General features: G+C 72.3%; 331 protein-coding genes, 2 tRNA genes, 2 pseudogenes and 1 riboswitch (1 of these 336 only partly in view). Of the genes and pseudogenes, 169 read left to right on the top strand and 166 right to left on the bottom strand.

Going from position 1 to position 415744, the window contains the following annotated elements; all coding sequences use genetic code 11:
- A partial coding sequence (locus ACQB60_RS15935; protein ID WP_496926622.1) for a hypothetical protein occupies window positions 1-280 on the top strand: 280 nt, incomplete at its 5' end.
- Between the two features lie 338 nt (window positions 281-618).
- Here the strand turns inward: ACQB60_RS15935 and ACQB60_RS15930 are convergent.
- Complete coding sequence (locus ACQB60_RS15930; RefSeq protein ID WP_496926621.1) at window positions 619-1908, bottom strand: lipase family protein; 1290 nt, start codon at window positions 1906-1908, stop codon at window positions 619-621.
- 491 nt (window positions 1909-2399) lie between these two features.
- Here ACQB60_RS15930 and ACQB60_RS15925 point away from each other — a divergent pair, with 491 nt between their 5' ends.
- Window positions 2400-4463: a choice-of-anchor A family protein gene (locus ACQB60_RS15925; protein WP_496926620.1), complete on the top strand. Its 2064-nt coding sequence runs from the start codon at window positions 2400-2402 to the stop codon at window positions 4461-4463.
- A 69-nt stretch (window positions 4464-4532) separates the two neighbouring features.
- Here ACQB60_RS15925 and ACQB60_RS15920 read toward each other — a convergent pair whose 3' ends face one another.
- The 5 genes from ACQB60_RS15920 to ACQB60_RS15900 all read right to left on the bottom strand — a co-directional run bounded on the left by ACQB60_RS15920 (window position 4533) and on the right by ACQB60_RS15900 (window position 10564).
- A complete protein-coding gene (locus tag ACQB60_RS15920) occupies window positions 4533-5258 on the bottom strand; it encodes a L,D-transpeptidase family protein (RefSeq protein WP_496926619.1) in 726 nt (241 codons plus the stop codon).
- Window positions 5259-5511: 253 nt separating this feature from the next.
- Window positions 5512-6945 (bottom strand): nitroreductase/quinone reductase family protein, encoded by a 1434-nt coding sequence (locus ACQB60_RS15915; protein ID WP_496926618.1) that lies wholly within the window; start codon window positions 6943-6945, stop codon window positions 5512-5514.
- Window positions 6946-7130: 185 nt separating this feature from the next.
- Window positions 7131-8300, bottom strand: a complete 1170-nt coding sequence (locus tag ACQB60_RS15910) for a baeRF2 domain-containing protein (RefSeq protein ID WP_496926617.1) — start codon at window positions 8298-8300, stop codon at window positions 7131-7133.
- Window positions 8297-9004: a phosphoribosyltransferase gene (locus ACQB60_RS15905; RefSeq protein ID WP_496926616.1), complete on the bottom strand. Its 708-nt coding sequence runs from the start codon at window positions 9002-9004 to the stop codon at window positions 8297-8299. Before ACQB60_RS15905 ends, ACQB60_RS15910 begins: the two co-directional genes overlap by 4 nt.
- A 423-nt stretch (window positions 9005-9427) precedes the next feature.
- Window positions 9428-10564, bottom strand: a complete 1137-nt coding sequence (locus ACQB60_RS15900; protein ID WP_496926615.1) for a site-2 protease family protein — start codon at window positions 10562-10564, stop codon at window positions 9428-9430.
- 1171 nt (window positions 10565-11735) lie between these two features.
- On the opposite strand from ACQB60_RS15900, the gene ACQB60_RS15895 reads away from it, so the two are divergent.
- The gene (locus tag ACQB60_RS15895) at window positions 11736-11873 is read left to right on the top strand and encodes a hypothetical protein (RefSeq protein WP_496926614.1); all 138 of its coding nucleotides are present in this window, start codon (window positions 11736-11738) and stop codon (window positions 11871-11873) included.
- Window positions 11874-12252: 379 nt separating this feature from the next.
- On the opposite strand, the gene ACQB60_RS15890 is transcribed toward ACQB60_RS15895, so the two are convergent.
- From ACQB60_RS15890 to ACQB60_RS15880, 3 genes are read right to left on the bottom strand one after another with little or no spacing between them, the layout of a single operon-like run.
- Window positions 12253-12840 (bottom strand): Rv1733c family protein, encoded by a 588-nt coding sequence (locus ACQB60_RS15890; protein WP_496926613.1) that lies wholly within the window; start codon window positions 12838-12840, stop codon window positions 12253-12255.
- Between the two features lie 6 nt (window positions 12841-12846).
- Window positions 12847-13113: a hypothetical protein gene (locus tag ACQB60_RS15885; protein ID WP_496926612.1), complete on the bottom strand. Its 267-nt coding sequence runs from the start codon at window positions 13111-13113 to the stop codon at window positions 12847-12849.
- 13 nt (window positions 13114-13126) lie between these two features.
- Window positions 13127-13852: a CBS domain-containing protein gene (locus tag ACQB60_RS15880; RefSeq protein WP_496926611.1), complete on the bottom strand. Its 726-nt coding sequence runs from the start codon at window positions 13850-13852 to the stop codon at window positions 13127-13129.
- A gap of 970 nt (window positions 13853-14822) precedes the next feature.
- Here ACQB60_RS15880 and ACQB60_RS15875 point away from each other — a divergent pair.
- Together ACQB60_RS15875 and ACQB60_RS15870 are read left to right on the top strand one after the other, a co-directional pair.
- The gene (locus tag ACQB60_RS15875) at window positions 14823-15695 is read left to right on the top strand and encodes a universal stress protein (RefSeq protein ID WP_496926610.1); all 873 of its coding nucleotides are present in this window, start codon (window positions 14823-14825) and stop codon (window positions 15693-15695) included.
- A gap of 99 nt (window positions 15696-15794) precedes the next feature.
- Entirely contained in the window at window positions 15795-16691 is an 897-nt protein-coding gene (locus ACQB60_RS15870) for a universal stress protein (protein WP_496926609.1), read from the top strand.
- A 41-nt stretch (window positions 16692-16732) separates the two neighbouring features.
- On the opposite strand, the gene ACQB60_RS15865 is transcribed toward ACQB60_RS15870, so the two are convergent.
- A complete protein-coding gene (locus tag ACQB60_RS15865) occupies window positions 16733-17815 on the bottom strand; it encodes an Acg family FMN-binding oxidoreductase (RefSeq protein WP_496926608.1) in 1083 nt (360 codons plus the stop codon).
- A 240-nt stretch (window positions 17816-18055) separates the two neighbouring features.
- On the opposite strand from ACQB60_RS15865, the gene ACQB60_RS15860 reads away from it, so the two are divergent.
- Complete coding sequence (locus ACQB60_RS15860; RefSeq protein ID WP_496926607.1) at window positions 18056-18280, top strand: DUF2180 family protein; 225 nt, start codon at window positions 18056-18058, stop codon at window positions 18278-18280.
- A 221-nt stretch (window positions 18281-18501) separates the two neighbouring features.
- Here the strand turns inward: ACQB60_RS15860 and ACQB60_RS15855 are convergent, their stop codons facing one another.
- Window positions 18502-18657: a hypothetical protein gene (locus tag ACQB60_RS15855; RefSeq protein WP_496926606.1), complete on the bottom strand. Its 156-nt coding sequence runs from the start codon at window positions 18655-18657 to the stop codon at window positions 18502-18504.
- A gap of 182 nt (window positions 18658-18839) precedes the next feature.
- Here ACQB60_RS15855 and ACQB60_RS15850 point away from each other — a divergent pair, with 182 nt between their 5' ends.
- Window positions 18840-19214 carry a hypothetical protein gene (locus ACQB60_RS15850; protein ID WP_496926605.1) on the top strand — a complete coding sequence of 125 codons (375 nt, stop codon included), beginning with the start codon at window positions 18840-18842 and terminating at the stop codon, window positions 19212-19214.
- Here ACQB60_RS15850 and ACQB60_RS15845 read toward each other — a convergent pair.
- The 5 genes from ACQB60_RS15845 to ACQB60_RS15825 form a co-directional block, all read right to left on the bottom strand.
- Window positions 19189-19332 carry a hypothetical protein gene (locus ACQB60_RS15845; protein WP_496926604.1) on the bottom strand — a complete coding sequence of 48 codons (144 nt, stop codon included), beginning with the start codon at window positions 19330-19332 and terminating at the stop codon, window positions 19189-19191. The two genes, ACQB60_RS15850 and ACQB60_RS15845, sit on opposite strands and share 26 nt — an antisense overlap.
- Before the next feature lie 294 nt (window positions 19333-19626).
- Complete coding sequence (locus ACQB60_RS15840; RefSeq protein ID WP_496926603.1) at window positions 19627-21072, bottom strand: phosphoribosyltransferase family protein; 1446 nt, start codon at window positions 21070-21072, stop codon at window positions 19627-19629.
- Window positions 21073-21342: 270 nt separating this feature from the next.
- Window positions 21343-21765: a hypothetical protein gene (locus ACQB60_RS15835; protein ID WP_496926602.1), complete on the bottom strand. Its 423-nt coding sequence runs from the start codon at window positions 21763-21765 to the stop codon at window positions 21343-21345.
- A 638-nt stretch (window positions 21766-22403) separates the two neighbouring features.
- The gene (locus tag ACQB60_RS15830; RefSeq protein WP_496926601.1) at window positions 22404-24734 is read right to left on the bottom strand and encodes a heavy metal translocating P-type ATPase; all 2331 of its coding nucleotides are present in this window, start codon (window positions 24732-24734) and stop codon (window positions 22404-22406) included.
- Window positions 24735-25307: 573 nt separating this feature from the next.
- The gene (locus ACQB60_RS15825) at window positions 25308-25565 is read right to left on the bottom strand and encodes a DUF1876 domain-containing protein (protein WP_496926600.1); all 258 of its coding nucleotides are present in this window, start codon (window positions 25563-25565) and stop codon (window positions 25308-25310) included.
- Window positions 25566-25949: 384 nt separating this feature from the next.
- Between ACQB60_RS15825 and ACQB60_RS15820 the strand changes: the two genes are divergently transcribed.
- From ACQB60_RS15820 to ACQB60_RS15785, 8 genes are all read left to right on the top strand, one after another.
- Complete coding sequence (locus ACQB60_RS15820) at window positions 25950-26441, top strand: LysM peptidoglycan-binding domain-containing protein (protein WP_496926599.1); 492 nt, start codon at window positions 25950-25952, stop codon at window positions 26439-26441.
- Window positions 26442-27152: 711 nt separating this feature from the next.
- Complete coding sequence (locus tag ACQB60_RS15815; RefSeq protein WP_496926598.1) at window positions 27153-28256, top strand: SDH family Clp fold serine proteinase; 1104 nt, start codon at window positions 27153-27155, stop codon at window positions 28254-28256.
- Between the two features lie 53 nt (window positions 28257-28309).
- Window positions 28310-29371: a hypothetical protein gene (locus ACQB60_RS15810; RefSeq protein ID WP_496926597.1), complete on the top strand. Its 1062-nt coding sequence runs from the start codon at window positions 28310-28312 to the stop codon at window positions 29369-29371.
- 465 nt (window positions 29372-29836) lie between these two features.
- The gene (locus ACQB60_RS15805) at window positions 29837-31189 is read left to right on the top strand and encodes a lipase family protein (protein WP_496926596.1); all 1353 of its coding nucleotides are present in this window, start codon (window positions 29837-29839) and stop codon (window positions 31187-31189) included.
- A 342-nt stretch (window positions 31190-31531) separates the two neighbouring features.
- Window positions 31532-31936 carry a hypothetical protein gene (locus tag ACQB60_RS15800; protein ID WP_496926595.1) on the top strand — a complete coding sequence of 135 codons (405 nt, stop codon included), beginning with the start codon at window positions 31532-31534 and terminating at the stop codon, window positions 31934-31936.
- Window positions 31937-32175: 239 nt separating this feature from the next.
- On the top strand, window positions 32176-32940 hold the full coding sequence (locus ACQB60_RS15795; RefSeq protein WP_496926594.1) for a hypothetical protein: 765 nt from the start codon (window positions 32176-32178) through the stop codon (window positions 32938-32940).
- Between the two features lie 353 nt (window positions 32941-33293).
- Window positions 33294-35360 carry a discoidin domain-containing protein gene (locus ACQB60_RS15790; protein WP_496926593.1) on the top strand — a complete coding sequence of 689 codons (2067 nt, stop codon included), beginning with the start codon at window positions 33294-33296 and terminating at the stop codon, window positions 35358-35360.
- A gap of 145 nt (window positions 35361-35505) precedes the next feature.
- Window positions 35506-36165: a TetR/AcrR family transcriptional regulator gene (locus tag ACQB60_RS15785; protein WP_496926592.1), complete on the top strand. Its 660-nt coding sequence runs from the start codon at window positions 35506-35508 to the stop codon at window positions 36163-36165.
- Between the two features lie 47 nt (window positions 36166-36212).
- On the opposite strand, the gene ACQB60_RS15780 is transcribed toward ACQB60_RS15785, so the two are convergent.
- Window positions 36213-37682, bottom strand: coding sequence for an FG-GAP-like repeat-containing protein (locus ACQB60_RS15780; RefSeq protein ID WP_496926591.1), 1470 nt, complete (start codon window positions 37680-37682; stop codon window positions 36213-36215).
- 259 nt (window positions 37683-37941) lie between these two features.
- Between ACQB60_RS15780 and ACQB60_RS15775 the strand changes: the two genes are divergently transcribed.
- A complete protein-coding gene (locus ACQB60_RS15775) occupies window positions 37942-38415 on the top strand; it encodes a DUF2690 domain-containing protein (RefSeq protein ID WP_496926590.1) in 474 nt (157 codons plus the stop codon).
- A gap of 61 nt (window positions 38416-38476) precedes the next feature.
- On the opposite strand, the gene ACQB60_RS15770 is transcribed toward ACQB60_RS15775, so the two are convergent.
- Window positions 38477-38968 (bottom strand): hypothetical protein, encoded by a 492-nt coding sequence (locus ACQB60_RS15770; protein WP_496926589.1) that lies wholly within the window; start codon window positions 38966-38968, stop codon window positions 38477-38479.
- Between the two features lie 119 nt (window positions 38969-39087).
- On the opposite strand from ACQB60_RS15770, the pseudogene ACQB60_RS15765 reads away from it, so the two are divergent.
- Window positions 39088-39855 (top strand): annotated as a pseudogene (locus ACQB60_RS15765) (carboxylesterase family protein); the annotation flags it as partial.
- 33 nt (window positions 39856-39888) lie between these two features.
- Here the strand turns inward: ACQB60_RS15765 and ACQB60_RS15760 are convergent.
- The 6 genes from ACQB60_RS15760 to mgtE form a co-directional block, all read right to left on the bottom strand.
- The gene (locus ACQB60_RS15760; protein WP_496926588.1) at window positions 39889-40950 is read right to left on the bottom strand and encodes an acyltransferase family protein; all 1062 of its coding nucleotides are present in this window, start codon (window positions 40948-40950) and stop codon (window positions 39889-39891) included.
- 68 nt (window positions 40951-41018) lie between these two features.
- On the bottom strand, window positions 41019-42113 hold the full coding sequence (locus ACQB60_RS15755) for a hypothetical protein (RefSeq protein ID WP_496926587.1): 1095 nt from the start codon (window positions 42111-42113) through the stop codon (window positions 41019-41021).
- A gap of 94 nt (window positions 42114-42207) precedes the next feature.
- Entirely contained in the window at window positions 42208-43095 is an 888-nt protein-coding gene (locus ACQB60_RS15750; RefSeq protein ID WP_496926586.1) for a geranyl diphosphate 2-C-methyltransferase, read from the bottom strand.
- 17 nt (window positions 43096-43112) lie between these two features.
- Window positions 43113-44441: a family 2 encapsulin nanocompartment cargo protein terpene cyclase gene (locus ACQB60_RS15745; RefSeq protein WP_496926585.1), complete on the bottom strand. Its 1329-nt coding sequence runs from the start codon at window positions 44439-44441 to the stop codon at window positions 43113-43115.
- Window positions 44442-44476: 35 nt separating this feature from the next.
- Window positions 44477-45889: a family 2B encapsulin nanocompartment shell protein gene (locus ACQB60_RS15740; protein ID WP_496926584.1), complete on the bottom strand. Its 1413-nt coding sequence runs from the start codon at window positions 45887-45889 to the stop codon at window positions 44477-44479.
- A 308-nt stretch (window positions 45890-46197) separates the two neighbouring features.
- The gene (mgtE, locus tag ACQB60_RS15735) at window positions 46198-47577 is read right to left on the bottom strand and encodes a magnesium transporter (protein ID WP_496926583.1); all 1380 of its coding nucleotides are present in this window, start codon (window positions 47575-47577) and stop codon (window positions 46198-46200) included.
- Window positions 47578-47871: 294 nt separating this feature from the next.
- A riboswitch (M-box (ykoK) riboswitch) is annotated at window positions 47872-48043 on the bottom strand.
- Window positions 48044-48261: 218 nt separating this feature from the next.
- On the opposite strand from mgtE, the gene ACQB60_RS15730 reads away from it, so the two are divergent.
- Complete coding sequence (locus tag ACQB60_RS15730) at window positions 48262-48969, top strand: phosphatase PAP2 family protein (protein ID WP_496926582.1); 708 nt, start codon at window positions 48262-48264, stop codon at window positions 48967-48969.
- Window positions 48970-49038: 69 nt separating this feature from the next.
- Here the strand turns inward: ACQB60_RS15730 and ACQB60_RS15725 are convergent, their stop codons facing one another.
- The 24 genes from ACQB60_RS15725 to ACQB60_RS15610 all read right to left on the bottom strand — a co-directional run bounded on the left by ACQB60_RS15725 (window position 49039) and on the right by ACQB60_RS15610 (window position 80533).
- Window positions 49039-50364, bottom strand: coding sequence for a glutamate-1-semialdehyde 2,1-aminomutase (locus tag ACQB60_RS15725; protein WP_496926650.1), 1326 nt, complete (start codon window positions 50362-50364; stop codon window positions 49039-49041).
- A 22-nt stretch (window positions 50365-50386) separates the two neighbouring features.
- Entirely contained in the window at window positions 50387-50938 is a 552-nt protein-coding gene (gene rfbC, locus ACQB60_RS15720) for a dTDP-4-dehydrorhamnose 3,5-epimerase (RefSeq protein ID WP_496926649.1), read from the bottom strand.
- Between the two features lie 11 nt (window positions 50939-50949).
- Window positions 50950-52290: a polysaccharide pyruvyl transferase family protein gene (locus ACQB60_RS15715; protein ID WP_496926581.1), complete on the bottom strand. Its 1341-nt coding sequence runs from the start codon at window positions 52288-52290 to the stop codon at window positions 50950-50952.
- The gene (locus ACQB60_RS15710; RefSeq protein WP_496926580.1) at window positions 52287-53243 is read right to left on the bottom strand and encodes a glycosyltransferase family 2 protein; all 957 of its coding nucleotides are present in this window, start codon (window positions 53241-53243) and stop codon (window positions 52287-52289) included. The genes ACQB60_RS15715 and ACQB60_RS15710 overlap by 4 nt, the downstream gene beginning before the upstream one ends.
- Window positions 53240-54547, bottom strand: a complete 1308-nt coding sequence (locus ACQB60_RS15705; RefSeq protein WP_496926579.1) for a hypothetical protein — start codon at window positions 54545-54547, stop codon at window positions 53240-53242. Before ACQB60_RS15705 ends, ACQB60_RS15710 begins: the two co-directional genes overlap by 4 nt.
- Before the next feature lie 5 nt (window positions 54548-54552).
- Window positions 54553-55806, bottom strand: coding sequence for a DUF4910 domain-containing protein (locus tag ACQB60_RS15700; protein ID WP_496926648.1), 1254 nt, complete (start codon window positions 55804-55806; stop codon window positions 54553-54555).
- Window positions 55807-55838: 32 nt separating this feature from the next.
- Window positions 55839-56864 carry an NAD-dependent epimerase/dehydratase family protein gene (locus tag ACQB60_RS15695; RefSeq protein ID WP_496926578.1) on the bottom strand — a complete coding sequence of 342 codons (1026 nt, stop codon included), beginning with the start codon at window positions 56862-56864 and terminating at the stop codon, window positions 55839-55841.
- A gap of 3 nt (window positions 56865-56867) precedes the next feature.
- Window positions 56868-57530, bottom strand: coding sequence for a PIG-L deacetylase family protein (locus ACQB60_RS15690; protein WP_496926577.1), 663 nt, complete (start codon window positions 57528-57530; stop codon window positions 56868-56870).
- Window positions 57527-58321 carry a sugar phosphate nucleotidyltransferase gene (locus tag ACQB60_RS15685; protein WP_496926576.1) on the bottom strand — a complete coding sequence of 265 codons (795 nt, stop codon included), beginning with the start codon at window positions 58319-58321 and terminating at the stop codon, window positions 57527-57529. The genes ACQB60_RS15690 and ACQB60_RS15685 overlap by 4 nt, the downstream gene beginning before the upstream one ends.
- Window positions 58318-59613 (bottom strand): class I SAM-dependent methyltransferase, encoded by a 1296-nt coding sequence (locus ACQB60_RS15680; RefSeq protein ID WP_496926575.1) that lies wholly within the window; start codon window positions 59611-59613, stop codon window positions 58318-58320. Before ACQB60_RS15680 ends, ACQB60_RS15685 begins: the two co-directional genes overlap by 4 nt.
- Complete coding sequence (locus ACQB60_RS15675; RefSeq protein WP_496926574.1) at window positions 59610-60950, bottom strand: glycosyltransferase; 1341 nt, start codon at window positions 60948-60950, stop codon at window positions 59610-59612. Before ACQB60_RS15675 ends, ACQB60_RS15680 begins: the two co-directional genes overlap by 4 nt.
- A gap of 2 nt (window positions 60951-60952) precedes the next feature.
- Window positions 60953-62206, bottom strand: a complete 1254-nt coding sequence (locus tag ACQB60_RS15670; protein ID WP_496926647.1) for an O-antigen ligase domain-containing protein — start codon at window positions 62204-62206, stop codon at window positions 60953-60955.
- A 37-nt stretch (window positions 62207-62243) separates the two neighbouring features.
- Window positions 62244-63770, bottom strand: coding sequence for a right-handed parallel beta-helix repeat-containing protein (locus ACQB60_RS15665; protein ID WP_496926573.1), 1527 nt, complete (start codon window positions 63768-63770; stop codon window positions 62244-62246).
- A 29-nt stretch (window positions 63771-63799) separates the two neighbouring features.
- The gene (locus tag ACQB60_RS15660; RefSeq protein WP_496926572.1) at window positions 63800-65752 is read right to left on the bottom strand and encodes an alginate lyase family protein; all 1953 of its coding nucleotides are present in this window, start codon (window positions 65750-65752) and stop codon (window positions 63800-63802) included.
- A complete protein-coding gene (locus tag ACQB60_RS15655; RefSeq protein WP_496926571.1) occupies window positions 65749-67959 on the bottom strand; it encodes a bi-domain-containing oxidoreductase in 2211 nt (736 codons plus the stop codon). Before ACQB60_RS15655 ends, ACQB60_RS15660 begins: the two co-directional genes overlap by 4 nt.
- 18 nt (window positions 67960-67977) lie before the next feature.
- On the bottom strand, window positions 67978-69912 hold the full coding sequence (gene asnB / locus ACQB60_RS15650) for an asparagine synthase (glutamine-hydrolyzing) (RefSeq protein ID WP_496926570.1): 1935 nt from the start codon (window positions 69910-69912) through the stop codon (window positions 67978-67980).
- A 3-nt stretch (window positions 69913-69915) separates the two neighbouring features.
- On the bottom strand, window positions 69916-71448 hold the full coding sequence (locus ACQB60_RS15645; RefSeq protein ID WP_496926569.1) for a Wzz/FepE/Etk N-terminal domain-containing protein: 1533 nt from the start codon (window positions 71446-71448) through the stop codon (window positions 69916-69918).
- Entirely contained in the window at window positions 71445-72842 is a 1398-nt protein-coding gene (locus ACQB60_RS15640) for a Wzz/FepE/Etk N-terminal domain-containing protein (RefSeq protein ID WP_496926568.1), read from the bottom strand. Before ACQB60_RS15640 ends, ACQB60_RS15645 begins: the two co-directional genes overlap by 4 nt.
- Window positions 72839-74104 carry a glycosyltransferase family 4 protein gene (locus ACQB60_RS15635; protein ID WP_496926567.1) on the bottom strand — a complete coding sequence of 422 codons (1266 nt, stop codon included), beginning with the start codon at window positions 74102-74104 and terminating at the stop codon, window positions 72839-72841. Before ACQB60_RS15635 ends, ACQB60_RS15640 begins: the two co-directional genes overlap by 4 nt.
- Window positions 74094-75410 carry a nucleotide sugar dehydrogenase gene (locus ACQB60_RS15630; RefSeq protein WP_496926566.1) on the bottom strand — a complete coding sequence of 439 codons (1317 nt, stop codon included), beginning with the start codon at window positions 75408-75410 and terminating at the stop codon, window positions 74094-74096. The genes ACQB60_RS15635 and ACQB60_RS15630 overlap by 11 nt, the downstream gene beginning before the upstream one ends.
- 73 nt (window positions 75411-75483) lie before the next feature.
- On the bottom strand, window positions 75484-76962 hold the full coding sequence (locus tag ACQB60_RS15625; RefSeq protein WP_496926565.1) for a sugar transferase: 1479 nt from the start codon (window positions 76960-76962) through the stop codon (window positions 75484-75486).
- A 640-nt stretch (window positions 76963-77602) separates the two neighbouring features.
- Window positions 77603-78388, bottom strand: a complete 786-nt coding sequence (locus ACQB60_RS15620) for an SAM-dependent methyltransferase (RefSeq protein WP_496926564.1) — start codon at window positions 78386-78388, stop codon at window positions 77603-77605.
- A gap of 82 nt (window positions 78389-78470) precedes the next feature.
- Entirely contained in the window at window positions 78471-79166 is a 696-nt protein-coding gene (locus ACQB60_RS15615) for a response regulator (RefSeq protein WP_496926563.1), read from the bottom strand.
- On the bottom strand, window positions 79163-80533 hold the full coding sequence (locus ACQB60_RS15610) for a sensor histidine kinase (protein ID WP_496926562.1): 1371 nt from the start codon (window positions 80531-80533) through the stop codon (window positions 79163-79165). The genes ACQB60_RS15615 and ACQB60_RS15610 overlap by 4 nt, the downstream gene beginning before the upstream one ends.
- 366 nt (window positions 80534-80899) lie before the next feature.
- Between ACQB60_RS15610 and sbnA the strand changes: the two genes are divergently transcribed.
- The 19 genes from sbnA to ACQB60_RS15515 all read left to right on the top strand — a co-directional run bounded on the left by sbnA (window position 80900) and on the right by ACQB60_RS15515 (window position 105283).
- Window positions 80900-81931 (top strand): 2,3-diaminopropionate biosynthesis protein SbnA, encoded by a 1032-nt coding sequence (sbnA, locus tag ACQB60_RS15605; protein WP_496926561.1) that lies wholly within the window; start codon window positions 80900-80902, stop codon window positions 81929-81931.
- On the top strand, window positions 81931-82863 hold the full coding sequence (locus tag ACQB60_RS15600) for an ACP S-malonyltransferase (protein ID WP_496926560.1): 933 nt from the start codon (window positions 81931-81933) through the stop codon (window positions 82861-82863). Before sbnA ends, ACQB60_RS15600 begins: the two co-directional genes overlap by 1 nt.
- Window positions 82860-83624, top strand: a complete 765-nt coding sequence (locus ACQB60_RS15595) for an SDR family oxidoreductase (protein WP_496926559.1) — start codon at window positions 82860-82862, stop codon at window positions 83622-83624. Before ACQB60_RS15600 ends, ACQB60_RS15595 begins: the two co-directional genes overlap by 4 nt.
- Window positions 83625-83707: 83 nt before the next feature.
- Window positions 83708-84034, top strand: a complete 327-nt coding sequence (locus tag ACQB60_RS15590; RefSeq protein WP_496926558.1) for a phosphopantetheine-binding protein — start codon at window positions 83708-83710, stop codon at window positions 84032-84034.
- Window positions 84031-84522, top strand: a complete 492-nt coding sequence (fabZ, locus tag ACQB60_RS15585; RefSeq protein ID WP_496926557.1) for a 3-hydroxyacyl-ACP dehydratase FabZ — start codon at window positions 84031-84033, stop codon at window positions 84520-84522. The genes ACQB60_RS15590 and fabZ overlap by 4 nt, the downstream gene beginning before the upstream one ends.
- A complete protein-coding gene (locus tag ACQB60_RS15580; RefSeq protein WP_496926556.1) occupies window positions 84519-86768 on the top strand; it encodes a GNAT family N-acetyltransferase in 2250 nt (749 codons plus the stop codon). The genes fabZ and ACQB60_RS15580 overlap by 4 nt, the downstream gene beginning before the upstream one ends.
- Entirely contained in the window at window positions 86765-87991 is a 1227-nt protein-coding gene (locus tag ACQB60_RS15575) for a hypothetical protein (protein WP_496926555.1), read from the top strand. The genes ACQB60_RS15580 and ACQB60_RS15575 overlap by 4 nt, the downstream gene beginning before the upstream one ends.
- Window position 87992: 1 nt before the next feature.
- Window positions 87993-90398: a beta-ketoacyl synthase N-terminal-like domain-containing protein gene (locus tag ACQB60_RS15570; protein ID WP_496926554.1), complete on the top strand. Its 2406-nt coding sequence runs from the start codon at window positions 87993-87995 to the stop codon at window positions 90396-90398.
- Window positions 90395-91363: an ABC transporter ATP-binding protein gene (locus ACQB60_RS15565; protein ID WP_496926553.1), complete on the top strand. Its 969-nt coding sequence runs from the start codon at window positions 90395-90397 to the stop codon at window positions 91361-91363. Before ACQB60_RS15570 ends, ACQB60_RS15565 begins: the two co-directional genes overlap by 4 nt.
- Window positions 91363-92571: an ABC transporter permease gene (locus ACQB60_RS15560; protein WP_496926552.1), complete on the top strand. Its 1209-nt coding sequence runs from the start codon at window positions 91363-91365 to the stop codon at window positions 92569-92571. The genes ACQB60_RS15565 and ACQB60_RS15560 overlap by 1 nt, the downstream gene beginning before the upstream one ends.
- Window positions 92568-93188, top strand: a complete 621-nt coding sequence (locus ACQB60_RS15555; RefSeq protein WP_496926551.1) for a hypothetical protein — start codon at window positions 92568-92570, stop codon at window positions 93186-93188. Before ACQB60_RS15560 ends, ACQB60_RS15555 begins: the two co-directional genes overlap by 4 nt.
- A 1-nt stretch (window position 93189) precedes the next feature.
- Window positions 93190-94440 (top strand): hypothetical protein, encoded by a 1251-nt coding sequence (locus tag ACQB60_RS15550; protein ID WP_496926550.1) that lies wholly within the window; start codon window positions 93190-93192, stop codon window positions 94438-94440.
- A 1-nt stretch (window position 94441) separates the two neighbouring features.
- A complete protein-coding gene (locus ACQB60_RS15545; protein ID WP_496926549.1) occupies window positions 94442-96127 on the top strand; it encodes a phytoene desaturase family protein in 1686 nt (561 codons plus the stop codon).
- Window positions 96124-96537 carry a DUF1707 SHOCT-like domain-containing protein gene (locus tag ACQB60_RS15540; protein WP_496926548.1) on the top strand — a complete coding sequence of 138 codons (414 nt, stop codon included), beginning with the start codon at window positions 96124-96126 and terminating at the stop codon, window positions 96535-96537. Before ACQB60_RS15545 ends, ACQB60_RS15540 begins: the two co-directional genes overlap by 4 nt.
- Entirely contained in the window at window positions 96534-98222 is a 1689-nt protein-coding gene (locus ACQB60_RS15535; RefSeq protein ID WP_496926547.1) for an MFS transporter, read from the top strand. Before ACQB60_RS15540 ends, ACQB60_RS15535 begins: the two co-directional genes overlap by 4 nt.
- The gene (locus ACQB60_RS15530) at window positions 98131-99180 is read left to right on the top strand and encodes an ornithine cyclodeaminase (protein WP_496926546.1); all 1050 of its coding nucleotides are present in this window, start codon (window positions 98131-98133) and stop codon (window positions 99178-99180) included. The genes ACQB60_RS15535 and ACQB60_RS15530 overlap by 92 nt, the downstream gene beginning before the upstream one ends.
- Window positions 99181-99237: 57 nt before the next feature.
- The gene (locus ACQB60_RS15525; RefSeq protein ID WP_496926545.1) at window positions 99238-101646 is read left to right on the top strand and encodes a lantibiotic dehydratase; all 2409 of its coding nucleotides are present in this window, start codon (window positions 99238-99240) and stop codon (window positions 101644-101646) included.
- Window positions 101647-101785: 139 nt separating this feature from the next.
- Window positions 101786-103816 (top strand): M6 family metalloprotease domain-containing protein, encoded by a 2031-nt coding sequence (locus tag ACQB60_RS15520; protein WP_496926544.1) that lies wholly within the window; start codon window positions 101786-101788, stop codon window positions 103814-103816.
- A gap of 63 nt (window positions 103817-103879) precedes the next feature.
- Complete coding sequence (locus tag ACQB60_RS15515; RefSeq protein WP_496926543.1) at window positions 103880-105283, top strand: aminotransferase class V-fold PLP-dependent enzyme; 1404 nt, start codon at window positions 103880-103882, stop codon at window positions 105281-105283.
- A 40-nt stretch (window positions 105284-105323) separates the two neighbouring features.
- Here ACQB60_RS15515 and ACQB60_RS15510 read toward each other — a convergent pair whose 3' ends face one another.
- The 4 genes from ACQB60_RS15510 to ACQB60_RS15495 all read right to left on the bottom strand — a co-directional run bounded on the left by ACQB60_RS15510 (window position 105324) and on the right by ACQB60_RS15495 (window position 109388).
- Window positions 105324-106982 carry an ABC transporter permease gene (locus ACQB60_RS15510; RefSeq protein WP_496926542.1) on the bottom strand — a complete coding sequence of 553 codons (1659 nt, stop codon included), beginning with the start codon at window positions 106980-106982 and terminating at the stop codon, window positions 105324-105326.
- 57 nt (window positions 106983-107039) lie between these two features.
- Entirely contained in the window at window positions 107040-107507 is a 468-nt protein-coding gene (locus ACQB60_RS15505) for a hypothetical protein (RefSeq protein ID WP_496926541.1), read from the bottom strand.
- Window positions 107508-107571: 64 nt separating this feature from the next.
- Window positions 107572-108486, bottom strand: coding sequence for a serine hydrolase (locus ACQB60_RS15500; protein WP_496926540.1), 915 nt, complete (start codon window positions 108484-108486; stop codon window positions 107572-107574).
- On the bottom strand, window positions 108483-109388 hold the full coding sequence (locus tag ACQB60_RS15495) for a LysR family transcriptional regulator (RefSeq protein WP_496926539.1): 906 nt from the start codon (window positions 109386-109388) through the stop codon (window positions 108483-108485). Before ACQB60_RS15495 ends, ACQB60_RS15500 begins: the two co-directional genes overlap by 4 nt.
- A gap of 122 nt (window positions 109389-109510) precedes the next feature.
- Here ACQB60_RS15495 and bla point away from each other — a divergent pair, with 122 nt between their 5' ends.
- On the top strand, window positions 109511-110467 hold the full coding sequence (gene bla, locus ACQB60_RS15490) for a class A beta-lactamase (protein ID WP_496926538.1): 957 nt from the start codon (window positions 109511-109513) through the stop codon (window positions 110465-110467).
- A 127-nt stretch (window positions 110468-110594) separates the two neighbouring features.
- Window positions 110595-110978, top strand: coding sequence for a nuclear transport factor 2 family protein (locus tag ACQB60_RS15485; protein WP_496926537.1), 384 nt, complete (start codon window positions 110595-110597; stop codon window positions 110976-110978).
- A 44-nt stretch (window positions 110979-111022) separates the two neighbouring features.
- Here the strand turns inward: ACQB60_RS15485 and ACQB60_RS15480 are convergent, their stop codons facing one another.
- From ACQB60_RS15480 to ACQB60_RS15460, 5 genes are all read right to left on the bottom strand, one after another.
- Window positions 111023-111499 carry a (2Fe-2S)-binding protein gene (locus ACQB60_RS15480; protein ID WP_496926536.1) on the bottom strand — a complete coding sequence of 159 codons (477 nt, stop codon included), beginning with the start codon at window positions 111497-111499 and terminating at the stop codon, window positions 111023-111025.
- A 25-nt stretch (window positions 111500-111524) separates the two neighbouring features.
- A complete protein-coding gene (locus ACQB60_RS15475) occupies window positions 111525-113813 on the bottom strand; it encodes a molybdopterin cofactor-binding domain-containing protein (protein WP_496926535.1) in 2289 nt (762 codons plus the stop codon).
- 63 nt (window positions 113814-113876) lie between these two features.
- Window positions 113877-115100: an oxygenase MpaB family protein gene (locus ACQB60_RS15470; protein ID WP_496926534.1), complete on the bottom strand. Its 1224-nt coding sequence runs from the start codon at window positions 115098-115100 to the stop codon at window positions 113877-113879.
- 59 nt (window positions 115101-115159) lie between these two features.
- On the bottom strand, window positions 115160-116386 hold the full coding sequence (locus tag ACQB60_RS15465; protein ID WP_496926533.1) for an oxygenase MpaB family protein: 1227 nt from the start codon (window positions 116384-116386) through the stop codon (window positions 115160-115162).
- A gap of 138 nt (window positions 116387-116524) precedes the next feature.
- The gene (locus ACQB60_RS15460) at window positions 116525-117781 is read right to left on the bottom strand and encodes a cutinase family protein (RefSeq protein WP_496926532.1); all 1257 of its coding nucleotides are present in this window, start codon (window positions 117779-117781) and stop codon (window positions 116525-116527) included.
- Window positions 117782-118090: 309 nt separating this feature from the next.
- Between ACQB60_RS15460 and ACQB60_RS15455 the strand changes: the two genes are divergently transcribed.
- Window positions 118091-119536, top strand: a complete 1446-nt coding sequence (locus tag ACQB60_RS15455; RefSeq protein ID WP_496926531.1) for a glyceraldehyde-3-phosphate dehydrogenase — start codon at window positions 118091-118093, stop codon at window positions 119534-119536.
- 67 nt (window positions 119537-119603) lie between these two features.
- Here the strand turns inward: ACQB60_RS15455 and ACQB60_RS15450 are convergent, their stop codons facing one another.
- From ACQB60_RS15450 to ACQB60_RS15405, 10 genes are all read right to left on the bottom strand, one after another.
- Window positions 119604-121268 carry a GMC oxidoreductase gene (locus ACQB60_RS15450; RefSeq protein WP_496926530.1) on the bottom strand — a complete coding sequence of 555 codons (1665 nt, stop codon included), beginning with the start codon at window positions 121266-121268 and terminating at the stop codon, window positions 119604-119606.
- 168 nt (window positions 121269-121436) lie between these two features.
- On the bottom strand, window positions 121437-122237 hold the full coding sequence (locus ACQB60_RS15445) for an S-methyl-5'-thioadenosine phosphorylase (protein ID WP_496926529.1): 801 nt from the start codon (window positions 122235-122237) through the stop codon (window positions 121437-121439).
- Between the two features lie 58 nt (window positions 122238-122295).
- Window positions 122296-123846, bottom strand: coding sequence for an S-methyl-5-thioribose-1-phosphate isomerase (mtnA, locus tag ACQB60_RS15440; protein ID WP_496926528.1), 1551 nt, complete (start codon window positions 123844-123846; stop codon window positions 122296-122298).
- Window positions 123843-125009: a methionine adenosyltransferase gene (gene metK, locus ACQB60_RS15435; RefSeq protein WP_496926527.1), complete on the bottom strand. Its 1167-nt coding sequence runs from the start codon at window positions 125007-125009 to the stop codon at window positions 123843-123845. The genes mtnA and metK overlap by 4 nt, the downstream gene beginning before the upstream one ends.
- A 52-nt stretch (window positions 125010-125061) precedes the next feature.
- Complete coding sequence (locus ACQB60_RS15430; RefSeq protein WP_496926526.1) at window positions 125062-126387, bottom strand: ATP-grasp domain-containing protein; 1326 nt, start codon at window positions 126385-126387, stop codon at window positions 125062-125064.
- Window positions 126384-127250: a proline dehydrogenase family protein gene (locus ACQB60_RS15425; RefSeq protein WP_496926525.1), complete on the bottom strand. Its 867-nt coding sequence runs from the start codon at window positions 127248-127250 to the stop codon at window positions 126384-126386. The genes ACQB60_RS15430 and ACQB60_RS15425 overlap by 4 nt, the downstream gene beginning before the upstream one ends.
- Window positions 127251-127264: 14 nt before the next feature.
- On the bottom strand, window positions 127265-128728 hold the full coding sequence (locus tag ACQB60_RS15420) for a radical SAM protein (protein WP_496926524.1): 1464 nt from the start codon (window positions 128726-128728) through the stop codon (window positions 127265-127267).
- A gap of 34 nt (window positions 128729-128762) precedes the next feature.
- On the bottom strand, window positions 128763-129161 hold the full coding sequence (gene speD, locus ACQB60_RS15415) for an adenosylmethionine decarboxylase (RefSeq protein WP_496926523.1): 399 nt from the start codon (window positions 129159-129161) through the stop codon (window positions 128763-128765).
- Window positions 129154-130404, bottom strand: coding sequence for an ATP-grasp domain-containing protein (locus tag ACQB60_RS15410; protein ID WP_496926522.1), 1251 nt, complete (start codon window positions 130402-130404; stop codon window positions 129154-129156). Before ACQB60_RS15410 ends, speD begins: the two co-directional genes overlap by 8 nt.
- Window positions 130401-131717 carry an MFS transporter gene (locus ACQB60_RS15405; RefSeq protein ID WP_496926521.1) on the bottom strand — a complete coding sequence of 439 codons (1317 nt, stop codon included), beginning with the start codon at window positions 131715-131717 and terminating at the stop codon, window positions 130401-130403. The genes ACQB60_RS15410 and ACQB60_RS15405 overlap by 4 nt, the downstream gene beginning before the upstream one ends.
- Window positions 131718-132014: 297 nt before the next feature.
- Between ACQB60_RS15405 and ACQB60_RS15400 the strand changes: the two genes are divergently transcribed.
- Window positions 132015-135008, top strand: coding sequence for an AfsR/SARP family transcriptional regulator (locus ACQB60_RS15400; protein ID WP_496926520.1), 2994 nt, complete (start codon window positions 132015-132017; stop codon window positions 135006-135008).
- Window positions 135009-135182: 174 nt separating this feature from the next.
- Entirely contained in the window at window positions 135183-135872 is a 690-nt protein-coding gene (locus ACQB60_RS15395; RefSeq protein WP_496926519.1) for a LuxR C-terminal-related transcriptional regulator, read from the top strand.
- 146 nt (window positions 135873-136018) lie between these two features.
- On the opposite strand, the gene ACQB60_RS15390 is transcribed toward ACQB60_RS15395, so the two are convergent.
- Complete coding sequence (locus tag ACQB60_RS15390; RefSeq protein ID WP_496926518.1) at window positions 136019-136351, bottom strand: chorismate mutase family protein; 333 nt, start codon at window positions 136349-136351, stop codon at window positions 136019-136021.
- 421 nt (window positions 136352-136772) lie between these two features.
- On the opposite strand from ACQB60_RS15390, the gene ACQB60_RS15385 reads away from it, so the two are divergent.
- Together ACQB60_RS15385 and ACQB60_RS15380 are read left to right on the top strand one after the other, a co-directional pair.
- A complete protein-coding gene (locus tag ACQB60_RS15385) occupies window positions 136773-137012 on the top strand; it encodes a hypothetical protein (protein WP_496926517.1) in 240 nt (79 codons plus the stop codon).
- A 101-nt stretch (window positions 137013-137113) separates the two neighbouring features.
- Window positions 137114-139333, top strand: coding sequence for an NADP-dependent isocitrate dehydrogenase (locus tag ACQB60_RS15380; protein WP_496926516.1), 2220 nt, complete (start codon window positions 137114-137116; stop codon window positions 139331-139333).
- Window positions 139334-139393: 60 nt separating this feature from the next.
- On the opposite strand, the gene ACQB60_RS15375 is transcribed toward ACQB60_RS15380, so the two are convergent.
- The 3 genes from ACQB60_RS15375 to ACQB60_RS15365 all read right to left on the bottom strand — a co-directional run bounded on the left by ACQB60_RS15375 (window position 139394) and on the right by ACQB60_RS15365 (window position 143078).
- A complete protein-coding gene (locus ACQB60_RS15375; RefSeq protein WP_496926515.1) occupies window positions 139394-140350 on the bottom strand; it encodes a diacylglycerol/lipid kinase family protein in 957 nt (318 codons plus the stop codon).
- A 308-nt stretch (window positions 140351-140658) separates the two neighbouring features.
- The gene (locus ACQB60_RS15370; RefSeq protein WP_496926514.1) at window positions 140659-142305 is read right to left on the bottom strand and encodes an aldehyde dehydrogenase family protein; all 1647 of its coding nucleotides are present in this window, start codon (window positions 142303-142305) and stop codon (window positions 140659-140661) included.
- Between the two features lie 92 nt (window positions 142306-142397).
- Entirely contained in the window at window positions 142398-143078 is a 681-nt protein-coding gene (locus tag ACQB60_RS15365; protein WP_496926513.1) for an AfsR/SARP family transcriptional regulator, read from the bottom strand.
- A 257-nt stretch (window positions 143079-143335) separates the two neighbouring features.
- Here ACQB60_RS15365 and ACQB60_RS15360 point away from each other — a divergent pair.
- Window positions 143336-143409 (top strand) — tRNA-Pro (locus ACQB60_RS15360).
- A gap of 112 nt (window positions 143410-143521) precedes the next feature.
- On the opposite strand, the gene ACQB60_RS15355 is transcribed toward ACQB60_RS15360, so the two are convergent.
- On the bottom strand, window positions 143522-145765 hold the full coding sequence (locus ACQB60_RS15355; protein WP_496926646.1) for an OmpL47-type beta-barrel domain-containing protein: 2244 nt from the start codon (window positions 145763-145765) through the stop codon (window positions 143522-143524).
- Window positions 145765-148290, bottom strand: a complete 2526-nt coding sequence (locus ACQB60_RS15350; protein WP_496926512.1) for a ThuA domain-containing protein — start codon at window positions 148288-148290, stop codon at window positions 145765-145767. The genes ACQB60_RS15355 and ACQB60_RS15350 overlap by 1 nt, the downstream gene beginning before the upstream one ends.
- Before the next feature lie 248 nt (window positions 148291-148538).
- Between ACQB60_RS15350 and ACQB60_RS15345 the strand changes: the two genes are divergently transcribed.
- From ACQB60_RS15345 to ACQB60_RS15330, 4 genes are all read left to right on the top strand, one after another.
- On the top strand, window positions 148539-149588 hold the full coding sequence (locus ACQB60_RS15345) for a multicopper oxidase domain-containing protein (RefSeq protein WP_496926511.1): 1050 nt from the start codon (window positions 148539-148541) through the stop codon (window positions 149586-149588).
- A 72-nt stretch (window positions 149589-149660) separates the two neighbouring features.
- Window positions 149661-150653, top strand: coding sequence for an ArsR/SmtB family transcription factor (locus ACQB60_RS15340; protein ID WP_496926510.1), 993 nt, complete (start codon window positions 149661-149663; stop codon window positions 150651-150653).
- Between the two features lie 169 nt (window positions 150654-150822).
- Window positions 150823-151464: a peptidoglycan-binding domain-containing protein gene (locus tag ACQB60_RS15335; RefSeq protein ID WP_496926509.1), complete on the top strand. Its 642-nt coding sequence runs from the start codon at window positions 150823-150825 to the stop codon at window positions 151462-151464.
- 46 nt (window positions 151465-151510) lie between these two features.
- Complete coding sequence (locus tag ACQB60_RS15330) at window positions 151511-152230, top strand: C39 family peptidase (RefSeq protein ID WP_496926508.1); 720 nt, start codon at window positions 151511-151513, stop codon at window positions 152228-152230.
- 21 nt (window positions 152231-152251) lie between these two features.
- Here the strand turns inward: ACQB60_RS15330 and ACQB60_RS15325 are convergent, their stop codons facing one another.
- The 6 genes from ACQB60_RS15325 to ACQB60_RS15300 are packed head-to-tail and all read right to left on the bottom strand — an operon-like array spanning window position 152252 to window position 157586.
- Entirely contained in the window at window positions 152252-153715 is a 1464-nt protein-coding gene (locus ACQB60_RS15325) for a thiolase family protein (protein WP_496926507.1), read from the bottom strand.
- Window positions 153669-155243 (bottom strand): AMP-binding protein, encoded by a 1575-nt coding sequence (locus ACQB60_RS15320; protein WP_496926506.1) that lies wholly within the window; start codon window positions 155241-155243, stop codon window positions 153669-153671. Before ACQB60_RS15320 ends, ACQB60_RS15325 begins: the two co-directional genes overlap by 47 nt.
- A 6-nt stretch (window positions 155244-155249) precedes the next feature.
- Complete coding sequence (locus tag ACQB60_RS15315) at window positions 155250-155834, bottom strand: biotin transporter BioY (RefSeq protein WP_496926505.1); 585 nt, start codon at window positions 155832-155834, stop codon at window positions 155250-155252.
- Entirely contained in the window at window positions 155831-156493 is a 663-nt protein-coding gene (locus tag ACQB60_RS15310; protein WP_496926504.1) for an energy-coupling factor transporter transmembrane component T family protein, read from the bottom strand. Before ACQB60_RS15310 ends, ACQB60_RS15315 begins: the two co-directional genes overlap by 4 nt.
- Window positions 156490-157167: an energy-coupling factor ABC transporter ATP-binding protein gene (locus tag ACQB60_RS15305; protein WP_496926645.1), complete on the bottom strand. Its 678-nt coding sequence runs from the start codon at window positions 157165-157167 to the stop codon at window positions 156490-156492. Before ACQB60_RS15305 ends, ACQB60_RS15310 begins: the two co-directional genes overlap by 4 nt.
- A 2-nt stretch (window positions 157168-157169) precedes the next feature.
- Window positions 157170-157586: an acyl-CoA thioesterase gene (locus ACQB60_RS15300; protein ID WP_496926503.1), complete on the bottom strand. Its 417-nt coding sequence runs from the start codon at window positions 157584-157586 to the stop codon at window positions 157170-157172.
- 160 nt (window positions 157587-157746) lie between these two features.
- Here ACQB60_RS15300 and ACQB60_RS15295 point away from each other — a divergent pair, with 160 nt between their 5' ends.
- The 7 genes from ACQB60_RS15295 to ACQB60_RS15265 all read left to right on the top strand — a co-directional run bounded on the left by ACQB60_RS15295 (window position 157747) and on the right by ACQB60_RS15265 (window position 164719).
- Window positions 157747-158745, top strand: a complete 999-nt coding sequence (locus ACQB60_RS15295) for a zinc-dependent alcohol dehydrogenase family protein (RefSeq protein WP_496926502.1) — start codon at window positions 157747-157749, stop codon at window positions 158743-158745.
- A gap of 114 nt (window positions 158746-158859) precedes the next feature.
- Window positions 158860-160152, top strand: a complete 1293-nt coding sequence (locus ACQB60_RS15290) for an adenosylmethionine--8-amino-7-oxononanoate transaminase (RefSeq protein ID WP_496926501.1) — start codon at window positions 158860-158862, stop codon at window positions 160150-160152.
- A 93-nt stretch (window positions 160153-160245) separates the two neighbouring features.
- Entirely contained in the window at window positions 160246-160965 is a 720-nt protein-coding gene (bioD, locus tag ACQB60_RS15285) for a dethiobiotin synthase (RefSeq protein WP_496926500.1), read from the top strand.
- 234 nt (window positions 160966-161199) lie between these two features.
- Window positions 161200-162261, top strand: a complete 1062-nt coding sequence (bioB, locus tag ACQB60_RS15280) for a biotin synthase BioB (protein ID WP_496926499.1) — start codon at window positions 161200-161202, stop codon at window positions 162259-162261.
- 36 nt (window positions 162262-162297) lie between these two features.
- Window positions 162298-163638, top strand: a complete 1341-nt coding sequence (locus ACQB60_RS15275) for a cytochrome P450 (protein WP_496926498.1) — start codon at window positions 162298-162300, stop codon at window positions 163636-163638.
- Between the two features lie 62 nt (window positions 163639-163700).
- Complete coding sequence (locus ACQB60_RS15270) at window positions 163701-164354, top strand: 4'-phosphopantetheinyl transferase family protein (RefSeq protein WP_496926497.1); 654 nt, start codon at window positions 163701-163703, stop codon at window positions 164352-164354.
- Window positions 164354-164719: a HEAT repeat domain-containing protein gene (locus ACQB60_RS15265; RefSeq protein WP_496926644.1), complete on the top strand. Its 366-nt coding sequence runs from the start codon at window positions 164354-164356 to the stop codon at window positions 164717-164719. The genes ACQB60_RS15270 and ACQB60_RS15265 overlap by 1 nt, the downstream gene beginning before the upstream one ends.
- Window positions 164720-164736: 17 nt before the next feature.
- On the opposite strand, the gene ACQB60_RS15260 is transcribed toward ACQB60_RS15265, so the two are convergent.
- From ACQB60_RS15260 to acpP, 3 genes are read right to left on the bottom strand one after another with little or no spacing between them, the layout of a single operon-like run.
- A complete protein-coding gene (locus ACQB60_RS15260; RefSeq protein ID WP_496926496.1) occupies window positions 164737-165903 on the bottom strand; it encodes an 8-amino-7-oxononanoate synthase in 1167 nt (388 codons plus the stop codon).
- Window positions 165904-165923: 20 nt separating this feature from the next.
- Entirely contained in the window at window positions 165924-167102 is a 1179-nt protein-coding gene (locus ACQB60_RS15255; protein WP_496926495.1) for a beta-ketoacyl-[acyl-carrier-protein] synthase family protein, read from the bottom strand.
- Window positions 167099-167335 (bottom strand): acyl carrier protein, encoded by a 237-nt coding sequence (gene acpP, locus ACQB60_RS15250; protein WP_384835404.1) that lies wholly within the window; start codon window positions 167333-167335, stop codon window positions 167099-167101. The genes ACQB60_RS15255 and acpP overlap by 4 nt, the downstream gene beginning before the upstream one ends.
- 175 nt (window positions 167336-167510) lie before the next feature.
- Between acpP and ACQB60_RS15245 the strand changes: the two genes are divergently transcribed.
- Window positions 167511-168401: an RNA polymerase sigma-70 factor gene (locus tag ACQB60_RS15245; RefSeq protein WP_496926494.1), complete on the top strand. Its 891-nt coding sequence runs from the start codon at window positions 167511-167513 to the stop codon at window positions 168399-168401.
- A gap of 173 nt (window positions 168402-168574) precedes the next feature.
- Window positions 168575-169174 (top strand): TetR/AcrR family transcriptional regulator, encoded by a 600-nt coding sequence (locus ACQB60_RS15240; RefSeq protein ID WP_496926643.1) that lies wholly within the window; start codon window positions 168575-168577, stop codon window positions 169172-169174.
- Here ACQB60_RS15240 and ACQB60_RS15235 read toward each other — a convergent pair.
- Window positions 169127-170257 carry a mechanosensitive ion channel family protein gene (locus ACQB60_RS15235; protein WP_496926493.1) on the bottom strand — a complete coding sequence of 377 codons (1131 nt, stop codon included), beginning with the start codon at window positions 170255-170257 and terminating at the stop codon, window positions 169127-169129. The two genes, ACQB60_RS15240 and ACQB60_RS15235, sit on opposite strands and share 48 nt — an antisense overlap.
- A gap of 164 nt (window positions 170258-170421) precedes the next feature.
- On the opposite strand from ACQB60_RS15235, the gene ACQB60_RS15230 reads away from it, so the two are divergent.
- Together ACQB60_RS15230 and ACQB60_RS15225 are read left to right on the top strand one after the other, a co-directional pair.
- Window positions 170422-172656 (top strand): hypothetical protein, encoded by a 2235-nt coding sequence (locus ACQB60_RS15230; protein ID WP_496926492.1) that lies wholly within the window; start codon window positions 170422-170424, stop codon window positions 172654-172656.
- A 10-nt stretch (window positions 172657-172666) separates the two neighbouring features.
- Window positions 172667-173212 carry a S1 RNA-binding domain-containing protein gene (locus ACQB60_RS15225; RefSeq protein WP_496926491.1) on the top strand — a complete coding sequence of 182 codons (546 nt, stop codon included), beginning with the start codon at window positions 172667-172669 and terminating at the stop codon, window positions 173210-173212.
- Here the strand turns inward: ACQB60_RS15225 and ACQB60_RS15220 are convergent.
- A complete protein-coding gene (locus tag ACQB60_RS15220) occupies window positions 173160-173717 on the bottom strand; it encodes a hypothetical protein (RefSeq protein ID WP_496926490.1) in 558 nt (185 codons plus the stop codon). The genes ACQB60_RS15225 and ACQB60_RS15220 overlap by 53 nt on opposite strands.
- Window positions 173718-173794: 77 nt before the next feature.
- Window positions 173795-175507 (bottom strand): serine/threonine-protein kinase, encoded by a 1713-nt coding sequence (locus ACQB60_RS15215; RefSeq protein ID WP_496926489.1) that lies wholly within the window; start codon window positions 175505-175507, stop codon window positions 173795-173797.
- A gap of 397 nt (window positions 175508-175904) precedes the next feature.
- Between ACQB60_RS15215 and ACQB60_RS15210 the strand changes: the two genes are divergently transcribed.
- The 3 genes from ACQB60_RS15210 (at window position 175905) to ACQB60_RS15200 (ending at window position 178683) form a co-directional block, all read left to right on the top strand.
- Window positions 175905-177245 carry a radical SAM protein gene (locus tag ACQB60_RS15210; RefSeq protein ID WP_496926488.1) on the top strand — a complete coding sequence of 447 codons (1341 nt, stop codon included), beginning with the start codon at window positions 175905-175907 and terminating at the stop codon, window positions 177243-177245.
- A 74-nt stretch (window positions 177246-177319) separates the two neighbouring features.
- Window positions 177320-178060 (top strand): SDR family NAD(P)-dependent oxidoreductase, encoded by a 741-nt coding sequence (locus ACQB60_RS15205; protein WP_496926487.1) that lies wholly within the window; start codon window positions 177320-177322, stop codon window positions 178058-178060.
- Between the two features lie 62 nt (window positions 178061-178122).
- On the top strand, window positions 178123-178683 hold the full coding sequence (locus tag ACQB60_RS15200; protein WP_496926486.1) for a GNAT family N-acetyltransferase: 561 nt from the start codon (window positions 178123-178125) through the stop codon (window positions 178681-178683).
- A 33-nt stretch (window positions 178684-178716) separates the two neighbouring features.
- On the opposite strand, the gene ACQB60_RS15195 is transcribed toward ACQB60_RS15200, so the two are convergent.
- The 4 genes from ACQB60_RS15195 to ACQB60_RS15180 form a co-directional block, all read right to left on the bottom strand.
- Window positions 178717-180240 carry an amino acid permease gene (locus ACQB60_RS15195; protein ID WP_496926485.1) on the bottom strand — a complete coding sequence of 508 codons (1524 nt, stop codon included), beginning with the start codon at window positions 180238-180240 and terminating at the stop codon, window positions 178717-178719.
- A gap of 102 nt (window positions 180241-180342) precedes the next feature.
- Window positions 180343-181335, bottom strand: a complete 993-nt coding sequence (locus ACQB60_RS15190; RefSeq protein ID WP_496926484.1) for a hypothetical protein — start codon at window positions 181333-181335, stop codon at window positions 180343-180345.
- Window positions 181336-181568: 233 nt separating this feature from the next.
- A complete protein-coding gene (locus tag ACQB60_RS15185) occupies window positions 181569-183002 on the bottom strand; it encodes a SufS family cysteine desulfurase (protein WP_496926483.1) in 1434 nt (477 codons plus the stop codon).
- Window positions 182989-184389, bottom strand: a complete 1401-nt coding sequence (locus ACQB60_RS15180) for a family 2B encapsulin nanocompartment shell protein (protein ID WP_496926482.1) — start codon at window positions 184387-184389, stop codon at window positions 182989-182991. The genes ACQB60_RS15185 and ACQB60_RS15180 overlap by 14 nt, the downstream gene beginning before the upstream one ends.
- Window positions 184390-184701: 312 nt before the next feature.
- Here ACQB60_RS15180 and ACQB60_RS15175 point away from each other — a divergent pair, with 312 nt between their 5' ends.
- The 5 genes from ACQB60_RS15175 (at window position 184702) to ACQB60_RS15155 (ending at window position 190871) form a co-directional block, all read left to right on the top strand.
- On the top strand, window positions 184702-186168 hold the full coding sequence (locus ACQB60_RS15175) for an FGGY family carbohydrate kinase (protein ID WP_496926481.1): 1467 nt from the start codon (window positions 184702-184704) through the stop codon (window positions 186166-186168).
- Between the two features lie 56 nt (window positions 186169-186224).
- Window positions 186225-187694, top strand: a complete 1470-nt coding sequence (locus ACQB60_RS15170) for an FAD-dependent oxidoreductase (RefSeq protein WP_496926480.1) — start codon at window positions 186225-186227, stop codon at window positions 187692-187694.
- On the top strand, window positions 187691-188656 hold the full coding sequence (locus ACQB60_RS15165; protein WP_496926479.1) for an NAD(P)/FAD-dependent oxidoreductase: 966 nt from the start codon (window positions 187691-187693) through the stop codon (window positions 188654-188656). Before ACQB60_RS15170 ends, ACQB60_RS15165 begins: the two co-directional genes overlap by 4 nt.
- A gap of 154 nt (window positions 188657-188810) precedes the next feature.
- Window positions 188811-190013 (top strand): thiolase family protein, encoded by a 1203-nt coding sequence (locus tag ACQB60_RS15160; RefSeq protein ID WP_496926478.1) that lies wholly within the window; start codon window positions 188811-188813, stop codon window positions 190011-190013.
- A gap of 108 nt (window positions 190014-190121) precedes the next feature.
- Entirely contained in the window at window positions 190122-190871 is a 750-nt protein-coding gene (locus ACQB60_RS15155) for a sulfite exporter TauE/SafE family protein (RefSeq protein ID WP_496926477.1), read from the top strand.
- Here the strand turns inward: ACQB60_RS15155 and ACQB60_RS15150 are convergent.
- Together ACQB60_RS15150 and ACQB60_RS15145 are read right to left on the bottom strand one after the other, a co-directional pair.
- Complete coding sequence (locus tag ACQB60_RS15150) at window positions 190868-192961, bottom strand: MDR family MFS transporter (RefSeq protein ID WP_496926476.1); 2094 nt, start codon at window positions 192959-192961, stop codon at window positions 190868-190870. The genes ACQB60_RS15155 and ACQB60_RS15150 overlap by 4 nt on opposite strands.
- Before the next feature lie 106 nt (window positions 192962-193067).
- A complete protein-coding gene (locus ACQB60_RS15145; RefSeq protein ID WP_496926475.1) occupies window positions 193068-193589 on the bottom strand; it encodes a DUF309 domain-containing protein in 522 nt (173 codons plus the stop codon).
- A 115-nt stretch (window positions 193590-193704) separates the two neighbouring features.
- On the opposite strand from ACQB60_RS15145, the gene ACQB60_RS15140 reads away from it, so the two are divergent.
- Window positions 193705-193778 (top strand) — tRNA-Pro (locus tag ACQB60_RS15140).
- 90 nt (window positions 193779-193868) lie between these two features.
- Here ACQB60_RS15140 and ACQB60_RS15135 read toward each other — a convergent pair.
- Window positions 193869-194333 (bottom strand): DUF2000 family protein, encoded by a 465-nt coding sequence (locus tag ACQB60_RS15135; RefSeq protein WP_496926474.1) that lies wholly within the window; start codon window positions 194331-194333, stop codon window positions 193869-193871.
- A 49-nt stretch (window positions 194334-194382) separates the two neighbouring features.
- Between ACQB60_RS15135 and ACQB60_RS15130 the strand changes: the two genes are divergently transcribed.
- Both ACQB60_RS15130 and ACQB60_RS15125 read left to right on the top strand, forming a co-directional pair.
- The gene (locus tag ACQB60_RS15130; RefSeq protein WP_496926473.1) at window positions 194383-195168 is read left to right on the top strand and encodes a helix-turn-helix transcriptional regulator; all 786 of its coding nucleotides are present in this window, start codon (window positions 194383-194385) and stop codon (window positions 195166-195168) included.
- 182 nt (window positions 195169-195350) lie between these two features.
- The gene (locus tag ACQB60_RS15125; RefSeq protein WP_496926472.1) at window positions 195351-196418 is read left to right on the top strand and encodes a helix-turn-helix transcriptional regulator; all 1068 of its coding nucleotides are present in this window, start codon (window positions 195351-195353) and stop codon (window positions 196416-196418) included.
- 3 nt (window positions 196419-196421) lie between these two features.
- Here the strand turns inward: ACQB60_RS15125 and ACQB60_RS15120 are convergent, their stop codons facing one another.
- A complete protein-coding gene (locus ACQB60_RS15120; protein ID WP_496926471.1) occupies window positions 196422-196691 on the bottom strand; it encodes a hypothetical protein in 270 nt (89 codons plus the stop codon).
- Window positions 196692-196915: 224 nt separating this feature from the next.
- Here ACQB60_RS15120 and ACQB60_RS15115 point away from each other — a divergent pair, with 224 nt between their 5' ends.
- From ACQB60_RS15115 to ACQB60_RS15100, 4 genes are all read left to right on the top strand, one after another.
- Window positions 196916-197830: a MerR family transcriptional regulator gene (locus tag ACQB60_RS15115; RefSeq protein ID WP_496926470.1), complete on the top strand. Its 915-nt coding sequence runs from the start codon at window positions 196916-196918 to the stop codon at window positions 197828-197830.
- Window positions 197827-198813, top strand: a complete 987-nt coding sequence (locus ACQB60_RS15110) for a YobF C-terminal domain-containing protein (RefSeq protein ID WP_496926469.1) — start codon at window positions 197827-197829, stop codon at window positions 198811-198813. The genes ACQB60_RS15115 and ACQB60_RS15110 overlap by 4 nt, the downstream gene beginning before the upstream one ends.
- 507 nt (window positions 198814-199320) lie before the next feature.
- Complete coding sequence (locus ACQB60_RS15105) at window positions 199321-200397, top strand: S1 family peptidase (RefSeq protein ID WP_496926468.1); 1077 nt, start codon at window positions 199321-199323, stop codon at window positions 200395-200397.
- Window positions 200398-200524: 127 nt separating this feature from the next.
- Window positions 200525-201397 (top strand): GNAT family N-acetyltransferase, encoded by an 873-nt coding sequence (locus tag ACQB60_RS15100; RefSeq protein WP_496926642.1) that lies wholly within the window; start codon window positions 200525-200527, stop codon window positions 201395-201397.
- A 22-nt stretch (window positions 201398-201419) separates the two neighbouring features.
- On the opposite strand, the gene bglX is transcribed toward ACQB60_RS15100, so the two are convergent.
- A complete protein-coding gene (bglX, locus tag ACQB60_RS15095) occupies window positions 201420-203567 on the bottom strand; it encodes a beta-glucosidase BglX (protein WP_496926467.1) in 2148 nt (715 codons plus the stop codon).
- Window positions 203568-203930: 363 nt separating this feature from the next.
- Between bglX and ACQB60_RS15090 the strand changes: the two genes are divergently transcribed.
- Together ACQB60_RS15090 and ACQB60_RS15085 are read left to right on the top strand one after the other, a co-directional pair.
- A complete protein-coding gene (locus tag ACQB60_RS15090; protein WP_496926641.1) occupies window positions 203931-205832 on the top strand; it encodes an ABC transporter ATP-binding protein in 1902 nt (633 codons plus the stop codon).
- A 173-nt stretch (window positions 205833-206005) separates the two neighbouring features.
- Entirely contained in the window at window positions 206006-206521 is a 516-nt protein-coding gene (locus tag ACQB60_RS15085; protein WP_496926466.1) for a lytic polysaccharide monooxygenase auxiliary activity family 9 protein, read from the top strand.
- Between the two features lie 30 nt (window positions 206522-206551).
- Here the strand turns inward: ACQB60_RS15085 and ACQB60_RS15080 are convergent, their stop codons facing one another.
- A complete protein-coding gene (locus tag ACQB60_RS15080; RefSeq protein WP_496926465.1) occupies window positions 206552-206944 on the bottom strand; it encodes an anti-sigma factor antagonist in 393 nt (130 codons plus the stop codon).
- Window positions 206945-207224: 280 nt separating this feature from the next.
- Here ACQB60_RS15080 and ACQB60_RS15075 point away from each other — a divergent pair, with 280 nt between their 5' ends.
- Both ACQB60_RS15075 and ACQB60_RS15070 read left to right on the top strand, forming a co-directional pair.
- Window positions 207225-207800, top strand: coding sequence for a hypothetical protein (locus tag ACQB60_RS15075; protein ID WP_496926464.1), 576 nt, complete (start codon window positions 207225-207227; stop codon window positions 207798-207800).
- On the top strand, window positions 207797-208264 hold the full coding sequence (locus ACQB60_RS15070; RefSeq protein WP_496926463.1) for an RDD family protein: 468 nt from the start codon (window positions 207797-207799) through the stop codon (window positions 208262-208264). Before ACQB60_RS15075 ends, ACQB60_RS15070 begins: the two co-directional genes overlap by 4 nt.
- Here the strand turns inward: ACQB60_RS15070 and ACQB60_RS15065 are convergent.
- Window positions 208249-209727, bottom strand: coding sequence for an MFS transporter (locus ACQB60_RS15065; protein WP_496926462.1), 1479 nt, complete (start codon window positions 209725-209727; stop codon window positions 208249-208251). The genes ACQB60_RS15070 and ACQB60_RS15065 overlap by 16 nt on opposite strands.
- Before the next feature lie 181 nt (window positions 209728-209908).
- Between ACQB60_RS15065 and ACQB60_RS15060 the strand changes: the two genes are divergently transcribed.
- The 4 genes from ACQB60_RS15060 to ACQB60_RS15045 are packed head-to-tail and all read left to right on the top strand — an operon-like array spanning window position 209909 to window position 215845.
- On the top strand, window positions 209909-210337 hold the full coding sequence (locus ACQB60_RS15060; protein ID WP_496926461.1) for a DUF7144 family membrane protein: 429 nt from the start codon (window positions 209909-209911) through the stop codon (window positions 210335-210337).
- Between the two features lie 12 nt (window positions 210338-210349).
- Window positions 210350-211387, top strand: coding sequence for a PPK2 family polyphosphate kinase (locus ACQB60_RS15055; RefSeq protein ID WP_496926460.1), 1038 nt, complete (start codon window positions 210350-210352; stop codon window positions 211385-211387).
- Window positions 211384-214119, top strand: a complete 2736-nt coding sequence (locus ACQB60_RS15050; RefSeq protein ID WP_496926459.1) for a cation-translocating P-type ATPase — start codon at window positions 211384-211386, stop codon at window positions 214117-214119. The genes ACQB60_RS15055 and ACQB60_RS15050 overlap by 4 nt, the downstream gene beginning before the upstream one ends.
- A 7-nt stretch (window positions 214120-214126) precedes the next feature.
- A complete protein-coding gene (locus ACQB60_RS15045; protein ID WP_496926458.1) occupies window positions 214127-215845 on the top strand; it encodes a SulP family inorganic anion transporter in 1719 nt (572 codons plus the stop codon).
- A gap of 37 nt (window positions 215846-215882) precedes the next feature.
- On the opposite strand, the gene ACQB60_RS15040 is transcribed toward ACQB60_RS15045, so the two are convergent.
- The 3 genes from ACQB60_RS15040 to ACQB60_RS15030 are packed head-to-tail and all read right to left on the bottom strand — an operon-like array spanning window position 215883 to window position 221586.
- Window positions 215883-217373 (bottom strand): alpha-amylase, encoded by a 1491-nt coding sequence (locus tag ACQB60_RS15040; RefSeq protein WP_496926457.1) that lies wholly within the window; start codon window positions 217371-217373, stop codon window positions 215883-215885.
- On the bottom strand, window positions 217370-220087 hold the full coding sequence (locus ACQB60_RS15035; RefSeq protein ID WP_496926456.1) for an MGH1-like glycoside hydrolase domain-containing protein: 2718 nt from the start codon (window positions 220085-220087) through the stop codon (window positions 217370-217372). Before ACQB60_RS15035 ends, ACQB60_RS15040 begins: the two co-directional genes overlap by 4 nt.
- Window positions 220088-220140: 53 nt before the next feature.
- Entirely contained in the window at window positions 220141-221586 is a 1446-nt protein-coding gene (locus ACQB60_RS15030) for a hypothetical protein (RefSeq protein ID WP_496926455.1), read from the bottom strand.
- A gap of 125 nt (window positions 221587-221711) precedes the next feature.
- Here ACQB60_RS15030 and ACQB60_RS15025 point away from each other — a divergent pair, with 125 nt between their 5' ends.
- The 3 genes from ACQB60_RS15025 (at window position 221712) to ACQB60_RS15015 (ending at window position 225275) form a co-directional block, all read left to right on the top strand.
- The gene (locus tag ACQB60_RS15025) at window positions 221712-222284 is read left to right on the top strand and encodes a DUF1269 domain-containing protein (RefSeq protein WP_496926454.1); all 573 of its coding nucleotides are present in this window, start codon (window positions 221712-221714) and stop codon (window positions 222282-222284) included.
- Window positions 222284-222769 carry a DUF1269 domain-containing protein gene (locus ACQB60_RS15020; RefSeq protein WP_496926453.1) on the top strand — a complete coding sequence of 162 codons (486 nt, stop codon included), beginning with the start codon at window positions 222284-222286 and terminating at the stop codon, window positions 222767-222769. The genes ACQB60_RS15025 and ACQB60_RS15020 overlap by 1 nt, the downstream gene beginning before the upstream one ends.
- Window positions 222770-222953: 184 nt before the next feature.
- The gene (locus ACQB60_RS15015) at window positions 222954-225275 is read left to right on the top strand and encodes a winged helix-turn-helix domain-containing protein (RefSeq protein ID WP_496926452.1); all 2322 of its coding nucleotides are present in this window, start codon (window positions 222954-222956) and stop codon (window positions 225273-225275) included.
- On the opposite strand, the gene ACQB60_RS15010 is transcribed toward ACQB60_RS15015, so the two are convergent.
- A complete protein-coding gene (locus tag ACQB60_RS15010) occupies window positions 225272-225748 on the bottom strand; it encodes a LuxR C-terminal-related transcriptional regulator (protein WP_496926451.1) in 477 nt (158 codons plus the stop codon). The two genes, ACQB60_RS15015 and ACQB60_RS15010, sit on opposite strands and share 4 nt — an antisense overlap.
- 186 nt (window positions 225749-225934) lie before the next feature.
- On the opposite strand from ACQB60_RS15010, the gene ACQB60_RS15005 reads away from it, so the two are divergent.
- Window positions 225935-226402, top strand: coding sequence for a DUF7144 family membrane protein (locus tag ACQB60_RS15005; protein WP_496926450.1), 468 nt, complete (start codon window positions 225935-225937; stop codon window positions 226400-226402).
- A gap of 10 nt (window positions 226403-226412) precedes the next feature.
- Here ACQB60_RS15005 and ACQB60_RS15000 read toward each other — a convergent pair whose 3' ends face one another.
- On the bottom strand, window positions 226413-227726 hold the full coding sequence (locus ACQB60_RS15000; protein ID WP_496926449.1) for a diacylglycerol/lipid kinase family protein: 1314 nt from the start codon (window positions 227724-227726) through the stop codon (window positions 226413-226415).
- A 259-nt stretch (window positions 227727-227985) separates the two neighbouring features.
- Between ACQB60_RS15000 and ACQB60_RS14995 the strand changes: the two genes are divergently transcribed.
- Window positions 227986-229380 carry a DUF2252 domain-containing protein gene (locus ACQB60_RS14995; RefSeq protein WP_496926640.1) on the top strand — a complete coding sequence of 465 codons (1395 nt, stop codon included), beginning with the start codon at window positions 227986-227988 and terminating at the stop codon, window positions 229378-229380.
- 26 nt (window positions 229381-229406) lie between these two features.
- Here ACQB60_RS14995 and ACQB60_RS14990 read toward each other — a convergent pair whose 3' ends face one another.
- The gene (locus tag ACQB60_RS14990; RefSeq protein WP_496926448.1) at window positions 229407-230279 is read right to left on the bottom strand and encodes a YhjD/YihY/BrkB family envelope integrity protein; all 873 of its coding nucleotides are present in this window, start codon (window positions 230277-230279) and stop codon (window positions 229407-229409) included.
- Between the two features lie 154 nt (window positions 230280-230433).
- On the opposite strand from ACQB60_RS14990, the gene panD reads away from it, so the two are divergent.
- The 4 genes from panD (at window position 230434) to ACQB60_RS14970 (ending at window position 232561) form a co-directional block, all read left to right on the top strand.
- Window positions 230434-230859: an aspartate 1-decarboxylase gene (panD, locus tag ACQB60_RS14985; RefSeq protein WP_496926447.1), complete on the top strand. Its 426-nt coding sequence runs from the start codon at window positions 230434-230436 to the stop codon at window positions 230857-230859.
- A gap of 49 nt (window positions 230860-230908) precedes the next feature.
- On the top strand, window positions 230909-231319 hold the full coding sequence (locus ACQB60_RS14980) for a GNAT family N-acetyltransferase (protein ID WP_496926446.1): 411 nt from the start codon (window positions 230909-230911) through the stop codon (window positions 231317-231319).
- 137 nt (window positions 231320-231456) lie between these two features.
- Complete coding sequence (locus ACQB60_RS14975; protein WP_496926445.1) at window positions 231457-232188, top strand: aspartate/glutamate racemase family protein; 732 nt, start codon at window positions 231457-231459, stop codon at window positions 232186-232188.
- A 181-nt stretch (window positions 232189-232369) separates the two neighbouring features.
- Window positions 232370-232561, top strand: a complete 192-nt coding sequence (locus ACQB60_RS14970; protein ID WP_384835260.1) for a hypothetical protein — start codon at window positions 232370-232372, stop codon at window positions 232559-232561.
- Window positions 232562-232573: 12 nt separating this feature from the next.
- Here ACQB60_RS14970 and gnd read toward each other — a convergent pair whose 3' ends face one another.
- Window positions 232574-234022 carry an NADP-dependent phosphogluconate dehydrogenase gene (gene gnd / locus ACQB60_RS14965; RefSeq protein ID WP_496926444.1) on the bottom strand — a complete coding sequence of 483 codons (1449 nt, stop codon included), beginning with the start codon at window positions 234020-234022 and terminating at the stop codon, window positions 232574-232576.
- Window positions 234023-234212: 190 nt separating this feature from the next.
- On the opposite strand from gnd, the gene ACQB60_RS14960 reads away from it, so the two are divergent.
- The gene (locus tag ACQB60_RS14960) at window positions 234213-235187 is read left to right on the top strand and encodes an acetylxylan esterase (RefSeq protein WP_496926443.1); all 975 of its coding nucleotides are present in this window, start codon (window positions 234213-234215) and stop codon (window positions 235185-235187) included.
- 150 nt (window positions 235188-235337) lie between these two features.
- Window positions 235338-236723 carry a transglycosylase family protein gene (locus ACQB60_RS14955; protein ID WP_496926442.1) on the top strand — a complete coding sequence of 462 codons (1386 nt, stop codon included), beginning with the start codon at window positions 235338-235340 and terminating at the stop codon, window positions 236721-236723.
- Here ACQB60_RS14955 and ACQB60_RS14950 read toward each other — a convergent pair.
- Both ACQB60_RS14950 and ACQB60_RS14945 read right to left on the bottom strand, forming a co-directional pair.
- Window positions 236720-237019 (bottom strand): DUF1905 domain-containing protein, encoded by a 300-nt coding sequence (locus tag ACQB60_RS14950; protein WP_496926441.1) that lies wholly within the window; start codon window positions 237017-237019, stop codon window positions 236720-236722. The two genes, ACQB60_RS14955 and ACQB60_RS14950, sit on opposite strands and share 4 nt — an antisense overlap.
- Window positions 237020-237077: 58 nt before the next feature.
- Window positions 237078-238115, bottom strand: coding sequence for a DMT family transporter (locus tag ACQB60_RS14945; RefSeq protein WP_496926440.1), 1038 nt, complete (start codon window positions 238113-238115; stop codon window positions 237078-237080).
- Between the two features lie 214 nt (window positions 238116-238329).
- Here ACQB60_RS14945 and ACQB60_RS14940 point away from each other — a divergent pair, with 214 nt between their 5' ends.
- From ACQB60_RS14940 to ACQB60_RS14890, 11 genes are all read left to right on the top strand, one after another.
- Window positions 238330-239106: an IucA/IucC family C-terminal-domain containing protein gene (locus ACQB60_RS14940; RefSeq protein WP_496926439.1), complete on the top strand. Its 777-nt coding sequence runs from the start codon at window positions 238330-238332 to the stop codon at window positions 239104-239106.
- A 626-nt stretch (window positions 239107-239732) separates the two neighbouring features.
- Window positions 239733-240980 (top strand): glycogen synthase, encoded by a 1248-nt coding sequence (gene glgA, locus ACQB60_RS14935; RefSeq protein ID WP_496926438.1) that lies wholly within the window; start codon window positions 239733-239735, stop codon window positions 240978-240980.
- A 271-nt stretch (window positions 240981-241251) separates the two neighbouring features.
- Window positions 241252-242472, top strand: a complete 1221-nt coding sequence (gene glgC / locus ACQB60_RS14930; protein WP_496926437.1) for a glucose-1-phosphate adenylyltransferase — start codon at window positions 241252-241254, stop codon at window positions 242470-242472.
- A 172-nt stretch (window positions 242473-242644) separates the two neighbouring features.
- Window positions 242645-245005, top strand: a complete 2361-nt coding sequence (locus tag ACQB60_RS14925; protein WP_496926436.1) for a GH92 family glycosyl hydrolase — start codon at window positions 242645-242647, stop codon at window positions 245003-245005.
- 269 nt (window positions 245006-245274) lie between these two features.
- Window positions 245275-246615 carry a wax ester/triacylglycerol synthase family O-acyltransferase gene (locus tag ACQB60_RS14920; RefSeq protein WP_496926639.1) on the top strand — a complete coding sequence of 447 codons (1341 nt, stop codon included), beginning with the start codon at window positions 245275-245277 and terminating at the stop codon, window positions 246613-246615.
- A 74-nt stretch (window positions 246616-246689) separates the two neighbouring features.
- A complete protein-coding gene (locus tag ACQB60_RS14915) occupies window positions 246690-248177 on the top strand; it encodes an SDR family NAD(P)-dependent oxidoreductase (protein ID WP_496926435.1) in 1488 nt (495 codons plus the stop codon).
- A 302-nt stretch (window positions 248178-248479) separates the two neighbouring features.
- The gene (locus tag ACQB60_RS14910) at window positions 248480-248653 is read left to right on the top strand and encodes a hypothetical protein (protein ID WP_384837115.1); all 174 of its coding nucleotides are present in this window, start codon (window positions 248480-248482) and stop codon (window positions 248651-248653) included.
- A 179-nt stretch (window positions 248654-248832) separates the two neighbouring features.
- On the top strand, window positions 248833-250407 hold the full coding sequence (locus ACQB60_RS14905) for an alpha-L-fucosidase (protein WP_496926434.1): 1575 nt from the start codon (window positions 248833-248835) through the stop codon (window positions 250405-250407).
- A gap of 120 nt (window positions 250408-250527) precedes the next feature.
- Window positions 250528-251649 carry a hypothetical protein gene (locus ACQB60_RS14900; RefSeq protein WP_496926433.1) on the top strand — a complete coding sequence of 374 codons (1122 nt, stop codon included), beginning with the start codon at window positions 250528-250530 and terminating at the stop codon, window positions 251647-251649.
- Complete coding sequence (locus tag ACQB60_RS14895; protein WP_496926432.1) at window positions 251642-253393, top strand: hypothetical protein; 1752 nt, start codon at window positions 251642-251644, stop codon at window positions 253391-253393. Before ACQB60_RS14900 ends, ACQB60_RS14895 begins: the two co-directional genes overlap by 8 nt.
- Window positions 253390-254535, top strand: coding sequence for a 5'-methylthioadenosine/S-adenosylhomocysteine nucleosidase family protein (locus ACQB60_RS14890; RefSeq protein WP_496926431.1), 1146 nt, complete (start codon window positions 253390-253392; stop codon window positions 254533-254535). The genes ACQB60_RS14895 and ACQB60_RS14890 overlap by 4 nt, the downstream gene beginning before the upstream one ends.
- On the opposite strand, the gene ACQB60_RS14885 is transcribed toward ACQB60_RS14890, so the two are convergent.
- The gene (locus ACQB60_RS14885; RefSeq protein ID WP_496926638.1) at window positions 254477-255532 is read right to left on the bottom strand and encodes a LacI family DNA-binding transcriptional regulator; all 1056 of its coding nucleotides are present in this window, start codon (window positions 255530-255532) and stop codon (window positions 254477-254479) included. The genes ACQB60_RS14890 and ACQB60_RS14885 overlap by 59 nt on opposite strands.
- Before the next feature lie 293 nt (window positions 255533-255825).
- Between ACQB60_RS14885 and ACQB60_RS14880 the strand changes: the two genes are divergently transcribed.
- The 5 genes from ACQB60_RS14880 to ACQB60_RS14860 all read left to right on the top strand — a co-directional run bounded on the left by ACQB60_RS14880 (window position 255826) and on the right by ACQB60_RS14860 (window position 263532).
- Window positions 255826-257124, top strand: coding sequence for an extracellular solute-binding protein (locus ACQB60_RS14880; protein WP_496926637.1), 1299 nt, complete (start codon window positions 255826-255828; stop codon window positions 257122-257124).
- Between the two features lie 11 nt (window positions 257125-257135).
- Window positions 257136-258098 carry a carbohydrate ABC transporter permease gene (locus tag ACQB60_RS14875; protein WP_496926430.1) on the top strand — a complete coding sequence of 321 codons (963 nt, stop codon included), beginning with the start codon at window positions 257136-257138 and terminating at the stop codon, window positions 258096-258098.
- Window positions 258095-258979: a carbohydrate ABC transporter permease gene (locus tag ACQB60_RS14870; RefSeq protein ID WP_496926429.1), complete on the top strand. Its 885-nt coding sequence runs from the start codon at window positions 258095-258097 to the stop codon at window positions 258977-258979. Before ACQB60_RS14875 ends, ACQB60_RS14870 begins: the two co-directional genes overlap by 4 nt.
- Before the next feature lie 26 nt (window positions 258980-259005).
- The gene (locus ACQB60_RS14865) at window positions 259006-260247 is read left to right on the top strand and encodes a glycoside hydrolase 5 family protein (protein ID WP_496926428.1); all 1242 of its coding nucleotides are present in this window, start codon (window positions 259006-259008) and stop codon (window positions 260245-260247) included.
- 246 nt (window positions 260248-260493) lie between these two features.
- Window positions 260494-263532, top strand: coding sequence for an alpha-mannosidase (locus ACQB60_RS14860; protein WP_496926427.1), 3039 nt, complete (start codon window positions 260494-260496; stop codon window positions 263530-263532).
- A gap of 100 nt (window positions 263533-263632) precedes the next feature.
- Here the strand turns inward: ACQB60_RS14860 and ACQB60_RS14855 are convergent, their stop codons facing one another.
- Complete coding sequence (locus ACQB60_RS14855; RefSeq protein WP_496926426.1) at window positions 263633-264349, bottom strand: hypothetical protein; 717 nt, start codon at window positions 264347-264349, stop codon at window positions 263633-263635.
- A 216-nt stretch (window positions 264350-264565) separates the two neighbouring features.
- Here ACQB60_RS14855 and ACQB60_RS14850 point away from each other — a divergent pair, with 216 nt between their 5' ends.
- Complete coding sequence (locus tag ACQB60_RS14850) at window positions 264566-265048, top strand: ricin-type beta-trefoil lectin domain protein (protein WP_496926425.1); 483 nt, start codon at window positions 264566-264568, stop codon at window positions 265046-265048.
- 262 nt (window positions 265049-265310) lie between these two features.
- On the opposite strand, the gene ACQB60_RS14845 is transcribed toward ACQB60_RS14850, so the two are convergent.
- A complete protein-coding gene (locus ACQB60_RS14845) occupies window positions 265311-266015 on the bottom strand; it encodes a FadR/GntR family transcriptional regulator (protein ID WP_496926424.1) in 705 nt (234 codons plus the stop codon).
- 179 nt (window positions 266016-266194) lie between these two features.
- Between ACQB60_RS14845 and ACQB60_RS14840 the strand changes: the two genes are divergently transcribed.
- The 8 genes from ACQB60_RS14840 (at window position 266195) to ACQB60_RS14805 (ending at window position 274229) form a co-directional block, all read left to right on the top strand.
- Window positions 266195-267274: a sugar ABC transporter substrate-binding protein gene (locus tag ACQB60_RS14840; RefSeq protein WP_496926423.1), complete on the top strand. Its 1080-nt coding sequence runs from the start codon at window positions 266195-266197 to the stop codon at window positions 267272-267274.
- 8 nt (window positions 267275-267282) lie between these two features.
- Entirely contained in the window at window positions 267283-268821 is a 1539-nt protein-coding gene (locus ACQB60_RS14835; RefSeq protein WP_496926422.1) for a sugar ABC transporter ATP-binding protein, read from the top strand.
- On the top strand, window positions 268814-269851 hold the full coding sequence (locus tag ACQB60_RS14830) for an ABC transporter permease (RefSeq protein ID WP_496926421.1): 1038 nt from the start codon (window positions 268814-268816) through the stop codon (window positions 269849-269851). Before ACQB60_RS14835 ends, ACQB60_RS14830 begins: the two co-directional genes overlap by 8 nt.
- Window positions 269852-269916: 65 nt before the next feature.
- Window positions 269917-271302: an L-fuconate dehydratase gene (locus ACQB60_RS14825; protein ID WP_496926420.1), complete on the top strand. Its 1386-nt coding sequence runs from the start codon at window positions 269917-269919 to the stop codon at window positions 271300-271302.
- On the top strand, window positions 271299-272054 hold the full coding sequence (locus ACQB60_RS14820) for an SDR family NAD(P)-dependent oxidoreductase (protein ID WP_496926419.1): 756 nt from the start codon (window positions 271299-271301) through the stop codon (window positions 272052-272054). Before ACQB60_RS14825 ends, ACQB60_RS14820 begins: the two co-directional genes overlap by 4 nt.
- A gap of 41 nt (window positions 272055-272095) precedes the next feature.
- Window positions 272096-273067 carry an aldo/keto reductase gene (locus ACQB60_RS14815; RefSeq protein WP_496926418.1) on the top strand — a complete coding sequence of 324 codons (972 nt, stop codon included), beginning with the start codon at window positions 272096-272098 and terminating at the stop codon, window positions 273065-273067.
- On the top strand, window positions 273064-273378 hold the full coding sequence (locus tag ACQB60_RS14810) for an L-rhamnose mutarotase (RefSeq protein ID WP_496926417.1): 315 nt from the start codon (window positions 273064-273066) through the stop codon (window positions 273376-273378). Before ACQB60_RS14815 ends, ACQB60_RS14810 begins: the two co-directional genes overlap by 4 nt.
- The gene (locus ACQB60_RS14805) at window positions 273375-274229 is read left to right on the top strand and encodes an amidohydrolase family protein (protein ID WP_496926416.1); all 855 of its coding nucleotides are present in this window, start codon (window positions 273375-273377) and stop codon (window positions 274227-274229) included. The genes ACQB60_RS14810 and ACQB60_RS14805 overlap by 4 nt, the downstream gene beginning before the upstream one ends.
- Window positions 274230-274243: 14 nt before the next feature.
- Here the strand turns inward: ACQB60_RS14805 and ACQB60_RS14800 are convergent, their stop codons facing one another.
- Window positions 274244-275665 carry a lipase maturation factor family protein gene (locus ACQB60_RS14800; RefSeq protein ID WP_496926415.1) on the bottom strand — a complete coding sequence of 474 codons (1422 nt, stop codon included), beginning with the start codon at window positions 275663-275665 and terminating at the stop codon, window positions 274244-274246.
- A gap of 139 nt (window positions 275666-275804) precedes the next feature.
- Here ACQB60_RS14800 and ACQB60_RS14795 point away from each other — a divergent pair, with 139 nt between their 5' ends.
- A complete protein-coding gene (locus tag ACQB60_RS14795) occupies window positions 275805-277037 on the top strand; it encodes a DUF6777 domain-containing protein (RefSeq protein ID WP_496926414.1) in 1233 nt (410 codons plus the stop codon).
- A 21-nt stretch (window positions 277038-277058) separates the two neighbouring features.
- Here the strand turns inward: ACQB60_RS14795 and ACQB60_RS14790 are convergent, their stop codons facing one another.
- A complete protein-coding gene (locus tag ACQB60_RS14790) occupies window positions 277059-277505 on the bottom strand; it encodes a universal stress protein (RefSeq protein ID WP_496926413.1) in 447 nt (148 codons plus the stop codon).
- A 104-nt stretch (window positions 277506-277609) separates the two neighbouring features.
- Here ACQB60_RS14790 and ACQB60_RS14785 point away from each other — a divergent pair, with 104 nt between their 5' ends.
- From ACQB60_RS14785 to ACQB60_RS14775, 3 genes are all read left to right on the top strand, one after another.
- Entirely contained in the window at window positions 277610-278509 is a 900-nt protein-coding gene (locus ACQB60_RS14785) for a universal stress protein (RefSeq protein WP_496926412.1), read from the top strand.
- 322 nt (window positions 278510-278831) lie between these two features.
- The gene (locus ACQB60_RS14780) at window positions 278832-280790 is read left to right on the top strand and encodes a SpoIIE family protein phosphatase (RefSeq protein ID WP_496926411.1); all 1959 of its coding nucleotides are present in this window, start codon (window positions 278832-278834) and stop codon (window positions 280788-280790) included.
- Between the two features lie 30 nt (window positions 280791-280820).
- The gene (locus ACQB60_RS14775; protein ID WP_496926410.1) at window positions 280821-281765 is read left to right on the top strand and encodes an Fpg/Nei family DNA glycosylase; all 945 of its coding nucleotides are present in this window, start codon (window positions 280821-280823) and stop codon (window positions 281763-281765) included.
- 31 nt (window positions 281766-281796) lie between these two features.
- On the opposite strand, the gene ACQB60_RS14770 is transcribed toward ACQB60_RS14775, so the two are convergent.
- Window positions 281797-282438, bottom strand: a complete 642-nt coding sequence (locus ACQB60_RS14770; RefSeq protein WP_496926409.1) for a zf-HC2 domain-containing protein — start codon at window positions 282436-282438, stop codon at window positions 281797-281799.
- A gap of 161 nt (window positions 282439-282599) precedes the next feature.
- Entirely contained in the window at window positions 282600-283115 is a 516-nt protein-coding gene (locus tag ACQB60_RS14765) for a hypothetical protein (protein ID WP_496926408.1), read from the bottom strand.
- A 303-nt stretch (window positions 283116-283418) separates the two neighbouring features.
- On the opposite strand from ACQB60_RS14765, the gene ACQB60_RS14760 reads away from it, so the two are divergent.
- Window positions 283419-284690 carry a CapA family protein gene (locus ACQB60_RS14760; RefSeq protein WP_496926407.1) on the top strand — a complete coding sequence of 424 codons (1272 nt, stop codon included), beginning with the start codon at window positions 283419-283421 and terminating at the stop codon, window positions 284688-284690.
- Window positions 284691-284738: 48 nt separating this feature from the next.
- On the opposite strand, the gene ACQB60_RS14755 is transcribed toward ACQB60_RS14760, so the two are convergent.
- Window positions 284739-287636 carry a glycoside hydrolase domain-containing protein gene (locus tag ACQB60_RS14755; RefSeq protein WP_496926406.1) on the bottom strand — a complete coding sequence of 966 codons (2898 nt, stop codon included), beginning with the start codon at window positions 287634-287636 and terminating at the stop codon, window positions 284739-284741.
- A gap of 99 nt (window positions 287637-287735) precedes the next feature.
- On the opposite strand from ACQB60_RS14755, the gene ACQB60_RS14750 reads away from it, so the two are divergent.
- From ACQB60_RS14750 to ACQB60_RS14735, 4 genes are all read left to right on the top strand, one after another.
- The gene (locus ACQB60_RS14750; RefSeq protein ID WP_496926405.1) at window positions 287736-288866 is read left to right on the top strand and encodes an ROK family protein; all 1131 of its coding nucleotides are present in this window, start codon (window positions 287736-287738) and stop codon (window positions 288864-288866) included.
- A 277-nt stretch (window positions 288867-289143) separates the two neighbouring features.
- Window positions 289144-290013, top strand: a complete 870-nt coding sequence (locus ACQB60_RS14745) for an ABC transporter permease (protein ID WP_496926636.1) — start codon at window positions 289144-289146, stop codon at window positions 290011-290013.
- The gene (locus ACQB60_RS14740; protein ID WP_496926404.1) at window positions 290010-290933 is read left to right on the top strand and encodes a carbohydrate ABC transporter permease; all 924 of its coding nucleotides are present in this window, start codon (window positions 290010-290012) and stop codon (window positions 290931-290933) included. Before ACQB60_RS14745 ends, ACQB60_RS14740 begins: the two co-directional genes overlap by 4 nt.
- 45 nt (window positions 290934-290978) lie before the next feature.
- The gene (locus ACQB60_RS14735) at window positions 290979-292610 is read left to right on the top strand and encodes an extracellular solute-binding protein (RefSeq protein ID WP_496926403.1); all 1632 of its coding nucleotides are present in this window, start codon (window positions 290979-290981) and stop codon (window positions 292608-292610) included.
- A 9-nt stretch (window positions 292611-292619) separates the two neighbouring features.
- Here ACQB60_RS14735 and ACQB60_RS14730 read toward each other — a convergent pair whose 3' ends face one another.
- Together ACQB60_RS14730 and ACQB60_RS14725 are read right to left on the bottom strand one after the other, a co-directional pair.
- The gene (locus tag ACQB60_RS14730; RefSeq protein WP_496926402.1) at window positions 292620-294041 is read right to left on the bottom strand and encodes an amino acid permease; all 1422 of its coding nucleotides are present in this window, start codon (window positions 294039-294041) and stop codon (window positions 292620-292622) included.
- A gap of 111 nt (window positions 294042-294152) precedes the next feature.
- Entirely contained in the window at window positions 294153-294614 is a 462-nt protein-coding gene (locus ACQB60_RS14725; RefSeq protein ID WP_496926401.1) for a universal stress protein, read from the bottom strand.
- A gap of 64 nt (window positions 294615-294678) precedes the next feature.
- Here ACQB60_RS14725 and lysX point away from each other — a divergent pair, with 64 nt between their 5' ends.
- Entirely contained in the window at window positions 294679-298035 is a 3357-nt protein-coding gene (gene lysX / locus ACQB60_RS14720) for a bifunctional lysylphosphatidylglycerol synthetase/lysine--tRNA ligase LysX (protein ID WP_496926400.1), read from the top strand.
- Between the two features lie 104 nt (window positions 298036-298139).
- Window positions 298140-298994, top strand: a complete 855-nt coding sequence (locus ACQB60_RS14715; protein ID WP_496926399.1) for a polysaccharide deacetylase family protein — start codon at window positions 298140-298142, stop codon at window positions 298992-298994.
- 41 nt (window positions 298995-299035) lie between these two features.
- Here the strand turns inward: ACQB60_RS14715 and ACQB60_RS14710 are convergent, their stop codons facing one another.
- On the bottom strand, window positions 299036-299707 hold the full coding sequence (locus ACQB60_RS14710; RefSeq protein ID WP_496926398.1) for a class F sortase: 672 nt from the start codon (window positions 299705-299707) through the stop codon (window positions 299036-299038).
- 336 nt (window positions 299708-300043) lie between these two features.
- On the opposite strand from ACQB60_RS14710, the gene ACQB60_RS14705 reads away from it, so the two are divergent.
- Window positions 300044-300535 (top strand): hypothetical protein, encoded by a 492-nt coding sequence (locus ACQB60_RS14705; RefSeq protein WP_384837010.1) that lies wholly within the window; start codon window positions 300044-300046, stop codon window positions 300533-300535.
- Between the two features lie 125 nt (window positions 300536-300660).
- On the opposite strand, the gene ACQB60_RS14700 is transcribed toward ACQB60_RS14705, so the two are convergent.
- From ACQB60_RS14700 to ACQB60_RS14680, 5 genes are all read right to left on the bottom strand, one after another.
- On the bottom strand, window positions 300661-301191 hold the full coding sequence (locus ACQB60_RS14700; RefSeq protein ID WP_496926397.1) for a hypothetical protein: 531 nt from the start codon (window positions 301189-301191) through the stop codon (window positions 300661-300663).
- Between the two features lie 305 nt (window positions 301192-301496).
- Complete coding sequence (locus ACQB60_RS14695) at window positions 301497-302831, bottom strand: alpha/beta hydrolase (protein WP_496926396.1); 1335 nt, start codon at window positions 302829-302831, stop codon at window positions 301497-301499.
- Window positions 302832-303069: 238 nt separating this feature from the next.
- Entirely contained in the window at window positions 303070-303294 is a 225-nt protein-coding gene (locus ACQB60_RS14690) for a hypothetical protein (RefSeq protein ID WP_496926395.1), read from the bottom strand.
- A gap of 41 nt (window positions 303295-303335) precedes the next feature.
- A complete protein-coding gene (locus tag ACQB60_RS14685) occupies window positions 303336-304100 on the bottom strand; it encodes a bestrophin-like domain (protein ID WP_496926394.1) in 765 nt (254 codons plus the stop codon).
- 15 nt (window positions 304101-304115) lie between these two features.
- On the bottom strand, window positions 304116-304301 hold the full coding sequence (locus ACQB60_RS14680; protein WP_496926393.1) for a hypothetical protein: 186 nt from the start codon (window positions 304299-304301) through the stop codon (window positions 304116-304118).
- A gap of 617 nt (window positions 304302-304918) precedes the next feature.
- On the opposite strand from ACQB60_RS14680, the gene ACQB60_RS14675 reads away from it, so the two are divergent.
- The 4 genes from ACQB60_RS14675 (at window position 304919) to ACQB60_RS14660 (ending at window position 309831) form a co-directional block, all read left to right on the top strand.
- The gene (locus tag ACQB60_RS14675) at window positions 304919-305905 is read left to right on the top strand and encodes an SCO0930 family lipoprotein (RefSeq protein WP_496926392.1); all 987 of its coding nucleotides are present in this window, start codon (window positions 304919-304921) and stop codon (window positions 305903-305905) included.
- 208 nt (window positions 305906-306113) lie between these two features.
- Window positions 306114-306926 (top strand): SAM-dependent methyltransferase, encoded by an 813-nt coding sequence (locus ACQB60_RS14670; RefSeq protein ID WP_496926391.1) that lies wholly within the window; start codon window positions 306114-306116, stop codon window positions 306924-306926.
- Entirely contained in the window at window positions 306923-309064 is a 2142-nt protein-coding gene (locus ACQB60_RS14665) for a putative bifunctional diguanylate cyclase/phosphodiesterase (protein ID WP_496926390.1), read from the top strand. The genes ACQB60_RS14670 and ACQB60_RS14665 overlap by 4 nt, the downstream gene beginning before the upstream one ends.
- Window positions 309061-309831 (top strand): VOC family protein, encoded by a 771-nt coding sequence (locus tag ACQB60_RS14660; protein WP_496926389.1) that lies wholly within the window; start codon window positions 309061-309063, stop codon window positions 309829-309831. The genes ACQB60_RS14665 and ACQB60_RS14660 overlap by 4 nt, the downstream gene beginning before the upstream one ends.
- Before the next feature lie 71 nt (window positions 309832-309902).
- Here ACQB60_RS14660 and ACQB60_RS14655 read toward each other — a convergent pair whose 3' ends face one another.
- A complete protein-coding gene (locus ACQB60_RS14655; RefSeq protein ID WP_496926388.1) occupies window positions 309903-310778 on the bottom strand; it encodes a LysR family transcriptional regulator in 876 nt (291 codons plus the stop codon).
- Window positions 310779-310874: 96 nt separating this feature from the next.
- On the opposite strand from ACQB60_RS14655, the gene ACQB60_RS14650 reads away from it, so the two are divergent.
- From ACQB60_RS14650 to ACQB60_RS14630, 5 genes are all read left to right on the top strand, one after another.
- Window positions 310875-311633, top strand: coding sequence for a succinate dehydrogenase (locus ACQB60_RS14650; protein ID WP_496926387.1), 759 nt, complete (start codon window positions 310875-310877; stop codon window positions 311631-311633).
- Window positions 311634-311636: 3 nt separating this feature from the next.
- Window positions 311637-313586 (top strand): fumarate reductase/succinate dehydrogenase flavoprotein subunit, encoded by a 1950-nt coding sequence (locus ACQB60_RS14645; protein ID WP_496926386.1) that lies wholly within the window; start codon window positions 311637-311639, stop codon window positions 313584-313586.
- Window positions 313583-314329, top strand: a complete 747-nt coding sequence (locus ACQB60_RS14640; protein WP_496926385.1) for a succinate dehydrogenase/fumarate reductase iron-sulfur subunit — start codon at window positions 313583-313585, stop codon at window positions 314327-314329. Before ACQB60_RS14645 ends, ACQB60_RS14640 begins: the two co-directional genes overlap by 4 nt.
- A gap of 62 nt (window positions 314330-314391) precedes the next feature.
- Complete coding sequence (locus ACQB60_RS14635; RefSeq protein ID WP_496926384.1) at window positions 314392-315909, top strand: acyl-CoA synthetase; 1518 nt, start codon at window positions 314392-314394, stop codon at window positions 315907-315909.
- Between the two features lie 222 nt (window positions 315910-316131).
- A complete protein-coding gene (locus tag ACQB60_RS14630) occupies window positions 316132-317355 on the top strand; it encodes a glycosyltransferase family 2 protein (RefSeq protein WP_496926383.1) in 1224 nt (407 codons plus the stop codon).
- Here the strand turns inward: ACQB60_RS14630 and ACQB60_RS14625 are convergent.
- From ACQB60_RS14625 to ACQB60_RS14590, 8 genes are all read right to left on the bottom strand, one after another.
- A complete protein-coding gene (locus ACQB60_RS14625) occupies window positions 317322-318347 on the bottom strand; it encodes an ABC transporter permease (protein WP_496926382.1) in 1026 nt (341 codons plus the stop codon). The two genes, ACQB60_RS14630 and ACQB60_RS14625, sit on opposite strands and share 34 nt — an antisense overlap.
- Window positions 318344-319861 (bottom strand): sugar ABC transporter ATP-binding protein, encoded by a 1518-nt coding sequence (locus ACQB60_RS14620; RefSeq protein ID WP_496926381.1) that lies wholly within the window; start codon window positions 319859-319861, stop codon window positions 318344-318346. The genes ACQB60_RS14625 and ACQB60_RS14620 overlap by 4 nt, the downstream gene beginning before the upstream one ends.
- 12 nt (window positions 319862-319873) lie before the next feature.
- On the bottom strand, window positions 319874-320896 hold the full coding sequence (locus tag ACQB60_RS14615) for a sugar ABC transporter substrate-binding protein (RefSeq protein ID WP_496926380.1): 1023 nt from the start codon (window positions 320894-320896) through the stop codon (window positions 319874-319876).
- Window positions 320897-320972: 76 nt separating this feature from the next.
- Entirely contained in the window at window positions 320973-322148 is a 1176-nt protein-coding gene (locus tag ACQB60_RS14610; protein ID WP_496926379.1) for a LacI family DNA-binding transcriptional regulator, read from the bottom strand.
- A gap of 195 nt (window positions 322149-322343) precedes the next feature.
- Window positions 322344-324689: an ATP-binding cassette domain-containing protein gene (locus tag ACQB60_RS14605; RefSeq protein WP_496926378.1), complete on the bottom strand. Its 2346-nt coding sequence runs from the start codon at window positions 324687-324689 to the stop codon at window positions 322344-322346.
- 64 nt (window positions 324690-324753) lie between these two features.
- Window positions 324754-325767, bottom strand: coding sequence for an MsnO8 family LLM class oxidoreductase (locus ACQB60_RS14600; RefSeq protein WP_496926377.1), 1014 nt, complete (start codon window positions 325765-325767; stop codon window positions 324754-324756).
- Window positions 325768-325831: 64 nt separating this feature from the next.
- Window positions 325832-326323 carry a phosphatase domain-containing protein gene (locus ACQB60_RS14595; RefSeq protein WP_496926376.1) on the bottom strand — a complete coding sequence of 164 codons (492 nt, stop codon included), beginning with the start codon at window positions 326321-326323 and terminating at the stop codon, window positions 325832-325834.
- 64 nt (window positions 326324-326387) lie between these two features.
- Window positions 326388-326612: a dodecin gene (locus ACQB60_RS14590; protein WP_496926375.1), complete on the bottom strand. Its 225-nt coding sequence runs from the start codon at window positions 326610-326612 to the stop codon at window positions 326388-326390.
- A 177-nt stretch (window positions 326613-326789) separates the two neighbouring features.
- Here ACQB60_RS14590 and ACQB60_RS14585 point away from each other — a divergent pair, with 177 nt between their 5' ends.
- Entirely contained in the window at window positions 326790-328067 is a 1278-nt protein-coding gene (locus ACQB60_RS14585) for an extracellular solute-binding protein (RefSeq protein ID WP_496926374.1), read from the top strand.
- 54 nt (window positions 328068-328121) lie between these two features.
- On the opposite strand, the gene egtD is transcribed toward ACQB60_RS14585, so the two are convergent.
- The 4 genes from egtD to egtA are packed head-to-tail and all read right to left on the bottom strand — an operon-like array spanning window position 328122 to window position 332738.
- Window positions 328122-329222: an L-histidine N(alpha)-methyltransferase gene (egtD, locus tag ACQB60_RS14580; protein WP_496926373.1), complete on the bottom strand. Its 1101-nt coding sequence runs from the start codon at window positions 329220-329222 to the stop codon at window positions 328122-328124.
- Window positions 329219-329974 (bottom strand): ergothioneine biosynthesis protein EgtC, encoded by a 756-nt coding sequence (egtC, locus tag ACQB60_RS14575; RefSeq protein WP_496926372.1) that lies wholly within the window; start codon window positions 329972-329974, stop codon window positions 329219-329221. The genes egtD and egtC overlap by 4 nt, the downstream gene beginning before the upstream one ends.
- Window positions 329974-331362 (bottom strand): ergothioneine biosynthesis protein EgtB, encoded by a 1389-nt coding sequence (gene egtB / locus ACQB60_RS14570; protein ID WP_496926371.1) that lies wholly within the window; start codon window positions 331360-331362, stop codon window positions 329974-329976. The genes egtC and egtB overlap by 1 nt, the downstream gene beginning before the upstream one ends.
- Entirely contained in the window at window positions 331359-332738 is a 1380-nt protein-coding gene (gene egtA, locus ACQB60_RS14565; protein WP_496926370.1) for an ergothioneine biosynthesis glutamate--cysteine ligase EgtA, read from the bottom strand. Before egtA ends, egtB begins: the two co-directional genes overlap by 4 nt.
- A 248-nt stretch (window positions 332739-332986) precedes the next feature.
- Between egtA and ACQB60_RS14560 the strand changes: the two genes are divergently transcribed.
- On the top strand, window positions 332987-333871 hold the full coding sequence (locus ACQB60_RS14560) for a TIGR02452 family protein (protein ID WP_496926369.1): 885 nt from the start codon (window positions 332987-332989) through the stop codon (window positions 333869-333871).
- On the opposite strand, the gene ACQB60_RS14555 is transcribed toward ACQB60_RS14560, so the two are convergent.
- Window positions 333868-334335 carry a type II toxin-antitoxin system PemK/MazF family toxin gene (locus ACQB60_RS14555; protein ID WP_496926368.1) on the bottom strand — a complete coding sequence of 156 codons (468 nt, stop codon included), beginning with the start codon at window positions 334333-334335 and terminating at the stop codon, window positions 333868-333870. The two genes, ACQB60_RS14560 and ACQB60_RS14555, sit on opposite strands and share 4 nt — an antisense overlap.
- Window positions 334336-334397: 62 nt before the next feature.
- On the opposite strand from ACQB60_RS14555, the gene ACQB60_RS14550 reads away from it, so the two are divergent.
- The gene (locus ACQB60_RS14550; RefSeq protein ID WP_496926367.1) at window positions 334398-335513 is read left to right on the top strand and encodes a glycosyl hydrolase family 18 protein; all 1116 of its coding nucleotides are present in this window, start codon (window positions 334398-334400) and stop codon (window positions 335511-335513) included.
- 32 nt (window positions 335514-335545) lie between these two features.
- Window positions 335546-336361: an SDR family NAD(P)-dependent oxidoreductase gene (locus ACQB60_RS14545; RefSeq protein WP_496926366.1), complete on the top strand. Its 816-nt coding sequence runs from the start codon at window positions 335546-335548 to the stop codon at window positions 336359-336361.
- 16 nt (window positions 336362-336377) lie between these two features.
- Here the strand turns inward: ACQB60_RS14545 and ACQB60_RS14540 are convergent, their stop codons facing one another.
- A complete protein-coding gene (locus ACQB60_RS14540; protein ID WP_496926365.1) occupies window positions 336378-337808 on the bottom strand; it encodes an amidase in 1431 nt (476 codons plus the stop codon).
- A gap of 471 nt (window positions 337809-338279) precedes the next feature.
- On the opposite strand from ACQB60_RS14540, the gene ACQB60_RS14535 reads away from it, so the two are divergent.
- Window positions 338280-339350, top strand: coding sequence for a LacI family DNA-binding transcriptional regulator (locus ACQB60_RS14535; RefSeq protein WP_496926364.1), 1071 nt, complete (start codon window positions 338280-338282; stop codon window positions 339348-339350).
- Between the two features lie 52 nt (window positions 339351-339402).
- Here the strand turns inward: ACQB60_RS14535 and trxA are convergent, their stop codons facing one another.
- Window positions 339403-339795, bottom strand: coding sequence for a thioredoxin (trxA, locus tag ACQB60_RS14530; protein WP_496926363.1), 393 nt, complete (start codon window positions 339793-339795; stop codon window positions 339403-339405).
- A gap of 153 nt (window positions 339796-339948) precedes the next feature.
- Here trxA and ACQB60_RS14525 point away from each other — a divergent pair, with 153 nt between their 5' ends.
- Window positions 339949-341373: a dihydrolipoyl dehydrogenase family protein gene (locus ACQB60_RS14525; protein ID WP_496926362.1), complete on the top strand. Its 1425-nt coding sequence runs from the start codon at window positions 339949-339951 to the stop codon at window positions 341371-341373.
- 45 nt (window positions 341374-341418) lie between these two features.
- Here ACQB60_RS14525 and ACQB60_RS14520 read toward each other — a convergent pair whose 3' ends face one another.
- Window positions 341419-341736 (bottom strand): hypothetical protein, encoded by a 318-nt coding sequence (locus ACQB60_RS14520; protein WP_496926361.1) that lies wholly within the window; start codon window positions 341734-341736, stop codon window positions 341419-341421.
- On the bottom strand, window positions 341733-343370 hold the full coding sequence (gene ctaD, locus ACQB60_RS14515) for an aa3-type cytochrome oxidase subunit I (protein WP_496926360.1): 1638 nt from the start codon (window positions 343368-343370) through the stop codon (window positions 341733-341735). The genes ACQB60_RS14520 and ctaD overlap by 4 nt, the downstream gene beginning before the upstream one ends.
- A gap of 122 nt (window positions 343371-343492) precedes the next feature.
- On the opposite strand from ctaD, the gene ACQB60_RS14510 reads away from it, so the two are divergent.
- Together ACQB60_RS14510 and ACQB60_RS14505 are read left to right on the top strand one after the other, a co-directional pair.
- The gene (locus ACQB60_RS14510) at window positions 343493-344056 is read left to right on the top strand and encodes an RNA polymerase sigma factor (protein WP_496926359.1); all 564 of its coding nucleotides are present in this window, start codon (window positions 343493-343495) and stop codon (window positions 344054-344056) included.
- Window positions 344049-344339, top strand: coding sequence for a hypothetical protein (locus ACQB60_RS14505; RefSeq protein ID WP_496926358.1), 291 nt, complete (start codon window positions 344049-344051; stop codon window positions 344337-344339). Before ACQB60_RS14510 ends, ACQB60_RS14505 begins: the two co-directional genes overlap by 8 nt.
- A 31-nt stretch (window positions 344340-344370) precedes the next feature.
- On the opposite strand, the gene ACQB60_RS14500 is transcribed toward ACQB60_RS14505, so the two are convergent.
- The 3 genes from ACQB60_RS14500 to ACQB60_RS14490 all read right to left on the bottom strand — a co-directional run bounded on the left by ACQB60_RS14500 (window position 344371) and on the right by ACQB60_RS14490 (window position 346010).
- Window positions 344371-344940, bottom strand: a complete 570-nt coding sequence (locus ACQB60_RS14500; protein ID WP_496926357.1) for a P-loop nucleotide/nucleoside kinase family protein — start codon at window positions 344938-344940, stop codon at window positions 344371-344373.
- A gap of 76 nt (window positions 344941-345016) precedes the next feature.
- Complete coding sequence (locus ACQB60_RS14495) at window positions 345017-345490, bottom strand: iron chaperone (RefSeq protein WP_496926356.1); 474 nt, start codon at window positions 345488-345490, stop codon at window positions 345017-345019.
- A gap of 25 nt (window positions 345491-345515) precedes the next feature.
- Window positions 345516-346010 carry a pyridoxamine 5'-phosphate oxidase family protein gene (locus ACQB60_RS14490; protein ID WP_496926355.1) on the bottom strand — a complete coding sequence of 165 codons (495 nt, stop codon included), beginning with the start codon at window positions 346008-346010 and terminating at the stop codon, window positions 345516-345518.
- Between the two features lie 233 nt (window positions 346011-346243).
- Here ACQB60_RS14490 and ACQB60_RS14485 point away from each other — a divergent pair, with 233 nt between their 5' ends.
- On the top strand, window positions 346244-349072 hold the full coding sequence (locus tag ACQB60_RS14485) for an ATP-binding protein (RefSeq protein WP_496926354.1): 2829 nt from the start codon (window positions 346244-346246) through the stop codon (window positions 349070-349072).
- Window positions 349073-349548: 476 nt separating this feature from the next.
- The gene (locus ACQB60_RS14480) at window positions 349549-369501 is read left to right on the top strand and encodes a non-ribosomal peptide synthase/polyketide synthase (RefSeq protein ID WP_496926635.1); all 19953 of its coding nucleotides are present in this window, start codon (window positions 349549-349551) and stop codon (window positions 369499-369501) included.
- Window positions 369502-369615: 114 nt separating this feature from the next.
- Here ACQB60_RS14480 and ACQB60_RS14475 read toward each other — a convergent pair whose 3' ends face one another.
- Window positions 369616-370182, bottom strand: coding sequence for a hypothetical protein (locus ACQB60_RS14475; protein WP_496926353.1), 567 nt, complete (start codon window positions 370180-370182; stop codon window positions 369616-369618).
- A 94-nt stretch (window positions 370183-370276) separates the two neighbouring features.
- Here ACQB60_RS14475 and ACQB60_RS14470 point away from each other — a divergent pair, with 94 nt between their 5' ends.
- Window positions 370277-371398, top strand: a complete 1122-nt coding sequence (locus tag ACQB60_RS14470) for a serine hydrolase domain-containing protein (RefSeq protein ID WP_496926352.1) — start codon at window positions 370277-370279, stop codon at window positions 371396-371398.
- Here ACQB60_RS14470 and ACQB60_RS14465 read toward each other — a convergent pair.
- Window positions 371367-372077, bottom strand: a complete 711-nt coding sequence (locus tag ACQB60_RS14465; protein WP_496926351.1) for a TetR/AcrR family transcriptional regulator — start codon at window positions 372075-372077, stop codon at window positions 371367-371369. The genes ACQB60_RS14470 and ACQB60_RS14465 overlap by 32 nt on opposite strands.
- A 161-nt stretch (window positions 372078-372238) precedes the next feature.
- On the opposite strand from ACQB60_RS14465, the gene ACQB60_RS14460 reads away from it, so the two are divergent.
- Window positions 372239-373045 (top strand): hypothetical protein, encoded by an 807-nt coding sequence (locus ACQB60_RS14460; protein WP_496926350.1) that lies wholly within the window; start codon window positions 372239-372241, stop codon window positions 373043-373045.
- On the opposite strand, the gene ACQB60_RS14455 is transcribed toward ACQB60_RS14460, so the two are convergent.
- Both ACQB60_RS14455 and ACQB60_RS14450 read right to left on the bottom strand, forming a co-directional pair.
- A complete protein-coding gene (locus tag ACQB60_RS14455) occupies window positions 373032-373988 on the bottom strand; it encodes a (2Fe-2S)-binding protein (protein WP_496926349.1) in 957 nt (318 codons plus the stop codon). The genes ACQB60_RS14460 and ACQB60_RS14455 overlap by 14 nt on opposite strands.
- 90 nt (window positions 373989-374078) lie before the next feature.
- Complete coding sequence (locus tag ACQB60_RS14450) at window positions 374079-375554, bottom strand: MFS transporter (protein WP_496926348.1); 1476 nt, start codon at window positions 375552-375554, stop codon at window positions 374079-374081.
- 117 nt (window positions 375555-375671) lie between these two features.
- On the opposite strand from ACQB60_RS14450, the gene ACQB60_RS14445 reads away from it, so the two are divergent.
- Window positions 375672-376640, top strand: coding sequence for an Lrp/AsnC family transcriptional regulator (locus tag ACQB60_RS14445; RefSeq protein ID WP_496926347.1), 969 nt, complete (start codon window positions 375672-375674; stop codon window positions 376638-376640).
- A gap of 51 nt (window positions 376641-376691) precedes the next feature.
- Here the strand turns inward: ACQB60_RS14445 and ACQB60_RS14440 are convergent, their stop codons facing one another.
- Both ACQB60_RS14440 and ACQB60_RS14435 read right to left on the bottom strand, forming a co-directional pair.
- Window positions 376692-378137, bottom strand: coding sequence for an ABC transporter ATP-binding protein (locus ACQB60_RS14440; protein WP_496926346.1), 1446 nt, complete (start codon window positions 378135-378137; stop codon window positions 376692-376694).
- Window positions 378138-378179: 42 nt separating this feature from the next.
- Complete coding sequence (locus tag ACQB60_RS14435; protein WP_496926345.1) at window positions 378180-379862, bottom strand: ABC transporter permease; 1683 nt, start codon at window positions 379860-379862, stop codon at window positions 378180-378182.
- A 389-nt stretch (window positions 379863-380251) separates the two neighbouring features.
- Here ACQB60_RS14435 and ACQB60_RS14430 point away from each other — a divergent pair, with 389 nt between their 5' ends.
- Both ACQB60_RS14430 and ACQB60_RS14425 read left to right on the top strand, forming a co-directional pair.
- The gene (locus ACQB60_RS14430) at window positions 380252-381004 is read left to right on the top strand and encodes an MgtC/SapB family protein (protein ID WP_496926344.1); all 753 of its coding nucleotides are present in this window, start codon (window positions 380252-380254) and stop codon (window positions 381002-381004) included.
- Window positions 381001-381927, top strand: coding sequence for an acyl-CoA thioesterase (locus ACQB60_RS14425; protein ID WP_496926343.1), 927 nt, complete (start codon window positions 381001-381003; stop codon window positions 381925-381927). Before ACQB60_RS14430 ends, ACQB60_RS14425 begins: the two co-directional genes overlap by 4 nt.
- A gap of 23 nt (window positions 381928-381950) precedes the next feature.
- Here the strand turns inward: ACQB60_RS14425 and ACQB60_RS14420 are convergent, their stop codons facing one another.
- On the bottom strand, window positions 381951-382589 hold the full coding sequence (locus ACQB60_RS14420; RefSeq protein ID WP_496926342.1) for an NAD(P)-dependent oxidoreductase: 639 nt from the start codon (window positions 382587-382589) through the stop codon (window positions 381951-381953).
- Window positions 382590-382848: 259 nt separating this feature from the next.
- Between ACQB60_RS14420 and ACQB60_RS14415 the strand changes: the two genes are divergently transcribed.
- Together ACQB60_RS14415 and ACQB60_RS14410 are read left to right on the top strand one after the other, a co-directional pair.
- Window positions 382849-384462: a sensor histidine kinase gene (locus ACQB60_RS14415; protein ID WP_496926341.1), complete on the top strand. Its 1614-nt coding sequence runs from the start codon at window positions 382849-382851 to the stop codon at window positions 384460-384462.
- Window positions 384450-385130, top strand: coding sequence for a response regulator transcription factor (locus tag ACQB60_RS14410; protein WP_496926340.1), 681 nt, complete (start codon window positions 384450-384452; stop codon window positions 385128-385130). Before ACQB60_RS14415 ends, ACQB60_RS14410 begins: the two co-directional genes overlap by 13 nt.
- On the opposite strand, the gene ACQB60_RS14405 is transcribed toward ACQB60_RS14410, so the two are convergent.
- Together ACQB60_RS14405 and ACQB60_RS14400 are read right to left on the bottom strand one after the other, a co-directional pair.
- The gene (locus ACQB60_RS14405; RefSeq protein ID WP_496926339.1) at window positions 385030-386295 is read right to left on the bottom strand and encodes a glycosyltransferase 87 family protein; all 1266 of its coding nucleotides are present in this window, start codon (window positions 386293-386295) and stop codon (window positions 385030-385032) included. The two genes, ACQB60_RS14410 and ACQB60_RS14405, sit on opposite strands and share 101 nt — an antisense overlap.
- Window positions 386296-386395: 100 nt before the next feature.
- Window positions 386396-387619 (bottom strand): Cmx/CmrA family chloramphenicol efflux MFS transporter, encoded by a 1224-nt coding sequence (locus ACQB60_RS14400; protein ID WP_496926338.1) that lies wholly within the window; start codon window positions 387617-387619, stop codon window positions 386396-386398.
- Between the two features lie 129 nt (window positions 387620-387748).
- Between ACQB60_RS14400 and ACQB60_RS14395 the strand changes: the two genes are divergently transcribed.
- The 3 genes from ACQB60_RS14395 (at window position 387749) to crcB (ACQB60_RS14385) (ending at window position 389399) form a co-directional block, all read left to right on the top strand.
- Window positions 387749-388330: a TetR/AcrR family transcriptional regulator gene (locus ACQB60_RS14395; RefSeq protein ID WP_496926337.1), complete on the top strand. Its 582-nt coding sequence runs from the start codon at window positions 387749-387751 to the stop codon at window positions 388328-388330.
- 197 nt (window positions 388331-388527) lie between these two features.
- Window positions 388528-389028, top strand: coding sequence for a fluoride efflux transporter CrcB (gene crcB, locus ACQB60_RS14390; RefSeq protein ID WP_496926336.1), 501 nt, complete (start codon window positions 388528-388530; stop codon window positions 389026-389028).
- The gene (gene crcB, locus ACQB60_RS14385) at window positions 389025-389399 is read left to right on the top strand and encodes a fluoride efflux transporter CrcB (RefSeq protein ID WP_496926335.1); all 375 of its coding nucleotides are present in this window, start codon (window positions 389025-389027) and stop codon (window positions 389397-389399) included. The genes crcB (ACQB60_RS14390) and crcB (ACQB60_RS14385) overlap by 4 nt, the downstream gene beginning before the upstream one ends.
- A 269-nt stretch (window positions 389400-389668) precedes the next feature.
- Here crcB (ACQB60_RS14385) and ACQB60_RS14380 read toward each other — a convergent pair whose 3' ends face one another.
- Window positions 389669-390022, bottom strand: coding sequence for a tetratricopeptide repeat protein (locus ACQB60_RS14380; RefSeq protein WP_496926334.1), 354 nt, complete (start codon window positions 390020-390022; stop codon window positions 389669-389671).
- A gap of 139 nt (window positions 390023-390161) precedes the next feature.
- Between ACQB60_RS14380 and ACQB60_RS14375 the strand changes: the two genes are divergently transcribed.
- Window positions 390162-391127 carry a pirin family protein gene (locus ACQB60_RS14375; RefSeq protein ID WP_496926333.1) on the top strand — a complete coding sequence of 322 codons (966 nt, stop codon included), beginning with the start codon at window positions 390162-390164 and terminating at the stop codon, window positions 391125-391127.
- Window positions 391128-391244: 117 nt separating this feature from the next.
- On the opposite strand, the gene ACQB60_RS14370 is transcribed toward ACQB60_RS14375, so the two are convergent.
- From ACQB60_RS14370 to ACQB60_RS14345, 6 genes are all read right to left on the bottom strand, one after another.
- On the bottom strand, window positions 391245-391799 hold the full coding sequence (locus ACQB60_RS14370) for a type 1 glutamine amidotransferase domain-containing protein (protein WP_496926332.1): 555 nt from the start codon (window positions 391797-391799) through the stop codon (window positions 391245-391247).
- Between the two features lie 107 nt (window positions 391800-391906).
- Complete coding sequence (locus tag ACQB60_RS14365) at window positions 391907-392593, bottom strand: phosphoribosyltransferase (protein WP_496926331.1); 687 nt, start codon at window positions 392591-392593, stop codon at window positions 391907-391909.
- A 9-nt stretch (window positions 392594-392602) separates the two neighbouring features.
- The gene (locus ACQB60_RS14360; RefSeq protein WP_496926330.1) at window positions 392603-393634 is read right to left on the bottom strand and encodes an SDR family oxidoreductase; all 1032 of its coding nucleotides are present in this window, start codon (window positions 393632-393634) and stop codon (window positions 392603-392605) included.
- A 44-nt stretch (window positions 393635-393678) separates the two neighbouring features.
- Window positions 393679-395481 carry a thiamine pyrophosphate-requiring protein gene (locus ACQB60_RS14355; protein ID WP_496926634.1) on the bottom strand — a complete coding sequence of 601 codons (1803 nt, stop codon included), beginning with the start codon at window positions 395479-395481 and terminating at the stop codon, window positions 393679-393681.
- On the bottom strand, window positions 395478-398486 hold the full coding sequence (locus ACQB60_RS14350) for an FAD-binding and (Fe-S)-binding domain-containing protein (protein ID WP_496926329.1): 3009 nt from the start codon (window positions 398484-398486) through the stop codon (window positions 395478-395480). Before ACQB60_RS14350 ends, ACQB60_RS14355 begins: the two co-directional genes overlap by 4 nt.
- Before the next feature lie 118 nt (window positions 398487-398604).
- Complete coding sequence (locus ACQB60_RS14345) at window positions 398605-400686, bottom strand: phosphocholine-specific phospholipase C (protein WP_496926328.1); 2082 nt, start codon at window positions 400684-400686, stop codon at window positions 398605-398607.
- Window positions 400687-400866: 180 nt separating this feature from the next.
- Here ACQB60_RS14345 and ACQB60_RS14340 point away from each other — a divergent pair, with 180 nt between their 5' ends.
- Window positions 400867-401682: an amidohydrolase family protein gene (locus ACQB60_RS14340; protein ID WP_496926327.1), complete on the top strand. Its 816-nt coding sequence runs from the start codon at window positions 400867-400869 to the stop codon at window positions 401680-401682.
- Window positions 401683-401685: 3 nt separating this feature from the next.
- Here the strand turns inward: ACQB60_RS14340 and ACQB60_RS14335 are convergent, their stop codons facing one another.
- Window positions 401686-402273 carry a GntR family transcriptional regulator gene (locus ACQB60_RS14335; protein ID WP_496926326.1) on the bottom strand — a complete coding sequence of 196 codons (588 nt, stop codon included), beginning with the start codon at window positions 402271-402273 and terminating at the stop codon, window positions 401686-401688.
- On the opposite strand from ACQB60_RS14335, the gene ACQB60_RS14330 reads away from it, so the two are divergent.
- The 5 genes from ACQB60_RS14330 to ACQB60_RS14310 all read left to right on the top strand — a co-directional run bounded on the left by ACQB60_RS14330 (window position 402272) and on the right by ACQB60_RS14310 (window position 407213).
- A complete protein-coding gene (locus ACQB60_RS14330; RefSeq protein ID WP_496926325.1) occupies window positions 402272-403441 on the top strand; it encodes an RNA-guided endonuclease InsQ/TnpB family protein in 1170 nt (389 codons plus the stop codon). The two genes, ACQB60_RS14335 and ACQB60_RS14330, sit on opposite strands and share 2 nt — an antisense overlap.
- Window positions 403442-403607: 166 nt before the next feature.
- On the top strand, window positions 403608-404783 hold the full coding sequence (locus tag ACQB60_RS14325) for an acyl-CoA dehydrogenase family protein (protein ID WP_496926324.1): 1176 nt from the start codon (window positions 403608-403610) through the stop codon (window positions 404781-404783).
- Between the two features lie 90 nt (window positions 404784-404873).
- Window positions 404874-405554, top strand: a complete 681-nt coding sequence (locus ACQB60_RS14320; RefSeq protein WP_496926323.1) for an ABC transporter permease — start codon at window positions 404874-404876, stop codon at window positions 405552-405554.
- A 28-nt stretch (window positions 405555-405582) separates the two neighbouring features.
- Window positions 405583-406260: an ABC transporter permease gene (locus ACQB60_RS14315; RefSeq protein WP_496926322.1), complete on the top strand. Its 678-nt coding sequence runs from the start codon at window positions 405583-405585 to the stop codon at window positions 406258-406260.
- Complete coding sequence (locus tag ACQB60_RS14310; RefSeq protein WP_496926321.1) at window positions 406257-407213, top strand: ABC transporter substrate-binding protein; 957 nt, start codon at window positions 406257-406259, stop codon at window positions 407211-407213. The genes ACQB60_RS14315 and ACQB60_RS14310 overlap by 4 nt, the downstream gene beginning before the upstream one ends.
- Before the next feature lie 45 nt (window positions 407214-407258).
- On the opposite strand, the gene ACQB60_RS14305 is transcribed toward ACQB60_RS14310, so the two are convergent.
- The 6 genes and pseudogenes from ACQB60_RS14305 to ACQB60_RS14280 all read right to left on the bottom strand — a co-directional run.
- Window positions 407259-408125 (bottom strand): NmrA family NAD(P)-binding protein, encoded by an 867-nt coding sequence (locus ACQB60_RS14305; protein WP_496926320.1) that lies wholly within the window; start codon window positions 408123-408125, stop codon window positions 407259-407261.
- A gap of 178 nt (window positions 408126-408303) precedes the next feature.
- The gene (locus tag ACQB60_RS14300) at window positions 408304-409467 is read right to left on the bottom strand and encodes an ABC transporter ATP-binding protein (RefSeq protein ID WP_496926319.1); all 1164 of its coding nucleotides are present in this window, start codon (window positions 409465-409467) and stop codon (window positions 408304-408306) included.
- Window positions 409468-409489: 22 nt separating this feature from the next.
- On the bottom strand, window positions 409490-410140 hold the full coding sequence (locus ACQB60_RS14295; protein ID WP_496926318.1) for a LutC/YkgG family protein: 651 nt from the start codon (window positions 410138-410140) through the stop codon (window positions 409490-409492).
- Window positions 410137-411627, bottom strand: coding sequence for a lactate utilization protein B (locus ACQB60_RS14290; protein ID WP_496926317.1), 1491 nt, complete (start codon window positions 411625-411627; stop codon window positions 410137-410139). Before ACQB60_RS14290 ends, ACQB60_RS14295 begins: the two co-directional genes overlap by 4 nt.
- The gene (locus tag ACQB60_RS14285) at window positions 411624-412385 is read right to left on the bottom strand and encodes a (Fe-S)-binding protein (RefSeq protein WP_496926316.1); all 762 of its coding nucleotides are present in this window, start codon (window positions 412383-412385) and stop codon (window positions 411624-411626) included. Before ACQB60_RS14285 ends, ACQB60_RS14290 begins: the two co-directional genes overlap by 4 nt.
- Window positions 412386-412441: 56 nt before the next feature.
- A pseudogene (locus ACQB60_RS14280) lies at window positions 412442-412621 on the bottom strand (FGGY-family carbohydrate kinase); the annotation flags it as partial.
- A 242-nt stretch (window positions 412622-412863) separates the two neighbouring features.
- Here ACQB60_RS14280 and ACQB60_RS14275 point away from each other — a divergent pair.
- Window positions 412864-414165 (top strand): alpha/beta fold hydrolase, encoded by a 1302-nt coding sequence (locus ACQB60_RS14275; RefSeq protein ID WP_496926315.1) that lies wholly within the window; start codon window positions 412864-412866, stop codon window positions 414163-414165.
- Here ACQB60_RS14275 and ACQB60_RS14270 read toward each other — a convergent pair.
- The gene (locus tag ACQB60_RS14270) at window positions 414162-415079 is read right to left on the bottom strand and encodes an MBL fold metallo-hydrolase (protein ID WP_496926314.1); all 918 of its coding nucleotides are present in this window, start codon (window positions 415077-415079) and stop codon (window positions 414162-414164) included. The genes ACQB60_RS14275 and ACQB60_RS14270 overlap by 4 nt on opposite strands.
- Before the next feature lie 159 nt (window positions 415080-415238).
- On the opposite strand from ACQB60_RS14270, the gene ACQB60_RS14265 reads away from it, so the two are divergent.
- Window positions 415239-415744: the 5' portion of a helix-turn-helix domain-containing protein gene (locus ACQB60_RS14265; RefSeq protein ID WP_496926313.1), read on the top strand. It continues 355 nt past the right edge of the window; only the first 506 of its 861 coding nucleotides appear in the window; the start codon lies at window positions 415239-415241; the stop codon falls past the right edge of the window.

The following is a 415744-nucleotide window of genomic DNA, read 5'->3' as shown; positions in this document are numbered from 1 at the left end:
CGTAGGCCGTGACGCGGCGGCGCTCCACCTCCAACTGCACGCCTTCGACCGCCCGGCCGACCGCACCGTCCGCCGCTGGAACACCTGGACCCTCGACCACCACCGCGCCGTCCGCAAGGAGCTCGCTGCGGCCAAAGCCCCCCGCCCCGCCCCGCCCGCCCTGGCGGACGACCCCGCAGCGGTCGCCATCCCGATCCCCGTTCACGAACGGTTCGCCCGAGCCTGGGCGGAGCACGCACGGCCGAGGCCGCGGCGCGGCCAACTGCTCGATTCGGACTGAGTTCGGTCAGCCGGTCGGGAGCTGGGTGATGTGCCCGGGGGGGCAAGCCGGTGGATGGCCGTGCAGCACTGATGGGGATCACGCACCTGCGAACTGGCACGGGGGCTGGCACCTGGCCCTGACTCCGCTGGGCCCTCCTGGTTCGAACGCGTAGTTCCGCGGATCGTGTCGAATCAGCGCCGGCAAGCTGTCGGTGAGAACCGCAGGCCGGAGGCCGTCCGTGAGGGCGGCCTCTCTTGTTGCTCTGGGAGCGGTGGGAGGGAGCGGGCTCCCTCCCACCGCTGCCTATGTCTGTTTGCTTCTACTCGGCCTGGGCGCCCAGGCGCAGGGCTCGTGGTTCACGTGCCGCAGTTGCCGGATGTGGGCTGGCCGGCGAACCGCTGGCCGAGCCACTCGAGTGCCGGGCCGTTGCCCTGGATCGCCGTCCCGACATGGGACTGACCGGGGAAGGACTTCCACTCCACGGCGTGGCCCTTCGCGCACCAATCGGCGCGGAGCTTCTGCCCCACCGCGTAGGGGATCGTTTCGTCCGCGTCCCCGTGGTAGAGGAACGTCGGCGCCGACGGACGCTTGCTTCCGATGAACTGCTTGGCGATGGCCCGCTGCCAGTCCCGACGCTCCAGCGGGTTGGACGTTGTCACATCCTCGATGGTCTTGCCGCGCCCGGCCTCCAGGGCCGTTCCGACGCATTCGTTCCGGACCACGGCGGCGAGCTTGCGGCCCTCGTCGTTGAGGTATTTGTCGAGGTGGAGAGCAGGATCGGCGGCGTTCAGGCCGACGGCCGACATCAGCAGATAGCCGGCGCTGTCGCTGCCCTCGAGCGAGTCGGCGACCTTGGCGAGATCCGCCGGGACACCGCCGCTCGCCGTGCCCTTGACCTTCAGTTCGGGAGCGTAGGACGCGGCCATCTCGGCGGCCTTCGCGCTCGCGCCACCGCCCTGCGAGTAGCCCATGATCCCGACAGGCGCCGCCTTGTCGACCCCGTACTTCGCCGCTTCAGGGTGCCGCTGGGCCGCGCGTGCCGCGTCGAGCACCGCGCTGCCCTGCGCCTTGGCGACCATGTAGGTGTGGTCCCCCGGCGTGCCGAGGCCCTCGTAGTCCGTGACGACGACCGCGTAGCCCCGTACCAGCGCGGCGTTGACGAGCGGTGCCTCGGTCGTGGTGCCGCCCGGGAATCCGGCGGAGGGTGCGCACTTGTCGCCGAGGCCGACGGTGCCGACCGCATACGTGATGAGAGGGCGGGGAGTCGTCTTGCCGTCGTCGGGAACGATCACTGTGCCGGAGACCGCGTTGGGCCGGCCGTCGGCAGAGGTCGACCGATAGGTGATCTTCCATGCCTTGGTGGGGGTGGGTACGCCCGGCGTGTACTGGAACGCGGACGGCTCCGAGCTGAGGATCTCTCCGGGGGGCGTCTTCTTGCCCGGCCTCTTCCCGCCCGGCCGCTTCTTGTGCTTGTGGTGCTTCCCGGTGCCGGTGGCCGCCCCGGCGGACTGGGTCGAGGGGATCGCGTTCGGGGCGTCGCTCGGCGTGTGACCGCTCTGCGCGGCGGCGGACCCGGGCAGAGCGAGCACCGCCACTGCGACGGCGGCCCCTGCCGCCACCGTTCTCCTGCGTAAGGCTGATGTCATGCGGCTCTCCCAACTCTCCTGTGGGGAAGGGGGGTTGACGGAGAAACATTAATGACCCGTCAGTAATGTGGCCATAGCTGTAGCAGTGGTCCGGGACGTCACCTCCGGACGGCGCGGGGATGCGACGGTGAGGCGGGTGACGGGGATGCCGCTGCGCCCTCGTGTCCCGGGTGGAGTTCCCGCACGGACTGCCGGGGGGGTGACGCGTCTGGGCCGGCGGGCCCCTTGCGGACAGGCACCTCTGATGACGCGGCCCCCGCCTGCTCGCGCTTTCCTGCTCCTTTGGGGTGGGGTTGCGCGCGACATCAGGGCGACCGGGGAAGGCGCGGGTGCCGACGTGTGAATCTGGGGCGAGGGGGATCATCACACTTCCTGAGGAGCTGGTTGTCCCCGTGTTCCGTCTCTTGCTCACTGCAGGGCCGAGACCGCTCGGCTCGACCGTGCGTCCGCGCCTGCGCGCAGCGCTGCTGGCGGTGGCGGCCCTGGGTGCCATGGCTGCATTGCCGACGCCCACCGCGACCGCGTCCGCGACCGTGTCCGGGGCGGCGCTGGCCGCGAAGCCGCTGCCCGGCGGGCTCGGGCCGTGTGTCCCGGGCAACTGCCCGTCCGGCGGCTATCCCCCCATCAACAACGGATCGATCCAGTACCGCGACAACGCCATCAACGTGTACGTCGGCGGCGACTTCCGGGTCCGAGAGAAGGCGGCCGAGGCCGAAGGCCGGGTCGTGGTGCTCGGCGACTTCGACCAGCAGAAGGGAGCGGGGGTCAGCGGCATCTACAACGTCGGCGAGGCCGGAGTCGGTTCGCGCGTCGCCCCGCCGGTGGGCTCCGACTGGCTCACCACCGGTGGCAACGTGACCGTCGCCAGTGGGCAGCGCCTCCTCGCCGACGAGGGGGTCGTGCGGCACGCGGGCACGGACAGCGGCACCATCGTCGCCCAGCAGAACGTGCGGGACGCGGGCGCGGCCACCCCGTACATCCCGCTGCGCGACCAGCTCACCGAGGCCAGCAAGTGCTATGCGCACCCCACCGGTGGGAGCAGCACACGGCCGCCCACGGGGACCGCGGTGCACGCGGGCGGCGAGACGCTCTTCACCGGTGACGGCACCTCGAAGATCCAGGTCTTCAACGTCGACTTCGACATGCAGAGCGCGAGCGGCGGGCAGGAGGGCATTCGCTTCGCGAACATCCCGGACGACGCCACCGTCCTGGTGAACGTCCTGGGCACCCGCCGCGTCATCAACACCTACAGCGGCACCATCGACGACTCCAGCCAGCTCAACCAGATGCGCAGCCGCCTCTTGTGGAACTTCCCGGACGCGACGTCCGTCGAGTTCAAGGGCACCGGGCAGTTCCAGGGCAGCGTCCTGATCGGTGAACAGGCGTCCATGACGACGGTGAGCGTGCCGGGCATGAACGGGCGCTTCTTCACCACCGGTTCGCTCACCCACACCAGCTCGGCCACGGGCGGCGGCGGGCAGGAGTTCCACAACTACCCCTTCGAAGGTGACCTGCCCGACTGCGACGTCGCCCCCACCGAGGGGGAGGTGAAGGTCCTCAAGACCGACAAGGACACCGGCGACCCGATCGCCGGGGCCGTCTTCGAGCTGTGGCACGAGACCAACGGACAGAGCGGTCTCCAGATGGACGGTGCCAAGCCGGACACCCGCGTCGGGTCCGCCTGCACCACCGAGGCAGCGGGCGAATGTGTCCAGACGGTGCCACTGGGCACCTACTACTGGCGTGAGGTCCAGGCCCCGCCCGGCTACGTCCCGCCCAACCCCGCCGTCCTGGGCCCGATCACCCTCACCAAGGACAACGCCGACAAGGGCGTCTCGGTGACCGCCACCAACACGAAGGAACAAGGCACCGCCTCCGGTGAGGTCCGCGTCCTCAAGACGGACAAGGAGACCGGCCGACCGCTCGGCGGGGGCGTCTTCCAACTCTGGATCGAGGCCAACGGCCGCCCGGGCCTGCAGACTTCGGGCCCCAACCCCGACGTTCCCAGGGGTGCCCCGTGCACCACAGGGGGCTCCGGAGTCTGCGAGCAGACCGTGCCCTTCGGCACGTACTACTGGCAGGAGGTCAAGGCCCCGGCCGGTTACGACCTGCCGTCGCCCGCGGTCTTCGGCCCGATCACCCTCACCAAGGACAACGCCGACAAGGGCGTATCGGTGACCGCCAAGGACAGCCGACACCGCGCACCCAAGGGGTCCATCGCGGTGGCCAAGACCGACAAGAAGAGCGGCCGGCCGCTGGCCGGAGCCGTCTTCCGGCTCTGGCGTGAGACCAACGGCCGCCCCGGCCTGCAGACGTCGGGCTCCCGCCCCGACACCGCCGTCGGCCGTGGCTGCGCCACCGACAGGGCGGGCCGCTGTGCCTTCACCGGCCTTCCGCTCGGCGCGTACTACCTCCAGGAGACCGCCGTACCGGAGGGCTATGTACTGCCCTCACGTCCGGTCACCGGGCCCTACCAGGTCACCGCCCGCAACGCTGCCAAGGGCGTCACCGTGAAGCTCGCCAACCAGCGTGGAGAGCACGGGAAGAAGGGCTGAGCGGACCCGACAGCCGTACGGCACGGCCGGGCGGGGCATTCCGGATGCCCCGCCCGGCCGTGCCGCGTGTCAGCCCCGCGTGCCCGGCTTGACCCCCCACACATGGACCAGGTCGCCCACCTTGAGCAGCCGCCACAGCCGCTCCGCGTCGGGGACCCGCAGATTGATGCAGCCCGCCGAGCCGCCACCGTTGTACAGATCGTGGGGCGAGCCATGCAGTGCCTGCCCCCGGTCGAAGAACTGGGCGAACGGCATCGGCGCGTTGTGGAAGAGGTTCGAGTAGTGGTCGCGGTGGCGCCAATACACGGTGTGCCAGCCGCGGCGGGTCTCCTGCCCGTCGCGTCCGGTGCGCACGGGCACAGGCCCGAAGTCCACGCGACGGCCGGTCTGCACCCACAGGAGCTGGCGGTCCATGTCCACACACGTCACCCGGCGAGGGCGCACGGGGCAGTGTCCGGCACGGTTCGGGTTCCGCCCGGCCTGGGCGACGAGCATCATGCGGTACGTCCACAGGTTCGCCGTCCCGTCGGCCGGTCGCACCCCCTGCCGCTGCTGGAACCGACGGATCGCCTCGCAGTCCGCGTCCGACTGCACCCCGTCGACGCGCAGCCGCAAGTACCCCTCCAACTGCCGCTGGTACGGACCGGTGTCGGCAGTGCACCGGGCCGTGGCCGTCGGCAGGGGGGCGCTCGCCGCGGCTTCCGTGGGGGCCATGCCCAGCAGCGCCGCCCCGCTGAGCAGGACGATCGCGGCTCCACGGAACCTGGCGCGGATGGAGTGCGGGGAGACCGCCATGAGGCCCCTTTCTCTTGTTCGTCGTCCCTCTAGCCGTCCGGCTTGTCCGTCCGGTGGCCGAGTGCCTCCGTCTCACCTTCACGGCTGATCGCTGCCGAGGCATCCGCAGCGCCTCCGTCCGGATGGACCCGCCGAGCCCCGATCGCCGGAGTGCGGCGCCGCGCAGCCGGCCGCCAGCGGGGGAGTCCGTGCACACGGGCGCGATGTCTTACCGGTCCCCATGTCCGGCCGTTCCCGCCCGGCGGGGTGCCCGTCACGCGGCTCCCGACGTGCGGGACGGACGGCAGAGGAGCACGTGTTTGCCGGTCATGTGCCCTTGTCCGAGGCGTTCGTGGGCCTGTGCTGCCCGTGCGAGGGGCAGGGGTGTGACCGGTGGCGGGTTGATCGCGCCCGATGCGAGCAGGCGCAGGAGCGCGTCGAGGTCCTCCTGGTACCAGTCGGGGTGCCGGTCGCGGAGTTCGGCGATCCGGTACGTCGTCACGTGCTTGTGGGCGGGGAGCACCGTGGCCGCGAAGAGCAGGGCGCCCACGGTGTAGAAACCGAGGGTGCGGGCCAGGCTGTGCCGTCCGTGGGAGAGAGTCGCGTGGTGGCCGAACAGGATCAGTCGCCCCCCGGGGCGCAGGGCTCGGTAGGAACCCCATGCCGTACGGCCGCCGATGCCGTCGAGCACGACGTCCGCACCGCCGCCGGTCTGGGCACTCACTCGGGCGGCCACATATTCGTGGGTGTAGTCGATGGCTGTGGCACCGAGCGCCGCGACGCGCTCGGCGGCTTCACCCGCGGCCGTGCCGTACATCTCAAGGCCGTCGCGCAGGCCGAGTTGGAGGGCGGCGGTGCCGACCGAGCCGCCGGCGCCCTGGACCAGGACGCGTTCTCCTTTGCGTACGTGAGCGGCGCGGTGCAGCAGTTGGTACGCCGTCACGTAGCTGAGCAGGAGCCCGAGTGCCTGCAGTGGGTCCACGTCGGACGGCAGGGCCACCAGGCGGTGGGCGGGCAGGCAGACGTAGTCGGCGTAGGCCCCGTACACGGTCAGCGCCGCCACGCGCTGCCCGGCCGTCCAGCCAGTGACTCCCGGGCCGAGCGCGTCGACTTCGCCGACGAGGTCGTAGCCGGGGGTGAACGGCGGCTTGGGCCCGCCCGGGTAGACGCCTTCGCGCAGCAGCACGTCGGTGAAGTTGACCTCCGTGGCGGTGACGGCGACGCGTACCTCTCCGGCTCCGGGCTCCGGCACGGCCTCGGTCACCAGCCGGAGCGACTGCGGTCCGCCGGATCGCGTGACGACGATGCGGCGGTTGACCGCCTCTCCGGCCCGGGGCGCGGGGCTCGGCCCGCGCAGTCGCAGCCGCACCATCACCACACCACCGTGGGGCACCTGGGCATGCGGGAACCGCAGCCGGTAGGTCCACAGAGCGGCGCGGGCCTCGTACGGCAGCACGGCGCTGTCCAGGGCCTCGGCGGTGGCATCGACCTCCCGGCCGCGCAGACGCAACCGGACGGGGGCGGCCGGACGCAGGCTGCGCCACCACGTGTTGCGGTGGGCATCGCCGACGAGGACGTAAAGGGTCTCATCGTCGGCGGAGCGCGCATACCGGACGGGCACGGTGTGGAGGCGTCCGCTCCTGCGGCCGGCATAGGTGATCAGCACAAGCGTGCGGCTGAGGGGCCAGTGCGCCCGCGAACGCAGCACGGCACGGATGGTCGCGTCGAGAGCATGGATCGTAGGAGTGCCTGGACGCATGGCTTCTTCGCCGCCTTCCGATTCTCTTCCCTTCCTGTTCCTTCCAGCCTGTCCGGTGATGGTGCGGGTGTCGTGGGGCCGAACGCCCCTTGAGGGGGGCTCGGACGACTCCGCCCGCGTCTTGTGGACCAGGCTCACGGCCCCTGGTGGCCGGGGCGGTTGAAGCGGCACAGGCCGCCGATTCCCTGGGCCGGCGCGCCGGGCGTGCGGGGTGTCAGGACGCGTACGTCGGATCCTGTGAGGAGGGCGGCGCGGACCGCGATGTCCGTCAGGTGTGCCTGACTGGCCCCTACTCCCTTGCGTAGCAGGGTGCGATGGCGCGGGGCGACGTCGGTGGGGGCGGGGCCCACCCAGGCCGTGCGGTGGTCCCGGGGGTGGTCGGTGACCACGAGCGTGTCCAGACGGCCCTGGGCGAGCGCCGTGAGCGTGGCGCGTGCCCCGTCGACCGTACGGCCTCCTGGGCGGCGCTCGGCTGCCAGGTGCCGCAGGACGGCTGCCGTCTCCGCTTCGGCGGCCCGGTGCAGCTCCGCGACGATCTGCACGGACCGGATGCCGGCCGCGCCGTCCGGGCTCCGGCCGCCGCTGACACGGCGGACTGCGACATCGCGGTGCACGCGGGTGGGCAGGTGCTTCAGCAGATACTGAACGGCCCGTACGTCCCCGGCGAGCAGCAGCACGTGCGCGCCGGTGCGGGTCAGTGCGGCGGTGACGGCGCCTGCGGCTTGCGTGGCGTTGTGCTCCCAGGAGTCTTCCGCGCGGTGTTGATAGCGCATCTGGGACCGGCCGCCGGGGGCGTTGCGTTCGATCTCGTCGTCGGGGCCGTCCACCCTGCGGCGGGCCGGCTCGGTGCAGCCGGGTGGGTACGCCTCGATGTCGGCTCCGGTGCGGTCGACGAGGGCGAGGACGTGCGCCGGGTGCTGCTGGTGCCACTCAAGGAGGGGGAGCAGGTGGGGCACGGCCGCGTACCGGGCGAGGTCGCCCTGTGCCGATCCGGGGAGGCGGGTGGCGAACAGCACGCTGTCGGCGGTGGCGAAGGCGGCCAGCACCCCGGTGCCAGGAGTGGCCTTCTTGACCAGGGGTGCGAGATGCGCGGCCGCTGCCGCCGCGCCGCCCTCTGCGGCCAGGTGCCCGGTCAGGGCCTGTTGGCGCAGCGCGGTATCCGATTCCGCCGTCGGGCGTGGATCGAGCGCGAAGTACAGCGAGAGCACGGGTGCTTGTGCGGCTGTCTGTGCGGCGCACAGCGCACGCAGCGTATCGGTGTCGACTGTCGCGGAGCTCGTGGTGATGCTGGCGTGGGTGGTCACGCTGACCGTCCTTGAACGGGCGAATGAGAGTCGTTCGGGGTGTGCTGCCCGACGGCGACGGCGCGAGACGCGGCCAGCAACCTGCTGATCTCGGAGTCCGGGGTCGGTCGGTGATCCCGGTAGCAGGCGTCGGTGTCGGAGATGTCGCGGATCTCCGTACAGGCGATCTCGGTGACCAACGGCCGCAGCTGGTGGAGGACTTGGGGCGGAGCCACCGGAACGGCGAGGACGACATCCTTCGCTCCTCTGCGGCGCAGGACGCCGACGGCCGCACGCGCCGTGGTCCCGGTGACCACGCCGTCCTCCACCAGGACCACTTCGCAGCCCTTGACGTCGACGGGCGGGTGGCCGCCGCGCAGGAGGCGGGCTCGGCGCGCGAGCCAGTCCCCGGCCTCGCGGGCGAGTTCGGGCAGGAGCGGGCCTTCGGAGGCGAAGCGCCTCAGGAAGGTGTCAGCGCATACGAGCATGCCGTTCTCGCCCACCGCACCGATGGTCAGTTCAGGATTGCCGGGTGCGCTGATCCTGCGGACGAGGGTGACGTCGAGCGGCACGCGCAGGTGGCGCGCGACCTCGTGGGCGACCGGAACGCCGCCCTCCGATACGCCGATCACTGCCCTGACGGCGCGGCCGTCGGACCAGTGCGGCAGACGCGCGACTTGTTCGGCCAGGAGGCGGCCCGCGACGCGGCGGTTCGGGAAGACCATGACGCATCACCGTCCTGACGGCCCTCGGGCCTCTCCGCCTTCCGCCCCGCGAAGCCTTCTGGTGGGAGCCGGAACTCTCGTGTCGGAAGCGGCGGTTCGGAAGGATTCTGCGTTTGCCCCGCAGGCTGATTCCAGCCTACGGCCGCCCGCACGGCGCGACAGAGCCGAACGGGGCGGTGCGGGAGGGCCGGAGGGCCCGCCTTGACGAGGGGAGGGGCTGGTCTGCCGCGCGACTCCCGTCCCATCGGAGGCGCATGACCACGCACCGTCCTGTCGCCGTCGACATCGCCGGCGCCAGCACGCCGACCCATGCGGGGCACTCCAACCCGACAGTGATGACCCGCAGGGACGGCCTACGAGAGCTCCGCGATGTGCGTCACGTCGATGCAGCAGGGAGCGTTGGGGACGCGTTCCAGAGGCGGCTCACGTGTTCGGCCGCGTGGCCGTGGTGAGCCAGGTCAGGGCTCGGCTGATGTCGCTGCTGGTGACGATGCCGACCAGGAGGCCGTCGTCGAGCACGAGGGCACGGTGGTCCTTGCCCGCGTTCAGGCGCGGCACCAGGTTCAACACCGGGTCGTCGGGGGCGGCGGTGACTACCTCTGCCAGTGGGCGCATCACGTCGGCGACCGTGGAGGTGGAGCGGGCCTGGACCGGGGTGCGGTTGACGAGGCGCACGGTGACCAGACCGACCACCGTGCCGTCCGGGGTGAGGACGGGGAAGGCCGAGTGGCGGTAGTGGCCGAAGAGCCCCTGCGCCAGGAATGCCGTGAGGGGCACCGTGGCGGGGACCGTCACCAGGTCGCGGGTCATGACCTGGCGAACGGGAATGCCGTTCAAAGCGCTGCGCAACTCCACCTGTTGGGCCTCGGCGGACGAGGCGGCGATGAGGAACCAGCCGACGAATGCGGGCCACAGCCCGGACAGGTTGCCCCACAGCACTGCTCCGAGTCCGGTGATCAGCATGAACCAGCCGAGGGCCCGTCCGGCCGCGGCTGCGGCTCGGGTGGCGCGCAGACGGTCACCGGTGCGGTGCCACAGCAAGGCGTGCAGCAGCCGACCGCCGTCGAGTGGGGCGGCGGGCAGGGCGTTGAAAACGGCCAGGGTGAGGTTGAGCGCGGCCAGCCAGGCGAACGTCTCGGCCGGCAGCCCGGAGGCGGGCCCGGCGCCAAGCCCCAGGGCGACACCGGTGCACAGGCCACCCACGAGGGCGCTCGTGAGCGGTCCCGCAGCGGCGATACGCAGCTCCGCGCCCGGAGTTGAGGGCTCGGTACGCAGCCGGGCGACGCCGCCGAGCATCCACAACGTGATGCCGTCGACCTGGACGTCGTGTCGATGGGCGACGACGGCGTGGGCGAGCTCGTGGGCGAGCAGAGAGATCAGGAACAGCACCGACGCCAGGAACCCGAGTGCCCAGTAGAGAAGGGCGGGATAACCCGGGTGAATGTCAGGGAAGCGGCCTTCGGCCAGCATGACGGCGACCAGCACGACGATGGCCAGCACACTCCAGTGCAGACCGACGCGGACACCGGCGATCCGCCCCAGGGACAGTGTGTCCTTCATCGTCCACCCACCTCACTGGCGTCCGGCTCCCCTCCCGGCGCTTCCCGGAACCGGGCCCCTTCTCCGTAGCCCTTGCGGGTCGTCCTCGTACCCACCCGACGTGCGGGGCACCGCGCTTCGCTCAGGCCCGTCGCGGCCACGCGGCCCGTCGTTCGGCCGTTGATGCTGTCCCCCGTTCCCTTGTGTCCATCGTCGGGCAGAAGACGGTGGCCAGGGCCGGGCCACTCGGGCCTTCTCGGGGGACAACCGGTCATGACTCCGGCGCTGCGGGGCCTTGGCCAAGGCCGTCCGCCTGTTCCAGCTCCCCCCAGCCCTCAACTCCGGGACCAGTAGGTGAACCAAGGCCCTGGAGCAGGCTGTCGCTGATGTCGCCGTGTCCCAGAGGCGGCGTTGACCGCCCTGGCCAGGGCCGAACTCCGCATCCACGTCGAGGCCCGTGAACCTCTCGGCCTCTCTGCGAACGTGGCAGGCAACCCCACGGAGGGGTGCGCCCTACCGCGTATCCGTATCCGGTGGGTACGCGGGGTTGGCCGGCCTACGGCCGGGCATCCGCGTGCCCTGGGATCCCGCGACGCCGACCGCATCGCACCGCAGGGGGATCAGCCGCTGCTGCGGCGCGAGGAGCCGCCGCTGCTCTTCCAGGGGTTCGCGCGCACGCTCGGCAAGGCCACACCCGGTACATCCGTGGCAATCGGCCGACGAGCACTCCGGCTCGCGTCTCACCCCGCTGCGCCCGGCAGTGATTTCCCGCCCGTACCGGGTCATGTCGCCCCAGCCCCTGGCGGCCCCCTCGGCTGTCGCCCGTCGCGCAGCCCTCTCCGGCCCCACAGGTCCGTCACCCCCAGGTCCGACCGCCATGTCCCCTCCCGCTCCTCGATGCGGAAACCCCGGCCCGTGAGCAACCGGTCGTCATCGACCTCACCCGTGACCTTCTGCCCCCACCCCCTCATGCTGCGCATCCTGTCCCTCGGACGAGTTCGAGGCGTCCGTCGCGGGTGATGACGCTGGTGGCGGGTGTGCTCCAGCAGACGCAGTGCGGAGCAGTGTCATGGGCCTGGGGTGGGGCCGGGCGGGGTAACCCGGTCGGCCCGCGCGGGGAACAACGGCCTCGGGCGTGACGGACGCGGGGCGGGTTGGGTGGAGTTGAAGACACGTGGTGAAGGGAGGGGCCGTGCAGACGATGCTGACCGCCGAGTTCTGGGCGATGTTCTTCACTCTGCTCTTTGTCGCGATGGGGATCCTCTTCCTGTTCGCGCTGGCTACCCAGGCCCTCTACGACCTCACACATCACCGGCCGATAAGGCCCTGACCTCTGGCGCCGGTGCGGACACGCGCCGCCCCGAAGCCCGGCGACTCGGCCAAGACCCGGGCGCAGTTCACCCGGGCGCGGCCCGCGGCCGCCTGGCCGGGCTTCCCGGCGGTGAACTCAACATCGGGTACGCGGGCCGTGGGCCCGACTTGCGCTGCTGCCGCGCGGGTTCACGCGGCTGCGCTGCCGCGGCCGAGCTGAGCGGCAGCGTGCGGCCGATACCGTGACCTGCGTGCAGCGCTCGACCGCCTCACCGAGCAGTACCCGCAGGTGTACATCAGCGCTGAGCGGATCCCACCGCGGCGTCGTGCGAGACCTTCACCCTCCGGTCCCAGGCCGGGCCGCGGCAGGCGCCAAGTGGCCGTGCACCGCAGTTGGTTCAGCTCTTCCGCTGCCGCCACTCGGGGCCCGTCCGTGCCCATTCGCGGTCCCACTCGGCCATGCGGTGGCGCTGTGCGATCCGGCGTACGACGACGTATGTGCCGCACACCAAGACCGTGAGCGAACCGGAGGTGGTGGTGGCGTTCGTCAGTGTCCGGGACCAGACATCGGCCGTGTTCATGGGCGCGGGCACGACCCTGTCGCGTGCGTCCAGCCAGATCTGTGTGTGGTCCCCACGATGCGCGCCGGCCGACACCAGGGCTGTTCCGTGGCGGACTACGCCGTCCGCATCGCTCCAGCGCACAGGGACGAGGTGCCGCTTCACGGCGCCCGCACCGTGGACCGCAGGCGGCAACGCGGTTGCGTCCCGCGTCAGTTCGGCCTGTACCGGGTGGCGCGCGGCTGCCTGTGCCGCGGCCTCGGCCCGAGCCTTCGGATAGGTCGAGATCCCCGCGGTCAGCCCCGCCGCTGGGACACCGAGCGCCAGCACGGCGCCGAACACGAGCACGGTCCATGCCTCCACGACGTCCGAGCGGCGGCGCAACTCATTGTGGCGCCATCGCCACCAGCGCACACGGGTACGCACGGCCGCTCACTCCTCACCGGGCGTGGCCGACGCGGAGCCGGGCTCGGCGGCGGGGCCCAGCGCCCTGGGCCTCGCCCGCGCGAAGTCGTGGAAGCCGTCGCCCCGCTGGCGTGGAGGGACCGCGCGGCGCCCGTCGCGGAGGCCGCGGACCTGTGATGCGGACCGGGCCGCTGCTGCGTGGCCTTGCTCGCGCGGCATCTCGGCGACTGCTTCGGCGGTCCCGGCAGTCGAGCCGTTCTTGGGGGCGTGGCCGACCAACACGTTGGGCGTCATGGCCGTCGTCTCCTCACAGCTTGCGCAACCACTCGTCGGCGACACCGTGCAACGCCTGCTCGTCCGGGCGCAGATGGGAGTCGTCGAAGCGATAGGTGAGCTTGTCGACGACGGCCACGACACCGTCGATCTGCTGGGCCATGCGCACCGCCACCGAAACCGCGCTGCGCCGTTCCAGCTGTCCGCGCAGCGTGATCACGCCTTCCTGGACCTCGACGGAGATCGCTCCGGGGCCCAGCCACAATGTGCGGACGAGCACCTCCTCGATGACGTCACGGCGGAGGTCCTCGTCCGGGCGCAGGAAGACCTGGAGCAGGTCGCGCCGGGTGACGATCCCGACCAGGCGGTCCTTCTCGTCCACGACCGGCAGCCGTTCGACGCGGTGGTGGGCCATGGTGCGGGCGGCTTCGGCGATCGTGTCCTCGGCGCGCGTGGTGACGGCCGGACGGGACATCAGCCGGCCTGCGGTGCGGGCCCGCTTCCTGGCCCGCACCGCTCGGCTGCCAGCTGTGAAGTGCGGCCACCGCACGCGGTGTTCCGTGAGGTCGGGTTCGGTGGTCTGCCGGGCCAGGAGGTCGGTCTCGGAGATCACTCCGATCACTTTCTCGTCGACGTCCACCACGGGCAGGCCGCTGATCCGGTGCTCGTGCAGCAGCCGCGCTACCTCCTTGAACGGAGTGTCGTAGCCGACGCGTACGACTTCGCTCGTCATCACCGAGCCGATCTTGCTTCGTTTCATGGGACTTCCCCTCCTCGGACTTCTCGGAACGGCAGGCATCTGAGCGAGGCCGCCGCAGGCAGGGGCGCCTGGCACGCTGGGACAGCAGGCAGACGCGGGCATCGAGCGAGGTGACACCCCCGACCCGGGCCGGGGCGGGGTTGAAGTCGGCCTCCGCCAGACACGGCAGGCCGCTCGACGACCGTGAGACGCGGTGCCGCACCGGTGCCGCACCGGTGCCGAGCCCGGTGGCTCCACCGGCCCGTGCCACCGGTCCGGGACGCGGCGAGCAGCGCCCTACACGCGGTCCCGTGGGAGCCGTGCACGCGGTCTGCGGTCGTGCGGCGCCGATCTCCGGCCCACCCCGAAGAAGCGCGAGCGCAGCTCCTCCGTCGCAGCTCCTCCGTGGACATCGCCTCGTAGGCATGGTGCCCATCTCGGCCCCCTCGTCGGCGAATCGCCACCCTCAGCGTCCTTCGCCCGGCCCGCCCGTCCCAGAGGCTGCCCGGGCCCATGGCGAGGGCCGGTCGTCCTGTCGGGCGGCCCCGTGAGCCACGGCCGGCGGATCGGCAACGGACGTGACTACGCCCCCTGAGCCCCTGCCCGGGAGCAGCATGCAGGCCAGGTCGGTGGCCCGGTGCGGGGGCAACGGCGGTCAGCGGGGCGGGGGCGTCGTACTCGGGGGCGGTGCAAGGGGCGCAGAACGGGAGCCGCCGCACGTCGGTCGCGACCCTTCGCGCCCGGTGAGGAGACGCAGCCCGTCCCACGCCGCGGTCTCGCCGGAACTCGCTGTCGACCCCGATGACGCCTATGCGGGTACGAGCACGAATTCGCCCGGCTCCCGCCACCCGTCGGTACCCGCCCCCTCCAGGACGCCCCCCTCCAGGGGGCCAAGCGGCCTCTCCCCGGGGCCGCTTCGCCGCTGCCGGGTCGCACGGCTCGGTGGCAGCGTCGAGAAGAGACGAACGGCGAACAGAGAGGGGCCAGGACAGTGGAGCAGCCACTGATCGTGGGCGTCGACGGCTCGGAGCCGAGTCTCCAGGCCCTGGACTGGGCCGCGGATGAGGCCGTACGGCGCGAAGCGACACTGCGCGTGGTGTACGGCGCCGGCTGGGGGTGGTACGAGCGCCACGAGTTGTCCGCAGTCACCAGCCGGAGCGATGAGCGCGTGTTCGCCGACCACATCGTCGCGCAGGCGGTCGAGCGCGCCAACCGACGTGGGCCGGCGGTGAAGGCCATCGGCGAGGTGGTGCCGGAGGACCCCGCCGCGGCCTTGATCCGGGAGACCCGTACGGCCTGCGCCGTTGTCGTCGGCAGCCGTGGCAGAGGCCGGCTGGCAGGGATGCTCCTTGGTTCGGTGGGTCTGTCGGTCGCGGCCCATGCCGAATCACCGGTGATCGTCGTACGGGGCGGGACCAAGAATCGCAGCGGGGGCTTCGGCCAGGTGACCGTCGGTGTCGGCGAGGTTCAGGAGACGTCATCGGCCGTGGCCTTCGCCCGCGCAGCCGCCGAGCAGCGCGGCGCCGCCCTGCGTGCCGTGCGCGCCTGGCGCTGTCTGGCGCACGAAGTCCCGGACTACCCGCGTGCCTCGGGATGGACGGACGGACACCAGCGGCGTGCGGAGGCGGAACTGGACGAAGCCCTGCGCGAGCCGACGGTCAGCACACCGGGCACACCCGGCGTCCGCCGAGAGGTGGTCGAGGGACATGCCCGCGTGGTGCTCCTGAACGCCGCGGTCGCCTCCGATCTGCTGGTCGTCGGGGCGCGGCGCCGCAAAGGACATGTGGGGATGCAGCTCGGTCCCGTCAACCACGCCTTGCTGCACCACGCCGACTGCCCGGTCGCCATCGTCCCCCGCGAGTGACGCACGACTTCAACCGCCCCGAGCCCGAGCCGAGGGCGCCCACTGACCCGTCCCACGAAGACCCGTCCCACGAAGACCCGTCCCACGAAGGAAGCTCTCATGTCCTGCCGCACCGTCACCGCCGGAATCGACGGTTCCCGCGAGAGTCTGGACGCCGCCGACTGGGCGGCCCGCGAAGCCGAGCTCCGCGACCTGCCCCTGCGCCTCCTGCACGCAGGCACCGAGGCCGACGCGCCCACGCACCTGCCCGAAGTCGATGTGCCGGCCGAGCGCGCCCGCACCGCCCTGGACCGTGCGGCCCTACAACTCTCCTACGCCCACCCGGCGTTGAAGATCGTCGCCCGGCGCATCGACGATCCGCCGATCCCGGCTCTGCTCCAAGCCGCCGCCGAGTCGGAAGCCCTGGTCCTCGGCTCCCGCGGGTTCACGGCGTTCGCCGGGTTCATGGTCGGCTCGGTGGCCCTCGCGGTCGCCTCCCGCGCCGAACACCCGGTCGTTCTCGTACGGGCCGGGGAGCGGCCGGAGGACGAACGTCTCCCGTACACGGACACGGCGCCCCTTCATCGCACGCCGTACCGGCAGGTGCTGCTCGGCCTCGACCTGGACCACCCGAGCGACGAACTGATCGCCTACGCCTTCGACGCCGCCGCGCACCGCCACGCATCCCTGCACGTCCTGCACGCCCGGACCCTGCCTCCGCTCGCCGGCTCTTACCCTGCGGTCCCCTCCCTGCTGCCCGACGAGGAGGATCTGCGGATGGCCAAGTCCCAGGCCCTCACGGCAACCCTGCAGCCCTGGCGCCACAAGTACCCCGACACCCCGGTCACCGAGAAGATCGTGCACGGACACCCCGGCCACCACCTCATCAAGGCGGCCACCGGTGCCGGCCTCCTCGTCATCGGCCGCCGGCGCACCACCGGCCCCCACCTGGGCCACACGGCTCACTCCGCGATCCACCACGTGACCTGCCCGATCGCGGTCGTCTCGCACGACTGACACAAAGTGAGAGACCGGACCGGGCATCCACGGCGCCCTTCTCACCCTTCTCCCCGTGCGAGACCGTTGGTGATCGCGGGTTTGTCGGCTCTCCGGGCCAAGGACACATGCGGCTCTCGCCCCGACCGTGCCCGTAGCACATCCGCGACCGGACGCCGTGGTGTCGGTGCTCCGTGGGGTGCGTGGCCGAGGCGCAGGATCATCTGTGGAAACGGCCCGAACCACAACGCCGCGCGTACCTCGCTGCGCAGCCGCGGCAGTTCCAGCGGCTGGGTGTGGAACGCAGCCGCGGAGCCGTACGCGGTCGCGTGCAGCAGGACCCGTTGCAGGGCCTGTCCTGCCTGCAGCCACTCCGTACGTGTGTCGCGTCGGGTGGTGAGGACGGCAACGAGACCGGTTCGGCTGCGCCACACCTCGGGTGGCGCCGGCAGGGTGAAGGTGAGGCCGAGGAAGTCGCGGCCGGCGAGGGTGACGCAGTCGGGGTGGTAGGTGCACGTCGCCAGGGGAACACCGTCGAGCCGGGAACCGTGGAACTCCTGTGACCATTGCAGGAGTTCGGTACGGCGTCCGGGATCGCGGCGGTGGATGGTCTCCGCTTCGCGGACCAGTTCCGCGATGCGGGCGCGCTGCCGACCGGACTCCACGACACGCAGGTCGGCGCCCTCGGCGTGGGCCTGTCGGCGCAGCTCATCGATGAGGGGCGGGGGAAGCGGTGAGGCACTGAACGGTCCGCGGTGCGTGTGGCGGACACGCAGGGAACGGTGCATCAACTCCGTTGCCTCGCTCGCCACTTCGTGCGGACCCCAGTCGACGTGGGCGAGATGAGCCGGGTTCGACGCATGGGGGAGGAGGCGTACGACGGGTACGAAGCCCAGGTGCCGCATCGCCAGGCGCACGTTGAAGAGCGCCGCGCCGCAGCTGATGAAGAGTTCCCGTGCGTCGGGGTCGGACAGGGTGAGCCGGCGGGTGGGGTCCGCGTACAGGTCCAGGCCGGTCGCGTCGCCCGTGAACAGCCAGGGCTGGGAGTTGTGCAGGGACGGGGCCAGGACGGCCGCCCGCACAAGGTAGTTGGCCGCGTGGTGGGGGCCGGCGGAGCGGAAGTCGTGCGTCTGCGTGGCGTCCATGGCGGCACCGTCGCTTGTCCTTGTGCACGGCCCGGTCGGCCATCCTCGACCGGCCGAGGACCTGACGAATCGGGGCGGCTTCGGTTCGGGACGGCTTCGGTTCCCTTCGAGCGTCGCGTCATGCCGTGTTGGTGGGCAGGGGCCGTGCGTCCCCCGGCCCCGGGCCGTGTGGACCACGCCAACGTGGCTTGGTTCGCGGGAAGATGGGGGCGTAGGGACGGTTCTGTACGGAGGGTCGTCATGAACTGCTATGACTGTGCGCTGGCCGACGAGGCCGTGGCGGCCGTGGCCGTGTGCCATCGGTGTGGTGTCGGATTGTGTGCCGAGCACGTACGGGTGGGACGGGAGCCCGTGCCGAGGACGGCGGGCATGGGGCTGAGCCACAGCACCCGGCTCGCCCGGCACGTGACGTGCCCGGTGTGCCACGGGGCCGAGGTTCCCGAGTACCTGGGGAGCGCGGGCTGAGAGCGGACGGGCGGAAACATGTGTGACTCCCGCCGGGTGCCGTCCCGGCGCGGCAGTGGTCAGCTTCGCGGCACCCCGGCCGGTGAGGCGAGCCTGCGGTGCAGGCCGAACGAGACCTGGGTGGGCGGCCCACCGCGGAGGCCGAGAGTGGCGCGAGGTTGCGGAGGATGACGGCGAGACTTCGCTGCTGGGAGAGGAGGACGGTCCAGGAGCCGACGGCTTCATGCGTAGGGCACCGCGTGACCGACGGCGCGCAGCCACCTGGGGACGATGATGAGCGGCCAGGCGCAGCCGCCGAGCATGCCGAGCCCGATGCCGACGGCTGGGCCGATGGCGTGGAGCTGTTCCGGGGTGCGGAACAGGGCGCCGGACAGCACGCCCGCTCCGGTGCCCACCGGCGCCGGACGGCGATCAGCAGGGTCGCGGTGAGCGGGTCACCGCAGTGGACGGCGAAGGCGGGTGCGCCGATGCCGACGACCGATGTCGACTGGATGAGGGCAAGGGCGAAGCAGGCGACCGGCGGGTCTCGACGATGGCGGCGCCGCCGGACAGGGCGTTGATGAAGACGAGCAGGACGAGCAGCATGGTGGGCGGCCGCCTGGGAGAGAGCGACCCGCCCGCCGAAGGTGCCGCCGGTCCTGACCGTGAAGCGGGCTGCGTGGAGCCGCCCCGTGTGGTCGGCGACGACGACGGCGGTGATCGAGGAGACGGCGACGGGCACGGCCGCCCCGCCGCGACGATCACGATGCGGAACTGGTCGAATCCCCTGACGGCGGCCCCGATCACGACGATGATCGCGACGGGCAGCAGGAGCATCAAGAACAGCGCCGTCCGGTCGCGCAGCAAGCGCGGCACGGTGGTGGTGCGGGCCCTTGGCCGCGATCGGGAGTACGGCACGCATGCCCGGCTCACTCCCGCAGCGCCGTGCCGGTGACGTGGAGGAAGGCCGACTCCAGGTCCGGTGCGACGATGGCGACGCTCCTGATCCGGATCCCGTACTCGTGGGTGAGATCGAGGAGTTCGGGCAGCAGGCTCCTGCCGTCGTGCACCACGGCCTCGACAGTGTCCTTGTGGTCACGGCCACGCCTTCGCCCACCGCCTGCCGCAGTTCGCGGCAGGCGCCGACGTGCGCGACGAGGTTGCCCGTGGCGGTCAGACGCACCTTGTCGCACTCGGCGACCCGTGCCACCAGTTCCCGCATGGTGCCCTTGGCGACGAGCCGTCCGGGATGACGTGCCCTGCTCTGTGGGGCGACGCCGACCGTCGGCTCGTCCGTACCGGACCGGCATATTTCAGGACGGTGCCCGACGGCCGGCGCGCGGGTCCCCGCGGAGCACTTCCCGCGCTCATGAGGTCAGCCTCGGCACTCCCCGCACCGCATCGCGCGGGGCCGAAGGGTCCACGGATGCGGCCTCACGTTCCCGTTGCTGGGCGTGGGGAGGGGGAAGGGGCCTGTGGCCATCGTCGGGGGGCCGTGGCTGTGCCGTCGTGAGGTGGGAGGTGAACCAGTCGCGGGCGAGCCCGGACACCGCGGTGAGGGCACCGGGCTCTTCGAAGAGGTGACCGGCGCGGGGGACGACAGCGACTCGGTGCTCGCAGCGCATCCGCGCGGCTGCCTGCTGGTTGAGGGCGAGGACGGCGGTGTCGCGGCTGCCGACGATGAGCAGGGTGGGCGCGCGTACGGCGGCGAGCGGGGCGGGGGCAAGGTCGGGGCGGCCGCCGCGGGAGACGATGGCGAAGCTGCGGCCACCGGGCCCCGCGGCCGCCGTCAGGGCCGCGGCGGCGCCGGTGCTGGCCCCGAAGTAGCCGATGGGCAAGCCGGTTTGGCGGTGCAGCCATGCGGTGGCCTGGACGAGGCGGCCGGACAGGAGCCGGATGTCGAAGACGGCGGAGCGGCGGCCTTCCTCGGCGGGGGCGAGCAGGTCGAAGAGCAAGGTGGCCAGGCCCGCCCGGTTCAGGGCAGCGGCGACGTAGCGGTTACGCGGGCTGTGGCGGCTACTGCCGCTGCCGTGGACGAAAGCGACTGCCGCGGCCGCGTGTTCGGGGACCGTCAGACGTCCGGCCAGACGGACCCCGCCGGCGTCGAAGGTCACCTCGCGGTTCGACGGGGACGCCTGCGGGCGCGGGGAGGGGACCGGCTCCGCGCCGGTCACCATCGGCCGGCGGGCACGGGCGAGCAGGGACGCCACCTCGTCGTCGCCGGTCTGGGTGAAGTCGTGGTACCAGGCGCCGACCCCGTCGAAGTCGCGCGCCGTGTGCAGGCACACCAGTTCGTCGACGGTGAAGCGGAGTGCGGCCACGGTCTCCAGCGGGCCCAAGGGCACGGCCAGGACGACCCGGGACGGGCCCTGGGCCCGCACGACCTGGCACGCGGCAGCCGCGCTCGCGCCGGTGGCGAGCCCGTCGTCGACCACCACGGCCGTCCGCCCGGCCACCGGGATACGTGAGCCGGTGGCGCGGTAGCGGGACACACGGCGCTCCAGCTCCGCGCGCTCGCGCGTCTCCACGGCCGCGCGCTCGTCGTCGCTCATCCGGGCGTCGCGGACCACGTCGTCGTTGATGACCCGGGCACCGTCCTCGCCGATCGCCCCGAAGGCGAGCTCCGGCCTGTGCGGCACACCGAGCTTGCGCACCACGGTCACGTCCAGCGGGGCGCGCAGGTGCCGGGCCACCTCGAACGCCACCGGTATCCCGCCGCGTGGCAGCCCCAGCACCACTGGGTTCGCGGCGCGCAAGTGCCCCAGCGCTGCGGCCAGTTGACGTCCGGCCTCCCTGCGGTCGTCGAATCGCATGCCCCGTCGCCCCCCCCTGCCGTCGGACCGGAGGTCGCGTAGTCCGTCTGTTTCGTCTTCTTCTCATTACAGCCCGCGGCCACCCCGCCCGACAGGAGCGGACGACCCCGGTCCGGGCCCATTGGGCCCACCCCTCATGGCCGTGGCCTACCTGCGCCCCTGGCCGAAGCCGCCGCGTGCTGCTCGATGAAACGGCATTCGGCCGTACCGGTTTCCCGGCCGGCGAACTCCCTCATCCCCTCGTCGGCCGGGAAACGGCCCTCGCGCCGGCTACCTCACCGGGTCGTGGCGCGGGGCTGGGGGAGGGAAGCCGTCGCGACGCTGCTGACGCGGCAGCGACTGCTCCCAGGGGGCGCGCGTGGCGAGCCGGATGTGCCCGTCGGGCGTGCGGTGCAACTGCAGGCCGTCGGCGTGCGGATTCACGGTCAGAGGGTCGATGCCCGGACGTACACCGTCCAGGAGGAGGGCGTTGTCGGCGGTGACCGGGAGCCAGGCCGGAGGGCCGGGCTCAGCTGGAGCGCTGTAGTCGGTGACGGCCAGAGTCACCGTCGTCCCGTCCGCCGTCACGATGAGGCCGATGCGCGGTGTGTCGCTGTGACCGATGACGTAGTGAGCGGCGATCCTGACCGCGTCGCCCGCCCGCTTGAGCAGCCACTTGGAGGCCCCGGCCCTGGCCAGGGCTGCGACCGCCACGTCTGTCAACAGAGCCAAGTCCTCAGACGAGCGTCCGGCCTCCACGGCCAGGGACAGCCGGTGATCACTCAGCGGCGCCGACGGGTGCTTGTCGGCGTCGTCCTGAAGAGGGCGGGGCAGCCCACGCACTTCAACGGTTCGTCCCATCGACGCCTCCCCTGCGCCATGAGCACGTGACAATGCGGACGCAAGACGGCTGCTGGGGCGTCGGTCTCGCGTACAGATCAGCGCGAGCCGGGGTCCGGGGCGTACTCGAGAGGTTACGACTCCGTCAACGGCAGGTCCAGGTGCGTCGGACTCCAGGTGCGAGACCTCTGACGCATTGACCGGATACGGGCACTCGGTCACCGGTGGGCCGACGGCTCCTCTCCGGGCTCCAGGCGTAGCCGGTTCGGCCCGCCTCACGGGAGCGCGGGGCGCTCACCACTTGGCAGGGATCACGAACCGATGGGGGTGTGCGGGACGACCGGTCCGGGGTGGCGCGGACGATGCGCAGGTGCAGGTGGCTGCGCTGTTGCAGACTTCCGCCGACTGGAGTGCGCACCTCCGCCGTCATGACGGGCGCGACGCTGACGGGAAGATCCTCGCCGTCACTCGGCATGGCCGGGCACATGGCCGTGTTGGCGGGGGACTTGTGGTCATGGGGCGAGGGAGAAGTAGTTCTCCTCCTCCTGGATGAAGTGCAGGCGCAGGACGGTGTTCAGGCCGTACAGGCAGCAGCGCAGGTCATCGAGTTGTTCCGGGGCCAGGACGCCGTCGCCGTGGGCCAGTTGAAGGTGGGTGGCAATGCGGCGGGAGAGGCGGTCGATCTCGGCGTGGGCGCGGCTCATGGTGGCGGTTGCCTCGGGTCCGCCCAGGGTGGGGGCGAGGGCGGGATACAGCTGGTGCTCCTCGGCGTGTTCATGGGGCAGCAATCGCTCGCTGAGCAGCCGGTGCGTCTCCTCGACAGCGGCGAGAGCCTGGGGGCCGGGGCTGTCGGAGAGGTGGTCGGCTGCGTCGCGGACGGCTTCGAGGACATCCTGGAGGTCGTCGTGTTCGGCGGCGAAGCGGTGGATGAGGGCTTCGGCGGTCGGAGTGAGCGGCAGCCGGGCCGCGTGGTCGACGCGCAGGGCGCGCAGGGCGTTGAGGATGACGGCGACATCGATGCCCTCCTGGAGCAGCGCACCGACGGCGGGCGGGAGCAGCCCGACGGCGGCTGCGGCCATGGCGGCCAGGGACATGAGCATGCCGCCGAGGGCGCTTTGAACAGCGATGCGGCGGGCACGTCGGGCGATGGTGACGGCGTCGGCGAGGCGGTCGACGCGGTCGGTGGTCAGGACGATGTCGGCGGCTTCGGAGGAGGCGGTGGAGCCTCGGGCGCCCATGGCGACGCCGACGTGGGCGGCGGCGAGCGCGGGCGCGTCGTTCACGCCGTCGCCGACCATGACGGTGACCGCATGCTCGCGCTCGGCGCGTACGAGGCCGACCTTCTCGGCCGGGCCCAGCTCGGCTCGTACGCCGTCGAGGCCGAGGACGGCAGCGACTTCACGGGCGGGTGCGGTGCGGTCGCCGGTGAGCATCAGCAGCCGTTGGATACCTGCCGCGCGCAGGTGGCGCACGGTGCGCGGGGCGTCATGGCGCAGGGGGTCGGACAGGAGGACCGCTCCGGCCAGGTGCCCGTCGACGGTGAGCCAGGCGACGGCCGCGCCGTCGAGCAGGGCGCGGTTGTCGACCGCCTTGGCCCACGCGGGGCGTGCGCCGGAGGAGACGTGGCGGCCGATGGTCGTCCGGTGCCCCTTCACAGTGCCGGTGGCGCCTCGGCCGGGCTCCTCGGTGACATCTGCCGGGATCGAGAGCTCCAGGGCGCGCGCTCGGGCAGTGTCGACGATGGCCTGAGCAAGGACGTGCGGCGAGTACTGGTCGACCGAGGCAGCCAGACGCAGGACCTCGGTGGGTCGGAAGCCGGGGGCTGCGGCCACGTCCAGGACACGAGGGCGACCGCGGGTGAGGGTGCCGGTCTTGTCCAGCAGGAGGGTGCGGGCGCGGCCGAGGTTCTCCAGCGTGCCGCCGTCCCGGACGACGACGCCGAGGCGGGAGGCGCGTGACAGGCCGGAGACGATGGCGACCGGTGCGGCCAGGAGGAGGGGGCAGGGCGTGGCGACGACCAGGACGGCGACCCCACGTACCGCGGATCCGCTGATCAGCCACGCCAGACCGGCCGTCGCGAGAGACAGGGGAAGGAACCAGGCCGCGTACCGATCGGCCAGCCGCACGACCGGCGCGGACTCGGCCCCGGCCTGCTGGGCCAGCCGGACGATCCCCGCGTACGTGCTGTCCCGCTCCCTGGCGGTGGCGCGCATCTCGAAGGCGGCGCCCGCGTTGACCGCACCGCTGCGCACCTCTTCGCCCTGTGCCCGCTCTACTTGGAGGGGCTCGCCGGTGAGCACCGACTCGTCGAGTACGGCGGTGCCGCCCACTTGACCGTCGACGGGAACGACTTCACCAGGGCCGACAACGAGCAGGTCGCCGACGGCCACCTGGCCCAGCGGCACCGTGGCCACCCCTGCGTCCGTTCGGCGGCGCGCCGTGCGCGGCGCGTGCTCCAGCAGGGTCCGCAGGTCGTGCGAGGCACGCCGCTGGGCGGCAGCTTCCAGAGTGCGGCCGGTGGCGAGCATCAGTGCGATCAGAGCGCCGGCCAGATACTCGCCCACGGCCAGGGTGCCGCCGAGCGCGAGCACCGCGATCAGGTCCACACCCGCCTGCCCGCGCCGCAGTGCGGCCAGCACCCACGCCACTGCGGGGATGACGGCGGACACGGTGCCCAGAGCCCAGAACATGTCCGCGATGCCGTTCGCACCGGTGAGCCAGGCGATGCCGCCGCCTGCGAGAGCTGCCGTCGTGACAGCCAGGACGGCCGGTTCGAGCCGTAGGGCCGCGAGAGAAGCGTTCCGGCGCGTTGGCCGTGTTGTCGCGGTCGTGTGGCGGTCCATGGCGTACCTCGGTCCGTCCGGCAGGGTGACCGTTGCTCTGTCCCCCTCCATCACATCGCGCCCCTGACGCCGACGGCAGGGGACGTCCGGCCCTGCCCCGGGGCCGGACAGATGGTGCACACGGCGCCCCTTCACCGCCCACTGCCCGTGTCGCACCAGGGCGGCACGGATCGCCCACGTCTCTCAAGTGCGGCTTCGAACACGGAGGTTGAGATGTTCACAGCTCCCGGGCCCCGCTCTCGGCCGAAGGTCTCCGGCCTGGTTCTTCAGCCTCGGCATCGCCCACGTGATAGGTGCCCGAGCCAGGAAGTGGTGGCCGATACGGCGACTTCCGCGACCGGCGCGCGATCGGCACGTGGGCCGCTTCCCTCGCCACTTGCTGCGTCGGTCACGCGCGGCTGAGCGGGGGCGGCCGAGTCGGCAATCGCCATATGCGGGCTCACCGGATCAGGCTTGCGTCCACGAGGGCGTACTCCGCGCTGAGACAGCCGGAGACGAGCGCCGCGGACACCGAGCCGACGCCCATCATCCGGTGGAAGCAAAGCGGTTGACAGCCAGGTCTCGGCGGATCCGTCAGGGTTCCGCGGGCCCGGTCAGCTGCACGATGTCGTCGGCGGCGACGTCGTGCAGTCGCAGGGCGAGATCCTCCAGCGCGCGGCTGACAGCGAGTTCGTCGCCGATCTCCGGTATGGGACGGTCGATCGGATTGCGCCGAGCCAGCCCCTGTCCACTGATGCTGGACATGTTCTCGGCGGTCAGGACAGCACGGGCTCGCGTGTCGTCGCCCTCCTCGGAGATGTAGATCCGGACGGTCCACTGCTTGGTCTCCACCGTGATCACTCCCGCGCGGAAGGAATCGCCCACGTCTGCCGAACACCGCCGTACCGCTGCCCGGATACGGCCGCACGTCCCACAACCCCAGGATGCTCTCTCCCGCACGCCCGGACCAGAGCCGAACGGTCCTCCTCCCCGCATGAGTTCGGCGAGACCGTGCCCGCCCGCCTTGCGAACGGCGGAATCCACCCGAGCGGGCTGCGGCCGTGGCGAGCAGGTTGCCGTCCGGCCCGAACGCCACGTCGGCGACGCCGCCCTGGACCCGCGTGGCACCGCGATCTTCACGGTGTCCGAAAGGGGCACTTGTCCCGTCCCGAAAAGGGAGTTGAGTAAGGGGTGAAGAGGAATAGCACGTTCCCTCCCTCACGGCAGGAGGAGGCCATGACGAACCGCATCGACCAGCCCCGCAAGCTGGACCTCGTCGGCAACCCGGTCCAGGTGGGCGGCATCGGCACCGGCTACGAAGCCACCCTCAACTACCGTGTCGGGGATGGCCACGACGAGGTCACCGGAGACGTCACCGTCGGCGGCGGGACCGGTGAGCACGGGCAGTTCCAGATCCGCGCCGACGTCAGCCACGCCGCCTTCAAGCTCGACCGGCTCCTCGTGCAGGTCTTCGAGAAGAGCCCCAAGGACGGCAGCGAGATCAATGTCGTGACCGTGCCGGTCCTGTACGGGCCGCGCATCGTGCCTGGCTACTACGGCTACCGCGAGCACAAGGTCGTCAAGGGCGACACCTTGTCGGCCCTTGCGAAGACGTACTACGGGGACGCCTCCTTGTACCAGCGCATCGTCCGGGCCAACCCGGACCAGATCACCGACCCGGACAAGATCGTCCCGGGGCAGGTCCTGCGCGTCCCCATCGGCTCCTGACGCCCTCTCGCGTCCATGCCCGGTCCTCGGCCAGAAGGGGGTGAACAGGCGGGCCGACAGGCGGCCGCGGACGTCGGCCGCGGACGTCGAACGCGGAGGCCGCCCGCGCCTGGCGGAGGTAGCCCCCTCAGGTTGCCACCCATGCTGATGCCACGCGGCCCGGCGTGGCGCAGCCCGAAGGCGCGGCGATCACCGCACAGACGTCGGCCGCGAGACCCGCAGTGGCCCAGGCCGAGCCGCTTGCCCGGGTGTTGCCGCAGCCGCCGCGCGGGTCGGGTGCCGCCACGCGCCTGCTGTGGGCGAGCCGTCCGGTCCGCGCGACCAGCGCCGCCAGTCGATCCCGGGCCGTGGGGGAGCGCGATCGGGACGTTCACCACCGTGTGCGGTGCCTCGTCGTGCAGGTACGGTTCGATGCCCAGGTCATCGACCAGCGGAGGCAGACGGCCGGAGCTGCGGCGGACGATCGGCCCGGCGGGCACGCCCAGGAAGTACGCGACGGTGAGGACCACGGCATCACGATGGGCGAAGCGGGACAGCTCGTGGACGGGGCCCCTTCACCCCGAGGCGTGGAAGGCGGAGTTGGAGGCCCCGCGCCGTGCTCGGGCAGGCTCTTGGGCCACACACCAGGGACCTTCGGCACCCTGACGCCCTCGACGCGCGGTTGGACGCTGAAAGTTCCCACTTCGCTCGGCCACCGGGAGGCGGACTCTGATGAACGGCCAACGGACGAACGGGACGCTGCCGCAGGACGAGCGGGCCAGCGCGCTTGACGTGGGTCTGCGCGCGGAGGCGAAGGGGATGACGGTCGCCGAACGCAGGCAAGTCGTGGACGCGGGGTGCGAGCTGGCCCAGTACGCCGGGGGGACCTGGCTGCTCATCCGTGGCGAGTTCGTCTCCGACAACACGAAGAAGGGCACCGAGGGGCACGTCAGGGACATGCTGCGCGGGGCCTTCGGGTATCCGCCGACACCAGGAATGGGCTCCTCCGACATCACGCTGAACGTCCTGCTCGATTCTCCGGGCGGCAGCCTCGACAGCGCGTACACCGCGGCGCTGTACATGGCGGAGTATTCGACGGACGTCAGGGTCCATGTGCCCCGCCGGGCCAAGAGCGCCAGCACGCTCCTGGCTCTCGGGGCCGACGAACTCCACCTGTCGGCGTTCGGTGAACTCGGCCCGCTGGACACGCAGATATCCGACCCGCGCAATCCGGCAAGCTTCATGTCCGCCCTCGACTGCTACCAAAGCGTCGACTACGTCCGTGACTTCGGGATACGGACACTTCACATGGTCCTGCCGGAGCTCGTCGAGCAGACGGACGGAAAGATCGCCGTCAGCGGGCTTCTGGAGATCGCCGTCGATTACACGCTGGGGCTGGTGAAGCCCATGATGGAGAACGTCGCCGCACTGGACTTCGGCGGCTGGGGCCGAAGCCTGAGGATCGGTGAGTTCTATGCCCGGCGGTTGCTGCGCATGCACGCGAGGGAAGTCGACGAAGGGCACATCAACGACATCGCCGCGCGGCTCGTCTTCGAGTACACCCACCATCTGTTCCCCATCGACTACCGGGAGGCGAATCGCATCGGCCTGCCCGTGCGGATGATGGAGGACGGGGTGTACGAAAGGGCCGCGGCGGTCGTCGAGAGCGGCGGCCGGAAGGACTTCGTAGGCTTCCTCAGCAAGGACGAGGCCAAGAAGGTCGAACCCTGGTGCCGAGGCCTCACCGACGGCGTGTCCCCGGTCATGGAGCGGGATCCGTCCGAGGGCGGTGATCACGCGCAGGCCCAGACGCGGCTGGTGCGGCGCCCCCGCTGATGAGCACGCGACGGGCCGCCCGGCGCCTCCATGACTGGGCCCACGGCAACCCCGTGCAGAGCACCGGATATGTCTTCCTCGCGGCTGTCGCCCTGGCCTTGGCATGGATGGCGCTCGTACTCACGCTCCGTGCCGGACTGCTCGGATTCTCTGCCGGCCGTTCACCGACGGACCAGGAACTCACCACCTTCGCCACCTTCATCGGAGGCGGACTCGCCACCGCGGCCACGGTATTCGGCGCACTGCTCACCTCGGAACACAACGCGCGTGAACGGCGACGGCTCGACTTCGAGACCATCGTGAAGAGTTTGGAGGCGATTCCTCCCGGAACTCCACAGCGGTTGGCGGGCATCCTCAGCACGGCAGTCCTGATCGGCCAACCGCGCGTCGCCATACGGATACTCGAACCCGCGTGGGAAGCCGGGGAGGTGGACAGCGGAACGGCTACCTGGATCATCGACGAGATCATCGCCGGAGGCGGCTCCGGGTACCCATACCACCCGGACGGAGAGGCCGCCGACGACGGCACGCAGATCGAGGCGGCATCCCTCCTGCTGCGGCATGCGAGGGCGAAGAATCTCACGACCCCGAATTTCAAGGGAGAGTATTCATTTCCCGGTCATTTCATGGACAGTTGGGACGTGCGCAGCGGTGTTCCGGTGCTGGCAAAGGAGATCGTGCTGCAGGCCATGGCCGAGGTGCTGCTCTCCCAGGACAAGGAGTGGTGGTGCGACGGCGACGAGCTGCCGGACTTCCCCCTGGGGACCTGGCGGGACTGCGCCCTCAGGACCGATGAGGACGAGGCAGTGAAGTGCTCGGCGGCCGCGCTGTTCAGCGCCCTCCACTCAGGCTTCTCGGAGGAGGGGCGGAGCAGTTACTGCCAGAGGCATCCGCGGGTGCGGGAAGTCGTGGCGAAGGATCTCCAGGAGTTCGCTGACAAGGCCGACGGCGAGTGCCTTGAACTCGCGTACGAGATCGCGGCGATCTGGGGGCGACGGGCGGAGAACGGTGAACGGGAGGCGTTGTCGAGGCCGGCCCGGTGGAGAAGCGGACGCAGGCGGGGGCGCCGCGGCGTTCGCCGCACGCGCCTGTCGTCCAGGTGGAGCGAGAAGTAGGGGCGCCTCCGCGACGTCACACGACATGGCTCGAGAGAGCGGGTGGGCCCACGGCTCCATCGAACCCTTTGCTCTGGGTGCAGGGGCGCAGCAGAGACTGAACGGAGAGTGGCAGCACCGCTGGTGCAAGGGGGCGCAGGTTCACATCCTGTCGCCCCGACTGAGATGTCGGTGAAAACCGCAGACCGGAGGCCGTCCGCGAGGGCGGCCTCCTTTTGTTGGTCCGGGAGTGCCGCGAGGGAGCCGGCCGCGGTCGGCTTTCGGTGTGCGGCTCGCCCGGCCGCGTACTCCTGCACCACGTCCGCGCACAACTCCCTGCAGTCTCGAAAGGATTCAACAATCTCTGCCGCACCCCTGGGCAACCGCATTACCCGTTGGTAAGTTGCGCTCCGCGTTACCTGCCGGTAACACCCCGGCGGGCTCCAGCAGTTGTCCTGGTGCGCTGCTTCACGAGTCGAGGGAGTCATGCACAAAATCGCCGTTCGGCACATCGCCACCGCAGGTGTCACCGCGCTCGCCCTGACTGCCGCTCCCGCTGCCGCGGTCGCGTCCGCTCCGGTCGGCGGCTCGTCGTCGAAAGCTGCCTCGAGCGACCCGTTCTACGCGTACGACGGCAGCAAGCCGCTGTCCTCCTACGAGCCGGGGGACGTGCTGAAGAAGCGGACGCTGCAGTACCACGTCGTCGGCATCCCGACGCCCGTGAAGGCGATCCAGCTGCTCTACCGCACCACCGACGCGCAGAACCGCCCGTCCGCCGGTGTGACCACCGTGGTGCGCAGCCCGGGTGGTGACGGCAGCAAGGCCGTGTCGTACCAGTCGTTCTACGACTCGCTGAACCCCGAGGACGGGCCGTCCCGGGCGATCGCGGGCGACCTCCGTCTCGGCGGCGTCATCGCGAACGCCGAGTCCCTCTTCGTGGCGCCGCTCCTGCTGCAGGGCTACGACGTCGTGATCCCGGACACCGAGGGGCAGTCGGCCGACTTCGCGGCCGGACCGGAGTACGGGTACAACACGCTCGACTCGATCCGTGCCGCGAGCAACTCCGCGTCGGGGACCGGCATCAGGCAGGACGCCCGCTTCGGTCTCGTCGGCTACTCCGGCGGCGCCATCGCGACCAACTGGGCCGCCGCGCTCGCGCCGGACTACGCGCCGGACGTCGACAAGCGGCTGGTCGGCTATGCCGAGGGCGGACTGCTCGTGAAGCCGTCGCACAACCTCAAGTACGTCGACGGCAGCCTGGTGTGGTCCGGCGTCATCCCCATGGCCATCATCGGTGTCGCCCGCTCCTACGACATCGACCTCAAGCGCTACATGAGCGATTACGGCAAGAAGGTGTACGACAAGGTCGAGCATGCGTCGATCGTCGACGCGCTGGGCCGCTACCCCGGTCTGACCTGGAAGAAGATGGCGAAGCCGGAGTATGCCGACCCGAATTCCGTGCCCGAGTTCGTCGAGGCGGTGAACAAGATCAACCTTGGCTCGGCCCCCACACCGTCCGCCCCCGGCTATATCGCACAGGGCAACGGCGGTGTCGTGGAGGGCACCTTCAGCAATCGTCCGGGCGTCGGCACCGGTGACGGCGTCATGGTCGCCGGGGACGTGCGGGCGCTGGCGCGGCAGTACTGCGACAAGGGCAACGCCGCGATCAAGTACCGGCAGTACGACGCGCTCAGCCACGTCGGCACGGTCCTGCCGTGGGTGCCCAGCGCGCTGAGCTGGCTGAACGACCGCTTCGCGGGCAAGAAGGCGCCGTCCGACTGCGGCAGCATCGCCGCGGGCAACTCGCTGGCGCCGGACAAGCCGGTGCCCGCTTCCTGAGAAGGCGGGAGAACAGGAGAGGGTGCCCCGGCGCAGCGGGGGCACCCTCTTCTCGTCGTTCGGGACCGTTGCCCAGTGGGGCCCTCTGGTCGCCGTCGACGCGCGGTCGCGCACGCGAGCGGCCCCCATACCGCGAAAGTTGTAGGAACCGCGTACGTACCGCCAGGGTTTAGGCAGTGATCAAACCAGCGCGCGACGACGCCATCACCGTGCCGCTTCTACCTTCTCTGACGGCGCCGGTCGCAGGCCGGCGCCGTCAGGCGGGGGTCTTGCACCACCGTGATCACGAGAAGGGGCATCGTGCGCAGATCGCGTGGCACGCCCCTGGAAACCGAGGGACCGATGACCAGGACCAGGCGGATCGCCGCGACGCTGGGCGGAGCTGCGGCCGTTCTCGCCGCCATGACCGCGCCCACGTACGCCTCGGAAGCGCCCGATACGGCGGTCACCGCGCAGTCCTGCTCCGCCACGCGCTACTTCGGTGAAGGAGGCACCGGCCCGGGCCACGACGCCCACTGGCCCGACACCGGGCGTTGGGCGACGGTGAGCGGCCGGTGCGGCGACATCAAACTGTCGCTCGATTCAGGCCCCCGTACGGTCCGGGTCTGCACGCGCAGTGCCTGCAACAGCTGGAAGAGGCTGGGCACAGGGGAGTGGACGGTCATCGCTCATCATGTGATCCGCGGCAAGGAGTTCTACGTGCAGTTCAAGGGCGTGGACGCGAGCAACGGCTGGATCCAGTACTGATGCGCGCAGCACGCCAACGGGACTTCTGAGGCCGCCCGGTTGCCACGGCCGTGGCCGTGGCCGAGCCGACCGCTTCCTTGGTCTCCTCGGCCGATCCGGCCGCTTCCCTGATCTCCTCGGTCGATCCGGGCCCGCGTCCCTCGCTCCTGCCGCGCACTGATCGCGTATCGGCATACGTCAAGTCCACTCATCCTCACCTTCACCCTCACCGCTCACGCTCTATCCACGGGGGAACCCCAATGCGCACGAAGACCCGTAAGAACTGGAAGCTCGGCCTGCTGGCCGCGACCGCCGCGCTGACCCTGGCCACCACGGCCTGCGAGCCCTCCGGCGGGGACGACAACGGCAGCGACTCCAAGTCGTCCCCGACCGCCTCCCAGCCCTCCACCGAGAAGCCGTCCGGCGGCTCCGGCAACGGCGGCTCCGGCAACTCCGGTGGCAGCGGCGGCAAGCAGACCTCCACCCCGGACCCGGAGAAGACGGGCGACGACATCGAGGGCTCCGGTGGCGCCAACTCCGGTGGTGGCGACGGGGGTTCGGACGAGGGCGGCGACTGGGACTACGCGTACCGTCAGAAGCCGCCGTCCGGTTCGGTCTGCGATCACGACGGCCAGGGCCCCTACGCGAAGATCGAGTCCGTCGACATGGGCGGCGAGAGCCCCGACGCGACCCTCGGCATCAACCTCGGCTCCTACGAGTGCGGCGACATGGGCCCCGACTTCCGGTCGAACAGCGCGACCGGGGCCGGCCAGCACGTGCTCATCGACTCGGCCCACCTCAAGGTGGTCGTGGGCGGCGGGATCGCCGAGGACCTCGGCACCAAGACGCCGTCCGTCAACGCGTTCCTCGACAAGCTGGTGCAGATGCAGGACAAGGGCGAGCTCAAGAACTTCAAGGGCCCCGAGTTCTACTTCCGGATCGACGCCGAGTCCGACGATGTGAACGCCATGCCGGAGGACGACTCCCACATCATCTACCTGTACCAGATCATCGACGGCGACTGACGCCGATCCGCCCTCGGCCGGCCCCAGTGACGGATGCCGGTGCCGAGGTCAACGCCAGCTGGAGGCCGCCCACTTGGGCGGCCTCCTTTTGTTGATCCAGATTGTTGATCCAGTTTGTTGATCCGGGTCGCTGATCTGGTGGCGTGTCGTTCGCTGCGGGGTCTTGTGCGGGGTCTTGTGCGTGAAGTGACCGCCCCGTAACGTGAACGGGCGTTCATGTTCTATCGGCCGGGTCCGGTCACCCGAACTGATGGGTCGTCAAGTCCATTGCTCCCGGTCATTGACTCCACGGGCGGCGGTCGGAATTCTTGACTTGCCAGTAACTTGCATGAACATGTCAAACAAGGTGAGTGATGACCATGGCTCAACCTCCGCGCCGTAGACTCGGATCCTTCACGGTCGTGTCGCTGTTTCTCGCCGTGATGGCCCTGGTGCTGGGTCCGGTGCCCAGCTCCGCGGCGGAGTCCGACTGGTGGGACCCGACCGCGCGGCCCACGCCCGACGCTCAGGTCAATGTCACGGGCGAGCCCTTCAAGGGGACCGACGCGCAGGGGAACGTGAGGGGCTTCGTCGACGCCCATGACCACATCATGTCCAACGAGGGCTTCGGCGGTCGGCTGATCTGCGGCAAGCCGTTCTCGGAGCAGGGGGTCGCCGACGCGCTCAAGGACTGTCCCGAGCACTACCCCGACGGCTCGCTCGCCCTCTTCGACATGATCACCAAGGGCGGTGACGGCAAGCATGATCCCAACGGGTGGCCCACCTTCAAGGACTGGCCCGCCCATGACTCGCTGACCCACCAGCAGAACTACTACGCCGGGATCGAGCGGGCCTGGCGCGGCGGGCAGCGGGTGCTGGTCAACGACCTGGTCACCAACGGTGTGATCTGCTCGGTCTACTTCTTCAAGGACCGCGGCTGCGACGAGATGAGCGCCATCCGTCTCGAGGCCAAGAAGTCGTACGACATGCAGGCGTTCATCGACAAGATGTACGGCGGCCCCGGCAAGGGCTGGTTCCGGATCGTCACCGACAGCGCGCAGGCCCGCGAGGTCATCAAGCAGGGAAAACTGGCTGTCATCCTGGGAGTCGAGACCTCCGAGCCGTTCGGCTGCAAGCAGGTCCTGGACAGGGCGCAGTGCAGCAAGGAGGACATCGACCGGGGCCTGGACGAACTGCATGATCTCGGTGTGCGCAGCATGTTCCTGTGCCACAAGTTCGACAACGCCCTGTGCGGGGTGCGCTATGACTCCGGCGCCCTCGGCACCGCCATCAACGTGGGCCAGTTCCTGTCGACCGGCACCTTCTGGAAGACGGAGACCTGCCGCGGCCCGCAGCACGACAACCCCATCGGCAACGCGGCGGCCCCTGAGGCCGAGAAGCGGCTGCCGAAGGGGGTGGACGTCCCCGCGTACGCCTCGGGGGCGCGGTGCAACGTCCGCGGGCTGACCGACCTGGGGGCGTACGCGGTGCGCGGCATGATGAAACGCAGCATGATGCTGGAGCTCGACCACATGAGCGTCAAGGCCGCTGACCAGGCATTCGACATCCTTGAATCCGAGGCGTATCCGGGCGCCATCTCCTCGCACAGCTGGATGGACGCGGGCTGGACCGAGCGACTCTACAAGCTCGGCGGGTTCGCCGCCTCGTACATGAGCGCCTCCGAGGGCTTCAGCGCGGAGGCCAAGGAGAAGGACGCACTGCGCGAGAAGTACCACGTCGGCCTGGGTTACGGCACCGACATGAACGGCGTCGGCGGCTGGCCCGCCCCGCGGGGCGGGAACACCCCGAACCCCGTGAAGTACCCCTTCCGCAGCACGGACGGCGGCTCGGTGATCGACAAGCAGACCACCGGCGAACGCACGTGGGACTTCAACACCGATGGTGGCGCGCACTACGGCATGGTCCCGGACTGGATCGAGGACATCCGGATCGTCGGCGGGCAGAAGGTCGTGGACGATCTCTTCTCGGGTGCCGAGTCCTATCTCCGCACCTGGGGCAACACCGAGAAGTACAAGCCCGGGGAGAACCTGGCCTCGGGCGCGGCCGCCTCGGCGTCCTCCTCGGAGTGGTGGAACCCGGCCGTCAGCTTCGCGCCCGGCAAGGCCGTGGACGGCGACCTGGGCACCCGCTGGGCCAGCGAGTGGAACAACGACCAGTGGCTGCGGATCGACCTCGGATCCGTGCAGTCGGTAAGGCGCGTCACTCTCGACTGGGAGGCGGCGTACGCGAAGTCGTACCGCGTCGAGCTGTCGGAAGACGGCACGAACTGGAAGACCGCGTGGTCCACGGACTCCGGTGACGGCGGCCTGGACACGGCGCGGTTCGCCGCGACCCAGGCGCGCTTCGTACGGATCAAGGGGCTGGAGCGCGGCACCCAGTGGGGCTACTCGCTCCAAGAGGTCGGTGTCTACAGGGACTGACGGGGCTGGGGGGCGGACCGACCGTATCGATGGGACGGTTCCCGAGGCCGGGGCTTGGGCCTGCCGGATCAGACCTCCTGATCCGGCAGGCGTGGTCTCCCTGCGTGCTACGTTCGCGTCTTCGGACGACCGGGGGCACGTGGTGATGACGGGAACGGGCAAGCCGCAGCCGGCTTCGAGGGCGCGGCTGCGGAGGCAGCCGCAGCAGGCACGCAGCCGGGCCCGGGTCGAGGCCATCCTCGTCGCCGCCGACCGGATCCTCTCGCAGGAGGGGTACGAGGCGCTGACGATGCGGCGGATCGCCGAGGAGGCGGGCTCGCCGGTCGGCAGCATCTACCAGTTCTACCCGGACAAGAGCGCGGTCGTGGACGCCCTCGGCCAGCGGTACCTGGGGGCCTTCAAGACCGCCATCGACGGCCTCGTCGAGCGGGTCGTCGAGGGCGAACTGACCGATCTGGTCGGCACGATGGTCGACGTCTACGCCGAACTCTTCCGCTCCCAGCCGGGCGGCACGGTTCTGTGGGCGGGCAGGCACCTCAGCCCCGAGCTCGCGCGCGCCGACGAGGCGACCAACACGCTCGTCGCCGAGGGGCTGCAGCGCATCGTGGAGCACCTGACCGGCGGGCCCGGCGGTGAGCGGGCGCAGCGGGCGACGCGGATGGTGGTGTGGGCCGCGAACGCCGTGCTGCACGAGGTGTTCAAGAGCGGTGGCGATCCGGACCTGGACGTCGTGGACGAGCTGAAGCGGATGCTGCACCTGTACTGGGAGGACCTGCGCGGCCGGCTGACGGCCGACGCTCCTTAGGGCGGGCCCGGCCTCAGAGCGGGCTCGGCGTCAGGACGGGCTCGGCTTCAGGATGTGCTCAGCGGCTTGCCGTACTGCTGAGCCGTGGAGAGGTACGGGAGGCCGAGCGTGCGGGGCGAGAAGGCCGTCGAGCCGGTGGCCGAGCCGCGGGGGAGGAGCCAGGCGGCGCCCAAGGAGGCGTTCTCGCCCGGGGATCCGGCCGTGACATCCGGTACGCCGTCGGCGTTGTAGTCGCCCGCGGCGACCGCCGCGCCGAAGGCGTCGCCCGCCTCGGCGACACCCGGGACGCCGGACGTGTCCTGGTTCCACGCGGTGGACGCGGCGGCGCCGTTCGCGTCGAGCAGGCCCCGGGCGCCGCCGCGGAGCAGCCAGGCGGCGCCCGCCCCGGCCCTGCTTCCGATGGCCTCGCCGGGAGCGCCCGCGACCAGGTCGTCCCGGCCGTCGCCGTTGACGTCGGTGACGGCGAGGGCGGCGCCGAAGCGGTCGCCGCTCTCGGCCACGCCCGGAACGCCCGCCGTGTCCTGGTTGAGGGTCTGTGCGCGGCCGCCGAACGAGCCGCCCGCGGAGCTTCCGTAATGGATGTGGATGCCGCCCCCCTCGGCGCGTTCTTCAGGGCCGCACGGGTCGTCGATGTTCTCGTCGGCGATCTCACGGCACTCGCCGAGCGCCAGGTCGTCGTGGCCGTCGCCGTCGAAGTCGCCGGTGGCCAGGGCGCTCACGCCGGCGTTGTCCGTGTTCCAGAAGTTCGCCGGCTCCGACCGGTCCGCGTCCCATGTGAACAGGCGTACGTGGGACTGGGTGTTGGGGGTGCCCGCGGTCCAGTACGCCACGGCGAGGTCCGCCGTCCCGTCGCTGTCGAAGTCGCCGGTGGCCAGGACGGGGGCGCGGCCGCCCATGGGGGCGGCGACCACCGTGGTGACCATGCTGTCCTCGCCCTGCGCGACACGGGCGACGACCTTGTCGGTGCCGCCGATCACGATCTCCTTGTTGCCGTCGCCGGTCACGTCGGCCGCCGCTACCGATCTGCCGTACGCGGCCGACCGCGACGGCCCGTTGAGCACCGACGACGCCGGTCCCGGCCCGCGCTCCGAGCCGGCGACGGCGATGACCGTGCCCGCGTCCGTGCCGCGGTCGGTGACGTCCTCGCCGGGGACGCCGACGAGCAGTTCCGCGATGCCGTCGCCGTTGAGGTCCGTCAGGGCCACGGACGCGCCGAAGCGGTCGCCCGCCTCCGGGGCCCCGGGCACCTCGGCGGTGGCCTGGGTGACGCGGATGCTCCCGTGGGCGCCGACGCCCCTCGGGCCGCCCCAGACGACGTTCACGTACCCGGCCTCGGCCCGGCCGCCGACGGTGCCCTCCGGGACGCCGACGGCGAGGTCCGCGTAGCCGTCGCCGTTGAAGTCGCCCGGGACGGCGCGGGGTGCGGCGGCGACGGCGCCGGACGGGAGCGCCAGCCCGGCGGTGGCCGCGGCGGCGACCGCGATGGCGTACGCGAGGATGCGGCGTCTGTGTGTCACGGTGGCTCCCACTCGGTCGACGGGGCACGGGGGTACCTCGTGTGACCGCCGAAGGGCGGAGCTGGTTGTACGGAGGCCGCTACCACGGGAGTTGTACGCCCCCGCCGCTACGTCCTCCGTCGGTCAACTCCGGGTTGAGGGCCCTTCAACTCCTGGGTTGACGACCGTCGCACCGCTCCTGCCTAGCGTGTGTCCCCGGTGATGGAGCCGATGCGGCTCGAACGGGCCGCATCGGCTTCTCCGATCAAGGGGGAACACGATGAGGAAACAGATTCTGCGGACCTCGGCAGCGCTCGCCATCGCGGCGGGAATGACACTTGCCGCCACCGGAACCAGCCACGGCCTGGACGTCACACGCCCGCGGGACGGCCAAGACCCCATCTCCTCGGGGTGCATGTCCGACGGGCGCATCGTGAAACAGAAGACCGACAAGTACTACAGCAGCCGCTACCACGAGCACGTCAAGGTCACGGCGAGCCTCTGGTACAGCCGTAGTTGCCGCACCGTGTGGGCCATGGTCGACCACACCGTCCCGACGAACCACTGGTCGGGCATGGGCTGCAACATATGGCGCAACAGCGACATGAAGCACTACACCTGCAACCACAAGACCGGCACCAGCGAGATGCTGTCTCCCATGCTCAACGACAAGAACGTCACGGGATTCGCCACCGCCTGGGCCTATGACGGCAACGACCCGCACCAGATGTTCGCCAGGACCGGCTCCTACTGAGGTCGTTCCTCGTGAGGTCTCTCCCGCGGAGAGCGCGGCGCCCATTCCAGAAGGAGAAGATTCACGACGGCTCGTCCCACAGGGCCAGGGCGGCACGTTCGGCGTCGCTGACGCTGTGTGCGGCCAATTCGGCGCAGACGGCGCCGGCCCGGGGAATGACGCGCTGTGGTTCGGTCAGGTGGCCCTCGATGATGTGCGTGACGCTGAACGCGTCCTCGGTGGCCACGCCCAGCACGGTGAAGGGCAATTGCTGCTCCCACTGTTTCCACTGGGCCGCGGTGGCGAGGTAGTACTGGCTGCCGCGGTCGACCGGCTGGGGGACCTTCACCGCGTGCGTGGCGTAGACCCTGCGGTAATGAGCGACCAACTGCCCCTGGCGGCGCATGGAATAGATCAGGTCTTTCATCCGGGCGACGTGATGGGCGTCGCTCTCGCTCATCCGCAGGGCGGCCTTCCGGGTGGCACGCGGATCGCGATAGGCGCGATGGCCGGCGAGCCGGAAGATGTGCGAGATCAGGTCGTAGACGTTCAGCGGCCCCTCGGCGAGCTCCAAGGCGTGGGTGACGGTTCGCGGTGCGATGGGGGGTGGAGCGTATGCCACTGCGGTGGCTCTCCGTTCGCGGTGGAGTGGTGTGCGGGCCTTGTGCGGGGGCCCGGCACTGATCAACTTAAGTGGCGCCAAGTCCGCTACGGACCAGTAGCTGTGACTATCTGTCAGAGCTTCGTGAGGGCCGTGTGATCATCGCTGGTCGCGGCGCCGGAGTCGCAGCAGGAGCGACAGCCGCTGCCGCCGGCCAGGACCGCGCCCCGACCGTCGTACGCACCGGCAAAGGCGCCGTGCGCGGCACGGTGACCGACTCCACCCGCACCTTCGAAGGCATCCCGTACGCCGCCCCGCCCACCGGCGAACGCCGCTGGGCACCGACCGCGCCCGCCAGCACGTGGCACGGCGTCCGCGACGCCACCACGCCCCGCCCCGTGATGGTGTACCTGCACGGCGGCGACCACACCGACGGGAAGCGCGGCAGCGGCGACGGCCGTCCCGCCGAGTCCGGCAACTACGGATTCCTCGACCAGCAGGCCGCTCTGCGCTGGGCACGGACAGCCTCCGCACCCGTGAGGAAGCCCTGCGCGAAGGGAAAAGGACCGCCGACGCGATCGAAGCGAAGCCAAGCCCCGGGCGAGGGGGCCCGGCACAGCATCGACACCGGCCGCGCGCTGTCCCGTCACGCACCCACGTACACCTACGAGTTCGCCGAGGGCGTGACCCCCTGGTACGCGGACCCCAGGTACCCGAAGCCGAGCTTCCCGGCGGGCTCAGGACACCTCTTCGAACTCCCCTACCTCTTCGAGATCGACGACTACGGGAAGCTCACCCCGGCCCGGCGGGACCTGTCCGACGCGATGATCCGGATCTGGTCGGACTTCGCCCGTACCGGGAAGGCGTACGGCTTCTGGAAGTCCTGGCTCCGGTCAGGTTCTCTCCACCGGGACGAGCCGGCGGGGGAAGCGTGGCTCGACGAAGGGGCGCAGGGCGCGGCGGAGCGGGGCCGCCGACAGCAGCCAGGTCAGCGCCGTGCCCAGGAGGGTGGTGGCGAGCACCGCTCCTGCGCCGAGCAGCCCCAGCAGGTCGTACGCCCCGTATGCCTCCCCGGTGCGCACCAGCAGGCCGTGGGCCAGGAACGGGAACATCGTGGCCGTGCCGAGCTCCGTGAACCGGGTGCGTCGCGCGGGCACCAGCGCGAAGAAGGCCGCGACCAGGACGGCCGAGGCGACGAGGAGCGCCGTCCTGGCGAGGAGGTAGCCGGGCCAGGCGGCGTGCAGCTCGTCGTTGCCGTACTGCATGTGCAGCCAGCGGACGTCGTGGGCGGGGGACAGGGCGTAGGAGGCCGCCACCGCAGCGGTCACGGTCAGCACGGCGGTTGTGCGGATCAGTGGGGTGCGCAGTCGGCGGAAGTGCTCCGGGCGCAGGCGCAGTCCGAGGACGAACCAGGGCAGGAACATCAGGACGCGGGGGAGGGCGAGGGTGTACTCCACGTCGCTCAGTCCGGCGGCGAGGGAGACGGCCACCGCGAGGGCGACGGGGTGGCGCACCGCCCGCCAGATCGGACTGGTGATCCGCCACAGGAAGAGCGCGACCAGGAACCAGAGGAGGTACGTCGGCTCGGTCGGGTCGAGTGCGAACGGCGCGTCCCAGAGCACCACGTACAGGGATTTGTAGGCGAGGGTGAAGAGGAGGTAGGGGGCGAGGACCCGGGCGAGCAGCGTTCTGATCTGGTCGGGGCGGCACGCGAAGCCGCGTGAGAAGTAGCCGCACAGCAGGATGAACGCCGGCATGTGGAAGAGGTAGACGACGCAGTAGGCCGCCTTGACCGTGTCCGCGCCGGAGGGCAGCGAGCCCCAGTTGTGCCCGATGACCACCAGGGTCACCAGCAGGAACTTCGCGTTGTCGAAGAAGGGGTCGCGCTGCCGGGCGGGGGAGGCGCGGGCGGAGCGGGGGCCGGGAGTGGGCGGGGCGAGGACGGTCTGAGGCATGGCTTCCTCGAGGGCTCGACGGTTCTGGTTCCGCCTTGCGAACGAGTGTGCTTCGCCTCGGTTCGTCGTCAGTCGGCCATCGGGTTGATGGTCCTGTCGGGGAGCTTGAGGCCGGTACAGCCGCGCCGGTGGGCCTGGTCCTGGGTGAACTTCACCAGGAGCGGGCGCAGTTGGGCCCCTGTCAGGTAGGTGTGGGTGATGTCCGTGTCGCGGGAGTGGCTGTACGCCTCGTAATTGGCGGACTCGCCGTCGCAGCGGGCGGTGGCGCGGCCGAGGCGCTCGGCCATCATCGGGCCACGGGAACTCTGGCCGGAGCGGTGGTCGACGTTGGCTGCGAGGAGCGTCTCGAACTGCTTGTCGCTCCAGGTGCCGTACCAGCCGGTGAAGGTGGCGGCCGCCTGCTTCTTCGCGCTGTCGACGAGGGCGCAGCTGGTGATCGGCGCCGTGTCGCCGGCCGAGCGGACCTGGACCTTCCAGGGCTTCCCGGACGGGTTGCGGGGGAGCCGGGCCTCGGCCAGCCAGCCGCATTCCGTGTCGGCGGCTTCGGCGAGCGACAGGTTCTCGGGGGCGGGTGCCACGGACTCGGGCGACGGCAGGGGCTTCGCGCCGCAGCCCGACCGCTCGGAGGCCGCGTTGGCGGCGGAGACGGCGATGCGCAGGGCCGCGGAGGAGGGCCTGTCGTCGCCGGAGGGCTCGATGACCTTGGTGAGGAGGCGGCGCTTGCGCCCGTACTCGTCGCGCTTGAGGGCCGGGCACTCCTGGAGGATCACCGGGCCGTGGTCGTCCTGGAATCCGGGGATGCCGTCGGGGAACACGAACCCGGGCTCGCTGGGGATGGTGAACGAGACGTTCAGCTCGAACTCGACGTCGGACGGGTCGCTGTTCACGTCGACGGACAGGACGAAGTGATTGCCGTCGTTCTCGTCGACGCGGCACGTCATCCGGCCCTGGTCCAGGTGGACTTCGTTGGTGCCGGACCGCAGTCGTTCGTCGGGCAGGACGTCCCCGAGGTCGTCGGCGGAGAGGGTGCCGCCGCACAACTGGTGGGCGAACCACCAGTGTTGCCAGAACGGTTTGGCCGAGTAGGTGCCGAACCCGAGCAGGACAGCGGCCGCCGCGGCCCACGCGGCGATCTTCGCGAACCGCTTCCTCCGTGTGCTCACCGAATTCCCCTCTACGAACGGTGAGGCCATGAGATCACCTTCAGTGCGAGGGCCCGCCCCGGGGGGGGCGGGCCCTGCTTCTGTCAGTGGGGGATCAGACGCGGTCCGCCGCGATCAGCAGGTACTGGAAGGAGCCGTCCTTGTACGAGTTGATGAACGCGTCCTCGATGCCCGTGACCAGTGACGACGTGGCCCGCAGCTCCCAGTAGGGGAGCGTGTCGGGGGTGAGGTCGATGACGGCCTGGGGCACCAGGCGGTTGTCCGCCATCGCACGCAGGTACTCGCGGCGCGAGTGGATGTTGCACTCGAAGTGCGCGTTGATCTGGGAGACCCACTTCGAGGGCTGGCCGTACCGCGGGTTCCAGCAGCCGGTGATGGTCACGTAGCGGCCCCCGACGCCGAGGATGCGGGAGTGCTCGGCGAAGAGGTCGTGCAGGTCCACGTACATGCTGGACTCGTTGTTCCACGAGGCCGCGGCCTGCCCGGTCTCGAAGGGCGTGGCGAGCATGTTGCAGACGCGGGCGTGCACATGGTCCTGGATGCGCAGCTCGCGGGCCCGCCGGTTGGCGAAGTCGGCCTGCTTGGCCGACAGCGTGACGCCCTCGACCTTGCAGCCGTAGCGCTGGTGCGCCATGACCATCGAGCCGCCCCGGCCGCAGCCCGCGTCCACCACCGTGTCGTCGTGCCCGATGTCGCCGAGGTGCCTCAGGAGGAACTCGGCCTGCGCCGACTCCAGTCGGTGGAGCTCGGCGATCAGCTTCTTCTCGCTCTCGCTGTCCTCGGCGTCGCCGAGAGCGGCGTGGTCGACGTCGCCGATGCCGTAGTGGTGGTGGTACAGACCGTCGACATCGCCGAGACGCAGGTTCACGGGCCTCGCCTCCCCGTCCCAGTAGCGGGCGATGTCCCCCTGGTAGGGCGTCGCCGGCTCGGGGATGAACAGGGAGGTGCCGTTGCGGGCGGCGGTGAGTTCGGTGCTGGTCACAGATGAGTCCATTCTTCCTACCAGAAGTCGGGCAGGCTGTAGCGATAGGTGTTGGTCCGGTGCCAGTGGTGGTTGCCGTCGACCCACGCGGCCACGCCGCGCAGGAAGCGTTGCAGGCTGGGGACGGGGCACTCCGCGGCCAGGGCCGCGGCTCGCTTCTCGAAGTCGTGCATGAGGTCGTTGTGGACCTCGACCGACTTCAGATAGGCGTCCCGGTCGGAGAGGCCCTCGCGCTCGGCGATCACGACCGGCAGGTTCAAGTGCCGTCCAGGGGACTGGAGTTCCTTGGTGTACGAGTACAGGTCGTTGACGATGGTCGTCGCGTTCCCCGCGAGTGCGATGACCTGCTGCATGGCGGCCTGGGCGTGCAGATCCGCGGGCAGTTCGTAGCCGCCGACGGTGTCGGTGATGGTCGGGCAGGGGCGGAAGTTGTTGAACTGGCGCATCGCCAGGTACTCCCACACCTCCGGGACCTGGTCCTCCTGGGCCCACGCCGCTTCGGCGAGGTATCCCAGGTGGAGCCGGGCCATGTCGTGCCGGAACCGGTCGGTCTGCGAAGCGCTCGCCGCCTGTACGAAGTACTCCATGGCGGAGCGGTAGGCACGGCGGGGCGCGTCCGCGTGGAGCGACTTGGCCCATTGCGGCTGGTACTCCTCTGTCGTGTGGAGCGGGTCCAGGGCGGTGTGCGCGAGGAGCAGGCGCTCGCCGAGCCCCACGGGTGATCCGCCGTGGTCCTCGCAGTAGCAGTCGTCCACCGCGTTCTCCGCCACCATCAGGCGGGTGGCGAGCATCAGGTGGTCGACGGTGGGCGCGTCCGGATGGCAGCCGACCATGTAGCGCCCCACGGAGAAGCCGTCGAACTGCTCCTCCCAGTCCTCGGGGTACAGGGCGACCTCGTCGAGCGCCCAGGTCTTGATCCGGCGGCTGACCTCCTCGACCCGTACGGGGTCGGGCTCGGGCACCGGGTGGTGGTAGAGGCCGGGGATCGGCCTGCCCTGCTCCGGGTCCGGGGCCGGGTCCGGGCCCGGCGGACTCGGGGGTTCCTCCCGTGGGGTCAGGCGCAGGTCCGCCGTCCCCAGGCCGGTGGGTCCGCGGAGGAGCCGCTGCGGGGCGGTGTCCGGGGCCGACGCCTGAACTGCCGTGCTGACCGCAGGCGTTGGGGGTGAGGGGGGAGACGGGGCAGGTAGGGCAGGTGGGGTAGGTGGGGTAGGCGGGCAGGGGGCGACGCCGAAGACCGTCTTGATGTCGCGGGCGCGGGCCGCGGCGTCGGCGAGGACGTGGGCCCCGAAGAGGGCGGCGGCCTCGGGCAGGCCCGACTGTGGCGGTGTCGGCTCGGGAGCGGGCATCCGTGGCTCCTTGATGGGGTGGGCGGCCGGGTCCACTACCTGGGCCAGCGGGCGATCTGCACGTTCTCCAGGACACCGACCGCGTCCGGCACGAGGATGGCGGCGGAGTAGTAGGTGCTGACGAGGTAGGAGGTGATCGCCTTCTCGTCGAGCCCCATGAAGCGGACCGACAGGCCCGGTTCGTACTCGTCCGGCAGGCCGGTCTGATGCAGGCCGATGACGCCCTGGTTGCTCTCGCCGGTACGCATGCACAGGATCGAGCTGGTCTTCTCCTTCGTGATCGGGATCTTGTTGCAGGGGAGGATCGGGACCCCGCGCCAGGCCGGAACCTGTTGGCCGCCGAGGTCGACGTGGTCCGGATAGAGCCCGCGCGCGTTGAACTCGCGCCCGATGGCCGCGATCGCCTTGGGGTGCGCGAGGAAGAACTTGGAGCCTCGGCGGCGGCAGAGCAGCTCGTCCATGTCGTCCGGGGTCGGCGGGCCGGCGTGCGGCTGGAGGCGCTGCTTGAAGTCGGCGTTGTGGAGCAGGCCGAACTCCCGGTTGTTGACCAGCTCGTGCTCCTGGCGCTCACGCAACGCCTCGATGGTGAGCCTGAGTTGCTCCTCGGCCTGGTTCATCGGGCCGTTGTAGAGGTCGGTGACCCTCGTGTGGATGCGCAGAATGGTCTGGGCGACGGAGAGTTCGTACTCGCGGGGCTTCTCCTCGTAGTCGACGAAGGCGCCGGGCAGGGCGTGTTCGCCGGTGTGGCCCGCCGACATCGCGATCTCGGCCTCGCCCCGGTGGTTCTGCCGCTGGAGGGGCAGCGACCGGAACTCCTCGATGTGGTCCCGGAGACTCTGCGCGGTGGACAGCACGGCGGTGAAGTCGGCGCGGGACAGCGTGAGAAGGGTGCCCGACGTCTCGGCCGTGGCGGTGTACTCCCACTTGGCGTCGGCGTCCAGCAGGGCGCTCTCCCCGAACCGGTCGCCGTCGGCGAGCACGTCCAGGGCGACGTCGTCGCCGTACGCGCCGACGGAGACCCGGCCGATACGGCCGTGGGCGATGAGATGCAGCTGGTCCGCGGGCGCCCCGCGCCGCACCAGGGTCTCGCCGACCTCGAAGTCGTGCTGGACGCACCGGCCGGCGAGGGCGGTCAGCGCCTCCACGTCGTCGAAGCCGCGCAGCAGGGCCAGTTCACCGAGTTCGCGGGGGATCACCCGGACCTCGGCGCCGTCCTGGACGAAGTCCACGCGGCCGTCGCCGACGGTGTACGTCAGACGCCGGTTCACCCGGTAGGCCCCGCCCTTGGCCTCCACCCACGGGAGCATCCGCAGCAGCCAGCGAGAGGTGATCTCCTGCATCTGCGGGGCGGACTTGGTCGTGGTGGCGAGGTTGCGGGCGGCTGCCGTGCCCAGGCTGGTCCGCCGGGGCGGCTCCAGTCGTGCGTCCGGGCTCGAGTCAACGGTCACGGGTGAACTCTCCTTGGTCAGGGCATTGAGGCGCGTATGCGGGCAGGGCGAGGCAAGACAAGGCAAGAGGGGAAAAGAGGGGACTGGAACGGGAATCCGTCCAGATCCCCGAGGACGGTAGCTGCCGGTTCGCCCCCTGGAACAAGAGAAGCCGGGGACATTAGCTCGATACGATGATCGGGGCCGCGCGAGGTTTGCCCAACACCGATAAGAATCAGCCGAGTTGAGCGGCGCCGCCCACCGTCGAGTGGTGCGCGGCGCCTGCCTTGTGGATCTGCCCCCCTAGGGCCTGATCCGCCGGACACGCCCTAGGCGAGCAGGTGGCCGAGGAAGACGTAGGCGAGGCCGAAGTACACGAACACGCCCAGCAGGTCCATGATCGAGGTGATCAGCGGGGAGCTCAGCGTCGCCGGGTCGGTGCCGATGCGGCGGGCGAGGAAGGGCAGCACCGCGCCGATGATGCCGCCGAGCGCCGTGCAGATGAGCATGCTCAGACCGACGACCAGCAGCACGTCGGTGTCCAGTCCGCTCTTGGTGAAGTTCGCCAGCACGACCTCCAGCACGGCGACGCACGCGCCGAGCGCCAGGGCGACGGCGCACTCGCGGCGCACGACGAACCACACGTCCTGCCACCGCAGCCGCAGCTGGCCGAGCGCCATCGAACGGATGACCAGCGTGGCAGACTGGCTGCCCGTGTTGCCGCCCATGTCGACGATGGGCGCGATGAATGCGGCCAGCACGATCACCTCGGCCAGAAGGTCCTCCTGCTGGGAGACGAAGGTGGAGGTGATCATGCCGAACACGGTCAGGATCACCAGCCACAGCAGTCGGGTGCCGAAGATCCGCCTGGTCGTCGACTCCTTGAGGTCCAGGTCTGCGCCTCTGCCGAGCGTCGCGGTGCCGCCGTAGCGGGCCAGCTGGGTGGCGTCCTGCTCCTTGTCGATGTCCATGGCGTCGTCGACGGTGACGATCCCGATCATCCTGTCGTCGCCGTCGACCACGGGAACGGCGAGCAGGTCGTAGCGGCGGATGTGCTCCGCGGCCCTGTCGTCCGGGTCGCCGGCCCGGACCGTGACGGGAGAGGCGCTGACCAGCGAGGTCAAGGGGACGTCGTCGTCGGCCATGACCAGGTCGCGCAGCGAGACGGTGCCGGTGAGCCGCCCCTCGGAGTCGACCACGTAGATGACGTAGATGGTCTCCTTGTCCGGCGCGGTCGCGCGGATGACGCGGAGTGCGGCCTGGACGGTCATGCCGGAGTCGATGGTCGTGTACTGCGAGGTGGCGGCGGAACCCGCCGTGCCTTCGGGGTAGTTGGCCAGGCGCAGAATGTCGTCACGCTCGGCCTGGGACAGCGACGGCAGCAGCCGTTGCCGGGCGGCGGTGTCGAGGCGGTTGTACAGGTCGGCACGCTCGTCGGAGGGCATGGCCGAGACGAGAGCGGTGACGGTGGCCGGGGGCAGCTCGGCCAGAACGGCGTCCTGGACGCCGTCGGGCAGCGCGACGAAGAGTGTGGCCGCCTCCTTGGGCGGCGCCGGCCGCAGCAGCCGGGCCATCTGCTGCGGCGGGGTGTCGCGCAGCGACTCGGCGATGTCGGCGACGGGCGCGGACCGCAACAGCCGGTCGAATGCCTCTGCGTCGGGGTGGGAGAGCAGCGTACGGATGTGGAAAGCGATGTCCTCGCGGAGCATGGCGACACCTCAAAGAGAAAACGGGCATGCCTGAGAAAGGCGTGGGAAAAGGAATTCGCGCCGAAAGTGAAAGGGGGAAGAGGGCGCGATCAGAAGAGGTACGCCGGTGACGGCGTACTGGCGCAGGGCAGACTTTCGCCCTGGTTGTTCGGACTACTGCCGGAGCCGCTTCTCATGGCCGTCACCTCCTGCGGGCCGGGGCGCGCGGGGGCGCCGTGGACATGCGCACGCGCAGGAGCGGACAAGGGTGTGTGGCAGGAGGCGTACGTCGCACGGCACGGGCCCCACCGCCCTTGAGCACCCCTCTCGACAGAGCTTTGGCACTGCACGGCGTGCCCGTCGCGATGCGGGAGCCACTTGGGCTCAACCCTTAATCCGGGAAGAGCTGTCCTGACCCGGGGCGTCTTTCGACGTTGGGGGTCAGTGGCCTATGTCCGTACAGACGCCTCACCTAGCGAGGTGCATGCAATGGCAAGTGAAACAGATGGCACGTAATCGGTCAAAATTCGGAATAGGAATCGGTATGCCTGATCGGTCCACATATGTGCGTGGTGCCGGTGCCGCTCGTTGACTAGGGTGGCGGGCAGAGCCCGGACCCGATGCAGACGCGAGGCCAAGGGCGGGCGTCCGTAGGGCAGTTGGGGTGGCGCTGGTGGGTGGATCGGACACGACGGGGGGCTCGCGTTGGATCGCCTGGCCGGAGCGGACCTGGAGACGACAGAGCGGACGGCGCCCCGGGTGCTGCCCGCGCCGCTGCGCGCGTGGCTCGGACTGATCGCGGTCCTCGCCGCGCTGGTCGTCCTCACGCTCGGGATTCTGTACGCCGGTCACAGCGAGCCCGGCACGGTCGACCGCTGGATCGTCGACCCGACGGCGGACAGTGTGGGGCCGCCGTGGCGGCGTATCGCCCTGGCCGTCGACTTCCTGGGGGAGCCCGCCGGATCGGCGGTGCTGGTCGTGGGTGCCGCGGCAGGCTCCCTGGCGCTGTGGCGGCGGGTGCGCGCGGTGGTGTTCCTCGTGGTCGGGGTCGTCCTCGCCGTGGGGACCACGACGCTGCTCAAGTACCCGGTGGGACGCACCATCCACGGCCCCGACAACCTGTCCTACCCGAGCGGGCACACCGCCTTCCTCACCGCTCTCGCCCTCATGGTGGCGCTGCTCGCGGCCGGGCGGCTCGGGCTCGGCCGCACGGCCGGGCTGCTGTTTGTGCTGGCCTCGGGGCTGGTCGCCGGCGCCGCCATGGGCTGGGCACAGGTCGCCCTGGGCGCGCACTACGCGACCGATGTCCTCGGGGGCTGGTGCACCGCGCTGGTGGTGGTGCCGGTGGCCGCGTGGGCGGTCGACAGGACGGCTGACCGGGCAGTCAACTCCACGCGAGATGAGGGGCATTGACGGAGCGCCCTTTCGCGCCCCGTCATGTCGCCCCCCGTCATGTCGCGCCCCGCCATGTCGCCCGTTCCGTCAGGCCAGACGCCGGAACACCGGCTTCACCGGCCGCCCGGCCAGCCACGGCGTGGGGTCGCCCGCGTCAAGTGCCTTGCGGTACACGGCACATGCCTGCGCCACCACCTCGACGGTGCGGTCGATGTCGGCGTCGGTGAGCGCGCTGCTCACCACGAACGACGGGGCCAGCACCCCGCCCAGGAGGAGTTGGCGCAGGAACAGGGTGCGGTACGGCTGCGAGGGTCCGCGGTGCTCGTCGAGAGTGGCGAAGACCAGGTTGCTGGCCCGGCCCCGGACGAGGACGTGGTCGCCGACGCCCATGCTCGCCGCCGCGTCGCGGACACCGGCGGCCAGCCGCTCGCCGAGGGCGTGCAGCCGCGCGGTGATGCCCTCCTCCACGTACGTCGTCTGCACGGCCATCGCGGCCGCCAGGCAGTGCGTCTCCGCACCGTGCGTGGTGGACAGGAGGAACACGCGGTCGGCCGAGTGGCGCAGCCCGCCCCGCTCCATCAGCGCGCGGCGCCCGGCGAGGGCCGAGACGGCGAAGCCGTTGCCCAGCGCCTTGCCGAACGTGGAGAGGTCGGGGACCACGCCGTACAGGCCCTGGGCGCCCGCCTCGGACCAGCGCAGGCCGGTGATCATCTCGTCGAAGATCAGCACGCAGCCGTGCCGGTCGGCCAGTTCGCGCAGGCCCGCGAGGTACCCGGGCGGGGGCTCGGTGTGGGCGGCGGGTTCCAGGATCAGGCAGGCGACCTCGTCGGCGTACCGGGTGAGGAGCTCCTCCGTGGCGGTCAGGTCCCCGTACGGGAACGCCACGGTGAGGTCGGTGGTCGCCGTCGGGATGCCGGCCGACATCGGGGTGGTGCCGATGAACCAGTCGTCGACGGAGAAGAAGGGGTGGTCGGCGCAGATGGCCACCCGGGGGCGCCCGGTGACGGCGCGGGCGAGGCGCACGGCGGCGGTGGTGACGTCGGAGCCGTTCTTCGCGAACTTCACCATCTCGGCGGTCGGCACCGTCGCCAAGAAGCGTTCGGCGGCCTCGACTTCGAGGACGGAGGGCCGTACGAAGTTGCTGCCGCGGTCGAGTTCGCGCCGCACCGCCTCCAGCACCCGCGGGTGCGCGTGGCCGAGGCTGACCGAGCGCAGCCCCGAGCCGTACTCGATGTAGCGGTTGCCGTCGATGTCCCACACGTGGGCGCCCTGGCCGTGGCTGATGACCGGGGCCAGGTTCTCGGGGTACTGGTCGTCGCCCTTGGCGTAGGTGTGCGCGCCGCCGGGGATCAGGGCGTGCAGCCGCTCGTTGGCCCGACGCGACCGGGGCAGGGGGAACTCTTCGGCGTCCACGGTGACTTCGTCCACGGTGACTTCAGCTCTCCTTCTGCTTCAGGACCTCGGCGAGGCTCGGCGCCTCCCGGTCCCGCCGGGACATCGACGCGGCCGGCAGCGGCCAGGGGATGGCGAGCTCCGGGTCGTCGTGGGCGATCGTCACGTCCTCGGACGGATCGTGCGGGCGGTCGATGCGGTACGAGACGTCGGCGGGCTCGGTCAGCGCCTGGAAGCCGTGCGCGCACCCCGCCGGGATGTACAGGGCCCGCTGCGTCTCGCCGGACAGCTCGAAGGTGGCCACGTTGCGGTAGGTCGGCGAGTCCGGCCGCAGGTCCACGACGACGTCGAAGATCTTCCCGTACGAGCAGCGCACCAGCTTGGCCTCGCCGTTGCCGGAGCGCAGGTGCAGGCCGCGCAGCACTCCCCGCACCGAGCGGGAGACGCTGTCCTGGATGAAGGCGTCCGGGTCGAGGCCCACCGAGCGGAACACGTCGGCGTCGAAGGTGCGGCAGAAGAAGCCGCGTTCGTCCGCGTAGGGCGTCGGCTCGAACAGGTACGCGCCGTCGATCGCCGGGACTGCGGCCGCGTTCATTCCGGTCGCTTTCATGGAGTCTCCCGCAGGGATTGTGCGTGGGTGTGAGTGCTGGTGCTGGTGCTGGTGCTGGGACTGCGGCTGGTGTGCGCGGTCCGTGGGAACACCGACGCGGTCAGCTCCGCGAACTGGTCCGCGAGGCGCCGGGCGGCGACCCCGTTCCGCTCGACGAGGGTCCGTCGCAGCTCCGCCGATCGCCGCTCCAACGCCCGGAACTGTGCGAGCAGTTGGTCGGCGTCGACCTCGCGGGCCGGGTGGCAGTACGCGGCCAGGCCCATCTCGGCCATGAGCGCGTCGCTCTTCGCCGCGTAGCTGAGGGCGAGCGTCGGTGTGCTCGTCTTCAGGGCGCAGACCAGGTTGTGGTAGCGGGTCGCCACCACGGTGTCGGCCGCCGCCGTCTCCTTCATCAGGTCGGCCAGCGAGGCCGCTTCGGCCGCGGTGACCAGCGGTGAGCCCACCGCTTCGAGGATCGCGGTGACCACCGGGGCGTCGCACGCGTCGCCGGTGAGCAGCCGCACCGGCCTGCCCTCCTCGACGAGTGCGCGGACGAAGCGGGTCGTGCCGTCGAGGTAGCGGCGGTGGATCTCCTCGGCCCGCGCGCGGTCGTCGTTGCCGCCGTGGAAGTCCATGACGCCGACGCAGACCGTGCCCGGTGGGCTTGGCGGACTTGGCGGCCCCGAGGGCTCGTCCGGCGACGGCGGAGTCGACGGCGTCTGCGTCTGCGTCGGCGTCGGCGTCGGCAGGGCGAAGGCCAGGTCCGGGTAGACCTTGTCGCGGGCGGTGTGCACGCCCATCTCCCGCATCGCGTCCCGGGACGGGGTGTCCCGGTAGGAGCGGTACGCGGCAAGCCGTGCCGACCAGCGCACCAGCGTCCGGGTCGGCCGGTTGCCGATCGGGGCGGCGCCGACGCCGACCAGCGCGACCCGGGTGCCGAACAGCCGGCCGGACGCGCAGAGCAGGAACAGCGCGTACGGGAAGCCCCACGGCCGCAGCGGCAGCGTGGCCTCCAGGACGCCCATGCCCGGCACGATCACCACGTCGTGCCGCCGCACCCAGGCCGCGGTGCGGGCGACGTCGACCAGCTTGCCCAGGCCCTTGCCCGCGATCGCGCCCGCACGGGACGCGGTGCGGTACTCGCCGCGGTACCAGTGCAGCCGCGTCGCCGGGATCCCGTAGCGGTCCGCGACGACCTCGGGTCCGCCGCACAGTGCGTCGACGACTGCCTGAGGGTGCGCGGCGCGGAGGTGGCCGAGGACGGCTTCGAGCGAGCCGTCGTTGCCGAGGTTGCCGGAGCCGAGCAGGCCGAACAGGCCGACGCGTACCGGCTTTTCGGCGGCGGAGGCACGCGTCATGTCCGCCTCCCCTCGCGGCCCGCCACCAGGTCGTCGACGGAGACGGTGAGCTGGGCCGGGTCGACCGGGGCGCGGTCCTCGACCCGCTCCCCGGCGCCGGGGCGGACCCGGCTGGTCATCCAGGCACTCAGGTGGCCGTAGCACGCGCGCCGGTCGGCCGCGGACAGCGGCGCCCGCCGGATCGCCGCGACGAAGCCCCAGACGTACTCGGCGAGCAGCCGGGGCGTCGGGTGCAGCGGGCCGGCCCGGCGCGGGTCCAGGTTGACGCACCGGGAGCGCTTGGACGGGTTCGCCCGCTCGGCGCGGGTGGGGTGGTCGCGGCGGAAGTACAGCAGCTCCGGCACCTGGTGGAAGGGGCCGTTCAGGACGAGCTCGGCGACGAACGTGCGGTCCGCGTGGTGGTAGCTGTCGTGCGGCTTCACCCGGCGCAGCACGTCGGCCCGCATCACCCCGTAGAAGTCGTCGCCGCCGGGCTCGAACAGGAAGCTCCGGAAGCGCTCCGGTGCGCGCGGCGCGTCGGTGGCGAGGGTGTACGCGTAGGGGACCTTCACCTGCCCGTCGCCGTCGATGACCGCCTGGTCGGCGTGGGCGAGGACCACGTCCGGCCGCTCGTCGAGCGCCTGCACGCAGAGCCGCAGCAGGTCGCGGGCGTACAGGTCGTCGTGCGAGGCCCACTTGAACAGCTCGCCGCGGCACTGGGTGAACACGTAGTTGTGGTTCGGGGCGGCACCGATGTTGCGGGGGAGCCGGAGGTAGCGGATGCGGGAGTCCTGGGCCACGTACTTGTGGCAGATGTCCTGGGTCCCGTCGGTCGAGGCGTTGTCGGTGATGACGAGCTCGAAGTCCTCGTAGGTCTGGCCGAGCAGGGCGTCGAGCGATTCGGCGAGGTACTCCTCGCCGTTGTACACGGGCAGGCCGATGCTCAGCCGGGGAGTGCGGCGAGAGACAGTCATGGCGTCCTCACTTGGGATACGGGGGGTTGGTGGCGCTCACGGAGGGCGGACCGCAGCTGCAGCCACCACACGGCCGAGGCGGTGACGGTCGCGGCGGCGACGCCCCAGGCCGAGCCGGTCGTGCCGGCCGCGGCCGCCCCGCCGAGTCCGCCGCCGACGTAGCAGGCGGAGGCGAAGAGCTGGCAGCGCAGGCTGCGCCGGGCCGCGGCGAGCGCGCGCAGCCCGGCCGCGGCGCCGACGCCGAGGCCGGAGCCCGCGACGCCGAGCGCGGCCGGCACGATGAGCGCCGAGGCGGAGTGCCAGACGTCGCCGAGCACGAGCTCGCCGAGCCGGTCCGGCACCAGGAGCAGCGCCACGCCCCAGAGCAGCGCGGCGGCGGCGAGTCCGGAGCCGAGCAGGAAGCAGAACTTGGCGAGGCGGTGCGGGGCCTGCCGCAGCACCCGGGCCGCCTCCGGGACGGTGACCAGCGAGAGACCCATCAGCACCGCGAGGAACGGGCCGAGCAGGAGCTCCGCGCCCCGGATCACGCCCACCGCGCTGACCCCGACGATCAACCCGAGCCCGTACGCGCGCAGTTGGGACGCGCCGCTGACGCCGACGTTCTCGACCAGGTACCGGTAGCCGAGGTCGCGCTGCTCGCGCAGCCACGAGCGCGCTTCGGTCAGCCGGGGCCGGATGCCGGACTGGAAGCAGCCGTACCCCGAGGCCACCGCGGCGGCCGCGCCCCAGGCGAGGACGAAGGCGGCCACGCTGTCCACGCGGGCCGCCACGACCATGGCCGGGACGAGCGCGACGGTGGCCAGGACGTCGTTGGTGAACGCCTTGCGCCCGGTGCCCGCGGCGAAGAACGAGAACCGCCAGGCGTCCTGAAGGAGCAGCCCCGGAAGCACCACGCCGAGCGCGGCGAACGCGGGCCCCACCCGGCCGCCGAGCGCGAGCCCGGCCACCAGGCACGCCGCGCCGATGGCCCCGCCGACGCCCAGCGCGGTACCCGTCGACCGGGCCGTCGCCGAGCGCCAGGACGCGGTCGGCACTCCGCTGAACCGCACCACGAGCGGGTCGGTGGCCAGGCCCCGGGAGACGCTGAGCACCACGCCGTAGGTCACCCAGGCCAGGCTGAACACACCGAACGCGGAGAGTCCGAGGGAGCGGGCCACGTAGACGCCCACCGCGAAGTTGTTCATGCTGCAGACCGCCTGGTCGGCGAGTCCCCAGGACAGCCGGCCGGCCATGGCCCGCTTGGCGGACCGCCGGGCGTGCCTGCCGTGGGCCACCGCCGTCGTCGCCTCCCCCTCGGTGCTCATCGCCGTCACGCCTTGATCAGCCCGGCGCCGTGCAGGGCTTCGGCGGCGACGGCGACCGTGTCGAAGGGCAGCCCGGACCGCTCGGCGACGTCCAGCAGACCGTGCTCGCCGTCGGCGAGGCTGAGCACCCAGAGCATGGCCAGCTGGGCCTGTTTCGCGTCGCTGCGGCCGCCGAGCGAGTCGTACAGCCCCCGCCGCCCCAGCTGTGGTTCGCCGTAGGGGCTGAGGTTGCGGTAGCGCCGGTTGCGGTCGAGCACGGCGAACGCCTCGCGGCAGACCGCGAGGGTGTCCGCCATCGCGTCCGGGGAGACGAAGTCCGGGTTGTCCGCCGAGGTGTGGTACTCGGGGTACCCGGCGTACGGGGTCCGGCTGAGCGAGCCCACGCCGAGGTTGAACCCGGGTGAGCAGTACTGCCGCTCGTCGTAGCCGTACGGCGTGAACTCGGCGATGCGGTGCGGGCGTTCGGAGGCGGCGAGGACGTGCCGCAGCACCCGGTCGATCTCCGCGTCGCCGCGCCTGCTCTCCTTGTACGTCAGCCGGCCCCGGTCACCGGCACAGGCCAGCACCAGGCCGTGCTTGACCCGCTCGATCCGCTCGGCGTTGCGCGCCAGCCAGGTGATCGCCCCGATGGTGCCGGGCGCGTAGATGAACCGGTAGGTGTAGTACGGGGTTTCCTGCGCCAGCGCGCGGGCCAGGAACGTCGCCACCGCGATGCCCGCCAGGTTGTCGTTGGCCAGCGACGGGTGGCAGACGTGGCAGGAGACGATCACCTCGTCCGGGACCTGCCCGGGGACCACGTGCTCGGCGTAGGTGAGGTGGCCGTCGGCGAGGGTGGAGTCGATCCGTACCTCGTAGTCGCCCTCCGGCAGCGCGTCCAGGGTCTCCTGGGCCAGGCAGAACCCCCACTCCGGCTGGTAGTAGCTGGTGCGGTACGGCACCCAACTCGGGTGCTCCGGAAGGGTGTACAGGTGCGGGCGCAGCTCGGCCAGCGGCATGGTCGCCGACACCGGCACGCTGTAGCCGAGCACGTGCAGGCTGGACGCGGCGAAGTCGACGACCCGCTTCCCGGTGGCGTCGGCGACGTACGCGTCCCGGATGTTCCACTCCTGCGGCACCGTCCAGTCGAGGACCTGCGTCCCCGTCGGCACCTCGTGCACCTGCAGCGGGACGTACTCGCCGACGATCTCCAGGGTGGCGCGCACCCCGTCGCCCGTGATGCTCCGGCAGAGCGGGTACAGCCGCTCCACCAGGGCGTGCATCTCCTCGCCGGCGCCTCCCTTGACGCGCGTGGTCACCGGCGCCACCGCAGGGTGTCGTCGACGGCACCGGCCTCGGACGCCGCGCGCAGCACGGCGAGGCGGGTGAAGCGCTGCTCGAAGTCCTCCCGGGTCAGCCCGAACTGCCGGTAGGCGTCGGCGAGTTCGAGCGCGCCCTGCTTCACCGTCCACTCGCAGTCGAAGCCCGGGACCGCGTCCCGGAACCGGGAGAAGTCCACGCGGTACGACCGCGGGTCGGCCCCCGTCTCCCCGGTGATCACCACCTTCGAGCCGGACACCGCCTCGGCGACCTCGTCGGCGATCTCGGCGACTGTGACGTTGTTGCTCTCGGTGCCGATGTTGAACGCCCGGTCGTGCACCGTTTCTCGGGGCGCGGTCAGCGCGGCCGTGAAGGCCCGCGCGATGTCGGCCGCGTGCACCAGCGGACGCCAGGGCGTGCCGTCGGACATCACCAGGACCTCGCCGGACAGGAGCGCGTGGCCCACCAGGTTGTTCACCACGATGTCGGCACGCAGCCGGGGGGAGTACCCGAACGCGGTGGCGTTGCGCATGAACACCGGGCTGAAGTCGCCGTCGGCCAGCGCGTGCAGGTCGTCCTCGACCCGCACCTTGGACTCCGCGTACGGGGTCACCGGGCGCAGCGGGGCGTCCTCGGTGACCAGGTCGTCGCCGCCCGCGGCGCCGTAGACCGAGCACGTCGACGCGTACAGGAAGCGCCGCACCCCGGCCTCGCGGGCCAGCCGCGCGAGCCGTACGGACGCGTGGTGGTTGATGTCGTAGGTGAGCTCGGGCGCCAGTGAGCCCAGCGGGTCGTTGGACAGCGCGGCCAGGTGGATCACGGCGTCCACCCCGGCCACGTGCTCGGCCGTGACGTCGCGCAGGTCCACCCGGTGCCCCGGGGCGTCCGCGGGCGGCGGGCCGAGGACGCAGTCGGCGAACAGGCCGGCGTCCAGGCCGACGACCTCGTGCCCGGCCGCCGTGAGCACCGGGGCCATCACGGTGCCCAGGTAGCCCTGGTGTCCGGTCAGCAGTACGCGCAAGGTTCAGTCCCCCAGAGTGAAAGTGCCGAGAGCGAGCGTGAGTTTGGCGGCGGCGAACGCCTCCGCGTAGCGGGCGTGGCATTCGATGCCGCGGATCCGCGCGAGGCCGAGGAACGCCTCCCGGTCGTACCAGGGACGGTGCCGCTGCGAGGGGTAGTGCTCCTGCAGCAGCCGCACCTTGTCCTCGGCGACCTCCGGCGACAGCGGCTGGTACGCCGAGGGGCGGCCGAGGTCGCCGTCCCACTTGACGATCTCGTAGGCGAGTACGAGGTGGTCGCGGAACGCGGTGGGGATCAGCCGCGCCAGGCCGCGGTGGTCCTGGTGCGCGTCGTCGGTGCGCGGGGCGAGGACGAGGTCCGGTTCGGTCCGCTCGCGCAGCTCCTCGACCGCGGCCTTTGCCTCTTCCCAGTGCGCGGGCAGCCGGCCGTCCGGCAACTTCAGGACGGTCAGGTGCAGTTCGGCGCCCGGGCAGAAGGCGGCGAGCGCGGCCCGCTCCTCCTGCTCCCGCTCGCCGCCGCCGCCGGAGAGCACCAGTGCGTCGACGCGGAGGCCCGGCCGCGCGCGGCACATCGTCAGGAGCGTGCCACCGGCGCCGATGGCGATGTCGTCGCAGTGCGCGCCCACCGCGACGATCCGGTTCAGGGGTCCGGCCCCGAGGCGGATCACGCCCGCGCTCCGGCGGTGTCCCGCTCCCACACGGCCCACGGGCGGTCGCCGCGGGCGTAGGCGGCGTCGAGCGCGGCGCGCTCCTTCACGGTGTCGGTCGGCTTCCAGAAGCCGCGGTGCTGGTGCGCCACCAGGCGTCCCCGCTTGGCCAGTTGGGCACAGCCGTCGGCGACCAGGTCCCCGTTCTCCGGTATGTGGTCGAAGACCTCCTGGCGCAGCACGAAGTAGCCGCCGTTCTCCCACAGTGGCAGTTCGCTCACCGCGGTGATGCCGCCCACGAGCCCGTCCTCGCCCAGGTCCACGCAGTGGAACGAGGACTGCGGCGGCACCACCATCATCGACGCGCCCGCGTCGCGCCGGGCGAAGTTCTCGATCATCTCCGGGAGCGGGGCGTCGGTGAGCACGTCGGCGTAGTTGGCGAGAAACATCTCGTCGCCGTCCAGGTGGTGCCGCACCCGGCGCAGGCGCTCCCCGATCGGGGACTCCACGCCGGTCTGCGCGAACGTGATCGTCCAGTCCGAGATGTCCGTGGACAGGAGCTCGGTCTTCCCACCGCGCAGCACGAAGTCGTTGGACGTCGTCTCCTCGTAGGTGAGGAAGAAGTTCTTGATGTGGTGCGCGCCGTAGCCGAGGCACAGGATGAACTCCCGGTGCCCGTAGTGCGCGTAGTAGCGCATGACGTGCCAGATCAGCGGCCGCGGGCCGACCATCGCCATCGGCTTGGGCACGTCGTCCGTGGCGCCGCTGCGCATCCGCATCCCGTAACCGCCGCAGAACAGAACGACCTTCATGACGTCACCTCGACAGTGCCCTCGACGATGCTCAGCTCCGGGATGGGGAAGACCAGGCGGCCGCCCCAGTCGTGCACGTAGGACAGCTGCTCGACCAGCTCGGTCCGCAGGTTCCACGGCAGGACGAGGACGTAGTCCGGCTTGTCGGCGGCGATCTGCTCGGGCGGCAGGATCGGGATGCGGGTGCCCGGGGTGAACCTGCCGTGCTTGTACGGGTTGCGGTCCACCGTGTACGCGAGCAGGTCGGGGCGGATGCCGCAGTGGTTGAGCAGGGTGTTGCCCTTGCCCGGGGCGCCGTAGCCGACGACCGTCTCGCCGCGCTCGGCCGCTGTGATCAGGAACTTCAGGAGATCCCGGCGCACCTTGGCCACCCGGGCGGAGAAGTCGGCGTACCCCGACAGCTCCAGCAGACCGGCGGCCTTCTCCCGGGCCAGCACGTCGGACACCCTTCCCCAAGCTCTCGACTTCGCTCGAGCAGGGGAGACCCCATCGCTCGGCTCGCCCGCCACCTCGGCCGGGCGGGCCCACAGCCGGATGGAGCCGCCGTGCGTGGGCAGCAACTCGACGTCCACGAGGGCGAGTCCGCCGCTGGCGAGGGCCCGGATCGCGGAGGCGACCGTGTAGTACTGGAAGTGCTCGTGGTAGATCGTGTCGTACTGGTTCTCCTCGATGAGCGTCAGCAGGTGCTGCACCTCGATGGAGACCCAGCCGTCGTCGGCGACCAGGGCGCGCAGCCCCCGCGTGAACCCGACCACGTCCGGGATGTGCGCGTAGACGTTGTTGGCGACGACCAGGTCCGCCGGGCCGTGCTCGGCGCGGACGGCCGCGCCGGTCTCCGGGCTCAGGAACTCGGTCAGCGTGGGCACGCCCTTGTCCCGGGCGGCGGCGCCGACGTTGACGGACGGCTCGATGCCCAGGCAGCGGATCCCCCGGTCCACCACGTGCTTCAGCAAGTACCCGTCGTTGCTGGCGACTTCGACCACGAAGGCGTCGGAGCCTTCGGAACCGAGACCCACGCGCTGCACGGCGTCGGCGACGAACGTCCGCGCGTGCTCGACCCACGAAGTCGAGAAGGAGGAGAAGTACGCGTACTCGCTGAACGTCTCCTCCGGCGTGATCAGCGGCGGGATCTGCGCGAGCCAGCAGTCGGTGCAGACCCGCAGGTGCAGCGGGTACGCCGGTTCCGGCCTGTCCAGTTGGTCCGCGGCGAGAAAGCTCTCGCACGGCGGGGTCGCCCCCAGATCGACGACGCTCGCCAGTGTCGCCGAGCCGCAGAGTCGGCATGCTGTCATGTGCTGTCCCCATCCCCCCTGCTCGCGCGGGTGCCCCGCAGCGAGCCGGTGTTTCCATTTCCGGTGTTTCGACTTCCGGTGGTGCCATTTCCGGTGGTGCCATTTCCGGTGGTGCCATTTCCTGACGGCGGCGGACTGTCGCCGCCGTCGGACCGCCCCGCGATCGCGGAGCGGTACCCCTCCACCAGGCGGTCGAGGCCGACGGCCGGGCTGAAGCCCTGCTCGTACCGGCGTCGGGCCGCCCGGCCCATGTCCCGGTTGCGGCCCGGTTCGGCCGCGATCCGGCGTATGCAGGACGCGAGCGAGGCTGCCTCGCCCGGCCGGTGCAGGAGGCCGGTCACGCCGTCCTCGACGAGTTCGACGAAGGCGCCGTGACCGGCGGCGACGGTCGGCACCCCCGCCGCCATCGCCTCCACGACCACCAGGCCGAACGCCTCCAGCCACGTCGAGGGGGCCACCACGGCGACCGACCCGGCGATGGCCTTCTGGCACTCCGCCGTGTCGTAGAGGCCGACATAGCGCACGTCGTCCCGGCCCGCGGCCCAGGCGGCCACCTCGCCCTCCAGCGGCCCCGTGCCCGCGATCACCAGCGGCACGCCCACGCCGCCGCCCGCGGCGAGCTCGTCCCACGCGGCCATGAGCAGCCGCACGCCCTTGGCCTCCGCGAGGCGGCCGAGGTAGAGCACGTGCTCGCCCTCGCCCGCCCGGCGGGCGTCCGGGTCGGGCACGAAGTTGTGCTTCACCGCGAGGCGTTCGGCGGGCATCCCGGCCCGCACCAGGACGTCGCGCTGCGCCGCGGAGATGCAGAAGAACCGCTCCACGCCGGACCACCACCGCCGCCGGTTGACCGACAGGCTGACCGCCAACGGCACCGTCGCCAGGCGGGAGTCGCGGTAGCAGCCGTGCCGGACGGCGGGCAGCGGAGCCTTCGCGCCGACGCACTCCGTGCACGGGCGGCCGTCGCGCTGCAGCGTGCCGGGCGGGCAGATCTGGGTGTAGTTGTGCAGCGTGGCGACGGCGGGCACCCCGGCGTCGGCGCAGGCGGCGAGCACCGCGGGCGACAGGAGCGGGAAGACGTTGTGGACGTGCACCACGTCAGGACGCTCGGCCCGCAGCTTGGCGGCCAACTCCCGGCGCACCGAGGGGTTCCACGGCACGAGGAGCGGCAGCGCGGCCTTGCCGGCGAGGGAGCGGGCGCCGATGTCGTCGCTGCGCCGCTCGAACAGCTCGACCTGGTGGCCGGCCCCGCGCAGCAGGGCCACCTCCTGGTCGACGACCTTGTTCTCGCCGCTCGGCTGTGCCGACGCGTAGCGGTTGTGCACCACGAGGACGTGCATGGTCAGGTCACCTCCCGGTCCCGGGCCCAGCTCGGGACGCGTCGGCGGGGTGCTGCGGGCGTCGACCGGGCGACGACGGGCGTCGCCGGGGGAGCGGCCGCGGCGGGCGCCGCCAACAGAGCGGCGGCCAGGGCCAGATGGAGCAGATACGGCGAGGCGTCGCCGAGCCCGGCCTCGGTGTACGACGCGATCGCGCAGTAGCTGATGAGGAAGATCGCGCAGGCCCGCTGCAGCGACGGCGGCCGCAGCAGCGCGACGCCGCCGAGGACGACGATGATCGCCGCCACGAGGGTGACGCCGGTCCAGCCCTGCTCGTGGTAGACGGCCAGCCAGCTGTTGTCGATCGGCAGCCCGCCGAACGACTTGTCGCCCAGGCCCATGCCGAACAGCTGCTCCGCGGTCGACCGGGGCGCCGCAAGCAGGGCGTCCCAGACCTTGGCCCGGCCGGTGAGGCTGGACAGGCCCTCCTGGGTCTGGCCGCGCAGGTACCACTTCTGCAGCGCGGAGGCGAACCCCACCGCGGCCACGGTCGCGATCAGCACCGTCCACAGGAAGAACCGGCGGGCGGCGGCGCTGGTCAGGACGAGCGAGCCGATCGCCAGGGCCAGACCGAGGAGCAGGCCGAGCGTGGCCGTCCGGGTGTGGCTCAGCGCGAGCAGGACGAGGGACGGCACGATGACGACCGCCGCGCTGGCCCTGTCGGTCCTGCGGCCCAGGAGGAGCAGCACGGTGAGCCCGATGATCACCGCGGCGTACTGCCCGATCTGCGGCGGGGTGAGCGGCCACAGTGCGCCGACCAGGCGCCCGCCGTAGAGATCGGGCAGGGCCGCGCCCGGCGAGATGACGAGGCCCGCGGCCACCGACCCGAGCACCGCGAAGTACATCCGGATGTGGTGCCGCACGAACGTCAGGCCGCCGTCCCACCACCGGGTGAGCAGCCACAGCGTGCCCACGAAGAGGGCGAGGCGGCCGCAGCGGAACAGCGCGCCGAACCCGGACTCCAGGTTCGCGCTGGCGATCACGCTCGGCACCAGGAGCAGGGTGAGCAGCAGCACGTACGCGCTGGGCCTGATCCGCAGCCGCAGGTTGACCGCGAGCGCCAGCGTGAACGCGGCGACCAGCGCGCCCATGGTGACCATCTGGATGAGGGAGCGGGGCAGCGGCACGATGGTCTTCGCCCCGGCGGAGCCGAGGGTGTTGAGGACGAGCAGCCCCCAGACGGTGCCGACGGTCCTCGGCGTGCGGTCCGCCGCCATCCCGGCCTCCACTGCCATCCCGGCCTCCGCCGCCACCTCAACCACCGTCCCGTGCGCGGAAGGTGCTGCCCGCGTCCTGCCGGTACGGATCGGCCTGCCACTGCCCGGAGTCGAGCACCCGGCTCGGGTCGTGGGCGACGAACTGCCACGGCCCGACGTAGGTGTTGTGGTGCCAGCGGTTGTGCTGCTCGCCGGTGATCGCCTCGGCCACCCGCTCGCCCTTGTACGGCGACCACTTCGGATAGGTGCCGTAGTTGGCGAGCACCGCCATGCGGTCGCACTTGTCCGTGCAGTCGACGACGGACTTGTCGAGGACGAAGCGGTTGTCGTGGATGTCCACCCGCTGGGTCTTCCACCGGCAGTCGGCGTAGAGCGGAGACTTGGAGATCGCCGGCTTCGCGCAGCGGTCGGAGCGCCGCACCAGCAACGTGCAGTCGCCGGAGGAGGTGTTGGCCGGGCTGTTGCAGAACCGGTCGGCGTTCTCCCACAGGGTGATCCCGGACCAGTTGTCCTCCAGCACGTTCCGATAGATCTCGATCTTGTCGGTGCGCGCGTGGATCCGGGGTTCGCCGCCGGACTCGGACACGTAGACGGTCGCGAAGGGGAAGCTGTCGCCGCGCTCGGCGTACCTGCGGCCCTCGACCCAGTTGTTCCGCCGGATCGTGTTCTTGCGGATGACCGCGTTGTAGCTGGTCTCATAGATCAGCGCGGCACCGTCGTTGGCCTCCAGCACGTTGTTCTCGATGCGGAAGTCGTTGTTGTTGGTGTCCGCCCACAGCCCGGTGCCACGGTTGTCGTGCACCCAATTGCCGCGCACATCGGCGCCGTTGACGGCCCAGAACTTGATGCCGCCGGTGCAGCCGCACCCCTCCTTGCGCCGCTCCCAGTCGCCGGTGTTGTTGCCGACGATCTCGTTGCCCTCGACCACCAGGTCGCGCACGGGGTTGCCCGCCTTGTAGGCGTTCATTCCGTACTGGCCGTTGTCGCGCAGACAGCTGGCGCGGACCCGCTGGCGGGCACCGGCCATCAGCCCGGCGCCGGAGTTGCGCTGGATCGTGGCGTGCTCGATCACCCAGCCGTCGGCCGAGTCGTGGTTGACCACGCCCTCGTCCTGCGGCGCGACGAACCCCTGCACGGTCAGATAGCGGATGGTGACGTCGCGGGCGCTGCCGCCGAATGCGTACTGGTTGACCTTGCGTCCGTCGAGCACCGCGCCCGGCGCGCCGAGGTAGCGGTCCCCCTTCTTGGGGACGACCTGCGAGTAGCGGTCCCGGTCGAGCCGGTGGGTGCCAGGCCGGAGCCAGAACGTGGTGTTCGGGGGGCTGCTCTTGGTCTTCGCGGCCAGGTCGCCGGCCACCTTGGGGTCGACCGTCACGGCGCCCTTCGGCGCCTTCGCGGGCCCGGCCGGGGGCGCGGCGCACACCCGGGCCCGGGTCGTGGTCGCGGACTGCTCGGCGCTCGGCTCCGCCGCCGGGGTGCCCGACGTGCTCATACAGCCGGTGGCCAGCAGCGCGAGCGCCAGCGGTGCCGCCGACGCCGCCCAGGTCCGCCATGTGATCCCCATGTGTCTTCCCCCCTCTCTGCTCTGGCGCGCTAGTCGCGGAATCTGAGTGCGGTCGTGAACTCGGCCGTGCCGTCGGCGAATCCGGTGCCGACGAGCGTGGTGGCGGCTTCCTTGCGCCCGAAGCCGGCCGAGTACCAGCCGAGCGGAGGGTCGCTCTCGCCGCGGTGCGCCCGCCAGGACAGCTGGCCGGGCAGGTCGAGCACGGCGGAGCGGTCCTCGCCGTCCCGGGCCCAGGTGAGCACCGCCCGGTCGCCCGCCAGATCCGCGGTGACCGCCGGGCCGAGGTGGAACGCAAGGCGCACGTCCCGGCGCGGGCCGCGCACCTCGTCGACGATCCGCAACTCCCCTTCCGTGGCGGTGAGTTCCGCCCGGCGGCGGTGAACGGAGTCTCCGTAGCCGTCGTGCTCGGCACACCACGTGGAGGTGTCCGCCGCCAGGACGCGGCTGCGGGCCTGCCGGGTCCACAGGAACGGGCCCCCGGAGGCGGACTGGTCGGCGCCGTCCAGCTCCAGGGTGTTGTGGCCGAGGGTCGAGCGGAAGTACCGCCGCCACTCGGGCTGCCCGTGGTAGCAGTACGTCCCCGGGTCGGCGAGGACGTCGACGCCGTCGTGCCGGACCTCCACGGACAGGGCGTCCGCGTGGGCGTGCGCGGCGATGGAGAGGAAGCCGTGCGGGCCGCCGTCGCAGCGGCACCAGATCTCGCCCGCGGCCCCCTGACCGCGCAGCACGGTGAGCCCCGCGTCCGCGAAGTGGTGCGGCCGGTGCGCCGGGCGGGTCACGGCCGGTGCGGTGCCCTTCTTCCCGTACGGGCGGACGAGCGCGGCGAGGAGCGGGGTGCGCACATCGGTGCCGGTCACCGTCGGCCACCAGTCGAGGCGGCCGAACACGGCGTCCCCGGTGGCCAGCAGCGAGGCCCAGCGGTCGGTGCCCGCGCCGTCCACGATCAGGCCGTGCCCGTCGTCGGCGTCCCCCTGGCGCGGCGGCCGCAGGCGGCTGTCGACGACGGCCGCGAGCGCGTCGGTCATCCGCAGCAGCACCAGGCGGAGCGTCCTGGGGACCGGCACCGAGGCGGCGTCCGCCTCGGCCACCGCGGCCAGGCCGAGTTCGAGGACCAGGCCGTGGTACTCGGTGGCCAGCTCGCGGTTGAGGCCGGAGAGGAAGGTGTTGCCGCGCAGGTGCCGCTCCAGCGACGCGAGTGCCCCGTCCCGCCAGCGCGCCGAGGACGGGAACCACCCGAAGGCGCAGGCCGCGGCGAACTGCCCGGCGGCCTCGGCGATGACGTGGTTGTTCGCCGACGAGCCCCGGCTGGGGAAGGCGGCCAGCCAGCGCTGGTGGTGCCAGATCTGGTTCAGGGCCACCGGGTTCTCCTCGAAGAGCCCGGCCGCGCCCGGCCAGCCGTCGAGGAGCCGGCGTATCCACACCCAGGACAGGAGCCGGATGCCCAGCTCGATGCCGCTGATCCAGTGCACGCCGCGCAGCGGCGGGTTGGCCGCCCACCACAGCCGCAGGTGCTGGGCCACGCGCTCGGCGTACCGCTCGTCCCCGGTGACCGCGTAGGCGGCGGCGAGCACGGTGAGGTACTGGTGCCGGGACGGCTCCCAGATCTGCTTGATGTCCCCGACCGCTTCCTCGTCGCGGTACGGCACGTCGAAGGCGTAGCCCCACGGGGCCCGGCGCCCGGTCTTCGGGTCGTACCACCAGTCCGGGTCGGCCAGGTCGTCGCGGGGCACCCCGAAGAACTCGGCGTGCCCGTCGAGCAGCCGGTCCGCCTCGGCGACGAGGCGCTTCGCGGCGTCCGGCGGCACCGCGGCGAGCGCCCCGGCGGGCAGGACCGCGGTGAACCGGGCGCCGGTCACGCGCGGGCAGCTGGGCCGCGCCGAGCGCCACCGGCGCCTGCGCACCGTGTCGCCCACCCGGCCGCCGATCTCCCGCGGCCCCATCCGGGACAGCCGCCGCAGGTACCAGCTCGCACTCATGGTCATCGCGCCCTCGCCAACGTCACCGGGGCGCCGCCCGCGAGGCCCGCCTGCACGGCGAGGGTGGCCGCCGTGGTGGCGGTCAGGGACTCCAGCGGCACCGGCATCGGCCCGCCGGTCCGCACGGCCCGGACGAACGCGGCCAGTTCGGCCTCCTGGCCCTTGTCCCGGGCCTTGGGCAGCCGCGAACTGACCCACCGCTTGCGCCCCGCCGAGCCGTCGAAGTGCACCGAGGCGCGGACGAAGTCGTCGAGCCGCAGCACCTTGCCGTCCGCGACCAGGTCCAGCGTCTCCTTGGGGAAGCCGGGGGCGCCCGTGGTGACGTAACTGACGGTGGCGGTGGACCCGTCGGGGTAGCCCAGGACGACCTGGAGGTCCTCGTTGCCGGGCGTGGTGACGGCGTACACGGACACCGGGTCGGCCGCGAGCAGCCAGCTCACCGTGTCGATGAAGTGGCCGCCCTCGCCCGCGAACCGCGAGCCCTCGGTGCCCTGCCGGAGGTACCAGCTGCCGTGCTCCAGGCGGCCCGCGTTGACCAGGTAGCGGACGCTCGCCGGGCCGGTGCGGACGCCGAACTGTTTCCTGGCCTCCTGCAGCAGCGGCGCGAACCGGCGGTTGAAGCCCACCTGCAGCCGGTCGTTGCCGGACTCCTCGACCGCCGCGAGCACGCCGGAGAGGTCGTCCTCGGTGAGGGCCAGGGGCTTCTCCACGAACACGGCCTTGCCGGAATGCAGTGCCTTGCAGGTCAGTTCGGCGTGCGAGCTGTGCCGGGTCACCACGAACACCGCGTCGACGGACTTGTCGCCGAGCACGGCGTCGAGGTCGGTGGTGGCCCGCGCGAAGCCGAACTTCCGCTGTGCGTTGGCCGCGGACAGCGCCGTCGTGGTGACGACGGTCGACAGCTCGACGCCCTCGCGCTCCGCCAGGTGCGGCAGCAGCATCGACGTCGCGTAGTTGCCCGCGCCGACGAACGCGAGGCGCACCGGCGCCTTGGCGGACCGGGCCGGGGCGGAGGCTCCGCCACTGCGGCGCGGCACCGCGGGCACAGCCACCTCGGGGGCCTCCCGCGCCTCGGCAGCGTGGTCGGGGTGGCCGGCGTACCGGAACAGCACGGCCACGGCCTTCAACTCGCCCTCTTTCAGGCGCTGGTAGGTCTCGACGGCGTCCTCGAAGGCGGCCGTGTGGGAGACCAGGGGCGCCACGTCGACGCGGCCGCGGGCGACGAGGTCGAGGAAGCACGCCAGGTTGCGGCGCTCGGTCCAGCGCACATAGCCGATCGGGTAGTCCCGGCCCTCCAGCTCGTACTCCGGGTCGTAGCGACCGGGCCCGTACGAGCGCGAGAAGCGGACGTCGAGCTCCTTCTCGTAGTACGCGTTCCACGGCAGGTCCAGCTTGCACTTGCCGATGTCGACGACCCGGCCGCGGTCCCTGGCCAACTTGGCGGCCAGCTCCACGGGTTGATTGCTGCCGCCGCCCGCGGCCAGATACACCTGGTCCACGCCGTGCCCTTCGGTGAGCTCGGCGACAGCCGCCTCCACGGCCGCGGATCCGGGGTCGCCGCAGGCCGCCGCGCCCAGGCCCGCGGCGAGCTCGCAGCGCACCGGGTCGGGGTCGGCGCCGACGACGCGGACGCCCGCGGCGGCGAGGAGCTGCACCACCAGCTGCCCGATCAGGCCGAGGCCGATGACCAGGGCCACGTCGCCGAGTTGGGGCTCACCGCGGCGCACGCCCTGCAGCGCGATCGACCCGACGGTGCCGAACGCCGCGTGCTGCGGCGCGAGGCCGTCCGGCACCGGCGTGTAGAGGTTCTTCGGCACCCAGTTCAGCTCGGCGTGCAGCGCGTGCTCGTTGCCCGCGCAGGCCACCAGGTCGCCGACCTTCACGTCGTCGACCCCGGCGCCGACCTGCTCGACCACCCCGCACAGCGAGTAGCCGAGCGGCGTGTAGGAGTCCAGCTTGCCCATGACCTTGCGGTAGGTGGCGGGCACCCCGTTGGTGGCGACGCTCTGCACGACCTTGGCCACCTGGTCCGGGCGGGATCGGGCCTTGCCCAGCATCGACATGCCGGCCTCGGACACCTTCATGAGCTCGGTCCCGGTGGAGATCAGCGAATACGCGCTGCGGACCAGGACACCGCCCGGCTTGCACCCCGGTACCGGAACGTCGAGCACCGCCAGCTCGCCGCTCTTGTAGTTCTGTACAACCTGCTTCACCCGAACTCCTCTGAATTCCTAAGCCGTTAACCGAGTGCTCTGACCGGACCCAGAGGTCGCGTCGCGATACCAGTACTCAAGGGTCAGCACATGCCACAGATGCTTGGAGAAGTCCCGCTGTCCGGCGGCGTCCTCGGCGACCATGCGCGCCAGGGCGTCGCGGCGCAGGAGCCCGCTGTTGACGAGCACGCCGTCGTGCACCACCTCGCGCACCAGGGGCGCCAGGTCCCGGCTCATCCAGGCCCGCAGCGGGGCGCTGAACAGGCCCTTGGGCCGGTACACGATCTCCTTCGGCAGGATCGTGGTGGCCGCCTCCTTGAGCACGGCCTTGCCCTGCCGCCCGACGATCTTGCGGTCGCCGGGCACCGCGAACGCCGCCCTGACCACGTCGACGTCCACGTACGGCACCCGCACCTCGGTGGAGGCGGCCATGCTGGAGCGGTCCGTGTACGTGAGGTTCAGGCCCGGCAGGAACATGCGGGCGTCGCCCAGGCACATGCGGTTGACGAAGTCGTCGAGGTCGTTGTCCTCGTAGACGTCCGCGTGCTCGGTCAGCACGTCCTCGACCGTGCCCGCCAGGTCCGGATCGACCAGGGCGAGCAGCTCCTCCTGGTCGTACATGGTGTAGCTGCGCCGGAACGCGGTCTCCTCCGGCAGCTCCGCGAAGGACAGGAACCGCTTGGCGAACCGCACCGACCTGAATCCGCGCTTGGCGGTGGCGACCGGCAGCCGGTCCACGGCCGCGTGCACCCCGCGCCGCAGCGGCCGCGGGACGCGCTGGTAGCGCAGCGCGAGCGTGTTGGCCAGGTGCTTGCGGTAGCCGGCGAACAGCTCGTCGGCGCCCATGCCCGAGAGCATCACCTTGATCCCGGCCTCCCGGGCGGCCGAGCAGATCAGATACGTGTTGATCGCGGCGGGGTCGCCGATCGGCTCGTCCAGGTGGTGCGTCATCCTCGGCAGCAGGTCGAGCACGTCCGGCGCGATCTCGATCTCCCGCAGGTCGACGCCGAATTGGGCGGCCACCTGCCGGGCGTAGCGCAGGTCGTCCGGCATCGCCTCGAACTTGGCGTCCTCGGCGCGGAACCCGATCGTGTACGCGGCGATCCCGGGCTGGTGGCGGGCGGCGAGCGCGGTCAGCCAGCTGGAGTCGAGGCCGCCGGAGAGGAAGGTCGCCACCGGCACGTCGGACAGCAGGTGCTGCCGGGTGGACTCCTCGACGATCGCGGCCAGGTCCGGCCGCTCGCCGGCCAGGGCCCGCTCCCGGCCCTCGGCGGCGACGTCCTTCAGCCGCCAGTACGAGCCGCGCCGCACCGTTCCGTCGGGCCGGATCCGCAGCCAGCTCCCCGGCGGCAGCTTCTCCGCCTCGCGGAACGCGCAGCGCGAGTCCGGCACCCAGTAGTAGAGGAGCGAGGCCACCAGCGCCGCGTGGTCCACCTCCAGCGTCCCGCCGGTCACGGCCGCGAGGGCCTTGAGCTCGGAGGCGAACACCAGACCCGGGCCGCGCCGGAGCAGGAACAGCGGCTTGATGCCCAACTGGTCGCGGACCAGCACCAGTTCACCGGTCCGCTCGTCGAAGATCCCGAACGCGAACATGCCGCGCAGCCGGGGCAGACAGTCGGTGCCCCAGCGCCGCCACGCCTCCAGGAGCACCTCGGTGTCGGAGGTGCCGCGGAAGCGCACCCCGGCGGCCGTCAGTTCGGCGCGCAGCTCGGGCGCGTTGTACAGCTCGCCGTTGTACGTCAGCGAGAGGCCGTCGGAGACCATCGGCTGGGCGCCGGTCTCGGACAGGTCGATGATGGACAACCGGCGGTGCCCCAGATGCACTTCGCCGTCACCGGCGGCGTGGCTGTAGCGCCCCGCGCCGTCCGGGCCGCGGTGGGCGAGGGTGTCGGTGAGCCGGTCCGTGACGATCTTCCCGTCCGGCCAGCGGTACGTGCCTGCGATGCCACACATGTCCTAGCGCGCCTCCTGGTCGCTGTCCGGGACGCGCGCGGCCGCCCTCGACCGCCGCTCCGCTCGCTGCCCGCCCGACTCGTTCTGCCGGGCAAGGCGCTCGAAGTGGCCGCGCAGCGCGGTGTGCTGCCCGTCCCACAGGGTGCCGTCGGTCCGGTCCCGCGGGTCGGGGTCGATCAGCACCACACCGATCACCGGGACGCGCAGGTCCGCGAGTTGGCGTGCCACCGTGTGCAGCCATGCGGCGCTGCCGTGCCCGGCCCGTACGACGAGCACGGTCTGGCCGCCGAGGAACCGGAGGTCGGTCCACGCCGTGCCGGGCGCGACGGAGCCGACGCCGATCCGGCGCGCCTGCTGCGGCGCGGACTCGGCACGCTCGCCGCTGACCACGGCCGGGTCTCCCGGCCGCTGCCGGTTCGCGAGGTGCGGCCCGGGCAGCCCGTCGACGACGACCACGGGACCCTCCGCCGCCAGCGCGCGGGCGACGTTCAGGGCGAGCACGCTCGTGGTGCGCGCACAGCCCAGTTCGAGCAGCGACACCGGTTCCGCGGAGCCGCGCACGGCGCGGGCCACGGTCGTGGTGAGCCGTTCGCGTGCCGCCCGGCTTCGCTTGCGCTGCCACGGCCCGGCCGACCGGCGGGGCACATGGCGCAGCTCCGCGATGACCGAGGCGCCCAGGTTCGAGGCGATCGCGCGGCGCAGCACGGGGCGGTCCGCCACCACCGAGCCGACCGCTGCCACCGCGAGGCCCAGGACGAGCCCGAGGACCAGCCCGATCGCGGCGTTGGTGGCGGCGGCCCTGGGCACGGACTGCGGCACCGCGCGCGGGGCGTCCACGATCTGCGTACCGGCGATGATCTTGGGTGTGCCGGTACGGGCGTCCGCGGCGCGCTGGTCGAAGTCGGCGATCCGCGAGTTGAGTTCGGCCCTGCGCGCGAAGAGCGACTCGATGGCCGCCGACGCCTTCGGGTCGGTCTCCGTCTCCGGCGAGCGGTCGCCGATCTCCCTGTTCACCTCGGCGAGTTCGCCCCGCATGCGGTCGCGCTGGTCGAGCAGGGCCTTGGCCTCGGCCTTCGCGGTCTCCCGCATCCGCCGCACATGGTCATCGACGAACGCGTCCGCCAGCGCCTTGGCGCGGGCCACCGCGTCCGCGTCGCTGTCGGCCGTCACGTCGATCTGCATCAGGTTGTTGGTCAGGCCGGTGCCCCGGTAGTCCTTCATGAAGTCCTCGGGCTTCTCCGGGGACTTGAGGGCCTGCAGCGCCTTGCCGGCGATCCGCGTGGTGCCCAGCAGCGCGACGTCGGTACGGATCAGCGTGCCGGAGTCGTTCGGCTGGTCCTCCTGGTGCGTGACCAGGACCTTGGTCCGTGCGGTCGGCGGCGGCGGCCGCAGCACCGCCACGGCCGCGCCGACCAGCAGCCCGAGCAGGGCCAGTGAGCACCAGAGGCGGCGGCGCCTGCGCACCGCCACCACCAGCGCGTGCAGGTCGAGGAGCGGAGTGGCTGCCGACGACTCCGCATTCGTGCTCGTCGTCACACGGAACCTCCCGTCCCCTGGCCTCGCGCCGAGAGCGCCAACGTGGCGTCGTCCGGAGAAGGACCGGCGGACCGCGCCGGACGGGGCCGGACCGTCCCGGCGACGACGGCGGCGACGACCTCGTGCCTGCCGTCCGCACACGCCTCGGCGATGCCGGCGAGCTCCGCCGCGGTCCAGGCGCCCGCGCTGAGCACGACCACGGCGCCGGACTCGGCGCCGCGGTCCGGCACGAGCGGCCGGGACACCGAGACCTCCACCACCCGCAGCATGGGGTATCCGCGGCCCGAGGAGTTCCGGGACGGATCGTTCTCGGCCTCGGTGACGAGCTGCCCGGCGGCCCGGCGGGCGGTCTCGTCGCCGTCCGGCACGACGACCAGCAGCCGCCGGGGCGACGGCAGTTGGTCCCGCAGGCGCGCGCACACCCGCCGGTAGCGGATCCGTCTGCCGGCCTCGTCGCCGGACATCTGCGGGGCCGGTGTGTCCCACCGGATGTCCAGGCCGAGGAGCCGGCGGAGCCAGGCCCGCGGGCCGCTTCCCCCCGGCCCGCGCGCGGACCGTTCGGCGGGCACGTCGACGGTGCCGATGACCGTCGAGCCCAGCGCCGCGGCGATCTCCGCCTCGGTGCGCAGCCTGCGGTTCATGCGGGCGGCGGTGAGATGGGCGATGACCGCGACCAGGAAGAACAGCAGCGCCCCGGCGACGACGAACTGCGTCCTCGTCGGCGGTGCCTCGCCCGTCGGCCGGGCCGCGGGGCCCATGACGACCATGTTGGCCCTGCCCGCCGACGGGTCGGTGTCGTCCAGCTTCTTCATGGCCTCCTGCAGCGCGGTGCGCAGCTTCTCCAGCTCGGTGCGGGCCTGCACGCCCTCCACGGTCTTGCCCGGGTCGGCCGAGTTGGCCAGCTCGGTGATGCGGCGGTTGGTCTGCGCGACCTTCTTGCGCAGGGCCTCCGGTCCCGCCGACGTGTCGGGGCCGGTGTCGTCGCCCGCGATCCGCGCGGCGAACGCGACGAACTGCTGGGCCAGTTGATCGGAGAGCTGCTGTGCGCGCTCCGGGCTCTCGGCCGTCCCGGAGATCTTGATGATGTTCCCCTCGGCGGCCTTGGCGCTCACTTCGTCCCGCACGTCGCTGCCGCTGACGCCCTTCCAGTCGAGCGCGGCGGCAGTGCGGTCGGCCACCGCCGAACTGGTCGCGATCTCCGCCTGCGTCAGCAGTTCACGCTCTTCCCACTGCCCCGGCAGCAGCACCGACGCCGATGTCGTGTACCGCGGGGGGAACAGCAGGGAGGCGCCGTAGCCGACGAGCGCGCCCAGCAGGGCGACGATGGCGAGAAGTCGCCAGCGTCGGCGGAGAATCCGCCCGATCGTGACCAGACGTATCGTGTCCTCGCTCAACTGCGCAGCCTCTTCCCTGTGCGGACCGGGGTGCCCGCCGACGCCGCAGTGCGGTCACGGCAGGCGGCGGCGTAGGCGGCGAGCAGCGACGCCTGCGAGTTCTCCCAGGAGAGCGGTCCGCTGATCCGCTCCTGGCCGATCTTGCCCATCCGCGCCCGCTTCTCCGGGTCGTCGAGGAGCAGCGCGATGAGACCGGCGAACTCGGCCTCGTCGTTGGCGGGCGCGTAGAGGGCGGCGTCACCGGCGGAGACGCGCGCCTCCTTGAGGTCGAACGAGACGATCGGCCGGCCCATGGCCATGTACTCCAGGACCTTGTTCATGGTCGACACGTCGTTGAGCGGATTGTGCGGGTCGGGGGAGAGGCACACGTCCGCGGTGGACAGATAGCGCACCAGGTCGGCGTCCGGTATCCGTCCGGTGAACTCCACCTGGTCGTCGAGCCCGAGCTCCCGGGACAGCTCCACCATCGCGTCGAAGGCGTCCCCGGCGCCGACGAACACCGCGTGCCAGTCGGTCCGCCCGACCTCGTCGCGCAGCTTCGCGAGGGCCCGCAAGGCGTAGTCGACGCCGTCCTGAGGGCCCATGACGCCCAGGTAGCACAGCAGATGGGGCTTGCCGCGCTTCAACTCGACCTCGGGCGGCACCGGTTGGAACCGGTCGGTCTGCGGCGCACTGCGCACCACGAAGACGTCCTCCGGGCGACGGCCGCCGCGGCGCACCGCGACGTCCCGGTAGCTCTCGTTCGTGGCGAGCACGATGTCCGCGGCCCGGTAGGTCCGCCGCTCCAGGGCGCAGACCGCGCGGTAGAGCAGGTCCTTGCCGCGGCCGAACCGCGAGAGGTACAGCTCGGGCACCAGGTCGTGCTGGTCGAAGACGAACCGCGCGCCGCGTCTCCTCAGCCACCGTGCCGCCAGGAACAGCAGATCGGGCGGGTTGCAGGCGTGGACCACGTGGACCGGCCCGACCTTGCGGGCGAGCCGGGCCGTGTGCCACAGCGCCGATCCGTACTCCTGCAGATAGCCGGCGGGCCCGCCGGTGGCCGCGCGCAGCGGGTAGCGGTGGATCCGCACCCCGTCGACCACGGCCTCCGGCTCCGTGTCTCTCTTGGTCCCCTGGGGACAGATGACGTGCACGGTCCAGCCCGCGTCGCGCAGTGTGGTGCACTCCTGCCACACCCGCCGGTCGAACGGCACCGACAGGTTCTCCACCAGGATCAGCGCGCGACGGTTCAGCGCGCCGCCAGTGGTCGTGTTACCAAGCAAGGCCCATGTATCCCGGTTCGGCCCGGCGCGCCTCGGCGTCGGGAAGGCGGATGAGGTCGATCAGTACGGGTCCGTCGCCGTGCGGCAGCGCCGCGAGGACGGCCGGATCCTTGGTCCCGACCAGGCACACCTCGGCGTGCTCGAGGACCTCGTCGACGGAGTCGGCGAGCAGCTGCGCGAGGTGCGGGAGGCGGGTCTCGATGTACTCGCGGTTCGCGCCCATCAGCCGGGACAGGCTCACGTTGGCGTCGTGGATCTTCAGGTCGTAGCCCTTGCCGAAGAGCCGCTCCGCCAGCTCGACGAGGGGGCTCTCGCGGAGGTCGTCGGTGCCCGGCTTGAAGGAGAGCCCGAACAGGCCCACGCGGCGCTTGCCGGTGCGCTCGACCAGGTCCACCGCGCGCTGCAGATGGTCGGAGTTGGAAGGCAGTACGTGGGCGAGGATGGGCACCGAGACGTCGGCCCGCCGCGCCGCGTGGACCAGGCTGCGCAGGTCCTTGGGCAGGCAGGAGCCGCCGAAGGCGAAGCCGGGGCGCAGGTAGGCGGGGCTGATGTTCAGCTTGCGGTCGGCGAGGAACACGTCCATCACCTGGTGCGAGTCCACGCCGAGCGCCTGGTAGACCGCGCCCAGCTCGTTCGCGAAGCCGATCTTCAGGCCGTGGAACGCGTTGTCCGCGTACTTGATCGCCTCGGCCGCCGGGACCGGTACCCGGAACACCTCGCCGGGCAGACCCTCGTAGAGCGACGCCACCACGTCGCCGCTGGCCTGGTCGAGCTCGCCGATGACGGTCTTGGGCGGGTCGAAGAAGTCCCGCACACTGGTGCCCTCGCGCAGGAACTCCGGGTTGACCGCTACGCCGACGTCCACCCCGGCCGTGCCGCCGACGTACTTCTCCAGGATCGGCACCAGCAGATTCAGACAGGTGCCCGGGAGCATGGTGCTGCGGAACACGACGGTGTGCCGCCCGCCCCGTTCGGCCACCGCGGCACCGATCTCCTCGGTGACCCGCTCCAAGTACGTGGTGCACAGGCTGCCGTTGGGCTCCGACGGCGTGCCCACGCAGACCAGCGACACCTCACTGGCCATGATCGCCTCGCGGACGTCGCGGGTGGCGCGTAACGCCCCGCTCCGCACGACCTCGGCGGTGAGCTCGCCGATCCGCTCCTCGACCACCGGGGCCTTGCCGTCGTTGACCAGGTCGACCTTCGCCTGGTTGACGTCCACGCCGATGACCTCGTGCCCCATGCTCGCCAGGCACGCCGCCGACACGCAGCCCACGTAGCCGAGCCCCAACACGCTGATTCTCATGATCCGTTCCTCCCCCCAAGCAGGCCCTTCCGGCCCGCCTTCCGTGCACCGACCGGACGACGACGTCCGCACATCAGTAGGCCCCCTGCCCCTGGAGCACCGCCCGCAGCGTCTTCCACAAGATCACCGTGTCCAGGGCGAGCGACCAGTCCTCCACGTACCGCAGGTCGAGGCGGACCGCCTCCTCCCACGGCAGATCGCTGCGTCCGCTGATCTGCCACAGGCCGGTGAGGCCGGGCTTCACGAGCAGCCGCCGCCGGATGTCCGGGCCGTACGCGGCGGACTCCTCCGGCAGCGGAGGCCGTGGGCCGACGAGCGACATCGATCCGGTGAGCACGTTGAACAGCTGCGGGAGTTCGTCGAGCGAGTAGCGGCGCAGCACCGCTCCCACCCGGGTCACCCGCGGATCCCGGCGGACCTTGAACAGCAGCCCCGCGCCCTCGTTGCGGTCGGCCAGCTCGGCGCGTGCGCTGTGGGCTCCCGCGACCATGGTGCGGAACTTGAGGATGGTGAACTCGCGGCCGTCCTTGCCGACCCTGCGCTGGCGGTAGAACGCCCCGCCCCGGCTGTCCACCAGGACGAGCAGCCCGACGAGCGCCATCAGCGGGGCGAACAGCAGCAGCAGGACCGCGGCGCCCAGCCGGTCGACGACTCCTTTGACCGCCCGGCGGCCGCCGGTGAAGATCGGCATGCTGACCCGCAGCAGCGGGATCCCGAGGACCGCGTCGACGTGCAGCCGCGGCCCCGCCACCTCCATCAGCACCGGGGCGACGACCATCTCGGCCTCGCTGCCCTCGAGGTTCCAGGCCAGACGCTGCAGCCGGTCCGGCGACCAGTGCGGGTCCGGGGTGACCGCGACGACGCGGTAGCCGTCGCGGCGGACGTGGCCCGCGACGTCCGTCAGCCGGCCGACGACCGGCACGCCGTCCAGTTGGTCACCTTCGAAACCGAGACCGTCCGGCGTGCACACCGCCTCCACGCGCCAGCCGAGGTGCGGGAACTTGCGGACGCGGGTGACCAGATCGCGCACGGTGGCCGGACTTCCGGCAGCGAGCACCGGTCTCAGGCAGCGGCCTTCCTTGCGCTGTTTGTGCAGCCAGAGGCGGAGCAGATACCGCTCGGTCATGGTGACGAGCGCTATCGCCGGGAGGGCGACGAAGATCCAGAGCTTGATGTTGCGCGAGGTGAGGGCGATTCCGCCGAGCGCGAGGACGACGGCCGCCGTGAACAGCGAGCGCCCGAGCCGGCGGAACTCCTCGGCGCCCTGGCCGAGGACGGCCGGAGCCCAGGCCCGGCTCACCGCGAGCGCCCCGAGCACGAGGAGCTCGGTGCCGAAGGCCAGAAAGGCCCAGTTCTCATGCCAGTTGGCAGCGTCCCGGACCCCGAAGAAGCCGCCGATCGCCGCCACCACGAAGGCGGTGGCCACGGTATCGCTGGTGATCACGGTACGGCGGTACCGCTGCTCCCAGTCGATAGCGGGCTGAGTGATTGCCCCGTTCACCGGACGCCCGCGCGCCGGTAGGAACGGGCTGACTAATTCCCCCTGCTGCACAGACCCCCCCAGGTCGCCAGTGCGCTCGACATGATTGCTCCACACGGTTCCTCCCCCCGGGAGGCCCTCGCCCCCCGCACTGTTGCTCCCCTCGGGAGGCCCCCGCCCCCCGCGCCGCGCTGTTCCTCACCCCGGAAGCTCCCCGCCCCCGGGTGTCACATCCCGGCTGTTGCAGCACTGCATGCGCACCCCGGACCGACGGCAGCGGACCTACTTGGCCTGCCGGACTCTTGTGGTGTGCAGGAACCCGCTGAACCCTTGAGTGCTCCCCACACTCAAGGCCCCTCCCCGGGCTCCAACCTATAGATCATCATTTGTCGCCTCGTGTCCGCATGTGAAGCACGGTCAACATAGACCATCGCGGCCCGTCTGAAGAGGGGATGTGTGGAACTTGTGCTCAACCGTTGAAGCCGGTTCCATCCAACTGAGCGCCCCCGCCGGTGCCTTGGCGGCGCAGGCATGCCGTGTGACCTGGGGAGACGGCCATTGCGAGGGCTGCCGGCACGTGCGCCCCCGAGGTGTCACGGCGCTGTCAACTGGGCCGATATCGGCGCCTGTTGGTTGGATCCTGTCGGTTCTGGGGGGACGGAAAATGGGGCGTCCGGTCATGTGTGGGGCGGGCGTGGGCGGGGTAGCTCGTTCACGGCTTTCCGGCGACCGCGCCGAACTGCGGTAGCGCGACGCCGGATTCGGGTTCCGCGCGCCATTGCGCGCACGACACGAGGCCGGGTGGAAGGAGTTCCAGACCGTCGAAGAAAGCGCTGATTTCCGTACGGCTGCGGGCGGTGATCGGCGGGGTGGCGTTCTCGTTCCAGAACTTCATGGCCGCGATATTGCCTTCGCCACCGAGTTCGGAATCGGTGGTCGGGTGGGTCAGGGCGAGATGACTGCCGGACGGGACCGCGGCCATGATCCGGCGCACGATGTCCTGTGCTTGACCGGTGTCGAGGACGAAATTGAGGATTCCCAGCATCATGACCGCGACGGGCCGGCCGAGATCGAGAGTCGCCGCGGCGCCCTCGATGATGCCGTCCGGGTCGTGCACGTCGGCATCGAGGTAATCGGTGGCTCCCTGCGGGGTGCCGACGAGCAGGCTGCGGGCGTGGACGAGCACGATGGGATCGTTGTCGACATAGACGATCCGGGACTCGGGTGCGATCCGCTGGGCGATCTCGTGGGTGTTGTCCAGCGTCGGCAGTCCGGTGCCGATGTCGAGGAATTGCCGCACTCCGCAGTCGGCGGCGAGGAAGCGGACGGCACGGCCGAGGAAGTCCCGGTCGGCGCGGGCCACGTCCCGGATCACGGGGAACATCGTGGCGACCTGATCACCGACCTGCCGGTCGACGCGGTAGTTGTCCTTCCCGCCGATCCAGTGGTTCCACACCCGGGCGTTGTGCGCGACCCCGATGTTGAGCCGGTCCGCCACGTCCTTCCGGTGCTGGCTCTCCCTCACGTCTTCCCCTCTCCGCTGCCTCGCTCGGTCGTGTGGCCATTGTCGTGCCCATGGCTCACGGTGTCCGGGGGTTCGGCCCGGCGCTCTCCGGCGCGGCGAGTCCCGCGCGGTACGCGAGCAGGGCGGCCTGGACCCGGTTGGTGACGTCGAGCTTGGCGAGGAGGCGGCTCACGTGGAGCTTGACCGTGGAAGTGCTCATGTGGAGGCGGCCCGCGATGTCGGTGTTGGTGAGCCCCTGGCCGAGGAGGGAGAAGACCTCGCGTTCCCGGCCGGTCAGGGTCATGAGCCGTTCGCGTTCGGCGGGGGTGAGGGAGTCGTCGCCGTCCTGGACGGCGGTGAGGACGCGTCGCGTGACCGAGGGGGAGAGCATCGCCTCGCCGGCGGCGACCACGCGGATGGCGTGCAGCAGGTCGCGCGGCGGCGTGTCCTTGCGCAGGAATCCGCTGGCGCCCGCGCGCACCGCCTCGTCGATGTGCTCGTCCAGGGCGAAGGTGGTCAGGATGATCACTTCGGGCGGCGCGGGGAGATCGGCGAGGGCGCGCGTCACGGCGATGCCGTCCTTGCGCGGCATGAAGATGTCGAGCACGACCACGTCCGGCATGCGCTCCAGGGCCTGTGCGATGGCGGCCTCGCCGTCCGCCGCCTCGCCGATGACCTCGATGTCGTCGGCGGTTCCCACGATGGTGCGCAGGTGGGTGCGGACCATGGCGTCGTCGTCGACCAGCAGGACGCTGATCGGGGTCGTGGTCATCCGGAGTGCTCCTCTGCGCCGGCGGTGCCGGGTGTGGTCAACGGGATCTCGGCGTGTATCTCGAAGGTCCGCAGGGGGGTCCGGCCCGCGGAGAAGGTGCCGCCGAGCAGCTCGATGCCCTCGCGCATGCCGGTCAGTCCCCGCCCGGACCCGCTGATCTGCTGCGGCCGGGGCCGCGCCATGGTGGGCGGTCCGTTGCTGAGGTGCACGGACAGCCGGTCGACCTGGTAGTCGAGTCGTACGAGGACGGCCGCTCCCGGGGCGTGCTTGGCCGCGTTGGTGAGCGCCTCCTGGGTCAGGCGGTAGAGGGCGCGCTGCGCGGCGGCCGGGACGCCGACGTGGCGGGGGCCGGTGACCGTGAGCGTGGCGTAGGTGCCGACCGGTTCCCAGCTGCGGATGAGGTCCGGGAGGTCGGCCAGCGTCGGCTGCGCGGAGGTGGTGGCCGGCGTCGACGAGGCGGTGGCCGCGGCCCGGGTGGCCGCCTCTGAGGCTGTCTCCGCGGCCTGGCCTTCGGTCGCGTCATCGGGCTCGTCGGCCGCCGGGGCGGAGGCGTCGCCCGGGTGTGCGCGAGCGGCAGTCTCTGCCTGTGCTCCGGTCGCCCCCTCCGCTCCTGGCGCTCCGGTGGTCGCCCCGGGACAGGGCTGCATCGTCAACACCCCCAGGACCTCGTGGAGTTCGTCCACCGCGCGGCGCCCCGTCTGCGCGATCGCCGCGGCCTCGTGGGCCACCCAGGCGCTGCCCCGGTCCGCGGTGAGTTCCAGGGCTCCCGCGCGCAGCACCATGTGGGTGACCTGGTGGGTCACCACGTCGTGCATCTCCCGTGCGATGCGGGCCCGTTCCTGCGTACGGGCCCGCTGGCGGGCCTGTTCCGCGGTGCGGGCGGCCATCTCCCGGCGGGTGCGGACCAGCATGCCCGCGGTGACGGGGCCCGCGACGAAGCCGAGGAGCTGGGCGGTGATCCGGCTGACGCCGTCGACGCCCCAGACGCCGACGAGGGCCGTGTGCACCACCGTCGCCGCGGCGACGGTGCTCCAAGTCCAGACCTTGGAGCGGCACTTGGTGGCCACCGTGAACAGCGCGACGGCCAGTGGGAACGGGGCGAAGGCGACGATGTCGCCGACGACGGCGGCCCAGGCCACCGTCAGGGGGAAGCGCTGCCGGAACAGCAGCAGCACCCCGAGTGCGACAGCGGTCGTCAGCTCGTCGTCGAAGTGACCGGCGAGGACACCGAAGTCCGCCACGCCCCTGGTCGCGTAGGCGTCCGCGATGCCGAGCAGCGTGGCCGCGGCGCTGAGGCCGACGTCTGTTCTGGTGATGTGCGTTCTGTCGTGGGGCGTGATCGTCGTTGTCCTGTCAGCTTGCCTCACGGCGGTCTTCCTCGTACGTCGATGCGGCGGCCTGAATTCGCGGTGCCAATTCATCATGCCTGGCGACTCTGTGCTTTAAGTTGCCTGCGGCGATCAAATTGGCTGACCGGTCAGGCCCCTATACATCCTTTGGGTAGTCCGCGCGGAAATTCGCTCTCCCAACGTCCCCCTGAATTTCGCCCGTTGCCCGATTCCCGGACCGAAGTGCGCCCGGCACAGTGGGAGTCAGTCATCCGAAAGCGAGAGTTCACAGGGGAGTCGGGTTTGCTCAATCATTGGCGAATCTTTGCTTGCCTCGCGGGATTTCCCGGCCGTGCTCTCCGCTGCGGGAAGGCCGAATCCCGTACGGAACGGAGGTGAGGAATCGTGTCGGCAAGCGTGGACACGAGGACCGGCATTGCGTCGGGAATCCTGGGAACCATCGGCTCGACGCCACTCATAGGGCTCGACCGGCTGAGCCCGGGTCGCGATGTGAAGGTCTTCGCCAAGCTGGAGGCGTTCAATCCCGGCGGCAGCATCAAGGACCGGGTCGCCCACTCGCTGCTGGCCGCGGCCCTGCACGAGGGAGAGCTGGTGCCGGGGCGGTCGACGGTCGTCGAGTCGAGCTCGGGGAACCTGGCGATCGGGCTCGCACAGCTGTGCCGGTTCCACGGACTGGACTTCATCGCCGTCGTGGACGCCCACACCCCGCGGCACACCCTGGCGCGGCTGCGCGCCTTCGGGGCCCGGATCGAGCAGGTCTGCGAGCCCGACCCGGACAGCGGCCAGTACCTGCCGAGCCGGCTGCGCCGGGTCCGTGAGCTGGTGGCGACCGTCCCCGGGGCGTACTGGCCGAATCAGTACGCCAACCCCCTCAACCCGCGAGCGCACGCGGCCACCTTCGAAGAGGTCCTGACGGCGGTCGACGGGCACCGCGTGGACTACCTGTTCGTGGCCACCGGCTCGTGCGGCACCCTGCGCGGCTGCGCCGACTACATCCGCCGGCACGCGCTGCCGACCAGGATCGTCGCGGTCGACGCGGTGGGCAGCGCCATCTTCGGCAGCCGCGTCGCGTGCCAGCGGCTGATCCCCGGTCACGGCGCCGCGATACGTCCGGCCCTGTTCCACCCCGCCGACGCCGACGCCGTCGTGCACGTCTCGGACGTGGAGTGCGTCCGGGCCTGCCGGGCCCTCGTCCGGAGCGAGGCGATCATGGCCGGTGGCTCCTCGGGAGCGGTCGCGGCGGCCTTCGAGTCGTTCAGCACGCGCCTGCCGTCGGGATCCGTCTGCGTGCTGATCTTCCCCGACGACGGCGACCGCTACCTGGAGACCGTCTACTCCGACACCTGGGTGCGCGACACCTTCGGCGCCGACGCCCTCCTGGAGAGCGTCCCGGCCGAGGGGGTGACGGCCCCGTGATGCCGGTGCACGCCCTGTTCCCCGGCCAAGGCGCCCAGACCCCCGGCATGGCGCGGGGCCTCGCCCGGGCCTTCCCCGAGGCCGACGAGGTGTTCGAGGAGGCGTCCGAGGAGCTCGGCATCGACCTGCGGACCCTGTGCTGGGACGCGCCGCCGCAGCTCCTGGCGGCCACCGAGAACGCCCAGCCCGCACTGCTGACCGCCGCCGTCGCCGCCTGGCGGGTGCTCGCGCGGCGGGGCGTGACCCCCGCCTCCGCGGCCGGGCACAGCGTGGGCGCGGTCGCGGCCCTGGTGGCCACCGGCCGGCTGGAGCTGGCCGACGCGGTACGGCTCGTACGGCTGCGCGGCACCCTGATGGCCTCGGCCCCCGGGCGCGGCGGCATGTGCGCGCTCGCCGTCGCGGGACCCGAGCAGCGCGGCGACCTGCTGGCCCGGGCGCGGGGCGAGGGACTCGACCTCGCGGCGGACAACAGCCCGCGGCAGTGCGTCGTGTCCGGCGAGATCACCGCGGTACGCCGCTTCGCCGCGCAGATCGGACCACGGGCCAGGCTGCTGGACGTCTCGCACGCCTTCCACTCGCGGCTGATGGCTCCCGCTGCCGACGCCTGGAGGGACGCCGCGACCGCGCAGCGCCTGGCCGACTCGCCCCGGCCGGTCGGGCTCGTGACCTGCGGGGTCTTCGGCGCGCGGACCGAGGACGTACGGGCGGATCTGGTCGACGCCCTGTGCGCACCGGTCCGCTGGCGGGAGCTGATGGAGCTGCTCGTGGCCGACCGGGGCGCCGCACCCGTGGCCCTCGGGCCCGCCCGCCCCCTGGTGAGCCTGGCACGGCACTTTCCCGGCCGCCCCGTGACCCGGCTGGTGAGCACGCCCCAGGAGGTCGGGGTCGTCCTGCGGGCCCTGGAGGCGGGAAGGGAGGAGGGCACACGATGACGGAACTGACGGAACTGACGGAACCGCAGCGCCGCCGCACGGCACTGGTGACCGGCGGCTCACGCGGCATCGGCCGGGCCTGTGCCCTGGCCCTGGCCGACGACGGACACGACGTGATGGTCCACTGCCGCACCCGCAGGGAGGCGGCGGAGTCCGTCGCCGAAGAGATCAGGGCCAAGGGCCGCCGCGCCGCCGTGGTCCAGGCCGACGTGGGCTCGGAGGCGCAGACCAGGGACATGTTCCGGGCCGTCCGCGAAAAGTGGGGGCACCTCGACGTGACCGTCGTCAACGGCGGCATCACCGACGACGGCTACCTGGCGATGATGAGCCTCGACAAGTGGGAGCGGGTGATCCGCACCAACCTCACCGGCACGTTCCTGGTCAGCCGCGAGTCCGTGAAGCTCATGCGGCGCACCGGCGGCGCCATCGTCCTGATGGCGTCCACCAGCGGCATCCGCGGCCGCCCGGGGCAGTGCAACTACAGCGCCAGCAAGGGCGGAATGATCGCCTTCGCCAAGAGCCTGGCCCGCGAGGTCGCCCCCTGGCACATCCGCGTCAACGTCGTGGCTCCGGGGTTCACGGACACCGACATGTGGCGCGGCCTGCCCCCGGACGTCCGCACCCGCATGACCGAGATCATCCCCGCGGCCCGCCCCGGCACCCCCGCCGAGGTGGCGGCCGCCGTGACCTACGCGGCCTCGGACGCCGCCGGCTACCTCACGGGCCAGGTCATCGTCCTCGACGGCGGCATGACCGTCTGAACCCGCCGCCCCGGCAGCCGACTTGGCGGCTCGCCGCTTCCCCGCCGCACCCCGTTCGCACACCCACCCGAGAAGGGACACCCGTGTCCACGTACAAGGAACCGGCCACGTACAAGGAACTGCTCGACCGGGCGACGGCCCGCGCCGCGCTCAACCACCGCATCAAGGAACTCCTCGTCACCGGCCTCGGCCTGGAGACGCGCCCCGAACTCATCGGTGACGACCAGCCGTTGTTCGGCCGCGGACTGGAGCTGGACTCCCTGGACACGCTGGAGATCGTCGTCATGGTCGACGAGGAGTTCGGCGTCGCCATCAGCGACGACGACCGTGCCGTCTTCGGCTCCGTCAACAAGATCGCCGACTTCGTGGTGACCGAGCGCGGCGACATCCCGCGCGTGGGCGCGGCATGACGGCCGGCACGGCGACCGGCACGACGCCCCCGCTGTCCTTCACCGCCGACGAGATCCGCGGGATGCTCCCGCACCGCTGGCCGCTGCTCCTCGTCGACCGGGCCTACGACGTCCACCCGGGGCGCAGCGGCAAGGGCATCAAGAACGTCACGGTCAACGAGCCCTACTTCGCCGGGCACTACCCCGACCAGTCGATCATGCCGGGCGTCCTCCTGGTCGAGGCCATGGCCCAACTCGTCGCCGTGGTCTACGTGGCGGGCTGGCTCGCCGAGGGTCAGGAGGACGGGGCGGAGCAGGTCGGCTACCTCGGCGCGATCCGGAACATGAAGTTCACGCGGCTCGTCGTGCCGGGGGACCGGCTGACCCTGGAGGCCACCCTGGGGCGCCGGTTCGGCCCCCTCACCCACGTGACGGTCAAGGCGTCGGTGGACGGCGAGACCGCCGCCGAGGGAACGCTGACGGTGTCCCGGAAGGGCGGCCGGTCGTGACCCCGCCCCCGCCCACGTCCGTGCCGGTGATCCGTCCGTACGACGACGCGGACGCCGAGGCCGTCGCCGCGCTCTACAACCGGTACACGGACGTGCCCAACCCCGTGAGGCTTCCGCTCACCGGGGACGTCGTCCGCCGCGAACTCGCCGAGCGCGGCACGGAGATCTTCCTCGTCGTCGAGCTCGACGGCGCGGTCGAGGGCACCCTGGGGATGTTCCGCGGCAACGGCCGCTGGCCGGTCGCCGCCGACGAGGTCTTCGGCGACATGCTGTTCCTCAGCCCCCGCGTGCGCGGCGGGTCCCTCACCGGCGAACTGTTCGTGACCGCCCTGCGCCGGCTGATCCAGGGCGGCGTCGAGGTGCTCCGCCTCACCGCCAACCCCTGCAACCGGCAGGCGTTCCCGCTCTACCGGCAGCTCGGGTGCACCCTCACGGGCCCGCTGGAGGCGGGCGAGGACGGCAACGTGGAGCTCGTCAACCACCTGCTGCGGCTGCGCTCCCGGCTGGCCGAGGAGTACGGCCACCTGGTGCCGGACACGGCACGAACCGGCGCCGTCCTGCGCTACCTGGTGGGCGACCCCGCCCGGCGCGGCCTCGCGGACGACACGGAAGTGGTCGCCGGGCGCCGGGTGCTGCGTACCGAAGTCGTCGTCTCCGGCGTCGAGTTCAGGGCGCTCCTGGACCCGGACAGCGGCGAGGTCCTCTTCTGCGCCGTCGGCAAGGGCCCGGACCCCGAGCGGCTGCCGCCCGCGGCCCCCGCGCCCCCACCCCCGCCCGTACGCGGGCGCCGCGAGGGCGAGTTGAGCTTCGGCATCTGTGCGCGCACCGGCCTGCTGCGGGTCCGCCACGACCGGTGGACCGGGCCGGTCCTGACCCTGACGTGGCCGGTCTTCGGGCCGCCGTTCCTCACCGGATGGCGCCGCACCCTGCCCGTCGCGCCGCGCTTCACCGAGATCGCCGACGGGTGGCGCGTCTCGCAGGACCTCGGGCCGGGCACCCTGCACCGGGAGGTGCGCCTCCACGGAGGCGAACTCGCCGTGTCCACCTGGTGGGAGGGGGACGAGCCCCCCACACAGACGGTGCGCTCCGTACTCGTCAACGGACTGCGCGGCGCCTGGCTCGTCACCGGCGACGGGGGCCGCACCGAGTACCGGCCCGGCGGGCGCGGCCTGTGCCCGCCGGACACCACCGAGATACCCGCCGCCGGATGGTCGCTGCCGAGCCCCGAGGCCCTGGCCTGGTGGGAGCCCACCGACGGCTGGTGCGTCCAGGTGGACCGCGAAGCCGGTACGGACACCCGGCTGATCACCGACTCCGTAATCCACCTGGACGCACCGCCCGCGCACCGCCTCACCCTGCGGTTCTCCCGCGCCGACACCCCGGAGGAGGCGGTGCCGGGCAGCGGGCCCGAGCGGAGCCCGGTGGCGCGCCCGACACCTGACGCCGACCACGCGCCGCCCGCGCTTGCCGTCCCCGCGCGGCAGCCGACCCCCGTGAACGACGCAACTGCCGCATGGGAACGGCACACGGTGACCGGCAAGGACTGCCGCAGGCTCCGGACCGGCGAGGACGACCTGATCCTGTCGGCGGACGCCGGCGGCCTGGTGTCCTGGCGCTCCGCCGACCGCCCCGTGCTGGCGTCGCCGTTCCCCCGGCAGGGGTCGTTCTCCTGCAACCCCCGCTGGCGGGCCGGGATCTGGGTCACCCGCGAGCGTGTCCGGGAGGACCCCGAACACGGCGTCGGCTGGGGCACCGCGCACGACGCCCGGCCGTGGCGGTACGCGGCCGACGGGCTCGACGCCCCCGACATGTCCTGGGGGATCGAACCGCGTCCGGGCGCCGAGGGGACCCTGCTGCGCCTGCGCGTGCACGCCGAACCCCAGCCGCAGGAAGGGGAGTCGGCGCTCTGGCTGACCCCGGCGGCACCGCGCCGGGCCCGGCTTCTCGTGCCCGGCCCGGCCGGGAGCGTGTGGACCGTCACCGAGGAACCCCCCTGGCAGCTGTGGACCGGCCGCCTCGCCCTCGGTCTCGCCGACGGCCGATGGCTGTACTGCGCAGCCCGCTCGGGAGACACCCCGCACATCCTCTTCCGCAGCACCCGCCAGGGCCCCCTGCTGGCCCTGCTCACCCGCAACCGCCCCCGGCACCGCTCCGCAGCGGTGTGGGAGGTCGGCTGCCTTCCCGACGCCGCGACCGCCGAGAGGCGGATCGCCGCTGCCACGCGACCCCAGGAGGACCGCACATGAGTGACACCGCCCCCGACACCGCCCCCGACACCGCCACCGTCACCATGCCCAGCACCGCGACCACCGCCGAGCAGTACGCGCTGCTGCGCACCTCCGCCGGCTGGTGCACGCCGTACGTGAGCCTCGTCCGGATCGAGGGCATGGAGCGGGCCGACGTGCTGGCCCGGCTCCTCGCCCGCGACAGCGCCTACGTGGAGCCGGACACCGTGCGCGACAGCCTCGTCCTGGAGGAGGACGGCGCGATCCGCGACGTGGTCACCCACATCGAACTCGACGAGTCCAGCTGGCTGTTCTCCCCGTCCCGCCCCGACCTGGCGGAGCTGGTGCGCGAGACGGTCCGTGCGTGCGGCGTCGCCGAGGCCGTCACGGTGACCGACGCCGCCGAGGACCATGTCGCGGTCGCTTTCGAGGGGCCCGCCTCGTGGCGGATCGCCGAGAAGCTCCTGGACGAGGAGATCTCCGGGCTCGTCCTGCACGGCGTCGGCCACGTCCGGCTCGACGGCACCGACTGCGTCATGGCGCGCACCGGCACCACCGGCGAGTACGGCTACCTGCTGATCGCGCCCCGACCGGCCGACGCGGCCGCGTGGGTGGCGGAACAGGCGCGGTCCCTCGGCGGCGGCCGCGTCGGTGCCGACGCCCTGGCACGGGCCCGCGGAGAGGTCCGCCACCCGGTGCTGCCCGAGCTGACCGAGGGGCTCTCGGTGCGCGAGGCGGGCCTTGAATGGCTGGTGAGTTGGGGCCGCGAGGATCCGTTCCGGGGGTCGGCCGCGCTGGCCGCCTGCGACCGGCGTGCTCGCGGTCTCACGCCCGTGCTGCTCGCCGCTTCGGAGCAGGCATCGGCAGCGGTACCGGCACCGGTACCGGCACCGGCACCGGGCACCGCCGTGTACGCCGGTGACCGGCGGGTCGGCGAAGTGCGGTGGTGTGCACCGGCCGTTGGCGGACCGGTTGTTGACGTTCCGGCTGGTGGCGCACCGGCTGGTGACGTGCCGGCTGATGGCGTACCGGCCGTCGACGCACCGGCCGGTGAGGGACCGGCCACTGTCGGACCGGCCAGTGGCGAACCGGCCGGTGGCGGACCCGTGCTGGCCTTCGCGGTCCTCGACGCCCCCTTCGACGTTCCCGGGCTCGACCTGGTGGCCGACGGAGGCACCCCGGTGCGCACCGTCTCCTCGCCCGTCGTCGTGCCGACGTCGTGGTCCGAGCGGCTCGGAGACTGACATGACCGTCGTCATCACCGGCATCGGGCTGATCACGGCACTCGGCGCCGACACCGAGACGTGCTGGACGGGCATGAAACAGGGCCGCAGCGCCCTGGGGCCCGTCGAAGCCGTGGACACCGAAGGGCTCTCGACACGGGTGGGCGGCGAGGCCCCGTACCAGGACCGCCCCGGCGTGGACCGTTGCCTGGGCCTCGCCACCGCCGCCGCGGGCGAGGCCGTCGACGCCGCCCGCCTCGCGGCCGCGGGCTACGACCCCGACCGCGTGGGCGTCGTCGTCGGCAGCAGCCTCGGCACCATCCGCACGATGGAACGCTGGCACCGGCAGTACCTCACCCAGGGGCTGCGCAAGGCGGACGTCCGCCTGCTCACGGGGTACGCCCTGCACAGCGTGGCCGACGCCGTCGCCGGGGCCACCGGCCTCACCGGCCCCCGCACGCTGCTGTCCAACGCCTGCGCGGCGGGGGCCGTCGCCATCGGGTACGGCCTGGAGCTGCTGCTCGCCGACGAGGCCGACGCCGTCCTGGTGGGCGGGGTCGACCCGCTGGCCGGGCTGTCCTTCCACGGCTTCAACAGCCTGGGCGCGCTGGACGGGGAGCCCTGTTCGCCGTATTCGCGCTCCGGCGGGCTGACGCTGGGGGAGGGCGCAGGATTCCTCGTCCTGGAACGGGCCCCGAACGCGGCACGGCGCGGCGCACCCGCGATCGCCGAACTCGCCGGGTACGGACTGTCGACGGACGCCCACCACCAGACGGCCCCCGACCCCGGCGGGCGCGGAGCCCTGCGGGCGATGAAGGCCGCGCTGCGGGACGCGGGCGTGGCCGCCGCGGACGTCGACTACATCAACGGGCACGGCACGGGCACCCCCGCCAACGACTCGGTCGAACCCCGCGCCATCGCCGCCCTGTTCAAGCCCGCACCACCGGTCAGCTCGACCAAGTCGATGGTCGGGCACACCCTGGGCGCGGCCGGTGCGGTGGAGGCCGCGTGCTGCGCCCTCGCCCTCCGGGACCAGGTGCTGCCGCCCACGGTGCACACCGGGCAGGGGGCGAGCCCGAGCGGCCTGGACATCGTCGCCGAGCACGCCCGCCCGGCCACGGTGGACGTGGCGGTCTCCAACTCCTTCGCCTTCGGCGGCAACAACGCCGCGCTGGTGCTGCGCAAGCCCGGCCCGGGGCGTGGCCGCGCCCCTTCGGCGGAACCGGTCGAGGCGCCGCGGGACGTGGTGATCACCGGCATCGCGGGCATCGCCGGATCCGCCGCAGGCCACGACGAGTTGGTCCGCGCGCTCGTCGACGGCGAGCCCGTCTACCGGGACACGGTCGACGTCCCCGAGTACGGGCCGCGCACCGCCGGCCGCGTGGACCGCGCCGCCCTCACCCGGGGCATCAACCCCGCGGCCCTGCGCAAGATGGACCCCACGGGCGCGCTCGCCGCCGGGGCGGTGGCCGAACTCCACCGCCGGCACGGCAGGCCGCCCCGGCACGTCGCCGACGAGACCGGGCTGATCTTCGCCACGGGCCTGATCCCCGGCACACCGGTGGAGAGCTTCCACCGCGGCGTCGTCCTGCACGGCGCGAGCGGCGCGAACCCGAAGCACTTCCCCAACACGGTGGTCAACGCGGCCGTCGGCCACGTCGCCATCCTGCACCGGTTCCGCGGCGTCACCGCCACCGTGTGCAGCGGCGGCACCAGCGCGCTGGGGGCGCTGCACTACGCGTACCGGCTGATCCGGCGCGGTGCCGCGCGCCGCATCACCGTCGTCATGGCCGACGACTGCCCGGAGATCCTCGTGGCCGGGCACGTGAAGATCCCCGGCTTCCTCAGCAACGGGGACGTACGCCCCTACGCGGGCGGCGGCACCGTCCTGTCGGCCGGTGCGGTGGCCGTCCAGCTCGCATCAGCCGACCACGCCCAGGAGTTGGGGACTCCGGCGCTGGCGCGCGTCGCGGGCTTCGGGCTCGCCAGCGACCTCAGCGGCATCGCCGGACTGCGCGGCGACGGCCGGGCCTGGTCGCGTGCGCTGACGCAGGCCATGCGGGCGGCGTCGGTCACCCCGGACGACATCGACCTGGTCGCCGCCGCCGCGCTCGGCCGTCCGGCGGTCGACGACGCCGAGGCCGCCGCGCTCACCCTCGCCGGTCTTTCCGGCACGGCGGTCACGGCGGTCAAGTCGGTGGTGGGGGAGACCCAGGGGTCGGCCGGGGGCTTCGGGCTCGTCGCCGCCCTGGAGGCCATGGGCAGCGGCCGGATCGCCGCGACGGCGGGCGCCGGGCACGCGCCGCGCGCGGTGCCCGGGCTCGTGCCGTCCTCGGGGGCCGTGGCGCCGGTGGCGCACGCGGTCGTGTCGAGCTTCGCCTACGGCGCGAGCCACGTGGCGATGGTCGTGTCGAGGTGCGCTCCGTGAACGTGCGCGACAACGTCCTGGAGGCGACAGGACTGACCAAGCGCTTCGGGCGCCGCACCGCCGTCGACGCGCTCTCCTTCGACGTGGCGGAGGGCGAGATCGTCGGCTTCCTCGGCGCCAACGGGGCGGGCAAGTCGACCTCGATCGCCATGCTGTCCGGATCGCTCACCCCGGACGCGGGCACGGTGCGGGTCGGCGGCGTCGACCTCGCGGCGCACCCGGCGGCCGCCAAACGCCAACTCGGCGTCGTACCGCAGGACATCGCCCTGTACCCGACCCTGACGGGCCGCCAGAACCTGCGGTTCTTCGCCGGGGCCCAGGGCCTGCCCCGCCGCGCGCGGACGCGCGCGGTGCGCTGGGCCCTGGACGCCGTGGGCCTGGCCGACCGCGCCCGCGACAGCGTCGCCACGTACTCCGGCGGCATGCGCCGCCGCCTCAACATCGCCGCCGGGGTGCTGCACCAGCCGCGGCTGCTGTTCCTCGACGAGCCGACCGTGGGCGTCGACCCGCAGAGCCGGCACCAGATCTTCGAGACGGTGCGGCGGATGCGCGCGGAGCACGGCATGGCCGTGGTCTACACGTCCCACTACATGCCGGAGGTCGAGCAGCTGTGTGACCGCGTCGTCATCCTGGACGGCGGGCGCATCCTGGCCGCCGGTACCTGCGCCGAACTCGTCGCGCCCCTCGGCGGCGGCATCCTCGTGTGGCCCCTGGACCCCGGCGAACTCGCGGCCCTCCCCGAGGGCGTGACCACCGTGGCCGTGGCCCTGCGGGACGCCGGTGAGGTCATCGTGGAGGGCGCCACGATCCGCGTACGGGTCGAGGGGATGCGGCGCACCCTGACCGAGGTCCTGCGCGTGGCGTCCGAGCTGAACCTGGGCGTGGGGGGACTGCGGGTCCTGCACCCGGACGTGGAGACCCTCTTTCTCGACCTCACCGGCCGCACCCTGAGGGACGGTTCGTGATGCTCGCCATGATCCGCAAGGAGATCGCCGTCCTGGTGCGCGACCGCACCGTCCTGATCACGCTGTTCCTGTCGCCGCTGCTGTTCATCACCGTGATGAGCCTCGCCCTCGGCCAGTCGTTCCACGACCTCGGCTCCGCCCCGAAGGTCACCGTCGCGGTCGTCGACGAGGACCACGGCGCGGGGGCAGGCCGCCTTGTGCGGGAACTCCGGGGCGAACAGGGCGTCAAGGTGGACGCCGGGTCCGGCGACCGGCCGCTGTCCCGGTCCGCCGCCGACTCCATGGTGCGGCGCGGGACGGCCGGCCTGGCCGTCGTGATCCCGCCGGGGTTCACCGCCTCGACGGAGCAGGGCACCACCCCGCGCCTGTCCTTCGTGGTGGACCCGACAGCGCCCCGCCAGACCGTGGACCCGCTGCAGGGCGCGATACGGGCGACGGCCGACGCGGTCGCCGCCGACACGTACAACATCGCCTATCTGCAAGGGGAGTTGAAGCAGACGACCGACCAGAAGCGACGCGCCCAGCTCGAACAGGCCCTCGCCAAGGCGAACAGCGGCGGACGGGTCCACACCACGACCGGCACCCCGCAGGGGAGCGCCAAGCCCGCCTATCCGTCGGTCTATCAGCAGAACGTGCCGGGCTACGCGGTCATGTACGCCTTCTTCATCGTGACGCTGCTGACCGCCTCGATCATGGCGGAGAAGCGCGAGGGGACCTTCCTGCGGCTGCTGTCCACACCGATGCCGCGCCGGGCCGTCCTCGCCGGGAAGATCGCCCCCTACCTGCTGGTCTCACTGATCCAGGTCGCGACGATGTTCGCCTTCGGCCGCCTCGTCTTCGGGATGGACCTGGGCGCCCATCCCCTCGCGCTGGTCCCGGTCACCGTGGGCCTGGCCGTGTGCGCCGTGGGGTTCGGGGTGCTCCTGTCGGCGTGGGCCACCAGCGAGTCCCAGGCCAACACCCTCGGCACGATCTCGGTGATCGTCCTCGCCGCGCTCGGCGGCTGCATGGTGCCGGGCGTCTTCATGCCGGACTTCATGCGCCGCATCGCGGAGTACGTCCCCCAGGGCATCGCCCTCAACGCCTACCAGGACGTGCTGGTCCGCGGCTCCGGAGCGGCAGGCGTGCTGCCCGCCTCGCTCTGTCTGCTCGGTCTCGGGGTGGCGGCCTTCGCCGTCGCCCTGCCGAAGTTCCGGTTCGCACGATGAAAGGCATCCATGTGAGCGTCACCCGCACCGCTACCCCGAAGGACCACTTCGGGCGGCAGGCCAGCCCCTCCGGGCGGGCCCTGCTCACCGCGCTCGGCCGGGGCAGGCCGTCGCGGTGCCCGGACGGGCGCTGGCACTGGCCCGCGTCCGACGGGCGCGGCTCGGTCTCGCACACCGGCGCCGTCGGCGCGGCGGCCGTGGCCGAGGGCACCTGGATCGGCGTCGACGTCCAGGAGGACCGGCAACGCCCGGCCGCGCTGCGGTGGTTGGCCACCGTCGTGGGCGGGCCCGTCGGCATCCGCGAGTGGGCCGAGGTCGAGGCGCTGCTCAAGGCCCAGGGCCGGGCAGGCAGCAGACCCACCCGGGTGCCGCTGCCCCCGTGGCGTCCGGGCTGGCGGGCGGCCGGGGACGGCTGGTGGGTACGCAGCACGCGGATCGAACCGCACCTCTGCCTGGCCGTTGCGGCGGAGGAGCCGTTGCCGGTGACGGTTGAGCGGCTGGCGGTTGAGCGGTCGGTGGTCGACCGGTCGGCGAGGGGCCGGGCGGCCATCTGCCGGCCGGTGGTCGCCCGAGCCGTGATCGACCGAGCCGTGATCGACCGAGCGGGGCGGTGGTGACATGTACGTCCGCAGGATCTCTCCCACCGAACGCCTCTACGTGGCGCGGGCGTTGGCCACCCCTCCGATGGCCATTCAACTCGTGGTCGAAGGCGCCGGCACCCTCGACGCGGCGGCCCTGGCCGACGCCGTGGCGGCCGCCTCGCTGAACTGCCCCGGGGCCAGGGTGGTGCGGCGCGGCCGGACCTGGGTCGACACGGGGCCGGAACCGGCCGTGCGCCGCGTCGCCGACGCCGTGGACGGGCTGCGCTTCGAACACCCCGCGCTGCGGGCCCCGTTCCACGCGTCGACCGGACCCAACTGCGAGGTCCTCCTGGCCGGGAAGGCGGCGGACACCGTCGTCTTCCGCGCCTTTCACGCGGTCATGGACGGGCAGGGCGTCCTCACCTGGGCCGCGAACGTCTTCGCCGCCCTGCGCGGCGAGCCCGGCACCCCCGCCCGGTCCACCGTCACCGAGACCGACGTCGTCGACGCGTTCCCGCCCCGGCCCCGGCAGGGGCCACTGCCCCCGGACTGCGCGTCGCCCCTGCTCCGCTTCCCGGCAGGCCCAGGTCCCCAACACGCCGACCCTGAGCTGTGGTTGTGGCGGCGCCGGACGATACCCGGCCGCCATCGCGCCCTCGCGGCGAAGGTCGCCGCCGCGGTCGCCGAGCTGGGGGAGGACCCCTGCCGGTTCGTGATCCCGGTGAGTCTGCGCCGCCACGGCGACGGCTTGGGCCGCCATGGTGAGGGCTCGGGCCGCCACGGAGAGAGCTCGGGTCGCCACGGAGAGGGCTCGGGCAGGCGCGGTGGCCCTCTCGTCTCCACCGCCAACCTGACCCTCCCCGTCTACCTCGACGTGCCCGCGGGCAGCCCGTGGCCGCAGGTGCGCGACCGGCTGCGCGACGCGCTCGCCGAGCGCCGTGAGCTGGGCTCGGGCGGCCTCGAGCCCGTGGTCGAGAGGGCCACGGACCGCACCATCGCCGCGGGCAGCGCGGTCGCCGCCCACGGACCGCGACTGCCCTGCACGGCGGTGATCTCCCACGTCGGCGCCGTCCACCCCGCGTCGCTCTCCGCCCCCGGTTTCGTGGCCCGCACCGTGTACTCGCTGCCCATGTACGTCTCCTACGCCCCCGTCTTCTTCACCGCCTACCAACTGCCCGGCCACGTCGAGCTCTCCCTGTCCTGCGCCGACGGGCCCGGGACGGGTGCCCGCGCCGAAGCCCTGCTCGACCACGTCCACGACGCGCTCCTGCGCGGAGAGGGGGCCTGAGGTGACGAGGCGAGAGAAGTGGGACGCCATCGTCGTCGGCAGCGGCATCGGCGCCCTGGTCTGCGCCGCCTACCTCGCGGCGGACGGCCGCGAGGTCCTGGTCTGTGAGCAGCACTCCGTGCCCGGAGGCAGCTCCCACGTCTTCCGCCGACGGCGACGGCAGGGGCGGTACGAGTTCGACGTCGGCGCGCACTACATCGGCGACTGCGGCCCCGACGGGCTGCTGCCCGCCGTGTACCGGGGGCTCGGCCTCGCGGACCGCGTCAGGTTCAGGCCGCTGGACCCCGACTGCTTCGACACGGTCCGCTTTCCCGGCCGCACCCTGGAAGTGGGCGTCGGCTGGGACGCGTACCGGCGGCGCCTGAGCGCGGCATGCCCGGCCGACGCCGACGGCATCGGCCTCTTCCTGCGCGTCTGCGCGGGCATCGGCGAGGAGAAGCGTGCCGCCCTGCTTGCCGAACGCGAGCCCGCCGCCGCGGAGTTGAGCCGGGGCATGCCGTACGCGACGCGCTGGGCGAACCGTCCCCTGTCCGAACTCTTCGACCACTGCGGCCTTTCGCGGCGGGCGGCGGCCCTGCTGGCCGCGCAGTCCGGCAACTACGGGTCGCCGCCGAGCGAGACGACCGTGCTCACCCACGTGTACATGCTGGACAGCTATCTGCGCGGCGCCTACTACCCCGAGGGCGGCGGGCAGATGCTCAGTGCGGCCCTCATCGAGTCCCTCCGGGCCGACGGCGGGGCCCTGCGCACCAGGTGCCGGGTCGAGCGCATCCTCGTCGACCGCGGCAGGGCCACCGGGGTGCGCCTGGCCTCGGGCGAGGTCCTCACGGCACCCGTCGTGGTGTCGGGCGCCGACTTCCCGCGCACCGTCCTGGAACTGGCCGGACCCGAACACTTCCCGCCCGCCCTGGTGCGCAGGACCCGCCAGGCGCGCATGCGCATGCCGGTCGCCGTGCTCTACCTGGGTCTGTCCGTGCCGCTCGACCGGCTGTCCGACGCCAACATCTGGTTCCACCGGGGCTGGGACATCGAGGACGCCTACGCACAGTTGCGCACAGGCTGCCCCGACGGCCAACTCCCCTTCGTCTTCGTCTCGTTGGCGTCCCGGAAGGATCCGGCGTCGGCCACCGTCTGTCCGCCGGGGCACAGCAACGTCCAGGTGATGACGCCGTACCGGCTGCCGGGCTCGTACCCCCGGAGCTACCGGCGCGATCCGGGCTACCGGCAGGACAAGGAACGCGTACAGCGGATGCTTCTGGACGCCGCCAAGGAGGCGTTGGGCCCGGTGGACGCGTCCGGTGCCCTCGGCCCGCTGGAGCAGCACATCGTGCACGCCGAGACCTCCACCGGACTGACCCACGAGCGCTACACCGGATCGACCGGCGGAACCCCCTACGGGCTGGGCACATGGGGAACGATCAGCGCCAGGCCGGGCGTCGAGACGGCCGTCAAGGGGCTCTACGTCGTCGGCCAGAGCACCCGTTACGGCAGCGGCATCGTCGGGACCGCCCTGAGCGGGATCGTGGCCGCGGAGGCCGTCACCCACCGCCGCCTGCTGGCCCGCGCCCACCGCGGCGCGCAACTCGCCGCCCCGGCCCGGCTGCCGGACCGGCCCGCCGACTGGGACCCCGTGCAGGCCGCCGTACGACCGGTGGCACCGCGAACGCACAACGGAGCACAGACATGACCGTCGACCACCGCAAAGGGCTGCGCGCCGGAGACGCCGAACGCGACCAGGCCGTCGAGGCCCTCGGACAGCACTTCGCAAAGGGGCGCCTCGATGCGCAGACCTACGAGACACGCTCGGCGGCGGCACTGCGCGCGACCTGCGTGAGTGAACTGGCCGCCCTGTTCGCGGACTTGCCCGCCCCGCGGCCGGCGTACGCGGGCAGAGGTCCCCGGAGGGAGAACCGCGGCATCCGCTCGCGGCGCGTCGCCCTGGCCGTCGCAGGAGCCGTGTGGCCGCTCACGCTGCTGATCGTGATCGCCACGGGGGTGTGGCAACTCGTCCTCGTCCCCGTCGCGTTCACCTCGATCACCGGCATCCGGCTGCGCAGGAGCAGCAGGCGGCCCCGGCGCCGGGGAGACGACCGGTGAGCGCCCGGGCCACCGCTGCCACCCTCCGGTATCCGGCGCTGACCACGGCCGCCTGCTGCGGCGGGGTGGTGATGAGCCTGCAGGAGACCACGGCCGCCATGGCCACCCTGCGCGCGATCCAGGACGACCTTCATGTGCCGCCGGGCGCCCTGAGCTGGATCGCGAGTCTCTACACGCTGATGGTGGCCGTCCTCGTCCTCACCGGCGGAACGGTCGCCGAACGCTTCGGCCGGCGCCGCGTCTACATGCTCGGCACCGTCCTGATCGCCTGCGGATCGCTCACCGCCGCGACCGCCGGGTCCTATGCCCAACTCCTCGCGGGACGCGCCGTCAGCGGCGTCGGCGGGGCGGTGGTGCTGCCGACGTCACTGGCGATCCTCTCGCTCAGCACCGACGACCCGGCGCGCCGGATGCGGCGCGTGTCGACGTGGATCACCTCCTCCGGCGTCGCCCTGGCCTGCGGTCCCGTCCTGGGCGGACTGCTGGTCGACCGCGTCGGCTGGCACGCCGCGTACCTCGTCAACGTCCCCCTGGCCGCGATCACCCTGGCCCTGACGCGCTGGGGCGTACCGGAGTCGCGCACTCCCGGGCGGAGCCTGGACCTTCCGGGCCAGGTCTGCGCCGTCGCGGGCCTGGGGCTGACCGTCTACGCCATCACCCGCGCCGGGCACAGCGGTTACGGCGACCCGGTCACCCTCGCCGCGCTCGCCCTGGGCCTGCTCGGCGTGGTGGCCCTCGTCCTGGTCGAGCGGCGGGCCGCCGACCCCATGCTGCGGGTCCGCCCGATGGCCCGACTGCCGCACCTGGCCGGTCTGTTGCTCGCCTGCTGCGCCATGCTCGGCTTCGTCGGCGCGTGCTATCTGCAGACCCTGTTCTTCCAGAGCGCGCGGGGTCTGTCCCCGCTCGCGGCGGCCGTCCATCTGCTGGCCCTGGTGGTTCCCTTCCTGGTCACCAACACCGTCAGCGGCAGACTCCTGGCCCGCTTCCATCCCCTGAGCGTGGCCGTCGTCGGCTTCCTGCTCTCCGCCGCGGGCGCCTGCGTCCTGGCGTTCTGCCAGACGGCCCGCGCGTCCGACGCGGTGTCGGCGGGCGGCATGGCGCTGCTGGGCGCGGCACTCGGTCTGACCGTCACGCCCGCCACCACCGCCGCCATCATGGCGGTCGGCCCCGACGACGCCTCGGCCGCGTCCAGCAGCGCCACCGCCTTCCGCCAGTTCGGCTCCGTACTCGGCACCTCGGTCCTCGGCAGCGTGTTCGCCGCCCGGTTCGTCGCCGGTCTGCCGGGCGCGCTGACCGGCGCCGGACTGCCGTCGTCGATGGCCGAGAGCATCGCCCGCGCCGTCCGCGACGGTGAGGGCCACTCCTCGTCCCCCGCCCTCGCCCGGGTCACCGAGGCGGTCGCCGACGCCCTCGCCGAGGGCGTGTCAGCGGCCTACCTCACGGCCGCGGGCGTCCTGCTCGCCGCCGCGGCGCTGGCGGGCTTCACCCTGCTCCGCGCGTCCCGCCCCTCCGGCCCCTCGGGCTCCTCCGGCCCCTCCGGACCTTCCGGTCCGTCTCGCCCGTCCCGCTCGTCCCTGAAGAAGAGGCACAGCCGTGAACGACATTCTGTACTTGGACACGCCCTCCGTAGCCGCCGTGCTGGCGGATCTGCCCGTCGTGGACGCCATCGCGCGGGCGCAGCGTGACCACGCCCGAGGTGCGGTGGTCCTGCCCGAGGAGGCGTATCTGCGCTGGGACCACACGGAGGGGTGGGCGCGGAGCCTCTGTCTGCCCGCGGCGCTCGGCAAACCGGCCACCGTCGCCGGCACGAAGATCATCAACAGTTGTCTCGGCAACCCCGCAAAGGGACTTCCGCGCGCGGGCGGACTGCTCGCGCTGTACGACGTCGAGACCGCCCAGGTCCGCACGCTCATGGCGGCCGCCGAGCTGTCCGCGACCCGCACCGCCGCCGTGAGCGCGCTCGGGGCGCTGCACCTGGCCCCCGCCCCGGTCACCGATGTCGCGCTCTTCGGCGCGGGGCCCATCGGCCGGACCCACGCACGCGTTGTCGCCCGCACCCTGCCCGAGCCCCCGCGCACCATCCGCCTGTACGACCTGGACGCCGCACGGTGCGCCGAAGCGGCCCGCGTCCTCGCGGCGGAACTCGGCCCCGTCCGCGTGCGCGCCGCCGCGAGCCCCGCCGAAGCCCTCGACGGCGCCTCGCTCGTCGTGGCCGCCACCACCACGGACCGTCCGTACCTGGACCTCCACGACGTGCCCGCCGGGAGCCTCACGGTCAACGTGGGCCTCGACGACTGCGCCGAGGGGCTGCTCATGGGCGCGGACGTGCTGGTCGTGGACAGCTGGCAGCTGGTGGCTGCCGACCACCGGCGGCTGCTCGGCAGGCTCATCGCCGAGGGCAAGGTCACGCGGGAGCTCTCACCGGGCCCCTCCCCGCGCCCCTCGCCAAATACCCCTCCCGCGGTGCGCGCCGTGGACGCCGAGATCGGTGAACTCGTGGCCGGGCAGCGGCAATTGACCCTCCCGCCGCGCGGCCGCGTCGTGTTCAACCCCTTCGGCATGGCGGTCAACGACGTGGCCCTGGGCAGCGTGATCGACCGCGAGGCCCGCAGGCGGGGGCTGGGAATCCGGCTGCCCGGCTGAGAGCCGGGACGTGGTGGCCGGCTGATCGGTACGACTCGACGAGCGAGACGAGGACGCATGACAGAGCACGACCCGCACGCCCACAGCGTGGAACTGGGCACCACCGGCTGGCGCGTCTGGCGCGACGCGGTGCTGCGCACGGCCGGATTCCCGGCCGACGGGCTCACCAGGTTCAGCGCACCGGACTGCGCCGAGGTGACGGACCGCCACCTCGCCGGGGCCGGTACCCGCGAGGAGTTCGAGACCGCCTTCGGGCGGGCCACGGAGCACTGCGCCCGCGAGATCGGCGCCGTGGCCGCGGACCCGCTGCTGCGCGAGGCCATGACCTGGCAGAACCGCGGCGCCCTGACCCTGCTCGACTCCCTGCGCCGCGGCGGCCCGACGCCCCGCCGCAACACCACCCGCAGGCGTCGCGAACAGGACCTGAGCCGCTACTGGCAGCGCTACTGCGGCAAAGCCGAGACCATCGGCTTCTTCGGCCCGTCCGCCTGGGTCCGGGTGGACCCCGGCGCCACCGCGATCACCCTCAGCCCCGGCAGCACGATGCTCGCCCGTCGGCAGGTCTTCTTCGAACCCTGGGCGCTGACCGCGTTCGGCGCCTGGCTCGCCGAGGACCCCGGGATCAGGGCCTGGCTGCCCCCGACGCTCCACCCCCATCTGGCAGTTGAAGGACAGCGGCTCCTGCGCCAGGGGGCGTCGCCGATACGCCTGACGCCGGCCCAGGCGGCCGTCGCGGCGCTGTGCGACGGGGAGACCCCCGCCGCCGTGATCGCCGAACGCCTCCTCGCCGCCCCGTACCTGGCCGCCGCCCCGGACCCGGACACCGGGCTGCGCCGTGCTGAGGACGTCCACCGCATCCTCACCCAGCTCGCGCGCCGCCGGCTGATCGCCTGGGACGCCAACCTCCCCACCGACGCACGGGCCGAGACCGCCGTGCGCCGACGGCTCGCGGCCATCGGCGACCCGGTGGCGGCCGCCCGCGCCCGCGCCGCCTTCGCCCGGCTGTGCGTCGCTCGGGACGACGTCGCCGCGGCCGCCGGTGACAGTGACCGACTGGCCGCCGCCCTGGACGCCCTGGACCGGGAGTTCACCGCCCTCACCCGGCGCGAACCCAGCCGGGCACGGGGCAAGACGTACGCGGGCCGGGGGCTCTGCTACGAAGACACCACGCGCGACGTCGGCCTGACGATCGGCAGCGACTTCCTGGACCGGCTTGCCCCGCCCCTGTCCCTCGTGCTCCAGGCCACCCGGTGGTTCAGCGCCGAACTCGTCGACACCTACGATCGCGAACTGACCAAGCTGTTCGACAAGGCGGCCACTGCCACCGCCACCACTCCCGATGCGCCCGGCCCGGAGGTCACCCTCGCCGACCTGTGGCGCCCCGCACTGCGGCTGTTCTGGAACAACGACCGCCGCCCCGTGGACGACGTCACCGACGAGTTCGCCCGCCGCTGGCACACGCTCCTCGGGCTGAACCAGGGCGGAAGCCGGGGCGGAAGCCGGGACACGTCCACCGTCCGGCTCTCCTCCGCCGAACTCGCCCCCGAGGCACGGCGGCTCTTCGCTGCCGAGCGCCCGGGCTGGTCGCTCGCCCGCATCCACAGCCCCGACCTCCAGATCTGCGCCGAGTCCGCCGAGGCCGTCGACGAGGGCGCGTACGAGGTGGTCCTCGGCGAGATGCACGCCTGCGCACCCACGCTGCTGGTGAACCTGTTCACCTGGTCCGCCGACGACCCGGCCTTCGCCGGCCGGCAGGCGCACTGCGACTACCGGGCGCCCCGCGTGGTGCCCCTGCTGCCCGCCACGTGGCCGCGGAGCACCGGACGCATGGTTCCGGCCGAGGTGATCGAGAGCGACCTGCTCCTCGGCTTCGCCCCGGCCCCGGGCGTCGACCGGCGCCGCCTCGTCCCCGTCTCCGCGGTCCGGCTGCGCCGCGACGACGAGGCGGCGAAGGTGCGGGCGGTGCTCCCGGACGGCCAGGAGCTGCCGCTCACAGAGCTGTTCGGCGTCTTCCTCACGCTCATCGCGGTCGACGCCTACAAGACGGTCACCCACGGGGCGCACCTGCCGCGCGTGGTCGTCGACGACCTCGTCCTGTTCCGGGAGACCTGGCGCACCGGGGTGGACGCCGTGGCCCTCCCCAAGCGCAGCAAGAGCGCGGGCGGCAGTGAGCGGGAGGACTATCTGGCCGTACGGCGCTGGCGGGCCGGACTGGGCCTGCCCGAGCGGGTGTTCATCAAGGTCGAGGGGGAGATGAAGCCCGTCTACGTCGACTTCACCAGCCCCGTGTACGTGGGGTCGCTGTGCACGCTGCTGCGCGCCGCCCAGCGCCGCTGCGGCCCGGAGGCGGACGCGGAACTCGTCGTCAGCGAGGCACTTCCGGGCCCCGGTCACGCCTGGGTGCACGATGCGCAGGGGCGCCGCTATGTGAGCGAACTGCGCCTGCACGTGGTGGATCCCGCGTGACCACCTCCGCCGGGCATCACGCGACCGCCCCGGCGAACCCGTCCCAAAAGTGCGTTGACGTCCCACCCGCCACGGCGGAAGGTGCAGACCGAACGGCTTGTCGTGTTCTGGTCCTCGTCCTCCAGGCTAGGGGTGAGCCTTGTTCCTCCGTCGTAGACGCATACGCGGCGTCCTCCCCGTCGCACTCCTCGGTCTCCTCGCCGCAGCCCTCGCCGCCGGGCCCGCGCAGGCCGACCCGCACGCCGCGGACCGGCCGCACCGGCCACCGCCGCTCGTCCAGCCGACCGACCCGCAGCACTGGCAGAACCCCGACGACATGACCTGGGCGGACTACCGCTCCGTCCCCGGCACCGACTGGTCCGACCCCGGGAACAAGCCCAGCAAGCGGACCTTCAAGGGCGCCCTCGTGCTGCTCGACTATCCCGACGAGGAGTTCACCGCCAGCAAGGCCGCCGGTTCGAGCCTCTTCGGGAACCCGCAGCCCGGCGCCTCCGACATCCCCCGCAGTCAACTGCCGGCCTTCTACCGGGACTTGCTGAACAAGCCGGGCGCGCTCAACCACGGGCACACCATCAACGAGTACTGGATGGAGGACTCCGGAGGCCGCATCGGGGTCGACCTGACCGCCTTCGGCGTCTACCGCATGCCGTTCAAGTCCTACCAGTACGGCATCGAGCCGAGCATGAATCCCGGCGCCTGCCCGCTCGGCACCACCTGCGGGAAGAACATCCGGACGGACGGCAAGGCCGCCTGGACCGCCGACGTGGGCGGCGGGGAGACCGCGAAGTACGACTTCGTCTTCTACCTCACCGCCGGGCAGGACGAGTCGTCCGTCTGGCAGGAGTTCGGGCAGATGAAGTTCGCGGGCCCGCAGGGCGTCCCGGCCGCCTGGGGTCCGCCCTCGCCGATCGCCTCCGGCGGCAACGCCGCCAACACCCGCTACGTGCCCTGGACTTCATGGGCCGCCGCCGCCCGCATCTGGCCCAACGCGGCCGACGGCTCGTCCACCCAGGCCGAGAGCTCCGGCATGGCCGTGTACGCCCACGAGCTCAGCCACATCCTGGGGATCGGCGACAACTACAACAACCCGTACGGGACTCCGCTGCGCCGCTCGTACACCGGCATCTGGGGCATGCTCTCGCGCGGCTCGTTCAACGGGCCCGGCGGGCCGCACACGCGCTGGCGGATACCCGCCACCAACGGCGCCTCGATGGGGGCCCAGCACGTCCTGCGCGACAAGCTCAAGCTCGGGATCGTCGACGAGAAGAACGTGCTGCGCCTGGACCGGGACGCCCTGAAGGGCTCCGGAACCGTCGTCGCCCGCGTCACCGCCCGTGCCGCGCCGCCCGGCGACAAGGGGCTCAGCGGCGTCAACATCACCATGGGCCGCGACCTCTCACCGGCCTGCGATCCGGCCGCCGACCCGCTGTGCGACGGCGGCGGCTACGACAACTACACCGTCGAGGTCGTCGACCGCATGGGCATGGACTCCTTCACGCCCGACCACGGCGTGCTGCTCGCCAAGACCAAGAACCAGGACCGGGCGCCGTTCGCCTGGGTGGTCGACGCGCACCCCGAGGACATCGGCATGGTGGACTTCAAGCGCCCCGACGGCACCCCCCAGAAGATCACCATGGGCGACTACCGCCAGCTCAGCGACGCCCTGCTGCACGCCGGGGCCGACTCCGGCAGCCAGTACGAGTACGTCGACGAGGCCAACCGGCTGCACTTCTACGTCCTCGACCTGCAGCGCGGCCCCACCGGCGTGCTCTCGTACACCATCGCCGTGAAGTCCCTCGACGGGGCGGGCCCGCAGCTTCGGGGCGTGGACCTCGGCCGCGGCAAGGCCAAGGGCAACCCCGCGCGCCGGGCCGTGTGCTCCTTCGACCTCGCCAACACCGGGCGGGCCGCCCCCGCCGACCAGGGCAAGGGGCTCGACCGGTATCTGGGGTCGGACGTCTACCGGCTGACGGCCACGGCATCCGGCCGCGGCTGGTCCGCCTGGCTCCCCAACCGGCTCGCCACCGCGAAGACCGGCCGCTCGGCCCAGGTCGAGGTCGCCGTCACCGCGAAGCCGCACGCCGACCGGCACGGCAAGGTCACGCTCACCGCCCGCTCCGAGAGCGACCCGGGCAAGACCGCCAAGGCGTCCTGCACGCTGAACAGTTGACCGTTTGAGCTCTCGTCCGCAGAGATCTGGACACATCCGCGCGGAAAGCGGAGATTTGTGTAGGTGAGCACGGACGACGAGCGGGGCGAGGGGTCCTTCGCGCGGCTGCGCGCCGAGGAGTTCGGCTACTTGGACGAGGCAGGGGAGGTGTATCTCGACCACACCGGCGCCGCTCCCGTGCCGCGGAGCCTGGCCGACGCGCACGCGGCGCGGCTGCGCGGCAGGGCGTTCGGCAATCCGCACACGGAGAGCCCGGCGTCGGAGGCGTCCACGGCGCTGGTCGAGGACGCCCGGACGCGGGTGCTCCGGTTCCTGGACGCGGATCCGGAGCAGTACACCGTCATCTTCACGGCCAACGCGTCACAGGCCGTGAAGCTGGTGGCGGAGGCATATCCGTTCAGCCGGTGGTCGAGGCCGCTGCTGCTCACCCAGGACAACCACAACTCCATCAACGGAGTACGGGAGTTCGCGCGCCGTGCGCGGGCGAAAGTGCAGCTGGTGCCGTTCTCCGGGAACGAGCTGAGGGTGTCCGGCGGCGCCGTGCGACGCGCGCTCTCGGGGCGGCGGGGAGGGCTGTTCTGCTTTCCGGCGCAGAGCAACTTCAGCGGCGTACGGCATCCGCTGGAGTGGGTCGCCGAGGCGCGCGCCGCCGGCTGGCACACGCTGCTCGACGCCGCCGCGTACCTGCCGACGGGGACGCTGTCCCTGCGCCGGGCGCCCGCGGACTTCGTCGTCGCCAGCTGGTACAAGGTCTTCGGCTACCCGTCCGGCGTCGGCAGCCTGGTGGCCCGGCGCGACGCGCTCGCCGCACTGCGCCGCCCCTGGTTCGCGGGCGGCACGATCCAGGTCGTCAGCGCCCGCGCGCGCTGGCACCGGATGGCCCAGGCGCCCGCGGCGTTCGAGGACGGCACCCCGGACTTCCACGCCGTCCCGCAGATCGTCACCGGGCTCGACTGGTACGAGTCGGTGGGGGCGCAGGCCGTCGCGGACCACGTCTCACGCCTCACCGGGCGGCTGCTGAGCGGGGTCGCCGCGCTGCGGCACCCGGGCGGGCGGCCGCTCGTCCGCGTCTACGGTCCGCGCGGCACCGAGGGGCGCGGCGGCACGGTCGCGTTGAACGTCCTGGACGGCCGCGGTCACGTCGTCGACGAGCGGATCGTGGCGCGGGAGTGCGCGGCGGCGGGCATCTCGGTGCGGACCGGCTGCTTCTGCAACCCCGGCGCGGGCGAGGAAGCCTTCTCCATCGCGCCCCGGCTGCTGCACCGCGCGGGCGGCGTCCGCTGGCGCGCCGAGACCATCGACGGCTACATACGGCGGCTCGGCCTGCCGTCCGGCGGCGCCGTGCGGGTCTCGCCGGGCATCGCCAACACCGCGGCCGACATCGACCGGTTCGTGGAGTTCCTGCGCGAGACGTTCGCCGCCGGCACTCCGGAGCGGGGTGCGCTCGCGCCGCGCGTCAGCTGCTGAGCTGCGGGAGCAGGGGCCCCGCCGGAGCCCGCCCCGTGCGTCAGCCTCCGATGCGGTGCGCCGACGCCGGGCAGCGCCGCCGCAGAACCAGCCAGGCGGCCGCGAGCAGGGCCACCGCGCACCCGGCCAGGACCACCCAGCCGCACCACGCGGGGCGCCCGAAGCTGTCCCCGTACGAGGCGAGCAGCGCCCGCCCCTCCGCGCCGCCGCCCCGCCACAACTCCTCGAGCCCGGCGCCCGACCCGAGGGCCTCGAACGCCCACCGGTTGGTCATCGCGACGCTGATCCAGCGGCCCCCCGCCGCCATCCGCGGCACCGGCACGAAGGCTCCCGAGAACAGCACCTGCGGGAAACAGAGCAGCGGCAGCACCAGGGCGGCCTGGCTCGGTTCGGAGACCAGCGCCGAGCAGCACAGGCCCAGGGCGAGCGCCGCGAACGAGGCGAGCGCCGTCGTCGCGAACAGCGAGGCGTGGACGGACGGTTCGGCCGCGGGCAGCCGGTCCAGGGCGCGCAGCACCACGAGCAGCAGGGCGTCGGCCAGGAGCAGGACCGGGCCGAGCACGGTGAGCTTCGCCAGCAGATACGGGCCGAGGCGCAGCACGGTCCTGCGCTCGCGGCGCAGCACCGCCAACTCCCCGCAGATCTGCGGAAGCCCGTACGCGAGACCGAAGAAGAACGCCCCGAACGCGATCCAGAACAGCACCATCGCGGATGCGGCGGGGGAGGGGCGGTCCGGGTCGAAGACCCCCGGGCGGAACAGCAGCGCGAACATGGCGATGATGATGAGCGGCGAACCGATCGTGATGGCGGCGGTGAGGCGGTCGTGCCGCAGGAGCCGCAGATCGCGCCCGGTCAGGACGGCCCACTGGCGGAGCCGCCCGGTGGCCGGGACGAACAGGGCCCGCACGTCAGCCCCGTCCGCCCCATCCACCCCGTACGCCCCATCCACCCCGTCCTCGGGCTCCGGCGCAGCCGTTGCCGCAGCGACCGCGTACAGCGCCTCGAACGTCCCGTCCGGCGACGCCCGCAGCACCTCGGCCACCGTGCCCGACATCCCCGGGCGGCCGTTCGGTGCGATGAACAGCACCTGGTCGCAGCGGTGCAGATCGGCGGGCGTGTGCGTGGTGAACACGACGGTGACGCCCGTAGCGGCGAGCCGGAGCAGATACTCCGTCAGCTGCGCCCCGGCCAGCGGGTCGAGCCCCGACGTCGGCTCGTCGAGGAACAGCAGCCCGGGACGGGACAGCAGCTCGATGGCGATGCTCGCCCGCTTGCGCTGACCGCCGCTCAGGGTCCGCACGGGCTGCCCGGCATGAGCGGTCAGGCCCAACTCCTCCAGCACCAGCGGAACGTGGGCGAGGTCCGTGCCGCGCAGCCGGGCGGCGCACTCCAGGGCGGTGCGGAGCGGCAGCGCGCGGTGCACGATGTCGTCCTGCGGCACGAACCCGTAGCGCAGCGCGCCGGGCGGGGTGCCGGGCGGCGTACGGACCGCGACCCGGCCGGAGTCGGGCGCCCGCAGCCCGGCGAGGACCTCGAGGAGCAGGGTCTTGCCCGCGCCGCTGCCGCCCGCGATCCCCAGCACCTGCCCCGCACCCACCGCGGGCACATCAATCCCGGACAGCACATCGGCCCCCGCGAGGCGCAGCCCGACCCCGCCCGCAGAGACCTCCGCACCGACCCGCTCCCCGGCCACCGCCATGCGTCCTCCCCGCGCTCGTCCGGTCCCCTGGACCTGCCCAGGCGAGGCCGGGGGTACTCAGCCGACGGGGGCGGGCGGCAGGCAACCGGTCGTGGGATAAAGGCCGTTGACGTACGCCCGCACGCGGTCCTTGTGCACGGCGCCGGTCACGCAGGCGGTCGCGCCGATCCGGATGCCGTACTCGCTGCCCTCCGCCTTCTGCGCCCCGTCCGCCGAGCGCGCGTCGGCCACGGACACCCGGGCCCGGCCCGCGAGGTCCGTGAGTGCGCGGCGCACGTCCGCCGGAGCGACCGTGCCGCGACGGCGCAGCCCGTCGAGGGCGTGCTCGACCTCGGCTCGCTTCCGGACCGCCTTCTTCGCGTCCTGGGGGTTGGGCGCGGCGGCGGAACCGGCCTCCGACCGCTGCGACGTGGTGCCGTTGAGGTTGGAGAACAGGTCGTCCGCGTCCTTGCCGCACCCGCTCAGCGTCAGGGTGAGGAGTGCGGCGGTGAGGGCGGCGGCTGAGGTGGGCTTCCGTACGGGCATGATCCGATGCTCTCTGCCCCGCGGCGTGCGGTGCTTGAGTACGCGTACTCACCTTTCCCTCCGCTCAGAGCTGCCGCAGATGGTCCCGGAGCGCGCGGGCCGTCTGGGACATGAGGGCGTCGGCGCCGGGCTGGACGCTGGCGGGGACGAGGGACTCGGTCAGGACGGCGATGGCGAAGGACTGCCCGTCGGCGTGCTCGACCACGCCGATCTCGTGGCGCAGGTTGAGGAGCGTGCCGGTCTTGGACGACCACGTGGTGGCGTCGGAGCTGAAGTCGGGGCCGAGGCGGTGGCGGATCATGTTGTTCGCCATCAGCTCGCGGACGCCGCGGGCCGTCTCAGCGGGGATCGCGGAGGGGGTCCACAGGGCCTGGAGCAGATCGGCGTACGCGCGGGCGCTGCCCGTGTTGGCGCGGGTGACGTCGAGCTGCGGCACCCGGTGGCCGTGGTCGCCCGCGCCCGTGCCGATCGCGAGCGCGTGGGCCAGCGGCGCCTGCCCGCGGTCGAGGCGCTCCGCGGGGGTGTCGGCCAGCTCCCCGAGAGTGTGCCGGACGGTGAGGTCGGGCAGGCCGAACTCGCGCAGGAGCCCGGTGACGCGGTCGGGCGGGGTGAGCCCGAACAGGACGTCGCCCGCCGTGCTGTCGCTGATGCACGTGCTCAGGTAGAGCAGGTCCTCCACGGCGATGCGGGCCGGGTGGCGGAAGCGGCTCAGGCCCGTGGGGCCCGGCGTCGTGATGCGCCCCGGGGCCACGTCGAGCAGGGCCGCGCCGTCGAGTTCGCCCCGCCGGACGCGCTCCAGCGTCGCGAGCGCGAGCGGCACCTTGACCAGGGAGGCGACCGGCAGTTCGGCGTCCGGCTCGATGCCGAGCTCCCGCCCGGTGCGCAGGTCCCGGACGAGGAGGCAGGCCCGCAGGCCGCCGTCGTCGAGGCGGCGGCGCAGGTCGCGCAGCAGTTGCTCGGTGGTCCGGTACGCGCTCACGCACCCTCCCCGTCACCGGCCGGCACCCACGGCGTCGCGCCCAGACAGTCGGCGAGCGCCTCGCCGAGGCGGCCCCGGATGAGGTCCGGATCGCCGGACTCGGTGGCGCCGAGCGCATAGCCGCGGACCAGGGCGAGGTCGCCGAGCGGGCGCCAGTGCAGGCCGAGCTCGCGGGCCTGCGCGGCCGAGCACAGCAACAGGTCCTGGGAGCACAGGACTTCGGCCGCCGCGGTGGTCAGGTCGGCCGCCACGGCGAGCTGTGCGGGCTGCAGGCCGACGGCGTCGCGCAGCCGCGTCAGCGGGTCGCGGACGTGCGGCACGTCGTCCTCCGGCTGGAGCCAGACCCGGCGGACCGCCTCGTCGCCGCTCGCCCGGCCGCGGCGCAGCGTGTCGAGGTAGACGCGCCGCACCCCGGGGTCCGCGGCGGTGGCCAGCCCGAGCGGCACCGACCACGTCGCCCGGTCCGGCGCCACCGCGAGCAGCGCGGCCCGCACCTGCTGGGAGCGGATCAGCTCCGCGCGCCGCGCGGGTGCCGCGGCCCGCAGGTCCAGCATGACGCCCTGCCCGCGCGCGTCCGCCACGAGCCGCGCCAGGTCCGCGCTCGCGCACACCGCGGGCACGGCCAGGCGCCACGGCTTGCGCCGGGCGACGGCCGCCTCGTGCTCCAACACCTCGGCGGCCAGGACGAGTTGACGGGCCGTCGGCAGCATGTCCCGGCCGAACGGGGTGAGCACGGCCCGGCGCGAGGTGCGCTCGAAGAGCCGCTCCCCGAAGCGCTCCTCCAGGGCCGCGACGCGGCGGCTCGCCACCGACTGCGACATCCGCGCGGCGGACGCCCCGACGGTGAAGCTGCCGTACTCGCTCACGCTGATGAAGGCACGGCACGCGCCCACGAGATCCACGACGGCCCTCCCTCCGCCCACGTCATGCTGAAACAGCATGAAAAGCATCAGAAGTGTATTGGACCGCATGAGTGCCGCCGGGTGAGGGTGGCTCCCTCGACCCGCACCGGAGGTTTCGGACCATGCCGCACAACCGTGCCCGCCGTGGAGTGCTCAGCGCGCTCGTCGCCCTCTCCCTCGTCCCGCTCGTGGCCTGCGGGGACAGCGATCCCCAGGCGGAGAAGCCCAGGACGTCCCCGTCCGCCTCCGCCTCCTCGTCCACCCCCGCCTCCGCGAAGCCGTATGCCGCCGCCCTCAAGGGACTTGAGCGCAAGTACGACGCCCGCCTCGGCCTCTACGCCGTCGACACCGGCACCGGACGCGAGGTGACCTACCGCGACGGCGAGAGGTTCGCCTTCAACTCCACCTTCAAGGCCCTGGCGGCCGGGGCCGTGCTGCGCAAGCACGGGCCGAAGGGAATGGACACGAAGATCAAGTACACGAAGAAGGACCTGGTCGACAACTCTCCCGTGACCGAGGACAACGTCGACCACGGCATGACCCTGCGCGAACTCTGCGACGCCGCCGTCCGCTACAGCGACAACACCGCCGCCAACCTGCTCTTCAAGGACCTCGGCGGACCGAAGGCCCTGAACGCCGTCCTCAAGGACCTCGGCGACGACACCACGCACATGGAGCGCTACGAGACGGCCCTGAGCATGTGGGACCCGGACTCCACGCGGGACACGACCACGCCCCGCGCCTTCGCGGAGAACCTGCGGGCCTTCGTCCTCGGGGACGTCCTCGGCAAGCCGGAGCGCGCCCAGCTCACCACCTGGCTGCGCACCAACAAGACCGGCGACGAACTCATCAGGGCCGGGGTGGCCAAGGAGAAGGGCTGGGTGGTCGGCGACAAGACCGGCATGGGCAGCAACTACGGCGGCCGGGACGACATCGCCGTGATCTGGCGGCCGCACGCCGCGCCCCTCGTCGTGGCGATCATGACGAACCGCAAGGACGAGAAGGCCGAGCCCGAGAACAAGCTGATCGCCGAGGCGACGTCGGTCCTCGTCGACACCCTGAAGCGGCCGGCCCCCTGAAACAGCCGGCCCCCTGAGGGCGTCCCGCATTACCTCCGGCGTAATCGCACGCCCCGCCGATCCCCGGCAAGGTGAAGTCATCCGCACCGGCGGACACCACCCAAGGCCCAACAGGAGGCTGAGCACGATGACTTCGTCCACCCACACCGCGTACGAGACCGCCGTCGCCCGCTACTTCGAGGCGTGGAACACGCAGGGCGCCGACGACCGGGCCAAGGCCGTCGCGGCGGCCTGGACCGAGGACGGCACCTACACCGACCCGCTCGCCGACGTGGCCGGGCACGAGGGGATCGCGGCCGTGATCGCCGGGGCGGGGGAGCAGTTCCCTGGCTTCGAGTTCCGGCAGACCGGCACGGTCGACGGGCACCACGACACCGCGCGCTTCACCTGGGAGCTGGTGTCCGTCGCCGACGGCTCCGCGCCCGTCGCGGGCTCCGACGTGATCACGCTCGCCGAGGACGGCCGCATCCGGACGGTGCTCGGCTTCCTGGACCGCCTCCCCGCGGCCTGAAGAGGACGGCCTGAAGAGGGCGGCCCCGCACGCCGCCCGGCCGCTCACATCTTCTCGGCGCCGGCCTTGATGGCCTCGCGGATGCGGACGTACGTGCCGCAGCGGCAGATGTTGCGGATGCCGTCGAGGTCGGCGTCGGTGAGGGTGCGGCCCTCCTCGGCGGCCCGGCGGACCAGGGCGACCGCCGCCATGATCTGGCCGGGCTGGCAGTAGCCGCACTGGGCCACGTCCTGGTCGAGCCAGGCCCGCTGCATCGGGTGCAGCTCCGCGCCCACCGTCGCGGGCAGCCCCTCGATGGTGGTGACCTCGTCGTCGGCCTTCAGGTCCTCGACCGGGATCGCGCAGGGGTTCACGGCCTTCCCGTTGAGGTGGCTGGTGCACGCCTTGCAGACGTTGATGCCGCAGCCGTACTTCGGTCCTGTGACACCCAGGATGTCGCGCAGCACCCACAGCAGCCGCACGTCCCCCTCGACGTCGACGGTGACTTGTTCGCCGTTCAGGCGGAAGGTGTGCTTCGGCAAGGGGAGACTCCTCGGGGGCGGCGGCTCAACGGGCGTGCTGGACGCCGTCGGTGGGGGACTGGGGGATGGGCGGCACGGTCGGCTTGGGCGTGAAGGAGAGCGTGCCGTGGTTGATCGGGAAGCTGGTCGGCATGGTCCCGGTGGCCCGGCCGTAGGCGCAGGCGACGGCCGCCATCGACGCGGCGACCCCGAGCTCGCCCGCACCGCCGGGCTTGCCGGTCGTGGCCGGCATGACGACGATCTCCAGCTCGGGCGGGGTGTTCCACTGCCGGGTGTAGAAGTAGTTGTCCCAGCTCGCTTCCAGGAAGTAGCCGTCGCGCAGATGCAGGCTGGAGGTCAGGGCGAGCGCGATGCCGTCCATGGCACAGCCCATCATCTGCGCCTCCAGGCCGCGCGGGTTCACGGCGAGCCCGGCGTCGACGGCGCAGACGACCTTGGTGACGCGGGGGCCGGTGACACCGTCGCGGACGGGCCGGTTGACGGTCTCCGGGCGGCAGTCGATCTCCACGAGCACCGCGCTCACCGAGTGGTACTCGGTGTGCAGGGCGATGCCCTGGGCGGTGTAGGCGTCCATGGGGCGCCCCCACTTGCCGACCTCCGCGACCTTGTCCAGGGCCGCCCGCGCCCGGTCCGCGCGCAGGAAGTCGCGGCGGAACGTGTAGGGGTCCTTGCCCATCTTGGCGGCGAGCCGGTCGACGACGAGCTCCCGGGCGCAGGTGACGTCCGGCGAGTAGACGCCGCGCATGCTGCCGGTGTTGAAGCCCTTGTCGGTCTCGTTGAGCAGCCGCGTGGCGAGGCCGAAGTCGTACGGCATCGACTGGGAGAGCTGGAAGAAGGTCTCGGAGAAGCCGATGTCGCCGACCGGGAGCTTCGCGGCCAGTGCGGTGAAGACCTCGCCGAGCCCGTGGCTGAGGTCGGTGGCGACGCTGGTGTGCCGCTGCTCGTAGCCGAGGACCGTCTTGCCCAGGTAGGAGGCGCGGACGCGCGAGGTGGCCATGGGGTGCGTACGGCCCTGGCGGGAGTCGTCGGCGCGGTGCCACATCAGCCGTACGGGCTTGCCCATCGCCTTCGAGATCTCGGCGGCCTCCAGGGCGGCGTCGAAGAAGAGCCTGCGGCCGAAGGAGCCGCCGCCCTCGGTGACGTGCACGGTGACCTTGTGCGGGGGCAGGCCGAGCTTCGCGGCGATGGCGTTCTTGGCGACGATCGGCGCCTTCAGGGACGACCAGATCTCGGCGCGGTCCGGACGCACGTCGGCGATCGCGGAGTTGGGCTCCAGGGCGCTGTTGCTGCGGAAGTGGAAGGTGAACGTGGCGTCCACGGTCGGTGTCGGGGGCTTCGGGCCGAGCGGCAGTTCGGCGTTCCGCAGCTCCTTCAGCACGGTCTCGTCGGACTTGCCCGCCGCGGTGCCGGGCCGCCACTGAACGCGCAGGGCGCGCACGGCGTCGATGCACTGCCCGAAGGTCGCCGCGCGCACCGCCACTCCGGTGGAGACCGTCGCGACGTCGGTGACGCCGGGCATGGCGCGGACCTCGTCGAGGTTGGCGACGGAGCGGACCGTGCCGTTGAGGGTCGGCGGGCGGCACACCATCGTCGGCCGGGCGTCCGGGACGTCGAGGTCCATCGCGAACTTCTTGGCGCCGGTGACGGCCGCGAGCGCGTCGACGCGGGAGTGCGGCCGCCCGATGACGGTGAACTCCTCGCGCTCCTTGAGCTCCACGGACTCCCGGCTCGTGCGGACGGCGGCCGCCTTCGCGGAGAGCTCCCCGATGCCGACGCTGCGGCCCGCGCGGTCGCTGACGAGGCCGCGCTTCAGGGTGAGTTCGGAGACCGGGGCGCCGAGCCGGGCGGCCCCGGCGGCGAGGAGGCGCTTGCGGGCGAGGGCGGCGGCGACCCGGACCGGGAGGTACGTGGCGTGCGTCGTGTTGGACGCGCCGGTGAGCTGGTTGAACAGCAGCTCCGGGCGGGCGTCGGCGAGCGTGACCCGCACCCGGTCCACGGGCACGTCGAGCTCCTCGGCGATGAGCATGGCCGTCGACGTGGTGATGCCCTGCCCGACCTCGGCCCGGGGCAGCGCGAACGACACGGTGCCGTCGGCGCCCACCTCGACCGTGATCAGGTTCGCGGTGGGCAGGGCGGCCAGGGTCATCACGTCGTTCAGGTCGAGCAGATCCGTCACCTCGGGTGTCGGCAGCCCCGTCCCGGCACCCGACGGCGCGGCGTCGGCGTCCGGTGCCCCGGTGAGTTCGGCGGCGGTCACCAGGGTCGGCGCCGCGAGGATGTAGCCGAGGAAGCGGCGCCGCCCCATGTCCTGCATGTCGAACTCGCCTTTCGTCGCGGATGCTTGATGTTACCGCCCGGTTCTCCTGATGCGCCCGGGTCAGGAAGGACGGTTCATGTCGGGGATCTCGATGGCGATGGGCTTGGCCTCGCCGAGGAAGAGCAGCACGAACTTACGGATGGCCTCCTCCACCGTCCACGCGGCCTCCGGCACCAGGGGCAGCGGGATCAGGCCCTCGCGGAAGGCCACGAGCAGCGGCCACGTCCGGCTGATCAGGGGCTCCCAGAACGGCTCCTGGCTCAGTCCGATCCAGTCGCCGACCTTGTCCCCGAGCGTGTACCGGGAGAAGGCGCTGACCAGCGGCCGCGTCAGCCCGCCGTCGAGCTCGGCCACGATGTCGAGGAGTACCTCGGTGAGCTCCTTGCCCTCGGGCGTGGGCCCCATGGCGGGGTCGAGGAGCTGCTTGGACTGGGCTTCGGCGGCCGCCCAACTGGCCGCGATGTACTCGTCCCTGACCCCGAGCATGTGCGCGGTCACCTGCCACACGTGCAGATAGGCGGCGGAGTCGGCGGGGGAGACCCGGACCCGCCACTCCAGCAGCTTGCGCATCACGAAGGTGGGGAGGCTGTGCCAGGTCACGAGGATGTCGGCCTGGCTGATGGGGATCTTCTGGCCGCCGTTGTGCTCGTTCCAGCCGGGCGACTTGGGCAGCAGATGCCGTACGGCCGCATGCACCAGGCGGGTCTTCACCGCCGTCACGACCATGGAGCCCTCGGGCCGGTAGGCGTCCAGGTCCCCGACGTCGTAGCCGAGCTTCGCCGTCTTGGCGATGCGGTCCTTCATGTCCGCGCCGCCCTTGGAGTAGTAGACGGCGCGCGCCTCCCGCGGGATGGCGGTGCTCATCAGGCCGCTGCCGAGGCCGTAGAGGGTGCCGGTGTAGATGCCCTTGGTCTTGCTGAACTTCGCCCCGGTGTCGAGCTTCTCCCGGTCGGCCCAGGAGGGGAGGCGGCGGGCGTGCTCGATGAACTCCCGTAAGTCCGGCGGCAGTCCGTCGGGCAGCGGCTGGTCGTTGCGGGTCCACGACCGCAGCAGCCGGTTGACCTCGGGCACCTCGCCCCGGTCGAGCACGGCGGCCAGGACCGGGTCGGCCTCCTCGTCCCACACCCACTGCGGGTCGGTGCCCCGCCCGGCACCGGCCACCGATCCGCTCGGCGCCCAGGTCCACAGGGGCCGTGCCTGGGCGGGCGTCGCCATGCTCAGCGCGCCGAGCGCCCCCATGGCGCCGCCGGCGAGCAGCACCTTGCGTCTGCTGAGTGGATCCATCGCTGCGAACTCCCTTCTCCCGTACGGTGGTTGAGCCCATCAGGGTCGATATGGGCGGGTCAGGGGCGGTTGGTGTCGGGGATCTCGATGTGCGTGCCGCGGCCCTTGGTGAGGTAGAACAAGATGTACTGGCGGGCCGCCTCGTCGAGCGTCCAGGCGAGCGGCGGCACCAGGGGCAGCGGCAGCAGGCTCTCGCGGAAGGCCACCAGCTTCGGCCAGGCCGTCGCCATGGCCTTCTCCCAGAAGGGCTCGCGCGGGATGCCGTCCCAGTCGGCCACCTTGTCGCCGACCAGATAGCGGGCGAGCGCGTTGACGAGCGGGCGGTCGACGCTGCCGGGGCTGGTCTGCTCGGCGAGCTGGCCCAGCAGGATGTCGGTGAGCTCGACGCCTTCGCGGGTGGGCCCGAGGACCGGGTCGAGGAGCTGCTTCGACTGGGCCTCGGCGGCGTCCCAGGTGGCGGGTACGTACTCGTCGCGGATGCCGAGCAGGTGCGCGGTGACCTGCCACAGGTGCAGATAGGCGGCGGAGTCGGCCGCGGAGACCGGGACCTTCCACTCCAGCAGTCTGCGCATCGCGAAGGTCGGCAGGGTGTGCCAGGTGACGAGCATGTCGGCCTGGCTGATGGGGATTTTCTGGCCGCCGTTGTGCTCGTTCCAGCCGGGCGACTTGGGCAGCAGATGGCGTACGGCGGCGTGCACGAGCCGCGTCTTCACCGCCTCGACCACGATGCTCCCGCCGGGCCGGTAGGCGTCCAACGCCCCCACGGCGAAGCCGAGTTTGCTGGTCTTGGCGACGCGGTCCTCCATGTCGGCGCCGCCCTTGGAGTAGTAGACGGCCCGCGCCTCCTTGGGGATGGCGGTGCTGAGCATGCCCCCGCCCACCCCGTTGAGGAGGTTCAGGTAGAAGCCCCGCGTCTTGTTGAACTCGGCCGCCGTCTCGAGCTTGCTCCGGTCGGCCCAGGAGGGCAGGAGACGCGCGCGCTCCATGAACTCCCGTACGTCGCGCGGCAGTCCGTCGGGAAGCGGCTGGTCGTTCCGGTTCCACGTGCGCAGCAGCTGGTTGACCCGCGGTACGTCGCCCCGGTCGAGCACCGAGGCGAGCAGCTGGTCGGCCTCCTCGTCCCACACCCACTGCGGGTCGGCCCCCTGCCCGGCACCGGCCACCGACCGGGCGGGCGACCACGTCCACAGGGGCCGTGCCTGGGCGGGCGCCGCCACGGTCAGCGCACCGAGCGCTCCCATGGCGCCGCCCGCGAGCAGTACCTTGCGCCTGCTGACTGGGTCCATCGCGGTGAACTCCCTGTCTGACACTGTGAAACAGATTGAGTATCTGTGTTTCACCAGGGGAGCACAGGCGTGCCATGAACGCCAGGGGCCGCACAAGGGAACCAGGAGCCGCACGAGGGACGGACTGCCGTCAGTGCCTCACTCGCACTCGGGCACCCCGGGCATCCAGGCGGGCCCCACCAGGAAGATGTTGCTGATCCAGCCGTTCTGCTGCGGCAGATAGGACCAGGCGTCGTTGGTGATGCCGCCGTACGTCACCGACTCGGCGTGCCGCTGGCACTTCACGTACACCGTGGTCGGCTCCGGGATCGTGGCGACGATGTCCGACGAAGTCGACGGCGCGGAGCGGACGTTGACGTTCGTCGCCCAGACCCGCTCCGGGGTGTCCGGCGGCGGGTGCACCACGTTGCGCTGCTCGACGGCCGCGGTCACCGCGCGGTTCGCCGTGTCCCGCGCGACGGCCGCGGCCTTGGCCTTGTCCTCGGCGGGCTGGTCGCTGCCGTAGTCGCGGTACTTGATGTGCGGGGCGTTGTCGCCCATCGCGCTGGCCGCGAAGTCCCCGAGCCAGCGGTTCTTCCACTCGTCGGAGCCGGGCGTGGCCTGCTCGTTGCAGACCGCGTCGTCGGTGCGGCACACGTCGAAGTAGCGGCCGTCGCCGAGGAATCCGGGGAACGGGTCCGGCACGGTCAGGCGCTGCATCAGGCCGCCGCGCGTGATGTCGGCGACGCCCGTCGAGTAATCGGGGTTGAGGGTCCGCATCTGACCGTTCTGGCCCATGCCGATCTGGCCGTTGTCGCGCGAGGCGTCGCCCACGTTGACGATGGCGCCGATCTCGTCGGAGTTGCGCTTGTTCCCCTTCACCGAGTCGCTCACGAGCGCGTTCTTGATGACCTGGGCGCCCTGCGAATAGCCGAGCAGGATCAGCGTCGGCCGATTCGGGCAGGAGGCGTAGAAGCTGATTTCCTCCACGAGTTTGTCGCGGCCCTTGCCCATGGAGGTCCAGTAGTCGTCGGGACCCCAGTCGCCGGGCAGCCAGTCCGGCCAGTCCACGGCGGAGGCCGGGTAGGGCAGGTTGCGCACGGTGACGTCCCCGTCGGGCACGCCCGCGCCGGACAGCGCGCGCTTGAGCGCCCTGATGTAGGTGTCGTTCACGCCCACGGTGCCGTACGGATGGTCGGCGTCGGTGGACTCCGACGTCCCGTACGCGGACAGGACCACCCACGGCTTGGCGCAGTCGGGAGCCGGCTGGGGCGGGGTGGGGCCGGGGTACGCGGCGTGGGCCGGGGCCGCGGTGCCCAAGTTCACCGCCAGTACGGATGTCGCCAGGACGCTCAGGGTGAGCAGGGCGCTGCGGCAGGTGCCCCGTCCGCGGAATCTGCGTATCGCTCTCGTCATGCTTGGCTTCCCCCTGTGGTGTCGGATCGAACTCACAGTGAACGAGGGGGAGTTGGGCTCTCGCAATCCGAAACCCCGCTGGAATGGGGGCAGTTGTGTGCTCGATGCAGTCGTCTCGCCCGCGTGGTGGATGCCGCGTGAATGGTGTGTCCGAATGAGGGTGCGCCCCGGAGCCCGCCTTCATTTCGGCGACTCTTGGTGAGCGAACGTGTGCGAGTGGTGACGACTCTCGCTTTGAAGGAGCCCGGTGCTCGATCGAAAGTGGGGCGGGTTAGCATATGAGCGCCGCCTAGCTCGAAAGATAAACCTGTGACTGTCAATGATGACTCGTTCACCAACTGGAAGAACCGCGAGGAGATCGCGGAGTCGATGATCCCGGTCATCGGGAAGCTGCACAGGGAGCGGGACGTCACGGTCCTCCTGTACAGCCGCTCCTTGGTGAACAAGTCGGTGGTCAGCATTCTGAAGACCCACCGATTCGCCCGGCAGATCGCCGGTGAGGAACTCTCGGTCACCGAGACGATGCCCTTCCTGCGGGCCCTCGCCGAGCTCGACCTCGGGCCGTCCCAGATCGACATCGGCATGCTCGCCGCCACGTACAAGACGGACGAGCGCGGGCTCTCCGTGGCCGAGTTCACCGCCGAGGCCGTCGCCGGGGCCACCGGCGCCAACAAGATCGAGTGCCGCGAGCCGCGCGACGTCGTCCTGTACGGCTTCGGCCGCATCGGGCGCCTCGTGGCCCGCCTCCTCATCGAGAAGGCCGGGTCCGGCAACGGGCTGCGGCTGCGCGCCGTCGTCGTGCGCGGGGGCGGTGAGCAGGACCTCGTGAAGCGGGCCTCGCTGCTGCGCCGCGACTCGATCCACGGCCAGTTCCAGGGCACGATCACCGTCGACGAGGCGAACAGCACCATCGTCGCCAACGGCAACGAGATCAAGGTGATCTACGCGAACGACCCCTCGGAGGTCGACTACACCGCGTACGGCATCAAGGACGCCATCCTCATCGACAACACCGGCAAGTGGCGCGACCGCGAGGGGCTCTCCAAGCACCTGCGCCCCGGTGTCGAGAAGGTCGTCCTGACCGCCCCGGGCAAGGGCGACGTCCCGAACGTCGTGCACGGCGTCAACCACGACATGATCAAGCCGGACGAGCAGATCCTGTCCTGCGCGTCCTGCACCACCAACGCGATCGTCCCGCCGCTGAAGGCGATGGCCGACGAGTACGGGGTGCTGCGCGGTCACGTGGAGACGGTCCACTCGTTCACCAACGACCAGAACCTGCTGGACAACTACCACAAGGCCGACCGGCGCGGCCGCAGCGCGCCGCTCAACATGGTCATCACCGAGACCGGCGCCGCCTCGGCCGTCGTGAAGGCGCTGCCGGACCTGAAGGCGCCGATCACCGGCTCCTCGATCCGGGTCCCGGTGCCGGACGTCTCGATCGCGATCCTGAGCCTCAGGCTCGGCCGCGAGACCACCCGCGAGGAGGTCCTCGACTACCTGCGGGACGTGTCGCTGACCTCGCCGCTGAAGCGCCAGATCGACTTCACCACCGCCCCGGACGCGGTGTCGAACGACTTCATCGGCTCGCGCCACGCCTCGATCGTCGACGCGGGCGCCACCAAGGTCGACGGCGACAACGCGATCCTCTACCTCTGGTACGACAATGAGTTCGGCTACTCGTGCCAGGTGATCCGGGTCGTGCAGCACGTCTCCGGCGTGGAGTACCCGACGTACCCGGCCGCCGCGCTCTGACGGACGTGTCTGCGGGAGGGGCCATCGACCCGATGGCCCCTCCTTCGTGCGTGGGGGAGCGAAGTGGTCATCGGCGGAGGTCGGTCGCGATGATCTGCTCGATGTTGCGTTCGGCGAGCGCCGTGATGGTCACGAAGGGATTGACGCTCGTGTTGCCGGGGATCAGTGCCCCGTCGATCACATACAAGCCCGAATAGCCATGCAAGCGGCCGTAGTTGTCCGTCGCCTTGTTCAGGACCGCGCCGCCGAGCGGGTGGTACGTCAGGTGGTCACCCCAGATCTTGTCCGTGCCGAAGAGGTCCGTGCGGTAGATCGTGCCCTCCTTCGCGTTGATCTTGTCGAAGATCGACTTGGCCATGGTGATGGAGTCCTGCTTCCAGTCCTTCTGCCAGCTGAGGTCGACGCGGTTCGCCCCGGCGTTCCAGTTGAACTCCGCGCGGTGCGGGTTCTTGGTGATGGAGAGGTAGAACGACGCGTACGTCTCGATGCCGGTCGGCAGCGGGGCCACCTCGGAGAAGGCGCCGCCCGCGTCCCAGTTGTCGATGCCGCCGCAGGGGATGGACGCCTGCACCTTTCCGGTCGGGTCCCACAGGTGGTTGGCGCGGCCGCACATGACGTTGCCGTTGTCGCCCCAGCCCTTGCCGATCTCGTTGTTGAGGGCCGGGAGCGCGCCGGTGGCCTTGAGCCTGGTGAGGAGCTTGCTGGTGCCGACGCTGCCGGCCGCGAAGAAGACCCGGGCCGCGGTGACGGTCTTGGTGGCCACGGTGTCCCCGCCCGTGCTGAGCTGGTTGAGGGTGACCGTGTAGCCGCCGCCGGACGCCGGGGTGACCGAAGTGACCTGGTGGAGCGGGGAGATGGTGACCTTGCCGGTGTTCCTGATCTGGCTGAGGTAGGTCTTCTGCAGGGACTTCTTCCCGTAGTTGTTGCCGTACAGGATCTCCCCAGCCACGGCCGACTTGGGGACGGTGCCCGCCGCCTCCTGTTTCATGTAGTCCCAGTCGTATACGTCGGGCACGAACACGAAGGGGAAGTTGGAGCGCTGGGCGTGCTTGCGGCCGACGCGGGCGAACTGGTAGCAGTCCACCGTGTCGAACCAGGCGGGGTCGATCAGGCCGACGCCGAGCCCTGCGTTGGCGCGCGGGTAGTACGTGGAGTACATCTCGTCGGCGTTGACCGACGGGAGGATGGAGCCGAAGTTCTCCCGCCTCGGTGTGACCGCCATCCCGCCGTTGACCAGGGAGCCGCCGCCGACGCCCCGCCCCTGGTAGACGATGATCCCGGCGAACTCCTCGGCGTCCAGGACGCCCGTGTACTTGGGGATGTTCTTGTCGATCGGGAAGCCGAGGAAGTTGCTCAGCGGCTGCTTGGTCTTGGTGCGCAGCCAGTACGAGCGGTTGTCCGGACTCGTGGTGTTGCAGAAGATCTTCCCGTCCGGTCCAGGGGTGTCCCAGGCCATGCCCATCTCGGCCATGTGCACGTCGACGCCCGCCTGGGCGAGCCGAAGCGCCGCGACGCAGCCGCCGTATCCGGTGCCGATGACCAGGGCGGGCACCTGCGCTCCGTCGCTGATGACGGCGGCCGCGCCCGAGGTGGCGAGGCGGGCCGTGGCCGCACGGGCCGAGGTGCCGTGACCCGCGAGGGCCACGGCACCCAGAATAGAACTCGTTCCAGCGAGGAATCTTCGACGTGACACCCCGTCAGGATTCGCGTTGTGCATGGTGGTTCCACTCATGTGATGTTCCTCACTCTCGTAGGAGTGGGAACGGGTTCTACTGCCGTGCGCGTGGAAAGTCACTAGAAACCTATAGGTAACTTTCTGTCCGATCTTGGGGCGAAGATCTGTAACATGTGCAAGATCCAGGTACACGCACATGATCCATGTACGGGTGCGAGGTCCGCTTCAGGGGGAGATCCCGTCGAGCGCGTGGGCGCACGCGCAGGAGCGGGACTGCGGCAGCTGCGCGACCGTCTCCAGGACCAGCGACTTGAGCCGGCCGACGTTCGCGGCGAACACCTTGAACACCTCCTCCTGGGCGACGCTCTCGTCCGCGTCGATGCCCGCGTCCAGGTCCGTCACCAGGGCCACGGACGTGTAGCAGAGCGCCAGTTCACGGGCGAGGACCGCCTCGGGGTGGCCCGTCATGTTCACCAGGGACCAGCCCTGCGCCGCGTACCACCGGGACTCGGCGCGGGTGGAGAAGCGCGGCCCGTCGATGACCACCGTCGTGCCGCCGTCCGTCGCCGGGGCGCCCGTCGCCGCCGCGCTCTTGAGGACCGCGGCCCGCCCGTCCACGCAGTACGGGTCGGCGAACGAGACGTGCACGGCCCCCTCGTCGTAGAAGCTCTGCACGCGCGCCGTCGTGCGGTCGACCAGCTGGTCCGGGACGACCACGGAGCCGGGCCCGAGCTCCCGGCGCAGCGAGCCCACCGCGCACGGCGCCAGGATCTGGCCGACGCCGAGGGAGTGCAGGGCCCACAGGTTCGCCCGGTAGTTGATCCGGTGGGCCGGGACCCGGTGGCCCCTCCCGTGCCGGGGCAGGAACGCGACGCGGCGGCCCGCGACCTCGCCGACCGCGATCTCGTCGGAGGGCTCGCCGTACGGGGTCTCGACCGTCAACAGGCGGGCGTCGGTGAGCAGTTCGTAGAAGCCGCTGCCGCCGATGACGGCGAGGTCGGCGACGTCGGTGCGGGCGCCGGTCATGAGGGGTACGTCCTTTCGGTCCGGGGGCCGGGGGTCACGTCGGTCCATGGGCGCGGAATCACGCCGGCACCTCGCACAGCGAGGCCAGCTTGTACGGGGCGAGGTGCTCGCGGCCGCCGAGGCCCGTCAGCTCCACCACCACCGCGAGACCCGCGACCTCCGCGCCGCTGGCCTCCACGAGCCGGGCGGTGGCGCCCAGGGTGCCGCCGGTGGCCAGCACGTCGTCGACGCACAGGACCCGCTCGCCCGGTGAGATGGCGCCCTTGCGCAGTTCAAGGCGGTCCTGCCCGTATTCCAGGGAGTACTCCGCCGAGTGCACCGCGCCGGGCAGCTTGCCCGGCTTGCGGGCCAGGGTCAGCGGGGTGCCCGCGTGCGCCGCGAGGGCCGCGCCCAGCACGAAGCCGCGCGACTCCACGGCGAGCACGCGCTCGTAGCCGCCGCCGAACAGCTCGTCCACGCGGGCCGCGAGACCCGTGAGGACGCCCGGCTCCGCGTACAGCGCCGACAGGTCGCGGAAGAGCACACCCGGCTCCGGGTAGTCGGGGAACTCCTCCAGGAGCCCCCGGATCCGCGCGTCCGGCACCCCGGCCGCCGTCTCCTGCACCGGGTCGCGGCGCGGCCGGAACACCCGCCGCTCCGTGACGATCGCCGTGATCAGGCCCGCGGGCGTCACGTCGAAGGCCGGGTTGTAGGCGGGCGCCCCCACCGGTGCGGTGACCACCCCCGCGAGCCGGGTGACCTCGTCGGACGCGCGCTCCTCGACGACGATCCCGGAGCCGTCCGGGAGCGCCGGGTCCCAGGTGGACTCGGGCGCCACGACCACGAAGGGGACGCCGTGCCGGGCCGCCGCGACCGCCAGGCCATAGGTGCCGATCTTGTTGGCGGTGTCGCCGTTGGCCGCGATCCGGTCCGCGCCCACCAGCACGCAGTCCACCAGTCCGCGCGCCATCGCCGAGGCCGCCGCCGAGTCCACGCACAGCCGGTAGGGCACGTCCGCCTCGGCGAGCTCCCACGCGGTGAGCCGGGCGCCCTGGAGGAGCGGCCGGGTCTCGTCGACCAGGACCTCCTCGACCCGGCGGCGCTCGGCCAGGCGCAGGATCGCGCCGAGCGCCGTGCCCACCGAACCCGTCGCCAGGCGGCCGGTGTTGCAGTGCGTGAGCAGCCGCAGCGGCCGGTCCGGGGTGAGCGACTCGACCAGGGCTGCGGCCTGCGCGACGGCGGCGGCGCCGAGCGCGGCGTCCTCGGAGAGCAGGTCGAGGGCCTCCGCGAGCATCCCGTCGGCGCCGTCGCCGATGCGGGCGAGCACGCGCCGTACGCCCCATTCGAGGTTCACGGCGGTCGGCCGGGCCGCGACCAGGCGCTCCGCGTCGGCCACCACGGCCGCCTCGTCGACGCCGCCCGGGGTGCGGTTGCGGTGCGCGCTGAGCGCCACGCCGAGCGCCCCGGCCAGGCCGATCGCGGGCGCCCCGCGAATGGCCAGGGTGGCGATGGCGTCGACGACCTCGCCGACGGTGGAGAGCCGTAACTCCCGTGTCTCGTGCGGGAGATGACGCTGGTCGACGGTGACGACGGCCCCGTCGTCCCAGGCCAGCGAGAAGCCATTGGTCATGACCCGCTCACCGCCTCGCGCAGCGCGGCAGCGCGGTCGGTGCGCTCCCAGGTGAAGTCGGGCAGCTCGCGCCCGAAGTGGCCGTACGCGGCGGTCTGGGCGTAGATGGGCCGCAGCAGGTCCAGATCGCGGATGAGCGCGTTCGGACGCAGGTCGAAGACCTCGGTGATGGCCCGCTCGATCCGGTCCGCGGCCACGGTGGCGGTCCCGAAGGTCTCCACGAACAGGCCCACCGGCTCGGCCTTCCCGATCGCGTACGCCACCTGCACCTCGCAGCGCCGGGCCAGGCCCGCCGCCACCACGTTCTTCGCGACCCAGCGCATCGCGTACGCCGCGCTGCGGTCCACCTTCGAGGGGTCCTTGCCGGAGAAGGCGCCGCCGCCGTGCCGGGCGTAGCCCCCGTACGTATCGACGATGATCTTCCGTCCGGTCAGTCCCGCGTCGCCCATCGGGCCGCCGATCTCGAACCGTCCCGTGGGGTTGACCAGGAGCCGGTAGCCGTCGCTCTCCAGCGTCACGCCCTGCTCGGCGAGCGCCTTCAACTCCGGCTCCACGACGTGCTCCTGGATGTCCGGGGCGAGCAGGGAGCCCAGGTCGATGTCGGGTGCGTGCTGGGAGGAGACGACCACGGTGTCCAGGCGCACCGGGCGGTCGTCCTCGTACTCGATGGTCACCTGCGTCTTGCCGTCGGGCCGCAGATAGGGGAGCGTGCCGTCCTTGCGCACGGCGGTCAGCCGGCGGGCCAGGCGGTGGGCGAGCTGGATGGGCAGCGGCATCAGCTCCGGGGTCTCGTCGGTGGCGTAGCCGAACATCAGGCCCTGGTCGCCGGCGCCGCCGGTGTCCACGCCCTGGGCGATGTCGGGCGACTGTGCGCCGAGGGAGACGGAGACGCCGCAGGAGGCGCCGTCGAAGCCCTTGCCGGAGGCGTCGTAGCCGATGGCGAGGATCTGCTCGCGCACCAGGGCGGCGATGTCGGCGTACGCGGTCGTCGTGACCTCACCGGCCACATGGACCTGACCGGTGGTGATCAGCGTCTCGACGGCCACGCGGGCCGCGGGGTCCGCGCGCAGCAGCGCGTCGAGCACCGTGTCGCTGATCCGGTCGGCGATCTTGTCGGGGTGTCCCTCGGTGACGGACTCCGAGGTGAACAGGCGTCGGGGCATGGCTCTCCTCAAGAACCAGGTGGGATACGGGAGTTGGGGTGCCCGGCGGGGGCTATGCGGCAGGGTCCACCACGGCCTCGTCCGTGACGACGTCCGCGCGCACGGTGCGCCGCACGGACGAGATCAGGGACTGCAGGGCGGGCCCGGTGGGCGCCGAGACCCGGACCTTGGCGATCTCGGTGCCGAGGTCGCGGGTGCGCGGCACCGGGTCACCGGCGCGGAACGGCGTGATGATCTCCTCCACGCCCGGGTAGCGCGCGACCTGGTCGAGGCCGTCGAGGGCGCGCAGCACCCCGGGCGGGCCGTCGTTGCGGATGAAGCACATCCCGACGGTCGCGCTGAACCGGGGCCGGGCATCGGCGAGTTCGGGGCGGCGGCCCAGGTAGCAGGCGAGCGTGTCGTGGTACGGGCGCCAGTCGCTGTGCCGCTGCCACAGCAGGGGGATGCCCGCCCCGGGCAGCCGCGCGCCGATCTCGATGAGGACCGGGCGGCCGGCCGGGTCCAGCTTGATCTCGACGTGGCAGGGGCCGATGCGGATCCCGAAGGCGTCGAGCACCTGCAGCGCGAACCGCTCGACGACCGTGCGCGCGGGCGTCGGGCCGTCCAGCTGCACGAAGTTCCAGTACGGGTTGTCGTAGTCGTCCGTGCTGGGCAGCTGGTACTGCCAGGTGTCCAGGATGGTGTGGCGGCCGTTCACGGTGAAGGTGTTCACCGCGTACTCGCTGCCGCGCACGTACTCCTCCACCAGCCACTCGTCGACGACGCCGCCGAACAGGTCGCGGCGGTTCGCCCCGAAGATCCCCGCGAGCTCCCGGGCGTCCTCGACCAGGAACACGTTGTGCGAGGCCGCCCCGGTGGCGGGCTTCACGATGACGGGGAAGCCGGTGCGGCGGGCCGCGGCGCGCACACCCTCGACGTCCCGCACCGCCTCGTACGCGGGCACCCGCAGCCCGGCCCGCCGGGCCAGGTCGCGCATCAGGCGCTTGTCGCGGCAGGCGCTCGCCGTGGGCACCGGGTTGGACGGCAGCCCCCACAGGTCGGCGACCTCGGCCGCGCACCGCACCCCCGGCTCGGTGGCCGGGACGACGGCCGCCACCGAGTCCGTCACCTCCTTGAGCCAGGCGGTGATCTCGAACGGGTCGTCGCCGTACAGGCTCGCCGCATCCCCGTCCGCGTGCTGCGGGGCCATGGATTCCAGGGCCTGCCGGTCGAAGGTGTAGACCCCGATCACGGGCAGCCCCGCGTCCCGGCACGCCTGCTTGAACGGCAGCCCGTTCAGGACGCCGTCGATGAGCACGACGGCCTCGGCCAGCCGGGGCGGCGGGGTGCGCAGCGCGCGCGGGGCACGCGGCTTCGCCGACGTCCTCATGACGCTCATGACGCCTCCTTCGCTCGGCTCTCGCGCGCCCGGACGGCCTCCGCGTCGCTGACCCGCTTGGCCACATAGCCCTGCCAGTCGGTGCCGAACGGCACGTACAGGCGCACCGGCACCCCGGAGCGGCGCAGCCGCAGCGCCTCCTCGGGCAGCACGCCGAGCAGCAGCTCCACGGACACGCCCGGCAGATCGGGCAGGAGCAGCCGCTGCCACATCCGCGCGTCGTGCGTGGCGAGGGTCAGCGGCACCCGGGCGCGGGCCAGGCGCCGGGCGAGGCGGGCGTAGGCCGCGTCGATCAACGCCGGGTTCTGCAGGGCCAGTTCGGGCGTCTCCCGGAAGCCGCCCTTCACCAGCCGGACCGGGCAGCCCTCCCGGACGATCCGGTCCACGTCCTGCTCGCTGCGGTGCAGATTGGCCTGGACGGTGGCGCGCACCGGCAGTCCCTCGCGGTGTGCGGCGAGCACCGTGTCCAGGACGACGTCGGTGCGGCCCGCGTCCTCCGCGCCGATCTGGATGAGGCGCCCGGCGGGCAGCCGGGACGCGACGGCCCGCAGATTGCGCAGGCACACCTCGGAGCCGAGGTCCACGCCGAGGTGCGGGGCGTCCGCCTCCAGCCAGGTGGTGGCGGGCAGCCGGCCCAGGAGCCCGGCGAGCCGCGCGTACCGGACGGTGTGGGCGGCGGCCGTGTGCGCGTCCGTGGCCTCCCCGGCCAGCCAGCCGATGTTGCAGGCCAGGGCTGCGCCGGCGAGCTCACCGGCGCGGGCCGCGGCGGCCGGCCAGTCCGTGCCTGCCAGGTACTGGCGGCCCTCGGTCCACAGCTCTTCGGACGATCGCGTCCGTGCTGTCTTCGGGAGTGTGGCAACCATGACGCATCCCCGCCTCAGCCGACCACGGCGAGGGGCAGCGGTGTGCGCGCCTCGGCCCGCAGGGGGTTGGTGTCGATGGCCGTCATGCGGCGCTCGCCGTCGGTGATGCCGCCGTTCTTGGAGCGGTTGGCCACGAACTCGTCGAGGATCTTCCGGTCGGCCGCGGGCGACATGTAGTACATCATGTTCACGTACCAGGTCCAGCCGAGCTCGGTGATCGCGTAGCTGCCGGGCCGCTCCTCGAACATCCCGGCGTCCAGCAACTCGCCGAAGCGCTCGGTGACTTCACCGGGGATCCGGTCCCACAGGATGCGGCTCTTGTCGATGTGCCCGTGGTACGGCAGCGCGAGGACCAGGCCGCGCTCGTAGGGGACGTGCTCGGCGCGGGTGACCTTGACCTTGAGGTCGTCGTGGTCGAGGAGGTTCTTGATGTAGCTGGTCCGGCTCTCGTCGTTCATGATCGTCCAGTCCAGGCACTGCGTGGTGGAGCTGGCGCCGAAGCCGATCAGGTCGTCGTCCCAGTGGGCCCAGCAGTACTCGTGGTACTTGTTCGAGTAGCTGCGCGAGATGAAGTCCGTGTCCTCGCCGGGATTCGGGTGGCGGACGTAGCCGTGGCCGTTGTAGAGGCGGTAGCCGGAGTTGCGCAGATAGTGGTTGGCGAAGATGGTGTGGCCCATCTTGTCCACGTAGTTGAGCGGCTGCAGCTTCTTCGACTGGTAGCCGGTGTGCAGGGAGTTCTGGGTCACCAGGTGGTTGATCGGGTAGAACTCGCAGGACTCGGTGCCGAGGTCGATGGCCTTCTGGATGTCCTGCGCGAAGTCCGCCGTGGTCTGGCCGTGCATCCCGTACAGGATGTCGAAGCTGCGGTAGTCGAAGTACTCGCCGAGCAGCGCCACCACGCGGTACGTGTCCTCCAGGGTGGCCGTGATGTTGAAGAGCTTGCGGTACTTGGGGTCGAAGGTCTGCAGGCCGAGCCGGGCCTTGGTGACGCCGATGTCCTTGAACGCCTGGCACTTCTCCCGCGTGACGCTCTTGACCTCCATCTCGATGGTCCACTCCTCGAGCTGGGAGAGGTCGAAGCACTCGTTGATGACCGCGCCCACGCGCCGGATCTGGTCGGCGGTGAGCATGGTGGGGGTGCCGCCGCCGAACCAGATGACGCGCGGCGGGACGGCGGTGACGGCGGGCCAGGACGCCTTGAGCCGGATCTCCTTGATGAGCGCCTGGACGTACATCTCGATCGCGTCGCTGCCCTCGACGCCGATGCCGCGGTTGAGCATGCAGAAGGTGCAGATGGTCTCGCAGAACGGAATGTGGAAGTAGAGCGCGCGGCTGCGGATGGCGGTGGTGTCGAGGCGGGCGTGCGCGTCGGTGACGGTCTGCTTGTCGGTCTCCTGGCCCTTGAGCGGGTACAGCCAGTTGTAGAGCGGGAGTTGGCGGTCGAACTTGATGAATCCCTGGTCCGCGTTGAGCTTCACGGTGTTTCCTTTCGTCGTTCGGCCGGGCGGGCTTTCAGCTGGCGAGCTTGATGGTGAAGTCGGGTTCGGCGGCGCCGGGCTCCTCGCCCCGGTCCAGGATCTGGATGTGGTGCTCGCACTCGCCGAGGGCGGCCACGAGCTCATGGATGATCAGTTCGGGCCTGCACTTCTCGCCGCAGGTGAACGCGTCGAAGAACAGGGACCGCTCGTCGGGGTAGGTGTGCACGGAAACATGGGACTCAGACAGCAGATAGAGCGCGGTGAACCCATTCGGTTCGAAGTGCTTGGCCTGGGAGCCGCAGATGGTGGCTCCCGATTGCTCGATCCCCGCTTCCAGGCTTCGCATGATCAGCGAAGCGTCATTGATCGCATCGGGAGAGATGCCGAAGACATCGGCGACCACATGCCTCCCGGAGAATTGAAACTCAGACATCCACGCCTTCCCATTCGCTGCATTCGGCTGCTATGTCAACGCACTTGCGGAGATTCGCCTCGACCTCGTGCTCGGTCTCTCCTTCGACCACGAAGGCGAGATACGAATCGGTGGATCCGTGCGCGCCGTCGAAGTCACGGGGCACGGCCGTCTTGACGATGAAGTCCTTGATGAATCCGGTGTCGGGGGGAGCGGCGATGTGCACAAGCCGTCCGGCGCGCGGCGGCACGAGCAGCCAGCCGTAGCGCCGCCCGGTGTCGGCGAGGGGGGTCTCGGGGCCGCTGCGCAGACCGATCTGGTGGTCGATCCACAGCCGGGCGGGGTTCACGCCGGTCGCGTAGGTGAGGGCCTCCATGATGTGGGCGCCGCCGAGCCGGCAGGCGATCTCGCAGAACTCCAGGTCACCCGGGCCGGGACGGCCGTCCGGGCCGGGCCGGTCCTCGGCGGCCGGACGGCGGAACACCTCCAGGTGGAAGGGGCTGAAGTCGACGCCGGGCAGCGCCGCGACCACCCGCTCGGCGAACCGGGCGAGCCGCGCGTGCTCCTCGCCGTCCCGGTCGAGCTGGACGCTGCCCAGCGGCAGGGTGTCGTGGAACGACAGGCAGTTGTTGAGGTAGCGGGACGCCTGGACGTAGAGGACCTTGCCGTCCTGGGTGAAGCCGTCGATGTGCAGCACGTCGCCCGGGGTGAAGGACTCGACGAGGACGTCCTCGGGGTCCCAGTCGGCGGCGGCCGCGCGCAGCTCGTCCGCGTCCCGCACCAGGCGTACGCCCATGGAGGCGTAGCCCAGGCGCGGCTTGACCACGACGGGGTAGCCGACGCGCGCCGCGAACTCCTCGGCGTGGGCCGCCGATTGGGGCTTCACGAAGTGCGGCGCGGGCACGCCGTGGGCGCTGACGGCCTCCTTCATGACGAGCTTGTCCCGCCAGGGCAGGGCCTGTTCGTGGCGGAGGCCCGGCAGGTCGTGGCGGTCCCGGGCGCGGGCACAGCGCAGGATGTCGTCCTCCGTGACGTGCACGAGGGTGACGGCGGACCCGACGGCGCACAGCTCGTCGAGGAGCTCCTCGACCTCGGGGCCCGCGGAGTAGTCGGACACGGCGCGGATGTGGGGGAGTTGGGTGGCGTAGCCCGGCTCGGCCTCGCGGCTCGTGATGAGGGTCAGCTCGTCCTTCACGGCGGCGAGCCAGTCGCCGAGCGGGGTCACGGTGGCGGGGATGCGGAGGGGCAGCACGATGGTGGTCACGTCAGCACCTTTCGGGGTTCCGCGGGGATGTCCTCGGGGCTTTCCGTCTCGGTCTCGGTCTCCTTTTCGGATTCTGTTCCGGATTCCGTTCCGGATTCCGTTCCGGATTCCGTTCCGGGCCCCCTGCCGCCGGAGTGCAGCCGCTTCTCGCGCAGCAGAATCCACGTGCCGAAGATGGTCACGGCCATCAGGCCGAAGTAGAGGGTGGAGGCGACGCCGAGGAGCGCGCCGCCCGCGGCAGGACCGGCGAAGAACCCCAGGTAGCGGGTCTCGGCGAGACCGAAGTAGGCACCCTTGCGGGAATCCGGCGTGATGTGGTGGATCACGGTGTCCGGCATCGGATAGAGCACCGCCTCACCGATCGTCCAGAACACCACGCCCGCGAACATCAGCGCCACATGGACCTCGAGTCCGCGGAAGAGCAGCGCGGCCACCGCGAAGGCGGCACAGCCGACGAGCGCGAGACGCTGCTGCGAAATGCGCCGGGACAGCCATTCCGCGGGCCACTGCATGACGATGCCGAGCGCGGCGTTGATGGCGAGGAGCGTGGAGAAATAGGTGACGGCCGAACTGCCCTGCACATTCTTGATGTAGAGCGGCACGATCGACTCGAACTGGGAGAAGACCAGAAAGAGCACGAACCCGGCCCCGACCACCCGCAGCAGCAGCGTGTCCGCCACCGCGACCCGCCAGCCCGCACGGTGGTCCTCCGAACGGCCCGGGGTGTCGAGGGCCCGCAGGAGCGGCGCTTTGGCGAGGACGAGCAGGAAATACGCGGCGAAGATGACCGCGGGGGTCACGAAGATGAGCCAGTTGCCGAGGCGGTAGAGAACGGCGCCGCCGAGCGGGCCGATCGTCGCGCCGACGCACAGGGTCACATAGCGGATCCGGAACACCATGGCACCGGAACCGGTGGCCTGCAGCGAGAGGAGCTTCTTCATCGCGGGTTCGGTGAGCAGCCGGCCGACGCCGAGCAGCCCCACCAGGGCGATGATGAGGCCGAGTTCACGGGCCACCGCGAGACTCGTATAGGCGGCGATATTCACCAGGAGCCCGGCCTGGATGACCCGCATGCCACCGATTCTGTCGGTGAGGACTCCGCCGACCGTTCCGCCGAAAGCCTCGATGAGGGCGACACTGCCCACCACAAGACCGATCTCGCCGCCGGAAAGCCGCGATATGTCGGAGAGATAGAGCGTAAGGAACGGCAGTGTCGCGAAGAAAGCAAGACCGTTCAGCAGACTCCCGGCCGCCAGGAGTCGCAGCACCGGATCCCGGTGCCAGGGAGTGGACGCCACGGGAGACTGCGTCAAGGGAATTCCCTCCTTCGCCGCACGGCTTCGGTGATCCGAACCCTTGAACCGATTTCTTGGAATGGGACGCTACGGCGAGCGGGGGACGGCCGGAATGTGGGTCATCCGGAGACCGGGGTGGGGAAAACCCCCAGCGCGGCGGGCCGGCGCCCCACCGCGGTGATCGACGAGAGACCGGCGACACGAACCGGCCACTCCGGTAAGAGAGTTGATACACTCCGCGCGTTCTTCCAAAGTGCACGCAAGCGCCACGCATGTGATCCGCCCGGCACGGAGACATCGGTACGGGGAGGTCCGGTGGGGGATCGGCTCCGCTTCTGCATACTCGGCCCGCTGCAAGCAACCATCGGTGATCGCGCCATTTCCGTGGGAGGAGCACGACAACGCGCCATTCTGGCGCTGCTGTTACTCGGCCGGGGACGCGTCGTGTCCGTCGACACCCTGGTGGACACCGTCTGGAACGGCAGCCCGCCCGCCACCGCCCGCACCCAGGTGGCCATCTGCATCGCCGCGCTGCGCAAGACCTTCAAGGCCGAGGGCGCCGAGGGCGACACCATCGTCACCGCGCACCCCGGCTACCGCCTCGACTCCGGCAGCTGCGGCCTCGACCTCGCCGACTTCGACGACCTCGTGGCCCAGGCCGACGACGCCGTGCGCAAAAGACAGCTCCCCGAGGCCGCCGACGCCTACGCCCGGGCGCTGCGCCTGTGGACCGGACCCGTGCTCGCCGGGGTGAGCGGACGTCAGGTCGAGGACGAGGCGGCCCGCCTCGAAGAGGTCCGGCTCAACACGTACGACGACGCCACCGCCGTCCAGCTGGAGCTCGGCGCCCACCAGGAGATCATCCCCGAACTCGCGGGCGTCGTCAGGGACCAGCCGCTGCGGGAGCGGACCCGGGGCCACCTGATGCTCGCGCGCTACCGGTCCGGGCGGCGGGCCGAGGCGATGGAGACCTTCCGCGAGGCCCGCCGCCACTTCATCGAGGAGCTGGGCCTGGAACCCGGCCCCGACCTGCGCGCCCTGCACGACGCGATCCTCAACGACGACCCGGCCATCGGCGCACCGCCCGACCTGCGCACCCCTGAGGGACCCGCGCCCCCGACGCCGCCCGCGCCGGAACCGGTGCCGACCGTCGTCCCCTCCGAACTGCCCCCGGACACCCCGGGGTTCACCGGCCGCGGCGCCGAACTCGCCGCCCTGGACAGCCTCGTGGAGGCCGAGCGGGAGGGCGCCCCCGCCTCCACCGTCGGCCTGGTCACCGGCGTCGCCGGCGTCGGCAAGACCGGGCTCGTGGTGCGCTGGGCGCACAGCGTCTGCGAACACTTCCCGGACGGACGGCTCTTCGCCGACCTGCGCGGCTACGAGGACGACCCGGAGCCCACCGACCCCGGCGACGTACTCAGCCGGTTCCTGCGCTCCCTCGGCGTGCCCAGCGACCAGATCCCCGCCGAGACCGACGCCCGCGTCGCCCTCTACCGCAGCATGCTCGCCGGGCGCCGCACCCTCGTCGTCCTCGACAACGTCCGCTCCCTCGCCCAGGCCCGGCCGCTGCTGCCCGGCGGCGACCAGTGCTGCGTCGTCGTCACCAGCCGCGAACAGCAGGAGGAACTCGTCGTCTGGCCGCCGCAGGCCCGCGTCAACCTCGGCCTGCTGCCCGAGGAGGACTCCCGCGCCCTCCTCGCGACCATCGTCGGCGAACCCCGCGTGGCCGTCGCCACCGCCGACGCCACCGCACTCGTCGGCCTCTGCGACCGGCTCCCGCTGGCCCTGCGCATCGTCGCCGCACGCCTCGCCTCCAAACCGCACTGGACGCTGCGGCAGATGGTGCGCCGCCTCAGTGACGAGCGGCGCCGCCTGGACGAGCTCAGCCAGGGCGAGTCGAAGGTCCGCGCGGGCCTGGAGCTCAGCTACCGCTACCTGCCGCCCGACGCCGCGCGCCTCTACCGGCTCCTCGGCCTGCTGACCGTCCCGAACTTCGCCGCGTGGACCGCGGCCGCCGTCCTCGACACCGACGTGGCCGACGCGGAACGGCTCATCGAGGACCTCGTCGACGCCCACTTCCTGGAGGTCACCGGGCTCGACGCGACGGGGCAGCTCCGCTACCGGCTGCAGAACCTGCTGCGCCTGTACGCGGCCGAGCGCGCCGCCGACGAGGAGGAGCCCGCCGAGCGGGAGGCCGCCCGCGACCGCTACTTCCGCACCTGCCTGACCATCGCCGAGACCGCCCACCGCCGGGAGTACGGCGGGGACTTCACGGTCATCCACGGGGTGGTGGCGCGCAGGCCCGTCGAGGAGGACCTCCTGGACGAGCTGCTCTCCGGTCCCCTGGAGTGGTTCGAGGCCGAGCGGCTCTCGCTGCGCGCCGTGATCGACCAGGCCGCGGGCCAGGGCATGGACGAGCTCGCCTGGGACCTGTGCATGTCGATGGTGACGCTCTTCGAGATCCGCAACTACGTCGACGACTGGCGCTTCTGCTGCGAGCGGGCCCTCGCCGTGTGCCGGGAGCGGGGCAATCTGCGCGGGCAGGCCGCCATGCTCCACGACATCGGGGCGGTCGAACTGCGGCTGCGCAGGCTGGAGACGGCCGAGGCGTACTTCGCCGAGGCGCTCGCGCTGTACGGGGAGATCGAGGAGGAGCACGGGCGGGCCCTGACCCTGCGCAACATGGCCATCGTGGCCCGCATGCGGGGCTCCCTCGACGAGGCGATGGCGTGGCTCGACGAGGCGCGGCACATCTTCCGCGCGGTGGGGGACCGCTCGTCGGAGGCGCACGCCATGAACAACATGGCGCAGATCGAGCTCGACCGGGCCAACCCCGACGAGGCGGTCCGCTGCAGCCTGGAGGCCGTGAAGATCTCGGAGGCCATCGGCGAGGGCGGCGTGCGCGGCGTCGCCCAGGGCACCCACCGCCTGGCCCGCGCCTACCTCGCACAGGACCGCCTCGACCTCGCCGAGCAGTGCTTCCTGAAGGTCCTGCACATCGTCAAGGCCAAGTCCGACATGGTCGGCCTCGCCTACACGCTCCTCGGGCTCGGCGAGACCCGCATGGCGGCGGGCTCCTGGCGCCGCGCCGAGGAGACCCTCGACGACGCCCTCGACATCGCGTCCCGCATCGACAGCCCCGTGGTCGAGGGCCAGATCAGCCTCGCTCTGGGCGAGGTCTGCCGCCAGCAGGGCCGCGACGCGGACGCCCACCGCCACCTCCTCGCGGCGCAGGAGCGCTTCGAGCGGGTCGGCGTGAAGCCGCTCCAGGAGCGGGCGGAGAGGGCGTTGCGGGTGCTGCGGGAGTGAGCGGGGCGCACGTTCCGAGAGGGGCACCCAAGGGGCGCGGGGGACTGCGCGCCCAGCCCCCGCCGGCCCGCGGATGACGCGCTTCAGCCGCCCGCGGACCAGCGGTGGAACGGTGCCGGCCCGGCGATACAGAGGCGATAACCCGTTGAAGGCGGCGCGGCCTACCGTCCAGGTATGCGCATCGTGATCGCCGAATCATCCACCGTCCTGCGGGCCGGTCTCAGCCAGGTGCTGCGCGGCCACGGCCACCGCACCCTCGCGGCCCTCGCCGCCCCGGGCACGCTGCCCGCCGTCGTCCGGGAACACCGGCCCGACGCCGTCCTGACCGCGGCCACCGACGACGGCGTGCGCGCGGCCCTCGCCGCCCGGCGCACCCTGCCGGACACCGCCGCGCTCTGCTACACGACGGCGCCCGACCCCCGGCACGCGGCGCTCCTCTTCGCGGAGGGCGGCGCCGGGGTCGGCTACGTGCTCCTCGAACAGGTCATGCACAGCGGCGAGTTGCTGTCCGCGCTCGACGTCCTCACCGGCGGCGGCACCGTCGTCGACCCCCGGCTCGTGGGCGCCCTCGCCCAGGCCGGCGCGGCCGGGGACGGGGACACGGGCGCGCTCGGCCCGCTCAGCGACCGGGAGCGGCAGGTACTCGCGCTGATGGCGCAGGGCCGCACGAACGGCGCCATCGCCCAGGACCTGAAGGTCTCGGCGGGCACCGTCGAGAAACACGTCGCCGCGCTCTTCGGCAAGCTCGGCCTGCCCGGCCACAACCGCGACAACCGCCGTGTGCTCGCCGTCCTGCGGTACCTCGCGCACATCGCGGGGCAGCAGGAGCGGATGCGGGCGCCGGTGCTGGCGAGCGTGGCGTAGCGCAGAGGGTGCCCCGGCGGCGGGATCCGCCGGGGCACCCGTATGACTGCGCCCGTACGACATGACGGCGTCCGTACGACCGTGAGCGCGCATGCCGGAGGCGGCGCCCCCTGGAGTGAGGGGGCGCCGCCTCCGGCATGGGTGTCTCAGGCCGCGACCGGCATCTCCTCGCGCACGTCCTCGCGCACGTCCTCCCGTACGTCCGTGCGCGCGGACAGCACGGCACCCGGCCGTCGCTCCACGCGGTCCATCGCGAGCAGCTGCATCGCGATCACGGTGCCGGGGCGGCCGAGGGCCTCGTGGTAGCGGCCGAGCACCTCGTTCTCCCGGGTCCGTCCCGGCTCCGCGTCCCCGGACATCCGGTGCAGCATCCGCAGTTGGTCCGCGACGGCGGCGCGCTGCTGGAGCAGGTCGACGATGTCCCGGTCGAGCGCGGCGAGACGGTCCTCCCGCTCGCTCAACCGACGGGCGATGTTCATGGGCATCTTCGGTCCTCCATGAGTAGCTGAATTCAGCAGGGGTGCCGCTGTCGAGTAAGAACCTAGCCCGCCCTGTTTTCGTTCCGTTATCGCCGCGGGGGTCCGCCTTATCGATCTCCTTTGATCCGTTTAACGGCCCCGGGTAAACGGTGTCGAAGGATCAGATCAAGAAAGTCGCCGGAGGAATATGCCGAGCCGATGGGTTCCTCTTCCTCCTGGTCAGGGGCCCGGTCCAGCCCTCCGGAAGATCTCTTGAGGTAGGGAAATCCCCACCTGGCCTGGGGGTTATCGCCCCGTTAATCGAGGGGTGAAGTCGGCGCGATAATAAGGCGAAGCTGGCGCTCCATAACGTCATTTGCGCCTCGGCGGAACTCGCCGGAAGACGGCGGTTATTCCGCCTCCGAATGACGGGAGAGCAGAAATGATGACCCAGACCCAGTCCGTGTGGAGCGCCGGAGTCAAGCGGATCGTCGTCGCCCTGATCGCGGGCCTCGCGCTCCTCGCGGCCGCCCAGCTCACGCTCCACACGTCCTCCGGCGAGAACGAGGACTGGGGCGCCCCCACCACCGCCGGCGCCCCGCCCAACGAGGACTGGGGCTCCCCGAACCCGCTGAACGAGGACTGGGGCACGCCGTCGCCGAACAACGAGGACTGGGGCTGAGGGGCCGATCGTCCGGGAACCTCCGGGGCCCTGTCCGGCAGGGCCCCCTCACGAGATATCTTGATGTCGAGCAATGTTGCAGACGTGGAGCGGAGCACCCGGTGACTGACTCGACCATCATCTACACCCACACTGACGAGGCCCCGGCCCTCGCGACGCATTCCTTCTTGCCTGTGATCCAGGCGTACGCGTCGCAGGCCGGTGTCAACGTCGAGACGCGTGACATCTCGCTGGCCGGGCGCATCATCGCGAGCTTCCCCGAGCGCCTCGAGGAGGGCCAGCGCATCGCCGACGCCCTCGCCGAGCTGGGCGAGCTGGCCAAGACGCCCGAGGCGAACATCATCAAGCTGCCGAACATCTCGGCCTCCATCCCGCAGCTGAAGGCCGCCATCGCCGAGCTGCAGGGCCAGGGATACGCGCTTCCCGACTACCCGGACGACCCGCAGACCGACGAGGACAAGGACGTCCGCGCCCGCTACGACAAGGTCAAGGGCAGCGCCGTCAACCCGGTCCTGCGCGAGGGCAACTCCGACCGCCGCGCCCCGGCCTCGGTGAAGAACTACGCCAAGACCCACCCGCACCGCATGGGCGCCTGGACCGGCGAGTCCAAGACGAACGTCGCGACCATGGGCCAGAACGACTTCCGCTCGACGGAGAAGTCCGTCGTGATCGAGAAGGCGGGCGCGCTCAGGATCGAGCTGGTCGGTGACGACGGCTCCACCACCGTCCTGCGCGAGTCCGTACCGGTCCTCGAGGGCGAGGTCGTCGACGCCTCCGTCATGCGCGTCGCCGCGCTGCGCGAGTTCCTCACGGAGCAGGTCGCCCGGGCCAAGGCCGAGGGTGTCCTCTTCTCCGTGCACCTCAAGGCCACGATGATGAAGGTCTCCGACCCGATCGTCTTCGGTCACGTGGTGCGCGCCTTCTTCCCGAAGACCTTCGCGGCCTTCGGCGCCGACCTCGCGGCCGCGGGCCTGACCCCGAACGACGGTCTCGGCGGCATCTACAAGGGCCTGGAGGCGCTGGCGAACGGCGCCGAGATCAAGGCGTCCTTCGAGGCCGAGCTGGCCGAGGGCCCCGAGCTCGCCATGGTCGACTCCGACAAGGGCATCACCAACCTGCACGTCCCCTCCGACGTCATCGTCGACGCCTCCATGCCGGCCATGATCCGCACCTCGGGCCACATGTGGGACAAGGACGGCGCCGAGGCGGACACCCTCGCCGTCATCCCGGACTCCTCCTACGCGGGCGTCTACCAGGTCGTCATCGACGACTGCCGTGCCAAGGGCGCCTACGACCCGTCCACCATGGGCTCCGTCCCGAACGTCGGCCTGATGGCGCAGAAGGCCGAGGAGTACGGCTCGCACGACAAGACCTTCGAGATCCCCACCACCGGCACCGTCCGCGTGGTCGACGCCGAGGGCAACGCCCTCATCGAGCAGACGGTCTCCGAGGGCGACATCTTCCGCGCCTGCCAGACCAAGGACGCCCCGGTCCGCGACTGGGTCAAGCTCGCCGTCACGCGCGCCCGCGCCACCGGCGACCCGGCCGTGTTCTGGCTGGACGAGACCCGCGCGCACGACGCCAATCTGATCGCCAAGGTCAAGGCGTACCTGCCGGAGTTCGACACCGAGGGCCTGGACCTCAAGATCCTCTCCCCGGTCGACGCCACCAAGCTGTCGGTGGAGCGCATCCGTGAGGGCCTCAACACCATCTCGGTCACCGGCAACGTGCTGCGCGACTACCTGACCGACCTCTTCCCGATCCTGGAGCTGGGCACCAGCGCCAAGATGCTGTCGGTCGTCCCGCTGATGGCGGGCGGCGGCCTCTTCGAGACGGGTGCCGGCGGCTCCGCCCCGAAGCACGTCCAGCAGCTCGTCAAGGAGAACTACCTGCGCTGGGACAGCCTGGGCGAGTTCTTCGCGCTCGCGGCCAGCTTCGAGCACCTCGCCCAGTCGCGCGGCAACGCCCGCGCCCAGGTGCTCGCCGACACCCTCGACCGCGCCACGGCGACCTTCCTCAACGAGGACAAGTCGCCGACCCGTCGCGTCGGCGGCATCGACAACCGCGGCAGCCACTTCTACCTGGCCCTGTACTGGGCCCAGGAGCTGGCCAAGCAGACCGACGACGCGCAGCTCGCGGAGGCGTTCGCGGCCCTGGCCAAGACGCTGACCGAGCAGGAGCAGACGATCGTCGGCGAGCTGAACGGCGTGCAGGGCAAGCCGGCCGACATCGGCGGCTACTACCAGCCCGACGTGCCGAAGGCCAAGGCCGTCATGCGTCCCTCGACGACCCTGAACCAGGCGCTCGAGACGCTGAGCTGACGTCTTCCCCGTAAGGCAGCGCAAGGGCCGTCCCCGTGGAGGGGGCGGCCCTTGCGGCGTTCAGCGTGCCTGGTCGTCCGGTGGCGCGAGGACCGGCAGGGCCCGCGGGACGACCTCCAGGGTGTAGCCGGCGGAGTCGCCGGCGGCCAGGTCGCCGTCGTACTCGAACAGGAGGGGGCGGCCGTCGGTGCGCTCCACCGTGACGCGGCGGCCCCGCGCGTGCACGACGCCCTCGTGGCCCAACTGGCCGCCGTCCCGCATCAGTTCGAGCAGGCGCGGCACGGGGAGCGCGGCCCCGGCCACACAGACGTCCAGCAGCCCGTCGTCGATCTCGGACAGCGGCAGCGGCCGGAACAGGCCCATGCGGTGGCGGCCGCCGCCCACGTGCACGGAGACCGTGGGCCCCCGGTGCACCTCGACGCCGTCGACGAGTACCCGCCCCGGATACGGTGCGAAGCCGTCGAGCGCCTCGGCCGTCGCCGCCTCGTAACGCGCGCTCGCCGGCCCCGGCCCGCCCCCGCGCAGCGCGGCGAGCGTCCGCGCGGCCAGGCCCGAGGAGGCGCCCACGAGCGCGAGGCCCCCGGTCTCCGCGACCCCGGCCAGGTCGAGGCGGCGCACCCGGGGCTTGTCGAGGGCGAGTTCGAGCGCGGTGCGCCAGGGCAGGTCCGACCAGATCTCCCGATACATGGAGTTGGCGGTGCCGCCGGGCAGGACGAGCAGCAGGGGGCGCGGCGGCCGGTCCTCGGGAGGGCCCGACATCCGCCCGCCGTCGACGAGTCCGCGCATCAGCTCGCGCGCGGTTCCGTCGCCGCCGAGCGCGACGAGGGCGTCGGGGCCGCCCGGGGCGGCCGCCACCCGGGCGAAGGTGCGGGCGTGTCCAGGATCCCCGGTCATCAGCGGTGTGACCGCCGCGCCGGACTTGGCGATCAGCCGCAGCACGTCCTCCAGCATGTCCTGCCGGTATCCGCCCGCGGCCGGATTGGCCACCACCAGAACGGAGTTGAACGATGGGCTCATGAAGAAGGCACTCCGTCTTGGTCGGAGACGAGGTTGTGGGGTGCGACGAGCAGGGGGTCATGTTGCTCGTGTGCACAGTGTGCGCATGGCGTGCGCGCGAGTGGCGTTAAGGATGCGTATGGAAGTTCGGATCGAAGTTCATCTCGGGGCGCGGGTCGGCTGCGGGACGCCCGTCCTCGCCAGCCTGCCGAACAGCCCTGAGATTCCGCGGAGACGGGGCTGGGACGCCGGGCACCGCGCCCCCGCGCCGGGTTCTTGGACCCCCGCACGCGCCGAGCCCCCGGCGTCGGCGGGTGCGGGGAGTTCTCTCAGCCGGCCGCTGCCGTGCCGTCCGTGCCGAAGACCGCCTCCCGCGGGCGGATGCCGCCCGCCGCGACGCTCACGCCCTGCACGTGGGTGGTGCGCAGCATCGGGTAGTTGGCCTCTCCGAAGACCCCGCCGGTCAGGCCGGTGCCGCCGTGCGAGGGCAGCCCCGGCAGGAAGCCGATGTGCGAGTCGTTGACCTTCAGAAGGCCGCCCGCCGTGACCCGGTCCACGAACCGGTCGACGACGGCCCGGTCCGCCGCCCACAGCGAGTTGCGCAGACCGTGCCCGTTGCTGTTCACGAACTGGACGAAGCGGCCCAACAGCACGTCGTCGGCGGCGGGTTCGGCGACGATGACGGGCAGCAGCGGCAGGAACGTGTCCTCGCGCACCGCCGCGATGCGCCGCGCCCCGGCGAGCCCGCGCACCAGGACCACCGTGGGTTCGAGGAAGGGCCCGGCCGGGTCCCGGGTGCCGTCCACGCGCATCGCGTGGCCCCCGCAGACGAGTTCGGCGCCCCGGCCGAGGGCGTCCTCCAGGCAGCCGAAGAACCGCTGCCCGCGCGCCACCGGCGTGAGCAGCACCCCCTCGTCGCCCGCCCGCCCCGGCCGTACGAGCCGTGCCTGGCGCACGAGTTCGGCGAGCAGCCGGTCGGCCGCCGCCGGGTGGACGAGGACCTGCGCGGGCACCATGCACAGCTGGCCCGAGCCGAAGAACCCCTCCGCGAGGGCCTCGGCGGCGAGCGCGCAGTCCGCGTCCTTCCACACCGTCACCGTGTCGTTGCCCGCGAGTTCCAGCACCGGCTTCTTGCCCGCGGCCACGCACCGCTGCTGGAAGCGCAGCCCGGCCTCGCTGGCGCCGAAGTACATGACGTCGTCGACCAGCGGGCTGCGCAGCCACGCGGACAGGACGGGACCGGGGTCGCCGCAGACCGCCCCGAGGGTGCCGGGGGGAGCCCCCACTTCCTCCAGCACCGGCGCCACCAGCTCCTGCAGCGCGTACATCACTCCCAACGGGCCGCTCCGCGGGGCACGTACGACGAGGGCGTTGCCCGCGCAGAGCGCGTGCACGCCGAGCAGGGCGCCGGACATCGGGGCGTTCTGCGGCGGGTTCAGGCACACCACCCCGTCCGGCCTGCGGCGCACGGAGATCTCCCGGGCGCCGTGCCGGAACTCGTGGTGCATCTGGGTGTGATGGAAGGCGACGGACTCGGGACCCCAGGCGGCCAGCATCCCCGAGAGCTGCCAGCGCGCCAGGGCCCGGGGATGGCCCTCCCGCACGAGGACCTCCTCGATCTCCCCGGCCCGCTCGACGACCCGCTCGCACAGCAGCGCGCACACCGCGTCGAGCCGGACCTCCAGCGGCGTCGACGCCCACGCGGGCGCGGCCTCGGCGGCGGCCTCGAGGGCCTGCTGCAGCACGTCCGTCGAGGCCCGCGCCACCCGGCCCACGATCGAAGCGGGCAGCGGCTCCCTGGGGATCTGCCCCTTGTCCAGCTTCCGCTTGAGCGTGAGCGGGGTGTACGCGTCGTCGAGCAGCGCGGCGGCGTCGACGACGTACACCCACTGCTCGCCCGGCACGCTCCCGCCCCGCACGTACGAGCCGTACGTCCGAGCCCCCGGTCCCAGCTCCACGTCACGCACGTCGTGCATGTCGCTCTCCTTCAACCCCGTATGCCGACACGCTGGCACCCGGGCCTGAGATCACGCTGAGACCGCCCTGAGACGGACCCCGTCGCGCCCTGTCACACGGTCAGCGGCTCGCGCCGCAGCACCCGGTGGAACTGCGCGCGCAGCGCGTCGCCCGGCTCGATGCCGAGCTGTTCCGACAGACGGCGGCGCGTGCGGTGGTAGACCTCCAGGGCCTCGGCCTGGCGGCCCGAGTGGTACAGGGCGGTGATCAGCTGCTCGCAGAACCGCTCGCGCAGCGGGTGGTGGGTGTGCAGCGGATACAGCTCCGCGACGATCTCGCGGTGCAGCCCGAGCCGGATCGCGGCGTCGAAGAAGTACTCGTACGCCGTCAGCCGCGTCTCGGTCAGCCGGGTGTACGCGGTGCGGCTGATCAGGCCCTGGCCGGTGTCGAGCAGCGCGGTCCCGCGCCACAGTGCGAGGGCGCGGGTGAGAAGCCGGAGCGCGTGCGCGGGAGCCGTCCTGTGGAGAGCGGCCGCCTGCCGGGTCAGATTGCAGAACAGCGAGGCGTCAATATCGTCTTCGGGAAGCGAGAGCATATATCCACGATTTGACGTCTGAATGAGGTCGCGGAGATTGTCTTTTCCGATGCGCGTGTCAATGATGCGGCGCAGCCGGGCGACATGACCGTGCAGTGAGTTCTCCGCGTCGCGGGGCAGCCGCTCGCCCCACAACTCGTCGATGAGGTCGCTCCGAGAGACGGGACGACCAGGTGAGAGGGCGAGTGCGGCGACCATGGCACGCAGTTTCTCGCCGGGAATCTTGAGAGTGACGGACCCTTCCGTCATTTCTAACGGGCCGAGCAGTCGAACCTTCACGTTATCCCCCGTACGTATCCCCCGTAAGGTGTGCTTCGAATGCAGACTAATTCCTCGATTCGGGGCCCGGCAATGGATGCGCGGCAGCGGTGAGTTGGCACACGCGGCGCCCTGTGGGGTAGTGTCTGCTCAGGTGATCGCGGGAACGCGGGGCGAAGCCCCGGGGGATCGCGCATCGGGACGTGGCGCAGCTTGGTAGCGCACTTGACTGGGGGTCAAGGGGTCGCAGGTTCAAATCCTGTCGTCCCGACTTTTCGAAGTCGCAGCACGGACACAGCCGAGAGGCCGTACGAGGAGATCTCCTCGTACGGCCTCTCGCTCGTCTCAGCGGGCCGCCCGCACCACGGGGGCTGCCGTGACGGCTACAACTCCTTGACGCGGATGTCCCGGTACGAGACGACGTCCGTCACGCTGTGCACCTGGAGCCCGAGATAGCCGGAGGCGTAGCGCCGGCCGTCCGTGCCCGGGTCGTCCGAGCGGGGCGGGTTGAAGTCCTGGCCGCCCGTGTTGTCGAACTCGTTGAGCAGGACGCCGTTGCGGTAGACCGAGAAGTGCTGGTCCACCACGCGGATCTCGTAGTCGTTCCACGTGCCCTTCGGGGTGACGCCCGCTCCGGCGAGGCCCACCCGGTCGAAGCCGTAGATCGAGCCGGTCTTGTACATGTCGCCGTCGGGGCGGTCGAGCACCTGCACCTCGTGCCCGTACTTGATGGCGACCCACTCCGGGCGCGGCTCCTCCGGGTGGTCGTGGACGTGCGGGAAGCGCACGAAGACACCGGAGTTGGCGTTCCCGTTGCCCGGTGCGTCGTCCCGCCACTGGAGCTTCAGGGAGAAGTCGCCGTACTTGCGCTTCGGGAACCACAGCATGCCCATGCCCTCGACATTGGTGGCGCTGGTGAGGGTGCCGTCGGCGTTCAGGGCGAACCTGCCGCCGCCCACCTGCTCCCACTGGTCGAAGGACTCCTTGGTGCCGTCGAAGAGCTTGCGGTAGCCCTCGGTCTGGCCCGGCTTGCCGATGCCCGACTGCTTCGCCGCCTTGTTGATCTTGTTGTACTCGCGCTGGTCGATGACGCCTTCCTTGAGGAGCCGGTCGGTGATGGTCTTCACGTGCTTGAGGAAGAGCGCCTGCGACGTCCACTCCTTCTCGTCCTCGATGAGCTCGTTGATGCGGCAGCGGTTGTTGGTGACCCGGTTCGGGATGCCCGTGTCGACCGTGCCGACCAGGACCGTCAACCGCTCGTCGTACTCGGGGCAGTTGGGGCCCGGCACGCCGCCGCCCTCGGCCACCGTGAAGGCGGCGCTCTTCGCCTCCGCCGTGTTGCCCGCCTTGTCCGAGGCGCGGTAGGCCACCGTGTGCCGGCCCACGCGGTCGACGACGACCGGCGCCTCGTACGCGAGGTAGGGGCCGCCGTCCAGCGAGTACTCGACCTTGGCGACGCCCGACTCCGCGTCGGTCGCGGTGACCGTCACCTTCGCCCTGCCGATGTAGGCGCCGTCCGAGTTCTTGTCGCCCTCGACTTTCGCCGAGGTCTCCGGCGGTGTCCTGTCCTCGACCGGCGGCGCGACCACCGTGAACTCCACGGACTTCTCCGCCGCCTGGTTGCCCGCCTTGTCGGTCGCCCGGTAGCGGACCTTGTGCGTGCCCGCCTCGTGGACCATCACCGGGGCCGTGTACGGCTGCCAGGCGCCGTCCCCGAACGCGTACTCGGTCGTGTTGACGCCGGAGCCCGTGTCGGAGGCGGAGACGGTGACCGTCGCCATCCCCACGTACTGGCCCTGGTCGTTCTTCTCGCCGGTCACGGTCGCCGAGGTCTCCGGCGGCGTCCTGTCGTCCGTGGGCGGCGCCACCACCGTGAAGTCGACGGACTTCTCCGCCGCGACGTTGCCCGCCTTGTCGGACGCCCGGTAGCGGATCTTGTGGGTGCCGACCTGGTCGACCACCACCGGAGCGGTGTACGGCTGCCACGCGCCGTCCCCGCCCACCGCGTACTCGACCTTGTCGACGCCCGAGCCGCCCGCGTTGTCGGTGGCCGTCACCGAGACGGTCGCCGAACCGACGTACTGCCCCTGCGAGTTGGTGGTGCCGTCGACCTTCGCCGCCGTCTGCGGCGCCGTGGTGTCCGAGCCGCCGCCGTCGGTCACGACGAGGATGCCCTGCATCGACTCATGGCCGGGGATCGTGCAGTGGTAGCGGTAGCGGCCGGGGGTGAGCGTGACCGTGGCGGTGTGCTTGCCGCCCTGGTCGTCGTTGGGGTTGGCCAGGATGTTCAGCTGCACGTCGTTGTTGTACTCGGGGTCGGACGTGTCGAACGTCAGCGTGTGCGGCATGCCCGTCGTGTTGCCGGTCGCCGTGCTGTTCTCGAAGACGATCGTGGTCTGGCCCGCGACCGCCGTCGTGGGCGCCGAGGCGTACTTGGTGATGTCGTCCCCGGCCGTCCACGTCAGGGTCTGCTGCTGCTCGGCGAGGCCCGAGTTGTCCGGGCGCCCGTAGGCCGCCGTCGACGACAGGCCGAGCACCATCAGAAGCGACGCGAACAGCGCCGTCCACAGTCTGCGTCGGGACCGTCTGGACCGTCCGGATCGCTTGGATGCCGTAGCGGAGCGCATCATCCCGCCTTCCTGGCCAGCTGACCGGCGGCCGGAGTCGCCGCGCCGCCCTGGTACGTCACGCGCCACAGCGCCGACTTGGAGTCCGAGGTGAAGAAGCCGCGCCCGTAGTCCAGGACGTACAGCGAACCGTCCGGGGCGAACTTCCAGTCCATGAGGTTCTTGATGTTGTCGTTGCCGATCGGCACGATCTTGCGCAGCGACTCCGCGTGCACCGGGAGCCCGCCGCTGCCGACCGTCTTCGGGTCGGTGAGCACCGCGTGCCGGGGCTGGTCGCCGTCGTAGAAGTCGCCGACGAACCACTTGCCGTCCCAGTACGAGGGCCACTTGTCCGTACTGGAGCTGGCGGCGTCGTAGCGGTAGACCGGGCCGTTCATCGTGGCCTGGCCGCCGCCCTTGAGCCACGGCAGGAGCAGCTTCTGCTCCTCCGTCTTGTAGCTCGGCACGCCGTTCGCGTCGCGCGGGTAGTCCACGCCGCCGCCCTGGGGCGAGTACCAGATGTTGTTGGCCTCGGCCGGCGGGATGTTCACCAGGCCGTCGTTGTTGGGCGACTCGTTCTTGAGGTGGTCGCAGTCGTACCAGCCGAGCGGCTTCGTCGGGTCCGGCAGATTGCGGTCGCGGTAGGGCTGCTTGTTGCCCATGCAGTACGGCCAGCCGCGGTTGGAGGCGTGCGTGATCGCCGCGAACGTGTCGTACTTGGCCGGTCCCCAGGTCGTCGACGGCTCCCCGGCGTCCGGGCCGACCCACCCCGCGTACAGGGTGTCGGTCTTCTTGTCGATCGAGATGCGCGCCGGGTTGCGGACGCCCATCACATAGATCTCGCCGCGCGTCTTGCCGCCGCCCTCGTCCGTCTCCTTGCCGGTGAAGAGGTTCCCCTCGGGCAGCGTGTACGTGCCGTCGGGCTCCGGGTGGATGCGCAGGATCTTGCCGTTGAGGTTGTTGGTGTTGCCCGCCGTACGGCGCGCGTCCGCGAACGAGACGCCCTTGAAGTTCGGCTGCGGGTTGTTGCCCGAGTAACCGTCGCTGAACCGCGAGGAGTTGTTGTCACCCGTCGCGATGTAGAGGTTGCCCTTGGAGTCCCAGGCCATCCCGCCGCCCGCGTGACAGCAACTGTGGATCTGCACCGGCCACTTGAGCAGCACCTTCTCGCTGTCCAAGGCAAGCTTGTTCGTTGCGAGATCGAGCGTGAAGCGGGAGACGCGGCGCTCGGCCATGTGCGTCTCGCGGTTGATCTGCGAGTGGGGTGTGTAGTGCAGATACACCCAGCCGTTCTGCTCGAACTTCGGGTCCAGCTCGATGCCGAGGAGCCCCTCCTCGACCTTGACGAGCTCGTCGCCGCCGCCCTTGTTCCCGAAGACGGAGAGCGCCCCGGCCAGGGTCACCTTCTTGGTCTTCGGGTCGTAGACGTGGATCTCGCCCCTGCCCTTGCCGATGTCGGGGTTGTTCCAGTCGGTGACGACCGGCTGGGAGGCGTCCGCGCCGCCGCGCCCGATGTACAGGACCCGGCCGTCGGGCGCCGTGACCAGGCCGTGCGGCTCGCCGATCTGGTCGTTCCGGCCCGGCTGGTTGGGCTGGGTGAGGCGCTCCGCCTTGTAGTGGGAGGTGATCGTCGCCTTGCAGTCGGCGCGCGAGAGGCGGGTGGTCCACAGCAGGGCGCCGCGCAGGTGGGAGCGGAAGTCCACCTCGTCGTACGAGGAGGTGGTGCCGCCCATGCCGGTGTAGAAGGAGCGGCCGCCGTCGTAGTCGCGGCACCACGACACCGGGTGGTCCCAGCCGTTCTTGCTCGCGCCCGGCTGGTACGTGGACTCGCGGACCCGGGCGACGGTGTGCACCTCGCCGGAGGGGTTCGCCGTCCAGTTCAGCCACTGGTCGGGGCGCTTCCACTGGAGGGGGAGGTCCTTGGTCGCGGGGTGCTCGCGGTCGCCGACCTCAACGGTCGCTCGCTGCACGGCCGTTGGGCTGGCATCGGCGGGGCGGGCGCCGATCAGGCCGGTGAACCAGTTCGAGTAGGGCTCGGCGCGGGCCGCGTCGTGGATGCCGAGGAAGCCGCCGCCCGCCTCCATGTACGCCTCCAGGCCCGCCTCCTGTTCGGGGTCGAGGACGTCGCCGCCGCCGGTCACGAACGTGATGGCGTTGAACTTGCCGAGCTTCGTCTCGTTCGTGAAGACCGAGGCGTCGTCGGTGGCCTCGACCGTGAAGCGCTGGGCGGCCGGGCCGGACTGGCCGATCTTCTCGATGGCCTCGATCGCGGCGTTCACGACGGGCGACTCGTCGCCGTCCGCCGCCGAGCCGTAGAAGATCAGCACCTTGACGTTGGCGCCGCCCGGCGGCTTGGGGAGCGACATCGTTGTCAACGGCGGTTCCGGGTAGGGGCGCGCCGAGGCCGCCTGGGCGCTGAGCGCGCCGGTGACCAGGGCCCCGGCCAGCAGCCCGGCCGCCCAGGCGCGCCGCGTGCTGCGTCGTCTCTGTCTCGATCTGCTCAACCCTCGTGGAATTAAGGGCCCTTGATGCGGTGTCAGCCGCATGGGTTCACCCACCCCTCGTCGGTCACGGCAACAGCGCCGATGAAGCTAGACGCCTTTTACGCGAACGCCAATAGGAATGACCGGGATTCGACGAACTTTGTCCAGCACGTGGATAAACGAAGATCCTCCCGCTACCGTGTGGCCGCCCCGGGGGTTGTCTCCTTGCGCCCCGTCAGCCTCCGCAATCTCTGCGATCTCCGTAATCTCCGCAATCTTCGTAATCTCCGTTCGGCAGTGGGGAGTTCGACATGAACAGACGCAGCTTCAACCGGCGCCTGGTCCTCGGCGGGGCGGCCGCCGCGACGGGGATGACATCGTTGTCGCTGTCGGCGCCCGAGCAGGCCACGGCCGCCGCGCCGCCGAAGACCGCCCCGGCGGGCGGCGAGGTCCGGCACATCAAGATGTACGCGGAGAAGCTGCCGGACGGGCAGATGGGCTACGGCTTCGAGAAGGGCAAGGCGTCCATACCCGGCCCGCTGATCGAGCTGAACGAGGGCGACACGCTGCACGTCGAGTTCGAGAACACGATGGACGTGAACGTCAGCCTGCACGTCCACGGCATGGACTACGAGATCAGCAGCGACGGCACGAAGATGACCAAGAGCGACGTCGAGCCGGGCGGCAAGCGCACCTACACCTGGCGCACGCACGCGCCGGGGCGGCGGCCGGACGGGACCTGGCGGCCGGGCACGGCCGGCTACTGGCACTACCACGACCACGTGGTGGGCACCGAGCACGGCACGGGCGGCCTGCGCAAAGGGCTCTACGGGCCGGTGATCGTGCGCCGCAAGGGCGACATCCTGCCGGACAAGACGTTCACGGTCGTCTTCAACGACATGACGATCAACAACCGGCCCGCCCATGAGGCTCCCGACTTCGAGGCGACGGTGGGCGATCGGGTCGAGTTCGTGTCGATCACGCACGGCGAGTACTACCACACGTTCCATCTGCACGGGCACCGCTGGGCGGACAACCGCACGGGCCTGCTGACCGGGCCGGACGACCCGAGCCAGGTCCTGGACGACAAGATCACGGGTCCGGGCGACTCCTTCGGCTTCCAGGTGATCGCGGGGGAGGGGGTGGGGGCCGGGGCGTGGATGTACCACTGCCATGTGCAGAGCCACTCGGACATGGGGATGGCCGGGCTGTTCCTGGTGAAGAAGGCGGACGGGACGATCCCGGACTACGAGGGGCACGGGCACGGGGCGGACAAGAAGAGCGCGCCCAAGTCGGCTGGGGCCGAGTCGGGTGCGTCCTCGTCCGGCGGGCACAAGTCGGCCGGGCACGACCACGGTTAGAGGTCCGTGCCGCGAACATGTCCTAGCCTGGTGCCCCGTTGAGGATCACACGGCAGGCACGGAGGCGGGGCCATGCTGCGGGTGCACTTCACGTCCGAGGACCTGGCGCGGGTGCGGGTGGCGCCGGGGCCCGACTTCCTCTGGGAGATCTCCAACAGCGTCCAGACGCTCCAACGCCGGGACGGGGCCCGGGTGTTCGGGGAGTGGCGAAGATGGGCGCGGCCCCGGCTCTCCGAGAGCTGCCGGCTGCTGTCGCCGCTGCTGCCGCCCCGGGGCTACTCGCCGGACTTCCTCACCCCGACCTGCGGCGAGTCCGGCACCCTGCGGGCGGCCGTGGACACGCTGGTGCGCACGCCCCGGCGCCGGCTGCGCGCCGATCTGGCCCAGCTGGCGTCGGTGCGCGAACTCCCGCGCTGGACCGGCTCGTTGGCGGGTGGCGACAGCGACGTGCTGCGGCTGCTCGGGCGCGCCGTGCACACGTACCACCGCGAGGCGCTCGAACCCTTCTGGCACCGCATCCGCGCGGACGTCGACGCCGACCGCATCATCCGTCTGCACGACCTCCTCGACGGCGGGACGGACGGGCTGCTCGCCGGGCTCGGGCCCCAGTTCCGCTGGCGGCCGCCGGTCCTGGAGGCCGCCTACCCCGTCGAGCAGGAGCTGTGGCTCGGGGGCCGGGGCATCGTGCTGCAGCCGTCGTTCTTCTGCTGGCCCACGCCGATCACGCTCGCGGACGCGGAGCTCGCGCCGGTGCTCGTGTATCCGATCGGGCACTCGGCGGACTGGGCGGCGGCAAGCGCCAACGGCCGCTCGGGAACGGCTGGTTCGGGGCCTCTCGGACCGCTGCTCGGGCAGACCCGTGCCGCCGTTCTACGCGCGGTGCGCACCGGTTGCTCGACCGTGGAGCTGGCCCGGCTCCTCGACGTCACGCACCCGGCCATCAGCCAGCACGTGAACGTGCTGCGGGCGGCGGGTCTGGTCACCACCGTGCGCAAGGGGGGCCGGTCCTTCCACGTGGCGACGGCGGAGGGGCGGGCGCTGCTGCGGAGTGCGGAGCGGGCCTGACCTTGCGGGGTGTGCGAGCGGGCCTGGCGTACAGGCCGACCGCACGGGCGTAAGCCTGGGCTTTCACTGTTTGGTTCTGACGTGGCCATGGCGGGACGCTGGCGCGGCTGTCACACACGGACGTGCCCCCACCGCGACCGGAGGACCAACGTTGCGCCCCCACATACGTATGCGAAGTGCCGCCGTCTCGGCCGTACTCGCCGTCACCTGCGGCGTCCTCGCCGCACCCGGCGTCGCCACCGCCGCCGCCCCGGCCCCGCACCACGGCCTGAAGTGGTTCCAGGAACAGCACGGGCTGCCCCGCACCGGCGAGGTCGACGCCCGGACCGCGCGGGCCCTGGCGAAGGCGCCCGACGCCGAGCTGCACCGGACCTTCCGCACCGCCGCCGACCTCGGCCCCGAGGAGCTCGCCAACGCCCGTACCGTCATCGGCGTCGGCAAGGGCGCGGGCATCCCCGAGCAGGGGCAGGTCATCGCGCTCATGACGGCGATGCAGGAGTCCAAGTTCGTCAACTACCTGACGCCCGTGGACCATGACTCGCTCGGCATCTTCCAGCAGCGGCCCAGCGCCGGCTGGGGCACCCCCGAGCAGATCACCGACGTCCCCACTTCCTCCAAGTCCTTCTACGGCGTCGCCGACTTCGGCCACAACCCGGGTCTCCTCCAGATCGCGGGCTGGGAGACCATGCCGCCCGGCGACGTGTGCCAGGCCGTCCAGGTCTCGGCCTTCCCGGACGCCTATGCGCAGTGGGAGGGGTTCGCGCGCGACCTGCTCGCCCAGGAAGGCCCGACGGTCCCGCCCGTTCCGTGAGCCGCGCAGCCTCCGTCCCACCTCTCACACCCTGTCAGGAGCCTTCATGCGCAAGAGACTTGTCGCCTCAGCGATAGCCGTCGCCGCCGTCGGCGCCCTCGTTGCCCCGGCCGTCTCCCCGGCGGCTGCGGCGGAACCCACCCCGCACCCCTCGTCCGTCTCGGTGCTCGGCCACGGCTCCGAGGCGGGCACGGCCGTCGTCAGCGGCCGCAACAAGCCCGGCACCCGCTTCCACGTCGACTCCGTGCGGACCAGGAGCGCGCACACGCTCCAGGTCGACTACCAGGTCCAGGAGACCGGGTACTGGTGCGGCCCGGCCGCCACCCGCATCGCGCTCTCCGCCCGCATCGGGCCACCCAGCCAGGGCGATCTCGCCGCCCAGCTCGGCACGACCGAGAACGGCACCGACCACATCAGCCAGGTCACCGGCGTCCTCAACAACAACCTCGGCACCGGCTGGTACGAGACCAAGGAGATGCCGAACGACCCGCCCACGCAGGCCCAGAAGGACCTGCTCTGGAACGACATCGTCCTCGACATCAACAACAACTACCCGATCGTCGCGAACATCGTCGCCCCGCCGAACAACCACCCGCCGGGCTACCCGAACGAGACGATCTACCACTACTTCACGGTCATCGGCTACGACGACGCCAACGGCACCGTCCTCATCGCCGACCCCGCCTCGTTCGGCGGCAACCAGATCTACTGGCTCTCCTTCGACCAGCTGGCCACGCTCATCCCGCCCAAGGGGTACGCGGCCTGACGTACCGTCACCGAAGCGCTCTCACTGCTGTGCGGTCGTCGTCATCGAGGTGAACAGGGCGGTGATCCCGAGGCCCCCGGCGATGCCGAGCATCGCGAGGGCCCGGGAGCCCACCGGCACACCCGCGTCCGGCTCCCGGACCAGCTGGCTGAACAGGCGCGTCACCAGGATCGCCCCGGACGCCCCGAAGGGGTGCCCGAGCGCGAGCGCCCCGCCGTCCAGGTTGACCCGGTCCACGGTGATGCCCAACGCGTCCAGGCTGGCCAGGACTTGGGAGGCGAACGCCTCGTTGAACTCGATGCGCTGCACGGTGCCCTCGCGGTGCCCGTGACCGGGCGTCACGAGGTCGAGGTGCGGGCGCCGGGCCAGCAGCCGGGAGGTGGACGCGATCGGACCGATGCCGAGGACGTTCGGGTCCACCCCCGCACTCGCCGCGTCCTCGAACCCGAGCACGACCCGGTGCCCCAGCTCACGGGCGACGGCGCGGCTCGTCACCACGACCATGGCGGCGCCGTCGTTGAGCGGGCAGGAGTTCCCGGCGGTGACGGTGCCGGGTGTGGGCGCGGAGCCGGGCGTGGTGCCGGGCACCCCCGGGGCCCGGGTGTCGGGGGCGGCCCCCGCCGTCGCGGTGTCGGGCGCGGGCGGGGTGCCGGTGCCGGGTGCGTCTGCGGTGCGGGTGTCGGGCGCGCCCGCACCGGTGGCGCCGGGTGTCCCCGCCGCGCCGGTGTCCCGCCCGAAGAGCGGACGCAGCGCCGACAGCGCGGACAGGGACGTGTCCGGGCGCGGGCACTCGTCCGCGTCGACCGTGCCCCGCGCCGTGCGGACCGGGGTGATCTCCGCCGTGAAGCGGCCCGCCCGCTGCGCGGCGACCGCGCGGCGGTGGCTGCGCAGGGCGAACTCGTCCTGGCGGCGCCGCGAAATCCCGTACCGCGCCGCGACGTTCTCGGCCGCGACCCCCATGTCGGGGTCGCCCACCTCCTCGGGGGCGAACCGGGCCCGGCCGTAGAACTCGGGGAGCGCGCCGGGGCGCGACGGCTGCCGCACCCGCCACGGGGCGGTGCTGACGCTCTCGCCGCCGCCCGCCAGATACACGTCGCCCGCCCCCGCGGCCACCAGTCGGCAGGCCAGCACGACCGCCTCCAGGCCCGAGCCGCACTGCCGGTCCACGGTCACCCCGGGCACCGACACCGGAAGGCCCGCCTCCAGGGCCGCGAGCCGGGCGAGGTTGCCGCCGCCCGCGACCGCGTTGCCCACGAGCACGTCGCAGACCCGGTCCGGCGCCACCCGCGAATCGGCCAGCGCCGCGCGGAGCGCCGTCGACACCAGCGTGGCCGCCTCCACACCCGCCAGCGCGCCGCCCGCCCGGCCCACCGCGGTGCGCCGGGCGGCGATCACCACCGGCAGCCGGTCGTCGGGGAGGCCGCCGGCGCGGAGCACCTCAGGACGGGGTGCCCGGGGGGAGCGGGGCGAGCCGGGCGTCGTCATGGGCGATCCACTCCTCGATGCGGCCGCGGGCTATCTTGCCGCTGCCGGTCAGCGGCCACTCGGACACGGCGTAGAAGCGGCGGGGCACCTTGTAGCGGGGCAGCGCGGGCCCGCACAGCTCGCGGATCCGGGCCGCCGTGAGACCGTCCGCGCCGGGGCCGCCGAGCGCGGCCACGAGGGCCGTGCCCAGGTAGTCGTCGGGGATGCCGGTGACGATGGCCGTGTCGACGCCGGGGAGGCGCAGCAGGGCGGCCTCCACCTCGGCGGGGTACACGTTCAGGCCGCCCGTGACCACCATGTCGCCGCGCCCGATGAGGTGCAGATGGCCGTCCTCCGAGAGGCGGCCGAGGTCGCCGACGGTCGCCCACTCGCCGTCGGTGCGGTAGCTGCCCTCGCCCCACAGATACCCGGAGCAGCGCAGCGGGCTGCGGACGTGGACGAGGCCGGGGCTGCCCGGCGCGACGGACGCGCCGTTCTCGTCGCGGATCTGGAGGGTCACGGAGGGCCAGGGCAGGCCGACGTCGCGGGCCGCGGGCTCCGCACCCGGGGCGCCGACCGTGACGAAGCCGAGTTCGGAGGCGCCGTAGTACTCCGTGACGTGGGCCTCCGGCAGCACCTCGGCGACCGCCGGGACGAGTTGCGGGTCGAGCTTCGCGCCACCGCTGATGACGGCGCGCACCCCGGGGAACTTCTGCCCGGCGGCCCGCGCGGCGGACCCGAGCGCGATGATCATCGTGGGGACGAGGACCAGGCGGCGCAGCTCGGCGGTGGCGAGGCGGCGGACCACCGCATCCGCGTCGAAGGAGCTCAGCCCGTGGAAGGCGGCGCCGCTCTCCAGGCACTCCGCGAACGCGTACAGGCTCAGGCCGTGGGCGAGCGGCCCCGGCGCGAACGTGTGCGCGTCGGCGTCCACGCCCCACACCTCGTGCCCCTCGGCGAGGCTGACCCGCCACGAACCCCGCGACCGGTAGAAGGCGTTGGGCACCCCCGTGCTCCCGGAGGTGAAGCCGACGAGGAACGGCGTGGCCGCGTCCCCGGCCACCAGCTCGGCCGCCGGGTCGGCGTCCCTGTGCCCGGCGAGCCAGGTCTCGTACGTCGACGGGGAGCTCGACGGGGAGCCGTCCTCGCCCGCGACGAGGGTGTGGATGCCGAGCCCGGCCGCCGCCTTCCGTAAGTCCGGCCGGCCGGACGGGAGCACCAGGAGGTCGGGGCGCAGCCGGATGAGCACCGAGCGGGTCTGCTCCGCGCCCCACGACGGGTCGAGCACCGCGCAGGCGCCGTCCCCCGCCGTCGCGCCCACGAACAGCTCGGCGAACGCCGGGTGGTTGCCGGTCCCGAGGGCGAGGAGCCGGTCACCGGGGCGCTGCCAGGAGCGGTGGCGCGAGGCCACCTCGCGCAGCCCGGCGGACACCGCCGCCGCGCGGGCGGCGAGCCGGCGGTACGTCTGGACGCGGCCGTCCAGGACGAACGCCGCACGGTCTTGGCGCGGGCCCGCCGCCGACTCGGCGACTCGGTGTGCCAACGGCATGCGCGTTCACCTCGGTTCGATCGGGTACGAGCGCCGCACGCCGTGGGCCACGAACGCGGCGACGGCCGCCTTGCACAGGTCGCCGACCGCGAAGTACCCGGCCCCCACCGCGGCCTTCCTCATGCTGAGCCCGGTCGACACGGAAGTCCAGGGCACCCCGATCGCATAGACGACGACAAGACCGCCGACGACGCAGGCCCCGAAATAGGCCGCGAGCTGCGGGAGTCGGCCGGGCACCCGCAGCACCACCGTCTTCACCAGCAGTCCGGTCACGAACGCGCCCGGCACCCAGCCGAGCAGATATCCGCCGGTCGGCCCCGGGATCACCCCGAGCCCGCCGCGGCCCCCGGCGAGCACCGGCAGGCCGATGATGGTCAGGAGCACGATCAGGGCGCACGCGAGGGCGCCGCGCACCGGTCCGAGCAGCGCACCGGCCAGCATCACGCCGAGCGTCTGCATCGTGATCGGCACCGGGACGACCCCGATGCTGACCGGCGGCGCCAGGCCCAGCACGACGATGATCGCGCAGAAGAGGGCGATCAGGACGATGTCCCGGGTCTCGGTCGGGCGGCGGCGCTCAGCCACGGTCATCGGGCGGCCTTTCCTCGGGGCCCGCCCCGCCGGTCACGGTGGGCGGCCCGGGTCGACGGGGGCGGATAGCAGCGGGCGTCGATGGCGGCCGCGATGTCGTCGGCGGAGCGCAGCACCCGGATCACCAGCGGCACGACGACCGCCACCGGACTGCTCCGCAGCCCCCGGGCCGCCTGCGCCTCACGGATGTCCTGAAACTGGTGGAACACCTCGGGGATGAACCGCAGCGCGAGGGACACCGCGAGCGCCACCGCCGCCGCGTTCACCAGACCCGTGCGCTCCAGGGGCCGCAGCACCCGCTCCACCACGTCGAGCAGGTTCTCGGTCCGGGTGCTCAGCGTCACGGCCAGCGCGCACAGCAGCAGTGTGACCAGGCGCAGGCCCACCACGACCGCCGTGTGCACCGACTCCATGAGCGCGGCGGCGGCCAGGACGATCACCAACACCACGACGGGGCCCTTGAGTTGACGCACGACCTCGCCGCGCGGCGCCCGTAAGGACAGCAGCAGCGCGCACGCGACGACGGCGCACGGCGCGAGCACCGCGACCGAGCGCGTCAGGAACACCCCGACGCCGACGACCAGGAGCGCGCCCAGCTTCCAGGACGCCGGGGTCCGGTGCAGCGGGCTCGTGCCCGGGACGTAGAGGGTCGACCTCATGAGTACCGCTCCACGTACCACGGCACGGCCGTCTCCGGCTTGCTGTCGTGCACGATGCGGCCCGCGTCGATGACGAGGACCCGGTCGTACCCGGCGAGCAGGTCCAGGTCGTGGGTGAGGACGACGGCCTGCTGGGGCAGGGCGGCGACGGCGTCCCGGATCAGATTGCGGTTGCGCAGGTCGAGCAGGGTCGTCGGCTCGTCGAAGACGACGGTGTCCGGCTCCATCACCAACACCGCGGCCAGCGCGACGAGTTGCTTCTCGCCGCCGCTCAGGGCGTGGCTCGGCCGCTGGGCGAGCGCCTCGATGCCGAACCGCTCCAGCTGTGCCACAACCCGGCCCGGGATCTCCTTGCGGGGGACGCCGGTGTTCTTGAGCCCGAAGGCCATGTCCTCCTCGACGATGGGCAGGACGATCTGGTTGTCCGGGTTCTGGAAGACGAAGCCGACGCGGCGCCGGATGGCGCGGGCGTGCCGGGCGGTGTCCTGCTCCCCGACGTGGACCGTGCCGTCGCTGGGCAGCACCAGGCCGTTGAGGAGCCGGGCGAAGGTCGACTTGCCGGAGCCGTTCGCGCCGATGACGCCTATGCGCTGCTCGGTCAGCTCCACGGTCAGCGAGTCGAGGACCGTGCGCGGACCGAAGCGCACGGACACGTCGTCGAGACGGATGCGCAAGGTCACTCGGCCCGGTCCGCGGGCGGTTCCTGATCGGGGGCGTCCGCGGGCCGTCCCAGGACGGCCAGGGCCGCACGCGTCGGCTCGGGCAGCGGCCGGGGGCGGCCGCTCTCCTTGTCCACGCAGACCCACACGACCTCGGCCGTCGCGACCGGCACCTTGCCCTCGTCCAGGGTGAGTTCGGCGCCGAAGGTGAGGCTGCTGTTGCCGATGCGGCGCACGCGCGCGTCGATGTCGAGGACGTCGTCGAACCCGGCCGCACCGTCATAGCGGAACTCGACCTTCCGCACGTGGTAGACCACGCCGTGGGAGTCCGCGCCCGGGTCGAAGCGCGCCATCAGGCCGCCGTCCCGCAGCAGTTCGTTGATCGCGGTCTCCACGTACGAGAAGTACACCCCGTTGTGCACATGCCCGTGCATGTCCACGTCCGAGAACGGCACCCGCCTCTGCACCGACGCCCCCACCCTGCCTGTCCCGCCCGCGTACGCGACCTGCGTGTACGCTCCGGACGTCCGCGCCCGGTGATCAGCACGGTACCCAGGAAGCACCGGGCTGTCATCAGCGTGTGAGGGACGCCCCATGACCACCGACCGCCTCCGAGCCATCGTCAGGACGTTCGGTCCCGCCGCCGACGTCGTCACCACCGAGCGGTACGCGCCCGAGCGGCCCGGACCCGGACAGGTGGCCGTCCGCATGCTGCTCGCCGGCGTCAACCCCTCTGACCTGGTGACGATTTCAGGCGCGTACGCGTCCCGGACCACGCTGCCGTTCGTGCCCGGCTTCGAGGGCGTCGGCGTCGTCGAGGAGACCGGCCCCGGCGTGGCCGAGGTCACGGCGGGGCAGCGGGTGCTTCCGCTCGGCAGCGCGGGCGCCTGGCAGGAGGTGAAGGTGACCGAGAGCCGCTGGTGCTTCCCCGTGCGCGCCGGCCTCGACGACACGCAGGCCGCCACCGCCTACATCAACCCGCTCACCGCCCACTTGATGATCCGTCAGAAGGTGCGCCCCGCGCCCGGCGCCGTGGTCGCCGTGAACGCAGCCGCCTCCGCCATCGGCCGCACCCTGCTGCGGCTGCTGACCCGCGCGGGCGCCCGCCCCGTCGCCGTGGTCCGCCACCCCCGCTCGCTGCCTCAACTGGACGGTGTCGTCGACCCGTCGGCGATCGTCTGCACCGCCGACGGGCCCGCGGGCGCGGCCCTGCGCGACCTCACCGCGGGCCGCGGCGCCGACGCCGTCCTCGACGCGGTGGGCGGCCCCGACGGCGCCGACCTGTGCCGCGCCCTGCGCCCCGGCGGCACCCTCGTCCACTACGGGCTCCTGTCCGGGCGGCCCCTGCCGCACGACCTGTGGACGGAACGCCCGGACGTCCGCGTCGTACTGTTCCGGCTCCGCGACTGGGTGCACACCGCGGACCGGGGCCGCGTCGCCGCCGCCCTGGACAAGGTGTACGACCTCGTCCTGGACGGGACGGCGGCGACGCCGGTGGCGGGGACGTATCCCCTGAGCGTCGTACGGGAGGCGCTGCTCGCGGACGGGGCGGCGGGGCGGACGGGGAAGGTGCTCATCGACTGCCGTAGGTGACAACCGCCTTGTCCGGCGCGGGAGATGGGGGAGTGGCCGGTCTCCGCCGCCGCGACCCCGCGCCGCCCGACGCGGCATTCCCCGGTGCGCCCCACCCGCCTATGCTCGGGCGCCGTGACGCCCGATGAGCTGCTCGCACTCGACCGCAGGCACGTCTGGCACCCGTACGCCCCCATGCCGGGCACCCGCCCCCCGCTGATCGTCGCCTCCGGGCACGGAGCGCGCCTGGAGCTCGCCGAGCCCTTCGAGGGGCAGACGGAACTCGTCGACGGCATGTCCTCCTGGTGGGCCGCCATCCACGGCTACGCCCACCCCGTCCTGGACGCCGCCGTCCGCAACCAGCTCGGCCGGATCAGCCACGTCATGTTCGGCGGACTCACCCACGAGCCCGCCGTCCGGCTCGCGCGCCGCCTGACCGAGCTCGTGCCGGACGGCCTGGAACACGTCTTCCTCTGCGACTCCGGCTCGGTCTCGGTCGAGGTGGCGCTCAAGATGTGTCTGCAGTACTGGCGTTCGCGCGGGCGCCCCGAGCGGCACCGGGTGCTGACCTGGCGCGGCGGCTACCACGGCGACACCCTGCACGCGATGTCCGTGTGCGACCCGGACGGCGGCATGCACGGCATGTGGCGGGGCGTGCTGCCCGAGCAGCTCTTCGCGGCCGCGCCGCCCGACGGCTTCGACGCCCCCCTCGACCCCGGCTACCGCGACCACCTCGCGGACCTCCTGGAGCGGCACGCGGGCGAGCTCGCCGCGGTCATCGTCGAGCCGGTGGTGCAGGGGGCGGGCGGGATGCGCTTCCACCACCCCGCGTACGTCCGGATGCTGCGCGAACTCACCCAGGAACACGGGGTGTTGCTGGTCCTCGACGAGATCGCCACCGGCTTCGGCAGGACCGGCGAGCTGTTCGCCGCCGACCACGCCGGGGTGCGCCCGGACGTGCTGTGCGTCGGCAAGGCCCTCACCGGCGGCTACCTCTCCCTCGCGGCCACCCTGTGCACGGAGGAGGTGGCGCGCGGCATCTCCGAGGGCGAGCTCCCCGTCCTCGCCCACGGCCCGACGTTCATGGGCAACCCCCTCGCCTGCGCCGTCGCCGGAGCCTCGCTCGACCTGCTGGCGAGCGGGGGCTGGCGCACGGACGTGGCCCGCGTCTCGGCGGGGCTGCGGGCCGGGCTCGCCCCGGCGGCGAAGCTGCCCGGCGTCACCGACGTACGGGTGCTCGGCGCCATCGGGGTCGTCGAGCTGGACCACCCGGTGGACGTGGCGGCGGCCACGAGCGCGGCGGCCCGCCGCGGCGTGTGGCTCCGGCCGTTCCGTGAACTCGTCTACGCGATGCCGCCGTTCGTGTGCGACGAGGGCGAAGTGGCGCGGATCGCATCGGCGTTGACGGCGGCGGCGGAGGCGGGTTGAGGGGAATCCCTGAAGCCGCCGGACACGGCATCCCCCGAGCCGTCGAACGGCATCCCCTGAGTCGTCGAGCAGAGAGACGGAGACACGAGGTTCATGACAGTGCTGGGTGTGACCGGGACCGGTACGAGCGTCGGCAAGACCGTCACCACCGCGGCCATCACCGCACTCGCCCTCGCCGCGGGCCGCCGCGTCGCTGTGGTGAAGCCCGTCCAGACGGGGGTGCGGCCGGGCGAGGACGGCGATCTGGCCGAGGTGGCGCGGCTCGCCGGACCCGGCGCCACGCTGCGCGAACTCGCCCGCTACCCCGAGCCGTTGGCGCCGGACACGGCCGCGCGCCGGGCCCGGCTGCCGATGGTTCGCCAGGAGGCGGCCACCGCCGCCGTACGGGAACTGGAGGCGGCCCACGACCTGGTGCTGGTCGAGGGCGCCGGGGGACTGCTCGCCCGCTTCGACGACAAGGCGTGGACCCTCGCCGACCTCGCCGCCGACCTCGGCGCGGCCGTCGTGGTGGTCGCCGACGCGGGCCTCGGCACCCTCAACGCCACCGCGCTCACCGCCGAGGCCCTGGACCGCAGGGGCGTCCGCTGCCTGGGCGCCGTCATCGGCAGCTGGCCCGCCGCGCCGGACCTGGCGATGCGGTGCAACCTCGCCGACCTGCCCGAGATGGCCGCGACCCCGCTCATCGGCGCGCTGCCCGAGGCGGCCGCCGCACTCGACCGCGCGGCCTTCCTCGCGGCGGCCGGGTCCGGGCTCGGCGCGGCGCTCGGCGGCCACTTCGACCCGGCGGAGTTCGCGGCACGCTGGCCCGCCTGACACCACGGCCACTGCGACACCACGACCACTCCGACACCACGACCACTCCGACACCACGGCCACTCTGCATCCCACGGCCGCGCGCCACCCTGTCCTGATGTGCCCCCTTTACGGTGTCTGAGGTCACCGGAATACTCGTCGACGGCGTACGGCATCCCGTATGCACACCCCCTCCCTCTCCGCCGTATCGCGTAAGACTCCACCCCCTGTCGCGCAAGAGAGGAACCCGCCGTCGTGCTACTCGTCGACACCCTCACCGAGAAGGCGCTGCGCCGCGAACCGCCCACCCGCGAGGAGGCATTGGCCCTCCTGCGCTCCTCCGACGACGACATCATGGACGTCGTGGCGGGCGCGTCCCGGGTGCGGCGCCACTACTTCGGCCGCCGGGTGAAGCTGAACTTCCTCGTGAACCTGAAGAGCGGGCTCTGCCCCGAGGACTGCTCCTACTGCTCCCAGCGGCTCGGCTCCGAGGCGGACGTCCTCACGTACAAGTGGCTGCGGCCGGAGGAGGCCGCGCGGGCCGCGGCGGCGGGCGTCGCCGCGGGCGCCAAGCGGGTCTGTCTGGTGGCGAGCGGGCGCGGCCCCACCGACCGCGACATCGCCCGGGTTTCGGACACCATCGCCGCGATCCGCGCGGACAGCCCGGACGTCGAGGTCTGCGCCTGCCTCGGGCTGCTCTCCGAGGGGCAGGCCGAGCGGCTCTGCGACGCGGGTGCCGACGCGTACAACCACAATCTGAATACGGCGGGCGACCGCTACGCGGACATCTGCAGCACCCACACCTACACCGACCGGGTGGAGACCGTCGAGCAGGCCAAGTCGGCCGGTCTCTCGCCCTGTTCGGGGCTCATCGCGGGCATGGGCGAGTCCCCGGAGGACCTGGTCGACGTGGCCTTCTCGCTGCGCGCGCTCGACCCCGACTCGGTTCCGGTCAACTTCCTGATGCCGTTCAAGGGCACCCCGCTCGCGAGCGAATGGGCCCTCACGCCGCAGCACTGTCTGCGTATCCTGGCGATGGTCCGGTTCGTCTGCCCCGACGTCGAGGTGCGCCTCGCGGGCGGGCGCGAGATCCATCTGCGGGGCCTGCAGCCACTTGCCCTGCACATCGCCAACTCGATCTTCCTCGGGGACTATCTGACGAGCGAGGGCCAGCCCGGCGCCGCCGACCTGGAAATGATCAGGGACGCCGGGTTCGTGGTGGAGGGCATGGCGGAGGTGACCATGCCCGAGCACCGGGACGACGTGGTCGCGGTGCGCAGGCGCGGCGCGGGGACGGCACTGCCGCCCAACGCCTGATCACGACGCTACGGGGGGCTCGGCACTGTGGAACAGATGGACGTCATGAGCATCGGCCCGGCGGGCGCGGGCGCGGGCGCGAGGCCGGGCACCGGCACTGGCACAGGCACCGGCACCGGCACGGCGGTCGGCGGCTACCTGAGCGCCGCCCAAGTCGACCTGTTCTCACCGGAGTTCCTCGCCGACCCCTACCCCCTCTACGCGCGGCTGCGCGAGAGCGCCCCCGTCCACCGCGACGAGCGCACCGGTCTGTGGCTGGTGAGCCGGCACCAGGACGTGCGCCGGGTGCTGCTCGATCCCGAGACGTACCGCCCCGACAACACCCTCGACGCGCTGGTCCGGTTCTCCGTACCGGCGCTGCGCCGACTGGCATCGGTGGGGTTCAGCCTGCCGCCGACCCTCGCCAACAACGGCTCGGCCGGGCACGCGGGCCTGCGGCGGCTCATCAGCGGGATGCTCGGCGGCGCCCAAGTGGCCGCCGCCGTCCCGCTGGTGGAGGGGCTGACCGAGGGCTACCTGGACGGCGTGGAGGCGGATCTGGCGGCGGAAGGGACCTGCGAACTGGTGGCCGCCCTCACCAGGGACCTGCCGTTCGCGGTGATGCTGAACGTCCTCGGTCTCGCCGACGAGGTGGCGGTGGACGTCGACGTCCTCGCCCGCTGGAACGATGCCTCGCTGGACCTCTTCTGGGGCCTGCCGCCCCGCGCCCGCCACCCCGAACTCGCCGCCCGGGCCGCCGAGTTCTACTCCTGGCTCGGCACGCTCGCCGAGCACGCCGACCCGGGGCGGCCCGGCATGCTGGGCAGGCTGGCGGCGCACCGGCACCCGGACGGGACGCCGCTGCGGCGGGAGGAGATCGTCGCCGTCTGCTACTTCATGATCATCGCTGGTCAGGCCACGACGGGTCAGATGCTGGCGACGATGCTGCTGCGCGGCCTCGCGGACCGCGAGCTGTGGCCGCGGCTCGGCACGGAGAAGGGACTGGCGGCGGCGTGGGCGGAGGAGATGCTCCGCCGCGAGCCCCCGCTCACGACGTGGCGCCGCGTCACGGCCCGCCCGGTCCGCCTGGGCGAGGTCGAACTCCCCGCCGGAGCCGGGCTGTTGCTGATGCTGGCCGCGACGGGCAGCGACCCGGACGTCTTCGACGCGCCCGAACTGCTCTGCCCGCACCGCCCCGGCGGCCGCGAACACCTCGCCTTCGGCGTCGGCCGCCACCGCTGTCCCGGTGCGCGGCTCGCCCGCATGGAGGCCGAGGTGGTGCTGCGCACGGTCTCGACCCGCCTCCCCACGCTCCGCCTGGCCCGCCCCGCCCACGAGGTCCCCATGACGGGCCTCCTCTCGTTCCGCGCCCCCGCGAGCCTCCCGGTGACGCGGTGAGAGGGCGGGGCCCCCTGGCGCGTACGGCTGACACGGCAGAAATCCTCACCCGCCACGGCGGCTTGCGGCGCTCTCTGTCCCGCCTGACGCCGCCCGAACGGACGCGGGCGCAGCGGCTGCGCCCGACGGACCGCAGGGACTTCGTGGCCGGGCACCTTCTCGTACGGGAGTGCGCGGCCGCGGTCCTCGGCGCACCGCCGCGCTCCTTGGAGGTGACGCAACAGTGCGCCCACTGCGGCGGCCCCCACGGCAAACCGCTGCTGCCCCGGGCCCCCGCACTGCACCTCTCCCTCTCCCACTGCCCCGGCCGGGTGGCCGCAGCGGCGGCGTGGGAACCGATCGGCGTGGACGTGGAGCCACTCCCGCAGGGCACGCACTGGCACCGGGCGGCCGCCCGCGCGCTCACCCCGCGGGAGAGGGCGGCGGTCGACGCGTCCACCGACCCCGCACGGGCCTTCGTACGCCAGTGGGTCCGCAAGGAGGCGTTCGTCAAGGCGGGGGAGGCCCGGCTCGGAGGGCTGCGGAAGCTGGATCTGTCGGGGCTGCCGGTGGAGCCCCGGGCGGGGGTTCACCTGGCGCTCTGGGGGGAGTGGCACGTGCTCGACTGGGCGGAGGAGTGGGGGAGCGGGGCGGTGGTGTGCCGGTCGGAGCCTCGTCTCGGACCGGATCCGGTCGTCGTAGGGGCGCGTGAGACGGTGGGCTTGTGCCGGAGGTGATGGATGGCTGGGAGACGGCTCTGACCGAGGCGACGTCTCCTTCCTGGTCGCGACGTGCCCGTGCCGGGCGCCGCCTCGCCGCCCAGGCGGAGGTTCCGGAGGTCGCGGAGGTGCTGCTGCGGCTGCTGCTGGACGGCGAGGACACGGCCGTGACGCGGCAGACGGCGGAGGCGCTGGCGCGGACGGGGACGGCGGCCGCCGCGCGCCTCCTCGCCCGCGCGATGGCCGAGGCGGACGACAGCCAGGCGGACTGGCTGCAGACGGGGGTGGAGGACGCGGTCGCGGGGCCGGAACCCGTAGAGCCGGAACCCGTAGAGCCGGAACCTGTAGAGCCGGAACCTGTAGGGCCTCCGCCACTTGATTGACCGTGAGGTGGGCGGGCTCACGCAGGCCGCGTCTCCGCGATCACCCGCACCGCCTCCTCCACCTGACCGTCCGTGAGGTCCGCGCGGGCGGTCAGGCGGAGGCGGGAGTGGCGGTCGGGGACCGAAGGCGGGCGGAAGCAGCCGACGTCGATGCCCCGCGCGCGGCAGGCGTCCCGCCAGGCGACCGCCGCCCTTGCCGAGCCCGCTCGGACCGAGAGGACGGCGGCACGGGCCGGGGTGACCGGGAGGTCCGCCGCCGCGAGGCCCGCGTGGAGGTGTGCCGCGACGGCGCGCAGGCGGGCCGGGCGCCAGGGCTCCCGGGACAGCAGGCGGAGCGCGGCCAGGGCGCCGCCCGTCGCCGCCGGGGCCAGACCCGTGTCGTACAGGAAGCTGCGCGCGCTGTTGAGGACGTGCTCGATCACCCGGCGCGGGCCGAGCACCGCACCCCCTTGTGCGCCAAGGGACTTGGAGAGTGTCAGCGTGGCGACCGCGTCGGGGGCCGAGGCCAGTCCGGCCGCCGTGAGGGCGCCCTCGCCGTGGTCGCCGAGCACCCCCAGGGCGTGGGCCTCGTCCACCAGGAGCCCCGCGCCGTGGCGGCGGCACGAGGTGTGCACGGCGGGCAGGTCCGCGAGATCGCCGTCCACCGAGAAGACGGACTCGATCACCGCCACCGCGCGGCGTCGACTGCGGGTTTCCAGCGCCTTGTCCAGGGCCGTCCAGTCGCCGTGCGGGACCTCGGCGACCTCCGCCCCGGACAGCCGGCAGCCGTCGATCAGGGAGGCGTGGTTCGCGGCGTCCGCCACGATCAGGGTGCCCGGGCGGCACAGCGCGGTGAGCGCGCCCACGTTGGCGAGGTAGCCGGAGGAGAAGACGAGGGCGGCCTCGGTGCCGCAGAACGCGGCGAGTTCACGCTCCAGTTGCTCGTGCAGCCGCGTCGTGCCCGTCACCAGGCGGGCCGCACCCGCTCCGGCGCCCCACTCCCGCGCCGCCTCGGCCGCGGCCGCCGTCACCTCGGGGTGGCGGCAGAGGCCGAGGTAGTCGTTGCCCGCAAGGTCGACGGGGCCCGCCGCGCCGGGATCGGTCGCGTCGCGCGGGGTCAACTCGCGGCGCAGACCCGCCCGTTCGCGGCGCCGCGCGCTGTCCTCCAGCCACTGGAAGGCCGCCTCACCCGCCTCGCCCGCCATACCCTCCTCGCCCGGCCCGCTCACCTCGGCGGCCCCAGGACCAGGCATCCGTTGTGCCCGCCGAAGCCGAAGGACGTCGACACGACGGGGCCGGGCTCCCAAGGGCGCCCCTCGTCCCGTACGAGATCCAGGCTCATCTCCGGGTCGGGCGCCAACAGGCCCTGGGTGGGCGGGAGCAGACCGTGTGTGAAGGACAGGACCGAGGCCACCGCCTCCAGCGCGCCGCTCGCGCCGAACGCGTGGCCCGTCGCGCCCTTCGCCGACGTGACCGGCGGACCGGACGCGCCGAAGACCGCTTCGAGGGCGCGGGCCTCCGCCAGGTCGCCCACGCTCGTGCCGGTGCCGTGCGCGTTGATCTGGCCGACCGCGGACGGCTGGATCCCGGCGTCCTGGAGGGCGAGGCGCACGCACCGGGCGGCGCTGGAACCGTCCGGGAGCGGGGCCGTGATGTCGTGGGCGTCCGCCGTGCTCGCCGATCCGAGGACCTCCGCGAGCACCGTCGCACCCCGCGCCCGCGCCGACTCCTCCGGCTCCAGGACCAGGACCGCGGCGCCCTCCGCGACGGCGAACCCGTCCCGGCCCGCGTCGAAGGGGCGGGTCACCCCGCCGGGGGACAGGGCCCGCATGTTCCTGAAGCCCGCGAGCACCGTGCCGCACAGCGCCGCCTCCGTGCCGCCCGCGAGCGCGAGGTCGCACACGCCGTGCGCGACCATGCGGGCCGCCGAACCGATCGCGTGCGTCCCGGACGCACAGGCCGTGGTGAGGGTCTCGCAGGGGCCCTGCCAGCCGAGGCGCTGCGAGACGGCGGCCGCCGCCGCGTTCGGCATGATCATGGGGACGACGAACGGCGAGACCCGCTTGTCGCCCTTCGCCTCGCGCACCAGGACCTGCTGCTCCATCGTGCCCACGCCCGCCAGCGCCGTGCCGAGCACCACCGCCGCCCGCTCCGGCCCGGCCACCTCCTTGAGGCCGCCCGCGTCGGCGAGCGCCGACTCGGCCGCCGCCACCGCGAACTGGGCGTTGCGGTCCGTGTGCCGGGCCTCCACGCGGCTGAGCCAGGGCGTTGGGTCCCAGGGGGCGACGGGACGGTGGCCCGCGGGCGGCACAGACAGCAGCGAGCGCCACAGGGCGTCCGCGCCGAGGCCCGCCGCGCTCACGCTGCCCCGGCCGGTCACCACGACCCGGCGGCCGCTCCTCACGACAGCCTGCGCACCATGTCGCACGCGTCCCGCACCGTACGGACCGCCTCGACGTCGTCCTCGGGCACGTCCAGGCCGAAGGTCTCCTCGATGGCCATGACCACCTCCACGACGGTCAGGCTGGTCGCCCCGAGATCCTCGGTGAACACCGCGTCCAGGGTGACCGCGTCCGGATCGACCTGGAGCACGTCCACCGTGCAGCTCCGGATCTGCTCGAAAACGTCGTCGGCCACGCGCGCCCGCCCCCCAGTCACTGCCCTGTCCCTGCCCGCCGTCGGTACGGCAACCGAGCCTACCCACGCGGGAGTAGCCCGCTGGGCGCACCGGCGAAGACCGGCCACCCGGCGCACCCGGCACAGGAACCCCCTCGCTTGCCGCGCGCCGACGTCCCCTGACAGCCTGACGTGCGTGATCGACGCGAAGAGCACCAGCGACACGGCCGACGACGCGTTCACCGAGCACCGGCGGCTGCTGTTCGCCACCGCCTACCGCATGCTCGGAAGCGTCGCCGATGCCGAGGACATTCTCCAGGACGCCTGGCTCAAGTGGGCCGACGCCGACCGCGCGACGGTGCGCCACCCCAAGTCGTACCTGGTGCGCACCGTCACCAACCTCAGCCTGAACCGGCTCACCTCGGCCCGCGCGCAACGCGAGTCCTACGTCGGCCCGTGGCTGCCCGAGCCGCTCCTGACCAGCCCCGACATCGCGGAGGACGCGGAGCTCGCCGACTCCGTGTCGCTGGCCATGCTGGTGGTCCTGGAGTCCCTGAGCCCGCTGGAGCGCGCGGTGTTCGTGCTGCGCGAGGTGTTCGGATACGCGTACGCGGAGATCGCCGAGGCCGTCGGCCGCGGCGAGGCCACGGTGCGCCAGACCGCGCACCGCGCCCGCGACCACGTCCGGGCCAGGCGCCCCCGCTACGACACCGACGAGAGTGCCCGCAAGGAAGTCACCGAGAAGTTCCTCGCCGCCTGCACGGGCGGCGACCTGAACGCGGTGATGGAGCTGCTCGCCCCCGACGTCACCGCCTGGTCCGACGGCGGCGGCAAGGTGACGGCGGCCCGCCGCCCGGTCCAGGGCACCGGCCACGTGGCGCGCTGGATCCTCGGCGTCCTCGCCAAGCCGGGCTACGAGGACCTCGTGGTCGAGTCCGCACGGATCAACGGCCAGGAGGGCGTGGTGTTCTCACTGGGCGGCGTGCCCGCAGGTGTGCTCCTCGTCGAGCTCGTCGACGGGCGCATCCAGGAGATGAGGATCCAGATGAACCCGGACAAGCTCGGTGGACTCGACGGGCTCAGCTGACTCGACGGACCCGGCGGACCCGGCGAACCCGGCAGTGATACAGAGCGGTTGAGTTAGTGTCTTTGTAACTGCGGTGCGGCAGTGCGCCGTCAGGAGCGGGGACAGGGGTGGCGACCGTGGCCGGAACGACGGGTGGCAGCGCGGCGGGGGACAGCAGGGCAGGTGCGGCGCTCATCGCCCGGGCTGCGGCAGAGGCCCCGGAGCCGGATCCGCTCCGCGAGAAGGTCCTGGACGCGGCGCGCGAGCAGTTCATCACCTTCGGCGTGCGCCGCTCCACCGTCGACGACGTGGCGAAGCGGGCCCGGGTCTCCCGCGTCACCGTCTACCGCCGCGTCGGCAACAAGGACCACCTCGTGCAGGAGTGCCTGCTGCGCGAGTACCGCCGCTTCGTCGCCGAGGTCGACGAGGCCGTCGCGGAGCTGCCGACGATCGAGGAACGCCTCGTGGAGGGCTTCGTGGTGCTCCACCGGCATCTGCGCGACCACCCGCTGATCGGCGGACTGATGCGCCTGGAGCCGGAGTTCATGCTGCCCTTCCTCACGGTGGACAGCGGCCCGGCCTTCCTCGCGATGCGGGAGTACCTCGCCACCCGGCTGCGCCGCGCGCAGCGTACGGAGGGCAGGCCGGAGAGCGATCCGACGCCGGTGGCGGAGCTGATGATCCGGATCACGGTCTCCTTCCTGCTCAACCCCGTCAGCTGCTTCGTGCTGGAGGAGGACGACCAGTCACGGGCGTTCGTGCGGCGCTACCTGGTTCCGCTCCTTGACCGTTGACTGGTGCGGGATGAGCCCCGACAGCTCGTTCACCTCGGCACCCGCGCCCTCGCCGTCGGGGCGCTTGACCGTCACGGTGCGGGCCGGTGCGGGCACCCGGATGCCCTCGGCGCGATAGCGCTGGTGCAGCCGCTTGATGAACTCGTGCTTGATCCGGTACTGGTCGCTGAACTCGCCCACGCCCAGGATCACCGTGAACCCGATGCGGGAGTCCCCGAACGTATGGAAGCGCACGGCCGCCTCGTGGTCCGGTACGGCGCCCGTGATGTCCGTCATCACGTCCTCGACCACCTCGATGGTCACCCGCTCGACGTGCTCCAGGTCGCTGTCGTAGCTGACCCCCACCTGCACCGTGATCGACAGCTCCTGCTCGGGGCGGCTGTAGTTCGTCATGTTGGTGCCCGACAGCTGGGTGTTGGGGATGATGACGAGGTTGTTGGAGAGCTGACGCACCACGGTGTTGCGCCAGTTGATGTCGACGACGTAACCCTCCTCGCCGCTGCTGAGCCGGATGTAGTCGCCCGGCTGCACCGTCTTGGACGCGAGGATGTGCACACCCGCGAAGAGGTTGGCGAGGGTGTCCTGGAGGGCGAGCGCGACGGCGAGCCCGCCCACGCCGAGGGCGGTGAGCAGCGGCGCGATGGAGATGCCCAGGGTCTGCAGCATCACCAGGAAGCCGATGGCGAGGACCACGACCCGGGTGATGTTCACGAATATGGTGGCCGAACCGGCCACGCCCTGCCGGGACTGCGCGAGCCCGCGCACCAGGCCCGCCACGATCCGTGCCGCCGTCACCGTCGACGCCAGGATGAGCAGCGCGATCAGCGTGACATGCACGTTGCGGCCGACCTGCGGCGTCAGCGGCAGCGCCGTGGCCGCCGCGGCCAGGCCCCCGGCGATCGCCGCGCACGGCACCAGGGCGCGCAGCGCGTCCACGATCACGTCGTCCCCGCTCCACCGCGTCCGCAGGGCGTGCCGGCCCAGCCAGCGCAGCAGCGCGCGGAGCAGCAGCCCCGCGGCGACGCCCGCGAACACCGCGATCCCGGCGACGATCAGATCGTGCACTGTGAGGGCTCGGTTCATCCGTCCTCAGTCCTCTTCCGTTGACGTTCACGCGGGCCGGGAACGAACGGACATGGCCCCGCGCGGTCGCTCATCCTGCCCCATGGCGATGATCGCGCCGCAGGTGGGCCCGGGTATGACCGGATCACGGGCCCAAGTGTGCGATGGGCCCCTAGAGTTGGCGCGTGGTCGATCAGGTGAACAACAGTGTGGGGGGCGGGGCCCGGATCGGGACGGCGATCCAGGCGGGCAGCGTGCATGGGGTGCATGTGCACAACTACGGGGAAAGCGGACCGGTTGCCGAAGGCCCCGCCCGGATGACCCTTCAGCTCCCGCCCGACGTACGCCACTTCGCCGACCGCACCACCGAGCGCACCCGGGTGCTGCGGGCCGCCGCGGAGCGGACCCCGGGCGCCGGACGGCCCCTGGTGGTGTCGATCCACGGGGTGCACGGCGTCGGCAAGACCGCGCTCGGCGTGCACCTGGCCCGCAGGCTCGCCGCCGACGACACGTACTTCGTGCGCTACACGAACCTCGACGACCACCGGCGCGACGGCGGCACCGACCTCACCGAGGCCCTCGGGGAGCTCCTCGCCTCCTTCACCGCCCCCGACCTCCTGGAGAAGACCCTCGGCAAGCGGCAGCGGCAGTACTGGGAACAGACCGGCGACCGCCGCGTCCTGGTCATCCTGGACAACGCCCGCACGGGCAGCGAGGTCGACGCGCTCCTTCCCGCCTCGTCCGACAGCGTCGTGCTCGCCCTCGGCCAGGAGAGGCTGCACGGCATCAAGGGCGGGGCCGACCTGGAACTCGCCGTCGGCCCGCTCGGCGAACGGGACGCCGAGGAACTGCTGCTGCGGACCGTGACGGACGCCCGCCTGGCCGCCGACCCGTCCTCGGTGACCGCGCTCGCCCGCGTCTGCGGCGGCCTGCCCGCCGCGCTCGAGGTCGCCGCGCAGTGGCTGCGCTCCCACGAGACGCGCCGGATGTCCCGGGTCATCGCCGAACTCGCCCGACGTTTCGAGGAGAAGGGGGTTCCCCTGGTGGAAGCGGTATGGGACGCCACGTACGACGGACTCAGCTCCTCCGCGGCCCTGCTCTACCGGCTCCTCGCCGCGAGCCCCGGCCCCGACATCTCGCCCGACGCGGCCACGGCGCTGCTCGGCCAGGGCCAGGACGCCGCGGAGGACGCCCTCGACGAGCTGGTGCGGTGCAGTCTCCTGACGGCCGGCCGGGACGGGCGCCTGCGCATGCACGACCTGCTGCGCGCCCACGCCGTGCGCTGCGCCCGGCGGGCCCGCGGCGAGGGGCGGGACGCGGAGACCGACGAGGCCCGGCGCCGCGGCCGGAGCGGGGAGACCGACGAGGCCCGGCGCCGGATCGTCCGCTGGTACCTCCGCCAGGCCCAGCGCGCCGACGCGCTCGCGGTCGGGCCGCGGCTCGTCCTGGCGGAGCGGGCGGAGGAGGTGCCCGGCGCCCCGGACGTCGCCTTCACCGGCGCCGCGAGGGCGACGGGCGGAACCGAGGAAGCCGCCGGTACGGAGGGCGGGGCCGAGGCCGCGCAGGCCGCCGCCAAGGACACGGCCAAGGACGCCGCCTACCGGTGGCTGGAGCGTGAACGCCGCGCGCTCTACGCGTGCGTGCGCACCGCGTACGCCCATGGCCTCGACGACGAGTCATGGGCGCTCTGTGAACCCCTGCTGACCCACTTCGTGGACCACCCCCACTACCTCGACGTGACCGACGCGTTCCGCACCGGCCGCGACGCCGCACTGCGCGCGGGACAGGCACGCGCCGCGATCCGGCTGCGCTGCCAACTGGCCCGCCCGCTCTGGGAACAGGGCGACCACGAGGCGGCCGCGGCGGAACTGGACGCCGCCCTGCGCGCGGCGGACGCCGTGCTCGGCGAGGACGAGCAGGACCGGAAGCTGCGCGCCTCGGTCCTGGACTTCCACGGCCAGCTCCGCTTCGCGCGCGGCCAGTGGGCGGACGCGGCCGCGTACTTCGAGACCGCGCGCCGCATCCACGTGGAGATCGGCAACGAGTACGGCGCGTTCCTCCAGACGTACCAGCAGGGCAAGGCGCTGGCAGGACTCGGCGAACTCGACCGCGCCGCCGAGCTGTTGAGGTGGTCCCACGCGGAGGCCCACCGCCTGAACCGCGCGCGCATGACGAAGCGCACCGGCTTCGAACTGGGCCGGGTGCTCAGCGCACTCGGCCACCACGACGAGGCCCTCCCCCTGTACGAGGCATCGCTCGCGGCGGCCCGCGCCCGCCACTCGCTCCAGGACGAACTCCGCGTCCTCGACGCGCTCGCCGCTCTCGCGGAGGCGACGGGCGACACGGAGGCGGCGGGTCACCACCGGGAGGCGGCCCGGACGATACGGGAGCGGGGCGGGGGCTTGACGGGGACGCCCTAGGCTGTCCGGCATGGGCGCGAGCGGGGGCAGGGGCGGACTGACCGAGCAGGACCACCCCGAGCTCTGCGCCTTCCTCACCTCACTCCGCCAGGGCGAGATCCTCTCCGGCACGGTCACGGCCATCGAGCGGTTCGGCGTCTTCGTGGCGCTGGACGACGGCCCCGACCACCCGGCCCACCCGGGCGTCGGGTTCATCACGATCCCCGAGCTGGCGTGGCAGCGCATCGAGGCGGTGTCCGACGCCGTCCAGGTCGGACAGCGTGTGAGCTGCGAGTTCCTCCAGTTCGACGACTGGAACCTGGAGGCGAGGCTCTCCCTGCGGGCAACGCGGCCGGATCCCCTCCGGGCATTCGCCGACGCGGTCGAGCCGGGGCGCGAACTCCCGGGACGGGTGACCAAGTTGGTCCCCTTCGGCGTCTTCGTCCGGGTCGCGGAGGGGATCGAAGGGCTGATCCGCGGGCACCGGCTCGGTCTCCGGGAGGGGGACGAGGTCACCGTCCGCGTCACCGAAGTCGACCGGGAGCGGCGTCGAGTGGTGCTCTCCCCGGTGCGCTGACCCTGCGCCGGTAGTAGGCGACCGTCACCGCCGCCAGCAGCACCGGCCACGCGATCAGCGGCACGTAGCAGACCGTCAGGACCGCCGACTGGAGCGGTGTGTCCGTGACCTGGGCGCCGCCTCCGAGGTCCGCGTACGCGGCGTAGCAGAACCAGCCGACGAGTGCCGTCAGCGCGGTCACGCCGAACACGGCGGGTGCCACCGCCGCGAGCGGCCGCACCCGGCGCCCGCCGAGCACCGGGATCCAGCCGGGCACGACCTCGCCCCATGCCCGCACCAGGCCCAGTGTCAGAAACGCCAGGGCTTCGGAGACGACGCTCAGCGAGAGGATGTAGGCCGAGAGCGGCAGGCCGTCCGGGAGCTGGTCCGCGGGCGCGACCGGAGCCCCCGCGACCAGGGCCACCCGCCACAGGCTCGACGGCAGGACGACGAGGGGCACGGCGTGGGCGGCGAGCGCGGCCCAACGGGGCACGTCCGGGAGTGCTTTGATTCTCGGTTTCGGCATGGGGATCATGCTGGCGCCCGGTGCACGGGGTCCGCGTCGCCGTACGGGACGGATCTCCTCCGCCGTACGGGGGAGCACTACTGGAACTCGAGGAGGGTCTCGTCCTCGGAGGCCACAGCGAGGTGCGCAGCGTAAGTGCGGCCCCCGAGCGTGCAGGTGAGCGTGATGGGGAGGAGGAGGGGTGCGTCCTCGCCATCGCTCAGCTCCCTCAGCCACGCGTGTGCCGCCGACAGCACCGCCGCCGGATCCGCCCGGCGCACCCGCCCCTCGACGGAACGGTCCGGCTCCACCGTGAGCGTGAGCAGCGCGCCCCCGGTCTCACGCAGCACGCACCGCGAGCCGTCGAGCACGACGGCCGCCGTGCGCGGGCCCGGGTAGGCGGCGAGGACCCGCGTGGTCCAGGCGTCGACGGTCCAGCTCTCGCCGCGTGCCGGGCGGGACGCCGCGCGCCGGTAGATGAGCCCGGCACTGTGCAACTGCCGCTCCCCGGCCGCTCCGTGCTCGGCGGCGAGGTGATGACGCGGCCCGTCGCTGTCCGGCGGGCGCCTTTCCACGTGTACGGGGACGGGGGCGCCGTCGCGACCGGGTGCGGGCGCGCCGAGGTCGACCCGTACGGCGAAGGCGGCGAGCGAGGTGAGGGTGCGGGCCGGCGGGGCGGGGTCGGGCAGCGGGCGCGCCGTGCCGGGGGAGGAGGGGTGCGGGTCGAGCCCGAGGAGGCGGTACAGCTCCTCACGCAGCCGGGGCAGGGCGCGGCCGCGTTCGGCGAAGGCGGGCTCGGCGAGGGCGCGGGCGGAGCCGGGCCGGTGCGCGGCGAGGGCCCGCTCCAGGTCGTCGGCGTGCTCCAACGCCGGTGCCATGGAGAGGAGTTCTGCCATCGGGGTGCCGGGAATGACCTCGCAGCCCCCGTCGCACGCGGCGAGCACCGGCACGTCGCGCGCGGCAGCCGCGTACAGGGCCGCCGAACCGTGATCGGTGACGACGGCGTCGGCGGCGACGAGGACGGCGGCCCACTCCTCGTGCGGCCGGGCGACGACGAGTCCGGCCGCGAGGGCGGGAGCCAGCTGCTCGGCCAGGTCGAACTCCCCGGTCCTGCTGTGCTCGTTCGGGTGGAGCACGAGCGCGAACTGGTAGGAGTCCTGTGGGAAGCGGGCGGTGAGCGCGGCGGGCAGGCCCGGGCGGCGGGCGAGCAGCGACTCGGGCCCCCAGGTCGAGGTGAGGACGACGAGGGTGCGGCCGTCGGTGCGCAGGGCGGCGCGGTACCGCTCGCGCAGGGGCAGCGACTCCAGGACCCGGTCGAACGTGGGGTCACCGGTGACGGTGGCCCGCGCGGCGGCGGCCGGGCTCTCGGCGGCGAGCCGGTCGAGCTGGCTGGGGTGGGCGAGGGCGTGCAGCCGGGCGAGGGGGCGACCGGAGCGCAGCAGCAGCGCGGGGTCCAGCCCCGATGCGGAGTCCGCCGAACCGCCGCCCGCCGAACCGCCGCCCGCCCAACCCCCCTCCGGCACCGCCTTGTTGAACCCGGCGCCGTGCGGCAGCAGGACGCGCGGCCCGCTCAGCCGCTCCAGCTCGCCCTTGGGGCTCGCAGCGAGGATCAGGTCGTGCGCGCGGCCACGCGCCTCGGCCCACGGCAGGACATGGGCCCCGGCCCGCTCGATGGCGGTGAGGGCGTCGACGCCGAACGCGGACCCGGGGACGAGGGTGAAGCGGCGCCGGATCCGCTCGTCCCCGGCGAAGACGGGGAGGACGTCGAGGAGCCGGTGCAGAGCGGTGGCGGAGCGCACGGCGAAGAGCACGTCCTTGCGGGCGCTCGCCCGCCATGCGAGGTGCGGGGTGGCCGACTGGGCGCCGACGGGGCCGTGAGCCTCAGCGCCAGTCCCAGTCCCAACCCCTACTTCCTGCGCTGCCCGCTGCCCGCTGCCCGCTGCCCGCTGCCCGCTGCCCGCTGCCCGCTGCCCGCTGCCCGCTGCGGCAGGGTAAATCCTAGAGTGCGCTGTTTGCCCGGGTATGCCGTTTCCGTCAACTGGTCCGGGGACGTGCGGGGTGGCGGGCGGCATGGCGGAGATCGTACTCGGCCCCCCGGCGGAGCCCGAGTGCTACCGGGGGCGGATCCCGGCCCCGGATCGGCGGGGTTAGCGTGGGGGAGAAGCAGAGGGCGAAGAGCACTCCGCCTGGATCCGAGGAGCCCGGCACATGCAGAGCCGCACCGGCAGCCGTACCGAGATGATCGAGGGACTCATGGAGCGGTTCCCGCACGTCCCGCGGGAAGCCGTGATCAAGGAGGACCTGCTGCGCGGCGGCATCGCCTTCGACGAGTCTGCACTCAGTGATACCGCCAACGAGGCAGCGGGCGAGGTCAAGCCGAAGTCCTACTTCATCTTCTCCTTCGACCACGGCACCCTGCCCGAGCTCGGCGAGGCCGCCCTGCGCCGCCCGCCGGAGGAGATCATCCTCACCGGCGGCCCGTACGAGCTGCGCCGCACCATCGTCTCCGTACGCGTGAACCCGTCCTCGCCCTACCGCGTGGCCGCCGACGACGAGGGCGTGCTCGGCCTCTACCTGGACGGCCGCCGGATCTCCGACGTCGGCACGCCGCCCATGCCCGACTACTACCGGCACAAGCTCGCCAACGGAAAGTCGGTCATGGAGGTCGCCCCCACCATCCAGTGGGGCTACCTGATCTACCTCACGGTCTTCCGGGTGTGCCAGTACTTCGGCGCCAAGGAGGAGTGCCAGTACTGCGACATCAACCACAACTGGCGCCAGCACAAGGCCGCGGGCCGCCCCTACACGGGCGTCAAGCCGGTCGAGGAGGTCCTCGAGGCGCTGGAGATCATCGACCGGTACGACACGAACAAGTCCTCCACCGCGTACACCCTGACCGGCGGCGCCATCACCTCGCACATCGGCGGCAAGGACGAGGCCGACTTCTACGGCGAGTACGCGCGGGCCATCGAGGAGCGCTTCCCCGGCCGCTGGATCGGCAAGGTCGTCGCCCAGGCCCTCCCCAAGGAGGACGTGCAGCGCTTCCACGACTACGGCGTGCGGATCTACCACCCCAACTACGAGGTGTGGGACCCGTACCTGTTCGAGCGGTACTGCCCCGGCAAGGAGCGCTACGTCGGCCGCGACGAGTGGCACCGCCGCATCCTCGACTCGGCGGAGGTCTTCGGGCCGCGCAACGTCATCCCGAACTTCGTCGCGGGCGTCGAGATGGCCGAGCCGTTCGGCTTCAAGACGGTCGACGAGGCGATCGACTCGACCGTCGAGGGCCTCGACTTCTTCATGTCGCGCGGCATCACGCCCCGCTTCACCACGTGGTGCCCCGAGCCGACCACGCCGCTGGGCAAGGCCAACCCCCAGGGCGCCCCGCTCGAGTACCACGTGCGACTGCTCGACGCGTACCGCTCGACGATGGAGTCCCACGGTCTGACGTCCCCGCCCGGATACGGTCCGGCGGGCGCGGGCCGGGCGGTGTTCTCGGTGAGCTCGTTCATGGACAGCCTGCCGCAGGAAGACGCCAAGACCGACTGAGCCCCGCGAGGGCACCCCGCCCACGGGGGTGCGAAGATCCAGTCGGCGCGACACACAGCCACCTGGAGGCCCCCGTGGAACAACCGCACCCCGTCACCGTCGTCACCGGCGGCAGCCGCGGCATCGGCGCCGCCGTCTGCGCCCGCCTCGCGGCCGACGGCCACGACGTCGCCATCGGCTACCGCTCCGACGCGAAGGCCGCGGAAGACGTGGCCGCGACCGTCCGCGCGGCGGGCCGCCGGGCCGCGGTGATCCAGGTGGACACCGCCGACGCCGCCTCAGTGGACCGGCTCTTCGACGAGGCGGCAGCCGCGCTCGGCCCGGTCACCGGGCTCGTGAACAACGCCGGGGTCAGCGGCCCCAACGGTCGTCTCGCCGACGCCGACCCGGACGGGATGCGCCAGGCCCTTGAGGTCAATGTCCTCGGCTACCTGTTGTGCGCCCGCAGGGCCGTGCGGGACATGACGGGGACCGGCCGCGGCGGCGCCATCGTCAACATCTCCTCGAACGCGGCGAAGCTCGGCAGCCCCGGCCAGTACGTCCACTACGCCGCCGCGAAGGCCGCCGTCGACACCATGACGACGGGGCTGTCGAAGGAGCTCGCCGCCGACGGCATCCGGGTCAACTGCGTGGCGCCCGGCGTCATCTGGACCGAGTTCCACGCGGACCCGGAGCGGCCCGCGTGGATGGCCGAGCACATCCCGATGGGGCGGGCCGGGCAGCCCGAGGAGATCTCCGGGGCCGTGTCGTGGCTCCTGTCGGACGACGCCTCGTACGCCACCGGCGCGATCCTCAAGATCGCGGGCGGGATGTGACGGCGGGCAAGGCGGATAGGGCGGACAAAGGGACCACCACCGCGGACAAAGGGACCACCACCATGGCCATCACCACCGGGATCACGCCCCTCACCGGCGGCGTCGTGCTGCGGCCCGTCACCCTCGACGACGCGGCCGGGTTCGCCCGCGCCTACACCCGCAGCCGGGACCATCTGCGTCCGACGGAGCCGGACCGGTCCGAGGAGTTCTTCACGGAGCGGGGGCAGGCGGACCGGATCCGGGATCTGCTCGCGCAGCGCGAGGCGGGCCGGACCGTGCTGTGGGCGCTCGCCGCAGGCGACGACATCGCCGGGGCCATCACCCTCAGCAACGTCACGCTCGGCCCGCTCCGCAGCGCCAACGTCGGCTACTGGGTGGACGCCGGCCATGTGGGCCGGGGCCTCGCGGCCCTCGCGACGGAGCGGGTCTGCCAGGCCGCCGACGCCGAGCTCGGCCTGCACCGGCTTGAGGCGGGCACCCTCCTCGACAACGTGGCCTCGCAGCGCGTGCTCGCCAAGTGCGGCTTCGAGGAGTACGGGCTGGCCCGCCAGTTCCTCTACATCAACGGCGCCTGGCGCGACCACCGGCTCTTCGAGCGGATCCTCAACGACCGGCAACCGTAGGGCGGTTGCCGGTTGCCGGTCGTCGGGAGCGGGTCAGACGATGCCCTCGGCGATCTCCGCCTGCTCGCGGTCGGTGCCGTACGCGGACGGCGTGCTGTACGAGCGGCGCGCCACGAACCACCACACGGTCGCGAGGATCAGGACCACCGCGAGCGCGATCGACGCGTAGTTCATCGTGTCGACCGTGACGGGGGACGCCTGGGGCAGGCAGAACAGGACCGTCACGAAGGCCACCCAGAGCACGGCGATCCAGCCGACCGGCTTGCTCCAGCGGCCCAGGTTCCAGGGGCCCGGCTGGAAGCGGTCGCCCGCGCGCAGGCGCAGGAAGATCGGGATGGCGTAGGCGGGCGTGATGCCGATGACGTTGATGGCCGTCACCGCGCCGTACGCGGTCTTCGAGTAGAGGGACGGCAGCGCGATGACGGCCGCGAGGCCCACCGACAGCCAGACCGCGGGGACCGGCGTCTGGGTGCGGGTGGAGACCTTGCGCCACAGCGCGGAGCCGGGCAGCGCGTTGTCGCGGCTGAACGCGAACACCATGCGGCTGGCCGCCGCCACCTCGGCGTTGCCGCAGAACAGCTGCGCCACGATCACGATGAGCAGCAGCGCGGTCGCCCCGGACGAGCCGAGCGCGTCGAGGAAGATCTGCGCGGGCGGCACCCCGGTCGCGCTGCCCTGCGTGCCCGCGTAGTCCTGGATGGCGAACGTCAGCCCGGCGAGCAGCACGAATCCGGCGATCCAGGACGCCCAGATGGCGCGCACGATGCCGCGCGGCGCGGACGTGGAGGCGTCGGAGGTCTCCTCGGAGAGGTGCGCGGAGGCGTCGTACCCGGAGAACGTGTACTGGGCGAGGAGCAGGCCGATCATGCACACGTACAGGGGGCTCGACCAGCCGGTCTGGTTCACGAACTCGCCGAAGACGAACGACGGCGACTGGTGGTGGTCGGGCACGATCGCGAGCACGCCGACGATGATCGCGACGCCCGCGAGGTGCCACCACACGCTGATCGAGTTGAGCAGGCTGACCAGGCGGACGTTGAACAGGTTCAGGAGCGCGTGGACCAGCAGGATCGCCAGGAAGATCAGGAAGGTCGAGCCCTCGGTGGGGCGGAAGTCGGAGTGCAGGCTGACGAGCGCCCCGGTGAACTGCGCGGCGCCGTAGTCGATGCCCGCGATCGCCCCGAGCAGGCCGAGCAGGTTGAGCCAGCCCGTGTACCAGCCCCAGCGGCGTCCGCCGAGCCGGTCGGCCATGTAATAGAGGGCGCCCGACGTCGGGTAGGCGCTGGTGACCTCCGCGAGCGCCAGGCCGACGAAGAGCACGAATATCCCGACGCCCGCCCAGCCCCACAGCATCACCGCCGGGCCGCCCGTGCCGAGCCCGAACCCGTACAGCGTCATGCAGCCGGACAGGATCGAGATGACGGAGAAGCTGATGGCGAAGTTGCCGAAGCCGCCCATGCGGCGGGCCAGTACGGGTTGGTAGCCGAGCTCTCGGAGCCGTTGCTCCTCGTCCTGGCGTGGTACTGGGACGGCGCTCGACCAGATGGTGCGGGACACGGGGGAACCTCCGGGAAGTGGCGCGGTGGGGGGCGGTCGGGGGACGGACGGGGGACGGACAACAACGGCCGGTTGCAGGGCCGACAACAAGGGGGGCGCGGGTCAGCCCGGGGCGCGGGACGCGGAGAAGCAGCGGTAGCGGGCCTGCACGAACGCCTCGGCGGCCGCGTCCGGGTCACCGGGGGAGGAGGTCCGGTACGTCCACGGGGCCACCGTGTAGAAGGGGTCGAGCACCGTGAACACCCGCGCGGCGTCCTCGAATCGGTGCGCTCCCCACAGCGCGTGCGCCAGGTGGTTGAGGTCGAGCAGCGACGTCGCGGCCGGCATGGCGTGCTCGAACCAGAGGTTGAGCGCGCGCTGGGCGCTGCGGATCGCGTCCTCGGCGATCCAGTGCAGGTCGAGGGCGTGTTCGTTGCCGCCTTCCCGGCGGTAGCGCTCGACGCGCGTATAGAGCGGCAGGACGTGCAGGGCGGAGCCCGCGGGCGCCGCAGCGGTGGCCCACTGGGCGAAGTTGACGGCCTCGGTGAGCGGGCCGCCCGGCCGCCGCGTATAGGCGAACTGCAGCATCCGGTGGTACGCCTCGCGGTTGCCCGGGTCGCGCTTGTCGGCCTCGTTCAGGAGCCCCCAGGGGCCGGGGAAGAGCATCGGCTCGGGGGCGGCGACGCGGTGCTCGTCCCAGCGCTGGCCCGCGTCGAGCTGGGCGAGGGAGAGCAGGCAGATCCACGGCACCGGGTCCTCGGGGGAGCGCTCGATGGCGTCCCCGCACGCCGCGGCCGCCTCCCGCCACAGGTCGGGCGTCTGCCGGTGCCCCGCCCGGTGCGCGCGCAGCGCCCGCTCGACCAGGACCCGGGTGTGCAGCACGACGGCGGCGATGCTGTCCGGCTCCTCGGCGAGCCAGGCCGAGGCCACGTCCGAGCCGGCCGCCGCGGTGGCCAGGATCTGGGTGCGCTGCGTCCACAGCGCCCAGTCGGGGGTCGTCGACAGCAGGGTGCGGGTCGACACCCAGCGGCCCGCTCTCAGGTCCTGGAGCACGGCGCGGAGCGCGAAGTCGTGGCCCGCCGGGTGGTACACCGGGCGGCCGGACGGCATGGGCATGAGTCCTCTGGGGGGAAGAGGGATCGGTCAACTGGCCGGTAATGCTAGGGAGTTGCAGTTGCTGTTGTTCGGCGGTCAGTGTAGAGCGATCTCTTCCGGTTCCCTGCCGTTTGATGGATCTTTTGAGATCGAGCTGTGTCGGATCGGCGCGCCGGTTGGTGATTCTGTGACCGGCTGTGCACGGAACGCTGTTCCCGTCCGGCCCCCCGGGCAGGACGGGAACACCCTTTACCTCACGGCCGGTTGGCCTCCTGCCGCACGGTCTGCCGGCCTTCGCCGCCGCTCTCCTGGAGCCGGCGCAGCGACGCCACCAACTGGTCCACCTCCTCGGAGGTGTTGTAGAGGGCGAGCGAGGCCCGCGCCGCCTCCTCCAGGCCGAAGTGGGCCAGGGCGGGCTGCGCGCAGTGGTGGCCCGCGCGCACCGCGATGCCGTCCTGATCCAGCCAGGCCGCGACGGTCGCCGGATCCTGGCCGGAGAGGGTGAAGGTGAGCACCGCGATCCGCTCGGGCGCCGCCCCGATCAACTCGAGCCCGGGCACGGTCGCGAGGGCCTGCTGCGCATACGCCATGAGCCCGTTCTCGTACGCGGTGACGGCCTCCCGGTCGAAGGAGGTGAGCCAGTTCAGGGCGGCGAGCAGGCCGATGACGCCGGAGATGTGCCCGGTGCCCGCCTCCAGCAGATGGGGCGCGGGGGCGAACGTCGTCTCGGCGAACGACACGGACTCGATCATGTTGCCGCCGCCCTGCCAGGGCGCCATCTCCTGGAGGACCTCGGGCCGCGCGTACAGGGCGCCGATGCCGGTCGGCGCGAACAGCTTGTGCCCCGAGAAGGCGTAGAAGTCGGCGCCCAGGTCCTGTACGTCCACCGGGAAGTGGGCCACCGCCTGGGCCCCGTCGACCAGGACCTTCGCGCCGTAGCGGTGGGCGAGCGCCGCCATCTCCTTGACCGGCGGCACGGTGCCGAGGACGTTCGACGCCTGGCTGATCGCGACCAGTTGGGTGCGCGAGGAGAGCAGATCGGCGTACGCGTCCTGGTCGATCCGCCCGTCCGGGGTGAGCGGAACGGGCACGAGCCGGGCCCGGGTCTCCTTCGCGAGCATCTGCCAGGGCACGATGTTCGAGTGGTGCTCCAGGACCGGCACCAGGATGTCGTCCCCCGGGCCGAGGTTGGCGCGCCCCCAGGTCTGCGCCACGAGGTTGATCGCCTCGGTGGTGCCGCGCACGAAGACGATGCTCTCCGGCCCCTCGGCGCCCAGGAACTGCGCCACCGCCGCACGTCCCGCCTCGTACGCCTCCGTGGCCTCGCGCGCCATCGTGTGCGCGCCGCGGTGGATGTTGGAGTTCGCGGCACCGTAGAAGGCGCCGAGCGCCTCGATCACCTGGCGGGGCTTCTGCGTCGTGGCTCCGTTGTCGAGCCACACCAGCGGGTGGCCGTTCACGGTCCGGTGCAGGATCGGGATGTCGGCGCGCGCCGACTCCGGGGAGAAGGCGACGGGCTGGCGGGGGAGCGCGGCGGCGGCCGGGTCGACGGGCTGGGCCGTGGAGAGGTCCGGTGACAGGGGCGCCGCCGTATCTCCAGCAATTCCAGCAATTCCAGAGGAGTCCGGAACAGCCGTCTGCGGTACGGCAGTCGGAGCCCGCAATGACGTGACGTCAGGAATAGTCATGGTACTTGGACACCTCGACGTTCTGGAGTACGGCGACGGCGTCCTCTACCAGGACGGCTGTATTGAAGTAGGCCGTCATCAGATAGGAGGTGATGCCCTTCTGGTCCGTGCCCATGTTCCGCTGGGACAGGCCGGGTTCGACCTCGTCCGGCACGCCCGCGGGCCGCAGCCCGACCACGCCCTGCTCGGCCTCGCCCATCCGCATGAGGAGGATCTCGGTGGTGCCGGCGCCGAGCCCCGCGCCGTCTGCGAAGCGCACCTTGTCGGACGGCAGGAGCGGCACCCCGCGCCAGGTGAGCAGCGGGCTGCCGAACCGGCTGTCCGTCACCGGGGGCACACCCCGCCGCGTACATTCGCGGCCGAACGCGGCGATGGCCCGCGGGTGCGCCACGAAGTAGCCGGGCTGCTTCCACACCCGTGCGAGCAGCTCGTCGAGGTCGTCCGGGGTGGGCGCGCCGGTCCGCGACTGCACCCGCTGTCCGGCCGAGACGCTGTTGAAGAGCCCGAAGTCGGGGTGGTTGAGCATCAGGTTCTCCTGCCGCTCGCGCAGGGCCTGGATGGTCAGATTGGCCTGGGTGCGGGTCTGGTCCATCGGCCCGTTGTAGAGGTCGGCGACGCGGGAGTGCACGCGCAGCGTCGTCTGGGCGAGCGTCATGTGGTACTCGCGCGGCGTGTCCTCGTAGTCGACGAACGTCGCGGGCAGGTCCGGCTCGCCGACGTGCCCGCCGGTCAGTTCGATGGCGGCCTCCGCGCCCGCCTCGGGCCCCTCACCTGCGCAGTACGTGTCCACGGCCCCGCGCAGTGCCTCGTCGCGCCCGGTCAGGGAGGCGAGTGCGTTGCGCTCGACGCACAGGGCGACGCCCGGGGTGAGCGCCTGCACGCGGTAGGGCATGGCCTCGCCGCGGGTCCACGCGCCCAGGTCGAAGAACTGGCCGTCGCCCACGACTTCGAGCAGCGCGTCCTCGCCGTACCGCCCGGTGAGCCGCTTCTCGGCGCGGCCCCGCACGATCACCCAGAGCCGGTCCATGGACTCGCCCTCGGTCGCGAGGTTCTGCCCGGCCTCGAAGGTCACCTCGGTGAAGTTCCCGGCGAGTTCGGACAGGAGCGCGTCGTCGCAGTCGCGCAGGTACGGGACTTCGCGTAAGTCGCCGGGCACCACGTGGTGGCCGCTGTCGTCGCTGTAGGTGGTGATGCGGTCGTCGCCGAGCACGTAGGTGCGGCGCCGGTTCACGCGGTAGACGCCCGACTCGACGTCCACCCAGGGCATGGCCCGCAGCAGATAGCGGGGGGTGATGCCGCGCATCTGCGGGGTGGTCTTGGTGGTGGTCGCGAGCTGCCGTGCGGCATCGGGACCGAGACTCAGCCGATTGTTCGCGGGTGTGGCCACGGGAATCTCCTCGAACGGAAAAGGGGGGGCTGCGGAACGAGGTGATCGTGCAATTGGCATGTGCTTTCCGCAAGGGGTGCCGCCCGAACTCCCGTGAAATGGGCCCGAATTCACCTTGCGCCGAGTCTTTGGCTTTCTAAAAGACTCGCTTATGCCGATGGCGCGCTTTCGGACAGTGATAAATGAGCCGGGAGTGGCGAGGGTGAGAAAGTGAATGAGAAATCAATTGAATCCCGCGCCTCCTGCGTACCGGCGCACGCGGACCGCGGGGAGACCTTGACGCCCTTCGGGCGCCTGTAGGACTCTTCCGCGGTGATCACGAATGAGAGCCGCCCCGTGCTCGCCGTCGACCAGGGGACCTCCGGCACGAAGGCCCTCGTGGTCTGCCCCGAGCGCGGCGTGATCGGTTCGGGCACGGCGCCGGTGCGCCCCCGCCACCTCCCCGGCGGCCTCGTCGAGGTCGACCCGGCCGCCCTGTACGACTCGGTCGTGGCGGCGGGCCGCAGCGCGCTCGCCGACGCCGGGGAGCCCGTCGCCGCCGTGGGCCTCGCCAACCAGGGGGAGACGGTGCTCGCCTGGGACCCGTCGACGGGCGAGCCGCTCACCGACGCGCTGGTCTGGCAGGACCGCAGGGCCGAGTCGGTGTGCGCCGAACTCGCGCCGCACGCCGACGAGTTGCGCGAGCTGACCGGGCTGCCGCTCGACCCCTACTTCGCCGCGCCCAAGATGACGTGGATACGCCGCCACCGCACCCGCGCGGGCGTGGTCACCACCAGCGACGCCTGGCTCGTCCACCGGCTCACCGGCGCCTACGCCACCGACGCCGCGACCGCGGGCCGCACCCAGCTCCTCGACCTGGACACCGTCACCTGGTCGCCACGCGCCCTCGACCTCTTCGGCCTCACCGACGAGGAGCTCCCGCAGGTCGTCGACGCGGCCGGACCGGTCGGCACCACCACCGCCTTCGGCCCCGAACTCCCGCTCACCGGGCTGCTCGTGGACCAGCAGGCCGCGCTCCTCGCCCAGGACGTCACCGAGGCGGGCGGCGCCAAGTGCACCTACGGCACCGGCGCGTTCCTGCTCGCCCACACCGGAACCCGCCCCCGGCGCGGCAGTTCGGGCCTCGTCAGCTGCGTCGCCTGGCGCCTCGGCGGGCGCTCCAGCTACTGCCTGGACGGCCAGGTGTACACGGCCGCGTCCGCCGTCCGCTGGCTCACCGACGTCGGCGTGATCTCCGGCGCGCGGGACATCGACCCCGTCGGCTCGGCGGTGCCGGACAGCGGCGGCGTCACGTTCGTCCCGGCCCTCGCCGGACTCGCCGCCCCCTGGTGGCGCGGCGACCTGCGCGGCTCCCTGACCGGCCTCGGCCTGGACACCACCCCCGGCCACCTGGTCCGCGCCCTGTGCGACGGCATCGCCGCCCAGGTCGCCGAGCTCGCCGCCGCGGCCGCCACGGACCTCGCCGCCCCGCTCACGAGCCTGCGCGTGGACGGGGGCCTCACGCGCTCCGCCCTCCTGATGCAGACACAGGCCGACCTGCTCCAACTCCCGGTGGAGGTCTCGGCGTTGCCGGACGTCACCGCACTCGGCGTGGCCACGGTCGCCCGCCTCGGCCTCGACCCGTCCCTCACGGTCCGCGAGGCCCTCCCGGAGTGGAGCCCCGCCGCGGTCTACGAACCGCGCATCACCGCGACGGAGGCGACGGAACGCCTCGCCGCGTTCCGCGCGGAGGTGGCGGCACTCCTGGCGCGCGGTCCGGGCGGACCTCCCACCCCATGACCTCCCACCCCACGGCCCTCACCCCCTGACCCTCACCCCCGACGGACGCCCACCCCATGACCCTCACCCGCACCGGCCCCCTGCTCGACGACGACTCCGACGAGCCCAACGACTCCCCGTACGACGTCGTGGTGATCGGCGCGGGTGTGGTCGGGGCCGCCCTCGCCCGCGAGCTGGCCCGGCACCCCCTGCGCACCGCCCTCCTGGACGCCTCCGACGACATCGGCGCGGGCACCTCGAAGGCCAACACCGCGATCCTGCACACCGGTTTCGACGCGGTCCCCGGCTCCCTGGAGTCCCGCCTGGTCCGCGAGGGCCAGCAGCTGCTGGCGGCGTACGCGGCCGAGACCGGCATCCCCGTCGAACCGGTCGGCGCTCTCCTGGTCGCCTGGACCGACGACCAACTGGCCGCCCTTCCCGCCCTGTTGGCGAAGGCGGAGCGCAACGGCTACACCGAGGCCCGCATCCTGGACCCGGCCGAGGTCTACGCCCGCGAGCCGCACCTGGGCCCCGGCGCGCTCGGCGGGCTCCACGTCCCCGGCGAGAGCATCATCTGCCCCTGGACGACCCCGCTGGCGTACGCGACCCAGGCGGTGCGGGCGGGCGTGGACCTGCACCTCAACGCCCCGGTGACGGCCGTCGATCCCGGGGGCTCCGGGGGGTCCGGGAGGCCAGGGGGGCTCGGGGGGCCGCACACGCTCACCACCCCCCGGGGGAAGATCCGCGCCCGCTACCTCGTCAACGCGGCGGGCCTGCACGCCGACACCGTCGACCGCCTGCTCGGGCACGACGACTTCACCGTCCGCCCGCGCCGCGGCCAGCTGATCGTCTTCGACAAGTTCGCCCGCGACCTGGTCCGGCACATCCTGCTGCCGGTCCCCACGGCCCTCGGCAAGGGAGTCCTCGTCGCACCCACCGTGTACGGCAACGTCCTGCTCGGCCCGACGGCGGAGGACCTCGACGACAAGACGGCCACCGAGTCCACACCGGACGGCCTCGACTCCCTCCTGGACAAGGGCCGCCACCTCCTCCCCGCCCTCCTCGACGAGGAGGTGACGACGGTCTACGCGGGCCTGCGCGCCGCCACCGAGCACGAGGACTACCGGATCCGCTCCCACGAGGGCGAGCGCTACGTCACGGTCGGCGGCATCCGCTCCACCGGCCTGACCGCGTCCATGGCGATCGCCCGCCACGTCATGGACCTCCTGGCGGAGGCGGGCCTCGAAGTGGCCGACCGGCCAGAGGAGTTGCCGCGCGTCCACATGCCCAACCTGGGCGAGGCGGGCCCCCGCCCGTACCAGCGAGCCGACCTCATCGCGTCCGACCCGGCCTACGGCAGCGTGGTCTGCCACTGCGAGCGGGTGACGCGCGGCGAGATCCGCGACGCGCTGGCGAGCACGGTGCCCCCGGTGTCGGTGGAGGGGCTGCGCCGCAGAACACGGGCGCGGGGCGGCCGCTGCCAGGGCTTCTACTGCGGTGCGCGCGTGCGTGAACTGGTCGAGGGCGGAGGTGAGGTGACGTCATGAGTGAGCGGATCTCCGTACGGCAGGTCGACGTCCTGGTGGTCGGCGGCGGCCCGGCGGGCCTGGCGGTGGCCCGCGCGATCGCCGCCCCCGGTCGCGCCGCCGCCCCCGGCGTCGGCGTACGCGTCGAGGTCCTGGAGCGCGAGGAGACGGCGGGCGGCGTCCCGCGCCACTGCGCCCACCGGGGCTTCGGCCCCTGCGGCGCCCTCACGGGCCCGGCGTCGGCGGCCCGCGGCGTCGCGGCGGCGCTCGCGGCCGGGGTCACGGTCCGCACCGGCGTCACGGTCACCGGCTGGGCGGGCCCCCGCACGGTGCGCACGACGAGTCCGCACGGCCTCGAGGAGATCACCGCACGGGCCGTGGTCCTCGCGACGGGCGCCCGCGAACGCCCGCGCGCCGCACGCCTGGTGGCGGGCACGCGCCCCGCCGGAGTCCTCACCACGGGCGAACTCCAGCAGTCGGTCCACCTCTTCGGACGCGGGGCCGGCGACCGCGCGGTCGTGGTCGGAGCGGAACCGGTCGGCTACGCGGCCCTGGACACCCTGCGCCGCGCGGGTACGCGCTGCGTGGCGATCACCACGCACCTCGCGCAGGCCCCGGCCCCCTGGCACCGGACGGCCCCGAGCCGCCTGCGCCACGGGGTCCCGCTCCTCACCGGGACGACGGTGACGGAGATCCTGGGCCACGGGCGCGTGACGGGGGTGCGGGTCACCCGGGCGGGAACCGGCCGTACGGCTCATCTCTCCTGCGACACGGTCGTGTTCAGCGGGGACTTCGTGCCGGAGTGGGAGCTGGGCCGCAGGGCGGGGCTGGCGGCGGCCGGGGGGTTTCGGACGACACGGCCAGGGATCTTTGTGGTGGGGAACGTGGTGGGGGACGTGAGGTCGGCAAGGGCGGTGGAGCGGGAGGGGGTGCGCGCGGCGCGAGAGGTGCAGGGGTGGATTCTCAGCCCCTCCGGCGTTTGAGGACGAGGCGCGAAGCGCCGATGCGGGGGTCTGGGGGCGCAGCCCCCAGTGGGCGCCCCGTCGAGAGGGAAACCCTTCCCCGTAAGGGGCACCCACGTCTACACTCCAAAACTAGCACCGCTAATTAACGTACGCATCGATCCGGAGCCGCACCGTGCGCACAGTCCACTTCGCCGCCGCCCGCCGCACCCCCATCGGCAAGCTCCGCGGCGCCCTGTCCTCCGTACGCCCCGACGACCTCGCGGCGGGCGTCGTCCGCGGTCTCCTCGCCGACCTGCCCCAGCTGGACCCGGCCAGGATCGACGACATCTACTGGGGCGCCGCCAACCAGGCGGGCGAGGACAACCGCAACGTGGCCCGGATGGCGGCCCTGCTCGCGGGCCTGCCGGAGTCCGTGCCCGGGGCGACGGTGAACCGGCTGTGCGCCTCGGGGCTCGAGGCGGTCACCACGGCGGCGCGCACCATCGCCGCGGGGGAGGCCGACATCGTGCTGGCGGGCGGATCCGAGTCGATGAGCCGCGCACCCTTCGTGCTGCCGCGCCCCGACGAGGCGCTCCCGCACAAGATGGAGACGGCGGACACGCGGCTCGGCTGGCGCCTGGTCAACCCGGAGATGAACAAGCTGCACGGCCTGCTCGCGATGGGCGAGACCGCCGAGGAGGTCGCCGAGCGGTACGGCATCTCGCGGCAGCGGCAGGACGAGTTCGCGCTGCGCAGCCACCAGCGCGCGGCGGAGGCCCGCTCGAAGGGGTACTTCGACGACGAGATCCTCCCGGTCGAGATCCCTGCCACCCGTACCCGCGAGGCCGGGGTCGTGTCGGCCGACGAGTGCGTGCGCGAGGACACCTCGTACGACAAACTCAGCGCTCTCAAGCCGGTGTTCCGCACGGGCGGCACGGTGACGGCGGGCAACGCCTCGCCGATGAACGACGGTGCGGCCGGGCTGCTCCTGGTCAGCGAGGAGGCGCTGAACGACCTCGGCCTGGAGTCGCTCGGCCGGTACGCGGCCGGGGCCTCGGCGGGCGTGGACCCCGACATCATGGGCATCGGCCCGGTCCCCGCCACGCGCAAGGCCCTGACCCGGCTCGGCTGGGACATCTCGTCCATCGAGGAGGCGGAGTTCAACGAGGCGTTCGCGGCCCAGGCGCTCGCCTGCGTGGACGGCCTCGGGATCGACCCCGAGCGGGTCAACACGAGCGGCGGCGCCATCGCCATCGGCCACCCCCTCGGCTGCTCCGGCGCCCGCATCCTGACCACCCTCCTGCACCGCATGCGCCGCACCGGCGCCCGGCGCGGCCTGGCGACGATGTGCGTGGGCGTGGGCCAGGGCAGCGCGCTGGTGGTGGAGCGGGACTGAGCCGGGACCGGGCGCGGGGGAGAGCGCGGCCGCAGGTGGTGCCCGTCAAGTTGCTTGGCCGTACCATCAGTTCCCGGTATGCACCCCACAGCCCTCGCTCTCCCTCCCGTGACGCCCTGGGAATTCGCCGCGCTGGCCGCCGCGGCGGCGGTCGTCGGCTTCTCCAAGACCGCCGTCAGCGGCGCCAACACGGTCAGCCTCGCGATCTTCGCCGCGGTGCTGCCCGCCCGGGAGTCCACCGGAGTGCTGCTCCCCGTGCTGATCGCCGGTGACCTCCTCGCCGTCCTCACCTACCGGCGGCACGCCCACTGGCCCACCCTGTGGCGGCTCTTCCCGGCCGTGGGCGCCGGGGTGGTCCTCGGCACGGTGTTCCTGATGTGGGCCGACGACGCCGCTGTACGGACGTCGATCGGCGCCATCCTGCTGCTCATGGCCGCCGTCACGGTGTGGCGGCGCCGGGCCGCCGCCCGGCGGGAGGAGGACCCCGAACCCGGCCCGCGCGCCGGCCGGTTGAAGGCCCCGTCCTACGGCGTCCTCGGCGGCTTCACCACCATGGTCGCCAACGCGGGCGGCCCCGTGATGTCGATGTACCTGCTCTCGGCGGGCTTCCGGAAGCTCAGCTTCCTCGGCACCTCGGCGTGGTTCTTCCTCATCGTGAACACCTCGAAGCTGCCCTTCAGCGTGGGCCTCGGCCTCATCGACGGCCGCTCCCTGCTCCTGGACGCGGCCCTCGTGCTCTTCGTCGTGCCGGGTGCGTACCTGGGCCGGGCCTGTGTGCACCGCATCAACCAGCGCCTCTTCGAACAGCTGGTGATCGGCGCGACCGTGCTCGGGGGCCTGCAGCTCCTGCTGCGCTAGGCGGCCGCCTCCACGGGCTCCCTGGGGGGCGGCGGCCCCTCGGACAGGTCCTCCGCGAGCAGCCGCTTGGCGATGGCGTCGACCGCGGCCATCAGCTCCTTGCCGGCCGGGCGCCCGATGTCCTTCTCGACCTGCTCGCCCAGCCACGCCGCCCACGCGTCGGCGATCACCTGGGCCTCCCGCTCGCCGGCCGGGGTGAGCGAGAAGTAGGTGCCGGTACGGGTCAGATAGCCCTCGTCCGTCATGCGGTCGAAGACGGGCACCAGGACCTCGGGCGGCACCCGGCGGCGGTCCGCGATCAGGTTGAGGCTCGCGTACCCGACCATGCGCGTGAACATGGCGACCTGCATCACCGCCCAGGCGCCCGCGATGTCCAGGCGCGTGTCGGAGCGGCTGACGATGGAGCGCGCCGTCCCCATCCCGACGGTGCGGACGATGTTGGCGACGCCCCGCTCCAGGAGCCGCCCCGAGTCCCCGCTCGACGGCTGCGCGAAGCCCTCGCCCATGTCCGTGGAGCCCATGCGCGCGCTGTCCCGCAGCTGCACCTGCTTGAGGAAGAGCGCCACCACGAAGCCGACGAGCGCCACGGGCACGGTCCACAGGAACACGGTGTGCAGCGTGTCCGCGTACGCCTTGATGACCGGTGCCGCGGCGGCCTTCGGCAGGGTGTGCAGCCCCTCCGGGCTCTGCGCCGCCCTGGCGATCGCCGCCGGGTCGCCGGTGCCGGTCGCGGCGGCCGCCCGCACCCCGTCCTGGAGGTTCGGCTTGAGGGTGTTGGCGTAGATGGTGCCGAACACGGCGGTCCCGAAGGAGCTGCCGAGCGTACGGAAGAAGGTCACGCCGGACGTGGCGGTGCCCAGATCCGTGTACGCGACGGTGTTCTGCACGGCGATGGTGAGGACCTGCATGCACAGGCCGATGCCGACGCCGAGCACGAACATGTAGAACGACTCCAGCCACGTGCTGGTCTCGCTCTTCATCAGCGACAGCAGATAGAGCCCGACGCCCATGACGAGCGCGCCGACGATCGGGAAGATCCGGTACTGGCCCGTCTTGCTGACCACGTTGCCGCTGAAGATCGACGCGATGAGCAGACCGACCACCATGGGCAGCGTGCGCACGCCGGAGATCGTGGCCGAGTCCCCGTCCACGTACTGCAGATACGTCGGCAGGAACGTCATCGCGCCGAGCATCGCGAAACCCACGATGAAGCTGAGGATGGAGCAGACGGTGAAGACCGGATTCGCGAACAGCCGCATCGGCAGCATCGGTTCGGCCGCCCGCGTCTCGACGACGCAGAACAGCGCGAGCGCGACGGCGCCGCCCGCGAAGAGCCCGATGATGGTGCCCGAGCCCCACGCGTACTGGTTGCCGCCCCAACTCGTCGCCAGGATCAGGGCGCTGGCCCCGATCGCGACGAGGGCGATGCCCAGGTAGTCGATGACGGGCCGCACCACCGACTTCACCACCGGGATGGTGCGGGCCGCGGCGGCGACCACGAGGATCGCGATGGGCACGTTGACGTAGAAGCACCAGCGCCAGCTCATGTGGTCGGTGAAGAGCCCGCCGAGCAGCGGCCCGATCACCGTCGCGACGCCGAAGACGGCACCGATCGCACCCTGGTACTTGCCGCGCTCCCGCAGCGGGATCACGTCGGCGATCAACGCCATCGCCGTCACCATCAGCCCGCCCGCGCCGATGCCCTGCAGCGCGCGCCAGGCGATGAGCAGCGTCATGTTCGTCGCGAGGCCGCACAGGAACGAGCCGGTGATGAAGATGATCGCCGACAGCTGGAAGACCACCTTGCGCCCGAACAGGTCGCCGAACTTCCCGACCAGGACCGTGGCGACGGTCTCCGCGAGCAGATACGACGTCACGACCCACGACATGTGCGCGGCCCCGCCGAGGTCGGCCACGATCGTGGGCAGCGCGGTGCCGACGATCGTCTGGTCGAGCGCGGCCAGCAGCATCCCCAGCATGATCGTCGCGAAGACGACGTTGCGGCGCCGCTTGTCCAGGACGGGCGGCGCCGACGCCTCGGCGGCGGGCCCGGCAGATCCGGCGGGAGCGGCCTCATCTGTGGTGGTCACAGGGCCACCCTCACACCGGGCCCGGGCATGTGCATGCGGGGCCCGTCCGGTCGGGCGGCACCAGGAGAGAGCGGTGACGCGTGCGGATCCGGCGCGGCCCGCGCGCTCAGCCGGCCTGGTCCGCCGCGAGGCGGGGCGCCTGCGCCGCCGCGTCCACGGGACCCTCGTCCGCCTCCAGCCGGTCGGCGAGCGCCCGCGCCCACGCGTCCAGGCCCGGCACGTCGATCCCGTAGGGGCGCTCCCGGCCGGGCGCCGCCCCGCACCAGGCCGTGACCGCGCCCGCCCCGCGCCGCAGCAGCCGCGCCCCGCCCGTCGCATTGCCGCGCGCCCCGTGCGTGAGCCCCACGGCGAGCTGCGCGAGCCCCTGCCACAGGCCGCGCTCCTCCTCGGGCCCCGACTTCCAGGCGTCCTCGAAGACCTCGTGCGCGTGGAAGGGGCGCCCCGCGTCCAGCAGGGCCTGGGCCTCCTCGACCGACTCGGCGGGCGTCCGCACGACGCCCTCCGGCTGCCGCGCCACCCCGTCCGTCCCGTACGGCAGCGGCCGCCCGAGCCCGTCGCGCGGCCGGGCGTTGCGGGCCCGGCCCTCGGCGTCACGGTCGCGGGCCCGTCCTCGGGGTGCAGTACTCATGCCGCGATTGTCGCGCGGGCCCGGCCGCCGGCGGTGCCCGGGGCGGCGGAGCACCCGGGAACGTGGGGTAAAGTTCTGCGTACGCGATCACGCGGAACACCACCGCCGATCGCGCCGGGACGTGGCGCAGCTTGGTAGCGCACTTGACTGGGGGTCAAGGGGTCGCAGGTTCAAATCCTGTCGTCCCGACGGAAACGTCGGTGAAGAACCGCACGGCAGAGGCCGCTCGAGAGGGCGGCCTCTTTCTGTTGCCGTCGGGCGTGCTTCGGCCTGTCGTCGTCAGGGATGCATCCGCGCACCCTTGAGCACCTTGTCCACCGCGTTGCGCGGCCCGTACACGGCCAGGCCCACGAGATCCAGGTCGCCGCCCGGCACCGCCCGCACCGCGGCGCGGTTGTCGCGGTCGTTGCCCGTGGTGAACAGGTCGGAGGTGAACACCGACCGGGGCAGGGAGCGGGAGAGGGCGCGGCTGTGCGCCGCCGTCAGCGTCTCCTTCGTGCCCTCGAAGACCAGGACGGGCTGGCGGAACATCGGCAGATACGGGGTGCCGTCGGCGTCGGCGTACGGTTCGCCGATCACCTCGGGCAGCTCTGAGCCCAGGCCGCTGACCAGGAAAGCCGTCACGTTGAGGCGCTGCCAGGTCTCCAGGTCGGAGCGCAGCAGCACGGCGATCTTGGTGTCGAAGCGGACAGGGGCGGCGGAGGCGGCGGAGGCGGCGGAGGCGGCGGTGTCGTCGGTGGTCATGCCCCGAGACTGCCGATCGGGCCCCCGTACCGTCTTGTACATTCCTTGCATGGTGGCCGGGGAGCAGGTGTCCGCGTGGCGCCCGCAGGTCCCGGGTGTCGTGGAGGTCTTCCACGCCCACTTCACCGAGCACGCGTACCCGATGCACGTCCACGACGTCTGGACGCTGCTCATCGTCGATGACGGCGCCGTCCGCTACGACCTGGACCGGCACGAGCGCGGCACCCCCGGCGACACCGTCTCCCTGCTCCCGCCGCAGGTGCCGCACAACGGCTCGCCCGCCACCGCCCACGGCTTCCGCAAGCGGGTCCTCTATCTGGACCTGAGCCAGCTCGACGCGAGCCTCATCGGGCCCGCGGTGGACGACCCCGACCTCGTCGACCCGCTGCTGCGGCGCCGCGTCGGGCAGCTGCACACCGCGCTCGCGGACCGGGGCGACGAACTGGAGGCACAGAGCAGGCTCGCCCTCATCCGGGAGCGGCTCCACACCCATCTGCGGCCCCGGCTCGTCACACCCGTGCGCGCGGCCGGCCGGGGTGTGGCCCACCGGCTGCGGGACCTCCTCGACGCACGGCTGCACGAGGGCGTCACGCTCGACGAGGCCGCGCTGCTCCTGAACGCCCATCCCGCCCATCTGATCCGGGCGTTCAGCGGCGCCTTCGGCATCGCCCCGCACCAGTACCTGATGGCCCGCCGGGTCGACCGGGCCCGGCGGCTCCTGCTCGACGGGCGGCCGCCCGGGCAGGTGGCGGCGGACGCCGGGTTCTACGACCAGTCGCACCTGAACCGGCACTTCAAGCGGATCGTGGGCACGACGCCCGGCCGCTTCCGCTGAGCGCCGCCCCGTCGTCCGAAGCCGCCAAGTCGCCCGGAAATAGCCGGACTTGACTGGACGGTGTGTGGCAGACTCGGCGCGCGGTCACGGGGGTGGGAACAGTGGGTTCAGCGACACCGGCGTCATCAGCGGCAACGACGGGCGCAGTGGGTGCGGCGGGATTGCTGGGTTCGGCGAGTTCCGTGCATGCGGTCGCGCGCTCCGTGCCGGAGGCGGGGGCGCGGGCGGACACGGTGGGCGAACTGGGCGCGGAACTCTCCCGGCACCTCGGCAGGCTCCTGCCGCACGACGGGTATCTGCTCACGGGCTACGACCCGCTCACCGGCGCGCGCTGCTTCCTCGCCTGCGAGAACAGCTATGACTCGCGCGCCCGGCGCCGCATGGACCGGGCCGATGCACTCGGCCGCACCCGCAGCCCCGTCGCCGAACTCGTCCACGGCGCCTGCCCGGCCGTCGTGCTCGGCGCCGGGGCGCAGGACGAGCGGCCCGGGGTGCGTCGGCTGCACGGGATCATGGCCGCCGACGGATACGGCAGCGAGCTGTGCGTCGCGCTCAGCCTGCGCGGCGTGCTCTGGGGCACGCTGGTGCTGCTGCGCGAGCGCGGCTCCCGCCCCTTCTCGCCCGCAGAGAACGCGCGCGCCGCCGAGCTCGCGGAGCCCCTCACCCGGGCCGTACGGCGGTACGTGACCGACAAGCCGCTGCGGCCCCGGCACGGCAGGGTCCCGCCCGCGCTCGCTCCCGGTGTCGTCGTCATCGGCGGCGACGACACGATCACCGGGGTGACCGCGGGGGTCCGTGAGGCCGCGCGCGGCCTCGTGCCCGGTGTCTATCCCTCCGGGCCCGCCGGGGACCAGGAACTCTTCGGTTTCGCCTGGCACATCACCTACACCGCGCGGCGCACGGCGGCCGCCGCGCTCACCCGCGCCCCCACCCCGCTGGGGTGGCTCTCCCTCACGGCCCAGCCGCTTGAGTGCGGGCCGGACGGAGCGGGCGGGCAGGGCGGCGGCTCGGTCGTGGTGACCCTCCAACCCGCCTCCACCGCCGACCTGTTGCCCGTGCTCGCCCAGTGGTACGGGATCTCCGGGCGCGAGCGCACGGTCGTCGAGCACGCCCTCGAAGGTCTCGCCGTCAAGCAGATCGCGCGCCGCCTCGACCTGTCACCGCATACGGTGAACGACCACTTCAAGGCGGTGTACCGCAAGACCGGGGTGACCGGCAGGGAGGAACTCCTGGCCTCCCTGAGCCCTTAGAGGTCAGTGCCCCTGGGCCGCCGGATGTCGCAGCGGCAGCTCGTGGATCGGCAGCTCCCGGCACGGGAGTTCGTAGATGAGGTCGAGCAGGTGCCGTTCGTTGCCCGCCAGGCCCGCGCGGTGCAGGGCCTCGTCCGCCTCCGCCATCGGCGCGTTGAGGAGCGGCAGGGCCCGGGCGGCGTGCTCGGGGTCGGCGAGGGCGGCGCGGACGGACTGGAGCAGCCGCACGTATGCCTGGGCCGCGGCGTGCTGCGGAGGGGTGAGGCCGTTCATGGAGACAACTCCCTGCTTCGGTTCGGCGATGCTTGCTCGAACCGACCAGTCTGGCGCCCGCCACTGACAATCCCCGTCGTCGGCCGCCGCACACGACGGCAGGCGTGTCGCCGAGGGGCCCTTCGTAAGGTTGATCCACACACCGTGCTCGACCCGCCCGCCACGCTTCGCCCGCACACCGCGCTTGACCCTCACACCGTGTCAGGCCCTGCACTGGAGGAGTCATGTTCACCATCGGAGACTTCGCCAAGCACGGCCGGGTGTCGGTCCGCATGCTGCGTCACTACGACGCGATCGGGCTGCTGCACCCCGCCCGCACCGACCCGGCCAGCGGCTACCGCTTCTACGAGGCAGCGCAGTTCGCCCGGCTCAACCGCCTCGTCGCGCTCAAGGACCTCGGCTTCACCCTGGAGCAGGTCCGGTCGATCCTCGACGACGAGGTGAGCGCCGAGGCGCTGCGCGGGATGCTGCGGCTGCGCCGTGCCGACCTGGAGACGGCGAGGGCCGCCGCGGCCGCCCGGCTGCACCAGGTCGAGGTGAGGCTCCGCACCCTGGAGAGCGAGGGAACCATGTCCACCCACGACGTCGTGGTGAAGAGCCTGCCACCCGTCCGGCTCGCCGAGTTGACCGGCACCGCCGCGAGTTACGGGCCGCAGGACATCAGTCCTGTCATCGGCCCGCTGTTCGAGGAGGTGGGGCGCCGGGTGAAGGCCGCGGGCGTCGTTCCGGCCGGGCCGGGCACCGCCCGCTACGAGGACGGGCCGCGGCCGGGGCAGATCATCGTGCACGCGGGGCTTCCGGTCGCCGCGGACGTCCAGGAGATCGAGGGCCTGCGGATGGTCGACGTGCCCGGCGTCGAGCGCGCCGCCACGATCGTGCACCGGGGCGCCATGGACGACGTGCTGCCCACCGCCCAGGCCCTGGCCCGCTGGATCGACGAGCACGGACACCGCTCCGCCGGGTACGCCCGCGAGCTCTCCCTGGCCTGTCCCGCGGACCGTACGCAGTGGGTGACGGAACTCCAGGAGCCGCTTCAGCCGCTTCAGCCGCCTTCGTCGCAGGACTCGCTTCCGTCACAGGGGCAGCAAGAGCAGCAAGAGGCGCAGGGGGCCCAGGGGACCCAGGAGGCGACCGCATGACCCGCACGAGTCCCGCACGGGAGACCGGGTTCCTGCCGGCCCACGACACGGGGCACACGCCCTACGTCGGCTCCGGCCCCTACTGCTACGCCCACTCCCTCGCGATGATGCTCGGCCCGGACGCGCCCCCGCCCGCGGTCGTCGAGACCCTCACGGGCTCGGCCTTCGGCGTCGGACTGGTCGGCGGCACGCTGCCGTTCTTCGACCCCTACGGCTGGGACCCCGAGGTCGGCCTCGACGATGCCGTCGACCTGCTCGGCTGGACGTGCGCGCGGGTGTCGGGCGGCACCCACGAGGAGGCCCAGGACCGGCTGCGCGCCTCCTGCGCCGAGGGCCCCGTCCTGGTGGGCCCGGTCGACATGGGCCTGCTGCTCCACCAGCCCGGCACCCCGGCCGCGTATGGCGGCTCGGGCGACCACTATGTGGTGGCGCTCGCCGTGGAGGGCGACACCGTGCTGTTCCACGACCCGCACGGCCACCCCTACGCGACCCTCCCCCTAAGGGAGTTCGTCGTCGCGTGGCGGGCGGAGTCGGTCCCGTACACGGACACCCCGTACGTCCAGCGGACCCGCTTCGCGCGGCGGCGCGAGGTGACGGACGAGCAGGCGCTGCGGGCGTCGCTGCCCGGCGCCGCGGCCTGGCTCGCGGGCCGCACGGACCGCCCGATGCCGGCCGGCTCCCTCGGCGGCGCCGCCGCGCTGGAGGAACTGGCCGCGTGGGTGGACCGGGGCCTCGACCCGGGCGTCCGCGCCCACTTGGCCCACTTCGCGATCCGCCTGGGGGCGCGCAGGCTCGGCGACGCGGCCGACTGCCTGGCCCGGCTGAGCCTCGGCGAGGCGTCGGCTGCGGCGTCCTGGCTGGCGCGGGGCATCGGCGCGCTGCAGTACCCGGTCGTCACGGGCGACGACCGGGTGACGAGCGCGGCGCTGCGGGAACTCGCCCCGGGCTACGAGCGGTTGCGACGAGCGCTGTCCGAGTGCTGACGGAGCGCTGACCGAGATCTGACGTCGAGCGGCGGCTTCGCGCTCCTCGTCCGCGCTTCTCCTCCGCACTCCTCTCCTCCGCACTCCTCGTCCCGCGTGCGGCGCGGGGACGTGGCTGACCCCCGTCCGGCCACGTCCCCGTCCCCCGCCCGGCAACCGGCCCGTGCTCTCCCCTGCGCGGGCCGACATCGGCTGATACGTCAGGCGCGGCCCCCGCGTTCAACGACCTCAGCCCGGCGCGCGAAATGCGCACGCCCCCGCTCGACGACGGACGCGCCATCCACCGTGAGGACCAGTCGGCCTCGTCACCCATGACTCATCAACTGCCTTCTGCCCTCGGCGTGTTGGCGTAATACCGGCTCTTGTGGGCGCGCGGAGACCCGGCCATACTCAGCGCCGTCACTTGTCATGGACGCGATCGCGCCCGGCGAGTGCATTGCTCATGTCAGGTAACTCCCCGGAGGCCGCGCGGAGCCGTGTGCCTCCCACCCCCCATGGAGGTACTGAGTGAGACACCAACGAGCGGGCAAGCGGCGGCTGATCGCGGCGGCAGCGGGCGTGGTCGCCCTGACCGCGGGCACCCTCACCCTGGCGAACACGAGCCAGGCGGCTCCCCGGCCCACCCCCGACCGCCTCAGCTCCGCCAAGGCAAGTGCCCTCGCCGAGACCCTCACCAAGGGCCTGAAGGGCGACGCGGCGGGCGCCTACTACGACGCGGCCGCCAAGAAGCTCGTCGTCAACGTCGTCGACCGGGCGGACATCGCCGGGGTGCGCGCCGCGGGCGCCGAGGCCAGCCTCGTCCAGCACACCCAGGCACGGCTCGACGCGGTGAAGTCGGAGCTCGGCAGGGCCGCCGTGCCCGGCACCGCACGCGCGGTCGACCCCGTCACCAACAAGGTCGTCGTCACCGCCGACAGCACCGTCAAGGGCGCGGCACTCGCCCGGCTCAAGAAGGACGTCGCCGCGCAGAAGGGCGCGGCCGTCCTCAAGCGCACCGCGGGCACGTTCCAGCCGCTCATCTCCGGCGGCGACGCCATCTGGAGCTCCAGCGGCCGCTGTTCGCTCGGCTTCAACGTCACCAAGGGCGGCCAGCCGTACTTCCTGACGGCCGGCCACTGCGCCGCGCTCGCCGGGACCAGCTGGTCCGAGACCCAGGGCGGCCCGGTCATCGGCGAGGTCGAGGACTACGAGTTCCCCGGCACCGACTCGGCCCTGGTGAAGTACACCGCCGACGTCGCGCACCCCAGCGAGGTCGACCTCTACAACGGCAGCGCCCAGCAGATCTCGGGCGCCCGCGAGGCCGTCGTCGGCGACCAGGTCCAGCGCAGCGGCTCCACCACCCAGGTCCACGACGGCTCGGTCCAGGCGGTCGGCGCCTCCGTCACCTATCCGCAGGGCACGGTGAACGGCCTGATCCAGACCGACGTGTGCGCCGAACCGGGCGACAGCGGCGGCTCGTTGTTCTCCGGCAGCGACGCGCTGGGTCTCACGTCCGGCGGCAGCGGCGACTGCTCGGGCGGCGGCCAGACCTTCTTCCAGCCGGTCACGGACGCCCTCGCGAAGTACGGGGCGCAGCTTCCCTGATCGCCCATGAGGCACGGCAGTCGTTGAGGGGTGCGTACGCCTGGCGTACGCACCCCTCGTCCGTGTGGGAGCCGTCCGCGTCGGAGAGGATGGCCCTGACGTGAACCACGGACAGAAGGGCACAGGGATGCGGCCAGCGGCCTCCGGACAGCTCACCGTCTCGCGCGCGAGCCTCGACGACTGGAACACCGTGGTCAGGGGGTGGGCCGCCGGTGAGGGGTGGAACCCCGGGCTGCGGGACGCGGACGCGTTCTTCGCGCAGGACCCCGAGGGGTTCTTCCTCGGCCGGGTCGACGGCGAGCCGGTCTCCGCGATCTCCGTCGTCAACTACGGGGAGCGGTACGCCTTTCTCGGGTTCTACCTGGTCCGGCCCGATCGGCGGGGGCGCGGCCACGGCCACGCCACCTGGAAGGCCGCCCTGGCACACGCGGGGGACCGGACCGTGGGGCTGGACGGCGTCGTCGCCCAGCAGGACAACTACCGGCGCTCCGGGTTCGAGTTCGTCCACCGCACGCTGCGGTTCGCGGGGCGGGTCCCGGCGGGGGAGGGGCGCGCGGCCGGACCGCGCCGGCATGTGCTGCCCGTGGACTCCGTGGAGCGTGCCGCCGTCACCGCGTACGACAGCGCCTGCTACCCCGCCGACCGGCCGCACTTCGTGGAGGCGTGGCTCGGCGCACCCGGGCACCGGGCCCTGGTCCGGGTCGTCGACGGGCGGGTCACCGGGTACGGGGTGGCCCGGCCCGCGGACGAAGGGGTGAAGATCGGTCCGCTGTTCGCGGACACCCGGGCCGACGCCGAGGCGCTCTTCGACGCGCTGACCGCCTCCGAGGACGGCGGGCTCGTCATGATCGACGTGCCCGAGCCGCACGCGGAGGCGGTGGCGCTGGTCCAACAGCGCGGCTTCGAGCCGGTGTTCGAGACCGCGCGGATGTACACGGGCCCGGTGCGGGAGTTCGCGCAGGAGAAGGTCTTCGGGGTCACGACCCTGGAGCTGGGCTGAGACCCCGGAGCCTTCCCGCGGCTCACGTGATCGTCAGCCGCGTCTTCGCCTTCGCCTCCGAGCTGTTGCCGACGTACACGTCCACCGCGCCCTCCTCGACGAGGAATTCGCCGTCCGTGGCGTTCGTCCAGAACCCGAGGTCCTCGGCGCCGAGGCGGAAGCGCACCGTCGTCGACCCGCCCGCGTCGAGGGAGACCCGCTCGAAGCCGCGCAGTCTGCGCACGGGCTGGGCGATGCCGGCCGCGAGGTCGTGGATGTAGAGCTGTACGACCTCGTCGCCCGCGCGGTCGCCGGAGTTGGTGAGCTCGACCGACACCTCGACCGTCGTGCCCTTGCGCAGGGAGCGCGCGGACACGCTCGCCCGGCTCAGCCTCGGCTCGCCGACGGTGAAGCTCGTGTAGCTCAGGCCGAAGCCGAAGGGGAACTGCGGGTCCGGGGGCAGGTCCAGGTACTTGGACGTGTACTTGTTGTCGGGGGCGTACGGGCGGCCCGTGCTCTCGTGGTTGTAGTGGATCGGGATCTGGCCGACGGTGCGCGGGAAGGAGACCGGCAGCTTGCCGCCGGGGTTGACCTCGCCGAACAGGACGTCGGCGACGGCGTTCCCGGCCTCGACACCGGGGTGCCAGGCGGCCAGGACCGCGGGGGCCGAGTCCAGCCAGTCGCCGGTCGTCAGCGGGCGGCCGCTGACGAGGACGACCACGAAGGGCTTGCCGGTCTCCGCGACGGCCGTGATCAGCTTCTCCTGCGCGCCGGGCAGCGAGATGTCGCTGCGCGCCGCCGCCTCGCCGCTCATCGCCGGTGGCTCGCCCACCACGACGACGGTGACGTCCGCCGCCCTGGCCGCGGCCACCGCCTCCGGGATGCCGCCGGTGTCCTTGCCCTCGGCGTCGACGCCCTGCGCGTGCGTCACCTTCGCGTCCGGCGCCGCCCGCTTCACGGCGTCCAGGATCTTCACGGAGGGGAACTTCTTCACCGCGCCCGTGAACGCCCACGTGCCGAGGAGGTCGCCGGAGTCGGCGAAGGGGCCGACGACCGCGATCGAGCCCGAACCCGCCTTCAGCGGCAGCACCTTGGCGCCGCTCTTCGACGGCTCGTTGCGGAGCAGGACCATCGAGCGGGCCGCCGTCTCGCGGGCCGCCGCGCGCGCCTCCGTGGTCGGCTCGTCGACGGCCGCGTCCTCGTCCGCGTACGGGTGCGCGAAGAGGCCGAGGCGGACCTTGAGCTCCAGGATGCGGGCCACCGCGTCGTCCAGGCGCCGCTCGCTGATCTTCCCGGAGCTCAGCAGCTTCTTGCCGTGCTCGGCCAGGTGCGTGCTGACCATCTCCATGTCGACGCCCGCGTTCAGGGTGAGGCGGGCCGCTGCCGCGCCGTCCTCGGCGAAGCCGTGCGCGATCATCTCGTCGACGCCGTTCCAGTCGCTGACGACGAAGCCCTTGAAGCCCCACTCGTCCTTGAGCACGTCGGTGAGGGTGTGCGGGTTGCCGTGCGCGGGGACGCCGCTGACCGTGTTGAACGAGGCCATGACCGTGGCGACGCCCGCGTCCAACGCGGCCTTGAACGGCGGGAGATAGAGGTTGCGCAGGCGCGACTCCGACACGTCCACCGTGTTGTAGTCGCGCCCGCCCTCGGCTCCGCCGTACGCCACGAAGTGCTTGGCGCACGCCGCGATGCGGTCCTTCGAGGCGAGTCCCGAGCCGTCCCCGGCCCCCTGGTACCCCTTCACCTTGGCCGCCGCGAACCGCGCCGTCAGATACGGGTCCTCGCCGTGCCCCTCGGCGATGCGGCCCCAGCGCGGTTCGTGCGTGACGTCCATCATCGGCGCGAACGTCCAGTGCACCCCGTTGGAGCGGGCCTCCTTCGCCGACACCCGGGCGTCTTGGACGACGACCTGCGGGTCGAAGCTCGCCGCCTGGGCGAGGGGGATCGGGAAGGTGGTCCACAGGCCATGGATGACGTCCAGGCCGAAGAGCAGCGGGATGCCGAGCCGGGACTCCTCGACGGCGATGCGCTGCAGCGCGTTGCTGCTCTCGGCGCCGAAGATGTTCAGGACCGAGCCGAGCCGCCCGGCGCGCGCCGCGTCCTCCACGTCCTTGGTCTCGCTGCCGCCCGGCCCGGTGCTCACGGCCCAGTTCAGCTGCTGGAGCTGGCCCAGCTTCTCTTCAACTGTCATACGCTCAAGCAGTTTTCGCACATTCGGGTCCCGGGTCGCAGGGTGCTCCGCCGCCGACCCGGGATCCGCCGCAGCGGTCCCTGTCAGAGCGGTGCCGGTCAAGCCCCCCGCGGCGGCCGTGCCGCCGATCGCGGACAGCAGAGTACGCCGTCGTATCTCTCGCATGCCTTCGCCTTCTCGCCTCGGAACACCGTCAACTGCCGTGCAGTGCACAAGAATTGAAGCGAAACTATGTTCCTGTTACAGGTGGGTCAAGAGGCGTGTCGCAGGTGGCGGCTGTCGTTTCGGCCGCAGGTTCGTGACCTGTTTCCTGATTCCCTTGACCTCAACATTGCTTGAGGTTCTACGGTTCCTTCCATGAGCATGGAAACCACCGCCTGGACCCAGCTGCACAGCGTGATGACCGCCCAGCAGGACCGTCGCGTCTTCAAGCTGGGGGCCCGCGCCACCCTGCGCCGCATCGCGGCCTTCGCCCGCCCGCACCGCCGCCGCATCTGGCAGTTCGTGGTGCTCGGTGTGGCCACCGCGCTGCTCGCCGTCGCCACGCCGATCCTCGCGGGCAACGTCGTCGACGCGATCGTCTCGGGTGCCGAGCCCGCCCTCGTCGTCCGGTACGCCGTGCTCATCGCGGTGATCGCGCTCGCCGAGGCCGGGCTCGGGCTGCTCAGCCGCTGGCTCTCCGCGAACCTCGGCGAGGGGCTGATCCTGGACCTCCGTACCGCCGTCTTCGACCATGTGCAGCGCATGCCCGTCGCGTTCTTCACGCGCACCCGCACCGGCGCGCTCGTCAGCCGCCTCAACAACGACGTGATCGGCGCCCAGCGCGCGTTCAGCAACACGCTCTCCGGCGTCGTCAGCAACTTCGTCACGCTGCTCCTGACCCTCGCCGTGATGCTCACCCTGTCCTGGCAGATCACCCTGCTCGCCCTGGTGCTGCTGCCCGTCTTCGTGATCCCCGCCCGCCGCATGGGCTCCCGCATGGCGCGCCTGCAGCGGGAGGCGGCCGCGCACAACGCCGCCATGGGGACCCGTATGACCGAGCGGTTCTCGGCGCCCGGCGCCACCCTCGTCAAGCTCTTCGGGCGGCCCGCCGACGAGTCCGCCGAGTTCGCCGAGCGCGCCCGCCGCGTCCGCGACATCGGGGTGCGCACGGCGATGGCGCAGTCCGCGTTCATCACCGCGCTCACCCTCGTCTCCGCCCTGGCCCTCGCCCTCGTGTACGGGCTCGGCGGCTACTTCGCCCTGGACGGCACCCTGGAAGCGGGCGCCGTCGTCTCGCTGGCCCTGCTCCTCACCCGCCTCTACGCGCCCCTGACCGCGCTGGCCGGGGCGCGCGTCGAGGTCATGAGCGCCCTCGTCAGCTTCGAGCGGGTCTTCGAGGTCCTGGACCTGAAGCCGCTGATCGAGGAGAAGCCCGAGCCGCGCGCGATCCCCGACGGCCCGGTCGCCGTCGAGTTCGACGACGTCCGCTTCGGCTACCCGGCCGCCGACAAGGTCTCCCTCGCCTCCCTCGAAGAGGTGGCGTCCCTCGACACCCGCGGCGGCACGGAGGTCCTGCACGGCCTGTCCTTCCGCGCCGAACCCGGCCAGACCGTCGCCCTCGTCGGCTCGTCCGGCGCCGGGAAGTCGACCATCGCGCAGCTGCTGCCCCGGCTGTACGACGCCGACGAGGGGGCCGTCCGCATCGGCGGCGTCGACGTGCGCGACACCTCGGCCGACTCGCTGCGGGCCACCCTCGGCATGGTCACCCAGGACGGCCACCTCTTCCACGAGTCGGTCCGCGCCAACCTGCTCCTTGCCCGGCCGGGCGCGAGCGAGGACGAGCTGTGGGACGTCCTGCGCAGGGCCCGCCTCGAAGAGCTGGTCACCTCGCTGCCGGACGGACTGGACACGGTGGTGGGGGAGCGCGGTTACCGGCTGTCCGGCGGTGAGCGCCAGCGCATGACGATCGCCCGGCTCCTCCTCGCCCGCCAGCGCGTGGTGATCCTCGACGAGGCGACGGCCCACCTCGACAACACCTCGGAGGCCGCCGTCCAGGAGGCCCTCGCCGAGGCCCTGGCGGACCGCACCGCCGTGGTCATCGCGCACCGCCTGTCCACGGTCCGCTCCGCCGACCAGATCCTCGTCGTGGAGGACGGCCGCATCGTGGAGCGGGGCACGCACGAGGAGCTCCTCGGGGCCGAGGGGCGGTACGCGGAGCTGTACCGGACGCAGTTCGCGAAGAGCGCGGAGGGTGAGCCGGAGGGCGTGGAGGCGGTCGCGTAGCCGTCGGGGGGCGTGCGGCCATGGCCGGAAAGGGGCCTTGACGGGACCCCGCCAATCTCTATGGTCTGGACTAACTGTCCGTCAGGGACCGTTCACCCGGGGTGCGTCGACCCCTCTCGCACCCCGGTACTTCACGCACGCCCCCACGATGCACTGCCGTGAAGGAGTCAGCCATGGACAAGAAACGGAAGATAGCCGCCGCGATCGGTGCCGGCCTGGCACCGGTCCTCGCCCTCACCCTGCCGACCGGTGCGGCCAGCGCGCACGGATACGTCAACGCCCCCGCCAGCCGCCAGGCCCAGTGCGCGGCCGGCACGGTGTCCTGCGGCGACATCAAGTACGAGCCGCAGAGCGTGGAGGGCCCCAAGGGGCTGCGCAGCTGCAACGGCGGCGTCGGCCGGTTCGCCGAGCTCAACGACGACAGCAAGGGCTGGAAGGTCAGCGACGTCAGCAGGACCCAGGCGTTCACCTGGACCTTCACCGCCCGCCACCGCACCCTGAACTACGAGTACTTCGTCGACGGCACCAAGGTCGCCACCATCGACGGCCACAACCAGCAGCCGCCGCAGACGGTCACCCACCAGGTCAACCTGGGCAGCTTCAGCGGCCGCCACAAGGTGCTCGCCGTCTGGAACATCGGCGACACGTCGAACGCGTTCTACGCCTGCATCGACGTGAACATCCGCTAGGCGTACGGAGGTCGGGTCCTGACCCCTCGGTCACCCGGCCTCCTCCTCGCAACCGGCGGCGGCCAGCGCCTGGTCCAGGGTCTGCAGCGGCGCGAACCGGCCGAGCAGACCCCCCGCTCTGAGCAGCTTCAGGACGGTGGGGTGCGGGCAGGCGAGCAGCACCCGCCCGCCCCGCTCGGTCACGCGCCGCTCGGCCCGGCACAGCAGCCGCAGCGCGTAGCAGTCGAAGAACTCCACGGGGGTCAGGTCGAGCACCACGGTCCGCCCGCCGGGGGCGGTCGCGGCATCGAGCTCCGGCAGGATCCAGACGGCGGCGGCGATGTCGATGTCGCCGTGGAACGCGATCACGAAGAGTCCGTCGATCTCATCGATCCGGACTTGCCCAATGGGCCATGCGCTCCCCTGCATGGCTACTTCCCTCATGACGGTCGGACTCCTCGGACCCGCGCCGGGGAGTGTGACGGCGGCCCGGGCCGCCGGGGGCAGGGGCGGCAGGGATGTCAAGCGTACGGTCACGCACGGGAGTTGAGGAGGGGGCGGGAGCCCTGTGCATCGGTGTTCCCCGCCGGGGTCCCGCGGCCGTGCCTCATCCGTGCCTCACCCGTGCCGTGCCTGTCCCGTGTCTGTGCCTCACCGGGGCCTCACCCGCGCTTCACCCGTGGCGGAGGATGCCCGGCCGCCGTAGTGCTGCTGCGATCTGCGGATGGCTCTGGGATGCGTCGGCGCGGTGGCGGCTGGTGCGGCTCGGCGGGCTCGCCGCGCCCTGGACGGTGTGGCGGGGGCGGCGGACGCGGTCGTCCGCACGCTGATCGAGGCGGTGCTCGACCGCGTCGACCTGGACGCCCTCGTCTCCCGCGTCGACGTGAACCTGATCGTGGAACGGGTGGACGTGAACCAGGTCGCGGAGCGCGTCGATGTCGACCAGGTCGCCGACCGGCTCGACATCGACGCGGTGATCGCCCGGATCGACCTGGTGGGGCTCACCCGTGACGTGCTGAACGAGATCGACATCGGCCGGATCGTCCGGGACACGGGCGGCGGGATGGCGGCGGAGACGGGCGAGGCGATCCGCCTGCTGGGCCGGCGCGGCGACCGGACCGTGAACCAGCTCGCCGACCGGTTGCTGGGGCGGGCGGTGCGGGACGCCCGGGCGGCCGGCCGGAAGTCCTCGGCCGACGAGCCGGCCACGCCGGCCGAACAGGCCACGGCCCACGCCCCGTACACGCCCGAACAGGCCACGGCCGACGCCCCGTACACGCAGTCAGGGCCGACGTCATGAGGTCGCGGTCGTCGGACACCAGAGCCGCCCCAGGGCCCGCGCCCGCCCCCGTCCCCGCCGGACTCGTCACCCGGGGCGCCGCCGCCCTCCTCGACGCCCTCATCCTCATCGCCGTCGGCTTCGTGCTCGAACTCGGCGTCGGATGGGTGCGGTTGATCGTCGCCGGGCCGCCGTTCAGGTTTCCCGAAGCCTCCGCCTGGCTGTCCGGGGTGCTCGGGTGGAGCCTCGCCGTGCTGTATCTCGCGGGCGCGTGGGCTTTGGTCGGGCGCACCGTCGGGGGGCTGTTGATGGGGGTGCGGGTCGGTGACCGGCGGGGGCGGGCTCTCGGTGTGGTGCGGGCCCTCGTGCGGGCCGTGCTGGGGGTGAGCTTTCCGGTCGGGCTGCTGTGGGTTCCGTTCAGCCGGCGGCGGGCGTCGCTGCAGGACCTCGTAGTCGGCAGTGCGGTGCGCTACGAGGGGGGTTGAGGAGGGCTCTGGGGGCGGTCGTCGCCGGAGGAGGCGTGGGCCGGAGCCGGGGCCGGGGTCTTCGGGAGCCCGGCCGCCGCCGCGAATCCGCCGAGGCCGATCACGGCCAGGACCACCAGCGCCACGGCGTACGGCCCCACCGCCGGATCGGCGACGAGGATCGTGCCCGCCACCGCCGTGCCCACGGAGGAGCCCAGGTTCGAGACGGAGCGGGACAGCCCGGAGATCTCGCCCTGGAGGTCGTCGCCGAAGCTCGACTGCACGACGTTGACGGACGGCGTCAGCATCAGGCCGAGCCCGAGGCCGATCAGGAGCAGCCCCGGCAGGAAGGTCCAGGCACTGGGGGAGCCGTGGGCCATGACGATCAGCAGGCCGATGCCGACGACCGTCACGGCGAACCCGGCCATGATGAGCGAGCGCTGCTCCCGGCGGCGCGCGAAGCGCTCCGCGCCCAGCGAGGACACCAGCAGACCCAGCGTGGACGCCGAGAAGATCACGCCGGTGCCGAGCGCGTCGTACCCCCGCACCACCTGGAGGTACGTGGCGACGACGAACGACACCCCCATCAGCATCAGCCACTGGATGTGCTGGGTGACGAGGCCGAGGTTGGACGTGCGGTTGCGGAACAGGCCGGTGGGGAGCAGGGGTTGGGCTCCGGCGCGCTCCTTCGCCCGTACCCAGCGGAAGAACGCCACCAGGAACGCCGCGCCCGTCAGGATCAGGCCCAGCGCGAGCCAGCCGTTGTCGTCGGTGGCGAGGATGCCCGTCACCAGGACCACCAGGCCGGTGGCGGACAGCACGGCGCCGCCCGTGTCGAAGACGCAGTCGGGGTCGGGCGGGAGCGGGTCCCTGAGGTTCCGGGTGAGGACGATGATCAGCGCCACCACGAGGGCCTGGAAGACGAACGCCGCCCGCCAGCTGAGCGCCGACGTGATGAGCCCGCCGATCAGCGGACCGGCGGCCGCGCCGATGCCGCCCATCGCCATGATCGCCCCGAACGCCCGCGCGCGGTCGGTCACTTCGGTGAACAGGAGCGTGGTGAGGATGTACACGGGCGGGATGAGCAGGGCCGTGCCGATGCCCTCCAGGATCGAGTTGCCGAGGATGAGGACGCCCAGGCCGGGGGCGAACGCGCTGAGGAGCGCGCCGACCCCGTACACGGCCAGGCCGATCACCAGGCACCGCTTGCGTCCGTAGCGCTCGGTCAGGATGCCGCCCGGGATCATCAGCGCCGCCATCACCAGCAGGAAGAGGGTGATCGCGGTCTGGACGCCCTGCACCGAGGTGTCCAGGTCCTCGCTGATGTCCTTGATCATCACGTTCATGTTCGACCCGGCGAAGCTGCAGATGAACTGGGCCAGGGCGAGCGGCGCGAGGATCCGGCGCGGCCAGGGGCGGCGCTCGCTCCGAGCACCGGCACCGGCACTGGCACCGGCGCCGTCGGGCGTGGAGGGCACGGTCATCGTCTCGCCTCCGATCCGGGGCCGGCCCCCGCCTCGGAGCGCGGGCCGGACGACCGCCAGGGTCCAGGGCCCCCGGGCCGCGAGCGTCACCCTCGGAGGGTGACGACCGGGGGCGGGGGCCGGGCGCGACACTCGGAGCACAGCGGTGCAATCGGCACCGTCCTCAAGCGCGGAGGTCGGCATGACCACCTCGAGCACTCCCACTACCTCGCACTACCGTCCGGGCACGAAGCAGGCGGCGGCGGGCGGGCTGACCCTCTTCGCCGCGGTGATGCTGTTCATCTCCGGGACCATGGACTTCTGCCGGGGGCTCATGGCCGTCCTCGAGGACAAGGTCTTCTTCACCACGCCGCAGTACGTCTTCGAGTTCGACCTGACGAGCTGGGGCTGGATCCACCTGGTCATCGGCGTCGTCGCGGTCATCGTCAGCGTCGGTCTGTTCATGACCCAGACGTGGGCCCGCGTCCTCGGCATCATCCTCGCCGGGCTGCTGATCATCGTGAACTTCCTGTCCATCCCGTACTACCCCCTGTGGTCCCTCACGCTCATCGCCCTGGACGGCTTCATCATCTGGGCGCTGTGCGTGGTCCGGCAGGACACCCTCGGGTGACCGAGACGGCCCATGAGCGACCCACGGACCCGTACGCAGGACGAAAGGGCCGAGTGGCTCGCCGAGTTCATCGCGCCGCTCCGCGTCGAGCCTGACGCGAAGGTCGACCTGGCCGCCGACTTCGACCCGGCCTACCGGGCGGGTGTCAAGAAGAAGGACGCGCAGGAGCTGCTCGGCCGGGGCGTCGCGCTGCTCGCCGACTACCAGCGGCGGCTCGCCGCCGAGGGCACGACGGGGGTCCTGCTCTGCCTTCAGGCGCTGGACGCCGGGGGCAAGGACGGCACGATCCGGCACGTGATGAGCGGGGTGAACCCGCAGGGCGTGCATGTCGCCAACTTCCGGGTGCCCTCGGCCGAGGAGCTCGGCCACGACTATCTCTGGCGCTACGCCTGCCGGTTGCCGCGCCGCGGTGAGATCGGCATCTTCAACCGCTCCCACTACGAGGAGGTCCTGGTGGTCCGGGTGCACCCCGAACACCTGGCCCGGCAGCGGCTGCCGGACCCGGACCGGGGCAAGTCGCTGTGGCGCCGGCGCTACCGGGAGATCAACGACTGGGAGCGGTATCTGACCGAGAACGGCTTCCGGGTCGTGAAGCTGTTCCTGAACCTGTCCAAGGAGGAGCAGCGCGTCCGCTTCCTGCGCCGGATCGACGTGCCCGAGCGGAACTGGAAGTTCTCGGCGGCGGACGCCCGCGAACGCACCTGGTGGGACTCCTACCAGACGGCGTTCTCACAGATGCTGTCCGCCACCAGCACCCCCTGGGCGCCGTGGTACGTGGTGCCCGCGGACCGCAAGTGGTTCGCCCGCATCTGCTCGGCCGCCGTGCTCGCGCACACCCTGATCGACATCGACCCGCGCTATCCCGACGTCGACGACAAGAGCCGGCACGCACTGCAGCAGGAGAAGCGGAGGCTGGAGGACGAGGCCCCGGCGGGCGCGGCCCGGGACCCGTACGAGAGCAGCGACAAGAAGAACAAGAGCAGCAACAAGAACAGGAACGGCAACAAGAACGGCAAGAAGAAGTCGGCGGATCGGAGGCGGGCAGCATGACCGCGTCGGCATCACGAGGCGGCGGCCGGCTCGTCTCCGCCCCCGCCTGGTACGCCCGCTCGGCCGAAGCGGTGGCCGGGGAGCTCGGCGTCGATCCGGCGGTGGGCCTCAGTGCCGCCCAGGCGGCCGCGCGGCTCGCCGAGGACGGGCCCAACGCCCTTGCGGAGGAGCGTCCGCAGCCCGCGCTGCGGCGCTTCCTCGCCCAGTACACCTCGTACATGCAGCTGATCCTCATCGCCTCCGCCGCCGTCTCCTTCGCCATCCAGGAGTGGGGCACCGCGGTGGTCCTGCTGTGCCTGACCGTCCTGAACGCGGTCATCGGGCTCCGGCAGGAGGGCAAGGCCGAGAGCGCCATGAACGCCCTCAAGGCGATGACCAAGGCCACCGCGCGGGTGCGGCGCGGCGGGCGGGAGGCCGAGATCCCCGCGGAGGACGTCGTCGTCGGCGACGTGGTGCTGCTCACCGCGGGCGACCAAGTGCCCGCCGACGGGCGGCTCGTGGCGGCCAGCGCCCTGCAGATCGACGAGTCCGCGCTGACCGGCGAGAGCGTCCCCGTCGCCAAGGACACCGCCCTGGTGAACAACGGCGCGGCCGGACCCGCCGAGCAGACGGACATGGTGTTCATGAACACCCCGGTCACACACGGCAGCGCCGTCATGATGGTCACGGCCACCGGCGCGGCCACCGAACTCGGCAAGATCTCCGGGATGCTGGGGGCCACCAAGCGCGAAGAGTCGCCGCTCACCCGGGAGTTGAACCGGCTCACCCTGTGGATCGTGGGCGCCGCCGGGCTCACCATGGCCGTGATGTTCGTCCTCGGGCGCGGGCGGGGCGAGTCGTGGGACGCGCTCTTCGTCGCCGCCGTGTCCCTGGCGATCGCCGCCGTCCCCGAGGCGCTGCCCACCGTGACCCAGACGATCCTCTCGCTCGGCGGCCTCGACCTGGCCCGGCGCAACGCGATCGTCAAGGACCTGCCCTCGGTGGAGACCCTGGGATTCACCTCGGCGATCAACTCCGACAAGACAGGCACGCTGACGATGAATCAGATGACCGTGGTCGAGGTGGTGGACCCCTACGACCGGTACACGGTCTCCGGGTCCGGCTACGGCCTGGAGGGCCGGATCCACCACGCCGCGGGCAGCACCCCGGCCATCGAGGACGCGATCCTGCCCTACCTCGTCGCGAGCGACGCCACCCTCGTGGACGGCCACGTCGTGGGCGACCCCACCGAGGGCGCGCTGCTCGTCCTCGGCCACAAGGCGGGCCTCGACATCGACGCCACCCGCGAGCGGCTGCCCCGGCTCGCCACGCTGCCCTTCGACCCCGCGTACAAGCTGATGGCCACGTTCCACGCCACGCTCGACGGGCAGGGGCGGCCCGTCGTGCGCTGCTTCGTCAAGGGTGCGGCGCCCGCCGTGCTCGCCCGGACCAGCACCGCCCTGTCCCAGGGCGCGAGCATCCCCTTCGACGCGGGTCTGCGCGCCCGGGCCCAGGACGAGCTCGAACGGATGGAGCGGGCGGGTCGGCGCGTGATGGCCGCCGCCACCCGGGACCTCGACCCCGCGTCGTTCGCGCCGGACGGTGATCTCCTCGCCCAGGTCGACGAGTTGCGGGTGACCAGCCTCGTCGGCATGGCGGACCCGCCGCGCGACGAGTCCAGGGAGGCCGTGGCCGCCGCCCGCGCCGCGCACATCCGGGTGCGGATGGTGACGGGCGACGACGTCGTCACCGGCGCCGCCATCGCCCGGCAGGTCGGCATCGAGGGCGAGGCGATCCTCGGCGCCGAGTTCGCGGCGCTCTCGGAGGACCAGCGCCTGGCCCGCATCGGGACCATCGGCGTGGTCGGCCGGGTGGCCCCCGAGCACAAGGTGCTGCTCGCCGAGACGTTGAAAAAGAAGGGCGACGTGGTCGCGATGACGGGCGACGGCGTCAACGACGCCCCCGCCATCAAGGCCGCCGACATCGGCATCGCCATGGGCTCCGGCACCGAAGTGGCCAAGAACGCGGGCCGGATGATCCTGTCCGACGACAACTTCGCGACGATCGTCCACGCCGTCGAGCAGGGCCGCAAGATCTACGACAACCTCACCAAGTACATCCGCTTCGTGCTGGTGCTGCTCATCGTGTTCGTCCTGACGTTCCTCGGCGCGACGCTGTTCAACATCGCCGAGGGGGAGCCGTTCACGCCCGCCCAGGTGCTGTGGATCCACTTCTTCGTCAACGCCGCCTTCGGCTTCTCGCTCGGCTTCGACCGGGTAAGCCCCGGGCTCATGGCCCGCCGTCCGCGGCCCCGCGGCCAGCCGCTCATGACCGGTGGCGTCATGCTCACGGTCGGGCTCGCCGGAACCGTGATCGCCATCGGCCTGCTCTCGATGATCAAGCTGGGCACGGCGCGCTTCGACAGCGCCCCCATCGGCAACTCCATCGCGTTCACCGCCTTCTCGCTGTGCCTGATCGTGGCCGCCCTCGAATGCCGCAGCCAGACCGGCACGGTGCTGACCGCCGACACCTTCGACAGCAAGCAGCTCAACTGGACGATCCTGGGCGAGTTCTTCCTCGCCGTCCTGGTGACGCAGACGGACGTCTTCAACCGGCTGCTCGACACCACACCGCTCACCATCGGCCAGTTCGGCTGGGCCCTGCTGCCGGCCCTCGCGCTCCTCGCGCTGTGGGAGCTGGGCAAGCTCGCCGCCCGCCGGCGCCGCCGTCGCTCCGGCGCCGGGCAGAGGTGAGCCGTCCGTGCGCGGGACACCGCCGGGGGTCCGGACGCTGCGGTCCTACCGCAGACAGTGGCTGGTCAAGGACATCGTCGCGGGCGTCGTCCTGACGACGCTCCTGGTGCCGCAGGGCATGGCGTACGCGGAGCTGGCCGGGCTCCCCGCGATCACCGGCCTCTACACGTCGGTGCTGTGCCTGCTCGCGTACGCCGTGGCCGGACCGTCCCGCATCCTGGTGCTCGGCCCCGACTCCTCGCTCGGCCCGATGATCGCCGCGACGGTGCTGCCCCTGCTCGCCTCCGACGGCGACAGCGCCCGGGCGGTCGCGCTCGCCTCCGCCCTGGCCCTGATGGTCGGCCTGATCACCATCCTGGCGGGGGTGGCCCGGCTCGGCTTCGTCGCCGACCTGATCTCCAAGCCCACCATGATCGGCTACATGAACGGCCTGGCCCTGGTCATCCTCGTCGGCCAGCTGCCGAAGCTCTTCGGCTTCTCCACCGACGCCGACGGCCTGATCGACGAACTCGACGCCTTTGTAAGGGCGTTGACGGACGGCAAGACAGTACCTGCCGCCCTCGCCGTCGGCTGCGGCTGCATCGCCCTGATCCTGGTCCTGCAGCGGTGGCTGCCGAAGGTCCCGGCCGTCCTCGTCATGGTCGTGCTCGCCATCTCCGCGACCGTCGCCCTCGACCTGGGCGAGCACGGCGTGAAGACCGTCGGGCGGCTGCCCGAGGGACTGCCGCCGTTCACGGTCCCCGACATCGGCTGGCACGACCTGGGGCCGCTGGTCGCGGGCGCCCTCGGCATCGCCCTGGTGTCTCTGGCCGACACCATCTCCAACGCCTCCGCGTTCGCGGCCCGCACCGGCCAGGAGGTGCGCGGCAACGACGAGATGATCGCGATCGGCACCGCGAACGTGGCCGCGGGCCTCTTCCAGGGGTTCCCCGTGAGCACCAGCGGCTCGCGCACGGCGGTCGCGGAGCGGGCGGGCGCCCGCACCCAGCTCACCGGCGTCGTGGGCGCGGTTCTGATCGTCCTCATGCTCGTCCTGCTGCCCGGCCTCTTCCGCGATCTGCCGCAGCCCGCCCTCGCCGCCGTGGTCATCACGGCCTCACTGTCGCTGACCGACCTGCCGGGCACGGCGCGGCTGTGGCGCCAGCGCGCCACGGAGTTCTGGCTGTCCATCGCGGCCCTGCTCGGCGTGGCCCTGCTCGGGGTGCTCCCGGGGGTCGCCGTCGCGGTGGGCCTGTCCATCCTGAACGTCTTCCGGCGCGCATGGTGGCCCTACAGCACCGTGCTCGGCCGGGTCCCCGGCCTGGAGGGCTACCACGACGTGCGCTCGCACCCGGCCGCCCAGCACCTGCCCGGCCTGATCATCCTCCGCTTCGACGCCCCGCTGTTCTTCGCCAACGCCAAGTCGTTCCGCGACGAGGTCCTGCGCGCCGTGCGCGGCATGCCGGGGACGCGCTGGGTGCTGCTCGCGGCCGAGCCGGTGACCGACGTCGACACCACGGCCGCCGACATCCTGGAGGCCCTGGACGCGACCCTCCGCGAGCGCGGCGTCCTGCTCGCCGTCGCCGAACTGAAGGACCCGGTGCGGGCCAAGATCGAGCGCTACGGGATGACCCGCGCCTTCGACGCGGGGCGCTTCTTCCCCACGGTGGAGGCGGGCGTGGCGGCGTTCCGGGAGGCGAGCGGCGCGGAGTGGTCCGCTCTGCAGGTTCCCGAAGTCACGCCCTAGGGCCTGTCCGCCGGACAGGCCCCGGGCGCGTTGCGGGCTACGTGTGCGGCTCGTTCCCGGCGACCGAGAAGAGGTGCGTGCCCCACGGCGGCAGATCCACGTAGAGCCCGCTGCCCCGCAGCTCCGCACCCGAGCGGCCGTACCGGTGCGCGTCCACCAGGTCCGTCAACTCCCAGGTGTCCGGGCCGAGTTCGCTCCACGGCAGCGGGACACGGGCCTGCGCCGGGTGCCCGGAGAGGTTCACCACCGTCAGGAACCGGCCCGCGGGGCCCGTCCAGCAGGAGGCGATCAGCTCGCGCGCGGTGCCGTTGTCGGGCCAGCCCACGCAGTCGAGCAGCCGCCACTGGCCCGACCGCATGCCGCTGCGGTGCACGGTCGCCAGCAACTGCCCGTAGAACGAGCGCAGCGCGGGGTCCGACGGCTCGTCGGGGCGCCGGTCGAGGAAGACCGGCAGATGCACGCGGCGTCCGCTGAACTGGCCCTCGTGCCACAGCGTCGCGCCGGGCAGGGTGGCGATCAGCACGGCCGCCGCCCGCTCCTTCGCGGAGTGCAGGGTCTGCGCGGCCCGCGGCTCGTCGTGGTTCTCCAGGAACCGTACGAGCCCCCGCTGATACGCCTCGTCGGCCCGCAGGTGCGCCCGCACCGACTCGGCGCTCTCGTGCAGCAGCCGGTCGTAGAGGCGCTTGTCGTAGCAGAAGTCGAACCCCTGCCGCTGCAGCGCCCATTCGAGGTCCCAGTACGCCTCCGCGACGAAGACCATGCCCGGGTGGCGGCCGCGCACGGCGGTCAGCACCTCGGGCCAGAACTCCTCCTGCGGCACAGGGCCCGGCCGCTCCCCCCAAGTGCGCGCGAAGACGTCGTTCATCAGCAGCATCGCCATGTCGCAGCGCACGCCGTCGCAGACCTGGCCGATGGCGCCGAGCACCTCGGCGGTCGCCTGCCGCAGGGCCGGGGCGAAGGCGTTCAGCTGCACCACGTCCGGCCAGGGCGGGAAGAACGGGTCCCGGCCCCGGGCGAGCACGGCCCGGCCGGTGTCGAGGAACGCGGCCGGGTCGCGCATGGCGTCCTCGGGGACGCCGCGCACGAAGTACTCGGGGTGGTCCGTCACCCAGGGGCTGTCCGGAGCCACGTGGTTGGGCACGTAGTCGAGCAGCAACCCGACGCCCCTGCGGTCGAGTTCGGCCCGCGCGGCGGCGAGCCCGGCGGGGCCGCCGAGCGCCTCGTCCACCGCGTAGCGGCGGATGCAGTAGGGCGACCCGGTGATGTCCGCCTCGCCGACGTCGTGGACGGCCGCCGTGAAGGCGCTGCGCAGCGCCGGATCGTCCAGGGCGATGGCGCGCCCGCGCGGGCTGCGCTCCCACACGCCCATCAGCCAGACGGCGTCGACCCCGGAGGGCGTGATCTCGTCCCAGGCGTCCTTGGGCACGTCGCCGAGGCCGGTCGGCCGCCCGGTTCCCTGTGCTGTCTCGCGCAGCCACACACGGGTGTTGACCTCATGGATGACGGGCTGCGCCGGCAATGTGGTCATGGGCTCTGCTTCCTCGCGTTCCTCGCGTTCCTCGCGGTCCCGGACCGGAAGTCCTCCGGTCCGAGTGTGCCGAAGAGCTTCATCAGGGGAGCGATCAGTCCGGTCCAGCCGGTCTGGTGGGAGGCGCCGATGCCGGCGCCGTTGTCGCCGTGGAAGTACTCGTAGAACGAGATCAGGTCGCGCCAGTGCGGATCGTCGCGGAACAGCGGCTGACCGCCGTACACGGGCCGGTGGCCCGCCTCGTCGCGCAGGAAGATCCGGGTGAGCCGGGCGGCGATGTCCTCGGCCACTTCGTACAGGTTCTTGTGCACGCCCGAGCCGGTCGGGCACTCGACGGTGAAGTCGTCGCCGTAGAAGCCGTACAGGTTGAGCAGACCGCGCACGATGAGGGCGTTCATGGGCAGCCAGACGGGACCGCGCCAGTTGGAGTTGCCGCCGAACATGCCGGTGTCCGACTCGGCGGGCAGATAGCCGACCCGGAACTCCTCGCCGTGCACCCAGAACGTGTACGGGTGCTCGGCGTGGTAGCGGGAGAGCGCCCTGATCCCGTACGGACTCAGGAACTCGTCCTCCGACAGGAGGTGGCCGAGCACCCGCACCAGCTTCTTCTCGTCCACGACGGACAGCAGCCGCGGCCCGCCCGCCGACCCGGCCTGCGCCGCCGCCAGCGTCACGGACAGCGAGGGGTGGCGGGTCGCGAAGCGCTGCAGCCGCTCCGTGAGGCCGGAGAGCCGGGACAGCTGCTGGGGGTGGAAGACGGTCGAGGCGCACAGCGGAAGGAGACCCACCATGGAGCGGACCTTCAGCCGCACCGCCTGCCCGTCGGGCAGCCGCAGCACGTCGTAGAAGAACCCGTCCTCCTCGTCCCACAGTTCGTCCCCGAGGTCGCCGAGCCGGTCCATCGACGCGGCGATCCACAGATAGTGCTCGACGAACTTCAGGACGAACTCCTCGTACGCCGGGTTGTGCTCGACGAGTTCCACCGCGATCTGCAGCATCGACTGGCAGTACAGCGCCATCCACGCGGTGCCGTCGGCCTGTTCGAGGGTGCCGCCCGTGGGCAGGGGGGCGCTGCGGTCGAAGACGCCGATGTTGTCGAGGCCGAGGAAGCCGCCCTGGAAGACGTTGCGGCCGCTGGGGTCCTTGCGGTTGACCCACCACGTGAAGTTCGTCAGGAGCTTCTGGAAGGTGCGCTCCAGGAAGGCGTGGTCGGCGTGGCCCGTCGTCCCCTTCTCCAGCATGTAGACGAAGTACGCGGCCCAGGCGTGCACCGGCGGATTGACGTCGCCGAAGTTCCACTCGTACGCGGGGATCTGGCCGTTGGGGTGCAAGTAGCTGTCGCGCAGCAGCAGTTCGAGCTGGTCCTTGGCGAAGCCGACGTCGGCGACCGAGAGGGCCACCGTGTGGAACGCCAGGTCCCAGGCGGCGAACCAGGGGTACTCCCACTTGTCCGGCATCGAGATGATGTCGTCGCTGACCATGTGGAACCACTCGCGGTTGCGCACCCCGGGGCGCGGCAGGCTCCACGGGGACAGGTGGTGCTCGGCGAGCCACATCTCCAGGTCGAAGGCGTAGTACTGCTTGGACCAGAGCATCCCGGCGAGCGCCTGCCGCATGACGCGCGCCTCGTCCTCGCTCGCCCGGTCCGGGGTCACCTCCCGGTAGAACGCGTCCGCTTCGGCGATGCGCTCCTTGAACACCCCGTCGAAGCCCCGGCCGACGGACAGCTGGGCACCGGCGGGCCCGAGACGCAGCCGCAACGTCTCGGACCCGCCGGCGGGCACGGTGAGCGTGTGGTGGACGGCCGCCTTGGTGCCCTCCCGCTCCGGATTGACGGCGCCGCTCTCCCCGTCGACCACGTACCGGTTGATGCCGTCCTTCACGTAGGGCGAGGCGTTGGGCGAGCCGAACAGCCGCTCGTGGTTCGTCTCGTTCTCGGTGAACAGCAGCTCCGGCGAGCCGCCGCAGCGCAGGTCGTAGCTGCCGAGCTGGGGGTGGTCGGCCCGGACGGTCACGGCTGCGCGGGGCCCCTCCACCGCGCGCAGCCGGGGCCGCGCCTCCCGGTCGGGGTGCTCGCCCCACGACCAGGTGTTGCGGAACCACAGCGTCGGCAGCACGTGCAGGGTGGCCTCCTCGGGCCCCCGGTTGTCGACGGTGATCCGCATGAGGACGTCGTCGTGGTCCGCCTTGGCGTACTCCACGGTGACGTCGAAGTACCGGTGCTCGGCGAACACCCCGGTGTCGAGCAGCTCGTACTCGAACTCCTGCCGCGTGCGCGCCCCGTTGACCGCCGTGAGGTCGCCGTAGGGGAACGCGGCCTGCGGGTACTTGTACAGGTAGCGCAGGTAGGAGTGGCTGGGCGTGCTGTCCAGGTAGAAGTAGTACTCCTTGACGTCCTCGCCGTGGTTGCCCTCACCGTTGGTGAGACCGAAGGCGCGCTCCTTGAGGATCGCGTCGCGGCCGTTCCACAGGGTCAGCGCCAGACACAGCCGCTGCTTGTCGTCGCAGATGCCGCCCAGGCCGTCCTCGCCCCACCGGTAGGCGCGCGAACGCGCGTGGTCGTGCGGGAAGTAGGACCAGGCGTCGCCGCCGGGGCTGTAGTCCTCGCGGACCGTGCCCCACTGGCGTTCGCTCAGATACGGGCCCCACAGCCGGGAGCGTCCGCTCCCGTCGCCGGCCGGGCCGATCCGTCCGGCTTGCGTCTGCCTCTTCATGCCGGTCTCCCTGCCCTGGGTCAGGCATCGGTCAGACCTCGCTGGGGCCTGCCTCAGCCGGGGGCGCCAGTCTTCGTGAGGGCCTCGGTACCTGCCTCACCCCCGGGGGGTGAGGATCCCTGCCGCGCGAGAAGGGTGATCGCGATCTCGTACACGGCCAGCAGGCCGCCGACCACGAACAGGCCGGTCCAGCTGGACAGGAGCAGCGCCACCAGGGCCGCGACGACGGCGCCGGACACCCGCAGCACATCGGCGTGCCGGGCCAGCCACGGCCGTACGGCCGCGCCCTCGCCGATCCGTTCCCCGGCCCGCCCCGCGTACCGGCCCGCGGCCTTCGCGCCGCGCACGGCCTGCTTGCGCAGCGCGACCGGCAGCCGTCCGGGCCCCACCAGATACGCGAGGACCGCGATGCCGACGCCCAGCCACAGCAGCTGGTCGCCGCGGTCGCGAAGGGTCGTGAAGACGGTCCACATCGCGGCGCGCGCCCCGTCGCGGTAGACACCCGGCGGGACATGGCCGAGCACCTCCTCGCGTACCGCGCGCAGCACCGTGGACAGGACCGTGACCGTCACCACCAGCCAGATGCCGAGCTGGAGCAGGGTGCGGCGGCGGTTCGGCGAGGCCCACAGGGCGAGCCCGAGCAGCACCGGCACGGCGATCACCAGGCCGACCACCGCGCGCTTGAACACGACGACGGACTCCTGGAGTTGGCCGAGCACATGCCGGTCGTAGAGCCGGATCTGGGCGAAGTCCGCGGGCAGCGTCACCCCGAGGGCCTTCTCGATGCGGTCGTGCAGGCCGGGCGGGAGCTCGCCGGAGGACAGGGTGGGCAGGTCCAGCTTCTTGCCGAACAGGGAGGGGAGTCGGTCCTCCAGGGAGACGAGGACGTTGTTGACCATCGGCAGCAGGTTGAGCGACACGGTGTCGCCGCGCACCTCGACGTTCTCGTTGCGCTTCTCCAGGAGGGCGACGATCCGGGAGTGGGCGGCGCGGTTCGTGGCCCGCCACAGGGACTCGAACTCGTCGGTGGCGAGGAGCTTCGACACCGACTTCCGCAGATAGTCGTGGACGGCGCCGGTGACCGGCGCGGCCAGGAAGGAGGCGCGCGGCGGCAGCGCGTCGGACAGCCGCTTCTCCACGTTGAGTTGGCCGTAGATCTCGTCGGCGAGATACGTGGAGACGGCCGCGTTGACGTCCGGCTCCCCGGGCAGCGGCCCCACCGTGGCCACCCAGCGGTCCGTGCTGAGCGTGGTGCGCGAGCCCCACACACCCACCACCGAGGTCACCGACAGGACGGCGACCAGTGCGATCAGCACCGCCGCGAGCATGCGCCGCAGCGCCAGCAGGCGGGCCCGGCGCTGCCGCTGTGCCCCTGCGCGGTCGCGCAGCTCGGCGACCTCGGCGCGCAGCCGCTCCACCTCGGCGTCGCGGGCACCGCTGCCGACGGCCGTGGTGCCGGCCGTGGCATCGGTCCGGTCCGGCGTCTCCTCATGAGGCATGTGCGTCACCTCCGCCGCCCACTGTCGCCGCGCCCACGCCCGCCTCCCTCACCTGCGGCGGGTGACGCGCCGCAGCGGCACCGGCGTTGTGATGGCGCCCCGCACACGAGGCAAAGGAGGGGACGATGGCCGGGGTTGGACCGGTACAGCTCCTGACGATCGGGTTCGGACCCGACGCCAAGTTCGAGGGGCGCTTCGTCGAGGAGCTGCGGATCCTGGAGGCGAACGGGCAGATCCGGGTCCTCGACATGCTCTTCGTGAGCAAGGAGCCGAGCGGCGAGCTGCTCACCATGGACTTCCAGGCGGAGAGCATGGGCGACACGGTCGCCGCGCTGCTCGGCATCTCCCGGGAACGGATCGCGGCTGCCAAGGACGTGTACCCGAGCGTCGAGGAGGGCTACGCCTTCGGCATGACGCTCGACGAGATCAGGGAGGCGGCCGAGTCCCTGGACCCGGGCACCGGAGCGGTCTTCGTCCTGCTGGAACACGTATGGGCGGCGTATCTGCGCAAGGCCGTCCGGGACGCGGGCGGGGTGCCCATCGCGGAGGGCTTCCTCACCGAAGAGGCGCTCGAACCCATCGCCGCTGAACTCATGGCCGCGGCGCAGCGGTTGGGCGAGCCCGTCACCAACGGCAACGGAAACGGGGCCGGATCGCGGCCGGGCCGGTCGGCCCGCAACCACCACAGGAGGGCCTGATGGCCGAACTCGTCGTGCTCGGATTCTCGGACAAGGAGAAGGCGGAGGCGGTCCTGCGGCTCGCCAAGGACCTGTCCCGCCAGGAACTGCTCGACCTGGAGGACGCCGCGCTCGCCTGGCGGACCATGGACACCAAGATCCATGTGCGCCAGACGTTCAGCACCACGGCGACCGGTGCCGCCGGCGGGGCTCTGTGGGGCTCGCTGTTCGGACTGCTCTTCCTGATGCCGGTGTTCGGCGCCGCCGTCGGAGCGGCCACCGGCGCACTCGCGGGCAAGCTCACCGACGTCGGCATCAACGACGCCTTCGTCAAGGAGATCGCGGGCACCCTCGAACCCGGCCGTGCCGCCGTCTTCGCGCTGGTGCGTCGCTCCACCCCGGACCGGGTGCGCGAAGCGCTGCGCCCCTTCGACCCGGTCGTGATCCGCACCTCGCTCACCAAGGACCGGGAGGAGGAGCTGATCGCGGCCCTGCAGGGTGTGTGAGGGCGAGAACGTGCACGTGCGGGAACGTACGGGCGCGAGCACCTACGGGCGCGACAGTGCGGGGCGCCGTCCCACGCCGGAACTTCACCCGGGTGAGATGGCGCCCCGGTCCGTTCCAACTCCCGCGGGTGACACCAGACTTGGGTGAGCCGCACCATTGTTGCTTCGAGAACGAGGTGCCGCTGTGGCCGATCGGTCAGACCCTCGCATCCCCGGCCCGGACCGGCTCGCCGGTACGGTCCCCGCGCTGCCCACCTGGATCGTGCCGCGGCCCCGGCTCACGGAGCGCCTGGCCAGGGGAGTCCTCGGTCCGCTCACGGTGGTCGTGGGCCCCGTCGGCGCGGGCAAGACGGCGCTCGCCCTGGAGTGGGCGCACACCCGCCCGCCCGCCGCCCGGCTCGCCTGGGTGGACTGTGACGGCCGGGCCGAACGCTCCTTCGTGTTCTGGCCCCGGGTGATCGGCGCGCTGCGCGCGGCGGGCCTCGACGTGCCGGTGCCCGACGAGACCTGGGAGGGTCCCCGGCTCGCGGCGGCCCTCTCCGCCGCGCTCGGCCGCCAGGACGGCCCGGTGGCGCTCGTCCTCGACGACTTCCAGCCCGCGCCCAACTCCCCGGTCGCGGAGGGCGTCAGCAGCCTGCTGCGGCACGCGTGGGGCACCCTGCACCTGGTGGTGCTGTCCCGCAGCGACCCGCCGCTGCACCTCGGCCGCGGCCGCCTCACCAGCGGCCTCGCCGAACTGCGCACCGCCGACCTCGCTTTCGACGACCGGGAGACCGCCGAACTCCTCGGCCAGCACGGCCTCGACGTGCCCCGGCAGTCGGTGAGCGACCTGCGCCGGCGCACCGACGGCTGGGCGGCCGGGCTGCGGCTCGCCGCGATGCACATGGAGCGGCACGGCGAACCCGAGCGCTACGTCGGCCAGTTCAGCGGCGACGACGAGGCCGTCGCCGACTACCTCGCCGAGGAGGTCCTCGACCTCCAGCCGCCCGCCATGCGCAAGCTGCTGCTCACCACGAGCCTGCTGGACGGCGTGAACGCCGAGCTCGCCGCGGAGGTCGCGGGCGCGGAGGCGGGCCGCCGCTTCGCGGCCCTCGTCCGCGAGAACTCGTTCCTGCACCCCCTCGGCCAGGGCTGGTACCGCTGCCACCCGATGTTCGCCGAGGCGCTGCGCCGCTGCCTGCGCCACGAGTCGCCCGGCCGCGTCGCCGCACTGCACGGCCGGGCCGGGGTCTGGCTCGGCGAGCACGGTCTGCTCGCCGACGCCGTACGGCACTTCCTCGCCGCGGACGACTGGGAGCGGGCCGGGCGGCTGATCGTGGAGCGCCTAGCGATCGGCGAAGTGCTCGGCCTGACCCGGACCCGGCTGACCGCCGAGCTGCCCCGGCAGCTGCCCGAGGACGTGCCCGCCGGCCTGGAGTCCGCGCTGATCGCCGCGGCCGTCGCCTGGGCCCGCGGCGACGACCAGGAGTGCCGCCGGTACGCGGAGCGGGCCGACGGGCTCCTCGCGGAGCTGCCGGGGGAGGAGGGCGACCGGGCCGCCCGCGGCCGGCTCGCGCTGGCCATGATCCGCATGACGCGGCTGCGCTCCCGGGACCCGCAGGAGGCCCGCGCCGCCGCGGCCGACGCGGAGTCGATCTGCCCGCGCCTGCCGCAGGCATCGCTCTCGCAGCGCCCGGAGATACCGGCGCTCACCCTGTCCATCCGCGGCAGCTGCGAGCTGCGGTCCGGCAGCCTCAAGGCCGCCGAGGTCTATCTCACCGGCGGGCTCAAGGCGGCGGGCGCCGCCGGGATCGGCTCGGTGCGCCGGGAGTGCCTGGTCGAGCTCGCGCTCCTGGAGGCGCTGCGCGGCCGCTTCCGCGCCGCCGACGAGCTCGCCTCCCACGCCACCCAGCCGCCCCTCCTCGCCTGGCCCCTGGCCGAGCCCACCCAGGCGGCCCTCCACCTCGTCCGCGCCTGGGTCGACCTGGCTGCCGGCGAGCTCGGCCGCGTACGACAGGAACTCGCGCGCGCCGAGGCCGTGTTGAGCGGCCGGCCGGACACGTTCCTCGCCGAGGTGGGCGGCCTGGTGGCGCGGGTGACCGGCGCGGTGGAGCGCGGCGGACCGGCGACGGCGCCGCTCGGCGACGTGCTGGCCGCGTCGCGGCTGCCCCGCACGGTGCTGCGGACGCTGACGCCCGCGTGCGCCTCGCTGCTCGGCGCCGCCCGGCACGCGCACGGCAGCAGAGGCGCCGTCGCGGCCGCAACGGAGCCGCCACCCGAACGTCCGGCTCCCACCGAACAGTTGAGTGCCCGGGAGCGCGACGTCCTGGACCGGCTCGCACAGATGATGACCACCGAGGAGATCGCCGACGAGCTGTACCTCTCCGTGAACACGGTGAAGACGCACCTCAAGAGCGTCTACCGGAAGCTCGGGGTGACCCGCCGCTCGGCCGCCGTGCGGCGCGCCCGTGAACTGCAGCTGCTGCGGCCCGTGTTGACCGGCGCGGGGCAGGGCGCGGATCGTTAGAGCAGGTTCAGCTCGCGGGCGTGGCGCACGGCCTCGTCCCGGGAGGACGCGCCGAGCTTGCGGTACACGGCCCGCACATGGCTCTTGACGGTGTTGTGCGAGATGTACAGCTCGCTCGCGATCTGCCGCAGCGGCACGGACGCCTGAAGCCGCTGCAGCACCACGAGTTGACGGCTCGTCAGCGTGGGCGCCGGGCGCGTCGGGTGCGCCGGGCGCGTCGGGCAGTCGCCGTTGGTCGGCACCGAGGCCAGCACCGCCGCGGCCTCGTCCACCAGTGCGCCCGCGCACCGGGGATCCGCCACGTCCCCCGCGATCCGCACCAGGGTCCCGGCGACCCACATGAGGCAGGTCGTCATGGTCGCGTCGGCGGCATCGGCCCCGGAGTTGAGGGAGCGCAGGCGCTCGTGCAGGACCGACAGGTGCCCGTCCACCCCCGAGCGGTGGACCGTTCGCGCGCACACCACCGCGGGCATGCCCCTCACCTCCCCTTGTGCAGGGCATCACCCCTCCACGGTGGAAGGGCGGCCACGTCCACGGGTAGACGCTTGTCGGCCGAGTTTTTATACGGCCTTTACCCGGAGGCGGCTCATCCCTTGTGGGTGACCCGGTGGGACCGGGCCGGGCGCGATGCTCGGGATTCACCGAGGAGGAGGTTCGTCATGGCTGAGCAGACCTCGCCGGACCGGACGCGGTCCGGCGCCCCCGAACCCGAATCGCAGCCGCACATCACCCCGGTCTCCCTCGGCGGAGTCGTCTTCGCCGCGTGTGTCATGGGGATCGTCGGCGGTTACCACGCGATCGCCGGACTGGCCGGGATCCTCAACGAGAACTTCTACCAAGCGCAGGACGACTACGCCTTCGACTTCGATGTGAACGGCCGCGGCTGGGTGCAGATGATCACTGGCGTCGTGATGGTCGCGGCGGCGATGAACCTCTTCTCCGGCCGCACCTGGGCCCGCGTCGTCGGCATCCTGGTCGCGAGCTTCAGCGCGCTGGAGAACTTCTTCTTCACGCCGTACTACCCGGTGTGGTCGGCGATCATCATCATCCTCGACGTCGTGGTGATCTGGTCCCTGACCACGTACGGCCACCGCGAGGCGCACAAGGCGTACGGGGCGCCGATGTAGAGCGCGCCGACTACGCCTTCTCCCGCCCGAAGGGCAGCCCGAGCCTGCCGAGCCGGCGCCAGTCGAGCGTCGGGCGCTCCCGGTACGTGCCCGGCCGGTTCCGGGGCACGATCACCCGCAGGACCCGCGGCCGCACCTCGCAGTGCACCGGCACGCGCATGCGGACGGCCTCCCCGTCGACGCCGACCGGGATCCACTCCTGGTCGGCGTCGACGAGCACGGAGGCCGCCGTGGCCCGGACGAGACCTGCGGACCGCTTGCCGCGCAGCAGCCCCGTGGCGTGCGCCGCGTTCGTGACCCGCACCCCGACGCAGCCGAGGGTGCCGGTGTCCAGGCGGGTGCGGCGGCCGAGCCCGGCGATGTCCCGTGTCCCATAAGGGTTGTTGCTCACCAGCAGCGCCTGCGGATCGGTGAAGGCGTACTCCCCGGCGCGCGCCGTGAGCCGCGCGCCGCGGTGGCCCACGAGCAGGTCGGGCAGGAGCTCCAGCGTGGTGCGGGTCTTGTCGTTCCGGTACGAGGGGCTCTGCACGACCTCCGCGTACGCGCCGAACGACACGTTGTTGACGAAGGGCCGCCCGCCCGCGCGCCCGAGGTCCACCCGCAGCTCCACCCCGTCGTGCAGGGCGTCCAGGGCCCGCGCCGGGTCGTCCCGGTCCAGGCCCAGGTCGAGCGCGAAGTGGTTGCGGGTGCCCGCCGGAATCACCAGGAACGGCAGGTCGAGGGCGGCGGCGACCTCGGCGACCAGGGCCTGGGTGCCGTCGCCGCCCGCGACCCCGAGCAGATCGGCGCCCTCGGCCGCGCACTTGCGGGCGAGGGACGCCACATCGGTCTCCTCCCGCCACTCCAGGCACACCACCTCGGCCCCCAACGCATGGGCCCGCTCCCGCAGTTCGAACCGGCGCACCTTGCCGCCGCCGGACCGCGGATTCATGATCAGCACCGGGTGGCGGAACGCCGGGGCGGGGTGCTCCGGCATCGGGGAGGCGGGCGCACGGGTGGCCAGGGCGGCCCGCCCGGTCCCCGCCGCAAGGAGCCACAGCGCGGCGGAGACCAGGACCACCCACAGGAGCCGGGCCCGGGTGAACTCCACGACCACCCACACCGGCGCGGCGAGTGCGAGCACCCCCGCGAGCAGCCGCAGCACCCCCCGCCTGCTGAGCACCCACCACACCGCGGCGGCCGTGACCGCCGCCCCCACGAGCCCCACCCCGAGCAGCCCGAACGTCCGTACGCCCGCGAACACGCCGAGGACCAGCACCGCGGCGGCGGCAGCGGCCAGGGACGCACGGGCCAGCCAGCGCTGTCCACGCATCGTCGATTCCATGCCCCGGAGTCTCGGGCCCGGGGCCGCGCCGGACCTCACCCCTGGAAGGCGACCTCACACCGGCGGGGTGACGCCGAGCGGCCGGGCCGTGACCAGAGTCCCTGCCGCAGCGAGGGAACAGGGAGCAGCGAGGGAGCGTGCCATGACAGGGCCAGAGACCGAGACACGGACTGAGAAGCTGACCGAGAAGCGGACCGAGAAGCGGGCTGAGAAACAGGCCGAGACACGGGCCGAGACACGGGCCGAGACCGACGCCGGGATGGGGAGCCGGCACCTCAGTGCGCAGGAGAGGGCCGCCCTGGGCCGCGCCGCCCGGTTCCGGGCCCCGCGCTCCGCCCACGCCGAGTTCGCACCGGGCCCGGACCGCCCGGACCCGGTCGACGTGCTCGAGCGCCAGTCGGCGAGCAGGCTCGCGGACCTCGTGCCGATCCGGTACGGGCGCATGCTCGAATCCCCGTTCCGCTTCTACCGGGGAGCCGCCGCGCTCATGGCGACCGACCTCGCCACCACGCCCGCCACCGGCCTCAGGGCCCAACTCTGCGGCGACGCCCACATGTTGAACTTCCGGCTGCTCGCGTCACCGGAGCGGCACCTGATGTTCGACGTCAACGACTTCGACGAGACGCTCCCCGGCCCGTGGGAGTGGGACGTGAAACGGCTCGCGGCCAGCCTCGTCATCGCCGCGCGCGCCAACGGCTTCCGCCGCGGCGAGCGCGCCCGCGTGGTGCGTGCGGCGGTCCGCTCGTACCGGACGTCGATGGCGGAGTTCGCCGCGATGCGCACGCTCGACGTCTGGTACGCGCGCATCAACGCGGACGACCTCTACGCGAGCCTGTCCGCCCGCCTGGACGCGCGGGCGCGCCGCCGCCTGTCCCGCGCCCTCGTCAAGGCCCGCTCCCGCGACCACCTGCAGGCCCTGGAGAAACTGGCCCGGACCGTCGACGGGGAGCTGCGCCTCACCCCCGACCCGCCCCTGGTCACCCCCCTCGACGACATCCTCCCCGGAGTCGAACGCAAGCAGCTGGAACAGCAGTTGAGGGAGCTCATCGACCGGTACGCGCTCACGCTCCCCGCCGACCGGCGGGCCCTGCTCGCCCAGTACCGGGTGGTCGACATGGCGCGGAAGGTCGTCGGCGTGGGCAGCGTGGGCACCCGCTGCTGGATCGTCCTGCTGCTCGGCCGCGACGACCGGGACCCGCTGCTGCTCCAGGCCAAGGAGGCGCAGACCTCGGTGCTCGCGGAGTTCGCGGGGCAGAGCAGCCACCTCAACCAGGGGGAGCGGGTCGTCGCCGGGCAGCGGCTGATGCAGGCGGCCGGCGACATGTTCCTCGGCTGGGAGCGGGTCGAGGGCTTCGACGGCCGCGAACGCGACTTCTACATACGGCAGTTGCGGGACTGGAAGGCCATCCCGCAGGCCGAGTCGATGAGCCCCGACGTCATGCGGCTCTTCGCCCGTACCTGCGGGGTGACCCTGGCCCGCGCCCACGCCCGCTCCGGCGACCGCATCGCCATCGCCGCCTACCTGGGCCGCTCCGACGTCTTCGACCAGGCCGTGGCGCGCTTCGCGGAGACCTACGCCGACCAGAACGAGAGGGACCACCAGGCGCTGGCCGCGGCGGTGCGGGCGGGCCGGGTGACCGCGGCTTCGGAGTGATCGGGCGATCAGGGCGATCAGGGCGATCAGGGTGACTTGGGGACGTCGGGGGATCCCGGGAGCCGGGAGAGCGCCCCGGGGGCCGCAGGGCGCCCGGGGGAGGGCGGGGCCGCCGGGCCGAGCCGCCGCCGCAGGAACTCCTCCTGCGCGAGCATCCGCCCGACGGCGACACCGAACACGACGACGGTGAAGAACACGATCAGCCAGGACAGCACCGTGAACACGGAGCCGAGCGCCCCGTACCGCTCCACGCTCAGCCGCAGCGCGCGCGGCAGCCACAGCCCCGAGACGCCGCAGAACAGCACCACGCCCGCACCGGTCAGCACGGCCCCCGGCAGCAGCGGCAGCCACCGCACCCGCCCGACGAGCAGCAGATGCTGGGTCCACCACCACATCAGGACCGCGGCCACCAACTGCAGCGGAACGCCCAGGACCGCGCCGACCCCGAAGGCCCGCCGCAGCATGCCCTGCACCACCAGCATCACGATCCACACGAGCAGCCACACCGCCCAGCGCCACGCGGTGAGCCGGACCCCGGAGCGGGGCAGGTGCCAGGAGCGCTCGCACAGCCGCTGCAGGGCGCGGGTGAAGGCCGTCGCGGACAGCAGCGCGACCAGGACCCCCGCCGCCCCCCAGCTGTGCGCGGCGACGTCCTCGCCCCGGTTCACCGCCTCGACCTGCGCCACCACGGGCCCGCTCGACCCCACCAACGTCCGCACCGAACGCAGCAGTTCACGCTCCACGGCCTGCGGAGAGAACGAGGCCACGGCGATGAGCATGGGCAGGGCCGCCAGGAACGCCTGCGCCGCGAGCCGCGTCGCCATGTCGAGGATGTTGACGTGCACGAGCTGCTGGACGAGCCGGCCCACGAGGGGCTGCGCGGCACTGGTGATCGTCATGCCCGTCTCCTCCCGGGACCCGGAACGCTCCTGGAGGCAACCCTCGGACCGGGCGGCCCGCGGCACGTCGCCCGATCCGGGTGACGCTGTACCCTGACCGACAGCCCTTGACCTGCACTGACGCGGGCAGGGAGCCTACTTTCAGGAGTGCCTCATGCTGCGCACCATGTTCAAGTCCAAGATCCACCGCGCCACGGTCACCCAGGCCGACCTGCACTATGTCGGCTCGGTGACCATCGACGCGGATCTCCTCGACGCCGCCGATCTGCTGCCCGGCGAGCTCGTCCACATCGTCGACATCACCAACGGCGCCCGCCTGGAGACGTACACCATCGAGGGCGAGCGCGGCAGCGGCGTCATCGGCATCAACGGAGCGGCCGCGCACCTCGTCCACCCCGGGGATAGGGTCATCATCATCAGCTACGCCCAGGTCGACGACGCCGAAGCCCGCGCGCTGCGGCCCCGGGTCGTGCACGTCGGCGAGGACAACCGCGTCGTCGCGCTCGGCTCCGACGCCTCCGCCCCGGTACCGGGCGCCGACGGCATGGCGCGCAGCCCGCAGGCGGTGCCCGCCTCCTAGCCGTACGACGGAGGGCGGTGCCGCCCCGAGAAGCCGATGGGTGAGACCCATGAGTGAGACCGACGGCGGCATCGTCATCCGGGACGACCGGGCCCGAGGCGTCCTGGAGGCGCTGGCGCGGACGGAGGCGCAGCCGGAGACACGGGCACACGGGGACGGACCGGCCGGCCAGGAGCCCCAAGTCGTGGGACAGATCGTGTACTTCACGCTGGACACCCCCGCGGCCGCCCTCGTCCCCGTCCACACGGAGGTCCTGCCCGCGCACGAGGGCCGGGGCATCGCCGGACGCCTCGCCCGCGAGCTCTACGCGACGGCCGCCCGCGAGGGCCTCGACGTCGTGCCGCTGTGCCCGTACGTCGTGAAGTGGGCCGAGAAGCACCCCGACGAGGCGCCCGCCGCCCCGCCCGAGCTGCTGCGCGCCGCGCTCGACAAGGTGAAGTCGGACCCGACCGCGTGGTGAGGGGGCCGTCGGCGGCCCGCTGGGCTCGCTGACCGTGCCGCGCCGGCCCGCCTGCCCGCTCGCATGCTGGGCACGCCGGAGCACGTCTCCATGACCGTGATAGAGCTCGTCCCGCCGCCCCTGAAGGGGACGGCGACATGGCGATCACGTCATCACGTCATCACGGGATGGCGGCACCAGGCACCACGGAAGAGGAACTCATCGTGCACACGGACCCGGCGACCGCCCCCGCCCTCGCGCTGCTGCACACCTCGCCCGTGCACATCCCCGTCTTCGAGGCCCTGCGCGAGCGCGACCACCCCGCCCTCACGCTGCGCCACCACGTCGACGAGTCCCTGCTGGCCCGAGCCCGCGTCGAGGGCCCCGAGGCCGTCGGCGACGCCGTCGAGGAGGCGCTCGCCGTAGCCGCCGCGGGGGCGGGCGCCGTGCTGTGCACCTGCTCCACGATCGGCGGCGTCGCGGAGACGCGGGCCGCCGCCGTCGGGGTGCCCGTCCTGCGCGTCGACCGGCCCATGGCGGCAGCCGCGGTCGCCGAGGGCCCCGTCGTCGCGGTGGTCGCCACGGTGGAGAGCACGCTCGCGCCGACGGTCGCGCTGGTCGAGGAGGAGGCGGCGCGGGCGGGCCGGGCGGTGGAGGTCCGTACCGTCGTCGTGCCCGGGGCCTGGGAGCGCTTCGAGGCGGGGGACCAGGACGGCTATCTGGGGCTGGTCGCGGAGGCGGTGGACGGGGTGGCCGGGGTGGCCGGGGGCGCCGATGCGGTGCTGCTCGCGCAGGCGTCGATGGCGGATGCGGTGGACCGGGTCACGACCCGGGTGCCGGTTCTCGCCAGCCCGCGGCTGGGGCTGAGCGGGGCGGCCCGCTTGGTGTGAGGGGGGCTGGGGGCGCAGCCCCAGGAAGGGTGTCCCAGGGCGACGGAGTCGCGGATTCGGGTAGGGGCGGGATCGGGGTGAAGAACAACGCGTGGACTCGGCAGGCGCGGGCACGCGAGGCGGGAGACAGTGGAACGACCGGCCGGTGACCCGGCCCTCCGACCCGCGGGAGGCACCCGCCATGACGAGCCCCTTCCCCGACCCCGTCCCGCCCGGGCCCACGCCGGGCCCGGGCCCCGACCCCGGCGGCCCGCCCGTTCCGGACCCGCTGCCCCCGGACCCGGTCCCGCAGCCCTCACCGTCACCCATCCCGAAGCCGCCGGGCCCCGATCCCGTACCGGAACCGGAGCCGCAGCCGTCACCGCTGGGCTGAGCCCGCCGAGGCTCAGTCCGTGGAGACCTCGGAGCGGTCCCCGCCCCACAGCGTGTGGAACGAGCCCTCGCGGTCCGTGCGCCGGTAGGTGTGCGCACCGAAGAAGTCCCGCTGACCCTGCGTGAGGGCGGCGGGCAGCCGCTCGGCGCGCAGCGCGTCGTAGTACGCGAGCGCCGCCGAGAAGCCCGGCGTGGGCACGCCCTGCTGGGTCGCGGCGACCAGGACCGCGCGCCAGTCGTCCTGCGCGGCCGCGATCTCCTGGGCGAAGTCCTCGTCCGAGAGCAGGCTCGGCAGGTCGGCGCGGGCGTCGTACGCGGCGCGGATGCGGTCCAGGAAGGCGGCCCGGATGATGCAGCCGCCGCGCCAGATCGAGGCGACCTGGCCCAGGTCGATGTCCCAGCCGTACTCCTCGCTGCCCGCCGCGATCTCGTGGAAGCCCTGCGTGTAGGAGACGATCTTCGAGGCGTACAGGGCCTGTTCGACCTGGTCGGCGAAGCGCGCGGCCGCCTCCTGGGACAGGGGCTGTGCGGTCGGGCCCGTCAGGTGGCGGGACGCGGCGCGCAGCGCGGTGTGGCCGGAGAGCGAGCGGGCGAACACCGCCTCCGCGATCCCGGACACCGGCACGCCGAGGTCGAGCGCGATCTGCACGGTCCAGCGGCCGGTGCCCTTCTGCTCGGCCTGGTCCTGGACGACGTCCACGAACGGCTTGCCGGTGGCCGCGTCCACGTGGGACAGGACCTCCGCCGTGATCTCGATCAGGTAGGAGTCGAGACGGCCGGTGTTCCAGGTGCGGAAGATGTCCGCGATCTGCGCGGGGGAGTACCCGGCGACATCGCGCAGCAGCTGGTACGCCTCGGCGATCAGCTGCATGTCCGCGTACTCGATGCCGTTGTGCACCATCTTCACGAAGTGGCCCGCGCCGTCCGGGCCGACGTGCGTCACGCAGGGCGCGCCGTCCTTGGCCTTCGCGGAGATCTTCTCCAGCATCGGGCCGAGCGCGGCGTACGACTCCTCGGAGCCGCCCGGCATGATGCTCGGGCCGAGCAGCGCGCCCTCCTCGCCGCCCGACACGCCCGTGCCCACGAAGTGGATGCCCTGCTCGCGCAGTTCGCGCTCGCGCCGCCGGGTGTCCGCGAAGTGCGCGTTGCCGCCGTCCACGATCATGTCGCCGGGCTCGAGCAGCGGCGCGAACTCCTGGATCACCGCGTCCGTCGGCTCGCCCGCCTTCACCATGATCACAAGTCGCCGGGGCCGCTCCAGGGCGTCGATGAACTCCTTCGCGGTCTCCGCCGCGATGAACTCGCCCTCGCTCCCGAACTCCTCGACCAGGGCGTGGGTCCTGGCCGCGGTGCGGTTGTGCAGGGCGACGGTGTAGCCGTTGCGGGCGAAGTTACGGGCGAGGTTGCGGCCCATGACCGCGAGTCCCGTGACACCGATCTGGGCTGAGGTGCTGCTGCTCATGCCTGTGGCTCCTGGGTCGTTGCTGCCGTCGGTTGTCGGCTATCGGTTCTGGCGTTCTAGTGCACGTCGTTCCGGAATGGGCGGGAAGAGAAATCGTTCCGAAGTGGTGGACCTTGGCAGGTCCGGTCGTCAGTATCGCCCCGCTGGCCACCACGACTTCCCGACACCGTGTCCGAAGGAGCAGCCGCCCGTGCCCCATTTCGACCTTCCGCTCGACGAACTGCGCCGGTACCGGCCGAAGTTGACCGAACCAGACGATTTCGACTCCTTCTGGGAGACGACCCTTTCGGAGGCGCGTGCACACGACCTGGACCCGCGCTTCGACCCCGTGGAGATACCGCTGACCGGCGTCGACGTCTTCGACGTCACCTACGCGGGCTTCGGCGGCCACCCCGTCAAGGGCTGGCTCGTCCTGCCCGCGGGGACGCGTGAGCCGCTGCCCGCCGTCGTCGAGTACATCGGGTACGGGGGCGGCCGCGGGCTCGCCCACACGCATCTGCTGTGGGCGGCGGCCGGGTTCGCGCACTTCGTGATGGACACCCGCGGGCAGGGCAGCTCGGGGGACCGGCCCGGCGACACCCCGGACCCGGCAGGCAGCGGACCCGCGTACCCGGGCTTCATGACGCGCGGCATCGAGGACCCGCACGCGTACTACTACCGGCGCGTCTACACCGACGCCGTGCGGGCCGTCGAGGCGGCCAGGGCCCACCCGCTGGTCGACGCGGGCCGGGTCGCGGCGCTCGGCGGCAGCCAGGGCGGCGGCCTCACCATCGCCGTCGGCGGCCTGGTGCCTGATCTCGCGGCCATCGCGCCCGACGTGCCGTTCCTGTGCGACTTCCCGCGCGCCGCGACGCTCACCGAGCGGCACCCGTACAAAGAGATCGCCCTGTATCTGCGCGGTCACCGGGGCGCCGACGAGCAGGTGTTCAGAACCCTCTCGTACTTCGACGGCGTGCACTTCGCCGCCCGCGGCCGCGCCCCCGCCCTGTTCTCCGCGGCGCTGCAGGACGAGACCTGCCCGCCCTCCACCGTCTTCGCCGCCTTCAACGCGTACGCGGGCGCCGAGCGGTCCATGGAGGTCTACTCCTTCAACGATCACGAGGGCGGCGGCCCCTTCCAGCGGGCGGTACAACTCCGCTGGCTGCCGGGCCACTTGAGGCCATGAGCCCGGGGCATCCGGCCGGCCACCCCTGACGGTCGGGTTCCGGCCACTCCTCAACGCCCCCTCGGCGCACGGCTCTTGTCATGGCTGGGGCGGAGCGGCTAGCTTGCCGCCCGTCGTGTGTCTGACGTGTGTGTGTCTGAGGGGGCTCCCATGGCCGTACGTGGTCGGCACCGCCGATACCAGCAGAGTCGCATCAACCGCGCCTCCCTGACCGTCACGGCGGGCGGCGCCGGAATGGCGCTCCCCCTCATCGGCGCGGGCTCCGCACACGCCGCGGACGTCGACACCTGGAACAAGGTGGCGGCCTGCGAGTCGACCAACAACTGGAGCATCAACACCGGCAACGGCTACTACGGCGGCCTCCAGTTCACCCAGTCCACCTGGGAGGCGTACGGCGGCCGCGCCTACGCGCACCGTGCCGACCAGGCCACCAAGGACCAGCAGATAGCCGTCGCCGAGAAGGTCCTCAAGTCGCAGGGCCCCGGCGCCTGGCCGGTCTGCTCCGGCAAGGCGGGCCTGACCCGCGGCGGCGACGCCCCCGGCATCAACCCCATGGGCGGCGAGCGCAAGGCACAGCAGACGCGTACGGCGAAGGCCACGCCGAAGACCCCCGCGCCCCCGAAGCGCGCCGTCAAGGACGTCAAGCCCGAGGTCACACCGCAGTCCACGGCGGGCACCGCCCAGATGTACACGGTGGTGCACGGCGACACCCTCTCCGCAATCGCCGAGGAGCGCCGCGTCCCGGGCGGCTGGCAGCGCCTCTACGAGACCAACCGCCGCACCGTGGGCGCCGACCCGGACCTGATCACCCCCGGCCAGCGCCTCACCTTGCGCGCACCGGCCCCGCAGCGCGACAAGAGCGGGCACACGTCGGACGCGCGCGACTCCCGTGATCCCCGTGACTCCCGCGACGCGCGCGGCAAGAAGCTCCCGACGCACGAGGAGCGGACCAGGCAGGCCCAACGCGCCAAGCAGGCCAAGGAGTCGAAGGAGCGCGAGGCGCGGGAGAAGGCCGCCAAGGAGGCCAAGGAAGCCAGGGCGGCCAAGGAGCGGGCCGCGAAGGAGAAGGCGGCCAAGGAACGCGCCGCCAAGGAGCGGGCCCAGAAGTCGAAGGCCAGGCCCGCCTCCAGCCACGCCTACACGGCCCCCGTCTCCGCCTCGCCCAGCACCCCGTACCGCGCGGCGGGCGGCTCCTGGTCGAAGGGCTACCACACGGGCGTCGACTTCCCGGTCGCCACCGGCACCTCCGTCAAGGCCGTCACCTCGGGCCAGGTCGTCTCGGCGGGCTGGGCCGGGAGCTACGGCTACGAGGTGATCATCCGGCACGGCGACGGCCGGTACAGCCAGTACGGCCACCTCTCGGCGCTCAGCGTGAAGGCCGGCCAGAAGGTGGTCGCGGGCCAGCGCATCGCCCGCTCCGGCTCCACGGGCAACAGCACCGGACCGCACCTCCACTTCGAGATACGGACGGGCCCCGCGTTCGGGGCGGACGTGGACCCGCTGGCGTATCTGCGGGCGCACGGCGTCTCGTTCTAGAGCCGCTCTTCCAGGCGTACGGTCACGCTGTCGCCCTCCGCCTTGCCGATGGCCTCGCGCAGCTCGGCCTTGACGGGGAGCTTGTGCGTGCCGTCGCCCAGGGCCATGAAGGAGCTGCGGAACGGCTGCCCGTCGATGGTGCCCCGGACCTTCACCAGGCCCCGGGTGCCGAAGAAGGCAACCGATTCCGGCCAGACCAGATACGTCCAGCCGCCCTGCGCGGGGCTCTTGCGCAGGACGGCGGTGAACTCCTTGTCGAGCGCGGTGCCCGCGCCCGTTTCCTCTGTGCGTGTCATGTCTGTCCCTCCGCCTTTCATGGTCGTCACCATGTAAGACGGCCGCACCCCGGGAAACTCATCGCATGCCGCTGCCGATCCGCTCACGGTGGTGGCCGATCCGGGGCCGGCGGGGCGGGTGCGCGGCGGGGCTCAGGGGGTGCGCGGAGCGACTCGGCTGGGCGGGCATGCCGGGAAGCTCGCCCGTGCCGCGCGAGGCGGCGTCGGGGCGCCCGGCGGCGAGCTGCTCGGCCGTGCGGCGCTCGGAGGTGAGCCGCTCCGTCGTGAGGAGGATCAGACCGCCCGCGGCGACGACACCGCAGCCCAGGGCGAGGACGGTGCCCGCCGTGCCGTAGCGGAAGGTTTCACCGAACAGCGTGAGACCGACGACCGCGGCGACCACCGGGTTCACGACGGTCACCGTCGACAGCGGGGCGGCAAGCCCCGCGCCCCGGTACGAAGCCTGCGAAAGGAGCACGCCCGCCGCGGCGAGCACGGCGATGACGGCGAGACTCGGCGCCTGCCGGACGAGCGGCGCGTGCGCGTCCCAGTCGACCGCCACCGTCTTCGTGAACACCGAGGCGATGCCGAACGCGACGCCCGCCGCCCCGGCGAGCAGCATGCTGCGCACCGCGGGGTGCCGGTGCACGGCGCGGGCCGCCACCATCAGGGCCACCACGCCGCCCGCCGTCACGAGGGCGACCACGACGCGCTCCGCGCCGTCCAGGGACCGCGTGAACGACGGCGCGTCCGGATCGGCGGCCGACGTCAGCGACAACAGGCCCGCCAGGCCCACGGTCGCCATGATGGCGCCGCGCCAGGCGGCGGCACCGGCCCGGCGCCGTACGAAGAACGCGGCCATGGGCAGCGCGAAGACGATGGTGAGCGCGCCGAGCGGCTGCACCAGGCTGAGCGGACCGTAGGCGAGTGCCACCACGTGCAGGACGGCGCCCGCGCCGTTCAGGGAGATGCCCGACCACCAGGCGGGGCGGTGCAGCGGTGCGTAGCGCGAGCTCTCCGGTGTCGTCACCGCGACCCGCTCCTGCAGGATCGCCCCGCCCGCGTACGCCACCGCGGAGATCAGGGAGACCAGCACGGACAGTGCGAGGGCACTCATGACGTGCTCCTCGACGGGCGGGGCGTCGGCTGGGCCCGCTGCGGCGAACGGTCGGATTCCATGTTCACCACGATGTCGCGTGAAAGGCTTCACGTCGTCGTCCCTGAGCACGCATTGACTCCTACTACCGATGGAGTACGAAGGGCCCCGGCTCCTCCCCTGGGCGGTGGACCCCAAGTACGACCCGGGTCCGGCCACTTGCTGTACTTCTCCCGTGACGACCCGCGATCCCCTTCCCGGCCTGACGGCGTCCGACCTGGCGGAAGTGGCGTCGGTGGGCGGCTTCTTCGCACTGCGTGCTGCTCCGCTCACGGAGGGTGCGGGGGCGGTGCCGCTGGCCGCCGCATACGCATCGGGCCCGAGCCCCCGCACAGGCGCCGACAGGGACCCCCTCACCTTCCGTGTCACGAAGGTCGCCTCGCGCCTGGGGGCTCCCGAGGCGCGGATCGCGGTCTCGGTGGCCCAGCTCGGCCTCGCGGCGCGCCTCTGGTCGGTGGCGCTCGGCTGCGCGGCCCTCCACGGCCGCGTGCCCGACCTCTCCCCGGAGCACCTGCACTGGGACCCGGACGCCACGTCACCCGACGACCTCTGGCTGCCACCGGACACCCCCACGCACGCGGCCGACGCGGCCCACCTCCACGAGGCGGTCCAGCACGCCCACTTGGAGCCGCTCTCCGCCGCACTCCGCGCCCGCCACCACATCTCGCCGCGCCTCCTCTGGGGCAACGCGGGCTCTGCGCTCGCGGGTGCGGTGCGCGAACTCGACGGCTGGGCAAGGCGGGTGGGGCGCCCGGAGGTGTCCGCACGAGCCGAGGAACTCGCCACCGAACTCTTCACCCACCCCGACCTCCACCCCACCGGCACCCGCACAGCGACGGCCTTCCGCCGCCGCAGCTGCTGCCTCTACTACCGCTGCCCGGGCGGCGGCCTCTGCGGCGACTGCTGCTTCGACCGCCCGCCCCGGCGTCCCACTCCCTCAGCCCCGGCTTGACGGTCGCCCCTGCCGGGGGCCTTTTCCCCCACCCCGCCCCTTCCCGATACGGCGACTCCGTCGCCCCTGGCGCACCCCCTGGGGGCTGCGCCCCCAGACCCCCCATCGGCCTGAACGGCCTCGTCCTCAAACGCCGGACGGGCTGAAAGTGCCCCCCCGAGGCGAGGGTGAGGGGGCCGCCCCTGCGCGGGAAGGGCGGCGCGTAGGCCGGGAGGGGGGAGACGGCCTGCGATGGGCAGGCGACCGGAGGCGGCCAGCAGAGGGACGATGGGCCGACGGGGGCCAGCAGACGGATGATCGGCTGACGACGGCCGACAGTCGGACGATGGGCTGACGACGGCCAGCAGATGGACGATGGGCCGACGACGGCCTGCTGGCGGGGGACCAGCCGGTGGGGTGGGGACGGGGCGGTATGTCCGCCCGCAGTACAGCACCCCACCCAAGCCAGTACTCATGTACCCGTCCGGCGCCCGAGGCGTTTCGAGGACGGACATACCGCCCCGTCCCCACCCCACCACCCCCCACCGGGCAGGCCGACGAAGGGCAACGCACTCTTCCCCGTCGCCCTCTTCTGGGTGAACATGACGGAGTAGCGGCCGACCAGAGACGGAACGGACGGGGGCTCCATGCGCGTGGGACTGCTCACTCGCGAGTATCCGCCCGAGGTGTACGGCGGAGCCGGGGTCCATGTCGAGTTCCTGGCCCGGGAGTTACGCGGTCTCGTAGACGTCGACGTGCACTGCTGGACGGCAGAAGTAGAGCCAGAGGCAGAGGCAGGTGCGGCAGGGGCCGAGTCCGGCTACGGGGGCGACACCGCCCACACCCCGACCGCCTTCCGTCACCGCGCCTGGCCCGGCCTCGACGGCGCCAACGACGCCCTGCGCACCCTCTCCGTCGACCTCTCCATGGCCGCCGCCCTCGCAGGCCGCGACCTCGTCCACTCCCACACCTGGTACGCCAACCTCGCAGGCCACCTCGCCGGCCTCCTCCACGGCGTCCCGCACGTCATGACCACGCACTCCCTCGAACCCCTGCGCCCCTGGAAAGCCGAGCAACTGGGCGGCGGATACGCCCTGTCGAGCTGGGCCGAGCGCACCGCCGCGGAGAGCGCCGACGCCGTCATCGCCGTCTCCGCCGCCATGCGCCACGACGTCCTCGCGTGCTACCCGGCCATCGACCCGGCCAAGGTCCACATCGTGCACAACGGCATCGACACGGACCTGTACCGCCCGGCGCGGGACGCGGACGCCCTCACCCGGCTCGGCGTCGACCCCGCCCGGCCGTACGTCGTCTTCGTCGGCCGCATCACCCGGCAGAAGGGCGTCCCGCATCTCCTGCGCGCCGCCCGGCAGCTGGACCCGGAGATCCAGCTCGTGCTGTGCGCGGGCGCACCCGACACCCCCGAGATCGACCGCGAGTTCCGCGTGCTCTTCGAGGAGCTCAGCCAGAGCCGCTCGGGCGTCCACTGGATCCCGCGCATGCTGCCCCGCGCGGAGGTCATCCAACTTCTCACGCACGCCAGGGTGTTCGTCTGCCCCTCCGTGTACGAGCCGCTCGGCATCGTCAACTTGGAGGCGATGGCCTGCGGCACGGCGGTCGTGGCGTCCGGAGTCGGGGGCATCCCGGAGGTCGTCGCGGACGGGAAGACGGGGCTGCTCGTGCCGTACGACGAGGAGACCCCGGGCGGCGAGTTCGAGGACGGCCTCGCCGACGCCCTCAACCGCCTCTGCCGTTCCCCGGAGGCGGCCACGCGCATGGGGGAGTCCGGCCGGGCCCGCGCGGTGTCCGAGTTCGGCTGGGACGTGGTGGCGCGGCGGACGGTGGGGGTGTACGAGAAGGTCCTGGCCGGGTACAAGCGCGGCGTCCAGAGCTAGAGCGACAACTGCCCAGCTGCAGAAGCACAACCGGCCAGGCGTACAGAGGCACAGCACAACCGGCCGACCACGCAAAGCCACCACCGGCCGACCACGCAAAGCCACAACCGGCCGTCCAAACAAAGCCACAACCGGCCGCCCAGACAAAGCCACAACCAGCCAGCCACACCACAGGCACAACCAACAAGCACAACCAACAAGCACAACCAACAAGCACAAGCACAACCCCCTCAGGCGTACAGGCGCACAACCAACCCAGGGAGCTGGTGACATGCGCGGTCGACCTGCTGTGCTCGGAATCGTGCTCGCGGGCGGGGAGGGCAAGCGCCTGATGCCCCTCACCGCCGACCGGGCCAAGCCCGCCGTCGTCTTCGGCGGGGCCTACCGGCTCGTCGACTTCGTCCTGTCGAGCCTCGTGAACGGCGACATCCTGCGGATCTGCGTCCTGACGCAGTACAAGTCGCATTCGCTGGACCGGCACGTCTCCACGACCTGGCGGATGTCCAGCCTGCTCGGGAACTACGTCACGCCGGTTCCGGCCCAGCAGCGGCTCGGCCCCCGCTGGTACCTGGGCAGTGCCGACGCCATTCTCCAGTCGCTCAACCTCGTTCACGACGAACAGCCCGACTACATCGCGGTGTTCGGCGCGGACCACGTCTACCGCATGGACCCGCGTCAGATGCTGGACCAGCACATCGAGAGCGGCGCAGGCGTGACGGTGGCGGGGATCAGGGTGCCGCGCACCGACGCCGCGTCGTTCGGGGTCATCACCCCGGCGAGCGACGGGACCCGCGTGGAGCGGTTCCTGGAGAAGCCCACGGACCCGCCGGGCCTGGCCGGTGCCCCGCACCAGGTCTTCGCCTCCATGGGCAACTACATCTTCACCACGAAGGTCCTCGTCGACGCGCTGCAGCGGGACGCCGAGGACGACAACTCCGTGCACGACATGGGCGGTTCGCTCCTGCCGATGCTCACCGAGCGCGGGCTGGCCCAGCTCTACGACTTCGACACCAACCACGTCCCCGGCGAGACCCCGCGCGACCACGGCTACTGGCGCGACGTCGGCACCCTGGACGCGTACTACGAGGCGCACCTGGACCTCATCTCCGACCAGCCGACGTTCAACCTCGACAACCGCCGCTGGCCCCTCTACACCCACCCGGGCCAGCTGCCGCCCGCCAAGTTCTGCGCGGGCGGCATCGCGAGCGCCTCCATCGTCAGCCCGGGCTGCGTCATCCGCGGCCAGGTGACCCGCTCCGTCCTGTCGCCCGGCGTGACCGTCGCGGAGGGCGCCGTCGTGCAGGGCTCGGTGCTGCACGACAACGTCAGGGTGGGCCGGGGCGCTGTGGTCCGCGGTGCCGTCCTCGACAAGAACGTGGACGTGCCCCCGGGCGCCACCATCGGCGTCAACCCCCAGCGGGACGCGGAGCTTTACACCGTGTCGAAGAGCGGCGTGATCGCCCTGGGGAAGGGGCAGTACGTTCCCGGCTAGGCACCTGTCCGCCGGTGAGACCACGCGTCCGGCCAAAGCGACACCTGTCCGACAGCGAGCCCCCGGCGGGCACGGCAACGCACCCCTTGACGCGCCCGCACCCGGCCCGAAGAATGATCGCGGTTCGCGCATTGACAACGTTGTCGAGAGCTCCAAGGAGGCGTCCCCGCCCATGAGATGGACCCCACGACCACGCGGAGCAGCCGTGGCCCTGGCCACCACCGCACTCCTCGCCGGCGCCCTCGCCGTCCCCGCCGCGCAGGCCGAGAGCCCCGGTCGCGAAGGCCGACTGACCGACCTGGTCAACCCGTTCATCGGGACGGAGAACGAGGGCAACACCTACCCCGGCGCCGCCGTCCCCTTCGGCATGGTGCAGCTCTCGCCGGACACCGGGCACAACACCGGCTACGACCACTCCGACACCCACATCCGCGGCTTCTCCGCCGTCCATCTCTCCGGCGTGGGTTGCGGGCTGGGCGGCGACCTGCCCGTCCTGCCGACCACCGGGGACGTGACGGAGACCGACTACGCCAAGTACGCGGCGGAGTTCAGCCACGACACGGAGAAGGCCGCCCCGGGGACGTACCGGGTCGGTTTCAAGAACGGCATCGGCGCCGAGCTGACCGCGAGCGAGCGCACCGGAGTGCAGCGCTACACCTTCCCCGCCACCGCCAAGGCCAAGGCCAACGTCCTGCTCAACGCGGGCCAGTCGCTGCACAAGACGACCGCCACCAAGGTCGAGATCCTGGACAACAGGACCGTGCGGACGGCGATCACCGGCAGCGGCTTCTGCCAGGACACGAAGCCGTACACGGTCTACACGGTCACCCGCTTCGACCGGCCCTTCGCCTCCTCCGGGACCTGGAAGGGCGGGGCCGTCACCGAGGGGTCGAAGGAGTCGCGCGCGAAGGACGAGCGCAACGGCGCGTTCGTCCGCTTCGACGCCACCAAGGACCGCACCGTGGAGGCGACCACCGCGCTCTCGTACGTCGACGCGAAGGGCGCGGCCCTCAACCTCCGTGCGGAAGGCGGGCGTTCGTACGGCAGGGTGGCCCGCGCCGCGCGCGCCGCGTGGGAGGACCGGCTCGACGACGTGCGGGCGAAGGGCGGCAGCGACACGCTGCGGCGGACCTTCTACTCGTCCCTGTACCGCTCGTTCCTCGCGCCCAACATCGGCAGCGACGCGGACGGCCGCTACACCGGCTGGGATCAGAAGATCCACCGGGCCAAGGGGTTCACGTACTACCAGAACTGGTCCCTGTGGGACACCTACCGCACCCAGGCCCAGCTCCTCGCGCTGCTCGCGCCGCGCGAGTCGCGGGACATGGCGCTCTCCGTCCTGAAGATCGACGAGGAGAGCGGCTGGCTGCCCAAGTGGGGCTACGGCACGGTCGAGACGAACATCATGACCGGCGACCCGGTCACCCCGTTCCTCACCAACGCCTACCAGCAGGGGCTGTTGAAGGGGTCCCCGGAGATCGCCGAGCAGGCGTACCGGGCGCTGAAGAAGAACGCCGACGGGGTGCCGCCCGCCGACTCGGCGCCCGTGGGCCGCGAGGCCAACAAGGAGTACCTCGCCGACGGCTTCGCCCCGTACGTCAAGGGCCGTCCGCACCAGAAACCCGGAGACTCGGACTACGACCACGGTGCCTCCGCGACCCTCGAGTACGCCCTCTCGGACGCCATGCTCGGCCAGATGGCGCGCGACCTGGGGCACGAGGACGACGCGAAGCGGTATCTGGCGCGGGCGCAGAACTACCGGAAGATCTTTGACGGTTCGACCGGCTTCTTCCGCGCGCGGGACGCCGCCGGTGCCTTCACCGGGCCCGCCGACCCGGCCAAGAGCGAGGGCTTCCACGAGGGCACCAGCTGGCAGTACCAGTGGCTGGTACCGCAGGACCTGCCCGGCATGGTCGACCTGATCGGCGGCAAGAAGGCGGCGAACGACCGGCTCGACTCCTTCTTCGCGTACGAGCAGCTCCTGAAGGACCCGGCGAAGACGGCGCGCGAGGTGTGGGTCAACGGCCCCTACGACTACTACAACGCCGACAAGTACAACCCGCAGAACGAGCCCGACCTCATCGCCCCGTACACCTATCTGTCCACCGGGCAGCCGTGGAAGACGACGGACGTGGTGCACGCCGCGCTCACGCTCTTCACCGACGCCCCGACCGGCATGACCGGCAACGATGACCTCGGCACGATGTCCGCCTGGAACGTGCTGTCGTCGATTGGCGTCTTCCCGGTCCAGCCCGGCACGGACACCTGGGGCCTGTCGACGCCGGTCTTCGAGCGGGTCGACCTCACTCTGGACCGCCGCTACTACCCGCGCGGCGGGCTCACGGTGACGGCGCCGGGGACCTCGGACAGCAAGCGGTACATCCAGTCCGCGAGCGCCGACGGGGCGGCGTACGGGAAGACGTATCTGACGACCGACGACATCCGTGACATCCGGCGGCTCGCCTTCACGGTGGGGGAGAAGCCCTCGGAGTGGGGGACGTCGGCACAGGCGGCGCCGCCCGCGCTGCGCTGACGTCGTCGCTCACGCCGCAGCTCACGTCACTCAAGCCTCAGAAGACCCGCCTCTTTCAGGAGGGGCGGGTCTTCATCTGTTGTTAACTCAGCGTAGCTTGATCGTACTTGACCGTAATCGCTCGGCGGCGGTTGACTGCTGGCTCACCCCCCCCACGCCGTCGTCGACGCGAGAGCGATCCCTTGACTGCTGAGCCCGCTGAGCCCGCTGAGCCCGCTGAGCCCGCTGCGCCTGCCGAGCCCGCCGCGAACACCGAGCCGCTCACCCCGCTGGATCTCGCCTTCTGGCACCTGGAGTCCGACGAGCACCCCATGCACCTGGGGGCACTCGGCGTCTTCGCGGCCGACGGCCCCGGGGCCGTGCACGCCGCCGCCGAGCTCCTCACCGCCCGCGCGGCCGCCGTGCCGGGCCTGCGGCTGCGCATACGCGCCGTCCTGCTGCCCGTGGGCGGGGCTACTCGCGAGCTCGCGCACGCCTTCGCACCCGGTGATCATGTCCGGCTCGCCGCGCCCGTCGCGGACTTCCACGCGGTGGCGGGCGCGCTGATGGAGCGGCCCCTGGACCGGAACCGGCCGCCGTGGGAGGCACACGTGCTGCCCGGCGCGGACGGGGCGTCGTTCGCGGTGCTCTTCAAGTTCCACCACGCCCTCGCCGACGGGCTGCGTGCCCTCACCCTCGCGGCCGCCCTCATGGACCCCACGGAGCTGCCCGCGCCCCGGGCCGCCCGTCCCGCCGCCGAGCGGCCCGCGCGCCTGCCCGTGCCCGACCCGCGGGCCCTGCCGGGACTCGTGCGTGGCCTGGTCTCCGGGGCCGTACGGGCCCTCGGCATCGGCGCCTCCGTGGCCCGCGCCACCTGGGGCGTACGGTCGTCGCCCGCCCTCGCCGCCGGGGCGAGCGGCACCCGCGCCACCGCGGGCGTCGTGCTCGACCTGGACGACGTGCACCGCGTCCGCAAGGCAGTCGGCGGCGCCGGCTGCACCGTCAACGACGTCCTGCTCGCCGTGGTCGCCGGGGCCGTGCGGCGCTGGCTCGACGAGCGCGGCGACGGCAGCGAGGGCGTGGAGCCGCGCGCCCTGGTGCCCGTGTCCCGGCGCAGGCCGCGCACCGCGCAGCCGCCCGGCAACCGCCTCTCCGGCTATCTCCTGCGCCTGCCCGTGGGCGAGCCCGAGCCGCTCGGCCGGCTGCGCGCCGTGCGCACCTCCATGGACCGCAACAAGGACGCGGGACCGGAGCGGGGCGCGGGGGCCGTCGCGCTGCTCGCCGACCACGTCAGGCCGCTGGCCCACCAGGTGGGCGGCCCCGTCGTCGCGCGCGCCGCCCGGCTGCTCTTCGACGTCCTCGTCACCAGCGTCCCGCTGCCCAGCCTCGGCCTGCGCCTGGGCGGCTGCCCGCTCACCGAGGTGTACCCCTTCGCGCCGCTCGCCCACGGCCACGCCCTGGCCGTCGCCGTCTCCACCTACCGGGGCCGGGTGCACTACGGGCTGGTCGCGGACGCCGCCGCGGTGCCCGACCTGGAGGTCCTCGCCAAGGGGCTGCGGGCCGAGCTGGCGGAGCTCGTGGAGGTCTCCGCTCGGGACTCGGGTTTGGTGCCGGGGCCCACCGCTACGTAAAGTTCTTCTTTTTGAGAGAGCTTCCGCGGGTGCACCGGCACACCGCGGCATGAGTGACGCGAGGACACACGGCGATGACGGTGACAGACGACAGCCAGGAGGAGACCGTTTCGTACGGTCCCGGCATCGATCCGGACCGTCTCGCCGTCTGCCTCAGCGTGCTCGACGAGCTCGACAAGCTGGAGGTCGACCACCCGGACGCGATCGCCGTCCGCCGGGCCACCGCCGGGATCTACCGGACCGTGAAGCAGCGCCGCCGTCAGGAGCGCCGCGCCGCCAAGACCGCCCACGACAAGGCCGTCACGGAGGCCACCGCCACCGGCTCCGCCGAGCGCATCGACGACGAGACCGAGGGCATCCTGCCGTCGTCGAAGACCGAGGAGGGCCGTATCGCGGGGATACTCCAGCGCCCGCGCTCCTGCTACACCTGCAAGACCCGGTACGTGGAAGTCGACTACTTCTACCACCAGCTCTGTCCCGACTGCGCCGCCCTGAACCGCGCCAAGCGCGACGTCCGCGCCGACCTCGGCGGCAAGCGCGCCCTGCTCACCGGCGGCCGCGCCAAGATCGGCATGTACATCGCGCTGCGGCTGCTGCGCGACGGCGCCCACACCACGATCACCACGCGCTTCCCCAAGGACGCCATCCGCCGCTTCAAGGCGATGGACGACTCGGCGGACTGGATGCACCGCCTCGAGGTCGTGGGCATCGACCTGCGCGACCCGGCCCAGTCCGTGGCCCTCGCCGAGCAGGTCGCCGCGGCCGGGCCGCTGGACATCCTCATCAACAACGCGACGCAGACCGTGCGCCGCCTGCCCTCCGCCTACGCCGCGCTCGTCGACGGCGAGAGCGCCCCGCTGCCCGCCGGCGAGCTCCCCGCCCACTCGGTCATCGGCGCCTTCAACTCGGGTGCCGTGGACGGACTCGCGGCCCTGCCCGTCGGCACCAGCGGACTCGACGCGCAGAAGGTCGCCGACCTCGCCCTGGTCGCCGGGAACGCCAGCGTCGCGCGGCACCGCGACGGCAGCGCCATCGACGCGGGCGGCCTTGTCCCGGACGTCGTCGACACCAACACCTGGGTGCAGACCATCGAACAGATTTCCCCCGTGGAGCTGCTCGAGACCCAGCTGTGCAACTACACCTCGCCGTTCATCCTCATCAGCAAGCTGCGCCCGGCGATGGCCGAGGCCGCGAAGAAGGCGGCGAGCGGACGGGCCTACGTCGTCAACGTCTCCGCGATGGAGGGCGTGTTCGGCCGCGGCTACAAGGGTGCGGGCCACCCGAACACGAACGCCGCGAAGGCCGCGATGAACATGGTGACGCGGACCAGCGCCCAGGAGATGTTCCAGACCGACGGCATCCTCATGACCTCGGTCGACACCGGCTGGATCACCGACGAGCGCCCGCACTACGACAAGCTGCGCCTCGCCGACGAGGGCTTCCACGCCCCGCTCGACCTGATCGACGGCGCCGCCCGCGTCTACGACCCGGTGGTGCGCGGCGAGGCGGGCGATGACCTGTACGGCGTCTTCATGAAGGACTACGCGCCGGGCAAGTGGTAGTCCGCGGCTGAAGAGCCGTCGCCCCTGGGGGAGCAGGGCGCACACAGCGCCCTGCAACCTCCGGAAGTCTCGTCGAACACCGCGCGCTCTGTCCGGAATCTTCCCGTTTCCTGGATTCCATAGAGCGGGCCCGCGCTCATTTGGTTAACCTAGAGCGCACGGACGGCCACAAGGGATCCACAAACGCCCCTTGCCCGTCCCGGGACAGGCTGGCAACCCAAGGCCGCGATCCCGCCCCGAACCGGCGCCACCGCGACCGAATGGCTCTTGTCCTTCCGTTACGCGACACAAAGGAGTGCGCGGTGACACCAGATCTCACGAAGCAGGAAAAGCGACCAGTGGACCGCGCCGGCGACCGAGCCGGCCGACCCCACAAGCTCCGCAACCTCGAGGCATGGGCCAAGGCGGCCCCGATCCGCCTCGCCGGTTACGAGGACGACCTCGCGGAGCCGCACATCCTGCAGGGCGTCGACTGAGCAGGACGCTTCGTCCGTGCCCCCGGCCCTGGTTGACCGGGGGCACAGTCATCCGATGTCATCCGATGAGTTGAGATCTCCCTCCAGGGTTCCCTCGGGAACGCTCTTGAGAAATGTCCAAGTCCCCACCGCTGACGGTGCATTGACGCCCCCGCGTGCTCCTTGAATCATCGGACGTCATGACAGCCAACGTCAGCAGACGTGTCTTCGTGACCGCCGCCGTGAGCACGGCCGTCGCCGCCTCCGGCAGCCCCCTCGCCCTGGCCGCCCCGAAGGGCGGAGCCGCGGGAGACGGGGCGGACCCGCCGTACCGCATCGCCGTCGGCCCCGGCGACTCGCCCGAGTCCGTCGTCGCCAAGGCGTCCCAAGTCCGGCCCACCGCACGGCAGATCGCCTGGCAGGAGCTGGAGCAGACCGCCTTCCTGCACTTCGGCGTCAACACCTTCACCGGCCTGGAGTGGGGCACGGGCGACGAGGACCCCGACGTCTTCCAGCCGTCCGCCCTCGACACCGACCAGTGGGCGCGCGCCCTGCGCGACGGCGGCTTCCGACTCGCCATCCTCACCGTCAAGCACCACGACGGCTTCGTCCTCTACCCCTCCCGCCACACCAAGCACTCGGTGGCGAGCAGCAGTTGGCGGGGCGGCAAGGGCGATGTGCTGCGCTCCTTCGCGGACTCGCTGCGCAGGTACGGCCTCAAGGTCGGCGTGTACATCTCGCCCGCCGACGAGAACCAGTATCTGCACGGGGTCTACGCGAACGGCAGCGCCCGCTCGCCCCGCACGATCCCGAGCCCTCGTCCGGACGGTGACGGCCTGCCCACCTTCACGCTGGACGCCACCGACTACGGCGCCCACATGCTCGACCAGCTCTACGAAGTCCTCACCGAGTACGGCCCGATCGACGAGGTGTGGTTCGACGGGGCGCAGGGCCGCATCCCGCCCGACAAGGTCGAGCGCTACGACTGGGACAGCTGGTACGCGCTGATCCGTGCCCTCGCACCGGACGCGGCGGTCGCCGTGCGCGGCCCGGACGTGCGCTGGGTCGGCAACGAAGGGGGCCTGGCCCGGGAGAACGAGTGGAGCGTCGTCCCGGTGAAGGACTCCGGCAACGGCAGCGTCGACTACGCGCTCCGCTACGACGCGCCCGACCAGGGCAGCAGGGCCGCCCTCGCCGAGGCGCGCGCCGTCGCCCAGTACGTGCAGTGGTGGCCCGCGGAGTGCGACGTGTCGATCCGGCCCGGCTGGTTCTACCACGCCGACGAACAGCCCAAGTCCGTCGAGCAGTTGACGGACATCTGGTTCCGCTCGGTGGGCCGCAACGCGGTGCTCCTGCTGAACGTGCCGCCGGACCGGCGGGGCCTGTTGCCGGACGCGGACGTGGCCCGGCTCCGGGAGTTCCGTGAACGGATACGGGCCGAGCTCCCCGCGGACCTGACGCGCGAGCACGGGGCGCGGGTGCGGCGCCGGGGCAGCACGGTCACGGCCGACCTCGGCGGTGACCGCGAGGTCGACCGGATCAGGCTCGCGGAGGACGTCGGCCGCTACGGGCAGCAGGTGGAGCACGCGGTGGTGGAGGTGCGCCGGACGCCGGGCGGGGCGTGGGAGACGGTCGTGGCGGTGGACACCGTCGGGGCGAGCCGGGTCCTGGTCCTGGGGACGGTCGTCAGGGCGCCGGAGTGGCGGGTGCGGGTGACCGCGTCGCGGGGGAAGGCGCGGCTCGCGGAGTTCGGCCTGTACCGGTCCCGTACGTAAGGGGGTTGTTCCCGGCAATTGCCCCGTGCACGGGGGTTGCCTCGTCGCCCGCCCTGGCTGGACCCTCGACGATACCGAGACGGCACGTGCCGCTCGACGTCACCCGGTCGGGGAGGCGGCATGCCACATCGGGGAGAGCCGGGGACGCATTCCCTGCGGGTCAGCGGGCTCGTATCGACATGGGAAGTGGACACCGCCCTGGTGGACATGGCTCCCTTCCTGCTGAAGGCGGACACGGTCGTCGTCGACCTGGCGCGCGCGGAGGCGTTCGAAGTCATCGCCCTGCAGCAGCTGTTGTCCGCGGTGGCCGCCCGCCGCAGCAGAGGACTGGAGACGCGCTTTCGGCTGCCGGCCGGGCCGATGGCGCGTCACCAGCTCCGGCTCTGGGGGTTTCCCGCCGCTGTCGCCGCCGTGACGCGGATACCGTTCCGGCTCCTGGTCGGGCCCGAGGACCACGCCTACTTCGGTGAGGAACCTCCCGCCGGATCCCCGTGGAACGGGGCGCCGAGTCCGCGCTCCTCGGTGCACGCCTATCTCACGGCGCAGCGCTGCTTCGGCCTGCGCGCCTACGAGTTGAGGGACGCGGCGGACCGGCAGCGGATGCTCGACAGCGAGGTCGCCCACTGGGGCGGGCACGCCCTGACGCGGCTGCTCGACAGCGTCGTGCGCGGACCGGCCCGCGACCTCCTGCGCGTCCTGGTGCAGGAGCTGGTGGCCGGTGCCGTGCAGCGCTCCCTCGCCCGCACCGCCGTCATCGGCGCCGAACTCACCCTGCCGCGCACGGCGGGTGACGTCGGGCGGCTCACCCTCAGCGAGTGGGACGACGGCGGCCTGGAGATGGAGCGCAAGGAGCGCAGGACCGGTCCACGGGGCACGGACTCCTTCCTCGTCCACCGCGAGGGGCGGACCCCGGCCCTGGAGACGTACGACGCACGCAGGAAGCCGTGGTCCGACACCGATGACGCCGAGCTGCTCCTCGCGAGTGTGATCGCCAGCAACCCCGGTGACCGCGACGGCACCGGAGGCGGCGAAGGGAGCCACCGCATGTACACGCTCTACAAATGCGCGATCGACTCGTTCGAGGGCAGCCTGCGCATCGACTCCGGCCAGCACCGCCTGCGGATCGAGGCCGCCCCCGACGACGGCGCGCACCGCTACCGCGTCGACCTGAGGTCCGGGGACCGCCTCCCCGACCTGCAGGGGAGCCTGCTCGCGATGCAGCTGCCGGTGCGCGATGCCTGAACCGGACGTGGTGGTCACCGCCCGCAAGATAACCGTGGGCCGCGAGGTCCCCGAGTCGGTCCCCGACGCCCGGACCGCCTTCTACCGCTGGCTGGGAGAGCGCGTGGTCGGCGGTCCCGTCGCGACTCCGACGGCCAGACACACCTTGTACGTCCGGCCGGAAGAACTGCGCTCCCAGTCGCTGGAGGTGCGCGAACACCTCCACAGGTCCCTGCCGACCGACGACCGGCCGCACCTGTTCGTCGTCGACATGGCGGAGAACCCGTATCACCGTCTGAGCGAACCGCTGCTGTGCGACGTCGCGCGGCTCACCGGCGAGTGGTGGAACGCCTCGCCCCGCCGCTCGCTGGCGATCCTGCTGCCCGACCTGCCCCTGGACAGTGCGAGCTTCTGGACCGAACTGCGGTCGCTGGAGGGCGCCGAGGAGCACTCCGCGGTGCTGACCGTGATCGCCAAGGACGGCCAGTACAAGGTGCTCGGCGGCGACCGCTGGGACCCGGGCGAGGGGTTCGCCGCGGACTACGCGGACCGGCAGCCGCAGCCCGAACCGCTGCCGAACCGGCTCTCCATGAAGATCGTCAAGCGGCTCGGGCACTACCGCGTCGGTCATCAGTCCGTGCCCGACTGCCGGCGGTTCTTCTTCGACGTGGAGAACGCCGTCCCGGAGATCAGCGGCCTCGCCGGGGACTGGCTGACGCAGGAGATCATTCCGCACGTCCCCGAACCCGGAAAGGTGTTCCTGCTCAGCAAGGACCAGCAGATGGGACTGCACGAGGCGGTGGCCGGCATCGCGGCGGACCGGGGCTGTCGCTTCGGCAGGTTCGACGCCGACGGCAGGATCTTCGACGGTACGGGGACCCGGCCGCTGAGCGGGGCGGACATCGAGGGGACTGCGGTGCTGTTCTTCGCCGTGGTGGACAAGGTGCGCACGTACGAGGAGGTCATCAGGTCGCTGCGGCGGCAGGGCGTCGACCTCGCTCCCCGCTCCTGGGCCGTCATGATCACCAACCGGCAGGCGCAGGAGACCCTGGCGGCCTCGGCCGTGCCGCTGACGGCGGCCGAGTGCCGCGACCGGCGGACCAAGAGCCGCGCGGAGTGCGAGCAGTGCACCATCGGCCTGCCGCACACCGACCCGCTCCGGGACCGGAGCCACACGCTGCGCAGCTACGACGCCTGGGACATCTTCCTCAACTCCCGGTGGGGCTCCGAGAAGATCACGCCGATGCCCTCGGGGCACCGCTTCCACTACGCCCCCGATCTGAAGGCCGTGTTCGAGGAGCACGGGGGGTGGCTGGCCCACAAGATCATGTCGCTGCTCGACATGCTCCAGGTGCCCTCGCCCGTCGTCTTCGTGTGCCCCGACGAGGCCCCGATCAGGACCCTCGCCGCCAAACTGGCCGCGCTGATGGGCGAGCGCCAGGATGTGGTCCACATCCCCAGCGGCGTCCTCGACCACCGCACCTCGCTCGATGCCGCGGAGGCCCACAAGCAGGTCGAGGAGACGCGCAGCGACCTGTGGCAGCGCCAGCTGCGGGGCCTGCGGGGACGGGGCGACAAGGTCGTGATCCTCGACGAGTTCCGGGCCTCGGGCACGACGGCGCGCACCATGCGGGACCTGCTGCTCCGCCACGGCATCGAGCCGCGCGCCCTCGTTCCGATCATCGACTTCTCCGAGGACTGCGACCTGGACGGGCTGCCCGTCCACTCCCTGTACCGGATCCGGGCGGCGAGGAGCGGGGCATGACGGAGAGCCACCCCGGTGACGGGGCCGTCGCTGCGGGCGCGGCGACGGGGGAGACGGCGGACGAGGCGTGCCGGACGCTCGTCCACCTGCTGTACGGCCGCAGGAACGTGTGGGACCCCCTGGACTCGCCCCCGGACGGGCGCGGCCAGTTGAAGCGCAGCCTGCTGATCGCCGACTACGCCCGCAAGTCGCTGGGGCTGTCGCAGGAGCGGAAGCTGACGCTCGACCGGCTGGTGGTCGACTCCTTCCTGCCCGTCAACCCGTCGGTCCGGTGGCAGGGAGTCCCGCCCGAGGCCGACGCCGTGACCGCCGCCGACATCGGCGTCGTCGTGGTGATCCACGAGGAACTGGAAGCCGTGCTACAGGTCTTCGGCCTCGACCGCGACCGGTTCGAGTCCGCCGCGGGCGGGCAGCGCTTCTACAGTGCCGAGGTGACCAGCGCCTTCCGGCCCGGCCGGCCGCTGTCGGTCGTCATCACACCGGCCGGCCGCGCAGGCAACGTGCACGTCGTCGAGCCCACCCGTGAACTCGTCAAGCGGCACGACCCGCAGGCCGTGTTCCTGCTCGGAACCGCGGCCGGGGTGCGCGGTGCGGTGCGGCTCGGCGACGTCGTGGCGAGCGACCGGGTGCACTACCACGGGATGGGCCGGGTCACGACGAGCGGCTCCGGCGACGACACCGAACAGCAGCCGCGGCCCAAGTACGAGCACGGGAACGACCCTTACGGATACGGGCTCTACTACTTCGACTCCCGGCGCCAGCGGTTCCGCGACCAGGTGGCGGACTTCCTCGCCCGGCTGCCGGCCGACGTGTTCCCCGACCGGGTGACCGCCTCGCACCAGCCCCAGGTGCACACCGGGAACGTGACGATCACGTCGGGGGAGAACGTCCTGCGGGACGGGAAGTTCCTGGCCGCCCTGCGGGAGCGGCACGACGAGACCATCCGCGCCGCCGACATGGAGGCATACGGCTTCGTCCGGGCCGTCGGCGGGCGGCGCTGGCTGATATTCCGGGGCATCAGTGACTACGGGGACGCCCGGCAGCGGGAGAAGTGGAAGTTCCTGTCGTCGGCCTTCGCCGCGCTCAGCCTCCAGGAGTTCCTGCGGACGTGCTATCTGCCGCCGGGAGTGGACTCCTTCTGACGCTCTCCCGCTCGATCAGCCGGGGCAGCGGCACCTGCACCGTCCCGCCGCCCGCCCCGTCCAGGAGGGCCACCAACTCCCGCGCCGCCGTGCGCCCGAAGGACACCGCGTCGCGGGACAGCGCCGTCAGCCACGGATGCACCATCCGGCACAGCGCGGAGTCCTCCCACGACACCACCGACACGTCCTCCGGCACCGCGAACCCGAGCGAGGCCGCCGCCGCCACGCCCGCGACCGCCATCACGTCGTTGTCGTAGACCAGCGCCGTCGGTGGCGACTGGGCGGACAGCACGCGCCGTGTCACCGCCGCGCCCTCCGCGTCCGAGTAGTCCGTCGGCACCGAGCGCACCTCGCTGAGCCCCCGCCGTTCCGCCTCCGCGCGCAGCGTCCGCACCCGCCGCTCGGTGTGCGCGAGCCCCTCGAGTCCCGCGATGTGCACGATCCGGCGGTGCCCCAGCGCGTACAGGTGGTCCACGACCGTGGCCATCGCCCCCGCGTCGTCCACCCAGACCGTGGCGAGCCCGGGGCGCGCCGGGCGATCGGGGTCGGGCACGCCGCCCACCATCACCGCGGGCAGGCCGAGTTCGTCGAGGAGGCCGGGGCGCGGGTCGTCGCGGCGCGGGTCCACGACCAGGACGCCGTCCACCCGGTGCTCGGCCCACCAGCGCCGGTAGGCCGCGCACTCGGCGGCCACGTCCTCCACGACCTGGAAGAGCAGCCCCAACTGCCGCTGGGCGAGCACCTCTTGGACGCCGGAGACCAGCTGGAGGAAGAAGGAGTCCACGCCGAGCGTCGCCGCGGGCCGGGCGAGGACCAGGCCCACCGTCGCGGCGCCCTCGCCCGACAGGGCGCGCGCGGCCGTGCTCGGGCGCCAGCCGAGCTGCTCGGCGACCCGGCGCACCCGGTCGCGGGTGACCTCGGAGACGCCCGGCCGGTCGTTGAGCGCGAAGGACACGGCGCTCTCGGAGACCCCGGCGCGCTGCGCGATGTCCTTCATCGTCGGACGCCGCGCCGACGGCCTCTTGCCTTGCACGTGGTGCCCCCTGGATCCGTTCGAGGAAAGTCGGCAGCTACTAATGCGCTTGAGTCAACTAACCCTAAAGCGCATTAGTCAGCGACCGCAAGGCGCCCAACGCACCTTCCTGAACTGGCCAGTTGAGACTCCAGGACTTTTCTGTGCACCGATCCATTGACTTGGTAAGGGAGTTGCATGCAGGGTCTGCCCGGATGCCGATTCCCGCGGCTGCCGTCCCACGCTGAGCCGAGCAAAGGAGCCGATTCACCGTGCGCATCTCCCGGAACTCCCCCACTTCCCGCAGGGCGGCCGCCGCTGCCGTCGCCCTGGCCGCCCTGCTGCCGCTGAGCGCCTGCGGGGGAGGGGACGGGGGCGGGTCGACGGACGCCTCCGGCAAGGTCGAGGGTGAGATCACCTTCCAGACCTGGAACTTGAAGGCCAACTTCAAGTCGTACTTCGAGGACCTCATCGACGGCTTCGAGCAGAAGTACCCGGACGCGAAGGTCCGCTGGATCGACCAGCCGGCCGAGGGCTACGCCGACAAGATCAGCGCAGACGCGGCGGGCGGCACCCTGCCCGACGTCGTGAACGTCTCGCCCGACCTCGTCGTCCCGCTCGCCAAGGCCGGGCTCGCGCTCGACCTGGACAAGGCCGCGGGGAAGTACGAGAAGGAGTATCTGCCCGGCGCCTGGAAGGCCCATCAGATACCGGGCGCCGAGGGCACGTACGCCTTCCCCTGGTATCTGAACACCGGCCCGCTCTTCTACAACAAGCGGCTCTTCAAGGACGCCGGCCTCGACGAGGCGGGGCCCCCGACGACGTATCCGGAGCTCTTCGACGACGCGCTGCAGCTCGCGAGGAAGAGCAAGGGCAGGACGGCCACCCTCGCCAACGTCCCCACCATCGAGGACTTCGGCCGCTACGGCGTCCCGCTGCTGAACAAGGAAGGCACCGGCTTCACCTTCAACGGGCCCAAGGGCGTCGAACTCCTCACCAAGTACAAGGAGTTGTACGACGCGAAGGCGCTCGACGGACAGGCGCTGACCGCGACGCCGGAGTCCGCGGGCAAGAAGTTCCTCACCGAGGCCGTGGCGATGAACCCCGGCAGCGCGCTCGACCTCGCCAAGTTCAAGAAGGAGGCGCCGGGCCTCTACAAGAACATCGGGATCACCCCGCAGATCAGCAACACCGGCAAGGACAACATGTATGTGATGGGCGTGATGGTGAACACCCGCACCAAGCACACGCCCGCCGCCGTCGCCTTCGCGCACTACGTGACGGACGCGCGGCACCAGATGTCGTTCGCCAAGAAGGTCGCGATCTTCCCGAGCACCCAAGGGTCTCTGGACGACCCGTACTTCACCAAGCAGGACGGCACCGACGAGACGCGCGTGCGGGTAGCTGCCGCCAAGTCCATCAAGACGGCGGTCAACTACACGCCCGTGGTCTTCAGCGAGCAGATGAAGGTCGAGCTGCGCAACGCCGTCGCGCGGGCGCTGCAGGGCAAGCAGAGCCCCAAGGAAGCGCTCGACAACGCTGTCAAGGGCTGCGACCGGCTGCTGAAGCAGAGCTGAGAGCCCCAGCCATGAAGAGCAGCGGCCCCTCCACTCTGACCCGCCCCGCATCCGCGTCCGCCACCGCCCGTGCCGGCAGCCACCCGCGACGCCGCGGACGGCGCGTCCCCCGCCAACTGGCCGTCAGCCCCTGGCTGTTCGCCGCCCCCGGCCTCGGCATCGTCGGCACGTTCATCCTGTATCCGTTCATCAGCACCGTCATCAACGCCTTCACCGACAAGCGGACTTTGATCGACGGCCAGTACGTCGGCCTCGCCAACTTCCGTGAGCTGCTGCACGACGACATGTTCTGGATCGGCCTGCGCAACAGCAGCCTGTACGTGCTCGGCGTGGTCCCCGCCCTGGTCGTCCTGCCGCTGCTGCTCGCGATGCTGGTGCAGAAGCACATCCCGGGCATCGGCTTCTTCCGGTCCGCCTTCTACACGCCGGTGGTGGCGTCCATCGTCGTCGTCGGCCTCATCTGGGTGTGGCTGCTCGACGAACGGGGCCTGGTCAACGCCGTGTTGGAGGCGGTCGGCGTCGGCAAGGTCGGGTTCCTCAGCGACCAGTGGCTGCTCCTGCTGAGCGCCATGGCCGTCACGATCTGGCGGGGACTCGGCTACTACATGATCATTTACCTCGCGGCCCTCGCGAGCGTCCCGCGCGAACTCCACGAGGCGGCCGCCGTGGACGGCGCGGGAGCGTTCCGCCGCTTCCTCACCGTCACCGTCCCGGCCGTCCGCTCCACCATGGTCCTGGTCGGCGCGCTCTCCTCGGTCACCGCGTTCAAGGTGTTCTCCGAGGTGTATCTGATGGCCGGGCCGAACGGCGGCCCCGCGGGCGAGGACACCACCCTCGCCATGCTCGTCCAGCGCACCGGCACCGGCCTGACCGGCCGCATCGGCTACGCCTCCGCCCTCTCCGTGGTCGTCTTCGTCGTCACCGTCGGCCTGATGCTGCTCGTGCTGCGCGCGGACCGGAAGGAGGAGGCGTGAGAACGCTGAAGCGCACTCCCCGCAGGCGGCGGCGGTTCGTCGACGAGAACGGGCGCCGCATGCCGCTGTGGGAGCTCGTCCTCCGCTACGCGCTGCTGCTGGCCGTCCTCGCGATCTCCGTGGGCCCCTTCCTGTGGCAGCTCTCCACCTCCCTGAAGGGCCCGCACGAGAACATCTTCAGCTCGCCGCCCCGCTTCCTGCCGTCCAGTCCGACGCTGCACAACTACGAGCGGGTCGCCGACACCATTCCCGTCTGGGACTACGCCCTCAACTCCCTGAAGGTGTCCGTCGCCAACGTCGTCACCAACTGCGTGGGGGCCTCCTGCGCGGGCTACGCCCTCGCGCGGCTGCGCTACCGGGGCCGCAGGGCGGCGACGCTCGTCTTCATCCTCGCGATGCTCGTGCCCGTGGAGAGCATCATCATCGCCCAGTTCACGACCATGAGGGACCTCGAACTCAACAACACCCTGATCGCGGTCCTGCTGCCCGCCTCGATCTCCTCCCTGAACGTGCTGCTGATGCGCAACGCGTTCCTCAATCTGCCGTACGAGGTGGAGGAGGCGGCGTTCGTCGACGGCGCCAACGTCTGGCAGCGGTTCGTGCGCATCGCCCTGCCTTCGGTACGGGGGACGCTCGCCGTCGTGGCCATCTTCGCGTTCATGGGCGCCTGGGACGACTTCCTGTGGCCCCTGATCGTCCTCAGCGACCCCGACCGCTTCACCCTCACCATCGGCCTCAACTACCTGCACGGCACGTTCGCGAACGACGAACGGCTCGTGGCAGCAGGCACCGTCATCGCCGTCGTGCCCCTCATCGCCCTCTTCGCCTGCCTGCAGCGGTACTTCTTCCGCGGGGTGGGCGAGGGGGCGGTGAAGGGCTGAGCCCCCCTTTGAGAACCAGGAACCGAATGCCTGACGACGTGGTGCGCTTCGGCGCCAACTACACGCCCAGCCAAGGGTGGTTCCACCACTGGCTGGACTTCGACCTCGACGCCGTCCGCGCGGATCTCGACGCGATCGCCGCGCTCGGCCTCGACCACATCCGGGTCTTCCCCGTCTGGCCCTACTTCCAGCCCAACCGCACCCTGATCCGCCCGCGAGCCGTCGAACAGCTCGTCGCCCTCGCGGACGCGGCGGCCGAGCGGGGACTCGACGTGAACGTCGACGGCCTCCAGGGCCACCTCTCCAGCTTCGACTTCCTCCCCGCCTGGACCCAGACCTGGCACCGCCGCAACATGTTCACCGACCCGGACGTGGTGGCCGCACAGGCGGAGTACCTGCGCACCCTGGCCGCCGCCCTCGCCGACCGGCCGAACTTCATCGGCATGACGATCGGCAACGAGGTGAACCAGTTCGCGGCGGGACCGCACCCCGACCCCGACCGCATCACCGAGGCGCAGGCCGAGAGCTGGCTGAGCCGCCTCCTCGCGGCCTGCGAGGAGGGCGCCCCCGGCCGCCCGCACGTGCACGCCGAGTACGACGCCGCGTGGTACCAGGACGACCAGCCCTTCACCCCGGCGCAGGCGGCGCGGCTCGGGGCGATGACGGCGGTGCACTCGTGGGTCTTCAACGGGACGGCGCAGCGGCACGGGCGGGACGGCGCCGCGACCCGCCACCACGCGGCGTACCTCATCGAGCTCGCCAAGGCGTGGTCCCCGGACCCGCACCGCCCCGTCTGGCTCCAGGAGGTGGGCGCCCCCGCCCCGCTGATCCCGGCGGCGGACGCGGCGGCGTTCACCGAGGCGACGGTGGCGGCGGCGCTGGACTGCGCGGATGTGTGGGGCGTGACGTGGTGGTGCTCCCACGACGTGTCGCGGACGCTCGCGGACTTTCCCGAACTGGAGTACAGCTTGGGGCTGTTGACGAACGAGGGGCGGGTGAAGCCGGTGGGGGCGGCGTTGGCGCGGGTGGCGAAGGAGGGCAGGACCCGAGGACTCGCCCCGCCCCGGTCGACGGCCCTGGTGGTCGACGACTCCGCTCCGGGGTGGCGGTCCTCGTGTGCTCCTGGGGGAGCGGTGAGCGAGGCGTTCGCGCGGTTGGTGGCGGACGGGGTGCGGCCGGCGTTCGTACTTGCGGGGCGGGTGGGGGATGCGGGGTATCTCGTGGAGCGGGGAGTGGGGGAGGTGGTGTGGCCGGAGGAGGTCCGCTAGGTCAACGAGTTCGTGCTTTCGCCAACCCCGCCCCTTCCCGAATCCGGTGTCCCAGGGCCGACGGAGTCGGCTACAGCCCGTCCGGCGTGCGAGGACGAGGCGCGTTGAGCGCCGATACGGGGGTCTAGGGGCGAAGCCCCAGGAAGGCCCGCCCAGGGCGACGGAGTCGCCGTATCGGGAAGGGGCGGGGTTGGGGAAAGAACCGCCGGAGGCACACACCCGCACCCGAAAGGAACCCGCACCCCCATGCACGACAACACCCCCCTCACAGAAGCCCGCCTCAAGCGCGTTCTCGACGAACGCATCCGCCCCGCCATCCACCCCCGCACCACCCCCCTCACCATCGAGATATGGACCGCCCCCGGCGAACCCGTCCCCGTGGCCGAGGGCCTCACCCGCACCCCGCACCCCACCCACGTGGGCGCCCGCTGGGGCGCCCCCTGGTCCACCAGCTGGTTCCGCGTCACCGGCACCGTCCCCGACGACTGGGCGGGCGAGACCGTCGAGGCCCTCCTCGACCTCGGCTTCGACGAGAACATGCCCGGCTTCCAGTGCGAGGGCCTCGTCTACCGCCCCGACGGCACCCCGGTGAAGGGCCTCAACCCCCGCAACCAGTGGGTGCGGATCGCCGCCCCCGCGCAGGGCGGCGAAGAGGTCCGCCTCCACATCGAGGCCGCCTCCAACCCGGTCATCCTCGACTACCACCCCTTCCTGCCGACCCGGTTGGGCGACAAGGAGACCGCGGGGGACGAGCCCCAGTACACCCTGGCCCGCATGGACCTCGCCGTCTTCGACGAGACGGTGTGGCAGCTCGTGCTCGACCTCGAAGTCCTCGGCGAGCTCGCCCAGGAGCTCCCGAAGGACGCCGCCCGTCGCCACGACATCCTGCGCGCGATCGCCCACGCCCTGGACGCCGTGGACCTGCAGGACGTCAACGGCACCGCAACGGCGGCCCGTTCGCGGCTCGCCGACGTCCTCGCCACCCCCGCCGAACCCTCCGCGCACCGCGTCAGCGCCGTCGGTCACGCCCACATCGACTCGGCGTGGCTGTGGCCGCTGCGCGAGACGGTGCGGAAGGTGGCCCGTACGACATCGAACATGACCGCGCTGCTCGCGGACGAGCCGGACTTCGTCTTCGCCATGTCCCAGGCGCAGCAGTGGGCCTGGGTGAAGGAGCACCGGCCGGAGGTGTGGGCGAAGGTCAAGAAGGCCGTGGCGGACGGGCGGTTCGTGCCCGCGGGCGGCATGTGGGTGGAGTCGGACACGAACATGCCGGGCTCGGAGGCGATGGCCCGTCAGTTCGTGCACGGGAAGAGGTTCTTCCTCGACGAGTTCGGGGTCGAGAACGACGAGGCGTGGCTGCCGGACACCTTCGGGTTCGCCGCCGGGCTGCCGCAGATCATCAAGGCGGCGGGGTCGAAGTGGCTGCTCACCCAGAAGATCTCCTGGTCGCAGACGAACCGCTTTCCGCACCACACCTTCCGGTGGGAGGGCATCGACGGCACCCGCATCTTCACGCACTTCCCGCCCGTCGACACCTACAACTGCTCCATGAAGGGCAGCGAAATCGCCCATGCCGCACGGAACTTCAAGGACAAGGGCGCGGCCCGCCACTCCCTCGCACCGACCGGCTGGGGCGACGGGGGCGGCGGCACCACCCGCGAGATGATCGCGAAGGCGGCCCGGCTGCGGAACCTCGAAGGGTCCCCGACCGTGGAGTGGGAGACCCCGGCCGCCTTCTTCGAGAAGGCCGAGGCGGAGTACCCGAACGCCCCCGTCTGGGTCGGCGAGCTCTACCTCGAACTCCACCGCGCCACGCTCACCAGCCAGGCCGGCACCAAGCAGGGCAACCGCCGCAGCGAGCACCTGCTGCGCGAGGCGGAACTGTGGGCGGCGACGGCGGCGGTCCGGGCCGGATTCCCCTACCCGTACGAGGAGTTGGACCGCGTCTGGAAGACGGTGCTGCTCCACCAGTTCCACGACATCCTGCCCGGCTCGTCGATCGCGTGGGTGCACCGGGAGGCGCGCGCCACGTACGCGGGCGTGGCGGCGGAGCTCACCGGGATCATCGAGTCCGCGCAGCGCGCGCTCGCGGGAGAGGGCGACACGCCCCTGACCTTCAACGCGGCGCCGCACGCCCTCGACGGCATCCCCGCGGGCGGCGCGGCACGCACCGGGGAGCCGGTGGCGGCGGGCCGTTCGACGGTCACCCCGCGCACGGAGGGCGGCTACGTCCTGGACAACGGGCTCCTGCGGGTGGAGATCGACGGGCGCGGCCTGCTCGTCTCCGCGTACGACAAGGAGGCGGACCGCGAGATGATCGCGCCGGGCGCCGTCGGCAACCTCCCCCAACTCCACGCGGATTTCCCGAACATGTGGGATGCGTGGGACGTGGACGAGTTCTACCGGAACACGGTGACGGACCTGACGGCGGTGGACGAGGTGGCGCCGGGGGAGGCCGGTCCGGAGGGGGCGGCCTCGGTCCGTGTGCGCCGCGCCTTCGGTGCCTCCCGCATGACGCAGGTGCTGACCCTCCCGCCCGGCGCGACGCGGCTCGACATCGACACCGAGGTCGACTGGCACGAGACGGAGAAGTTCCTGAAGCTGGCGTTCCCGCTGGACGTGCACGCGGAGCGGTACGCGTCGGAGACCCAGTTCGGGCACTTCTACCGGGCCACGCACACCAACACCAGCTGGGAGGCGGCGAAGTTCGAGGCGTGCAACCACCGCTTCGTGCATATGGGAGAGCCGGGATGGGGCGTGGCCCTGGTCAACGACTCCACGTACGGGCACGACGTCACGCGCGACGTGCGGCCGGCGGACGGCGGCACGACCACGACGGTACGGGCTTCGCTGCTGCGCGCCCCGCGCTTTCCCGACCCCGAGACGGACCAGGGCGTGCACCGCTTCCGGCACGCGCTGGTGCCGGGGGCGGCGATCGGCGACGCCGTGCGCGAGGGGTACCGGATCAACCTGCCCGGGCGCCGGGTCTCCGGCGGCGCGGAGGTGGCCCCGCTGGTGAGCGTCGACAACGACGCGGTCGTCGTCACGGCGGTGAAGCTGGCCGACGACGGCAGCGGTGACGTGGTCGTCCGCTTCCACGAGGCGGGCGGCGGCCGGGCGCGGGCCACGCTGACGGCGGGCTTCGCGGTCGGCTCGGTCTCGGCGACGGATCTACTGGAGCGGCCCCTGGCCGACGCGCCTGCCCCGCAGCGCGAGGGCGGGGCGATCGCGGTCTCGCTGCGCCCGTTCGAGCTGATGACGCTGCGGCTGACGCGGGCCTGACACACAGAAGGAACGCCACCTCCCCCCCCCGAAGGCGGGGGAGGTGGCGTTCCGACGGCTCAAGACCCGTGCGGCGTGGCGGTGGCCTGTCGGCCGTGCCTCACGTGCCCGAGAGCTTGCCGCAGTACGCGTCGACCTTCTTGATCTTGCCGCCGTTCTGGTACACCCCTTCGTGGGCCCTGACGACATACTTCACATTGCGCATCCCGGTCGGCGTGAGGCGCGTGTCCATCAGGTAGCCCTGACGGGTGAGGTCATGGGTGTAGAGGTGCCCGCCCTTGGTGGACTTGAACTTGGTCCGGACCCAGCCCATGCTCCGGGAGCGGATGACGACCTGCTTGCCGCGTCCGCAGTGCTTGGTGCCGCTCTTCTTCGCCATGACCTTCTTGGAGCGGCTCTTCCTCGGCTGGCCGCCGTCCTTGCTGCAGTAGGCGGACACCTTGTTGAGGTTGTCCTTGTGCCTGCCCCACTCGCTGGTGACCTTCCACGTCACCTTCTTGCGCCAGGTGGGAAGGGGGTGGCTGGCGATGCCCGAGGGGTCGAACGCGTAGCGCGCGGAGTGCACCTTGCCGCCCGGAACCTTCCACGAGAAGCGGGTGTACCCGACGGCCGAGACCGCGACGTGCACGTACTTGCCGCGCCCGCAGCTCTTGGTCCCCTTCTTGGAGTGGAAGCCGTCGCCCATGACGGAGACGGATCCCTTCTCGCCCTGCGTGGCGGCGGCGGCCTGCGCGGGCCCGCTCGCCCCGACCGGTGCGACGACCGCGGCGGCTGCCAGCGCGCTGACCGCCATGCCCGCTCGGCGATTGATCTGCATGCAACGTCTCCCGTGAACTTAAGTGTCTTCCTTCAAATCCCCCTCGAAATTAGGGCATGCGGCGGCTCACCGGTATTGCACAAAAGGGCAACACGTCCCCGGGTCGGTTCATGGGCCAACTGCCTTTTGCTGTGCGGCAGTTGGGTCCTATGGTTGCCGTCGCCCAAAGACGCTTCGGCGTCCGGAGATAAGCAACAGAAACGGGATCAGAACACCATGACCAAGTTCCGTTATGGAGTTGTCGGTGCCCTGGGTGCTGTCGCGCTCACCATCCCTCTGATGGCCACCGTCCCCGCCGCGGCGGCCTCGGGGGCCGGCGCCGCCACTTTCAAGAACCAGCAGACCCGCACGTGCCTGAAGGCCACGCCGAAGAAGCCCGTCACGGGCAAGTGCGCCAAGGCAGGCAAGGCGCAGACCTGGAAGGTCATCGGCACCAAGGCGGGGCGTAATGTCCTGAAGTCGCGGATGTTGAAGAACGCCAAGTCCGGCAAGTGTCTGACCGGTCACCGCAGCGGCAAGGCCGTCTCACTGCGTAAGTGCAGCAAGGGGAACAAGCTCCAGCGGTGGAGTCTGACCGACAGCGGACTGACCACCAACGACAAGAACAGGCAGTGCCTCAAGACGAATGGTCGCGCCGTGTGGACGGCAGTCTGCAGGGACGCCAAGGCGTATCGCTGGACCATGACGAAGGTCAAGTGACGGAAAGTCGGCCGAAGCCCGCCCCGGCGAAAGGGGCGGGCTTCACCGTTGCCGGGGCCGGTCCCTGATGCGGCGCTAGGGCCTGTCCGGCGGATCAGGCCGCATGATTCCGAGCTTGCCTGTTTGTCGCTGGTGAGCGGGGTCTGGTGCGTCGAGATGCAAGGCGGAGGAGGGCGTCAACGCGGAGCGTTGGCAACCGACGACAACGCCGCAGATCGGCGTGCCAGACCCCGCGACCGCGGCAAGATCCGCCGGACAGGCCCTAGTCGTCCAGCTGGGCCCGCAGCCACGTCTCGACCTCGCCGACGTGCGCCGCCGCCGCGGCGCGTGCCGCCTCGGGGTCGCGGGCCACCAGCGCGCGGTGGATGCGGGCGTGTTCCCGGCGGGTGCGTTCGAACGCGCCCTCCTCCTGGTAGCCGCGCCACACGCGGGCACGGAAGGTGCGCGACGAGAGGCCCTCCAGGATGGCGGCCATCGTGTCGTTGCCGGCCGCGAGGGCGATCGTGCGGTGGAACGCGAGATCGTGGGAGAGGATCTCCTCGGGATCGTCCGTGGCGTTCATCGCCTCCAAGTGCATCTCCACATCGGCCAGTTGGGCGGCGGAGATGCGCGCGGCCGCCAGCGCCGTCGCCGTCGACTCCAGGACCCGCCGCACCTCCAGGAGCTCCACGAGCCGCGGCCCCCGCGACAGGTCGGCGACCACCCCGAAGGTCTCCAGGAGGTCCCCGGCCTCCAGCTGCGTCACATAGATGCCCGAGCCGTGGCGGGCCTCCAGGACGCCGAGGACCGTCAGCGCCCGGATCGCCTCCCGCATCGAACTCCGCGAGATGCCGAGCCGCTGCGCCAGGTCCCGCTCCGTGGGCAGGCGCTGGCCCGGCTCCAGGCGGCCCTCCGCGATCATCGCCTTGATCTGCTCGATGGCCCGCTGCGTCACGGTGCCCTTCTGCGGGACCACGGTGCTCTCCACGTGACGCTCCTCAAGTAGCCGGGTGCGCCGCAGTCTAGCCACAGAGGTGGTCGGACCACTACGGCCGGAAACCGCGAAAAGTAGGCGACGAGGGGTGTTGTGTGCGCCAAGTGGTCTGATAAATATTCGCCCATCAGGAGCTGGAACCCATTCGATCTCGCTCGATGAGGAGCCCCCAGATGGCCGCCACAACAGTGCGGAACAGGCGTAGCGGACCGGGCACTTCGCGGGTGGTGCGCGCCGCCGCGGCGGCCGCGTGTGCCGCCCTCGTGCTCACGGCGTGCGGCAGCACGAAGGACACCGGCGGCGGCGCGGGCGGCGGGGGCGAGGGCAAGGTGGGGGTGATCCTGCCGCTGCTGACCTCGCCGTTCTGGCAGTCGTACAACGACTACGTGCCGAAGATGGCGAAGTCCGAGGACGTCGACACGCTGAAGACGGTCAACTCCAACAGCGACCCCTCCCAGCAGATCACCGACATCAACAACCAGCTCAACCAGGGCGTGAAGGGCCTCGTCGTCGCCCCGCTCGACAGCGCCGCCATCTCCGCCGGACTCGACCAGGCCGAACGCAAGGGCGTGCCCGTCGTCGCCGTCGACGTCGCTCCCGAGAAGGGCAAGGTCGCGATGGTCGTACGGGCCGACAACGTCGCGTACGGGCAGAAGGCGTGCGAGTACCTCGGCAGGACCGTCAAGAGCGGCAAGGTCGTGCAGATCATGGGCGATCTCGCGTCCGTCAACGGGCGCGAGCGGTCCAAGGCGTTCCGCGACTGCGTGCAGGACAAGTACCCCAAGCTGAAGGTCCTGGAGATTCCCGCGAAGTGGGAGTCGGACACCGCCGCCTCGAAGCTGGACACCCTGCTGAACTCCCACCCCGACATCAAGGGGATCTACATGCAGGCGGGCGGCGTCTATCTCGCGCCGACCATCCAGACCCTCAAGTCCAAGGGGAAGTTGAAGAAGGCGGGGGAGGCGGGGCACATCGCCGTCGTGTCGAACGACGGGATTCCGCAGGAGTTCGACGCCATCCGCAAGGGCCAGATCGACGCCACCGTCTCGCAGCCCGCCGACGCCTACGCCAAGTACGGCATGTACTACATCAAGGCGGCCATGAACGGGAAGAAGTTCAAGCCCGGTCCGACCGACCACGGCTCGAAGATCGTGAAGCTGCCCGGCGGCATCCTGGAGGACCAGCTGCCCGCCCCGCTGGTCACCAAGGACAACGTCGACGACCCCAAGCTGTGGGGCAACGCGGGCAAATGAGTGAGCCGATGAGCGAGCCGACACCGCAGAGCCCCCCGCCCGCCGCCCCGCCCCTCGTCGAGGCCGTCGGCATCGTCAAGCGGTACGGGCCCACCGTCGCCCTCCAGGACGGCCGGCTCACCGTCCGGGCGGGCGAGTCCCACGCCCTCGTCGGGCGCAACGGAGCCGGGAAGTCCACCCTCGTCCAGATACTCACCGGCTTGCAGGCACCCGACGCGGGCACGGTGAGCTTCGACGGCGAGCCCGCCCCGCCGCTCGCCGACCGCGACGCCTGGCGCGCCAAGGTGGCCTGCGTCTACCAGAAGCCCACCGTCGTGCCCGACCTGACGGTCGCCGAGAACCTCTTCATCAACCGGCAGCCGCAGGGCCGCGGCGGCCTCATCAGCTGGCGCCGCCTGCGCGCCGAGGCCGCGGCCGTGCTCGACACCTGGGACGTGCGCGTCGACCCGGAGGCGCGCACCGGCGACCTCAAGGTCGAGGACCGCCAAATGGTGGAGATCGCACGGGCGTTGAGCTTCGGGGCGCGCTTCATCGTCCTCGACGAGCCGACCGCGCAGCTCGACAACCGCGAGATCGAACGGCTCTTCACGCGGATGCGGGCCCTCCAGGAGTCCGGCGTCACCTTCCTGTTCATCTCGCACCACCTCCAGGAGGTGTACGAGGTGTGCCAGACCGTCACGGTGCTGCGCGACGCCCGCTGGATCACGACCGCGCCGGTCGCCGAACTCCCGCGCGCCGCCCTGGTGGAGGCCATGGCGGGGGAGGCCGTCGCGGAGCAGGAGCGGGCCGCGGCGCGCGCGACCGGCCCGGTCGACGCACCCGTGCTGCTGGCGGCGAAGGGGCTGACCTCACCCTCGTACAGGAATGTCGACCTGACCGTGCGGCGCGGCGAGGTCGTCGGCCTCGCCGGGTCCAGCGGCAGCGGCAAGATCAACCTCGCGGAGACCTTCGCCGGGCTGCACACACCCACGAGCGGCAGCGCTCAACTCGACGGCGAGGAGCTGCCGTTCGGGGACGTGCGCGCCGCGCTGAAGGCGGGCGTGGGGTGCGTGCCGCGCGACCGGCACGGGCAGGGGCTCGTCTTCGGGATGTCGATCGGGGACAACGCCACGATGACCGTCCTGGACCGGCTGGGCCGCTTCGGCTTCGTCGGCGGCGATAACAAGCGTGCCTTCGCCGACGAGCTGATCGAGCGGCTCGACATCCACGCCGAGGGCCCCGACCAGCCCGTGTCGGACCTCTCCGGCGGCAACGCGCAGAAGGTCGTGATGGCCCGTGCCCTCGCCTCCGACCCGCGGCTGCTCGTGCTCATCAACCCCACCGCGGGCGTGGACGTGAAGTCGAAGGAGTCCCTGCTCGCCCGGATGGCGGGGGCCCGTGAGGACGGCACCGCGGTCCTCGTCGTCTCGGACGAACTGGACGACCTGCGCCGCTGCGACCGCGTCCTCGTCCTCTTCCACGGCCGTGTCGTCGCCGAGCATCCGGCGGGCTGGCACGACCACGAGCTGATCGCCTCCATCGAAGGAGTGGACCAAGAACATGGCTGACCTGAAGGCCGCGTCGGCCGCACCCGCCGTCACGACGAAGGGCGGCCGCGAAGCGGCATCGGCCAAGGCCGTCCTGCTCCGCCGCGCCCGTGAACTCGCCCTCGTCCCGGCCCTGTTGCTGCTCTTGGTGCTCGGCGCGGTCGTCAACGACTCGTTCCTGACCGAGCGGAACCTCATCTCCATCCTCGGCGCCTCCGCGGCCCTGGCGATGGTGGTGCTCGCCGAGTCCCTCGTCCTGATCACCGGCAAGTTCGACCTCTCCCTGGAGTCGGTCGTCGGCATCGCGCCCGCCGTCGGCGCGCTCCTCGTGCTGCCCGCCGCGCAGTCGGGCTGGGGCAGCGAGTTCCCGGTGGCGCTCGCGATCCTCGCGATCCTCGTCGTCGGCGGCGTCATCGGCGCCTTCAACGGCATCCTCGTCGTCAAGCTCAAGCTCAACGCGTTCATCGTGACCCTGGCCATGCTGATCGTGCTGCGCGGCCTGCTCGTCGGCGCCACCAAGGGCAAGACGCTCTTCGGCATGCCCGAAGCCTTCTACACCCTCGCCACCTCGACCTTCCTCACCATCCCGATGTCGGTGTGGCTGGCCGCGGCCGCCTTCGCCGTTGCCGGGCTCGTCCTCAAGTACCACCGGGTGGGGCGGGCGCTGTACGCGATCGGCGGGAACCCGGACGCGGCGCGCGCGGCCGGGATCCGGGTGGAGCGCGTCATGCTCGGGGTGTTCGTCGTCGCGGGCGTCCTCGCGGCCACCGGCGGCCTCATGCAGACCGGCTACGTCGGCGCGATCAACGCCAACCAGGGCCAGAACATGATCTTCACCGTGTTCGCGGCGGCGGTCATCGGCGGCATCAGCCTGGATGGCGGCAAGGGCACCATGTTCGGTGCCCTCACCGGCGTGCTGCTGCTCGGCGTCGTGCAGAACCTGCTGACCCTCGCCCAGGTGCCGTCCTTCTGGATCCAGGCCATCTACGGCGGCATCATCCTGGTCGCCCTGATGATCGCGCGCGTCACCACCGGTCGCGCCCAGGACTGAGGTCCTGCGACCACTGCGGCCGCACCCGGTCCGCCGGCCCCCGCTCCCTGCCAGAAAGGCATGCTGTGCCTCCTGCGTCCCCGACTCCCGCGCGCATCACGGCGGTCGACACGTACGACATCCGCTTCCCGACCTCCCGGGAGCTCGACGGGTCCGACGCCATGAACCCGGACCCCGACTACTCCGCCGCCTATGTCGTGCTGCGCACCGATACGGCCGACGGCCTGGAGGGGCACGGCTTCACCTTCACCATCGGCCGCGGCAACGACGTCCAGGTGGCCGCCATCGAGGCGCTGCGCCACCACGTCGTCGGCCGGTCCGTCGAGGAGGTCTGCGCCGACCCCGGCACCGTCAACCGCGCCCTGGTCGGCGACAGCCAGCTGCGCTGGCTCGGCCCCGAGAAGGGCGTGATGCACATGGCGATCGGGGCCGTCGTCAACGCGGTCTGGGACCTCGCCGCCAAGCGCGCCGCAAAGCCCCTGTGGCAGCTCCTCGCCGAGGCCGACCCGGAGTGGCTCGTCTCCCAGGTCGACTTCCGCTACATCGCCGACGCCCTCAGCCCCGAGGAGGCCCTCGCCCTGCTGCGGGCCGGACGCGAGGGCGCGGCGGCCCGTACGGCGGCCCTGCGCGAGCGCGGCTTCCCCGGCTACACCACCTCGCCCGGCTGGCTCGGCTACAGCGACGAGAAGCTGACCCGGCTCGCCCGCCAGGCCGTCGCCGACGGCTTCACACAGATCAAGCTGAAGGTCGGCGCGGACCTCGACGACGACATCCGCCGCTGCCGCACCGCCCGCGAGGCCATCGGCCCCGGCGTGCGCCTGGCCATCGACGCCAACCAGCGCTGGGACGTGGACGAGGCCATCCGCTGGACCCGCGCCCTCGCCGCCTTCGACCCGTACTGGATCGAGGAGCCCACCAGCCCCGACGACGTCCTCGGCCACGCGGCGATCCGCGAGGCCGTCGCGCCCGTCAAGGTCGCCACGGGCGAACACGTCCAGAACCGGATCATCTTCAAGCAGCTCCTCCAGGCGGGCGCCGTCGACGTCTTGCAGATCGACGCGGCCCGGGTCGGCGGCGTCAACGAGAACCTCGCGATCCTGCTGCTCGCCGCCAAGTTCGGCGTCCCCGTCTGCCCGCACGCGGGCGGCGTCGGCCTGTGCGAGCTCGTCCAGCACCTGTCGATGTTCGACTACGTGGCGCTGGCGGGCACCACGGAGAACCGCGTCATCGAGTACGTCGACCACCTCCACGACCACTTCACGGCGCCGGTCGTCCTCAGCGACGGCCACTACCAGGCGCCCACCACGCCCGGCTTCTCGGCGACGATGCGCGCCGAGTCGCTGGCCGAATTCGCCTACCCGGACGGCACGTTCTGGGCCGCGGACCTGGCCGGGCAGGCCCAGCGGCCGCAGCAGCCCCGGCACCCCCGACACAAAGGAGCAGTGGCATGACGGACTTCGAGGGGCTGCGGGCCCTGGTCACCGGCGGTGCCTCCGGCATCGGCCGCGCCACCGCCGAGCTGCTGGCGTCCCGCGGCGCCCGGGTCGCCGTCCTCGACCTGGACCCGGGCACCGTGGAGAAGCCCCTGCACGCGTACGAGGCCGACGTCACCGACGACGCGTCGGTGCGCGCCGCGGTGACGGCGGCGGGCACCGAGCTGGGCGGACTCGACGTATTGATCAACAACGCGGGCATCGGCGCCCAGGGCACCGTGGAGGACAACGACGACGAGCAGTGGCGGCGCGTCCTGGACGTCAATGTCCTCGGCATCGTGCGCACCACCCGCGCGGCCCTCCCGCACCTGCGGACCTCCGAGCACGCGGCCGTCGTCAACACCTGCTCCATAGCCGCCACGGCCGGGCTCCCGCAGCGCGCGCTGTACTCGGCCTCGAAGGGCGCCGTGCTCTCCCTGACCCTCGCGATGGCCGCCGACCACGTACGCGAGGGAATCCGCGTCAACTGCGTCAACCCCGGCACCGTGGACACGCCGTGGGTCGGCCGTCTCCTCGACGCCGCCCCCGACCCGGCCGCCGAACGGGCCGCTCTCCAGGCCCGCCAGCCCACCGGCCGCCTCGTCACGGCCGCCGAAGTCGCGGGTGCCATCGCCTACTTGGCGAGCCCCCTGTCCGGCGCAACGACCGGCACCGCGCTCGCCGTGGACGGCGGCATGCAGGGCCTGCGGCTGCGCCCGGCGGGCCGGTGACGTCCCTGGCCACCCGCCGCCTGGGACGCAGCACGGTCCCGGTGACGGAGCTGTCCTTCGGCGGCGCGGGCATCGGCAACCTCTTCACGCCGGTCACCGACGAGCAGGCACACGAGGCGGTGACGGCGGCCTGGCACGCGGGCATCCGCTACTTCGACACGGCCCCGCACTACGGCCTCGGCCTCTCGGAACGCAGACTGGGCGCGGCCCTCGCCGGTCGCGACCGCGCGACGTACACGCTCTCGACGAAGGCGGGCCGCGTCCTGGAGCCGACGGCCTCCGCCCCGGACACGGCCGACGACCTGACCGACGGCGGCTTCGCGGTCCCCGCCACCCACCGCCGCGTCTGGGACTTCAGCGCCGACGGCGTCCGCCGCTCCCTGGAGTCGAGCCTGACCCGGCTCGGCCTCGACCGCATCGACATCGTCTACCTCCACGACCCCGACGACCACGCGGAGCAGGCGTTCCGCGAGGCGTATCCGGTCCTGGAACGCCTGCGTGCCGAAGGCGTCGTCGGTGCGATCGGCGCGGGCATGAACCAGGCGGAGATGCTCACCCGGTTCGTCCGCGACACGGACGTGGACGCGGTCCTGTGCGCGGGCCGCTACACGCTCCTGGACCAGCGGGCCCTCGTCGAACTCCTCCCGGCCGCGCAGGAACACCACGTCTCCGTGGTCATCGGCGGCGTCTTCAACTCGGGCCTCCTGGCGGACCCGCGCCCCGGCGCGACGTACGACTACGCGGCGGCACCGGAGGCGCTGCTGGACCGAGCGGGCCGTTTCAAAGCCCTCGCGACCCGCCACGGCACGACGCTGCGCGCGGCGGCCCTGGCCTTCCCGTTCGGCCACCCGGCCGTGGCGAGCGTGCTGATCGGCACCCGCTCACCGGACGAAGTCACGGATGCGGTACGGCAGTTCAGGGCATCCGTGCCGCCGGACCTCTGGCAGGAAGCCCGCGCCGAGGGCCTCCTGCCCGCCGACACCCCCACCCCCGAGGAGGAGCCGCTCCCGTGAGGATCGCCCTGCACACCAAGGCCCGCGCGGACCGCATCGAGGAGTACGAGGCGGCACACCGCGAGGTCCCCGCCGAACTGACCGCCGCGATCCGCGCGGCGGGCGCCACGTCGTGGACGATCTGGCGCAGCGGGGCGGACCTCTTCCACGTCCTGGAGTGCGAGGACTACGCCCGTATGCTCGCCGGACTGGAAGGACTCCCCGCCAACATCGCCTGGCAGGCCCGCATGGCGGAGCTGCTGGACGTGGTCCACGACTACTCGGCGGAGGGCGCGCGGGCGGGCCTCCCCACGGTATGGGAACTTCCATGACCCGCATCGACGCCCACCACCACGTCTGGGACCTCTCGGTCCGCGACCAGGACTGGATCAAGGGCCCCGAACTCACCGCGCTCCGGCGCGACTTCACCCTCCCCGACCTGGCCCCCGAGGCGCAGGCCCACGGAGTGACGGCCACGATCCTGGTGCAGACGATCACGGTGCCGGAGGAGACGCCCGAGTTCCTGGCCCTGGCGGCGCGGAGCGACCTGGTGGCGGGGGTGGTGGGCTGGACGGACCTGACGGCTCCCGACGTGGCGTCCGCCCTGGCGGCCCTCCGCGAACTCCCGGGCGGCGAGCACCTGGTGGGCATCCGCCACCAGGTCCAGGGCGAACCGGACCCGGAGTGGCTGCTCCGCCCCGACGTCCGCAGGGGCCTGGCGGCGGTGGCGGCGGCGGGCCTCACGTACGACTTGATCGTGACCCCGCCCCAACTCCCTTCCTGCGTCCGAGCGGCCGCGGCCCTCCCCGAACTGACCTTCGTCCTGGACCACTTGGGCAAACCCCCGATCGCCTCGGGCGACCTGGAACCCTGGTCCACCCACATCCGCGCCCTGGCCGGGCTCCCCAACACGGTGGCCAAACTGTCCGGCCTGGTGACGGAGGCGGCACCGGGCAAGTGGACGCCGGCGGACCTGCGCCCCTACACCGACACGGCCCTCGACGCGTTCGGCCCGTCACGCCTGATGTTCGGCTCGGACTGGCCGGTGTGCACGGTGCGGGCTTCGTACGGTGTGGTGGTGGGTGCGGTGGAGGAGCTGACGGCGGCGCTGACGCGAGAGGAGCAGGCGGAGATCTTCGCGGGAGCAGCGCGAAGGGTGTATGTGAGCCCGTCCGGCGTGTGAGGGCGAGCAGCCCCTCAGCCCCCCAGCCGAGAAGCCGGAAAGAACTCCCGCACCAGCTCCCGCTCCCACCAGTTCCCCGTCCCCCGAAGCCCGTCCCAGGACGAGTACCGATACCGATAGAGCCGAGCCCGCACCGCCGCAGGCCGCACCCCCACCCCGAACGGACTCCGCCGCAACAGCCGAAGCGTGTCCCGGTCCCCCTCCAGCAACCGCTCCATCAACCCCCCGAACCACGCCTCCGCATAAGCGGGCGAGAGCGCCGCGAACCACATCATCCAGTCCAGCCGAAGGTGACAGGGCGCGAACTGCCGGGGCCGCCGCCCCGGATCCCCGGGCTTCCCCTTGAACTCGTACGGAAGCCACTCCGCCGCGTCCCCCGCCTCCACCGCCCCCTCGATGACGATCTCGTACCGCACTCGGCTCACGCTCCCGAACGCCCCATAGGAATTCACGAGATGGAGCGGATCGAACGAGGTGTTCATGACCTGCCGCCGCGAGACCAGATTCAGCACCGGCCGGTAACTCAGCAGCACCAGCACACATCCCACAAGGACGACCACCACCTCGTACCAAAGAGGAGCGCTCCCGTACGAGGACGAAGAAGGAGATGTCCCGACCCCGAGCACCGAGAAGTCCACGACGGACAGGCCGAGCGCGATCGTCAGCCAGTTCAGCCACGCGAAGTTCCCCGACAGCACCAGCCACATCTGCGTGACCACCATCAGGCACGCACCCCACGTGGCGATCGGCTGCGGGGTGAACAGCAGGAAGGGGACGACGAGTTGGGTGACGTGGTTGGCCGCCACCTCCATCCGGTGCACCGGCTTCGGCAGATGGTGGAAGAACCAGCTCAGCGGCCCCGGCATCGGCTGCGTCTCATGGTGGAAGTACAGACACGTCAGCTTCCGCCAGCACGCGTCCCCCCGCATCTTGATGAGCCCGGCCCCGAACTCGACGCGGAACAGCACCCACCGCAGCAGGAACAGCACCAGAACCGGCGGCGCGACCTCGTCGTTGCCGAGGAAGACCGCCAGGAACCCCACCTCGAGCAGCAGTGACTCCCACCCGAAGCCGTACCAGGTCTGGCCCACGTTCACGATCGACAGGTACAGCAGCCACGGCACCGCCCACAGCGCCATCGCGCCGCCGAGGGGCAGCAGTCCGTCCACGCCCGCGAGCAGCGCCGCCGCGCACCCGGCGCCCGTCCAGGCGACCGCCGCGAACAGCCGGTCGGAGTAGCGGAGTTGGAAGAGGCTCGGCGCCCGCCGGAACGGCACCCGGGCCACGTACCGGGGCACGGGCAGCATCCCCCGCTCCCCGATGAGCGCACGGAACTGCCGCGCCGCCCCGAGGAACGCCACGAGGTAGACGGCGGCCAGCACCCGCTGGAAGACCAGCCGGCTCAGCCCGTAGTCGGCATCCGTGAACCACTGCACGTGCCCATTGTCGCGCCGATCGTGACGCTGAGTGAGAGGTGCGGCTCAGGTGGCGTGAGAGTCGCCTCCCCCCATGCGATCTCGCCCTACTCCTCCCAGAATGGGCCGAAATGCCCCGGCAACAGGCGGGAGACCCCCGGTGCGCACACCGACCAGGACCTACGCGGCGGCCTTCGCGATATCCATGGCCCTCGCCGTGGCGGGCTGCTCCAGCGGCGGCTCCAAGGACGCCGCGAGCACGGCGAGCAGTGGTGAGGAGCTCTTCCTGCAGCCCGTGGCCGCCCAGGGCCCCGACCCCTTCACGGACTCCACCGCCACCTCCACCGCGACGCCCTCGCCCGTCGTCACCCGTTCGCCGGAACCGGCGCCCACGGGTTCGTCCTCGCCGACCGCCCAGGGCCTGCGCTCCATCCAGGGCGGCACCCCCGGCCTGTACGGCGGCACGCACAACATCGGCAGCTGCGACGTCGGGCAGCAGATCCGCTTCCTCACCTCCGACCAGACCAAGGGCCGCGCGTTCGCGCAGGCGTCGGGCATCGCGCAGGCGGACATCGCGAGCTTCCTGCGCGGGCTCACCCCGGTCGTGCTGCGCGCCGACACCCGGGTCACCAACCACGGCTTCCGGAGCGGGCAGGCGACCAGCTTCCAGTCGGTGCTCCAGGCCGGCACCGCCGTCCTCGTCGACGAGCGCGGCATGCCCCGGGTGCGCTGCGCCTGCGGCAACCCGCTGAAGCCCCCGGTCGCCCTCAAGGGCAGTCCGCACCACGTCGGGCCCCGGTGGAACGGCTACCGGCAGGGCCAGGTCGTGATCGTGACCCCGGCGCCGCAGCCGATCACCAACATCACGATCATCAACATCATCAACAACACCTGGATCGAGCGGAAGATCGGCGACGAGGACGCGAAGCGCGACCGCGTCGTCCCGAAGCCCAAGCCGAAGCCCTCCCCGCCCACGCCGGACCCGAGCAGCCCGAGCCCCGACCCGGACTCCTCCTCGCCGGACCCGGACGACACCTCGCCGAGCCCCGACGACGAGAGCCCCTCGCCGGACGGCACGTCGTCGAGCCCGGACGAGGGCGACTCGACCAGCCCGAGCCCCGAGACGACGGAGTGCCCGTCGCCCGACCCGGCCAACCCGGGGCAGTTCCTGGACAGTCCGAGCCCGTGGCCCAGCGGCTGCCCCTCGCCGAGCGCCTCGTCGGAGGAGCCGCCGCCGCCCGTCCCGCCCGAGCCGCCCCAGCCGCCGAACCCGGAGCCGGTGGTCCCGGACCAGCCGGACACCCCGGACCAGCCGGACGGTGGCGGGGCGGTCCCGCCGGGCGACCCCGACCTGCCGTCGGACGACACTGGCCCGGGCGTCTTCGAGAGCTGAGGCGCGAGCCTTCGCCGGGCGTCAGCTCTCCTCGCGCACCACGACCACCGTGCACGCCGCGTACTGCACCACCTGCTGGCTGACCGAGCCGAGCATCGCGCTCTTGAAGCCGCCGTAGCCGCGCGTCCCCACCACCAGGAGGGACGCCGACTGCGACTCCTCGACCAGCACATGGGCCGGGTCGCCCTGGACGGCCCGGCCCTTCACGGCGTCGGGCACCGTGCCGCCGGGGAAGGTCTCGGCGAGAGCGGTGGCGAGCTTCTCGCGGGCCGCCTCCTCAGGAGTGACGGGTTCGCCGTCGCGGCCCTTCGCTCCCATGTTGAAGGGGTTCGTGGACCACTCCCAGCTCATGACGGCGTGCACCAGGCCACCGGCGAGTTCCGCCTGTCCCGCGGCCCAGCGCAGGGCCGCCAGCGAATGACGCGACCCGTCGACACCGACGACGATCAACTGCTTTTCCTTGCTCACCACGTGACTCCTGACGTCTGGTCCGGTTTCTGTGATCCCGGTGAAACCCTCGCATTGAAGGACAGGAGAGGGCGAATGCCAAGGAGAAATGCCATTCTGAACGTATGGCCGCAAACCCCTCCGACCGCTCGGGCGAGCAGCGCCCCGTGGTCGCCGCCGTGGACGGATCGGAACCCAGCCTGAAGGCGCTCGCCTGGGCGACGCGCGCGGCGGGCCGGATCGGCACGGAGCTCGTGGTCGCCCACGTCCGGCCGGGCCACGACGGAGGCGACGCCGACCCCGTCCTGTCGGCCCTGCCCGGCGGGGGCGGGGCGGACGGCCCGCCCACCCGCCATGTCTCCCTGGAGGGCGACGTCGTCGGCGCGCTGCGCGACCAAGGAGCCCGGGCCCGTCTCCTGGTCCTCGGCTCACGCGGCCGCGGCGGCTTCGCCAGCCTGCTGCTCGGGTCGACCAGCCGGAAGGTCGCGGGCAGCGCGCCCTGCCCCGTCGTCGTGGTCCCGCACGACGACCGGACGACCGACGCGGGCACTCCGGGCGACCAGGTCGTCCTCGGCCTGCACCCCACCGACACCGCGGACGCCGTCGTGGGCTTCGCCTTCGCCGCGGCGGCCGCGCAGCAGCTGCCGCTCCTCGTGATCTCCGCGTACCACGTGCCGCCCTCGCCCGCGCTCCTGATGAACTCGCCGCTCGACGCCGTCGCCCTGGAGACCGTCATGGACGGCAGCGAGGGCACCGCGGCGGCCGAGGGGGAGATGCGGCGGGCGCAGGCGGAGCGGCTGCGCCCGTTCGCCGAGCGGTACCCGGACGTGGCGGTGACCGCGGCCGCCGCGCCCGCCGACGCCGCGGGCCCGATCGTCGACGCGTCCGGGACCGCCGCCCTCGTGGTCGTCGGCCGCCACCACCGCAGGCTGCCCGACTCCCTGCTGCTCGGCTCCGTGGCGCACGCGACGCTGCACCACGCGCACTGCCCGGTCGCCGTCGTCCCCGCCGCGGGCGACGACTGACACGCGCCGCCCGGCCCCGCCTCGCCGAGCGATGCGCGCGGGCCGCGTCTAGCGTGGGCGCATGGACCCGGGAACAGGGGCTGGCGACACGGCCGCCGGGAGCGGCGGCCGCGATGAGCCGCAGGCCGAGGGGCACGCGTCCGAGGAGCACGCGTCCGGTTCAGTGAACGAATCAGGCTCCGGCTCAGGTGCTGCCTCAGGTTCCGGCTCAGGCGTTGCCTCAGGATCGGCCTCAGGCTCCGCCTCGTGCACCGGCTTCCTGGAGACATACGGCCCCGCCCTCGCGACCGGCTCCTTCGACTGGGATCTCGACCGCGGCCAGATGGACCTCGACGACACGGCCCTGCGCCTGTTCGACGTGCGCCGCGACGAGTACAACGGGCGCCCCGAGTCCCTGTCCGACCGCGTCCCGCCCGTCCAGGCCCACCGACTCGACGCCCTCGTCTCGCAGGCGCTCAAGGACGGCAGTGCGTCCTACGGCGCGTACTTCCGCATCCGGCGCCGCGACGGCAGCCCCCAGTGGACCCACACCCACGGCTACATCCACCGCGACGCGAACGGCCGCCCGTACCGCATCGTGGGCCTCCTGCGCGACGCCACCCAGGAGCTCGGCGACACCACGGCGCTGCCCGAGCGCGTCGCCCAGGAGGCCGAGCGGTACCGCACCACGAGCCTGGTGCAGAACACCACGGCGGCCCTCGCGCACGCCCGTACCGTCCGGGACGTCATCGACGTCCTGAAGGACACCCACGGGCTCGCCCACCTCGGCGCCTCGAACCTCGTCATGGGACTCGTCGAGGCGGGCCGGATCCGGCTCGTCGCCGAGGGGCCGGTGGGCAGCTTCGTGCCGGGCACCCGGTTCACCCGGGTCGACGAGCCGTACCCGATGAGCGAGGTCGTGCGCACGATGGCGCCGCGCTTCATCGAGTCGGCGGAGGAGTTCGCCGCCGAGTACCCGCTGCTGTGGCCGCACATCGAGCACCTCGGGATCACCTCCGCCGCGTATCTGCCGCTGATCGCGCAGGCCCGGCCCATCGGGGCGCTCGGCCTGCTCTACGAGCGCAAGACCGGCTTCCCCGAGGACGAGCGCAACGTCCTGGTCGCCCTCGGCAGCAGCATCGCGCAGAGCCTGCAGCGGGCCATGTTCTACGAGCAGGAGAGCGACCTCGCGCAGGGGCTCCAGCAGGCGATGCTGCCGCGCACCATCCCCGGCGTGCCGGGCGCCGACATCGCGGTGCGCTACCGCTCCGCCGCCCTCGGCCGGGACATCGGCGGCGACTGGTACGACGTGATCCCGCTGCCCGGCGGCCGGGTCGGCGCCGTCATCGGCGACGTCCAGGGCCACGACACGCACGCGGCCGCCGTCATGGGCCAGCTCCGCATCGTGCTGCGTGCCTACGCCGCCGAGGGCCACACCCCGGCCACGGTGATGGCCCGCGCCTCCGGCTTCCTGCACGAGCTCGACACCGACCGCTTCGCGACCTGCCTGTACGCGGAGGCCGACCTGTCCACGGGCGTCGTGCAGTTCGTGCGGGCGGGCCACGTCGACCCGCTGCTCCAGCTCACCGACGGGAGCTGCCGCCGGGTGCCCGTGGACGGCGGGCTCCCGCTCGGCCTCTCCGCCGAGTTCGGCCGCCTCGAATATCCGGTCACCACCCTCGAACTCGACGCGGGCCAGACCCTGTTGCTCTACACCGACGGCCTGGTGGAGGAGCCGGGCGCCGACCTCGACGACGGGCTGCAGGCCCTCGCCTCGCTCGCCGCGACGGGACCGCGCGACCTCCAGCAGCTGGCCGACCGGCTCTGCGGGATCACGGACGGCCGGGGCGGCGACGACGACGCGGCGCTGCTGCTCCTGCGCCGCCGCATGATCGACGCCCCACAGTCCGGCGGCCGCCTCCAGCAGCACGTCGCGCCCAGCGATCCGGAGGCCCTCGCCGAGTCCCGGCACATGATCCGGGCGGCGGTCCGCGCCTGGGGCGCCCGCGAGCGCTCCGACGAGATCGAGCTGGTCGCGGACGAACTCATCACCAACGCGCTGATGCACACCGACGGCTCCGCGATCGTGACCCTGCGCGTGCTCACCGGCACCGACCGGCGCCTGCGCGTCGAGGTGGAGGACTCCTCCAGCGCCCTGCCGCGCCGCCGCGAGGCGGGGGAGTCCGGGGTGTCCGGGCGTGGCCTGCTCCTGGTGGACCGGCTCGCGGACGTCTGGGGCGTGGACTCGCGGGGCACCGGCAAGTGCGTGTGGTGCGAGTTCATCGTGCCCGCGCGAGACTGACGCGACGGACCACGACAGACGGGAAGGGGCATGCCGGAACTCCCCGAAGTCGAGGCGCTCAAGGACTTCCTCACCGAGCACCTCGTCGGCCACGAGATCGTCCGGGTGCTGCCCGTCGCGATCAGCGTCCTCAAGACGTACGAGCCCCCGCTCACCGCCCTCGAGGGCCGCACCGTCGAGGGCGTCGCCCGCCACGGCAAGTTCCTCGCGCTCGACACGGGCGGCCTCCACCTGGTCACGCACCTGGCCCGCGCGGGCTGGCTGCACTGGAAGGACCGCCTCCCGGACGGGCCCACCCGTCGCCCGACCACCGCCCCTCACCGACGCGCTTCGCGCGACCCCTGCTCGTTGCGGCCGGGCAAGGGCCCGTTGGCGCTCCGCGTCGCCCTGGAGACCGGAGCGGGCTTCGACCTGACGGAGGCGGGCACCCAGAAGCGCCTGGCCGTGTATGTCACCGACGACCCGCGGACCGTCCCCGGCATCGCCCGGCTGGCCCCGACCCTCCCCCAAGGTCTTCAGGACCAGGGGGGACCCCCAGCCCCCGGCTTCGACGAGGCGCGCCTCGCGGGCCTCCTGGAGGGCGAGCGGCGCCAGTTGAAGGGCGCGTTGCGCGACCAATCCCTCATCGCGGGCATCGGCAACGCCTACAGCGACGAGATCCTCCACGCCGCCCGCATGTCCCCCTTCAAGCTAGCCGCGAGCCTCACCCCGGACGAGACGCACCAGCTGTACGAGGCCCTGCGCGGCACCCTCACCGAGGCCGTGGAGCGCTCGCGCGGGGTCGCGGCGGGGCGGCTCAAGGCCGAGAAGAAGAGCGGCCTGCGCGTGCACGGCCGCACCGGCGAACCCTGCCCGGTGTGCGGCGACACCGTGCGCGAGGTGTCGTTCGCGGATTCGTCGCTGCAGTACTGCCCGACGTGCCAGACGGGCGGCAAGCCCCTGGCGGACCGCCGCATGTCACGCCTGCTGAAGTAGCGGGCCAGGAAGCCGCCAGGTCCCGGTCGGCTCAGGCCCGCAGCGTCAGCAGCCGCCGCCCGTCCTCCGTCCGCACCTCGAACCGGCTGATGTCGCGCCGGTGCAGCGCCGCCCCGCCGCGCGTGGTGGACGACCGGGCGGGGGAGTGCCACGTCGTGACAATCTCCTCGGAGCCGTCGTCGGCGACCGCGACCAGCTCACAGATCCGCCTCCGCGCGCTGTCCGTCACGGTGAGCCGGACCTCCGTGCCCCAGGTGCGGTCGCGGGCCGTGAGGGTGGCGGCGACCCCGGTGCGGCCGTCGCGCGCGCTGATCCGTGCCGGGCCCGACCCGGACGGCGTCAGGATGCCCGCCGCGGGGCCCGCGAGGGCGAGCGCCACCGCCGCCGCGACGGCGCACAGGCCGCCCCGCCGGGCCCGCTCCCGCCGCTGCCCGCGGGGCGCCCGCACCAGGCGGTCCAGGAGGCCGGGGTCCGGCCTGGCGAACGGTTCGACGGGGGCCGGGGTCACCCGGCCGTACAGCTCCAACAGGTCGGCTGCGGGGGTGAGTTCGTCGATGCGGCGGACGCAGTCGGGGCACTGTGCGAGGTGCTCCTCGAAGCGGAAGGCGTCCGCGGTGCCGAGGACGCCGAGCGCATAGGCGCCGACGTCACGATGCCGCTCCAGGGACCTCATGGCATTCCTCGCGGATGGGGGGACGAGTGCCCTCCCGTACGCAGCGGGCGGCCGAATCACTCATGTCACGCCGCACGAGCTCCTGGTGAGGCATCGTCAGCTCCCGCTGGTGACCCGGGTGATCCAGGCGATGCGGGTGATCCGGGTGACCCGGGCGATCGTCAGAAGAGGTGGATCGCCAGGTGCCCGAGCGGGAGGCCGAGCCGCCAGGCCGGGGTCCACACCTTGGGTCCCTCGTCCTCGCCGGGCACGGCGCCGCCGCCGGGCACCGCGTCCAGGTCGGGCGCGAGCAGCTCGGTCTCCTCCAGCCAGCGCCAGGCGGCGTCGGCGAGGTCGAGGTCCGGGCTCGGGGCGCGCGCCGCGGCGGCGGCCTCGGCGAGCCCGTCCATCCGCTCGCGCACCCACTCGCGCCACGGCTGGTCGTAGGCCGTCAGCGACAGCCAGTTCTCCAGCTGGGTGATTACCCGGATCCCGGACAGCTCGCCCTCGGTGTCGGAGAGGTAGATGGTGAGCGCCAGGGCGTCGCGCCCGGCGCGGTACTCGAAGGACGTGGGCGGCATCAGGTCGCCGGTGCGCAGCAGCTCGTCGGCGATGTACTCGGCGTACAGCCACGCCATCGGCACGCGCAGCTCACCGCCGCTGGAGCCCTCGGTGCTGTCTCTGCTCTCGTGCTGCATCGCGCTCCGCCTTCCTCCTTCTGTCCGTGCGCGTCACCGGCCTCTGGTCCCCGATCCGGAACACGGATAGAGGACAGCCGAGTACTCAACGGCCTTGTGAGCAAGGCGCTTTACCGAGCCTTGACCCGGGCTCCGGTTTCCTCGCAGGTCAGAGCGGTCGTGTTCAACGAGTCACATGGCCCGGAAAGTTGAACCCCTTTTAGGGACCCTTGCGGGGTTGTTCCTTGACTCTCTGATATCTCCATATGTGGATTCATATCGACGCATTTTTCCGAAGATCCCCGAATCCACGGAGTCTGGTCGATGACACAGCGCACCCTGCGCGGCCCGAGCGCGCGGCGCACGACGGCCGTCCTGGTGGCCGCCCTGATCGGCGCCACCGCCGCCTGCACGGCACAGCAGCCATTGTCCGACGGCACGGCGGACGGAGCGAAGAAGCCCGCCCCGAACGCCCCGCACGCACCGAACGCCCCGCACGGCAAGGCGCGGCACGGCGCCGAGCCCGCCCCCTCCGCCCTGGGCGGCGCGACCGCCCCGCGCGGCTTCACCCTCGTCGCCTCCGGCGACGTCCTGCCGCACGCCTCGATCATCCGCCAGGCCCTCGCCGACGGCGGCGGTGACACCTACGACTTCGCGCCGATGCTCGCGGGCGCCAAGTCGGTCGTGTCCAAGGCCGACCTGGCGATCTGTCACATGGAGACGGTGTACGGCGAGAACGGCGACTACACCGGCTACCCCACCTTCAAGTCCCCGCCGCAGGTGGCCCGCGCCCTCAAGGCCACCGGCTACGACTCCTGCTCGGCCGCCTCCAACCACACCCTGGACGACGGCTCGGCCGGGGTCCGCCGCACCCTGTCCGCCCTCGACAAGGCGGGCGTCAAGCACGCCGGCTCCGGCCGCACGGCCGCCGAGGCCAAGTCCCCGGCCTGGCTGCGCGCGGGCGGCGCGAAGGTCGCCCAGCTGTCGTACACGTACGGCACGAACGGCATCCCGCAGCCGCAGGGCAAGCCCTGGACGGTCAACGTCATCGACCGCGCCCGGATCGTCGCGGACGCCCGCGCGGCCCGGAAGGCGGGCGCCGACGTGGTCGTGGTCTCCCTGCACTGGGGCACCGAGTGGCAGGACGAGCCGGACGGCCAGCAGCTGCGCCTCGGCAAGCAGCTCACCGCCGCCCGCACCGGCGGCCGCCCCGACGTCGACCTGATCCTCGGCACGCACGCGCACGTCCCGCAGGCGTACGAGAAGGTCGGCGGCAAGGACGGCACCTGGGTCATCTACGGCATGGGCGACCAGATCGCCGGTGACATGATCAACCACGAGGACGCCCACGACCCGCGCGGCAACCAGGGCTCCATCGGCCGCTTCACCTTCGTTCCGCCCGCCAAGCCGGGCGGGCGCTGGGAGGTCAAGAAGGCGGAGTTCATCCCCATGTGGTTCGACACCGACGCGGGCCGCGTCGTGAACCTCAACCGCGCGGTGGCGCGCGGCGCCGAGGTGAGCGAGGTCCGCGACCGCATCCGACGCATCGTGCTGAGCCGTGGCGCGGGCAAGAGCGGCCTGGTGATGGGCCAGTAGCGGTACGAGGGGGGGCGGGGCACCCCGCTCCGCCCCCCTCCGCTCTCGCTACGGCTCCTCGACCCGCACCAGCCACCCCCGCCCCGGCCGCACCGGCACCGCCTCGCCCGCCGCGAAGCTCCGCTCCGGCTGAAAGCCCTCGATCGCGGGCGCGTGCGCGGCCACCGGGCCCGCCTCCGTGGCGAGCACGACGTCGGTGTCCTCGGCCGCCCAGGACGCGAGCGCCGTCGCGGTGCCGCCCGGCCCCCGCCACGTCGTCGCGAGGACCTCCTCGTGGCCCGTGCGCACGGGCGCGCCCGGCGCCCACCATCCGGTCATCTCGGCCTCGGGGAGCCGGAGTTGGTCGAAGGCCCGCCACAGCGGCCGGACGTCCGTCATCGGCGCCCTCGCCGTCATCCCGAACACCAGGCCCCGCCACGGATTGCCGCCGCCCTCCAGCATCTCGCCCAGCACGCCGAACGGGATGCCGGAGAGCTCGATCAGCCAGTACGCCGGGTCGGAGCCCTCGTAGTCGAAGAGCTCGCCGAGCCAGAGCCGGTCGGTGTACGGGAGGAGTTCGGCGTACAGGTTCGCGCTGGAGGCGAAGCCGTCGGGGGCCCGGTACTGGTTGCAGGAGTGCAGGTCGACCAGCGGGACCCCGTTCCCGGAGCGCTCCAGGGCCTTGCGGACCCGCTTCATCGTCGTCCGGTCGTACGCCACGTCGTCGAGGTAGAGCCCGTCCACGCCGAGCACCCGCCGCAGCCGCTCCACGCCGCACACGTACGCGTTGTGCCAGCGGGACTCCCCGCCGGTCACCACCGCGACGTCCCCGACGTCGGTGGCCACCCAGCCCGGCACGTAGTCGGCGCCCAGGTGTTCGCGCAGCCAGGCGTGGCCGCCGCCGGGGCCCGGCGCGAAGACCTCGTCGCCGAGCGCGGCGAGGGCGGGCAACTCCGGTGTGTTGCGGGTGAGTTCGCGGACCGTGTCGTAGACCTTCACGCGGATGCCGAGCTGGTGCGCCGCGTCCGTGTACGAGCGCAGCGCGTCGGCGCGCAGCAGCGGATCGTTGATGTACGGGTTCGGGGGCGTCGCGTGGTGCAGGTTCACGACGTTGGCGCCGTACGCCGCGATCTCCTCGGGCGCCGCGTACGCGTGGAAGTAGCGCTCGGCGAGCTGGCGCCCCGGCTCGACGGGCTTGAACGGCGTGAGCAGCAGCCGGAATTCGAAACGGCGGCTCTCGCCGGCCCGCAGCCGCAGCGGCCCGCTGTACGCGGTCAGCTCCCGCACCCCGCCCGCCGTGCGCAGGCGCACCCCACCGTCGCCGTCGCCCGCCCAGGAGCGCGGCGTCACCAGGGGCTTCTCGCGGTAGTAGTTGGTGTTCAGGGGCCGGGTGTAGTGCTCGTCGCGCAGGCTCAGCTGGAGCCCGGCGGCCGGGTCGCCGAGCCAGAGGGCGTCCTGGTTGCGGGTGGGGGTGTCCCAGGTCCAGTCGTACGTGTCCGGGCACACGCGGCCGGTGAGGCCGAGCCCCATCGCGTACCGGGCGACCTCCTCGCGCACCGGCACGGTCAGGGTCACGTCGAGCTCGGTGTCGGCGGTGGCCTCGACGGTGGCGCGCACGACGAGGAAACCGTCGGCCTCCAACTCGCCCTCGGTGCGCAGGAGTACGTCCGTGCCGGAGGCGGTCGTCGTCCAGCGCACCCGGGCCGGGCCCGGCCGGTCGAGGCTGGGCTCCGCGTGGTCGAGGGGGCGGCCGAGGCCGAGCGTGACGGGGGCGGCGAGGAGGTCGCGGGCGGGGCCGTCGGCGCGGGTCACGGACGGGGTGAAGGCCGAGGAGATGCGGTGCGGGAGCCCGTCGGGGCCGAGCTCCACGGTGCGCCCGAGCAGGCCGAGACGGCGCCCGTCGACCCGTATCGGCTCGTAGGGAGCCACCACCTCGTCGTCGTGCCCGTACGCCGAGTCGAGCCAGCGCAGGCGCGCGAGGCGTTCCGGGGACCCGGCGCCGTGGTCGGCGACGGCGGTGCGTGCGACGGTCAGGCGCAGCGGCAGGACCCGCTCCCCGGCGCCCTCCGCGCGCACGGCGACCTCTCCCTCGTACAGGCCGGGCCGGGCGCCCTCGGGGACGTCCACGCCGAGCCAGAGGGCCGTCACACCGTCCTCGGGGACGTCGACGCGGCGCGTGAAGGCGCGGCCGCGCGCGTCCACGCCGCCGGTGCTGAGGCAGCGGACGGGGAAGGGCAGACCGCGCGCCTCCACCCGCACGTCCGCGAGCTCGCGCAGGGCGTGCACGCCGACCTGGAAGGCGAAGAACTCGCCGCGCTCCGCCGTCCCGGCGAACGGGGCGAAGGGGGTGGCGCGGGCCCAGCGGGCGGGCAGCGCGCGGTAGCGGCCGAGCGGGTCCGCCCGGTCCGCGCCGAACAGCAGGAACTCCTCGCCCGCGTACGCCTGGTGGAGCTTCTCGCGCTCGGCGGCCGTCGCCGCGAAGCCGAGCGGCGCGAAAGAGTCGACCGCGCTCACCGCCTCGTAGCGGAACGCCTCCGCGCGGGGCAGGTCCGCCCAGCTGTCGGGGCGGTGCACGCCGCAGCGGTGGACCCAGCCGGGGTCGGCGGTGCGGGTCGGGGGCCGGTAGGCGGCCTGCGGGTAGTGCGGCTTGCCGGTGTGCGCGTACGGCAGGTAGTGCACCGCGTAGGCGCCGGGGCCCTCGGTCGGCTCGAAGGCGACGCGGCCGCGCTCGGCCGTCGCCTCGAAGGTCACCGTGTTGTGCACGCGGTGGCCCGACGGCGCGAGGACGAGCACGTCGACGGCGCCGGCGGCCAGATCGGGCTCGCCGTCCTGGCGCCGCCACGGGATGTCGGCCGCGACCGCGGTGGCCGCAGCGGTGACCTCCACGAGGATGCGATGGTTGCCGTAGACGTCCTGGTCCCAGATGCCGAAGCCGCACTCCAGCTCGGGATGGCCCTGCTCACCCATCGTCGCGGTACCCCCAAGGGCGCTGTTTATTAGGTAAGTTGCTCAATCGCTCCGGGGCCACCCTGTGAGCAATTGATCATGCTGTCAAGGGGGGACGCCTTGGATCTCTCGAATCGGACCACGAGCGGCGATCCGTCGCTGCTGCGCCGCCTCAACGCCGCGGCCGCGCTGCGCGTGCTGCGCGAGCGCGACGAGATCACGGTGCCCGAACTGGCCGCGCTCATCGGGGTCTCCCGGCCCACCGCCCAGGACCTCACCGCCCAACTCCTGCGCGAGGGGCGCCTGGTCGAGCTGGCCCCGGGCAGCGGCAGCGTCGGCAGGCCCGCCCGCAGGTTCCGCTTCCGCGCGGAGGCGGGCCACGTCCTCGGCGTCGACATCGGCGCCCACAAGGTCCTGGTGCACCTCGCCGACCTGCTCGGGCGCACGGTGGCCGCCGAACGCGTCGCGGTCACCCCGGACCTGCCCGCGGGCCGCCGCCTCGACGCGGTGCGCCGGGCCCTCGCGGGCTGCCTCGCCCACCCCCGGGCGGCGGGCGTGCGGCCGCTGGCCACCGGCGTCGGCACCAGCGGCATGGTCGACACCCAGGGGCGCGTGGCGGTCAGCGACTCGCTGCCCGAGTGGACCGGCATCGACCTGGCCGCCGAGCTCGCCGACGCCACGACGGGACCCGTACTCGTCGGCAACGACATCCAGTTGGCGACCCTCGCCGAGTGCACCCTGGGCGTCAGCGTCGGCACCCGGGACTGCCTCTACCTGTACGTCGGCAACCGGCTCGGCGTCGGCGTGTGGATCCACGGCGAGCTGCACCGCGGGCACCACGGGGCGGCCGGGGAGATGGTCGCGGGCGACGGCTGGGGGCGGTCCTACGAGCGGCTGCTCGACTGGTTCGCGGGCCACCGCGGCGACGGCGGGCCCACCCGCGAGAACGCCGCCCGCGCGGTCGTCACGGCCGCGGCCCGCGGCGACGGCGGCGCCCGCTACACGCTGCGCGCCTTCGCCGAGTGCCTGGCCGACAGCCTGGCCCGGCACGTCGCGCTCCTGGACCCCCAAGCGGTGGTCCTCGGCGGGGGCATCTCGCGCGCGGGCGCCCTGCTCAGCGAGCCGTTCGCCGCCCGGCTCGGCACGCTCTGCCTGTCGCCGCCGGTGGTGCAAACCTCCGTACTCGGCGAGGAATCGACCGCAATCGGGGCAGCACGGCTCGCACTGGACCACATCGAGAACCTCGTCTAGCCCCGCGTCGGCGCCGTGGCGCGGCGCGCGTCCTGCTCCGCTGCGAAAAGTCCAACTCCTCACCGTGGGCAGATGGTTGACGGACGCCGGTGTCCCTCCCATGATGTGGCTCACTTTAGGCAAGTTGGCTTCCAAATTCCTTCGCGGAGTACGTGTGACCACCCCTGTAACGCAACGCGGGCCCCGGGCCGCCGCGTCGCCTCCGGTGTCCAAGTCCGAGCGTCCGCCTGCCCGCCGACGGCCCCCGCTCCGCGTCCGGCTGCGGAACAACTGGGTGATGTTCGCCCTCATGGCCCCCGGCGTGCTGTTCTTCGCGGTCTTCTTCTACGTCCCGATGCTGGGCAACATCGTCGCCTTCCAGGACTACCAGCCCTTCATCGGCTTCAAGGAGAGCCCGCTGGTCGGCCTCGCCAACTTCCAGGAGCTCTTCGCCGACCCGGCGTTCTGGGAGTCGGTGCGCAACACCCTGGCCTTCGCCGCGCTCCAGCTGATCTTCTTCTTCCCGGCCCCGCTGGCCCTGGCCCTGCTCATCAACAGCCTGGTCAGCACGCGCGTGAAGCGATTCATCCAGAGCGTCGTCTACCTCCCGCACTTCATCTCCTGGGTCCTCGTCGTCGCCCTCTTCCAGCAAGTCCTCGGCGGCGCGGGCCTGTTGAGCAACTTCCTGCGCGACCACGGCATGTCGGCGCTGGACGTGATGACCGACCCCTCCACCTTCCCGCTCCTCATCACCGGCCAGGTGATCTGGAAGGACATCGGCTGGGGCATGATCATTTACCTGGCTGCCCTCGCGAGCGTCGACCAGAGCCTGTACGAGTCCGCGGCCGTGGACGGCGCGGGCCGCTGGCGCCGCATGTGGCACGTGACCCTGCCCGCCGTGCGCGGCGTCACGATCATGCTCCTGGTGCTGCGCCTCGGCGACGTCCTCTCCGTCGGCTTCGAGCAGTTCCTGCTGCAGCGCGACGCGGTCGGCGCCCGCGCCGCGGAGGTCCTCGACACCTACGTCTACTACCACGGCGTCGTCTACGGCGACTGGGGCGTCGGCGCGGCCGCCGGCCTGGTCAAGGGCGTCGTCGGGGCCTTGATGATCTGGGGCGCCAACAAGGTCGCCCACGCCTTCGGAGAGCACGGGGTGTACAGCAAATGAGCAGCTTCGGATTCCCCCTGCGCACCCAGCGCGCCCGCGAGCAGCGCCCCGCCTGGGAAGAGCCCCCGACCCGCGTCGGCTCGGCCGCCAAGGCCGTCGTCCTCACGGTGCTCGTCGCCGTGATGGTCCTCCCCTTCCTGACGGTCCTCTCCACCAGCCTCGCCTCCCGCAAGGAGATCACCGAGGCGGGCGGCTTCGTGCTCTTCCCCACGGACCCGACCCTGGACGCGTACCGCACGATCCTCTCCGGCGGCATCGTCAGCCGGGCGGTCATGGTCAGCGTCGGCATCACGGTCGTCGGCACCGCCCTCTCCCTGTTGACGACGATCGCCCTGGCCTACGCCCTCAGCAAGCGCGGCGTCCCCGGCAGCAAGCCGGTCCTGCTCCTGGTCCTGTTCACGCTGCTGTTCGCGCCCGGCATGGTCCCGATGTACGTGGTCGTCAAGGAGCTCGGACTGCTCGACTCCTACTGGTCGTTGATCCTCCCGGTGCTCATCAACGCCTTCAACCTGGTGGTCCTGCGCGCCTTCTTCATGAACATCCCCGAGGAGCTCTACCAGGCCGCCCGCATCGACGGCGCGGGGGACTGGCGGATCCTCACCCGCATCGTGCTTCCGCTGTCCAAGGGCGTCATCGCGGTCGTCGGCCTCTTCTACGCGGTGACGTACTGGAACGCCTTCTTCAACGCGATGCTCTACCTCAACGACTCCGGCAAGTGGCCCGTCCAACTGGTCCTGCGCACCTATGTGGTGCAGGGCAAGTCCATATCCGGCGACCAGCTGGGCGTGGCCCACATGCCGCCGCAGCAGTCGATCTCCATGGCCGTGGTGATGCTCGCGCTCATCCCGATCCTGCTGCTCTTCCCGTTCCTGCAGAAGTACTTCACCAAGGGCGTACTCACGGGCGCCATCAAGGGCTGAACTCCTTTTCCCCCTCACCCAGTTGCGGAGAATCCCATGCCAGGCATGTCCCGACGCTCCTTCCTCAGCGTGTCCACCGCGGTCGCGGCGGGCGCGGCCGCCACGTCGCTCACGGGGTGCGGCTCGTCGGCCAAGCGCCGGAGCGAGGCCGCCTCGTCGAAGGTGAAGCTGCCCACGTACGTCCCCTTCACCAAGATCCAGCCCGATCTGCCGTCCAACGCCAAGGGCCTGTCGGCAGGCTTCCTGAAGTACCCCGAGAAGCTGGTGCGCGGCGTCCCGAAGACCCCCGGCGACGGCTCCGCGGTCTCGATCCTCACCGAGATCTGGGTCCAGCCGCCGCTGCCCAAGTCCCGCAACGACCACTGGAAGCAGCTCAACAAGGAGACCGGCTTCGACATCACCGCGATCCTCGGCACCGACCCCGGCTACGAGGAGAAGTTCCCGGCGATCGTCGCGGGCGGCGACCTGCCCGACCTGATGTGGATACCGCCGAACCAGGGGCTTCAGCACATCGCCGAGCTCCTGGAGGCCAAGTGCGCGAACATCACGGAGTACGTCTCCGGGGACGCCGTCAAGGACTACCCGAACCTCGCCGCGATGACCCCGGCGCACTGGAAGACCGCGGTCGTCAACGGCAAGATCTGGGGCGCCCCCAGCCCCTACCCGGCGTTCGGGCAGGTCTACGGCGGCAACCCGAAGGTCTGGGAGAAGGCCGACGGCCTCTCCGCCACCAGCCCCGACGAGTTCCTGTCCAAGTGCAAGGAGGTCACGGGCGGCAAGGTGTGGGCCCTTGAACCGATCTACGTGAACGCCGCGAGCGTCCTGAGCCAGTGCTTCGGCGCCCCCAACAAGTGGCGCCTGAACAAGGACGGTTCGCTGACCTTCTGGCAGGAGACCGACGAGTACACCGAGGCCCTGAACTTCGTCATGAAGATGAAGAAGGCGGGCGTCTTCTACCCGGGCGACCCGAAGATGGCCGACGCGTACATCAAGATGGCGCAGGGCTCCATCGGCGCCTGCGTCTACTCCAGCCCGTACGACGCCCGCGTGAAGACCCGCACCAACGACCCGGAGATGGGCGCCGAGGTGCTGATCCCCTTCGCGGCGGGCGGCGCGCAGCCCAAGCACCACATGCACCTCGGCACGATCGGCTACACCGCGATCAAGAAGGGCGACGAGAAGCGCGTCCGCATGCTCCTCGAACTCCTCAACTACCTGGCCTCGCCCTTCGGCACCAAGGAACGCGAGTTCCTCGAATTCGGCACCGAGGGCAAGGACTTCACCTACGACGACCAGGGGTTCCCCGAGCGCACCAAGCAGGGCAAGCAGCAGGTCGAAGGGCTCGACAGCGGCCTGCGCACCGCCACCACCTCGCCCTTCGCGATCCTGGCGTCGTCGTTCCCCGGCACGAAGAGCGTCGACGACGTCCGCACCGTCTACGGCATGGAGAAGAAACTCACCGAGACCGGCATCCAGAACCCCACGGTCGGCCACTACTCGGACGGCTACACCGAGCACTACGGCCGGATGTCGCAGGAGGCGGGAGACCTCGTCAACGACATCGTCAGCGGCCGTAAGAAGATCAGTGAGTGGAAGCCGTTCTGGTCGGAGTGGCGCAACAAGGGCCTGGAGCAGATGGCCCGAGAGTTCCAGGAGTCCATCGAGAAGACCGCGTAGGCCCCCGGCCTAGGACGGCGTGGTGTCCGCCTTCGCCAGCTCCGACTTCCGGTACGAGTACCCGAAGTACACCCCGAGCCCGATCACGAACCACACGGCGAACCGCACCCAGGTCTGCCACTCCAGGAACGTGATGAGCCAGATGGAGAAGACGACCCCGATCGCGGGCACCACCGGCATGCCGGGGCAGCGGAACGTGCGCGCCAGCTCCGGCTGCCGGTAGCGCAGCACGATCACCGCGACGCACACCACCACGAAGGCCAGCAGGATCCCGATGTTGGTGAGTTCGGCCGCCTCGCCGATCGGCAGGAACCCGGCGATGGCGGCCGACGCGACCCCCACGATCCACGTCACGCGCGTCGGCACGTGCCGCGTCTCGTGGGTCTTCGCGAACCACTTGGGCAGCAGCCCGTCACGCGACATGGAGAACCACACGCGCGTGCAGCCCAGCATGAAGGTGAACATCACGGTGAGGATGCCGATGATGGCGCCGACCGCGATGACGTCCGCGAGCCCGCCGAGGCCGACCGACTTGAAGGCGGTGGAGAACCCGCTCTCCGGGTCGACGTCCTTGTAGCTCTGCATGCCGGTGAGGACCAGACAGGCGAGCACGTACAGCACCATCGAGATGGCGAGGGAGTACAGGATCGCCTTCGGCATGTGGCGCTGGGCGTCCTTGGACTCCTCGGCGGCCGTCGACATGGCGTCGTACCCGAACACCGCGAAGAAGACCGTCGCCGCCCCCGTGAAGGCGCCGCTCACCCCGAACGGGAAGAAGGGCTTGTAGTTCCCGGTGTTGATGTGGAAGAAGCCGACCGCGATCACGATCAGCACCACGATGACCTTCAGGACGACGACGATCATCTCGAAGCGCGCCGCGTTCTTGATGCCGAGCGTCAGCAGATACGCGATGAGCAGGCACAGCACCGCCGCGAAGAGGTCGACCTTGTGCCCGTCGCCCGTGCCCGGCGCCCCCATCATCCACTTCGGCAGCTCGGCGCCCATCTCCTCGACGAGGAAGCCGAAGTACCCGGAGATGCCGATCGCGACGACCGCCACGATCGCCGTGTACTCCAGGAGCAGGTCCCAGCCGATGAACCAGCCCGTGAGCTCGCCGAGCACCGCGTACCCGTAGGTGTAGGCGGAGCCGGCCTTCGGGATCATGCCCGCGAACTCGGCGTACGAGAACGCGGCCGCGGCGCTCGCGACGCCCGCGATCAGGAAGGAGATGAGGACCGCGGGCCCCGCCGTCTTGTTCGCCACGGCACCGGCGAGGCTGAAGATCCCCGCGCCGATGATGCCGCCCACCCCGATCGCGGTGAGCTGCCACAGTCCGAGCGTGCGGGTCAGCGCGCCGCCCGACTCCGTCTCTTCGATCTGTTCGATGGGCTTGCGGCGCAGTACGCCCTGCCCCATCTTGAGTCCGGCCATGAGCTCACCTCGTGCAGAGTGGGGGCGGCTGACGGCGGATCATGATGGCCCAGGGGCGCCCCTCACGGAAGACGGCACGCCCCTTGCGCTTACGGAACCACGGTGACGGGCCTACGGAACCACGGTGACGGGCCAGCGCCCCGCCTTCACCAGCCGCACCGCGACCGAGCCGACGATCCGGTGCCCCGCCTGCTCGGAGGCGCCGACCACCACGGCGTCCGCCTTGAGGTCGTCCGCCGCGCTCACCAGGCCGTTGTAGGGGTCCCCGCGGAACGTGTGGAACTCCCAGCGCACATCGAATATCCCCTTCACGCGCTCGGTCGCCGAGCGGATCTCGGCGATCAGCCCCTCGGCGATCTCATCGGTGGTCTCGGCGACGGGGGCGCCGAGCGCGGCGCCCGCGGCCATCACAGGCTGGACATAGACGACGGCGAGCAGCGCCCGCTGCCGTCGGGCCAGGCCCCCGGCATATGCCGCTGCGCGCAGGGAGGAGTCCGAGCCGTCGACGCCGACGACAATCACCTTGGGCCCGTCGGTGCCGCGTTCGAACTGGTGGGAAGGGTCATCCGTCACGGGGAGAGGCTATCGAACCGCTCTCGACGGGCGGCGCGGGCCAGGTCTTCTTAGAGTCGTCACCATGAGTGCCAGCGTGGAAGAGCCATCAGCCGCGCCGCCCGGGAAAGGAGCGCCGAAGGACGCCCCGGGCACCGGAAAGGCCGAGGGCCCGGCCGCCCCCGGCCGCGGGCACGGCCCGCTGAGCCGCGTCCCAGAAGGCTTCGCCGCCTTCTTCGGCACCCTCGGCCTGTTCTGCGCGATCCTCGCCGTCATCCCACCGCTGCGCCGTCTGCTGCGCCCCGTCGTGGACGCGCTCGAACTGGTCACGGTGCCGGTCAGCGCCAACCTCGCGTACGCGGTGTTCCTCTTCCTGCTCGCCGCCGCCACCGCGTCCCGCAAGAAGGTCGCCTGGTGGCTGGTGGTCTGGTACACCTGCCTGCTGATCCTCTTCGACGTCCTCGGCATCTTCCTGGGCTACTGGTGGGACTCGGTGCCCTCCCTGGTCGTCGCCACGGGCGCCCTCACCCTGCTGATCCTGGCCCGCAAGGAGTTCTACGCCGACACCCGGCGCGGCGCCGTCCTGCGCGGCCTCGGCGTGCTCGCCGCGAGCCTCGGCGTGGCGATCCTCGCCGGCTGGGGCCTCGTCGAGCTGTTCCCCGGCACGCTGCCGCGCGGCGAACGCCTGCTGTGGGCCGCCAACCGCGTCCTCGGCGGACTCCTGCACGGCCGCGACTACTTCGACGGCAGCCCGCCCCGCCCCCTGTACTTCTGGCTCGGCGTCTTCGGCGCGCTCGCCCTCCTCAACTCCGTCGCCACCCTCTTCCGCTCCCAGCGCATGGAAGCCGCCCTGCACGGCGACGAGGAACCCCGCATCCGCGCGCTCCTCAACGTGTACGGGGCCCAGGACTCGCTCGGCTACTTCGCCACCCGGCGCGACAAGGCCGTCGTCTTCTCGCCCAGCGGCAAGGCCGCCGTCACCTACCGCGTCGAGGCCGGGGTCTGCCTGGCCAGCGGCGACCCTGTCGGCGACCGCGAGGCATGGCCGCACGCCATCGGCGCCTGGCTCGACGTGGCCCGCCGCTACGCGTGGGCGCCCGCCGTGATGGGCGCCTCCGAGGACGGCGCCACCGCCTTCGCGCGCGCCGGGCTCGGGGCGCTCCAGCTCGGCGACGAGGCGATCCTGCACGTCGCGGACTTCGACCTCGACGGCCGCGACATGCGCGTCACCCGCCAGGCCGTCAACCGCGTGGCCCGCAGCGGGGCCACCGCCCGCATCCGCCGCCACTCCACCCTCACCGACGAGGAGATGGAGGAGATCATCGACAAGGCGGACGCCTGGCGGGACACCGAGACCGAGCGCGGCTTCTCCATGGCCCTGGACCGCCTCGGCGACCCGGAGGACGGCGACTGCCTCCTCGTCGAGGCCCTCGACGCCGACGGCAAGCTCCTCGCGCTGCTCTCCCTCGTCCCCTGGGGCAAGGACGGCATCTCCCTCGACCTGATGCGCCGCGACCGCACCGCGCCCAACGGCGTGATGGAGTTCATGGTCAGCGAACTGTGCGCGGGGGCGGGCAAGTTCGGGGTGCGCCGGATCTCCCTGAACTTCGCCGTGTTCCGCTCCGTCTTCGAGGAGGGCGCCCGCATCGGTGCCGGGCCGATCCTCCGGCTGTGGCGCAAGCTGCTCCTGTTCTTCTCCAAGTGGTGGCAGCTCGAAGCCCTCTACCGCTCCAACGCCAAGTACCACCCCGAGTGGTACCCGCGCTTCATCTGCTACGGCGACAGCGGCTCCCTCGCCCGCATCAGCCTGGCCTCGGGCATCGCCGAGGGCTTCGTGTCCGTGCCGTCCCTGCGCACCCTGTGGGGCAAGGGCCACCGCACCAAGGGCGTCACCCAGCCCGCCACCACCGAGGGCCTCCCCTCCCTCGCGGCCCTCGGCCTCACCGGCCAGGGCGAGGACGCCGGACAGGACGCCGCCTCCCGCCTCCCCGACCAGGTCCGCATCCGCCACCGCAAGCTCGACCGGCTGCGCTCCGACGGCGTCGACCCCTACCCGGTGGGCCTCGCCCCGCGCACCCACTCCCTGGCCGACCTGACCCCCGCCCTGACGGGGGAGCAGGTCACGGTCGCGGGCCGCGTCATGCTCGTACGCGACTTCGGCGGCGTCGTCTTCGCGGTCCTGCGCGACTGGTCCGGCGACCGCCAACTCGCCCTCACCCGCGACCGGTCGGGCACCGAGACCCTCGACCGCTTCACCGCGGACACCGACATCGGCGACCACATCACCGCCACCGGCACCGTCGGCACCAGCGACAAGGGCGAGCTCACCGTCTTCGCCACCGACTGGCGGCTCACCGGCAAGTGCCTGCGCCCGCTGCCCGACAAGCGGCGCGGCCTCGCCGACCCCGAGGCCAAGGTCCGCCGCCGCTACCTCGACCTGGTCGCGAGCCCCGAGGCCCGCGACGTCGTCCGGGCCCGCTCCACCGCCGTCCAGGCACTGCGCCAGGGCCTCCTCGACCGCGGCTACCTCGAGGTCGAGACCCCGATGCTGCAGCAGATCCACGGCGGCGCCAACGCCCGCCCCTTCACCACCCACATCAACGCCTACGACCTCGACCTCTACCTCCGCATCGCCCCCGAGCTCTACCTCAAGCGGCTCTGCGTCGGCGGCATGGAGAAGGTCTTCGAGATGGGCCGCACCTTCCGCAACGAGGGCGTGAGCTACAAGCACAACCCCGAGTTCACGATGCTGGAGGCGTACCAGGCGTTCGCCGACTACGACGTGATGCTCGACCTCACCCGCGAACTCATCCAGGGCGCCGCCACCGCCGCCTTCGGCTCCCCGGTCGCCCGCAAGGCCGACGCCGACGGCAGACTCACCGAACACGACATCTCCGGGCCCTGGCCGGTCAAGACGGTCTACGGCGCGATCTCCGAGGCGCTCGGCGAGGAGATCGACGCCGACACCCCGCTGCCCGCCCTGCACCGCCTCTGCGACCGCGCCGACGTCCCGTACTCCCCGGACGACGGCCGCGGCGACGTCGTCCTGGAGATGTACGAGCGCCTCGTCGAGGAGAAGACCGAGCTCCCCACCTTCTACAAGGACTTCCCCACCGACGTCTCCCCGCTCACCCGCCAGCACCGCGTGGACCCGCGCCTGGCCGAGCGCTGGGACCTCGTCGCCTTCGGCACCGAACTCGGCACCGCCTACAGCGAGTTGACCGATCCCGTCGAGCAGCGCCGCCGCCTCACCGCCCAGTCGCTGCTCGCCGCCGGGGGAGACCCCGAGGCCATGGAGCTCGACGAGGACTTCCTCGACGCGCTGGAGTACGCCATGCCGCCCACCGGCGGCCTCGGCATCGGCGTCGACCGGCTCGTCATGTTCCTCACCGGCCTGACGATCCGCGAGACCCTCCCCTTCCCCCTCGTCCGCCGCCGCTGACCGCCCTCCTTCCCCCCTTCCTGGCTGGTCCCATCGGGTGCTTTCGCGGGCGCCCCCGGTGTTGGTGTTTCCGCGCGGGGCTGCCGCCATGCGAGGGATTAGTCATGAAAAACGATCAGATGCCTCCAAGACGGCGGGCGTTGCTGCGCGGCGCCGTCGTCGTCGGCCTCGCCACGGTGACCGGCTGCGGCGCGGAAGCGGAACGGTCCACCGCTCCCCACCGGGCCGCCACCGGAGCACCCCCCGCGGGACCGCAGGCGGCCCGCGCCGCGAAGCCCGCCCAGCCCTCCGCGTACCGGCTGCAGCCCATGGCCGGATACGGGCCGCCGCGCGCCCTGCCCGCCAAGCTGAAGGTGCGCAGCAAGCCGATCCTGCGCATGGACGGCCGCGGCCGCCCACTGGTGCTCACCTTCGACGACGGCCCCGACCCCCGCTACACCCCCGACATCCTGCGGACCCTGCGCGAGCACGACGTGCGCGCGATGTTCTTCGTCTGCGGTGAAATGGCCGTCGACAACCAGGACTTGCTCCGCGAGATGCTCGACGACGGGCATGTGATCGGCAACCACACCTGGAGCCATCCGCAGCTGACGCGCATGACCAAGGGCGCGATCCGCGACGAGATCGAGCGGACCTGCGAGGTCATCGAGGACGCCACGGGGGAGCCGCCCGCCTGGTTCCGCGCGCCCTACGGAGCCTGGAACCGCACGGCCTTCCGGATCGGCGCCGAGCTCGGAATGGAGCCGCTGGCCTGGACCGTGGACTCGCTGGACTGGACGGAGCCGGGCACGAGCACGATCATCCGGCGCATCAAGTCCGGCGCCGCGCCCGGCGTGGTGGTGCTCTCGCACGACGCGGGAGGCAACCGCTCGCAGACCGTCGCCGCTCTCCGCTCGTACCTGCCCGACCTGCTCGACGAGGGCTACCGGATCACGGTGCCGCGCCGGTACGTGCGGTAGCCGGGGCGCCGCTCGGGGTGCGCCCGCCCGGTCGCCGCGCGTCAGCGCACGGCGATCAGGCGGGCGAAGGCGACGACGTTCCCGTCGTAACCGGTCTGCTTGGTGAATCCGCCGCCACAGGTGATGACCCGCAGTTCGGGGGCGCCCTTGTCCGCATAGACGCGATTTCCGGGGAAGTTCTCCTTCTCGAAGACCTCAATTCCGTAGATCTCGAATACGGCGGTCTTCCTGTCCTTGCGGGTGACCTCGACGCGATTTCCCTTCTTGAGCGAACCGAGGCCGTAGAACACCGCGGGGCCCTGCTGATTGTCGACGTGGCCGACGATGACGGCGGTGCCCTTCTCGCCGGGGGCGACAGCGCCGGTGAACCAGCCCGCGAGATTCGGGTCGTCCGGGGGCGGCGCGTCCACCCAGCCGTCGTCGTCGAGGCCCACGGGCATCACCGGGGCGTCCACCCGGATGCCCTTGATGCGGACCCGGTCAGCGGGCGAGAAGGCCAGCGGGGGCGGGGTCTTGGGGTGCGCGGCGCCGCCCGCCCGCTGGTCGGCGGCAGCGGCGGACGCGGGCTGCGGCGGGCCCACGTCGAACTCGCCGGAGCCGTTGCGGATCAGGGCGAGCCCGGTCAGGAGCACGAGCGCCATCGCGCCCCAGGGTGCGCGCTTCTTCTGCCTCTCGATGTCTTCGGATTCCTCGGCCGGCTGGGACGAAGGCATTCTCTATCCCCTCTCAACGCGGAATTCACGGCCGCGTCCGTCGCACATACGAGAACGCTAAGTCGAGCGCGTGCGGCGTGCGAAAGGGCGGGGGCGAACGGGTGGCGGACCAGGTGGCCGTGCGCCATCCGAGGTGACACCGCCAGTAATTTTCTGACGGTCCGTGACCTGCGGCTATGTCGCGTTGTATGGACACCCTTCGGCGTGTCGTCTCACCAAGACGGCCGATTCCCGAAATGCGGGTCTGTGCACGGCATCTGAGGGTCTGTCTGGGAGGCGCTCTCGCCGATCGACCGGGGACCGGTTTCCCCGGGGCGTCTTCCGCGGAGGTTTCACATGCGTACCACTCGTGCCCTCGCGGTCGCCACCGCGGCCGGTGCGGTCGTCGCCCTCGCCGCCCCGGCGGCCTCGGCCTGGACCGACCCCAGCAACATCACGGCCATGCCCAGCGTGATCGCGAGAGGCGGGCAGCTGACGGTCACGGTCGACGGCACCTCGTGCCAGTCCGGCGGCACTGTCGAATCGCCCGCCTTCCCGAAGACGAACCTGACGTCCATCCCCGGCGGCAGCACTTCGAGCGCGACCGCCACCATCCACGAGCACGCCAACCCGGGTGCGTACGACATCACCGCCAACTGCGGCGGCAAGACCCTCACCCGGCCGTCCGCGTTCACCGTCATCCACGGCGGCGTGCGCGGCGGTCTCGGCGGTGCCACCACCTCCGGAGCCACCACCACCGACATGGCGATCGGCGGGGCCCTGGTGGCGGCCGCCGTGGTCGGCGGCGGCGTCTTCTGGATGCGCCGCCGCTCGGAGAACAAGGTCTGATCCGGCGCACCGAACGGGGCGGGCGTGCCCCCCTTCCGCGCCCGGCCCGCCGCGGTACGGCAGCACTTCGCCCCCGGGACCTGGAGACGTCCCGGGGGCGAAGGGTGCGCGGAGGCGGGGAAGGGCTAGGAGTTGTCCTCGGCGGTGCTGCGGCGGCGGGTCCAGTAGTACGCGGTGCCGAGCGCGCCGGCGATGAGCGCTGCGCCGAGGCCGAGTTCCTGGAGGTCGAAGCCGCCGATGCTGCCGCCGACGCCCGCCTTCACGCCGCGGCGGACGGTGTTGTTGTCGGGGCGGCCGGTGGCGATGGTGAGGTCGGTGGTGCCGGACTCCCAGTTGCCCGCGGAGTTCTTGCAGCTGAACGTGACCTCGTACATGGCGCCGGGCTTGGCGTCCCAGAAGACGTTGGCGGTCGCGGATCCCTGGCCCTTGGGGATGCTCACGTCGTCGAAGACGCCGGACGTCGCCTTGGCGTCGCCCTCGCACCCGTCCACGCTGAGCGTGACCTGGCCGCCCGCGGCGATGGTGGTGGGGGAGACATGGAAGCCGAACGACGTGATGTTGTTGTCGCCCGCGACGGCCGCCGACGCGGTGGGGGCGGCGAGGGCGAGGGTGGTGGCGGTGAGCAGGGTGGCCGCCGCGACGGGTATCGCGCGCATGGTGGTTCCTCCGGGTCCCCGAGGAGCAGCGGGCGGACCTCTTCCGCTCGGGCCTGAAATGCACCTCGATGCCCGAAACGCTAGGGAGGGCGCCCCGATCCCGCGATCGCTGTCGTGCGAACGGGGCAATGCGCTGGGCCGGACAGGGGAACGGGCGGGTGTCGCGGGCGGGCTGCGGCCCACCGGTGTGTCAGGGCGGCGGGCCGGTGCGGCGGCGGGCCGACACGGCGTCAGGCGTGATGTCGGACGCGTCGTCAGGTGGGGCGTCAGGTGGGGTGCCGGGCGGGGTGCTGGGCGCGGGTGTCTCAGTTGGTGAGGCCCGTGTGCTTGCCCAGCCAGGGCAGGTTCTTCTCCAGGCCCGGGCGCCACACCTGCCAGCTGTGCCCGCCGGGCAGCTCCACGAGCTCGACCTTCATCCCGGCCTTCTGCGCGGCGGCGTAGACCTTCTTCGCCTGCGGCCCGTACACCGAGTCGTCCTCGCCGGCGACGAAGACGCCCGCGGTGTCGGGGAAGCTCTTGCGCGCCATCACGTTCATCGGGTTGACCTTCTCGAAGGCCGCCTCGTTGCCGCCGAAGGCCGCGTTCACGGTCTTCTGGCGGTTGCCGAGCGTGGGCTCGTCCTGGCCGGAGATGTCCACGAAGTTGCCGTAGCGCTGCGGCGCGTTCACCGCCATCTGCAGGGAGCAGGTGCCGCCGTTGGAGAGGCCCGAGATCGCCCACTGCTTGCGGTCGGTGGACGCCTGGAGGTGCGAGGCGGCCCAGGCGGGGACGTCCTCGGCGAGATACGTCTGGACGTTGCCCAGCTTGGAGTCCATGCACAGCGGGTTGTCGAAGGAGGAGCCGAGCGGGTCCACGACCAGGACGATCGGGGCGAGGCCCGCGTGGTCGGCGGCGTAGGAGTCCATCATGTCGGGCAGCTGGCCCGAGGTGATCCAGTCCTGCGGGGCGCCGGGCTGACCGGCCATCAGGACGAGCACGGGCAGCAGTGGCCGCGGCGACGCCTTGTAGGCGGGCGGCAGATAGACGTACGCGTCCCGGGCGCCGAAGTGGGACTTGGTGCCCGGGATCGGGGTCTTGGACACGGTGCCCTTGGCGGGCAGGTCCTTCGGGGCCTTCCACACCGCGGAGATGGGCTCGCCCTCGGGGACGTCGAGGGTCTTCTCCTTGGTGCCGGTCGCGTCCTTGAGGCTGACCGTGCCCTCCGGGCCCAGCATGGTCCGCAGGGTCGGGTAGTTGTCGTAGTGGATGTTGATCTCGGAGCAGCCGAGTACCACCACGAGCACTCCGGCGACGACCGCACCCAGGCGGCCGCGCCAGCGCAGCGTCGGCATGCGGAACACGGCGAGCAGCACCCCGAGCAGGGCGACGCCGATCCAGAAGAGGACGTCGGAGGGGAGCTTGTCGGGGAAGGGCTGCCACCAGTCATCCACGACGAGCTTCACGAGGTACGTCAGGAGCACGGTGAGGACCACCGCGACGGGCAGCCACCGCAGCCACCAGCGCCGGTCGCGCGAGAAGAGCAGCACCGCGAGGCCGGCCGCGCCGAGGATCTCCACGACGAGCGGCACCGCCCCCGTGACCAGTGACCAGTCCAAAGGCCCGGAGGCCAGCGGCGTCGTCCGCTCCACGCGCGTCCCCATCCGTCCGACGGTCTGCGTACCGTGGCGTCCGCACCACGGGTTCGGGGCCGGCCAGCAGGCCGGCCCCGAGGGGAAGTAGGCGAGCGGACCGCTCTGCCTTGAGCTACAGCCCCGCGCAGTGGAGCTGGGTGGACTTGAACGCACCATCTGTCCGCTCACTAAAAACCATAGCAATGGGTGCTAATCAGTCAAATCGGACGGGCGGGCAGGCGGACGGACGGACGGATGGCTGGCTCGGTCACAGGTGCCGGGCGGCGCCCCAGGCGTGCGCTGCCGCCCCGTGCCACTCCACGAGGTGCGGATCGTCCAGGGCGATGTCGGCCTCGCCGAGCCCCGCCCGGCGCAGCACCTCCACCAGCTCGTGGTCCGACCGGGCCGTCCCCGCGTACTGGCCGCGCACGGTCACGCGTCGTCCGCCGTCGGGATCAGGGGAGTGCACCACGATGGGTGTCTGCCAGGGCATGTCACCAGAGTGCGCCGAGCCGGGGCCCGGCGCACCCGGCGTCAGCCCCCGGCGCCCGGGAACAGCGTCAGGAACGGCTCGGCGGTGGCCGAGATGCCCCGGCTGTACGGGGCGTCGAAGTCCCAGATCAAGAAGAGCAGGAACGCGATCAGGGCGGAGAACAGACCCGCGAGGACGAGCTCGCGCGGGGTGCGGCGGATCTGCAGGGCGAAGACCATCCCGACCGTGACCAGGCCCCCGGCGATGAGCCCGAACCACACGACGCCCGGCATGGTGGCGCCCGCGCTGTCCCCCCGGTCGGCGCGGGCCCGGTCCGCCGCGGCCGCCTGGTCGAGCAGCGGCTGGTACGCCTGCGCCTCCAGGTCCGTGCGCGGCGCGTAGTCGGTGAGGTCGTGGCGGACGCGGTCCAGGAGCTGCTGGCCCCGGCCGGTGAGCTCGCCCCGCTCGGTGAGGGTGTCCCACTCGGTCGTCACCACGTGCCCGACGTACGCGTCCACGTCCGCGCGCACGCGGTCCCGTTCGCCGGCGGGGTAGACCCGGACCCGCTCGGAGATCTCGTGCAGCGCCTGGGCCTCGGCGCGGACGTGGTCCTCCGCGGCGCCCCGCGCCTCCCAGACGCCCGCGATCGCGAGGCCGAGCACGATCGCGTACACCACGCCGATCATCATCGTCATGTACTCGATGACGTCGGGCGTCTCCGTGGGGTCCTCGTCCGCGCGGACCGTGCGGTGCCGCAGGAGCGTGATGACGAGGACCACGGAGCATGCCGCCGCCATCGCGAGGGTGAGAACAAGCCATTCCGACAAGGGTTCCTCCAGCGGTCAGCGCGGGCGCAGGGCGGCGACGGCGAGCACCGCGGGCGCGGTGATCAGCAGGGTCAGGGAGACCAGTGACGGGCCGTCGCGGACGGGTGCCGGGCGAGGTGGTGCGTGGTAGGCGGGGTAGCGCACCGGGGCGGGTGCGGGGGCGCGGCGAACGGGCCCGCGGAGGTGGGGAGTTGGGGGCATGGAGCGTGGGGGAGAGGGCGGTGCGCCCTGTGTGACCTGCGGGGATGATGGGGGAGTCGGGGAAGGTGGCCGGTATGTGGGTGTCGGCTCGGGGGTCGGCGGTACGGGGGCGCGGGGGGCCGTTGTGGGGTGGTGGGTCGGGCGCGGGGACGGGGCGTGCGGCGGGTGCCGCGTCGGCCGGGGGCCGGGGCCCGCCGAGCACGACGGGCCGTCGCCCGCGACCGCCACGGCGCCGGTTGACCCCGCATCGTCTGGATTCACACCGCTGTGGCCCGGTCCGTCCCTGCTGGCCGAGGCGTACGAGCAGTCGTCGGCGGGGGCGGCGGACGCCGGGCCGGCGCCGCCGAACATCAGGGCGAGACCCGCGAGCGCCCACAGCCGTGAGCGGCGGGCGCGTGGGGTCCTCGAAGATCCATGCACGAGGGGGATCATGTGACAAGCGCCGTCCGAGTACGCCGGTAGCCGCCCCTGATTGCCCCGAACGTGGGTACGGGGAACGGGAGTTGACCGGAGAATCTTGAGATCCCGTTGAACGCGGCGGCCGTTGGCACCCGTACCTAGGGCCATGTGTGACGCATCCGGCGCCACACCACCCAGGAGAACAACGGGAGTCAGAGATGCAGCGCTTTTCCGGGAGTTCCCTCCGGGCACGGCGGAATGCCTCGCTCGTGGCAGCAGCTGCCGCCCTGCTGGCGCTGACGACGGCGTGCGGCCAGGACAAGGGCGACGCGTCCCCCAAGGGCCAGTCCGTGGGCAACGCGAACCCGGCGAAGGGCGGTGACTACGGCGGCGGGGACGGCTACGGCGACTCCGGCGACGGGTACGGCTCGGGCTCCGGCGCGGCGAAGGGCGGCGCGGCTGCCAAGTCCGCAGGTCAACTGGCCGTGTGGGAAAGCAAGAAGCTGGGCCGGGTGGTCACCGACAGCGGCGGCTTCACCCTCTACCGCTTCGACAAGGACACCGCCCAGCCCCCCGCCTCCACCTGCTCCGGGGACTGCGCGAAGACCTGGCCCCCGGTCCTCGCCGAAGGGGCCGTCGCGGCGCCCGGCGTCGACAAGTCGCTGCTCGGCTCGGTCACCCGGTCCGACGGCACCAAGCAACTGACCCTCGACGGCTGGCCGATGTACCGGTACGCCATGGACGCCAAGCCCGGCGACGCCAAGGGCCAGGGCGTGGGCGGGACGTGGTTCGCATCCGCGCCCGACGGCAAGAAGGCGGCCCCCGCCGCGGCCGAGCCCGCCGACCCCGCCGGGCTCTCCACCCGCAAGGACCCCAAGCTCGGCACCATCGTCGTCGACAAGAACGGCATGACCGTCTACCGCTTCACCAAGGACTCCGCCTGGCCCATCAAGTCCGCCTGCGCGGGCGCCTGCTCCGAGAAGTGGCCCGCCGTCGCCCCCGTGCCCAAGAGCGACACCCAAGGCATCAAGAAGAAGGGCTACATGACCTACACCCGGCCCGACGGCGGCAAGCAGCAGACCATCAACTGCTGGCCCCTGTACACCTTTTCCGGTGACACCAAGCCGGGCGACACCAACGGCCAGGGCGTAGGCGGCACTTGGTACGCGGCGGGACCCGACGGCAAGCCCGTGGGCAAGAAGTGACGACAGGGGTCACGCACAGACGGTAAGGAAGGAGTGTCCGGCAGGATCCGGAGTGATGTGATCCGTACCGGCCGTCCGATTTCGGCACTTGCCAAAGGCAGTGACCGAGAACGGACGGCCAATTTCCGTTTTGGCTCGCTCCGCTGGCGGACGATCAGTAGCCTCAGCTCGAACACCGGCTCGCCTACGCCTACGTCTTGGAGAATCGATGGTGCGTCCTGCCTGGGCCCCGCAGGGCATCGACATCACCAGCCCCAGCGTGTCCCGCATGCACGACTACTACCTGGGCGGCTCCCACAACTTCGAGGTGGACCGGGTGGCGGCCCGGCGGGTCATGGAGTTCATGCCGGGAATTCCCAAGATCATGCAGGCGCACCGGGCGTTCATGCGCCGGGCCGTGCGCCACTCCGTGTCCGAGGGCGTCACCCAGTTCCTCGACATCGGGGCCGGAATCCCCACCTTCGGCTCGGTGCACGAGATCGCGCGGGAGGCCGCGCCCGAGGCCCGCGTCGTCTACGTCGACCGCGACCCGGTGGCCGTCGCGCACAGCCGCGAGGTCCTCGACGGCGACGAACAATCCGGAATCGTTGCCGCCGATCTGCGTAAACCCCAGGACATTCTGGGAAGTTCTGAAGTAGACGCTCTACTTGACCTGGACCGGCCGGTCGCTCTGCTCCTCGTCGCCGTCCTGCACTTCGTGGAGGACGCGTACGATCCTTACGCCGCGGTTGCCGAACTGCGGGACGCGCTCGCGCCCGGCAGCCTCATCGCCCTGACACACGCCTCGTACGAAGGAATTCCCATCCCCCAGGAGCAGGCAGGAAAAGCAGTCGACGTCTACCGAGACATCCGCAATCCGCTGATCATGCGTTCGCGCGAGGAGATCGCGCGGTTCTTCGAGGGATACGACATGGTGGAACCCGGGCTCGTGCCGATGCCGCAGTGGCGGCCCGACACCGCTCCCCAGGAGGAGGATCCTTATGCCTTCTCCGGTTACGCGGGCGTGGGGCGCGCGGCGTGAACCGGGAGCCGGACGGACCGGAGGACAGACTGCGCAGGTTCGCGACGATCTGGAGCCGGGCGATCTACCCGGTGACCGCGACGTCGCTGACCCGCCCCGAGTTCGAGCAGCAACTGGTGCCGCTCGCACGGCGGTTGAGCGACGCCCTGCACGACGCGTCCATCAACACGGCGACGGCTGAGGGACAGGGCGTCGGCGCCGCGCTCATCGGCACGCACTGCACCGACCCGGAGGCCCTCAGCCGCAGCCTCGACTGCGTGGACGCCTACCTCGTCCTGTACTGCGGCGGCGACGGCGACCAGGAGGAGCTGCGCGCCCGCAGTGCGCGGCTCCAGCACGCCATGGCCGCGGGCTTCGCGGGGGCGCTGCGCGAGCGCACCCTCGCCGAGCAGGAGGCCATATCCCGCGCCGCGCTCTCCGCCCGCAGCGCCGTCGCCGAGGCCCTGCACGCGAGCGAGGCCCGCTTCCGCGCGGTCTTCCACGGCGCCGCGATCGGCATCGGCATCGCTGACCTGGACGGCACGGTCCTCGAGGTCAACGACGCACTCGTGGGGATGTTCGGCGGCCTGGAGCACCAGCTGCGCGGCCGCAACGTCCTCACCTGGACGCACCCCGACGACTCGCCGCACGTCTGGCGCCTGTACGAGGAACTGGTGCGCGGCGAGCGCGAGCACTACCGCGTGGAGAAAGCCTTCTACCGGCCCGACGGCACCGTCCTGTGGACCAACCTGACCGTCTCGCTGCTCCGCGACGCCGACGGCGCGCCGCAGTACCAGCTGGCGCTCATGGAGGACACCACCGAGCGGCGGCTGCTCAACCTCCGTCTGCGCTACGAGGCCACGCACGACGCGCTCACCGGACTGCCCAACCGGACGCTGTTCTTCGAGCGCCTGGAGAAGGCCCTCGCGGCCGGCCAGGACGCCCGGTTCGGGCTCTGCTACCTCGACCTCGACGGCTTCAAGACCATCAACGACAGCCTCGGGCACGCGGCCGGCGACCGGCTCCTGGTGGAGGTCGCGGACCGCCTCCAGTCCTGTGCCACCGCCCCCGGCGAGATGGTCGCCCGGCTCGGCGGCGACGAGTTCGTGGCGCTGACCACCGGGCCCGACACCGAGACCGAGGTGGACGAGCTCGCCGGGCGCATCATGAACGCCCTGACCACGCCGATCCGCGTCGACGGCCGTGAGCTGACCGTGCGGGGCAGCATCGGCATAGTGGAGGGCCCGGCCGGTGAGCGGGGCGCGGCCGAGGTGCTGCGCAGCGCCGACATCACCATGTACCGCGCCAAGTCCGCGGGCGGCAACCGCTACGAGCTCGCCGACCCCGAGGCCGACGCCCGCGCGATCACGCGGCACGGCCTGACCACGGCGCTGCCCGCCGCCCTGGAGCGCGGCGAGTTCTTCATCGAGTACCAGCCCCTCGTACGGCTCGGCGACGGCAGCGTGCGCGGTGCCGAGGCGCTCGTGCGGTGGCTGCACCCGCAGCACGGCGTGATCGGCCCGGACCGGTTCATCCCGCTCGCCGAGCACACCGGCCTGATTGTGCCGCTCGGCCGCTGGGTCCTGGAGGAGTCCGTGCGCCAGGCCCGCACCTGGGAGGCCCGGCACGCCGACGCGGGTCCGCTGCGCGTCAACGTGAATCTCTCGCCGTGCCAGCTCACCCATCCCGGCCTGGTCTCCGACACCGTGGAGATCCTGGAGCGCAACGGCCTGGAGCCCAGCGCCCTGTGCCTGGAGGTCACCGAGTCCGCGCTCATCGGCGCCGACGACGACCTGCTCAAACCGCTGCGCAGGCTCGCCGAGATGGGCGTGGACATCGCCCTCGACGACTTCGGCACCGGCTACTCGAACCTCGCCAACCTGCGCCGCCTGCCCGTGAGCGTCCTCAAGCTGGACCGCTCCTTCACCCAGGGCATGCAGCACTACCCGGCCGACCCCACGGACCTGAAGATCGTCGAGGGGATCGTCTCGCTCGCCCACAGCCTGGACCTCGCGGTCACGGTCGAGGGCGTCGAGACGGGCGCACAGGCCGACCAGCTGCGGGAGTTGGGCTGCGACACGGCCCAGGGCTGGTACTACGCCCGCCCTGGCCCGCCGGACCGGCTCCACCAGCTGGCGCTCGTGGACGCCACGGGATGAACGCACGGGACGACCGGGCCGTGACCCACGGCATCCGCTGGGTGTACGCGTTCGTCGACCGCCCCGTCGCGGGCTTCGCGCGGGCGGTCGACTTCTGGGCGGCGGTCACGGACACGGAGCGCTCCGCACTCCGGGGCGAGTGGGGCCAGTTCACGACGCTCCTGCCGCACGCCGCGGGCGCCGACGCCTTCGTGAAGGCCCAGGCGGTGGAGGGTGCGGGCGGCGCGCACCTGGACTTCGCGGTCGACGACATGGCTGCCGCGAGCCTGCGGGCCCGCGAGCTCGGCGCCGTGCCCGTCTTCGCGGAGGAGGGCCTGGAGGTGCTGCGCTCGCCCGGCGGGCAGGAGTTCTGTCTGGTCCCGTGGCAGGGCGAGAAGATCCGGCCCGCCCCCGTGACGGGCCCGGCCGGCGACCGGAGCCGCCTCGACCAGGTGTGCGTGGACGCGGCCCCGTCGCACTACGCGGCGGAGGTGTCCTTCTGGACGGCGTTCACCGGCTGGGAAGCGACGCCGGGTTCGCGGCCCGAGTTCCACGACGTCCTGTCCCCGGCGGAACTTCCCGTGCAGATCCTGGTGCAGCGGCTGGAGGAGGAGAGGCCCGCCAACGCCCATGTGGATGTGGCCTGTTCGGACCGCCAGGCGTGCCGCCGGTGGCATGAGGGGCTGGGGGCGAGCTTTGTGGCGGAGGGGGCGCACTGGATCGTGATGCGGGACCCGGCGGGTGGCCTGTACTGCCTGACGGGACGCGATCCGGACCGAGGGCTTTAGCCTGCCCGGCGTTCGAGGACATGGGGTCCGGGGGCGGAGCCCCGAGAGGTCGGCCCACCGAGAGGGCGCCGCTACCGGGACAGCAACAGCTTCTGCAGCTCTCGCGCGGCGCGAGGCGGTGCCACGTCGCTGCGGTGCGCCAGCGCGATCGTCCGGTGCAGCCCGGGGCGCCCCAGCGGAGCGACCCGCAGGTCGCTGCCCGCCCGCTCGGCCACCATGCGCGGGACGACGGCGACGCCGAGCCCCGCCCGTACGAAACCGAGGACCGCGTCCATCTCGCCGCCCTCCACGGCGAATTCGGGCTCGAAGCCCTCGGCGCGGCATGCGGCGACGGTCAGCTCGCGCAGGTCGTAGCCGTGCCGGAACATCACGAGGCGCTCGCCCTCCAGGTCGGCCACCCGCACCCGCTTGCCGAGGGGCGGCGCGTCCGGTGCGGCCACCACGACCAGGTCCTCGCGCAGCAGTTCCACCGTCGTCAGGGCGGGGGACGGGCTGGGCAGGGGCAGCACGACGAGGGCCAGGTCCAGGGCGCCGCGCGCCAGTTGACGTACGAGATCGTGGGAACCGCCCTCCTCCAGGAGGAGCTGGATGCCGGGGTGGCGGTCGTGGAAGGCGCGCAGCACCTCGGGGAGCAGGCCGGTGCAGACGCTCGGGGTCGCGCCGAGGCGGATGCGGCCCCGGCGCAGCTGGGCCAGCTCCTGCACCTCGATGCGGGCGGTGTCGGCGTCGGCGAGGATGCGGCGGGCCAGCGGCAGCAGCGCCTCGCCCGCGTCGGTGAGCGCGATGTTCCCGCGCGCCCTGCTGAACAGCTCCGCGCCCAGCTCGCTCTCCAGAGCCCGCACCTGCTGGGAGAGGGAGGGCTGCGAGACGTGCACCTGCTCGGCGGCGCGGGTGAAGTGCCGGGTCTCGGCGACGGCGACGAAGTAGAGGAGCTGCTGGAACTGCATGAACGCCAGGGTACGTGGGTCGATAGGCATTCGCTATTGAGATGAGCTGATCCATGTCTTGGACCGATCGGGACTTTCGGCCGTAGCGTTCCTGGCATGGCTCTGGCAACGCGGACGGACAAACCGGCGGACCAACGTCCGAAACCGAGCACGGGGAGGACGCCTCCGCAGAAGCGCCCGTCCCTGGTGCGCACTCTGTGGGACTCCACCATCGGCAAGAAGACCGTCATGGCGGTCAGCGGCCTGATGATGCTGGCCTTCCTCGTGGCGCACATGGTCGGCAACCTCAAGATCTTCTTCGGCCCGGGGGAGTTCAACCACTACGCGCGCTGGCTGCGCACCATGGGCGAGCCGGTCATGCACTACGAGTGGACGCTCTGGGTGCTGCGCGCCGGGCTCGTCCTCGCCGTCGTGGCGCACGCCGTCTCCGCGTACCAGCTGAGCCGCCGCGACATCAAGGCCCGCCCCACGCAGTACGTGCACAAGAAGGCCGCGGCGAGCTTCGCGACGCGCACCATGCGCTGGGGCGGCGTCATCCTCGGCCTCTTCATCGTCTGGCACATCCTCGACCTGACGACGGGCACGGTGCACCCGGACGGGTACCAGCACCTGCACCCATACCAGAACGTGATCGACACCTTCTCCACCTGGTACGGCAACGTCATCTACATCGTCGCGATGCTCGCGCTCGGCCTCCACGTCCGGCACGGCCTGTGGGCCGCCGCGCAGACCCTCGGCGTCGGCACCGCGACCCGCGACCGCGTCCTCAAGCCCCTTGCCAACGGAGTTGCCCTGCTGCTGACGGCGGGCTTCGTCATCGTCCCCGTGGCCGTCATGACCGGAGTGGTGAGCTGACCCATGAGTTCCTACGTCGAGTACGAGACCGGCGAGCCCGTCGTCGACCACAAGGCCCCGAGCGGCCCGGTCGCCGAGCGCTGGGACACCCGCCGCTTCCAGGCGAAGCTCGTCAACCCCGCCAACCGCCGTAAGCACACCGTCATCGTGGTCGGCACCGGCCTCGCGGGCGGCAGCGCGGGCGCCACGCTGGCCGAACAGGGCTACCACGTCGTGCAGTTCTGCTACCAGGACTCGCCGCGCCGCGCCCACTCCATCGCCGCGCAGGGCGGCATCAACGCCGCCAAGAACTACCGAAATGATGGGGATTCCATCCACCGGTTGTTCTACGACACCGTCAAGGGCGGTGACTTCCGGGCCCGCGAGTCCAACGTCCACCGCCTCGCGCAGATCTCCGTCGAGATCATCGACCAGTGCGTGGCGCAGGGCGTGCCCTTCGCGCGCGAGTACGGCGGGCTCCTCGACACCCGCTCCTTCGGCGGCGTCCAGGTATCGCGCACCTTCTACGCGCGCGGGCAGACGGGACAGCAGCTGCTCCTCGGCGCCTACCAGGCCCTGTCGCGGCAGATCGCCGCCGGGAACGTGGAGATGCATCCCCGTACGGAGATGCTGGACGTCATCGTCGTCGACGGACGCGCGCGGGGCATCGTCGCCCGCGACCTGGTCACGGGCAAGATCGACACGTACTTCGCGGACGCGGTCGTGCTCGCCTCCGGGGGGTACGGCAACGTCTTCTACCTGTCGACGAACGCCATGAACTCCAACGCCACCGCGGTGTGGCGCGCCCACCGGCGCGGCGCCTACTTCGCCAACCCCTGCTTCACGCAGATCCACCCCACCTGCATCCCGCGCACCGGGGACCACCAGTCGAAGCTCACCCTGATGAGCGAGTCGCTGCGCAACGACGGCCGGATCTGGGTGCCGAAGGCCAAGGGCGACACCCGGCCGGCGAACGAGATCCCCGAGGACGAGCGCGACTACTACCTGGAGCGCATCTACCCGTCCTTCGGCAACCTGGTCCCTCGCGACATCGCCTCGCGCGCCGCGAAGAACGTGTGCGACGAGGGGCGCGGCGTCGGGCCCGGCGGGCAGGGCGTCTACCTGGACTTCGCGGACGCCATCCGGCGCATGGGCCGCGACAAGGTCGAGGAGAAGTACGGCAACCTCTTCGACATGTACGAGCGGATCACCGCGGAGAACCCGTACGAGGTGCCGATGCGGATCTACCCCGCCGTGCACTACACGATGGGCGGCCTCTGGGTCGACTACGACCTGCAGACCACGATCCCCGGCCTGTTCGCGGTCGGCGAGGCCAACTTCTCCGACCACGGCGCCAACCGGCTGGGCGCGTCCGCGCTCATGCAGGGCCTCGCCGACGGCTACTTCGTGCTGCCGTCCACCATCAACGACTACCTGGCCCGCCACCCCCATCAGGACGCCGTGGACGACGAACACCCCGTCGTGCGCGAGGTGCTGGCCGACACCGAGGACCGGCTGCAACTGCTCCTCGCCGTCGACGGCGACCGCACCCCGGACTCCTTCCACCGCGAACTGGGCGAGGTGATGTGGGAGTTCTGCGGCATGGCCCGCACCGAGACGGGCCTGCGCAAGGCCCTGGAGCGGATCCCGCAGATCCGCGAGGAGTTCTGGCGCCGCATCAAGGTCCCGGGGGTCGGCGAGGAGTTCAACCAGTCGCTGGAGAAGGCCAACCGCATCGTCGACTACCTGGAGCTCGCCGAGCTCATGTGCCTCGACGCCCTGCACCGCGCCGAGTCCTGCGGCGGCCACTTCCGCGAGGAGTCCCAGACACCCGACGGCGAAGCGGCCCGCAGGGACGAGGAGTTCGCGTACGCGGCCGCCTGGGAGTTCACCGCGACCGGTGCTGCCCCCGTCCTTCATAAAGAAGACCTCGTCTTCGAGTACGTCCACCCCACTCAGCGGAGCTACGCATGAAGCTCACCCTGCGCGTCTGGCGACAGCGCACCACCGAGGCAGAAGGAGCCATGTCCACGTACGAAGTGGACGGCATCTCCTCCGACATGTCCTTCCTGGAGATGCTCGACACGCTCAATGAAGAGCTCATCGTCAAGGGTGAGGACCCCGTCGCCTTCGACCACGACTGCCGCGAAGGCATCTGCGGCGCCTGCTCGTTGGTGATCAACGGCGACGCCCACGGGCCCGAGCGCACCACCACCTGCCAGCTCCACATGCGGTCCTTCAAGGACGGCGACACGATCGACATCGAGCCGTGGCGGGCCGCCGCCTTCCCGGTCATCAAGGACCTGGTCGTCGACCGTTCCGCCTTCGACCGGATCATCCAGTCCGGCGGCTACATCAGCGCCCCGACCGGTGCCGCGCCCGAGGCCCACGCCACGCCCGTGCCGAAGCCGGACGCGGACTTCGCCTTCGAGCACGCCGAGTGCATCGGCTGCGGCGCCTGCGTCGCGGCCTGCCCCAACGGCTCGGCCATGCTGTTCACCTCGGCCAAGGTCAACCACCTGAACGTGCTGCCGCAGGGCGCGCCCGAGCGCGAGACCCGCGTCCTCGACATGGTGGCGCAGATGGACGAGGAGGGCTTCGGCGGCTGCACGCTCACCGGCGAGTGCGCGACGGCCTGCCCGAAGGGGATCCCGCTGCCGTCCATCGCGGCGATGAACAAGGAGTGGCTGCGGGCCACGCGGAAGGCCGGCCGGTAGCCATGGAGCCGGAGCCGTACGCACTCTGACGAGGCGTCACATGACCGGTGTACGGTCCCGCCATGTATCCCGGAGCGTACGACCCCGCCACCCCGGCCGTCGTCACCGCCGACGGCGGCCGGACCCTCACCTACGGACACCTCGAAGAGAACTCCCTGCGGCTCGCGGACCATCTGCGGGCCGCAGGACTGCGCAGGGGCGACCACCTCGCCCTCCTCTCCGACAACCACCCCCGGGTCATGGAGGTCTACTGGGCGGCGCTGCGCTCGGGCCTCTACCTCACGGCCGTCAACCACCACCTGACCGCCGACGAGGCCGCGTACATCGTCCGGGACTGCGGCGCCGACGCCCTGGTGTACTCGGGCTCCCTGAGCGAACTCGCGGCCGGCGTACAGGAGGTGGCGCCCGTCGCGGAACGCCTCTGCTTCGACGACGGGACCTATGACGCGGCCCTGGCCGCCGCGTCCGCAAAGCCCCCGGCGCACCAGCCGCTCGGCGCCGACATGCTGTACTCCTCCGGCACCACCGGCCGCCCCAAGGGCATCGAGCCGAAGCTCCCCGACGGCGACGTGCGCGAGCAACCGACCGCCTACACCCCCCTGTTCAAGGCCATGTACGGCTTCGACGAACAGACCGTCTACCTCTGCCCCGCGCCCCTCTACCACGCGGCGCCGCTGCGCTTCAGCGGGACGGTCACCGCGACCGGCGGGACCGTCGTGCTCATGGACTCCTTCGACGCGGAGGGTGCCCTCGCCGCGATCGAGCGGCATCGCGTGACGCACAGCCAGTGGGTGCCGACCATGTTCGTGCGGATGCTGAAGCTGCCCGACGCCGTGCGGGCGCGGCACGACCTGGCGTCGCTGCGGGTGGCCATCCACGCGGCCGCGCCCTGCGCCGTCGAGGTCAAGCAGCGGATGATGGAGTGGTGGGGGCCGATCCTGTACGAGTACTACTCCTCGACCGAGGGCAACGGGATCACCTTCATCGGCCCGGACGAATGGCTGCGCAAGCCCGGCTCGGTGGGGCGCGCCGGGCTCCTCGGCGAGCTGCACGTCTGCGACGAGGACGGCAAGGAGCTCGCCGTCGGCGAGACGGGCACGGTCTACTTCGAGCGCGAGGAACTCCCGTTCCGCTACCACGGCGACGAGGACCGCACCCGGCAGGCCCAGCACCCCGACCACCCCAACTGGACCACGACCGGCGACATCGGCCACGTCGACGAGGACGGCTACCTCTTCCTCACCGACCGCAGGGCCTTCACGATCATCTCGGGCGGCGTGAACGTCTATCCGCAGGAGGCCGAGGACTGCCTCGTGCTGCACCCCGCGGTGGCGGACGTGGCGGTGATCGGGGTGCCGGACCCGGAGCTGGGGGAGGCGGTCAAGGCGGTGGTGCGCGTCGAGGACGGCGTGGCCGCGGGCCCCGAGCTGGGGCGTGAACTGATCGCGTTCGTGCGCGGGAGGATCGCGCACTACAAGGCGCCGCGGTCGGTGGACTTCGCGGCGGAGCTGCCGCGCACGCCGACGGGGAAGCTGGCCAAGTCGGCGCTGCGGCGGGCCTATTGGAAGGACCGCCGCTGATTCCGCGACCTCGCTGCCTGCACTGATTCCGAGTTTTCCACAGGAATGCCCGGCTCCGGATGTCGCGTGCCCGATTCCTCTAGCGTGATCTGTCGATGGATCACGGGGAGGGCGGGATGCACGGAGGACTGCCGTTCATCGGCATCAGCACGCTGGTCTACGGCGTGGTGGGACTGATCGTGCTCGGTGCGGGCGCGGTGCGGAAAATCGGGGGAGTTCGGTATGGGTACGAGGGCAGGGCTGAAGCCGGGAGCAGGCGCGGCGGAGGATTCAGGTACGGGCGGTCGGCGCGGCGTCACGGTCATCGTGCCCGCGCACAACGAGGAGGAGGGGCTCCCGGCGACCCTCGCCTCGCTCGCGCGACAGACGGTCGCGCCGGACCGCGTGCTCGTGGTCGATGACGCTTCCGCCGACCGCACGGGCGAGGTGGCCGCGGCGTACGGGGCGACGGTGCTGCGGCCACCGGCGAACCTCGGCAGCAAGGCCCGAGCACAGAACTACGCCCTGCCGCACTGCACCACGGAGCTGGTGCTCGCGGTCGACGCCGACACGGTCCTCGCGGACGACTACATCGAGCGCGTCGTGCCGGTCTTCGACGACCCGGAGGTGGTCGTCGCGGCGGGCAACGTCCAGACGCGGCACACCCGGACGGTCTGGGAGCGGGGCCGCTCCGTGGAGTACCTGTTCGGCTTCCACTGGCACCGGCCCATCCAGCACGCGGCCGGGAGCCCGCTGGTCTGCTCGGGCTGCTGCTCGGTGTTCCGCCGCGCGGACCTGGTGGTCTTCGGAGGCTTTCCCGAGCGCACCATCGTCGAGGACATGGACTTCACCTGGTCCCAGCAGCTCGCGGGCCGCCGGGCGCTCTACGTCAGCGACGCGGTGGCCTGGGCGGCGGACCCCGAGACGCTGACCTATCTGCGCAAGCAGGTGTGGCGGTGGATGGCGGGCTTCTGCCAGAACGTGCGGCTGCACCTGGGCCGTTCGCTCACGGCCAAGCCGATGCTGGCGCTGTGGATCCTGCTGGCCCTCGTCGAGATCGTCACGGCGCCGCTGTGGTGGGCCACGCCCTTCCTGCTCGCGGCCACCACCGAGCGGACCCTGGGCGGGAGCCTCGCCTGGTGGGCGGGGGCGGAGATGCTGCTCACCGCGCCACCGCTCGTGTACGCGGCCCGCCGCCGCGGGCTGTCCCTGGTCGGCGTCCTGGCCAACATCCCCTGTGTGTACGCCACCAAGGCCGTCAACCTGTACTACGCGTGGAAGGCGCTGGTCGTCGAGCTCGCTCTGGTGCCGCTCGGGGTCTCGCGGGGGCTGCGGGTGTACGAGAAGGGGCGCCCGGCCGGGCCCGCCGGGGGTGTCGGGCCGTCCGGCGGTGTCGGAGCCGTCGGCCGCGCCGGGCCGGGCCGGGTGGGCGGTCAGCCGAGCCGGGCGGCGAGGAGGTCGCGGTAATGGTCCACCACCACCGCGACCATGATCACGCCACCGGTGATCATCTGGCGCTGGAAGTCCGAAACCCCCATCAGGAGAAGGCCGTTGGTGAGCACGCCGAGCAGACACGCGCCGAGCAGCGTGCCGATCATCGAGCCCTTGCCGCCGGACAGGGAGGCCCCACCGATCACCACGGCCGCGATCGCGCTCAGCTCGTAGCCGCCGCCCAGGATCGGCGAGGCGATGTTCAGGCGCGCCATGTAGGTGATCGCGGCGATGCCGACGGCGAAGCCCGCGATGACGAACACGGCGACCTTCACCACGGAGGTGCGGTGCCCGGAGAGCCGTACCGCCTCCTCGTTCGAGCCGATCGCGAAGACGAGCCGCCCGAACACGGTCCGGGTGAGCACCAGATGGCCGACCGCGACCATCACGAGCGCGATCCAGAACAGGGCGGGCACGCCGAGCAGCGTCGACGTGCCGAAGCGGCTGAAACCGCGCGGGAAGTCGTACTGCGTCTTGGCGTCCGTGTAGTCGAGGGCGGCGCCGCGGGCGACGTTGAGCATGCCGAGCGTGACGATGAACGACGGCACGCGCCAGGTCTCCGAGACGAAGCCGTTGATGAGGCCGCAGACCATGCCGACCCCCACCGACACCAGGACGGCGAGCACCACCGCCACCGGCGCCGACAGGTCCTTGTTCGTGAGGACGTCGCCCGCCACCACGGCGGACAGCGCCATCACCGAGCCCACCGACAGATCGATGCCGCCGACCAGGATGACGAAGGTCAGGCCGACCGCGAGCATCGTGTTGAGGGTGATCTCGGTGGCGATGTGGGTGAGGTTGCCGGTCGTCGCGAACTTGGGCGCGGCCAGGGTGAACACAGCCACCAGTGCGAGCAGCGCGACCCCGATCCCGGCCTCGCCCATCGCCTGCCGGGTGAGGGACGCGGCGGTGCCCCTCTCCTTGGGTCCCTTGGGTTCCTTGAGTTCCAGGGCGGGGGTGGAGGTCATGCGCGGACTCCTTTCACGTAGCCCGAGTAGGCGAGGCTCAGGATGCGGGAGCTGTCGAAGCCGGCGCGGCCCACCTCGCCCGCGATCCGGCCGCGGGAGAACACGAGGATCCGGTCGCAGATCCCCATGAGCTCGGACAGGTCCGAGGAGACGACAAGGAGCGCCTTGCCGTCCGCGGCGAGGTCGACCAGCTGCTGGTGGATCTCGTAGCGGGCGCCCACGTCGATGCCGCGCGTCGGCTCGTCGACCACGAGGACGTCCGTGCCCGCGAGCAGCCACCGGCCGAGGACGACCTTCTGCTGGTTGCCGCCGGACAGGGTGCGAACGGCCGTGCGTACGCCGGGAGTTCGCACCCCGAGCCGGTCGACCGCCTCGCGGGCGAGCCGGTCCTCCTCGCCCCGGCGCAGCAGCCCGCCCCGGGACACCTTGCGGGTGGCGGCGAGCGACACGTTCGCCCCCACCGACAGGTCGAGGACGAGGCCCTGGCCCTTGCGGTCCTCCGTGAGCAGGCTGATGCCGTGGCGCACGGCGTCGCGCGGGCCACGGACCCGCACCGGGCGGCCGCGCACCAGGACCCGGCCGCCCGCCGGACGGTCGGCGCCGAACAGCGCCCGCACGGTCTCGGTGCGCCCCGAGCCCACCAGGCCCGCCACGCCCACGACTTCACCGGCCCGCAGCGCGAACGACACAGGGGCGCCGCCGCGCGGCCGCAGCCCCTCGGCACGCAGCAGCTCCGGCCCCAGGGCGCGCTCCGCGTACGGCGGGTACTCCTGCGCCAGGTCGCGGCCGACCATCAGACGGATCACCTCGGCCGTGTCCGTGCCCGCGACGTCCCTGGTGACCACATGGCGGCCGTTGCGGAACACCGTCATGCGGTCCGCCAGTTCGAAGACCTCTTCAAGGTGGTGAGAGATGTACAGGACGGCGGTGCCGCGTGCGGTGAGCGCGCGCAGCAGCTCGAAGAGCCGCTTCTTCTCGCGCGGGGTGAGCGTGGCGGTCGGCTCGTCCATCACCAGGACGCGGCACTCCTGCCGCAGGGTCCTGGCGATCTCCAGGAGCTGCATCTGGGCGATGCCGAGCCGCTCCACCTTGGTCTGCGGCCGGGTCTCCAGGCCGACTTCGGCGAGCAGCCGCTCGGTCTCGCGGTGGAGGGTGCGCCGGTCGACGAACCAGCCGAAGCGGCGCGGCAGATGCTGCAGGAAGAGGTTCTCGGCGACGGTCAGGTGCGGCAGGAGGTTGAGTTCCTGGTGGACGACCTGCACTCCGGCGCGCATGGCGGCCGCCGCGTCGCGGGGCGCGTACGGCTCGCCGCCCAGGCGCAGCGACCCGGCGTCGGGTGCCTGTGTGCCCGCGAGGATCTTGACGAGGGTCGACTTGCCCGCGCCGTTCTCGCCGAGCAGGGCGTGCACCTCGCCGGGGACGAGATCCAGGTGGACCCCGTCGAGGGCGACGACGCCGGGGAACGCCTTGGAGACGTCCGCCACTTCGAGTACGGGCTGCCGCTGTGAGCTCATGCGGGGCCTCCGTCAGCCCAGGTCGTCGGCGGTGACGACCTTCACGTCGGTCTTCACCCAGCCCGTCGGCTCGTCGCCCTTGACCGCCTTCATGGCCTGGTCGATGCCGTCGGCGGCCTGCTTCGCCGCGTACTGGTCGACCGTCGCGACGACCCGGCCCTTCTGCACGTACGGCCTGATCGCCTCGATGTTGTCGAACGACGCGACCTTCACGTCCGCCTTCTTGGCGTCGATGGCCTTGAGCGCACCGAGCGCCATCGAGTCGTTCGAGGCGAGGACGCCCTTGATGCCGGGGTGGGCGGTGAGCATGTTGCTGACGATGTTGTACGCCTCGTCGGTCTCCCAGTGGGCCGTCTTGGAGTCGACCAGCTTCAGCCCGCCCGCCTTGACGGAGGCGCGGAACCCGGCGGTGCGGTCGCGGGCGTTGTCGGCCCCCGGGCTGCCCTCCAGGAGCACCACCGAGGCGCCCTTGCCGAGCTTCTTGGCGAGTACGTCGCCGGAGAGGCGGGCGCCCGCCTTGTTGTCGGGGCCGACGAAGGGCACCTTCATGTCGTTGGACTTGAGCGCCCCGTCGTCGAGCTTCACGTCGATGTTGATGACTTTCAGGCCCTGCTTCTCGGCGCGCTTGAGGGGCGCCACCAGGGCGCGGGAGTCGGCGGGCGCGATGACGAGGGCGTCGGCCTGTTGGGTGACGCACTTGTTGATGGCTGCGACCTGGCCGTCGATGTCGGTCTCGTTCTGGATGCCGCTGGTCTTCAGGTCGAGGTCGCCGCGCTCCTTCGCGTGCTTCTCGGCGCCCTTCTGCATGACCTGGAAGTACTCGTTGCCCAGGGACTTCATCACCAGGCAGACGGTGGGCCGGCCGCCGTCGCCCGGTTTGTCGGCGGCAGCGCCGTCGCCTTCCTGGCCACAGGCGGTGAGGACCGTCGCGGCGCCGAGGACGAGAACGAGGGAGGAGAGGAGGGGGCGTGAGGGGACGGGAGCGGGCGAGGGAACGGGAGCGGGAACGGGAGCGGGAACGGTCGTGCGCTTCATCGCGTACTGCCTTCCGGTCGGGTGTTCTCTGCTTCGTGGGTGCGTCGGCGGGCGTACGGGCGGCGACGGCCCGCGCTCAGTCGGGGCAACTCCCTTCGGGACAACTCCCTTCGGGGGTGCTCTTCGTGGCCGCGTCCGGGGCCGGGGCGCTCTCGGCGGGCTCGTCCGGAGAGGTGTCGCCAGGCTGGTCCGCAGGTGTCTCGGCGGGTACGCCGCCCGCCGGGTCGGGGCAGCCGCAGGAGCCGCGTGCGAGCAGCGTCACCGGCAGCACGTCCCGGGTCGGTGCCAGGTCCGGCTGCCGGACACGGGCCAGCAGCCGCCGCACCGCGAGGCGCCCCAGCTCCTCGAAGGGCTGACGCATCGTGGACAGCGCCGGGCTCGTGTAGGCGGCGGCCGCGATGCCGTCGAAGGAGACGATCGCCAGGTCGTCCGGGACCCGGACGCCCAGCTCGGCCGCCGCTCGCATCACGCCCGCGGCCTGCAGGTCCGACGTCACGAACAGGGCGTCCAGGAGCCGATCCCGGTCAAGGAGCGCGAGCCCCGTGCGGTAGCCGGCGAGGCGCCCGAACGAGCAGTGCGCGAGCGGGACTTCGCCCCGACGCCCCACAGCCCCGTCCACTCCGGGCGTGAACCCCGCCTCGGTGAGCGCGGTGCGCCAGCCGGCCACGCGGTCCACGGTCGGCCGGATCCCGACGGGCCCGGCCACGCAGCCGATCCGCCGCCGCCCGTGCCCGAGCAGGTGCCGCACCGCTTCCTGCGAGCCCCGGGCGTTGTCGACCAGGACGTGCGAGGTGCCCACCCCGTCCAGCTCCCGGTCCAGGACCAGGCAGGCCACCCCGGAGCGGGCCAGCTCGGCGCGCCAGGGCCGGTCCCCGTGGGAGGGGATGAGCACGAGGCCGTCGACCTGGCGGTCCACGAAGGTGCGCAGGTACCCGGCCTCGCGACCGGCGTCGTCCACGCTGTTGCCGACGAGCAGCGTGTAGCCGGCCGCCCAGGCGTGGTCCTCCAACGCGCGCGCCAGCTCCGCGAAGAAGGGGTTCGCGGCGTCCGGCACGACCAGGCCGAGCGTCATCGTGTGGTTCATCCGCAGCGAGCGGGCCACCGCGTTGGGCCGGTAGCCGAGCTCCCGTACGGCGGCGAGGACGCGCTCCCTGGTGGCCGGGGCGACGGATCGCGGACCGTTGTTGAGCACGTAACTGACGACCGAGGGCGAGGTGCCCGCGAGCCGTGCCACGTCCTGCCGAGTTGCCATGCCGGACTCCCGTGGTCGGTGGGCCGGGATGTGCGGGGCGAGGGTGAACTCATGGCGCATCAACACGAGTTGGCAACTCGTGTTGATGCAGGATTATGGGAAGGAGGGAGTGCGACCACAAGGGGGCGAACCGGCCCTCGGCGGCGGCCGCGTCCCGGCGGGCAGGCCGGCGGGTGGGCCCGCGGATGGGCCCGGCTAGCGGCCCAGCGCCCGCGCGAGGTACGGCGCCGTCCTGCTCCCCGCGACCGAGGCCACCTCGGCCGGGGGACCCGACGCCACGATCCGGCCGCCCTCGTCGCCGCCGCCGGGGCCCAGGTCGATCACCCAGTCCGCGGCCGCGACCACCGCCATGTCGTGTTCGACCACCACGACCGAGTGGCCCGCGTCGACCAGCCCCTGGAGCTGGCGCATGAGGACCTCGACGTCGGCCGGGTGCAGGCCCGTCGTCGGCTCGTCCAGGAGGTACAGGGTGTGACCGCGGCGCAGCCGCTGCAGTTCGCTCGCCAGCTTGATGCGCTGGGCCTCGCCGCCGGAGAGCTCGGTGGCGGGCTGGCCGAGCCGCAGATAGCCGAGGCCCACGTCCAGGAGCGTGCGCAGGCTGCGCTCCACGGCCGGGGTGCCCGCGCCGGCGAAGAACTCCGCGGCGGCCTCGACGGTCAGGTCGAGGACCTGCGCGATGTTCCGTCCGTGGTAGGTGACTTCGAGGGTCTCGGGGTTGTAGCGCGCCCCGGCGCAGTCCGGGCACGGTGCGTACGTGCTGGGCAGGAAGAGCAGCTCCACGCTGACGAAGCCCTCGCCCTGGCAGGTCTCGCACCGGCCCCCCGCGACGTTGAAGGAGAACCGGCCGACGCCGTAACCGCGGGCGCGCGCCGTGTCCGTGTCCGCGAAGGCCCGGCGCACCACGTCGAAGAGGCCGGTGTAGGTGGCCAGGTTGGAGCGCGGGGTGCGGCCGATCGGCTTCTGGTCGACGCAGACCAGGCGGCCCACGCCGTCGAGCTCCTCGGTGATCTCGCCGATCAGGGTCGACTTGCCGGATCCGGACACCCCGGTGACGGCCGTGAAGGCACCGAGGGGGAACTCGGCGCCGACCTCGCGGAGGTTGTGCCGGGTCACCGGGCCGACCTTCAACCAGCCGCGGGGCGCGCGGACTTCACGTACGGGAGGGGGAGCGGCGTCGAAGAGGAAGCGGGCCGTCGCCGAGTCCGTGACGTCCGCGAGCGCGTCCACGGGCCCGCTGTGCAGGACCTGCCCGCCGTGCTCCCCGGCGTGCGGCCCGACGTCGACGAGCCAGTCGGCGTGCCGGACGACGTCGAGGTGGTGCTCCACGACGAAGACGGAGTTGCCCGCGGCCTTCAGCCGGTCGAGGACCGTCAGCAGGGCCTCGGTGTCGGCGGGGTGGAGCCCGGCCGACGGCTCGTCCAGGACGTAGACGACGCCGAAGAGACCGGAGCGCAGCTGCGTCGCCAGGCGCAGCCGCTGCAGTTCGCCCGCCGAGAGCGTCGGTGTGGGGCGGTCCGGCGAGAGATAGCCGAGGCCGAGCTCGGTGATGGTGGCGATGCGCGCGAGCAGGTCCTCGGTGAGCACCCGCGCGGTCTCGGAGGCGTCGGCGCCCTTGAGGGCGGCGGCCAGTTCGGCGAGCGGGAGCGCGGCGAGCTCGGCGATCGTACGGCCCGCGAACGTGACGGCGAGCGACTCGGGCCGCAGCCTGCTCCCGCCGCAGGCCGGGCACGGCTCGCTCTGCAGGAAGCGCTCCGCCTTGGCGCGCAGCGTCTGGCTCTTGGAGTCCGCGAAGGTCTTCATGACATAGCGGCGGGCGCTCATGTACGTGCCCTGGTAAGGGCGTTGGATGCGGCCCGCGTCCCGGACCGGGTGCACCGTGACCACCGGCTGCTCGTCGGTGAACAGGATCCAGTCGCGGTCGGCCTGGTCCAGCTCCCGCCACGGCCGGTCGACGTCATGGCCGAGGGTCTCAAGGACGTCGCGGAGGTTCTTGCCCTGCCAGGCGCCCGGCCAGGCGGCGATGGCACCGTCACGGATGGACAGGGCGGGGTCCGGGACGAGCAGCGCCTCCGTGGTGCGGTGCACCCGGCCGAGGCCGTGGCACTCCGGGCAGGCCCCGGCCGCCGTGTTCGGCGAGAAGGCGTCCGAGTCCAGGCGCTCCGCGCCCGGCGGGTAGCTGCCCGCGCGGGAGAAGAGCATCCGCAGCGAGTTGGAGAGGGTGGTGACCGTGCCGACCGAGGAGCGCGAGGTGGGCGCCGAGCGGCTCTGCTGCAGCGAGACCGCGGGCGGCAGCCCGGTGATCTCCCCGACCTTGGGAGCCCCCACCTGATGGATGAGGCGGCGGGCGTAGGGGGCGACGGACTCGAAGTAGCGCCGCTGCGCCTCCGCGTACAAGGTGCCGAAGGCCAGGCTGGACTTGCCCGAGCCGGAGACCCCGGTGAACACGGCGAGGACGTCGCGCGGGATGTCCACGTCGATGCCCCGGAGGTTGTGCTCACGGGCGCCCCGGACGCGTACGTAGGGATCGTGGGGGTGGGACATGGGACGGACTCCGTACGCGGGCGGTGCTGGGCAAACCCCAGAATTCTAGGGTGTCACCAAGGAATCAGGCCGGGACCAGACTCGCGAGCCGGGCCAGGCGGCGGAAGGAGTCCACGAGGCCCTCCCGGTCGTAGGTGCTGGTGGTGACCATGATCTCTTGGGCGTCGCTCTCCTTGAGCAGGGTCTCCAGCTGGTCGGTGACCTGCTCCTCGGTGCCGTGGATGTGGCCGCGGAGCCCGGACTCGTAGAAGCCGCGCTCCTTCTCCGTCATGACCCTGGTCAGCGACTCCACGCGCTCGGCGGGCGGCAGGGCCGGGAACGTGCCGTGGGTGCGGGAGTACGCCATGGACCACGCCTCCGGTATCAGCAGGCGGCGGGCGGCCTCCTCGGTGGCGGCGACGGCGACGGTGCCCGCCACGACGACGTACGGCTCGTGCGTCCAGGGGGAGGGGCGGAACGCCGAGCGGTAGGCGTCGATGGCGCGGAGCATCTTCTCGCGGCCCCGGGGGTCGCCGATGACCAGTGGCAGACCCGCCTGCGCGGCGATGGTGGCGCCCTCTCCGGTCGCGAGGACGTACGGCGGGACGGTGAGCCCTTCGGTCGGGCGCGCGTGCACCCCGGTGTCCGAGCTGCCCTCGAAGAAGGCGAGCAGCTCGGTCAGATGCGCGGCGAAGTCGTCGGCGTCGTGCTTGTCGCGGCCGAGGGCCCTGCGGACGCCGTCCGTGAAGCCGACGGAGCGGCCGAGCCCCATGTCGATCCGGCCGGGGAAGAGGGACTCCAGGACCCCGAACTGCTCGGCCACCACGAGGGGTTGGTGGTTCGGCAGCATCACGCCGCCCGTGCCCACCCGGATGGACCGGGTCGCCGCCGCGACGGCCGCCGCGAGCACCGTCGGCGCGGAGCCCGCGACGCCGGGCACGCCGTGGTGCTCGGAGACCCAGATGCGGTGGTAGCCGAGCCCTTCGATCTCGCGGGCGAACGCCACGGTGTCGCGCAGGGCCTGCGGGCCCTCGTAGCCCTCCCGGGTGCGGGAGCGGTCGAGGACGGAGAACCGGGTTTCTTCGATCAGAGAGCTCACGTTGCCTTCAACGTGTGGGCGCCGTCAGGATTCCCGGAGCGGACGGCGAGCTTCCTCGGAGCGCTCAGGTGCGCCCCTCCCGCTCCTGCGCGTCCCGCAGCTCCGCCGACTCCTCGGCCCAGCGGGCCCGTACGACGGTGAAGCCCGCCCGTTCGGCGTCGACGCAGACCAGCTCGTCGTCGTCCACGAGCATGCGGATCTCGCGGTCGCGGGCGAGCCTGCGCAGGATCTCCAGCTTGGTGCGGCGGGCGGGGCGCCGGTCGTGGTCGCGGCGCATCCAGATCCGGCCCGTGGGCAGCCCCTGCCGCGCCAGCCAGTCGACGGTGTCCGCGCGGCACCGCTCCGGGCGCCCCGTGAGGTAGACGACCTCGCACTCGGAGGCACTCTCCAGGGCGAGGGCGACCCCTGGCGCGAGCGGGGGATCGTCCGGGGCGGCGGCGAAGAAGGCGGTCCAGTCGCGCGGCTTGCGCTGCAGGAACCGCTGGCGGTGCCCCGTGTCCGCGAGCGTGCCGTCGAGGTCGAACACGGCCAGAGGTCTGCGGCTGTCGTGGGTCACGTGACCAGCCTACGGAGGGCCGCCCGGGCCCACTCGCCCAAGAGGCCCCTCGTCGGCCCGCGGGCTATGCGCCCTCGTCCTCGTCCTCCAGGCGGAAGCCGACCTTCAGGCCGACCTGGAAGTGTTCGATCTCGCCGTCCACGATGTGGCCGCGAACCTGGGTCACCTCGAACCAGTCGAGGTTGCGGATGGTGCGCGAGGCACGGCTGACGCCGTTGCGAATGGCCTGGTCTACGCCCTCGGGCGCGGTGCCGACGATCTCGGTGACGCGATAGGTGTGGCTGGACATGAGGGGGTGTGCTCCTCTCCGCCGCGGTGGGATGACCTCCACCGTAGTGGCGGCTCCTCTGTCCAGCCTCTTGACCGGCGCTTTGGTCTATACCAAACTCCTGCCCCATCCCGTTCGAGCCACCGGCTCTCCCCACGTCGGGCCCCCTTCCCTGTCCGCAGGCAGAAAGTGACCGACGTGCGCCAGACCTCCCGCCGAACCCTCCTGTCCCTCCCGCTCGCCCTCGCCGGCGGCCCGCTCCTCGCGGGCTGCGGAGCCCTGCCCGGCGGCGGCGAGAAGCGGCGCACCGTCACCGTCTGGCTGATGCGGGGCAGCGCCTCGGCCGGATTCGTCAAGAGCTTCACCGAGGACTTCGAGAAGCAGCACGACGACCTCTCCCTCGACATCCACGTCCAGGAGTGGACCGGCATCGGCCCCAAGGTGAAGGCGGCCCTCGCGCGGGGCGGCGACGGGGCGCCGGACGTCATCGAGGTCGGCAACACGCAGGTCGCCCAGTACGTCGACGAGGGCGGCCTGGACGACCTCACCCTGGAGTCCGCCCGCGACCTGGGCATGAACGAATGGCTGCCTGGCCTCGCCCAGCCGGGCAGCTACCGCGGCAGCCAGTACGGCATCCCCTGGTACGCGGCGAACCGCGTCGTGATCTACCACAAGGAGCTGTTCGCCCGCGCCGGGATCCGCCGCCCGCCGCGCACCCGCGACGAGTGGCTGGCCGACACCCGGCGCCTCGACTCCGGCTCCCAGCAGGGCATTTACCTGGCGGGGCAGGACTGGTACACGCTCGCCGGGTTCATCTGGGACGAGGGCGGCGAGCTCGCCGAGGAGCGCGCGGGGACCTGGGAGGGCGCCCTGCACTCGGCGGCGGCGCTGCGCGGCATGGACTTCTACCGGCGGCTGCAGGCGCTCGGTGACGGGCCCCGGGGCGCGGACGAGGAACACCCGCCGCAGGCCGGGGAGTTCGCGAAGGGCGACATCGCGCAGATCGTCGCCGTGCCGGGCGCCGCGCGTGCGATCGAGCAGAAGAACCCGGACATGAAGGGGAAGCTCGGGTACTTTCCCGTGCCCGGCAGGACCGCCTCCCGGGCCGGCGCCGTCTTCACCGGCGGGTCCGATCTGGTGGTGCCCGCCCGCACCAGGAACCGCAAGGGCGCCGTGGCCGTCATCGAGGCGCTCGCGGGCAAGAAGTGGCAGACCGAGCTGGCCCGGACCATGAACTACGTGCCCAACAAGACGACCCTGGCCGGCGTGGTGGAGGGCGACGAGGCCGTCGCGGCCATGGCCGTGGGGGCGGCGCGGGGGCGCGCCACCCCCGCGTCGCCCCGCTGGGCGGAGGTCGAGGCGGACAACCCGATCAAGGCGTACATGTCGGCGGTCCTGAAGGGGGCGGACCCGGCGCCGGCCGCGCGGGCGGCCTCCCGGCGGATCACCGAGGCCCTGGACGAGAGCCGGGCGTGAGGTGACCCGACGAGAGGCGCCGGCGGCTCGGCCCCCCGGGCCCGACCGGTGCGCTCAGTCCGCCACGCTCAGCGACAGCGCGAAGCGGTCCTCCTCGTCCGTCCACCACTGGGTCAACCGCAGCCCCGCGGCCGCCAGTTCGCCCCGTACGCCCTCCTCCCGGAATTTCGCCGAGATCTCCGTACGGAGTTCCTCCTCGGCCTCGAAGTCGACGGCGAGGTCCAGCGCGGGGATCTTCACCGTCTGGGGCGAGCGGGCGCGCAGTCGCATCTCGATCCACTCGTGGGTGCGGTCCCAGACGGCGACGTGGTCGAAGGCGGCCGGGTCGAAGTCGGCGCCGAGTTCGCGGTTGATGACCGTGAGGACGTTCTTGTTGAAGGCGGCCGTGACGCCCGCCGCGTCGTCGTACGCCGCCACCAGGGTCTTCTCGTCCTTCACCAGGTCCGTGCCGAGCAGCAGCGCGTCACCCGGTTCGAGGAGCGAGCGGACGGAGCAGAGGAACACGGCGCGCTCGGCGGGCAGCAGGTTGCCGATCGTGCCGCCGAGGAACGCCACGAGCCGGGGGCCCGGCGTGCCCGGCAGGGCCAGGCCGCGGGTGAAGTCGGCCAGCAGGGCGTGGACGTTGAGCGAGGGGTGCTCGGCGAGCAGGGCGTGGCCCGCGCCCGTCAGCGCCGACTCGCTGACGTCGACCGGGACGTAGGTGTGCAGGGCAGGGAGGGCCGCGATGAGGTGCCGGGTCTTCTCCGAGGAGCCCGAGCCCAGCTCCACCAGGGTGCGGGCCTCGGTGACCTCGGCGATGCGGGCGGCGCGGCGGTGCAGGATCTCGCGTTCCGCGCGCGTCGGGTAGTACTCGGGCAGTTCGGTGATCTCCTCGAAGAGCTCGCTGCCGCGCGCGTCGTAGAACCACTTGGGCGGCAGCGACTTGAGGAAGGCGGTCCCGTCGGCTCGGGAGGGGGTTTCCCCTGCTCGGGCGGGGTCGAGAGCTCGGGAGGGGGTCCCCCCTGCTCGAGCGGGGTCGAGAGCTCGGGAGGGGGTCCCCCCTGCTCGAGCGGGATCGAGAGCTCGGGGGCGGGTCAGTCCGTGCAGGACGTCGGCGCGCAGGTCGGCGTCGGTGGCGTCCTCGGGCAGGGTCCGGGTCAGCAGGAACGGGCTCACGCGGTGGGCTCCTTGAGCGGGGTCAGCAGTACGTCGGTGCGGCTGGCGGCGAGCAGGGTGCGGTCGGGCACCTGTCGCCAGTGCGGGTCGTCGTCGTAGGGCTCGGAGGCCACGACGGTGCGGCGGTCGGGTTCGGCGCGGTACCAGAGGGTGTCGCCCCAGGCGGTCGCGGCGATCGTGTCGCCGTTGGTGAGCAGGAGGTTGAGGCGCGATCCGGGGGCCGCCTCGGCGACCTCCAGGACCGTGTCCGCGAGGGCCTGCGCCTCCTCGTCGCCGCGCCGCAGCCGGTGCAGGACCAGCGCCCACACCAGGGCCGCGTCACAGCGCGCCTCCAGGTTCAGTACGTCCTCCGGGGGCAGGTCGCGCACGAGCGGCGCGAGCGAGCGGGGCCAGCCCGCCACCGCGCCGTTGTGGCTGAACAGCCACGGCCCGGCCGCGAACGGCGCCGCCGCGGCCTCCCCGTCGGCGCCCGCCACGGTCGCGTCCCGCACCGCCGCGAGCAGCGCCCCGGAGCGCACCACCCGGGCGAGGTCGGCGAAGGACTGGTCGGCCCAGATCGGTCCCTGGCGGCGGTAGCGGGCGGGCACCGGGTCGCCATCGGCGTACCAACCCACCCCGAAACCATCGGCGTTGACGGTGCCGTGCTGCTGTCTGCGCGGCGCCCACGACTGCCGGTACAGGCCGTGCGCGGGCGCCACGAGGAGCGCGCCGAGCGGCTCGGGTGGCCCGAGGAACGCGAGGTGACGGCACATCAGACGCGCCCCAGGGGGCCCGAATCCGTACGGTCGGCCGCCGTCGGCGCGGCGTCCCGGGCGGTGCGGAACCCGGAGAAGATCTGCCGTCGCACCGGGTGGTCCCAGTTGCGGAACGTGCCCCGGCAGGCCACCGGCGCGACGGAGAACGCCCCGCCGCGCAGCACTTTGTAGTCGCCGCCGAAGAACACCTCCGAGTACTCCCGGTAGGGGAAGGCGGCGAAGCCCGGGTAGGGGAGGAAGTCGCTGGAGGTCCACTCCCACACGTCCCCGATCAACTGCCGTACGCCCAGCGGCGATTCCCCCGCCGGGTAGCTGCCCGCGCGGGCGGGCCGCAGATGGCGCTGGCCGAGGTTGGCCCGCTGCGGGGTGGGGTCGGCGTCGCCCCACGGGTAGCGCAGCGAACGGCCGCTCACCGGGTCGTGCCGGGCCGCCTTCTCCCACTCGGTCTCGGTAGGCAGGCGCCGCCCCGCCCAGCGCGCGTACGCGTCCGCCTCGTACCAACTGACGTGCAGCACCGGCTCGTCGGGCGCCACCGGCTCGAGATGTCCGAAGCGGCGCCGCAGCCACTGCCCGCCCTCGCGGCGCCAGAACAGCGGGGCCGCGATGCCGCCCGAGCGGATCATGTCCCAGCCCGCCGGGTCCCACCAGCGGCGCTCCGCGTACCCGCCGTCGTCGATGAAGGACTGGTACGCGGCGTTGGTCACCGGCGTGGTGTCGATGAAGAACGGCGGCACGAGCCGGGTGTGGGCCGGGCGCTCGTTGTCGAGCGACCAGGGCTCGGTCGAGGTTCCCATGGTGAACGGGCCGCCGGGGACCAGGACTTCGGCGGGACCGGTGAACGGCGGCGCGGGCTCCGGCTCCGGCGCGGTCAGCACGGGACCGCCCCGGCGCAGCTGATGGGTGATGAGCATGGTCTCGTCGTGCTGCTGCTCATGCTGCGCGATCATCCCGAAGGCGAAGCCCGCGTCGGTGAGCCTGCTGCCGCGCAGCGGGCTGCTGTCCAGGACGTCGAGGGCCCGCCCCCGCACCTCGGCGGCGTAGCGGCGCGCCTCCTCCGGCGCGAGCAGCGGCAGCGTCGGCCGCTCGGCGCGCGGATGCTCGAACGCGTCGTAGAGCGAGTCGATCTCCGGCCGCATCGCGTCCCGCCCCGCCACCGCGCGCAGCAGCCACAGCTCCTCCTGGTTGCCGATGTGCGCCAGGTCCCACACCAGGGGTGACATCAACGGCGAGTGCTGGGCGGTCAGTTCGGGGTCGTCGACGCACGAGGTCAGCGCCGAGGTGCGCTCCCGCGCGGCGAGCAGCTCGGCGAGGGCGCGGGCGCGCAGTGCGTCGGGGGAGTGGTGGGGGGTGAGGGCATCGGCATCGGTCGTGGGGCGGCCGGTCATCGGCGGGCTTCCTTCCCGGACGCGGGGGTCCCTGAGCGGTGCGTGAGTCGGTCGAGGAGGTCGTCGGCGGGACAGCGGCCGCGCGCGACATGGCGGTCCATGAAGGCGGCGACGGCCTCGACGACGTCGGGCGCGGCACCGATGCGGGGCAGCGCGTCCAGCGCGGCCGCGAAGCAGGCGAGCGCCGCCTCGTGCAGCTCCGGATCGGTGAGGCCCTCGCGCGCCGCGCTCCGCCACAGGGCGTTGGCGGGCGCGGGGCCCGAACCGGCGCGCTCGGCGAGGGGTTTGACGGTCCGGTAGGCGGTCTCGGCCGCCTGCGCGTCGTCGAACAGGGCGCTCGTGACGGCGAGCGGCACCACCCAGCCGTCGTCGCCGGGCTGCGCGTCGACCATGCGCAGCTCCAGGTGGCCGCGGGGGCGCACCGGCGGGAACAGCGTGGTGAGGTGGTAGTCGAGGTCGGCGCGGGTCGGCGGGCGGGGGAGGCCGGAGCGGGTCCAGGCCCGGAAGCTCAGCCCTTCCGGGACGAGCCAGGGCGGCGACGCACCCGCGGCGGCGCCGGGACTGCCGTCGGCGGACTCCCGTGGATCCCGTACGCACATCACCTCCGCGTCGAGCGCGTGCCGCGTCCACGCCGCCCGCGGCTCCTCGTCCAGCGACGGGGCGCCCGCCCGGTCCGCGGCGATGCCCGCCCACACGGCCTGCCGGGTGGAGCGCCACCCGGTCGGACGGCCGTCCTGGAAGGGGGAGTTGGCGAACGCGGCGACCAGGACGGGACCCAGCAGGTGCGCGAGCCGCCAGCGGCGCCCGTAGCCGAGCGGGCCCGGCTCCTCGTACCCGGCGTCCAGGCAGATCTGCACCGACGCCGTGGAGCACATCATGCGGCGCCCCTCCGGGCCCGTGCGGTCGAAGCAGCGCTCCATCGCGTCGTAGCGGGGCCGGCGCAGCACGCGGACGGGCGGGCGCCAGGGGTCGGCGCCGAGTCCGGTGAGGGTGAGCTCGTGGGCGCGCAACGCGGCGCGGACGGCGGCCATGTCGGCCGCCATGCCTCTCACGCAGTCCATGAGGGACGCGGCGGGCAGCGAGCTGAGCTCCAGCTGGCCGCCGGGTTCGACGGTGAGGGCCGAGTGGTGCAGGGGCAGGGCCCGCAGTGCGGCGTAGGCCGTCTCGCGGCGGGCGGAGGGTACGGGCAGGTGGGGCAGGCGCGGGTCGTGGACGAGCCACTCCAGCTCGACGCCGGTGGTGCGGGGCGGCCCGGTCTTGAAGCAGATGCCGTGGACGAGGGCCTCGACCTCGGCCTCGGTCACCGGGTCCCGGACCGGCGTCCGGGGCTTCACCTGCTGTCCGGCCTGCCGGTTCGTACAGTCTCCCTCGGGCATGGGGCCTCCCGTCCGGTTGTCTCGCCTGGTCCGCGGGTCGCGGGCCGTTTCCGATCCAACTCGATGTGGGGTGGACCGAGTTGGCGATGCTCGCTCCACCCAAGACCCTCGCGGCCGTTCGCACAAGAGTGCCCCTCGGGCCGGAAAAGCCTGTTGCGCCGGGCGACGCGCACCGCTCACCATGCGTTCATGTACGAGACGGGGGACGCGGTGCGCGGCGAGGTGCGCGGCATCGCGGGGGTGCGGGCGTGAGCGCCCGGCTGCGCGGACAGGCGCGGCAGACCGAGCAGATCGTCGCGGCGGGCGGGTACGCCGCGCCGGGCGGACACCGCGTGAGCATCGCCGACGAGGTGGCGGCGGCGCGCGCGGGCACGCGGATGTACGGGCCGGAGCCGGTCGCGGTGCCGGAACGGGCGCCCGGCGGCAGGATCGTCGAGGTGACGGGCGAGAGCAGCCTGGAGGCGGCGCGGCGCCTCACGGACACCGGGGACACCGGGGTCATGACGGACACCGGGGACACCCGTGGCACCCGTGAAGGCCCCGTCGCCGTCCTGGACTTCGCCTCCGCCCGCAATCCTGGCGGTGGGTATCTGAACGGCGCGCAGGCGCAGGAGGAGGCCCTGTGCCGGGCCTCCGCGCTGTACACCTGCCTGCTGGAGGCCCCCGAGTTCTACGAGCACCACCGCGCCCACCGCGACCCGTTCTACAGCGACCGCGTCATCCACGCCCCGGCCGTCCCGGTCTTCCGCGACGACCGGGGGCAGCTGCTCGACCGCCCCTACCGAGTGGGCTTCCTGACCTCACCCGCGCCGAACGCGGGAGTGATCGCCCGCAACGCGCCGGAGCGCACCCCCGACGTCCCGCACGCCCTCGCGGCGCGCGCCGAGCGTGTGCTGGAGACGGCGGCGGCCTGCGGCTACCGGCGGCTCGTGCTCGGGGCGTGGGGGTGCGGGGTGTTCCAGAACGACCCGGCGCAGGTCGCGGAGGCGTTCCGCGGCCACCTCGCCGAAGGCCGCCGCTTCGAGGGTCACTTCGCGCACATCGTCTTCGGCGTGCTCGACCGCTCCCGCGCGGCCCCGACCCGGGCCGCCTTCGAGCGAGTCTTCGCGGACCTCGTGGGACAGGGGGCCTAACGCCACCCGTACCGCTCCCTGAGCCGCAGCACGACGAGGTTGAAGCGCATCCGGTCCAGCGCGCACGCCTCCCGCCGCATGCCCCGCTCGTGCACGCGCAGCACCCGGTCGATGTCCACCCACGAGTCGCGCCCCTCCCGGTCCCAGGGCCCGCTGCCGATGGGCACCCAGTCCCGCTCGCTGTCGTGCCGCTTGCTGGACAGCTGCACGGCGAGCAGGGTGCCCGCCGTCTCCCGGGCCACGACGAGGACGGGACGGTCCTTGCCGCGGCCGTCGTTCTCCTCGTAGGGGACCCACGTCCACACGATCTCGCCGGGATCGGGGTCGCCGTCGTGGGCGGGCGCGTACTCGGTGTGGACCCGGCCGACCTCGCGCGGCTCGGCCTCCGTGGTGGCGGTGCGGCCCGTGCGGCCGGGGTTGTCGTTCAGATGCGGATCATCGATGGAAGCAGTCACGCGGGTCACGGTAGGGCCTGACTGGCCCAATCCGCTGAGCGGGGGCGCCGGATGGCCCGCAGGCTCGCCCCATGGTGCCCAACAGAGAACGCAGCCGCAGCCGGCGCATACGCGAGACCTGGATCCCCGTCGCCCTCACCGCCGCCCTGGCCACGGCGGCCCTGACCCCGGCGCCCGCCCGGGCCGAAGAAGCCCCGGAACGGGAGCGCCCCGCCCGCACCGCCTCCGGCTGGCTCCCCTACTGGGAGCAGGAAGCCGGCTACCGCAGCGCCCTCGCCCACGCCGACCGGCTCCACACCGTCAGCCCCTTCTGGTACGAGGTGAAGTCCGCCGGACGCGTCGACGGGCACCCGGGAGCCGGGGACCGCCGCATCATCGACGGGCTGCACCGCAAGGGCATCAGGGTCGTGCCGACCGTCATGGAGAAGCTCCCCAAGGGCGCGCTCGCCGCCGTCGTCACCGACCCCCGGAGCCGTGCCCGGCACGTCGAGGCGCTGCTGCGCGTCGTCGCGAGCCGCGCCTACGACGGCATCGACCTCGACTACGAGACCATCGCGCCGACGCCCACCGCGGCGTACAAGAAGGTCCGCGCCGGATACACCACGCTCGTCACCGACCTCTGCCGCCGCCTGCACGCCCGGCACAAGCAGTGCGTCGTCACCGTCTCCCCGAAGACCGCGGGCAGCGGCCGGATCTGGGACTACCGAGGGCTCGGCGCCGCCGCCGACCGCATGCGGGTCATGGCGTACAACCTGCACTGGGCCGACGGGTCGCCCGGCCCGCTGTCCACACCGGCCTGGTACGGCGAGATCCTGCGCCGCGCCACCGCCGAAGTGCCGCGCCGCAAGCTGGAGTTGGCGCTGCCCGCGTACGGCTGGGACTGGGCCGTCGGCCACAAGGGGCGCGCCCGGCACGTGACGTGGAAGGAGGCGGAGGCGCTGCGCCGCCGCGTCGGCGCCCGCTACCACCTCGACCCGGCGTCCCGGACGCCCCACTTCACGTACAAGGAAGGCAGGACGCAGCGCACGGTCTGGTACCAGGACGCGCGCGGGACCGCGGCTCATCTGGCGGTCGCGCGGCGCTACGGCGTGGTCAACACCTCGGTGTGGGCGCTGGGGTTCGAGGACCCCGCGCTGTGGCGGACCCTCGCGCGCCGGGCGCCGGTGAGCGACGCTGGGCGGCGTTGACCGACGGCGAGCGGCAAGGAGTTGCTGACGAGATGAGTGCGAACGAGGCCGGCCCGACGCGTGCCGACGCGGCAGGCGGCGCGGCGAACGGTGTTGCGGGTGGCGTGGCGGTCGTGACCGGGGCGGCCCGCGGCATCGGCCGCGTGGTCGCCCTGGACCAGCTGGCGCGGGGGCGGCACGTCGTGGCGGTGGACATCCTGGACTCCGTAAGGGAGTTGGAGAAGCACGACGCGGGGCTGGGCCGCCCCCGCGTCACCGCCGTCGTCGCCGACCTCACCGACGCCGACGCCCCCGCCCGGGTCCTCGCCGCCGCGCCCGCGCACCCCGACACCCTGGTCAACTGCGCCTACGCCGAAGAGCGCGCGCCCCTCCTCGACGGCACCGCGGCGGGCTGGGCGCACACCTTCGACGTGTGCCTGCACGCCGCCGTCCGGCTGTCGCGGGCCTTCGCCGGGCCGCTCATCGCCGCGGGCCGCCCGGGTGCGATCGTCAACATCGCGTCCGTGCACGCCCAGTTCGCCTCGCTCGACTACGGCGCCTACTCGGCGGCCAAGGCCGGACTCGTCGCCTTTACGCGCACCGCCGCGCACGAGTGGGGCCCGCACGGGATCCGCGTCAACGCCGTCTCGCCCGGCCTCATCGAGGTCGAGCGCAACGCCGGCCTGCGGCAGGACCCGGCGGCGCTCGCCGCGAAGGTCGAGGTGTATCCGCTGCGGCGGCCCGGACTGCCCGAAGAGGTGGCCGGGGCGGTCGCGTTCCTCGCCGGGCCCGACGCCTCGTTCGTGACCGGCGCGGTCCTGCCCGTGGACGGGGGCCTGTCCGCCCGCATCCCGGAGTCCCACCTCTGACCGCGGGCGCGGAGGACTACGGGGCGGGTTCGGCGGCGCCCGCGTACGCCTCCGGCCACTGCTCGTACCAGCGCTGATCCGCCTCCAGTTGTGCCGCCAGAGAGATCAGGAGCGGTTCGCTGCCCGCCGGGCCGAGGAGCTGCGCGCCGACCGGCAGGCCGCCGGCCACGCGCCCCGCGGGCACGTTCACGCCCGGCCAGCCGAGGACGTTCCACGGCCAGGCGTACGGGCACGCGGCGATCATCGCCCGGTCGGTGCGCCAGCCGCTGAGCTGCGCCATCGCGCCGATGCGGGGCGGGGGCGTCGCGGTGGTCGGCGCGAGGACCACGTCGTACGTACGGAAGATCGCGCCGACCCGGCGGTGCAGGACGCTCTCGGCGCGGCGCGCGAGCCGCAGCGGCGCCCCGCCGAGCAGCCGCCCCATGCGGGCCGCCTCCCGGGTGCGCGGGTCGAGCAGGGCGGGGTCCGGGACCTCGCGGGTCCACTGGGCGATGCCCGCCGTGGCGCGCGGCACGAAGGCGAGCCCGATCTGCCCGTAGCGCGGATCGGCCACCTCGACGTCGTGGCCGAGCGCGACCAGGCGCTTGGCGAGTCCCACGACCTTCTCCTTCACGGCCGGGTCCAGGCGCTTCGGGGTCGCCGTGAACGGCATGCGCACCGAGAGGGCGATCCGCAGGCGGCCCGGTTCGCGGGTGGCCGCCTCGGCCGCGCGGACGGGCGGCGGCCGGTGCAGATCGCCCTCGTGGTTGCCGCTCGCCGCGTCGAGGAGGAGGGCGGCGTCGGCGACGGTCCTGGCCAGCGGGCCGTTCACGGTGATGCCCTGGAACGCCTCGGGCCACGGCCAGGTGGAGATCCGGCCGCGCTGCGGCTTGATGCCCACGAGGTGCGTCCAGGCCGCGGGTATCCGCACGGAGCCCGCGCCGTCCGAGCCGAGCGCCGCCGGGACGAGGCCCGCGGCGACGGCGGCGGCCGAACCGCCCGAAGAGCCGCCCGGGGTGTGGGCGGTGTTCCACGGGTTACGGGTGTCCCCGAAGGCGGGCCCTTCGGTGAAGGGCCACTGGCCCAGCTCACAGCTGTTGCTCTTCGCCACCACCACGGCGCCCGCGGCGCGCAGCCTGCGCACGGCCTCGCAGTCCGCGCTCTGCGGCGGGAAGTCTCCGGCACACCCGAAGGCGGTGGGCTCACCGGCGATGTCCATGTCGTCCTTCACGGCCAACGGCACGCCCAGGAGCGGGCGCCTGCTCGCCTCTCCGGCAGCGAGGGCCTTGTCGGCGGCGTCCGCCTCGGCCAGCGCGGCCTCGGCGCGCACCAGCTTGAAGGCGTTCAGCGTCGGCTGCGCCGCCTCGATCCGCGCGAGGGCCCGCTCGGTCAGCTCCCGCGAGGACACCTCCCCTGCGGCCAGCGCGCGAGCGGTCCGCTGGAGCCCATCGGCACGGTCGGCAGTCATGTGAGGGCACCTTTGCTCGGGGGCGGCTCGGCGGTTTGCTCGGGGGCGGCTTCGGCGGCCTGGCGGTTGTACCGAACGGTAACCGGAGGGGGTGCCAACGGGGAACGGGGGTGGGGGAGTTGGGGTGTCCGGGGTGTCCGGGGTGTTCGGGGGTGACTGGGGTGATCGGGGCGTCCGGGGTTCCCGGGGTTCGGCGGGGTTCGGCGGGATCCGCCTGACGGGCGAGCGGGCCGACGGGGGAGCAGGCCGTGCTCCCTCGCCGAGCCCCCTGCTTCCGGCGCCCGCCCCCTGACCCCGCCGCCCCTCCCGGTGGGGACGCGCCTGAGCCTCTGCTCCGCGCGCCCCTCCCCGTGGTCACGGCGCTCGCGCCGCCGCTCCCGCGCCTGACCATGAGCGCCCCGGTGCACGCGCGGCAGCGCCCCCGTGCCCGCCTGGGAGAGCACCGCGCCGGTCTGCGAAGATGCCCTCGTCATGGTGCAGATACCGAATCCGCAGCCCCCGCAGCCCCCGCACGCCGACGCGTCGAACTCCGGGCCGAGTTCCGCGTCGGGCGCCGTGCCGACGAGCGCCGACGTCGCGCGTCTGGCGGGCGTCTCGCGCGCGACCGTCAGCTATGTCCTGAACAACACCAGCGCCGTCCGCATCAGCGAACCCACCCGCCAACGCGTCCACGAAGCGGCCAAGGAACTCGGCTACGTCCCGCACGCCGCCGCCCGCAGCCTGCGCGCGGGCCACACCCGCATCGTGCTCATGCCCACGCCCCAGATTCCCGCGGGCCCCCTCTACAGCGGCTTCCTCAACGAGCTCCAGTGGGCGCTCAGCCGCCTCGACTACACCGTCGTGCAGTACGGCAGCCTCGGCCTGACCGGCGAGGACGCCGCCCGCGCCTGGGCCGAGCTGCGCCCCGTCGCGGTCCTCGCACCCGAGGCGACCGCCCTCGGCGCGGGCGGCGTCGCGCTGCTGCGGCGCGCCGGGGCCAAGGCCGTCCTGACGCTCGGCAGCGGCGCCGACGAGGGCGCCCACGCCCTGCTCATGGACCAGCGCAGGGTCGGCCACAGCGCGGCCGCCCACCTCCTGGAGCGCGGGCGCCGCCGCATCGGCGTCGTGGTCCCCGAGGAGACCGGCCTCGAACCCTTCTCCCAGCCCCGCCTCGAAGGGGCCCGCCAAGCCGTGCGCGGCACGGCCGCCGAGATCACCGAGCTTCCGCTCGCCTACGAGGAGGAGTCGGCGTCCCGGCTCGCATCGCGCTGGCGGGGGCTCGGGCTCGACGCGGTGTTCGCGTACAACGACGAATACGCGATGCTCCTGATGCGCGCCCTCCAGGACGCGGGCGTCGCGGTGCCGGACGAGACGGCCGTCGTCGGGGCCGACGACCTGATGCTGGGGCGGCTGCTGCGCCCCCGGCTCAGCACCGTCCGCATGGAGCTGCCCTCGGGCAAGAAGCTCGCGGAACTCGTCGACCGCCTCGTCCGTGAGCCGGGCGGGGCGGCCGAACAGCACGACGTGCTGGGAGCGACGACGGTGCGCCGGGAGTCGAGCTGACCCCGGCGCACACGCTCACCAGATTCGTTTGATCCGTTGTTCGTCTGTTCGCCTACTCGCCGGGCTGGTCGTTGCCGGCGGCCTGCTCGGCGGCGACGGCCTTGCGCACCTCGTCCATGTCCAGCTTGCGGGCCTGTCCGATGACGTCGTCCAGGGCCTCCGCGGGCAGCGCGCCCGGCTGCGCGAAGACGGCGACCTGATCGCGGACGATCATCAGCGTCGGAATGGACTGGATGCCGAACGCGGCGGCCAGCTCAGGCTGCGCCTCCGTGTCCACCTTGCCGAAGACCAGGTCGGGGTTGGACTCGGCGGCCTTCTCGTAGACGGGGGCGAACTGCCGGCAGGGACCGCACCAGGACGCCCAGAAGTCGATCAGCACGAATTCGTTGTCCGTGACCAACTGGTCGAAGTTTTCCTTGGTGAGCTCCACCGTCGTGCTGCTCATGCTGATCTCTCCTCGCTAACGGGCTTCGCTGGGGGCTTCCTGCGGCCGTGCCTCTGGTGAAGCCGCTGCCCCGCACAACGACCCGGCGCCGGGTCGTATTCCGCGCGCGTACCCATGTGGCCCCGCCGCACACCTACGACCAGACTGGGCCACATGACGGAACCCAAGACGTATGACGTGGTGGTCCTCGGCGCCGGACCGGTGGGCGAGAACGTGGCGGACCGGGTGCGCGCCGCCGGGCTGAGCGCGGCCGTGGTGGAGAGCGAACTCATCGGCGGCGAGTGCTCGTACTGGGCGTGCATGCCGAGCAAGGCGCTGCTGCGCCCGGTCGTCGCCCGCGCCGACGCCCGCAAGGTCCCCGGCCTCACCCAGTCCGTGCAGGGCCCCCTCGACTCCGCCGCCGTCCTCGCGCACCGCGACTACTACACCTCGCACTGGAAGGACGACGGCCAGGTGGCCTGGCTGGACAGCATCGGCGCCGACATCCACCGGGGGCACGGCCGCCTCGCCGGAACCCGCCAGGTCACGGTGGCCACCCCCGAGGGGCAGACCGTGACCCTCACGGCCCGGCACGCCGTGGCGGTGTGCACCGGCAGCCGCGCCGTCCTGCCCGACCTCCCCGGCCTCGCCGCCGTGCGCCCCTGGACCAGCCGCGAGGCGACCAGCGCGGACCACGTGCCGGACCGCCTCCTCGTGGTGGGCGGCGGCGTCGTGGGCGTGGAGATGGCCACGGCCTGGCAGGCGCTCGGCGCACAGGTCACGCTCCTCGTACGGGGCGACGGACTGCTGCCCCGCATGGAGCCCTTCGCGGGCGAACTGGTGGCGAAGGCCCTCACGGAGGCGGGCGCCCAGGTCCGCACCCAGGCGTCCGTCACGTCCGTGGCCCGTCAAGGGGACACCGTCACGGCCGAGTTGAGCGACGGCACGCGCCTGGAGGCCGAGGAGATCCTGTTCGCGACGGGCCGGGCGCCGCGCACGGACGACATCGGCCTGGACACGGTGGGGCTCACGCCCGGCAGCTGGCTGCCCGTCGACGAAAGCTGCCGCGTCCAGGGCAGCGACTGGCTCTACGCGGTCGGCGACGCCAACCACCGCAACCTCCTGACCCACCAGGGCAAGTACCAGGCCCGCATCGCGGGCGCCGCGATCACGGCGCGCGCCCAGCAGGTGCCCCTCCTCGAGACGGACCCGTGGGGCGCCCACGCCGCCACCGCCGATCACGCGGCCGTCCCCCAGGTCGTCTTCACCGACCCCGAGGCGGCCTCGGCGGGCCTCACCCTCGCCGAGGCACAGGCGGCGGGCCACCGCGTGCGCGCCGTCGACTACGACATGGCGGGCGTCGCCGGCGCGGGCCTCTACGCCCACGGCTACGAAGGCCGCGCCCGCATGATCGTCGACCTCGACCGCGAGGTGCTCCTCGGCGTCACGTTCGTGGGCCCGGGAGTCGGCGAACTCATCCACTCCGCGACGGTCGCGATCGCCGGAGAGGTCCCGATCAACCGCCTGTGGCACGCGGTGCCGTCGTATCCGACGATCAGTGAGGTGTGGTTGCGGCTGCTGGAGACGTATCGCGGCTAGGCACGAACGGCAGGGGGCACGGAGGCCGGCCCTGCGCCGCGACATTCACAGCGGTGGCGTCACCGACAGCACGGTGAGGCCGGCCAGGAGGACCGCTCCGACCGCGCACGCGGTTGCGCAGAGGCGCCGCCGCAGTGCCCGATAGGTCTCCTCGTACTCGGCGCGCAACTCGTCCGCCCGCTCCGCGGTCCGTTGCCACAGCTGACGCGTGAGCGCCGAGTACTCCTCGGCATAGGCGCGTTCGATGTCTTCCCGCTGTGCTTCCGTGAGCCAGGGAAGCTGCTGCACGAAGCGTGTGGCAGCGGCCCTGCCCTCGGAGCGGGCCGCTTCGACCAGGAGGTAGCCCTCGATCTCCCTGATCATGGCGCCGCCACGAGTTCGGCGGGCTCCGAGGCGGCCTCGGGGTGGTGCAGGTCGTATGCCGGTGACTCCGAGCGGATGCGCGGCAGGGCGACGTAGTTGTGGCGCGGTGGTGGGCAGGACGTCGCCCACTCCAGCGAACGGCCGTAGCCCCACGGGTCGTCGGTCTCGACCTTCGTGCCGTACTTCGCGGTCTTCCAGACGTTGTAGAAGAACGGCAGGAGAGACAGGCCGAGGAGGAAGGAGAAGATGGTCGACAGGGTATTGAGCGCCGTCAGGCCCTCCACCGCCAGGTAATCCGGAACGCGGCGCTGCATTCCATTGGTGCCCAGCCAGTGCTGGACGAGGAACGTGCCGTGGAAGCCTATGAACAGCGTCCAGAACGTGATCTTGCCGAGGCGCTCGTCGAGCATCTTGCCCGTGAACTTCGGCCACCAGAAGTGGAATCCGGAGAACATCGCGAACACCACGGTGCCGAAGACGACGTAGTGGAAGTGCGCGACCACGAAGTACGAGTCCGAGACGTGGAAGTCCATCACCGGTGACGCCAGGATGACCCCCGTCAGACCGCCGAAGACGAACGTGATGAGGAAGCCGACCGCCCACAGCATCGGCGTCTCGAAGGACAGCGAGCCCCTCCACATGGTGCCGATCCAGTTGAAGAACTTCACGCCCGTCGGCACGGCGATCAGAAGCGTCATGAAGGAGAAGAACGGCAGGAGCACCCCGCCCGTGACGTACATGTGGTGCGCCCACACCGTCACCGAAAGGCCCGCGATCGCGATGGTCGCGCCGATCAGGCCCATGTAGCCGAACATCGGCTTGCGCGAGAAGACCGGGATGACCTCGGAAATGATGCCGAAGAACGGCAGCGCGATGATGTAGACCTCTGGATGGCCGAAGAACCAGAAGAGGTGCTGCCACAGCAGCGACCCGCCGTTCGCCGCGTCGAAGATGTGCGCGCCGAACTTGCGGTCTGCCTCCAGGGCGAAGAGCGCGGCGGCGAGCACCGGGAACGCCAGCAGCGCGAGCACCGCGGTGAGCAGCACGTTCCAGGTGAAGATCGGCATCCGGAACATCGTCATGCCGGGCGCCCGCAGGCAGATGATGGTGGTGATGAAGTTGACCGAGCCGAGGATCGTGCCGAAGCCGGAGAAGGCCAGACCCATGATCCACATGTCGCTGCCGATGCCCGGCGAGTTCACCGCGCCGGACAGCGGGACGTACGCGGTCCAGCCGAAGTCCGCCGCGCCCTGAGGGGTCAGGAACCCGCCGACCGCGATGAGCGAGCCGAACAGGTAGAGCCAGTAGGCGAGCATGTTCAGGCGGGGGAACGCGACGTCGGGGGCGCCGATCTGCAGCGGCATGATCCAGTTCGCGAAGCCCGCGAACAGCGGCGTCGCGAACATCAGCAGCATGATCGTGCCGTGCATCGTGAACGCCTGGTTGAACTGCTCGTTCGACATGATCTGCGTGCCGGGACGGGCGAGTTCGGCGCGCATGAAGAGCGCCATCACCCCGCCGATGCAGAAGAAGGCGAACGACGTGACCAGATAGAGCGTGCCGATCGTCTTGTGGTCCGTGGTGGTCAGCCACGTCACCCACCGCGGCGACTTCTGGAACTTCTGGAACCTCATGTTCGGTAAGTGTCCGAACGGGTTCAGAAGTTCACAGGTCCCCCTGCCGCGAACATCACAGGGCGGGGGTGTGAAGATCGAGCCCGTGCCGGACACCAACGGATCATGAGCACGGACAGATCATGAGCAGTGACGAAGCCTTCACCGATGCCTACCGCGCGCACTACTGGGCGGTGAGCCGGTTCGTGGCACGCAGGCTGGGGGACGGTGGCGAGGCCGCCGAGGTGGAGGAAGTAGTGGCGGAAGTCTTTGCCATAGTGTGGCGGCGCCGGGACGAGATCCCCGAGGCGCCGCTGCCCTGGCTGTACGGCGTGGCGCGCAACTGTCTGGCCAACACGGTGCGTGGCCTGAGCCGTCGGAGGCGGCTCCTGCACAGGCTCAGCCATCACGAGGTGGCCGCCCGCCGCCAGATCGTGGACAGCCCCGACAGCGAACGGCCCGGCTCCTGGGTCCACGACGCCCTCGCGCAGCTCTCCCCCGCGGATCAGGAGGCTCTGCGCCTGACCGCGTGGGAGGAACTCAACCTGGACGAACTGGCCGTGGCCCTGGGGTGCGGTCGCAGTGCGGCGGCGATGCGCCTGCACCGGGCCCGCCGCAGACTCCGCAGAGAGATCGACCGCATGCAGATGACCGTATCCCTACGATTCGACCCCTCGGCGCGAGAAGGAGGAGCGGACCATGCGTGACGACGAACTGGAACTGCTGCGGGCCGTCAACCCGGTACGGGCCGACGAGGGTCCCTGGCGCGACCGCCCGCTCCACGGCAACGCCGAACGCGCCCTGAACCAGCTGCTGAGCAACGACCGCAGACGCAGGGCTCGCCGCAGCCTCGTCCTGCGCGCGGAGGGGGCGGTGCTTGCGGTGGCCGCCGCGCTCGCCGTCGCCCTCGCCTGCGGTGCGCCCGCCGCACTCGCCGACCCCGCCCCTTCATGCCAGCGAACGTCCTCCGCCGACGCCGGGAGCTGCTGACCGCGGTCGGCGCGCGGACTCCTCGGCGAGGTCATCCGGGGCAGGCACGGGTGACCGGCGATCGAGGCGTCACGCCGATATGGGTCAGCACCTGCTCGGCCAGCTCCTGCGGGGGGAGCCGGCCGTCCAGGAACGCCGTGTCGGCGGGCAGGGTGTCGGCCGCCGCCTCGCAGGGTGCGATCCGCTCCTTGCACCAGCGCCGGACCTTCGCCTCGCGTTCGGGGTCCCCCGGGGCGAGGACCCGGCCGTCGATGCGCTGCTCCAGGACGTCGCGGGGGACCTTGAGGAAGAAGTGGTGGATGCCGAGGGCGGCGCCGCGCAGCGCCTCGAAGATCTCAGCCACGTACACGGGGTCGACCAGGGTCATCGGGACCAGGAGGGGACGGCGGTACTCCTCGACCAGACCGATCGCGAGAGCGGCGACCTGGCGCCGCCACAGCCGGAGGTCCTGGAAGTCCCCGGTGGGCACCTCCACGATCGCCCGCAGCGCGTACCCGACCAACTCCGGGTCGTAGACCAGGGCTTCGGGCCACCGCGGACGCAACTCCTCCACCAACGTGGTCTTCCCGCTGCCGAAGGCACCGTTCACCCAGACGATCACTGTGGTTTCTCCCCGTCCTGAGGCGTGCTCGGGCAGTCGGTCTCGGGCGCCAGGTTCTTCACGCGGCGCCCCGGCCTCAGCTCACCGCCTGCTCGATCAGCGTACTGATCCGTTCCTCGGCCTCCGGCGTCAGCCCGGTCAGCGCGTACGCGGCCGGCCACATCGCGCCCTCGTCGAGGTGCGCCTGGTCGCTGAAGCCGAGCGTTGCGTAGCGCGACTTGAACTTCTGCGCGGCCTGGAAGAAGCAGACGACCTTGCCGTCCAGGGCGTAGGCGGGCATCCCGTACCAGAGCTTCGGTGCCAGGGCCGGTGCGCCGGCCTTCACGAGGGCGTGGATCCGTTCCGCCAGGACCCGGTCCGGCTCCGGCATTTCGGCGATCTTCGCGAGCACATCGCGCTCCGCCTGCGCGGCCGCCTCCGCCTTGGACAGGCGTGACGTGCGCCGGGCGGTCTTGAGCTCCCGGGCGTGGTCCTTCATCGCCGCCCGTTCCTCGTCGGTGAAACCTTCGGACTGTGCGTTGGCTGTCTTGTCGGACGTCGTCTTCTTCATCATTCGTCTCCTTCGTGGTGTGGGTTCAGGCCAGCCAGTTGCCGTCGCGCATCAACGTCCGCCCCGGTAGTTCGTTCGCCTCGCGCCATGCCTGCACACGGCTCGGTGAGAGGCGGAACCAGCGGTACGGCGTCGTCAGCGTGCGCGGGTCGAAGTTGGTGTGTGCGGTGAAGGCGTCGGCCGACTGCCGGGGCAGCGCGTCCACTTCGATGACTTCTGCCGTCGCCTCGATCATCGTCACGTCGCGGGTCGGGCCCAGGCCCAGGCGGGCCGTGCGGGTCGCGGCCAGGTTCCTGCCGGTCGGGCTGTCCGCCGGGGTGGCGACCAGGACCGCCTCGCCGTCCCAGTGGAAGGACAGCGGGACCAGGTAGGGCGTGCCGTCGGGGGAGGCGGTCGCCACCCAGATGTCGACGTCGTGGGCCAGGCGGTGGGCGGTGTCGTGGCGGCGGTCCGTGCGGCTGCGGGGTGCGGGAGTCGGAGGGGGAGAGCAAGCAGGAGGGGAAGCGGGGGTGGTGGGCATGGGGTCTCGGTCCTCTGTGTGTGGTCTTGGGCGGCGGCCCCGGTCGCTCGGAGAGCCGGTCTCTGCTGTGGTCTCAGGTTCCCGCCAACCCGCTCCGGCCGCCTCCGTGGTGACCACGGAACGCACCACGGAGAGCGGCTACTGAGAGCCGCCGCTGAGAGCCGTCGCCTATAGCCACTGCGGAGAAGGACCCGACCGTCATGCCCCTCGAACTCGCCCCCGATAATGCCCCGGTGACCACTCCAGCGATCTCGGCTCGGGAGCGCGACGTGCTCGCTCTCCTCGGGGAGCACCTCAGCAACGCGGAGATCGCCGCGCGGCTGTTCATCTCCGTACGGACCGTCGAGTCCCATGTCTCGTCGCTGCTGCGCAAGCTGGAGGTGGCGGACCGGCGGGCGCTGTCGCGGCGGGCGGCCGAGCTGACCGGTGCGGGGCCGACGCGGGTGGCGGCCGTACTCCCGGCGCCGCTGACCGCCTTCGTCGGACGGGGCCGGGAGCGCGGGGAGTTGGGCGCGGCCGCCAAGGAGCGCAGGCTCGTGACCGCCGTCGGTCCGGGCGGGGTCGGGAAGACCCGGCTGGCCCTCGCGGTGGCGGCGGACGTGGCCGGGGACTTCCCCGACGGAGTGGGCTTCGTCGACCTGGTCCCGGTGACCGATCCGGCACGGGTGGGCGCGGCGGTCGCCGCCGCCGTGGGCGTGGGCGAGCAGCCCGGGCGCGACATCGACGCGGCCCTGACGGCCGCCCTTGCCGACCGGCGGATGCTGCTCGTGCTCGACAACTGCGAGCATCTGCGCGACGGAGTGGCCCCGTTCCTGGAGCCGCTGCTCGCGGCCTGCCCGGGCGTACGGGTGCTCGCCACCAGCCGGGCCCGCCTCATGGTGCCCTTCGAGTGGGTCTTCCCGGTACCGCCGCTCTCGCGGGCCGGTGGCGACGACTCCGAGGCGGTGGCCCTGTTCATGGACCGGGCGGCGGCGGTCGGGCAGCCGCTGGGCCCCGCGGTGAGCGAAGGCGTCGTGGACATCTGCGAACGGCTCGACGGCATGGCCCTGGCCATCGAGCTGGCCGCCGCGAGGTGGTCCACGCTCGGCCTGGACGGCCTCGCCTCCGGCCTCTCCGACCAGCTGCGCATCCTCAGCGGCGGCTCCCGCGTCGACGAGCGGCACCGGTCGGTGCGCGCGGTCCTCGACTGGAGCCATGACCTGCTGGAGCCGTGGGACCAGGCGCTGTTGCGCCGGGTGTCGGTGTTCGTCGCGCCGTTCACGGCTGAGGCGGCCGCCGAGGTTTCCGGGATTAAGGCGCTGGAGCCCGCCGCGGTCGTCGACGGGCTCGGCAGGCTCGCCGAGCAGAGCCTGCTGGCCGTCGTGCCGTCCGAGACCGGCACGCGGTACCAGGCCCTGGAGACCATTCGGCAGTACGGGAGGGAACGGCTCGACGACGCCGGTGAGTCGGTCGTGGTCCGGTCCCGCCACGTGGAGTGGTGCCTGGCCGCCGCGAACGGGCTGGCGGAGGGTTCGGGCGCCGACTGGCGTGCCCGGTTCGACGCCGTCGCGGACGATCTGCGGGCGGGCCTCGCCTGGGCGGGAGACCGGCCGGAGCTGCGCGCGGCCGCCCGCCGCCTCGCCGTGTCCCTGGCCGAACTCGCCTTCACCCGGAACCTGTTGGACGAGGCGCAGGAGCGGTACGAGCAGGCTGCCCGGCTCGCCGCCGCCTCCGACGTCGAGGCTGCTGACGTCGCCGCGGGTGCCTCAGGCGCCTCCGGTGCCGACGCGCTGCGGAACGCCGCCGCCGTGGCCGGGTGCCGCAGACTCGGCGACGACATGTTCCGGCTCCACCGTGCGGCCGCGGACGCCGCGTTGCGGGCCGGGGACCGCGTCGGGGCGGGCCGCGACCTGGCGGCCGCCGCCACCGTCGCGTACCGCTTCTCCACCTCCTTCACGCGGCTGCCGACCGTGGCCGAGGCGACCGCCCTGCTCGCGCGGGCCCGTGAGCTGTCCGGCGACGCCGCCCACGCGGCCGTGACCCTCGCCGAAGCGGCGGTTCTCGCCGACGCCTTCGGCGCGCTGCAGGGGGACACGGACAACTCCGTGCACGAGACCGTCGCGGCCGCCGAGCGTGCCGTCGGGGCGGCGCGGCGCGCGGGCGAGCCCGTGGCGGAGTCCGCCGCCCTCGACGCGCTCTCCGGCGCCCGGAGTTGGACCGGTGACGCCTTCGCCGTCGCGGCCGCCGCCCGCCGCCGCGTCGACATCCTGGCGTCCGTGCCGCCCACCCCCGCCGCCACGCACGAGGTGATGGACGCTCTCGCCATGGCCGCGGGAACCGCCCTCGGCGCGGGTGACCTGCCCCGGGCCCGGCGGTGGGGCGAGCGGCTCGCCGGGCATCCGCTGCTGGCCGAGGCGGGCCACCACGCCACCTGCTGGATCCTGACCGCCGACGCCTTCGCCGGTCACGCCGACGCGGTGCTGAGCCGCAGCGTGCGGTTCGTCGACGCGTGGGAGCGGAGCGGCCGCCAGCGCTCGCTCTCCCTCGGCGCGGCCGCCTCGGCGGTGGCCATGGTCCACGGGCTGCGCGGCGACGACGCGGAACGGGAGCGCTGGCTCGCGGTGTCCGGCCGGGCCGACACGGCGCCGGAACACCGGCACGGCTACGGCGCGGTCCTCGACGCCATGGTCCTGCTCCACCACGGGGACGCCGAGGCCGCGGCGGAGCGGCTCGCGCCCGAGCCGGAGCAGGTGTGGAAGTGGGTGTGCTGGATCTGGCTGCACTGGTACGTGGCCCTGCGGGCGGAGGCGGCGGTGCTCGCCGGGCACCCCGAGGCTCGGGCCAGGGTCGCGGCCGCCCGCGCCGTGGCCGAGGGCAACCCGGTGGCCGCCGCCCAGGTCGAGCGGGCGCAGGCGCTGCTCGACGGTGACCGGCCGCGGTTGCTCGCCACGGCGGCGGCGTTCGACGCGGCCGGCTGCCCCTACCAGTCGGCGCGCACGCTGCTGCTCGCCGGGGGCGCCCACGCCGCCGCGGGCGAGTCCGCGCTCGCAGCCCTGGGTCTCGCCCCCATCAGCGCCCGCTAGCCACCCCGTCCACGTCCCCCCACCGGAGTTCCCGGACCCGCCGCTGCACCGAACCCGCCGACCCCGCCGACCCCGCCGCTGGACTTGCCGGTCCGGCTGGCCCTCTCGGACCCGCCACCGGTCTCACCGGTCTCACCGGTCTCACCGGTCTCACCGGTCCTGCCTGTCCCGCCGGTGCCGCCGGGTCTGCCGGACCCGCCACCCCCTCCCGGCGTCGGATCCGAATTCCTTCCGCGCTTCTTTCCCCGGCGCCTTCCGCGCATTCCTTCCGTGCTTCCGTCGATGCTTCTTCCCGCACTCGCTTTCCTGGCTCCTTTCCACGTCCTTTCGCGGTTCTATTCGTGCTGTCGTCCGCGCCGCCTGACCGGAATATTCCGGTCCGGAAATCGCCCTCGGTGGCCGACCGGAGTGTGCAACTGCGCGATTGACTCGGGGAGTTGTCCTATTAAGACTGAGTAGCTGCGCAGTTGAGACGTGTGTTACGTGCGCCCGCACCCGTGTCGAGCATCGCAAGGAGTTTGGTGGCCATGCAGTCTTCCGGCTATTTCAAGGTGTCCCCCCGGCAGGAAGGCATTTGGCTGTCACAGAAGTTCGCCCCCGACCAGCCGAACGTCATCGGCGTGCGTTGGATGATCGAGGGGGAATTGGATGTCCCGCATTTCCTCCGGGCGCTCCGGCATGTTTTCAGCGAGCACAGCAACGCCCTCGTCAATTTCGTGGAGACCGACGACGGCCTGCGGCAAGTGGTGCGGGACATCGGCGACTGGGAGCCGTTCCTCGTCGACATGAGCGGTGAGCCCGAACCGGAGGCGGCGGCACGGGAGTTCGTCGCCGGCCTCGACCGCGAGCCCTTCGACTTCGAACGCGACCTGCTGTTCCGCGCGGGCCTCCTCAAGCTCGGCGAGACCCGGTTCATGCTGGCGATGGTCATCCACCATGTCGTGACCGACGGCTACGGGACGATGCGCCTCCTCATGCGCCGCTTCAACGAGGTCCACGCGGCCCTCACACACGGCACCCCGCTACCCGAGTGCACGTCCGCGGCGCCTGAGCAGATCAACGAGGAGGACGCCCGCTACTACGGATCCGCCCAGTTCGAGGAGGACGCGGCGTACTGGCGGGGCTACCTGGAGGACCTGCCTCCGGCCGGGCGCCTTCAGGGCGAGCGCAGCTCCGACACCCATGTGTCGCTGCGCCGCGTCGTGGACGTCGAGAGCGGTGAGATGGCCCGGTGGACCGAGGCCGCCGCGTCCATCGGGGTGTCGACACCCGTCTTCCTGACGGCCGCGACGGCCGCGTTCTTCCGCTCCATGGGAAACCCGGAGGAGTTCACCCTCTCCACGCCCGCGGCCAGCCGCGGCGGCATCCTGCGGAACACGTACGGAATGCGGGCCAATATCGTCCCGCTGCGGGTGCGGGTCCCGCTGTCCGCCAGTTTCGCCGACGTCGCCCACGCGGTGGGCGCCGACATGAAGGCCGGAGTGAAGCACTCCGCCTATGAAGTCGCCGCCATTCGGCGCGTGAAGGGCCTGGACGGTTCGATCGCCAGCTCGCCTTTCGGTACGTGCGTCAACGTCCTGCCCTTCGTCACGGGAATGGAAATCGACGGCTGCACGGCCACCTGGGACGGCTGCACCCCGGGCGTCACCGACGAGTTGATGATGATTATGTTCTACGACAGCCGGGTCGTGGGCGATCTCCAGATCTCCTTCGAGGGAAATGGGCAGCACTACAGCGACACGGATCTGGACCTCTACTCCTCCCAATGGCTCGCGTTCGTACGGGCGTTGGCGGCGGACCCGCGGATCGCCGTGGGCCGGGTCGACGTCCTGGCGGCCGACGAGCGGGAGCGGCTTGCCGCGCTGAACGAGACGGCGGCACCGACGGCGGCGGCATCCCTTCCGGAACTGTTCCAGAGGCAGGCGCGCGCCCACGCGGACGCGGTCGCCGTCACCTGTGAGGGGACCGCGTTCTCGTACGGAGAGCTGAACGCGCGCGCGAACCGGCTCGCGCGCGTCCTCGTCGAGCGCGGGGTGGGGCGCGGCTCGGTCGTCGCGGTGTCGCTGCCCCGGTCCGCCGACCTCGTCGCCGGACTGCTGGCGGTGTGGAAGGCCGGGGGCGCGTATCTGCCCGTCGACCCCAAGTACCCCAGCCACCGGCTCGACTACATCCTCGGCGAGGCCAGGCCCCGGCTGATCCTCACGGACTCGGACACGGTGTCCGTGCTCCCGCACAACGACGGCAGCTACGGCAACGACGGTAGCGACGACAACGACGACAACGACGGTGCCGAGTTGCTCTTCCTCGATGAGGTCGACCTGGCGACCGGCGAGGGAAGCGACCTCGACGCCCAACACGCGGCAACAGAAGCCGACTTGGCGTACGTGATGTACACCTCCGGTTCGAGCGGCACCCCGAAGGGCGTGGCGATCAGCCACGGCAATCTCGTCAACGGCGTGTCCCGCCTGCGCGAGTGCATCGCCGCCGGCCCCGGGCGCCGCGCCCTGGCCAGCACGTCCATCAACTTCGACGTGTCCGTCTTCGAGATGTTCACCAGCCTCTGCCACGGCGGTTCCATCGAGATCGTCCGCGACGTCCTGGTGCTCGGCGAGAGCGGCCGGGGTGCGTGGGGCGGCAACATCATCTCCACCGTGCCGTCCGCCTTCGCCGAGCTGGTGGACCAGCTGGCGGGCAACACGACGGTCGACACGCTGGTGTTCGCCGGTGAGGCGCTCTCCGGGAGCCTGGTGAGCCGGGTCAGGGAAGCCCTGCCGGGGGTCAGGATCGTCAACGCGTACGGGCAGACGGAGTCCTTCTACGCGACCACCCACACCCTCGACGGCGGGTGGAGCGGGGACGAGGGGCGGGGCGGCACCCCGATCGGGGCGCCCCTGGGGAACATGCGCACCTACGTCCTCAGCCCCGCGCTGCGGCCCGTACCGGCCGGTGTGGTGGGCGAGTTGTACGTGGGCGGCAGCATCGCGCGCGGGTACTACGGGCGGCCCGAGCTCACCGCGGACCGGTTCGTGACGGACCCGTTCGGGGCCGAGCCCGGCGCCCGCATGTACCGGACGGGCGACCTCGCCCGCTGGAACGCGGACGGGCAGCTCGAATACCTGGGGCGCGACGACGCGCAGGTGAAGGTGCGCGGCTTCCGCGTGGAGCCGGGCGAGGTCGAGGCCGCGCTCGTCGCGCACCCCGCCGTCGACCAGGCCGTGGTGATCGCCCACGAGGCCGCCGGGCGTGCCGGGGACGCCGCCAACTCCGGCAAGCGCCTGGTGGGTTACGTCGTCCCCGTGGGCGCGGGCGGCCGCAACGGCGGCGCCGACCGGGGCGTCATGGAGCTGGACCTGACCGCCGGGCTCTCGGTGCGGGAGCTCCGTGAGTTCGCCGCGGGCCGCCTGCCGGAGTTCATGGTGCCGTCGGCCTTCGTCGTCCTCGACCACCTGCCGCTCCTGCCCAACGGAAAACTGGACCGGGCGGCGCTCCCGGAGCCGGAGTTCGGCGGTGGCCGGTACCGGGCGCCGCGCACACCGGTCGAGGAGATCCTCGCCGGGGTGTACGCGGGCGTCCTCGGACTGGAACGGGTCGGCATCGACGACGACTTCTTCGTGGTCGGCGGCGACAGCATCCGCTCCATCCAGGTGGTCTCCCGCGCCCGCGCCCAAGGCGTCGAGGTCACGCCCCAGCAGATCTTCGAGCGGCGCACGGTCGCGGGCGTCGCCGAGGCGGCCGGCAACACAGGAGCCGCCGCGGTCCTGGAGGAGTTCGAGGGCGGGGGCACGGGAGCGGTGCCGCTGCTGCCGATCGCGGCTTACACGCTCGAACTCGGCGGCTACGACCAGTTCGCGATGGCCATGCTGCTCGACCTCCCCGAGGGCATCGGCCTGCCCGGCCTCACGGCGACCCTGAGCGCCGTCGTCGACCACCACGACCTGCTGCGCTCACGCCTGGTCCGCCACGGTACGGGCGCCTCTGACGCTTCCCTCCACGTCGGTCCGGCGGGCTCCGTGGACGTGGCGCAGCTGATCCACCACGTCGAGCACGACGGCGCGTGGCGGGGTGAGGAGTGGGACCGCCTGGCGGCGGCCGAGCTGGACGCGGCGGCCCAGCTCCTCAAGCCCGCCGACGGTGTGATGGCCCGGTTCGTGTGGTTCACCCCGACGTCAGGGGGCAAGGGGCGGCTCTGGGTGGTACTCCACCACCTCGTTGTCGACGGTGTGTCCTGGCGGATCCTGCTGCCCGACCTCGCCGCCGCGTGGAAGGCCGTTCGGGAAGGTGCGGCGCCGGAGCTCCCGTCCACGGGGACGTCGGTGCGGCGCTGGACCCACGCCCTCATGGACGAGGCCCACAGCAACGGGCGGCTCGCGGAGTTGGACCTGTGGCGGTCCGTCCTCGACGGTCCGGACCCGTTGCTCGGGTCGCGGGTGCTGGACCCGGAGGTGGATGTGATGTCCACCGTCGACCGTGTACGCGTGCGGGTGTCGCCGTCCGTGACGGAAGCCCTGCTCACATCGGTGCCCGCCGTCTTCCGTGGCGGTGTGCAGGACGGGCTGCTGTCCGCGCTCGTGGTGGCGGTGGCCAAGTGGCGGCGCGGGCGTGGAGTGGAGGAGTCGTCTGCCCTGATCAAGTTGGAGGGGCATGGGCGTGAGCAGGAGGTTGTGGCGGGTGCGGACCTGTCCAGCACGGTGGGCTGGTTCACGAGCATGTTCCCGGTGCGTCTGGACACGGCCGGGTTCGATGTCGACGACGCGCTGACCGGTGGTGCGGCCGCGGGCGGGGTCCTGAAGGCGGTCAAGGAGCAGCTCCTCGCCATACCCGACAAGGGACTCGGCTACGGTCTGCTGCGCTACCTCAACGACGAGACGGGCGCCGAACTCGCCCAGCACGCGACGGGGCAGATCGGCTTCAACTACCTCGGTCACTTCTCCGCCGCCACCGACATGCCCGACCACCTCCGCGGCCTCGGCTGGACCCAGGCGGCCGAGCTCGCGGCGCCGCCCGGCGCGGACCGGCCCGCGATGTCGACCGTCGACATCAACGTCCTCGTCGTCGACACCGACCAGGGCGGCCAGCTGGACGCCACCATCGGGTTCCCCACGGGCGTCCTCGACCGCGCGGAGGTGCAGGAGCTCGCGGACCTGTGGTGCGAGGCCCTTGCGGGCATCGCCCGGCATGCGTCGGCGCCGGACGCGGGCGGGTTCACGCCCTCGGACCTGCCGCTCGTGCGGGCCACCCAACAGGACATCGAGGTCTGGGAGCACCGCTACCCGACCCTGTCCGACGTCTGGCCCCTCACCCCTCTCCAGTCCGGCCTGCTCTTCCACACGATGCTGGCCGACGCCACGTACGACGCGTACCAGATGCAGCTGGCCTTCCGCATCGAGGGCCGGGTCGACCCGGAGCGCATGCGGGCGGCCGGCCAGGCGCTCCTCGACCGCCACGCCAACCTGCGCACCGCCTTCGTCACCGACTCCGCGGGCAACCAGGTCCAGATCGTGGTCGACGACGCCGAACTCCCTTGGCACGAGCTCGACTTGACCGCCCTCGGCGACAGTGCGGCCCGCACCGAAGCCTTCGAGACCTTCCTCGTCGAGGACCACGGGACGCACTTCGACCCGGCCGCGCCGCCCATGCTCCGGCTGACGCTGGTCAGGATGGCCCCCGACCACAGCGAACTCGTCCTGACCGCCCACCATGTCCTCTTCGACGGCTGGTCGTTCCCGCTCCTGATGCGGGACCTCCTCATGCTGTACGGGGCGCACGGCGACCCCGCGGGCCTGCCCAGGGTGCGCGGCTACCGCGACTTCCTGACCTGGCTCGACAGCCAGGACCACGAGGCGTCCGCGCGGGCCTGGGCGCGGGAACTCGACGGCGTGGAAGAGCCCACGCTGCTCCTTCCCGGCGCCGTCACCGACGTCGAGAGCACGGGCATCGGCCAGGCCGGAGTGCCGCTGTCGGCCGAGGAGGCCAAGGGGCTTGTGCGCCGGGCCGCGGAGCTCGGGGTCACGCTCAACACGCTCGTGCAGGGCGCCTGGGCGGTGCTGCTCGGACAGCTGACCGGCCGCTCGGACGTGGTGTTCGGCGCGACGGTGTCGGGTCGCCCGCCTGCCGTTCCGGGCGTCGACACCATGGTCGGCATGTTCATCAACACCCTTCCTGTACGCGTGGAGTGCGCACCCGGCGACTCCTTCGCTGAGCTCCTGCGGAGCCTCCAGCAGCGGCAGGGCGCCCTGCTGGACCATCACCACCACGGGCTCTCCGACATCCAGCAGGACCTGGGCATCCAGGCGCTCTTCGACACCCTGGTGGTGTTCGAGTCCTATCCCGTGGACCGCCTCGGCATCAACGAGGCGAACGACGCGGCCGGAATCGCCGTCACCGGCATCCGCCCCGTCTCCAGCACCCACTACCCGCTCACCCTGATGGCCGAGGTCGATCCTCAACTGCGGCTCGCCCTCCACTACCAGCGGCACCTGTTCCAGCAGGACTCGGCCGACGAGATCGCCGCCCGACTGGCCCGCGTACTGCGGCAGTTGGTGGCGGACCCGCAGGGTGCGGTGGGCCGGGTCGACGTGCTGGCGGACGGCGAGCGGGAGCGGTTCGCCGCGCTCAATGAGACGTCGGTGCCGGTGGTCGGGGCTTCGGTGCCGGAGCTGTTCGAGCGCCAAGTGGGTGTGCATGCGCGTGCGTTGGCTGTGGTGTGTGAGGGCGTCGCGTTCTCGTATGCGGAGCTGAATGCGCGGGCGAATCGGCTGGCGCGGGTGCTGGTCGAGCGCGGGGTGCGGCGCGGTTCTGTGGTGGCGGTGTCGCTGCCTCGGTCCGCGGATCTGGTCACTGGTCTGCTGGCGGTGTGGAAGGCCGGGGGCGCGTATCTGCCTGTCGATCCGAAATACCCGAGCCACCGTCTGGACTTCATCCTGGGTGAGTCCAGGCCGGAGCTGGTTCTCACGGATTCGGACACGGTGGGTGTCCTGCCGGAGGCCGGTGCGATCGAGACGCTGTTCCTCGACGAGGTCGACCTGGTCGCCGGGGACGGCAGTGACCTCGGTCCCGAACGTGCGCTCACCGCGGGCGACTTGGCGTACGTGATGTACACGTCCGGTTCGAGCGGCACCCCGAAGGGTGTGGCTGTCACGCACGGGAATGTCGTCAACGGTGTGTCCCGGCTCAGCGAGTGCATCGGGGCCGGTCCAGGCCGTCGCGCCCTGGCGAGCACGTCCATCAACTTCGATGTGTCCGTCTTCGAGCTGTTCACCAGTCTGTGTCGCGGTGGCTCGATCGAGATCGTCCGTGACGTCCTGGTGCTCGGTGAGCGTGGGGGCTGGGACGGTCAGGTCATCTCCACCGTACCGTCCGCTTTCGCGGAGCTGGCGGACCAGTTGGCGGGCAATGCGGCCACGGTGGACACCCTGGTCTTCGCGGGGGAGGCGCTGCCCGCGAGCCTGGTGAGCCGGGTGCGGGAGTTGTTCCCGGGGGTTCGGGTCGTCAACGCGTACGGGCAGACGGAGTCCTTCTACGCGACCACGTACACCGTCGACGGCGACCGTGACGGGCGCGACGGGCGCGACGGGCGCGACGGGCAGGACCATGGCGCCGTCATCCCCATCGGCTCGCCGCTGGGCAACATGCGCGCCTACGTCCTCAACTCCGCACTCCAGCCCGTCCCTTCCGGTGTCGTGGGTGAGCTCTACGTGGGCGGGAGCGTCGCTCGCGGCTATCACGGGCGGCCCGACCTGACCGCTGGCCGTTTCGTGGCGGACCCGTTCAGTGCGGTGCCGGGTGCCCGCATGTACCGGACGGGTGATCTGGCCCGCCTCGACGCCGAAGGGCGCCTCGATTACCTCGGGCGCAGCGACTCGCAGGTGAAGGTCCGCGGTTTCCGTGTGGAGCCGGGTGAGGTCGAGGCCGCGCTGACCGCGCACCCCGCCGTCGCGCAGGCCGCCGTCCTCGCTCGCGAAGGAGCCGGGGCACACACCGGCCAGCAGCTGCTCGGTTACGTCGTGGCGGCCCCGGAAGGCGGGCTCACGGTCGAGGATCTGAGGAGGTTCGTGGCCGACCGGCTGCCCGAATTCATGGTCCCGGCAGCCTTCGTGCTCCTCGACCGGCTGCCGCTCCTCCCGAACGGGAAGCTGGACCGGCGCGCCCTGCCCGAGCCGGAGTTCACCGTCGTCGCGCACCGGGCGCCGCGCACCACCGGGGAGGAGACTCTGGCCGGGCTGTTCGCCGAGGTCCTCGGGTTCGGCCCGGAGCGGCCGGTCGGCATCGACGACAATTTCTTCGCCCTCGGTGGGCACTCGCTCCTGGCGACCCGGCTGATCAGCCGCGTCCGCACGGAATTCGGTGTTGAGATACCGATCAAGACCGTCTTCACCTCCCCGACGGTCGCCGAACTCGCCGCCCAGCTCACCGTGGGCACCACCCCGCTGCGCCGTGCCCTCCGCCGGGTGGCTCAGCGCCCCGACAGGCTGCCCCTGTCCTTCGCCCAGCGCCGCCTGTGGTTCATGGACAAGTTCGAGGGCCCGTCGGCCACGTACAACATCCCGCTGCACCTGAAGCTCACCGGCGCACTCGACACCGATGCCCTCGCCGCCGCGCTCCGGGACGTCGTCGCCCGGCACGAAAGCCTGCGCACCGTGTTCACCGAGGACACCGACGGGGTGCCCCTGCAAGTGGTGCTGCCCGTGGCCGAGACGGTCCCTGACGTACCCGTGGTCGCGGTGACGGCGGACGAGGTGTCCGGCGCCGTCGCCGAGGCGGCCCGGTACGCGTTCGACCTGTCCTCGGAGATCCCCCTGCGCGCCCGCATCCTGCGCGTGCGTCCCGACGAGCACATCCTCTCCCTGGTCCTCCACCACATCGCGGGTGACGGCGAGTCGATCGCCGCGCTGATCCGCGAGGTCTCGGCGGCCTACGCCGCCCACCGCGAGGGCCGCGCGCCCGAGGTGCCCGAACTGCCCGTCCAGTACGCCGACTACACCCTGTGGCAGCGCGAACTCCTCGGCGAGGAGGCAGACCCGGACAGCCTCCTGTCCGCCCAGACCGGCTACTGGCAGGAGGCCCTCGCCGGGGTTCCGCAGCCGCTCCAGCTCCCGACGGACCGGCCGCGCCCGCCGAAGGCCAGCCACCGCGGCGACATGACCGAGTTCACCCTGGACGGCGAACTCCTCTCCCGCATAGAGGAGTTGGCGCAGGAACGCGACGTGACCGTCTCGATGGTCATGCAGGCGGCGCTCGCCGTGCTGCTGCGCCAGCTGGGCGCGGGCGACGACATCGCCATCGGCTCCCCGATCGCGGGCCGCACCGACGAGGCGCTCAACGACCTCATCGGGTTCTTCGTCAACACCTGGGTGCTGCGCGCCGAGCTCACCCGGCCGCTGTCCTTCGACGGACTGCTGGAGCAGGTGAAGGAGAAGGCGCTCGGCGCCTACGGAAACCAGGACGCGCCCTTCGAGCGCCTGGTGGAGCTCCTCAACCCCGACCGCTCCACCGCCCACCACCCGCTGTTCCAGGTCATGTTCGCCTGGCAGAACTTCACCCAGGCCGACTTCGCCCTGCCGGGACTCCGCGTGGACTTCGTGCACGCGACCACCGGCACCGCCAAGTTCGACCTGTTCTTCAACCTCACGGAGCGCACGACCGACACCGGCGCACGGGACGTCCAGGGCCTCGTCGAGTACGCCACCGACCTCTTCGACCGCGCCACGGCCGAGCGCATCGCCGGCCGATTCGTCCGGGTGCTGCGGCAGTTGGTGGCCGAACCGCAGGCAGCGGTCGGCCAGGTGGACGTCCTCGCACCCGGCGAACGGGAGTGGCTTGCCGCACTGAACGAGACGTCGGCGCCCGTGGCGGACGCCTTGACTCCACAGCTGTTCGAGCGGCAGGCGCGGGACTGTGCCGATGAGGTCGCCGTGGTGTGCGAGGGCGTCGCGTTCTCGTATGCGGAGCTGAATGCGCGGGCGAATCGGCTGGCGCGGGTGCTGGTCGAGCGTGGAGTGGGGCGTGGCTCGGTCGTCGCGGTGTCGCTGCCCCGGTCCGTCGACCTGGTGGTCGGGCTGCTGGCGGTGTGGAAGGCCGGGGGAGCGTATCTGCCCGTCGACCCCAAGTACCCCAGCCACCGCCTGGAGTTCATCCTCGGTGAGGCCGCGCCGCGTGTGATCCTCACGGATTCGGACACGGTGTCCGTGCTGCCGGAGAGCGTCGCCGCCGAGGTGCTGTTCCTGGACGAGCTGGATCTGGCCGCCGGGGACGGGAGCGACCTCGGGGCCGAACACGCCGTGACCGAGGCCGACGTGGCGTACGTGATGTACACGTCCGGTTCGACCGGCACCCCGAAGGGCGTAGCCGTTACGCACGGGAATGTCGTCAATGGTGTGTCCCGCCTGGCGGAGTGCATCACCGCCGGTCCGGGCCGCCGCGCCTTGGCGAGCACGTCCATCAACTTCGATGTGTCCGTCTTCGAGCTGTTCACCAGCTTGTGCCACGGCGGTTCGATCGAGATCGTCCGTGACGTCCTGGTCCTGGCGGAGCGCGGGCGCGAGACGTGGCCCGGCAACATCATCTCCACCGTGCCGTCCGCTTTCGCGGAGCTGGCCGACCAGTTGGCGGGCAACGCGACGGTGGACACCCTGGTCTTCGCGGGCGAGGCGCTCCCGGCGAGCCTGGTCGCCCGGGTCCGGGAGCTGTTCCCGGAGGTTCGGGTCGTCAACGCGTACGGGCAGACGGAGTCCTTCTACGCGACCACGTACACCGTCGACGGCGACCGTGAGGGGCACGACGGGCAGGACCATGGCGCCGTCATCCCCATCGGCTCGCCGCTGGGCAACATGCGCGCCTACGTCCTCAACTCCGCACTCCAGCCTGTCCCTTCGGGTGTGGTGGGTGAGCTGTACGTGGGCGGAAGTGTCGCTCGCGGCTATCACGGGCGGCCCGACCTGACCGCTGACCGCTTCGTGGCGGACCCGTTCAGTGCGGTGCCGGGTGCCCGCATGTACCGGACGGGTGACCTGGCCCGCCTCGACGCCGAAGGGCGCCTCGATTACCTAGGGCGTAGCGACTCCCAGGTCAAGGTCCGCGGTTTCCGTGTGGAGCCGGGTGAGGTCGAGGCCGCGCTGACCGCGCACCCCGCCGTCGCGCAGGCCGCCGTCCTCGTTCGCGACGGCGCGGGGGCCAACACTGGTCAGCAGCTTGTCGGTTACGTCGTCCCGTTCTCCACCCGGCGTGAGGGCGATGACGCCGGGAGCGCGGGTGTGGGGGACAGCGAGTACGTCCTCGCGGGCCGCCTCTCCGTACGGGATGTGCGGTCGTTCGTGTCGGCCAGGCTGCCGGAGTTCATGGTGCCGTCGGCCCTTGTGCTCCTCGACCGGCTGCCGTTGATGCCGAACGGGAAGCTGGACCGGGCCGCGCTGCCGGAGCCCGAGCAGGCCGGGGGCGAGTACCGGGCGCCGCGCACGCGCGTCGAGGAGATCCTCGCGGGCGTCTACGCGGGCGTCCTGGGCCTCGACCGCGTGGGCGTCGACGACGACTTCTTCGTGGTCGGCGGCGACAGCATCCGATCGATCCAGGTGGTCACCCGGGCGCGTGCGCAGGGCGTCGAGGTGACCCCCCGGCAGATCTTCGAGCACCGGACCGTGGCGGAGCTCGCCGAGGCGGCCGGGAGCACGGGGAGTGTCGCCGCCCTGGAGGAGTTCGAGGGCGGGGGCACGGGTGTGGTGCCGCTGCTGCCCATCGCGGCGTACTTGCTCGAACTGGGCGGCGGACACGACCGGTTCGCCATGTCGCTCGCGGTGGACCTGCCCCGCGGCATCGACGCGGAAGGGCTGTACGCGACGCTGCGCGCGGTCGTCGACCGCCACGACGTCCTGCGCTCCCGCCTCGTCGTCGACGAGGGCGGCGGGAGCCTCCGCATCGACCCGGTGGGCGCGGCCGACGTGCCCGCCCTGGTGCGTCGCGTCCCCTGGGACGGAACGGACTGGCAGCGGCGCGCCACCGCCGAACTGGACTCCGCCGTCGACCGGTTGGACCCGGCGGGCGGGGTCATGGCCCAGTTCGTCTGGTTCGACACGGGTGAGAGCGCAGAGGAGAGTGCAGGGGGGAGCGCGGGGGCAGGCGCGGGACCGGGCGCTGGCACGGGCCGTCTGCTTCTCGCCCTGCACCACCTCGTCGTCGACGGCGTGTCCTGGCGGATCCTGCTGCCCGACCTCGCCGAGGCATGGAGGCGCGTTCGGGAGGGCGCGGCGCCGGAGCTCCCGTCCACCGGGACGTCGGTGCGCCGCTGGACCCACGCCCTCATGGACGAGGCGCACAGCCTCGCGCGCACTGCTGAACTGCCGTTGTGGCAGGCGGTCGTTGACGGTCCGGACCCGTTGCTCGGCTCGCGGGCGCTGGACCCGGAGGTGGATGTGATGTCCACCGTCGACCGTGTGCGCGTGCGGGTGTCGCCTTCGGTCACGGAAGCGCTGCTCACGTCGGTGCCCGCCGTTTTCCGTGGCGGTGTGCAGGACGGGCTGCTGTCTGCGCTCGTGGTGGCGGTGGCCAAGTGGCGGCGCGGGCGTGGAGTGGAGGAGTCGTCTGCCCTGGTCAAGTTGGAGGGGCATGGGCGTGAGCAGGAGGTTGTGGCGGGTGCGGACCTGTCCAGCACGGTGGGCTGGTTCACGAGCATGTTCCCGGTGCGTCTGGACACGGCCGGGTTCGATGTCGACGACGCGCTGACCGGCGGTGCGGCCGCGGGCGGGGTCCTGAAGGCGGTCAAGGAGCAGCTCCTCGCCATACCCGACAAGGGACTCGGCTACGGTCTGCTGCGCTACCTCAACGACGAGACGGGCGCCGAACTCGCCCAGCACCCCACCGGACAGATCGGCTTCAACTACCTCGGCCGCTTCTCCGCCGCCGACATGCCCGACCACCTCCGCGGCCTCGGCTGGACCCAGGTGCCGGACACCGACACCGTGACCGCGGACCTGGACGCCGACATGCCGGTGATGTCGACCGTCGAGTTCAACTCGATGGTGGTCGACACCGACGAGGGCGGCCAGCTGGACGCGACCATCGGGTTCCCCACGGGCGTCCTCGACCGCGCGGAGGTGCAGGAGCTCGCGGACCTGTGGTGCGAGGCCCTTGCGGGCATCGCCCGGCATGTGTCGGCGCCGGACGCGGGCGGGTTCACGCCCTCGGACCTGCCGCTCGTGCGGGCCACCCAGCAGGACATCGAGGTCTGGGAGCACCGCTACCCGGCCCTCTCGGACGTCTGGCCGCTCACGGCCCTCCAGTCCGGGCTCCTGTTCCACGCCATGCTCAACGACGACGACTTCGACGCGTACCAGATGCAGCTGGCCTTCCGCATCGAGGGCCGGGCCGACCCGGAGCGTATGCGGGCGGCCGGCCAGGCGCTCCTGGACCGGTACCCCAACCTCCGTACCGCGTTCACGTACGACCTGCGCGGCAACCTCGTCCAGATCGTCAGCGAGGACGTCGAACTGCCCTGGCAGCAGATCGACTTGAGCGAGCTCGCCGACGACGCCCGCGCCGAAGCCTTCGAGCGGCTCCTCGCCGACGACCACGCCGCGCACTTCGACCCGGCCGCCCCTCCGCTGCTGCGGATGACGCTGGTGCGCATGGGTGAGGACGACGCCCAACTCGTCCTCACCGCGCACCACGTCCTCTTCGACGGCTGGTCGTTCCCCCTCCTGATGCAGGACATCCTGCGCCTGTACGGAGCGCACGGCGACGCGACCGCGCTCCCGCGGGTGCGCGGCTACCGCGACTTCCTGGCCTGGCTCGACAGCCAGGACCACGAGGCGTCCGCGCGAGCCTGGGCGCGGGAACTCGACGGCGTGGAAGAGCCCACGCTGCTCCTTCCCGGCGCCGTCACCGACGCGGAGAGTTCGGGCATCGGCCAGGTCAGCACACCCCTGTCGGCGGAGGACGCCAGGGCACTGGTGCGCCGGGCCGCCGAGCTGGGCGTCACGGTCAACACGCTCGTGCAGGGCGCCTGGGCGGTGCTGCTCGGACAGCTGACCGGCCGCTCGGACGTGGTGTTCGGCGCGACGGTGTCGGGTCGCCCGCCCGTGGTGCCGGGCGTGGACGCCATGGTCGGCATGTTCATCAACACCCTTCCCGTACGGGTGGAGTGCGCACCCGGCGATACGTTCGCGGAGCTCTTGCGCGGGCTGCAGCAGCGGCAGGGCGCCCTCCTGGACCATCACCACCACGGGCTGTCCGACATCCAGCAGTCCATGGGGCTCAAGGAACTGTTCGACACCCTGATCGTCTTCCAGTCCTACCCGGTCGACCAGGTCGCCCTCGCCGAGGCCAACACGGTGGGCGGCATCTCCTTCACCGGCATCCGCCCGATGTCCGGCACCCACTACCCGCTCACCTTGATGGTCGGCGCCGACCCCCACCTCCAGGTGCACCTCCAGTACCAGCCGACCGCCCTGGAACGGGCTGCCGTCGAGACGATCGCCGCCCGACTCGGCTCCGTGCTGCGGCAGGTGGTGACAGACCCGCAGGTTCCAGTGGGCCGGGTCGATGTGCTGGGCGCCGGTGAGCGGGAGCGGTTCGCCGCGCTCAATGAGACGTCGGCGCCGGTGGTCGGGGCTTCGATGCCGGAGCTGTTCGAACGCCAAGTGGGCGTGGATTCCGGTGCGTTGGCTGTGGTGTGCGAGGGTGTCGAGCTCTCGTACGCGGAGCTGAATGCGCGGGCGAATCGGCTGGCGCGGGTGCTGGTCGAGCGTGGGGTGCGGCGCGGTTCGGTCGTCGCGGTGTCGCTGCCCCGGTCCGCCGACCTGGTGGTCGGCCTTCTGGCGGTGTGGAAGGCCGGGGGAGCGTATCTGCCCGTCGATCCGAAGTACCCGAGCCACCGCCTCGGCTTCATCCTCGGTGAGGCCGCGCCGCGTGTGATCCTCACGGACTCGGTCACGGCGTCCGTACTGCCGGAGAGCGCATCCGCCGAGGTGCTGTTCCTGGACGAGGTGGACCTGGCGGCCGGGGACGGAAGCGACCTCGGAGCCGAACACGGGCTCACGGCTGCCGACTTGGCGTACGTGATGTACACGTCCGGTTCGAGCGGCACCCCGAAGGGCGTGGCTGTCACGCACGGGAATGTCGTCAACGGTGTGTCCCGGCTCAGCGAGTGCATCGGGGCCGGTCCAGGCCGTCGTGCCTTGGCCAGCACGTCCATCAACTTCGATGTGTCCGTCTTCGAGCTGTTCACCAGCTTGTGCCACGGTGGCTCGATCGAGATCGTCCGTGATGTCCTGGTCCTGGGTGAGCGTGGGGGCTGGGACGGTCAGGTCATCTCCACCGTGCCGTCTGCTTTCGCCGAGCTGGCCGACCAGTTGGCGGGCAATGCGGCCACGGTGGACACCCTGGTCTTCGCGGGGGAGGCGCTGCCCGCGAGCCTGGTGAGCCGCGTCCGGGAGCTGTTCCCCGGGGTCAGGGTCGTCAACGCATACGGGCAGACGGAGTCCTTCTACGCGACCACCTTCACCCTCCACGAGGGCCAGGACTGGGACGGGCGGGGCGGCTCCGCGCCGATCGGTTCGCCGCTGGGCAACATGCGCGCCTACGTCCTCAACTCGGCGCTCCAGCCCGTCCCTTCGGGTGTGGTGGGTGAGCTCTACGTGGGCGGGAGCGTCGGCCGCGGCTATCACGGGCGGCCCGACCTGACCGCTGACCGCTTCGTGGCGGACCCGTTCAGTGCGGTGCCGGGTGCCCGCATGTACCGGACGGGTGACCTGGCCCGCCTCGATACCGAAGGGCGCCTCGACTACCTCGGGCGCAGCGACTCGCAGGTCAAGGTGCGCGGTTTCCGTGTGGAGCCGGGTGAGGTCGAGGCCGCGCTGACCGCGCACCCCGCCATCACCCAGGCCGCCGTCCTCGTCCGTGAAGGAGCCGGGGCACACACCGGTCAGCAGCTCGTCGGCTATGCCGTGACCAGCGAGAGCAAGGGGCTCGCGCGCGAGCGGCTCACGGTCGGGGAGGTGCGGGGGTTCGTGGCCGACCGGCTGCCCGAATTCATGGTCCCAGCAGCCTTCGTGCTCCTCGACCGGCTGCCGCTCCTCCCGAACGGGAAGCTGGACCGGCGGGCGCTGCCCGAGCCGGAGTTCACCGTCGTCACGCACCGGGCGCCGCGCACCACCGGGGAGGAGACCCTGGCCGGGCTGTTCGCCGAGGTCCTCGGGTTCAGTCCGGAGCGGCCGGTCGGCATCGACGACAGCTTCTTCGCCCTCGGTGGGCACTCGCTCCTGGCGACCCGGCTGATCAGCCGCGTCCGCACGGAATTCGGCGTTGAGATACCGATCAAGACCGTCTTCACCTCCCCGACGGTCGCCGAACTCGCCGTCCACCTCGGGGCGGAGAACACCACTCCGCTGCGGCGCCCCCTCCGGCGGGCCACGGAACGGCCCGAGAAGCTGCCGCTGTCCTTCGCCCAGCGCCGCCTGTGGTTCATGGACAAGCTGGAAGGCCCGTCGGCCACGTACAACATCCCGCTGCACCTGAAGCTCACCGGCGCACTCGACACGGACGCTCTTGCCGCCGCGCTCCGGGACGTCGTCGCCCGGCACGAGAGCCTGCGCACCGTGTACGTGGAGGACGCCGACGGGACGCCCGCGCAGGTGGTGCTGCCCGTGGACCAGGTGGACTTCGCCGTGCCCGTCATCGACGTGACAGGGACCAGGGGAGTCGAGGACGTCCTGGCCGAGGCGGCCGCCCACGAGTTCAGGCTCGGCGCGGAGATCCCCCTGCGCGCCCGCATCCTGCGCGTCCGCGCCGACGAGCACATCCTCTCCCTCGTGATCCACCACATCGCGACGGACGGCGGGTCCATGGGGCCCCTGGTGCGGGAGGTCTCGGCGGCCTACACCGCGCGCCGCGAGGGGCGGGCGCCGGATTTCGCCGAACTGCCCGTCCAGTACGCCGACTACACCCTGTGGCAGCGCGAGCTGCTCGGGGACGCGGCCGACCCCGACAGCGTCCTGTCGCGCCAGTCCGCGTACTGGCGCCAGGAGCTGTCGGACGTGCCGCAGCCCATTCAGCTGCCCACCGACCGCCCCCGGCCGGAGCGGGCCGGCCACCGGGGTGAGCTGCTCGACTTCACCATCGACGGGGAACTCCTTGACGCCATCGAGGAGTTGGCGCTCGCGCGGGACGTCACCGTGTCCATGGTCATGCAGTCGGCGCTCGCCGTGCTGCTGCGCCGCATCGGGGCGGGCGACGACATCACGATCGGCTCCCCGATCGCGGGCCGTACCGACGAGGCCCTCAGTGAATTGGTCGGGGTCTTCGTCAACACCTGGGTGCTGCGTGCCGAGCTGGCGGACAACCCGACGTTCGCGCAGCTCGTGGGACAGGTGCGGGGCAAGGCCCTGGCGGCCTACGACCACCAGGACGTGCCGTTCGAGCGCCTGGTGGAGGTGCTCAACCCGGAGCGCTCCACCGCGTACCCGCCGCTGTTCCAGGTGATGCTGTCCTGGCAGAACCTCGACCGGCCGCACTTCGAACTCCCCGGCCTGGAAGCCGAGTTCGTTTCCGTGCGCACCGGGGTGTCGAAGTTCGACCTGCTCTTCAACCTGACGGAGACCGGCGGGACCGGCGGGACCGGCGGGACCGGCGGGACTGGTGGCGCGGACGGGCGGCGGGTGGACGGGCTCATCGAGTACGCCTCCGACCTCTTCGACCGCGACTCCGTCGCGCGCCTCGCCGAACGGTTCGTGCGGGTGCTGCGCCAGGTCGTGGCGGACCCGGCGATCGCGGTCGACGACGTCGACGTCCTGGACGCCGCGGAGAAGGAGCAGCTGGGGCGCTGGGCCCGTGCGGGCGGACCGGTCGGCCCCGTGCCCGACGTGACGCTGGCCGAGGCGTTCGAGGCGCAGGCGGCCCGGGCGGCCGGCAGCCTCGCGCTCACCTTCGAGGGCGTGACGCTCGACTACGCCGAGCTCAACGCGCGGGCCAACCGGCTCGCCCGCCTCCTCGCCGGCCGCGGCGCGGGACCCGGCCGGTTCGTGGCCGTCGCCCTGCCGCGCTCGGCCGACCTGGTCGTGGCGCTGCTCGCCGTCGTGAAGTCGGGGGCCGCGTACGTGCCCATCGACCCGGACAGCCCGGCGGACCGGATCGGCTACATCCTTCAGGACGCGGGACCCGAGCTGCTCGTCACCACGGCGGAGGTCGCCGGCCGGCTCCCCGGCAGCGACGTGCCCCGCGTCTCGCTCGACGAGGCCGCGACGGAAGAGACCCTCTCCGGGCTGCCGGGGCACGACCTCGACCCGGCCGAGCGCACGGCACCGGCGGGCGCCGCCGACGCCGCGTACGTCATCTACACGTCCGGATCCACCGGGCGCCCCAAGGGCGTCGTCGTCACGCACGAGAACGTGATGCACCTCTTCACCGCCTCCCAGGGCCTGTTCGGCTTCGACGGGGACGACGTGTGGACCATGTTCCACTCGTACGCCTTCGACTTCTCGGTGTGGGAGCTGTGGGGCCCGCTGCTCCACGGCGGCCGCCTGGTCATGGTCCCGTACGAGGTGAGCCGCTCCCCGCAGGACTTCCTCGCCCTGCTGGTACGGGAAGGAGTCACGGTCCTCAACCAGACGCCGTCCGCCTTCTACCAGCTGATGCGCGCCGACCGGGAGGCGCCGGAGCTGGGGCGGCAACTCGCCCTGCGCTACGTGGTGTTCGGCGGCGAGGCGCTGGACCTGGCGCAGCTCGGCGACTGGTACGAGCGGCACGCCGAGGACGCGCCCACCCTCGTCAACATGTACGGCATCACCGAGACCACCGTGCACGTCAGCCATCTCGCGCTGACCGAGGCGCTGGTGGCGGAGCAGACCGGCAGCACCATCGGCATCGGCCTGCCGGGCCTGGAGGTCCACGTCCTGGACGAGGCCCGCCGGCCGGTGCCCGCCGGGGTTCCGGGGGAGTTGTACGTGGCGGGCGGCCAGCTCGCCCGCGGCTACCTGGGCCGTCCGGAGCTGACCGCCGAACGCTTCGTCGACCACCCCTTCGGCCCGCCCGGCAGCCGCCTCTACCGCTCCGGCGACCTGGCGCGCTGGACGCGCGACGGCCGGCTGGAGTACCTGGGGCGGGCGGACGACCAGATCAAGCTGCGCGGCTTCCGCATCGAGCCGGGCGAGATCGAGGCGGCGCTGATCGCACAGGAGGGGGTGGCGGAGGCACGCGTCCTGGTGCGCGCCGACGCGGTCGGGGACAGCGTCCTGACGGCGTACGTGGTGCCGGCGCCCGACGCGGCCGGCGACGGCGGGCCCGAACCGGCCGTGCTGCGCGCCGCGTTGAAGGGCGTCCTGCCCTCGTACATGGTGCCGACCGCCTACGTCCTGATCGACGCCATCCCCCTGACCACCAACGGAAAGCTGAACCGCAAGGCGCTGCCCGCCCCCACCCCCGCCCTCACCACGGGCCGGACCGGGGCGGTCACCCCGCCGACCAACGCGGCCGAGCGGCGCATCGTCGAGGTGTGGAGCGAGGTCCTCGGCATCCCCGAAGTAGGCATCGACGACAACTTCTTCGACATCGGCGGCGACTCCTTCAAGGCCGTGACGCTCGCCCGCGCCATCGGCCAGGGCCTCTCCGTGATCGCGGTGTTCAAGAACCCCACGCCGCGCGCCCTCGCCGAGCACCTGGCCACGGCCGACGGCGACGGCACGCACCGCTGGCTGCACCGGCTCACCCCGGACCGGGCCCCGGGCCGAGCCCCGCGGCACAGCATCGTGTGCATCCCCTACGGCGGCGGCAGCGCCACCGTGTACCAGCCGCTGGCCGAGCAGCTCCCGCCGGACGTCGACCTGTGGACGGTGGCCCTGCCCGGCCACGACCCGGTGCTGCCCGACCAGCCGATGGTGGACCGCAACGAGTCCGTGGCCCGCCTCGCCGAGGAGATCACCGCCTCGGTCGAGGGGCCGCTCAGCCTGTACGGGCACTGCGCGGGCACCCTGCTCGCGGTGCTCCTCGCCCGCGAACTGGAGGACCGGGAGCTGCCTCTGGCGGCGGTCCACCTGGGCGCGCCCTGGCAGATCGGCGAGTTCGCCCCCGCCCTCACGGACGAGTCGATCGACGCCGCGCTCGCCACCAGCGACGAGGAACTGCACGCGTTCCTGGTCTCGCTGGGCGGCTTCGACCAGGCATTCGACGAGCGGGATCTGCAGCACGTGCTGCGCGTCCTGCGGCACGACATGGGCGAGGGCATCCGCTTCCTTGCCGACTCGGCGAAGGACTGGAGCCGCCTCGACGCCCCCGTCCACGTGGTCATCGGCGACGCGGACCCGGCCACGGACGGCGTCGAGGTCGGCTACCGGGCCTGGGAGTACTACGCCCGCGAGGTGTCCCTCGAGGTGGTCCCGGGCGGGACGCACTACTTCGTGCAGGACCAGGCGGATCTGGTCGCGCGGATGATCCAGGAGCGGCTGCGGTAGACGAGACCATTTCCGCCCGGCCACGGGAGGGGCCGGCCGCGCGGCCCGGAGGGGGAGTCACCCCTCCGGGCCGCACTGGGTCGTGGGACCGACGCCCAGGAACTCCGGCGTGGGTCAGGGGAGTTGTGCGCCCTCCACCGTTTCCACCGTCCGCACGGTCTGCTCCTCCTGCACGTCCCCCGTGCCGATGACCGCCGCGCCCGCCCCGAGGAGGACCGCTGCGGCCGCCGCCGCACCGACGACCGCGAGCCGCAGGCGGAGGCGTACGGGATGCCTCACGACAGCCGGCCGTGGCGGCTGTGGCGACCGTGGCCCCATCGCCAGCTCCCGGCGGGCGGCCACCCAGCGCCCGGTGGCCTCGGCGTCGAGGCCGCAGGCGACGGCGAAGGCGACGAGCACCGCCTCGCGCGGCAGCCGGTCCCGGCGCAGCATCGTCGCCGCCGTCGAATACGGCAGCGCCTCACCCGCCGAGGCCGCCGCACGCTCCAACTCCCGATAGCTGAGGCCCGACCACTCCTTCAGGCGGCGCAGCTCGGCCATGAAGACGGCCTCTCCGGCGGCGGCATCCGGCACGGGCGGTGGCGTCATGAGGGTCCCTCCGAGGGTGGTGTGCCGGTGCGGCTGACTGCTGCTGTCCGTCTGCTGACCGTCGCCGACCTGCGCGTACAGGAACTCGCACAAGCTCGCACAGCGGATCCGTTGAACGAGCCCGCGAGCGGCGGTCAGTCTCGGCTCCACATCTGCCACGTCTGTCGTCGTTGTCTTGGAGGCATGCATGGGCCGGGTCGGTTCCCTGGTGCTGTTGCTCGTGTCGGCACTGCTCGCGCTCGTCGGGTGCGCGGACGTCCGGGCGGAGGTCGGCCCGGGGGACGCCGTCGACCGCTACCTCGACCGGACGCTCCCCGAGGGGCCCGGCATCACCGTGGCCGCCGCCCGGGGAGGCGAGCTCACGCACTGCGCCGGACGCGGGCTCGCCGACCGCGCGGCGAAGACCCCCGCGACCTGCGACACCGTGTACGACGTCATGTCGATCACGAAGCAGTTCACCGCCGCCGCGATCCTGAAGCTGGAGATGAGGGGCGAGCTGCGGGTGGGCGACCGGATCGGCCGGTACCTCCCGCACGTGCCCGCCGACAAGCGGGCCATCACCCTGCACCAGCTCCTCACGCAGACGGCGGGCCTGCCCGAGTCGCTCGGCGACGACTACGACCCGGTGTCGCGGCAACAGGTGCTCGCCGGGGCGATGGGGGCCCGGCTGCGGTCGGCGCCCGGCAAGGAGTTCCACTACTCGAACGTCGGCTACAGCCTGCTCGCCGCGATCGTCGAGAAGGTCTCGGGCCGGAGCTACGAACGCTTCCTGGCCGAGCACCTTTTCCGGCCCGCCGGGATGACCCGCACCGGCTACGTCCTGCCCACCTGGAAGCGCGCCCGGGTGGCCGTCGAGTACGACCGCCACGGGCGTTCCCGGGGGCGGCCCCTCGACCATCGTTGGGCGCCCGACGGCCCGTACTGGAATCTGCGCGGGAACGGCGGCATGCTCTCCACCGCCCGCGACATGTTCCGCTGGCACCGCGCCCTCACGGACGGCACCGTCCTGTCCGGGGCGGCCAGGCGGAAGCTGTTCGCGCCGCATGTACGGGTGCCCGAGCTGGACGGGGCCTATGGCTACGGCTGGGTCGTCATGGACACCGGCGACGGCCGGGTGGCCTGGCACGACGGGGGAAACGACTGGTCACTGGCCACGGTCGCGGAGTTCCGCCGCGACGACACCTGGGTGTTCTGGGTGAGCAACCACGCCTACCAGGACGGGAAGTGGAACCTGGAGGACGGCCAGCTGGAACTCACCCGAGGGGTGGCCGAGCGGGTCAGTCGGCACCGATCCCCAACGACCGCGTGAGGTCCAGCATTTCGTCCCGGTACAGCCGGGCCGCGTCCTGTGCGCGCGGGGCGAGGATGCCCGCGACCTCCAGGGCGACCAGCCCGTGCATGCGGCCCCACACGCGCAGGGTGAGCGCGATGGCGGCGGCCGGCAGGCCGGGGTGCGCGGCGCGGGCGAGGGCGATGAAGTCCTGGTCGAACTCCGCCCACTTGTGGCCCCTGCCCGGCTGCCGCTCCCGGGCCTCGGGCCACGCGGCGGCGACCAGGCCCAGCAGACCCAGGCACACCCGGTGCTCGGCGGCGGCCGCGGCCCGCCCCGACGGCGCCTGCCCGCCCTGTCCCGAACCGCCGTACAGCAGCCGGAACTCGTGCGGGCGCGTCACCGCCCACTCCCGGTAGGCGACGCCGTGGGCCATGAGCCGCCCCGCCGTGTCCCCGGCCGGGCGAGTCTCCCGCGCCGCTTCGAGGGCCTGGGCGAGGGCGGTGTAGACGTCGGTGGCCAGCGCGTCCAGGAGGTCGTCCCGGGTGTCGTAGTACGTGTACAGGGCGGCCGCGGTCATGCCCATCTGCCGGGCGATGGCCCGCAGGGAGAGGGCGTCCACCCCGCCGTCGGCCAGGCACTGGAACGCGACGGTCCTGATCTCGCGCACGGTCTCGGCGCGCAGGCGCTCGCGGCGGCTCAGCGGGGGTGCATCCATGCCGTCAGCGTACAGCAGCAGAAAACTAAACGGCGTTTAGTGATTGAACGGCGTTCATGTACGGTCGTGGATGTGCTCACCGAGGGCACACATCGCGGTGCGTCGCAGCACGTCGCCGCATGTCGCAGTGCGTCGCAGTACGTCGTAGAGAGGGAACCCCTATGTCCCACAGGGAAATTCGCGGATACCGGATTGGTGCCGTCGCGGCCGAGGCCGCCTTCACCTCCGACTTCGAGATCCCGGCGGACCTGCCCGTGCAGCGCCTGGTCGACATGCTGGAGACCGAGCGGCGCAGCATGGACGTCCGGCCGGGCATGCGCCACAAGTACACGCCGCTGCGCTACGACGCGGTCACGGGCGCCCCGCAGATCGGTGGCCGCTATCTCTTCGACACCTGGGCGGACGTCGTCGACTACGAGGAGTTCACCAGCAAGGAGCTGGAGTTCGAGCAGGGCGTGGCGTTCTGGGACCGTCCGTTCTTCCTCGGCGTCGACCGGCACATCTGGCGGGTCACCGGCGCCCATGACCTCACCCCGCTGGCCACCACCCACCACGTCAACCGCTTCGAGCGCTGGACCACCGAAGCGGAGGGTGTGGAGCGGCACTTGGCGCAGGTGTGGCCCGCCGTCCTGGCGGACGCCGAGCGGCAGGGGCTCGCGAGCGTCTGGCTGCTGCACCAGCCCGAGGAGCGGCAGATCGCACTGCTGACCGTGGCCGAGCGGGTGCCGGGAGCGGACCCGGCCGACGCGCTGTCCCGGTCCGTCGCCGCCCTCGCGGGCGCACCGTCACCGGGCCGCCTGCTGCCCGCCGCTCTCGGCGCCACGCAGGTCTTCGACCGCACCAGCCCGATCCTCGCGATGTGGCTCCCCGAGTCGCGCCGCGCCGGGGGCGCACCCTCCGCCTACCCGGCCGCACCCGTCCACCCCGAGCCGAGCCCCGCGGCCAGGGGAGCGGCTAGGGCAGCGTGAGCCGCCGCAGCCGCTCGGCGTCGTCGGTGCGCGGACACGTCCCGCACGCCTCGGCCGGGCGGATCGTGTAGTAGAGGCAGCAGCCGAGGCGGGTGCGGGTCGGGTGGCGCCCGCCATCGGCGTCCGTCAGATGGCGGAAGTCCGCGCCGCCGGGAAAGGGCGGCAACGGTCCGGGGAGCACCGCGTCGGCGGCCGCGAGGGCCCGCTCCTCCTCGCCGATCGCCCGGCCGAGCTGCCAGATGCCGGCGACCAGATCGTCGCCGACCATGCCCCACAACGCCCGCTGCCCGCGCCGGAGTCGGGGCCCGATCGCGGACAGCAGCGGCCCGACGTGGTCGGCGACGGCCGTGCGCAGCTCGGCGCGCAGGGCCTCCTCGTGGGCGACGACGCGGGCGCCGGGGAGCGCGGCCGCGGCGTCGCCGGGCAGGCAGGCGAAGGAGGGTCCGGGCGCGACGGTCAGGGCGCCGCTCACGAGGCTGACGCGCACCTCGGCGGGGCGGATCCGCGGCACCCGCCGCTCCAGGTACCAGGCGCCGCTCATCAGCAGACAGACGTCCCAGAGGTAGGAGTGCAGTGCCCGGGACGCCGCGACGTCGGGGCGCGGGGTGTGGTCGTGGCGGGCCCTGATGCGCCGGGCCTCCGCCGCGACGAAGGCGTCGAGCGCGTCGGGCCGGTGCGCCAACTCGGCGCCGTCGAGCCGGCTCTGGCGGTCCGGCGGGCCCGCGGCGACACCACCGGGCTCCGTGATCGTCACGTCCAGGGCCGGGCACAGCTCGGTGAGCCGGCGGTAGGTCGCGGCGAGCGGGGAGGCGTGGGCGGGAGCGGGAGCGGGAGCGGGAGCGGGAGCGGGCGCGTGGGCGTGGGTGTGGGCGGACGCAGGGGCGGGCGCGCAGGCGGTCGGCGCCAGAGCCTCGCCCGTGGTCGGCGGCGCGAACGGGGGCACGCGAACTCCTCGGGGACACAGGGGAGATGTCGAACAAGGTAAGCCTTACCTTATCTATTCCCGTCCCACGGTAACCGACACGCCGCCTGCTCAACTGTCCACCCCCGCGGCCCCGTCGGGCAGTCGACGCGCACCGGGACCACGCAGACCCCTCTTCCGTGGCTCGGCCCGCTCCGGTGCCGCCCCCGACGCCCGTACGAAGGCGAAGGCCAGCACCGCTCCGGCGAGCCCCACCCCCGCCGCCCCGAGGAACACCCGGCTCAGGCCCGCCGCCATCGACGCACCCGCACCACTCGCACCACCCGCATCGGCGCCCGCCCCGCCCGAGCGGAACAGCACGCCGAAGGCCGCGACGCCCAGCGTCGGGCCGAGTTGGCGGAACGTCGTCATCGTGCCCGCCGCCATCCCGCCGCGCTCGGCAGGTACGGCGGCGAACACGGCGCCCGCCATCGCCGGCGTCATCAGACCCACACCCGCCCCCGTCACCGCGAGGCCCAGCGCGAGCGAACCCGCCGACGAGCCCGCGTCGAGCCCCGACTGCAGCGCACAGCCGACGCCGCTGAGCAGCAGCCCCGTGCCGACTACCAGGCGAGGTGAACGGCCGTGCAGCGCACGCCCGCTGACCAGTGAGGCGACGAAGCACGCGAGGGCGAGCGGCATCAGCGCGAGCCCCGCCCGCACCGGCCCGAGCCCCAGTCCCGACTGCAGCCACACCGACGTGAACAGCAGCGCCGCGAACGCCGCCGACGACGCCAGGACGCACAGCATGACCGCCGCGAAGGCGCGGCGCCGGAACAGCCGCACGTCCAACAGGGGCTGCGGGGAACGGAGTTCGAGCCGGACGAAGAGCGCAAGGGTGAGCGCCGCGAGGGCCAGGGCCGCGTACACCACGGGGGTCCAGCCGTCGTCGCCCGCCGTCGTCAGGGCGTAGGTGAGGGAGCCCGCGCAGAGCGCGAACGCGGCCGTGCCGGGCAGGTCGACGCGGGGAGCGTCCCGCCGGACGCCAGGGGCGCGGTCCGGGGCGGGGAGCGCGCGCAGCGTCAGGGCGAGAGTGGCCAGGGCGAGCGGGATGTTGAGGTAGAACGCGGCCCGCCAGCTCAGACACTCGGTGAGGATGCCGCCGACCATCGGGCCGACGGCCGCGCCCAGGCCCGTGAACGCGCCGAACACCCCCATCGCCCGGCCCAGGTCGGGCCCCCGGTAGACGGCGACGACCAGCGCGAACGTCGCCACGGACATCGCCGCGCCGCCCACGCCCTGCACCGCGCGCGCCGCGACGAGCACCCCGGTACCCGGGGCGAGCGCGCAGCCCAGCGAGGCGGCGGCGAAGACGGCGAGCCCGGCGGCGTAGACGGTGCGCGCCCCGATCCGGTCGGCGAGCGATCCGAACGGCAGCATCAGGACGGCCAGGACGAGGGTGTAGACGTTCATCACCCACTGGAGCCCCGAGAGCGGGGCGGAGAAGTCGGCGCCGATGGCGGGCAGCGCGACGTTCAGGACGGTCGTGTCGAGCAGGAACATGAACGTGCCGAGGCAGATCGCCACCAGCGGCCACCACTTGTGCATGAGAGGTCCTCGGGAAGGAATCGAGGGTGGTCAGGGACGCTCACAAGGTCGGACGGGTGGGCCGGATCCCGCCAGCCACGGCGCGGCCAGTGGCGGATAGTGGCATGCTCATACGTCATGAAGACGGATGCCGTCACCCTCGACGAGGTGGACCGGAAGCTGGTGCACGCCCTGCAGATCGACGGCCGGGCCCCGTTCCGGACCGTCGGCCAGGCCCTCGGCGTCTCCGAGAACACCGTCGCCCGGCGCTACCGGCGGCTGCGCGGCGCCGGGGTGCTGCGCGTCGTCGGCACGTTCAACGGCGCCCGGTTCGGCTACAGCGCCTGGACGATCCGGGTGCGCTGCACCCCGGACGCGGCCGGGCCCCTCGCCAAGGCGCTCGCCGCCCGCGAGGACACCTCCTTCGTGCACATCCTGTCCGGCGGCACCGAGATCTCCTTCAGCACCCAGACGCGCGGCAGCGAGGAGAGCGACGCGCCGCTGCTGCACCAGCTGCCGCGCACCGGCCGCGTCACCTCCGTCTCCGCGCACCTCCTGCTCAACCACTACGCCCTGCCCAGCCATTGGGCCGGACCCGCCCGCCTCACCCCCGAACAAGCCGCTCTCCTCACGCCCCCGCAGGCCGAGCCGAGGGACACCGCCCTCGGGGACGGCGACCGGGCCCTGTTCGCCGCCCTCGCCAAGGACGGCCGGGCGAGCCACGCCGAACTGGCCGCCGCCACCGGCTGGTCGGACTCCACGGTCCGCCGCCGCATGGACGCCCTGCGCGCGGCCGGAGCGCTGATCTTCCTCGTCGACATCCCCTCGGCGGCGCTCGGCTTCCACGCGGAGGCCCGCCTGTGGATGTCCGTGCGGCCCGCCCACATCACCGAGGTCGCCACCGCGCTTGCCGCGCACGCCGAGGCGTCCCTGGTCGCCCTCACCACCGGCCCCACCAACCTCCTGGCCGCCGTCAACTGCCGCGACGCGCAGGACCTCGCGCGCTACCTCACGGAGCGCGCCGGTGCCCACGACGCGATCCGCACGATGGAGACCGCGCCCGTGATCCGCACCCTCAAACGGGCCGGAACGCTGCTCCCCCTGTGACGCGGGGCCCCTCGCTCACAGGAGGGCTCACAGGAGGGCTCACGGCAGGGCTCACAGCAGGGCCGCGCCCTCGTCGAGCCGGTACTCCTCCGGGTCCGCGTCATACATGTACAGCTCCGCGTAACGGCCCCAGTCGGTGGCCGTCTCCAGCTGCTGCTCCACCTGCTCGCTGGTGTAGTGGTGGGCGAGCAGGTCGCGGAAGAAGCCCGCGCGGACGGTGCCCTCGGGCTGCCGGCGCAGGCTGTTGGTGATGAGCTTCACCAGCGGCACCTGGATCGCGGCCCGCGCGAACAGCGTCTTGGACTCCTGCACATCGGCCCCGGCGAACGCGCCGCCCACATCCGTGAGCAGCAGGTCGTCGCCCTGGATCGTGGCGAAGCCGAGCAGGTCGAGCGCGTCGACCTGGGGGAGCATGTCGTCGATGTCCAGGCCGAGTTCGTCGGAGAGGTCGGCCAGGTCGCAGCGGCCGCCGCGGTGGGCCACCAGCTCCGCGAGGCCGGAGAAGCCGTCGACGGTGGCGGTGGGCAGCGGGGTGTTGGCCACCGTGCGCTTGTCGAGGTCCACGGGCTCCGGGCGGCCCGCGGCGCGGCCCGGCTCCCCGCCCGGGGCGGCCTGCGCGGCGGGGACCGCCGACTCCTTCGCCTCCGTACGGCCGGTCATGATGCGGTAGACGCGGTCGATGAGGTCCTGGAAGGCTTCCGACTCGCGGTCGCGGGGCCGCTCCAGGCCCACGTCGATGGTCTCGCGGATCGTGCCGTACGGGCGGGAGCCGAGCACCACGATGCGGTCCGCCATCAGGACCGCCTCCTCGATGTTGTGGGTCACGAGCACCACCGCGCGGGTGGGGAACTGGCCCGACTCCCACAGCTCCATCAGCTCGCCGCGCAGGTTCTCGGCGGTCAGCACGTCGAGGGCGGAGAACGGCTCGTCCATCATCAGGACGTCCGGCTCCACCACCAACGCCCGCGCGAAGCCGACGCGTTGGCGCATCCCGCCGGAGAGCTCCTTCGGGTACGCGGACTCGAAGCCGTCCAGACCGATCAGGTCGATGGCGCGCACGGCGGCGCGGGCCCGTTCCTCGTCGGGCACGCCCCGCGCCTCCAGGCCGAGTTCGACGTTCTGCTGCACGGTCAGCCACGGCAGCAGCGCGAAGGTCTGGAACACCATGGCCGTGCCCGGGTTGGCGCCGGTCAGCGGCGCGCCCCGGTAGCTGACCGTGCCCGAGCTGGGCGGGATCAACCCCGCCAGACAGCGCAGCAGCGTGGACTTGCCCGAGCCGGACTTGCCGAGCAGTGCCACGATCTCCCCGGCCCGCACCTTCAGATCGATGCCCGCGAGGACCGGGAGCTCGCCGTCGGCGCCCGCGTACGACTTGGTCAGGCCGACGGTCTCCAGGAGGACCTCGCCGTCGGCGGCGCGCGACGGCTTCGCGGCCCCGGCGGCGGTGCCGACAGCGGCGGTCCTGGTGCGCGGCTTGCGGAAGATCTTCAGCGGCATGAGCGGCTCTCAGCGGTCTCAGAGGGCGTGTCAGCGGGCGTGTCAGAGGGCGTAGCGGGTGTCGGCGAGGCGGTAGAGGCGGCGCCAGAAGAGGCGGTTGAGCCCGACGACGTACAGGCTCATCACGGCCACGCCCGCGATCAGGCGTGGGAAGTCGCCGTCGGAGGTGGCCTCGGCGATGTACGCGCCGAGGCCGGTGGCGGTGAGCGTGGTGGCGCCGAAGGTGACGACCTCGGAGACGATCGACGCGTTCCAGGCGCCGCCCGACGCGGTGATGCCGCCGGTGACGTACGCGGGGAAGATGCCCGGCAGGATCAGCCGCTTCCAGCGCTGCCGGCCGCGCACCCCCAGGTCGTCCATGGCCTCCCGCAGGTCCGTCGGGATCGCCATGGCACCGGCGATGGTGTTGAAGAGGATGTACCACTGGGCGCCCAGCGCCATCAGCAGGATGCCGCCGATGTTGATCGACAGACCGGTCTTCAGGAAGAACCAGACGGCCAGCGGGAAGAGGAAGTTGGCGGGGAAGCTGGCCAGGACCTGCACGACCGGCTGGGCGATGCGGGTCAGCCTCGGCGAGAAGCCGATCCGCACCCCGATCGGCACCCAGATCAGCGTCGCGGCGGCGACCAGGACCACGACCCGGCCGAGCGTGATCAGACCGAGCCACAGCGGCTTGCCGAAGACGCCGAGCCCGGTGCGGTCGTGGAGGTAGAACGCGAGGTCGACCAGTCCCCACACGATGAGCCCGCCCGCGACGACGGTGAAGACGACGTCGCCGGTGCGCCGCCGCGCCGCGTCCACGGCCAGGGGCCGGTCGTCGGTGCCGAAGACGCGGGCGGCCCGGCCGAGCCATCGGCCCACCGGGCGGAAGACGCGGCCGAGGGCGTCCGGCCAGTGGGAGCGCCGCAGGAAGCCGAGCACGGCGGAGCGCTGCACCTCGCTCGCCTCGGACTGCTCGTTCTTGAACTTCTCCGCCCACGCCGTGAGCGGCCGCCAGAACAGGAAGTTCACGCCGATGACCATGACGGCCATGGTGAGGATGGCCCAGCCGACCTTGCCCAGGTCGCCGTCGGCGATGGCGGCGCCCGCGTACGAGCCGACGCCCGGCAGCGCGTAGTCCTTGTCGCCGATCGTCACGGCCTCGGAGGCGACGAGGAAGAACCAGCCGCCGCCGAAGCTCATCATCCCGTTCCAGACCAGGCCGATCGTCCCGGACGGCAGCTCGACCTTCCAGAACCGCATCCACTTGGTGAAGCGGAACGACCGTGACAGCTCGTCGAGTTCACGGGGGAGCGAGGTGAGGGACTGGTGGAAGCTGAACGTCATGTTCCACGCCTGCGAGGTGAAGATCGCGAAGATCGAGGCGCACTCCAGGCCCAGCATGGAGCCGGGGAACAGGGCGACGAAGCCGGTGACCGCGACGGTCAGGAAGGCCAGGACCGGCACGGACTGGAGGATGTCGAGGGCCGGGATCAGCACCCGCTCCAGGCGCCGGCTCTTGGCCGCCGCGTACGCGTACACGAACGTGAAGAGGGTGGAGACGACGAGGGCGACGAACATGCGAAGGAGCGAGCGCGCCGCGTCGTACGGCAGCCGGGCCGGCGAGGTGTCGACCTTGACCGACTGCTCGGTGGAGAAGCGGACGGTGACGCCGTGGCCCACCTGCAGGGCGAGGTAGAGCAGCACGAGGACGGCCGCGGCGACCACCACGTCCACCCAGGTCATCCGGCCCTTCCACATGACATGAACCTCCGCCCACACTGTGTCCACAGGCGTGCCGGGGCCGCGACCGTACGGGGGCGTCCGGGTGGGGCTTCGGGGCGGGCGGCTTTGCCCGTAATTGCACATATGTGCAACCATGGGCGCCGTCACTTTCGTGCGGGACAGCTCCCCGAGCTCTCCACTGCGATCGAGCAGGGGAGACCCCATCCGCCCGGCCAGAGAGGGGGCAGTCGTGAACAGCTCCGACAGTCACAGTCCGACCAGCCCCCGTCCGGCCACCCACGGCTGCCTCTGATCGCAGCTCGCCTCTGCGCGTGCGACCGCAGCTCACCTCTGCGCGTGCCCGGACCCGAGACTCCCTCGTCCTCACCACGCCGCACGGAGGTGCCGCCATGCAGTCCCTGACCACGTTCGACTTCGCCGTCCGCCTGGCCACCGGCGTCGGCTGCGGCGCCCTCATCGGGGTGGAGCGGCAGTGGCGCGCCCGGATGGCCGGGCTGCGCACCAACGCCCTCGTCGCCGCCGGAGCCACCCTCTTCGTCCTCTACAGCGAGGCGATGCACGATCCCACGAGCCCGACCCGGGTCGCCTCGTACGTCGTCTCCGGCGTCGGCTTCCTCGGCGGCGGCGTCATCATGAAGGAGGGCGCCTCGATACGGGGCCTCAACACGGCCGCCACGCTGTGGTGTTCGGCCGCCGTCGGGGTCCTCGCCGCCTCCGGACGCCTGGAGCTCGCGCTGCTCGGCTCGGCCGCCGTCATCGCCGTGCACCTGCTCCTGCGGCCCACCAGCCGCCTCATCGACCGGGCCCCGCAGGGCAACGCCGACACCCCCACGCAGCTCACCTTCCACGTGGTGTGCGACCGGCGCGAGGAGTCCCATGTCCGGGCGCTGCTGATCCAGCTGCTCAGCAGCACCGACCCGCGTCTCGACGGGCTGCGCATCCGCCGCGGCAAGGACGACACCACCAGCCTGGCCGCCGCCGTCACCGTCGACGGGCCGCCGGGCGCCGACATGGAACAGCTCGTCTCCCGGCTCTCCCTGGAGCCCGGCATCCGCGACCTGTACTGGCACCTCAGCGACCGGGAGCCGGGTAGCGAAGATCACATCGAGGACTTCGTCCCGTCTGGAACGATGTCGCGGTGACCGAAGCAACCCCCCGCCCGGCGCCCCCGGGCCCCGCGCCCGCACCGGACCCCGCCGCCATCACCGGCTTCGTCGACCTGCTCCGCCTGGAGGAGATCGACCGGGGGCTGCTGCGCGGCTGGTGCCACGCGGGGGCGCCGCAGCGCGCCTTCGGCGGACAGGTCGCCGCCCAGGCCCTGGTCGCCGCCGGACGCACGGTCGGCGAGGGCCGCGCGGTGCACTCGCTGCACGGCTACTTCATGCGGCCGGGGGACCCCCGCCGGCCCCTCGTGTACGAGGTGGAGGAGCTGCGCGACGGCCGCTCGTACGCCACCCGCCGGGTCACCGCGATCCAGCGGGGCGAGGCGGTCTTCACGCTCTCCGCCTCGTTCAAGAAGCCCGAGGAGGACACCCCGGACCGGCAGCGCCTGATCCCCGCCCTGCCCGGTCCCGAGGAGCTGCCCGACCCCTACCGGGCGTGGGCGGCGGGCGGCAGCAGCGACTACTGGAGCACGACCGGGCGCCTCACCCTCGACATGCGCATCGTCCCGCGCGACCAGTCCGCGCTCGCCCCCGAACTGCCCGGCGTGACCCAGCAGTTCGTCTGGCTCAAGTCCGCGCAGCCGCTGCCCCCGGACGAGCCCCTCCTCCAGGTGTGCGCCCTCGCCTACCTCTCCGACCTCACGCTCGCCTCCACGGCGGCGCTGCACGTGCAGCCCCCGCGCGCCGAGCGGAAGGGACCCTCGCGGGTCTCGATGGCCTCCCTGGACCACGCGATGTGGTTCCACCGCCCGTTCCGCGCCGACGAGTGGCTGCTCTTCGCCCAGCGCAGCCCCAGCTCGTCGGACGGCCGGGGCCTCGCGCACGGCGAGTTCTACACCCGGGACGGGCGCCTGGTGGCGTCGGCGGTCCAGGAGGTCCTGATCCGGCCGCGGCGGTCCTGAGCCCGTCGAGGGCGGTACGGGTATCAGTAGGCGACCGACATGCGGCGGCGCGGATGCGCGTCCTGCTCCAGCTCGTCGACGAACGCCACCGCGTAGTCCTCGGCGCTGATCCGGCTGCGCCGCTCCGAGTCGATGAGCAGCACGTCCCCGCCGAGCCGGAACGTGCCGGTGCGCTCGCCGGGCGCGATCTCGGCGGCGGGGGAGATGTACGTCCAGTCCAGCTCGGCGTTGCAGCCCCGCAGCCGGGTCAGGACGTCGTGGTGGGCGTGTGCCTCGCCCCGGAACTCCGGCGGGAAGTCCGGGGTGTCGACGAGCAGTTCACCCGGCGACACCTCCAGGCTGCCCGCGCCGCCCACCACCAGGAGCCGGGTCGCGCCGCCCGCGCGCAGGCCCCGCAGGAACGTGTCGTAGAGGGCGATGAACGGCTCGCGCGGATCGGAGCCGTCGCGCGGCGGCACCAGGGCGGAGGCCACCGCGTCGTGCTCGGCCGCGAGCCCGGCCACGGTCTCGGAGTCACGGGCGTCGGCGGCGACCGCCCGGGTCCGGGGCAGCGGCTCCCGGCCGGAGCGGCTGACGGCGGTCACCTCATGGCCCCGGGCCACGGCCTCGGCGGCGATGCGGCTGCCCACCATGCCGGTGGCGCCGAACAGTACGAGCTTCATCGTCGGGTCTCCTGTCGCCCCCCAACGCCTGCGGACCCATCCAGAGAAACACCACCCCGGCGCCCCCGCATCCCGCTCCCCGCGGCGGGCCCGAGCCGGGCACGATCCGCACCTGATCCCGGCCCGACCTGGGCCTGACCGGAGCCCGGACCTTCGGGTTTTCCCTACCGCGCGGGCCCTGGCACGTCCCCTACGCTCGATGCGGAACCGGGCACGGAGCGGCGTACGGACAGCAGACGCGGCCGACAGGAGGACGGGGATGTCGGAGCGGCGTGAGGGGCGTGCGGTGACTGTGGGCCGGGCGGAGTCGGCGAAGCCGGAGGAGTCGGCGGAGCCCGAGGGGTCCGAGGGGTCCGAGGAGCTCACCGCCGAGCGGCGCGTGGCCGTGTGGGCGGCGCTGCGCGAGCCGCCGTCCGCCTTCCTGTTCTCGTCCTGGCCGCTGCGCTCCTTCGCGTACCTGTTCAGTGGCGCCCTCGTCGGGCTGCTCGCCCTCGCCTTCACCGCCGCCCTGTTCGTCGCCGGGGTGCTGCTCTCGGTCGTCGGCCTGGGTCTCGTCCTGCTGACGGCCGTGGCCGTGTCCGGGGTGCCGCTCGGCGCCCTGGAGCGGCGCAGGCTGCGGCTCGTGGAGCCGGTGCCGGTGCCCTCCCCGCACGTCTCGGTGGCCGGGGCCGGGCGGCTCGCGTGGCTGCGGACCCGGCTGCGGGAGCGGGCGACGTGGCGGGAGCTGGGGTACTCGGTGCTGCTCGGTCTCGTGTTCGCGGCGACCGGCGTGGGCAGTGTGCTGCTGTTCGCCTTCGCGGGCCTGCTGTTCGTGATGCCCTTGATCGTGTGGGCGGTGGCGCCCGACACCGTGATGGTGATCCCCGGGCAGCCGGTCGCGGGCCCGCTGGAGGCGCTCCCGGCGACGCTCGTCGGCGCCCTCGGCCTGGCCCTGTGGGCGTATGTGGCGGCCCTGCTGGCCGGGGTCCAGGTGCGCGCCGCGCTGTTCCTGCTGGCGCCCCGCGACGACGGCCTCAGCCGCCGCGTCGTCGAGCTCACCCGTTCCCGGGCCCGCCTCGCCGACGCCTTCGAGGCCGAGCGCCGCCGCATCGAGCGCGACCTGCACGACGGCGCCCAGCAGCAGCTCGTCGCCCTCACCATGACGCTGGGCCTCGCGGAGATGGAGCTGCGCGCGAGTGCGGCGGGCACGGGGGGCCACGCGGGTGCGGCGGGCGCGGCGAGGGACGTGGGTCCTGCGGGTGCGGCGAGCGACATGGGCGCTGCGGGTGGTGCGAGCGACGTGGACGCTACGGGTGGTGCGGGCGACGTGGACGCTGCGGCTGCCGCTGCCGCTGCCGCTGCCGCTGCCGACGACGGCGCCGTGACCGCTGCCCTGCCGCCTGCCCCGCCCGCGGCCCTGCCCGCCGCCGACCTCGTCGCCCGTGCCCGCGCCGAGGCCCGGCTCGCCCTCGACCAGCTCCGCACCCTCGTGCGCGGCATCCACCCCCAGGTCCTCACCGACCACGGCCTGTCCGCCGCCGTCGCCGAGGTCGCCCAGCGCAACCCCATCCCGGTGGCCGTGGACATCACCCTGCCCCGACGGCTGCCGACCCAGGTCGAGACGATGGCGTACTTCACGGTCACCGAGGCCCTCACCAACGCCTCGAAGCACAGCGACGCCACCCACATCACGGTGCGCGGACGGCACGAGGGCGACCGCCTCGCCCTGGAGATCACCGACAACGGCCGGGGCGGCGCGGACCCCGGCGCCGGAGCGGGACTTCAGGGTCTCGCGGACCGGCTGGCGATACTGAGAGGCAGGCTGATGGTGGAGAGTCCCGTCGGAGGTCCGACCCGGCTGCGGGCGGAGGTGCCGTGCTCATGCTCCGCGTAGCCCTGGCCGAGGACGCCGTGCTGCTGCGCGCGGGCCTCGTCGAACTCCTCGCCCGCACCGGCCACGAGGTGACCGCGTCGGTCGGCGACGCGGACGAACTCGCGCGCGCCGTCGACGCGGACCGCCCCGACGTCGTCATCACCGACGTCCGGATGCCGCCCGGCTTCCGCGACGAGGGCCTGCGCGCCGCCCTCCAGCTGCGCGCCCGCCACGCACGCCTCCCCGTCCTCGTCCTGTCCCAGTACGTCGCCACGGCGTACGCCACCCAGCTGCTCGGCGGCGCGGGCGCGGCGGCGGGCGGGCTCGGATACCTCCTCAAGGACCGGGTCGGCGAGGTCGCGGACTTCCTCGACGCGCTGCGCCGGGTGGCCGAGGGGCAGACGGTCATCGACCCGGAGGTGGTGCGCGTCCTGCTCCAACAGCAGTCCGCGGACCGCCCGTTGAACCGCCTCACCCCGCGCGAGCGCGAGGTGCTCGCCCTGATGGCCCAGGGCCTCAACAACCAGACCCTCGCGGCCCGCCTGTCCATCACCGAGGCATCGGTGGTCAAGCACTCCAGCAACATCTTCATGAAGCTGGACCTCGACCCGACAGAGGGCAACCGCCGTGTGCTCGCGGTGCTCGCGCACCTGCGAGGGGAGGAGCAGGACGCTGCGGGGGTGGGGTGACCGGGTCGGCCAGCCGCGCCCACACCACGAGCACCACCGGCAGCGCCAGATAGCCGAACCGTCCGGCCGGGGCCAGCAGGAAGGCCACGCAGAGCCCCGCCGCGAGCCGGTCCGCCGCCGCCACGAGGCCCGCGGGCGGCCGCACCACCAGCGAGGCCGCGACCGCCAGCCCGCCGCACAGCAGCAGCCCGACCGCCGCGAACCACCCCAACTGGCCCTGTTCCGCGAGGAGATGGCCTGGCAGCGGACTGCTCGCGGGGGTCTGCACGGCGCCCCGCCCCGTCGGGAAGGCGAGGACCTGCTCGACCAGGGCGCCCGGTGAGAGCAGCGCGCTCGGCAGGACGACGAGGACCGTCCCGGCCACCGCGACGCCCGTCGCCCGCAGCGCCGCCCGGCCCCCGTACGCCACGGCGAGCAGCGCCGCCGCGACCGCGATCGCGGGCCACGCCGTCCACTTGAGCGAGCAGGCGGCGGCGAGCGCGAGCCCCGTCGCGACCGGCCGCCCCCGCGCGGCGCAGGCGAGGGCGAGCGCGCACAGGCCCGCGAGCGGCAGGTCGACCCCGCTGACGCACAGCGGGAGCGCGACCACGGGCGAGGCCACCAGGGCCGCAAGCCCCAGCCCGTATCCGCCGTGCCCGGGGGAGAGGTCGCCCGCCGGTGAACCCCCTTGCCCCGTACGGAGGGTGGGGCGCCCCAGCACCATCCGTCCACCCCGCAGGCACACCAGGAACGCGGCCGCGCACCAGATTCTGGCGTCCCCGAGCAGCCGCGCCACCCAGTCGTCCGCGCCGAGCCCCGCGCGCGGCACCCCGAACACGGCCGTCCCCGGCAGGTACGGGGTGTACTCGCCGACCGAGCGCGGGTGCGGCAGATACGGTGTCGCGTGCTGGAGCAGCAGCGTCCCCGAGCGCTCGATGACGCCGACCTCGCTCTGCGCGCGGGCCGTCAGGACCAGATACAGGAGCGGCACCGCGACGGCCCCGGCCAGCGCGAGCGCCACGGACGCCGTGCGGGCGCGCGGCCGCGGGAGTCCGCACGCGGCGCCGGCGGCGGCCGCGTAGCCCGCGGCCGCGCACACGCCCCACACCCGGTGGGTCTCCAGCTCCGAGACGAGCGGGAAGACCGCCGCCCACGCCGCGCACAGCAGCAGGCCCGCGACCCACACGGGTCGGCGGGCCCACCACGGTCCGTCGTGCGGGAGCCGTGCCGTACGACGCCGCTGACCTGCGTGAACTGACTGATCTACGAGGAGAGTTGCCACTCAGTCATTGCAGCCGTACCGGTACAGGACGGTCATCACGGCTGAGTCGAGACTTCTCACTCCGGTTTTCCCCACCGTCCCTCCTGCGCTGCAGCCGCCCCGCCCACACCGCGCCCGCGAGCCCGAGCCCGCCGAGCGCGGCACCGACCCACGCCACGGCCGCGAAACCGAAGCCCGCGCTGATCACCAGGCCGCCCAGCATCGGCGCGAGGGTGTTGCCGACGTTGAAGGCCGAGGTGTTGACGGCGCCCACCAGGTTCCCGGCGCCCGGCGCCAGCGCGAACACCCGTGACTGCAGGGCCGGGTTGGTGACGTAGCCCGCCACGCCGAGCACGAAGACCAGGACCACCGTCGCGGCCGTGCTCCGCGCCGTCAGGGCGAGCAGCGCCGAGGCCGCCGCGAGAGTGCCGGTGCCGAGCGCGAGGACGCGGATCGGGAACTTCTCCGCGAGCCGCCCGCCGACCGCCATCCCGAGCAGCCCGCCGACCCCGAACAGGGCGAGGACCGCGGGCACCCAGCCCTCGGAGACCCCGCTCACCTCGGTGAGGACCGAGGCGAGATAGCTGAAGGTGACGATGACGCCGCCGAAGGCGCAGGCCGTGATCGCGTACGAGAGCCACAGCTGCGGCCGGGCCATGGCGCGCAGCTCCGTGCGGACGGAAGGCGCGCCTTCGGCGTCGCCGCGCCCGCCCGGTACCGCGAACACCGTGCAGACCAGGCTGACGGCGGTGGCCGCGGCGACCGCCCAGAACGCGGCCCGCCAGTCGGCGACCTGGCTCAGGACGGTGCCCGCGGGCACGCCCACGATGGTGGCGAGCGTGAGCCCGCTCGCCACCACGGCGACGGCCTTGCCGCGCGCCGCCGCGGGCACGAGCGCCACCGCCGTGGCGACCGCGACGCCCCAGAACCCGGCGTACGCGACCGCGCTCACGATCCGTGTGGCGAACAGGAGTTGATAGCCGGAGGCCATCGCCCCCACCACGTGCGCCGCGCCGAACACGGCCTGGAGTGCGACCAGGGCGGTGCGCCGCGGCCAGCCGATGGTGGCGACCGCGAGCAGCGGGGCCCCCACCACCATCCCGACGGCGAAGGCCGAGATGAGCAGCCCCGCGTCCGGGATGGACACGTTCAAGTCGGCGGCCATGCCGGGCAGCAGGCCCGCCAGCATGAACTCCGAAGTCCCCTGGGTGAAGATCCCCAACCCGAGGATGTAGACGGCCAACGGCACGATGTCCCCTCCCGTGTGTCCTGCGTTCTCTGCGCTGCGTTCGCCGCGCGGGGCACGACGCTAACACGTTTTGAAGCAGTCGCTTCAAAACGGCGGATGCAGACGCCCCGGACCCGTAGGCTTGGCCGCATGGCGCGACCCAGGAAGTTCGACGAGACCCGTGTCCTCGACGCGGCCATGGACGTGTTCTGGCGCCACGGCTACGAGGGCACCTCCACGCGCGACCTCACGGAGCGCACCGGGGTGGGCCCCTCCAGCCTGTACGGCGCCTTCGGCGACAAGCGGGCCCTCTACCTGCGGGCCCTGCGCACGTACTACGAGTCGGCCACCCGCGAGCAGGTCGCCCTCCTGGAGCGGCCGGGCCCGGCGCGGGACCGGGTGCGCGAGCTGATGACGCACGCGATCGACATGGACCTCGCCGGCGAGGGCGGGCGTACCGGCTGCTTCGCCATCAACGCGGCCGTGGAGATGGCCGGTTCGGCCCCCGAGGTCCGCGCGGAGGTGGACCGGCAGTTCAGCACGGTCGAGGCCGCGCTGCGCGAGACGATCGCGCGGGGGCAGCGCGCGGGCGAGTTCACCGCCGACGGCGACCCCGCGACGCTGGCGCGGCAGATCCTGAGCACGTACTACGGGCTGCGCGTCCTCGCCCGGGTGCGCTCGGACCGGCAGGCGCTCCTTGACGTGGTGGAGAGCGCGCTCGCCGCCCTGTGAGCCCCGTGGCCCCGGCCCCGGCGTGCGCGCGCGGGGGCCCGGAGGCTAGCCTGAACACGGCGGCGATCTTCGAGGTCGCCGCGCGGCGGTGGGGCCCGCCGTACCCGAACCGCGGCGAAGGCGCCGCCAACGGTCCCTGCTTGCGAACGAGCGCGCCCGTGTACCCGTGTACGGGGCGCCTGGCGAGTAGGAGAAGCATGTCCAGTGGCCCCAAGCCACCGTCCGAAGCGGCTGCCGGCGCCGGGGCGGAACCGATTGACCCCGACGTCCCGGGTGCCGACGCCCGGGCCGCGGCCCGCGAACTGGGGCCGGTCGTGGCCGCCGTCTCCCTCGGCGGCGCCGTCGGCGCCTCCGCCCGGTATGGCGCCTCGCTGCTCTGGCCCACCGCCCCCGACGCCTTCCCCTGGACGACGCTCCTGGTCAACGCCGTCGGCTGCGCGGTGATGGGCGTCTTCATGGTCCTGATCACCGACGTGTGGCCGGTCCACCGCCTGGTCCGCCCGTTCTTCGGGACCGGCGTGCTCGGGGGCTTCACCACGTTCTCCACGTACGCGGTGGACATCCGGCGCCTCGTCGACACCGGGCGTGCCGGGACCGGCCTCGCCTATCTGGCCCTGACGCTGCTCGCGGCGCTCGCGGCGGTCTGGGGAGCGGCCGGCCTCACGCGCCGCCTCGTCGCGCGGGAGCGTGCGCGGTGAACTGGCTGCTGGTGATCGTCGGGGCGATGGTCGGCGCCCCGCTCCGGTTCCTCGCCGACCGTGCCGTGCAGGCCCGGCGCGACAGCGTCTTCCCCTGGGGGACCTTCACCGTGAACGTCGCGGGCAGCCTGGTGCTCGGCCTGGTCACCGGCGCGGTGGCCGCGGGCGCAGGCTCCTCCGGCCTCCAACTCCTTGTCGGCACCGGCCTGTGCGGGGCGCTCACGACCTACTCGACCTTCTCGTACGAGACGCTGCGCCTGGCCGAGTCCGGAGCGCGCTTCTACGCGGCGGCCAACGCGGTGGCGAGCGTGGTGGCCGGGCTCGGCGCGGTGCTCCTGGGTGCCGCGCTGGCAGAGGCGCTGTGGACGTAGGGGGAGCGGGCGGAGTGGGGGTCTCCTGGCGGCGCGGCCTTCCGGCGCGGTCCTCCGTATCAAGAGGCGCGCGACGGAGCGCACGGCGCGGGAGTCCGCCCGCGCCCCCTACGGCACAATCCCCCGGCCGTCGGGAGGTCAGCCTCCCGACAGGGCCGAGGAAACCTCCGCCGGGTCGCGGCAATTGTGGCGACAGCCGACGGCCGGGGCTAGAGAGGCGCCCCAACTAATGCGCATTAGTTGGGGCGCCGTTGTGACTGTGACTGCGACTACGCCGCGTCTGCCGGGAACTCCCCGGCGAGCGCCGCGGCCATCCGCAGGTGCGGCTCGGCCTCCGCGTCCCGGCCCTGCCGCTGGAGGGTGCGCCCCAGCATCAGGCGGGCGTACTCCTCGACCGGGTCACGCTCCAGGACGGCGCGCAACTCGCCCTCGGCGCGGCGCAGTTGGGCGGAGTGGTAGTAGGAGCGGGCCAGCAGGAGACGCGGGGCGACCTGCTCGGGCACCTCGGCGACCAGGCCGTCGAGGACGCGCGCCGCCGTGGCGTACTCCTTGGCGTCGAAGAACTGCCGCGCGCGCTCCCAGCGCTCCGCCGCCGTTCCGTGGTCGTAGTACGTCATCTCCACCGCTGTCTCCTTGCCTCCTCGGCGTGGGCCGGGCGGGTGCTCCGGTCTTCGTCGGTCCACAACGGACCGAGATAGTCAAATATTCCACTATCGCGTCCATGCCTGACGGGCGGCGTCCCGCGCGGCTAGGTTGTGCGCCATGAGCAATCTTGATCGCGAGGCAACTCCCGCCCTGTGCGGCGGTCGCGGGTTCGTCGTCGCCGAGCCGGTGCGGGAACTCCTCAGCCCTCGCAAGGTGAAGCTCGGCGAGTCCACCGAGGTGCGCCGGCTGCTGCCCAATCTGGGCCGCCGCATGGTCGGCGCCTGGTGCTTCGTCGATCACTACGGCCCGGACGACATCGCCGACGAGCCCGGTATGCAGGTCCCGCCCCACCCCCACATGGGCCTGCAGACCGTGAGCTGGCTGCACGAGGGCGAGGTGCTGCACCGCGACAGCGTCGGCAGCCTGGCGACGGTCCGCCCCCGCGAGCTGGGCCTGATGACCTCGGGCCGGGCCATCTCCCACTCGGAGGAGACGCCCCGGGAGCACGCCCGCTTCCTGCACGGCGCCCAGCTCTGGGTGGCCCTGCCGGACGCCCACCGGCACACCGAGCCCCACTTCGAGCACCACGCGGAGCTGCCCCGCGTCACCGCCCCTGGGCTCACCGCGACGGTCGTGCTCGGCACCCTCGACGACGCCACGTCCCCCGGCACGACGTACACCCCCCTCGTCGGCGCCGACCTGTCGCTCGCGCAGGGCGCCGACGTCCGTGTCCCCCTGGAGCCGGACTTCGAGTACGCGGTTCTGTCCATGTCCGGCGAGGCCCACGTGGACGGCGTCCCGATGCTGCCCGGTTCCATGCTCTACCTGGGCTGCGGCCGCACCGAACTCCCGCTGCGCGCCGCGTCGGACGCGGGCCTGATGCTCCTCGGCGGCGAGCCGTTCGAGGAGGAGCTGATCATGTTCTGGAACTGGATCGGCCGCACCCAGGAGGAGATCGCGCAGGCCCGCGAGGACTGGATGACGGGAACGCGCTTCGGCGAGGTCAAGGGCTACGCCGGCGCCCCGATCCCGGCACCGGATCTGCCGCCGGTCCCGCTGAAGCCGCGGGGCAGGGTGCGCTGACGCACTCCTGAAGCAGGTGCCGGGGTCGGAACCCCGCGCCGCCCGTCGCGTCGACCGTGCGGCCCGTGACCCGGCGGGCGGCGGGCGGCGGGGGAGGCGGGGAACGGAACGCCACGATCACTCCTGCGGGCCGGGCACGTGCCTGCCGAACACGTCGAGGAACGCCTCGCAGAACGCCTTGAGGTCGTCCGGCCTCCGGCTGGTGATCAGGGTGCTGGGGCCGCCGTCGCAGACCTTCACCTGCTCGTCGACCCAGTCGCCGCCCGCGTTGCGGATGTCGGTGCGCAGGCTCGGCCACGACGTCAGCGTCCGGCCGTGCAGCACGTCCGCCTCGACCAGCGTCCACGGCGCGTGGCAGATCGCCGCGACCGGCTTGCCGCGCTCGAAGAACTCCCTCACGAAGGCCACGGCCCGCTCGTCGGTGCGCAGGTGGTCGGGGTTGGCGACCCCGCCGGGCAGGACCAGGCCGTCGAAGTCCGCCGCGCTGGCCTCGCCCACCACCTCCTGCACCGGAAACGCATCGGCCCTGTCGAGGTGGTGGAAGGCCCGTACCTGCCCCGGCGCCGTCGACACCAGGACGGGTTCGCCGCCCGCGTCGGTCACGGCCTGCCAGGGATCGGTCAGCTCGATCTGCTCGACGCCCTCGGGTGCCGTGAGGAAGGCGATGCGCATGGTGGGTCAACTGCCTTTCTGCGTAGGGGGTCGTGCGTACAGGTCGTGCGTACGAGGTGTCCGTACGGGGTGTCCGTACGAGGTGTCCGTACGGGGGTGCCTGCGGGTCAACCGCCCGGTACCGCCCGTGCCGCCGGGCGCCGTGCGCGGCGGTCGTGCTCGGCCAGGACACGGAGCACGTCGTCGGTGAGCTGGCCGAAGTCCTGGTACCAGAGGCCGACGGCCTCGAACGGCTCGGGCTGGTGGAGGGCGACGAGGTCGGTGGCCTCCTCGTGGAGGAGCCGGGCCGCCTGGCGGGAGCACACGGGCACCGCCAGCGTCAGGTGGCGGGGCCGGCGGCGGCGCAGGGAGCGCAGCGCCGCGCGCGCGGTCGCCCCGGTGGCGAGGCCGTCGTCGACGACCACCACCGTCCGGTCGGCCAGTTCGGGCGCGGTCCGGCCCCGCCCGTACCGCTCCGTGCGGCGCCGCAGCTCCGCCCGCTCCCGCTCGACCTCGGCGGTGAGGTCGGCCGGGGTGAGGCCGAGCCGCTCCAGGGTCCGCTCGTCGAACAGCGGCGGGTCGTCGCCCGCGAGCGCCCCGACGGCGAGCTCCCGCTGGAAGGGGGCGCCGACCTTGCGGGCCACCAGCACGTCCAGCGGGGCGTCCAGGGCCCGGGCCACCTCGTCGGCGACGGGGATGCCGCCGCGCGGCAGCGCGAGGACGGCCAACGGGCCCGGCAGGGAGCCCTCTTCGCGATGTGCGCAGAGCCGGGCGGCGAGGGCCCGTCCGGCCTGGGCGCGGTCCCGGAATCGCATGGGTGGCGCTCACCTCACCTCCGCGTCGTGGTGCGCGGCCCGGGTGCCCCGCACGGACCCCGGGAAACGCAGCCGGGCCGGTGCGGTGAGCGAGCGCAGCAGGGCGGCGGTGCGGCGGGCGAGACCCGCCTGGAGCGAGCGCGTCCGGGACCGGTCGTCGAAGGCCCCGTGGGCGCCGAAGTCCGCCCCGCCAGGGCCGTCCTCGGGACCCCACAGGTTGCCGTCCTGGTGCGCGGGCGCCGCCTCGTCGGTCTGCTGGGCGGCGAACCCCGTACGCGCGAGGTAGCGGTCGAGGAGGGCGGGCGCCACCCGGTTCGCGAGGACGGTCGCGAGCGTGGAACCGCCGACGTAGTACTGCTTGCGCTCCGGGTGGTCGGCCGCGAACACGACCGCGCGGGCGGCGACTTCGGGCTGGTAGATCGGCGGCACGGGCTGCGGCCGGTGCGGAAGGCGGCTGCGCACCCAGGAGAACTGCGGGGTGTTGACGGCCGGCAACTGGACCACGGTGACCCGGACCCCGCTGCGCCGGTGGAGCAGTTCGGTGCGCAGCGCGGAGCTGAAGCCGTTCACGGCGTGCTTGGCCCCGCAGTAGGCCGACTGCAGCGGAATGGCCCGCTCACCGAGGGCCGAGCCGACCTGGACGACGGCGCCGCGGTCGCGGGGCAGCATGTGGCGCAGGGCGGCCCGGGTGCCGTGGACGAAGCCGAGGTACGTGACGTCGGTGACGCGCTGGTACTCCTCGGGTCCGATCTCCGCGAACGGCGCGAACACCGACGTGAAGGCCGAGTTGACCCACACGTCGATCGGTCCGAGCGCCTCCTCGGCCGCGTCGGCGGCCCGCTCCACCTGCGCGGGGTCCGCCACGTCCGCGCACAGCACCAGGGCGCGCCCGCCGAGCCGTTCCACCTCGGCGGCCGCGGCCTCGAGCCCGGCCCTGCCGCGGGCGATCAGCGCCACGCGGGCGCCCCGGCGGCCGAAGTGCCGGGCGGTGGCGCGGCCGACTCCGGCGCTGGCGCCGGTGATGACGACGGTCTCGGGCATGCCCCCGCCCCCTTCGCCTGTCCTCACGTGTCCCCTGTCCGGCCTCACGCGTCCTCGCCGTGCCGGTGGCGGCCGCCCGGCAGCATGTCCTGGACCTTCGCCTTGAAGCCCTGGCGCACCATGCCCGTCCGGTCGCTGTCGCCCTTGACGATCGCGGCGGCCGCGGCCTCGATCTGGTCGAGGGAGGCGTGCGGCGGGATCGGCGGCACCGCCGGGTCGACGCGGAAGTCCACGACGAAGGGACGGTCGGCGGCGAGGGCCTCGCGCCAGGCGCCCGGCACGTCGCCGGGCTTCTCCACCCGCACCCCGCCGAGGCCGATGGAGCGCGCGAAGTCCGCGTACGGCACGTCCGGGATGGACTGCGACGGCAGGAACTGCGGGGCGCCCGACATGGCGCGCATCTCCCATGTCACCTGGTTGAGGTCCTGGTTGTTGAGGACGGCGACGATCAGCTGCGGATTCTCCCACCGGCGCCAGTACTTGGCGGCCGTGATGAGCTCCGCGAGCCCGTTCATCTGCATCGCGCCGTCGCCCACCAGGGCCAGCGCAGGACGCCCCGGATGCGCGAACTTCGCCCCGATCGCGTACGGCACCCCCGGCCCCATCGTGGCGAGCGTGCCCGAAAGGGAGCCGCGCATCGTGCCGCGCATCCGAAGGTGCCGCGCGTACCAGTTGGCGGCGGAGCCGGAGTCGGCGGCCAGGATCACGTCGTCCGGGAGCAGCCCGTCCAGGGTGTGCACCACGTACTCGGGGTTGACGGGGTCGGCGTCCACGGCGGCCCGCCGCTCCATCACCTGCCACCAGCGCTCGGTGTTCCTCTCGATCTGCCCCCGCCAACTGCCGTGCTTCTTCTTGGTGAGTTGGGGGATCAGCCGCCGCAGGGTCTCCCGCGCGTCGCCCACCAGGTTGACCTCGAACGGGTAGCGCAGTCCGACCATGTGCGGGTCGATGTCGATCTGCACCGCGCGGGCCTGGTCGAGCTCCGGCATGAACTGCGTGTACGGGAAGCTCGATCCGATCACCAGGAGCGTGTCGCAGTCCCGCATCATCTCGTACGAGGGCCGGGTGCCGAGCAGCCCGATCGCGCCCGTCACGAACGGCAGGTCGTCGGGGAGCGCGTCCTTGCCCAGCAGCGCCTTGGCCACGCCCGCGCCGAGCACGTCGGCGAGCTCCTTCACCTCGGCCCGCGCACCCGCCGCGCCCTGCCCGATGAGCACGGCGACCTTCTCGCCCGCGTCGAGGACCTCGGCGGCGCGGGTGATCTCGACGTCCGCGGGGACCGGGGCGTAGCGGGCGCAGCCCAGGCTGGAGGGGACCATCTTGAAGGCGTGCTGCGGCGGCGAGTAGTCCAGCTCCTGCACGTCGGCCGGGATGATGACGGCCGTGACGGTCCGCTGCGCCCGCGCCGTGCGCAGCGCCCGGTCGATGGCGTTGGGCAGCTGCTCGGGAACGGTGACCATCGTGCAGAAGTCGGCGGCGACGTCCTTGTAGAGGCTCAGCAGATCGACTTCCTGCTGGTACGAGCCGCCCATCGCGCTGCGGTTGGTCTGCCCGACGATCGCGACGACCGGGACGTGGTCGAGCTTGGCGTCGTACAGGCCGTTGAGGAGGTGGATCGCGCCCGGCCCTGACGTGGCCGCGCACACCCCCACCCTGCCGGAGAACTTCGCGTAGCCGACCGCTTCGAAGGCGGCCATCTCCTCGTGCCGGGCCTGGATGAACTCCGGCTTGTTGTCGGCGCGTCCCCAGGCGGCGAGCAGGCCGTTGATGCCGTCGCCCGGGTAGGCGAAGACATGGTCGACCTCCCACTCGCGCAGTCGCTCCAGGACATGGTCGGAAACCTTCATCGCCACGGGACTGACCTTTCCTTTCGGGTCGGTGCGGGGGAGGGCCGCGCGGCCGCCCGCTCCGGGCAGGTCGCGGGCAGCGGCCCGGCCAGGCCGAGCGCCAGGGCCTCCGCGAGGTGCAGGGCGCGCCGTCCGGTGGCGCCCTGGTCGATCTGCAGTCGGCAGCTGAACCCGTCGGCGAGCACGAGGGCGCTCGGCGCTGCCTCCCGTACGCCGGGCAGCACGCCCTGTTCCGCGACGGCCGTCGACAGCGCGTGGTGACCGCGCTCGAAGCCGAAGTTGCCCGCGAGCCCGCAGCACCCGGCGTCGAGGACGCGCGCGTCGATCCCGGCGCGCCGCATCAGTTCACGGTCCGCGTCGTACGTCAGGACGGCGTGCTGGTGGCAGTGCGTCTGCACGGTGGCGGCCCGGGCGAGCCGCGGCGGCCGCCACTCCTTCGGGGCGTCGTGGACGAGCAGCTCGGCGAAGGTCCTGAACTGCCGTGCCAGGCGGCGCACGTCGTGGTCGTCGGGGAACAGCTCGGGGGCGTCGGAGCGGAACACCGCGGTGCAGGAGGGTTCGAGGCCGACCACGGGCGTACCCGCGTCCAGCCACGGCCGCAGGACGCGCAGCGTGCGGCGCAACACCCGCCGGGCGGTGCCGAGCTGGCCGGTGGAGAGCCACGTCAGACCGCAGCACACCGGCACGTCCGGCACCGCGACCCGGAACCCGGCGGCGGACAGGACGCGCACCGCCGACCGCGCGATCGCGGGGTGGAAGGAGTTCGTGAACGTGTCCGGCCACAGCAGGACCGCCCGTGGGTCGGCCGGGTCGGGCCGTGGGGTGCCGTGCGCCCGCCACCAGTCGGTGAACGGCTCGCGGGCGAAGAGCGGCGCCTCGCGCTCGGCCGCCACCCCGGCGACGCGCTTGCCGAGCCGCGCGAGCCCCGGCGCGTGCAGGGCGGCGTTGACGGGGCCGGGCGCGAGCCGGGCGAGCCGCGCCCACAGCGGCAGCCAGCCCATCGAGTAGTGCGCGGCCGGACGCAGCCGTCCCGCGTAGTGGTGGGAGAGGAACTCCGCCTTGTACGTGGCCATGTCGACGCCCGTCGGGCAGTCCGACTTGCAGCCCTTGCAGGCCAGACAGAGGTCGAGGGCGTCGCGCACCGCCGTGGAGCGCCAGCCGTCGGTCACGGCCGAGTCGGCGTGCCCGCCCAGCATCTCGAAGAGCAGCCGGGCCCGGCCGCGCGTGGAGTGCTCCTCGTCGCCGGTCGCCCGGTACGAGGGGCACATCACACCGCCGCTGTGCGAGCGGCAGTCGCCGATGCCGACGCAGCGCAGCACGGCCCGGGTGAAGGAGCCCCCGTCCTCGGGGTAGCCGAACCGCGTCCGGGCGCTGCCAGGACGCCACCGGGCGCCGAGCCGCAGGTCCTCGTCGGCGCGGCGCGGCGTGCCGCCCGCGCCGGGGCCGACGACCTTCCCCGGGTTCATCCGGTCGTCCGGGTCGAAGAGCGCCTTGACCTCGCCGAAGGCGGACACGATCCGCTCGCCGAACATCAGCGGCAGCAGCTCGCCGCGCGCCTGCCCGTCGCCGTGCTCCCCGGACAGCGAACCGCCGTACGACACGACGAGCCGCGCCGCCCGCAGCAGGAACTCCCGGAAGCGCGCGACTCCTTCGGCGCTGGTGAGCTCGAAGGGGATACGGGTGTGCACACAGCCCTGCCCGAAGTGCCCGTAGAGCGTGGGCCGGTCGTAGTCGAACTCGGCGAACAGCCCGTTCAGTGCGCGCAGATAGGCGCCGAGCCGCTCCGGCGGCACCGCCGAGTCCTCCCAGCCCTCCCAGGTGTCCCGGCCGCCGGGCGGGCGCGCGGTGACCCCGAGTCCGGCCTCCCGCGCCCTGAGCATCCGCTGCTCGCGCGCCGGGTCGTCGGAGAACGCCACCGTCGCGTCGTGCCCGGCACGCCCCAACGCCCCCAGCAGCGCCCGCCCTTGACCGTCGACCTCCTCCCGGCTCGCCCCGGCGAACTGCACCAGGAGCCAGCTCTCGCCCGCGGGCAGCTCGTCCAGCGAGCCGAGGTGGACGTGCTCCGCGCGCATCAGCTGCGCCATCCGCCCGTCCAGGGCCTCCAGTTGGGCCGGTGCGGCGTGCTCCAGGATGCGCGGCACGTCGTCGGCGGCCGCGCAGATGTCGTCGTACCCGAGGACCAGCATCGCCTCGTACTCCGGTACGGGGACCAGGTCCAGCTCGGCGCGGAGCACCGTGACGAGGGTGCCCTCGCTGCCGACGAGGGCGCGCGCCACGTCGAAGCCGCGCTCCGGGAGCAGCGCGTCCAGGTTGTAGCCCGACACGCGCCGCGGAATGGGCGGGAAGCCGCGCCTGACCTCGCCGAGGCTGCGGCCGATCACGTCGCGGAGGCCCGCGTAGAGCTCGCCGCGCCGCCCGCCCGCGCCCACGATCTCCTTGAGCTCGGCCTCCGGGGTGGGGCCCGCCCAGAAGCGGGTCCCGTCGTAGGTGAGGACGTCGAGGCGGCGGACGTTGTCGACGGTCTTGCCGTACGCCTGCGCGGACGCCCCGCAGGAGTTGTTGCCGATCATCCCGCCGAGGGTGCAGTGGCTGTGCGTGGCGGGCTTCGGCCCGAACTGCAGCCCGTGAGCCGCCAGTTGACGGTTGAGTTCGTCCAGGACGATGCCGGGCTCGACCACGCAGATGCGCCGTTCGGGGTCGACCGAGACGAGCCGGTCGCAGTGGCGCGTCCAGTCGATGACGACCGCCGTGTTGGTGCACTGGCCGCCGAGGCTGGTGCCGCCGCCCCGGGACAGGACCGGCGCCCCGAAGCGGGCGCACACCGCGACCGCCGCGGCACCGTCCTCGACGGTGCGCGGCTCGACCACGCCGATCGGCACCCGCCGGTAGTTCGAGGCATCCGTGGCGTAGGCCCCGCGGGTGCCCGCGTCGAAGCGCACCTCGCCGTCGACGCGGTTCCGCAGGGCCCGGGCCAGGGCGTCGTGGTCCAGGGCGTCGTGAACCATGGCGGCGGCCACCTCCTCGAAGGCGCACGGCGGAGTGCCGTGGTGCGCCTCCGCCGGTACCCGCCACCGTGGGGCCTACACCCCGGGGCGCCGCCGGCGGCCGGGGACCGGCCAGGGTTCAGCCGGTGATCAGCGCCGGGTCGCTCACCCCCGCCCGGCCGGTCTCCACCCGCCCCGCGAGCCGCCGCAGGAACCCCTTGTCGGTGTCCGAGACGATGCTGACGTCGTACCAGCGCTTGCCGGCGCGCAGGTCGACGGTGTGGTGCACGGTCGCGCCGGGCTTGACCTTGAAGGTCTCCTCGGCGCCGCCGTAGGCGTTGGTGACGGTGAGGTTCACCTCGGCCGAACCGGCGTTGGTGAGCGTGAGCCTGAGGTTGCCGGTGGCCTTCTCGTGGCGCGCCTCCACCTCCGGTCCCGCGGTCTTGGCGGAGTTCTTGAAGACGCGCAGGAAGCCGTTGGGCCCGTACACCCACAGGTCGTGGGCGTCCTTCGAGTACTCCGGACTCCAGGTGTCGGAGACGGTCCCGCCCGCTTGCGTGGTGTACGTCCAGGGGCCGTCGGTGCGGTTGCCGGAGCGCACGTGGAAGCAGGCGCCGGCCGACTCGCCGCTGCGGAAGGTGAGTTCGAGCTTGCCCGACGACGGGGAGAGCGCGGCGTCGACGCGTGGCGCGTAGGGGAGCGGGCGCGAGGGCCGGGAGCCCTTCTCCTGCTTGGGCAGGGCCGGGCCCGCGGGGGCGTGCGGGACGTAGTCCGGGTGGCGCTTGCGGTCCGGGGGCCGGTAGCCGTCGGTGTCGGGCAGGTCGGCCGGGTCGGTGTCCTTGCCGCTGAAGTCGAACGCCGAGGTGAGGTCGCCGGCGACGGCCCGGCGCCAGGGCGAGATGTTGGGCTCCTTGACGCCGAAGCGCTTCTCCATGAACTGGATGATCGACGTGTGGTCGAAGACCTCGGAGTTCACGAAGCCGCCCGTCGACCACGGCGAGACCACGATCATCGGCACGCGCTGCCCGAGCCCGTAGACCCCCTCGTCGTACTCGGCGTCCCCGGGGAAGTAGTCGAGCTTCGTGTCGACGGCGGACTTGCCCTGGCTCGCGTCCTTCGGGACGTACGGCGGCACGACGTGGTCGAAGTAGCCGTCGTTCTCGTCGTAGGTGATGAACAGGGCCGTCCTGGCCCACACCTCGGGGTTGGACGTGAGGGCGTCCAGGACCTGGGAGATGTACCAGGCGCCGTAGTTCACCGGCCAGTTGGGGTGCTCGCAGAACGCCTCGGGCGCGGCGATCCACGAGATCTGCGGGAGCCTGCCCGCCTTGACGTCGGCCTTGAGCACGTCGAAGTAGCCGTCGCCCGCCTTGGCGTCGGTGCCGGTGCGGGCCTTGTCGTAGAGCGGGTCACCGGGCTTGGCGTTGCGGTACTTGTGGAAGTACATCAGCGAGTTGTTGCCGTAGTTGCTGCGGTACGCGTCGTCGATCCACCCCCACTTGCCCTTCGCGCTCATCCCGTCGCCGATGTCCTGGTAGATCTTCCAGGAGATCCCGGCCTTCTCCAGGCGCTCGGGATACGTCGTCCAGTCGTAGCCCGCCTCCTGGTTGCCGAGGACCGGGCCGCCGCCCTTGCCGTCGTTGCCCACGTGGCCGGTGAACATGTAGTAGCGGTTGGGGTCCGTGGCGCCCATGAACGAGCAGTGGTAGTCGTCGCAGATCGTGAACGCGTCCGCGAGGGCGTAGTGGAACGGGATGTCCTCGCGCGTGAGGTGCGCCATCGTCCCGATGCCCTTCGCCGGGACCCAGTTGTCGTACTTGCCGTTGTTGAAGGCGCTGTGGCCGCCCGCCCAGTCGTGGTCGAGGCCCGCGATGAACTGCATGCCGAGGTCCTCGGCGTCCGGGTGGAACGGCAGCGTCTCCTTGCCGCCGTTGTCCTCCTGGTGCCAGACGGACTTCCCGCTGGGCAGGGAGACGGGGCGGGGGTCGCCGAAGCCCCGTACGCCCCTCATCGTCCCGAAATAGTGGTCGAAGGACCGGTTCTCCTGCATCAGGACGACGATGTGCTCGATGTCCTCGATGGACCCGGAACGGCGGTCGGGGGGTATGGCCGAGGCCCGGTCGATGCTGTCGGTCAGGACCGCGACTCCGGCGGCCGCGCCCGCGGCACCCGCGGTGGCGCCCGCGATCTGGAGGAAGCGGCGGCGGTTGAGGTGAGACATGGGTGTTCCGTGCTTCGTGGGGGGAGTGGAGCGAGTGCAGTGTGTCAAGGAAGGGGATGGCCGGGTCAAGGGGGGTGTGATGAGGTGGGGGCCGAGCGCCGCGCAACAGGGGCCGTGGCAAAGGCGCATGGGAAAGTGCGAAGGGGAGAGGGTTTGGACGTGTCAGACGGGGGCAGCCGCGTGCCAGTGATCGACGTGTGGGCGCAGCACCCCACCCTCCGCCTCAGCCGGCACGAGATGTTCGCCTCGCTGCGCCGCTGGACCGGTGAACCCGCCGAGCTCACCGAGGAGCTGCCGGTGGCGGCGACCCTCGCGGCGATGGACGCGGGCGGCGTGGCACACACGCTGCTCAGCGCCTGGCACGGACCCGAGGGCGCGCTGATCTCGAACGACGAGGTCGCCGCCGTCGTCGCCGAGGCACCCGACCGGCTGTCCGGCGTCGCCTCGGTCGATCTGCGCAGGCCGATGGCCGCGGTGCGGGAACTGCGGCGCGCCGTGCGCGACTTGGGATTCAAGGCGCTGCGCGTCGTGCCCTGGCTGTGGGAGCTGCCGCCCAACGACCGCCGCTACTACCCGCTGTACGCGGAGTGCGTCGAGCTTGGCGTCCCCTTCTGCACCCAGGTCGGACACACCGGGCCGCTGCGCACCTCCGAGACCGGGCGCCCCGTCCCGTATCTGGACGACGTCGCCCTGGACTTCCCCGAACTGACCATCGTCGCCGGGCACATCGGCTACCCGTGGACGGAGGAGATGGTCGCTCTCGCCACCAAGTACCCCCACGTCCACATCGACACCTCCGCCTACACGACCCGCCGCTACCCGCCGGAGCTCGTCCGCTATCTGCGCGCCCATGGCCGGAGGAAGGTCCTCTTCGGCACCAACCACCCCATGATCACGCCGGAGAAGGCGCTCGCCGACCTGGGCTCGCTCGACCTGGACGAGGAGACGACGGAGCTGTTCCTCGCGGGGAACGCGCGGCGGGTGTTCGGGCTGTAGCGCTCAGCCGGGCGGCGCCAGGTCGATCACGTCCCGCAACGCCGCCACCGCGTGCGCGCGGTGCTCGTCGAGGAGTCGCACCGCCGTCTCCGTGTCGCCCGCGCGCAGCGCGTCGAGCATCCCGCGGTGCTCGTGGACGACCCGCTCCCGGTTGCTGTCCTGCGTGTAGTAGAGGGAGCGGTAGGCGTCGGTGGAGTCCCACAGGGTGCTGATGAGGCGGACCAGGCGGGGCATGCGCGAGGCTTCGATGAGGGCGAAGTGGAAGCGGCGGTTGGCGGCCGCCATCGCCGTGACGTCCCCGCTCGCGCCGGTCCGCTCGACCTCCTCCTGCGCCTCTTCGAGGACGTCCAGCAGCTCCGGGCCCAGGTGCGCGGCGGCCTCCCGTACCGCCTCGGCCTCCAGGATCCTCAGGGCCTCGCGCAGCGGGACGCGGCTGACGTCGAGGCGGGCGGCGAGGGCGTCCTGCCGGATGGGGTGGCCCCCCCGGAGGGTACGGCTGTATACCAGCGCAACATCGACTCGGCAGATCCGGGGGCGAACATTCCGTGTTCGAATGCCGGACACCGGTGCGCCGGGTAGCGTGACGGTCATGAAGCTGGTGGTGCGGGTGAAACTGTTGCCAACGCCCCTGCAGGCAGCGGCTCTTGAAGAGACGCTGCGGGCTTGCAATGAGGCCGCGAACTGGCTGTCCGGTCAGGCTTTCGAGCACGCGATCGTGTCGCGGGCCGGTCTGCAAGTCCTGGCCTATGGTGAGCTGAAGGCGCGGGGCCTGTCGGCGCAGCCCGCGCTGCATGTGCTGCGCAAGGTCGCCGACGCCTACACCACGCTGAAGGCCAACCTGAAGGCTGGCAATCTGGGTACCCCTGGATCCAAGCGGTACACGAGGGCCACTGGGAAGCCGGTCGTCTTCCGGGCGGCGGCGGCCCAGCCCTTCGACGACCGGTGCCTGTCCTGGCAGATGCCGGATCGGACGGTGTCGATCTGGACCACCGCAGGCCGTATGAAGCAGCTCGCCTTCACCGGCTCAGCCGAGCAGCTCGGCATCCTCGAGGCCCACCGAAAGGGCGAGGCGGACCTGCTGCATCGAGGTGGCCAGTGGTATCTGATCGCTACGTGCGAGGTCCCCGAGGCGGAGTTGAACGCACGTCCGGCGTCCTTCGTCGGAGTGGACCTGGGGATCGTGAACATCGCCTCCTCTTCCACCGGCAAGCGCCACAGTGGGCGGCGGCTGAACCGGCGCCGAGATGCGGACCGGACACTACGCTCCAAACTGCAGAAGAAGAACACCAAGTCCGCCAAGCGGCGGGCGAAGAAGCACGCCGGCAAGGAGGCCCGGCGGGCCCGGGACATCAACCACAAGATCAGCAAGTGCATCGTGGCGGAGGCTCAACGCACCGGTCGCGGGATCGCCCTGGAGGACCTCACGGGCATCCGCGAGCGGGCACGGCTACGTAAGCCCCAACGCGTCACCCTGCACTCCTGGTCCTTCCAGCAGCTCGGCTCCTTCATCGCCTACAAGGCCAGGCGCGCCGGGGTCCCGGTGGTACACGTGAACCCGGCTTACACCAGCCAGGAATGTTCCCAGTGTCACCACATCGATCGACGTAACCGGCCCTCCCAGGCCGAGTTCACGTGCCAGGTCTGCGGCTTCGTTGAGCACGCCGACCTGAACTCGTCCCACAACATCGCCGCTCGCGGCTGGTGGACGTGGGTACGCGGGGCAGAGTCACATGCCCCTGCGCTCACCCTGATCGCGTGAGCGCTGGACGCGGCCGGGCCCCGTCGAAGCCATCGACGACCCGAGCAGCAAGCTCAGAACTTCCGTTCCGGGCAGTTGACTACTGGATCCAAAATCCGAACTGCGGCTAGGGTGCCCTGGGACCTGACTGGCGGAGCGGGCCCAGCACCCACTCCAGGAGGCCGGAATGAAGTCGTCGCCCGTGCACCCCTTCGATCTGCTCGCCATCGACGGCCTGTTGAGCGACGAGGAGCGGCAGATCCGCGACACGGTACGGACGATGGGGGAGCGGGAGCTGCGCCCGCACGTCGCCGACTGGTTCGAGGAGGGCGCCATCCCGGCCCGCGAACTCGCCCGCAAGCTCGGCGAGCTGGGCGTCCTCGGCATGCACCTGGAGGGCTACGGCTGCGCGGGCACCAACGCCGTCGCGTACGGCCTGGCCTGCCTGGAGCTGGAGGCCGTCGACTCGGGGCTGCGCAGCCTGGTCTCGGTGCAGGGCTCCCTCGCGATGTACGCGATCTGGAAGTACGGCTCCGAGGAGCAGAAGCAGCAGTGGCTGCCCGGCATGGCGGCGGGCGAGAAGATCGGCTGCTTCGGCCTCACCGAGCCCGACGCGGGCTCCGACCCCGGCTCCATGCGCACCCACGCCAAGAAGGACGGCGCCGACTGGATCCTCAACGGCACCAAGATGTGGATCACCAACGGCTCCGTCGCGGACGTCGCCGTGGTCTGGGCCCGCACCGACGACGGCGTGCGCGGCTTCCTCGTGCCCGCCCGGGCCCCCGGCTTCAGCGCCCCCGAGATCAAGAAGAAGCTCTCCCTGCGCGCCAGCGTCACCAGCGAACTCGTCCTCGAGGACGTCCGGTTGCCCGCCGACGCGCTGCTCCCCGGCGCCCGCGGCCTGTCCGGCCCGCTCGGCTGCCTGAACGAGGCCCGCTTCGGCATCATCTTCGGCGCGCTCGGCGCCGCCCGCGACTGTCTGGAGACGGCCCTCGCCTACGCCGCCGACCGCACCGTCTTCGAACGCAGCCTGGCCTCCTACCAGTTGACGCAGGCGAAGCTCGCCGACATGGCCGTCGAGCTCGGCAAGGGCATGCTCCTCGCCGTCCACCTGGGCCGCCTGAAGGACGCCGGGACCCTCGCCCCCGAGCAGGTCAGCGTCGGCAAGCTCAACAACGTCCGCGAGGCCATCGCGATCGCCCGCCAGTGCCGCACCGTCCTCGGCGCCAACGGCATCACCCTCGAATACCCGGTCCTGCGCCACGCCAACAACCTCGAGTCGGTCCTCACCTACGAGGGCACCAGCGAGGTCCACACCCTGGTCATCGGCAAGGCCCTCACCGGCGAGGCGGCGTTCCGGTGAGCCGCTGCCGCTGACCGGTGAGCCGCTGCCGTTAAGCCGTACGGGCCAGCAAGACGCGCCGCCAGACGCCCGTGGCGCTGGAATGGACGGGTGACCGCGCCCCCGGACGACTGCCTCGCGCGCAACGAGTGGATCTGCGGCGACTACCTGAGCACCCGCCGCCAGATCCTCCTCGACGCGGTCCTCCAGCACCTCCAGCTCACCGCGGTCTCCGTGCTGATCGCCCTGGTCATCGCGGTGCCGCTGGCCGTCGTCGCCCGCCGCTGGCGGCTCGCCGCGGGCCCGGTCCTCGCGGTCACGACGGTCCTCTACACGATCCCGTCGCTCGCGATGTTCTCGCTGCTCCTGCCCGCGTACGGGCTCTCCGCCTCCCTCGTCGTCGCCGGGCTGGTCCTCTATTCGCTGACCCTGCTGGTCCGCAACATCCTCGCCGGGCTGCGCGCCGTCCCCGAGGAGACCCGGCAGGCCGCCCGCGGCATGGGCTACGGCCCCATCCGGCTGCTCCTCGCCGTGGAGCTGCCGCTCGCCCTGCCCGCCGCCATGGCCGGACTGCGCATCGCCACCGTCTCGGCGGTCTCCCTCGTCACCGTCGGCGCGATCGTCGGCTTCGGCGGCCTCGGCAATCTGATCTACGCGGGCATGAACACCTACTTCAAGGCGCAGGTCCTCACCGCGTCCGTGCTCTGCGTGGTCATCGCGATCGCCGCCGACCTCCTGCTCCTGGGCGTACAGCGCCTCCTCACTCCCTGGACGAGAGCGAGCCGCTCATGAACGTCACGGCCACGAAGGCGGCCCCCGCATGAAGACCCTCACCGACGCCTGGGACTGGCTCACCGACTCCGCGCACTGGGCGGGCGACGACGGCATCTGGCACCGGCTCACCCAGCACCTCGTCCTCACCGTGGTCTGCCTGGTCCTCAGCTGTCTGATCGCGCTGCCCATCGCCCTCGTCCTCGGCCACCTCGGCAAGGGCGGGGCGCTCGCCGTGAACATCTCCAACATCGGCCGCGCCGTGCCCACCTTCGCGGTCCTGGTGCTGCTCCTGCTCACCCCCATCGGCACCTGGGGCGAGGGGCCGACCGTCGTCGCCCTGGTGCTGTTCGCGGTGCCGCCGCTGCTCACCAACGCGTACGTGGGGATGCGCTCCGTCGACCGCGACGTGGTGCGGGCCGCGCGGGGCATGGGCATGACGGGCGGGCAGATGCTCCGGCGCGTCGAACTGCCCCTCGCCCTGCCCCTCATCCTCAACGGGGTGCGGATCGCCGCCGTCCAGCTCGTCGCCACGGCCACCATCGCGGCGCTCGCGGGCGGCGGCGGGCTCGGCCGCATCATCACGGCGGGCTTCAACCTCGCCAGCACCCCGCAGGTGGTGGCCGGAGCGGTCCTCGTCGCGGCCTTCGCGCTGCTCGTCGAGGGGATCTTCGAGGTGGCGGAGCGGCTCGCGCCGGGGTGGGCGCGGGGGAGGGCGGCGGAATGAGGCGGCGACTCGGTACGGCAGGGCGCCTGCTCCTGGCCGCGGCCGCGCTGACCGTCCTCGCGGGCTGCGGCTCCGGCCCCTCCCTGGAGAACCGGGACGCCGTCACCGCGCCGCCCGGCGACAGCAAGCACCTGGTGGTCGGCTCGGCGGGCTTCACCGAGAGCGACCTGCTGGCCCAGATGTACGCGCTGCTCCTGAAGAAGGCCGGATACGGCACCGACATCCTCTCCGTCGCCAACCGCGAGCTGTACGAACCCGCCCTGGAGTCCGGCCAGATCGACGTCGTCCCCGAATACGCCGCGACCTTCGCGGACTGGCTCAACGCCAAGAAGAACGGCGCCGACGCGCCGCCCGTCGGCTCCCCCGACCTGGAGAAGACGATGGCGGCCCTGCGCCGCCTCGCCGCCCCGCGCGGCCTCACCGTCCTCGACCCCGGCAAGGCGGTCGACCAGAACGCGTTCGCCGTCGCCGCCTCCTACGCCAAGGAGCACCACCTCAAGACCCTCAGCGACCTCGGCAGGTCGGGCCTGAAGGTGCGGCTCGCCGCGGGTGACGAGTGCGTGCAACGCCCCTACTGCGCCCCGGGGTTGAAGAAGGTGTACGGCATCGACATCACCGGTGTCGACCCCAAGGGCGTGGGCACCACCCAGGCCAAGAAGGCCGTGCAGAGCGGCCAGGACCAGATGGTGCTCACCACGACCACCGACGCGACGCTCGGCCAGTTCGGCCTGGTGCTCCTGGAGGACGACAAGCACCTCCAGAACGCGGACTACATCGTGCCCGTCGTCAACCGCTCCCGCGCGGGCGGCGAACGCGTGGCCGCGGCGCTCGGGCGCCTCAACTCCGTCCTGACGACGGCGGACCTGGCATCGATGAACCAACAAGTCGACAGCTGGCGCCGGCTCCCGGAGGACGTGGCGCGGAACTACCTGGAGGAGAAGGGGCTGGTCTAGCAGACCGGTCGAGAGACTGGTCCAGGGAGAGCCGCTGGGCCCCGGTCAGGCCAGGGTGGGCGCGAGCTGGTCGGCCGCGAAGTCCGCCGCCGATCGCGGCGCGCGGCCCAGCACCCGCCGGACCCCGTCGCCGAGCCCCGCGGCGCCCTCCCGCCGGTAGTTGGCGTACAGGCCGTGCAGCCCGTCGACCAGCCACGGGCTGACACCCCGTGCTGCCAGATCCGCCCGCCATGCCTCGTCCAGCGGGACGTCGACGTGCCGCACCGGACGCCCGAGGGCCGCGCCGAACTGGGCGGCGAGTTCCGCCAGGGTGAGGGAGTCCGGCCCGCTGAGCTCGATCTCGCCGCCCACCGGACGGTCCGCCAGGAGCTCGGCGACCGCGACCTCCGCGATGTCCCGCACATCGACATAGCCCCGGGCGCCCGACCCGGCCGGGTCGGCCAGCGTGCCCCCGGCGATCGAGGCGGCGGCCGGGAGGAAGTTCTGCAGGAACCGGTCGGGCCGCAGCACGGTCAGCTCGGGCACACCGGCGTCGCGCAGCCGCGCGGTGACGGCGTCATGGGCACCCGTGACGGCGTCGGGCACGGTCCCGGCGCCGCGGAACGCCCGTGCGCCCAGCTTCACGATCCGCCGCGCTCCCGCTTCGAGGGCCGCGAGACCGAGCCCGGTCTCGGCCGCGACCTGGTCCTCGGCGAAGGGATGCGCGAGGTAGAGCCGACGCACCCCCGCGACCGCGCGACGCACGTCGTCGGCGTCGGTGGCGTCCCCGCGGAGGACCTCACCGCGGACCGGCCCGAGCGCCTCGACGCCCGACCGCGAACGGACGAGGAAACGCACGTCCTCGCGGTCCCGTAGCGCCGCCGCCACATGGCGTCCGACGCCGCCGTTCGGTGTGGTGACCAGAATCGTCATCAGATACCTCGCTGCCCGCTGCCGGCTGCTTGCTGGTGGCGCCCAAGATCGGCTTTCCAGGGGCAACGGCGCGGCGGCGACAGCGCATTCCCGGGTGCCCGGCCATGCGCGGCTGCCCTACCATTCCCGGCCGCCCGGCACAGGCGGTCGCACGTCCCGCGGAGCGCACCAGCGCCGCTCAGGCGTCGGCGACCGAGTCGAACTCCACCTCGTCCCGGGCCACGCCCTGCGCGTCCGCGTCCACCGAGCGCCGCAGCGCCTCGTGCAGCTTCGCCGGGGTCAGGACGCCGAGGAAACGCGCGCCGTCCAGGACGGCGACCCAGCCCGCGTCGTGCTGCAGCATCACACCGAACGCCTGCTTCAACGGGGCGCCCAGCGGCACCCACGAGTTCATGCGGTGGGCCAGGTCGCCCACCGTGCCGCCCTCGCCCGCGAGCGCCACCTCGTCGACGCCGACCCAGCCGTGCAGCTCCCGCTCCTCGTTGAGGACCACGGCCCAGCGGGCGTCCTCCACGCGCAGCCGGGCCGCGGCCTGGGCGGCGGGCTCGTCCAGGCGGGCCACCGGCGGCTGCTCCAGGTCGTCGGTCTGGATCTCCGTGACGGACAGCCGCTTGAGGCCGCGGTCGGCGCCGACGAATTCCGCCACGTACGGCGTCGACGGCGTGCCGAGCACCGCGCCCGGCGTGTCGAACTGCTCGATGCGCCCCTCCCCGTACACCGCCACCCGGTCCCCGAGCCGCACCGCCTCCTCGATGTCGTGCGTGACCATCAGGACCGTCTTGTGGACCTTCTGCTGGAGGTCCAGGAACTGGTTCTGCAGTCGCTCGCGCACCACCGGGTCGACGGCGCCGAACGGCTCGTCCATGAGCAGCACCGGGGGATCGGCGGCGAGGGCGCGGGCCACGCCGACGCGCTGGCGCTGGCCGCCGGAGAGCTGGTCGGGGTAGCGGGAGCCGAAGGTCTTCGGGTCCAGGCCCACCAGGTCGAGAAGTTCGGCGGCGCGCGCCCTGGCCTTCGCCCGCTTCCAGCCCACCAGGGCGGGCACCGTCGCCGTGTTGTCGAGGATCGTGCGGTGCGGGAAGAGGCCGACCTGCTGGATGACGTACCCGATGCGGCGGCGCAGCCTGACCGGGTCGACCTCGGCGATGTTCTCGCCGTTCACGAAGATGCGGCCGGACGTCGGCTCGATGAGCCGGTTGACCATCATCATCGTCGTGGTCTTGCCGCAGCCGGACGGGCCGACGAGCGTGACCAGTTCGCCCTCGGCGACCTCGAAGGACAGGTCGTCCACGGCCGTGGTGCCGTCCGGGTAGCGCTTGGTCACCTGCTCGAACCGGATCATGACCTCAACGTAACCGCGCGGCTCACTCCCCGCTCACCAGGACCACCTCAAGGGTGCGCGGACCGTGCACCCCCTCGACCCGGTCCAGCTCGATGTCGCTGGTCGCGGACGGGCCCGAGATCCAGGTCAGGGGGCGGGCCGGGTCGAGCCGTTCGAGGGCCTGCGGGACGGAGGAGACGACCTGCTCCGGCACCCGCACGACACAGATGTGGTGGTCGGGCACGAGCGTGATGCGGCGGCGGCCCTGGTCGGGGGAGCCGTCGAGCACGATCGTGCCGGTCTCGGCGACGGCGACCGCGCAGCCGGTGACGACGCTGTCGACCTCGTCGAGATCGGCGGGGGTGTGCGCGGCTCTGTCGTGGACGCGGGTCGCGTCGACGGCCTTCACCCAGTCCGAGGGGAGCTCCGGGGGCACGACCACGGTCCGCGAGCCGTGCTCGGCCAGCAGGCGCATCAGCACCTCCGACAGCTCCGCCTCCGGGCAGCGGTGCACGACGGCGCGGTAGTCCGCCAGGTTCTCCGCGAGCAGGTCCACCGTCTCCTCGGTGGTGCGCGCTCCGTGCTCGCGCAGGTAGTCGCGCGGTACGGCGTCCTCGTAGGACGAGTGCGGCTCTGCGGGCGCCGGGCCGAGGGCTCGCCGCACCCGCCCCAGGATCATGTCCCTGCTGCTCACTTGCTCTCGTCCTTTCCGCCGTTCGTCCGCCGCCACCAGTCGCGGAACGGCTCGGGGGGCACCGGCGGCAGATCGCGGGTCGCACTCCACGCCCGGCCGGGCCCCGGCAGGGTGCGCGGGTGGAAGCGGCGGGTGCGGGAGGCGAGCCGCTGGCCGGTGCGCAGCACGCCGGGGCGCCCGAAGGCCCACCCGGCCGCGCGCATCGCGGCCCGCTCCGCCGCGTGCCCCTTCGCGGGTTTCAGCGTGACCTTCACGCCCCGCCGGGTGACCTCGCCGCCCTGCACGACCCGCTCCCGCAGGTGGACCAGGACCTCCGGGATGTCGATGGCGACGGGGCACACCTCGTAGCAGGCGCCGCACAGCGACGACGCGTAGGGCAGGGAGGCGTCGATCTCGCTTGCGGTGCCCCGCAGTTGGGGGCTGAGGATCGCGCCGATGGGGCCCGGGTAGACCGAGCCGTAGGCGTGGCCGCCCGCCCGCTCGTACACCGGGCACACGTTCAGACAGGCCGAGCAGCGGATGCAGCGCAGGGCCTGGCGGCCCACCTCGTCGGCGAGGGTGTCCGTGCGGCCGTTGTCGAGCAGCACCAGGTGGAAGTCGCGCGGACCGTCGCCGTCGGTCGTCCCCGTCCACGTCGACGTGTACGGGTTCATGCGCTCCGCCGTCGAGGAGCGGGGCAGCGTCTGCAGGAACACCTCCAGGTCCCGCCACGTCGGCACGGTCTTCTCGATGCCGACGACGGAGATCAGCGTCTCGGGCAGCGTCAGGCACATGCGGCCGTTGCCCTCCGACTCCACGACGACGAGGGTGCCCGTCTCGGCGACCATGAAGTTGGCGCCGGAGATGCCGACCTTGGCGCGCAGGAACTTCTCCCGAAGGTGGAGGCGCGCGGCCTCGGCGAGCTCGGCCGGGGTGTCGGTGAGACCGTCGGGCGCCGGGCGGCCCCACTCGCTCATCTCGCGCGCGAAGATGTCGCGGATCTCGCCCCGGTTGCGGTGGATGGCCGGGACGAGGATGTGCGAGGGGCGGTCCTTGCCCAACTGCACGATGAGCTCGGCGAGATCGGTCTCGTACGCGTGGATGCCCGCCTCTTCGAGCGCCTCGTTGAGGCCGATCTCCTGCGTGGCCATCGACTTGACCTTGACCACCTCGGTCTCGCCGGTGGCCCGGACGAGCTCCGTCACGATCCGATTGGCCTCGTCGGCGTCGGCCGCCCAGTGGACGGTGCCGCCCGCCCGTACGACGGACTCCTCCAACTGCACGAGATACGTGTCGAGATGGTGCAGTGTGTGGTCCTTGATGCGTCGCCCCGCCGCGCGCAGCCGGTCCCAGTCGTCGAGCTCGGCGACGGCGCGGGCCCGCTTGTCGCGGATGGTGTGGGTGGCGTGCCGGAGGTTGGCGCGCAGCGTCCGGTTGCCCATGGCGGTCCGCGCCGCCTTCGGGAACGCGGGCATCCCCACGAACGTGCCGCCACTCGTGCCGCTCATGACCAGGGCTCCTCTTCCGTGCTCGCCAGGATCTCCGCGAGGTGCACCGGCCGCATCGCGGTCCGCAGCCGGGACATCGTGCCGCCGAGGTGCATGAGGCAGGAGTTGTCCGCCGCGCACAGGACGTCCGCGCCCGTCGCGACGGCGCTGCGCACCTTGTCGGCTCCCATCGCCGCCGAGACGTCGGGGTTCTTCACGGCGAACGTGCCGCCGAAGCCGCAGCACTCCGCCGCGCCCGGCAGCTCCACCAGCTCAAGTCCCTTCACCGCGGCGAGCAGCCGGGTCGGCCGCTCGCCGAGGCCGAGGGAGCGCAGGCCGTGGCAGGTCGGGTGGTACGTCACGCGGTGCGGGTAGTACGCGCCGACGTCCGTCACGCCGAGCACGTCGACGAGGAACTCCGTCAGCTCGTACGTCTTCGGCACCACCGGCGCCAGGGCCGCCGCGAGCCCGTCGCCGCGCCCCTCCGCGCGCGCCCGCTCGCCCATGCGCGGGTAGAGCTCGCGGACCATCGCCCCGCAGGAGCCGGACGGCGTCACGATCGCGTCATACGCCCCCGAACCGAAGACATCGGAGAAATGCCGGGCGAGCGGCTCCGCCTGATGCCGATAGCCCGTGTTGTAGTGGGCCTGCCCGCAACAGGTCTGCGCCTCCGGGAAATCCACCTCAACTCCCAGCCTGGTCAGCAGTTTCACCACGGCACGGCCGGTGTCCGGATAGAGCGTGTCGTTGACACAGGTCAGGAACAGGGCGACACGCATCGCGGTTCCGCCTCGTCGGTCATCGGATGGATGCAGCGTACGCGTCGGACACCGCGTCAGGGGAGGCGACGGGGCAGCCGGTCCTCGGCCGCCCGCCACGCCTGCTCGTCGACATTGCCGACGGCCGCCGCCTCGGCCGGGCCCGCGAGCAGGGGTATCCGGCAGGCGTCGGCGGTCAGTTGGCACACCGGCCCGTTGAGGGTGCCGCCACCGATCAGGTGGACGACAGCGACGGACCGACCGGTCGGCGCTGTTGCTGACGGGGCCGCGGCTGGCGGCCGTTGCCTGCTGACGGGGGCCGCGGCGGGCGGCCGTTACCTACGGCCGGGGCCCCGGCGGGCGGCCTGGACAGATGTGCTGAACTGGGACGCACCGTCCGCCGCGTCGGCGCGTCCGCCGCGTCGGCTCGTCCGTCGTCCGCGGCTCGTCCACCGTCCCGTTCCGTCCACCGTCCCGTCCCACCTCGCCCAGGAGCACCGTGCCCGTCACCTTCCGCCAGCCCGGCGTCGTCCTCACCGACCACCGCTTCTCCGTGCCCCTCGACCACGACCGGCCCGACGGCGAGCACATCGAGCTGTTCGCGCGCGAGGCGGTGGCCACGGGCAACGAGGGCCGTGGCCTGCCCTGGCTGCTGTACCTCCAGGGCGGCCCGGGCTGCGCCGCGAACCGGTTCGTGGGCAAGGAGGCGTGGCTCGGCCGGGCCCTGCAGGACCACCGGGTGCTCCTCCTCGACCAGCGCGGCACCGGCTCCTCCACGCCCGCCACCCGGCAGACCCTGCCCCTGCGCGGCGGCCCCCGCGAACAGGCCGACTACCTGGCGCACTTCCGCGCCGACGCCATCGTCCGCGACTGCGAGGCCCTCCGCGCCCGGCTCACCGGCGGCGCCCCCTGGACCGTCCTCGGCCAGAGCTTCGGCGGCTTCTGCGCCACCCACTACCTGTCCGTCGCGCCGGAGGGCCTGAGCGCCGCGCTCATCACCGGCGGCCTGCCGAGCCTCGACGCGCACGCCGACGACGTCTACCGCGCCGCCTACCCGCGCATGGCCCGCAAGGTCGCCGCGCACTACGCCCGCTACCCCGAGGACGTCGAGCGGGCCCGCCGCATCGCCGCGCACCTCGCCGAGCACGAGCCCGTCCTGAACGGCGGCTACCGCCTCACCGTCCCCGCCTTCCAGTCCCTCGGCATCCTCCTCGGCACGGGTGGCGGCAGCCACCGTCTCCACTACCTCCTCGAGGACGCCCTCGTCCGCACCCCGTCCGGTCCCGCCCTCTCCGACGCCTTCCAGGAAGCCGCGCACGCCGCCCTCTCCTACGCCGGGCGCCCGCTGTACGCCGTCCTGCACGAGACGATCTACGGGCAGGACGCGCGGCCCACGGCCTGGGCGGCCGACCGGGTGCGCGCCGAGTTCCCCGCGTTCGACGCGGCGAAGGCACTGGCCGGCGACGCGCCCCTGCAGTTCACCGGGGAGACCGTCCACCCCTGGCAGTTCGACTGCGACCCGGCCCTGCGCCCGCTGCGCGAGACCGCCGACCTGCTCGCCGCGCGCACCGACTGGACCCCGCTGTACGACGCCGCCCGCCTCGCCGCCAACGAGGTTCCGGTGGCCGCCGCCGTCTACCACGACGACCTCTACGTCGACACCGCCCACTCCCTGGAGACCGCCCGCGCCATCAAGGGCCTGCGCACCTGGGTCACCGACGAGTACGAGCACGACGGGCTGCGGGTGAGCGGAGGGCGCGTCCTGGACCGGCTGCTCGCCCTGGTGCGCGGCGAAGCCTAGGAGCGAGGGCCCCGGGCGACGTCGACAAACGGCCGGTTGAGGTGGCTGGTCGCGAGCAGGGCGTGCCGCTCGCGGGCCGTCGCGAACAGCTCGCGGCGCGAGGAGCGGGCCCGCTCCTTGTCCCGCTCCGGGGCGTACGCCACGTCCGGCGCGGCCAGCTGCACGGCGTGCACCAGGGCGTCCCCGGTGATCACCACGTCCCTGCGGCCGCCCTCGACGAGCACCGACTGGTGGCCGGGGGTGTGCCCGGGCGTGGGCAGGAGCGTGACCCGCCCGCCCCGCCCCCGCAGCTGGTGGCGGCCGTCGACGGCGTGCAACTGCCCGGCGCGGCGCAGCGGTTCGACGACGTACGACAGGGCCGAGTCGCCGTCCGGGAGCGCCGCGAGCTCGGTGCGCTGCACGAGGTGGCGGGCGTCGGGGAAGAGGGGCTCGCCGCCGGGCAGGACGGCCCAGCCGTAGTGGTCCTCGTGCAGATGCGTGAGGACGACCGCCTCGACGTCGTGTACGTCGATCCCGGCGCTCTTGAGGACTTCGGGGAGCCTTCCCGGTACCGGCGCCCAGGGCGCGGCCGGGCTGTTCTCCGGGCCCACGCCCGTGTCGACGATCGTGACCCGGCCGCCGGGGCGGCGCACCGCGAAGCAGCGGAAGGCCAGCAGCCAGGCGTCGTCGGGCCCGAACGCCGCCGGGTCCAGGCGGCGGGCGCTCGCCCAGTCGGCCTCCGTCGCACCGGGAAAGGTCGGCCGGGCTGGCCGCGGGAACGGGCCTTCCGCGTCGAGCAGCGCCAGCACCTCCAGGCCACCGCCCACGGCCCGGGGCGGCGCCGTCCAGGCGGGCAGGGCCGCGACCCCGGTGGCGGCGGCCGTGGCGGTGAGCAGCCGCCGACGCGGCAGGAGTGACTTCGAGGGGACGGTCATGGAGACTCCAACACGCCTTCGTAAGGGATGAGTTGGAGGAATCCTCGGGAGAAGGCGGTGGGGGATTCTTGTACCTTCTTGCCCAGGGGCCGCCCGGCCCCGCAAGCCTCCGGGCCCGGTCGGCCGGAGTCCGGTGCCCGGCGCGGGGGAGGAGCGGCGATGGCGGCCGACCGGCGCACCCTGCTCAGCGGCGCCGACCTGTACCTCGCGGACGTGCGCTGCGTCGACCCGCCGCACGGCTGGGGCCCGCTCGGGCCCGCGCCCGTCTTCGGTCTTGTCCTGGTGCGCAGCGGCTTCGTGCGGGCCCGGGTCGACGGTGTCGAGCAGGTCATGGACCCGACCACCGTCTTCGTGGAACGGATCGGCGGGGAGCAGCAGTTCGCGCACCCGCACGGCGGCGACGTCTTCACGGAGATCGTGCTGTCCGAGCCCGCCGTGGCCGCTTACCTTGGCGGCGACCCCACCGTCCCCCAGGGCTTCGTCCCCACCACGCCCGACGCCGCCCTGGCCCACCGGGTGCTCCTGGCCTCCGCCCGTGCGGGCGCCGACGCCTTCGAACTCGCGGAGCGCACGGGTGAGTTGGCGGGCGGCATCCTCGCCCGGCTCGCCCCCGAGCGGGTCGCCGCCGGGCTGCCCGCGACCCGCACGGCACGGCGCCGCCTCGC

Origin of the sequence: Streptomyces odontotermitis, from assembly GCF_050510915.1 — a bacterium.
In the GTDB taxonomy this organism is placed as follows: Bacteria; Actinomycetota; Actinomycetes; order Streptomycetales; family Streptomycetaceae; genus Streptomyces.
This window is presented reverse-complemented; position numbering and strand designations above follow the sequence as displayed.

Excerpts from the sequence above, each read along its gene's own strand:
- ACQB60_RS15710 (WP_496926580.1), bottom strand. The coding sequence starts at position 53,243 with ATGACTGTCTCTCGCCGCACTCCCCGGCTGAGCATCGGCCTGCCCGTG.
- ACQB60_RS14440 (WP_496926346.1), bottom strand. The coding sequence starts at position 378,137 with ATGCCGCTGAAGATCTTCCGCAAGCCGCGCACCAGGACCGCCGCTGTC.
- ACQB60_RS14610 (WP_496926379.1), bottom strand. The coding sequence starts at position 322,148 with ATGGCAACTCGGCAGGACGTGGCACGGCTCGCGGGCACCTCGCCCTCG.
- ACQB60_RS15630 (WP_496926566.1), bottom strand. The coding sequence starts at position 75,410 with ATGAGAATCAGCGTGTTGGGGCTCGGCTACGTGGGCTGCGTGTCGGCG.
- ACQB60_RS15020 (WP_496926453.1), top strand. The coding sequence starts at position 222,284 with ATGGCCGAACTCGTCGTGCTCGGATTCTCGGACAAGGAGAAGGCGGAG.
- ACQB60_RS14840 (WP_496926423.1), top strand. The coding sequence starts at position 266,195 with ATGGCCGCCACAACAGTGCGGAACAGGCGTAGCGGACCGGGCACTTCG.
- ACQB60_RS14520 (WP_496926361.1), bottom strand. The coding sequence starts at position 341,736 with ATGATCAGGGAGATCGAGGGCTACCTCCTGGTCGAAGCGGCCCGCTCC.
- ACQB60_RS15460 (WP_496926532.1), bottom strand. The coding sequence starts at position 117,781 with ATGACGAGAGCGATACGCAGATTCCGCGGACGGGGCACCTGCCGCAGC.
- ACQB60_RS14465 (WP_496926351.1), bottom strand. The coding sequence starts at position 372,077 with ATGGATGCACCCCCGCTGAGCCGCCGCGAGCGCCTGCGCGCCGAGACC.
- ACQB60_RS14900 (WP_496926433.1), top strand. The coding sequence starts at position 250,528 with ATGCCACATCGGGGAGAGCCGGGGACGCATTCCCTGCGGGTCAGCGGG.
- ACQB60_RS15130 (WP_496926473.1), top strand. The coding sequence starts at position 194,383 with ATGGTGGCCGGGGAGCAGGTGTCCGCGTGGCGCCCGCAGGTCCCGGGT.
- ACQB60_RS15190 (WP_496926484.1), bottom strand. The coding sequence starts at position 181,335 with ATGCCCATGCCGTCCGGCCGCCCGGTGTACCACCCGGCGGGCCACGAC.
- ACQB60_RS14550 (WP_496926367.1), top strand. The coding sequence starts at position 334,398 with ATGGTGCCCAACAGAGAACGCAGCCGCAGCCGGCGCATACGCGAGACC.
- ACQB60_RS15210 (WP_496926488.1), top strand. The coding sequence starts at position 175,905 with ATGCAGAGCCGCACCGGCAGCCGTACCGAGATGATCGAGGGACTCATG.
- ACQB60_RS15760 (WP_496926588.1), bottom strand. The coding sequence starts at position 40,950 with ATGCCTCAGACCGTCCTCGCCCCGCCCACTCCCGGCCCCCGCTCCGCC.
- ACQB60_RS15820 (WP_496926599.1), top strand. The coding sequence starts at position 25,950 with ATGACGAACCGCATCGACCAGCCCCGCAAGCTGGACCTCGTCGGCAAC.
- ACQB60_RS14505 (WP_496926358.1), top strand. The coding sequence starts at position 344,049 with ATGCGTGACGACGAACTGGAACTGCTGCGGGCCGTCAACCCGGTACGG.
- ACQB60_RS14885 (WP_496926638.1), bottom strand. The coding sequence starts at position 255,532 with ATGAAGGACATCGCGCAGCGCGCCGGGGTCTCCGAGAGCGCCGTGTCC.
- ACQB60_RS15505 (WP_496926541.1), bottom strand. The coding sequence starts at position 107,507 with ATGCCCGTACGGAAGCCCACCTCAGCCGCCGCCCTCACCGCCGCACTC.
- ACQB60_RS14695 (WP_496926396.1), bottom strand. The coding sequence starts at position 302,831 with ATGGGGACGCGCGTGGAGCGGACGACGCCGCTGGCCTCCGGGCCTTTG.
- ACQB60_RS15335 (WP_496926509.1), top strand. The coding sequence starts at position 150,823 with ATGCGAAGTGCCGCCGTCTCGGCCGTACTCGCCGTCACCTGCGGCGTC.
- ACQB60_RS14605 (WP_496926378.1), bottom strand. The coding sequence starts at position 324,689 with ATGTCCCACCCCCACGATCCCTACGTACGCGTCCGGGGCGCCCGTGAG.
- ACQB60_RS14630 (WP_496926383.1), top strand. The coding sequence starts at position 316,132 with ATGGGTACGAGGGCAGGGCTGAAGCCGGGAGCAGGCGCGGCGGAGGAT.
- ACQB60_RS15300 (WP_496926503.1), bottom strand. The coding sequence starts at position 157,586 with ATGCACGGGCATGTGCACAACGGGGTGTACTTCTCGTACGTGGAGACC.
- ACQB60_RS15170 (WP_496926480.1), top strand. The coding sequence starts at position 186,225 with ATGACCCTCACCCGCACCGGCCCCCTGCTCGACGACGACTCCGACGAG.
- ACQB60_RS15350 (WP_496926512.1), bottom strand. The coding sequence starts at position 148,290 with ATGCGGCTGACACCGCATCAAGGGCCCTTAATTCCACGAGGGTTGAGC.
- ACQB60_RS14650 (WP_496926387.1), top strand. The coding sequence starts at position 310,875 with ATGGCTCTGGCAACGCGGACGGACAAACCGGCGGACCAACGTCCGAAA.
- ACQB60_RS14785 (WP_496926412.1), top strand. The coding sequence starts at position 277,610 with ATGGCCGCAAACCCCTCCGACCGCTCGGGCGAGCAGCGCCCCGTGGTC.
- ACQB60_RS14345 (WP_496926328.1), bottom strand. The coding sequence starts at position 400,686 with ATGTCTCACCTCAACCGCCGCCGCTTCCTCCAGATCGCGGGCGCCACC.
- ACQB60_RS15785 (WP_496926592.1), top strand. The coding sequence starts at position 35,506 with ATGACGGGAACGGGCAAGCCGCAGCCGGCTTCGAGGGCGCGGCTGCGG.
- ACQB60_RS14990 (WP_496926448.1), bottom strand. The coding sequence starts at position 230,279 with ATGACGATCACCAGTGCCGCGCAGCCCCTCGTGGGCCGGCTCGTCCAG.
- ACQB60_RS14350 (WP_496926329.1), bottom strand. The coding sequence starts at position 398,486 with ATGGTTCACGACGCCCTGGACCACGACGCCCTGGCCCGGGCCCTGCGG.
- ACQB60_RS14715 (WP_496926399.1), top strand. The coding sequence starts at position 298,140 with ATGAAAAACGATCAGATGCCTCCAAGACGGCGGGCGTTGCTGCGCGGC.
- fabZ (WP_496926557.1), top strand. The coding sequence starts at position 84,031 with ATGACGGCCGGCACGGCGACCGGCACGACGCCCCCGCTGTCCTTCACC.
- ACQB60_RS15090 (WP_496926641.1), top strand. The coding sequence starts at position 203,931 with ATGGAAACCACCGCCTGGACCCAGCTGCACAGCGTGATGACCGCCCAG.
- ACQB60_RS15365 (WP_496926513.1), bottom strand. The coding sequence starts at position 143,078 with ATGGTCGCCGCACTCGCCCTCTCACCTGGTCGTCCCGTCTCTCGGAGC.
- ACQB60_RS15225 (WP_496926491.1), top strand. The coding sequence starts at position 172,667 with ATGGGCGCGAGCGGGGGCAGGGGCGGACTGACCGAGCAGGACCACCCC.
- ACQB60_RS15470 (WP_496926534.1), bottom strand. The coding sequence starts at position 115,100 with ATGGATCCACTCAGCAGACGCAAGGTGCTGCTCGCCGGCGGCGCCATG.
- ACQB60_RS14740 (WP_496926404.1), top strand. The coding sequence starts at position 290,010 with ATGAGCAGCTTCGGATTCCCCCTGCGCACCCAGCGCGCCCGCGAGCAG.
- ACQB60_RS14415 (WP_496926341.1), top strand. The coding sequence starts at position 382,849 with ATGTCGGAGCGGCGTGAGGGGCGTGCGGTGACTGTGGGCCGGGCGGAG.
- ACQB60_RS15555 (WP_496926551.1), top strand. The coding sequence starts at position 92,568 with ATGAAAGGCATCCATGTGAGCGTCACCCGCACCGCTACCCCGAAGGAC.
- ACQB60_RS15340 (WP_496926510.1), top strand. The coding sequence starts at position 149,661 with ATGCTGCGGGTGCACTTCACGTCCGAGGACCTGGCGCGGGTGCGGGTG.
- ACQB60_RS15860 (WP_496926607.1), top strand. The coding sequence starts at position 18,056 with ATGAACTGCTATGACTGTGCGCTGGCCGACGAGGCCGTGGCGGCCGTG.
- ACQB60_RS15600 (WP_496926560.1), top strand. The coding sequence starts at position 81,931 with ATGCCGGTGCACGCCCTGTTCCCCGGCCAAGGCGCCCAGACCCCCGGC.
- ACQB60_RS14805 (WP_496926416.1), top strand. The coding sequence starts at position 273,375 with ATGACCCGCATCGACGCCCACCACCACGTCTGGGACCTCTCGGTCCGC.
- ACQB60_RS14775 (WP_496926410.1), top strand. The coding sequence starts at position 280,821 with ATGCCGGAACTCCCCGAAGTCGAGGCGCTCAAGGACTTCCTCACCGAG.
- ACQB60_RS15110 (WP_496926469.1), top strand. The coding sequence starts at position 197,827 with ATGACCCGCACGAGTCCCGCACGGGAGACCGGGTTCCTGCCGGCCCAC.
- ACQB60_RS15840 (WP_496926603.1), bottom strand. The coding sequence starts at position 21,072 with ATGCGATTCGACGACCGCAGGGAGGCCGGACGTCAACTGGCCGCAGCG.
- ACQB60_RS15035 (WP_496926456.1), bottom strand. The coding sequence starts at position 220,087 with ATGAAGAGGCAGACGCAAGCCGGACGGATCGGCCCGGCCGGCGACGGG.
- ACQB60_RS14735 (WP_496926403.1), top strand. The coding sequence starts at position 290,979 with ATGTCCCGACGCTCCTTCCTCAGCGTGTCCACCGCGGTCGCGGCGGGC.
- ACQB60_RS14690 (WP_496926395.1), bottom strand. The coding sequence starts at position 303,294 with ATGCCCTGGCAGACACCCATCGTGGTGCACTCCCCTGATCCCGACGGC.
- ACQB60_RS15310 (WP_496926504.1), bottom strand. The coding sequence starts at position 156,493 with ATGAGGTCGACCCTCTACGTCCCGGGCACGAGCCCGCTGCACCGGACC.
- ACQB60_RS14820 (WP_496926419.1), top strand. The coding sequence starts at position 271,299 with ATGACGGACTTCGAGGGGCTGCGGGCCCTGGTCACCGGCGGTGCCTCC.
- ACQB60_RS15550 (WP_496926550.1), top strand. The coding sequence starts at position 93,190 with ATGTACGTCCGCAGGATCTCTCCCACCGAACGCCTCTACGTGGCGCGG.
- ACQB60_RS14300 (WP_496926319.1), bottom strand. The coding sequence starts at position 409,467 with ATGATCCGGTTCGAGCAGGTGACCAAGCGCTACCCGGACGGCACCACG.
- ACQB60_RS14335 (WP_496926326.1), bottom strand. The coding sequence starts at position 402,273 with ATGACCGTCACGCTACCCGGCGCACCGGTGTCCGGCATTCGAACACGG.
- ACQB60_RS14700 (WP_496926397.1), bottom strand. The coding sequence starts at position 301,191 with ATGCGCGCGATACCCGTCGCGGCGGCCACCCTGCTCACCGCCACCACC.
- ACQB60_RS15395 (WP_496926519.1), top strand. The coding sequence starts at position 135,183 with ATGCGCATCGTGATCGCCGAATCATCCACCGTCCTGCGGGCCGGTCTC.
- ACQB60_RS15040 (WP_496926457.1), bottom strand. The coding sequence starts at position 217,373 with ATGACCACATTGCCGGCGCAGCCCGTCATCCATGAGGTCAACACCCGT.
- ACQB60_RS15060 (WP_496926461.1), top strand. The coding sequence starts at position 209,909 with ATGACCACCTCGAGCACTCCCACTACCTCGCACTACCGTCCGGGCACG.
- ACQB60_RS14315 (WP_496926322.1), top strand. The coding sequence starts at position 405,583 with ATGAAGACCCTCACCGACGCCTGGGACTGGCTCACCGACTCCGCGCAC.
- ACQB60_RS14970 (WP_384835260.1), top strand. The coding sequence starts at position 232,370 with ATGACGAGCCCCTTCCCCGACCCCGTCCCGCCCGGGCCCACGCCGGGC.
- ACQB60_RS14450 (WP_496926348.1), bottom strand. The coding sequence starts at position 375,554 with ATGCACAAGTGGTGGCCGCTGGTGGCGATCTGCCTCGGCACGTTCATG.
- ACQB60_RS15165 (WP_496926479.1), top strand. The coding sequence starts at position 187,691 with ATGAGTGAGCGGATCTCCGTACGGCAGGTCGACGTCCTGGTGGTCGGC.
- ACQB60_RS15830 (WP_496926601.1), bottom strand. The coding sequence starts at position 24,734 with ATGGACCGCCACACGACCGCGACAACACGGCCAACGCGCCGGAACGCT.
- rfbC (WP_496926649.1), bottom strand. The coding sequence starts at position 50,938 with ATGAACGCGGCCGCAGTCCCGGCGATCGACGGCGCGTACCTGTTCGAG.
- ACQB60_RS15145 (WP_496926475.1), bottom strand. The coding sequence starts at position 193,589 with ATGAGTACTGCACCCCGAGGACGGGCCCGCGACCGTGACGCCGAGGGC.
- ACQB60_RS15000 (WP_496926449.1), bottom strand. The coding sequence starts at position 227,726 with ATGGAATCGACGATGCGTGGACAGCGCTGGCTGGCCCGTGCGTCCCTG.
- ACQB60_RS14745 (WP_496926636.1), top strand. The coding sequence starts at position 289,144 with ATGTTCGCCCTCATGGCCCCCGGCGTGCTGTTCTTCGCGGTCTTCTTC.
- speD (WP_496926523.1), bottom strand. The coding sequence starts at position 129,161 with ATGTCTGAGTTTCAATTCTCCGGGAGGCATGTGGTCGCCGATGTCTTC.
- ACQB60_RS15560 (WP_496926552.1), top strand. The coding sequence starts at position 91,363 with ATGCTCGCCATGATCCGCAAGGAGATCGCCGTCCTGGTGCGCGACCGC.
- ACQB60_RS14995 (WP_496926640.1), top strand. The coding sequence starts at position 227,986 with ATGGGGAGCCGGCACCTCAGTGCGCAGGAGAGGGCCGCCCTGGGCCGC.
- ACQB60_RS14325 (WP_496926324.1), top strand. The coding sequence starts at position 403,608 with ATGAAGTCGTCGCCCGTGCACCCCTTCGATCTGCTCGCCATCGACGGC.
- ACQB60_RS15085 (WP_496926466.1), top strand. The coding sequence starts at position 206,006 with ATGGACAAGAAACGGAAGATAGCCGCCGCGATCGGTGCCGGCCTGGCA.
- lysX (WP_496926400.1), top strand. The coding sequence starts at position 294,679 with ATGAGTGCCAGCGTGGAAGAGCCATCAGCCGCGCCGCCCGGGAAAGGA.
- ACQB60_RS14410 (WP_496926340.1), top strand. The coding sequence starts at position 384,450 with ATGCTCCGCGTAGCCCTGGCCGAGGACGCCGTGCTGCTGCGCGCGGGC.
- ACQB60_RS15575 (WP_496926555.1), top strand. The coding sequence starts at position 86,765 with ATGAGTGACACCGCCCCCGACACCGCCCCCGACACCGCCACCGTCACC.
- ACQB60_RS14865 (WP_496926428.1), top strand. The coding sequence starts at position 259,006 with ATGCCTGACGACGTGGTGCGCTTCGGCGCCAACTACACGCCCAGCCAA.
- metK (WP_496926527.1), bottom strand. The coding sequence starts at position 125,009 with ATGCCCCGACGCCTGTTCACCTCGGAGTCCGTCACCGAGGGACACCCC.
- ACQB60_RS15570 (WP_496926554.1), top strand. The coding sequence starts at position 87,993 with ATGACCGTCGTCATCACCGGCATCGGGCTGATCACGGCACTCGGCGCC.
- ACQB60_RS15120 (WP_496926471.1), bottom strand. The coding sequence starts at position 196,691 with ATGAACGGCCTCACCCCTCCGCAGCACGCCGCGGCCCAGGCATACGTG.
- ACQB60_RS14655 (WP_496926388.1), bottom strand. The coding sequence starts at position 310,778 with ATGCAGTTCCAGCAGCTCCTCTACTTCGTCGCCGTCGCCGAGACCCGG.
- ACQB60_RS14525 (WP_496926362.1), top strand. The coding sequence starts at position 339,949 with ATGACGGAACCCAAGACGTATGACGTGGTGGTCCTCGGCGCCGGACCG.
- ACQB60_RS14535 (WP_496926364.1), top strand. The coding sequence starts at position 338,280 with ATGGTGCAGATACCGAATCCGCAGCCCCCGCAGCCCCCGCACGCCGAC.
- ACQB60_RS15465 (WP_496926533.1), bottom strand. The coding sequence starts at position 116,386 with ATGGACCCAGTCAGCAGGCGCAAGGTACTGCTCGCGGGCGGCGCCATG.
- ACQB60_RS14620 (WP_496926381.1), bottom strand. The coding sequence starts at position 319,861 with ATGAGCTCACAGCGGCAGCCCGTACTCGAAGTGGCGGACGTCTCCAAG.
- ACQB60_RS14905 (WP_496926434.1), top strand. The coding sequence starts at position 248,833 with ATGACAGCCAACGTCAGCAGACGTGTCTTCGTGACCGCCGCCGTGAGC.
- ACQB60_RS15320 (WP_496926506.1), bottom strand. The coding sequence starts at position 155,243 with ATGCCGTTGGCACACCGAGTCGCCGAGTCGGCGGCGGGCCCGCGCCAA.
- ACQB60_RS14510 (WP_496926359.1), top strand. The coding sequence starts at position 343,493 with ATGAGCAGTGACGAAGCCTTCACCGATGCCTACCGCGCGCACTACTGG.
- ACQB60_RS15540 (WP_496926548.1), top strand. The coding sequence starts at position 96,124 with ATGACCGTCGACCACCGCAAAGGGCTGCGCGCCGGAGACGCCGAACGC.
- ACQB60_RS14420 (WP_496926342.1), bottom strand. The coding sequence starts at position 382,589 with ATGAAGCTCGTACTGTTCGGCGCCACCGGCATGGTGGGCAGCCGCATC.
- ACQB60_RS14915 (WP_496926435.1), top strand. The coding sequence starts at position 246,690 with ATGACGGTGACAGACGACAGCCAGGAGGAGACCGTTTCGTACGGTCCC.
- ACQB60_RS14375 (WP_496926333.1), top strand. The coding sequence starts at position 390,162 with ATGAGCAATCTTGATCGCGAGGCAACTCCCGCCCTGTGCGGCGGTCGC.
- ACQB60_RS14460 (WP_496926350.1), top strand. The coding sequence starts at position 372,239 with ATGTCCCACAGGGAAATTCGCGGATACCGGATTGGTGCCGTCGCGGCC.
- ACQB60_RS15055 (WP_496926460.1), top strand. The coding sequence starts at position 210,350 with ATGAGCGACCCACGGACCCGTACGCAGGACGAAAGGGCCGAGTGGCTC.
- ACQB60_RS14495 (WP_496926356.1), bottom strand. The coding sequence starts at position 345,490 with ATGAAGAAGACGACGTCCGACAAGACAGCCAACGCACAGTCCGAAGGT.
- ACQB60_RS15005 (WP_496926450.1), top strand. The coding sequence starts at position 225,935 with ATGGCTGAGCAGACCTCGCCGGACCGGACGCGGTCCGGCGCCCCCGAA.
- ACQB60_RS15445 (WP_496926529.1), bottom strand. The coding sequence starts at position 122,237 with ATGACCGGCGCCCGCACCGACGTCGCCGACCTCGCCGTCATCGGCGGC.
- ACQB60_RS14830 (WP_496926421.1), top strand. The coding sequence starts at position 268,814 with ATGGCTGACCTGAAGGCCGCGTCGGCCGCACCCGCCGTCACGACGAAG.
- ACQB60_RS15885 (WP_496926612.1), bottom strand. The coding sequence starts at position 13,113 with ATGACGCCCAACGTGTTGGTCGGCCACGCCCCCAAGAACGGCTCGACT.
- ACQB60_RS15235 (WP_496926493.1), bottom strand. The coding sequence starts at position 170,257 with ATGAACCGAGCCCTCACAGTGCACGATCTGATCGTCGCCGGGATCGCG.
- ACQB60_RS15200 (WP_496926486.1), top strand. The coding sequence starts at position 178,123 with ATGGCCATCACCACCGGGATCACGCCCCTCACCGGCGGCGTCGTGCTG.
- ACQB60_RS14640 (WP_496926385.1), top strand. The coding sequence starts at position 313,583 with ATGAAGCTCACCCTGCGCGTCTGGCGACAGCGCACCACCGAGGCAGAA.
- ACQB60_RS15030 (WP_496926455.1), bottom strand. The coding sequence starts at position 221,586 with ATGCCTCATGAGGAGACGCCGGACCGGACCGATGCCACGGCCGGCACC.
- ACQB60_RS15805 (WP_496926596.1), top strand. The coding sequence starts at position 29,837 with ATGCACAAAATCGCCGTTCGGCACATCGCCACCGCAGGTGTCACCGCG.
- ACQB60_RS14445 (WP_496926347.1), top strand. The coding sequence starts at position 375,672 with ATGAAGACGGATGCCGTCACCCTCGACGAGGTGGACCGGAAGCTGGTG.
- ACQB60_RS15260 (WP_496926496.1), bottom strand. The coding sequence starts at position 165,903 with ATGGCGGGCGAGGCGGGTGAGGCGGCCTTCCAGTGGCTGGAGGACAGC.
- ACQB60_RS15370 (WP_496926514.1), bottom strand. The coding sequence starts at position 142,305 with ATGCACGACGTGCGTGACGTGGAGCTGGGACCGGGGGCTCGGACGTAC.
- ACQB60_RS14355 (WP_496926634.1), bottom strand. The coding sequence starts at position 395,481 with ATGAAGGTTTCCGACCATGTCCTGGAGCGACTGCGCGAGTGGGAGGTC.
- ACQB60_RS14765 (WP_496926408.1), bottom strand. The coding sequence starts at position 283,115 with ATGCAGCACGAGAGCAGAGACAGCACCGAGGGCTCCAGCGGCGGTGAG.
- gnd (WP_496926444.1), bottom strand. The coding sequence starts at position 234,022 with ATGAGCAGCAGCACCTCAGCCCAGATCGGTGTCACGGGACTCGCGGTC.
- ACQB60_RS14370 (WP_496926332.1), bottom strand. The coding sequence starts at position 391,799 with ATGCGCATCGCCTTCCTCACGGCACCCGAGGGCGTCGAGCAGATCGAG.
- ACQB60_RS15390 (WP_496926518.1), bottom strand. The coding sequence starts at position 136,351 with ATGAACATCGCCCGTCGGTTGAGCGAGCGGGAGGACCGTCTCGCCGCG.
- ACQB60_RS14855 (WP_496926426.1), bottom strand. The coding sequence starts at position 264,349 with ATGCAGATCAATCGCCGAGCGGGCATGGCGGTCAGCGCGCTGGCAGCC.
- ACQB60_RS14435 (WP_496926345.1), bottom strand. The coding sequence starts at position 379,862 with ATGACCTGGGTGGACGTGGTGGTCGCCGCGGCCGTCCTCGTGCTGCTC.
- ACQB60_RS15880 (WP_496926611.1), bottom strand. The coding sequence starts at position 13,852 with ATGAAACGAAGCAAGATCGGCTCGGTGATGACGAGCGAAGTCGTACGC.
- ACQB60_RS14645 (WP_496926386.1), top strand. The coding sequence starts at position 311,637 with ATGAGTTCCTACGTCGAGTACGAGACCGGCGAGCCCGTCGTCGACCAC.
- ACQB60_RS15660 (WP_496926572.1), bottom strand. The coding sequence starts at position 65,752 with ATGACCATGAGTGCGAGCTGGTACCTGCGGCGGCTGTCCCGGATGGGG.
- ACQB60_RS15715 (WP_496926581.1), bottom strand. The coding sequence starts at position 52,290 with ATGACGCGTGCCTCCGCCGCCGAAAAGCCGGTACGCGTCGGCCTGTTC.
- ACQB60_RS14980 (WP_496926446.1), top strand. The coding sequence starts at position 230,909 with ATGAGTGAGACCGACGGCGGCATCGTCATCCGGGACGACCGGGCCCGA.
- ACQB60_RS15700 (WP_496926648.1), bottom strand. The coding sequence starts at position 55,806 with ATGCACGCCCTGGTGGAGCGGCTGTACCCGCTCTGCCGGAGCATCACG.
- ACQB60_RS15450 (WP_496926530.1), bottom strand. The coding sequence starts at position 121,268 with ATGAGTGGAACCACCATGCACAACGCGAATCCTGACGGGGTGTCACGT.
- ACQB60_RS14770 (WP_496926409.1), bottom strand. The coding sequence starts at position 282,438 with ATGAGGTCCCTGGAGCGGCATCGTGACGTCGGCGCCTATGCGCTCGGC.
- ACQB60_RS15475 (WP_496926535.1), bottom strand. The coding sequence starts at position 113,813 with ATGCAGGACATGGGGCGGCGCCGCTTCCTCGGCTACATCCTCGCGGCG.
- ACQB60_RS14365 (WP_496926331.1), bottom strand. The coding sequence starts at position 392,593 with ATGCGATTCCGGGACCGCGCCCAGGCCGGACGGGCCCTCGCCGCCCGG.
- glgC (WP_496926437.1), top strand. The coding sequence starts at position 241,252 with ATGCGCGGTCGACCTGCTGTGCTCGGAATCGTGCTCGCGGGCGGGGAG.
- egtB (WP_496926371.1), bottom strand. The coding sequence starts at position 331,362 with ATGACCGGCCGCCCCACGACCGATGCCGATGCCCTCACCCCCCACCAC.
- ACQB60_RS14615 (WP_496926380.1), bottom strand. The coding sequence starts at position 320,896 with ATGAAGCGCACGACCGTTCCCGCTCCCGTTCCCGCTCCCGTTCCCTCG.
- ACQB60_RS15705 (WP_496926579.1), bottom strand. The coding sequence starts at position 54,547 with ATGAGCACCGAGGGGGAGGCGACGACGGCGGTGGCCCACGGCAGGCAC.
- ACQB60_RS15385 (WP_496926517.1), top strand. The coding sequence starts at position 136,773 with ATGATGACCCAGACCCAGTCCGTGTGGAGCGCCGGAGTCAAGCGGATC.
- ACQB60_RS15670 (WP_496926647.1), bottom strand. The coding sequence starts at position 62,206 with ATGGCGGCGGACCGCACGCCGAGGACCGTCGGCACCGTCTGGGGGCTG.
- ACQB60_RS14285 (WP_496926316.1), bottom strand. The coding sequence starts at position 412,385 with ATGCGTGTCGCCCTGTTCCTGACCTGTGTCAACGACACGCTCTATCCG.
- ACQB60_RS14540 (WP_496926365.1), bottom strand. The coding sequence starts at position 337,808 with ATGACTGCCGACCGTGCCGATGGGCTCCAGCGGACCGCTCGCGCGCTG.
- ACQB60_RS15665 (WP_496926573.1), bottom strand. The coding sequence starts at position 63,770 with ATGGGGATCACATGGCGGACCTGGGCGGCGTCGGCGGCACCGCTGGCG.
- ACQB60_RS14860 (WP_496926427.1), top strand. The coding sequence starts at position 260,494 with ATGCACGACAACACCCCCCTCACAGAAGCCCGCCTCAAGCGCGTTCTC.
- ACQB60_RS14705 (WP_384837010.1), top strand. The coding sequence starts at position 300,044 with ATGCGTACCACTCGTGCCCTCGCGGTCGCCACCGCGGCCGGTGCGGTC.
- glgA (WP_496926438.1), top strand. The coding sequence starts at position 239,733 with ATGCGCGTGGGACTGCTCACTCGCGAGTATCCGCCCGAGGTGTACGGC.
- ACQB60_RS14635 (WP_496926384.1), top strand. The coding sequence starts at position 314,392 with ATGTATCCCGGAGCGTACGACCCCGCCACCCCGGCCGTCGTCACCGCC.
- ACQB60_RS14395 (WP_496926337.1), top strand. The coding sequence starts at position 387,749 with ATGGCGCGACCCAGGAAGTTCGACGAGACCCGTGTCCTCGACGCGGCC.
- mtnA (WP_496926528.1), bottom strand. The coding sequence starts at position 123,846 with ATGACCAATGGCTTCTCGCTGGCCTGGGACGACGGGGCCGTCGTCACC.
- ACQB60_RS15075 (WP_496926464.1), top strand. The coding sequence starts at position 207,225 with ATGGCTCTGGGATGCGTCGGCGCGGTGGCGGCTGGTGCGGCTCGGCGG.
- ACQB60_RS15510 (WP_496926542.1), bottom strand. The coding sequence starts at position 106,982 with ATGGCGGTGGCCGGGGAGCGGGTCGGTGCGGAGGTCTCTGCGGGCGGG.
- ACQB60_RS15070 (WP_496926463.1), top strand. The coding sequence starts at position 207,797 with ATGAGGTCGCGGTCGTCGGACACCAGAGCCGCCCCAGGGCCCGCGCCC.
- ACQB60_RS14835 (WP_496926422.1), top strand. The coding sequence starts at position 267,283 with ATGAGCGAGCCGACACCGCAGAGCCCCCCGCCCGCCGCCCCGCCCCTC.
- ACQB60_RS15025 (WP_496926454.1), top strand. The coding sequence starts at position 221,712 with ATGGCCGGGGTTGGACCGGTACAGCTCCTGACGATCGGGTTCGGACCC.
- ACQB60_RS14710 (WP_496926398.1), bottom strand. The coding sequence starts at position 299,707 with ATGCCTTCGTCCCAGCCGGCCGAGGAATCCGAAGACATCGAGAGGCAG.
- ACQB60_RS15185 (WP_496926483.1), bottom strand. The coding sequence starts at position 183,002 with ATGACTATTCCTGACGTCACGTCATTGCGGGCTCCGACTGCCGTACCG.
- ACQB60_RS14890 (WP_496926431.1), top strand. The coding sequence starts at position 253,390 with ATGACGGAGAGCCACCCCGGTGACGGGGCCGTCGCTGCGGGCGCGGCG.
- ACQB60_RS15375 (WP_496926515.1), bottom strand. The coding sequence starts at position 140,350 with ATGAGCCCATCGTTCAACTCCGTTCTGGTGGTGGCCAATCCGGCCGCG.
- ACQB60_RS15430 (WP_496926526.1), bottom strand. The coding sequence starts at position 126,387 with ATGAGCGTCATGAGGACGTCGGCGAAGCCGCGTGCCCCGCGCGCGCTG.
- ACQB60_RS15525 (WP_496926545.1), top strand. The coding sequence starts at position 99,238 with ATGACAGAGCACGACCCGCACGCCCACAGCGTGGAACTGGGCACCACC.
- asnB (WP_496926570.1), bottom strand. The coding sequence starts at position 69,912 with ATGTGTGGCATCGCAGGCACGTACCGCTGGCCGGACGGGAAGATCGTC.
- ACQB60_RS14780 (WP_496926411.1), top strand. The coding sequence starts at position 278,832 with ATGGACCTCGACGACACGGCCCTGCGCCTGTTCGACGTGCGCCGCGAC.
- ACQB60_RS15865 (WP_496926608.1), bottom strand. The coding sequence starts at position 17,815 with ATGGACGCCACGCAGACGCACGACTTCCGCTCCGCCGGCCCCCACCAC.
- ACQB60_RS14975 (WP_496926445.1), top strand. The coding sequence starts at position 231,457 with ATGGCGATCACGTCATCACGTCATCACGGGATGGCGGCACCAGGCACC.
- egtC (WP_496926372.1), bottom strand. The coding sequence starts at position 329,974 with ATGTGCCGTCACCTCGCGTTCCTCGGGCCACCCGAGCCGCTCGGCGCG.
- ACQB60_RS15920 (WP_496926619.1), bottom strand. The coding sequence starts at position 5,258 with ATGGCGGTCTCCCCGCACTCCATCCGCGCCAGGTTCCGTGGAGCCGCG.
- ACQB60_RS14675 (WP_496926392.1), top strand. The coding sequence starts at position 304,919 with ATGCAGCGCTTTTCCGGGAGTTCCCTCCGGGCACGGCGGAATGCCTCG.
- ACQB60_RS14625 (WP_496926382.1), bottom strand. The coding sequence starts at position 318,347 with ATGACCTCCACCCCCGCCCTGGAACTCAAGGAACCCAAGGGACCCAAG.
- ACQB60_RS15425 (WP_496926525.1), bottom strand. The coding sequence starts at position 127,250 with ATGGTTGCCACACTCCCGAAGACAGCACGGACGCGATCGTCCGAAGAG.
- ACQB60_RS15330 (WP_496926508.1), top strand. The coding sequence starts at position 151,511 with ATGCGCAAGAGACTTGTCGCCTCAGCGATAGCCGTCGCCGCCGTCGGC.
- ACQB60_RS14590 (WP_496926375.1), bottom strand. The coding sequence starts at position 326,612 with ATGTCCAGCCACACCTATCGCGTCACCGAGATCGTCGGCACCGCGCCC.
- ACQB60_RS14330 (WP_496926325.1), top strand. The coding sequence starts at position 402,272 with ATGAAGCTGGTGGTGCGGGTGAAACTGTTGCCAACGCCCCTGCAGGCA.
- ACQB60_RS15065 (WP_496926462.1), bottom strand. The coding sequence starts at position 209,727 with ATGACCGTGCCCTCCACGCCCGACGGCGCCGGTGCCAGTGCCGGTGCC.
- ACQB60_RS15615 (WP_496926563.1), bottom strand. The coding sequence starts at position 79,166 with ATGACCACGACCCCGATCAGCGTCCTGCTGGTCGACGACGACGCCATG.
- ACQB60_RS14305 (WP_496926320.1), bottom strand. The coding sequence starts at position 408,125 with ATGACGATTCTGGTCACCACACCGAACGGCGGCGTCGGACGCCATGTG.
- ACQB60_RS14755 (WP_496926406.1), bottom strand. The coding sequence starts at position 287,636 with ATGGGTGAGCAGGGCCATCCCGAGCTGGAGTGCGGCTTCGGCATCTGG.
- ACQB60_RS15265 (WP_496926644.1), top strand. The coding sequence starts at position 164,354 with ATGGATGGCTGGGAGACGGCTCTGACCGAGGCGACGTCTCCTTCCTGG.
- ACQB60_RS15745 (WP_496926585.1), bottom strand. The coding sequence starts at position 44,441 with ATGCCCGCTCCCGAGCCGACACCGCCACAGTCGGGCCTGCCCGAGGCC.
- ACQB60_RS15815 (WP_496926598.1), top strand. The coding sequence starts at position 27,153 with ATGAACGGCCAACGGACGAACGGGACGCTGCCGCAGGACGAGCGGGCC.
- ctaD (WP_496926360.1), bottom strand. The coding sequence starts at position 343,370 with ATGAGGTTCCAGAAGTTCCAGAAGTCGCCGCGGTGGGTGACGTGGCTG.
- ACQB60_RS15355 (WP_496926646.1), bottom strand. The coding sequence starts at position 145,765 with ATGCGCTCCGCTACGGCATCCAAGCGATCCGGACGGTCCAGACGGTCC.
- ACQB60_RS15080 (WP_496926465.1), bottom strand. The coding sequence starts at position 206,944 with ATGAGGGAAGTAGCCATGCAGGGGAGCGCATGGCCCATTGGGCAAGTC.
- ACQB60_RS15485 (WP_496926537.1), top strand. The coding sequence starts at position 110,595 with ATGACTTCGTCCACCCACACCGCGTACGAGACCGCCGTCGCCCGCTAC.
- ACQB60_RS15930 (WP_496926621.1), bottom strand. The coding sequence starts at position 1,908 with ATGACATCAGCCTTACGCAGGAGAACGGTGGCGGCAGGGGCCGCCGTC.
- ACQB60_RS15870 (WP_496926609.1), top strand. The coding sequence starts at position 15,795 with ATGTCCTGCCGCACCGTCACCGCCGGAATCGACGGTTCCCGCGAGAGT.
- mgtE (WP_496926583.1), bottom strand. The coding sequence starts at position 47,577 with ATGCTCCGCGAGGACATCGCTTTCCACATCCGTACGCTGCTCTCCCAC.
- ACQB60_RS14545 (WP_496926366.1), top strand. The coding sequence starts at position 335,546 with ATGAGTGCGAACGAGGCCGGCCCGACGCGTGCCGACGCGGCAGGCGGC.
- bglX (WP_496926467.1), bottom strand. The coding sequence starts at position 203,567 with ATGACAGTTGAAGAGAAGCTGGGCCAGCTCCAGCAGCTGAACTGGGCC.
- ACQB60_RS14290 (WP_496926317.1), bottom strand. The coding sequence starts at position 411,627 with ATGAGCGGCACGAGTGGCGGCACGTTCGTGGGGATGCCCGCGTTCCCG.
- ACQB60_RS15345 (WP_496926511.1), top strand. The coding sequence starts at position 148,539 with ATGAACAGACGCAGCTTCAACCGGCGCCTGGTCCTCGGCGGGGCGGCC.
- ACQB60_RS15010 (WP_496926451.1), bottom strand. The coding sequence starts at position 225,748 with ATGCCCGCGGTGGTGTGCGCGCGAACGGTCCACCGCTCGGGGGTGGAC.
- ACQB60_RS15100 (WP_496926642.1), top strand. The coding sequence starts at position 200,525 with ATGCGGCCAGCGGCCTCCGGACAGCTCACCGTCTCGCGCGCGAGCCTC.
- ACQB60_RS14730 (WP_496926402.1), bottom strand. The coding sequence starts at position 294,041 with ATGGCCGGACTCAAGATGGGGCAGGGCGTACTGCGCCGCAAGCCCATC.
- ACQB60_RS15685 (WP_496926576.1), bottom strand. The coding sequence starts at position 58,321 with ATGAAGGTCGTTCTGTTCTGCGGCGGTTACGGGATGCGGATGCGCAGC.
- ACQB60_RS15790 (WP_496926593.1), top strand. The coding sequence starts at position 33,294 with ATGACCATGGCTCAACCTCCGCGCCGTAGACTCGGATCCTTCACGGTC.
- ACQB60_RS14950 (WP_496926441.1), bottom strand. The coding sequence starts at position 237,019 with ATGACACGCACAGAGGAAACGGGCGCGGGCACCGCGCTCGACAAGGAG.
- ACQB60_RS14955 (WP_496926442.1), top strand. The coding sequence starts at position 235,338 with ATGGCCGTACGTGGTCGGCACCGCCGATACCAGCAGAGTCGCATCAAC.
- ACQB60_RS15905 (WP_496926616.1), bottom strand. The coding sequence starts at position 9,004 with ATGGTCTTCCCGAACCGCCGCGTCGCGGGCCGCCTCCTGGCCGAACAA.
- ACQB60_RS15115 (WP_496926470.1), top strand. The coding sequence starts at position 196,916 with ATGTTCACCATCGGAGACTTCGCCAAGCACGGCCGGGTGTCGGTCCGC.
- ACQB60_RS14310 (WP_496926321.1), top strand. The coding sequence starts at position 406,257 with ATGAGGCGGCGACTCGGTACGGCAGGGCGCCTGCTCCTGGCCGCGGCC.
- ACQB60_RS14490 (WP_496926355.1), bottom strand. The coding sequence starts at position 346,010 with ATGCCCACCACCCCCGCTTCCCCTCCTGCTTGCTCTCCCCCTCCGACT.
- ACQB60_RS15595 (WP_496926559.1), top strand. The coding sequence starts at position 82,860 with ATGACGGAACTGACGGAACTGACGGAACCGCAGCGCCGCCGCACGGCA.
- ACQB60_RS14945 (WP_496926440.1), bottom strand. The coding sequence starts at position 238,115 with ATGAGTGCCCTCGCACTGTCCGTGCTGGTCTCCCTGATCTCCGCGGTG.
- ACQB60_RS15850 (WP_496926605.1), top strand. The coding sequence starts at position 18,840 with ATGAAGACGAGCAGGACGAGCAGCATGGTGGGCGGCCGCCTGGGAGAG.
- ACQB60_RS14360 (WP_496926330.1), bottom strand. The coding sequence starts at position 393,634 with ATGCCCGAGACCGTCGTCATCACCGGCGCCAGCGCCGGAGTCGGCCGC.
- ACQB60_RS14895 (WP_496926432.1), top strand. The coding sequence starts at position 251,642 with ATGCCTGAACCGGACGTGGTGGTCACCGCCCGCAAGATAACCGTGGGC.
- ACQB60_RS15220 (WP_496926490.1), bottom strand. The coding sequence starts at position 173,717 with ATGCCGAAACCGAGAATCAAAGCACTCCCGGACGTGCCCCGTTGGGCC.
- ACQB60_RS15315 (WP_496926505.1), bottom strand. The coding sequence starts at position 155,834 with ATGACCGTGGCTGAGCGCCGCCGCCCGACCGAGACCCGGGACATCGTC.
- ACQB60_RS14850 (WP_496926425.1), top strand. The coding sequence starts at position 264,566 with ATGACCAAGTTCCGTTATGGAGTTGTCGGTGCCCTGGGTGCTGTCGCG.
- ACQB60_RS14470 (WP_496926352.1), top strand. The coding sequence starts at position 370,277 with ATGGGCCGGGTCGGTTCCCTGGTGCTGTTGCTCGTGTCGGCACTGCTC.
- ACQB60_RS14680 (WP_496926393.1), bottom strand. The coding sequence starts at position 304,301 with ATGCCCCCAACTCCCCACCTCCGCGGGCCCGTTCGCCGCGCCCCCGCA.
- ACQB60_RS15925 (WP_496926620.1), top strand. The coding sequence starts at position 2,400 with ATGGCTGCATTGCCGACGCCCACCGCGACCGCGTCCGCGACCGTGTCC.
- ACQB60_RS15680 (WP_496926575.1), bottom strand. The coding sequence starts at position 59,613 with ATGACAGCATGCCGACTCTGCGGCTCGGCGACACTGGCGAGCGTCGTC.
- ACQB60_RS14875 (WP_496926430.1), top strand. The coding sequence starts at position 257,136 with ATGAAGAGCAGCGGCCCCTCCACTCTGACCCGCCCCGCATCCGCGTCC.
- ACQB60_RS15795 (WP_496926594.1), top strand. The coding sequence starts at position 32,176 with ATGCGCACGAAGACCCGTAAGAACTGGAAGCTCGGCCTGCTGGCCGCG.
- ACQB60_RS14760 (WP_496926407.1), top strand. The coding sequence starts at position 283,419 with ATGACACAGCGCACCCTGCGCGGCCCGAGCGCGCGGCGCACGACGGCC.
- bla (WP_496926538.1), top strand. The coding sequence starts at position 109,511 with ATGCCGCACAACCGTGCCCGCCGTGGAGTGCTCAGCGCGCTCGTCGCC.
- ACQB60_RS15050 (WP_496926459.1), top strand. The coding sequence starts at position 211,384 with ATGACCGCGTCGGCATCACGAGGCGGCGGCCGGCTCGTCTCCGCCCCC.
- crcB (WP_496926336.1), top strand. The coding sequence starts at position 388,528 with ATGTCCAGTGGCCCCAAGCCACCGTCCGAAGCGGCTGCCGGCGCCGGG.
- ACQB60_RS14270 (WP_496926314.1), bottom strand. The coding sequence starts at position 415,079 with ATGACCGTCCCCTCGAAGTCACTCCTGCCGCGTCGGCGGCTGCTCACC.
- ACQB60_RS14430 (WP_496926344.1), top strand. The coding sequence starts at position 380,252 with ATGCAGTCCCTGACCACGTTCGACTTCGCCGTCCGCCTGGCCACCGGC.
- ACQB60_RS14925 (WP_496926436.1), top strand. The coding sequence starts at position 242,645 with ATGAGATGGACCCCACGACCACGCGGAGCAGCCGTGGCCCTGGCCACC.
- ACQB60_RS14660 (WP_496926389.1), top strand. The coding sequence starts at position 309,061 with ATGAACGCACGGGACGACCGGGCCGTGACCCACGGCATCCGCTGGGTG.
- panD (WP_496926447.1), top strand. The coding sequence starts at position 230,434 with ATGCTGCGCACCATGTTCAAGTCCAAGATCCACCGCGCCACGGTCACC.
- ACQB60_RS15325 (WP_496926507.1), bottom strand. The coding sequence starts at position 153,715 with ATGACGACGCCCGGCTCGCCCCGCTCCCCCCGGGCACCCCGTCCTGAG.
- ACQB60_RS15775 (WP_496926590.1), top strand. The coding sequence starts at position 37,942 with ATGAGGAAACAGATTCTGCGGACCTCGGCAGCGCTCGCCATCGCGGCG.
- egtA (WP_496926370.1), bottom strand. The coding sequence starts at position 332,738 with ATGCCCGAGGGAGACTGTACGAACCGGCAGGCCGGACAGCAGGTGAAG.
- trxA (WP_496926363.1), bottom strand. The coding sequence starts at position 339,795 with ATGAGCAGCACGACGGTGGAGCTCACCAAGGAAAACTTCGACCAGTTG.
- bioD (WP_496926500.1), top strand. The coding sequence starts at position 160,246 with ATGACAGTGCTGGGTGTGACCGGGACCGGTACGAGCGTCGGCAAGACC.
- ACQB60_RS15135 (WP_496926474.1), bottom strand. The coding sequence starts at position 194,333 with ATGACCACCGACGACACCGCCGCCTCCGCCGCCTCCGCCGCCTCCGCC.
- ACQB60_RS15675 (WP_496926574.1), bottom strand. The coding sequence starts at position 60,950 with ATGCACGTCCTCGTGGTGCACAACCGCTACGCGTCGGCACAGCCGAGC.
- ACQB60_RS14670 (WP_496926391.1), top strand. The coding sequence starts at position 306,114 with ATGGTGCGTCCTGCCTGGGCCCCGCAGGGCATCGACATCACCAGCCCC.
- ACQB60_RS15275 (WP_496926498.1), top strand. The coding sequence starts at position 162,298 with ATGGACGTCATGAGCATCGGCCCGGCGGGCGCGGGCGCGGGCGCGAGG.
- ACQB60_RS15900 (WP_496926615.1), bottom strand. The coding sequence starts at position 10,564 with ATGAAGGACACACTGTCCCTGGGGCGGATCGCCGGTGTCCGCGTCGGT.
- ACQB60_RS15295 (WP_496926502.1), top strand. The coding sequence starts at position 157,747 with ATGACCACCGACCGCCTCCGAGCCATCGTCAGGACGTTCGGTCCCGCC.
- ACQB60_RS15800 (WP_496926595.1), top strand. The coding sequence starts at position 31,532 with ATGACCAGGACCAGGCGGATCGCCGCGACGCTGGGCGGAGCTGCGGCC.